This window comes from Mycobacterium sp. ELW1 (assembly GCF_008329905.1).
In the GTDB taxonomy this organism is placed as follows: domain Bacteria; phylum Actinomycetota; class Actinomycetes; order Mycobacteriales; family Mycobacteriaceae; genus Mycobacterium.
Genome location: NZ_CP032155.1, coordinates 229,091 through 690,463 on the forward strand (window position 1 = coordinate 229,091; position 461,373 = coordinate 690,463).

The 461,373-nt window shown below is 67.0% G+C and carries 383 protein-coding genes, 1 tRNA gene and 15 pseudogenes (2 of these 399 only partly in view); 214 read left to right on the forward strand and 185 right to left on the reverse strand.

Annotated elements, in window-relative coordinates:
• The 4 genes in view from D3H54_RS01090 to D3H54_RS01105 are tightly spaced (each overlapping or abutting the next) and all read right to left on the reverse strand, a layout consistent with a single transcriptional unit that may run on beyond the window.
• Nucleotides 1-79 carry the 5' end (the start) of a DUF6286 domain-containing protein gene (locus tag D3H54_RS01090; protein ID WP_149377485.1) on the reverse strand. It extends 527 nt beyond the left edge of the window, so 79 of the gene's 606 nt are visible here — the first part of the coding sequence; it begins with the start codon at nt 77-79; its stop codon lies off the left edge, out of view.
• Nucleotides 72-251, reverse strand: a complete 180-nt coding sequence (locus D3H54_RS01095; RefSeq protein ID WP_149377486.1) for a hypothetical protein — start codon at nt 249-251, stop codon at nt 72-74. Before D3H54_RS01095 ends, D3H54_RS01090 begins: the two co-directional genes overlap by 8 nt.
• Nucleotides 248-571, reverse strand: a complete 324-nt coding sequence (locus tag D3H54_RS01100; protein ID WP_210419631.1) for an Asp23/Gls24 family envelope stress response protein — start codon at nt 569-571, stop codon at nt 248-250. Before D3H54_RS01100 ends, D3H54_RS01095 begins: the two co-directional genes overlap by 4 nt.
• Nucleotides 571-1,029 (reverse strand): Asp23/Gls24 family envelope stress response protein, encoded by a 459-nt coding sequence (locus D3H54_RS01105; RefSeq protein WP_149377488.1) that lies wholly within the window; start codon nt 1,027-1,029, stop codon nt 571-573. Before D3H54_RS01105 ends, D3H54_RS01100 begins: the two co-directional genes overlap by 1 nt.
• 171 nt (nt 1,030-1,200) lie before the next feature.
• Here D3H54_RS01105 and D3H54_RS01110 point away from each other — a divergent pair, with 171 nt between their 5' ends.
• From D3H54_RS01110 to D3H54_RS01120, 3 genes and pseudogenes are all read left to right on the forward strand, one after another.
• Entirely contained in the window at nt 1,201-1,779 is a 579-nt protein-coding gene (locus D3H54_RS01110; protein ID WP_149377489.1) for an RNA polymerase sigma factor, read from the forward strand.
• Entirely contained in the window at nt 1,770-2,207 is a 438-nt protein-coding gene (locus D3H54_RS01115) for a hypothetical protein (protein ID WP_149377490.1), read from the forward strand. Before D3H54_RS01110 ends, D3H54_RS01115 begins: the two co-directional genes overlap by 10 nt.
• 141 nt (nt 2,208-2,348) lie before the next feature.
• Nucleotides 2,349-2,492, forward strand: a pseudogene (locus D3H54_RS01120) (microaggregate-binding protein 1); the annotation flags it as partial.
• Between the two features lie 49 nt (nt 2,493-2,541).
• On the opposite strand, the gene D3H54_RS01125 reads toward D3H54_RS01120, so the two are convergent.
• Genes D3H54_RS01125 through D3H54_RS01135 form a run of 3 tightly spaced genes read right to left on the reverse strand, consistent with a single transcriptional unit; the run spans nt 2,542 to nt 4,287 of the window.
• A complete protein-coding gene (locus tag D3H54_RS01125) occupies nt 2,542-3,012 on the reverse strand; it encodes an acyl-CoA thioesterase (protein WP_286199069.1) in 471 nt (156 codons plus the stop codon).
• A complete protein-coding gene (locus D3H54_RS01130) occupies nt 3,009-4,157 on the reverse strand; it encodes a low temperature requirement protein A (protein ID WP_168214741.1) in 1,149 nt (382 codons plus the stop codon). Before D3H54_RS01130 ends, D3H54_RS01125 begins: the two co-directional genes overlap by 4 nt.
• Before the next feature lie 19 nt (nt 4,158-4,176).
• Nucleotides 4,177-4,287 carry a hypothetical protein gene (locus D3H54_RS01135; RefSeq protein ID WP_005142555.1) on the reverse strand — a complete coding sequence of 37 codons (111 nt, stop codon included), beginning with the start codon at nt 4,285-4,287 and terminating at the stop codon, nt 4,177-4,179.
• Between the two features lie 168 nt (nt 4,288-4,455).
• On the opposite strand from D3H54_RS01135, the gene D3H54_RS01140 reads away from it, so the two are divergent.
• Both D3H54_RS01140 and D3H54_RS01145 read left to right on the forward strand, forming a co-directional pair.
• Nucleotides 4,456-5,115 carry a TetR/AcrR family transcriptional regulator gene (locus D3H54_RS01140; protein ID WP_149377492.1) on the forward strand — a complete coding sequence of 220 codons (660 nt, stop codon included), beginning with the start codon at nt 4,456-4,458 and terminating at the stop codon, nt 5,113-5,115.
• Between the two features lie 18 nt (nt 5,116-5,133).
• On the forward strand, nt 5,134-5,577 hold the full coding sequence (locus D3H54_RS01145) for an SRPBCC family protein (RefSeq protein ID WP_149377493.1): 444 nt from the start codon (nt 5,134-5,136) through the stop codon (nt 5,575-5,577).
• Between the two features lie 13 nt (nt 5,578-5,590).
• Here D3H54_RS01145 and D3H54_RS01150 read toward each other — a convergent pair whose 3' ends face one another.
• Entirely contained in the window at nt 5,591-6,283 is a 693-nt protein-coding gene (locus tag D3H54_RS01150; RefSeq protein ID WP_149377494.1) for a GntR family transcriptional regulator, read from the reverse strand.
• Between the two features lie 171 nt (nt 6,284-6,454).
• On the opposite strand from D3H54_RS01150, the gene fadD5 reads away from it, so the two are divergent.
• The 15 genes from fadD5 to D3H54_RS01225 all read left to right on the forward strand — a co-directional run bounded on the left by fadD5 (nt 6,455) and on the right by D3H54_RS01225 (nt 22,495).
• Nucleotides 6,455-8,080, forward strand: a complete 1,626-nt coding sequence (fadD5, locus tag D3H54_RS01155; RefSeq protein ID WP_149377495.1) for a fatty-acid--CoA ligase FadD5 — start codon at nt 6,455-6,457, stop codon at nt 8,078-8,080.
• A 230-nt stretch (nt 8,081-8,310) separates the two neighbouring features.
• Nucleotides 8,311-9,111, forward strand: a complete 801-nt coding sequence (locus D3H54_RS01160; protein WP_102808529.1) for an MlaE family ABC transporter permease — start codon at nt 8,311-8,313, stop codon at nt 9,109-9,111.
• Between the two features lies 1 nt (nt 9,112).
• Nucleotides 9,113-9,982: an MlaE family ABC transporter permease gene (locus D3H54_RS01165; protein WP_149377496.1), complete on the forward strand. Its 870-nt coding sequence runs from the start codon at nt 9,113-9,115 to the stop codon at nt 9,980-9,982.
• 4 nt (nt 9,983-9,986) lie between these two features.
• A complete protein-coding gene (locus D3H54_RS01170) occupies nt 9,987-11,198 on the forward strand; it encodes an MCE family protein (protein WP_149377497.1) in 1,212 nt (403 codons plus the stop codon).
• On the forward strand, nt 11,195-12,235 hold the full coding sequence (locus D3H54_RS01175; RefSeq protein WP_149377498.1) for a virulence factor Mce family protein: 1,041 nt from the start codon (nt 11,195-11,197) through the stop codon (nt 12,233-12,235). The genes D3H54_RS01170 and D3H54_RS01175 overlap by 4 nt, the downstream gene beginning before the upstream one ends.
• Nucleotides 12,232-13,788 carry a virulence factor Mce family protein gene (locus D3H54_RS01180; protein WP_149377499.1) on the forward strand — a complete coding sequence of 519 codons (1,557 nt, stop codon included), beginning with the start codon at nt 12,232-12,234 and terminating at the stop codon, nt 13,786-13,788. Before D3H54_RS01175 ends, D3H54_RS01180 begins: the two co-directional genes overlap by 4 nt.
• Nucleotides 13,789-15,417: a virulence factor Mce family protein gene (locus D3H54_RS01185; RefSeq protein WP_149377500.1), complete on the forward strand. Its 1,629-nt coding sequence runs from the start codon at nt 13,789-13,791 to the stop codon at nt 15,415-15,417.
• Nucleotides 15,418-15,425: 8 nt separating this feature from the next.
• A complete protein-coding gene (locus D3H54_RS01190) occupies nt 15,426-16,568 on the forward strand; it encodes a virulence factor Mce family protein (protein WP_432246566.1) in 1,143 nt (380 codons plus the stop codon).
• A gap of 15 nt (nt 16,569-16,583) precedes the next feature.
• Complete coding sequence (locus D3H54_RS01195; protein ID WP_149377502.1) at nt 16,584-18,149, forward strand: virulence factor Mce family protein; 1,566 nt, start codon at nt 16,584-16,586, stop codon at nt 18,147-18,149.
• A complete protein-coding gene (locus D3H54_RS01200; protein WP_149377503.1) occupies nt 18,119-18,754 on the forward strand; it encodes an Rv1363c family protein in 636 nt (211 codons plus the stop codon). Before D3H54_RS01195 ends, D3H54_RS01200 begins: the two co-directional genes overlap by 31 nt.
• Nucleotides 18,751-19,746: an RDD family protein gene (locus D3H54_RS01205; RefSeq protein WP_286199070.1), complete on the forward strand. Its 996-nt coding sequence runs from the start codon at nt 18,751-18,753 to the stop codon at nt 19,744-19,746. Before D3H54_RS01200 ends, D3H54_RS01205 begins: the two co-directional genes overlap by 4 nt.
• Nucleotides 19,743-20,300, forward strand: a complete 558-nt coding sequence (locus D3H54_RS01210) for an Rv1363c family protein (protein WP_149377504.1) — start codon at nt 19,743-19,745, stop codon at nt 20,298-20,300. The genes D3H54_RS01205 and D3H54_RS01210 overlap by 4 nt, the downstream gene beginning before the upstream one ends.
• Nucleotides 20,267-20,935, forward strand: coding sequence for an Mce protein (locus tag D3H54_RS01215; protein WP_149377505.1), 669 nt, complete (start codon nt 20,267-20,269; stop codon nt 20,933-20,935). Before D3H54_RS01210 ends, D3H54_RS01215 begins: the two co-directional genes overlap by 34 nt.
• A 20-nt stretch (nt 20,936-20,955) precedes the next feature.
• Nucleotides 20,956-21,660, forward strand: coding sequence for a YoaK family protein (locus tag D3H54_RS01220; RefSeq protein ID WP_149377506.1), 705 nt, complete (start codon nt 20,956-20,958; stop codon nt 21,658-21,660).
• 10 nt (nt 21,661-21,670) lie between these two features.
• Nucleotides 21,671-22,495, forward strand: a complete 825-nt coding sequence (locus D3H54_RS01225; protein WP_149377507.1) for an SDR family oxidoreductase — start codon at nt 21,671-21,673, stop codon at nt 22,493-22,495.
• Here D3H54_RS01225 and D3H54_RS01230 read toward each other — a convergent pair whose 3' ends face one another.
• A complete protein-coding gene (locus D3H54_RS01230) occupies nt 22,496-23,575 on the reverse strand; it encodes a phosphodiester glycosidase family protein (RefSeq protein WP_149377508.1) in 1,080 nt (359 codons plus the stop codon).
• Between the two features lie 243 nt (nt 23,576-23,818).
• On the opposite strand from D3H54_RS01230, the gene D3H54_RS01235 reads away from it, so the two are divergent.
• Nucleotides 23,819-24,097, forward strand: coding sequence for a GlsB/YeaQ/YmgE family stress response membrane protein (locus D3H54_RS01235; protein ID WP_149377509.1), 279 nt, complete (start codon nt 23,819-23,821; stop codon nt 24,095-24,097).
• A 4-nt stretch (nt 24,098-24,101) separates the two neighbouring features.
• Here D3H54_RS01235 and D3H54_RS01240 read toward each other — a convergent pair whose 3' ends face one another.
• Nucleotides 24,102-25,370: a PQQ-dependent sugar dehydrogenase gene (locus D3H54_RS01240; protein WP_149377510.1), complete on the reverse strand. Its 1,269-nt coding sequence runs from the start codon at nt 25,368-25,370 to the stop codon at nt 24,102-24,104.
• On the reverse strand, nt 25,351-26,106 hold the full coding sequence (locus tag D3H54_RS01245; protein ID WP_149377511.1) for a pirin family protein: 756 nt from the start codon (nt 26,104-26,106) through the stop codon (nt 25,351-25,353). The genes D3H54_RS01240 and D3H54_RS01245 overlap by 20 nt, the downstream gene beginning before the upstream one ends.
• A 92-nt stretch (nt 26,107-26,198) precedes the next feature.
• Here D3H54_RS01245 and D3H54_RS01250 point away from each other — a divergent pair, with 92 nt between their 5' ends.
• Complete coding sequence (locus D3H54_RS01250; RefSeq protein WP_149377512.1) at nt 26,199-26,645, forward strand: MarR family winged helix-turn-helix transcriptional regulator; 447 nt, start codon at nt 26,199-26,201, stop codon at nt 26,643-26,645.
• Nucleotides 26,646-26,699: 54 nt separating this feature from the next.
• Here D3H54_RS01250 and D3H54_RS01255 read toward each other — a convergent pair whose 3' ends face one another.
• Complete coding sequence (locus tag D3H54_RS01255) at nt 26,700-27,098, reverse strand: heme-binding protein (protein ID WP_149377513.1); 399 nt, start codon at nt 27,096-27,098, stop codon at nt 26,700-26,702.
• A 493-nt stretch (nt 27,099-27,591) separates the two neighbouring features.
• Between D3H54_RS01255 and D3H54_RS01260 the strand changes: the two genes are divergently transcribed.
• On the forward strand, nt 27,592-28,554 hold the full coding sequence (locus tag D3H54_RS01260; protein ID WP_149377514.1) for a ferritin-like domain-containing protein: 963 nt from the start codon (nt 27,592-27,594) through the stop codon (nt 28,552-28,554).
• 38 nt (nt 28,555-28,592) lie between these two features.
• On the forward strand, nt 28,593-29,546 hold the full coding sequence (locus tag D3H54_RS01265) for an L-lactate dehydrogenase (RefSeq protein ID WP_149377515.1): 954 nt from the start codon (nt 28,593-28,595) through the stop codon (nt 29,544-29,546).
• Here D3H54_RS01265 and D3H54_RS01270 read toward each other — a convergent pair.
• On the reverse strand, nt 29,543-30,550 hold the full coding sequence (locus D3H54_RS01270) for a sigma-70 family RNA polymerase sigma factor (protein WP_210419632.1): 1,008 nt from the start codon (nt 30,548-30,550) through the stop codon (nt 29,543-29,545). The genes D3H54_RS01265 and D3H54_RS01270 overlap by 4 nt on opposite strands.
• Before the next feature lie 72 nt (nt 30,551-30,622).
• Between D3H54_RS01270 and D3H54_RS01275 the strand changes: the two genes are divergently transcribed.
• From D3H54_RS01275 to D3H54_RS01295, 5 genes are read left to right on the forward strand one after another with little or no spacing between them, the layout of a single operon-like run.
• The gene (locus D3H54_RS01275; protein WP_149377516.1) at nt 30,623-31,462 is read left to right on the forward strand and encodes an alpha/beta hydrolase; all 840 of its coding nucleotides are present in this window, start codon (nt 30,623-30,625) and stop codon (nt 31,460-31,462) included.
• On the forward strand, nt 31,459-32,496 hold the full coding sequence (locus D3H54_RS01280; protein ID WP_149377517.1) for an alpha/beta hydrolase family protein: 1,038 nt from the start codon (nt 31,459-31,461) through the stop codon (nt 32,494-32,496). Before D3H54_RS01275 ends, D3H54_RS01280 begins: the two co-directional genes overlap by 4 nt.
• Before the next feature lie 50 nt (nt 32,497-32,546).
• A complete protein-coding gene (locus D3H54_RS01285) occupies nt 32,547-33,296 on the forward strand; it encodes a DUF2786 domain-containing protein (RefSeq protein ID WP_149377518.1) in 750 nt (249 codons plus the stop codon).
• Entirely contained in the window at nt 33,293-33,790 is a 498-nt protein-coding gene (locus D3H54_RS01290; protein ID WP_149377519.1) for a TIGR04338 family metallohydrolase, read from the forward strand. Before D3H54_RS01285 ends, D3H54_RS01290 begins: the two co-directional genes overlap by 4 nt.
• A gap of 26 nt (nt 33,791-33,816) precedes the next feature.
• Nucleotides 33,817-34,431 carry a pyridoxamine 5'-phosphate oxidase family protein gene (locus tag D3H54_RS01295; RefSeq protein ID WP_149377520.1) on the forward strand — a complete coding sequence of 205 codons (615 nt, stop codon included), beginning with the start codon at nt 33,817-33,819 and terminating at the stop codon, nt 34,429-34,431.
• Here D3H54_RS01295 and D3H54_RS01300 read toward each other — a convergent pair.
• Nucleotides 34,428-36,650, reverse strand: a complete 2,223-nt coding sequence (locus D3H54_RS01300; RefSeq protein WP_149377521.1) for a molybdopterin-dependent oxidoreductase — start codon at nt 36,648-36,650, stop codon at nt 34,428-34,430. The two genes, D3H54_RS01295 and D3H54_RS01300, sit on opposite strands and share 4 nt — an antisense overlap.
• A 65-nt stretch (nt 36,651-36,715) precedes the next feature.
• Nucleotides 36,716-37,456, reverse strand: a complete 741-nt coding sequence (locus D3H54_RS01305; RefSeq protein WP_149377522.1) for an IclR family transcriptional regulator — start codon at nt 37,454-37,456, stop codon at nt 36,716-36,718.
• A 110-nt stretch (nt 37,457-37,566) separates the two neighbouring features.
• Between D3H54_RS01305 and D3H54_RS01310 the strand changes: the two genes are divergently transcribed.
• From D3H54_RS01310 to D3H54_RS01320, 3 genes are all read left to right on the forward strand, one after another.
• Complete coding sequence (locus tag D3H54_RS01310) at nt 37,567-38,907, forward strand: FAD-binding oxidoreductase (RefSeq protein ID WP_149377523.1); 1,341 nt, start codon at nt 37,567-37,569, stop codon at nt 38,905-38,907.
• On the forward strand, nt 38,904-39,689 hold the full coding sequence (locus tag D3H54_RS01315) for a DAPG hydrolase family protein (protein ID WP_286199345.1): 786 nt from the start codon (nt 38,904-38,906) through the stop codon (nt 39,687-39,689). Before D3H54_RS01310 ends, D3H54_RS01315 begins: the two co-directional genes overlap by 4 nt.
• A gap of 113 nt (nt 39,690-39,802) precedes the next feature.
• The gene (locus tag D3H54_RS01320; RefSeq protein ID WP_168214742.1) at nt 39,803-41,251 is read left to right on the forward strand and encodes a PE-PPE domain-containing protein; all 1,449 of its coding nucleotides are present in this window, start codon (nt 39,803-39,805) and stop codon (nt 41,249-41,251) included.
• A gap of 127 nt (nt 41,252-41,378) precedes the next feature.
• On the opposite strand, the gene ilvD is transcribed toward D3H54_RS01320, so the two are convergent.
• A complete protein-coding gene (gene ilvD, locus D3H54_RS01325; RefSeq protein WP_149377526.1) occupies nt 41,379-43,076 on the reverse strand; it encodes a dihydroxy-acid dehydratase in 1,698 nt (565 codons plus the stop codon).
• Between the two features lie 79 nt (nt 43,077-43,155).
• Between ilvD and D3H54_RS01330 the strand changes: the two genes are divergently transcribed.
• The 5 genes from D3H54_RS01330 (at nt 43,156) to D3H54_RS01350 (ending at nt 48,063) form a co-directional block, all read left to right on the forward strand.
• Complete coding sequence (locus D3H54_RS01330; RefSeq protein ID WP_149377527.1) at nt 43,156-43,749, forward strand: DUF305 domain-containing protein; 594 nt, start codon at nt 43,156-43,158, stop codon at nt 43,747-43,749.
• A complete protein-coding gene (ricR, locus tag D3H54_RS01335) occupies nt 43,750-44,040 on the forward strand; it encodes a copper-sensing transcriptional repressor RicR (RefSeq protein ID WP_149377528.1) in 291 nt (96 codons plus the stop codon).
• 80 nt (nt 44,041-44,120) lie between these two features.
• Nucleotides 44,121-45,332 (forward strand): MFS transporter, encoded by a 1,212-nt coding sequence (locus D3H54_RS01340; RefSeq protein ID WP_149383275.1) that lies wholly within the window; start codon nt 44,121-44,123, stop codon nt 45,330-45,332.
• Nucleotides 45,333-45,477: 145 nt separating this feature from the next.
• Entirely contained in the window at nt 45,478-46,548 is a 1,071-nt protein-coding gene (locus D3H54_RS01345; RefSeq protein ID WP_149377529.1) for a L,D-transpeptidase, read from the forward strand.
• A 57-nt stretch (nt 46,549-46,605) separates the two neighbouring features.
• Nucleotides 46,606-48,063: an alpha/beta hydrolase gene (locus D3H54_RS01350; RefSeq protein ID WP_149377530.1), complete on the forward strand. Its 1,458-nt coding sequence runs from the start codon at nt 46,606-46,608 to the stop codon at nt 48,061-48,063.
• Here the strand turns inward: D3H54_RS01350 and D3H54_RS01355 are convergent.
• On the reverse strand, nt 48,029-49,243 hold the full coding sequence (locus tag D3H54_RS01355; RefSeq protein WP_149377531.1) for an MFS transporter: 1,215 nt from the start codon (nt 49,241-49,243) through the stop codon (nt 48,029-48,031). The genes D3H54_RS01350 and D3H54_RS01355 overlap by 35 nt on opposite strands.
• Before the next feature lie 105 nt (nt 49,244-49,348).
• Here D3H54_RS01355 and D3H54_RS01360 point away from each other — a divergent pair, with 105 nt between their 5' ends.
• Nucleotides 49,349-49,693 carry an ArsR/SmtB family transcription factor gene (locus D3H54_RS01360; RefSeq protein WP_432246462.1) on the forward strand — a complete coding sequence of 115 codons (345 nt, stop codon included), beginning with the start codon at nt 49,349-49,351 and terminating at the stop codon, nt 49,691-49,693.
• Here D3H54_RS01360 and D3H54_RS01365 read toward each other — a convergent pair.
• Entirely contained in the window at nt 49,690-51,675 is a 1,986-nt protein-coding gene (locus D3H54_RS01365; protein ID WP_149377532.1) for a M13 family metallopeptidase, read from the reverse strand. The genes D3H54_RS01360 and D3H54_RS01365 overlap by 4 nt on opposite strands.
• Nucleotides 51,676-51,745: 70 nt before the next feature.
• On the opposite strand from D3H54_RS01365, the gene D3H54_RS01370 reads away from it, so the two are divergent.
• Both D3H54_RS01370 and D3H54_RS01375 read left to right on the forward strand, forming a co-directional pair.
• Entirely contained in the window at nt 51,746-52,333 is a 588-nt protein-coding gene (locus D3H54_RS01370; protein ID WP_149377533.1) for a hypothetical protein, read from the forward strand.
• Nucleotides 52,330-53,019, forward strand: a complete 690-nt coding sequence (locus D3H54_RS01375; RefSeq protein ID WP_149377534.1) for a hypothetical protein — start codon at nt 52,330-52,332, stop codon at nt 53,017-53,019. Before D3H54_RS01370 ends, D3H54_RS01375 begins: the two co-directional genes overlap by 4 nt.
• On the opposite strand, the gene D3H54_RS01380 is transcribed toward D3H54_RS01375, so the two are convergent.
• From D3H54_RS01380 to D3H54_RS01390, 3 genes and pseudogenes are all read right to left on the reverse strand, one after another.
• Nucleotides 53,006-53,425 (reverse strand): CoA-binding protein, encoded by a 420-nt coding sequence (locus D3H54_RS01380; protein ID WP_149377535.1) that lies wholly within the window; start codon nt 53,423-53,425, stop codon nt 53,006-53,008. The two genes, D3H54_RS01375 and D3H54_RS01380, sit on opposite strands and share 14 nt — an antisense overlap.
• 4 nt (nt 53,426-53,429) lie before the next feature.
• On the reverse strand, nt 53,430-53,924 hold the full coding sequence (locus D3H54_RS01385) for an XRE family transcriptional regulator (protein WP_149377536.1): 495 nt from the start codon (nt 53,922-53,924) through the stop codon (nt 53,430-53,432).
• Nucleotides 53,921-56,858: pseudogene (locus tag D3H54_RS01390) on the reverse strand (MMPL family transporter). The gene D3H54_RS01385 and the pseudogene D3H54_RS01390 overlap by 4 nt, the downstream one beginning before the upstream one ends.
• Nucleotides 56,859-57,134: 276 nt before the next feature.
• Here D3H54_RS01390 and D3H54_RS01395 point away from each other — a divergent pair.
• From D3H54_RS01395 to D3H54_RS01410, 4 genes are all read left to right on the forward strand, one after another.
• Nucleotides 57,135-57,683, forward strand: coding sequence for a hemophore (locus D3H54_RS01395; RefSeq protein WP_149377537.1), 549 nt, complete (start codon nt 57,135-57,137; stop codon nt 57,681-57,683).
• 166 nt (nt 57,684-57,849) lie between these two features.
• Nucleotides 57,850-58,221 carry a heme-binding protein gene (locus D3H54_RS01400; RefSeq protein WP_149377538.1) on the forward strand — a complete coding sequence of 124 codons (372 nt, stop codon included), beginning with the start codon at nt 57,850-57,852 and terminating at the stop codon, nt 58,219-58,221.
• A gap of 57 nt (nt 58,222-58,278) precedes the next feature.
• The gene (locus tag D3H54_RS01405) at nt 58,279-58,947 is read left to right on the forward strand and encodes a response regulator transcription factor (RefSeq protein ID WP_168215018.1); all 669 of its coding nucleotides are present in this window, start codon (nt 58,279-58,281) and stop codon (nt 58,945-58,947) included.
• A 7-nt stretch (nt 58,948-58,954) separates the two neighbouring features.
• A complete protein-coding gene (locus D3H54_RS01410) occupies nt 58,955-60,283 on the forward strand; it encodes a HAMP domain-containing sensor histidine kinase (RefSeq protein WP_149377540.1) in 1,329 nt (442 codons plus the stop codon).
• Here the strand turns inward: D3H54_RS01410 and D3H54_RS01415 are convergent.
• The 3 genes from D3H54_RS01415 to D3H54_RS31060 form a co-directional block, all read right to left on the reverse strand.
• Complete coding sequence (locus D3H54_RS01415) at nt 60,280-60,657, reverse strand: DUF3054 domain-containing protein (RefSeq protein ID WP_149377541.1); 378 nt, start codon at nt 60,655-60,657, stop codon at nt 60,280-60,282. The two genes, D3H54_RS01410 and D3H54_RS01415, sit on opposite strands and share 4 nt — an antisense overlap.
• 25 nt (nt 60,658-60,682) lie before the next feature.
• Complete coding sequence (locus D3H54_RS01420) at nt 60,683-61,858, reverse strand: lysylphosphatidylglycerol synthase transmembrane domain-containing protein (protein ID WP_149377542.1); 1,176 nt, start codon at nt 61,856-61,858, stop codon at nt 60,683-60,685.
• Nucleotides 61,859-61,926: 68 nt separating this feature from the next.
• Nucleotides 61,927-65,061 (reverse strand): hypothetical protein, encoded by a 3,135-nt coding sequence (locus D3H54_RS31060; protein WP_168214730.1) that lies wholly within the window; start codon nt 65,059-65,061, stop codon nt 61,927-61,929.
• A 429-nt stretch (nt 65,062-65,490) separates the two neighbouring features.
• On the opposite strand from D3H54_RS31060, the gene D3H54_RS01430 reads away from it, so the two are divergent.
• On the forward strand, nt 65,491-66,645 hold the full coding sequence (locus tag D3H54_RS01430; protein WP_149377543.1) for an AI-2E family transporter: 1,155 nt from the start codon (nt 65,491-65,493) through the stop codon (nt 66,643-66,645).
• 63 nt (nt 66,646-66,708) lie between these two features.
• Here D3H54_RS01430 and D3H54_RS01435 read toward each other — a convergent pair whose 3' ends face one another.
• The 4 genes from D3H54_RS01435 to trmB form a co-directional block, all read right to left on the reverse strand.
• Nucleotides 66,709-70,221, reverse strand: coding sequence for an Ig-like domain-containing protein (locus D3H54_RS01435; protein WP_149377544.1), 3,513 nt, complete (start codon nt 70,219-70,221; stop codon nt 66,709-66,711).
• A gap of 481 nt (nt 70,222-70,702) precedes the next feature.
• Complete coding sequence (gene mmpL3 / locus D3H54_RS01440; RefSeq protein WP_149377545.1) at nt 70,703-73,711, reverse strand: trehalose monomycolate exporter MmpL3; 3,009 nt, start codon at nt 73,709-73,711, stop codon at nt 70,703-70,705.
• Nucleotides 73,712-73,760: 49 nt separating this feature from the next.
• Nucleotides 73,761-74,450 (reverse strand): NYN domain-containing protein, encoded by a 690-nt coding sequence (locus D3H54_RS01445; protein WP_149383278.1) that lies wholly within the window; start codon nt 74,448-74,450, stop codon nt 73,761-73,763.
• Nucleotides 74,451-74,457: 7 nt separating this feature from the next.
• Complete coding sequence (gene trmB / locus D3H54_RS01450; protein WP_149377546.1) at nt 74,458-75,240, reverse strand: tRNA (guanosine(46)-N7)-methyltransferase TrmB; 783 nt, start codon at nt 75,238-75,240, stop codon at nt 74,458-74,460.
• Between the two features lie 93 nt (nt 75,241-75,333).
• Between trmB and D3H54_RS01455 the strand changes: the two genes are divergently transcribed.
• The 6 genes from D3H54_RS01455 to D3H54_RS01480 all read left to right on the forward strand — a co-directional run bounded on the left by D3H54_RS01455 (nt 75,334) and on the right by D3H54_RS01480 (nt 83,131).
• The gene (locus D3H54_RS01455) at nt 75,334-76,233 is read left to right on the forward strand and encodes a hypothetical protein (RefSeq protein ID WP_286199072.1); all 900 of its coding nucleotides are present in this window, start codon (nt 75,334-75,336) and stop codon (nt 76,231-76,233) included.
• A 55-nt stretch (nt 76,234-76,288) separates the two neighbouring features.
• Nucleotides 76,289-77,671 (forward strand): hypothetical protein, encoded by a 1,383-nt coding sequence (locus tag D3H54_RS01460; RefSeq protein WP_286199348.1) that lies wholly within the window; start codon nt 76,289-76,291, stop codon nt 77,669-77,671.
• 152 nt (nt 77,672-77,823) lie between these two features.
• Nucleotides 77,824-79,650: a phosphoenolpyruvate carboxykinase (GTP) gene (locus D3H54_RS01465; protein ID WP_149377548.1), complete on the forward strand. Its 1,827-nt coding sequence runs from the start codon at nt 77,824-77,826 to the stop codon at nt 79,648-79,650.
• A gap of 51 nt (nt 79,651-79,701) precedes the next feature.
• Nucleotides 79,702-80,607 carry a DUF4436 domain-containing protein gene (locus D3H54_RS01470; protein ID WP_286199073.1) on the forward strand — a complete coding sequence of 302 codons (906 nt, stop codon included), beginning with the start codon at nt 79,702-79,704 and terminating at the stop codon, nt 80,605-80,607.
• A gap of 52 nt (nt 80,608-80,659) precedes the next feature.
• The gene (gene fadD4, locus D3H54_RS01475; protein WP_149377549.1) at nt 80,660-82,192 is read left to right on the forward strand and encodes a fatty-acid--CoA ligase FadD4; all 1,533 of its coding nucleotides are present in this window, start codon (nt 80,660-80,662) and stop codon (nt 82,190-82,192) included.
• A complete protein-coding gene (locus D3H54_RS01480; protein ID WP_149377550.1) occupies nt 82,193-83,131 on the forward strand; it encodes an enoyl-CoA hydratase/isomerase family protein in 939 nt (312 codons plus the stop codon).
• Here D3H54_RS01480 and D3H54_RS01485 read toward each other — a convergent pair.
• Complete coding sequence (locus tag D3H54_RS01485) at nt 83,128-83,886, reverse strand: GntR family transcriptional regulator (protein WP_149377551.1); 759 nt, start codon at nt 83,884-83,886, stop codon at nt 83,128-83,130. The two genes, D3H54_RS01480 and D3H54_RS01485, sit on opposite strands and share 4 nt — an antisense overlap.
• A gap of 6 nt (nt 83,887-83,892) precedes the next feature.
• Nucleotides 83,893-85,050, reverse strand: coding sequence for an acyl-CoA dehydrogenase family protein (locus D3H54_RS01490; protein ID WP_149377552.1), 1,158 nt, complete (start codon nt 85,048-85,050; stop codon nt 83,893-83,895).
• A 169-nt stretch (nt 85,051-85,219) separates the two neighbouring features.
• Between D3H54_RS01490 and D3H54_RS01495 the strand changes: the two genes are divergently transcribed.
• The 3 genes from D3H54_RS01495 (at nt 85,220) to D3H54_RS01505 (ending at nt 88,603) form a co-directional block, all read left to right on the forward strand.
• On the forward strand, nt 85,220-86,140 hold the full coding sequence (locus D3H54_RS01495; protein ID WP_286199349.1) for a hotdog family protein: 921 nt from the start codon (nt 85,220-85,222) through the stop codon (nt 86,138-86,140).
• A 79-nt stretch (nt 86,141-86,219) separates the two neighbouring features.
• Entirely contained in the window at nt 86,220-87,311 is a 1,092-nt protein-coding gene (locus D3H54_RS01500) for a CoA transferase (RefSeq protein ID WP_353620045.1), read from the forward strand.
• The gene (locus D3H54_RS01505; protein ID WP_149377555.1) at nt 87,305-88,603 is read left to right on the forward strand and encodes an amidohydrolase family protein; all 1,299 of its coding nucleotides are present in this window, start codon (nt 87,305-87,307) and stop codon (nt 88,601-88,603) included. The genes D3H54_RS01500 and D3H54_RS01505 overlap by 7 nt, the downstream gene beginning before the upstream one ends.
• Here the strand turns inward: D3H54_RS01505 and D3H54_RS01510 are convergent.
• The 4 genes from D3H54_RS01510 to D3H54_RS01525 form a co-directional block, all read right to left on the reverse strand.
• Nucleotides 88,600-89,883 (reverse strand): HNH endonuclease signature motif containing protein, encoded by a 1,284-nt coding sequence (locus D3H54_RS01510; protein WP_149377556.1) that lies wholly within the window; start codon nt 89,881-89,883, stop codon nt 88,600-88,602. The two genes, D3H54_RS01505 and D3H54_RS01510, sit on opposite strands and share 4 nt — an antisense overlap.
• A 98-nt stretch (nt 89,884-89,981) precedes the next feature.
• Entirely contained in the window at nt 89,982-91,145 is a 1,164-nt protein-coding gene (locus D3H54_RS01515) for an acyl-CoA dehydrogenase family protein (protein ID WP_149377557.1), read from the reverse strand.
• Nucleotides 91,145-92,245, reverse strand: coding sequence for an acyl-CoA dehydrogenase family protein (locus D3H54_RS01520; protein WP_149377558.1), 1,101 nt, complete (start codon nt 92,243-92,245; stop codon nt 91,145-91,147). Before D3H54_RS01520 ends, D3H54_RS01515 begins: the two co-directional genes overlap by 1 nt.
• Nucleotides 92,246-92,249: 4 nt before the next feature.
• Nucleotides 92,250-93,137 carry an alpha/beta hydrolase gene (locus D3H54_RS01525; protein ID WP_149377559.1) on the reverse strand — a complete coding sequence of 296 codons (888 nt, stop codon included), beginning with the start codon at nt 93,135-93,137 and terminating at the stop codon, nt 92,250-92,252.
• 128 nt (nt 93,138-93,265) lie between these two features.
• Here D3H54_RS01525 and D3H54_RS01530 point away from each other — a divergent pair, with 128 nt between their 5' ends.
• Together D3H54_RS01530 and D3H54_RS01535 are read left to right on the forward strand one after the other, a co-directional pair.
• Complete coding sequence (locus tag D3H54_RS01530) at nt 93,266-95,209, forward strand: flavin-containing monooxygenase (protein WP_149377560.1); 1,944 nt, start codon at nt 93,266-93,268, stop codon at nt 95,207-95,209.
• Between the two features lie 7 nt (nt 95,210-95,216).
• The gene (locus D3H54_RS01535) at nt 95,217-96,242 is read left to right on the forward strand and encodes an alcohol dehydrogenase catalytic domain-containing protein (protein WP_149377561.1); all 1,026 of its coding nucleotides are present in this window, start codon (nt 95,217-95,219) and stop codon (nt 96,240-96,242) included.
• Between the two features lie 9 nt (nt 96,243-96,251).
• Here D3H54_RS01535 and D3H54_RS01540 read toward each other — a convergent pair whose 3' ends face one another.
• Nucleotides 96,252-97,889, reverse strand: a complete 1,638-nt coding sequence (locus D3H54_RS01540) for an amidohydrolase (RefSeq protein ID WP_149377562.1) — start codon at nt 97,887-97,889, stop codon at nt 96,252-96,254.
• A gap of 98 nt (nt 97,890-97,987) precedes the next feature.
• Here D3H54_RS01540 and D3H54_RS01545 point away from each other — a divergent pair, with 98 nt between their 5' ends.
• The 4 genes and pseudogenes from D3H54_RS01545 (at nt 97,988) to D3H54_RS01560 (ending at nt 101,950) form a co-directional block, all read left to right on the forward strand.
• Nucleotides 97,988-98,266 carry a hypothetical protein gene (locus D3H54_RS01545; protein ID WP_210419633.1) on the forward strand — a complete coding sequence of 93 codons (279 nt, stop codon included), beginning with the start codon at nt 97,988-97,990 and terminating at the stop codon, nt 98,264-98,266.
• A 126-nt stretch (nt 98,267-98,392) separates the two neighbouring features.
• A pseudogene (locus D3H54_RS01550) lies at nt 98,393-99,148 on the forward strand (glycoside hydrolase family 6 protein); the annotation flags it as partial.
• A 129-nt stretch (nt 99,149-99,277) separates the two neighbouring features.
• Nucleotides 99,278-100,474, forward strand: a complete 1,197-nt coding sequence (locus D3H54_RS01555) for an alpha/beta hydrolase (protein WP_149377563.1) — start codon at nt 99,278-99,280, stop codon at nt 100,472-100,474.
• Nucleotides 100,475-100,531: 57 nt separating this feature from the next.
• The gene (locus tag D3H54_RS01560) at nt 100,532-101,950 is read left to right on the forward strand and encodes a WS/DGAT/MGAT family O-acyltransferase (RefSeq protein ID WP_149377564.1); all 1,419 of its coding nucleotides are present in this window, start codon (nt 100,532-100,534) and stop codon (nt 101,948-101,950) included.
• Here the strand turns inward: D3H54_RS01560 and D3H54_RS01565 are convergent.
• The 4 genes from D3H54_RS01565 to D3H54_RS01580 are packed head-to-tail and all read right to left on the reverse strand — an operon-like array spanning nt 101,947 to nt 106,501.
• On the reverse strand, nt 101,947-102,888 hold the full coding sequence (locus D3H54_RS01565) for a DUF4436 family protein (protein WP_286199074.1): 942 nt from the start codon (nt 102,886-102,888) through the stop codon (nt 101,947-101,949). The two genes, D3H54_RS01560 and D3H54_RS01565, sit on opposite strands and share 4 nt — an antisense overlap.
• Nucleotides 102,881-104,167: an alpha/beta hydrolase gene (locus D3H54_RS01570; RefSeq protein WP_149377565.1), complete on the reverse strand. Its 1,287-nt coding sequence runs from the start codon at nt 104,165-104,167 to the stop codon at nt 102,881-102,883. Before D3H54_RS01570 ends, D3H54_RS01565 begins: the two co-directional genes overlap by 8 nt.
• Complete coding sequence (gene fadD12 / locus D3H54_RS01575) at nt 104,136-105,761, reverse strand: acyl-CoA ligase FadD12 (RefSeq protein ID WP_149377566.1); 1,626 nt, start codon at nt 105,759-105,761, stop codon at nt 104,136-104,138. Before fadD12 ends, D3H54_RS01570 begins: the two co-directional genes overlap by 32 nt.
• Nucleotides 105,761-106,501 (reverse strand): 1-acyl-sn-glycerol-3-phosphate acyltransferase, encoded by a 741-nt coding sequence (locus D3H54_RS01580; RefSeq protein ID WP_432246568.1) that lies wholly within the window; start codon nt 106,499-106,501, stop codon nt 105,761-105,763. Before D3H54_RS01580 ends, fadD12 begins: the two co-directional genes overlap by 1 nt.
• Before the next feature lie 154 nt (nt 106,502-106,655).
• Here D3H54_RS01580 and D3H54_RS01585 point away from each other — a divergent pair, with 154 nt between their 5' ends.
• On the forward strand, nt 106,656-107,438 hold the full coding sequence (locus tag D3H54_RS01585; protein ID WP_083117445.1) for a crotonase/enoyl-CoA hydratase family protein: 783 nt from the start codon (nt 106,656-106,658) through the stop codon (nt 107,436-107,438).
• Between the two features lies 1 nt (nt 107,439).
• Here the strand turns inward: D3H54_RS01585 and D3H54_RS01590 are convergent, their stop codons facing one another.
• From D3H54_RS01590 to D3H54_RS01600, 3 genes are read right to left on the reverse strand one after another with little or no spacing between them, the layout of a single operon-like run.
• Nucleotides 107,440-108,489: an acyl-CoA dehydrogenase family protein gene (locus D3H54_RS01590; RefSeq protein ID WP_149377567.1), complete on the reverse strand. Its 1,050-nt coding sequence runs from the start codon at nt 108,487-108,489 to the stop codon at nt 107,440-107,442.
• Nucleotides 108,486-109,685 (reverse strand): acyl-CoA dehydrogenase family protein, encoded by a 1,200-nt coding sequence (locus tag D3H54_RS01595; RefSeq protein WP_149377568.1) that lies wholly within the window; start codon nt 109,683-109,685, stop codon nt 108,486-108,488. Before D3H54_RS01595 ends, D3H54_RS01590 begins: the two co-directional genes overlap by 4 nt.
• A gap of 5 nt (nt 109,686-109,690) precedes the next feature.
• Complete coding sequence (locus tag D3H54_RS01600) at nt 109,691-110,533, reverse strand: PaaI family thioesterase (RefSeq protein ID WP_432246464.1); 843 nt, start codon at nt 110,531-110,533, stop codon at nt 109,691-109,693.
• Between the two features lie 274 nt (nt 110,534-110,807).
• On the opposite strand from D3H54_RS01600, the gene D3H54_RS31065 reads away from it, so the two are divergent.
• Entirely contained in the window at nt 110,808-113,318 is a 2,511-nt protein-coding gene (locus D3H54_RS31065) for a hypothetical protein (protein WP_168214743.1), read from the forward strand.
• 51 nt (nt 113,319-113,369) lie between these two features.
• Here the strand turns inward: D3H54_RS31065 and D3H54_RS01610 are convergent, their stop codons facing one another.
• Nucleotides 113,370-113,999 carry a TetR/AcrR family transcriptional regulator gene (locus D3H54_RS01610; RefSeq protein WP_210419634.1) on the reverse strand — a complete coding sequence of 210 codons (630 nt, stop codon included), beginning with the start codon at nt 113,997-113,999 and terminating at the stop codon, nt 113,370-113,372.
• The gene (locus tag D3H54_RS31070) at nt 114,000-114,137 is read right to left on the reverse strand and encodes a hypothetical protein (protein WP_168214744.1); all 138 of its coding nucleotides are present in this window, start codon (nt 114,135-114,137) and stop codon (nt 114,000-114,002) included.
• A gap of 265 nt (nt 114,138-114,402) precedes the next feature.
• On the opposite strand from D3H54_RS31070, the gene D3H54_RS01615 reads away from it, so the two are divergent.
• The gene (locus D3H54_RS01615) at nt 114,403-116,232 is read left to right on the forward strand and encodes an acyl-CoA dehydrogenase (protein ID WP_149377569.1); all 1,830 of its coding nucleotides are present in this window, start codon (nt 114,403-114,405) and stop codon (nt 116,230-116,232) included.
• Between the two features lie 19 nt (nt 116,233-116,251).
• Entirely contained in the window at nt 116,252-116,710 is a 459-nt protein-coding gene (locus tag D3H54_RS01620) for a MaoC family dehydratase (RefSeq protein ID WP_149377570.1), read from the forward strand.
• Between the two features lie 58 nt (nt 116,711-116,768).
• Here D3H54_RS01620 and D3H54_RS01625 read toward each other — a convergent pair whose 3' ends face one another.
• A complete protein-coding gene (locus D3H54_RS01625; RefSeq protein WP_149377571.1) occupies nt 116,769-118,241 on the reverse strand; it encodes an aldehyde dehydrogenase in 1,473 nt (490 codons plus the stop codon).
• A gap of 41 nt (nt 118,242-118,282) precedes the next feature.
• Entirely contained in the window at nt 118,283-119,059 is a 777-nt protein-coding gene (locus D3H54_RS01630; RefSeq protein ID WP_149377572.1) for a class I SAM-dependent methyltransferase, read from the reverse strand.
• A gap of 102 nt (nt 119,060-119,161) precedes the next feature.
• Between D3H54_RS01630 and D3H54_RS01635 the strand changes: the two genes are divergently transcribed.
• Nucleotides 119,162-120,319, forward strand: a complete 1,158-nt coding sequence (locus tag D3H54_RS01635; RefSeq protein WP_149377573.1) for a glycosyltransferase family 4 protein — start codon at nt 119,162-119,164, stop codon at nt 120,317-120,319.
• Between the two features lie 34 nt (nt 120,320-120,353).
• Here the strand turns inward: D3H54_RS01635 and D3H54_RS01640 are convergent, their stop codons facing one another.
• The 7 genes from D3H54_RS01640 to pgfA all read right to left on the reverse strand — a co-directional run bounded on the left by D3H54_RS01640 (nt 120,354) and on the right by pgfA (nt 128,681).
• Nucleotides 120,354-120,908 carry a TetR family transcriptional regulator gene (locus tag D3H54_RS01640; RefSeq protein WP_149377574.1) on the reverse strand — a complete coding sequence of 185 codons (555 nt, stop codon included), beginning with the start codon at nt 120,906-120,908 and terminating at the stop codon, nt 120,354-120,356.
• The gene (locus D3H54_RS01645; protein ID WP_149377575.1) at nt 120,892-121,338 is read right to left on the reverse strand and encodes an SRPBCC family protein; all 447 of its coding nucleotides are present in this window, start codon (nt 121,336-121,338) and stop codon (nt 120,892-120,894) included. The genes D3H54_RS01640 and D3H54_RS01645 overlap by 17 nt, the downstream gene beginning before the upstream one ends.
• A 33-nt stretch (nt 121,339-121,371) precedes the next feature.
• Complete coding sequence (locus tag D3H54_RS01650) at nt 121,372-123,066, reverse strand: diol dehydratase reactivase ATPase-like domain-containing protein (protein WP_149383284.1); 1,695 nt, start codon at nt 123,064-123,066, stop codon at nt 121,372-121,374.
• A gap of 2 nt (nt 123,067-123,068) precedes the next feature.
• Nucleotides 123,069-123,404 carry a diol dehydratase small subunit gene (locus D3H54_RS01655; RefSeq protein ID WP_149377576.1) on the reverse strand — a complete coding sequence of 112 codons (336 nt, stop codon included), beginning with the start codon at nt 123,402-123,404 and terminating at the stop codon, nt 123,069-123,071.
• Nucleotides 123,401-125,620, reverse strand: coding sequence for a propanediol/glycerol family dehydratase large subunit (locus D3H54_RS01660; RefSeq protein ID WP_149383285.1), 2,220 nt, complete (start codon nt 125,618-125,620; stop codon nt 123,401-123,403). Before D3H54_RS01660 ends, D3H54_RS01655 begins: the two co-directional genes overlap by 4 nt.
• Before the next feature lie 119 nt (nt 125,621-125,739).
• The gene (locus D3H54_RS01665) at nt 125,740-127,485 is read right to left on the reverse strand and encodes an MmpA family trehalose lipid delivery protein (protein ID WP_286199076.1); all 1,746 of its coding nucleotides are present in this window, start codon (nt 127,483-127,485) and stop codon (nt 125,740-125,742) included.
• Nucleotides 127,482-128,681, reverse strand: coding sequence for a cell envelope lipid trafficking protein PgfA (gene pgfA, locus D3H54_RS01670; protein ID WP_149377577.1), 1,200 nt, complete (start codon nt 128,679-128,681; stop codon nt 127,482-127,484). The genes D3H54_RS01665 and pgfA overlap by 4 nt, the downstream gene beginning before the upstream one ends.
• A 171-nt stretch (nt 128,682-128,852) precedes the next feature.
• On the opposite strand from pgfA, the gene D3H54_RS01675 reads away from it, so the two are divergent.
• The gene (locus tag D3H54_RS01675) at nt 128,853-130,034 is read left to right on the forward strand and encodes an acyltransferase family protein (protein WP_149377578.1); all 1,182 of its coding nucleotides are present in this window, start codon (nt 128,853-128,855) and stop codon (nt 130,032-130,034) included.
• 8 nt (nt 130,035-130,042) lie between these two features.
• Here D3H54_RS01675 and D3H54_RS01680 read toward each other — a convergent pair whose 3' ends face one another.
• The 3 genes from D3H54_RS01680 to D3H54_RS01690 are packed head-to-tail and all read right to left on the reverse strand — an operon-like array spanning nt 130,043 to nt 133,169.
• A complete protein-coding gene (locus tag D3H54_RS01680) occupies nt 130,043-130,411 on the reverse strand; it encodes an STAS domain-containing protein (protein ID WP_149377579.1) in 369 nt (122 codons plus the stop codon).
• Complete coding sequence (locus D3H54_RS01685; RefSeq protein ID WP_149377580.1) at nt 130,408-131,514, reverse strand: cobalamin B12-binding domain-containing protein; 1,107 nt, start codon at nt 131,512-131,514, stop codon at nt 130,408-130,410. Before D3H54_RS01685 ends, D3H54_RS01680 begins: the two co-directional genes overlap by 4 nt.
• The gene (locus tag D3H54_RS01690; protein WP_149377581.1) at nt 131,511-133,169 is read right to left on the reverse strand and encodes a PP2C family protein-serine/threonine phosphatase; all 1,659 of its coding nucleotides are present in this window, start codon (nt 133,167-133,169) and stop codon (nt 131,511-131,513) included. Before D3H54_RS01690 ends, D3H54_RS01685 begins: the two co-directional genes overlap by 4 nt.
• A gap of 323 nt (nt 133,170-133,492) precedes the next feature.
• Between D3H54_RS01690 and D3H54_RS01695 the strand changes: the two genes are divergently transcribed.
• The 3 genes from D3H54_RS01695 to D3H54_RS01705 are packed head-to-tail and all read left to right on the forward strand — an operon-like array spanning nt 133,493 to nt 136,992.
• Entirely contained in the window at nt 133,493-134,815 is a 1,323-nt protein-coding gene (locus D3H54_RS01695; protein ID WP_286199077.1) for a glycosyltransferase, read from the forward strand.
• Nucleotides 134,816-134,819: 4 nt separating this feature from the next.
• Nucleotides 134,820-136,031 carry a glucosamine kinase gene (locus tag D3H54_RS01700; RefSeq protein WP_149377582.1) on the forward strand — a complete coding sequence of 404 codons (1,212 nt, stop codon included), beginning with the start codon at nt 134,820-134,822 and terminating at the stop codon, nt 136,029-136,031.
• Entirely contained in the window at nt 136,021-136,992 is a 972-nt protein-coding gene (locus D3H54_RS01705) for an SIS domain-containing protein (RefSeq protein WP_149377583.1), read from the forward strand. Before D3H54_RS01700 ends, D3H54_RS01705 begins: the two co-directional genes overlap by 11 nt.
• A 1-nt stretch (nt 136,993) precedes the next feature.
• Here the strand turns inward: D3H54_RS01705 and D3H54_RS01710 are convergent, their stop codons facing one another.
• Genes D3H54_RS01710 through D3H54_RS01725 form a run of 4 tightly spaced genes read right to left on the reverse strand, consistent with a single transcriptional unit; the run spans nt 136,994 to nt 143,956 of the window.
• On the reverse strand, nt 136,994-138,460 hold the full coding sequence (locus tag D3H54_RS01710; RefSeq protein WP_149377584.1) for an AMP-binding protein: 1,467 nt from the start codon (nt 138,458-138,460) through the stop codon (nt 136,994-136,996).
• Complete coding sequence (locus tag D3H54_RS01715; protein WP_149377585.1) at nt 138,453-139,442, reverse strand: phosphotriesterase family protein; 990 nt, start codon at nt 139,440-139,442, stop codon at nt 138,453-138,455. The genes D3H54_RS01710 and D3H54_RS01715 overlap by 8 nt, the downstream gene beginning before the upstream one ends.
• 10 nt (nt 139,443-139,452) lie before the next feature.
• Nucleotides 139,453-143,736, reverse strand: coding sequence for an alpha-(1->3)-arabinofuranosyltransferase (locus tag D3H54_RS01720; RefSeq protein ID WP_149377586.1), 4,284 nt, complete (start codon nt 143,734-143,736; stop codon nt 139,453-139,455).
• A gap of 46 nt (nt 143,737-143,782) precedes the next feature.
• Nucleotides 143,783-143,956 (reverse strand): DUF2613 domain-containing protein, encoded by a 174-nt coding sequence (locus D3H54_RS01725; RefSeq protein WP_071948071.1) that lies wholly within the window; start codon nt 143,954-143,956, stop codon nt 143,783-143,785.
• Between the two features lie 141 nt (nt 143,957-144,097).
• Between D3H54_RS01725 and D3H54_RS01730 the strand changes: the two genes are divergently transcribed.
• Together D3H54_RS01730 and D3H54_RS01735 are read left to right on the forward strand one after the other, a co-directional pair.
• Complete coding sequence (locus D3H54_RS01730; protein WP_149377587.1) at nt 144,098-145,309, forward strand: glycoside hydrolase family 3 N-terminal domain-containing protein; 1,212 nt, start codon at nt 144,098-144,100, stop codon at nt 145,307-145,309.
• A gap of 33 nt (nt 145,310-145,342) precedes the next feature.
• Nucleotides 145,343-145,963 (forward strand): TetR/AcrR family transcriptional regulator, encoded by a 621-nt coding sequence (locus D3H54_RS01735; protein WP_149377588.1) that lies wholly within the window; start codon nt 145,343-145,345, stop codon nt 145,961-145,963.
• Between the two features lie 58 nt (nt 145,964-146,021).
• Here D3H54_RS01735 and D3H54_RS01740 read toward each other — a convergent pair whose 3' ends face one another.
• Together D3H54_RS01740 and D3H54_RS01745 are read right to left on the reverse strand one after the other, a co-directional pair.
• Nucleotides 146,022-146,837 (reverse strand): MaoC/PaaZ C-terminal domain-containing protein, encoded by an 816-nt coding sequence (locus D3H54_RS01740; protein ID WP_149383288.1) that lies wholly within the window; start codon nt 146,835-146,837, stop codon nt 146,022-146,024.
• 40 nt (nt 146,838-146,877) lie between these two features.
• Nucleotides 146,878-148,242, reverse strand: coding sequence for a 3-oxoacyl-ACP reductase (locus D3H54_RS01745; protein ID WP_286199078.1), 1,365 nt, complete (start codon nt 148,240-148,242; stop codon nt 146,878-146,880).
• Nucleotides 148,243-148,314: 72 nt separating this feature from the next.
• Here D3H54_RS01745 and D3H54_RS01750 point away from each other — a divergent pair, with 72 nt between their 5' ends.
• Nucleotides 148,315-149,667, forward strand: a complete 1,353-nt coding sequence (locus D3H54_RS01750; RefSeq protein ID WP_286199079.1) for an acetyl-CoA C-acetyltransferase — start codon at nt 148,315-148,317, stop codon at nt 149,665-149,667.
• Between the two features lie 239 nt (nt 149,668-149,906).
• Here the strand turns inward: D3H54_RS01750 and D3H54_RS01755 are convergent, their stop codons facing one another.
• From D3H54_RS01755 to D3H54_RS01765, 3 genes are all read right to left on the reverse strand, one after another.
• Complete coding sequence (locus tag D3H54_RS01755) at nt 149,907-151,133, reverse strand: alpha/beta hydrolase family protein (protein WP_149383289.1); 1,227 nt, start codon at nt 151,131-151,133, stop codon at nt 149,907-149,909.
• Nucleotides 151,134-151,323: 190 nt separating this feature from the next.
• On the reverse strand, nt 151,324-153,159 hold the full coding sequence (locus D3H54_RS01760; RefSeq protein ID WP_149377591.1) for an acyl-CoA dehydrogenase: 1,836 nt from the start codon (nt 153,157-153,159) through the stop codon (nt 151,324-151,326).
• A gap of 304 nt (nt 153,160-153,463) precedes the next feature.
• Entirely contained in the window at nt 153,464-164,491 is an 11,028-nt protein-coding gene (locus D3H54_RS01765; RefSeq protein WP_149377592.1) for a type I polyketide synthase, read from the reverse strand.
• 356 nt (nt 164,492-164,847) lie between these two features.
• Here D3H54_RS01765 and D3H54_RS01770 point away from each other — a divergent pair, with 356 nt between their 5' ends.
• The 3 genes from D3H54_RS01770 to pe all read left to right on the forward strand — a co-directional run bounded on the left by D3H54_RS01770 (nt 164,848) and on the right by pe (nt 170,427).
• Nucleotides 164,848-166,257, forward strand: a complete 1,410-nt coding sequence (locus D3H54_RS01770; RefSeq protein ID WP_149377593.1) for a condensation domain-containing protein — start codon at nt 164,848-164,850, stop codon at nt 166,255-166,257.
• Nucleotides 166,258-166,336: 79 nt separating this feature from the next.
• Nucleotides 166,337-169,282 (forward strand): MMPL/RND family transporter, encoded by a 2,946-nt coding sequence (locus D3H54_RS01775; protein WP_149377594.1) that lies wholly within the window; start codon nt 166,337-166,339, stop codon nt 169,280-169,282.
• 29 nt (nt 169,283-169,311) lie between these two features.
• Nucleotides 169,312-170,427, forward strand: coding sequence for an acyltransferase PE (gene pe / locus D3H54_RS01780; protein ID WP_149377595.1), 1,116 nt, complete (start codon nt 169,312-169,314; stop codon nt 170,425-170,427).
• A gap of 19 nt (nt 170,428-170,446) precedes the next feature.
• On the opposite strand, the gene D3H54_RS01785 is transcribed toward pe, so the two are convergent.
• The gene (locus D3H54_RS01785) at nt 170,447-171,085 is read right to left on the reverse strand and encodes a GAP family protein (protein ID WP_149377596.1); all 639 of its coding nucleotides are present in this window, start codon (nt 171,083-171,085) and stop codon (nt 170,447-170,449) included.
• A gap of 11 nt (nt 171,086-171,096) precedes the next feature.
• Nucleotides 171,097-172,809 carry an AMP-binding protein gene (locus tag D3H54_RS01790; protein WP_149377597.1) on the reverse strand — a complete coding sequence of 571 codons (1,713 nt, stop codon included), beginning with the start codon at nt 172,807-172,809 and terminating at the stop codon, nt 171,097-171,099.
• A 116-nt stretch (nt 172,810-172,925) separates the two neighbouring features.
• On the opposite strand from D3H54_RS01790, the gene D3H54_RS01795 reads away from it, so the two are divergent.
• Nucleotides 172,926-173,408: a flavin reductase family protein gene (locus D3H54_RS01795; RefSeq protein ID WP_102807778.1), complete on the forward strand. Its 483-nt coding sequence runs from the start codon at nt 172,926-172,928 to the stop codon at nt 173,406-173,408.
• A gap of 23 nt (nt 173,409-173,431) precedes the next feature.
• Here D3H54_RS01795 and D3H54_RS01800 read toward each other — a convergent pair whose 3' ends face one another.
• The 5 genes from D3H54_RS01800 to D3H54_RS01820 all read right to left on the reverse strand — a co-directional run bounded on the left by D3H54_RS01800 (nt 173,432) and on the right by D3H54_RS01820 (nt 177,581).
• Nucleotides 173,432-173,587 carry a hypothetical protein gene (locus D3H54_RS01800; protein ID WP_149377598.1) on the reverse strand — a complete coding sequence of 52 codons (156 nt, stop codon included), beginning with the start codon at nt 173,585-173,587 and terminating at the stop codon, nt 173,432-173,434.
• Nucleotides 173,588-173,668: 81 nt separating this feature from the next.
• Complete coding sequence (locus D3H54_RS01805) at nt 173,669-174,424, reverse strand: succinate dehydrogenase/fumarate reductase iron-sulfur subunit (protein WP_149377599.1); 756 nt, start codon at nt 174,422-174,424, stop codon at nt 173,669-173,671.
• Between the two features lie 2 nt (nt 174,425-174,426).
• A complete protein-coding gene (locus D3H54_RS01810; protein WP_149377600.1) occupies nt 174,427-176,343 on the reverse strand; it encodes a fumarate reductase/succinate dehydrogenase flavoprotein subunit in 1,917 nt (638 codons plus the stop codon).
• A gap of 36 nt (nt 176,344-176,379) precedes the next feature.
• The gene (sdhC, locus tag D3H54_RS01815) at nt 176,380-177,216 is read right to left on the reverse strand and encodes a succinate dehydrogenase subunit SdhC (RefSeq protein WP_149377601.1); all 837 of its coding nucleotides are present in this window, start codon (nt 177,214-177,216) and stop codon (nt 176,380-176,382) included.
• Nucleotides 177,217-177,284: 68 nt separating this feature from the next.
• A complete protein-coding gene (locus tag D3H54_RS01820) occupies nt 177,285-177,581 on the reverse strand; it encodes an Rv0250c family protein (protein ID WP_149377602.1) in 297 nt (98 codons plus the stop codon).
• 153 nt (nt 177,582-177,734) lie between these two features.
• On the opposite strand from D3H54_RS01820, the gene D3H54_RS01825 reads away from it, so the two are divergent.
• Nucleotides 177,735-178,496: an isocitrate lyase/PEP mutase family protein gene (locus tag D3H54_RS01825; protein WP_432246465.1), complete on the forward strand. Its 762-nt coding sequence runs from the start codon at nt 177,735-177,737 to the stop codon at nt 178,494-178,496.
• 76 nt (nt 178,497-178,572) lie between these two features.
• Here D3H54_RS01825 and D3H54_RS01830 read toward each other — a convergent pair whose 3' ends face one another.
• The 12 genes from D3H54_RS01830 to D3H54_RS01885 form a co-directional block, all read right to left on the reverse strand.
• Complete coding sequence (locus tag D3H54_RS01830) at nt 178,573-181,476, reverse strand: MMPL/RND family transporter (protein ID WP_149377603.1); 2,904 nt, start codon at nt 181,474-181,476, stop codon at nt 178,573-178,575.
• Entirely contained in the window at nt 181,473-181,913 is a 441-nt protein-coding gene (locus D3H54_RS01835) for an MmpS family transport accessory protein (protein ID WP_149377604.1), read from the reverse strand. Before D3H54_RS01835 ends, D3H54_RS01830 begins: the two co-directional genes overlap by 4 nt.
• 14 nt (nt 181,914-181,927) lie before the next feature.
• Nucleotides 181,928-182,443, reverse strand: coding sequence for a MarR family transcriptional regulator (locus D3H54_RS01840; RefSeq protein ID WP_286199080.1), 516 nt, complete (start codon nt 182,441-182,443; stop codon nt 181,928-181,930).
• A 172-nt stretch (nt 182,444-182,615) separates the two neighbouring features.
• Nucleotides 182,616-183,167, reverse strand: a complete 552-nt coding sequence (locus D3H54_RS01845) for a GNAT family N-acetyltransferase (protein WP_149377605.1) — start codon at nt 183,165-183,167, stop codon at nt 182,616-182,618.
• Nucleotides 183,168-183,177: 10 nt separating this feature from the next.
• The gene (locus D3H54_RS01850; RefSeq protein ID WP_149377606.1) at nt 183,178-184,071 is read right to left on the reverse strand and encodes a 5-oxoprolinase/urea amidolyase family protein; all 894 of its coding nucleotides are present in this window, start codon (nt 184,069-184,071) and stop codon (nt 183,178-183,180) included.
• Entirely contained in the window at nt 184,068-184,709 is a 642-nt protein-coding gene (locus tag D3H54_RS01855) for a 5-oxoprolinase subunit B family protein (RefSeq protein WP_149377607.1), read from the reverse strand. The genes D3H54_RS01850 and D3H54_RS01855 overlap by 4 nt, the downstream gene beginning before the upstream one ends.
• 24 nt (nt 184,710-184,733) lie before the next feature.
• Entirely contained in the window at nt 184,734-185,450 is a 717-nt protein-coding gene (locus D3H54_RS01860; RefSeq protein WP_149377608.1) for a queuosine precursor transporter, read from the reverse strand.
• Between the two features lie 23 nt (nt 185,451-185,473).
• On the reverse strand, nt 185,474-186,445 hold the full coding sequence (locus D3H54_RS01865; protein ID WP_149377609.1) for an ABC transporter substrate-binding protein: 972 nt from the start codon (nt 186,443-186,445) through the stop codon (nt 185,474-185,476).
• Nucleotides 186,446-186,454: 9 nt separating this feature from the next.
• Nucleotides 186,455-187,054: a LysE/ArgO family amino acid transporter gene (locus tag D3H54_RS01870; RefSeq protein ID WP_149377610.1), complete on the reverse strand. Its 600-nt coding sequence runs from the start codon at nt 187,052-187,054 to the stop codon at nt 186,455-186,457.
• 82 nt (nt 187,055-187,136) lie between these two features.
• Complete coding sequence (locus D3H54_RS01875; RefSeq protein ID WP_083117401.1) at nt 187,137-187,316, reverse strand: hypothetical protein; 180 nt, start codon at nt 187,314-187,316, stop codon at nt 187,137-187,139.
• 138 nt (nt 187,317-187,454) lie between these two features.
• The gene (locus D3H54_RS01880) at nt 187,455-188,258 is read right to left on the reverse strand and encodes a siderophore-interacting protein (protein WP_149377611.1); all 804 of its coding nucleotides are present in this window, start codon (nt 188,256-188,258) and stop codon (nt 187,455-187,457) included.
• Nucleotides 188,258-188,866, reverse strand: a complete 609-nt coding sequence (locus tag D3H54_RS01885) for a TetR/AcrR family transcriptional regulator (protein WP_168214745.1) — start codon at nt 188,864-188,866, stop codon at nt 188,258-188,260. The genes D3H54_RS01880 and D3H54_RS01885 overlap by 1 nt, the downstream gene beginning before the upstream one ends.
• Before the next feature lie 86 nt (nt 188,867-188,952).
• On the opposite strand from D3H54_RS01885, the gene D3H54_RS01890 reads away from it, so the two are divergent.
• The 7 genes and pseudogenes from D3H54_RS01890 (at nt 188,953) to D3H54_RS01910 (ending at nt 194,277) form a co-directional block, all read left to right on the forward strand.
• Nucleotides 188,953-190,203 carry a cytochrome P450 gene (locus D3H54_RS01890; protein WP_149377613.1) on the forward strand — a complete coding sequence of 417 codons (1,251 nt, stop codon included), beginning with the start codon at nt 188,953-188,955 and terminating at the stop codon, nt 190,201-190,203.
• A 70-nt stretch (nt 190,204-190,273) separates the two neighbouring features.
• A complete protein-coding gene (locus D3H54_RS01895; RefSeq protein ID WP_149377614.1) occupies nt 190,274-190,546 on the forward strand; it encodes a hypothetical protein in 273 nt (90 codons plus the stop codon).
• Entirely contained in the window at nt 190,543-191,442 is a 900-nt protein-coding gene (locus tag D3H54_RS01900; protein WP_286199350.1) for a LysR family transcriptional regulator ArgP, read from the forward strand. Before D3H54_RS01895 ends, D3H54_RS01900 begins: the two co-directional genes overlap by 4 nt.
• 62 nt (nt 191,443-191,504) lie before the next feature.
• Nucleotides 191,505-191,645, forward strand: a complete 141-nt coding sequence (locus D3H54_RS31075) for a hypothetical protein (protein WP_168214746.1) — start codon at nt 191,505-191,507, stop codon at nt 191,643-191,645.
• A 188-nt stretch (nt 191,646-191,833) separates the two neighbouring features.
• Nucleotides 191,834-192,583 (forward strand): annotated as a pseudogene (locus tag D3H54_RS01905) (L,D-transpeptidase); the annotation flags it as partial.
• A gap of 68 nt (nt 192,584-192,651) precedes the next feature.
• Nucleotides 192,652-192,783 (forward strand): hypothetical protein, encoded by a 132-nt coding sequence (locus tag D3H54_RS31590; protein WP_286199081.1) that lies wholly within the window; start codon nt 192,652-192,654, stop codon nt 192,781-192,783.
• A gap of 27 nt (nt 192,784-192,810) precedes the next feature.
• Nucleotides 192,811-194,277: a peptide MFS transporter gene (locus D3H54_RS01910; protein ID WP_149377617.1), complete on the forward strand. Its 1,467-nt coding sequence runs from the start codon at nt 192,811-192,813 to the stop codon at nt 194,275-194,277.
• Here D3H54_RS01910 and D3H54_RS31595 read toward each other — a convergent pair.
• The 5 genes and pseudogenes from D3H54_RS31595 to D3H54_RS01930 all read right to left on the reverse strand — a co-directional run bounded on the left by D3H54_RS31595 (nt 194,274) and on the right by D3H54_RS01930 (nt 200,628).
• A complete protein-coding gene (locus D3H54_RS31595; protein WP_286199351.1) occupies nt 194,274-195,914 on the reverse strand; it encodes an AMP-binding protein in 1,641 nt (546 codons plus the stop codon). The genes D3H54_RS01910 and D3H54_RS31595 overlap by 4 nt on opposite strands.
• Nucleotides 195,909-197,474 (reverse strand): annotated as a pseudogene (locus tag D3H54_RS31600) (long-chain-fatty-acid--CoA ligase); the annotation flags it as partial. The gene D3H54_RS31595 and the pseudogene D3H54_RS31600, both read right to left, overlap by 6 nt.
• Nucleotides 197,408-198,463 (reverse strand): acyl-CoA dehydrogenase family protein, encoded by a 1,056-nt coding sequence (locus D3H54_RS01920; protein ID WP_149377619.1) that lies wholly within the window; start codon nt 198,461-198,463, stop codon nt 197,408-197,410. The pseudogene D3H54_RS31600 and the gene D3H54_RS01920, both read right to left, overlap by 67 nt.
• Before the next feature lies 1 nt (nt 198,464).
• A complete protein-coding gene (locus D3H54_RS01925) occupies nt 198,465-199,712 on the reverse strand; it encodes an acyl-CoA dehydrogenase family protein (RefSeq protein WP_149377620.1) in 1,248 nt (415 codons plus the stop codon).
• A 19-nt stretch (nt 199,713-199,731) separates the two neighbouring features.
• A complete protein-coding gene (locus tag D3H54_RS01930) occupies nt 199,732-200,628 on the reverse strand; it encodes an enoyl-CoA hydratase (RefSeq protein ID WP_149377621.1) in 897 nt (298 codons plus the stop codon).
• Between the two features lie 246 nt (nt 200,629-200,874).
• Here D3H54_RS01930 and D3H54_RS01935 point away from each other — a divergent pair.
• From D3H54_RS01935 to D3H54_RS01955, 5 genes and pseudogenes are all read left to right on the forward strand, one after another.
• Nucleotides 200,875-201,983, forward strand: a pseudogene (locus D3H54_RS01935) (LLM class flavin-dependent oxidoreductase).
• A 17-nt stretch (nt 201,984-202,000) separates the two neighbouring features.
• Entirely contained in the window at nt 202,001-204,538 is a 2,538-nt protein-coding gene (locus D3H54_RS01940) for a 2Fe-2S iron-sulfur cluster-binding protein (protein ID WP_149377622.1), read from the forward strand.
• 13 nt (nt 204,539-204,551) lie between these two features.
• The gene (locus tag D3H54_RS01945; protein WP_149377623.1) at nt 204,552-205,607 is read left to right on the forward strand and encodes an alpha/beta fold hydrolase; all 1,056 of its coding nucleotides are present in this window, start codon (nt 204,552-204,554) and stop codon (nt 205,605-205,607) included.
• 13 nt (nt 205,608-205,620) lie between these two features.
• On the forward strand, nt 205,621-206,721 hold the full coding sequence (locus D3H54_RS01950) for a 3,4-dihydroxy-2-butanone-4-phosphate synthase (protein ID WP_149377624.1): 1,101 nt from the start codon (nt 205,621-205,623) through the stop codon (nt 206,719-206,721).
• Between the two features lie 38 nt (nt 206,722-206,759).
• Nucleotides 206,760-207,530, forward strand: a complete 771-nt coding sequence (locus tag D3H54_RS01955) for an SDR family oxidoreductase (RefSeq protein WP_149377625.1) — start codon at nt 206,760-206,762, stop codon at nt 207,528-207,530.
• A gap of 20 nt (nt 207,531-207,550) precedes the next feature.
• On the opposite strand, the gene D3H54_RS01960 is transcribed toward D3H54_RS01955, so the two are convergent.
• Nucleotides 207,551-208,753, reverse strand: coding sequence for a TetR/AcrR family transcriptional regulator (locus D3H54_RS01960; RefSeq protein ID WP_149377626.1), 1,203 nt, complete (start codon nt 208,751-208,753; stop codon nt 207,551-207,553).
• A 194-nt stretch (nt 208,754-208,947) separates the two neighbouring features.
• Between D3H54_RS01960 and D3H54_RS01965 the strand changes: the two genes are divergently transcribed.
• Nucleotides 208,948-209,910: a response regulator transcription factor gene (locus D3H54_RS01965; RefSeq protein WP_149377627.1), complete on the forward strand. Its 963-nt coding sequence runs from the start codon at nt 208,948-208,950 to the stop codon at nt 209,908-209,910.
• Between the two features lie 4 nt (nt 209,911-209,914).
• Here the strand turns inward: D3H54_RS01965 and D3H54_RS01970 are convergent, their stop codons facing one another.
• Nucleotides 209,915-210,778 (reverse strand): alpha/beta fold hydrolase, encoded by an 864-nt coding sequence (locus D3H54_RS01970; protein WP_149377628.1) that lies wholly within the window; start codon nt 210,776-210,778, stop codon nt 209,915-209,917.
• Nucleotides 210,779-210,975: 197 nt separating this feature from the next.
• On the opposite strand from D3H54_RS01970, the gene D3H54_RS01975 reads away from it, so the two are divergent.
• Nucleotides 210,976-211,308 carry a hypothetical protein gene (locus D3H54_RS01975; RefSeq protein ID WP_149377629.1) on the forward strand — a complete coding sequence of 111 codons (333 nt, stop codon included), beginning with the start codon at nt 210,976-210,978 and terminating at the stop codon, nt 211,306-211,308.
• Between the two features lie 33 nt (nt 211,309-211,341).
• On the opposite strand, the gene D3H54_RS01980 is transcribed toward D3H54_RS01975, so the two are convergent.
• Nucleotides 211,342-212,100 carry a DeoR/GlpR family DNA-binding transcription regulator gene (locus D3H54_RS01980; protein WP_149377630.1) on the reverse strand — a complete coding sequence of 253 codons (759 nt, stop codon included), beginning with the start codon at nt 212,098-212,100 and terminating at the stop codon, nt 211,342-211,344.
• 10 nt (nt 212,101-212,110) lie between these two features.
• Nucleotides 212,111-214,138 carry a PTS mannitol transporter subunit IICBA gene (locus D3H54_RS01985; protein ID WP_149377631.1) on the reverse strand — a complete coding sequence of 676 codons (2,028 nt, stop codon included), beginning with the start codon at nt 214,136-214,138 and terminating at the stop codon, nt 212,111-212,113.
• A 110-nt stretch (nt 214,139-214,248) separates the two neighbouring features.
• On the opposite strand from D3H54_RS01985, the gene D3H54_RS01990 reads away from it, so the two are divergent.
• The 3 genes from D3H54_RS01990 (at nt 214,249) to D3H54_RS02000 (ending at nt 216,650) form a co-directional block, all read left to right on the forward strand.
• Nucleotides 214,249-215,307 (forward strand): zinc-dependent dehydrogenase, encoded by a 1,059-nt coding sequence (locus tag D3H54_RS01990; RefSeq protein WP_149377632.1) that lies wholly within the window; start codon nt 214,249-214,251, stop codon nt 215,305-215,307.
• Between the two features lie 63 nt (nt 215,308-215,370).
• Nucleotides 215,371-215,928: a CsbD family protein gene (locus D3H54_RS01995; RefSeq protein WP_149377633.1), complete on the forward strand. Its 558-nt coding sequence runs from the start codon at nt 215,371-215,373 to the stop codon at nt 215,926-215,928.
• A gap of 35 nt (nt 215,929-215,963) precedes the next feature.
• Nucleotides 215,964-216,650: an IF2 family translation initiation factor gene (locus D3H54_RS02000; protein WP_149377634.1), complete on the forward strand. Its 687-nt coding sequence runs from the start codon at nt 215,964-215,966 to the stop codon at nt 216,648-216,650.
• 27 nt (nt 216,651-216,677) lie between these two features.
• Here the strand turns inward: D3H54_RS02000 and D3H54_RS02005 are convergent.
• From D3H54_RS02005 to D3H54_RS02015, 3 genes and pseudogenes are all read right to left on the reverse strand, one after another.
• A pseudogene (locus tag D3H54_RS02005) lies at nt 216,678-218,184 on the reverse strand (aldehyde dehydrogenase family protein).
• A 1-nt stretch (nt 218,185) separates the two neighbouring features.
• Complete coding sequence (locus tag D3H54_RS02010; RefSeq protein ID WP_149377635.1) at nt 218,186-219,379, reverse strand: acyl-CoA dehydrogenase family protein; 1,194 nt, start codon at nt 219,377-219,379, stop codon at nt 218,186-218,188.
• 3 nt (nt 219,380-219,382) lie between these two features.
• Nucleotides 219,383-220,726, reverse strand: a complete 1,344-nt coding sequence (locus D3H54_RS02015) for an NAD-dependent succinate-semialdehyde dehydrogenase (RefSeq protein WP_149377636.1) — start codon at nt 220,724-220,726, stop codon at nt 219,383-219,385.
• A gap of 108 nt (nt 220,727-220,834) precedes the next feature.
• Here D3H54_RS02015 and D3H54_RS02020 point away from each other — a divergent pair, with 108 nt between their 5' ends.
• Nucleotides 220,835-221,440 carry a helix-turn-helix domain-containing protein gene (locus D3H54_RS02020; RefSeq protein ID WP_286199082.1) on the forward strand — a complete coding sequence of 202 codons (606 nt, stop codon included), beginning with the start codon at nt 220,835-220,837 and terminating at the stop codon, nt 221,438-221,440.
• Between the two features lie 46 nt (nt 221,441-221,486).
• Entirely contained in the window at nt 221,487-221,735 is a 249-nt protein-coding gene (locus D3H54_RS02025) for a hypothetical protein (protein ID WP_149377637.1), read from the forward strand.
• Between the two features lie 6 nt (nt 221,736-221,741).
• Here the strand turns inward: D3H54_RS02025 and D3H54_RS02030 are convergent, their stop codons facing one another.
• On the reverse strand, nt 221,742-223,475 hold the full coding sequence (locus tag D3H54_RS02030; RefSeq protein ID WP_149383293.1) for a sulfatase-like hydrolase/transferase: 1,734 nt from the start codon (nt 223,473-223,475) through the stop codon (nt 221,742-221,744).
• A gap of 40 nt (nt 223,476-223,515) precedes the next feature.
• A complete protein-coding gene (locus D3H54_RS02035; protein WP_149383294.1) occupies nt 223,516-223,986 on the reverse strand; it encodes an SRPBCC family protein in 471 nt (156 codons plus the stop codon).
• Nucleotides 223,987-224,052: 66 nt separating this feature from the next.
• Between D3H54_RS02035 and D3H54_RS02040 the strand changes: the two genes are divergently transcribed.
• The 3 genes from D3H54_RS02040 to D3H54_RS02050 all read left to right on the forward strand — a co-directional run bounded on the left by D3H54_RS02040 (nt 224,053) and on the right by D3H54_RS02050 (nt 227,524).
• Nucleotides 224,053-224,652, forward strand: a complete 600-nt coding sequence (locus D3H54_RS02040) for a GNAT family N-acetyltransferase (RefSeq protein WP_149377638.1) — start codon at nt 224,053-224,055, stop codon at nt 224,650-224,652.
• Nucleotides 224,653-224,745: 93 nt separating this feature from the next.
• Nucleotides 224,746-226,119, forward strand: coding sequence for a hypothetical protein (locus D3H54_RS02045; RefSeq protein WP_149377639.1), 1,374 nt, complete (start codon nt 224,746-224,748; stop codon nt 226,117-226,119).
• Nucleotides 226,120-226,180: 61 nt separating this feature from the next.
• Nucleotides 226,181-227,524: a salicylate synthase gene (locus D3H54_RS02050; protein WP_149377640.1), complete on the forward strand. Its 1,344-nt coding sequence runs from the start codon at nt 226,181-226,183 to the stop codon at nt 227,522-227,524.
• A gap of 6 nt (nt 227,525-227,530) precedes the next feature.
• On the opposite strand, the gene D3H54_RS02055 is transcribed toward D3H54_RS02050, so the two are convergent.
• Nucleotides 227,531-229,126 carry a (2,3-dihydroxybenzoyl)adenylate synthase gene (locus D3H54_RS02055; protein WP_149377641.1) on the reverse strand — a complete coding sequence of 532 codons (1,596 nt, stop codon included), beginning with the start codon at nt 229,124-229,126 and terminating at the stop codon, nt 227,531-227,533.
• Between the two features lie 111 nt (nt 229,127-229,237).
• Here D3H54_RS02055 and D3H54_RS02060 point away from each other — a divergent pair, with 111 nt between their 5' ends.
• The 17 genes and pseudogenes from D3H54_RS02060 to D3H54_RS02140 all read left to right on the forward strand — a co-directional run bounded on the left by D3H54_RS02060 (nt 229,238) and on the right by D3H54_RS02140 (nt 259,936).
• Nucleotides 229,238-232,651, forward strand: coding sequence for a non-ribosomal peptide synthetase (locus D3H54_RS02060; RefSeq protein WP_149383295.1), 3,414 nt, complete (start codon nt 229,238-229,240; stop codon nt 232,649-232,651).
• Nucleotides 232,644-239,084 carry a non-ribosomal peptide synthetase gene (locus D3H54_RS02065; RefSeq protein WP_149377642.1) on the forward strand — a complete coding sequence of 2,147 codons (6,441 nt, stop codon included), beginning with the start codon at nt 232,644-232,646 and terminating at the stop codon, nt 239,082-239,084. The genes D3H54_RS02060 and D3H54_RS02065 overlap by 8 nt, the downstream gene beginning before the upstream one ends.
• Nucleotides 239,081-243,351, forward strand: a pseudogene (locus D3H54_RS02070) (amino acid adenylation domain-containing protein). Before D3H54_RS02065 ends, D3H54_RS02070 begins: the two are co-directional and overlap by 4 nt.
• On the forward strand, nt 243,348-244,637 hold the full coding sequence (mbtG, locus tag D3H54_RS02075; RefSeq protein WP_149377643.1) for an NADPH-dependent L-lysine N(6)-monooxygenase MbtG: 1,290 nt from the start codon (nt 243,348-243,350) through the stop codon (nt 244,635-244,637). The pseudogene D3H54_RS02070 and the gene mbtG overlap by 4 nt, the downstream one beginning before the upstream one ends.
• Nucleotides 244,618-244,830, forward strand: a complete 213-nt coding sequence (locus D3H54_RS02080) for an MbtH family protein (protein WP_149377644.1) — start codon at nt 244,618-244,620, stop codon at nt 244,828-244,830. The genes mbtG and D3H54_RS02080 overlap by 20 nt, the downstream gene beginning before the upstream one ends.
• Nucleotides 244,831-244,918: 88 nt before the next feature.
• Entirely contained in the window at nt 244,919-246,754 is a 1,836-nt protein-coding gene (gene eccA, locus D3H54_RS02085; protein WP_149377645.1) for a type VII secretion AAA-ATPase EccA, read from the forward strand.
• The gene (gene eccB / locus D3H54_RS02090; protein WP_149377646.1) at nt 246,751-248,277 is read left to right on the forward strand and encodes a type VII secretion protein EccB; all 1,527 of its coding nucleotides are present in this window, start codon (nt 246,751-246,753) and stop codon (nt 248,275-248,277) included. The genes eccA and eccB overlap by 4 nt, the downstream gene beginning before the upstream one ends.
• A pseudogene (gene eccCa, locus D3H54_RS02095) lies at nt 248,274-252,268 on the forward strand (type VII secretion protein EccCa). The gene eccB and the pseudogene eccCa overlap by 4 nt, the downstream one beginning before the upstream one ends.
• Nucleotides 252,265-252,576 (forward strand): PE family protein, encoded by a 312-nt coding sequence (locus D3H54_RS02100; protein WP_149377647.1) that lies wholly within the window; start codon nt 252,265-252,267, stop codon nt 252,574-252,576. The pseudogene eccCa and the gene D3H54_RS02100 overlap by 4 nt, the downstream one beginning before the upstream one ends.
• Nucleotides 252,576-254,114, forward strand: a complete 1,539-nt coding sequence (locus D3H54_RS02105) for a PPE family protein (protein WP_149377648.1) — start codon at nt 252,576-252,578, stop codon at nt 254,112-254,114. Before D3H54_RS02100 ends, D3H54_RS02105 begins: the two co-directional genes overlap by 1 nt.
• Nucleotides 254,115-254,127: 13 nt before the next feature.
• Nucleotides 254,128-254,421 carry a type VII secretion protein EsxS gene (locus D3H54_RS02110; RefSeq protein ID WP_102805035.1) on the forward strand — a complete coding sequence of 98 codons (294 nt, stop codon included), beginning with the start codon at nt 254,128-254,130 and terminating at the stop codon, nt 254,419-254,421.
• Nucleotides 254,421-254,708, forward strand: coding sequence for a WXG100 family type VII secretion target (locus tag D3H54_RS02115; protein ID WP_036342845.1), 288 nt, complete (start codon nt 254,421-254,423; stop codon nt 254,706-254,708). Before D3H54_RS02110 ends, D3H54_RS02115 begins: the two co-directional genes overlap by 1 nt.
• A gap of 3 nt (nt 254,709-254,711) precedes the next feature.
• Nucleotides 254,712-255,551 (forward strand): ESX secretion-associated protein EspG, encoded by an 840-nt coding sequence (locus tag D3H54_RS02120; protein WP_149377649.1) that lies wholly within the window; start codon nt 254,712-254,714, stop codon nt 255,549-255,551.
• 17 nt (nt 255,552-255,568) lie between these two features.
• The gene (gene eccD / locus D3H54_RS02125) at nt 255,569-256,960 is read left to right on the forward strand and encodes a type VII secretion integral membrane protein EccD (protein ID WP_149377650.1); all 1,392 of its coding nucleotides are present in this window, start codon (nt 255,569-255,571) and stop codon (nt 256,958-256,960) included.
• A complete protein-coding gene (mycP, locus tag D3H54_RS02130; protein ID WP_149383296.1) occupies nt 256,957-258,324 on the forward strand; it encodes a type VII secretion-associated serine protease mycosin in 1,368 nt (455 codons plus the stop codon). The genes eccD and mycP overlap by 4 nt, the downstream gene beginning before the upstream one ends.
• Nucleotides 258,321-259,199, forward strand: a complete 879-nt coding sequence (gene eccE, locus D3H54_RS02135) for a type VII secretion protein EccE (RefSeq protein WP_149377651.1) — start codon at nt 258,321-258,323, stop codon at nt 259,197-259,199. Before mycP ends, eccE begins: the two co-directional genes overlap by 4 nt.
• A gap of 14 nt (nt 259,200-259,213) precedes the next feature.
• Nucleotides 259,214-259,936 carry a siderophore-interacting protein gene (locus D3H54_RS02140; protein WP_149377652.1) on the forward strand — a complete coding sequence of 241 codons (723 nt, stop codon included), beginning with the start codon at nt 259,214-259,216 and terminating at the stop codon, nt 259,934-259,936.
• Here D3H54_RS02140 and D3H54_RS02145 read toward each other — a convergent pair.
• Complete coding sequence (locus tag D3H54_RS02145) at nt 259,902-260,927, reverse strand: CopD family protein (RefSeq protein ID WP_149377653.1); 1,026 nt, start codon at nt 260,925-260,927, stop codon at nt 259,902-259,904. The genes D3H54_RS02140 and D3H54_RS02145 overlap by 35 nt on opposite strands.
• 95 nt (nt 260,928-261,022) lie before the next feature.
• On the reverse strand, nt 261,023-262,231 hold the full coding sequence (locus D3H54_RS02150) for a DNA polymerase domain-containing protein (protein WP_149377654.1): 1,209 nt from the start codon (nt 262,229-262,231) through the stop codon (nt 261,023-261,025).
• 66 nt (nt 262,232-262,297) lie between these two features.
• Between D3H54_RS02150 and fadD2 the strand changes: the two genes are divergently transcribed.
• Together fadD2 and D3H54_RS02160 are read left to right on the forward strand one after the other, a co-directional pair.
• A complete protein-coding gene (gene fadD2 / locus D3H54_RS02155; RefSeq protein WP_149377655.1) occupies nt 262,298-263,977 on the forward strand; it encodes a long-chain-fatty-acid--CoA ligase FadD2 in 1,680 nt (559 codons plus the stop codon).
• A 128-nt stretch (nt 263,978-264,105) separates the two neighbouring features.
• Nucleotides 264,106-265,929: a DUF1214 domain-containing protein gene (locus D3H54_RS02160; RefSeq protein ID WP_149377656.1), complete on the forward strand. Its 1,824-nt coding sequence runs from the start codon at nt 264,106-264,108 to the stop codon at nt 265,927-265,929.
• A gap of 9 nt (nt 265,930-265,938) precedes the next feature.
• Here the strand turns inward: D3H54_RS02160 and D3H54_RS02165 are convergent, their stop codons facing one another.
• The 4 genes from D3H54_RS02165 to D3H54_RS02180 all read right to left on the reverse strand — a co-directional run bounded on the left by D3H54_RS02165 (nt 265,939) and on the right by D3H54_RS02180 (nt 271,587).
• Nucleotides 265,939-268,137, reverse strand: a complete 2,199-nt coding sequence (locus tag D3H54_RS02165) for an acyl-CoA dehydrogenase family protein (protein ID WP_149377657.1) — start codon at nt 268,135-268,137, stop codon at nt 265,939-265,941.
• A gap of 63 nt (nt 268,138-268,200) precedes the next feature.
• Nucleotides 268,201-269,526 carry an MFS transporter gene (locus tag D3H54_RS02170; RefSeq protein WP_149377658.1) on the reverse strand — a complete coding sequence of 442 codons (1,326 nt, stop codon included), beginning with the start codon at nt 269,524-269,526 and terminating at the stop codon, nt 268,201-268,203.
• Nucleotides 269,504-270,490 (reverse strand): 2-hydroxyacid dehydrogenase, encoded by a 987-nt coding sequence (locus D3H54_RS02175; protein ID WP_286199085.1) that lies wholly within the window; start codon nt 270,488-270,490, stop codon nt 269,504-269,506. Before D3H54_RS02175 ends, D3H54_RS02170 begins: the two co-directional genes overlap by 23 nt.
• Nucleotides 270,466-271,587, reverse strand: coding sequence for an alpha/beta hydrolase (locus tag D3H54_RS02180; protein ID WP_149377659.1), 1,122 nt, complete (start codon nt 271,585-271,587; stop codon nt 270,466-270,468). Before D3H54_RS02180 ends, D3H54_RS02175 begins: the two co-directional genes overlap by 25 nt.
• A gap of 122 nt (nt 271,588-271,709) precedes the next feature.
• Between D3H54_RS02180 and D3H54_RS02185 the strand changes: the two genes are divergently transcribed.
• Complete coding sequence (locus D3H54_RS02185; protein WP_149377660.1) at nt 271,710-272,288, forward strand: VOC family protein; 579 nt, start codon at nt 271,710-271,712, stop codon at nt 272,286-272,288.
• Here D3H54_RS02185 and D3H54_RS02190 read toward each other — a convergent pair.
• Nucleotides 272,285-272,905 carry a TetR/AcrR family transcriptional regulator gene (locus D3H54_RS02190; protein ID WP_036342864.1) on the reverse strand — a complete coding sequence of 207 codons (621 nt, stop codon included), beginning with the start codon at nt 272,903-272,905 and terminating at the stop codon, nt 272,285-272,287. The genes D3H54_RS02185 and D3H54_RS02190 overlap by 4 nt on opposite strands.
• 84 nt (nt 272,906-272,989) lie before the next feature.
• On the opposite strand from D3H54_RS02190, the gene D3H54_RS02195 reads away from it, so the two are divergent.
• From D3H54_RS02195 to D3H54_RS02205, 3 genes are all read left to right on the forward strand, one after another.
• On the forward strand, nt 272,990-273,889 hold the full coding sequence (locus tag D3H54_RS02195; protein ID WP_168214749.1) for an oxygenase MpaB family protein: 900 nt from the start codon (nt 272,990-272,992) through the stop codon (nt 273,887-273,889).
• A 90-nt stretch (nt 273,890-273,979) separates the two neighbouring features.
• Nucleotides 273,980-274,300 (forward strand): EthD family reductase, encoded by a 321-nt coding sequence (locus D3H54_RS02200; protein ID WP_149377661.1) that lies wholly within the window; start codon nt 273,980-273,982, stop codon nt 274,298-274,300.
• A gap of 47 nt (nt 274,301-274,347) precedes the next feature.
• Entirely contained in the window at nt 274,348-275,247 is a 900-nt protein-coding gene (locus D3H54_RS02205) for a class I SAM-dependent methyltransferase (RefSeq protein ID WP_149377662.1), read from the forward strand.
• Between the two features lie 3 nt (nt 275,248-275,250).
• Here D3H54_RS02205 and D3H54_RS02210 read toward each other — a convergent pair whose 3' ends face one another.
• Together D3H54_RS02210 and D3H54_RS02215 are read right to left on the reverse strand one after the other, a co-directional pair.
• Nucleotides 275,251-276,444, reverse strand: coding sequence for an alpha/beta hydrolase (locus tag D3H54_RS02210; protein WP_149377663.1), 1,194 nt, complete (start codon nt 276,442-276,444; stop codon nt 275,251-275,253).
• A 55-nt stretch (nt 276,445-276,499) separates the two neighbouring features.
• Nucleotides 276,500-278,332: an ArnT family glycosyltransferase gene (locus D3H54_RS02215; protein WP_286199086.1), complete on the reverse strand. Its 1,833-nt coding sequence runs from the start codon at nt 278,330-278,332 to the stop codon at nt 276,500-276,502.
• A 99-nt stretch (nt 278,333-278,431) separates the two neighbouring features.
• Here D3H54_RS02215 and D3H54_RS02220 point away from each other — a divergent pair, with 99 nt between their 5' ends.
• Nucleotides 278,432-279,223 carry a trans-aconitate 2-methyltransferase gene (locus D3H54_RS02220; RefSeq protein WP_149377664.1) on the forward strand — a complete coding sequence of 264 codons (792 nt, stop codon included), beginning with the start codon at nt 278,432-278,434 and terminating at the stop codon, nt 279,221-279,223.
• Here the strand turns inward: D3H54_RS02220 and stf0 are convergent.
• Together stf0 and D3H54_RS02230 are read right to left on the reverse strand one after the other, a co-directional pair.
• Nucleotides 279,184-279,987, reverse strand: a complete 804-nt coding sequence (gene stf0, locus D3H54_RS02225) for a trehalose 2-sulfotransferase (RefSeq protein WP_149377665.1) — start codon at nt 279,985-279,987, stop codon at nt 279,184-279,186. The two genes, D3H54_RS02220 and stf0, sit on opposite strands and share 40 nt — an antisense overlap.
• Nucleotides 279,988-280,055: 68 nt before the next feature.
• Nucleotides 280,056-281,429, reverse strand: coding sequence for a sulfatase family protein (locus D3H54_RS02230; RefSeq protein WP_149377666.1), 1,374 nt, complete (start codon nt 281,427-281,429; stop codon nt 280,056-280,058).
• A gap of 199 nt (nt 281,430-281,628) precedes the next feature.
• Here D3H54_RS02230 and D3H54_RS02235 point away from each other — a divergent pair, with 199 nt between their 5' ends.
• Nucleotides 281,629-282,297, forward strand: a complete 669-nt coding sequence (locus tag D3H54_RS02235) for a phosphatase PAP2 family protein (protein ID WP_149377667.1) — start codon at nt 281,629-281,631, stop codon at nt 282,295-282,297.
• Here the strand turns inward: D3H54_RS02235 and D3H54_RS02240 are convergent.
• The 4 genes from D3H54_RS02240 to D3H54_RS02255 form a co-directional block, all read right to left on the reverse strand.
• Nucleotides 282,251-283,741 carry a bifunctional phosphatase PAP2/diacylglycerol kinase family protein gene (locus tag D3H54_RS02240; RefSeq protein WP_149377668.1) on the reverse strand — a complete coding sequence of 497 codons (1,491 nt, stop codon included), beginning with the start codon at nt 283,739-283,741 and terminating at the stop codon, nt 282,251-282,253. The genes D3H54_RS02235 and D3H54_RS02240 overlap by 47 nt on opposite strands.
• Nucleotides 283,742-283,759: 18 nt before the next feature.
• On the reverse strand, nt 283,760-284,725 hold the full coding sequence (locus D3H54_RS02245) for a hypothetical protein (RefSeq protein WP_149377669.1): 966 nt from the start codon (nt 284,723-284,725) through the stop codon (nt 283,760-283,762).
• Nucleotides 284,722-285,813, reverse strand: coding sequence for a DUF5631 domain-containing protein (locus tag D3H54_RS02250; RefSeq protein WP_149377670.1), 1,092 nt, complete (start codon nt 285,811-285,813; stop codon nt 284,722-284,724). Before D3H54_RS02250 ends, D3H54_RS02245 begins: the two co-directional genes overlap by 4 nt.
• 1,148 nt (nt 285,814-286,961) lie before the next feature.
• Complete coding sequence (locus D3H54_RS02255; protein WP_149377671.1) at nt 286,962-287,453, reverse strand: hypothetical protein; 492 nt, start codon at nt 287,451-287,453, stop codon at nt 286,962-286,964.
• Nucleotides 287,454-287,703: 250 nt separating this feature from the next.
• Here D3H54_RS02255 and D3H54_RS02260 point away from each other — a divergent pair, with 250 nt between their 5' ends.
• On the forward strand, nt 287,704-288,366 hold the full coding sequence (locus D3H54_RS02260; protein ID WP_149377672.1) for a L,D-transpeptidase family protein: 663 nt from the start codon (nt 287,704-287,706) through the stop codon (nt 288,364-288,366).
• A gap of 72 nt (nt 288,367-288,438) precedes the next feature.
• On the opposite strand, the gene D3H54_RS02265 is transcribed toward D3H54_RS02260, so the two are convergent.
• A complete protein-coding gene (locus D3H54_RS02265; RefSeq protein ID WP_102805056.1) occupies nt 288,439-288,921 on the reverse strand; it encodes a nuclear transport factor 2 family protein in 483 nt (160 codons plus the stop codon).
• Between the two features lie 53 nt (nt 288,922-288,974).
• Here D3H54_RS02265 and D3H54_RS02270 point away from each other — a divergent pair, with 53 nt between their 5' ends.
• From D3H54_RS02270 to D3H54_RS02280, 3 genes are all read left to right on the forward strand, one after another.
• Complete coding sequence (locus D3H54_RS02270; protein ID WP_149377673.1) at nt 288,975-289,802, forward strand: hypothetical protein; 828 nt, start codon at nt 288,975-288,977, stop codon at nt 289,800-289,802.
• Nucleotides 289,799-290,410 carry an NAD(P)H:quinone oxidoreductase gene (wrbA, locus tag D3H54_RS02275; protein ID WP_149377674.1) on the forward strand — a complete coding sequence of 204 codons (612 nt, stop codon included), beginning with the start codon at nt 289,799-289,801 and terminating at the stop codon, nt 290,408-290,410. The genes D3H54_RS02270 and wrbA overlap by 4 nt, the downstream gene beginning before the upstream one ends.
• A 555-nt stretch (nt 290,411-290,965) precedes the next feature.
• Nucleotides 290,966-292,300 carry an Ig-like domain-containing protein gene (locus D3H54_RS02280; protein WP_149377675.1) on the forward strand — a complete coding sequence of 445 codons (1,335 nt, stop codon included), beginning with the start codon at nt 290,966-290,968 and terminating at the stop codon, nt 292,298-292,300.
• Between the two features lie 13 nt (nt 292,301-292,313).
• Here the strand turns inward: D3H54_RS02280 and D3H54_RS31080 are convergent, their stop codons facing one another.
• Complete coding sequence (locus D3H54_RS31080) at nt 292,314-292,460, reverse strand: hypothetical protein (protein ID WP_168214750.1); 147 nt, start codon at nt 292,458-292,460, stop codon at nt 292,314-292,316.
• Nucleotides 292,461-292,704: 244 nt separating this feature from the next.
• Nucleotides 292,705-293,298 carry a TetR/AcrR family transcriptional regulator gene (locus tag D3H54_RS02285; protein WP_149377676.1) on the reverse strand — a complete coding sequence of 198 codons (594 nt, stop codon included), beginning with the start codon at nt 293,296-293,298 and terminating at the stop codon, nt 292,705-292,707.
• A gap of 40 nt (nt 293,299-293,338) precedes the next feature.
• Between D3H54_RS02285 and D3H54_RS02290 the strand changes: the two genes are divergently transcribed.
• Both D3H54_RS02290 and D3H54_RS02295 read left to right on the forward strand, forming a co-directional pair.
• Complete coding sequence (locus D3H54_RS02290; RefSeq protein ID WP_149377677.1) at nt 293,339-294,574, forward strand: hypothetical protein; 1,236 nt, start codon at nt 293,339-293,341, stop codon at nt 294,572-294,574.
• 3 nt (nt 294,575-294,577) lie between these two features.
• A complete protein-coding gene (locus D3H54_RS02295) occupies nt 294,578-295,621 on the forward strand; it encodes an NAD(P)H-dependent amine dehydrogenase family protein (protein ID WP_149377678.1) in 1,044 nt (347 codons plus the stop codon).
• Here the strand turns inward: D3H54_RS02295 and D3H54_RS02300 are convergent.
• The gene (locus D3H54_RS02300; protein WP_149377679.1) at nt 295,502-296,419 is read right to left on the reverse strand and encodes a hypothetical protein; all 918 of its coding nucleotides are present in this window, start codon (nt 296,417-296,419) and stop codon (nt 295,502-295,504) included. The two genes, D3H54_RS02295 and D3H54_RS02300, sit on opposite strands and share 120 nt — an antisense overlap.
• Nucleotides 296,420-296,494: 75 nt before the next feature.
• Here D3H54_RS02300 and D3H54_RS02305 point away from each other — a divergent pair, with 75 nt between their 5' ends.
• The gene (locus D3H54_RS02305; RefSeq protein WP_149377680.1) at nt 296,495-296,902 is read left to right on the forward strand and encodes an Rv0313 family protein; all 408 of its coding nucleotides are present in this window, start codon (nt 296,495-296,497) and stop codon (nt 296,900-296,902) included.
• Here the strand turns inward: D3H54_RS02305 and D3H54_RS02310 are convergent, their stop codons facing one another.
• From D3H54_RS02310 to D3H54_RS02350, 9 genes are all read right to left on the reverse strand, one after another.
• Entirely contained in the window at nt 296,903-297,916 is a 1,014-nt protein-coding gene (locus D3H54_RS02310) for an alcohol dehydrogenase catalytic domain-containing protein (protein WP_149377681.1), read from the reverse strand. It lies immediately after the preceding gene.
• 121 nt (nt 297,917-298,037) lie between these two features.
• Entirely contained in the window at nt 298,038-299,774 is a 1,737-nt protein-coding gene (poxB, locus tag D3H54_RS02315; RefSeq protein ID WP_149377682.1) for a ubiquinone-dependent pyruvate dehydrogenase, read from the reverse strand.
• Between the two features lie 9 nt (nt 299,775-299,783).
• Nucleotides 299,784-300,041, reverse strand: a complete 258-nt coding sequence (locus tag D3H54_RS02320) for a hypothetical protein (protein WP_149377683.1) — start codon at nt 300,039-300,041, stop codon at nt 299,784-299,786.
• 77 nt (nt 300,042-300,118) lie between these two features.
• Nucleotides 300,119-301,102: an ABC transporter ATP-binding protein gene (locus D3H54_RS02325; RefSeq protein WP_149377684.1), complete on the reverse strand. Its 984-nt coding sequence runs from the start codon at nt 301,100-301,102 to the stop codon at nt 300,119-300,121.
• On the reverse strand, nt 301,099-302,088 hold the full coding sequence (locus D3H54_RS02330) for an ABC transporter ATP-binding protein (RefSeq protein WP_149377685.1): 990 nt from the start codon (nt 302,086-302,088) through the stop codon (nt 301,099-301,101). Before D3H54_RS02330 ends, D3H54_RS02325 begins: the two co-directional genes overlap by 4 nt.
• Nucleotides 302,085-303,047 carry an ABC transporter permease gene (locus tag D3H54_RS02335; RefSeq protein WP_149377686.1) on the reverse strand — a complete coding sequence of 321 codons (963 nt, stop codon included), beginning with the start codon at nt 303,045-303,047 and terminating at the stop codon, nt 302,085-302,087. The genes D3H54_RS02330 and D3H54_RS02335 overlap by 4 nt, the downstream gene beginning before the upstream one ends.
• A gap of 3 nt (nt 303,048-303,050) precedes the next feature.
• Nucleotides 303,051-304,034 carry an ABC transporter permease gene (locus D3H54_RS02340; RefSeq protein WP_149377687.1) on the reverse strand — a complete coding sequence of 328 codons (984 nt, stop codon included), beginning with the start codon at nt 304,032-304,034 and terminating at the stop codon, nt 303,051-303,053.
• Complete coding sequence (locus D3H54_RS02345) at nt 304,034-305,665, reverse strand: ABC transporter substrate-binding protein (RefSeq protein WP_149377688.1); 1,632 nt, start codon at nt 305,663-305,665, stop codon at nt 304,034-304,036. The genes D3H54_RS02340 and D3H54_RS02345 overlap by 1 nt, the downstream gene beginning before the upstream one ends.
• A 279-nt stretch (nt 305,666-305,944) precedes the next feature.
• Nucleotides 305,945-307,396, reverse strand: a complete 1,452-nt coding sequence (locus D3H54_RS02350; protein WP_149377689.1) for a hypothetical protein — start codon at nt 307,394-307,396, stop codon at nt 305,945-305,947.
• A gap of 444 nt (nt 307,397-307,840) precedes the next feature.
• On the opposite strand from D3H54_RS02350, the gene D3H54_RS02355 reads away from it, so the two are divergent.
• Nucleotides 307,841-308,665 (forward strand): glycoside hydrolase family 16 protein, encoded by an 825-nt coding sequence (locus tag D3H54_RS02355; protein ID WP_286199353.1) that lies wholly within the window; start codon nt 307,841-307,843, stop codon nt 308,663-308,665.
• A gap of 7 nt (nt 308,666-308,672) precedes the next feature.
• Here the strand turns inward: D3H54_RS02355 and D3H54_RS02360 are convergent, their stop codons facing one another.
• The 3 genes from D3H54_RS02360 to D3H54_RS02370 all read right to left on the reverse strand — a co-directional run bounded on the left by D3H54_RS02360 (nt 308,673) and on the right by D3H54_RS02370 (nt 311,441).
• Nucleotides 308,673-309,044: a hypothetical protein gene (locus tag D3H54_RS02360; protein ID WP_149377690.1), complete on the reverse strand. Its 372-nt coding sequence runs from the start codon at nt 309,042-309,044 to the stop codon at nt 308,673-308,675.
• Between the two features lie 308 nt (nt 309,045-309,352).
• Nucleotides 309,353-310,453, reverse strand: coding sequence for a ferritin-like domain-containing protein (locus D3H54_RS02365; protein WP_149377691.1), 1,101 nt, complete (start codon nt 310,451-310,453; stop codon nt 309,353-309,355).
• Nucleotides 310,454-310,577: 124 nt separating this feature from the next.
• Nucleotides 310,578-311,441: a DUF4344 domain-containing metallopeptidase gene (locus D3H54_RS02370; RefSeq protein WP_149377692.1), complete on the reverse strand. Its 864-nt coding sequence runs from the start codon at nt 311,439-311,441 to the stop codon at nt 310,578-310,580.
• A gap of 146 nt (nt 311,442-311,587) precedes the next feature.
• Between D3H54_RS02370 and D3H54_RS02375 the strand changes: the two genes are divergently transcribed.
• Nucleotides 311,588-312,454: an SMP-30/gluconolactonase/LRE family protein gene (locus D3H54_RS02375; RefSeq protein WP_168214751.1), complete on the forward strand. Its 867-nt coding sequence runs from the start codon at nt 311,588-311,590 to the stop codon at nt 312,452-312,454.
• A gap of 7 nt (nt 312,455-312,461) precedes the next feature.
• On the opposite strand, the gene D3H54_RS02380 is transcribed toward D3H54_RS02375, so the two are convergent.
• Nucleotides 312,462-312,836 carry a DUF2834 domain-containing protein gene (locus tag D3H54_RS02380; protein WP_149377694.1) on the reverse strand — a complete coding sequence of 125 codons (375 nt, stop codon included), beginning with the start codon at nt 312,834-312,836 and terminating at the stop codon, nt 312,462-312,464.
• Between the two features lie 125 nt (nt 312,837-312,961).
• On the opposite strand from D3H54_RS02380, the gene D3H54_RS02385 reads away from it, so the two are divergent.
• Nucleotides 312,962-313,648 (forward strand): Abi-alpha family protein, encoded by a 687-nt coding sequence (locus tag D3H54_RS02385; RefSeq protein ID WP_149377695.1) that lies wholly within the window; start codon nt 312,962-312,964, stop codon nt 313,646-313,648.
• Nucleotides 313,645-314,919: a DUF445 domain-containing protein gene (locus D3H54_RS02390; RefSeq protein WP_210419635.1), complete on the forward strand. Its 1,275-nt coding sequence runs from the start codon at nt 313,645-313,647 to the stop codon at nt 314,917-314,919. The genes D3H54_RS02385 and D3H54_RS02390 overlap by 4 nt, the downstream gene beginning before the upstream one ends.
• Before the next feature lie 6 nt (nt 314,920-314,925).
• Here the strand turns inward: D3H54_RS02390 and D3H54_RS02395 are convergent, their stop codons facing one another.
• Complete coding sequence (locus D3H54_RS02395) at nt 314,926-315,291, reverse strand: DUF1330 domain-containing protein (protein WP_149377696.1); 366 nt, start codon at nt 315,289-315,291, stop codon at nt 314,926-314,928.
• An 89-nt stretch (nt 315,292-315,380) separates the two neighbouring features.
• Between D3H54_RS02395 and D3H54_RS02400 the strand changes: the two genes are divergently transcribed.
• Both D3H54_RS02400 and D3H54_RS02405 read left to right on the forward strand, forming a co-directional pair.
• Nucleotides 315,381-315,992 (forward strand): TetR/AcrR family transcriptional regulator, encoded by a 612-nt coding sequence (locus D3H54_RS02400; RefSeq protein ID WP_149377697.1) that lies wholly within the window; start codon nt 315,381-315,383, stop codon nt 315,990-315,992.
• Between the two features lie 87 nt (nt 315,993-316,079).
• Nucleotides 316,080-316,754 (forward strand): DUF998 domain-containing protein, encoded by a 675-nt coding sequence (locus D3H54_RS02405; protein ID WP_168214752.1) that lies wholly within the window; start codon nt 316,080-316,082, stop codon nt 316,752-316,754.
• Nucleotides 316,755-316,766: 12 nt separating this feature from the next.
• Here D3H54_RS02405 and D3H54_RS02410 read toward each other — a convergent pair.
• Nucleotides 316,767-316,840: transfer RNA gene (locus D3H54_RS02410), tRNA-Gly, on the reverse strand.
• Nucleotides 316,841-316,898: 58 nt separating this feature from the next.
• On the opposite strand from D3H54_RS02410, the gene dcd reads away from it, so the two are divergent.
• From dcd to D3H54_RS02435, 5 genes are all read left to right on the forward strand, one after another.
• Complete coding sequence (gene dcd / locus D3H54_RS02415; protein ID WP_149377699.1) at nt 316,899-317,480, forward strand: dCTP deaminase; 582 nt, start codon at nt 316,899-316,901, stop codon at nt 317,478-317,480.
• 156 nt (nt 317,481-317,636) lie between these two features.
• Entirely contained in the window at nt 317,637-319,391 is a 1,755-nt protein-coding gene (locus tag D3H54_RS02420) for a DUF7159 family protein (protein WP_149377700.1), read from the forward strand.
• A gap of 79 nt (nt 319,392-319,470) precedes the next feature.
• Nucleotides 319,471-320,799 carry a UDP-glucose dehydrogenase family protein gene (locus D3H54_RS02425; RefSeq protein WP_149377701.1) on the forward strand — a complete coding sequence of 443 codons (1,329 nt, stop codon included), beginning with the start codon at nt 319,471-319,473 and terminating at the stop codon, nt 320,797-320,799.
• 10 nt (nt 320,800-320,809) lie between these two features.
• The gene (locus tag D3H54_RS02430; protein WP_149377702.1) at nt 320,810-321,574 is read left to right on the forward strand and encodes a maleylpyruvate isomerase family mycothiol-dependent enzyme; all 765 of its coding nucleotides are present in this window, start codon (nt 320,810-320,812) and stop codon (nt 321,572-321,574) included.
• Nucleotides 321,575-321,592: 18 nt separating this feature from the next.
• The gene (locus D3H54_RS02435; protein WP_149377703.1) at nt 321,593-321,967 is read left to right on the forward strand and encodes a nuclear transport factor 2 family protein; all 375 of its coding nucleotides are present in this window, start codon (nt 321,593-321,595) and stop codon (nt 321,965-321,967) included.
• On the opposite strand, the pseudogene D3H54_RS32110 reads toward D3H54_RS02435, so the two are convergent.
• Nucleotides 321,883-322,140, reverse strand: a pseudogene (locus D3H54_RS32110) (hypothetical protein); the annotation flags it as partial. The gene D3H54_RS02435 and the pseudogene D3H54_RS32110 sit on opposite strands and share 85 nt — an antisense overlap.
• Between D3H54_RS32110 and rfbA the strand changes: the two are divergent.
• A pseudogene (rfbA, locus tag D3H54_RS02440) lies at nt 322,021-322,838 on the forward strand (glucose-1-phosphate thymidylyltransferase RfbA). The pseudogenes D3H54_RS32110 and rfbA overlap by 120 nt on opposite strands.
• Here the strand turns inward: rfbA and D3H54_RS02445 are convergent.
• The gene (locus D3H54_RS02445; RefSeq protein WP_149377704.1) at nt 322,789-324,045 is read right to left on the reverse strand and encodes a YibE/F family protein; all 1,257 of its coding nucleotides are present in this window, start codon (nt 324,043-324,045) and stop codon (nt 322,789-322,791) included. The pseudogene rfbA and the gene D3H54_RS02445 overlap by 50 nt on opposite strands.
• Nucleotides 324,046-324,161: 116 nt before the next feature.
• Between D3H54_RS02445 and D3H54_RS02450 the strand changes: the two genes are divergently transcribed.
• Nucleotides 324,162-325,568 (forward strand): FAD-dependent oxidoreductase, encoded by a 1,407-nt coding sequence (locus tag D3H54_RS02450; RefSeq protein ID WP_286199087.1) that lies wholly within the window; start codon nt 324,162-324,164, stop codon nt 325,566-325,568.
• On the opposite strand, the gene D3H54_RS02455 is transcribed toward D3H54_RS02450, so the two are convergent.
• Entirely contained in the window at nt 325,536-326,801 is a 1,266-nt protein-coding gene (locus tag D3H54_RS02455; protein ID WP_149377705.1) for a pyridoxal phosphate-dependent aminotransferase, read from the reverse strand. The genes D3H54_RS02450 and D3H54_RS02455 overlap by 33 nt on opposite strands.
• A 140-nt stretch (nt 326,802-326,941) precedes the next feature.
• On the opposite strand from D3H54_RS02455, the gene D3H54_RS02460 reads away from it, so the two are divergent.
• Together D3H54_RS02460 and D3H54_RS02465 are read left to right on the forward strand one after the other, a co-directional pair.
• On the forward strand, nt 326,942-327,424 hold the full coding sequence (locus D3H54_RS02460; protein WP_286199088.1) for a hypothetical protein: 483 nt from the start codon (nt 326,942-326,944) through the stop codon (nt 327,422-327,424).
• 55 nt (nt 327,425-327,479) lie between these two features.
• A complete protein-coding gene (locus D3H54_RS02465; RefSeq protein WP_149377706.1) occupies nt 327,480-328,823 on the forward strand; it encodes an HNH endonuclease signature motif containing protein in 1,344 nt (447 codons plus the stop codon).
• Here D3H54_RS02465 and D3H54_RS02470 read toward each other — a convergent pair.
• From D3H54_RS02470 to D3H54_RS02480, 3 genes are all read right to left on the reverse strand, one after another.
• On the reverse strand, nt 328,820-331,831 hold the full coding sequence (locus tag D3H54_RS02470; protein WP_168215024.1) for a (Fe-S)-binding protein: 3,012 nt from the start codon (nt 331,829-331,831) through the stop codon (nt 328,820-328,822). The two genes, D3H54_RS02465 and D3H54_RS02470, sit on opposite strands and share 4 nt — an antisense overlap.
• 229 nt (nt 331,832-332,060) lie before the next feature.
• Complete coding sequence (gene iniR, locus D3H54_RS02475; RefSeq protein ID WP_210419636.1) at nt 332,061-334,547, reverse strand: isoniazid response ATPase/transcriptional regulator IniR; 2,487 nt, start codon at nt 334,545-334,547, stop codon at nt 332,061-332,063.
• Between the two features lie 5 nt (nt 334,548-334,552).
• Nucleotides 334,553-336,427: an Hsp70 family protein gene (locus D3H54_RS02480; protein ID WP_149377708.1), complete on the reverse strand. Its 1,875-nt coding sequence runs from the start codon at nt 336,425-336,427 to the stop codon at nt 334,553-334,555.
• A gap of 204 nt (nt 336,428-336,631) precedes the next feature.
• Here D3H54_RS02480 and D3H54_RS31440 point away from each other — a divergent pair, with 204 nt between their 5' ends.
• The 3 genes from D3H54_RS31440 (at nt 336,632) to D3H54_RS02495 (ending at nt 340,339) form a co-directional block, all read left to right on the forward strand.
• Nucleotides 336,632-337,186: an Rv0340 family IniB-related protein gene (locus D3H54_RS31440; protein WP_210419637.1), complete on the forward strand. Its 555-nt coding sequence runs from the start codon at nt 336,632-336,634 to the stop codon at nt 337,184-337,186.
• 217 nt (nt 337,187-337,403) lie between these two features.
• Nucleotides 337,404-338,393, forward strand: coding sequence for an IniB N-terminal domain-containing protein (locus D3H54_RS02490; protein ID WP_149377709.1), 990 nt, complete (start codon nt 337,404-337,406; stop codon nt 338,391-338,393).
• A gap of 86 nt (nt 338,394-338,479) precedes the next feature.
• Nucleotides 338,480-340,339 carry a dynamin family protein gene (locus D3H54_RS02495; protein ID WP_168214753.1) on the forward strand — a complete coding sequence of 620 codons (1,860 nt, stop codon included), beginning with the start codon at nt 338,480-338,482 and terminating at the stop codon, nt 340,337-340,339.
• Here the strand turns inward: D3H54_RS02495 and D3H54_RS02500 are convergent.
• Nucleotides 340,311-340,745, reverse strand: coding sequence for a hypothetical protein (locus tag D3H54_RS02500; protein WP_149377710.1), 435 nt, complete (start codon nt 340,743-340,745; stop codon nt 340,311-340,313). The two genes, D3H54_RS02495 and D3H54_RS02500, sit on opposite strands and share 29 nt — an antisense overlap.
• 57 nt (nt 340,746-340,802) lie before the next feature.
• Between D3H54_RS02500 and D3H54_RS02505 the strand changes: the two genes are divergently transcribed.
• Nucleotides 340,803-342,287 (forward strand): dynamin family protein, encoded by a 1,485-nt coding sequence (locus tag D3H54_RS02505; protein WP_149377711.1) that lies wholly within the window; start codon nt 340,803-340,805, stop codon nt 342,285-342,287.
• Here D3H54_RS02505 and D3H54_RS02510 read toward each other — a convergent pair.
• Genes D3H54_RS02510 through D3H54_RS02525 form a run of 4 tightly spaced genes read right to left on the reverse strand, consistent with a single transcriptional unit; the run spans nt 342,284 to nt 345,038 of the window.
• Nucleotides 342,284-342,865 carry a hypothetical protein gene (locus D3H54_RS02510; RefSeq protein ID WP_149377712.1) on the reverse strand — a complete coding sequence of 194 codons (582 nt, stop codon included), beginning with the start codon at nt 342,863-342,865 and terminating at the stop codon, nt 342,284-342,286. The genes D3H54_RS02505 and D3H54_RS02510 overlap by 4 nt on opposite strands.
• Nucleotides 342,866-342,883: 18 nt before the next feature.
• On the reverse strand, nt 342,884-343,489 hold the full coding sequence (locus D3H54_RS02515) for a hypothetical protein (RefSeq protein WP_149377713.1): 606 nt from the start codon (nt 343,487-343,489) through the stop codon (nt 342,884-342,886).
• Between the two features lie 48 nt (nt 343,490-343,537).
• Nucleotides 343,538-344,470: an LLM class F420-dependent oxidoreductase gene (locus tag D3H54_RS02520; RefSeq protein ID WP_149377714.1), complete on the reverse strand. Its 933-nt coding sequence runs from the start codon at nt 344,468-344,470 to the stop codon at nt 343,538-343,540.
• Nucleotides 344,471-344,480: 10 nt separating this feature from the next.
• Nucleotides 344,481-345,038, reverse strand: a complete 558-nt coding sequence (locus tag D3H54_RS02525; RefSeq protein ID WP_149377715.1) for a hypothetical protein — start codon at nt 345,036-345,038, stop codon at nt 344,481-344,483.
• Nucleotides 345,039-345,186: 148 nt separating this feature from the next.
• Between D3H54_RS02525 and D3H54_RS02530 the strand changes: the two genes are divergently transcribed.
• Nucleotides 345,187-346,920, forward strand: a complete 1,734-nt coding sequence (locus D3H54_RS02530) for an acyl-CoA dehydrogenase family protein (protein WP_149377716.1) — start codon at nt 345,187-345,189, stop codon at nt 346,918-346,920.
• A gap of 14 nt (nt 346,921-346,934) precedes the next feature.
• Here D3H54_RS02530 and D3H54_RS02535 read toward each other — a convergent pair whose 3' ends face one another.
• On the reverse strand, nt 346,935-347,789 hold the full coding sequence (locus tag D3H54_RS02535; RefSeq protein ID WP_149377717.1) for an SDR family oxidoreductase: 855 nt from the start codon (nt 347,787-347,789) through the stop codon (nt 346,935-346,937).
• A gap of 32 nt (nt 347,790-347,821) precedes the next feature.
• Nucleotides 347,822-349,474 (reverse strand): alkaline phosphatase family protein, encoded by a 1,653-nt coding sequence (locus D3H54_RS02540; RefSeq protein WP_168214754.1) that lies wholly within the window; start codon nt 349,472-349,474, stop codon nt 347,822-347,824.
• 109 nt (nt 349,475-349,583) lie between these two features.
• Between D3H54_RS02540 and D3H54_RS02545 the strand changes: the two genes are divergently transcribed.
• From D3H54_RS02545 to D3H54_RS02555, 3 genes are read left to right on the forward strand one after another with little or no spacing between them, the layout of a single operon-like run.
• Nucleotides 349,584-350,627 carry a TIGR03617 family F420-dependent LLM class oxidoreductase gene (locus D3H54_RS02545; RefSeq protein ID WP_149377719.1) on the forward strand — a complete coding sequence of 348 codons (1,044 nt, stop codon included), beginning with the start codon at nt 349,584-349,586 and terminating at the stop codon, nt 350,625-350,627.
• A gap of 29 nt (nt 350,628-350,656) precedes the next feature.
• Nucleotides 350,657-351,409 carry a GAP family protein gene (locus D3H54_RS02550; RefSeq protein WP_168214755.1) on the forward strand — a complete coding sequence of 251 codons (753 nt, stop codon included), beginning with the start codon at nt 350,657-350,659 and terminating at the stop codon, nt 351,407-351,409.
• Nucleotides 351,410-351,413: 4 nt separating this feature from the next.
• Nucleotides 351,414-352,634 (forward strand): MFS transporter, encoded by a 1,221-nt coding sequence (locus D3H54_RS02555; RefSeq protein ID WP_168214756.1) that lies wholly within the window; start codon nt 351,414-351,416, stop codon nt 352,632-352,634.
• On the opposite strand, the gene D3H54_RS31605 is transcribed toward D3H54_RS02555, so the two are convergent.
• On the reverse strand, nt 352,631-353,884 hold the full coding sequence (locus D3H54_RS31605) for a CocE/NonD family hydrolase (RefSeq protein WP_286199089.1): 1,254 nt from the start codon (nt 353,882-353,884) through the stop codon (nt 352,631-352,633). The genes D3H54_RS02555 and D3H54_RS31605 overlap by 4 nt on opposite strands.
• Nucleotides 353,885-354,938: 1,054 nt before the next feature.
• On the opposite strand from D3H54_RS31605, the gene D3H54_RS02565 reads away from it, so the two are divergent.
• Both D3H54_RS02565 and D3H54_RS02570 read left to right on the forward strand, forming a co-directional pair.
• Nucleotides 354,939-355,757: an alpha/beta fold hydrolase gene (locus tag D3H54_RS02565; RefSeq protein ID WP_149377722.1), complete on the forward strand. Its 819-nt coding sequence runs from the start codon at nt 354,939-354,941 to the stop codon at nt 355,755-355,757.
• Nucleotides 355,758-355,846: 89 nt separating this feature from the next.
• Nucleotides 355,847-356,182: a WXG100 family type VII secretion target gene (locus D3H54_RS02570; RefSeq protein WP_149377723.1), complete on the forward strand. Its 336-nt coding sequence runs from the start codon at nt 355,847-355,849 to the stop codon at nt 356,180-356,182.
• A gap of 19 nt (nt 356,183-356,201) precedes the next feature.
• Here D3H54_RS02570 and D3H54_RS02575 read toward each other — a convergent pair whose 3' ends face one another.
• Nucleotides 356,202-356,486 carry a hypothetical protein gene (locus tag D3H54_RS02575; protein WP_286199090.1) on the reverse strand — a complete coding sequence of 95 codons (285 nt, stop codon included), beginning with the start codon at nt 356,484-356,486 and terminating at the stop codon, nt 356,202-356,204.
• Nucleotides 356,487-356,871: 385 nt separating this feature from the next.
• Nucleotides 356,872-358,347 (reverse strand): hypothetical protein, encoded by a 1,476-nt coding sequence (locus D3H54_RS02580; protein WP_149377724.1) that lies wholly within the window; start codon nt 358,345-358,347, stop codon nt 356,872-356,874.
• Between the two features lie 277 nt (nt 358,348-358,624).
• Here D3H54_RS02580 and dnaK point away from each other — a divergent pair, with 277 nt between their 5' ends.
• From dnaK to D3H54_RS02600, 4 genes are read left to right on the forward strand one after another with little or no spacing between them, the layout of a single operon-like run.
• Nucleotides 358,625-360,475, forward strand: a complete 1,851-nt coding sequence (gene dnaK, locus D3H54_RS02585; RefSeq protein ID WP_149377725.1) for a molecular chaperone DnaK — start codon at nt 358,625-358,627, stop codon at nt 360,473-360,475.
• A complete protein-coding gene (gene grpE / locus D3H54_RS02590; protein WP_149377726.1) occupies nt 360,472-361,104 on the forward strand; it encodes a nucleotide exchange factor GrpE in 633 nt (210 codons plus the stop codon). Before dnaK ends, grpE begins: the two co-directional genes overlap by 4 nt.
• A 34-nt stretch (nt 361,105-361,138) precedes the next feature.
• The gene (gene dnaJ, locus D3H54_RS02595; protein ID WP_149377727.1) at nt 361,139-362,326 is read left to right on the forward strand and encodes a molecular chaperone DnaJ; all 1,188 of its coding nucleotides are present in this window, start codon (nt 361,139-361,141) and stop codon (nt 362,324-362,326) included.
• A complete protein-coding gene (locus D3H54_RS02600; RefSeq protein ID WP_149377728.1) occupies nt 362,323-362,694 on the forward strand; it encodes a heat shock protein transcriptional repressor HspR in 372 nt (123 codons plus the stop codon). The genes dnaJ and D3H54_RS02600 overlap by 4 nt, the downstream gene beginning before the upstream one ends.
• Nucleotides 362,695-362,703: 9 nt before the next feature.
• Here D3H54_RS02600 and D3H54_RS02605 read toward each other — a convergent pair whose 3' ends face one another.
• The 9 genes and pseudogenes from D3H54_RS02605 to D3H54_RS02645 all read right to left on the reverse strand — a co-directional run bounded on the left by D3H54_RS02605 (nt 362,704) and on the right by D3H54_RS02645 (nt 371,075).
• Nucleotides 362,704-363,606, reverse strand: a complete 903-nt coding sequence (locus D3H54_RS02605; protein WP_149377729.1) for an aldose 1-epimerase — start codon at nt 363,604-363,606, stop codon at nt 362,704-362,706.
• Between the two features lie 9 nt (nt 363,607-363,615).
• Complete coding sequence (locus tag D3H54_RS02610) at nt 363,616-363,858, reverse strand: acyl carrier protein (RefSeq protein WP_149377730.1); 243 nt, start codon at nt 363,856-363,858, stop codon at nt 363,616-363,618.
• A gap of 12 nt (nt 363,859-363,870) precedes the next feature.
• On the reverse strand, nt 363,871-365,091 hold the full coding sequence (locus D3H54_RS02615) for a dihydrolipoamide acetyltransferase family protein (RefSeq protein WP_149377731.1): 1,221 nt from the start codon (nt 365,089-365,091) through the stop codon (nt 363,871-363,873).
• Nucleotides 365,088-366,104, reverse strand: a complete 1,017-nt coding sequence (locus D3H54_RS02620; protein ID WP_149377732.1) for an alpha-ketoacid dehydrogenase subunit beta — start codon at nt 366,102-366,104, stop codon at nt 365,088-365,090. Before D3H54_RS02620 ends, D3H54_RS02615 begins: the two co-directional genes overlap by 4 nt.
• Nucleotides 366,101-367,075, reverse strand: coding sequence for a pyruvate dehydrogenase (acetyl-transferring) E1 component subunit alpha (gene pdhA / locus D3H54_RS02625; protein WP_149377733.1), 975 nt, complete (start codon nt 367,073-367,075; stop codon nt 366,101-366,103). The genes D3H54_RS02620 and pdhA overlap by 4 nt, the downstream gene beginning before the upstream one ends.
• A pseudogene (acsA, locus tag D3H54_RS02630) lies at nt 367,072-368,846 on the reverse strand (acetate--CoA ligase). The gene pdhA and the pseudogene acsA overlap by 4 nt, the downstream one beginning before the upstream one ends.
• Nucleotides 368,847-368,854: 8 nt before the next feature.
• The gene (locus tag D3H54_RS02635) at nt 368,855-369,100 is read right to left on the reverse strand and encodes a hypothetical protein (RefSeq protein WP_149377734.1); all 246 of its coding nucleotides are present in this window, start codon (nt 369,098-369,100) and stop codon (nt 368,855-368,857) included.
• 107 nt (nt 369,101-369,207) lie between these two features.
• A complete protein-coding gene (locus D3H54_RS02640; protein WP_149377735.1) occupies nt 369,208-370,383 on the reverse strand; it encodes an FAD-binding oxidoreductase in 1,176 nt (391 codons plus the stop codon).
• A gap of 23 nt (nt 370,384-370,406) precedes the next feature.
• Nucleotides 370,407-371,075: a GAP family protein gene (locus D3H54_RS02645; RefSeq protein WP_149377736.1), complete on the reverse strand. Its 669-nt coding sequence runs from the start codon at nt 371,073-371,075 to the stop codon at nt 370,407-370,409.
• 62 nt (nt 371,076-371,137) lie between these two features.
• On the opposite strand from D3H54_RS02645, the gene D3H54_RS02650 reads away from it, so the two are divergent.
• Entirely contained in the window at nt 371,138-371,551 is a 414-nt protein-coding gene (locus D3H54_RS02650; RefSeq protein WP_149377737.1) for a hypothetical protein, read from the forward strand.
• A gap of 3 nt (nt 371,552-371,554) precedes the next feature.
• The gene (locus D3H54_RS02655) at nt 371,555-372,499 is read left to right on the forward strand and encodes a putative antibiotic biosynthesis monooxygenase (protein ID WP_149377738.1); all 945 of its coding nucleotides are present in this window, start codon (nt 371,555-371,557) and stop codon (nt 372,497-372,499) included.
• Here the strand turns inward: D3H54_RS02655 and D3H54_RS02660 are convergent.
• Complete coding sequence (locus tag D3H54_RS02660; protein ID WP_149377739.1) at nt 372,496-372,798, reverse strand: hypothetical protein; 303 nt, start codon at nt 372,796-372,798, stop codon at nt 372,496-372,498. The two genes, D3H54_RS02655 and D3H54_RS02660, sit on opposite strands and share 4 nt — an antisense overlap.
• 152 nt (nt 372,799-372,950) lie before the next feature.
• On the opposite strand from D3H54_RS02660, the gene clpB reads away from it, so the two are divergent.
• Nucleotides 372,951-375,497 carry an ATP-dependent chaperone ClpB gene (gene clpB, locus D3H54_RS02665; protein ID WP_149377740.1) on the forward strand — a complete coding sequence of 849 codons (2,547 nt, stop codon included), beginning with the start codon at nt 372,951-372,953 and terminating at the stop codon, nt 375,495-375,497.
• Nucleotides 375,498-375,543: 46 nt separating this feature from the next.
• Here the strand turns inward: clpB and D3H54_RS02670 are convergent, their stop codons facing one another.
• Nucleotides 375,544-376,098 (reverse strand): TetR/AcrR family transcriptional regulator, encoded by a 555-nt coding sequence (locus tag D3H54_RS02670; RefSeq protein ID WP_149377741.1) that lies wholly within the window; start codon nt 376,096-376,098, stop codon nt 375,544-375,546.
• 83 nt (nt 376,099-376,181) lie between these two features.
• Between D3H54_RS02670 and D3H54_RS02675 the strand changes: the two genes are divergently transcribed.
• The 6 genes from D3H54_RS02675 to D3H54_RS02700 are packed head-to-tail and all read left to right on the forward strand — an operon-like array spanning nt 376,182 to nt 381,785.
• On the forward strand, nt 376,182-377,399 hold the full coding sequence (locus tag D3H54_RS02675; protein ID WP_149377742.1) for an FAD-dependent monooxygenase: 1,218 nt from the start codon (nt 376,182-376,184) through the stop codon (nt 377,397-377,399).
• Nucleotides 377,399-378,817: an alpha/beta hydrolase domain-containing protein gene (locus D3H54_RS02680; protein WP_149377743.1), complete on the forward strand. Its 1,419-nt coding sequence runs from the start codon at nt 377,399-377,401 to the stop codon at nt 378,815-378,817. Before D3H54_RS02675 ends, D3H54_RS02680 begins: the two co-directional genes overlap by 1 nt.
• A gap of 59 nt (nt 378,818-378,876) precedes the next feature.
• Nucleotides 378,877-379,662 carry a trehalose monomycolate transport factor TtfA gene (gene ttfA, locus D3H54_RS02685; protein ID WP_036342971.1) on the forward strand — a complete coding sequence of 262 codons (786 nt, stop codon included), beginning with the start codon at nt 378,877-378,879 and terminating at the stop codon, nt 379,660-379,662.
• Nucleotides 379,663-379,679: 17 nt separating this feature from the next.
• Nucleotides 379,680-380,456: an SDR family NAD(P)-dependent oxidoreductase gene (locus D3H54_RS02690; RefSeq protein ID WP_149377744.1), complete on the forward strand. Its 777-nt coding sequence runs from the start codon at nt 379,680-379,682 to the stop codon at nt 380,454-380,456.
• Complete coding sequence (pyrE, locus tag D3H54_RS02695; RefSeq protein ID WP_149377745.1) at nt 380,443-381,003, forward strand: orotate phosphoribosyltransferase; 561 nt, start codon at nt 380,443-380,445, stop codon at nt 381,001-381,003. The genes D3H54_RS02690 and pyrE overlap by 14 nt, the downstream gene beginning before the upstream one ends.
• Before the next feature lie 8 nt (nt 381,004-381,011).
• A complete protein-coding gene (locus tag D3H54_RS02700; protein WP_149377746.1) occupies nt 381,012-381,785 on the forward strand; it encodes an FAD-dependent oxidoreductase in 774 nt (257 codons plus the stop codon).
• Nucleotide 381,786: 1 nt separating this feature from the next.
• Here the strand turns inward: D3H54_RS02700 and D3H54_RS02705 are convergent, their stop codons facing one another.
• Genes D3H54_RS02705 through D3H54_RS02715 form a run of 3 tightly spaced genes read right to left on the reverse strand, consistent with a single transcriptional unit; the run spans nt 381,787 to nt 386,533 of the window.
• The gene (locus D3H54_RS02705) at nt 381,787-383,637 is read right to left on the reverse strand and encodes a putative bifunctional diguanylate cyclase/phosphodiesterase (RefSeq protein ID WP_149377747.1); all 1,851 of its coding nucleotides are present in this window, start codon (nt 383,635-383,637) and stop codon (nt 381,787-381,789) included.
• Nucleotides 383,634-385,781 carry an Rv1355c family protein gene (locus D3H54_RS02710; RefSeq protein ID WP_149377748.1) on the reverse strand — a complete coding sequence of 716 codons (2,148 nt, stop codon included), beginning with the start codon at nt 385,779-385,781 and terminating at the stop codon, nt 383,634-383,636. Before D3H54_RS02710 ends, D3H54_RS02705 begins: the two co-directional genes overlap by 4 nt.
• Nucleotides 385,778-386,533, reverse strand: a complete 756-nt coding sequence (locus D3H54_RS02715; protein ID WP_149377749.1) for a hypothetical protein — start codon at nt 386,531-386,533, stop codon at nt 385,778-385,780. The genes D3H54_RS02710 and D3H54_RS02715 overlap by 4 nt, the downstream gene beginning before the upstream one ends.
• Before the next feature lie 767 nt (nt 386,534-387,300).
• On the opposite strand from D3H54_RS02715, the gene D3H54_RS02720 reads away from it, so the two are divergent.
• From D3H54_RS02720 to nhaA, 3 genes are read left to right on the forward strand one after another with little or no spacing between them, the layout of a single operon-like run.
• Nucleotides 387,301-387,945 (forward strand): TrmH family RNA methyltransferase, encoded by a 645-nt coding sequence (locus D3H54_RS02720; protein ID WP_149377750.1) that lies wholly within the window; start codon nt 387,301-387,303, stop codon nt 387,943-387,945.
• 15 nt (nt 387,946-387,960) lie between these two features.
• Nucleotides 387,961-389,067, forward strand: coding sequence for a glycoside hydrolase family 76 protein (locus tag D3H54_RS02725; RefSeq protein WP_149377751.1), 1,107 nt, complete (start codon nt 387,961-387,963; stop codon nt 389,065-389,067).
• On the forward strand, nt 389,064-390,878 hold the full coding sequence (nhaA, locus tag D3H54_RS02730) for a Na+/H+ antiporter NhaA (RefSeq protein WP_149377752.1): 1,815 nt from the start codon (nt 389,064-389,066) through the stop codon (nt 390,876-390,878). The genes D3H54_RS02725 and nhaA overlap by 4 nt, the downstream gene beginning before the upstream one ends.
• Before the next feature lie 12 nt (nt 390,879-390,890).
• On the opposite strand, the gene D3H54_RS02735 is transcribed toward nhaA, so the two are convergent.
• Nucleotides 390,891-391,790 carry an SDR family NAD(P)-dependent oxidoreductase gene (locus D3H54_RS02735; protein ID WP_149377753.1) on the reverse strand — a complete coding sequence of 300 codons (900 nt, stop codon included), beginning with the start codon at nt 391,788-391,790 and terminating at the stop codon, nt 390,891-390,893.
• 60 nt (nt 391,791-391,850) lie between these two features.
• On the opposite strand from D3H54_RS02735, the gene D3H54_RS02740 reads away from it, so the two are divergent.
• From D3H54_RS02740 to D3H54_RS02770, 7 genes are all read left to right on the forward strand, one after another.
• Nucleotides 391,851-392,294: a nuclear transport factor 2 family protein gene (locus D3H54_RS02740; RefSeq protein WP_149377754.1), complete on the forward strand. Its 444-nt coding sequence runs from the start codon at nt 391,851-391,853 to the stop codon at nt 392,292-392,294.
• Between the two features lie 4 nt (nt 392,295-392,298).
• On the forward strand, nt 392,299-393,468 hold the full coding sequence (locus D3H54_RS02745; RefSeq protein WP_149377755.1) for a sulfotransferase family protein: 1,170 nt from the start codon (nt 392,299-392,301) through the stop codon (nt 393,466-393,468).
• The gene (locus D3H54_RS02750) at nt 393,465-394,727 is read left to right on the forward strand and encodes a DUF1214 domain-containing protein (RefSeq protein ID WP_149377756.1); all 1,263 of its coding nucleotides are present in this window, start codon (nt 393,465-393,467) and stop codon (nt 394,725-394,727) included. The genes D3H54_RS02745 and D3H54_RS02750 overlap by 4 nt, the downstream gene beginning before the upstream one ends.
• Nucleotides 394,727-395,554, forward strand: coding sequence for an oxidoreductase (locus D3H54_RS02755; RefSeq protein ID WP_149377757.1), 828 nt, complete (start codon nt 394,727-394,729; stop codon nt 395,552-395,554). Before D3H54_RS02750 ends, D3H54_RS02755 begins: the two co-directional genes overlap by 1 nt.
• A 92-nt stretch (nt 395,555-395,646) precedes the next feature.
• Nucleotides 395,647-396,807 (forward strand): XdhC family protein, encoded by a 1,161-nt coding sequence (locus D3H54_RS02760; RefSeq protein ID WP_149377758.1) that lies wholly within the window; start codon nt 395,647-395,649, stop codon nt 396,805-396,807.
• A gap of 118 nt (nt 396,808-396,925) precedes the next feature.
• Nucleotides 396,926-397,630, forward strand: coding sequence for an SRPBCC family protein (locus tag D3H54_RS02765; protein WP_149377759.1), 705 nt, complete (start codon nt 396,926-396,928; stop codon nt 397,628-397,630).
• A 617-nt stretch (nt 397,631-398,247) separates the two neighbouring features.
• On the forward strand, nt 398,248-400,521 hold the full coding sequence (locus D3H54_RS02770; RefSeq protein WP_149377760.1) for an Ig-like domain-containing protein: 2,274 nt from the start codon (nt 398,248-398,250) through the stop codon (nt 400,519-400,521).
• 20 nt (nt 400,522-400,541) lie between these two features.
• Here the strand turns inward: D3H54_RS02770 and D3H54_RS02775 are convergent, their stop codons facing one another.
• Together D3H54_RS02775 and D3H54_RS02780 are read right to left on the reverse strand one after the other, a co-directional pair.
• Nucleotides 400,542-400,790: a hypothetical protein gene (locus tag D3H54_RS02775; protein ID WP_149377761.1), complete on the reverse strand. Its 249-nt coding sequence runs from the start codon at nt 400,788-400,790 to the stop codon at nt 400,542-400,544.
• Between the two features lie 139 nt (nt 400,791-400,929).
• The gene (locus tag D3H54_RS02780) at nt 400,930-401,586 is read right to left on the reverse strand and encodes a VTT domain-containing protein (RefSeq protein WP_149383307.1); all 657 of its coding nucleotides are present in this window, start codon (nt 401,584-401,586) and stop codon (nt 400,930-400,932) included.
• A gap of 124 nt (nt 401,587-401,710) precedes the next feature.
• Between D3H54_RS02780 and fbaA the strand changes: the two genes are divergently transcribed.
• Nucleotides 401,711-402,748 (forward strand): class II fructose-bisphosphate aldolase, encoded by a 1,038-nt coding sequence (gene fbaA, locus D3H54_RS02785; RefSeq protein WP_083118008.1) that lies wholly within the window; start codon nt 401,711-401,713, stop codon nt 402,746-402,748.
• A gap of 86 nt (nt 402,749-402,834) precedes the next feature.
• Here fbaA and D3H54_RS02790 read toward each other — a convergent pair whose 3' ends face one another.
• Nucleotides 402,835-403,566, reverse strand: a complete 732-nt coding sequence (locus D3H54_RS02790; RefSeq protein WP_149377762.1) for an Rv0361 family membrane protein — start codon at nt 403,564-403,566, stop codon at nt 402,835-402,837.
• 92 nt (nt 403,567-403,658) lie between these two features.
• Here D3H54_RS02790 and D3H54_RS02795 point away from each other — a divergent pair, with 92 nt between their 5' ends.
• Nucleotides 403,659-404,075 carry a DUF3151 domain-containing protein gene (locus D3H54_RS02795; RefSeq protein ID WP_149377763.1) on the forward strand — a complete coding sequence of 139 codons (417 nt, stop codon included), beginning with the start codon at nt 403,659-403,661 and terminating at the stop codon, nt 404,073-404,075.
• Here D3H54_RS02795 and D3H54_RS02800 read toward each other — a convergent pair.
• Both D3H54_RS02800 and D3H54_RS02805 read right to left on the reverse strand, forming a co-directional pair.
• Nucleotides 404,072-405,844: an FUSC family protein gene (locus tag D3H54_RS02800; RefSeq protein WP_149377764.1), complete on the reverse strand. Its 1,773-nt coding sequence runs from the start codon at nt 405,842-405,844 to the stop codon at nt 404,072-404,074. The two genes, D3H54_RS02795 and D3H54_RS02800, sit on opposite strands and share 4 nt — an antisense overlap.
• Nucleotides 405,845-405,849: 5 nt before the next feature.
• Complete coding sequence (locus D3H54_RS02805; RefSeq protein WP_149377765.1) at nt 405,850-406,746, reverse strand: cation diffusion facilitator family transporter; 897 nt, start codon at nt 406,744-406,746, stop codon at nt 405,850-405,852.
• A 202-nt stretch (nt 406,747-406,948) separates the two neighbouring features.
• Here D3H54_RS02805 and D3H54_RS32305 point away from each other — a divergent pair, with 202 nt between their 5' ends.
• The 13 genes from D3H54_RS32305 to D3H54_RS02870 all read left to right on the forward strand — a co-directional run bounded on the left by D3H54_RS32305 (nt 406,949) and on the right by D3H54_RS02870 (nt 421,418).
• On the forward strand, nt 406,949-407,929 hold the full coding sequence (locus tag D3H54_RS32305; protein ID WP_168214757.1) for a PE-PPE domain-containing protein: 981 nt from the start codon (nt 406,949-406,951) through the stop codon (nt 407,927-407,929).
• 89 nt (nt 407,930-408,018) lie between these two features.
• Nucleotides 408,019-410,478: an Ig-like domain-containing protein gene (locus D3H54_RS02815; protein ID WP_149377767.1), complete on the forward strand. Its 2,460-nt coding sequence runs from the start codon at nt 408,019-408,021 to the stop codon at nt 410,476-410,478.
• 110 nt (nt 410,479-410,588) lie between these two features.
• On the forward strand, nt 410,589-411,224 hold the full coding sequence (locus tag D3H54_RS02820; protein WP_149377768.1) for a TetR/AcrR family transcriptional regulator: 636 nt from the start codon (nt 410,589-410,591) through the stop codon (nt 411,222-411,224).
• Between the two features lie 117 nt (nt 411,225-411,341).
• Nucleotides 411,342-411,956 carry a TetR/AcrR family transcriptional regulator gene (locus tag D3H54_RS02825; protein WP_149377769.1) on the forward strand — a complete coding sequence of 205 codons (615 nt, stop codon included), beginning with the start codon at nt 411,342-411,344 and terminating at the stop codon, nt 411,954-411,956.
• Nucleotides 411,957-412,058: 102 nt separating this feature from the next.
• Nucleotides 412,059-413,249 (forward strand): lipid-transfer protein, encoded by a 1,191-nt coding sequence (locus tag D3H54_RS02830; protein ID WP_149377770.1) that lies wholly within the window; start codon nt 412,059-412,061, stop codon nt 413,247-413,249.
• A 25-nt stretch (nt 413,250-413,274) separates the two neighbouring features.
• Nucleotides 413,275-413,715 carry a type II toxin-antitoxin system Rv0910 family toxin gene (locus tag D3H54_RS02835; protein WP_149377771.1) on the forward strand — a complete coding sequence of 147 codons (441 nt, stop codon included), beginning with the start codon at nt 413,275-413,277 and terminating at the stop codon, nt 413,713-413,715.
• Nucleotide 413,716: 1 nt separating this feature from the next.
• Nucleotides 413,717-414,589, forward strand: a complete 873-nt coding sequence (locus tag D3H54_RS02840; RefSeq protein ID WP_149377772.1) for a MaoC/PaaZ C-terminal domain-containing protein — start codon at nt 413,717-413,719, stop codon at nt 414,587-414,589.
• Between the two features lie 22 nt (nt 414,590-414,611).
• Nucleotides 414,612-415,484, forward strand: coding sequence for an SDR family oxidoreductase (locus tag D3H54_RS02845; protein ID WP_168214758.1), 873 nt, complete (start codon nt 414,612-414,614; stop codon nt 415,482-415,484).
• 2 nt (nt 415,485-415,486) lie between these two features.
• Nucleotides 415,487-416,743, forward strand: a complete 1,257-nt coding sequence (locus D3H54_RS02850) for an acyl-CoA dehydrogenase family protein (RefSeq protein WP_149377773.1) — start codon at nt 415,487-415,489, stop codon at nt 416,741-416,743.
• On the forward strand, nt 416,740-417,564 hold the full coding sequence (locus tag D3H54_RS02855) for an alpha/beta fold hydrolase (RefSeq protein ID WP_149377774.1): 825 nt from the start codon (nt 416,740-416,742) through the stop codon (nt 417,562-417,564). Before D3H54_RS02850 ends, D3H54_RS02855 begins: the two co-directional genes overlap by 4 nt.
• A gap of 53 nt (nt 417,565-417,617) precedes the next feature.
• Complete coding sequence (locus D3H54_RS02860; protein WP_210419705.1) at nt 417,618-419,168, forward strand: acyl-CoA synthetase; 1,551 nt, start codon at nt 417,618-417,620, stop codon at nt 419,166-419,168.
• Nucleotides 419,165-420,568 (forward strand): aldehyde dehydrogenase family protein, encoded by a 1,404-nt coding sequence (locus D3H54_RS02865; protein WP_149377775.1) that lies wholly within the window; start codon nt 419,165-419,167, stop codon nt 420,566-420,568. Before D3H54_RS02860 ends, D3H54_RS02865 begins: the two co-directional genes overlap by 4 nt.
• A 16-nt stretch (nt 420,569-420,584) precedes the next feature.
• Nucleotides 420,585-421,418, forward strand: coding sequence for an SDR family oxidoreductase (locus tag D3H54_RS02870; protein ID WP_149377776.1), 834 nt, complete (start codon nt 420,585-420,587; stop codon nt 421,416-421,418).
• A gap of 139 nt (nt 421,419-421,557) precedes the next feature.
• Here D3H54_RS02870 and D3H54_RS02875 read toward each other — a convergent pair whose 3' ends face one another.
• Nucleotides 421,558-422,337, reverse strand: a complete 780-nt coding sequence (locus tag D3H54_RS02875) for a site-2 protease family protein (protein ID WP_149377777.1) — start codon at nt 422,335-422,337, stop codon at nt 421,558-421,560.
• Between the two features lie 38 nt (nt 422,338-422,375).
• A complete protein-coding gene (locus tag D3H54_RS02880) occupies nt 422,376-422,984 on the reverse strand; it encodes a peptidase M50 (RefSeq protein WP_149377778.1) in 609 nt (202 codons plus the stop codon).
• A 69-nt stretch (nt 422,985-423,053) separates the two neighbouring features.
• On the opposite strand from D3H54_RS02880, the gene D3H54_RS02885 reads away from it, so the two are divergent.
• Genes D3H54_RS02885 through D3H54_RS02895 form a run of 3 tightly spaced genes read left to right on the forward strand, consistent with a single transcriptional unit; the run spans nt 423,054 to nt 425,707 of the window.
• Nucleotides 423,054-424,349, forward strand: a complete 1,296-nt coding sequence (locus tag D3H54_RS02885; protein ID WP_149377779.1) for an adenylosuccinate synthase — start codon at nt 423,054-423,056, stop codon at nt 424,347-424,349.
• Nucleotides 424,346-424,984: a PaaI family thioesterase gene (locus D3H54_RS02890; protein ID WP_149377780.1), complete on the forward strand. Its 639-nt coding sequence runs from the start codon at nt 424,346-424,348 to the stop codon at nt 424,982-424,984. The genes D3H54_RS02885 and D3H54_RS02890 overlap by 4 nt, the downstream gene beginning before the upstream one ends.
• A gap of 18 nt (nt 424,985-425,002) precedes the next feature.
• Nucleotides 425,003-425,707, forward strand: coding sequence for a hypothetical protein (locus tag D3H54_RS02895; RefSeq protein ID WP_286199091.1), 705 nt, complete (start codon nt 425,003-425,005; stop codon nt 425,705-425,707).
• On the opposite strand, the gene D3H54_RS02900 is transcribed toward D3H54_RS02895, so the two are convergent.
• Nucleotides 425,674-426,879, reverse strand: coding sequence for a cytochrome P450 (locus tag D3H54_RS02900; protein ID WP_149377781.1), 1,206 nt, complete (start codon nt 426,877-426,879; stop codon nt 425,674-425,676). The genes D3H54_RS02895 and D3H54_RS02900 overlap by 34 nt on opposite strands.
• Nucleotides 426,880-426,888: 9 nt before the next feature.
• Nucleotides 426,889-428,988 carry an MMPL family transporter gene (locus tag D3H54_RS02905; protein ID WP_149377782.1) on the reverse strand — a complete coding sequence of 700 codons (2,100 nt, stop codon included), beginning with the start codon at nt 428,986-428,988 and terminating at the stop codon, nt 426,889-426,891.
• 59 nt (nt 428,989-429,047) lie between these two features.
• Between D3H54_RS02905 and D3H54_RS02910 the strand changes: the two genes are divergently transcribed.
• The 8 genes from D3H54_RS02910 to D3H54_RS02945 all read left to right on the forward strand — a co-directional run bounded on the left by D3H54_RS02910 (nt 429,048) and on the right by D3H54_RS02945 (nt 436,221).
• Nucleotides 429,048-429,521 carry a MarR family winged helix-turn-helix transcriptional regulator gene (locus D3H54_RS02910; RefSeq protein ID WP_149377783.1) on the forward strand — a complete coding sequence of 158 codons (474 nt, stop codon included), beginning with the start codon at nt 429,048-429,050 and terminating at the stop codon, nt 429,519-429,521.
• Between the two features lie 109 nt (nt 429,522-429,630).
• Nucleotides 429,631-431,328: an alkaline phosphatase family protein gene (locus tag D3H54_RS02915; protein WP_149377784.1), complete on the forward strand. Its 1,698-nt coding sequence runs from the start codon at nt 429,631-429,633 to the stop codon at nt 431,326-431,328.
• Between the two features lie 29 nt (nt 431,329-431,357).
• Nucleotides 431,358-432,470 carry an AAA family ATPase gene (locus tag D3H54_RS02920; protein WP_149377785.1) on the forward strand — a complete coding sequence of 371 codons (1,113 nt, stop codon included), beginning with the start codon at nt 431,358-431,360 and terminating at the stop codon, nt 432,468-432,470.
• Between the two features lie 21 nt (nt 432,471-432,491).
• Nucleotides 432,492-433,670, forward strand: coding sequence for a formate-dependent phosphoribosylglycinamide formyltransferase (gene purT / locus D3H54_RS02925; protein ID WP_149377786.1), 1,179 nt, complete (start codon nt 432,492-432,494; stop codon nt 433,668-433,670).
• On the forward strand, nt 433,667-434,107 hold the full coding sequence (locus D3H54_RS02930) for an Rv0361 family membrane protein (protein WP_149377787.1): 441 nt from the start codon (nt 433,667-433,669) through the stop codon (nt 434,105-434,107). The genes purT and D3H54_RS02930 overlap by 4 nt, the downstream gene beginning before the upstream one ends.
• 34 nt (nt 434,108-434,141) lie before the next feature.
• Nucleotides 434,142-434,555 (forward strand): rhodanese-like domain-containing protein, encoded by a 414-nt coding sequence (locus D3H54_RS02935; RefSeq protein ID WP_149377788.1) that lies wholly within the window; start codon nt 434,142-434,144, stop codon nt 434,553-434,555.
• Complete coding sequence (locus D3H54_RS02940) at nt 434,552-435,772, forward strand: O-succinylhomoserine sulfhydrylase (protein ID WP_149377789.1); 1,221 nt, start codon at nt 434,552-434,554, stop codon at nt 435,770-435,772. Before D3H54_RS02935 ends, D3H54_RS02940 begins: the two co-directional genes overlap by 4 nt.
• Before the next feature lie 2 nt (nt 435,773-435,774).
• Nucleotides 435,775-436,221, forward strand: coding sequence for a hypothetical protein (locus D3H54_RS02945; protein ID WP_149377790.1), 447 nt, complete (start codon nt 435,775-435,777; stop codon nt 436,219-436,221).
• 7 nt (nt 436,222-436,228) lie between these two features.
• Here the strand turns inward: D3H54_RS02945 and D3H54_RS02950 are convergent, their stop codons facing one another.
• A complete protein-coding gene (locus tag D3H54_RS02950) occupies nt 436,229-437,092 on the reverse strand; it encodes an SDR family oxidoreductase (RefSeq protein WP_149377791.1) in 864 nt (287 codons plus the stop codon).
• A 53-nt stretch (nt 437,093-437,145) separates the two neighbouring features.
• Between D3H54_RS02950 and D3H54_RS02955 the strand changes: the two are divergent.
• From D3H54_RS02955 to D3H54_RS02970, 4 genes and pseudogenes are all read left to right on the forward strand, one after another.
• Nucleotides 437,146-437,633: pseudogene (locus D3H54_RS02955) on the forward strand (GNAT family N-acetyltransferase).
• Between the two features lie 80 nt (nt 437,634-437,713).
• Nucleotides 437,714-438,805, forward strand: coding sequence for an LLM class flavin-dependent oxidoreductase (locus D3H54_RS02960; RefSeq protein WP_149377792.1), 1,092 nt, complete (start codon nt 437,714-437,716; stop codon nt 438,803-438,805).
• Nucleotides 438,802-439,914: an LLM class flavin-dependent oxidoreductase gene (locus tag D3H54_RS02965; RefSeq protein ID WP_149377793.1), complete on the forward strand. Its 1,113-nt coding sequence runs from the start codon at nt 438,802-438,804 to the stop codon at nt 439,912-439,914. Before D3H54_RS02960 ends, D3H54_RS02965 begins: the two co-directional genes overlap by 4 nt.
• Nucleotides 439,911-441,239 carry an NtaA/DmoA family FMN-dependent monooxygenase gene (locus D3H54_RS02970; RefSeq protein ID WP_149377794.1) on the forward strand — a complete coding sequence of 443 codons (1,329 nt, stop codon included), beginning with the start codon at nt 439,911-439,913 and terminating at the stop codon, nt 441,237-441,239. Before D3H54_RS02965 ends, D3H54_RS02970 begins: the two co-directional genes overlap by 4 nt.
• On the opposite strand, the gene D3H54_RS02975 is transcribed toward D3H54_RS02970, so the two are convergent.
• Nucleotides 441,221-441,955 carry an MBL fold metallo-hydrolase gene (locus D3H54_RS02975; RefSeq protein ID WP_149377795.1) on the reverse strand — a complete coding sequence of 245 codons (735 nt, stop codon included), beginning with the start codon at nt 441,953-441,955 and terminating at the stop codon, nt 441,221-441,223. The genes D3H54_RS02970 and D3H54_RS02975 overlap by 19 nt on opposite strands.
• A 76-nt stretch (nt 441,956-442,031) precedes the next feature.
• Between D3H54_RS02975 and fgd the strand changes: the two genes are divergently transcribed.
• Entirely contained in the window at nt 442,032-443,042 is a 1,011-nt protein-coding gene (gene fgd / locus D3H54_RS02980) for a glucose-6-phosphate dehydrogenase (coenzyme-F420) (protein ID WP_149377796.1), read from the forward strand.
• Here the strand turns inward: fgd and D3H54_RS02985 are convergent.
• From D3H54_RS02985 to D3H54_RS03005, 5 genes are all read right to left on the reverse strand, one after another.
• On the reverse strand, nt 443,039-444,124 hold the full coding sequence (locus tag D3H54_RS02985; protein ID WP_149377797.1) for an NAD-dependent epimerase/dehydratase family protein: 1,086 nt from the start codon (nt 444,122-444,124) through the stop codon (nt 443,039-443,041). The genes fgd and D3H54_RS02985 overlap by 4 nt on opposite strands.
• Nucleotides 444,121-445,209, reverse strand: a complete 1,089-nt coding sequence (locus tag D3H54_RS02990) for a Gfo/Idh/MocA family protein (RefSeq protein ID WP_149377798.1) — start codon at nt 445,207-445,209, stop codon at nt 444,121-444,123. The genes D3H54_RS02985 and D3H54_RS02990 overlap by 4 nt, the downstream gene beginning before the upstream one ends.
• A gap of 82 nt (nt 445,210-445,291) precedes the next feature.
• Entirely contained in the window at nt 445,292-446,833 is a 1,542-nt protein-coding gene (locus tag D3H54_RS02995) for a lipopolysaccharide biosynthesis protein (protein ID WP_149377799.1), read from the reverse strand.
• Between the two features lie 106 nt (nt 446,834-446,939).
• Nucleotides 446,940-447,908, reverse strand: a complete 969-nt coding sequence (locus tag D3H54_RS03000) for a glycoside hydrolase family 6 protein (protein ID WP_168214759.1) — start codon at nt 447,906-447,908, stop codon at nt 446,940-446,942.
• Nucleotides 447,909-448,102: 194 nt separating this feature from the next.
• The gene (locus tag D3H54_RS03005) at nt 448,103-449,347 is read right to left on the reverse strand and encodes an O-antigen ligase family protein (RefSeq protein ID WP_168214760.1); all 1,245 of its coding nucleotides are present in this window, start codon (nt 449,345-449,347) and stop codon (nt 448,103-448,105) included.
• A 257-nt stretch (nt 449,348-449,604) separates the two neighbouring features.
• Between D3H54_RS03005 and D3H54_RS03010 the strand changes: the two genes are divergently transcribed.
• On the forward strand, nt 449,605-450,693 hold the full coding sequence (locus tag D3H54_RS03010; protein WP_149377802.1) for a glycosyltransferase family protein: 1,089 nt from the start codon (nt 449,605-449,607) through the stop codon (nt 450,691-450,693).
• 115 nt (nt 450,694-450,808) lie between these two features.
• Nucleotides 450,809-451,735, forward strand: a complete 927-nt coding sequence (locus tag D3H54_RS03015) for a DUF6492 family protein (RefSeq protein ID WP_149377803.1) — start codon at nt 450,809-450,811, stop codon at nt 451,733-451,735.
• A gap of 25 nt (nt 451,736-451,760) precedes the next feature.
• On the opposite strand, the gene D3H54_RS03020 is transcribed toward D3H54_RS03015, so the two are convergent.
• The 3 genes from D3H54_RS03020 to D3H54_RS03030 are packed head-to-tail and all read right to left on the reverse strand — an operon-like array spanning nt 451,761 to nt 454,791.
• Nucleotides 451,761-452,588: a glycosyltransferase family 2 protein gene (locus D3H54_RS03020; protein ID WP_163789442.1), complete on the reverse strand. Its 828-nt coding sequence runs from the start codon at nt 452,586-452,588 to the stop codon at nt 451,761-451,763.
• A gap of 38 nt (nt 452,589-452,626) precedes the next feature.
• A complete protein-coding gene (locus D3H54_RS03025; RefSeq protein ID WP_149377805.1) occupies nt 452,627-453,391 on the reverse strand; it encodes a WecB/TagA/CpsF family glycosyltransferase in 765 nt (254 codons plus the stop codon).
• Nucleotides 453,392-453,426: 35 nt separating this feature from the next.
• Nucleotides 453,427-454,791, reverse strand: a complete 1,365-nt coding sequence (locus D3H54_RS03030) for a tyrosine-protein kinase domain-containing protein (RefSeq protein ID WP_286199092.1) — start codon at nt 454,789-454,791, stop codon at nt 453,427-453,429.
• 443 nt (nt 454,792-455,234) lie between these two features.
• Here D3H54_RS03030 and D3H54_RS03035 point away from each other — a divergent pair, with 443 nt between their 5' ends.
• Nucleotides 455,235-457,211 carry a hypothetical protein gene (locus tag D3H54_RS03035; protein WP_286199093.1) on the forward strand — a complete coding sequence of 659 codons (1,977 nt, stop codon included), beginning with the start codon at nt 455,235-455,237 and terminating at the stop codon, nt 457,209-457,211.
• A gap of 24 nt (nt 457,212-457,235) precedes the next feature.
• Here D3H54_RS03035 and D3H54_RS32125 read toward each other — a convergent pair.
• Nucleotides 457,236-458,920, reverse strand: a pseudogene (locus D3H54_RS32125) (GMC oxidoreductase).
• 12 nt (nt 458,921-458,932) lie between these two features.
• Nucleotides 458,933-459,874 (reverse strand): annotated as a pseudogene (locus D3H54_RS03045) (aldo/keto reductase); the annotation flags it as partial.
• A gap of 789 nt (nt 459,875-460,663) precedes the next feature.
• Between D3H54_RS03045 and D3H54_RS03050 the strand changes: the two are divergent.
• A protein-coding gene (locus D3H54_RS03050; RefSeq protein WP_149377807.1) for an NAD-dependent epimerase/dehydratase family protein crosses the window boundary here: on the forward strand, nt 460,664-461,373 show its 5' portion. It continues 256 nt past the right edge of the window; only the first 710 of its 966 coding nucleotides appear in the window; the start codon lies at nt 460,664-460,666; its stop codon lies off the right edge, out of view.

A 461,373-nucleotide genomic window follows, 5' to 3' on the forward strand; every position in this document is an offset into this window, starting at 1 on the left:
CCGCGGGTCGGCACCGGGACTCGCCGAGCGGGCGATCCTCTGGAGCCTGCTCCAGGGAAACGGTGCTGTGCTCAGCCACGGCCCCGGCTCCTGAGCCAGGTGGTGGCGTCGAACTCGCCGTCCCGGTGCCCGCCGATGACATAGCCGATCAGTCCCAGCAGCAGCGCCAGCAGAAAGCCGGTGAAGCCGCCGGCGGCAGCGGCGACCCCGAGAAGAATTCCGGCGAGCATGCCGGCGGTAGCGGTGGTCATGAATCCTCCTGAGGTGTCGGGTCGGTTGCGGTGTTGGTGGGTGCTGGGGCGATCTCTTCGACGGTCACATCCACCGGCAGGTCGGGCATTGCGGCACCGACCGCCGAGCGGACTGCGGCAGCGGTCTGGCGCACGGGTGCACCGGTCGCGACCGCGATGTGGACCTCCACCCGGTCGTCGCGGATGCGCACCCCGGTGACGCGCCGGCCGGGCAGGTAGGTGCCCACCTCGCCGAACATGCCGGGGTGCAGGGCCGCGACGCCGGGCACGGCGCGAGCGATGCTCGCGACCGTGTCCGCGGCGGTCGGATCGTCGTGCACTATTCGACCCGGGTCAGCTGGCCGGCGGTGTCGTCGCTGTCGTCGTCGACGAAAATGTCGTGGACGGTGATGTTGACCTCGACGACCTCCAGGCCGGTCATGCGCTCCAAGGCGGCGATGACGTTGCGGCGGATTCCGGTGGCCAGGTCGGCGATCGACACGCCGTACTCGGCGACGATGTCGAGGTCGACGGCGGCCTGCTTCTCACCGACCTCGACCGAGACGCCCTGCGCGTAGTTCGTCGACGCGCCGGGGATGCGCTCCCGCAGTGCGCCCACCGCACGACTGGCGTTGCCGCCGAGATCGTGAACGCCGTTGACCTCACGTGCGGCCAGCCCGGCGATCTTGGAGACGACGGTGTCGGCGATCGTGGTGCGTCCGTGGCTCGTGGCCAGGGGGCCGTTGGCCGCGGCGGCTGGGGCAGTGCCGGCCGGGGTCGGGGTTGCAGTGGTGCTCATTGGGTGATCCTCTCTGTCCTCGTTTCCGTACACCCAGTGAGACGGCGCGGCCGCCGCGAACCGAACGCCGAATCTCTGTGGTGTGCACCACACATCCGAAATGCTCCCGGTACCGAATACCTGGAGTCCGGCCACCGCCGCGACGTTCGATGCAGGTGCGGAAGGCTGCTAGTGCTCAGCGACGATGCGACCGGGATCTCCCCGCCGGCGGGTGACCGTGACCGGGAGTTGGCGGCCGCCGCCGCAGCCGGGTCCATCGAGGCCTTCGAGGAATTGGTGCGCAGGCACGGTCCCGCGCTGTACCGGTATGCGCGGCGGATGACCCGGGATGCCGACGCGGTCAACGACATCGTCCAAGAGACCTTCGTCGCCGCCTGGCGGCAGATCGGGAACTTTCGCGGTGACAGCGCCGTCCTGACCTGGCTGTTCGCCATCTGTGCGCGCAAGGTCACCGACTCGCATCGGGTCAAACGGGCGATTCCCATCGACGACCGTCTCATCGAGCCGGTCAGTCAGGACGCCGGCGCGAGCCCGTTCACGTTCGCCTCCAACAGCGCCTTCCTCGACGCGATGGAAGAGGCGCTGGCCGAATTGCCGCCGCGGCAGCGGGCGGTCTGGATGCTGAGGGAGATCGAAATGTTGACGTTCCCGGAAGTTGGCAACATCCTGAACTTGAGCCCGGACGCGGCCCGGGGGCATCATCACCGGGCGCGGGTAACCCTTCAGCAGAGGCTTCAGCAATGGCGATAGGAGATCTCGAGATTTTCGACAACGCCGGACGGCTGTTGCGAGCAGTCCCGGAGCCGCAGTGGCAGGCCATCGAGCCGGCGGTGCTGGCCGCGGTGCGCGCCACCCCTCGGGGTGGCTGGCCGCTGACGGTGGAGGACCCTGAGCCGGGCACCGCGCCGGGGCGCATCCAGGTCAGCGATCTCGTACTGACCGCGGCGCTGAGCCGGGCGCTGGCCGGTCAGCCGGACTATTTTGTCGACCGGATTGAAGCCACCTCCGATGACGAAGTGCTGCAAGGTATTCAGATCCAGCTCAGCGGTCTCTACGGAGCCGACCTGGTGTCGGTCACCGAGCGCGTGCGCGAGCGCGCCGCAGGTGTTCTCGCCGACGTGATCGGACCGGGTACCGCTGTCCCCGTCAGCGTGACGGTGGTCGACGTCCACCGTTGACGGCGCCGGCCACTATGTGATCGACGACACGGCGATGCGGCGTTCGGTTGCGCGCGGTGCCACCGTCCAACTCCTGTCGGCGCAACAACGCGCCGGTCCCCGAGGCCGCAATTGCGTTGCGGCGCAAAGGAGGAGGATGTCATGTCAGATGCAAAGGACACCGCCAAGGACGCTGCCGGCGGCATCATCGAGGACCTCAAGGGTAAGGCCAAAGAGGTCGTGGGCTCGGTGACCGGACGCGACGATCTGGTGCGCGAGGGTAAGGCCCAGCAGGACAAGGCCGAGCAGTAGCCGGACGGGCGGCGCGGGGTACGCCCGCGCCGCCCATCGAGGCTTATGCCCGCGGCGTACCGAGCCGTACGGTTTCCAGCGCCGCCAGCGCGTCGTCGGGAATCGGGACCGGTCCGTCGTCGCCGAGCAGCACCAGCACGGTGTCACACACCCCGACGCAACGGCCGTCGACGAACAATCCGGTCGACGCGACGAACGACGTGCGCCCGATCCGTCCAACCCCGGCGCCGGTCTCGATGGTGCCCGGCCAGTGCGCCTCGGCGAGGAAGTGCACCGCGTTCTGTGAGGTGACCAGGCGCAGCCGCCGGGTGGTCACGTCGTAGATATCGGGAAACAGGCTGCGGTTCATGGTCGCCCGGGCGTTCTCGTGCATCGCCTCGAGCGCCAGGTTGTTGAGGTGGGCGTTGGAATCCATGTCGCCGTAGCGCGCCTCGACGGTGCCGGTCACGGGGTAGGAGTCCAGCCGCAGCCGCATCTCGTGCGGACGGGCCGCGGTCGTTGTCCAGTCGCTCACAAGTGCGCAAGCTTATCGGCCGCGTGCCGCCAGCTGACCAGCGCCGCCGCCGCGACCATGATCAGGGCCGCACCGACCGTCGGCTCGGGCAGCAGCGCCGCGGCCACCATCGCGATGGTCAGCGCCACCACGCAAGCGCTTTGGACGACGTCACGCCGGCCGGCGTCGAGCACCAGCCACGTCGTCAACAGGAACACCGCCAGCGGGACGGTCAGCGTCAGACCCGCCACCGCATGCGGCAGGTGGCCCTCGCCGAGATGCTCGGCGACGATGACCTCCACCCCGGCTGAGAACGCCGCGGCCGACGCGAAGATGAAGTAGTGCAGATAGCCCCAGTAGAACGAGCGGCGTCTCGTCGCGGTCTGGTGGTGCTGCGGACGGTCGAAATAGATCCACCACATCGAGGCCACGATCGCCAGTGAGCAGACTGCGACCAAGATCAGGCCGAGCCGCGCATCGTCGTTGGACAACCCGCCGATGATCGAATTTGCGGCCGCCAGAATCGATTCGCCGAGCACGATCAAGGTGAACAGCCCGTACCGTTCGGCGATGTGGTGGTGGTGGTAGGCCGTCGCCTTGTACCGCTCGGCGATCAGCGCCACCGACAGGTCAGCCAGCGCCAGCGCTGGGAACAACCAAACCGGGCCGTCGAGGAACCACCAGGACACCCACAGCACCTGCACGACGACGATGCCGATCGCGTACCGCACGCAGGTGCCGCGATACTCGCGATCGGTGATCGCGGCCCGGATCCACTGTGCGGCCGTGGCCACCCGCATGATCACGTACCCGGCGACGATCGCCCCGAAGTCGTTGGACAGCATCGCGCTCTGGGCGCCCGCGGCGATCACCAGGGCGCCGGCCATCTGCACGAACACGGTCAGCCGGTAGAGCCAGTCGTCGGTGTCGTAGGCACTGGCGAACCAGGTGAAGTTCATCCAGGCGTTGAAGATCGCGAAGAACACCATCGCGTAGGACGCCAAGCCTGAGGCGAAGTGCTGTTCTTCCCAAAGATGGTGCAGTGCACCGGAAGACTGGGATACGGCGACGACGAAAACGAGGTCGAAGAGTAGCTCTAGAGAGCTGGCCGCGCGGTGCGGTTCATCGGGGTCGCGGGCGAGCATCGCCCGCAGGCCGGCCGGCAAAAGTGCGGGTCAGCGCTGATTAAACCGGCGGGTAGGCGGGCGGCGGGTAGACACCGCGCAGCGCCCAGGGCAACCAGCTGAAGAAGTACTCGACCTCGTCGCTCGCGTCATAGTCCGGATTCGGATCCATCCCTCGCACCTCCTGAGCGTCACCGCAATAGAACCGGAGTCTAGTCCGCGGGCCGCAACCGCGACACCGGTCATTAAACTATCCAACCAGTTGATAGAGAGCCGGCGTTGTCGGCGAACAAAATGACGCCGTGCCGGCCGGCGCCGGCACAGGACAAGCGAGGACACCATGGCATCCGAGAACGGGATGACCCGGCGCGAAGAGCTGCTGGCCGTCGCCACCAAGCTCTTCGCCGCGCGCGGCTATCACGGAACCAGGATGGATGACGTCGCCGATGTGGTCGGCCTGAACAAGGCGACGGTCTACCACTATTACGCCAGCAAGTCGCTGATCCTGTTCGACATCTACCGCACTGCTGCCGAGAACACCCTGGAGGCCGTACACGACGATCCGTCCTGGACCGCCCGTGAAGCGCTCTACCAGTACACCGTGCGGCTGCTGACGAACATCGCCGAGAACCCCGAGGGCGCGGCGGTGTACTTCCAGGAGGCGCCCTACATCACCGAGTGGTTCACCGAAGAGCAGGTCGCCGAGGTCCGGGAAAAGGAGACCCAGGTCTACGAGCACGTGCACGGTCTGATCGACCGCGGGATCGCCAGCGGCGAGTTCTTCGAGTGCGATACGCACGTGGTGGCCCTGGGCTACATCGGCATGACGCTGGGCGCCTACCGGTGGCTGCGACCGGACGGCCGGCGCACCGCCAAGGAGATCGCCGCCGAGTTCAGTACCGCATTGCTGCGCGGCCTGATTCGGGACGAAACGGTGCGCGTGGAATCCCCGCTGGGCATGCCCGACGTGGCGGGCGCGGCCAAGAAGGCGCCCGCCTGAGGCCGATATGATCGGCCGATGCCGCTCGTCAGCAAGACCGTTGAAGTCAACGCCGATGCCGACACGATCCTTCGGATAGTCGCCGACTTCGAGACCTATCCGGACTGGAACCCCGAGGCCAAGGCCGTCTATGTGCTGGCCCGATACGACGACGGCCGGCCCAGCCAGCTGCGTCTGGACATGGAGATCCAGGGCCAGTCGGGCACCTTCATCCAGGCGGTCTACTACCCCGGCGAGGGCCAGATCCAGACCGTGCTGCAGCAGGGTGAGGTGTTCACCAAGCAGGATCAGCTGTTCTCGGTGGTCGCGATGGGTCCCTCCAGCCTGCTGACCGTCGACCTGGAGGTCGAGGTGTCCCTGCCGGTCCCGGACATGATGGTCAAGAAGCTGATCAACGACGTGCTCGAGCACCTGGCCGACAATCTCAAGACCCGCGCCGAGCAGTTGTCCGCCAGCTCGTAGCCGCGTCGATCGGCTACCGCCACATCCCGTTGCGCTCGAGCTGTTCCAACAGCCGGTGCACGCCGTCGTTGAACTCCGCCGCGGAGAGCTCGGCGAGGGTGGCCTTGTCGCGCCGGCGCAGCGCCTCGATCAGCCTGCGATGGGTGTCCACCGCGTTCGCACCCCAGGACGGGTCGGTGACATAGATCTGCGGCGGCATGTACCGCGCCGCATGAAGCAGGAACCAGGCCAGTTTGATCCGGCCCGCTCCGCGGTTGAGCAGCCGGTGAAAGGCGAACTCGGCAGCACCCACGGTGGCCGGATCGCCCTCGGCCACCGCTGCCTCCAACGCCTCGTTCGCGCGTTCGAGCTCGTCGATCTGCTCGGCGGTCAGCCGGTCGGCCGCACTGCTCACCAATTCCTTGGCAATGGTGGCCTGCAACCAGTAGATGTCGGCGATGTCCTGGCGGCTCAGCGGCTGCACCACATAGCCGCGCCGGGGCTCGAGTGCGACCATGCCCTCGCCGCGCAGCGTCAGCAGCGCCTCCCGCACCGGGGTGATGCTGACCCCGAGCCGGGCGGCCGTCTCGTCGAGCCGGATGAACGTCCCGGGCCGCAGGACGCCGGTCATGATCGCTTCGCGAAGGTGGGCGGCGACCTCGTCGGACAGCTGTGAGCGACGGCTTCCCCGGCGGTTGCCGACCCGTGTGGAAGCCGGTGCGTTCACGTGACCTCCGGGGACTTGTGTGGCGAGCGGTCAAGCAATAGTGTGACCCAAGCAACAACAGATTTGATCAAATATAACGATTCCTGCGTTCTCCAGCCACCGGGTTCACGCATCCTTTACGACATAGGGAACTGTCGTCATTCGGAACTGTTGAGAGGGCAACGAAGACCAGTGACCAGCCAGCTGACCACGACGACCGAGCAGCCGTATCTGGCGCGCCGGCAGAACTGGACCAACCAGTTGGCGCGTCATGCTCTCATGCAGCCCGAGGCCACCGCATTGCGGTTCATGGGCCGCACGACCACCTGGGCCGAGTTCGACCACCGGGTGACCAAGCTCGCCGACGCGTTGAGCCGCCGCGGGGTCTGCTTCGGCGACCGGGTGATGATCCTGATGCTGAACCGCCCGGAGTTCGTCGAGGCGACTTTGGCCGCCAACCAGCTCGGGGCGATCGCCGTACCGGTCAACTTCCGGCTCACACCGCCGGAGCTGGCGTTCCTGGTCCAGGACTGTGAAGCGGCGGTGCTGGTCACCGAAACGGTGCTCGCCGACGTCGCCAAGGCCGTGCGCGACCTCGCGCCCGGGCTGTCCGCGGTGATCGTCGCCGGCGGCGCAACCGAGGACGGGGTGCTCGGTTACGAGGATCTGATCGTCGAAGAGGGCGAGCAGCACCAGCCGGTGGACATCCCCAACGACAGCCCCGCGCTGATCATGTACACCTCGGGCACCACCGGGCGGCCCAAGGGCGCGGTGCTGACCCACACCAATCTGGCCGGTCAGGCGATGACCGGGATGTACACCACCGGCCCCGACATCAACAATGACGTCGGATTCATCGGGGTTCCGCTGTTCCACATCGCCGGCATCGGCAACACCCTCGGCGGCCTGATGCTGGGCACTCCGACGGTCATCCACCCGCTGGGCGGATTCGACCCGGGCCAGCTGCTCGACGTACTCGAGGCCGAGCGGGTCACCGGCATCTTCCTGGTGCCCGCCCAGTGGCAGGCGGTCTGCGCGGCGCAGAAGGCCAAGCCGCGCGACATCCGGTTGCGTGCGCTGTCCTGGGGTGCGGCGCCGGCGTCGGACACCCTGCTGCGCGAGATGTCAGAGACGTTCCCGGACAGCAAGATCCTGGCCGCGTTCGGCCAGACCGAGATGTCGCCGGTGACGTGCATGCTGCTCGGCGACGACGCGATCCGTAAACGCGGGTCGGTGGGCAAGGTGATCCCGACCGTGGCCGCGCGCATCGTCGACGAAGACATGAACGACGTCCCGGTCGGGGAGGTCGGCGAAATCGTCTATCGCGCCCCAACTCTCATGGCCGGTTACTGGAACAACCCGCAGGCCACCGCGGAGGCGTTCGCGGGCGGCTGGTTCCATTCCGGCGACCTGGTCCGCGCGGATGCCGACGGCTACATCTGGGTGGTCGACCGCAAGAAGGACATGATCATCTCCGGCGGAGAGAACATCTACTGCGCCGAGGTCGAGAACGTGCTGGCCGCCCACCCGGCGATCGTGGAGGTGGCGGTCATCGGCCGGGCGCACCCCAAATGGGGTGAGGTACCGGTGGCCGTCGCAGCGATCAACGCCGCCGCGCTGCGGCTGGAAGAACTTGACGAATTTCTGACCGAACGTCTGGCACGGTACAAACATCCCAAGGGACTTGAAATCGTCGACGCGTTGCCCCGCAACCCTGCGGGCAAGGTGCTGAAGACGGAATTACGGATTCGGTTCAGCGCCAGTGCCCCGGCCGATGGGAGCGTTGAATCCGGTTCGGATGCACCGGATCCCACCTAGCGGAACGACGTATTACGGATGCGACAAAAATCGAGTAGTGGGGATGGAGGGTCAATAGTGCAGATGCGGCGCACGGCCCGTGAGGCATCGGGTACATTCCTGTGGTCCGCCTTACTACTGAGTAGTAGGGAGACGACACTCACTCACTGCGGGTCGGGGCAAGGAGGGTACGTGCCAGTCGGACTGCCGCCACGCGACGACCGACGTGGTCCCGTCATGTGGGTGAACCGGTGACCGCCGCGACCACTGGCGTCGGCGGCTACCTCCAGGACAAAGCCCGTCCGGCCCTCACCGCCATCGGCGGCTTCTTCCGCATGTGCGTCCTCACCGCCAAAGCGACCACCAAGTGGCCGTTCGAGTGGCGTGAGTTCATCCTTCAGGGCTGGTTCCAGTTCCGGGTGACCTTCCTGCCGACCATCGCCGTCGCGGTCCCCAACACCATCCTCATCATCTTCACGATCAACATCCTGCTGGTGGAGTTCGGCGCGGCCGACGTCTCCGGTGCCGGTGCGGCACTGGCCGCGGTGACCCAGCTCGGCCCGATCGTGACCGTGCTGGTCGTCGCCGGCGCCGGGTCGACGGCCATCTGCGCCGACCTCGGCGCGCGCACCATTCGCGAAGAGATCGACGCCCTCGAGGTCCTCGGCATCGACCCGATCCACCGCCTCGTGCTGCCCCGCGTGGTGGCCGCCACGTTCGTCGCGGTGCTCCTCAACGGCGCGGTCATCACCGTCGGCCTGGTCGGCGGCTTCATCTTCGGCGTCTACATGCAGAACATCTCCGCCGGCGCCTACGTCTCCACGCTCACCCTGATCACCGGATTGCCGGAGGTCATCATCTCGATCGTCAAGGCGCTCACCTTCGGGCTGATCGCCGGGCTGGTCGGCTGCTACCGCGGCCTGACGGTGTCCGGCGGCGCCAAGGGCCTGGGCACGGCGGTGAACGAAACGCTGGTGCTCTCCGTTGTCGCTTTGTTCGCTGTCAACGTCGTCTTGACGACTATCGGCGTGAAGTTCGGAACGGGGCACTGACATGAGTACTGCAGCAGTCATCCGGTCCCGGTACCCCCGCGCATACTCCAGCGCCACCAAGTGGGCGTCGGCCCCCGGCCGGTTCATCGACCGGGTCGGCGACGTTGCCTGGTTCACCGTCACCGCGGTCGGCCAGATCCCGCACGCGCTGCGCTACTACCGCCGCGCCACCCTGCGGCTGATCGCCGAGATCGGCATGGGCACCGGCGCGATGGCCGTCATCGGCGGCACCATCGCGATCGTCGGTTTCGTCACCCTGTCCGGTGGCTCCCTGATCGCGATCCAGGGCTATGCCTCACTGGGCAACATCGGTGTGGAGGCCTTCACCGGCTTCGTCGCCGCGCTGGTCAACGTCCGCGTCGTCGCACCGCTGGTGTCCGGGCACGCACTGGCCGCGACGGTCGGCGCGGGCGCCACCGCCGAGCTGGGCGCCATGCGCATCGCCGAGGAGATCGACGCCCTCGAGGTGATGGGCATCAAGTCCATCAGTTACCTGGTGTCGACGCGGATCCTTGCCGGCATGGTCGTGATCATTCCGCTGTATGCGATGGCGTTGCTGCTGTCGTTCCTGGCGGCGCAGCTGACCACGACGGTGTTCTACGGTCAGTCGACGGGTACCTATGACCACTACTTCCGTACGTTCCTGCGCCCCGATGACGTGTTCTGGTCGTTCGTCGTGGCGATCATCATCGCGATGTTCGTGATGATCAACCACTGCTACTTCGGCTACAACGCCAGCGGCGGTCCGGTCGGTGTGGGCGAGGCGGTCGGAATCTCGATGCGCGCATCGCTGGTTGCCGTCGCGACCGTGGTCCTCCTTGCCTCGTTGGCGCTCTACGGCACCAACCCGAACTTCAACCTCACGGTGTAGCGGTATGACGTCGCCGCTCAACGCATCCCGGCGCCCGCCCATCAAGTTGGCGGGTGTGATCTTTCTGGTGCTGGCAATCGTGCTTGCAACGTTGGTCTACCTCCAATTCCGCGGCGACCTCACGCGCAAGACCACGCTGACGATGGTGTCCGATCGCGCCGGCCTGGTGATGGACCCGGGGTCGAAGGTCACCTACAACGGGGTCGAGATCGGCCGGGTCACCAAAGTCGCCGCGGTGAACCGCGACGGCAAGACGGCGGCCGAGCTGACGCTCGAGGTTGTCCCGCACTACATCTCGCTGATCCCGGCCAACGTCGACGCGCAGATCAAGGCCAGCACCGTCTTCGGCAACAAGTACGTGTCCTTCCGCAGCCCGCCCGATCCGTCCAAGCAGCGGATCTCCAGCGGCGACGTGATCGACGTGTCCCACGTGACGACGGAGTTCAACACGCTGTTCGAGACGCTCATCTCGATCTCGGAGAAGGTCGATCCGGTCAAGCTGAACCTGACGCTCAGCGCGGCCGCCGAGGCGCTCAACGGGCTGGGCACCAAGTTCGGCCAGTCGATCGTCAACGGCAACGCGGTGCTCGACGACGTCAATCCGCAGATGCCGCAGATCCGCAGCAACATCCGCCAGCTGTCGAACCTGGCCGACGTCTACATCAAGGCCAGCCCCGAGTTCTGGGACTCCCTCGACCACGCGGTCACCACCGCCAGCACGCTCAATGCCCAGCAAAAGGATCTCGACGCCGCGCTGTTGGCCTCCACCGGATTCGGCAACACCGGCGCCGACATCTTCGAACGCGGCGGCCCGTACTTCGTGCGCGGCCAGGCCGACCTGATCCCGACCGCCCAGCTGCTCGACACCTACAGCCCGCAGCTGTACTGCCAGATCAAGGGTGAGGCCGAGGCCTTGCCGCAGGCGCTGGATGCGTTCGGTGGCAACGGCTATTCGCTGGACACCGTCACCGAATTCCTCGGTGCCCCCAACCCCTACGTCTATCCGGACAACCTGCCCAGGATCAACGGGCACGGCGGCCCCGGCGGTGCGCCGGGTTGCTGGCAGAAGATCGATCGGAACTTCTGGCCGGCGCCGCACATGGTGGTTGACGACGGAGCCTCCCTCGCGCCGTACAACCACTTCGAGCTCGGCCAGCCCATTCTCACCGAGTACGTGTGGGGTCGCCAAGTCGGGGAGAACACGATCAACCCATGAGAATCACTGGCACAGCAGTCAAACTCGCGGCATTCTCGTTCGTGCTGCTGCTCTTCACGGCGATCATCGTCATCGTGTTCGGGCAGTTCCGCTTCGACCGAACGACCTCGTACACAGCCGAATTCAGCAATGCGAGCGGTCTGCGGGACGGTCAGTTCGTCCGCGCCGGCGGCGTCGAGGTCGGCAAGGTGTCCGACATCAAGCTCATCGGCAACGGCGACCGGGTGCAGGTGACGCTCAACGTCGACCGCACGCTGCCGCTGTATCAGTCGACCACCGCCCAGATCCGCTACCAGGATCTGATCGGCAACCGCTACGTCAATCTCGACCGCGGCACCGGTGAGGGCGCCGACCGAATCCTGCCCGCGGGCGGCTTCATCCCGATGTCGCGCACGCAGCCCGCGCTGGATCTCGACGCACTGATCGGCGGATTCAAGCCCTTGTTCAAGGCGCTGGATCCGCAGAAGGTCAACACCATCGCCTCCTCGCTGATCACCGTCTTCCAGGGGCAGGGCGGCACCATCAACGACATCCTGGATCAGACCGCTCAGCTGACCTCTGCGCTGGCCGATCGCGATCAGGCCATCGGTGAGGTAATCACCAACCTGAACACCGTGCTGGACACCACGGTCAAGCACGAGAAGGACTTCGACCAGACGGTCAACAACTTCGAGGTGCTCATCACCGGGCTGAAGAACCGCGCCGACCCGCTGGCCCAGTCCACCGCCGACATCAGCAATGCGACAGGGACGTTGGGAGATCTCCTGGCCGACGACCGCCCCCAGCTGCAGAACACCATCGCCAAGCTGGAGACCATTCAGCAGCCGCTGGCCGACGGTCAGGATCGGCTCGACGACCTGCTGACCAAGCTGCCCGCAGCCGTGAAGATGATCGGTCGCGCCGGCGGTATCTACGGCGACTTCTTCAACTTCTATCTGTGCGACATCAACCTGAAGCTCAACGGCCTGCAGCCGGGCGGACCGGTCCGCACCGTGAAGATCACTCAGCAGCCCACGGGTAGGTGCACGCCGCAATGAGGACGCTAGAGGGTTCCAACCGCATCAGGAATGGCCTGGCAGGCATTCTGATCGTCATCCTGGTCATCGGGGTGGGGCAGAGCTTTTCCGGCATTCCCCAGCTGTTCGCCCAGCCGGCCTACTACGGCCAGTTCACCGACAGTGCCGGCCTGAATCCGGGTGACAAAGTCCGCATCGCCGGGATGGACGTCGGCACGGTGAAGTCGCTCAAGATCGACGGCGACAAGGTGCTGATCGGATTCAACTTGGGCGCCAGGCAGATTGGCACCGAGAGCCGGCTGGCCATCCGCACCGAGACGATCCTGGGCAAGCGTGTCCTGGAGATCGAGCCGCGCGGTGGCAAGCCGCTGCAGGCCAGCGGGGTGCTGCCGGTGGGCCAGACCACCACGCCGTACCAGATCTACGACGCGGTCTTCGACGTGACGAAAGCCGCTGCGGGCTGGGACATCGACACCGTCAAGCGATCACTGAATGTGTTGTCGGAGACCATCGATCAGACCTACCCGCACCTGAGTGCGGCGCTGGACGGGGTGGCCCGGTTCTCCGACACCATCGGCAAGCGCGACGAACAGTTCAAGCATTTGCTGGCCAACGCCAACAAGGTCGCCGCGGTGTTGGGTAACCGCAGCGAGCAGATCAACCGCCTGGCGGTGAACGCCCAGACACTGCTGGCGGCGGTTAACGAACGTCGCGCCGAGGTCGACGCACTGCTGTCCAACGTCTCGCTGATCTCCCAGCAGTTCACCGGCTTCGTCAACGACAACCCGAACCTGAATCATGTTCTGGAGCAGCTGAAGACGATCAGCGATGTGCTGGTCAAGCACAAGACGGATCTGTCCGACGTGCTGATCACCGCATCGAAGTTCATGGGCGCCCTGGCCGAGGCCATCGGCTCCGGCCCGTACTTCAAGGTTCTCGTCGTCAACCTGGTGCCGTACCAGATCCTGCAGCCGTGGGTGGACGCCGCGTTCAAGAAGCGCGGCATCGATCCCGAGGAGTTCTGGCGCAACGCGGGTCTGCCGGCCTTCCGCTTCCCGGATCCCAACGGCCAGCGCCAGCCCAACGGGGCGCCGCCGCCGGCACCGATCCCGCTGGAAGGCACGCCGGACCATCCCGGTCCCGCGGTCGGCCCCGGCTCGCCGTGCTCGTACACCCCGCCCCCGGACGGGATCCCGACCAACAACAACCCGCTGCCGTGTGCCGGTTTGACCAACCTGCCGTTCGGGCCGGTGGCAGAAGGTGCCTACCCGCCGCCGGACGTGCCGATCTCGGCGCCCAACCCCGACGCGGGCTACCGCCCGGGTGTCCCCAGTGCTGCCTTCCCGGGCGAACTTTCGCCGGCGATCCAGGGTGTGCCCGCCCCGCCGCTGGCGCCCGGTCCGCCGGGGGCCCGCACGGTGCCGGTCGCCCCGACACCGGGTCCGGCCACCGACATCCCCGGATACGCCCCGCCGCCCAACGCCCTGATCGGGCCGATCCCGCCGCCGGGACCGGGACCGCAGGTGCCGCCGGTCGGTGACTTGGCGCCCGTCGACCAGGGAGGGGGAGCGTAAATGTCGACAGTCTTCAACATTCGTAATCTGGGCCTGCCCAAGATGTCTCGGACATCGGTCATCGTCGGCACCCTCGTGGTGGTCATCGCGCTGGTCGTGGCGGTGGTCGGTTACAAGCTGTACGAGAAGCTGACCACCAACACCGTGGTGGCGTACTTCCCCGAGGCGTTGGCGCTCTATCCCGGCGACCGGGTGCAGATCATGGGCGTGCGGGTCGGCGGCATCGACAAGATCGAGCCGGCCGGCGACAAGATGAAGGTCACCTTCCACTACGACAACAAGTACAAGGTGCCCGCCAACGCGACCGCGACGATCCTCAACCCGAGCCTGGTCGCCTCTCGCGTGATCCAGCTGGCGCCCGCCTACACCGGCGGCCCGGTGATGGCCGACAACGCCGTCATCCCGATCGATCGCACCCAGGTGCCGGTGGAATGGGACGACCTGCGCAACCAGATCTCCGACCTCGTCACCAAACTCGGCCCGACACCCGAACAGCCCAAGGGCCCGTTCGGTGATGTCCTGGAGTCCTTCGCCAACGGGCTCGAGGGCAAGGGCCAGCAGATCAACACCACGTTGAAAGCACTGTCCGACGCGGTGAGTGCGCTCAACGAGGGCCGCGGTGACTTCTTCGCCGTCCTCAAGAGCCTGGCGTTGTTCGTCAACGCGCTGCACAAGAGCGATCAGCAGCTGGTGGCGCTCAACACCGACCTGGCCACGTTCACGAACTCGTTCTCCAACTCCGATCAGGAAGTGGCCAAGGCGGTCAAGGACATCGACACCTTGCTGACCACCGCCCGCAAGTTCGTCAACGACAACGGTTCGGTGCTGACCAAGGACATCAACAACCTCTCCGAGGTCACCACTCAGGTGCTCCAGCCGGAGTCGCGCAACGGCCTGGAGACGGTGTTGCACGTCTACCCGAACCTGGCCGCCAACCTGCAGAACATCTACCACCCGACACACGGTGCGCTGGTGGCCATTCCGACGATCGCGAGCTTCGCCAACCCGATGCAGTTCATCTGCAGCGCGATCCAGTCCGGCAGCCGTCTCGGCTACCAGGATTCGGCGGAGATGTGCGCGCAGTACCTGGCGCCGATCATGGATGCGATCAAGTTCAACTTCCCGCCGTTCGGTGTGAACCAGTTCTCGACGGCGGAGACGCTGCCGAAGTACGTGGCCTACTCCGAGGAACGGCTGCGGCCGCCGCCCGGATACAAGGACACGACGGTGCCGGGCATCTGGTCGCGCGACACGTTGTTCTCGCACGGCAACCATGAGCAGGGCTGGATCGTGGCACCGGGCATGCAGGGTGTCGACGTCCAGGCGTTCACCGCCAACATGCTGACCCCGGATTCGCTGGCCGCGTTGATGGGTGGACCCGACCCGGTGAACTACCCGCCGGGTGGTCCACGTGGTGGCGCGCCGTCGAACTCCTATGACCAGAACAACCCGCTGCCGCCGCCGTGGTACCCGGGAGCGATCCCGCCGCCACCGCCGGGTCCGGACGTGGTCCCCGGACCGTTGCCGGTCTCGCAGCAGATCAACGGCGGGGCTCCGGCCCCGGCCGGGCCGGCACCGGCAGCACCTGCGGGGCCTGCGCTGCCCGCTGAGATGGGAGGTGGACAGTGAGCACGATTCTGAGCACCACCCGTCGGTACGGCTGGCGTGGGTTCGTACTGGTACTGACGGCGATGATCCTGACGTCGTGCGGCTGGCGCGGTATCGCGAACGTGCCGATGCCGGGTGGCCCCGGCACCGGGAGCGACAACATGACGGTCTACGTCCAGATGCCGGATACGTTGGCGCTCAACGTCAACAGCCGCGTCCGGGTCGCCGACGTGTTCGTCGGTTCGGTGCGTGCCATCGAGCTCAAGAACTGGATCCCGACGCTGACGCTGAAGCTGCAGCCCGGAGTCAAGCTGCCCGCCAACGCAATTGCGCGCATCGGTCAGACCAGCTTGCTGGGTACCCAGCACGTCGAGCTGGATCCGCCGCCGAACCCGTCGTCCGAGCCGTTGCGTAACGGCGCGACGATCCCGCTGAAGAACTCGCAGTCGTTCCCGACCACCGAACGCACCCTGGCCAGCATCGCCACCGTGCTGCGGGGCGGCGGTATCTCGAACCTGGACGTCATCCAGACCGAGGTCACCAACATCCTGGACGGCAACAGCGAACAGATCCGCGACTTCCTGACCAAGCTGGACACCTTCACCGACCAGCTCAACCAGCAGCGGGACGATCTGACCCGGGCGATCGACAAGACCAACGAACTGGTGTCGATCGTGGCCGCGCGCAACAACACCCTGGACCGGGTGTTGACCGAATTCCCGCCGCTGATCAAGTATTTCGCCGACGCCAGGGACCGGTTCACCGGTGCCGTAGAGGCGCTGGGCCGGTTCAGCAAGGTCACCGCCGACACCTTCTCGGAGGCGCGGGCCAACTTCGACACCAACCTGGCGCTCCTGCAGCGGCCGTTGAAGCAGCTCGGCCGGGCGGCGCCCTACCTGATCGACTCGCTGAAGCTGGTCATCACGGCGCCGTACCCGATCGACAACATCCCGAAGGTGATCCGGGGTGACTACATCAACACGTCGGCCACCTTCGACCTGACGCTGAGCTCGATCGACAACGCGTTCCTCACCGGTACCGGTGTGTCCGGAATGCTGCGTGCGCTCGAGCAGGCATGGGGTCGCGACCCGCAGACGATGATCCCGGATGTTCGGTTCACGCCTCACCCGAACATGACCGACGGGGGACCGTATGTCGAGCGCGGCGAGTGAAGGGGTGACGGCTAGATGTTGACCCGTTTCATCAAGACGCAGCTCGTCATGTTCGGCGTGCTGACCGTGATCGCCCTGCTGGTGTTGGGCTGGTACTTCCTGCGCCTGCCCACACTGGCGGGCATCGGGCAGTACGAGTTGAAGGCCAACCTGCCGTCCTCGGGCGGCCTGTACTCGACCGCCAACGTCACCTACCGGGGCATCACGATCGGCCGCGTCACCGACGTGGAACCGACCGAGACCGGTGTCCGGGCGACGATGAGCATCAGCGACAAGTACAAGATCCCGGCCGACGCCACCGCCAACGTGCACTCGGTGTCGGCGGTCGGCGAGCAGTACCTCGACCTGGTGTCGGAAGGAAATCCCGGTCAGTACTTCTCGCCCGGCCAGACGATCACCAAGTCGACGGTGCCGGAGGAGATCGGCCCGGCGCTGGACGCCGCCAACAAGGGCCTCGCGGCGCTACCGGCCGACAAGATCCCGTTGCTGCTGAACGAAACCGCCCAGGCGGTAGGTGGTTTGGGCCCGGCGCTGCAACGTCTGGTCGACGGCACGCAGGCGCTCGTCACTGACTTCAAGACGAACATCCAGGATGTCAACGACATCATCCAGAACTCGGCGCCCGTCGTCGACAGCCAGGTCAACTCCTCGGATGCGATCCAGCGGTGGGCGGCGAACCTCGACACCATCACCACCCAGACCGCCGAGCAGGATCAGGCGCTGCGCAACGGGTTGAGCCAGGCCGCACCGACCGCCGACGCGGTCAACGCGGTGTTCAGCGATGTGCAGGAGGCGCTGCCGCAGACGCTGGCCAACCTGGAGATCGTGCTGGACATGCTCAAGCGCTATCACAAGGGCGTCGAGCAGTCGCTGGTCCTTCTTCCCCAGGGCGCATCGGTCGCCCAGTCGGTGTCGGCGCCGTACCCGCGCCAGGCCGCGCTGGACTTCGGCCTGACGATCAACCAGCCGCCGCCGTGCTTGACCGGCTTCCTGCCGGCAAGCCAGTGGCGTGCTCCGGCGGACCTGCGGCCGATGCCGGTGGAGAACAACCTCTACTGCAAGATCCCGAAGGACACCCCGGCCAACGTGGTCCGCGGCGCACGTAACTTCCCGTGCGTCGACGTGCCCGGTAAGCGCGCCGCGACGCCGATGGAGTGCCGCAGCCCCGAGCCCTACACCCCGTTGGGCAACAACCCCTGGTACGGCGACCCGAACCAGGTGCTGAACTGCCCCGCGCCCGGTGCTCGATGCGATCAGCCGGTGAACCCCGGTACCGTGATACCGGCACCGTCGATCAACAACGGGATGAACCCGTTGCCGGCCGATCTGCTGCCGGGCCCGACACCACCGACGAGTGACCCACTCACTCCACCCGGGACCGGCACCGTTCAGTGCAACGGTCAACAACCGAACCCCTGCACGTATACCCCGGCAGCCGGTAGCCCGGCACCAGGTAATACGGCCGTCTACACCCCGCAGAGGGGGGAGTTGACCGGTCCCGATGGCGTGAAATACGACGTCAAGAACTCGAGCAGTACAGGAGACGACGGATGGAAGGAGATGCTGGCTCCGGCCGGCTGACCCCACCCCCGGCCGACGATGCCGACCACAGTGCGGCTGAGGAGACGGCGAATCCGACCCCACCGGTCGACGAGACCGAACCGAGCGACAGCGTCGCGCCGCGCGGGTCGCGGCTGAGCGGACGCCGCCTGGCCGTGGTGTGTGCCGGACTGGTGATCGCCGGCCTGCTCGTCGCCACCGGCGGATTCTTCGCACTGCGGTCGCACGACAAGAGCGCCGCCGCGGCGCGGGCCGAGACCACCGCGCTGGCCGCGGCCAAGGACTGCGTCACCGCCACCCAGGCGCCGGATGCCAGTGCGATGGCCGCCAGCCAGCAGAAGATCATCGAATGCTCGACCGGGGACTTCGCGGCGCAGGCCACCCTGTACAGCGGGTTGCTGGTGGACGCTTACCAGGCCGCCAAGGTCCAGGTTCAGGTCTCCAACATGCGTGCGGCCGTGGAACGGCACAACGACGACGGGTCGATGGACGTGCTGGTCGCGGTGCGGGTGAAGGTGTCCAACTCCGCGGCCCAGGACCAGGAGCAGGGGTATCGGCTGCGGGTCAAGATGGCGCCTGAGGGAGGCACGTACAAGATCGCCAACCTCGACCAGGTGAGCAAGTGACGGTGACGGTCCCCGAAGCGGACACCGGCGCCGAGGCCGACGTCGACGCACCCGAGGTCGCCCACGAGGCTTCCGCCGGGGTGCCGGCCGACTGGTCGGCGCGGGCCGGTGCGTTCGTAGTCGACGTCTTCTTCGGTGCCGGCGTGGTGATCACGTGTCTGCTGGTGGCGTGGACCGCACCACTGCGCGGATGGCTGTGGTGGGTCGCGGTCGCACTGGCCGGGGTGGTGTTCTTGGCGGTCGCGGTGAACCGCCTGCTGCTGCCGGCGATCACCGGCTGGACGTTGGGCCGCTCGCTGGCCGGCATCGTCGTGGTCGGCAGGGACGGCACGCCGGTCGGTCCGTGGCGGTTGCTGGCCCGCGACCTTGCCCATCTGCTCGACACCGCCGCGGTGTTCCTCGGCTGGCTGTGGCCGCTGTGGGATTCGCGCGGCCGAACCTTCGCCGACCTGCTCACCCGCACCGAAGTGCGCCGCGTCGAGGGCGAGCGCCCCAACCGGCGTCGCCTGGCCGGTGTGGTGTTGGCGGTTCTCGCGGTGGTCGCCGCCTGCGCCACCGCGCTGGCCTACTTCGGTGTGTACCGACCGGAACTCGCGGTCGAGCAGGCTCGCCAGCAGTTGGCGGTGGACGGTCCGCGGATCGTCGCGCAGATGCTGAGCTACGACGTGGCGTCGATCGACAACGACTTCGCCCGGGCCCGGGGCCTGGCCACCGACGCGTACCGGCCGCAGCTGGTCGCGCAGCAGGACGCCGTGCGCAAGGCCGGACCCGTCGACAACGACTACTGGGTGACCAACGGCGCCGTGCTGACCAACACCCGCGACACGGCCGTCATGCTGCTGCTCATGCAGGGCCAGCGCGGCGAGGCACCCAAGCAACGCCTGATCACCGCCACTGTGCGGGTGAACTTCGAGAGGTCGGCGGCCGGCCAGTGGCAGGTCGCCAATCTGTCGGTGCTGGCCAAACCGAACCCGGCAGGGGAGCCGAAGTGAGCCCGCGCCGCAAGCTCGACGCCGACCACCGGGACCTGTTCCGGTTGCCCGACCCCCAACCGCGCCGCTGGGTCCTGCCTCTGGTCGCCGGCCTGGCGGCGGTGCTGATCATCGCCGCGATCACCGGCAGCACACTGCTGCTGGTGAAGCGCGAAACCCAGCGACACGACGCGGTCCGAGATGTGGCTGTGCTCAGCTTCGTTCGCGGCTTCGTCACGCACTACACGTCCATCGACCCGTTCCACGCCAACGACTACGCCGACAAGGTGCTGGCTCAGGGCACCGGACAGTTCGCAAAGCTGTACCAGGACAAGATGAATGAGGTCGTCGTCCAGGTGGCGCGGGCCGAGCCGACGACGGGAACCGTCCAGGACCTCGGTATCGAGCGCTGGAACCGTGACGGCAGTGCCGACGTGGTGGTGGCCGCGACGACCAAAACCCGTATGCCCGACGGCAAGACCATTGAAAGCGGCAGCCGCTGGGTGGTCACCGCGACCCAAGAAGGAGGTGAAGGAGGTCCGTGGAAGATCAGCAACCTGCTTCAGGTGATCTGACCGACGCCGCACCCGAGGCCACACCGGAGGCCACGCCCGAAGACGAGGCGACCGACGCCGACGCCGAAACCGAAACTGGGGACTCGGCTGCCGCGGAGACGACGAAGAAGCCAACCTGGTTGAGCCGCAACAAGACTGCGCTCGGTGTGGGGATCTCGGCAGCCGTGTTCGTCGCCGGGGGTGCCTTCGCCGGTGCCGCCGTCCAGCCGTACCTGGCGGACCAGGCCGCCGTCGACACCAAGCTCGCGATCGCCCGCACCGCCGCCGATGCGATCACGACGCTGTGGACTTACACCCCGGACGACATGGACAAGCTGCCGGACCGATCGGCGAAGTACCTGTCCGGCGATTTCGAGGATCAGTACCGCAAGTACGTCGACGCGATCGTGCCGACCAACAAGCAGGCCAAGGTCACCAACAGCACCGAGGTGGTCGGCGCGGCCGTCGAATCGCTGAACGGCTCGGAAGCCACCGCGATCGTCTACACCAACACCACGTCGAAGAGCCCGCTGACCAAAGACATTCCCGCGACGAAGTATCTGTCGTACCGCGTGCAGCTGACCCGCGACGGCTCGCACTGGCTGGTCACCAAGATGACGACGGTGACCTCACTGGACCTCACGCCCAAGCTGTAACTCGTTGCGATACTGGCCTCATGGCCGTCGCCTCGCCCGTCTCGCAACGATCCACCGTCGTCGCGCTGCTGCTGCTGACGTTCGCGACCGGATTGGTCGACGCGATCAGCGTGCTGGTTCTCGGGCACGTGTTCGTGGCGAACATGACCGGCAACGTGATCTTTCTGGGCTTCTGGTTCGTGCCGCATTCCGGGGTGGACATGACCGCCGCGGTCGTCGCGTTCGTCAGCTTCCTGACCGGCACGGTGCTCGGCGGACGCTTTGCGCGCCACCTCGATCACGAGGTGGCGGTGCGGACGTGGTTGACCGCGGCACTGGGCGCCGAGGTGGTTCTGCTGGCGGTATTGGCCGCGCTTGCCGGTAGCGGTGTCGTCAACTACCACGACGACGGCAAGCTGATCCTGATCGCCGGGCTGGCGTTGGCGTTCGGTGGGCAGAACGCCGCGGCCCGACAGTTCGGTATCCAGGAACTGTCCACCACGGTGCTGACGACGACGCTGGTGGGGATCGGCTTCGACAGCCGGCTCGCCGGCGGCACCGGGCAGCGGGAAAAGTTGCGCTACAGCGTGGTTGTGACGATGTGCGCAGGTGCGACCATCGGCGCGACGATGTCGCGTTTCATGGTCGCGCCGGTGATCGCATTGGCGGCGGTCGTGGTGGCAGCCGGCCTGGCCGTGTTCCGGTACGGTCCGCAACCCGTGACGGCATCGGACGGGGATCACTAGAGTCGCGGCTATGCCCACTGTCCTGGTCACCGGCGCCGCCCGGGGAATCGGCAAGTCAATCGTGAGTCACCTGGCCGCTGCCGGCTGGGACGTCATCGGCGGAGTGCGCAGCGCCGCCGATGCCGACGCCCTGTCCGCGCTGCCGCGGGTCCGCGCGGTCACCCTCGACGTCACCGATGAGGCGCAGGTCGCCGCGCTTCCCGGCGCACTGCCCGCCCGGCTCGACGCGGTGGTCAACAACGCCGGCATCGCGGTCAGCGGGCCGCTGGAAGGCTTGACCCCTGCCGAGATCCGTCGGCAACTGGAGGTCAACGTCGTCGGCCAGCTTGCCGTCACGCAGGCGGTGCTTCCGCTGCTGCGGCAGTCGCACGGCCGGATCGTGTTCATTTCCAGTGTGAACGGCCAACTTTCGGCACCGATGATGGGCGCCTACAGCGCGTCGAAGTTCGCCCTCGAGGCGGCCGCCGACGCCTTGCGAATCGAGTTGCGGCCGTGGGGCATCGCGGTCAGTGTGGTCCAGCCGGCCCAGACTGACACCGACCTGTGGCGCGATGCGGATCGCAGTGTCGTCGAGATGGAGGCCGCGCTGTCGCCGCAGCATCGCGCGTTGTATTCCAAACATGTTGCGGGGATGCGTAAGTCGATCCCGGCGTCGCAGCGCCTGGCGGTGGATCCGGAGAAGGTGGCCAAGGTGGTGCTCGAGGCGCTCACCGCATCCAAGCCCCATGCGCGGTACCCGGTGGGTCTGCCCGCCGCGCTGCAGATGACCCTGATGACCAAGTTGCCGACCCGCGCCCGCGACGCGGTGCTGCGCCGGGTGCTCGGCCAACCCTGATCAGTTGAAGGCAAGCCACGCCGGCAGGGCGCGCTCACGCGAATCGCACAGCACAGCCATCGTGTCGCACGAGCCCTTCGGCACACCGGCACCGGCCCACATGCCGCCGGTGTCACGGCGAAGCACGATCGCCGACGAGCCGCCGCCGTCGAGCAGGATCGCGGTGTCGCTGCCCAAACCGCGGAACAGATCCTGAATCTGGTCCGGGGTGTAGCTGCCGCCCTGGAACACGTACATCTCGTCCTTGTCGCGGGCGTAGGCCAGCGCGGTGCGGGCCGCGCTGGGTCCGCCGTCGTTCATCTGCCCGGTGTCACCCGGCGCCAGCAGTCCCAGCCCGCTGACCGCGACGAAGCGGGTGCCCTTGTCCAACAAGCCTTGGATCACCGGGGTGGCGGCGTCATAGTCGTCGGGTGATTTGGGCGTCACGACAAACGGCGCCCCGGCGACGGGAAGGATCATCGTGGTCAGTGCCGTCCACACTTCGTCGCCGCCGGACAGCGCCTGCTTGCCCGCGTAGGCGATGGTTCCGGTCACCGCGGTATTGGCACGGCCCTGTCCCTGGGTGTTGTCGACGTAGGCGCCCAGCGGGGAGCTGCACCCCGTCGACTTCCACGAACCGGCCTGCTGCCCACGGACATCGAAGAAGTTGGCATTGATCGCGATGGTGGGCTGGCCGAGTGCCTGCCAAGCCTGCAGCGGGGTGTAGGTCTCCGAGGCCTGCACCAGGCCCTCGCGGGTGCGGGTGCCGGCGGTCCGCTCACAGCGCGCCTGATAGCCGGAGTGGCTGTCGACGAGCAGCCGTGGCGTCAACCGACTCGAGGCAGCCTTGATGATCATCAGGTGGCCTCCGTTGGTCAGCTCGTACCAATTGCCGCCGGCGTTGAGCATCGGCGCGGGGAAGCCGCTGCCGAAGTTGTAGACCAGATAGCTGCCACGCGTGGTGGCGATCGCCTGGGCCAGCTGCGCGCGCGCGTCGGCCGACGCCACGGGAGTGCCGGTGGTGGTGGCCAGGGTCAGAGCGCTCACCGCGGCCATGCTGCCCGCGACCAGGCGGCGCAGCGTCGCGGCGATGGTTGGCACAGTTGCCCTTTCATGACGGTCGGTGCACTACGGCATGTACACCATCATTCTCAGCAACCACACAGTCAACTTAGGTAACAGTCGCGCGGCGGTTCGGCACCGGCGTCGTCACGACCAGCGGCTATAGCTTTCCGCGGCTTTCCGCAGCGGCAATTACGCGGGCGACGGTTAGCTGCGCCGGGAGTGGGGAATCACTGCTTCGCGCGGCGCTCGCCTGGGCCCGCCGGAAACTGAGGAGCAGCAATGATCGGAACGATTATCGGAGCCATCGTCGTCGGCCTGATCGTCGGCGCGCTGGCGCGACTGGTTATGCCCGGTAAGCAGAGCATCGGCATCATCATGACGATCCTGCTCGGTGCGGTGGGTTCCTTCCTGGGCTCGTGGATCACCTACCAGGTCGGATACGCGAACTCCAACGGCGGATTCGCGATCATCCCCTTCCTGGTCGGCATCGTTGTTGCCGCAGTGCTGATCGCGATCTACGTCGCGGTCACCGGGCGCAGCAGCCGGGTTCACCACTAAGAGGTCAGCGGCCCGGCGGTGTGAGGCGGTACACCGCACCGGCGTAATCGTCGGTGATGTACACCGCGCCGTCCGGGCCCGCGACGGCGGCCACGGGACGCCCCCAGCGCGACCCGTCCTGGTCCTGGAATCCTCCGACCAGGGTCTGCTGCGGCCCCAAAGTCCCGTCACGCCAAGCGAAGAACGAAACCTCCGGCGCTCTGGGAGGGGTACGGTTCCACGAGCCGTGCACCCCGACCAGGGCGCCGGAGTCGTATGGTGCGGGCAGCGTGCCGGTGGTGAAACTCAATCCCAGCGGCGCGGAATGCGCACCCAGGGTCTGCTCCACCGGCGGCAGCGCCGTGCAGTCGAGCTTGCTTCCGTCGGCGTTGATCTGGACGTCCCGCACGAAGGCCGGCCCACGGTCGATGTCGGGATTGCAGTAGGGCCAACCGAGTTCGCGTCCCGGCGTCAACCGTGCCACCGACTCCGGTGGGTGGTCGTTGACGTAGTCGGTGACTGTGGCGTACTCCGGTCCCGGCCGCGGATCGGGAACCTGATCGCGATTGTTGACCGCGGTCCACAGCGCTCCATCGGGTGCGGTGGCGAGGCCGGTCCCGTTGCGCACGCCCGTGGCGAAGGGCGTCGCCGGACCGCCCTCGGGCGGGACCCGCATGATCGTGGCCCGCGGCGGTTCGGCCGTCCGGTCGTCGGCGGTGATGTTGCCGGTCGAGCCGATCGAGAAGTACACCGCCCCGTCGCGGCCGACGGCCACGCTCTTGAGGGCATGGGCATATGCCCCACCGAGATCCGGACTGCGAGCATCGGGCAACCCGCCGGCGACGACGCGGCGGCCGTCGGCCCGGGCGCCGCGATAGTCGAAGGCGTTGACCTGATCGCTTTCGGCCACATACAGCGTGCCGCGATCGAAGGCGAGGCCGTGCGGCTGGTCCAGCCCGTCGAGCAAGACCGTGCTCTGTGGTTGAGGCTCGCCGGGCGCCAGTCGCAGTACCTGGCCCGCGGCCGGCACCGACACCAGCAGCGCCCCGTCCGGTGCCCACGCCGCCAGCCTGGCCCGTGGCACCCGGGCCCACACCGACAGGGTCCAGCCCGGTGGGACCAAGGCTTGCCGCGGGGTGTCGAACGGCGCGGTGTCGAGTCCGGCAGGCACTCCGACGGCGACCGATGCCAACCCGGTGGGAGCCGAGGCCGGGGGAGCCGGCGGCGCGGGATGCCCGCACGCCGCCGTCAGCACCGCGGCCGCGCAGGCGGCTCTAGCCCGCCAGTCCGGCATGCATCTCCCACACGAGGATCTCCGATGGCGCGGTGGCGGTGATCCGCTGACCGCCGGCGGCGGTGAATCGCACCGCGTCGCCTTCGTGTAGCTCGCCCGCCCCTTCGAGCGTCACCTCACCGCGCGGAACGAACAGGTGCAGGTAAGGCGCCTCGGGCAGCTCGACGGCCTCACCGGGCTGCAGCCGCGCGCCGTGCAGCGCCGCGTACCGGTTGCGGATGGCGATCGCGGTCTGGTCCTTGTGCTCGGGCATTCCGGAGGCGATCGTCACCAGCCCGCCGCGCAACAACTCGTCATCGATTTCCAGTTGCTGATAGCCAGGATCGATCCCCGATTCGTCCGGCACCACCCACATCTGCACGAAATGCACTGGTTCACTGTGGGTTTCGTCGCCGGTGAGCGTCCAGGAGTCGTTCTTCTCCGAGTGCAGGATGCCGCGGCCCGCCGACATCCGTTGCGCCAGGCCCGGGTAGATCACGCCGGAGTGCCCGGTGGAGTCCTGGTGGACGAGGGAACCCTGCAGTACCCAGGTGACGATCTCCATGTCGCGGTGCGGGTGGGTGTCGAATCCTGCGCCGGGCTTGACGATGTCGTCGTTGTTCACCAGCAGAAGGCCGTGGTGGGTGTTGTCGGAGTCGTAGTGGTGCCCGAACGAGAACGAGTGCTTCGAGTCGAGCCAGTTGATCTTCGTCGCAGCGCGATCGGCGGCACGTCTGATGTCGACGGTTGCGGCCATGTCATCACCCCTTGGGTCGTTGCCAGCCTAGGTGGCGGGCTGTTCAGCGACAACATAGATGATGTGTCATGTATTCCGGTAGGGTGAGCGGTATGGCTCAGCGCTGGTTGACCGGCGACCAACAGCGGATCTGGCGCAACTACCTGGCGTTGAACGGCCGTCTGCAAGCCGCGATGAACCGCCAGCTGCAGGCGCGGTGCGGACTGTCGCTCGCCGATTACGAGGTCCTGGTGGCACTTTCCGAGCGAGGACCGGCCCGGGTACTCGAACTGGCCGACGCGCTGGGCTGGGAGCAGAGCCGGCTTTCACATCACCTCGCCCGGATGCGGAGCCGTGGACTGATCGAGCGGCACGGCACCGAGCAGGACCGCCGCGGCGCCAGTGTCGAGATCACCGCGGACGGAACCGACGCGCTGCACGCGGCGGCACCCGACCACGTCGCGCTGGTTCGTTCGGTGCTCTTCGATCCGATGACGCCGACGCAACTGCGAGCCTTCGGCGCGGTGATCACCGCGGCGCTGGACCGGCTGGCCGAATAGGGCAATCCGCCGCCACAGCGTGAACCGTGGCGGCGGATGTCGTGTCAGATCGGCTCAGCCGGCCATGAACATGGTGTAGGCCGACTGCAGATTCGGCGGCAACACGGTGACGTTGCACGCGCGCTGGGTGTCGCCGATCGGGGCCAGGATGCCCCGCAGGTCGTAGTACTCCCCGGGGTTGGCGGTGAAGTACCCGCGCACATTGGCTTCGGCCTGTGGGCGTGGCTGGTTGTAGGCCGCTGTCAGAACCTGATTGGCGCCGGGATGTCCGGCCAGGTACTGGTGCGCCGAACCGGTCACCGAGCTGACGGTGTTGGCGACTCCGGCACTGCTGCAGTCCGGTGCTGCCGAGGCCATCGGCGCAGCCATCGTGGCCACCGCCATGCCCCCCATGAGCAAACCGGTGCCCACGGCCGCGACCCTCTTGCTTGACGCGATCCCGCTGAACTTCATGATCACTTCTCTCTCCGACGCGCGGTCGGTGATTGGTTCCCCGTCCTGAAACCCAAAGTACCCATGAGGTTCTGCGGCAAACCCGCGCGCACCAAGAGGCGATAGCCGAATTGCGAAGTGTTACAGCCCAACCCGGTGACATGCCTCTCAATAACAGGCGCTTGGTCTCGCGGGGACTGGGCAAGAACTGAGAAGTCTTAATGGCCGCGCCGGTCTCTTAATTGATCGTGATCACCGGTGTTATCGAACTGTGATGTGGGCAAACTCTCGGCCACCGGCAGATGAATTCCCAAGGGAATTGACGGTTTTGGAAGTTCTCGGTGGCTGGTGGTGCCGGTGTGGCCGGCGTGTCTGGTGAATGTGAGATGGCTTGCAGAAACCCGTCAGCCCGCTCCGAACGCGCATACCCACCGCAGAGATCGGGTAGAGGCCATTACGAGGTGCAAACCCCGCGCCGGCACGAAATCCGTCAACGCACCAGGGGAGAAACACAATGACTCAACCCGACACCACCACTTTGCTCGCCCAGTTGCGAGCCATTCTCGATCTGACCAATACGGAAGTTCAGATTGCCGAGACCAGGGTGGCTCAGGCTCGCACCGACGCGGTGCGCACCGAGCTCACCCAGAATGCGGCCAACGGCCGCGAACGTGCGGAGGCCATCGAGAACGCGATCCGCGACCTCGGCGGATTCCCGGACGTCATCGGCCCGTTCTTCGGACGCGCCGCCGCGGCGGTCAAGGCGCTGACCGAGCAGGCGCAGCCGTTCGAGGAAGCGCTGTTGGGCGACCTCGCGCTCGAGGGCCAGCTGCTCGACCGCGCTCGCTATATCAAGGCGCTGGCCGTGGCCGCACGCCAGCCCGAGATCGAAAGCCTGGCAAACCGCCTGATCACGGCCCACTCCGCCACCGTCGACTGGCTGACCACCGTGTTGGCGGAGGACGCGCTCGGCGGCCCGGCGGCCCTGCGACGCACGCCGCTGCAGATCCTGACCGGCCTGACCGTTCGGGTGGCCAACTGGCCGGTGATCTCCTCGGTGCGCGGTATCGACCGTGCGCTCGAAGCGCTGCGCAACACCCGGCCCGCCGTGGACCAGCTGGTCAACCGCGGCGCCCACGCCGGCGAGGTGGCCGTCAAGGCTGCGGCGGGTGCCCGGGATGCGGCGCTGGAGACCGCCGAGAAGGTGGCTCGCCGAGAAGGCGCCGACGGCGCTGCCGACGCGATCCATTCGCTGCGCAGCACCACCGGCATCCTGTCGCCGGAGGAACTGCCGATCGCCGGTTACGACGAGCTGAACCTCACCGAGGCCGTCGCCGCGGTGAAGGAACTCGAGGAGCCGGCCGACATCCGGGCGATCATCGCCTACGAAGAGGCCAACAAGAACCGTCAGCGCCTGGTCTCGGCTGCCCAGACCCGGGTGGCCGCCATCGCTGCCGAAATCGTCGGTATCGACTGATCGCCCCGGGGCCGCGCGCCGTGCCCGATGATGGTGTGGTGTTCGAACACCGGAACCACAAAGTCGCCATCATCGGAGCCGGAAGCGTCGGCACCGCGATCGCCTACGCCTGCCTGATCCGCGGATCGGCAGGCGTTTTGGCGCTCTACGACACCGACGCCAAGAAAGTGCGGGCCGAGGTACTCGACCTCAACCACGGCAGCCAGTTCGTGCCGCACTGCACCGTGACCGGATCCGACCAGATCGAGGTCACCGCCGGGTCCACGGTCGTGGTGGTCACCGCCGGAGCCAAACAACATCCCGGACAGAGCAGGCTGGCCTTGGCCGCCACGAATGTGGCTATGGCGCAAGAACTTACGCCGCAGCTACTGGAACTGTCCCCGCATGCGGTGATCGTGTTCGTCACGAACCCCGTCGACGTCGTCACCTACGCCGCCGCACGGGCCGTCGATGCGCCGACCGGACGCATCTTCGGATCGGGAACGCTGTTGGACAGCAGCCGGTTTCGGTACCTGATCGCTCAGCGCGCGAATCTCGCGGTCGGCAACGTGCACGGGTTCATCGTGGGCGAACACGGTGACTCCGAGATTTCGCTGTGGTCGAGCGTCTCGATCGGCGGTGTGCCCGCCGCGCAGTTCCGCGCCGACGGCGCGGCGGTCTTCGACGAGGCGACTCAGACGGCCATCTCGTCAGCCGTGGTCAACGCCGCGTACGAGATCATCGAAGGTAAGGGCGCGACCAATCTGGCGATCGGCCTGTCCACCGCGCGCATCATCGAAGCGGTACTCGGAGACCAGCACCGGGTGCTGCCGATATCCACGGTCCAGCACGGCGCCTACGAGATCACCGATGTGGCCCTCTCATTGCCGACCGTCGTGTCGGCTGCCGGTGCCGGTGAGGTGTTGCAGGTTCCGCTCGCGGTTCCCGAACTCCTCGGGCTGCAGGCGTCGGCGACCACATTGCGCCAAGCCCAGCATTCCCTGGGCCTCTAAAGCACTTCCGGCAGGCCGAATTTCGCGAACAAGCTGGTGTCCAGGAACGCCACCACGTGCGAGACGCCGTCGGCGCGCACGTCCAGGACGTGCAGCTGGAAAGGCACGTGCCGGCCGCCGGTCTCCGGGAGCCGCATGTACATCGCCGCGGCGGGCTGACCGTTGGCGGTCAGCGGCAACAGCCGCATGTCGCCGGCCTTCTCCGCCGGGCAGTTCTGGTGGATGAGCGCCCCGATGACCGGTCCGCCCTGATACCAGCCGTCGAACGGCGGCATCTCCCAAATCGCTTCGGCGGTGAACATTTTCACCAGCCGATCGATGTCGTAGTCCTCGAAAGCCGAGATGTAGCTGGCCAACTTTTCACGCGCCTCATCGGACTCCGGCGGTGAGAGTTCGTCGTCCTGGCTGGGACCGACGGCGTCGAGCTGGGCGCGGGCCCGCTGCAGCAGGCTGTTGACGGCAGCCACCGAGGTGTCGATCGCGTCGGCGACCTCGGCGGCGCGCCACTGCAGCACGTCCCGCAGCACCAGAACGGCGCGCTGACGCGGAGACAGGTGTTGCAGCGCCGCCACGAACGCCAGCCGGACCGATTCCCGGGACCCGACGATCACCGACGGGTCCGCGGGGTCCTCATACAGCGAATCGGGCAGTGGCTCCAGCCAGGGCACCTCGGCACGCTCGACGAGATCGTCGCTCGGATTCGAACTCGGCGCGCCCAACCCGGTCGGCAACGGCCGACGCTGCCTGCCCTCCAGCGCCGTCAACGAGGTGTTGGTGGCGATGCGGTGCAACCAGGTGCGGACCGAGGACTTGCCTTCGAAGCGGTCATAGGACTTCCACGCGCGCAGGAAGGTCTCCTGCACCAGATCCTCCGCGTCGTGCAGCGAGCCGGTCATCCGGTAGCAGTGAGCCAGCAGTTCACGCCGGTACGGCTCGGCCTGAGCCAGGAAATCGCCGCGGCCGGGGTCCAGCCCGTCGTCGAGATTATGGGCGAGCACGCTCACCGTGCCGAGCTTACGCACGAGCACCGACAGCCGGAACCGACGTGCGCGCAAGCACCCCGTTAGGCTCCCCTGATGGTCACAACACGCACCGAGCGGACGTTCGACGGGGTCGGCGGCGTCCGCATCGTCTACGACGTGTGGACACCGGACACCGAACCGCGCGGCGTGGTCGTCCTCTCGCACGGCCTCGGTGAACACGCCGGCCGCTACCACCACGTCGCCGAGCGTTTCGGCCAGGCCGGACTGATCACCTACGCCCTCGATCACCGCGGCCACGGCCGCTCCGGCGGCAAGCGGGTGATGGTGCGCAGCATCGACGAATACACCGGCGACTTCGACACCCTGGTCAAGATCGCCACCGCCGAGCACCCGGACCTCCCGCGCATCGTGCTGGGGCACAGCATGGGTGGCGGCATCGTCTTCACCTACGGGGTGGAACACCCGGGGGACTACAACCTGATGGTGCTGTCCGGCCCCGCCGTCGCCGCCAACGTCGGCGTACCGCCCGTCAAAGCCTTCTTCGGCAAGGCCGTCGGGTCGCTGCTGCCGAACCTGCCGGTCGAGGAACTCGACGCCAGCGCCGTCTCCCGCGACCCCGCGGTGGTGGCCGCCTACAACGCCGACCCGCTGGTGTGGCACGGCAAGGTGCCCGCCGGCATCGCCAAAGCGCTGCTGAAGGTCGGGGAGACCATGCCGCAGCGCGCGCGCCGGCTCACCGCGCCGCTGCTCGTCGTCCACGGCGGCGCCGACCGGCTGGTTCCCGCCGCAGGCAGCGAGCGGCTGGTCGAGTGCGTGGGCTCGGCCGACGTGAACCGCAAGGTCTATCCGGAGCTCTATCACGAGGTGTTCAACGAGCCCGAGCGCGACCTGGTGCTCGACGACGTGTGCGCCTGGATCGAAGCCAGGCTGTGAGTCTGAGCCGTCGCCTCGCCCTGGCGGCAGCGGGCGTATTGCTGGTCGCCGGATGCTCGTCGAACAGCCAGCCGGCCAACACCTGGGTCGAAGACGAGGTGACCTTCGACGCCGGCGGGCTGACCGTGCACGGCACCTACCGCCACCAGCACGGTGACAAGCAAGCGCCCGCGGCGCTGCTGATCTCGGAGAGTGGGCGCACCGACCGCAACGGCGACAACAACGTCGCCGGGCCGATCGGCAACATGCGGCAACTCGCCGAATACCTGTCCGACCACGGGGTGGCCTCGCTGCGCTACGACAAGGTCGGCACCGGAAAGACCGGCCTGGGACCGTACGCCGACCACCCTGCCGACGTCGGCAGCGCGGTCTACACCACCGGGGCGAAGGCCGCGGTCCGGTTCCTGGCGAGTGAGGCCGCCACCGACAAGAACCACATCTCGGTGTACGGCCTCGGCGAAGGAACCGTGCACGCGATGACGCTGGCCGACGACACCTCCGCCGGCGCCCCCAAGATCCACTCCGTGGGTCTGCTGCAGCCGCTGGCGGGCCGCTACCTCGACCTGATCACCAACCGGGTCAGGGCCGATGTCGCGGCCGCGGTCAAGGCCGGCCAGAAGAACCAGCAGCAGGCCGACCAGACGATCGCCGCCTGGACAGCCGCCGTCGAGCAGGCGCGTAAGACGACCACCGTGCCCGCCCAACTGCCCGACGGTCTGAGCGCCATCCTGAATCCCGGCAACGTCAAAGCGGTCGTCGAGGCCGACGCGATCGACCCGCTGAAGCTGGCCGCGGCGATCCCCGCCGCCACCCCGGTCCTACTCACCTGCTCGGACTCCGACGGCCAGGCCAACTGCGCGGACGTCACCCCGCTCGCCGACGCACTGGAGCACACGTCGTTGTCACTGGTCGCGCTCAAGGGTGTCAACCATGTGCTGCGCGACGACCCTAGCGACAACGTCGGCAACTACTCGAAGCCGGGTCCGCTGTCACCGCAGCTGACGGCGGCGCTGAACGCGTTCATCAACAGTTGACCCATCTGCCGGCGCACCGATGTCTGGTGGCTCGGCTAGATTTTCACAGCGTGACCGACGACAAGATGCTGGCACGCATCGCCGCGCTCCTGCGCCAGGCCGAGGGCACCGACAACGCCCACGAGGCAGAGGCATTCATGGCCGCCGCCCAGCGGCTGGCCACTGCGACGTCGATCGATCTGGCCGTCGCGCGGTCGCATTCCGCCACCCGCAGTGCCGCGCAGGCGCCGACCCAGCGCACCATCACCATCGGCGAGCCGGGTGCCCGGGGTCTGCGCACCTACGTGCAGCTGTTCGCCGGCATCGCCGCAGCCAACGATGTGCAGTGTGACGTCGCCTCCAACTCGGCCTTCGTCTACGCCTATGGGTTCGCCGAGGACATCGACGCCAGCCACGCCCTGTACGCGAGCCTCGTGGTGCAGATGGTGCGGACCTGCGACGCCTACCTGGCCACCGGCGCGCACAAGCCGACGCCCACGATCACCGCACGGCTCAATTTCCAGCTCGCCTTCGGCGCCCGCGTCGCCCAGCGTCTGGGCCAGGCGCGTGAGGAGGCCCGCCACGAGGCCACCCACGATCGCACGACCGCCCCGGGAACCGCTGTGGCACTGCGCAACAAGGAGCTCGAACTGCGGGAGCACTACCGCAAGACGTCGAAGGCGCGCGGCACCTGGCAGGCCAGCCGCGCCTCGGCGGGGTACTCGTCGGCGGCCCGGCGGGCCGGTGACCGCGCGGGCAAGCAGGCCCGGCTGGGGTCCAGCCCCGAACTCCCGGGGGCGCGGACCCGGCTGCCACGGTGACGGCGCGCGACAGCCAGCGCTCCCGCGTCTACGCGGCCGAGGAGTTCGTCCGGACACTCTTCGACCGTGCCGCCCAACACAGTTCACGCACCATCGACTTCTTCGGCACCCAGCTCACCCTGCCGCCGGAAGCGCGGTTCGCGTCGATGCCGTCGGTGCAGCGTTACGTCGACGAGGTGCTCGCGCTGCCCGCCGTGACCACCCGCTGGCCCGCCCCGGGACCGCTCAGTGTGCGACCGCGCCGGGCCGCGACCGCCGCCCACTACGAAAGCATCGACGGCACAGGCGTTATCGCCGTCCCCGATCGGTCGTCCGCCGACTGGGCCATGCGCGAGCTGGTGTTACTGCACGAGATTGCCCACCACCTGAACCCGCAGGGTCCCGCCCACGGCCCGGAGTTCGTCGCCACGTTCTGTGAACTGGCCGCCGCGGTGATGGGTCCGGAGGTGGGCCACGTGCTGCGCGTCGTCTACGCCAAGGAAGGCGTCCGATAACCGGCCGCGTGGAGGATACTGAGGCGATGCATCGTGAACTGACGACCGTTGCCGAGCTCCGGGAGATCGTGGGCGAACCCGACCACTACGTGGCGAACAAGGTCAAGGACCGGCTGTCCCCGGTGCAGCGCGACTGGTTGGCACATTCGCCCCTGGCCTTCGTGGCCACCACCGATGCACAAGGCCGCGTTGACATTTCGCCGAAGGGTGATCCGGCAGGATTCGTCCACGTGATCGACGACAGCACCATCGCGATCCCGGATCGGCCGGGCAACAAGCGCGTCGACGGGTATCTCAACGTGCTGCAGCGCCCCGGAGTCGGAACCCTGTTCGTGATCCCGGGCCGCGGCGACACGCTGCGGATCAACGGCCGGGGCCGCATCCTGGCCGACGCCGACTACTTCGACGCCATGGCGGTCAACGGTAAACGGCCGCTGCTGGCGTTGGAGGTCGACATCGATGAGGTGTTCTTCCACTGCTCCAAGGCATTCCTGCGCTCGGATACCTGGAAGCCGGAGACCTGGAATCCGACCGCATTGCCCAGCGTCGCCCAGATGGCCAAGGCGTTGCGGCACGACTGGTCCGATGCCGAACTCGAAGAACGCTACTGCGAGGACAACATTCGTAAGCTCCTCTACTAGCCGGCCGGAGCCACCTCCACCGGCAACGCGTTCAATACCGCGGTGCCCGACAACGGATCCAGCAGCGTGCCGTCGTTGAGGTTGTTGACGTTCACGCCCGGGTGCTGCGCCGCCACCCGCATCCGGGTGCCCGGCTCGGTGTGTCCCCATCCGTGCGGCAGTGACACCACGCCGGGGCGGATCGCATCGGTGATCTCCACCGGCACTTCGAGTTTCCCGCCCGGGCCGGTGACGGTAGCCATCTCCTCGAGGCCGAGTAGGGCGGCGTCGTCGGGATGGATCTGCAGCGTGCAGCGATTGGTGCCGCCGGACAGGGCGGGCAGGTTGTGCATCCAGCTGTTGTTGGACCGCAGGTGCCGGCGGCCGATCAGCAGGAAACCCGGCTCCGACGTCAGCGCCGCGTGCAGCCGCGGGACGTCGGCGAGGATCGGTTCGGCATCCAATTCGATTGTGCCCGAGGGCGTCCGGAGAATTTCGGGGATCCGCGGGGTCAGTGCGCCGAGGTCCACCCCGTGCGGGGTGTCCTTCAGCCGCTGCAGGGTCAGGCCGTCCGGCGAGGCGCCGAACCCATCCCCGAACGGGCCCAGCCGCAGCATCATGTCCAGCCGACGTTCGTACCCGCGGCCGGTGGGCAGCATTGCGGTCAGCTCTTCGACGGATCGGCCTGCCACCGGGGAGTGCTCGTCGGCGACCTCCTTGCCCAGCGTGGTCGCGATCACCTGCTCGTCCACCAGCGTGGGGTCGGCGTCGGGGCCCATCCCCAGCACGATCAGCGCCAGCCGCGCCAGGATCTCGCACTCGTCGGGCCGGCCTTCGGGCAGCGGCAGCACCGGCGGTGAGTACCGGGCGTTGTTGCGCACTGCCGCCCCGCTGAGCGCAAGGTCGTAATGTGCTGCGCGAGAAGGCGGTGGCGGCGGAAGGATCACGTCGGCGTGCCGGGTGGTCTCGTTGAGATAGGGGTCCACCGACACCATGAAGCCGACGCCATCGAGGGCGTCGGACAGCCGGGCGCCGTCGGGTGCCGACAGCACCGGGTTACCCGCGATCGTGATCATCGCCTTGACCTGGCCGTCGCCGGGGGTTTCGATCTCCTCGGCAAGAGCGACCGTGGGCAGCTCGGACAGTGCCTCCGGGTGGCCGGACACCCGGCTGCGCCAGCGGCCGGTGGTGAATCCCCGCCCGGGGCGCGGCGGGCGCGGCGCCCCGGCGATCGGTGAGCTGGCGAACATCACTCCGCCCGGGCGGTCCAGGTTGCCGGTCAGGATGTTGACCACGTCGACCAGCCAGCTGGTCAGCGTGCCGAACCCGACCGTCGAGGTGCCGATGCGGCCGTAGACCGCCGCAGTCGGGGCTGCGGCGAGTTCGCGTGCCAGCGTTCGGATTTCGTCGGCATCGACTCCGCAGTGCTCGGCCACCGCCTCCGGCGGGAAGTCCTGCGCCGCGGCCCGCACCCGCTCCAGCCCGGAAACGTGCTCGGCCAGCCTGCCCAGGTCGACGAGGTCCTCGTCGAAGAGCACATGCGCGACCGCGAACAGCAATGCGGCGTCGGTGCCAGGGCGGGGCGCGAGGTGCCGGTCGGCCAGCTCCGCGGTGCGGGTCCGGTTCGGATCGATCACCACCAGCGTGCCGCCGCGGCGGCGCAATGCCTTGAGCTTGCCCGGGAAGTCGGCGGCGGTGGCCAGGGAACCGTTGGACACCAACGGGTTTGCGCCCATGACGACGAGATAGTCGGTGCGGTCGAGGTCGGGCAGGGTGAAGGCGAGCGGGTTGCCGAACAGGTATCCGCAGGACACGTGTTTGGGCATCTGGTCCAGCGTGCTGGCCGAATACACCTGCCGGGTGCCCAGCGACTTGATGACGACCGGCCCGTACAGCGACCCGGCGATGGTGTGCGCGTTCGGGTTTCCCAGGTACACCGCGACCGAGGAGCCACCGGTGTCGGCGATGACGCGTTGCAGTCCTTCGGCCGCCGCGGCGAAGGCTTCCGCCCAGGAGGTCTCGACCAGTTCACCGTCGCGGCGCACCAGGGGCTTCTGCAGCCGGTCGGGGTCGTTGTCCAACTCGGGGAAGCTGGCGCCCTTGGGGCAGATGAAGCCGTGACTGAAGACGTCGTCACGATCACCCCGGGCGGCACTGACCCGGTCGTTGTCGTCGATGGTGAGGACCATCCCGCAGGTGGCCTCGCACAGCGGGCAGATTCGCAAAGCGGTGCGGCTCATGTGGTCACTGTGCTCTGCGACCGACCCCGGTGGCAAGCCCAACCAACCGGATGGTCAGATTTGAGTCAGCCCGTCCACGCCGGTGACTGCAGTGCCTCGTGCAGGGCGGCGACGATGCGGTCGGAGTGGGCGTTGAACCGCCCGGTGGGGGCGGGTACCGAGATCGCGACGATGTTGCCTCCGGCCGCACGGCCGGCGATCCCCGCGGCCGAGATGCCGTCGGTGTGCTCGTCGCGGTCGAACGCCACCCGGTCACCGCGGATGGTCCGGATCTCGGCGCGCACCCGATCGGCCTCGCCCGGCGGGAGGGCGGCGAGCACCTGCTCGACGTCGGGATCGTCGAACAGTGCCAGCGCCGCCTTCCCGTTGGCGGTGTCATACAGCGTGAAGCGCCCGCCGATCGCCGAGACTGCGCGCAGCCGGTGCGGCGACTCGATCTGGTCGACGAACAGCATCTGGCCACCGCGGTACACCGACAGGTCCACCGTTTCGCCGGTGGCCTCGGCCACCCGTTCCAGGGTGGACCGGAATGCGGACGTGATGTGGGCGGCGTCGGCGTTGGCCAGGCCGAGCAGCCGGTCCCCGAGGACGATGCGGCCGTCGTCGTCCACCGCGGCGAACCCCACCTCGACCAGACCGACCAGGAGGCGCCGCGTGGTCGACTTGGCCAGGCCCAGCCGGCTGTGCAGGTCAACCAGGCGAAGCCGGCCCGGGGCGGTGGCGATCTCGTCGAGAGCGGCTGCGGCCCGGCGCAACACCTGAATGCCGTCGTCACGGGTCGGTGAAGGGCGTTCGCCGTCGACCATAGAAATTTTCGCGTCAGTCAACTGACATCCCTTCCCTGGACGAATCCGCAGCGGTATTGTGCCGCATTACGGATCATAGCGATTCGCTATGTGAACCATAGGAGGCTTTGGTGGGGTCACTTCCTGAGGGTCGGCATTTCTTCCACGGTGACGACGGATACGAGAGCGCACGCCGGGCGACGGTGTGGAACCAGCGGGTGCCCGACCGCTATCCGGACGTCATCGTCCAGGCGGTCGACGCCGACGACGTCGTCGCGGCCCTGCGCTATGCGAAGGCCAACAACAAGCAGGTCAGCATCAAGTCCGGTGGCCACAGCTGGGCGGCCAGCCACCTGCGCGACGGCGCGGTGCTGCTGGACATGAGCCGCCTCGACCAGACCAGCATCGACGTCGACGCGATGACGGCGGTCGCGGGGCCGGGCAAGGGTGGCAGTGTGCTGGCCGCCGAACTCGATGCGGTCGGACTGTTCTTTCCCGCCGGGCACTGCAAGGGCGTCTGCATCGGCGGCTATCTGCTGCAGGGCGGTTACGGCTGGAACAGCAGGGTGGTCGGGCCGGCCTGCGAAAGCGTGATCGGGCTGGACGTGGTGACCGCCGACGGCGAGAAGATCTTCATCGACGCCGACCACCACCCCGACCTGTACTGGGCCGCCCGCGGCGCCGGGCCGGGGTTCTTCGCTGTCGTCACCGCGTTCCACCTCAAGCTCTATCCGAAGCCGGCGGTGCTGGGCAGCAGCTTCTACGCCTACCCGATCGAACTCGCCGACGAGATCTTCACCTGGGCCCGCGGCATCTCCGCCGACGTCGACCGTCGCGTCGAGCTGCAGATCGTCGCCACCAGGAGCGTGCCGAACGCGGGCATCGACCGGCCGGCGATCGTGATGGCCTCACCGGCGTTCGCCGACACCGAGGCCGAAGCCAAGGAGGCCTTCAGCCTGCTCGACCAGTGCCCCGTCGTCGACAAGGCGCTGGCCGCGTTCCCGTATGCGCCAGTGCCCCTTGCGGATTGGTACACCGCGGTGATGAGCAACTATCTGGAGGACCATCGCTATACCGCCGACAACATGTGGACCAACGCCTCGGCCGCCGAGTTGATGCCGGGCATCCACCGCATCCTGGACACCCTGCCGCCGCACCCGGCGCACTTCCTGTGGCTGAACTGGGGCCCGTCGCCGCAACGCCAGGACATGGCCTACAGCCTGGAAAGCGAGATCTACCTGGCGCTGTACGCCGGCTGGATGGACCCGAAAGACGACGAAAAATACAGTGACTGGCCACGATCCCACATGGCGGCGATGGCACCGCTGGCGACCGGCATCCAGCTGGCCGACGAGAATCTGGGCCGCCGCCCCGCCAAGTTCGTCACCGACGAGAACATGGCCCGGCTCGATCGGGTGCGAGCCCAGTACGACCCCGACGGCCGGTTCCACAGCTGGATGGGACGACTCTGATGGCGGAGACCTACCTGGGTTACCGCGCCGGCGACGGCGACACCGCGTGGGGCAAGTACTTCGACCCCCAGATGGCCGAGCTGCCCCGCCACGCCGTCGTCGCACTCGAGCACGGCCCGCAGGCCGATCAGACGATGCTCGGGTTCGATTCTGCCGCAACCCTTCTCGACGAGGGAAATCAACAGACCGAGAACGGCTACGGCGCGCTGCGCAGCGGCGGATTCCACGTCGCGATCCGCACCGACATGCCCGGCGTCACGCCGGCGATGTGGGACTGGTGGTTCGGCTGGCACGGCAGCGAGTCCAGCCGCTACAAGCTATGGCACCCGCGCGCGCATGCCTCCGCGCACTGGGGTGACAGCGGGCCCGACGGCACCTACGTCGGACGGACCTCGATCATCGAGGAATACCTGGGCTCGGCCTACGCCAAAGCGGCTATCGCATTCCTCGAACCGTCGGCGCTGGGGCTCGACGCGTCCCGGCTGGGCACCGACGTCGCAGTGTGCGCGAGGCTGGGCTCCAGCGAGTTGCCGGTCGACATCGGCTGGTTCATCCACCACGTCCGCGCGGTGCCCGGTGGCGCGGAAATGCGATCGCGGTTCTGGATGGGTGGTCCCTACATCGGGGTGCGTCGCGGCAACCGGCTGGCCGATTCGGTGATCCGCCCGATCGCCGCACACCAGCTGCCCGAGCCGCGGGATCTGCTGGTGCACTGCGCGCAGGAGATGAACCACCTCGCGGGCTTCCTGCCGAGAATTTACGCGGAGTTCGCTGGTACCTGACACTCGTTGCGCTCGGGAACAGAGATTGCCAAATCACCACCGCCGCCGACCTCAGGGGTTATGTTCGCAGAACAGTCTCATCGGGGCGGCGACGGGGGTTTCAGATGGTAGCTGTGGCGTTTTCAAACAAGATGCGGCAGGGATTGAGAGCCGGGACGAGGAAGACTGCGCTGTTCGGGGCGGCGGCAGCCACTGCCGTGGCCATGACGATGGGCAGCGTCGCCGAACCGGTGGCGCCCGCGGCAAATGCGCTGACTCTCGACACGACCACGACCGGCCCGCTGCTGTGGCTCATCAACGAGTTGGGGGTGGACAGCTACACCTTCGACAACATCCCGGTGGTCGGGTCGATCACGCTGGCCTTCGACTGGCACAAAGCGGATTCGGTAGGGCTGAACAACGTCCTGAATGCGGAGCCGTTCGGCGGGTTCGTCCTCGGCACCGCGACCCGGCCGAACATTCTGTCCAGCAGTCCCACCGGTCCGCTGCTGATCGCCTCGGGCACAGGCGTTCCCGCTGCGCTGCAGACCTATCGGGCGCTGCTGTCCAGCGCCAACGGCAACACCCTGCCCGGCTACGATCCGCTGGTCGCCGCAGGCAAGGTCAGTTCGATCACCGGCCAGCCGTGCTCCTCGGGCATCACCTGCGTCCAGGGCACCAATGTCACCAACCTGCCGATCGCCTTGGTGCGCAACCCCGAGACACCCAACGGCGGTCTCTATTCGCGGTTCGCACCGATCTTCAAGTTGTTCGGGATGAACCCGGTCAGCCCCAACGCCACCTCCGGATCGAGCCTCGGCATCAGGTTCAACGGCGCGTTCGTCAACGTCGCCCTCGGCTACGACATGCTGTCCGACTTCCCGGAGACGCTGAACCCGTTCTCGCTGGCCAACTCCGTCATGGCCAGCGTGCTGCCCACCTACCTGCTCGGCGGCGCGGAATTGCAAGGCGCCAGCATCAACACGATCGAGGGCAACCTCATCGCATTGCTGACCCTCGGCACGCCCAGCACCACATACAGCACACTCGTTCCCACCGATCTGCCCCTGCTGGAGCCGCTGCGGCTCCCGTCGCGCATTCTCAATGCGGTGTTCAAGGCGGCGAAGATTCCGATCACGCTGGGCACGCCGCTGGCCGACGCGCTGCAGCCCGCCCTGTCGATTCTGGTGAACATCGGCTACACCGATGTGCAGACGCCCAGCGAGGGTGGCACCTACAACCGCACGTATAACCAGTCCTCGCAATACATTCCGTTCCTGTCACGGGCGACGCTGACGCCGCAGGAGTGGGCCGCGGTTCCCGGCGATGTGGCCAAGGCGCTGTTCACCGGATTCCGTGATGTGTTGAGCGGCAAGTCCACGACGACCACACCTGTACCCGCACCTTCGCCGGAGCCCAGCGTGACGGCAGCCGCGGTGACCCCGACATCAGCGGCTGCGCCGTCGGTGACCGCCAAGTCGGGCAAGCCGTCCAAACAGTCGAGTTCGGCGTCGAGCAAGAAGAGTTCAGCGCCGAAGGCGTCGGCCAAGAAGGGCGTGGGCGGGTCCAAGCGGGCCAGCTAGTCGTGGGTGCTCCCACGTCGGTGGGGTCACCATGTGTTTGTTCGCCAACGCGATATCACTGGCGCTATCGCGTTGGCGAACGCACACACACCCGCACCGGCGGGCAGGCGGGCCCGCGGGGAAGTCCCTACCCGCAGACAGCCCCGCTCGCCGCGGAGCCGACCAGCTTGCGGTACTTGGCCAGCACGCCGGTGGTGTACTTCGGTGCGGGCGGGGTGAATCCCGCCTTGCGCGACTCGAATTCGGCGTCATCGACCAGCACGTCCAGCGTGCCCTTGGCGACGTCGAGGCGGATCCGGTCACCGTCGCGCACGAATGCGATGGGCCCACCGTCAACCGCCTCCGGCGCGATGTGCCCGACGCAGAGCCCGGTGGTGCCGCCGGAGAACCGGCCGTCGGTCATCAACAGCACGTCCTTGCCCAGCCCGGCACCCTTGATCGCGCCGGTGATCGCCAGCATCTCGCGCATGCCGGGGCCGCCCTTGGGTCCCTCGTAGCGGATGACGACGACGTCGTTGGCCACGATCGTGCCGTCCTCCAGCGCATCCATCGCCGCCCGCTCGCCGTCGAAAACCCGTGCGGTGCCCTCGAACACGTCGGAGTCGAAGCCGGCCGACTTGACCACCGCGCCCTCCGGCGCCAGCGAGCCGTGCAGGATCGTGATGCCGCCGGTCGGGTGGATCGGATTGCTCAGCGCGCGAAGCACTTTGCCGTCCGGATCCGGCGGAGCGATGTGGGCGAGGTTCGCGGCCATGGTCTCACCGGTGACCGTCATGACGTCACCGTGCAGCAGTCCGGCGTCCAACAGTGCTTTCATGACCACCGGCACGCCGCCGATGCGGTCGACGTCGAACATCACGTGCTTTCCGAACGGCTTGACGTCGGCCAGATGCGGCACCTTGGCGCCGATGCGGGTGAAGTCCGCGAGATCCAGCTTCACGTTGGCTTCGTGGGCGATCGCCATCAGGTGCAGCACCGCGTTGGTGGACCCGCCGAACGCCATCACGACCGCGATGGCGTTCTCGAAGGCTTCCTTGGTCAGGATGTCGCGGGCGGTGATCCCGCGGCGAAGAAGTTCCACGACCGCCTCGCCACTGCGCCGGGCATACCCGTCGCGGCGCCGGTCGGTCGCCGGCGGTGCCGCGCTGCCCGGCAGCGACATCCCCAGCGCCTCCGCCGCGGACGCCATCGTGTTGGCGGTGAACATGCCGCCGCAGGCACCTTCGCCCGGACAGATCGCCCGTTCGATGGTGTCGACGTCCTCACGCGACATCAGACCGCGTGCGCACGCGCCGACAGCCTCGAAGGCGTCGATGATCGTCACGTCCATCTCGGTGCCGTCGGACAGCTTGGCCCGGCCGGGCAGGATCGAACCCGCGTAGAGGAACACCGCGGCCAGATCCAGTCGCGCGGCGGCCATCAGCATGCCCGGCAGCGACTTGTCACAGCCGGCCAGCAGCACCGAGCCGTCCAGACGCTCGGCCATCATGACCGTCTCCACGCTGTCGGCGATCACCTCGCGGGACACCAGCGAGAAGTGCATGCCCTCATGGCCCATCGAGATGCCGTCGGACACCGAAATCGTGCCGAACTCCATCGGATAGCCGCCGGCGGCGTGCACGCCTTCCTTGGCGGCCTGCGCGAGCCGCTGGAGCGACAGGTTGCACGGGGTGATCTCGTTCCACGACGACGCCACACCGATCTGCGGCTTGGCGAAGTCCTCGTCGCCCATACCTACCGCGCGGAGCATCCCGCGGGCGGCGGCCTTCTCCAGGCCGTCGGTGACGTCGCGACTGCGGGGCTTGAGATCGGGGGTTTGGCTCACCGGACAAGTATGCCGTGGTCGGGGGTGCCCACCAAATTTCTTTTTATACCCCCGAGGGGTATTCGGGTACCGTGAAAACATGACATCCACGCCCAGCCGCATCGTGGCGGTCGCCGCGGTACTGGCCACCGCCGTCGTCGTCTCGTCCTGCAGCAAAACCGAGGACCACACCGAGCACGCCACCACGACGACAACCGCGGTCGACGCGATGGCAGTCCACAACGCCGACGACGTCATGTTCGCCCAGATGATGATCCCGCACCACCAGCAGGCGATCGATCTTTCTGCGATGGCTTCCGTACACACCACCAACCAAGCTGTCCGCACCCTGGCGGGCAAGATCTCCGGCGACCAGCAGTCGGAGATCAGCGCCATGAAGGCGCTGCTGCTGCAGTGGGACGTCGACCCCGCGACGGCAGACCACAGCGGGCACGGCGCCGCCATGCAGGGCATGGTCGACGACGCGACGATGACCAAGCTCAAATCGCTCAACGGGCCGCAGTTCGACACACTGTGGTTGCAGGCGATGATCGGCCACCACCAGGGCGCCATCGAGATGGCGAAGGCCGAGATCGCCAACGGTCAGAGCGCCGACCTGACCACGATGGCCAAGTCCATCGTCACCGCTCAACAGGCCGAGATCGATCAGATGAAGCAGATGCTGGGAGGTTAAATGACTGGCGCACATGGCTATTCGTCGCAGAAGGACAATTACACCAAGCGGTTGCGACGCATCGAGGGTCAGGTCCGCGGCATCGCGAAGATGATCGACGAGGACAAGTACTGCATCGACGTGCTGACCCAGATCAGCGCCGTCAACAGTGCGCTGCAGTCGGTCGCGCTCGGCCTGCTCGACGAGCACCTCGGGCACTGCGTCAGCCATGCGGTCGCCGAAGGCGGTGACGAGGCCGAGAAGAAGCTGGCCGAGGCCTCCGCCGCGATCGCGCGCCTGGTCCGCTCCTGACACGGCACCGCCGGCCGACATAGGCCGGTCAGATAAGCCGAAGTCGGCGCGTGAGCCGATACCGTGAACCCGTGCCCACAGTGCCGCGCACGTGGACACCGCGAGTCGCCACAGCGCTGGCCGTGCTGGCCGCCGCGGCGTTCATCTACGTCACCGCCGAGATCATGCCGGTCGGTGCCCTGTCCGCCATCGCGCGCGACCTGAACGTCAGCGAAGCGATGGTGGGCACCCTGCTGGCCAGCTACGCTTTGGTGGCCGCGCTGGCCACGATGCCGCTGGTGCGCTGGACGGCGACGTGGCCGCGACGGCGCACGCTGCTGTGGACGCTGGCCTGCCTGTCGCTCTCGCAACTGATCTCCGCGCTGGCGCCGACCTTCACGGTGCTGGCCGTCGGCCGGGTGCTGTGCGCGCTGACCCACGGGCTGATGTGGTCGGTGATCGCGCCGATCGGTGCGCGCCTGGTGCCGCCGAGCCACGCCGGTCGCGCCACCATGGCGGTCTACGTCGGCACCGGCCTGGCCCTCGTGGTCGGCAGCCCGCTGACGGCGGCGATGAGCGAGCTGTGGGGCTGGCGGCCCGCCGTCGGTGTCATCGCCGCGGCGTCGGTGCTGGTGCTCGTCGCGGCACGGCTGGCGCTTCCGGTGATGGCGTTGACCGACGCGGCAGCCGGTGAGCGTCCGCGGCGAGTCGTCCACCACCGCAACCGCCCGCTGCTGATGCTGAGCGTGCTGACGCTGGTGGGTGTCACCGCCCACTTCATCTCCTACACGTTCATCGTGGTGATCATCCGGGACGTGGTCGGCGTGCACGGGGCGCACCAGGCCTGGCTGCTCGCGGCGTACGGGGTGGCCGGGCTGACCGGTATGGCGTTGCTGGCCCGGCCGGGGGACCGGCGGCCCAAGGCGGCGGTGATGGGTTGTCTGGCCGCATCGTCGCTGGCGTTCGCCGCACTGGCGGCGCTGGGTCACCTCGGCTGGCACACCGCCGCCGTCGCAGCGGCCGGGGCGGTGGCGATCGTGCTGTGGGGTGCCACCGCGAACGCGATGCCGCCGATGTTGCAGACCGCCGCGATGCGGCATTCGCCGCAGGATCCCGACGGCGCCTCCGGGCTCTACGTGGCGTGCTTCCAGGTCGGCATCATGGCCGGCTCGCTGACCGGCGGGCTGCTCTACCAACGGGCCGGCGTCGCCACCATGCTCACCGCGTCATGCGTGCTGATGCTGGGCGCATTGGCCTGCGTGATGGTCAGCCGGGGCCTGTTCGCGGACCGCCCGGCTACCAGCGAAAAGTAACGCTTCTCACCCCTCGCCCGACGATCTGCACAGTTCAGGGCAGTGACGGAGTTCGCGGCCGGGTTCGCTGGCGAATGAACTCGGGAAGTGCACCCAGCGTGTTATGTCAGACTGGGTCAACGTCGGTTTCGAGGGAGTTTTGGTTATGACGCTGCGGGTGAAGGGGGCCATCGCCACCACGCTGTGCGTGGTCGGAGTGGCCGCCGGAATCAGTCTCGGCAGCGGTTCGGCGCTCGCCGATCCAGATCAGGCGCCCGCCGATCCGGGCATCGCCGACGTGCCTCCCGTCCAGGTGCCCGCACCCGATCCGTTCGCGCCGCCACCGGTCGACCCCGCGGCGTTCCCGCCGCCGGCACCGGTGGGCGACCCGGCCGTCCCGCCGCCCGACCCGTTTGCTCCGCCGGCGCCACCGCCGGTCGACCCGGTGGCCGCTCAGCAGGCCGCCGCGGCAGCCGCTGGTCCGGTCAAAGGCCAGAACCCGACGCCCTACACCGGGGATCCGGTGTTCGCGCCGCCGAGCTTCAATCCCGTGAACGGCGCCATGGTCGGTGTGGCCAAGCCGATCATCATCAACTTCGCTCGTCCGATCGCCAACCGGCCGATGGCCGAGCAGGCCATCCACATCTCCTCGGTGCCACCGGTTCCAGGCGCCTTCTACTGGACCACCGACACCCAGGTTCGCTGGCGGCCGTACAACTTCTGGCCGCAGGGCACAGTCGTCAACATCGACGCCAGCGGCGCCAAATCCAGCTTCCGCGTCGGCGATTCGCTGGTGGCCACCGTCGACGACAAGACCCATCAGATGACGATCACGCGAAACGGCAAGGTGGAGAAGACCATGCCGGTCTCGATGGGCAAGCCGGACGGTAAGCACGAGACCAAGAACGGCACGTACTACGTGCTGGAGAAGTTCCCGGACATCGTCATGGACTCGTCCACCTATGGGGTGCCGGTGAATTCGGCCGAAGGCTACAAGCTGAAAGTCCAGTGGGCGGTGCGCATCGACAACAGCGGCGCCTTCGTCCACAGCGCACCGTGGTCGGTGGCCGACCAGGGTAAGCGCAACGTCAGCCACGGGTGCATCAACCTGGCCCCGGACAACGCCAAGTGGTTCTACGACAACTTCGGCAGCGGCGACCCGATCGTGATCAAGAACTCGGTGGGCCTGTACAACAACCCCGACGGTGCCGACGACTGGCAGTGGCAGCTGTCCTAGCCAGTCGTCCACTGGCCTAACCGGTCTCAAAGGTTAGGCACAGAAACGAACTCCACAATGGGGTTCGTGCCGCCTACCCCGACACCGCCGCCGACGCCGACGGCACCGCTGCCTCAGCTGCCCGCGCCTGACCTGCACCAGTACGCGCACGGTGTTTCGCTGCTGGGCGGCTGGCTGCCGCTGACCATCGAAATCGTCGCCGCGATCGCGCTGATCGTCGCGATCGGGTGGCGGCGGACCCGGCGCTGGTGGCTGCTGTGGCTGCCGGTCTGCGTGGTCGTCGGCCTGCTCGGTGCGCTCGCCGCTCGCACGTACGTCAACTCCGAGGGGCTGGCCTCAGATCCGGCTCCGTTCTATTTGTGGGTCTGGATAGGGGTTTTCGCGGCCGGGATCGCGGTGGCGGTACTGGGCTGGCGGGGAAATTCCTGGTGGCGACGAGGTGTCGCGGTCCTGGCGATTCCGTTGACCTTGGTGGCGGCGCTGCTGGCGCTGAACAAGTGGGTCGGGTACTACCCGAGCGTGCAGACCGCCTGGGGCGCCCTGACGGCCGGGCCGCTGCCCAACCAGATCGACGCCGCCGAACTGCCCGGCCTGCGCAACGCGGTGCAGACCGCAGGCAAGCTCGTCGAGGTCGACATCCCGGCAGATGCAAGCGGATTCAAGCACCGCGGTGAGTACGTCTATCTGCCGCCGGCCTGGTTCGCCGGTGCCACCCCACCCCGGTTGCCGGTCATCATGATGGTCGCCGGCGAGTTCAACACCCCGGCTGATTGGATCCGCACCGGCAACGCGATGCCGATCATCGACGGCTACGCGAAAGCCCATGGCGGACAGGCTCCGATCTTCGCGTTCGTCGACTCCGGCGGCAGCTTCAACAACGACACCGAATGCGTCAACGGTCCCCGCGGCAACGCCGCCGATCATCTGACCAAGGACGTCCGGCCTTATCTGGCAGAGCATTTCGGCGCATCGGATCAGGCGGCCAACTGGGCGGTGGTCGGCTGGTCGATGGGCGGCACCTGCGCGATCGACCTGACGGTCATGCATCCGGATCTGTTCAGCACCTTCGAGGACATCGCCGGTGACCACGGCCCGACCTCAGGGACCAAGGACCAGACGATCAGCAGGCTGTACGGCGGCGACGCGGCCAAGTGGGATGAGTTCGACCCGCGGACCGTGATGATGCGGCACGGGCCATATCAGGATGTCGCCGGCTGGTTCGAGGACACCGTGACACCGACCAACACCGCGTCGCCGTACGGCGGTGGCGGTGGGCACCGGCCGCAGTCCGACGCGCCGACCGGCTTCGGCGGGCACGACGAATTCAAGGACTCCGACGAGGCCGGCGCGGCCGACGATCTGTGTGCGACGGCGAAGACGGTCGGCATCTCCTGCTCGGTGCACCGCATCATCAGTTTCCACACCTGGCAGTTCGCCGAGCGGGCCTTCTCCGATGCGCTGCCGTGGCTGGCGGCTCAGATCAAGACGCCTGGCGCGACGGACTCGCCGGCCTGAGGCCCACTGCCGCAGCGCCCAGGCAGGCCACCGCCACGATCAGCGCGAACCACGGGAACACCTGGGCCAGCGGCCATTTGGTGGCCGCCCAGCCCGCCGCGATCGTCGGCAGTGCCATCGCGGTGTAGGCCAGCAGGTAGAACGCCGACATCGTCTCACCGCGGCGGTCCGAGGGCACCACGTCGGACAGGTGACGCAGCGAGCCGCCGAAGCCGAGTCCGAACGTCGCGCCGAGCAGCGCGGCGGCGGCGAACACCAAAGGCCAGCGGTGGGTGAGCAGCACCGGGATCGTCAGCAGCAGTGCGGCGGCCATGCCGATGTCGCCGATCACCGCCGAGCGCCGGGCCGGAACTCTGGTGGCCACCAGCTGTGCCATGGCCGCGGAGAACGCGGTGACCCCGACCACGCCGCCGCCGAACACCAGGTTGTGCATGTGGGTCTGCTGCGCGGCCAGCGACGGATACAGCGACAGCAGCACCCCGAGCACCGACCAGGACGCCATCGCGCCGAGGGCGGCGAACCAGAAATCCTCGCGGATCGCCTGCGGCACTGCCGGTTTGCTGATCCGGATTCGGCCGCCGGTACGGCCTTCATGGGTTTCCCGCAGGGCCACCACGCCGATGCCGACGATCGCGCACACCACCGCGACCACCGCATACGGGGTACGCAGCGGATGCGCGACGTACTGCGCCAGCAGCGACGAGCCGACGATCGCCACCGTCATGCCGATGTTGAAACTCACGCCGCTGAGCTGGCCGCTGCGCACCCCGTGGTGCGGCCGCAGGTCCAGCAGCGCGGCCGCGGCGGCGACGACGATCGAGCCGACGGCGGCGCCGTGAATGGTGCGGGCCAGCAGCAGCATTTCGATGCTGTCGGCGATCAGGAAGATGCCGAGACCGGCGATCAGTGCGATCAGCGCGCCGAGGAGCACCGGCTTGCGGCCGACCACGTCGGAGATGCGGCCGGACACCAGTACCGCCGCCAGCGCGGCGAAGGCGTACACCGCGAACACGATGGTGGTGGCCAGTGGCGAGAGATGCCAGTTCGATTCGTAGATGCCGTACAGCGGGGCGGGAAGGCCAGAGACGCCGAGCGCGACGCCGCTGAGCACCAGAAGCAAGGGGTACGCCCAGCGCTGGCCGGTGGCGTCAGCGGGTGACGTCTCCTGCACACAGGCCATGACAACTCCGGAGTGGTTTGATGGTCATCGAACCCGTTCGAGCGTACGCTAGGTTTGATGCTGATCAAACTTCGCAGGCCGTGACGACGGACACAGGAGACAACCGTGGTTGAGGTGCAGGCATTCCCTGCCGACAGCTATCCCGTCCATCAGGTCGGGCCGCTGCACCAGGTGCTCGCGGCGCTACAGGATCCGGCCCGGCTGGAGATGATCCGGCGGCTGCGCAACGCCGGCGCACCCTTGCAGTGCAGCGCACTGTACGACGGCATCAACAAGTCCACCGCCACCCACCACTTCAAGATCCTGCGCGAAGCCGGACTGCTCGAGCGATTGGTCCTCGGCGGCCTCACCCACCAGCGGCTGCGCGCCGACGAAGTCGACGCGGCACTACCCGGGCTGCTGGCATCGGTGGTCGACGGCGCCAACCGCGAGGTCGCGGCCCGCGGCTAGCTCCAGATGCGGACGCGCCGGTCGGGTTCGAGGTACAGCTCGTCATCCTCGCTGACGTCGAACGCCTCGTAGAAGGCGTCCATGTTGCGGATCACGCCATTGCAGCGGAACTCCGGCGGCGAGTGCGGATCGGTCGCAAGGCGCCGAATCGCCTCGGCCTCACGGGATTTCGTACGCCAGACCTGCGCCCAGCCGAAGAAGACCCGCTGCCGACCGGTCAGCCCGTCGATCACCGGGGCTTCCTTGCCGTCCAGCGACAGCTCGTAGGCCAGCAGCGCGATCGACAGCCCGCCCAAATCGCCGATGTTCTCGCCGACGGTGAACGCGCCGTTGACGTGCTGGGACGGCTGGAGCCCGCGCGGCACGAACGTCTCGTACTGTTCGATGAGTTGCTTGGTGCGCGTACCGAACTCGGCGCGGTCCTCGTCGGTCCACCAGTCGACAAGGTTGCCGTCGCCGTCGTATTTGGCGCCCTGATCGTCGAATCCGTGGCCGATCTCATGGCCGATCACGGCCCCGATCCCGCCGTAGTTCGCCGCGTCATCGGCCTCGGCGTCGAAGAACGGCGGCTGCAGAATCGCCGCGGGGAACACGATCTCGTTCATGCCCGGGTTGTAGTAGGCGTTGACCGTCTGCGGGGTCATGAACCACTCGTCGCGGTCGACGGGGCCGCCGAGCTTGGCGAGTTCCCGGTCGTGCGCCACCTCCGCACCGCGAATCGCATTGCCGTACAGATCGTTTCGATCGATCACCAGCGTCGAGTAGTCACGCCACTTCTTCGGGTAGCCGATCTTGGCGGTGAACTTGTCCAGCTTGGCGAGCGCGCGCTGACGGGTCTCCGGCGTCATCCACTCCAGGTCGTTGATGCTGACCCGGTAGGCCTCGCGCAGGTTGTCGACGAGTACGTCCATGCGGGCCTTGGCATCCGGAGGAAAATGCCGCTCGACATAGAGCCGCCCGACCGCGTCACCCATCAGGCTCTCCACCAGCGACACCGCCCGCTTCCAGCGTTCGCGGATCTGCTCGGTGCCCGACAGGGTGCGGCCGTAGAAGTCGAAGTTCGCCTCGACCACCGCGTCGGTCAGGTAGGCGGCCCGGGCGTTGATCAGCCGCCAGCGTGCCCAGTCCTGCCAGTCGGCGAAGTCCTGACCTGACCACAGCTCGGCGAAGGCGGTGAGGTAATCAGGTTGACGCACAACCAGTTCGGCCACCACGTCCGGGGTGGTGCCCTGCGCGCCGATCCAGCCGGCCCAGTCGAAGCCGGGCGCCTCGGCCGGCAGATCGGCGAAGTTGCGCAGGTTGTAGGTCAGATCCGCATCGCGGCGCTTGACGACATCCCAGTGCGCGGCCGCCAGTTTGGTCTCCAGTGCGACGATCCGCGCGGCCCGCTCGATGTGATCGTCGGCGGTGCCGCCCAGGACGAGGGCGAACATCGCGGCGATATGCGCCGGGTAGGCGGCCAGGATCGAGGCGTGCTGCTCGTCGCGGTAGTACGACTCGTCCGGCAGGCCCAGACCGGACTGCGTGACGTGCAGCAGGTACCGCGTCGAGTTCTTGGAATCGGTGTCGATGTAGAGCCCCACGCCACCGCCCACGCCGGTGCGCTGCAGCGAGCCGATCACCGTGGCCAGCGCAGCCGGGTCGGGCGCCGCGTCGATGTGAGCCAGCTCGTCGAGGAGCGGTTGTACCCCGCGGCTTTCGACGGCCTCGGCGTCCAGGAAGCTGGCGTAGAGGTCCCCGATGCGTTGTTCATCGGTATTTGGGGCAGCCCCCGACTCCGATGCCTCGATGATCAGTTCCCGGACCTGCTCCTCGGCCCGGTCGTACAACGTCCGGAACGCACCGTCGGTGGCCCGGTCACCGGGGATCGTGTACTCGGCCAGCCACCGTCCGTTGACGTGGCCGAACAGATCGTCTTGGGGGCGAACCTGGGCTTCGACGTGGGACAGGTCGATACCCGAGCGCAGCGTTTCTACCGTCACCCAACCATCCTTACCAGAGGTCCGACCTCGGCGTCCGGCCCGCAGGCGACCGCCCGGTAGCCTCGCCTGCATGCCTGAGGCCGAACCGACCGACGACGGCGCCGACGATCGGACCTTCACCGGCTACGGCGTCGCCTCCGCCGTTCTCGGTGTGGTGGCCGTCGCCGCCGTCGTACTGGGCGCCCTGATCTGGTCGGGCCACCACGACGCCGCCGACGAGCGGGCATATCAGTCCAAGGTGATGTCGGCCGCCGCGAACTGGACGAGTGTTCTGATCAACATGAACGTCGACAACGTCGACGCCAGCCTCGCGAAACTGCACGACGGCACCGCCGGCCAGCTCAACTCCGATTTCGAAGCCGCCATCAAGCCCTACCGCGAGGTGGTCCGCACCCTGCAGGCCCGCACCACCGGACAGATCGAGTCGGTGTCCTTCGAAGCGGTGCACCACAACCTGAACGTGCAGCCGGGTCAGGCCCCGCAGGCGCCCGCCCTTCCGCCGGAACTGGCCAACCGCACCGACTCCGTGCTGGTGATCGCCACCTCGGTCAGCGAGAACTCGGGCAACAAGCCGACGACCGTGCGCTGGAATCTGCGGCTGGGCGTGTCCGACGTGGACGGCAAGCTGATGATCTCGCGGCTGGAGTCGCTGCGATGAGGAACCTGGCCCGGGTGCTCGCGTTCGACATCGTGGCGCCGCTGGCCGCCATTGCGGCCCTGCTGGCCATCGGCGTGGTGCTCGGCTGGCCGCTCTGGTGGGTGGCGGTCTGCTCGATGCTGTGCCTGCTCATCGTCGAGGGCGTGATCGTCAACGTCGTGCTGTTCCGCCGGGATTCGGTGACCGTCGGCACCGACGACGACGGCCCCGGCCTACGCCTGGCCGTCGTCGCGCTGGCCACCACGGCGCTGGTCGCCACCGTCGTCGTCGGCTATACGCAGTGGACGCTCCCGGACCGGGATTTCACCCGCGACTCCGCCGAGGTGGTGCGCATCGCGACCGCCGCGTCCGAGGCCACGGCCACCTTCACCCCGGCCGACCCGATGTCCTCGATCGACCGGGCCGCGACGTTCATGGCACCCGACCGGGCGGATGCGTTCAAGAACGAATTCGGCAAGTCCACTTCGGATCTGGCGAAGAAGAACATCTCCGCCACGGCGCAGACCATCTCGGCCGGGCTGGAGGCGCTGGGTCCCACGGCGGCCAGTGTGGCGGTGGTGATGCGGGGCACCCAGAGCCAGCCGGGTCAGCAGCCCAGTACCGCGGTGCTGGCGCTGCGGGTCAGCCTGGCCAAGCAGGACGGCCGGTGGCTGGTTCTCGACATCTCGCCGATCAACGCCCGATGAGCCGGGCGTAGTCCACCTTCAGACACCGGTCCATCACGACGCGCAACCCGGCGGCGCGCGCCTGCTCAGCCACCTCGTCGTGCCACAGACCCTGTTGTAGCCACAGGCATTTCGGATGCGGGCTCAGTGCGAGCGTGTCGGCCAGCACGCCCGGAAGGTCGTCGTAGCGGCGGAACACGTCGACCATGTCCGGTACGACGGGCAGCTCGGCCAGCGACGGATAGACCCGCGCACCGTCGATGTCGCTGATGTTCGGGTTGACCGGGTACAGCTCGAAATCGCTGAACCGCGCCAGATACCGGTACACGTCGTAGCTCGGCCGGGCCGGATTGTCGGAGGCCCCCACCACCGCCACTGTGCGGGTGTCACGCAGAATCTGTTCCAGCTCAGCCGAATCCGGAGTCACCGGCTCAGTCCCCGCCGGACGCGCGCTGGGCGCGCATCTTGGCGAACCGATCCGACAGCCTGCGCATCCGGATCATCAGCGACGCCGGCGGACTGACCGTGGCGTCGAGGTAGGAGACCAGATCCGATTGGGCCACCCCGATGCGGGAGGCGAACTCCTGCTCGGCCAAGCCGGACCGGTCGAGCAGCAGCCGCACGTGCCGGGCGGCCTCGGCGCGCTCGTTGGCCTCCAGGTGGCTACGGGCGCGCAGCAGCACCTCGGCCAGAGCCTTCGAGATGCCGTATGGCTGCGAATGCTCGAGCACTTCCTCGACCTGGCGGGCGGTTCGGCCGTAGGGATCGCGTTTGATGGCCATCACGATGCGCTGCCAGACGGTGATGTCGCCGCTCTCGAGCGCCTCGCGGATGGAGGCGGTAGGCCAGAACTCGACGGGACGGGAGTCGATGAATGACTGCGCGGCCGGTGCGGGTACGGCATCGCGTTGCGCTGCCACCGTCACCTCGCCTCCTCCAGGATCGCCACCGCCACCGCAAGGCAACGCTGCCTGATCCGCTCCCATTCGGCGGCTCCCTCCGGCCCTGCCCACCGCTCGTCGTCGCCGACATCGGACGGGTCGGGGTCGGCCAGCCGGCGGACCAGCTGAGTCGCCACCCATTGTCGCTTAGGTTGTCCAGAACAGTAATACCGGTCCATCCCTGCGAGTACCACTGCAACGGTCTCGGTATCCATCCCACCGACGAGGTCGGCGAACTCGGCGAAATCCGACCGGCTGTTGCGGCACATGATCAGAAACGCCTGCATCCGCAGCGTCTCCGCACACGTCGGGATCTGCAGCCGGTCACCCGTCGGCAGCTGGACGTGGGTGGTCTCCACCGGGCTGAGCCGCTCCACGCCGCCGTGCCGCTCGTCGGCCCCGGTCTCCAGCGCGTCGAGGGCGATCGCGAGCCGGCCCCGCCACATCGTGACCGGATGGACCGGTCGCGGCGTCGACGTCCTGGCGCTGCGGTAACCGCGGATCAGCTTGACGGTCGACGTGCCACCCGGGCCGATGCGCACGGGTCGCGCACGGGCGTCGTCGCTGCCCTTGACCTTGCCGGCCAGCTCGCTGCACCCGGTGAACGCCAGCGGATCGGCGACGCTGACCGCGTCCGGGGCCAGGGTCTTGAGCTTGGCCGCGCCCTTGACCACCATCTTCAGATCGGCGGTCGGCGGCACCAGCGACGAGATGTCATCGGGGATGACAACCAGGTCGCCGAGGTCGACCTTGGGCAACGGCTTCTCGAAGTCGACCGACGGCAGGATCCGGGCCAGCCAGCCCGGCAGCCACCAGTTCCACTGGTCGAACATCGCCATCAGCGCGGGCACCAGGATCAGCCGGACGATCGTGGCGTCGACGGCGATCGCGACCGCGCACGCCACACCCAGCTCGGCGACCAACGGCATACCGGCGAACGCGAACCCGATGAACACCGCGATCATGATCAGCGCGGCGCTGGTGATCGTGCGGGCGCTGGTGGACACGCCGTAGGCGACGGCGTCACGGGTGTCACCGGCCTGCAGGTAGCGCTCCCGGATCCGGGTGAGCAGGAAGATCTCGTAGTCCATCGACAGGCCGAACGTCATCGCCAGCACCAGCGGCGGGATCGTCGAGTCGATCGACGTGATCCGGTGGAAGCCCAGCCCTTCCAGCCAGCCCCACTGGAAGACCATCACCAGGCTGCCGTAGGCCGCGGCGACGGACAGCACCGTCATCAGCACGCCCTTGAACGCCAGGAACACCGACCGCACCGAGATCAGCAGCATCACGAACGCGATCGCCGCCACGAACACGAACACCAGCGGCTGGGTGTGCCCGACCCGGTCGTCGAAGTCCTTGATCAGTGCGGTGGGGCCACCGACGTCGATCTGCGCGCCCTTCGCCGCCGGCAGTGCGGAGAGGTGGCTGCGCATCCAGTCGATCGAGTTGCGGGCGGCGAGGTCCTCGGGATCCACCGACAGGATCGCCGAGATCAGCGCGCTGCCGTTGTTGTCGGCGAACACCGGCGTCGACACCGAGACCACGTCCGGCGCCTTCGAGATCTCGGTGTTGATCGCGTCCAGCGCGGCGGCGTTCTTCGGGTCGGAGGCCGCGCCGCCCGGGAAGGTGACCAGCACCCGGACCGGGCCAAGCGCGCCGGGCCCGAGCGCCTGCGCGGCCGCGGCCACCCCGCCGCGGACCTCATGGGTGGCCGGGAACTGTCGCTGCATGCTGTTGCCGAGCACCATCGAGAACGCGGGTGCGGCCATCAGCAGCAGAACCGCCGTCGCACCCAGCGCCGACAGCCACGGCCGTCGCATCACCTCGCCGACCCAGCGGGTCCAGAACCGCGACTGGGTCGCCTCGGCGCGGCGGGACCACTGCAGCAGCGGCGAGCGCCGGGCCACCGGTCTGCCGAACGTGGCCAGCACCGCGGGGGGTCAGCGTCGTCGAGGTCAGCACCGCGACCGCCACCGCCAGGATCGCGCCGGTCGCCATCGACCGCAGCACCGGTGTGTTGATCAGATAGATGCCGGTCAGCGAGGCGATCACGGTCAGACCGGACAACAACACCGCCAGACCCGAGGTCGCCATCGCCGCGTCGGCGGCCTGCTGCGGGTCTCGGCCGGCGCGCAGTTCCTCGCGGTACCGCATCAGGATGAACAGTGAATAGTCGACGGCCAGCGCGATACCGAACATCGACACCGTCGACGTCACGAACACCGACATGCTCATGACGGTCGAGAGCAGATAGACCACGCCCATGGTCACCACGACGGTGCACACCGCGAGCAGCAGCGGGACGGCCGCGGCCGCCAGCGAGCCGAACACCGCGAGCAGAACAATCAGAACGATCGGCAGGTTCCATCGCTCGGCCTCGGCGATGTCGTGTTTGGTGCTGGTCTGGGCGGCGGCGCCGAGCGCGCCCTGACCGATCACGTAGAGCTTGACCCGACCGTTGGCGATCTGGCCGGGCTGATCGCCGGTGACACCGATCTTCTGGCGCAGCTGCCGCGCGACGTCGACCGCGCCGGTGTTGTTGAAGTCCAGCCGCAGCGACACCACGTAGGGCCGGTCCGGGGCGGGCGCCGGCTGGCCCTGGTTGGGCACCACCACGACGCTGGGAACCTGCTTGGCCGCGTCCTCCAACTGCGCGACGGCGGAGTTCATGTCGGCGTAGCTGGCGTCGGCACGAGGCGCGGCCACCAAGGCGAGTGGGGAGGCGCCCTGATCGGGGAAGTGATCCTCGAGTTGATACTGCACATGCAGCGACTGGGAGCCGGCAACGTCGAAGCCACCACCGGTCAGGTGATTGGACTGGGTGAGGGCCAGGTATACCGACGGCACCAAAGCCAGCAACCAGCACGTGAACACCAGCCAGCGGAATCTGCGCAGGTTGCTGCTGAGGCGCATCATGAACTGCTGGATGGCTGTCTCCCCGCATTCTCCCCGGATTGCGTGGTTGCGAGCGTACCGCAGATGCCTGTGCGCCGACCTGTCGTGATCGGCGGTCTTAGCTGGATTGAGACCTCGTGATCAGGCGCTCGTTACCCGCGCACGAGTGGCGGCCCGCCCGTTGCCGATGGCAGGATGTGCACCGACCACGTCAGGGTCGGGGACCGTGCCGACGCCGTAGCGATGCTGCGCCGCGGCGTGACGTCATACAGACGTCAGCGAAGTCGAGGAGTCCCCATGTCTGCGTCCACCATCTCCGCGACCGCGGGACTGCGCCGCGGGGTGTGCGCCGTGCTGGCCGCCACCGCGGCCGGCGGTGCCGCCCTGCTGGCGCTGTCGACCTCGGTGTCGATGTCGGAGGCGACCGCTGCCCCCGACCCGTGCGCGGCCAGCCAGATCGCCAAGACGGTCGGCACGGTGGCCACCAACACCGGGACCTATCTGGACGCGCACCCGCAGACCAATCAGGCGCTGACGACGATCTCCCAGCAGCAGGCCGGTCCGCAGACCGTGGTGGCGCTGAAGAGTTATTTCGACGCCAACCCTGCGGCCGCCAAGGACTTGCAGGCCATCCAGCAGCCGCTGACGAGTATGTCCGCCCAGTGCAAGTTGCCGGTGAGCCTGCCGCAGCTGCTCGGCCTGCTGCAGTCGGCTCAGACCGGCGGACTGCCCGCACCGGCGCCGGGCGCGTCGACGGGCACCACACCGGCACAACAACTCTCCGGCAGCCAGGCTCCGCTGGGCAACGGCCCGCTGCCCGGCCCGGCCACGATCGGTACGCGCTGAATCGGCGCGCTCGGTGCTCCCCCGGAAGTGGCGCTGAGCAGCCACATCGGAACATTCTCACGATTGGTTAAGCTCAAGGCGCGAAAGTCTGCAGCAATTCTGCTTAGCTTTCTTCTGTCAGTACCGGTTACTGGCAGTGCTTCTCCCAACGCTAAGGAGTCCGAGCATGTTGCTTAATGCCCGTCTGGCCCGTCGCGCGGTCGTCGGAGCGATCGGCACGGGCGCCGTCGCCGGCGCGATGCTGATTGGCGCAGCCCCGTCGGCGCTGGCCGATCCGCCGCCGAACTGCACCGCCGCCGACCTTGCCGGTGTGGCTGCGGGTGTGTCCGCGGCGACGTCGGCCTACCTGTTCACGCACCCGGACGTCAACGCGTTCTTCACGGGTCTGGAGGGTGCGCCGCGTGACACCATCCGGTCCGAGGTGAAGCAGTACCTGGACTACAACCCTTCGGTGAAGGCCGACCTGCAGGGCATCCGCCAGCCGCTGGTCGATCTGAAGAATCGCTGCGGCACCAGCCCCGACGTTCCTGTCTCCTAGTCCGCAGTGCGGGTAGGACAGCAGCCCGCGCAGGAAGGCGCTGGCCGCACCGTCCTGATGGTCGACGACGACCCGGATGTCCGGACTTCGGTTGCCCGCGGTTTGCGGCATTCCGGGTTCGACGTCCGGGTCGCGGCTACCGGCAAGGAAGCGTTGCGGCTGTTGGCGAACGAGAATCACGACGCGTTGGTGCTCGACGTCCAGATGCCGGAGCTCGACGGTGTCGCGGTGGTCACCGCGCTGCGTGCGCTGGGCAACGACATTCCGATCTGCGTGCTGTCGGCCCGCGACACCGTCAACGACCGGATCGCCGGCCTGGAGGCGGGGGCCGACGACTATCTGACCAAGCCGTTCGACCTGGGCGAGCTGGTGGCCAGATTGCATGCACTGCTGCGACGGGCCTCGCATTCACACGAGGGTTCCGATGCCGTCACGATCGGAGGGCTGACCATCGACACCGCCCGGCGGCTGGTGTTCGTCAACGGTGACCGGGTCGAGCTGACCAAACGCGAATTCGACCTGTTGGCGGTGCTCGCCGAGAACTCCGGTGTGGTGCTGTCCCGGCAGCGGCTCCTGGAGTTGGTGTGGGGCTACGACTTCGACGTCGACACCAACGTCGCCGACGTGTTCATCAGTTATCTGCGCCGCAAGCTCGAACGCGAGGGTGTGCCCCGGGTGATCCACACGGTGCGCGGCATCGGGTACGTCCTCCGGTCGGAGCCGTGATCCGGTCGTGAGTTCGTTGGGCCAGAGCCTGTCCCTGCGCAGCCGGGTCGCCTTGGCCGCCGCGGTGGCCGCCGCGATCGTGGTCGCGCTTCTGGCCGCGCTGACCTCGGTGGTGCTGGCGAACAACGATGAGGCACAACTGGACAAGCGCCTGGACTCGATCGTCGACGCCAGCATGTATCCCGAACAGCTGCGTGATCCCAGCCGGGTGGTGACGACCGGACGGTCACGGTCCACCGGGCAGGTCATGTTCCAGCGCGGGTTCCAGTTGCCGCCGCTGCCGCCGGGGACCGCGACGGTGACCGTCAACAACGTCGACTACCGGGTGCGGACGGTGAACGTCGACCAGTCCGGCGGGATCCTGGTCTCGATCGGTATCCGCGCCGACAGCATCCTGTTGAGCCGCGCCAGAATTCCGCTCTACGTGTTGATCGTCTGTCTTGCGGTGATGGTCGCGCTGGCGCTGGGCTGGATCCTGGCCGGGCCCGCGATCCGGCCGCTGCTGAAACTCACCGAGCAGACCAGGCGGCTCGGAACCGGCCACGATCGGCTCGACCCGGTGCACGGCTCCCGGGAGGCCGAGGACCTGTCCGAGGCGATGATCGCGATGCTCAACAGGCTCGCGGATGCCCAGGCGGCGACTACGAATTCGCTTCAGGCAGCCCAGGATTTCGCGGCCAACGCCGCCCACGAACTGCGCACCCCGCTGACCGCGATGCGCGCCGATCTGGACACGCTGCGTATCCACGACCTGCCGCCCGAGGAGCGTGAGGAGGTGGTCGCCGATCTGGCACGCGCGCAGCGGCGTGTGGAGGCGATCATCACCGCGCTGGGGCAGCTGGCGTCGGGGCAGCTGGCCCGCGCCGAGGACCGCGAGCCGATCGACGTCGCCGAGATGCTCGATCGGGTTGCGCGGGAGAACATCCGGTCCGGGGTGGGGGAGATCATCGTGGAGGCCGACGAGGCCGGCACGGTGTGGGGCTGGCCGGCCGGTTTGCGGTTGGCCGTGGACAACCTGGTGCGTAACGCGATCACACACGGGGAAGCCACCCGCATCGTGCTGCGTGCCCGCCGCCAGGGCCCGCTGCTGGCCATCACCGTCGATGACAACGGCCGTGGCCTGCCTGCCGAGGAGCATCGAAAAGTGTTGGGCCGCTTCGCTCGTGGCAGCACCGCCACCGCGGGAGGGTCGGGACTGGGTTTGGCGCTGGTGGCTCAGCAGGCGGCCCTGCATGGTGGCGACATCGAACTTTCCGATGGCCCGCTCGGCGGATTGCGTGCCGTGTTGACGGTCTCGACCGCCCCGGAGCCCGTCGCTCCGGCGGGGCAGGCTTAACCGCGGCGTTTGCGGACGACGGCGGCCACGCCGCGCCAGCCCAACAGCAGCACCGCCGTCACCACCGACGCGACGATGATGAAGCTCACCGCGACGCCCTGAGAACTGGCCTTGCGCAACAACATTCCCACCACGATGGTGGAGAGCCAGACGATCACGCCGGTCGGCGCGATCGCGGTCGGTGCCCGCCAGGCCCGGGAGATCAGCCAACCGGCCAGGGTGCCGGACAGAAACGGCCATGCGGTCTCGGCGATTCCGGCAAGCGTCAGCCCTTCGGCGTGGCTGCGGCGACCGATCGCGCAGAACACCACGACGCTGACGATGTCGCCGGCCAGCGCCAGTGCGGCCGGGCGGGTGTCGCTACGAACTGCCATGCTCGGATTCAAGCACACCGCCCGGTCAGGGCTTGTCGTCGTCGGGGTCCGGGCACGGCGGCGGCACCGGGCCCTGGAGCGCGGTGTCGGCCGGGTCGTCGACGGGCGCGCCGCCGCTTTCGGCTTCGGCCGCGGCGATCTCGTCGGCGACGGCGTCCGGGTCCAGGGGACCTTCGGTGCGGAACAGGAAGAAGAACACCACCCAGCCGATCGTCGAGATGAAGATCCAGCTGACCAGCCGATAGATCAGCATCGCCGAGATCGCACCGGGCAGGGCCATCCCGCTGGACACCAGGCCGGGCACCAGCACGGCCTCCACGACCAGCAGGCCGCCCGGCATCAACGGGATCGAGCCGACGGCGCGGGCGGCGGCGTAGGCGACGGTCAAACCGGCCAGCGACGGCCTCCCGCCGGTGGCGTAGGCGGCGAACGCCAGGCACGCGACATCGCACACCCAGTTGAAGAACGACCAGCCGAATGCCACTCCGAGGGTGCGGCGACTCAAGCTGACCGACTCCAGTTGGTTCAGCGTTTCGCGCCACCTGCGCAGACCGGTGTCGGTGGGCTTGCCGCGCACCGAGTTGACCCAGCCGAGGACCTTGACGCCGATGCCGTCGATGAGTTCGGGACGGGTCGCTACCGCCTGCGCGAGCAACAGCAGGGCGATGAACCCGCCGAGGGTGAACAGCAGCGAGAACGGATTGTTCTTGGCGCCCAACAGAAATGCGCCGCCGAGACCCAGCAGCGCCAGACCCACCACCTGCAGCGCACCCGACATCACCAGCTGCCACGACGCGACCACCGGGGAGGCGCCCCACAGCCGCTGCTGGCGATAAACGAACGTCGCCGAGAGCACCGGACCGCCGGGCATCGTGGTGCTCAGCGCGTTACCCGCATAGAACGCCGCCTCAGAGCGCCACTGGCGGACAACCACCCCGGCCGACCGCAGCAGCGTCCGCTGGATCTGGGCGAAGCTGTGCATCGACAGCATGGCCGCGGCGACCGCCGCCAGCACCCACCAGCCGTTCGCCGAGAACAGGCTCCGCCAGGCTTTGGCCAGCTGATCCCACACCAGCGTCGCCTCGACGACCAGCACGATCAGCGCGACGCCGAGCACCGCCCAGCGGACCCACCAGTACTTCCCGCGCGCCGGGGGGCCGTGATCCTCGCGGGCGGCGTTCACCGACGCGTCGTAGGACACGCAGATCAGCGTAACGGTGCAGACATCCCGCGACGGTGTCCGCCGCGGGATGTCGGAGCACCAGCGCCCTAGACGGTGGTCGGTGCGTTCGGCGTGATGATCGTCAAGTCATAGCCGGCGGCCTGCCACCCGCTCATGAACACTCCGATCGGCAGCGCTTTGGCCTGCCCCACGCTCTGATTCGCGTTCGTCATCGAGCTGTCGTTGACGTACACCAGCCCGTTCTTCAGGTCCACCTGCGTCACCACCGCTGCGTGGTCGGCGACGAAATAGCTGTCCTTCGGAGTGGGCTTGAAGTCTGTGACGGCCGTCCAGACGATCGACACGGGGTAGGCGACCATGGTCGCCTTGCCTTCGGCCAGGGCGGCCTGCAGGTCGCGCAGTGCTTCTTCGCCGCCCTCCTGAGTCTTGTCGTACTCCCGATAAGTCGCGGTGACGTCGAAGTGCTCGTTGATCAGTGCTACGGCGTCCTCGGTCGCCACGCCCTCCTCGATGTTGGCGTCGAGGTACATCTTGGCGCCCGGCGTCTTCACGCTGTCGGTGGTCTTCGCCCAGTCGACCCAGGTCTGCTCAGTCGTCGACGTCGGCAACGTCTTCGTCGCCTGCAGGGCGGCGGATGCCGCGGCCTGCAACTGGCAGTTGGAGTAGCTCTGGTTCACCCAGTAGTCCGCGGCGGCCGCGGCGTTGCCGTACTGGCCGGTGCCGTCGACGGTCACCCAGATCTCTTCGTCGAAGGTATCGGGTTTGGCCGCACCGACCATGATCGCCAAGGAATGCAGCATTCCCTGGATCATGCCCGCGAATCCCGGCAGCTTGGCCGCCGTCCCGTTGTTGACGGTGATGGTGAAGTGATCGACGATTCCCGGCTGGATCAACGCATCGTTGGCCGTGTAGACGAACGAACCCGGCGTGCTGCCCGCCACGACGGTGCCGTACTTGGGGCCTTCCTTGATGGAGTAGCTGACCTCGTAGCCGTTGTTGCCCTCGCCGTTGACCTTGACCGTGATCTGCTTGTCCGGGCCGGCTTGGCCGCCGACATCGGGGTCGACGCTCGGTGCGCGGTTGAAGAAGATGTAGGCGATCTGCTTGCCGATTTCTTCGAAGAACGCCTGCGGACCCGCCGGCTGTGCCGACGCCGATCGCGCGGCGAGCGCCGTCGCCGTCGTCGAGGTTCCGTCGGCGCCACGGGTTCCTGCGGCGCCTTCCTCGCCGACCGAGCCACCGCGTGTGGTGCCGCCGATGCCGCCCTGCCCGGCGTCACCGCCCAAGCCGCCTTCGTTGCCGTTCCCGCCGTCGCCGCCGTTCCCGCCGTCGCCGCCGGCCGCGCCGGGGCCTGCGTCGAGGTCGCTGTCGCCCCCGGCCGCGCCGTCGCCGGCGTTGCCTCCCGCACCACCACGGCCCGGGCCGTCCACGGCGGTCGCCACACCGCCGTCGCCGCCGGTGCCGCCGTTGCCGCCTGAGCCGCCCTTGCCGCCGCCGAATGCGCCTCCGCCGCCGGCGCCACCGGCACCGCCGTCACCGCCGGCTGCGCCAGCGCCACCGATCGCTCCGGGGCCGCCGCTGCCGCCGTTTCCGCCGTCACCGCCGCTCAAGCCATTGAGTGACCGGCCGTAGCCGCCGGGCCCGCCTTTTCCGCCTGCGCCACCGGCGCCGCTGCTGCCGGCGCTTCCGTTGGAGGCGATGAGGAACAGGACGCGGCCCGTGCCCGCGGCGCCGCCGGCAGCTCCGCCAGCTCCGCCTGCGCCGCCGTTCCCGCCGTTTCCGCCGTTCAGCCCGGGATCAATGGTCTCGTTGTCTGGCGAGAAGCCCGTTCCGCCCTGGCCGCCGTCACCGCCTTGGCCGCCGCTGCCGCCGTGGCCACCGGTGCCGATGATCGAGCTGCCGTTCCCGCCGCGACCGCCCGAGCCGCCCTTGCCTCCGGGTGCCCCATTGCCGCCGTCGATCGAGTACGACGGGTTCTTGCCGGGATCGGCGCCGTTGGTGCCGACGATGCCGCCCTGGCCCACGCCGCCGTTTCCGCCGTCGCCGCCCGCACCGAAGAACGAGAGCGCTCCTACGTTGCCGCCGATGCCGCCGTCGCCGCCACCGACCCCGCCCGCTCCGCCGTCGCCGCCGCTGCCCGCCCAGAGGCCGCCGCGTCCGCCGTTACCGCCATTGCCGCCGCGGTCGGTCGCGTTGAGCCCCTTGGCGGGACTGTCGCCGCCGGCACCGCCGTCACCGCCAAAAGCGAAGAGGGAGAACAGGCCGCCGTTGCCGCCGTTGCCGCCGCGGCCACCGATGCTGGCCGCGCCGCCGGCGCCACCCTCGCCACCGCTGGCGCCGCCGCTGGCCCCGCCGCCTTCGCCGCCGTCACCGGCGGTTCCCCAGAACGAGACCAGGCCAGTATCGCCGCCGTTTCCGCCAGTACCGCCGGTCTGGCCGTTCTTGATGGCGTTGCCGCCCGCACCGCCCGCGCCGCCGTTGCCTACCCACAAGCCGGCGGTGCCGCCGCGGCCACCGGTTCCGCCCTGGAAGTTGCCGGTCGAGGTTCCACCGGCGCCGCCCGCGCCGCCGTTACCCGACAGCCCGGCCGAGCCGCCCTGTCCGCCTGCCGATCCCGCCGCGGTGGTGGCTCCCGCACCGCCGGCGCCGCCGTTGCCGGTGATCATGCCGCCGCGTCCGCCGTTGCCGCCCGCGCCGCCGTTGATCGTCGCCAGACCCGCTCCGCCGGCGCCGCCGTTGCCGAACCAGCCTGCGCTGCCGCCGTTGCCGCCGTTGAAACCGTCGCCGCCATTGCCGAAGACGCCGCTATTGCCGCCCTTGCAGGACTTGGTCGACGGGCAGGTGCTCTCGGTCCAGGAGTAGCCGTTGCCGGCCAGAATGCCGGCGTTCGGGTGCGCAGCGGTCCCGTCGCCGACGAAGAAGTTGACGAGGTTCTGGGCTGCGGCTTCCGGCGTGGGCAGCGCAGCGGCCCGAGGAAGCGCGGCCGTGGGCGTGGCGAGCCGCGTGGTCGATTTTGCTGTCTGGTTTGCTTTTGTGTCGGAGTCCGACGCTGAACCGCTCGGCGACGCCGTGCTCTTCGAGGCCTTCGGCCGGAGATTGGACTTCGGAGCCGCCGAGTGTCCGGTGGATTTCGACGGCCCATTCGCCGAGGAGCTATTGGAGGCCGAGGGTCCGTTGGGGCCCGCCGATCCGGTGGCGTCGGCGGCGGCCACCGCGGGCATCGATGCGATTGCAGCACCGACACCGAGCGCCACAGCCGACGCGCCGATCCAGGCCAACGCATGCGAATTGGCAAGCGCAGCAAGGCCAAACTCAACTCGGTTCAGCTGCATCTTGTTGGTGCGGCAGCTGCGGCGACCGTGCTCCACGGTGCGGCCTGAGTCGGCATGAGCTGATTTTGAGTCGACAGAATTCACGAACCCACCCCCCGTTTGGGTACGAATCGATAAGAATGCCGGCCGCGTGACATGGATGTCCGCGACGTGGCAAAAGGGATCATAGGGTCAATGCGCGCCACCGTCTATAACGACACTTATTTTTCTTTCCGGTGCAAGGTTTTACCGCCTATGTTTTTTGCTGCTGTACAAGAACTCGCGTCGGAACGCAGGTTTCGTCGAGCGGGCGGAATCTCTCGCACTACGCTTGGCCGCATGCCGGCCACCCGCGTTTCGGACGACGACTCGGTCGATCCCTTCCTTCGTAAAACCGCAGCGTGGTCTTGGCGCCTGCTGGTCGTCGGGGCGGCCATCGTGGCCCTGCTGTGGGTCGTCAGCCGACTCGAGGTCATCGTGGTCCCGGTGGCCCTGGCCACCATGCTGGCCGCGTTGTTGCTGCCGGCCGTGGACTGGCTCGACCGTCGTGGGGCTCCCCGGGGCGGGGCGGTGGCCCTGATCCTCCTCGGCGGCTTCGCCATATTCGGCGGGATCCTGACTTTCGTTGTCAGCCAATTTGTTTCGGGCCTGCCCGGCCTGGTGGAGCAGGTCACTTACAGTATCGACGGCCTGCGTCGGTGGCTCGTCGACGGCCCGGCGCACCTGAGTCGTGAACAGATCGACAACGCAGGCAATACAGCCATCAAGGCGCTGCGCGACAACCAGGAGCAGCTGACCACCGGTGCCCTGTCGACGGCGGCCACCCTCACCGAACTCGTCACCGGCGCACTGCTGGTGCTGTTCACCTTGATCTTCCTGCTGCACGGCGGCCGCAACATCTACAGCTTCGTCACCAAGATCGTTCCGTCGTCCGCCCGCGAGCGGGTGCGGGACGCAGGCCGGGCCGGCTTCGGCTCGCTGATCGGCTACGTGCGGGCCACCGCGCTCGTCGCATTGGTGGACGCTGTCGGTATCGGCACCGGTCTGGCGATCATGGGCATCCCGCTGGCACTGCCCCTGGCCTCACTTGTCTTCCTCGGCGCGTTCATTCCCCTGGTGGGTGCCGTCGTCACCGGATTCCTCGCAGTGGTGGTGGCGCTGCTGGCCAAGGGCGTGGTCTACGGGCTGATCACGCTGGGGCTGATCATCGCGGTGCAGCAGCTGGAGGCGCACATCCTGCAGCCGCTGGTGATGGGTCGCGCGGTGTCGATCCACCCGCTGGCGATCGTGCTCGCCATCTCGGCCGGTGCCGTGCTGGCCGGCATCGTCGGCGCGCTGCTGTCGGTGCCGTTGGTGGCGTTCCTCAACAGCGCCATCCGGGTTCTCGTCGCGGACAACCCTGCCGAGGAAGCGGCCGAACTCGAGGAGAACGACGACGGGATCATCCTCAATGCCGAACCCGACGTCGTCCCGCCGAAGCGCGAGAAGGACTGAACCGTCGAGTCAGAACCCAGAGCGACATCTGGTCTGACTTTTCCGCGCTGAGTTCTGGATGGATTACAACCGGCTGGCGGGGCTTGGCGCGTCGACACCGATCGCCCACACGCCTGAAGTCGTAGTCACGTACGTGGTATCCCCGAGAGTGAAGATCGGATCCATATAGAACGGTGCCAGCCCGGGGAACGGCTCTGCGAACACCGGGCCGTCGGGAGTCAACGTCACAAGGTAGGTCGTGACGTCGTCTGCGTCGTCGACGTCGTCGGGATACGACGCAAACTCGAGATACAGGGTGTCGCCGGCGACGATCGGACCGGGCGAGTAACCCCTTACCGGCTCGGCGAATTGCACCGCGCCATGGGGTGTCAGCGCGACGATGTAGGTCTTGGTGGTGTCGGTCCCCGTGACGAACTCGTCCGGAAACACCGTGGACATCAGGTATGTGGTGTTGCCGACGACGATCGCTGGTTCACCGTATTGCACGGGATAGTCCACCGACGACGGACCTTCGGGTGCCAACGCAGTGACGTAAACGTGATTCGTGGAGTGGCTGCCCTCGCCCGTTGTCTCCCATCCGTCCGTCTTCACATAGATGAGATCACCCGCGACAATGAGCGGTTCATACGCCAATGTGCCGGAGACGGTATAGGCAGGCTGCAAGACGCCCTGGGGATCCAATGCGGTGAAATGGGTTTGGGCCGAATCGTATTGGCCTGTCTGAGTCACCAAATAGGTGGTGTCGCCGACCACGACGGGGGCACTGATCGGGTGTCCTGGCAGCGATCCTGGCACTGCGGTGAGCCCGCCCGGTCCCACCTTGACAAGCGAAGTCTGTTGGCCACCAGCAGCATCGGAGGTCTCGACGATCAAATATGTGGTGTCACCGACGACGACCGTGTCGAAATCGCTGTGGGAATTCACCCGTCCCGATGTCGGGGCGCCGATCGCCCTGACGCCGCCGGCCGTAACCGATAGCAATTGGAGCTGGTAGCCGGAGGTCGGATCGTCGGTCTCCAACACGAGGTACGTCGTGTCGCCGATGGTGATCGGCGCGACGCCCGGGTATCCGTGAAGTGGGTCCTCCCACAGGGTCAGGCCCTCGGGTTCGACCGCTGTCAGGAGGGTCCTGGTGTAGGCGTAGGTCCCGTCGGAGAGCCAGTAGTACCTCACCGTCGTGATAAGACAAGTGGTTTCTCCGGCCACCACGACGGTCGGGTTTCCGCTCACAGTGCCGAGGGTCGCGAGGCCCAGTGGCGCCACACCGTCCGGCAGTAAAGCGGTCAGGTGGGTCTCGTATCCGACCGAGGAGTTCCAGGTTTCCGTCACCAGGTAGGTGGTGTCACTGACAACGATTGGGCGCATCGCCCACCGGTATCCCGGGATCGGGTCATCGATCACCGTGACCCCGCCCGGCGTCGGTGCCAGCGTCGTCACCACGGACTGCCACGTCGCGGCCACACCGGAGTCGCCGATGTGCGAGATGAAGTACGTGGTGTCGCCGACCACGATCGGATCCCCGCTCAGCACACCGGGAATCGATCCCACGGATGTAGCACCGTCGGGCGTCAATGCCACGACATGGGTGGCGGTGCCCGACTGTGTGGGCACGAGCAGATACCTAGTGTCGCCCACGAGGGTCGGACCGCCCCAGGACCAGCCGGGGATCGTCGTCGTCGGTGACACGCCCTCGGTCCTCACTTCTGTGACGTGAGTGTTGTAGCCGGAATCGTAATCACCCGTCTGCGTCACGAGGTAGGTGATGTCGCCTGCGACAACCGAATAACCGCTGGAGTCTTCGTAGAACTGTCCGGGTATCGACGTTGTCGAGGTCACCCCGTCGGGTCCCAGCCGGGTCAGGTGGGTCTGGTAGCCGGATTGTTGGCTGCCGTTAACAGTCACCAGGTAGGTGGTGTCACCGACGACGAGCGTGTGGTTGGAGAAACGCCCGGGTACGGACGTTGTCGAGGTCGCGCCGTCGGCTCCCAGCGTGGTCAGCTGGGTTCGGTAACCGGATTCGTACGTGCCGGTATCGGTCACGAGGTAGGTGGTTTCGCCGATGACGATCGTGCGGCCGTAAAACGCGCCGGGCATCTCCGTCGTTGAGGTCACGCCGTCGGCTCGCAGCCTGGTCAGGTGGGTCTGGTAGCCGGATTCGTACGTGCCGGTCTGGGTCAACAGGTAGGTCGTGCCGGCAACCGTCAGCGGTTGTCTGAAGTCGCCAGGAATCGGCTCACCCAGAGGAGTCAGGCCGTCTGACCCCAATATCGAGAGGTAAGTCTGGAAGCTGGATTCGTCGCCACCTGTCTGCGACACCACAAAGGTGGTGTCACCGACGGCGAACGCCTCGCGCACCAGACCGGATACTGGACTGGCGCCGGACGGGATGCTCGAGGTGCCGTCGGCGTGGATGACTGCGGCCAGGTAGGAGACGCTCTGATCGTCGGGGCCGTCGATGAGGTTCCCGCGATAACCAAAGATGTAGGCGTTACCGGTGCGGGAATCGACGAATGACAGCACCGGCATCGTGCCGGGCGGCAACGAAAGCGCGGCACGGTCGGCCCCGGCAATGTGTTCGGTCACCACGATCGGTGCCGTAGTGGCCATGCCGTCGGTGGCGGTGGCCGAGAACGAAAGCTTCACTGCCGCAGGAGAAGTCGGCCCAAGAGTACCGGCGAGGACGCGGGTGCGCGGATTCGGGGTGAAGGTCCACTCGCCGGTTTGTTCATTGAGCTCGAAGCTGCCCAGGGTCGCATCCGGTGCGTTGACCACGTGATAGGTGAAGGGCTTGTCGTGGGTGACGTTGAAGTGCCCGCTGATCGTTCCGGTGGCGGGGTCGGTCGCGTCGATCGTGTATGGATGTTGCTGGTCGACCACCGGCGGGGGAGCGACGTACTTGACCGCGATGGTCACGTTACCAATTGCGTTGGCGCCCTTGGTGTCTGTGACGGTGTAGCTGAACGAGTCGGCGCCGGAGTAGCCGGCCGCTGGGGTGTAGACGAAGGAGCCGTCGGTGTTGAGGGTGAGGCTGCCATGGCTGGGTGCAGTGCTCACGACGGCCGTCATCGAATCGCCGCCGGGGTGGCTGTCGTTGGTCAACACATTGCCTGTGAGCTGCGTGTCCTGGTCGACGCTATAGCTGTCGTCGACCGGGCGAGGAGCGCGATTGACCGGCACCGTAGACCGGTGGATCGTCGCCGCCACAGGCGCCCCGACCACCGGAATCATCCCGACCAGATCGAGGGTCATGTCGCCGATTTCGTCGCGCATGTCCACGGCATCGCCGCGGAGCGCCGCTTTCGTGAAGTCGACGAAATCCGACACGAGGCTTATCCCGTTGACAACTGTGCCGACGCCCGGAACCCAGCCGACCGACATGTTGATGTCGGCGACGGCCTTTTCGCGAGCGATTTCGGCAGGCGAGTTGGCGACAGCGGCAGCGACCGCCGACGCCGTCGCGGTGTCGCGGCGAGTGGTGGTCGCCAGCGCCGCCGCCAGCACCTCGGCGCTCGGGGCGTCCGGGGTTTGACCGCCCGACGGTTTGGACGCGACAGCGACGGGCCGCTTGGACTTCACGGACCCGAGTGCGTTGAGCGCACGCGACGGTTGCGCACGAGCGCTGACCCCGGTCTTCGGGGAGCCTGTCCGCGATGGCTTGGTGGTTGCCTTCGGTCCAGGTGATGCTGCCGAGGAGGCTCGATCAGCCGAGGATCCGCCCGCTGTAGCACCCGAATCACTGTCGGCGTGCGCCATCCCGGTTGCGCCGGCGAGCGCCGCACCGATTCCCACGGTGACCGCTCCGGCGCCCAGCCACTGAAAGGGGATCAAGCGACGGGTGTTCTGACGTGAGGCGCGTGCGCGCTTGTGTGACTGCTGCCCCGACACGGACTCCCCCGAGTTGTCTGTGAAATGACTGGAAGTTACTTGTGAAAAAGTTCCAGCACTATATATAACAGGCAACTACGCGCGACGGGGGCGCACACAGCAAATAGATTTCGGCCGATCCGGAGCTACGAGTGACAGTCGAGCCGAATCGTCACTCGGAGCTCTGGATGGACTACAAACGGCCTTCGCGGCGCAGCAGATCCGCTGCGCTCACCCCGCCGGCCCCGCCACCGCGGCGCGGGCGGTCGTCGCCCTCTTTCTTGCCGCGTGAGTTCAGCTTCTCGGTCGCCACCTCGGAGTCGCCCTGATCGGGTCGGCTGACCGGGATGGCGCGAGTCTCCTCGGCGCTGATCGCGGGGGAGACGTCGTCGCCGCCGGTCCGATCGTGTTGAGCGGGGATCGCCGTCGTCGCGTCCTCCGGAGCCGACATCGCCTGAGTCGGTTGCGCCGACGGCGGCGACGGGGGAGTCGGAGTCGGAGTCGAGCCCGGCTGCATCGACCCCCGGTCGCTTCGCTCCTGCCCGCCGGATCCCCGCAGCTCACCCAGCCATGACTCGATCTCCCGATCCGGCGCCGGCGGCGTGGGCGGGCGGTTGGTCTTGGCGGCCGAGGCAGCGGTGTTCACCGCGTTCTTCACGGCGTTCTTGGCCACCGAGAACCGGGTCGTCGGTGCTTCGGTGCCGGCTTCGACCGGATCGGGCATCCGCGCGGTTCCGGCGGCTGACGGGGCTTCCTGCGGCGGCGGCGGGTTGCGGTATTCGGCGCGGCCGACGACACGCGGCATCGCGCGGCCCTCGACGGGATGGGTCGGGTCGTGCGCCGGGCGTCGGGCCTCGGCTGCCGACACCGGCGCACCGGCACCCACCAGGGCGGAATCCGTTTCCCGCACGACGGGTCGCTTGCGCTCGTCGGTCAGGTGGGTCTCACCGAGGCCGATCTTGACCTGCAGGCGCTTCATCCAGCGTGGCGCCCACCAGCAGTCGTCGCCGAGCAGCTTCATGATCGCCGGGACCAGGAACATCCGGATGACGGTGGCGTCCAACAGCAAAGCGATCAGCAGACCGAAGGCCAGATACTTCATCACGACCAGGTCGGAGAACGCGAACGCGGCGACCACCACGGCGAGCACCAGCGCGGCACCGGTGATGAGTCGGCCGGTGGTGGCTGTGCCGATCCGGATGGCCTCCGCGGTGGACAGGCCGCGCTCACGGGCCTCCACCATCCGGGAGACCAGGAACACCTCGTAGTCCGTGGACAGACCCCAGATCACCGCGATGATCAGACCGATCATCGGGGCGAACAAGGGCTGTGGCGTGTAATTCAACAGCCCGGAACCGTGTCCGCCCTCGACGAACATCCAGGTCAGGATGCCCATGGTGGAGCCCAGCGTCAATGCGCTCATCAATGCGGCCTTGATGGGAAGCACCACCGAGCCGAACGCCAGGAACATCAAGACGGTGGTGGTGAGCACCAGGATCAGCACCATCAGCGGCAGCTTGTCGAACAGCGTCAAAATGCTGTCCTGAGCCAGCGCCTGGGTACCACCGACCAGGACCGTAGTACCGCGAGGTGGAGTCAGCGCGCGCAACTGCTCGATCTTCTGGGGTGCGGTACTGCTGTCTATCAGGCCGTTCTGGAGCACCCGTACGGACGGATCTTTTGATCCGCCATTCTGGGCCGAGCGCTCTTCCCACATCTTCGACGGATCGTCGCTGCCGGCGAAGCCGGACACCGTCTGCGCTTCGGCACGTAGATCGTCGAGCTGCTGATCGGTGACCGGTGAGCCGTTGTTGGTTTTGATGACCAGGGTCAGCGGTTCGGTGCGGAAACTGGAGAACTCTTTGTCGAACTGCTCCTGGGCGCTGCGCACCGGGTTGTCCGGCGGTAGGTACTTCTCGCTGAGCCCGCCCAACGCCAGCTGCCCCATCGGGATGATGAGCAACGTCATGATGATCACGATGGGAGCGGCAAAAGCGATGGGTCGCTTCATCACCACATTGACCAAGCGGCCCCAGAATCCCTTTTCGACCTCTTCGCGGGTCTTCGTCTTCTGAGTTTTTTCGATGAACCAGTCGATGATCCTGCGGGAGAACGACCAGTTGGCCAGGAACGGCACCCGGAGCAGAGTCCGCACCCCCAGGGCGTCGACATTGGCGCCCAGAATTCCCAGGACCGCGGGCAGCACTGTGATCGACAGGAAGGCCGCGAGCAGCACCGACGCGATAATCGCGTAGGTGATCGACCGCAGGAAGCCAAGTGGAATCAGTAGAAGCGGTAGCGAGGACGCCACGATGATGACCGAGGAGAACGCAACGGTACGGCCCGATGTCATCACCGACCGCCGTACCGCCGCTTCGACGTCGTAACCTTCGGCAAGTTCCTCCCGGAACCTGCTGACCACGAACAATCCGTAGTCGATCGCGATACCGAAGCCCATCATCGTCACGACGGGCTGAGCGAAGAAATGCACCGGTCCGAACTCGGCGGTCAACCGGAGGATACCGAGCGCCCCGCCGATGGTGAGGCCACCGATGATGGCGGGCAACGCGGCCGCGACGGCGCCGCCGAAGACGAAGAACAGGACCACGGCCACCAGCGGGACGATCGCGAGCTCAGCACGTTGCTGGTCGGTGCCGATAGTCCCGGTGAGCTCGCTGGCCAGCGGATTGAGGCCGGCGAGTTGGATAGTGCCGCCGTTGACCTTTTTGAGCGCCGGCTCGATGGTCTGGTAATTCTTCAGGATGGTGTCGTCGTCGTCGCCCTTGAGCGGGATGCTGATGAAGGTGTGACGTAGATCCGCCGTCTTCATCTGATTGACGGTCGGGTCGGTGGTGTCGGGAGCTTTCAGCCAGCCGACCCAACCCACGATCTGATCGGGATGGTCCTTGACCACCTGGTCGAGCTCTTCGGTGACGGTCTTCTGCCAGTTCTTGTCAGTCACCTTCTCGTCGCCCGGTGGCGTCAGGATGGCGACCACGTGGCTGGTGCGGTCACGGCCGTACACCTCGTCGGCGAGCGTCGAGGCCCGCACCGACTCGCTGCCGTTGTCGTAGAAACCACTCTGGGTGACATGCTTGCCCAACGAGGCCCCGTATACGGCGCCACCGAGGCATAGCCCGACCATGACCGCGATCACGATGTATCGATATCGATACACAGTTCGACCCCACCAGGCGAACACCTAAGCTCCTAACCAAATCTTTTGCGACCTGCGCATCGGTTTCTCCTACTCAGACGCGCGATGTCAGTAATGAGGACAGCGGCCGGAACGGTTGTAGCCATGCCCCCTGCTCTGGGAGCGAATCTAGGCCGATTCGCGGCAGCGGCTCTCGGAAAACACCAGGAATGTCCTCCAGGTCGACAAACTCCAAGGTATCCGACGCTAACGCCCAGCTGGCATGTTCGCGAAATCCGAGCACGTAGGCGGGGGTGCCGGCCTTGGCGATTTCCTCGAGCGGCGCGCGAAACGCCTGCCCGTCGGCCGAGGCGACCAGTACCGCGGCCAGACCCTCGGTGCGACGCAACTCGATGTGGGCCAGCATGTCGGAGTCGACGTCGCTGTCCTCGTCGATCTTGGGCTTGGCGAACACCGCGAAACCCACGTTGCGCAGCGCTTCCACCCAAGGCCGAACGACGTCCGCGCTGCCGGGTGCGATGTTGGTGAACACTGTCGCCTCCGGTTCCACCGGGACTTCCGGGTGGCCGGCCGACAGTTCGGCCGTGCGGGCCAACAGCCAGCGGCCCAGCGCGTCGAACCGCGGCCGGTGTGCGGCCGTCGGTCGGCCGCCGAGGATCGAACCCAGGCCCATGTCCAGGTTGGGTGCATCCCAGACCAGAAGTACCCGCTGAATCGGCGGACTCACCGGCTGTTCTCCGCTGTCCGGCAGTGCGGGTGCCGTCGCGTCGTCGATCACACTCATCGTTGCCTCACCCACGGTCTCGCTCAACCACAGAGGGTCGTTTCAACCACAGAAGTTCGGCCACCGCGCTGCCCGCCTCAGCGGCCTTCGTCTCGTATTTGGTCCGCGGACGTTTCACCGAGATCGGCAGCTCGTCGCCGGGCTGTATGCGACGCAGCAGGGGCTCGGCGTCACCCGCCTCGGCGATCTGCTCGGCGTAGCCCGCGTGGTCGGTGGCGGCGTGGAGCACACCACCGGGTCGCAGTCGGTCGGCGATCAGCGAGATCGTGTTCGGCTGCAGCAGCCGGCGCTTGTGGTGGCGTGACTTCGGCCACGGGTCCGGGAAGAACACCCGAACCCCGGTCAGCGAGCCAGGGCCGAACATGTTCTCCAGGACGTCGACGGCGTCGCCGCGGACCAGCCGGATGTTGGGCACCCCCTCGCGGCCGACCGCGCTGAGCAGCTGAGCCAGCCCGCGCTTGTAGACCTCGACAGCGACCACGTCGATGTCCGGCTCGGCCATCGCCATCGCCAGCGTCGACGTCCCGGTTCCGCAGCCGATTTCCAGGACGACGGGCGCCTGCCTGCCGAACCACGCCGTGGTGTCCAGTAGCCCCGCAGGCTTCTCGCCTTCTCTTGCCTGGGTGCCCATCTCCGGCCACAGCCGGTCCCACGCATCCTGCTGCGCCTCGGTCAGCGTGGAACGCCGCGAACGGAAGCTGGTGATCCGGGGATAGGGATGCGCCGGCCAGACATCGGGCGTGGCTGAGCCACCGTGGCGCTGCGCATGCATTTGTCCATGGTCGCTCATGAACAGAGGTGTACCCGCTCCGTGGTGCATATTGATACCCAACAGTTGCCTTCTCCTGGTAGTGGCTCGCGCCACACGCCCGCTGATGCCAGCATGTCCGTTGTGGTGGGGCTGCCGGTGCGGGTCGGGGTGGTCGGCCGGCCCGGGTGCGGCCTGCGCACGGTGACCCGCGTGCTGCGTGGTGCCGGTGTGACGGTGGTGGCGCCGGCGGGCGTTGTCGACCTGGACGTTCACGTCTTCGCCGAGACGATGAAGCCCGAGGACCGGCGTGCGCTGACCACATCGCCGCGGCCCGTCGTCGCGGTCCTCAACAAGGCCGATCTGACCGGATTCGGCGGGAGCGGGCCGGTCGCCGCGGCCGCCGAGCGCTGCCGGCTGCTCGGCGACCGTATGGGTGTGCCGGTCTATCCGTTGGCCGGATTGGCGGCGGTCGCCGCGGTGGACGACCGGATCCTGGACGACGAGATGCTCGGCGCGCTGCGGACGCTCACCCTCGACCCGGCCGACCTGGGCTCCACTGACCGGTTCGCGGCCGGCGAGCACCGGCTGCCCGGCGCGATCCGGCAGCGCCTGCTCGTCGACCTCGATCTGTTCGGTATTGCGCACGCGGTGCTGGCGCTGCGCCACGGCGCGGATCGAGCCGGAGTGATCGCGGCGCTGCGTCGGGCGAGTGCGCTCGACGGGTTGCTCGCGGGGCTCGAGGCGGCCGTGGCACCGGTGCGCTACCGGCGGTTGACCGAGGAGTTCGCCGAGTCGGCCGCCGACGAGGCTGTCGCCGCCAGGATGGCCGCGGCGATCGAGGTGGTGCAGGCCGCCGGGATGACCGTCGATGCCGGCGTCAGCGCTGACGCCCACCTGCGGCGTGCGTTGTCTGGCAGCGGTATTCGCGCGGACCGGTGTCGCGGCTGCACGGCCGGTGCGGCGCTGACATCGCCCGCGGCTCGCTGCGGCTGTGGGAACGCGCGGGCGGTGTCCCGGAACCGGTGGAGCTGACGCCGTGACCGACCCGGTGGATTCGCTGGTGTCGCAGCTCGATCCGAGCCTGCCGATGCCCTCGATCGTCCGGCGCGACGTGGTGCTGGTGGCCGGTCCGTGGCTGTCCGGGACCAGCAGTGTGGTCACCGCTCTGCGGGAGCGGTTGCCTGACCACGCGGTGGTCGAAACCGACGAGCTGGCCGCCGGCCAGGCGCCCGCAGCGGTGGTGTTCGTGGTCTCGGCCACCGCGTCGCTGACCGAATCGGATTGTGCGCTGCTGGATTTCGTCACCGCCGACACCGACGCCGTTCTCGGGGTGGTGGCCAAGATCGACGTTTATCGCACCTGGCGCGACGTGCTCGCCGCCGACCGTGCGTTGGTGGAGCAGCGGGCACCCCGCTACCGCGACATGCCCTGGGTCGGCGCGGCTGCCGCGCCCGATCTGGGCGAGCCCGTCGTCGACGAACTCGTCACCGCGCTCCGGGAGATCCTCGCCGACGACACCCGAGATCGGCGAAATCACTTGCGGGCCATGGAGAATCGACTGCTGACGGTGCACCGACGGCTGGAGCTCGACGTCGCAGGCGCCGGCCGGGAAGCGCGCCTGGCGGCGCTGCGCGTCCAGCGCACCTCAGCGGTGCACCGGTACCGGGTGGACAAGTCGCAGCGGTCCATCGCGCTGCGCGCCCGGATTCAGCAAGCCCGGCTTGAGCTGACCTACTTCGCCCGCAACCGATGCGCGTCGGTGCGGACGGAGTTGCAGGAAGACGTGGCGGGTCTGAGCCGACGCAGCCTGCCCCGGTTCCCCGATGAGGTGCGGCGCCGGGCGGAGGAGGTGGCCGACGACGTCGCCGCCGGCGTCACCCGGCAACTGGCCGACGTCGGCGAGGAACTGGGTCTGGCGGTCGAGCCGGTGGAGTCGCGTCCCGAGGTCGAGGTGGGCGCCGCGCCACCGCGAGCCCGCGGTGCGGAGACCCGGTTGATGCTGCTGCTGGGCGGCGGCTTCGGTGCGGGGGTGGCGCTGACCCTGAGCCGGCTGTTCGCCGAGCTGGCGCCGCAGTGGACGGTGGGTGGCGGGATCGCCGGCGCCGTGATCGGGGTCGCCCTGACCCTGTGGGTGGTCGGAGTCCGCGGCCTCCTGCATGACCGGGCGATCCTGGATCGGTGGGTGGCGGAGGTCCTCGGCCGGCAGCGCACCGCGCTGGAGGAGTGGGTGGCCACCCACATGCTGGGGGCGGAGGCGTCGTTGGGGTGTGTCGCCGCCGAACGTGACGCCGCCGACCGCGCCCGCACCGAGGACACCGTCGCCCGCATCGACCGGGAGATCCGCGAACATGCGACCGCGAGTGCCCGAGCGGTCGTGCTGCGGGACCGGCAGGCGCCGGCGATCGAGCGGGCGCTGGCAGCGGTCCGCGACGAACTAGACGCGCTCCATACAGCCAAACAGGCGAATTAGCGGCTTCTGAATCGTTCCTGTGAGTGATCGGACATAATCCCGATTAACCGCGGGTATCTCACCCGCGTTAACCTACTTTTCAGGGAGGACCGTGTCTCGGCGCGGAATCCGGCCTGCGTCCTGGCCATAAAAATAAGCAGGAGAATAGAGCGATGACTTCAGCGACCATCCCCGGTCTGGATAACGCACCGACCAAGCATCAGGGCCTGCTCGCTTGGGTCCAGGAAGTCGCCGAACTCACGCAGCCCGACCGGGTGGTCTTCGCCGACGGCTCCGAAGAGGAATACCAGCGGTTGTGCGACGAGCTGGTCGCCGCCGGAACCTTCACCAAGCTGAGCGACTCCGAGGAGCCGAGCTCCTATCTCGCCCGTTCAGCCCCCTCGGACGTGGCACGCGTCGAGTCGCGCACGTTCATCTGCTCGGAGCGGGAGATCGACGCCGGCCCCACGAACAACTGGATGGACCCGGCCGAGATGCGCGGCCTGATGACCGAGCTGTACCGCGGTTCGATGCGCGGCCGCACGATGTACGTGGTGCCGTTCTGCATGGGCCCCCTCGGCGCCGACGACCCCAAGCTGGGCGTCGAAATCACCGACTCCGAATATGTGGTCGTCTCCATGCGGACGATGACGCGGATGGGCAAGGCCGCGCTGGAGAAGATCGGCGACGACGGTTTCTTCGTCAAGGCGCTGCACTCACTCGGTGCGCCGCTCGCGCCGGGCGAAGAAGACGTGCCGTGGCCGTGCAACGACACCAAATACATCACCCACTTCCCGGAGACCCGCGAGATCTGGAGCTTCGGTTCGGGTTACGGCGGCAACGCGCTGCTGGGCAAGAAGTGCTACTCGCTGCGCATCGCCTCGGCCATGGCGCATGACGAGGGCTGGCTCGCCGAGCACATGCTGATCCTCAAGCTGATCTCCCCGGAGAACAAGTCGTACTTCGTGGCCGCCGCGTTCCCGTCGGCGTGTGGCAAGACCAACCTCGCGATGCTGCAGCCGACCATCCCCGGCTGGCGCGCCGAGACCGTCGGCGACGACATCGCCTGGATGCGTTTCGGCAAGGACGGCCGGCTGTACGCCACCAACCCGGAGTTCGGCTTCTTCGGCGTCGCGCCGGGCACCAACTGGAGCTCCAACCCGAACGCGATGAAGACCGTCGCGGCAGGCAACACCGTCTTCACCAACGTCGCGCTGACCGACGACGGCGGTGTGTGGTGGGAGGGCCTCGAAGGCGATCCGCAGCACCTGATCGACTGGAAGGGCAACGATTGGGAAGCGGGGTCGTCCGAGAAGGCGGCTCATCCGAACTCGCGCTACTGCACCCCGATGTCGCAGTGCCCGACCCTGGCCCCCGAGTGGGACGACCCGCAGGGCGTGCCGATCTCGGCGATCCTGTTCGGCGGCCGTCGCAAGACCACGGTGCCGCTGGTGACCCAGGCCCGCGATTGGCAGCACGGCGTCTTCATCGGGGCCACGCTGGGCTCCGAGCAGACCGCCGCCGCCGAGGGCAAGGTCGGCACCGTCCGTCGTGACCCGATGGCCATGCTGCCGTTCCTCGGCTACAACGTCGGCGACTACTTCGCCCACTGGATCAACCTCGGCAAGAACGCCGACGAGTCGAAGATGCCGAAGATCTTCTTCGTCAACTGGTTCCGCCGCGGCGACGACGGCCGCTTCCTGTGGCCGGGCTTCGGCGAGAACAGCCGCGTGATGAAGTGGATCATCGAGCGGGTCGAGGGCAAGGCCAACGGTTCCACCACGCCGATCGGCATCGTGCCGAGCGCCGGCGACCTGGACCTCGAGGGCTTGGACGCCGATCCGGCCGACGTGAACGAGGCGCTGGCGGTCAACGTCCAGGAATGGCGCGACGAGCTCCCGCAGATCGAGGAGTGGTTCGAGTTCGTCGGCGAGAAGCTGCCGACCGGGGTGAAGGACGAGTTCGAGGCGCTCAAGCAGCGCCTCGCCGAAGCCGACTGACCTGGGCCGTTACGGCCTTCTCGGCCGCTGACCCCAGCTAATATCCGTTCGGTGGGGGTCCCGTCGGCCGATGCGCCGGCGCCGGTGCAGAATGCGCCAGCGCCCGCCCAGTCGTGGTGGCGCCGGATTGCCACGGTCGGCGTCATCCTCGCCATCTACGTCGGGTCGGTGGCCGGCTACTTCTGGATCGACAGCTCGGCGCATTCACTCAAGCCCACCAGCATGGACACCGCCAACGAGACCGTTGTCCTGCTGGAACTGACAGCCATTCATCCACTCGACAATCGCGTGGATGTCGAGGTTCTGGTGATCCCGCAGAAGGGCTTCCTGGATCCCGAGTTCGGCAATCTCACCACCGACATGGTGGTGCAGCTGTGTCCGTGTATCGAGTTCGGCGAACTGACCTTCCCCACGGGGCAGGTTCCCAAAGTCGTCAAGACCTCGCTGCTGGCCACCGGTGACGCCGACAGGTGGCCGTTCGATAAGTACACCACCGAGACCATCGGCGCCGACGTGTATGTCGGCTCGGGCGACTCGAGGCGCTTTGTGCCTGCCCGGGTGGAGGTGAGTGGATCGCTGTACGGCTGGGACGTTCGCAGCGATCGGACGGGGCCCGTCACCCATTCCGGCGGCGCCAACGACAACGCGACCGTCACCTTCTCCCGATCCCGCGGACCGCTGGCCCTGATCTTCGGGATCTGCCTGGTCTTGCTGACGCTGCCGGCGCTGGCGCTGTACGCCGCGATCGAAATGCTGCTGGGCAAGAAGAAATTCCAGCCGCCGTTCTCGACCTGGTTCGCCGCGATGCTCTTCGCGGTCGTCCCGATCCGCAACGTGCTCCCCGGTGATCCGCCGCCGGGGTCCTGGATCGACGAGGCGCTTGTCTTCTGGGTGCTGGTGGCGTTGGTCGCGGCGCTGGTGATCTACCTGGCGGCCTGGGCTCGGCACAGCGACTGACTGGCGGCACCTAGTTGACGCCTGTCAATTCGTGCTGTCGTACAGTGCTCCCATGCAGATCCGCGAGCATGCGCAGGCCACTCCCGACAAGCCGGCCGTCATCCTGTATCCGTCCGGAAAAACCGTCACGTTCGGCGAGATGGAAGCCCGGGCCAACCAGCTGGCACACCTGTTCCGGCAGGCCGGGTTGCGCGAGGGCGACTCCGTCGCGATCCTCATCGAGAACAACGAGCACTTCCACACCGTGCTGTGGGCGGCGCGGCGTTCCGGGCTCTATTACGTGCCGATCAATACGCACCTGACGGCGGCCGAAGCCGCGTACATCATCGACAACAGTGAGGCCAAGGCCGTCGTCGGCTCGGCCGGGCTGAAGGACACCCTCGCCGGGCTCGCCGCGGAGCTGCCGACGATGCCGCCGCTGCTGATCATCACCGACGGTGAACTCGAGGGCTGGCGCAGCTACCCGGAATGCGTTGCGGATCAGCCGGTTACGCCGATCGACGACGAGATCGAAGGCGACCTGCTGCAGTACTCGTCGGGAACGACGGGGCGGCCCAAGGGAATCAAGCGCGAGCTTCCGCACCTGCCACCCAGCGAGGTGCCCGGCATGATGTCCGCACTCATCGGTTTCTGGATGACCCCCGATGCGGTGTACATCAGCCCCGCCCCGCTGTACCACACCGCCCCGTCGGTGTGGTCGATGCAGACACTCGCGGCGGGCATCACCACCGTGGTGCTGGAGAAGTTCGACGCGCAGGGCTGCCTGGACGCGATTGCCCGTCACAAGGTCACCCACGGCCAGTTCGTCCCGGTGATGTTCACCAGGATGCTCAAACTGCCTGAGGATGTTCGCAATTCGTACGACATCTCGAGTCTGCAGCGGGTGATGCACGCGGCCGCGCCGTGCCCGGTCGAGATCAAGAAGCAGATGATCGACTGGTGGGGTCCGATCGTCGACGAGTACTACGCCTCGTCCGAGGCGATCGGCTCGACGTTGATCTTCGCCGAGGACTGGCTCACCCACCCGGGCTCGGTCGGCAAGCCGATGATGGGCGCCCTGCACATCCTCGACGAGGACGGCAACGAGCTGCCGCCCGGTCAGGCGGGGGAGATCTACTTCGAGGGCGGCATGGACTTCGAGTACCTCAATGACGCCGAGAAGACCGCCAAATCGCGCGACAGCCACGGCTGGAAGACGGTCGGGGACATCGGTTATCTGGACGAGGAGGGCTACCTCTACCTCACCGACCGCCGGCACCACATGATCATCTCGGGCGGGGTCAACATCTACCCGCAGGAAGCCGAGAACATGCTCGTCACGCACCCGTTGGTGATGGACGCCGCGGTGTTCGGCGTGCCCGACGAGGAGATGGGCCAAAGCGTCAAGGGTGTGGTCCAGCTGGTCGACGCCTCGAACGCGACGGAGGAATTCGCCGCCGAGCTGCTGGCGTGGTTGCGTGAGCGGCTCTCGCACTACAAGTGTCCGCGATCGATCTCGTTCGAGTCCGAGCTGCCGCGCACCGACACCGGCAAGCTGTACAAGCAGGAACTGATCGTCAAGTACTCGCCCGCGCCGACCGGCTAGATGTATCTCGTCGACCTGTCCGACCCGCCTCCGATCGGGGTCACCGGTGCGCCGGGCGTCGTCGTCGCGGTCGGCGAACCGTCGACGCCCGAGGGCGAATTCTGGCTTGACACAGCCACATTCGCCCTGGCCGAGCGGGAACTGGACGACCGTCGATTCGTCGCGGTGGAGTCGGTGAGCGACACCGTGGCCCTGCTGCGTGACCGGTGCCGGCGCTGGCCGCACGCCAGTGCTGTCTGCGACGACGTGCTGCGGTCGGTCGACGTGACCGGCCCGGCGCTCCCCGGCATCATCACCGAGTCGCTGGCGTACTCGACGCTGCAGTCCGGACCGGAGTTCGCCCGATGGCTGGACTCGCGCGGCCCGGCGTCGCTGCCCGATATCGCCGACCCGGTGCTCGCCGAGCGTGACGGCGGCACGCTGCGGATCCGATTCAACCGCCCGCAGCGACACAATGCGTTCAGCACCGATGCCCGGGCCCTGCTGCTGGAGGCGCTGACCGTCGCACTGCTCGACGACACCGTCACCGAGCTGGTGCTCAGTGGCAACGGTGCATCCTTCTGCAGCGGTGGTGATCTCGGCGAGTTCGGCACCTTCGCCGACCCGGCGTCGGCGCATCTGGCGCGCACCCGGCACAGCCCCGCGTTGGCGCTCGACGAATTGAGCCGGCGCCTCGACCGGGCCTGCCGGGCCGACATCCACGGCCGTGTTCTCGGCAGTGGACTGGAGATGGCGTCGTTCTGCGGTTGGGTGAGCTGCCGCCCTGACGCGGTGCTCGGGTTGCCGGAACTGACGCTGGGCCTGATCCCCGGCGCCGGCGGCACGGTCAGCATCACCCGGCGCATCGGGCGTTGGCGCACAGCCTATTTGGTGCTGTCCGGCCGGACCATCGACCCGGCCACCGCGCTGGCGTGGGGCCTGGTCGACGAGGTCGCCTAGCTCGAGCGGCGCAGCGTGACCCGGTAGGTGTACTGCTCGGGCAGGAAGTGGCTGACCGACAGCTCCACCGGGGTGCCGGTGGTATCGGAATACAGCCGGTCCACCCTCAGCATCGGGTGGCCGGGCTCGCAGCCCACGGCGGCTGCGACCAGGTCGTCGGCGGGGGCGACCGTGATCGACTGGGCCGCTTCGGCAATCGGCTGATCCAGGTGCGGTTCGAGGACACCTATCACGGTGTTGGTGCCGACGGCGCCGTCGGCCAGCTCCGGCGAGCCGATCACCAGCCGGGCCACCGACTCCGGCAAGTGCACCGTGGTCACCACGAACGGGACACCGTCGATTTCCCCGGGTCGCTCCGCTCCTGCCCGCCGGTCGTGCAGGCGGCGGAACACCACGGTGTACACCACGTCGTGCTCCAGCCGCAGCCGGCTGGCCGCCGCCACGTCGACTCGGCGTGAAAGCCCCTGCAGCACTTCCATGCTGGTGTCCTCGGACAGGCTCATCAGGTCTTCGATGGAGCCCAGCTGCCGCAAGTAGGTCTGCTCGCGGGCATACGTTCCCCGTCCCGGCACCCGATACACCACCCCCTCGGCCACCAGATCCTGGAACGCGCGGCGGACCGTCTGCCGGGACAGCCCGTGTTCGGCGACCAGCTCCGACTCGGTCGGCAGACGCACGCCGTCAGGGTAGGCCCCGGCCGCGATCTCGTCGCGAAGCCGTTGCTGCAGAACCTGATACGCGGGCTCGGGTTTCATGGCCGGTCAGATGCCGCCTCTCGCGACCAGTTGACCGGCGATCACATTGCGCTGGATCTCATTGGTGCCCTCACCGACGATCATCAGCGGCGCGTCCCGAAAGTACCGTTCGACGTCGTATTCGGTGGAGTAGCCGTAGCCGCCGTGGATGCGAACCGCGTTCAACGCGATCTCCATCGCGACCTCGGAGGCGAACAACTTCGCCATCCCGGCCTCCATGTCGCACCGCTCGCCGCTGTCGTAGCGTTCGGCGGCGTAGCGGGTGAGCTGGCGGGCGGCGGTCAGCTTGGTGGCCATATCGGCCAGATAGTTGCCTATCGCCTGGTGTTTCCAGATCGGCTGGCCGAAGCTCTCGCGATCCTGGGCGTAGGCCAGCGCATCCTCCAATGCCGCCGTCGCCACACCGAGGGCACGCGACGCGACCTGAATACGACCCGTCTCAAGGCCTTTCATCATCTGGCTGAAGCCGCGCCCGGGCGCGCCACCGAGAATCGACGAGGCCGGCACCCGGCAGTCGTCGAAGGCCAGCTCGCAGGACTCCACGCCCTTGTAGCCGAGCTTGGGCAGGTCTCGTGAGATCGTGAGCCCGGCCGTGGGTGACTCGACGAGCACCACCGAGATGCCCTTGTGGCGCGGCGTGGCCTGCGGATCGGTCTTGCACAACAGTGCGATCAGACCCGACCGGCGGGCATTGGAGATCCACGTCTTGGCTCCGTTGATCACCAGGTCGTCGCCGTCGGCGCGGGCGATGCACGCCATGTTCTGCAGATCCGAACCGCCGCCCGGCTCGGTCAGCGCCATCGTCGCGCGCACCTCGCCGGTGGCCATCCGCGGTAGATAGGTCTGCTTCTGCTCCTCGGTGCCGAAGATCTCCAGCAGCTTGGCCACCACGGTGTGCCCGCCCATCGCGCCGGCCAGGCTCATCCAGCCGCGGGCGAGTTCCTGGGTGACCTCGACGTAGCAGGGCATCGACACCGGGTTGCCGCCGTACTGCTCGCTGATCGCCAGGCCATAGATCCCCAGCTGCTTCATCTGCTCGATCCACACCTCGGGGTAGGTGTTGGCGTGCTCGACCTCGCGGACCGAAGGTTTGACGTCGCGGTCGACGAACGCCCGCACCGTCTCCACCAGCATGGTCTCTTCGTCGTTGAGTGCAGTGCTCACGTAGTCGGCTCCAAGAAGTCAGGAAATGTACGGCCATATTGACACACGCCGCGCAGAAGCACCAGGATGAACGACTGTGACTTTGTACGGCCATATTGGCGGAGGCGAGTCGGGCGGACCGTATTTCGATGATCTGGTGGTAGGCCAGGTCTTCGACTGGGCGCCGTCGATGACGTTGACCTCTGGTGCCGCCGCCAGCCATCAGGCCATCGTCGGAGATCGGCTGCGGTTGTCCCTGGACGCCGGGCTGGCATACGCCGTGGTGGGTAGCACCACCGAGCTGGCTCATCCGGCGCTGGTGTGTGACGTCGCGATCGGCCAGAGCACGCTGGCCACCCAGCGGGTCAAGGCCAATCTGTTCTACCGGGGGCTGACGTTCTACCGCTATCCGGTCATCGGCGACACGATTTTCACGCGAACCGAGGTGGTCGGGCTGCGGCAGAACAGCGCCAAGCCCGGGCGGGCGCCGACGGGCCTGGCGGCGCTGCGAATGACCACGATCGATCAGGTCGGCCGGCTGGTCCTCGATTTCTATCGTTGCGCGATGCTCCCGATGAGCCCGGGAGCGCCGGACACCGGGCACGCCGACGACCTGTCGCTGATCGGCGCCGAGCTGCCCGCGCCGCCGCAGCCGACAGCCGACTGGAACGCGGTGGCCTTCCGCGAGCGGGTCCCGGGCCCGCACTTCTACCCCGACATGGCCGGTTCGGTTCTGCGCAGCACCGGCGACGTGGTGAGCTCCGCGCCCGAGCTGGCCCGGCTGACCCTGAACGTCGCTGCCACCCATCATGATTCGCGGGTCGGTGGCCAGCGCCTGGTGTACGGCGGGCACACGATCGGGCTGGCGCTGGCCCAGGCCGGTCAGCTGCTGCCGAATCTCGCGACCGTGCTGGGGTGGGCGTCGTGCGACCACACCGGTCCGGTGCACGAGGGCGACACGCTGTACAGCGAGCTGCACATCGAGGCGGCCGACCCGCTGCCCGGCGACCGCGGCGGGGTCCTCACCCTGCGCTCGCTGGTCTATGCCGTCGCCGACGAGGGTGACGACCGGCAGGTGCTGGACTGGCGATTCACCGCCCTGCATTTCTAGTCCAGCGCCGAGATCGACGTTTTGCGGCTCTGCACTCGTACTTCCCCGGCCAATCGTCGGTTTGGGCGACAATGGTGGCGTGCTGACCCGCACTGACGCCGTCACGGCCGAGCTCGCCGACCTGCTCGGCGTCCAGGTGGACGCCGCCACCGTCGTGACTGGGCGGGCCGCGCTGCTCGGCCTGCGGCGGCAGGGGCGCATCTCGGCGGGAGGTGCAACCCGGCTGATGCCCACGCGCGATGGCTGGTGGGCCCTGACGCTGTCGCGCGCTGACGATATCGAGGCGGTCCCCGCGCTGGTCGAGGCTGACGCCGTGGGTGAAGACCCGTGGCCGGTGGTCGAGGAGTGGGGCGCCGCGCGCAGTGGCGTAGACGCCGTCGAGCGGGCTGCCCTACTGGGGCTACCTGCAGCACGACTCGGCGAGACGGCGCCTGAGGCGCCGGTCGTGCGGATCTCGGGGAGGCGAGCCGAATCTCGCGTGGCCACCGGATTACTCGTCGCCGACCTGTCGTCGATGTGGGCGGGTCCGCTGTGCGGTCAACTCCTCGCGGCGACGGGCGCGACGGTGGTCAAGGTGGAGAGCCCGGCCCGCCCCGACGGAACCCGATCCGGCGACCACCGATTTTTCGACTGGATTAATCATGGAAAGCTCTCGTACTCCGTGGATTTCGGCAGTAGCCGGCTGCGGGCATTGCTGGCGGTCGCTGACGTTGTGATCGAAGGCTCGCGGCCGGGTGTGCTGCAACGGCGGGGTCTGAGTCCCGAGATGCTGCCCGGCCCGGACGGCCGAGTCTGGCTGCGCATCACCGGCTACGGCCAGACCTCGCAGCGCGTCGCCTTCGGCGACGATGCGGCAGTCGCGGGCGGACTTGTCGACACCAGCACAAGCGGACCGGTGTTCTGCGGGGACGCCATCGCCGATCCTCTGACCGGTCTGGAAGCTGCACTGGCCGTTGCCCGTTCGCTGCAGCGCGGTGGCGGCGAGACGATCGACGTGGCGATGGCCGCCGTCGCGGCCACGTATGCGGGGCTGCCCACCGGGTCGTCGGTGTCGGCCAACCAAGCGGCGCGGCCGCAGGCTCCGCCGCTCAGTGCGTCGGCATCGGCGCTGGGCGCTGATAACGCCGTGGTGGAAAAACTTGTCGCCCAACGAAATACGGTCCCATGCTGATCCAGCGAGCCCACCTGGTAGACGGGCGAATGGTCGACATCAGGCTGGGCGCCGCGATCGACGAGGTCGCCGACTCGTTGACCCCACGCCGTGGCGAGGACGTGTACGACGCCGTGGGCGGCACGGTCATCCCGGGCCTGCACGATCACCATGTGCACCTGCGGGCCGCGGCGGCGGCGCTGGACTCCGTGCAGGTCGGCCCCGCCCTGGTCCACAGCCGCGCGGAATTCGCCGCCGTGCTCGCGAACGCGCCGGTCGGCGAGGACGGCTGGATCAGGGCCGTCGGCTACCACGAATCCGCCGCGGGCCCGCTGGACCGCCGGTTGCTCGACGAGCTCACTCCTGCTGTGCCGGTGCGCATTCAACATCGCAGCGGCGTGTTGTGGTACCTCAACTCCGCGGGCCTGTCGGCAGTGGGGCTGCCCGACCACCCCGACGGCAGGCTACGCAGCTACGACAACTGGTCAGATGCGGTCGCGCGCCGCGACACCTCGCTGGCCACGGTCAGCAGGCGGCTCCTCGGCTACGGCGTCACCGGCGTCACCGATGCCACCCCGAACCTCGGGGCCGACGACATCATCACCCTGACCGAGGAACACCGGCACGGCGGTTTGCATCAGCATGTGCACTGGCTGGCGCCGGGAAAGCGCATCCTGCATGACGATTCGCTCGATCTCGACGAACTTGCCGGGTGGATCGTCGCCACGCACCGCCAGAACAGAGCTGTCGCCCTGCACTGTGTGACCGCAGGCCAGCTGGTGGTCACACTGGCCGCGCTGCGGGCGGCGGGCAGCCACCCCGACGACCGGATCGAGCATGCCGCGGTGGTTCCCGACGATGCACTCGCCGACCTCGCCGACACCGGTGTGCTGGTGGTGACCCAGCCGAACTTCGTCGCCGAACGTGGAGACCAGTACCTGATCGATGTCGAAGCCGCTGACCAGCCCGCGCTGTGGCGACTGGCATCACTGCAACACGCGGGTGTGCGGGTGGCATTGTCGACCGACCTGCCCTTCGGCGACGCCGACCCGTGGGCGTCCATGCGCGCCGCGGTACACCGCACCACGAAATCCGGTGTCGTGCTGAACCCGGCCGAATGTGTTTCAGCCACAACGGCACTGACATTGTTCACCGGGCGTGCCGAGCGCCCTGACGTGCCCAGGACCGTCGAGCCGGGCCAGCCCGGTGACCTGTGTGTGCTGAGCGCAGCGCCCGCCGAGGTGCTCGACGCCCTCGACGCCGACCTGGTGACCGCCACCGTCATCGGCGGCCACCTGCACCCGCGGACCTAGTCTTTCTCGTCATCTTTGGGCAGAAGACGTTCAGGTTGGTGGTAGTTGTTGATGCCGCCGCGCATGGGCACGTCGGGTGGTGGGTCCCAATGGGTTTGGCCGTTGGGTAGCTGGCGGGTGGTCCAGCCGTCGTTCTCGACGAGCAGGTTGTCGCATTTGCAGGCCAGGGTGAGGTGGTCGATGTCGGTGGTGCCGCCGTGTTTCCAGTCTTTGGTCGCGTGGTGGACTTGGCTGTTGTAGCCGTTGACCGTACAACCGGGTGCGGTGCAGCCACGGTATTTGCTCAGCAGCATGATGCGCTGATCCGCCGAGGCCAGTCGCTTGGACCGGCCCAGCCAGAGGGACTGCCCGGTGATGCCGTCGAACACCGCCAAGTAGTTGTACGTGGGCGTGGCCATCCGAAGCAGGTCTGAGATCGGCAGCAAGGTCCCGCCCGCGGTCAACCCGTATCCGGCTGCGGCCGCCAGGTCTTGCATTGTCGTCGTGACGATCATCGTGACCGGAAGTCCGTTGTGCTTGCCCAATTTCGGATCACCCAGCTGACGACGGATCAGTACGGCCAGTGCGTCGTGCTGGCGTTGTGCGTGGCTGCGGCTGTCCTCGGGCTCTGGAGCGGCGAACTTCGCCAGCCACGCGTCGAGCATCCCCCGTAGTGCCGGGTCGGCGATCAGTTTTCCGACGCTCATGCCGTCGGCTCGTTGGCCACCGCACCACTGGAAGCCACGTTTGCGGGCACGGTCCTCGTCGGAGAACTTGCCGTCGGGGTTGAGATGGGTGGCCAGCCGATCAGCGATCTTCTCCAACTGATCAGGCCGCATCACCTGCGCATGCTCAGCCAGGGTGCGTTCAGCCTTCTCGACCTCGACCGGACCGACGTGATCGGGTAGGTCTCGGAAGAACCGTTGGATGATGCGCACATGCTCACCGTCGAGCAGACCTGCGTTCCACGCCTTACCTGTGGCCGGCAGCAACGCAGGCAGCTCCGCACCGGTCAGTGTCTGACGCGGCGTCAGCTGTTCGGCATCACGAACGCGACGCTTGGCGGCACCACGACTGATCCGCAACACATCAGCCACCACGATCGAAATCGGCGGGCACCCCTCGTACCGCTCCAGCCGCGTGAGTTGTGAGTGCGAGATCGCAACCTGCCGTCGCATCGCGGTCTCGAGACGCTCCAGAACCGCGAATCGCCGGGGCGCGCGCACGTCTTCGATATCAGCGGCGCCCAGGAGCTCGATCGCGGCGTCGAGCGCATCCAACGCACACGCAATCGAACTCATGTTCGAAACGCTACTCCCGGATACCGACAGAAACGCGGCGATGCGATCAGGCTGTGGATGAGTTCGAAAGTGTGGATAACCCGGAACCCGCGATCAACCTAGCTCGAGGTCGGCAACTCCCGGAACGCGGTATTGCGGTACGGCTCCGGCTCTTTCGGCAAACCCAGCACCCGCTCGCCGACGATGTTGCGCTGAATCTGGTCGGTGCCGCCGCCGATCGACGTGAAGTACGCATTGAGCGTGCGGAACGTGACCGCGTCGCCGACCGGATTGTCCGGGCCGGTCAACATCGACTCCGGACCAGCGATCTCGGTCTGCACCTTCGCCGTCTCGTGCAGGATCCGCGACATCGCGATCTTGCCCAGCGCCAGCAGGGTGGCGGCCTCGGCCCGATCAGAGGTTGCCTTGGCCCGCTGGGTGTTCCACCGGTTCACCGCCGCATACCCTTCGACGCGCGCGATCTCCTGACGGATGAACGAGTCGTCGAGCTTGCCGGCCCGGCGCGCCATCGCCACCAGACTGTCGGCATCGGCCTGCGGCTTGCGCGCCCCGCGCGACGTGCGGGCCAGGTCGCCCATCAGCCGTCGCTCGTAGGCCAACGCCACCTGCAGCACCGACCAGCCGCCGCCGGGCTGGCCGACCAGGTTGGCGTCCGGCACCCGCGCTCCGGAGATGAAGACCTCGTTGAACTCCGACTCGCCGGTGATCTGATGGATCGGGCGGACCTCGACGCCGGGCTGACGCATCGGGAACATGAAGAAGCTGATCCCGTTGTGCTTGGGCACATCCCAGTCGGTGCGTGCCACCAGCAGACCGTAGTCGGCGGTCTTGGCGAACGATGTCCACACCTTCTGGCCGTTGATCACCCAGTCGTCGCCGTCTCGTTCGGCGCGCGTGCGCAGCCCCGCCAGATCCGACCCGGCGCCCGGCTCGGAGTACAGCAGGCACCATTTGGTCTCGCCGCGGATCGACGGCGGGATCAGCCGCTGCTTCTGCTCGTCGGTGCCGAGGTCGTGCAGGGTGCAGGCGAACAGATTCGCTCGGTCGTGCCCGGTGCCTGGTGCGCCCGCCGCGGCGAATTCAGCTGCCACGATGCGGGATTGCGGGTCACTCAGGCCACGGCCCCACCACTGCGGCTCCCAGCTGGGCACCGCCCAGCCGGCGTCGAACACCATCTGTGCCCAGCTGCCGCGGTCCAACGCGGGGTCCCAGTTGTCGGCCAGCCAGCCCCGGACCTCGTTGCGTACGTCGTCGTCGGTCATCACTGGGCCTCCCGCAGTCGCACGTAACGTTCCCGGTGCCACGCCGGGTCGCCGAACAGTTCGGCATCGGTCCGGGCCCGCCGCAGGTAGAGGTGGGCGGGATGCTCCCAGGTGAACCCGATACCGCCGTGCACCTGAATGCCGTTCGCCGCGACCGTGACGAACGCCTCTGAGCAATAGGCCTGTGCGGCAGCCAGATCCACGAATCGTGACTCGTCGGAGGCGTCGAATGCCGCCGCGACGTGCCGGGCCGCCGACAACGCCGATTCGGCCTCCAGCAGCATGTCGGCGCACATGTGCTTGATCGCCTGGAAGCTGCCGATGGCGCGTCCGAACTGAAACCGGGTCTTGGCGTAGTCGGTGGCCATCCGCATGGCGCACATCGCGCCGCCGGCCTGCTCGCCGAGCATCGCCACCGATGCGAGGTCCAGGGCGTGACCGAGCGCTTCCGCACCGGAGCCCGTCGCACCCACCAGCCGGGCGGGCGTGTCGTTCAACACGACCCGGGCCTGCTTGCGGGTCTGGTCGACGGTCGACAGCACGCTGATCGCCAGACCCGGCGCACCGGCTTCGACCGCGTACACCCCGTCCCCGGCAAGGACGTAGATGCGTCCGGCGCTCGCCGCGTCCAGCACGTAGGTCTTGCTGCCCGACAACCGCCAGCCTGAACCGTCGGCGCGCGCCGTCGTGGTCGAGGCCAGGGGAGGCCGTGCCGACCCCTCTTCGGCGAACGCCACCGCTGCGATCAGCTCACCCGCGACGATCCGCGGCAGCACATCTGCTTGCTCATCCGAATCACCCAGTGCCGCAAGTAAATGCGTGGTCAAGACCGCGGTGGACAGGTACGGCGCGCAGAGCAGCGCCCGTCCCATGGCCTCCATCACCAGACCCACCTCGACGGCACCGGCCCCGGACCCGCCGAACTCTTCGGGTATCGCCAGGCCCAGCAGACCCATGGCGGCGAGCTCGGCCCATACTGCGGGGTCGTACCCGGTGTCGGTGGCCATCAGCCGGCGCACCTCGGCCTCCGGGGACCGCTTGGCCATCAGGTCGGTCACCGCTTCGGCCAGGTCCCGCTGTTCGGTGGTCAACGCGGACATCGGCTCAGCTCCCGAAAGTTGCGCGCAGGCTTTCGCACTGGCTGTTGAAGAACGCCTTGGACACGTCGGCTTTGGCGACGATCCCGTCGAACCCGTGGAACGCGCCGGGTACCACGTGGACTTCGCACGGGACACCCGCTGCCTGCAGCCGCGCCGCATAGTCGAGGTCTTCGTCGTGAAAGAGATCCAGCGTGCCGACGCCGAGCCACGCCGGCGGCAATCCCGCGAGATCGGTGCGACGCCCGGGCGCCGCGATCTCGGGATCGGCGCCACCCAGGTAGGCCTGCCAGCCGAACCGGTTACTGGTGGCATTCCAGAGGCGCTGGCCCGGATCGTTGAGGTGCTGGCCCACGCTGCGGTCGTCGATCATCGGGTAGACCAGCAGCTGGAAGACCGGCTTCACGCCATCGCGGTCGCGGGCCAGCAGTGCCAGTGCGGCGGCAAGTCCGCCACCGGCGCTGGCCCCGCCGATCGCGATCCGGTCCGCGTCGACGGCGGGCAAGCCGGCCAGCCACTGCAGGGCGGTGTAGCAGTCCTCCAGCGGGGCGGGGTACGGATGTTCGGGGGCCAGGCGGTAGTCGACGGAGGCGACCGTGATACCCAACGCGGCGACGAACCGGCGGCACAGGGCATCGTCTTGCGCCGCGGTCCCCAGGACGTAACCGCCGCCGTGGATCCACAGCAGCGCCGGGGTGGTCGTGGTCCCACCGGCAGGCCGATAGAGGCGGACACCGACGCCCGACTCCAACGTCAGGACCTCGACGTCGTCGTTCTTCGGTCGTTGCAGGCCCGTCAGCCGCCGCAGGACCGGCAGGGTCCGGGCGGAGATCAGCGCGCGTGGGGTGAACCGCGCGGCTTTGCGCAGCTCGGGATGGATGTCGGTGTTGGCCACGCCGCCCAGTATGGCAAGACCGCATCTAGGACTGGACCTTGATCCTCGACGGCGCCGACAGTATCGTGGTGGCGGCAATTACGGAACTACGCGTAGCGTAATTGCCGCTGGGTGAGAGGACACCGTCGATGACGACCAATCCGTATGCGGGCCAACCGTTCACGTCAACCGATGAGGAGATCGCGGCGGCGTTGGAGCAGGTCAGCATCCCCACGCTGTTGTTGTCGCTGGTGCACATCACCGGCGATCCGCGCTTCATCCGGGAGTTCACCCAAGCCGGCGTCTTCCTCAACGAGGTTCAGGGCTTCATGTCGGAGGAGGACAAGGCCAAGGCGCGGGCGCTGGCGCTGCCGATCATCGCCGACTATCGCGACCGGGGCTGCCCAGGTCCGGTGCCGCTGAGCCCGGAACTGATCGGGGAGATGCTGGACTGGACGGCCTGCGAGCACGTCGACGACGAGTACCGTCCGATGGTCCTCGAGGAGATGGACCTCGAAGACGTCGACCCACGCCGCCCCGTCGCGCTCGATCCGGCCGCGACCGCCGACTTCCCGGTTGTGGTGATCGGGTGTGGGGAATCGGGCTTGCTCGCCGGTATCCGGCTCAAGCAGGCCAACATCCCGTTCACGATCGTGGAGAAGAACGCCGGTCCGGGCGGAACCTGGTGGGAGAACAGCTATCCCGGTGCCCGGGTGGACGTGGCCAATCACTTCTACTGCTACAGCTTCGAGCCGAGCAACGACTGGTCGCACTTCTTCGCCGAACAACCCGAGCTGCGGGCCTACTTCCAGACCGTGCTCGCCCGGCACCAGCTCGACGCCAATGTCCGCTGGCAGACCGAAGTGGTTTCGGCCGAGTGGAGTGACGACGACGGCATCTGGCGAGTGATCGTGCGGGACAAGGACGGAACCGAATCCACGATTGACGCCCGTGCCGTCATCACCGCAGTCGGCCAACTCAACCGGCCCGCCCTGCCCGACATCGAGGGCGCCGACACGTTCGAAGGGCCTGCCTTCCACTCCGCGGCGTGGGACCACTCCGTGGACCTCACCGGCAAGCGAGTCGCTCTCATCGGCGCGGGGGCCAGCGGCTTCCAGATCGCTCCGGCGATCGCCGACCAGGTGGCACATCTGACGGTGTTCCAGCGCACCGCGCAGTGGATGTTCCCCAACCCGATGTACCACGACAGCGTCCCCGATGGTGTGCGCTGGGCGATGAATCACCTTCCCTACTACAACCGTTGGTACCGTTTCCTGCTCTTGTGGCCGGGCGCTGACAAAGGGCTGGAGGCGGCCCGCTCGGACCCGGACTACGTCCACCCCGACGACCCGAACTACGCGGTCAGCGAGATCAACGCGATGGCCCGCCTGATGTTCACCGATTGGATCGCCACCCAGGTCGGTGACGACCAGGAACTGCTGGCCAAGGTGCTGCCCGATTATCCGGCGACCGGCAAACGCACGTTGCAGGACAACGGAACCTGGCTCACGACTCTGCGCCGCGACGACGTCGAGTTGGTGCGCACCCCGATCGAGCGGATCACGCCGCACGGTGTGGTGACCGCCGACGGGGTGACCCACGATGTCGACGTCATCGTCTACGCCACCGGTTTCCGTGCCACCGAGGTGCTCTACCCGATGCGGATCACCGGCCGCGACGGAGTGGATTTGCGCGCTTCGTGGGGTGAGCGGCCAGCCGCCTATCTGGGCATCACCGTGCCCGGGTTCCCGAACTTCTTCATGTTGTACGGCCCGGGCAACCACCTGGCGCACGGCGGCAGCCTGATCTTCAACTCCGAGCTGCAAATGCGCTACATCAACAGCTGCCTGGCCGACATCATCGAAAACGACTGGAAGACAATCGAACCGACGGCCGAGGCCACCGAAGCATGGCACCGCAAGCACCAGGACGAGATCAACCTGATGGTGTGGGCGCACCCGTCGATCGAACATTCGTACTTCAAGAACCCGGACGGGGAGATCCACACCGTGAGCCCGTGGCGGTTGCCGGTCTACTGGAATGCGGTACGCACCCCGGACTGGTCGAACTTCGTTGTGACAAAGGGAGAGTGAGGACACCATGCGCGCGGTGCTCATCGACACGCCGGGATCGGTCCGGGTCGACGACTGGCCCGACCCGGTGCTGCCCGGCTCGACCGGCGCGATCGTCAAGGTGACGGCGGCCGCCATCTGCGGCTCGGACCTGCACTTCTACGAGGGCGATTACCCGCTCTTCCAGCCTCTTTCGCTGGGCCACGAGGCCATCGGCACGGTCGTCGAGGTCGGCTCGGACGTTCGCACGGTGAAGGTCGGCGACCGGGTCATCGTGTCGTCGGTGGCCGGCTGCGGCGCCTGTACCGGATGCGCGACCAAGGATCCGATCCTGTGCGCGTCGGGTCCGCAGGTGTTCGGCTCCGGGGTGCTCGGCGGCGCGCAGGCCGAACTGATGGCCGTGCCGGCCGCGGACTTCCAGCTGCTCAAGATGCCGGAGAACATCGACACCGAGCAGGCCCTGCTGCTCACCGACAACCTGTCCACCGGCTGGATCGCCGCCAAACGTGCCGACATCCCGCTGGGCGGCACGGCGGTGGTCATCGGCCTGGGTGCGGTCGGACTGTGCGCGGTACGCAGCGCGCTGTTCCAGGGTGCGGCACGGGTTTACGCCGTCGACCCGGTCGCGCAGCGGCGGGATCGGGCTGCCCGCCTCGGTGCGATCGCAATCGAACCGGCAGCCGCACCGACCGTCATGGAGGCGACCGACGGTCTCGGGGCGCACTCGGTGATCGACGCCGTCGGCAACGACACGACGCTCGACGACTCGCTGGCCACGGTGCGGGCCGGCGGCACGGTGTCGGTGGTCGGGGTGCACAACCTCAACCCGTACCCGTTCCCGGCGATCACCGCCCTGCTGCGCAGCCTCACCTTCCGGATGACCACCGCGCCGGTGCAGCAGACCTGGCCGGAGCTCATCCCGCTGCTGCAGAGCGGGCGCCTCGACGTCGACGGCATCTTCACCACCACCCTGCCGCTGGAGCAAGCCGCCGACGGCTACGCGGCCGTCGCGGCGCGGTCGGGGGAGGTCGTCAAAGTCCTGCTCACGCCGTGACCCGCTGACCTAGGCGCGGTAGACGGTCGACCCTTCCTTGATCGTCTCGACGACCGTGATGTCCTTGATCGTCATGGGGTCAACCGTCAGCGGATTATCATCCAGCACAACGAGATCGGCGAGTTTGCCGACCTCCAGCGAGCCCTTGGTATCCGCCTCGCGGTACTGGCGTGCGGCATTGATCGTGATGGCCTTCAGCGCCTCTAATGCGGTGACGCGCTGGTCGGCGCCGATAACGTCGCCGCTGCGCGAGATCCGGTTCACCGCGCTCCACACCACGAACATCTGATCCAGCGGGGTCACCACGAAATCCGTGTGGTTGGTGGGGTGCAACCCCAGGTCGATCGCCGCGCGCATCGGGGACAGGAAATCTGCCTGGGTCTTGCCGCGCAACCGCACGTGCGCGTCCCCGAAGTAGAAGGTGTGTGGGGTGAAGAACGACGGGGTGATCTGGTATTCGACGTACCGCTGCAGCTGATCTCGACGAACGAACTGCGAGTGCACCATGACCGTGAGGCGGTCCTTGCCGAGATCGTCGGCGGCCGCGAATTCATGGGCGGCAAGCGCGACGTCGATGGCCGCATCTCCGTTGGCGTGAATGTCGAGCGGCAGGCCGAGGTCGTAGACCTTCTTGAACCAGCCGTTGACGGTGTCCTGGGAGAAGCCGAGCTCTCCGCACCAGTTGTGCTGCCCGTCGGGGCCATCGGTCAGGTAGGGCGTCGTGAAATATGCTGTGCGGCCTTGCGGTGAGCCGTCCAGGGTGACTTTCACCCCGCCGAGCTTGACCCGGTTGTGGTAGCTGCCGAACGTCTCCGGAGGGTGACGTTGCAGCACCTCGTCGAGTTCCAGGATGAACGGATAGGCAACGACGTCGATCAGGGTCGCTCCGCCTTCGGCGGCCCGGTAGATCAATTCCACGTCGGAGGCGTGGGTGGCGCCTTCATGCGCCGTCGTGATGCCCGCCGCGGCGTAGAGCATCTGCCCCGCCTTGCTCCAGGCGATCTCCTGCGACGGTGTCGGCTTGGGCATGGCGGCGAAGATCGGTAAGAACGCCGTCTCCATCACCAGTCCGTCCGGCTCGGTGGAGCCCTCCTTACGGACGATCACCCCGCCCGCCGGGGTGACGGTGTCCGCGGTGATACCGAACATCCGCATTGCCGCCGAGTTGAGCACCGCGCCGTGCATCGAAACATGCCCGACCAGTACCGGATTGGCGGGGAAGTCGATGTCGAGGTCGTCCTTGTGCAGCGTCCGCCCGCCGGGCATCAGGGTGTCGTCGTAGCCGTAGGCCACGATCATCTCGCCCGGCGCCAGACGCTGCGAGTCCCGAAATGACCTGAGGGAAGTCAGGATTGCCTCGACATCCGCGCCCGGTCCGGCCGGCGGCGCAAAGACGTTCACCTGATTGGCGACGGTCAGAGAGTTGATGTAGTGGCTGTGCGGGTCGAGAAAACCCGGCAGCAACGTCGCCCCGTCGAGGTCGACCACTCGGGTGCCCGGCCCCTGCTGTGCCGCCACCACGTCGTCCCGGTCGCCCACCGCGGTGATCCGGCCTGCCCGAACCGCCAACGCTGTCGCCGACGGGTTGCGGTCGTCGATGGTGACGATATTGCCGCCCGCGTAAATAACATCTGCGGCCTCGGTCATCCCGGCCTCCTTCAGGGTCACCTGAGTGTAGGGAAGAAGTGCCGTTCGGTGCGGCGGACAGTTGGCGTTTGCCGCCGGTGCGCACTAGCTTTTCTTCGGTGATGTCCTTCGCTGCCGGTGCCCTCGCACGGTGGATCGCCCCGTTTCTGACCCTCGCCGTCGTCGCCGGGCTGGTACTCAGCACCGCGCCGGTGCACACCGGGCCGATTCGCCTGGCCGACGATGCGGCACCGGTCGGGGGCTCGCCCTTCTACGTCGACCCGAACTCGGCGGCCATGCGGGCCTCGAAGGCCAACCCGGACAGCCCCGAACTGGCCTACATCGCCAACACCCCCAGGCCTACTTCATCGACAACCTGGTCCCGGCCGCCGCGGTGAGCACGGGGGGGGCGGGGCGCGCTGCGGCTGCGCGCGCGCGCGCGGCGCGCGCGCGGGGGGGGGGGGCGGGGGGGGGGGTTCGCGCGCGGTGACGCGCGCGGGGCGCGCGCGCGCGCGCGGGGGCGCCCCCAGGCCTACTTCATCGACAACCTGGTCCCGGCCGCCGCGGTGAGCACCTATCTCAATGGGGCCTGGGCGGCGGGCGCCATGCCGATGCTGGCCATCTACTCGCTGCCGAACCGCGACTGCGGAAGTTTCGCGGCGGGCGGGTTCGGCTCGGGTGACGCCTACCGCGGGTGGATCGACCGCGTCGCCTCCCAGATCGGCGGCGGCCCGGTGACGATCATCCTGGAACCGGACGCCCTGGACATGGCTGACTGCCTGTCGGGCAGCGCGCGTCAGGAACGCTTCGACCTGATCCGCTACGGCGTGGACACGCTGACCCGCAATCCCGCCGCCGCCGTGTACGTCGACGCCGGTCACTCGCGGTGGCTGCCCGCCGACGAGATCGCCAACCGGCTCAACCAGGTGGGTATCGAAAAAGCCCGCGGCTTCAGCCTGAACGTCTCCAACTTCTTCACCACCGATGAGGAAATCGGTTACGGCGAAGCGATTTCCGGCATGACCGGCGGAAAGCCGTATGTCATCGACACCTCTCGCAACGGCAACGGACCGGCCGACGGCGAACTGTATTGGTGCAATCCGAGCGGTCGGGCGCTGGGCGTCCAGCCCACCACCAATACCGGGAACGGCCACATCGACGCGTTCCTGTGGGTGAAGCGTCCGGGTGACTCCGACGGGTCCTGCGGACGGGGCGATCCGGGCCCGGGCCACTTCGTGAACTCGTTCGCGATCGAGCTGGCCCGCAACGCCGGACACTGACGCCCGGGCAAACCCCTGCGCACCGCGGGATTCGCTGGGCACGACTGAATCTCGATTCGGCCAGCAAAGCAGTGAACATTCCCAAGAATTTGTCGTTTCAGAAAGTGTCAGCGGGGTACGCTTCGCGCCATGACGGTTAGACCGTGGACGACGGCCCGCTGGCTGATGCAGGCGGGTCCGGCCGACTATCTGATGGCGATGAGCATGGCGTCGGCCCAGCTGCCGGTAGTCGGCAAGCATCTCGAACCGCTGGGTGCGCTGAGCGCGATGAGTGTCTGGGGCGCCAAGCAGATGCCCGAGCTCCTCGGCGCGGCCGCCAAGTCGTGGCTGGCGCCCGACGCCGGCCGGGTGCGGCGGGTCCAGCGGGAGAGCACCCGGCAGGTCTCCGAAGCCGGCTTGCGCGGTGTGGTCCTGCCCGAGGACCTGCAGATCGACTGGCCGAAGCCCGACACCAAGCCGCCGGTTGCCAGAGCGCTGGAGCACCGTAAGCATCTCTACCGTTCGTCGGTGCGCTACGGCGATCACCCGACCCAGGTTCTCGATGTCTGGCGCCGCAAGGACCTGCCCGCCGAGCCCGCGCCGGTGCTCGTGTTCGTCCCGGGTGGCGCGTGGGTGCACGGCAGCCGCATCCTGCAGGGCTACGCGCTGATGTCGCACCTGGCCGCGCAGGGCTGGGTGTGCCTGTCCGTGGAGTACCGCGTCGCACCGCACCACCCGTGGCCGCAACACATCCACGACGTCAAGGCCGCGATCGCCTGGGCCCGCGCCAATGTCGACCGGTTCGGGGGTGACCGTGACTTCGTTGCCGTCGCCGGGTGTTCGGCCGGCGGCCACCTGGCCGCGCTGGCCGGGCTCACCATCGACGACCCCGAGTTCCAGGAGCACCTGCCGGAGGGTTCCGACACCGCCGTCGATGCCGTGGTGGGCATCTATGGCCGGTACGACTGGGAAGACCGCTCGACGCCGGAACGCACCCGGTTCGTCGACTTCCTCGAGCGCGTGGTGGTCAACAAGAAGCAGAGCAAGCACGGCGACGTGTTCCGCAAGGCCTCACCGATCGCGCGGATCCATCCCAAGGCGCCGCCGTTCCTGGTGGTGCACGGCTCCGGCGACAGTGTGATTCCCGTCGCGCAGGCCCAGAGCTTCGTCGAGCGGTTGCGTGGGGTGTCCCATTCGCCGGTCGGATATGTCGAATTGCCCGGTGCCGGACACGGTTTCGACATGACCGACGGTGCCCGCACCGGGTCGGTGTCTACCGCAATCGGCCTGTTCCTCAATCGGATTCACCGCGACCGCGCGGCGATGTCCACCAAAGAGGTCATCTGAGACCTACTCGGCTGTATCGTCCCGATCGGGACGGGGCAGGGGCGGAGAGGCACACGGATGAAGAGATTGCGTGGCTGGGATGCCGTGCTGTTGTACAGCGAGGCGCCCAATGTGCACATGCACACCCTCAAGGTGGCGATCATCGAACTGCAGGACATCGGCGACCGCACCTTCGGTGTCGAAGAGTTCCGTCAGGTGATCCGGGGCAGGCTCTACAAGCTCGACCCGTTCCGCTATCAACTGGTGAACATCCCCTTCAAGTTTCACCACCCGATGTGGCGGGAGAACTGCGACGTCGACCTCAACTACCACATTCGCCCGTGGCGGGTGAAGGAGCCGGGTGGGCGTCGCGAACTGGATGAGGCGATCGGCGAGATCGCCAGCACCCCGCTGGACCGGGACCGCCCACTGTGGGAGATGTACTTCGTCGAAGGTCTCGCCAACGGGCGTATCGCCGTTGTCGGCAAGATCCACCACGCGCTGGCCGATGGTGTTGCCTCCGGGAACCTGATGGCGCGCGGGATGGATCTGCAGAGCGGTCCCGACCCGGACCAGGATTTCTCGACCGATCCCTCACCCCGGCGCGGTGAGCTGGTGCGCTCGGCGTTCGCCGACCATTTCCGGCAGATCGCCAAGCTGCCCGGTGTCATCAAGTACACCGCCGACGGTATGGCCCGGGTGCGCCGCAGCAGCCGCAAGCTGTCGCCCGAGCTGACCATGCCCTTCACCCCGCCGCCGTCCTTCCTCAACCACATGCTCACCCCCGAACGACGGTTCGCCACAGCAACTTTGGCGCTCGCCGAAGTCAAAGAGACGAGCAAGCTCCTCGGCGTCACGATCAATGACATGGTGCTGGCCACCGCGGCAGGCGCTCTGCGCACGCTGCTGCTGCGCTACGACGGGGTGGCCGATCACCCGCTGCTGGCGTCGGTGCCGGTGAGCTTCAACTTCGACCCCGATCGGGTGTCGGGCAATTACTTCACCGGCATGATGGTGGCCGTTCCGGTCGATGTCGCCGATCCGCTGGAGCGGGTGCGGCAGACTCACGACGCCGCGGTGCTGGCCAAGGAGAGCCATCAGCTCATCGGGCCGGAACTGATCAGCCGGTGGTCCACCTACCTGCCGCCGGCGCCGGCCCAAGCGCTGTTCAAATGGTTGTCCACCAAGGACGGCCAGAACAAGGTGCTGAATCTGCCGATCTCCAATGTGCCCGGCCCGCGTGAACACGGCCGGGTCGGCGGCGCGCTGGTCACCGAGATCTACTCGGTCGGCCCGCTGACCACCGGCAGCGGGATGAACATCACCGTGTGGAGCTATGTCGACCAGCTCAACATCTCGGTGCTCACCGACAGCATCACCGTCGGCGACCCGCACGAGGTCACCGAGGCGATGCTGGCGGCCTTCTCCGAGATACGGGTGGCGGCAGGACTTTCCGGCGAGCTGGCGGTCGTGGAGACCGCCATGGCACAGGCCTAGCGCCGCTCCATAATCACCGTCGAGGTGTCCTCGGACGGAGTCTCGTCCAGCACCTCGGTGGGGGTGCTCTCGGCGATCTCTATCTTTCGCTGGTGCCGGAAGCCGATGATGATGCTGGAGATCAGCGAAATCGAGATCACGGCCTCGGCGATGAAGAACGACCCGAAGTCGATGATCGAACCGATCGGCGGACTGCCGGGCACCGCATTGCGCAGCGGGATCAACGCGAAGAGAATGGCCGCCATCATCGAGCAGGCCGGGAAGACCAGACCGCGCCGCCAATTCAGGATGTAGAAGGCGGCCACCACCGCACCGATCGCCAGGCCGAGCATCAGCACCATGATGAACACCGCGAAGATGATCGTGGGCATGCTGCGGTGCAGGCCGAGATTCACCAGCACGCCGCCGCTCTGGGCGGTGCCCGCGGAGGTTCTGAGCCCGAAGAACGGGTCGGTGTTGATCACGGTGAGAGCAACCGGAACATTGTTTCCGTCAGCGCCGTAGACGTGGACTTCCAGCCGTCCGGAGTACCGGTCGAACGGATAGTCGGTGACCGCGCCGTCCACACCGACCTTCTGATCGATGTCCGGCGCGGGATTACCGGCCTTGATGTCCGCCTTCCAGTTACCGATCGCGGCCGTCGTCAGCGTCACGTCCTGGGCGAAGTTGCCGTCCGGGTCGGCAAGCGTTCCGCTGGGTGCCACATCGACGATGGTCACCGAAAGTTGTTGTGTCGCTGAGTCCACCTTCGTTATCCAGGCGGTGACGTTGACCCGGTCCGGATTGCTCGCGTCGCCGAAGTAACTTTCCTGGTCGGTGTTGTTCCGGCTGGTGAGATACCCCGCGACACTTGCCGCGATCACCGCCACCAGCAGCGCCGAGGCGATGATCACTCGACGCAGGCCGACATCGCGGACGCGTCGGATGTGCTTACGCATGCTCCCCCTTGTTCATCCACTTCGCGTATACCCAGGACAGGAACTGTCCGACCGCTTCGGCGGACTGATGCGCCCGCGGCGAGGAGAAGATGTCGAAGGCGTGTTGCGCGCCCGGCAATTCGGCATAGAGCACCGGCGCTTGCGACACCTTGCGGAATTCGCCGACGAAATCCCGCGCCTCATCGACCGGGATCACCGAATCGTGCTCGCCGTGCAAGACGAAGAACGGTGGTGCATCAGCGCGCAACCGCCGGATCGGTGATGCGGCGGTGTAGATCTCGCGGAACCTGGTGAACTGCCGTTTGACGACGAGGCGCTCGAGGTAGCCGATGAACTCGCGGCGGCCGTTGCCGTGCGTGGTGTACCAGTCGTAGCGGCCGTACACCGGGACCGCGGCCACCACCGAGGTGTCGGCGTCGGTGAACCCAGGCTGGTACTCCGGGTCGTTGGGAGTCAGGGCCGCCAATGCCGCCAAATGTCCGCCGGCCGAACCACCGGTGATGGCAACGAAATTGGGGTCGCCGCCGTAGTCGGCGATGTTCTCCTTGATCCAGGCCAGCACACGCTTGACGTCGACGATGTGGTCCGGCCAGGTGTGTGCCGGGCTGACCCGGTAGTTCATCGCCACACAGATCCAGCCGCGGTCGGCGAGGTGGCTCATCAGCGGGTAGGCCTGCGGGCGGCGCCAGCCGATCGCCCACGCGCCACCGGGAACCTCGAGCAGCACCGGCGCCTTACCCTCGCGGGGCAGGTCGCGGCTGCGCCACACGTCGGCCAGATTGGCGCGGCCGTGTGGCCCGTAGCTGATCGTGCTCGTCTTGTCGACGAAACGTCGCCGCGACCAGGTGGTCCGCCATGCGGTGGGCCGCCCCGACGCGGACGGTGTGCCCGGCAAGGTTTCCAGAACGTCGGTGAAGTCCGCGCCGAGTCCCTCGACCAGCGCGTCACGCAACACCGGTCGTGGTGTGGTCACGTTGCGGCGCTGGATCGCCAGCAAGAACAGCCACGACGCGGAAGTCAGCGCAAGGGCGGCGACACCGCGCCGGCCGCGGAAGTCGCCGCGCAGCCCGCGTCGCGCCGCATCGAGGACGGAGCCGCCCAGGTAGAGCATCGGCACTTCCGAGGTGGGCCAGCCGAACGAGAAGACTGCCAGCGTCTTGTAGCCTTGGCGTCCCAGGGGGCGAAATCCGTTGGCGGCATTGGCCACTTCGACGATCGCGCGCCCCAGGGGGCGCGGGCGCCGCAGCTCAGCCGTCAGCCGTGTGAGCGATGAGTTCATTACGCAGGATTTTGCCAGTGCTTCCGCGTGGCAGTTCGCTCAGGATGGTGATCTCCCGCGGAACCTTATAGTTGGCCAAGTTCTCCCGGACATGCGCTTTCAGGTCGTCAGGGGTCGCGGTCGCGCCGTCGGTGAGCACCACGAACGCCACCAGTCGCTGGCCGAACTGTTCGTCGTCGACACCGAGCACGGTGGCTTCGGCCACCTCCTCGTGCGCGGCCAGCGTCTTCTCCACCTCGATCGGGTACACGTTCTCACCGCCGGAGACGATCATCTCGTCGTCGCGGCCCACCACGAACAGCCGGCCCGCGTCGTCGAGGCGGCCGATGTCGCCCGACGACATGAAGCCGTCGTGAAAGTCCTTGGTGTTGCCCGAGGTGTAGCCGTCGAACTGGGTGGAGTTCTTCACGAAGATCCGCCCGACCTCGCCGGTGGGAACGGTGTTGAACTCGTCGTCGTAGATCCGGATCTCGGTACCCACGGCCGGCTTTCCCGCCGTATCGGGTGCGGCCCGCAGATCGGTCGGGGTCGCGGTGGCGATCATGCCCGCTTCGGTGGCGTTGTAATTGTTGTAGATGACGTCGCCGAACTCGTCCATGAACTTGGTGACGACGTCGGGCCGCATCCGTGATCCCGAGCAGGCCGCGAACCGCAGAGTGCGTCCGCTGTACTTCGCGCGAACGTCATCGGGGAGGTCCATGATGCGGTCGAACATCACCGGGACCACACACAATCCGGTGGCCTTGTATTGGTCGACGAGGGCCAGCGTCGCCTCCGGGTCGAACTTGCGCCGGGTCACCACGGTGCATGCCATCGCCGAGGCGAACACCAGCTGCGAGAAGCCCCAGGCGTGGAACATCGGGGCGACCACCACCGTGGTCTCGCCCAGCCGCCACGGCGTTCGGCTCAGGATCGCGATGAGATTGCTCGCCCCGCCGCCGGAGTGCTTGGCGCCCTTGGGAGTTCCGGTGGTACCGGACGTGAGCAGGATGAGCTTGCTCTTGCGCTCGGTCTTGGTGGCGTGCTGGCCGGCGTGCGCTTCGATCAGCTTTTCGACGGTGGGCGCCTGTGTCGGCTTATCGGTCCAGGCCAGGATGCGGACGGCGTGCGGGCGGTCGGCCACCGCACGGTCCACCGATTCGGTGAACTCCTCGTCGTAGATCACGACGTCGGCGTGTTCGCGGTTGACCACCTCGGCCAGCGCCGGGCCGGCGAACGAGGTGTTGAGCAGCAGCACGTCGGCGCCGATGCGGGTGGCCGCGATCAGCGACTCGACGAACCCGCGGTGGTTGCGGGCCATGATGCCGACTACCTCGGGTGCTCCGCCGGGCAGCTGCTGCAGCGCGGCGGCCAGGGCATGCGCCCGCTGGTCGAGTTCGCGCCACGTCAGGGTGCCCAGTTCGTCGATCAGACCGGGGCTGTCGGGGCGGCGGGCTGCGGCCGTCGCGAACCCGGTGGCGATCGACAACCCCTCGGCGCGCGCGGCGTTCACCATCGCGACCGTCCGGTCCGGACGCATCGGCGTCAGGAAGCCGGCCTTGGCCAGCGTGACGACGGCGTCGCCGACGGACGTCAGCCGGGACAGCAGGTCCATCAGCCGATCACCGGAAGGCGACGTTCGGAGGCCAGTTCGTCCAGCGCCCGTTGCATGACTCCCCGCACATAGGCGTCGACGGCGTGGATGTCGGGGTCCTCGCCGAACTGCTCGGTGATGTGGATCGGCTCGAGCACCCGGACGACGATCTTGGTGGGCAGCGGCACGTTCAGCGGAACGACGGCGCTCAACCCGAACGGGAAACCGAACGAGATGGGCAGGATCTTCGCCCGCAACAGCTTGTCCAGCCGCAGCGCCTTGGCAACGCCGGTGCCGCGGGTGAGGAAGATCTGGCTCTCCTGGCCGCCGATCGCGACCGAGGGCACGATGGGCACCCCGGCGTTGATCGCGGCCTTCACGTAGCCGGTGCGGCCGTCGAAGTCGATCTTGTTCTGGGCCAGCGTCGGCCGATAGACGTCGTAGTCGCCGCCAGGGAACACCACCACCACGCCACCGGAGCGCAGAGCCTCGTCGGCGTTCTCGTGATTGGCCCGGATGAAGCCGTTGCGCTTGAAGAAGCCGGCGGTGGGACCGGTCAAGACCAGGTCGTGGCTCAGCGTGTAGACCGGCCGGTCATAGCCGAAATGCTCGTAGAAGCCGAGTGCGAAGACCGGCACGTCCATCGCGAACAGGCCGCCGGAATGGTTGGACACCACCAGCGCTCCGCCGGCCGGGAAGGTGTCCAAGCCGCGGACCTCGCTGCGGTGGTAGAGCTTGAGGAACGGACGCAGCACCCCCATCGTCTTTTCGACCAGGCCCGGATCCCACTTCGCCGTCTCCGTGGGTGTCACGTCGTCGGTGCTCACACATCCTCCTAGGAATTGGAACGTGTTCTAGTTTTGATGGTACCGGGCTGTCCGCGCTCGCCGTACCTCGATAGTTACCATTGCGGACGTGACTGAAAACGCCGTTACCGAAGAGCCCGCCGTCCTCACCGAGCGCCGCGGCCGAATTCTGATCATCACCATCAACCGGCCGAAGGCCAAGAACGCCGTGAACGCCGCGGTCAGCAATGGTCTGGCCGCCGCGATGGACGAGCTCGACGACGACGCCGGCCTGTCCGTCGGCATCGTCACCGGGGCCGGCGGTTCGTTCTGCGCGGGCATGGACCTCAAGGCGTTCGCCCGCGGGGAGAACGTGGTGGCCGAGGGCCGTGGCCTGGGCTTCACCGAGCGTCCGCCGCTCAAGCCGCTGATCGCCGCGGTCGAGGGGTACGCGCTGGCCGGCGGGACGGAGCTGGCGCTGGCCACCGACCTGATCGTGGCGGCCAACGACTCGGCGTTCGGCATCCCGGAGGTCAAGCGTGGCCTGGTGGCCGGCGGCGGCGGCCTGCTCCGGTTGCCGCAGCGCATTCCGTATCAGATCGCAATGGAGTTGGCGCTGACCGGTGAGAACCTGTCCGCGGTGCGCGCCCACGAGCTGGGCCTGGTCAACGCGCTGGCCGAGCCGGGGCACGCGCTCGATGCGGCGATCGAGCTGGCCGAGCGCATCACCGTCAACGGCCCGCTGGCCGTGGCCGCCACCAAGCGGATCATCACCGAGTCGCGCGGCTGGTCGCCCGAGGAACAGTGGAAGAAGCAGGCGAAGATCATGATGCCGGTCTTCGGGTCGAAGGACGCCCAGGAGGGCGCGATCGCGTTCGCCGAGAAGCGGGCCCCGAACTGGACGGGCAGCTGAGTCAGACCGCGCCGACCACGAAGTCCCACGGGTCGCTGCCGGAGGTAAGCGCCATTCGGCCCAGTTTCCTTGCGTACCAGGCAGTGTCACCGAATTCGTCGATCCAGCTGCGGGCCCGCATCGTGGCCAGCCACAACCGGTGCTCGAGCGTGACGCCGATCGCACCGTGCAGCTGATGGGCGGCGGTGATCACGCTCGGCACCACGCGGCCCAGTACCACCTTGGCGACGGTGACGGCGTAATCGGCTTGGGCGCTGTCGAATCCGTGCACGGTGACGGCGGCGACAGCCAACTCGGTGGCTGCGCGCGCCCGTTCCATCTCGCCGGCCATCGAGGCCAGCGTGTGTTGAACCGCCTGAAACGCGCTCAACGGACGGCCGAACTGCACCCGGTCCCGGGTATGTGCCACCGAGTACTCGACCGCGGCGTCCAGCGCACCGAGTGCCTGGATGCATCGCAGCCAGGCACCGCGCCGCATCAGCTCCTCGGCGGCGCCGTCGATGGTGACGAACCCGTCGGCGGGCACGGCGATGGTGTCGCGGGGTTCACCGCCCAGGGTGTGCCCGGTCTTGGTGATCGTCGGCTCGGTGACGGCGACCGCGAGTGCGGCGCCGTCGCGTAAGGCCACCACCACCGCATCGGCGGAGCCCGCATACGGAACACCGCTGACGGTCGTCGTCCCGGTCTGGCCGATCGCGATCGTCAGCGGCCCGTCGTCGGGGACCTCGAGCCCGGCCTTCACAGCCAACCAGGCGGCCAGCAGATCGGTTTCAGCCAGCGGGACGGTGACCGCATGGCGGGCCAACGCCCGCAGAACCACCGCCGATTCCGTTGGGCCACCGCCCGATTCGGGATCACTGGTCAGGCGGGTCAGCCCGGCGTCCTGCAGATGCCCCCACGCGGCGGTGTCGAAGTCGTCCGGCAGGCCGCGGCGGCCGATCCGCTCGTCGAAGGAGCGAGCGCCGATATCCTCCGCCAGCTGCCGCAGTTCAGCCAATTCATCTGTGCCGCTGGCGGTTACGAAAACCCCACCGGCCAATGCCCGCGTCATCTCAGCCCCATTCCGCGGGCCACCACACCGCGCAGCACCTCGTTGGTTCCGCCGCGCAGGGTGAACAGCGGCGAGTGCAGCCGCGCCACATTCAGCAGTGCGGCCACCCGGTCGCGATCCGGTGAGTCGGTCGTGGCGTAGCTGAACAGGTCGGCCGCCAACTCCACCGACTCCTGCTCGAAGCGGGTACCCAGGTCCTTGACCAGGGCGGCCTCGTTGACCGGTGACTGCCCGGCGGCCAGCGCCCTGGCAACCGACACCGACAGCTGCCGCAACGAGATGACCCGGGCCAGCAGGTCGCCGACGGCCGCGGCGGCGTGGTCGTCGAGGTCGGCCTGACCGGCCAGCAGGCGCACCAGTGCCGTCAGTAGCGCAGCGGTGCTCAGGATGCGTTCTGGGCCACTGCGTTCGAACGACAGCTCGGCGGTGACCTGGTGCCAGCCGTTGCCGACCTCGCCGAGCAGGTTGTCGTCGCTGATGAACACCTCGTCGAAGGTCACCTCGTTGAAATGATGTTCACCCGACATGATCACGATGGGACTGATCGTGATGCCGGGTTCCGGCGGGCAGGAGCGCAGCGACCCGGGAATCGATCTGTCCGTCGGCACGATGAATTGGCTGAAGCCGGCGTGCCGACGGTCGGGGTCGACCGGACTGGTGCGGGCCAGCACCACGATCTGATGGGCCAGGTGCGCTCCGCTGGTCCACACCTTGGTGCCCGACAGCAGCCAGCCGCCGTCGGTCTTGGTCGCCTTGGCGGCCGAGGCGGCCAGGTCGGAGCCGGCCTGCGGCTCGCTCATGCCGATCGCGGAGAAGTATTGTCCAGCAGCGATTTTGGGCAGCAACCGTTGTCGTTGCTCTTCGGAGCCGTAGGCCAGCAGCCCGGGTGCGACCTGCCGGTCGGCGATCCAGTGTGCAGCCACCGGCGCGCCGACGGCGAGCAGCTCTTCGGTCACCACGTAGCGATGCAGGTGGCTCAGTCCCTGCCCGCCGTACTCGCGCGGAATGGTCAGGCCGAGGAACCCTGCCGCGCCGAGGCGGGCGCTGAATGCCTCGTCCCAGCTCGACAGCCACGCGTCGACGGTTGGCTGCCAACCGAATTCGTCGCGGTCGGCGGCCAGGAACGCCCGGATCGAGGCCCGCAAGGCGGCCAGCTCGGGTTCGTTGGCGCACAGTGTCGCGAAGTCGTCGGTCATGGTGCTCACCGATATCCGGTGATACGCGCCAGGATGGCCACCTTGCCGTCGTCACCGACAGCCTGGGCGTCGCCGACCGCGGAATTCCGTCCGACCCGCAATGCGGTTCCCTCGTAACGGGATTGGTCGCCGGCGAAGAACGGGCGCAGGAAGTTCACCCGCAGCGATGCGGTGCGCAGCGGTTCGGTCTGCCCGTGGTTGATCGCCGCCGAGGCCGCGAGTTCCAGTCCGGCGCTGCTGACACCGCCGTGCACGATCCCGATCAGGTTGTTGATGATCGGATCCGGCCGCTGGTCCAGCCGGTAGGTGCCGTCCTCGTCCGGTCGTGGGTCGGCGGACATCAACTGCGCCAGCGTCGTCTCCCGCGTGCGCGCCAGGGTGTCCGGTCCCCGCTGGATGGGTGCGTCGGGACCGCCGCTGATGGCAACCGTGCGCACGGTGCCGCCGCCGATCGTGCTGCCGCGGTGGCTCAGCGTGCAGATGGACAGCAACGTCGCGCCGTGCGGTCCGAGCGGGCGACTGCTCGCGACGACGGGTTCGTCCGGCGCGGCCTGAAGGCTGTCGATCCCGTCGGGGCTGAGTTCGACGGAGAGCTCGCTCGACACCGTCCACTGGCCGGCGCCGCGGCGATAGAAGTTGGCCCGGCCGCCGACATCGTCGACCAGGATGGCCAGCGGACCGATCGTCGGCATCTGAGTGAACGGGTTGGTCAACCGGCCCACCGGCATCGAGGCCACGACCGTGAACTCGGTGAAGTTCTCGTCGAGCGTCTCGATGCCGAACCGGGTGATGACACTTTCCGGCGTCTCCGGGTCCTGCATGCCGGTCGTTCGGTCGGGCGTCGTCACCCTCGTATTGGAGCATCACTGGCCGTCGCGCTGCGCAGGCAGGTCCGCGCACCGGCGATGCGATCGCGAAATCGTGGTGACCGGCAGCGGAACTCGGGGTGAGCTCCGGGCGAAACATTTCGCTGCCGCGCATTGTGCCGAGGTGGCGGCGGTGCCGAGAAACGCCCATCTGCGGGCAAAACTCCGAAATACCCCTTGCACTGCTGAGGGTTCGGTAACTTCCCTGTAACGGGCGGGGGCACGGGGTTCTCGCATGAAACGGGCGAGGAATCACATGACCGTGCGCAATTTGTCGCAGAGCACCGACCACACCGAGACCTCATCGGCCGGATACGCCCGCTGGGTGGGCCGGGTGGGTGTGCTGGCGGTCGCTCTCGGAGTTGGCGCGGCATCGGCAGCCCTGCCGGTGGCCGCAGCGGATACCGGCGGTGCGGGCGGCTCCACCGGTTCGGGCTCGGGCCGTTCGTCGTCGGGTTCGTCGCACGCAAGCGACGACTCGTCGGCCAAGGCTTCCTCGAAGGCAGGCACAGCGCGCAGCGCCCCCCGGCACCGTGTTGCCAAGCCGTCGACCTCGGCGGGCGGTTCTGATTCGACGCCGGCCGTCAAGGACGATGCCCCGGCCGCGGCCGCTACACCCGCGGGCGCGACCGATTCCCCCAGCGCCCCTGCCAAGTCGACGTCGCCCGCCGCCAAGGCGGCCGGTGTGTCGTCGCCCGGAGCCGCCGCGATGGCCGCGCTGGCCGGCAACCCGATCACTGACTTTATCCGGATCTACGTCGGCAACGGCACCGCCGACCACCCCAACGCCGGCATCCTCTTCGGAAACGGCTACAGCTACACCTCGACCTCGTGCACCGGCACCACTGCGTGCAACGGCGGCAACGCCGGTCTGTTCGGTACCGGCGGCAATGGCTTCAACGGCGGCAACGGCGGCGCGGCCGGCTGGTTCGGCACCGGCGGTAACGGTGGAGCGGGCGTGGCCACCGTCAACGGCGGCAAGGGCGGTAAGGGCGGTGCCGGCGGTCTGATCACCGGCAGCGGCGGCGACGGCGGTGCGGGTCTGGCCGGGAGCGGAGCCGACGGTGGTGACGGTGGCAGCGTCGGCGCCCTGTCGGTCAGTGGCAGCGGCGGTTTCGGTGGTGCGGGCGGATCCGGAGTGACCGGAACGACCGGCGGCACCGGCGCCACGGGCGGCAAGGGTGAGGCCGGCGGCAAGGGTGGCGCAGGCGGCAAGGGCAGCATGATCTTCGGCTCGGGTGGCGGCGGCGGTGCCGGCGGCAGGGGCGGCACCGGTGGCACCGGTGGCACCGGTGTGGACGGCGTCGACGGCGTCAGCGCAGCCGGCAATGGCGGATCCGGTGGCGAAGGCGGTGTCGGCGGCGCCGGTGGCGCAGGAGGTACGGGCGGGTTCCTGTTCATCTTCGGTTCCAACGGTGCGACCGGCAGCGGTGGCGTCGGTGGCACGGGCGGCACCGGCGGTGTCGGTGGTGCAGGCAAGGGCGTGCTGGCCGACGGTTCGACGCAAGCCGGCGGCAACGGCGGCACCGGCGGCAAGGGTGGAACGGGAACTGCCGGTGCGGCGTTCGGCACGGGCGGTGTCGGCGGTGCCGGCGGTGCCGGCGCGAGTGACGGTGTCGGAGCCACCGGCGGTAAGGGCGGCTCGGGCGGCAAGGGTGCTGCAGGCACCGCGGCTGCGGCCGGCCTCGGCGGTGGCGGTGGCGGCGGTGGCGGCGGCGCCCACGTCGAAGGCCTCAACGGTGGCGCGGCTGCCGGTACTGCCATCGGTGGCGCCGGCGGTGCCGGCGGTGACGCGACGACCGTGGCCGGTGTCGCGGGCGGCAAGGGCGGTGGCGCCAGCATCGTTGCGGACGGCGCCTTGAGCTCGGCCACCGGTACCGCAACCGGCGGTGCCGGCGGCAAGAGCGGCACCGGCGCTGCCCAGGGTGGCGCCGGCGGCGCCGCGGGAATCCAGGCCGGCCCGAACGGCACCGCGGCCGGAAGCGCGAAGGGCGGCAGCGGCGGTGACGCCACCGGCGCGGGCAGCGTCGGCGGCAACGGCGGCTCGGCTCAGCTGCAGGCGGGCATCATCGGGACCAACTCCGGCGTTGCGAGCGGCAGCGCTACCGGTGGAAACGGCGGTGCGGCCAGCGCCGGCGGCACCGGCGGTACGGGCGGCAACTCCTCGGTCACGGCCGCAGGTCTCATCGGCTCGGCTATCGGCATCACGTCCACCGGTGGCAACGGCGGTGCGTCCAGCGTCAATGGCAAGGCCGGCGGCGACGGCGGTTTCTCGGAGGTCATCGGTCTGAACGGCACCATCACCGGCGGCTCGGCGATCGCCGGCAACGGTGGTGCCACCAAGGGCGCTCTCGGTGGCGACGGTGGGTTCGCCACGCTCACGGCGAGCGATGCGGCCGCCGCAGGCACCGCGATCGTCAACGGCACGTCGACCGGCGGTAACGGCGGTGACGGCGGGGCCAACGGCACCGGCACGAACGCTGCGGCCGGTGGCGCCGGCGGCACCGGTGGCAACAGCACCTTCCAGCTGTCCGGTGGCCAGACGTCGACCAACGGTGTCAATGCGGGCGGTAACGGTGGCGCCGGCGGCAAGGGCACCAACAGCGGCACCGGCGGCACCGGTATCGGTGGTGTCGGCGGCAATGGCGGTAACGGCGGCAACGCCTCCGGCGTCCTGGGCGTGGGCACCGCCGGTACCAACGGTGGCGACGCGCAGGCCAATGGAACCCCGGGCACTCCCGGAACCAACGGGACCAATCACCCCTGATCGATTGGAAACCAACGGGCACAGCCATTTCGGCTGTGCCCGTTGGCCATTTCAGGGGTTCAGTGTCGGCACGCCGAACTTCGTCACGAATTCCTTTGCCTTGATCAGGAATTCCATCTGGGCGGCGACGTCATGAAGGGGCTGCAGGCTGCGCACCGAGCGGCACAGCACGACCGCACCCTCCATCGCGGACAGCGTGGTGTCGGCCAGTGCGCTGGCGTCGGCGGCGTCGAAGCCTTCCCGTAGGTAGGCCTGCTTGGATGCCTCGCGCCAGCGGCTGAAGATCTGGCCGGCGACCGCGGTGAGCTGTTGTTCGTCCTCGCCGGATCCGATGGCGGCGGCCAGCACCGGACATCCGGCGGTGTAATCGCTGGTGATCAGGGCGTCTTCCCAGAGTTGCACGTAGCGGCGCAGCAGCACCCCGGCGTTCTCACACGCAGCCGCGTCGATGCTCTCAGTGATGACATAGCCGGCGTACTCCAGTGCCTCGCGCAGGATCTGGCTTCGCCCCTCGGGGAAATGGTGATAGACCGAACCGCGCGGCGCACCGCTGCGGGCCAGCACCTCGTCGATCGTCACGCCGGCTGCGCCACGTTCGCGCAACACCTCGGCGGCACTCACCAGCATCTTGGTGCGGGTGGAGCCGCGGCTTTTCCGATCGGTCGGCGGTGTCCGGGTCATTCAGGCGGCGGGGGTGTGACGGATATGGCTACCCCGCCACGCCAGCGCCCGAGCTCCGCGACCGAACAGCTGACGGCGCTTGTCGGGTACGTGGCGCGTGAACCGGTGGCCGGCGATGTTCAGCTCGATCAGCCACATTTCTCTCTCCTTGCGGGGGCAGGTCTGGAGACCAGCTCCATAACTATGCTTACGACCATAAGATAAGAACGCGGTGAGTGCAACACGGAGGTTGACGGCCACGTTAACAGCAGGCAAACGCCCACATCGGACCTGACCGCCAAGGGTGCCGACGTGCACTTATATGGTCCGGACCATATTTCTGGACAGTGCCTGAACACCCTGATCAGTGCAGGTGAACCGAGCTAGGCTCGGGCTCAGCCGCCGATGAGGAGGACGCACGCCGATGAGCCACTACAAGAGCAATGTCCGCGACCTCGAGTTCAACCTCTTCGAGTTCCTCGACTTGGAGAAGGCCCTCGACGCCTACCCCGACCTCGACGGGGACTCGGTCCGGGAGATGCTGTCCGAGGCATCCCGCCTGGCCGAGGGGCCGGTCGCCGAATCGTTCGCCGAGACAGATCGGCACCCGCCGACCTTCGATCCCGCGACGCATGTGGTGACGCTGCCGGAGCCCTTCTGCACGTCGATGCGGGCCTGGCAGCAGGGCGAGTGGTTCCGTATCGGGCTGTCCGAAGAGGTGGGCGGCGTCCCGGCGCCGGCGATGGTCACCTGGGCGATCGACGAACTCGTACTCGGGGCCAATCCGGCGGTGTTCATGTACATGGCCGGGCCGATCATGGCCAACATCGTGTTCCACATCGGCAACGAGCAGCAGAAGCATTGGGCGCAACTGGCCGCGGAACGCAACTGGTGCGCCACGATGGTGCTCACCGAGCCGGATGCCGGCTCCGACGTCGGCGCCGGTCGCACGAAGGCGGTGGACAACGGCGACGGCACCTGGCACATCGAAGGCGTCAAACGCTTCATCACCAACGGCGACACCGGCGATTACTTCGAGAACATCCTGCACCTGGTGCTGGCCCGCCCCGAGGGCGCCGGACCCGGCACCAAGGGGCTGAGCCTGTTCCTGGTCCCGAAGTTCCTTCTCGATCCCGAGACCGGTGCACCCGGCGACCGCAATGGCGTCTACGTCACCAACCTCGAACACAAGATGGGCCTGAAAGCCTCGGCCACAACCGAACTCAGCCTGGGCCTGCACGGCACCCCGGCGATCGGCTACCTGATGGGCGATGTCCACAACGGCATCGCCCAGATGTTCAAGGTCATCGAGTACGCGCGAATGTTCGTGGGCACCAAGGCGATTGCCACGCTGTCCACCGGTTACCTCAACGCGCTGGAGTATGCCAAGACCAGGGTTCAGGGCGCCGACATGACCCAGATGACCGACAAGACGGCACCTCGGGTGACGATCATCCACCACCCTGATGTGCGGCGTGCCCTGATGACGCAGAAGGCGTACTCCGAAGGTCTGCGCGCGCTCTACCTCTACACCGCTGCGCATCAGGATCCTGCAGTGGCACAGATCGTTTCGGGTGCCGATGCCTCGATGGCCGAGCGGGTCAACGACCTGCTGTTGCCGATCGTCAAGGGTGTCGGATCCGAACGCGCCTACCAGTGCCTGACCGAGTCGCTGCAGACCTTCGGCGGATCCGGCTTCCTGCAGGACTACCCGATCGAGCAGTACATCCGCGACGCCAAGATCGACTCGCTGTATGAGGGCACCACCGCGATCCAGGCCCAGGACTTCTTCTTCCGCAAGATCGCCCGCGACCAGGGTGGCGCACTGGGCCACGTCGTCACCCAGATCGAGAAGTTCATCGACAGCCCCGACCCACGGCCCGAATTGGCCGACGCCCGTGCATCGCTGGCCGACGCGCTGGATAACGTGCGCGCCATCGCGACCGTGATGACCGGCTATCTGCTCGGGGCGCAGGAGGACGCCCGCGAGCTCTACCGGGTGGGACTGGAATCGGTCGGCTTCCTCCTCGCCGTCGGCGACCTGCTGATCGGCTGGTTCCTGTTGCGCCAGGCCGAGATCGCGCTGCACGCACTCGACGGTGACCCGGACCCGCGCGAGCAGGATTTCTACCGCGGCAAGGTGGCGGTGGCGAAGTTCTTCGCCGGCAACGTGCTGCCGCGGCTGGCCGCCGAGCGCAAGGTCGCGGAGTCGATCGACGTATCGATCATGGACCTGCCCGAAGACGCGTTCTGACTCTGGCTATGGTGTGCCCATGAAGGTGATCACGTCCATCGACGACGCCGCCTCGGCGGTCGGCCAGGAACTCGGTGTCAGCGAGTGGCTGCAGATCGATCAGAAGCGCATCAACGACTTTGCCGACGCCACCGGGGACCATCAGTGGATCCACGTCGACGTGGAGAAGGCCAAGTCCGAAAGTCCCTACGGCGCGCCGATTGCGCACGGATTTCTGACGTTGTCGCTGATCCCGGCGCTGTCCAAGGACAACTTCCGCATCGAGAACGCCAAGATGGCGATCAACTACGGACTCAACAAGGTTCGGTTCGTGGCGGCCGTCCCGGTGGACAGCAGCATCCGGGTGCGGTCCGAACTCGTCGGCGCCGACAAGGTCGACGACAACACCGTCAACCTGACCGTCAAGCACACCATCGAGATCGACGGTGTCGACAAGCCCGCCGCCGTCGCCGAGATGATCGTCCGCGCGCTTTTCTGAGCAGACACGAAAAAGCCCCGACACGCTCGCGCGTGCGGGGCTTCTTCGTGTGCGGAGACTATTCGGGGGTGTACCCGAACGGCAGCAGCACGCTCTTGGCCTGGGTGTACGCCTCGATACCCTCGGGCCCGTTCTCGCGGCCGATGCCGGAGTTCTTGTAGCCACCGAACGGCGAACCCGGATCGAACGCGTACATGTTGACCGCGTAAGTGCCGGTGCGGATCTGGGCCGCGATCTTCATCGCCTTGTCGTTGTCGGTGGTGTAGACCGAACCGGCCAGACCGTAGACGGAGTCGTTCGCGATGCGGACGGCGTCCTCTTCGGTCTCGTAGGGGATCACCGCCAGGACGGGTCCGAAGATCTCCTCCTGCGCGATGGTCATCGAGTTGTCGACGTCGGCGAACACCGTCGGCTGCACGAACCAGCCGCTGTCGAGCCCCTCGGGACGCTCTCCACCGGTGACCAGCCGGGCGCCTTCTTCGACGCCCTTCTTGATGTAGCCCTCGACCCGCTCGCGCTGCTTCTCGCTGATCAGCGGGCCGATCATCGCGCCGGGGTTGTCGGGCAATCCGATCGGCATGGCCGCGACGGCGGCGGACAACTTCTCCACAACCTCGTCGTAGCGCGACCGCGGCGCCAGGATGCGGGTCTGGCCGACACAGGCCTGCCCGCAGTTCATCAGTCCGGAGAAGACCAGCATCGGCAACGTCGAGTCCAGGTCGGCGTCCTCGAGGATGATCGCGGCCGACTTGCCGCCCAGCTCCAAGGTGCACGGCTTGAGCTTCTCGGCGGCGATCTTGGCGATCTCCTTGCCGACCCCACTGGACCCGGTGAAGGTGAACTTGTCGATCTCGGGGTTGGCGGTCAGGGCGCGGCCGGTCTCGGGGCCACCCGGCACCACCGAGAGCACACCCTCCGGAAGACCGGCTTCGGCGAAGACGTCGGCCATCGCGAACAGCGACAGCGGGGTCTCCGCGGCCGGCTTCACGACGATGGTGCAGCCGGCCAGCAGCGCGGGGCCGAGCTTGTTGGCGGCCAGGAAGAACGGGACGTTCCACGCGGTGACGGCGGCAACCACGCCGATCGGCTCGCGCAGCACCATCGTGGTGCCGTAGACACCGTCGCGGAAGTCGCGCCAGGTGAACTTGTCGGCGGCACCGGCGAAGTACTGGAACGACGACATCGCGGCGCCGTACTGCATCATGTCGACGATCGTCGGCGGCTGGCCGGTCTCGGCGGCCAGCAGGAACTTGAACTCCTCGGCGCGCTCTTCGAGGATCTTGACGGCGCGGGCCAAGATCTCGCCGCGCTCGGTGGGCGACATCTGCGGCCACGGGCCCTCGTCGAAGGCCTTACGGGCGGCGGCGCAGGCGGCGTCGACGTCGGCCTTGCTGGCCAGCGGCACCTTGCCCACCAACTCGCCGGTGGCAGGGGAATGCACTTCAATGACCTCAGAGGTGGACGGTTCGGTCCACTTGACGCCAATGAACAGCTTGTCCCATTCGGTCTTGAAAGCCGTGCTCTGTGTCATGACCGTCACATTACCTACTGAAGACAGAAACTAGAACCTGTTCATTTCGGGCGAATCGGCGGCTGTAGCACCAGCACCAGGTTGCTCACCAGGAACTCCCGTACGCCGGCCACGCCGGTCAGCCCCCACGCCCATCGTGGGTGGTAACGCGGGAATGCCGCCACCAGCGCTCCGGTGCCCGTCGCCCAGCGCAGGCCGGCGGCAGCGGACACGGCGAACAGCGACGACCCGTAGTTGTTCTTCGGCGGGTGGCCATGCTTGCGGGTGTAGCGGGCGGCCGCCCGGGCCCCGCCGAGGTAGTGCGTGAGGCCCATCTCGTGGCCGCCGAACGGCCCCAGCCAGACGGTGTAGGACAGGATCGCCAGGCCGCCGGGCCGGGTCACCCGCAGCATCTCCGCCCCGAGCTGCCACGGGCGCGGCACGTGCTCGGCCACATTGGACGACAGGCACACGTCGACACTGCCGTCGGCGAACGGCAGCGCCATCCCGGAGGCCCGGACGAAGGAGCCCGGACCGGCCTGCCGGACCTGCTCGGCGGCGTGCATCTCGCTCGGATCCGGTTCGACGCCGACGTAGTGCCAGCCGGATCGGGTGAACGCGGTGGCGAAATAGCCCGGTCCGCCGCCGACGTCGACGAGCGTGTGCCCGGCCACCGGACCATTCACGGCCTGCCACAGGTCGGTGACCATGTCCGCGGTGTCGTCGGCCAGCGCTCCGTAGAAGCGGGCGGGGTCGGACTGTTCGTAGCGGAATTCACTCAGCAGCCGCGTCGATCGGCCCAGCGTCGCACGCCGGGCGAACAGGTCGGTGACGGCCATCGGGCCACCCTAGTGCCAGCGTCGAGATTCACGTTTGGCAGGAAAAGTTCGAGTGGAAAGCTGCCAAAAGTGAAATTCGATGAGCGGACTAGGCTGGCGTCGATGTCCACACCCGTTCGCTCCGTCCTGCTGTTGTGCTGGCGGGACACCGGCCACCCGCAGGGTGGTGGCAGCGAAACCTACGTCCAGCGCATCGGCACGCTGCTGGCTGAGTCCGGCATGGACGTCACCCTGCGCACCGCCCGGTACCGCGGCGCTCCCCGTCGCGAGCTCGTCGACGGTGTCCGGATCAGCCGCGGCGGCGGGCCCTACAGCGTGTACATCTGGGCGGGGCTGGCCATGGTCGCCGCCCGGCTCGGCCTCGGGCCGCTGGGTCGGGTGCGGCCCGACGTCGTGATCGACACCCAGAACGGGGTGCCGTTCCTGGCCCGGCTCGCGTTCGGCCGGCGGGTCGCGGTCCTGGTGCACCACTGCCACCGCGAACAGTGGCCGGTGGCCGGCCGTTTCTTCGGCAGGCTGGGCTGGCTGGTCGAATCGTGGCTGTCGCCGCGCATGCACCGGCACAACCAGTACGTCACCGTCTCCCTGCCGTCGGCGCGCGACCTGTCCGACCTCGGCGTCGATCCCGGCCGGATCGCCGTCGTGCGCAACGGTCTCGACGACGCTCCGCCGGAAACGCTGACCGCGCAACGGTCTTCGACGCCCCGGGTCGTGGTGTTGTCACGGCTGGTGCCGCACAAGCAGATCGAGGACGCGCTGGATGCGGTAGCGGCGTTGCGGCCCCGCGTGGACGGTTTGCATCTGGATGTCGTCGGCGGCGGCTGGTGGCACGACCGCCTGGTTGAGCGGGCCGAGCATCTCGGCATCTCCGACGCCGTCACCTTCCATGGCCATGTGGATGACCACACCAAACACGCTGTCGTGCAACGGTCCTGGGTGCACGTGCTGCCGTCGCGCAAGGAGGGTTGGGGCCTTGCCGTCATCGAGGCCGCCCAGCACGGCGTGCCGACCATCGGCTACCGGTCGTCGGGTGGTCTCACCGACTCGGTGATCGACGGGGTCACCGGTGTGCTGGCCGACGATCACCACGACCTCGTCGACCGCCTGGAACGCCTGCTGGCAGACCACGTTCTGCGAGACGAGCTCGGCGCCAAGGCCAAAGCCCGCAGCCGGGACTTCTCCTGGCAGCAGAGCGCCGACGCCATGCGCACGGTCCTGGAGGCGGTGCACTCCGGCAGCCGGGTCAGCGGCGTCATCTAGCACGACGGCGGAAGAACTCACAGCGGAAAGCCGGTTAGCGCGAAGTATTCTCGCGCGCACCGATCAGTGCGACGAAGTGCTGTGCCGCCGCATCGACTCCGGCGTCGTCGTTCGTGCCGGCCAGATCCAGCAGCAGGCCCCGCATCACCGCCAGGCCGAGCCGTGCCAGCGCGGGATCGGCTGCGCTGGTGCCGGCCGACGTCACGTGCGCCAGCCACCGGTCGACGGCGCCGGGCAGCATGGTCGTGAACGGCGCCTCGCCCTGCGCCCCGCGCGCATAGCACTCGAAGAACAACCGCTCGAGCGCGCGCAGTTCGGGCCGCCGCAGGTGTTCCCACATCGCGGCGAACCCCGCGCCGTCAGCCATCAGCTCACTGAGCAACGCCATCTGCCGCCGCTCCACCTCGTCGACGACGGCCAGCATGAGTTCGTCGCGAGAGCCGAAGTGATGCAACAGCATTCGGTGACTGGTCCCCACCGCATCGGCCAGCTCCCGCAACGACCGCCCGCCGACACCGTTCGCGGCGCATTCGTCGACCACTGCGTCCAGCAGCTCCCGGCGCCGCCGGAGGTCAGGCGTTCGAGCCACGAAGTTTCCACAAGCCTTCGCTGCGCGCCTTCAGTCCCTGCGCCTCCATCGCCAGATAGCGGCGCGTCATCTGTCGCACCAGCACCCCGACCACAGACCCGACGATTCCGCGTTGGGCGAGTTCCTGGCGCACCAGCGTCCCGCCGTCAGCGGTCGGGCTGACGTCATGACGGGCCGACGTCAGCCCACCGGGGGAGCGCTGAACCCAGGTCCACGACACACCGGGTTCGACCTCGGTCACCGTCCAGACCAGCCGGGGCATCCGCGGTTGCGTGATCTCGAAGCGCCGTCCGACCGCGAGTTGCGCGCCATCCAGGCCGCGCAGTCGGGTGACCGATGCGGTCCAGTCCGGCCAGTGCTCGACGTCGCTGAACACGTCCCACACCAGATCCGCCGGTGCCTCGATGCCGACACTGCTCGAAGTCAACATGTACCAGATGGTACATGTTTGAGACGCTGCAGCTCAACCGCCTTCGGCGTGAAGGTGGACCAGCCCGGAAGCGACGGCATAGCGCGGCCCGTGTGCGCCGTCGACGTTCGCCCGGCCGACGGCCACCGGAACCGAGCGCAGCGATTCGCCGACCGTCCGCAACAGTTCGTCGTCCAACGCTCCGCCGCCTGCCAGCACCAGTGCGACGGGCGGCTGGTCGAAAGCCTTCAGGCAACGGGCGATGTTGGCAGCCACGGTCTGCTGCTTGACCGCCAACCGCAGGCTTCGCCACTCCTCGGCTGCCAGCCGGTTGGAGAACGGGACCAGCCCGGCGTTGCCGCGGGTGCACAGCCGGCCGATCGCCTCGGCCGGGGCAGGCGCGTCCAGAAACACCCGGCGGCCGTCCTCCTCGTGAGCGATGTGCGGCCCCTCCACCCGGATCGCCGGTGACCGCTTGATCTGCTCGGCCAGTGCCCTCGGCACTCCGAGGGTCGCCGCGACCGCGGTGGTGATGGCCTCGCCGGCACCGGCGGCCACCACTTCCCGATCCGCGCCGATCAGGTCGATGGTCCCGCCGCCGATATCGCAGACGATCGAACCCGGCGGCAGATGGGGGGTGGTGTGCGCACCGCGCGCGGCGGCCCGGGGTTCTGACGCGATGGTCCGTGCCGGCCGCCCGCACAGCTCCGCCAGGGTGGCGGCTGCGTCGGCCACCTCGTCAGCGGCCAGCAGCGCGACCACCGTACCGCTGGTCTCCGCGACACCGCGGCGCAGCCACGCGCCGTCATCGATGGCCTTCAGGCTGGTGAAGTAGGCGTCGTCGACCGCGATTCCGGATGCGGCCGAGGGCAGTGCGGCCAGGCGCACCGCCACCACGGTGCCGGGCGGCCGGACCCGCAGCAGGCTTTCGGCCTCGGCCGGCGAATAGCGCCGCACGACGCCGTCGACGCGACATTCCGCGTAGTCGTCGTCGGCGGACGGCGGCTCGGGTTCTCCGTGCCGCAGAGTCACCGCGATGGCCGGTGAATCGGCCAATTCGCGGGTGAACTCCGCGATCTGGTGAATGTGCTCGTGGGCCACCCCCAACGCCGCCGACAGCGCGAGCGGGTCGGCCAGCGCGCGATACGACCGCCCCTGCGCCACCACCTCGACCGCCACCGGCGCGCCCGGTCGCAAACCGGTGAGTTCGACCTCGTCGACAACCGGGATGCCGGCGGGTATCCGGTTGGCGATCAACACGGCTTCGTCGCGCTCGACGATCACCCCTGCGATGTGCCATCCGCGCTCGACGGCTCCGCTGATCTGCCGCGCCGCGACCTCGAAATCGACTGTCGCGCTCACCGATACGATCGCCGGACCGGCCACCGCGGGACCGGTGACATCGGCCAGCGGTACGTGCACACCCACCGCTGATCCCGCCCCCGCCGGCGTGCTGGCGCTGGGCCGGCGCAGGCTTCGTACCGGGCAGTGCGGTGGTGTCGGTGGCGGCAGCGGTGCGGTGGCGGTGTCCACCGGACGCAGTACCGACAGCACCACCTCGTCGACCGTGCACTCAGCCTGCACCTCGAGTTTGTGCAGGAGTGCCGCCGCGCCGGCAAGGGATTCCCGAGATCCCTTGCGCCCCCGGGTCGGTGCCTGTCCGTGGCATACGGGTTCCACGGAGCCAGGGGACGTCCGGGCGATGATGATCTCGGTGGTGTGGTTTCCGACGTCGACTCCGGCCACCACGCTCAACGCAGCAGACCCCTGCGCTGGTAGACCGTTGCGGCGTGACGCACCAGCTCCGCGCACCGGCTCGCTCCGCGTGCCTCCAGAGCAGCCACGAGTGCGTCCAGTTCCGGCGCCGTCGACCGGTGCGGGCGCAGCGCCTCGTAGAGCTTCATCACCTCGTCGTCGCCCATCGTTGCCAATTCGGCTGCGCGAAGGAAGTTCTCGGCCAGTTGCGGATTGCCGCCCGCCGCGGCGACGTCAGCTTGATGAGCCAGTGCCGCAGGCTCCATCCGCAGATCCGCCAGTGTGAGCTTGCCGTCGACGGCGGCCGCCACGGTGAAACGATCCTCGGTCATCCTCGCCTCGCTTCGACCGTCACGGGTGATTCGCCCGGTTCACACGCGTCGCGCTCCAGGGCGACGAGCGCCACCGCCCTGGCGTGATAGCGGGCCGATATCGATTCGTCGGTGCCACCGGTGAAGATCGGTACCGGCGCCATGCCCTTGGCGTGGCGGGCGGCGTTCTTGCCCAGCTGACGGTACATGTCTGCGTTCAACAGCGGGGCCACGCTGAACAGCTCGAGATTCGCCAGCGGTGCCAGGTCTCGTCGATGGATCAGAGCAGTACCCTTGCCCTGCAAGCCAATTCCGATCCCGGATCCGGACAGCTTGGCGGCGGTCAATCCGATCAGCCCGACGTCGATGGTCGATCGCACCCGGACCAGCCGGGCCACGCAGCCTTCCTCTTCCAGCCCGGCTTCGATCTGCCGCAGGACCTCGCCGACGGTCAGCCCGCACAGCGTCAGCCACACGCTGCGCCCCAATGCCGGCGACAATCCGATGCACACCTCGCGCGGATCGCTGCCCTGCCTGGCGGTCTCGACCGGGGTGAACGTGATGTGGCCGTGGTGGTCGGCTTGATCGGCGGTCAGCTCTGCCGTCGTCCGGGCTTGCCGGATGTCGTCGATCTCCGCTCGCCGCTGCTCGGACAACGTGTAACCCGTTCCCGGGCCGGCATAGTCGTTGGGATCGGTGAGTTTGGACAGCACGTTGAAGTCCTGGTCGAAGATGGCCGATGTCTGGAGCTGGTCGCCGCGCAATCGTTCGGCGGTCAGCCGCATGATCGACTCGGCCTCCGGCTCGAAGCCCGTGCGGTGCAACGCGGCCACGACGTCGAAGACAGTCAGCTGGCGAGCCTCGATCGCGGCGGCCGCCTCGGCGACCATCTTGGGATGCCCGGCGGGTAGGTCGCGAGATCCGTTGGCCACCACCACGTCGTCGACGCGGGCGTCGTCGTAGTCGGCAAGACCGAGATCCCGGTACACCGCTTGCACCGCCGTGGCCGCGCGCCGGCGCACTCGCGCCAGATGCTCGGCCGATACCGTCCGCAGCCCGCCGTCGGCACCCCAGTCTCGCTGCAACACCAGGAAATCGTCCATGTCGTCGGAGTTGAAGTTCGACAGCGCAAAGGCATTGTCGTAGCGGGGAATCGAGCCGAATCCGGAGAAGATGAAGTCCGCCCCGGCGAGGAGGACGGGCAGGGTGTGGGCGCTACGACGGATGTCCGACTCGGAGATCAGATTGTCGTTGCCTGCGCAGGACTCGAGGTCACGCAGCATCACCATCAGGTTCTCGGCCAGCAGCTCTTTCATGCCCTCGGGGACCGACGCCACCACACCGACACCGTCGATCCCGCCGTTCTGCACGCCCTGCGACCCGAGCGCGCGGGCCAGCGACACACACCGCGACTCCAGGTAGAGGATCGAACACTTCTCGGCTGCACCCATCAGAACTTCGGCACCGCCGCCGCTGGTGACCCGCATCTTCAGCCCGCGGGAGGCGTAGGCCGAGGTGAGAATGGCCTTCGAGAACGGGGTGTCGTCACCGTCGACGAACACCTGCTCCGTCCCGTAGATCGAGATGGTCTCGGCGTAACTGGTCAGCCCGCGCAGACCCAGCCGCAGCTCCAAGGCTTCTTCGATCGAACACTGGGCCAGCGCCCCGGGAACGCCCACCTGGCTGCCGATCAGCAACGCGACGGCATTCGACGGGGCATCACCGAGCACCGGCACCGTCGTCTCGACTTCCCGGAAGCCGTAGGCCACCGCGCTGGCCGCATCGGCGGCGATCAGCAGCGGATCGTCGAGCTGGTTGGTGACGTGTGCCTGATTACTCGGGGTACGCCTGGCGCGCATCTTGGCCATCGCCATCTGCATCTCGACGGGCGTCATCAACGCGACCACTCGGGCCAGCTTCGCCGGAGTGGTCCCGCCGATGAGGCGCACCACCTCGGAGCGGGGCACATTGACGTCGACGGCCATCCTGGCCAGTGCGACGTCGTCGAGTGCCATCGCCTCGCCGGCCGTGTCGAGGTCGATACCGTGCCGGGCGATGAACTCGTCGATGACGTCGAAGTCGCTCGCGGATTTTCCGTCCAGCTCGACCACGACACCGTCGCGCACCACCAGAGACGGTGCCGGGTCGTACGGGCTGTGCATCGCGGCCAGGCCAAGAGTCGGGTCGGCCACGCTGAACCCGTCCAGGTTGACCGCTTTCGCATCGAGGATCCGCATCCGACCCTGGTCGAGATCTTCAGGGCGGGAGGGAACCTCGTCGTCAAGTGCAGCCATACTCTCCGTCATCCTCGTTCCCGCGCAGCGAATCGCTTTGTCCTCGAATACGATACGGGCGATCAGGGCGCCGCGTCGGGGGTCGCCGAACTTGACCCACGTCGCCGGCACGCCGCGCTGACCAGAGCCACCGCCCCGGCGGCGCCCAGCGTCAGCAGCCACACCAGGTGGGCCGCGAACACCGCGCCCCGCGCTCCGGCTGGCGCACCGACGCTTGTGCCCCCGGCGCGGTACAGCGCGAGCTCGCCGTCGCGGTAAACCATCGGCAGCTGCGCCAAGGTCCGCTGCGCGTTGCCGGTCGTGCCTGCGCTGCCCGATTCGACCACCACCCAGCCCACCCCGGCGCCGGCGAGCGCTTCGGGGGAACCGCCGGCCAGCAGCATCCGCTGGACAGCGCGGGCATGACCGCCCTCACCGGGGACACTGCGGCCGGAGATGGTCAGGTCGCCGGTGGCCAGCACCTCGGCGCGGATCCAGCGCGGCAACGGATCGAGCACCGGAGCTGAACCGGCCCATGCGAATTGGCGCATGCTGTCGGCGGGCAGCACGGCGACGTCGGCCGGGTCGGCGTCGATCAGGCCGGCCACCGCCGCCCAGCCCGGCGGATAACGCACCGGCGTGACCTTGCCCCAGGCGCCGAAAGCCAGATCGGGCAGCACGGCGATGAGCGCCACGACGGCCGCCATCGCTGTGACGCCGGGCCGGAGCCGGCCCTGCAGCGTCACCACCGCCGCCGCGGCGGCGACCGCATAGCCGGGCATCGCCAGCGCCACCCACTTCTGACCGTCGCGCAGGATCCCGGTGGCGGGCACGGCCTGCACCACGTCACGCAGCACCGCCAATCCCGGTCCGGTGGCCGCCGCCGCGGGCAGCAGCACACCGAGCGCGGCTAGCACCAGCAGCGGCAGCACGGACCGGCGGCGCAGCACCGTCGGTAATCCGATGGCCACCACGGCCAGCAAGACCAGGGTCGCCGGCAGCGCCAAAAGCATTGTGCGGGAGGAGGGAACGGCTTCGGCGTTCCAGATTCCGCCGAGACCCGCGAGGCTGCCGAGGGTACCCAGGCCCGGCTCCGCCCGAGCCGCGAACGCCGTCACACCCGGAGACGGCGACGAGCCGAGCCCATCACCCAATGCCGACGCCATCAGCCACGGCGACGCCGCGAGCACCGCGGTCGTCAGCACCCCGGCCGCACACCAGGTCCGCGACGCCCCCGTCCCGGGAACCGCGACACACGCCAGCGCCACCACAGCGGCCAGCAACAGCCCGGTCGGCGTCAGCCCGGCCAGCGCGATCCAGAACACCACCGCCGCCCACCGGGCCACGGTCGCCTCCGCCCGCACCCGAATCACCGCGGCGGCCACCCACGGCAGGCAGCCGTAGCCGACCAGCAAGCTCCAGTGCCCTTGGAGCAGCCGCTCCGCGACGTAGGGGTTCCACACCGCGAGCGTCGCCGCCACCAGCTGCCCGGGCATTCCGGCATCCGGGACCAGCTCGGCGGCCAACCGTCCGGCTCCCCAGCCGGCCACGAAAATCCCGGCGATCACCAGCGCTTTCACCAGTACGCCGCCGTCGAGCACAGGCGTCAGTGCGGCGATCAGGAAGTCCTGCGGGAGCGCGCGGGGAGCCGACTCGGACAGGCCGAGCGCCGCGTCGGTGAAATACGACCGCGGTGTGGACACCGCATCGCGCAACAACAGATACCCGGGCGCCAGCAGCGGCGCGGTGACCGCGAGGGCCAACAGGAGTGCGTACCCCGGCACCACCCACCGGACGGCCCGGCGCGCCTGGGTCACGGGAGTGCTCACCGCTGCGGTGGCGGAGGCTCCAGGTCCGGTCTGGCCGCGGGCAGCTTCTCGGTGGCCGCCTCGGCGGCCGGCATCGGTCCGGTTTCGTCCTTGCCGAAGAAGCCGTGGTCGGCGGTGTCCAGGCCGGGATCGATCAGCGCCGACTCGGCGCGCAGGCTGAACGTGCCCAGCAGCGCCCCGCCGACGAGTGCCACGAGGCCGGCGGCGGTGAAACTGATCGGCAGCACCCGCGACCACAGCCCCACCCGGTCGCGCTCGTCGCGGGCGGAGGCCACCCGGGACTCGATGGTCTGCTCGGTGGAGGTGACCTTGTAGTCGGCCAGTTCCATCTCCGGGCGCAGCGCGTCGCGGGCGTAGTAGTGGTTGGCGTGCTCGGTGGACTTGACGATGACGCCGGTCACCGGGTCGACCCAGAAGGTGCGCTGCGCGGCGTAGTAGCGGGTCATGGTGACCGGCTCCTCCGGCGGCCCGGGCAGGCCCCACAGCTCGGCCCGCGCGGTCACCTCACCGTCCTCGTTCTTGTCGTAGAGCGAGGCGTACTTGATCGGGTCGACCAGCTTGCCGTCGGCGTCGTAGCCGACGTTCTGGGTGAACCGGTAGGTGGTCAGCCCGTTGACGTCTTCCTGACCGTCGTAGTTGGCGTCGAACGCCTTCTGCGCGATCGGATCGAAGTACGGGTAGGTCTTCTTCTCGGTGTCGAACGGGAACCGGTAGGCCAGGCCGTCGTGGGGCAGCGCGATGTTCGTCGGCGGCTTGTTGTCCTCGATGCTCCGCGGCTTCTGCACCGACCCGCCGGGATGGGTGTCGTCGGACACCGCCATCGCGGTGCTGCGGTTGACCGTCACGGTGTCGACCATGGCCAGCAGCAGCCCGTTGTCCTGTTGCTTGTCGCTGCGCCGCACACTGGTGCCGGCCTGCAGCGTCACCACATCGGCGTTGGCCGGCGACTCGACGGTCAACTGCTGCTGGGAGACCAGCGGCACGTTCTTGTCGACGACGAACTTCTCACCCAACAGGGACGCCGGATCCAGCGCACTCCCCGTGCCGTCGCTGACCAGAGTCTCGTCGATGTTCAGCGGGATCTTCTTGATCTTGCTGGAGGTGTAGGTCGTCAACAGCAACGCGGCGATCAGGAGGGCGGCTCCGAGCCCGATGATGCCGAATGCCGCGATACGCACCATGCCTGCGCGATTCACGCTGCCGTGGCCTCCTCACTGCCGATCGTGCCGCACCCCGCCTGACGGCGAAGCAAACCGTGTTCGACCCTAACAGCCCAGCCCAAGGCACCGGTTCATTAGGAGGTCGCCACCGCAGGCCAGGTGTACCCACTTTCGCGGGCCACCCGTGTCCGGCGCACACTGGCATCCATGACTTCGGACGCGGAGGGGGTCGGGGGCACCCGCGGCTTCCTGCCCGCCGTGGAGGGCATGCGCGCGTGCGCCGCCATGGGGGTGGTGCTCACCCACGTCGCGTTTCAGACCGGCACCACCGGCGCCGTGGTCGGACGGCTGCTGCACCGCTTCGACCTGGCCGTCGCGGTGTTCTTCGCGCTCTCCGGCTTCCTGCTGTGGCGTGGGCACGCCGCCGCGGCCCGCGGACTGCGCCGGCGCCCGCCGACCGGGCATTACCTGCGTTCGCGGCTGGTGCGCATCATGCCCGGATATGTGGTGGCGGTCGTCGTCATCCTGACGCTGCTTCCGGAGGCCAACCACGCCAGTTGGACGGTGTGGTGGGCCAACCTGACGCTGACCCAGGTCTACGTCCCGCTCACGCTGACCGCGGGGCTGACGCAGATGTGGAGCCTGTCGGTCGAGGTGAGCTTCTATCTGGCCTTGCCGATCCTGGCGTTTGCGGCCCGCCGGCTGCCGGTGCGGGCGCGGGTCCCGGTGATCGCGGCGGTCGCACTGGCCAGCCTCGGCTGGGGTCTGCTGCCGATCCACACCGTGCAGGGGGTCAACTTCCTGAACTGGCCGCCGGCCTACGCCTCCTGGTTCGCGGCGGGCATGCTGCTGGCGGAGTGGACGGTCAGCCCGCTGGGCTGGGCGCACAAACTGGCCCGCAACCGCTGGGCCATCACCGGTATCGCCCTGGCGGCGTATCTGATCTCGGCCTCGCCACTGGCAGGCCCGAAGGACCTGGTTCCCGCCACGCTGGGGCAGTTCGTGATCCGCACCTCGATGGGGGCCATCGTCGCCGGCGCGCTGCTGGCGCCGCTGGTGCTCGACCGGCCCGACACCCCGCACCCGATTCTGGGCAGCCGGTTCATGGTCACCCTGGGCCGGTGGTCCTACGGGCTGTTCGTGTGGCATCTGGCAGCCCTGGTGATGGTGTTCCCGATGGTCGGCCGGTTCATGTTCAACGGCAACCTGATCGTGACGCTGGTGTTGACTCTGGTGCTGGGCTTCGCGATGGCGGCGGTCAGCTACGCCCTGATCGAATCTCCGTGCCGGAATGCGTTGCGGCGCTGGGAATATCGGAGCAAGAAGGCTCCGGTTCCACCACTGGACAGTTCGGTCAGCGATGCACCCGAGCCGGTGATCGCGCACTGACTCGGGCCTCAGCCCACCGTCTCGTCCTGAGTGCCCTCCGCGGATGCCGCCGGCGAGTCGGCGGTGGCAACCGAGGTGAAATGGTCGAACAACCCGGTCACCTGCAGGATGCGGTTGAGTTGCTCGGGCCGATTGTCGAGATGCAGACGCACTCCACGCTCGGTGGTCAGACGGTCGACGAGGATCAACACGGACAGACCCGCGGAGTCGCAGAAGTCGAGGTCGCTCAGGTCCAGGTGCAGCTGCCGCAGCCGGTCGTGGCCGGCGAGCACCTCAGAGGCGTTGTCCAGCAACTCCGACGCGAAGACGAAGTCCAGGGTGCCGCTGATGTGAAGCCTTGCCGCCGTGGGGGTGTCAAAGGTCAATGTCAATTTCATGGCATCTGAGTGGGGTCGGTGGCCTTGTCGGCCAAGGTGATTCGGGCGGTGCGCAGAATGCGTTGCGCGCGGGGGAAATCCGGAAGTTGAGCGATCAGTATGTCGAGCGCGGGCGGGAGCGCGGCGGCCGGCACCCCGCGTGCGCAGAGGATATCGGAGGTCCAGCTGATGAACCGTCCGAACAGGTCGTCGTCATCGGTGTAGAGCGCCGCGGCGAGGAAGTCGATGATGTATCCGATGTCCTCGGTGGTGTGCTGACGCTGAGCATCGCTGTAGGAGCGCATATCCGGCAGTCGCCGCTCCAGCTCACCGACGCATGCGTGCACCAGTTGCGGAGCCATGTCGGTGATCATGGTGTATTCCTGATCCACCAGATGCGGGAGATCGGTCAGCAGGTGCGTACCACCCGCAACGGGCACGCGGGTTAGCCCGCGCACCAACGTTTCTGCCGCGGCACGGGCGTCGGCCGCCCACGCGTCGGCACCCAACTGACGGCCGTAACGCCCGTCGGGTCCGAATGCGGCACCGCCGACGAGGACCGGGACACCCGCGGCCTGGCAGGCCGTTATCGCCGCGTGGGCCACCGGCAACCGGCTGGGGATCGAGCAGGACAGCGCGACCGCGTCGGGGCCGGTGCGGTGAAGGTGAGCAACCAGATGCGGTGTCGGGACCTGCGCGCCGAGGAAGTCGACCTGCCAGCCCCGGATTCGGAGCACCTCGGCGAGGAGCCGGGCAGGCAGGGCGTGCCACTCACCGTCGACGCAGGCGACAGTGACCCGACCGGTTGTCGCCGGGCTTCGCGACGACGGGTGATGGGCCAGCGCCCCGATGACGCGATCGTTGATCGCCGTCGCGCAATGTTCCTCGGTGACCGAAATCCGGTTGGCCGCCCACTCGGTGCCGACGCGGTACTGGACCGGCGCGATCACGTCGAGCAGGACTTCTTCGGGCGCCATTCCCGCATCCAGTGCGGCGAATACCACGGCCACCGCGGCGTATTCGTCGCCGGCGAGCGCTGCCCCCCAGAGCCGCTCCTGCGTCTCTGCCCGGTCGGCGACGGCGGGGGCGGGTGCCGGCTTGACGTCGGTATCGGCCTCGGTCATGCGGTGTACCTGCCTGCGGTGTGGCCGTCGACTGCGGACAGGTGGTTGCGCCGCGGGGCGGTGATGGCGACGGCCGCGATGTCGTCATGAGGGCGACGGTCCACCCACTGCGAGGTGAGCATCATGATCCGCTCGACGACGGCTTCGGCGGGCAGGCCGGCGCACTGCTTGAACGCCGACGCCAACCGTTCTTCCCCGAACAGGTCGGTGCCCAGTGGACCGCCACGTGCTTCGGTGATCCCGTCGGTGTACAGCAGGCACGTTTCGCCCGGCGCCAGCCAGGTGTCGAAGGTCCGAGCCCGGAAGGTCGGCAATGCGCCGATCAGCATGCCGCGGGTGTCGGCCGTTTCGATCGTCCCGTCGGCGCGTGCGATGAGCGGCGGGGGATGCCCCGCGCACGTCAGCCGGAGCCGCAGCTGGCCATCGCGGTGAGTGATCGAGGCCAGCACGACTGTGGCGAACCGGCTGTTGTCCGGTGAGAGCAGAGCGTTGTTGAGGAGCTTGAGCACGTCCTCGTGGTGCTCCGCCAGCGGGGCCAGCGCCTGCAGTGTGTTCCGGATCTTGCCGGTCAACACCGCGGCCTCCAGCCCTTTCCCGCAGACGTCGCCGAGTACCACCAGTGTTTCTTCATCCGCTGTCGCCGCGGGGTGGACGTCATAGAAATCGCCGCCGACGAGCTGGTGATCCTCGGAGGCCCGGTACCGCCCGGCCAGTTCGAAGCCGTGCATACGGTGCAACTGCGGCGGTAGCAGCTCGCGCAGCAAGGTGGTGGTGATCGCCGACTGTTCGGCATACAGCCGCGCCGACGACAGCGCGGTGCCGGCGCGGGCCGCGAAAAGCCGGGCCAGCACCTCTTCGCCGTCACTGAACGCGCAATGCGTGGTTCGCCTCAGCAGAACCAGCGCCCCCGCCGGGATGCCGTGTCCGGGCAGCGGCGTGATCACCACCGAACCGACGTGACCGACGAAATCGTCGGGAATCATCCACTGCGGCACCGTCGCCGGGTCGATCCAGCGGGAGGGAACGGGCGGGAATCCGCGCAGCGCCTCGCTGAGCCCGGCCACGTCGGCGGGGTCCGCCGCGATGTCACGTCGCTGGACCGCTCCGTCCGCTCCAGCGCAGAACACCGGTAGGACCCGGCCGGTGTGCGGCCCGACCACGACAGCGGCATCGGCGAGGTGGCGGGCTGCCATCCGCGCCGTGGCTTCCATGCAGCGGTCGACGTTCAAGGACACCGTCAGCACTGCCGACGCCTCATCGAGGAACGCCGCGTGCTTGCGTTCGCGTTGCAACGCGTCCTCGGCCAACTGCAGCGAACGGTGCGTATCGGTCAAGAACCACCAGGCGACGTCGCCGCCGGGAAGCAGAGTCGGGTGCGCTGAGAGGTCCCGGCCGTCTGATGCGCCCGGGGCGGGTCCCGTGACCGGTTCCTGCGCCGATGCCAACGGGCTCTGTTCACGGCATGCGGCCGCGAGCCAGGTCGGGGCGTTGCCGTCCACCGGAGTGCCCGGTGCGAGAGCCGGGAACAGGGCGCCGGCCGTGGGACTCATCGCACTGACGGTCCCCGAGTGGTCGATCACCAGTACGGGATGCGGCACGGCATCCCATGGACCGGCGATGGACGTGCCGGCGCTGGGCGGTGTGGTGTTGTCCATCCGGCCTCCGGACGAGATTCGGGGTTTGCTCCCGAAGATGAACAGAGTTCGCCGCAGGTTTTTCAACGGCGCGGGTCGGGGGCCGTCTCTGACGGTAGCTGGCGACGGCCGCGGATGGGCACATCGGGGCGAGGATGTAAGAAAATTTCAGACCTGATCCGGCTGGTCCGGCGGCGGCGGCCGGACTCTTCGGACAGTGCAGTGCCGGTGGCGTCCGTAGTATTCGCCGACAGGGCGGGATGCTCGCCTGCCGGGTGCCCAGCGGGGGTCAGCCCGGTAAGCGAAGATCTGTGCCGAAGAGACTGGCTGCCGAAGGGATCGTCGTGACCGAGCCGTTGACCATCATGTTCTGGCCCGAATCGGCCTACGGCCCGACGAATCAGTGCATCGGCCTTGCCGCGATTCTGCAGGCCCGCGGCCACCGGATCGTGTTTGCCGCCGAGAGTTCCTGGGCGGGCAAACTCGCGGCACTGGGCTTCACCGAAGAGCTCGTCGATCTGGCCGAACCTGCTGAGGGAGCCGCCGACGAGGATCCCGGCAAATTCTGGACGGACTTCATCGCCGAGACCGCCCCGGAGTTTCGCAAGCCGACTCATCTGCAGCTCGAAACCTTCATCCAGCCGACCTATCAGGCGTTGATCGACGGCGCCAAGTATTGCGAGCCGCGGCTGCGGGAGATCGTGACCCAGCATCAGCCCGACGTGATCGTCGAAGACAACGTGGTGCTGTTCCCGGCGTTGGTGAGCGCAGGCGCACCGTTCGTGCGGATCGTGTCGTGCAGCCCGCTCGAAGTGCCCGGACCGAATGTGCCGCCGCCGTTCTCCGGGCTGCCCAGTGCCGACCCCGCGCAGTGGGACGCCTACCGGGCCGAGTTCGACCGCACCCATCGTGCGATGTGGTCCGACTTCAACGCGTGGGTTCAGCGCCACGGCGCCGACCCGCTACCGGATCTGGAGTTCATGCCGCGCGACAACGCCGCCAATCTCTACGTCTATCCGGCTGAGGCCGACTACGTCGACGCGCGTCCGCTCGACGACAGCTGGACGCGGATGGACTCCAGCGTCCGGGAGACCGACGCGGAGTACGAGCTGCCCGCGTCGCTCGCCGACCGTCCGGCCTCCAGCGCGCTGATCTACCTGTCGCTGGGATCGCTTGGCGGCGCCGACGTGGAACTCATGCAGCGCCTGGTCGATGTGCTGGCCAAGACCGAGCACCGGTACATCGTGAGCAAGGGTCCGCAGGCCGATCGGATCACGTTGGCCGACAACATGGTCGGTGAGCAGATGCTGCCGCAGACCAAGGTCATCCCGCAGGTCGATCTGGTCATCTCGCACGGCGGTAACAACACGGTGACCGAGACCCTGCACTTCGGCAAGCCGCTGATCGTGCTGCCGCTGTTCTGGGACCAGTACGAAAATGCCCAGCGCATCGATGAACTCGGCTTCGGTGCCCGACTCGACACGTATGCCTTCCGCGACGAGGAGCTCATCGCGGCCGTGGACACGATCCTCGCCGATACCGAGCTCCGCGACCGGCTGGCCGGCATCGGCGAGTCGATCCGGGCCCGAGACGGTCTGCGAGTCGGCGCCGACGTGATCGAGCAGGTGGGTCTGCAGAATCGGAACCGCGACAGCACGTCAGGCTGACGACGTGAGCGGTGAACTCGACTCACTGGATCTGGTTGATGGTAAGCGACTTTCGATCGTCGCGACCGCAGACGGGTTGACCGCCGAACCGCAGACCCGCGACTCCAATGGATCCTGGTTGCGCGCCCGGCCCGGCGATGGTGTCGCCGAGGCGCTGCTGGCGCTGTTGGCGGCTGCGCCGGAGGTGTCCGAGATCGGATCGTTCACCGTGCACGCCTGGTCGGCGCGGGTCGCGGCGGGCGAGCGGGCGATCACCGTGGATCAGACCAACGAATCGGTGATCGTGGGTGATGCGGCGGTGGTGAAGTGGGCCGCGCATCTCCAGGCCGGACCGCATCCGGCGCCACGCCGGATCGAGATATTGCGCGCCAATGGTTTTCGACACATGCCGTGCCCGTGGGGGCTGCTCACCTGGCGATCGGGGGACGGCACGGAGACGCTGGTGGCCGGGGCCGACGAGTATTTGCCCGGCGCCGTCGACGGGTGGACGTGGGCGGTGGACCTGATCGCGGCGGCGGCAGCCGGGCCCGACGCCCCGGTGGATGACCTGGTGTCGGCGGCCGCTGACGTCGGTACTGTGATCGCCGAACTGCACGCCGCATTGGCGGTCACCGCGACCATCGCTTCGTCCGCCGACGCCGAGCGGTGGCGGGCGGCGGCAGCAGTGACCCTGGATGAGGCTCGGGCGCACAGTGATCCGGCTGTCCGCGATCTTCTCGACAGCCGGGTGGTCAGCGACATATTCGACAGCCTCGGCGCGATGGCCGGGACTCCGGTGATCGAGGGCCATGGTGATCTGCACGTCGGCCAGGTGCTGCGACATCCCGGCGGGTACGCGGTCATCGATTTCGACGGGAACCCGGTACTGCCGCCCGCCGAGCGGGTTCTGCCGATCCCGGCTGTCCTCGACGTCGCCGGGTTGGCACAGTCGCTGACCCACGCGGCGATCGTCGCCCGCCGTCACCACCGCGTCGACGAGCTGGCGTTGGCCAGGGTCGACCTGCTGGCTCGCGATCAGTTCACCCGCAGCTACGCCACACACTTGGCCGCACTGGGGCACGGCGAGTTGTACGATCCGGCCGGTCTGCGAGCATTCCGCTTGCAGCAGGTGCTGCGGGAAGTCGTCTACGCGGCAAGGCATTTGCCGCGCTGGATGTACGTTCCGGAGGCGGCACTGCCCATGTTGCTCGACGAAGGAATCACCGGTGGACCCTGACGGCTTTGCCGCGGACCTGGCCCGCAAGCCCGAGACGCTGTCTCGGCTCGCCGAGCGGCTCGCCGCCGACAATCCTTGGGCGCCGGTGCTTCCGGCCACCGTCGAGCGGGTGGTGTTCGTCGGGATGGGGTCCTCCGCCTACGCCGCGGGCGTCGTGGCCGCGCGGATGCGCGCGCGAGGGTTGCTCGCGGTATCGGAGTTGGCGTCCACCCGTCTGCTGCCGGGCTGGGGACCGGGCACCCTGGTGGTGGCGACCTCGGCGACGGGGGGTTCGGCGGAAACACTGGATGCGCTGCGCCGGCTGCCCGCCGGGGTGACGACGGTGGCGCTAACCAACACCGCAGGATCGACAATCACCGAATCCTGCTCCGCCGTCGTTGAGTTGGCGGCCGAGCCCGAGCGCGGCGGGGTGGCCTGCCGGAGCTATCAGCACACGCTGGCGCTGCTGATGGCGCTCGAGTCGCACCTGGCCGGGCAGGACACCGCGGGTCTGGTCGCCGCCATCGCACAGACAGCGCAGGCGAGCGCACACCTGCTCGACACCGAGGCGGCCTGGCGTCCCGAGGTGGCCGACGCGCTGCTCGGGCCGACGGGCACTCACCTGGTCGCGCCGGCGCACCGGTTCTGCTCGGCGCAGCAGGGTGCGCTGATGCTGCGCGAGGGGCCGCGCCGTCCTGCCGTCGGATGCGAGACCGGCGACTGGAGCCACGTCGACGTCTACCTCACCAAGACCACCGACTACCGGATGCTGGTGTTCGCCGGCTCGGAGTGGGAGGAGCAGATGGCGGAGTGGACGACGTTGCGCGGCACCACCGTTGTCGCGGTGGGCGGCACCGTGCCGGGGGCCCGGCTGGAGGTCCGGTACCCCGGCGAGGAGGACGACGATGTGCGACTGCTGACCGAGGTTCTGGTGCCGGAACTGGTCGCGGCCCGCGCCTGGCAGGAGACGGCGAAGGGCTAAGCTAGGCCTGCAGCCGGGCGATCACCTGATCCCGTACTGCGGATCGGCGGGCTTTGCCTGCGTCGTCCCGCAGCGGGGTGTCCACGAACTCCACCGCGCGGGGCACCTTGTAGTCAGCCAGCCGCTGCGCCACGAACTTCTTGACATCGTCTTCGGTCAGCACCTCACCGTCGGTGTGCACCAACGCATATGGCACCTGACCGAGGTCCTCGTGCGGCACCCCGACGGCCAGGCAGGACAGCACTGCGGGGTGCTCGGACAGGGCGCTCTCGATTTCGGCGGGATACACATTGCGGCCGCCGACGGTGAACATGTCGACCCGGCGGTCGGCCAGGTACAGATAGCCCTCGGCGTCAAACCAGCCGAGATCCCCGAGCGAGTCCCAGCCGTCGCGGGACTTGGCGGTGCTGCCGATGTAGCGGTAGGTGGGGCGCGAACCCGGGTTGGGGCGCATGTAGATCTCCCCGAGCACCCCCGGCGGGCATTCGGCGCCGTCATCGTCGAGCACCTTCATCTCACCGGCCACCACCCGCCCGACCGATCCCCGGTGGGTCAGCCATTCCGAGCCGCTGATGAACGTCAGTGCCTGAAGTTCGGTGCCGCCGTAGAGTTCCCACACGGCATCCGGGCCGAGCAGGTCGATCCACGCCTGCTTGACGTTCGGCGGGCACACCGCGGCGACATGCCACAGCCGGCGCAGCGACGACAGGTCGTAGGCGTCCGGGTTGGCATGGTAGACCGGCAGCAGTCGCTGCATGATCGTCGGCACGGTGGTCAGGTAGTTCACCTTGTAGTCGGTGAGGACCCGCAGAAAGCGCTCCGGGTCGAACCTGGGTAGCAGCACCAGGTGCTGCCCGGTCGCCAATGCGATGGTGGCCGAGGTGAATCCGGTGTTGTGGCTCAGCGGCACGGGCACCAGCTGGGTGTCGGTCGGTTCGTTGCCCATCCCCATCGCCACCAGGTCGGCCGGATACCGGCTGTCCCCGCCGGCCTCGATCAGTTTCGGCCGTCCGGTGCTGCCACCGGAGGCGATCGACTTCCACGCCGGTGAAACTGCTTCGGGCAGTGGACTATCCGAAAGATCCGGACTGCCGGTGAAGTCGGCGGCCACCGACGGCACCACCCCGCGCGGGTCGGCGCGGCCGACCAGCAGGGCGCGCGGCTTCAAGTCCAGCAGGCCTTCGAATTCGGCGTCCGGCATCCGTGGCGACAGCGGTTGCGGTATGGCGCCGAGCTTCCACACCGCCACCGTGGCCTGCACCCACTCGATGGAGTTGGCCACCGCGATCGTCACGTAATCGCCTTGGCTGACCCCGAGTTCGGCATAGGCGCGGGCCAGCCGGTTCGACGCCGACTCCAGCTGAGCGCGGGTGATGGTGCGGCCCTCGCACGACACGGCGGGGCGATCGGGCGCCTCGGCGGCCAGCTGGCTCAGCCGGGCCCCGAGCGCCGGGATCTCGTCACTCATAGGCACCGTGCTCGGCGAAGATGTTGCGGGGGTTGTCCACCAGCATGGTGGTGATCTGCTCGTCGGTCACTCCGCGCTGGCGCAGCGCGGGAAGGACATCGTTGTGGATGTGCCGGAAATGCCAGTTGGGCATGGCCACCGGGACGACTTCCTCCGGCAGCCAGTCGATGTAGCAGGACGCGTCGTGGGACAGCACCATCTTGTCGGCGTGCCCGCGTTCGCACATCCGCACCACGGTGTCGACCCGGTCGTCGAAGCTGAGGAAGCCGTCCAGGCCGAAGCGGTCCATGCCGATATAGGAGCCGGCGGCGATCAGCTCCTCCAGGTAGCCCAGGTCGGTGGTGTCGCCGCTGTGCCCGATGATCACCCGGCGCAGGTCGACCCCCTCCTCGGCGAAGATCCGTTGCTGCTCGAGACCGCGCCGGCTCAGCGCGTGGGTGTGGGTGGTGATCGGCACCCCGGTCTGTTTGTGGGCCTGGGCCACCGCGCGCAGCACTCGTTCGACGCCCGGGGTGACGCCAGGTTCGTCGGTGGCGCACTTGAGGATTCCCGCTTTGACGCCGGTGTCGGCGATGCCCTCGGTGATGTCCCGGACGAACAGATCGGTCATGATCTCCGGGCCGTCCAGCAGGGTTCCCGGGCCGGTGAAGTGGAAGTACATCGGGACGTCGTTGTAGGTGTAGATCCCGGTGGCCACCACGATCTGGAGGTCGGTCTGCGCGGCCACCCGCTGGATGCGCGGAATGTAGCGGCCCAGCCCGATGACCGTCGGGTCGACGATGGTGTCCACCCCGAGTGCCTTCAGCTCGTTGAGCTTGGCGACCGCGTCGGCCTCGCGGGCCTCGCCGTCACCCCAGCCCTCGGGATAGTTGGCCATGATCTCCTGCGACAGGATGAAAACGTGTTCGTGCATGAACACCACACCCAGGTCGCTGGTCGCGACCGGGCCTCGCACGGTCTCGACCTGTGACGGCTCTGTCATGGGTGACACCCTAACGGGAAATGCTTGTGTCCTCGGTGGTTTCGCTGTCAGTTCGCTTTCGCCGGGCAGCGAAGCGAACCGGGGACAGTGTCGATGCGGCCAGCGCGCCGACCGCGATCAGGGCGAGCAGCTGGACCCAGGGGGAGTGGCCGATGTAGCCGTCGACCGAGCGCCACGGATAGCGCGACAGCAGCGCGCCCGCTGCGATCAGCCCGCAGGCACTGGCCGCCAGCGTCAGCCGGTCGCGGAGCCGGGGCCGCCGGCGCAGCAGGTATCTGAGCAGCATCGCGGTCCCGAACACCACCAGGCCGCCGACGCCCGCGATCAGTCCTCCCGCGGCCAGCACCCCGGCACCGGCCAGCAGGGGAACAGCCCAGGGCCGGGCCGGCTCGTACGCTGCAGGCGGCCGGCGCGGTGGCACCAGCGTCAGCAACAGCAACAACGGCAGCAGGGACAGGCCGACGGCGAGGCCGATCCGGTAGATCCGGTTCGACGGGAAGCTGACCGTGACGGTGCCCTGTTCACCGGCGGGCACCACCCAGCCTTGTTGCCAGCCGTTGACGATGACCGGCGTGAGTGTGACCCCGTCGGGCAGTCGGGCCACCCAGCCGGGATTAACGCTCTCCGGGACCACCAGCACGCGTGCGGTGGGGGCCCGGCTGACGTTGAATTCCCGACGGTCGGCACCCCAGCCGGTGATGTCGGCGGGAGTCGTTGGTGCGGTGGTGATTTGGCCCGCCAGCGGGCCGGACAGCTGGGCTCCGTCCACGACGAAGGCCGAGCCGGGGCTGATCAGCAGCTCCTGTTGGCCGGCGGGCAGAGCGATCGGCGCCGGGTCGCACGCGCGGGCCGGGACCGGTTCACCGTCCAGCAGAGCACCGACGGTGGTGGTCACCGAGGTCTGCACGAACCGGCCGGACACCGCGACGATCGGTCCCTGGCCGCAGGGTATCTCGATGGTGCGTTTGCGGTTGGTGGCCGCGTCGGCTGCGGCGACGGGCTTACCGTCGGGGCCCAGCACACCTACCTCGGCCAGGCCGGGAGGCTTGAGCTGATCGAAACCCAGTGCGGTGCGGTCGATCACGTCATTCCAGTTCAGCAAGCTGATCCGGATGGTGTCGGTCAGTCGCGGACGCAGCGTCACCGTTTGCGCACCGGCATCCGGCGCGGCGTCCATCCGGCGGACCTGCGGGCCGTCACCGAGGTCGACGGCCACCATCGTGGGATGGGTGGGCAGCGCCGATGAGCTCGGGGTCAACACCAGCCCGGTGACCTCGGTCGGCTTCGGCAGAGTGACCGTCAGGGTGGGGGCGCTGCGATGCTGCACTACGTTCTGCGGTGCCGTCCACGAGGTGCGCGGGTCGCCATCGGTTGCGGCATAGGCGGATCCGTCGACGTCGATCAGATCGGCGTCGGCGCGCGAGCGGACGGTGCCCGGCTGGGCGATGAGGTCGGCCAGGTGCGGCCCCTGGCGGGCACGTACCCAGATCGTCGGGGTGACGTCGATCGGTTTGGGCACGGTCAGCGTGCGGCTCAAGGTGACCGGCTCCTCGGGGGCCTGCGACATCGACGCCGCGCAGTGCACCCCGTCAGGGGAATCCGCGCAGCCCTGGCGCCCGAGTAGTTCGGAGCCCAGATCCCAGGCGGCGATCGCGGACCCGCCGGGCGGGCCGGGCACGACGACGCTGTGCCTGATGTCAACGGGATGGGCGAATCCGGAGGCGTCGAACTGGGTCACCGACAGATCGGTGATGCCGAACTGCACGCCCGACGAGCCGTCGTCGGTGCCGATCGCGGTGATCCGGACCCACGGCGACTCGCCGTACGGCAACGCCACCGTGAGCGGTTTGCCCGGCTCGTCGAAGCGCACTGTGGTGGTTCCGTTCTCGGTGGACACCTGCAGTCGGCGAACCTGGGCCCCGACGGCGGTGGCGCTCGGGGTGACCGTCAGCGTCGCATTGGTGACCGGATGGTCGAAGTCGACCTGCAGCCACTGTCCGACCGCGGCCTGCAACGAGTTCGACACCCAGGCGGTGGCCGAGTCCCCGTCGATGGCGGCGGCGGGTCCGCTGGCCGGCGCGACGTTGGGCAGCGCGGTGGCGTCCGACGACGAACTCGACGCCGACAGCCGCCCTCCGGTCCAGGCGCCGTGGACGGGCCGGGCCCCGGGAACCGGGTAGTCGGGCACCCGGTTGAAGGTGTTGCGCTGGTCGCCCTCGGCCCGGGCCGCCGACGAGTGGTCGTCGACCCGGCCGTAATCGGTTTCCCGGTCGACGGGGGTGTCGGTCACGGTCACCACCGGCACCGGAAGCCCGGCGCGCTGGGCATCCGAGGTCAGCAGCATCGGGCCGAGCGGGGGCAGTCCGAGCAGCCTGCGGCGTTCGTCGATGCGCAGCAGCACTTCGGGGCCGCCGTCTATCCGTGCCATCCGGCTGGCATCGGTCAAGTACGGTGACGCCGGATTACCCTGGGCGCCAACGTGATAGATCTCCACCGCGGGATAGCGTGGCCGCAGCCCGCTGTCGCTGATGAAACCTTCCAGGGTGCCCGGTCCGACGGGCTCACCGAACTGCGCCACCTTCTGCAGACCCGGCGACCCGTCGATGGCGCGGTGCACCAGCAGCGGGCGGGCCGAGCGCGACTTGTCGGGGTCCAGGTCGTTGCGGACCACCACGTAGGAGATGCCCTGCCGGGCCAGGGTGTCGGCGAGCCCCGCAGACGGCCGCCCCGCGGCGAACAGCCGCTGCACCGAATCCAGCGCACGAATCGTCTGCGGCGGGGTCAGCGGGATGGAATCGCGTACCCCCCAAGGGCTTTCGCCGAGAACCTGCAGCGGTTCATCGTGGCTGTTACCCCATACCTGGGTGGCGAACGGCGCACCGGGAACCACCAGAACCCGGCCCGGCGTGGGCTGACCGGTGTTGTTCTTGGTCAGCCAGTCCGCCGCCCGGTGCCAGTAATCCGGGATCGCGCTGAATGCACCGGGGGGAGTGAGCCGGCCGGTCCATGCCATCGACGTGGCGACCATCAGCGCGGCCATCACGACGATGCCGACCGCCACCCGCTTGTCGTTCTCTGGATGCGCGAACGCCCGTACCCATACCGGCCGGGGCGCGCTGCCGGGCAGGGGGATTCGGCCGAGCAGGTGTGCCAGCCCCAGGACCAGCGGGAGACGGATCACCGGCTCCAGCTTGTGGACGTTGCGCAGCGGGGCGCCCGCCGCGTCGAGGAAGGCTTGCACGTGCTGGGCCACCGGCGAGCCGAGTCCACCGGAGTAGCCCAGGCCCAGCAGCACCACCCCGGTGAGCAGCATGATGATCAGCCGGCCGCGGGCCGGCATCGAACGTAAGGCCAGCCCCGCCATCCCGCCCGCCGCGACGAGCGTGGTGGCCAGCACCATGGCCGGTTGGGTCACCAGCTCGGCCGCCGCGGTGGCGTTCGGCGAGACAAACGGCGTCCAGCTGTCGGTGCCGCGCAGCATCTCGGTCAGCGACGCCCACTGCGTGGTGACCCCGGAGGACTCGATGAAGTCCAGGAACGGCGGACTGATCCGGCCCAGCAGCAGCAGCGCGACCACCCACCAGGTCACTGCGAGCGCCGAGGCCAGCGCCCACCACGCGCTGAACCTCAGCCACACCCGGTTGGGCCGGTGACACAGCCACCAGATGATCGCAGGCAGGCAGCCGGTGAGCGTTGCGACCGCGTTGACCGCGCCCATCAACGCCAGTGCGAGGCCGGCCCGCCCGGCCAGCACCCGCAACGATCTGCTTCTCCCCGACGCCGGTCCGGTGGCTCCGTCACTGCCGCGCAGCGCAAGGATCACCGGCAGCAGCACCCACGGCGCCAGCATCATCGGCAGCGTCTCCGACGAGATCGACCCGAGCGTCGTCAGCACCCGCGGGGACAGCGCGAACGCCAGAGCGCCGATGATGCGCGACGAGCGGGTCCCGATGCCCAGAGCCTCGGCCACCCGCAACAGGCCCCAGAATCCGGCGGTCAGCAGCAACGCCCACCAGAGCCGCTGAGTGACCCAGCCGGGCAACCCGAGGGTGTCGCCGAGCAGGAAGAACGCCCCGTGCGGGAAGAGGTAGCCGTACGCCTGGTTCTGTGCCTGCCCGAACGGCAGGTCGCTGTTCCACAGATTGGCCGCGCGGCTGAGGAAACGCAGCGGATTGGCGGTCAGATCGAGCTTGGTGTCCGGCGAGATCAGTCCCGGCGACTGGGCGAAACACAACACCAGCGCGACAAGGAAGACACAGGAGAGCCAACGCCGCGATAGCGGCGGGGTCGTAATGGGCGCCTCCGTGACCGCGGGGGAGGCGGCGGCGAGCGTGCTCAGGCTAGCCGCGGTTGCCGTACTCGACGCGGTTCAGCACCGACGACGCCGGGTCGCCGGGCGACAGCGGCGGTTTGGTGTCCTGCTGGATCATCAGCGTCACGCCGAAGATCGCGGCGGCTCCGAGCAGCAGACCGACCACGATGCTGGCGGCGGCAGGAACCACGAACCGGGTCATGGTCGCTTCTCCTCGCGGGTGCTGGGACGGTGCAGATCATCGGGTGAAGACCCGCAATGTCACGGGTGAATACCCGCTGGCAAACCTAGCACGCGGCCAACCTTGGTTGGCCCTCGGCGAGGGCCGTGACAGCATGTGCGGATGCCTAACCGCCTGTTCTCGATTCGCGGAGTCGCGGCCCTGTCGGCACTACCCCTGCTGCTCGTCGGCTGCTCAGGGACCGCTTCGCGCCCCGCGGCGTCGTCGTCGGCCCCGGCCAGCAAGCCGTCGTCGGCCAGCTCGGTGCCGTTGGCCGGACCGGTCCCGGCACCGGCCGCCCCGGCGCCGCCGGCGTGCGGCGACGGCCCCGGGTTGCTGAGTGCCATGTCGACGCGCGACAAGCTCGCCCAGGTGCTGATGGTCGGGGTCAAGGGCGCCGCCGATGCGCGCAACGTGGTGGACACCTATCACGTCGGCGGCATCTTCATCGGCAGCTGGACCGACCTGTCGATGCTGACCGACGGCTCGCTGCCCGACTACGCCAACGCCGGCCCGCTCCCGCTGGCCGTCAGCGTCGACGAGGAGGGCGGCCGGGTGGAGCGGCTGACGTCGCTGATCGGCGATGCCCCGTCGGCCCGGGTGCTGGCGCAGACCCAGACCGCGGAGCAGGTTTATCAGCTGGCGCTGGACCGCGGACAGAAGATGCGCGGGCTCGGCATCACCATCGACTTCGCGCCCGTCGTCGACGTCACCGACGCCCCGGACGACACCGTGATCGGCGACCGGTCGTTCTCCGGCGACCCGGCGAAGGTCACCGAGTACGCCGGTGCGTTCGCCCGCGGTCTGCGTGACGCCGGCCTGCTCCCGGTGCTCAAGCACTTTCCCGGCCACGGCCACGGCTCGGGCGACTCGCACACCGCCGGCGCGGTCACCACCCCGCCGCTGGACGCACTGATGACCAACGACCTGGTGCCCTACCGCACGCTGACCACCGAAGCGCCCGTCGCCGTGATGGTCGGCCACCTCGAGGTGCCGGGGCTGACCGGCACGACGCCGGCCAGCCTGAGCGCCGCGGCGGTGGGTCTGCTGCGCAGCGGCGGCTACGGCGGCCCGGGCTTCGACGGGCCGGTTTTCAGCGACGACCTGTCCAGCATGGCGGCCATCGCCGACCGGTACGGGGTCGCCGAGGCGGTGCTGCGCAGCCTGCAGGCCGGCACCGACGTCGCGCTGTGGGTGACCACCGACGAGGTGCCCGCGGTGCTCGACCGGCTCGAGAAGGCGGTCAATGCGGGAGAGCTGTCGCTGCCCGCGATCGAGACTTCGATATTGCGAATGGCGCGTTTGAAAGGGCAAAGTCCCCGCTGCGGCGGTTAGCCTGAGAGATTCGGCGGGCAGGAAGGCAAGGCGATGGCGGGTGGCACGAAGCGGTTGCCCCGTGCCGTGCGGGAGCAGCAGATGCTCGACGCCGCTGTGCAGATGTTCTCGGTCAACGGTTATCACGAGACGTCGATGGACGTCATCGCCGGGGAGGCGCAGATCTCCAAGCCGATGCTGTATCTGTACTACGGCTCGAAGGAAGAACTCTTCGGGGCCTGCCTGAGCCGGGAACTGAGCCGCTTCACCGAAGCGGTCGGTGCGGACATCGACCTCAAGCAGAGCCCGCACGAGCTGTTGCGCAGCGTCATCTCGTCGGTGCTGCGCTACATCGACGCCAACCGCGCCTCGTGGATAGTGCTCTATACCCAGGCCACCAGCTCGCAGGCATTCGCCCACACCGTGCGCGAGGGCCGCGAAAAGATCATCGAGATGGTCTCGCGGTTATTGGAGGCCGGCACCCGGCATCCCGAGCCCGACACCGACTTCCACATGATGGCCGTGGCTCTGGTGGGCGCAGGCGAGGCCGTCGCGACCCGGGTCAGCACGGGCGACGCGGATGTGGATGAGGCCGCCGACATGCTGATCAATCTGTTCTGGCGCGGTCTCAAGGGCGCCCCCGCGGACAAGGAAGCCTCGACCGCGACCCCCTGATCTTTTGCGATTTGGGCGCGCGAATCGCCGCTGGGCGAACGACAGCGCGCCGAAATCGCTAGAGCCCGCGCACCGTTCCGGTGAGATGCGGGTAGCCCTTGCTCAGGTTGCGCATCGAGATGTCCCAGCCGTCGGTCACCCGGTCGACGTAGAGACCGGCGGTGGCCGGCAGGATGACCGGCTTGCCGAACTTCACCGAGTAGCGGACCGCATCGGGAATCTGCGCCTCGATGTTGGCCAAAACCGCTGCCGCACTGAACATCCCGTGGGCGATCACAGTGGGGAAGCCGAACAGCTTGGCGCCGATCGACGTGGTGTGGATCGGATTGTGATCCCCGCCGATCGAGGCGTAGCGCCGGATCTGGCCGGGGCTGATCCGCAGGATCGCATTGGGCGGCGGCAGCTTCGGCCGCTTGGGCGGCTCGGGCTTGGGCCCACCGGACAGGCTGGTGCGCTGCTGGTGGAGGAACGTCGTGACCTGATGCCAGGCGTGCTCGTTGCCCACATGGATGTCGGCGATGACGTCGACCAGCAGCCCCTTGCGATGCTCCCGCAGGTTCTCGGCGTGCACCGCGAGCTTCACGGTGTCGGTGACCGCGATCGGGCGGTACCGGGTGATCTCGTTCTCCACGTGGACTGCGCCCATGGCGGCGAACGGGAAGTCGAAGCCGGTGATGAGTGACATCACGGTGGGGAACGTCAGCACGAACGGATAGGTCAGCGGCACGGTGTCGCCGAACCGTAGGCCGGTGACCGCCGCGTAGGCGGCGACGTTGGACGGATCGATGGCCAATTCATCGACCGTCAGGGTGCGGTTGGGCAGGTGGTCGCCGCGCGGGATGAATGGCAGCGAGCCCGCCGCGGCGCGCAGCATGTTGCGCAGTCCGCTCGGCTGTTCGGTCACGGTTGTCACCTCAAGCTCCCAGCATCGCCTGGCCGCAGACTCGGATCGTATTGCCGGTCACGGCATTCGACGCGGGACTGGCGAAGTAGGCGATGGTCTCGGCGACGTCGACCGGCTTGCCGCCCTGATACAGGGAGTTCAGCCGGCGGCCGACCTCGCGGGTGGCCAACGGGATCGCGGCGGTCATTGCGGTCTCGATGAAACCGGGTGCGACGGCGTTGATCGTGATGCCCTTCTCCGCCAGCGACGGTGCGAGCGCCTCGGTGAGGCCGATCATGCCGGCCTTGGTGGCCGCGTAATTGGTCTGGCCGCGGTTGCCCGCGATCCCGGCCATCGAGGACAACCCGATGATCCGTCCGCCCTCACCGATGCTGCCGTTCTCGATCAAGCCTTCGGTAAGGCGTTGGGGTGCAAGCAGATTCACCGCGACTACGGCATCCCAGCGGGCATCGTCCATGTTGGCCAGCAGCTTGTCGCGGGTGATGCCTGCGTTGTTGACCAGGATGTCGGCACGGCCCCCGTTGTGCTCGGAGTAGTGCTCGCGCAAATGCTCGGTGATCTTGTCCACCGCATCCTCGGCGGTGACATCCAGCGGCAGGGCGGTGCCGCCCACCTTCACAGCGGTCTCGCTCAACGCATCACGCGCACTCTCGACGTCGATCGCGACGACCTTGGCGCCGTCCCGGGCGAACACCTCGGCGATCGTGGCGCCGATGCCGCGGGCCGCGCCGGTGACGATCGCAACCTTGCCGTCCAGCGGCTTGTCCCAATCGGCGGGCGGGGTGGAATCCGCCGCCCCTACATAGAAGACCTGCCCGTCGACGTAGGCCGACTTGCCCGACAGCAGGAACCGCAGCGTCGACTCCAGTCCGGTCGCGGCGGGCTTCGCCGCCGGTGACAGGTAGACGAGCGAGACGGTGGCCCCGTGGCGCACCTCCTTGCCCAGGGACCGGGTGAATCCTTCGAGGGCGCGCTGGGCGATGCGCTCGTTGGCGCTGCCCGCCTCGTCGGGCGTGGTGCCGATCACGACGATGCGACCCGACGGGCCGAGGTTGCGCAGCAGCGGGGTGAAGAACTCGTAGAGACCACGCAGCCCGACCGGCTCGGTGATGCCGGTGGCATCGAAGACCAGTCCGCCGAACGAGTCGGCCCAGCGGCCGCCCAGGTTGTCGGCGACCACGTCGTAGTCCTCGGCCAGCGCCGCGCGCAGCGGCTCGACCACGCGGCCGTCACCACCGATCAGCAGCGAGCCGGCCAGCGGGGGCTCACCGGCTTTGTAGCGGCGCAGCGTTTCCGGCTGCGGAATGCCGAGCTGCTTGGCCAGCAGGGAGCCCGGCGCTGAGTTGACGATCTGCGAGAAGAGGTCGGAAGCCACGAACATGCCTTTCGAGTTGCGATGCGGGTGGACCGGGAACGAACTTACTCCAGAGTAAGGACCGTGCGTAGTATGGGTGGGTATACCCCCTCTCAAACCGAACCCAAAGGGGAGATTGACGTGGCCTCTACCACTAGAAACAGCCGTCGGGTCGCCGTGATCGGCGGCAACCGCATTCCGTTCGCGCGCTCCGACGGCGCCTACGCCCAGGCATCCAATCAGGACATGTTCACCGCTGCCCTCGGCGGCCTGGTGGACCGTTTCGGCCTGGCCGGCGAGCAGCTCGGCGCAGTGATCGGCGGCGCGGTGCTCAAGCACAGCCGCGACTTCAACCTGATGCGTGAGAGCGTGCTCGGCAGCCAACTGTCGCCGTACACCCCGGCGATCGATCTGCAGCAGGCCTGCGGCACCGGTCTGCAGGCTGCCATCGCCGCCGCCGACGGCATCGCCGCCGGGCGCTACGAGGCCGCGGCCGCGGGCGGGGTGGACACCACCTCCGACGCCCCGATCGGCCTCGGCGACGAACTCCGTCGCACCCTGCTCAATCTGCGCCGCTCCAAGTCGAACGTGGACCGGCTGAAGCTGGTCGGCAAGCTGCCCGCCTCCCTCGGCATCGAGATCCCGACCAACGGCGAGCCGCGCACCGGGCTGTCGATGGGCGACCACGCCGCGATCACCGCCAAGCAGATGGGGATCAAGCGCGTCGATCAGGACGAGCTGGCCGCCGCCAGCCACCGCAACATGGCCGCCGCCTATGACGCCGGCTTCTTCGACGACCTCGTCAGCCCCTTCCTCGGGCTGTACCGGGACAACAACCTGCGGGCCGACTCCACCGCCGAGAAGCTGGCCAAGCTCAAGCCGGTGTTCGGCGTGCGCAACGGCGACGCGACGATGACGGCGGGCAACTCGACGCCGCTCACCGACGGCGCGTCGGTGGTACTGCTCGCCAGCGATGAGTGGGCGACGTCACATTCGCTGACTCCGCTGGCCTACTTCGTCGACTCCGAGACCGCCGCGGTCGACTACGTCAACGGCGCCGACGGCCTGCTGATGGCACCTACGTACGCGGTGCCCCGCCTGCTGGCCCGCAATGGCCTGACCTTGCAGGACTTCGACTTCTACGAGATCCACGAGGCGTTCGCGTCGGTGGTGCTGGCCCACCTGCAGGCGTGGGAATCCGAGGAGTACTGCAAGGAGCGGCTCGGCTTGGATAGCGCACTGGGCAGCATCGACCGCTCCAAGCTCAACGTCAACGGCTCCTCGCTCGCGGCCGGCCATCCGTTCGCCGCGACCGGCGGCCGGATCGTGGCTCAGCTGGCGAAACAGCTGGCGGAAAAGCACAAGGAGACGGGTCAGCCGGTCCGCGGCTTGATCTCCATTTGCGCCGCCGGCGGCCAGGGCGTGACGGCGATTCTCGAGGCGTAGAAAAAAATCGAAAAAAGTTTCCGTGGGTTTGTAACGAACCCGTGCGGGCTACAGATGTATTGGATAGCTCCGTGTTGCCGTCTGACCCCCCGACCCGACGGCAACACGGGGCATCCTCTTTGTTTGTGTGCTTTCTAGTGCACAAACAGAGGACCGCCGCTGGACAAGAGGGGATTCCAGCGGCGGTCTCTACGAGGCCCAAAGATTGGTCCTTCGTACCTGCTGGAGACTTCTCTCCGCTAGCCCCGGTCTACGAGCCCCGACTGCACAAGTGCGGCGTCCACGAACTGCTGGACCGGACGGGCTTGGAAAAACCCGGTATGCCCGCCCCGATACCAGCCGATGTCCGGCCGCCCCCAGTGCTCCCACAATCCCAGCACCTGCTCGCGCGGGTGCACTATCCGGTCGGCGACGCCGGCGTAGATGAACCGGCCCTCCGGCGCGACCTTCGGCTGCAACGACAGCGGCGAGATCATGTCCCCGATCGGCGCCGCCAGCTCCAGGGTCCGGTGCCGCGGATCGTCGAGGCTCAGTCCGGCGTGCCGGCCCAGGATCGACACCAGGTTGGCCGGCGGCACCCCGAGGATGGCACACGTCAGATCCTCGTCGAGGCTCGCGACCAGGGCGGCGATGTAGCCGCCCAGCGAGATGCCGTTCACCCCGATCCGCGCGTCGGGTTGCTGTGACCTGATCCAGGCCAGAACCCGGCGAACGTCCCACACCGCCTGGGCGGTGGCGTGAACGTCGTCCATCACGTCCTCACCGGGGAACACCGCGCCCTTGGGCAGACCTTTGGCACGCGGGCCGTGCATCGGTAGCACCGGCAGGATGACGTTGAGGCCGAATGCCTCGTGCAGATGCCATGCCCGGAACAACGTGAGGTCCAGGTTCACCCGGCCCATCTCGGTGCCGTGGATGCACACCAGCCACGGGCGGGGCTCGCTGTGGCGCAGCATCAGCGCGTACTCGCGGCGGTTGCCGGTGTAGCTGAGCCAACGCTGGCGTCCCGGTTCCCGGGAGTACGGGGTGTAGCCGCTGTCGAACGACATCCGCTCGTGCTTGCGGTTGCCCTTGCCGAACGTCCGGATCGACACGTTGGTCGGCGTCGGCGGCGCGGCGAAGAACCCTTCCGGCCTGGCCAGCCAGCCCTGCTTGCCGTAGAAGTCGATGGCTTTGACGACTTCGGTGTTGATCTTGTCGTAGACCGCGGCGTCGCTGAGCGGACGACGCATGCGCAGGCCGACCAGGACGATCTCGTCCCGCAGGGCGTGGGTGGCCAGGGAGAGGGTCGGTCGCGCGACGGGCAACTCGCCGCTGCCGCCGTCGAGGTATGCGCCCCAGGACCGTGCGTAGTAGCCAGCGGTTTTGGTGAACGGCGCGACAATATTCGCCAGCGGAGCTCCACCACTCGGCTTTTTGCCGGTGGGCGCGGTATGCGCGGGGATTGCATCGTTGCTGTCGAGCATTGCCATTCCTAGAATGTAGCGGATGCCCAGCACCCTGCCAGGGCCCAAAGTCCCGATATAAGCCAATTGCGGCCGTCAGCTGGCAACAAGGGTCCAAAGTCCCCGGTCACAGGGCCCCGAAACGCCAACGGCCCCGAAACGCCAACGGCTCCGAGACCCGAAGGTCCCGGAGCCGTTGTGCTTGGATAACTCAGAAGGCAGCTTCGTCGAGCTCCATGATCTCGTTGTCCAGCGTCTCGACCACCTGGCGAGTGCTGGTCAGCAGCGGCAGCATGTTCTTCGCGAAGAACGACGCGACCGCGATCTTGCCCTCGTAGAACGAGCGGTCGGCACCGCTGGCACCGGCGTCGAGTGCGGCGATGGCCACTGCGGCCTGACGCTGCAGCAACCAGCCGATGACCAGATCGCCGACGCTCATCAGGAAGCGGACCGAGGCCAGCCCCACCTTGTAGATGCTGGCGGAGTCCTCCTGCGCGGCCATCAGGTAGCCGGTCATGGAGGCGGCCATCGCCTGGACGTCCTCAAGCGCCTTGGCCAGCAGCTCGCGCTCCGACTTCAGCCGGCCATTGCCCGACTCGTTGGAGATGAACGACTCGATCTGGCCTGCCACGTGCGCCAGCGCAACACCCTTGTCGCGCACGATCTTCCGGAAGAAGAAGTCCTGCGCCTGGATGGCGGTGGTGCCCTCGTACAGCGAGTCGATCTTGGCGTCGCGGATGTACTGCTCGACCGGGTAGTCCTGCAGGAAGCCGGAGCCACCGAAGGTCTGCAGGCTCTCGGTCAGCTTGGCGTAGGCCTGCTCGGAACCGACACCCTTGACGATCGGCAGCAGCAGATCGTTGACCTTGACCGACAGTTCGGCGTCGACGCCGTGCAGAGCCGCGGCGACCTCAGCGTCCTGGTAGGTCGCGGTGAACATGTACAGCGAGCGCAGTCCCTCGGCGTAGGCCTTCTGGGTCATCAGGCTGCGGCGGACGTCTGGGTGATGGGTGATGGTGACCCGCGGCGCGGTCTTGTCGGTCATCTGGGTCAGGTCGGCACCCTGCACGCGCTCCTTGGCGTACTCCAGGGCGTTCAGGTAGCCGGTCGACAGCGTGGCAATAGCCTTGGTGCCCACCAGCATTCGCGCCATCTCGATGACATCGAACATCTGGGCGATGCCGTCGTGAACCTCGCCGACGAGCCAGCCCTTGGCCGGCACCCCGTGCTGGCCGAAGGTCAGCTCACAGGTGGTGGAGACCTTCAGGCCCATCTTGTGCTCGACGTTGGTGACGAAAGCGCCGTTGCGCTCGCCGAGCTCGCCGGTCTCGGGGTCGAAGTGGAACTTCGGCACGAAGAACAGCGACAGGCCCTTGGTGCCCGGGCCCGCGCCCTCGGGGCGGGCGAGCACCAGGTGGAAGATGTTCTCGAACATGTCGTCGGAGTCGGCCGAGGTGATGAACCGCTTCACCCCGTCGATGTGCCACGAACCGTCGTCCTGCTTGACGGCCTTGGTGCGTCCGGCGCCGACGTCGGAGCCGGCATCCGGCTCGGTGAGCACCATGGTCGAGCCCCAGCCGCGCTCGGCGGCGAGGACGGCCCACTTCTTCTGCTCATCAGTGGCCAGCTTGTAGAAGATGCTGGAAAAGCCTGCGCCACCGGCGTACATCCAGACCGCCGGGTTGGCGCCGAGCACGTGCTCGGCCAGCGCCCAGACCAAGGCGCGGGGGACCGGCGTGCCGCCGAGCTCCTCCTCGATGCCGACCTTGTCCCAGCCCGCCTCGGTCACGGCGTGAACGGACTTCTTGAACGCCTCCGGCAACTTCACGGAGTGGGTCTCGGGATCGAAAACCGGCGGGTTGCGGTCACCTTCGACGAACGATGCGGCGACCGGGCCTTCGGCCAGCCTGCTCATTTCCTGCAGCATGTCGCGCGCCGTGTCGGCGTCTACATCGCTGTAGCTGCCCTGGCCGAGCGCCTTCTCGAGACCGAAGACCTCGAACAGGTTGAATACCTGGTCGCGCACGTTTGACTTGTAATGGCTCATGACGGCTCCTCCTCAGCGAGAATGTCATCTGAATTTGGGCTTTGTGGTTGAGTACTTCGGTCTAAGTTACCCACCAGTAACACTGGCTTACTATACCCACGGGTAATGGGAAATCAACCGCGAGTGAGCAAGTTCAGCCGACTAACCAACCCACCGGTCGGTTTGGGGCATTACCGCGGCGCAAAATTCAGTATCGGCTGGCTCTTTCAGGGCCCTGAGCAGTGCGAATGCGCCGAGGCGTGACGGGCGGGCGCAACGCCGCAGCGGTGCGATCTTCGTCACACCGCCGCGGCATGGCCGCGTTTCATTCCTCCGACGAGGGTTCGGGAGCAGACTCCGCCGCGTCCGCAGAACCGTCCGGTGCCGGCTCGGCCGCCGGCTCGTCGGAATCGGGCAGCTGCGAGACCAGATGCTCGGCGAGCTCCCCGATGGTCGGATGGTCGAACACCGCTGTCGGGCTGATGTCGAACTTCCCGCCGAACTGACCGAACAACCGGTTACGCAGTTCGACCGCCATCAGCGAGTCCGTGCCCAGATCGAGGAATCGGCTGGATGCGGCGGGCGGTTGGGCGAGCCGCAGGAAGCCCTGCACCTCTTTCTGCAGGAACTCGGTGATGAAGCCGGCTCGCGCCGCCACCGGAAGCTCCTGCAGCTGCCGCAACAACTCGCTGTCACCGACCACTGTGCCGTCACCGCTGGGCAGCACCTGGTCCAGCAGGGGCGGACGGATGCCGGCGAGCATCTTGGCCGTCCGCTGCCAGTTCGCCTTGAGCACGGTGGCCTGCGCGGCGCCCTGCCGGATGGCCTCGCCGAGGGCGGCCAGTGCCGCCGACGGCTCGAGCGGCATCATGCCCTGGGCGCTGAGGTTGGCGACCGCGGCCGCCGAACTGGCCATGCCGCCCTGGGCCCACGGGCCGAAGTTCACGGCGGTGGCAGGTAGTCCCTGCGCCCGTCGTTGCGCGACGAGCCCGTCGAGCAGTGCGTTGGCGGTCGCGTAGTTGCCCTGTGCGGGCGAGCCCAGCACCGCCGACGCCGACGAGTACAGGATGAAGAACTCGAGATCGTCGTCCTTCGTCAACCGGTGCAGATGGTGCGCGCCATACGCCTTGGGCTCCAATGCCTTCCGGAACCGATCGAGGTCCTGCTGCGGCAGCAGGGCGTCGTCGAGCACACCGGCCAGGTGTGCCACGCCGGCCAGCGGCGGCAGCTCGGCCCGGATCCTGTCCAGCAGCTGGGCCACCTCGGACTCCTCGGCGACATCGGCCGAGAAGACGTGGATCCGGCAGTGGAACCGCTCGGTGATGGCGTCGATGGCCGCCTTGGCCTCCGCATCCGGGGTGCGTCGGCTGGTCAGCACGATGTCGCCGGCGCCGAGCTGAGCCAGGTACGACGCCGTGTGCAGGCCGAGCGCGCCCAGACCGCCGGTGACCAGATAACTCCGATCCCCGCGCGGCTGAAGCGGTTTGGGCATCTGCACCACGATCTTGCCGATGTGGCGCGCCTGCTGCATCCGCCGGAACGCGGTCCTGGCCTCGGTAAGCGGGTAGACCTCGGCGGGCACCGGGGTCCACTCGCCCTTGGCCAGGCCGTCGGCGACCTCGACCATCAGTCGCTGGATGTGGTCGGGATCGGTCATCATCGTGACGTCCAGCGCGACGATCTCGTAGTCGATATCGGGACGCAGTTCGGCCATCTGTTCGTGCGTCCAGATGTCGCGCTTGGCGATCTCGGCGAACCGGCCGCCCTTGGCCGTGGCCCGCACCGTCGCCTCGACGAAGCCCTCGCTGGTCAGCGAGTTGAGCACCACATCGACACCCTCACCGTTGGTATCGGCAAGGATCTGGTCCGCGAATTCCGTTGTGCGCGAGTCGTAGACGTACTCGACACCCATGTCCCGCAGGGTGGCGCGCTTGTATTTGCTCGCGGTGGCGAACACGGTCGCGCCGTGCGCGCGGGCCATCTGCACCGCGGCCAGGCCTACACCGCCACTGGCGGCGTGGATGAGCACCTTGTCGCCGGGCTTGAGCTTCGCCCAGTCGAACGCGAGCCGGACCGTCAGCGCCGCAGCGGGAATCGTCGCGGCATCCACCGCGCTGATCCCGTCCGGCACCGTGGTCAACAGTGGCGCAGGCACATTCAACCGGCTGGCGAAGGCGCCCTGCATGGACCCGAAGACTCGCTGGCCGACCTCGAATCCGGTGACCGCGGAGCCGACGTCGGTGACCACACCACACAGGTCGCCACCGATCGGGCCCGGATCGCCGGGGTAGAGGCCCAGCACGTTGAGCACGTCCCGGAAGTTGAGGCCGGCGGCCTCGATCCGGACCTGAACCTCGTTGTCCTTCGGCGGGGTCACGTCGACCTCGGTCAGGCGGAGGTTGTCGATAGCGCCGCGTTCGGTCGGCGCCAGGGCGTAGTCGTCGCTGCGCGGCATCGGCAGCTGACCGTTACGCGCCCAGTGCAGCAGCCGCGAGACCAGGAAACGTCCCTGTCGCACTGCCATTTCCGGCTCGACGACCGGGGCGCCGAGCGCGCCGGGCAGCCAGCTCAGCGACTCATCGCCGCCGTCGGAGTCCACCAGGCGAACACGCAGGCTCGGCTGCTCGGCGATCAGGGTGCGGCCGAATCCCCACAGGGCGGACTGGACCGGATCGACAAGCTCGCCGGGCTCGGTGGCCACCGCGCGATCGGTGACGATCCACAGCCCGTCGGCCAGCGTGCCCTTCTGCTCGGCCAGTGCGGCCTGCGCGGCCCCGAGCAGCGTGGCGACCTGCGCCTCGAGCCGGGTCGCGAGTTCCGCGGCGGAGCCGTCCTCGCCAGCGTGTCCCGAACTGCGCCAGACGATTCCGGTGACCGGCGCACCACGTTCGGCAGCCTCGGCGAATGCCCGCTGCCACGACTGCGGATCGGTCGCCTCGTCGACCGTCACCGCCCCCGGCACCTCGGTCGCCAGCGCGTCGAAACCGGCGATCAGCCAGGTGCCGTTCGCGCTCTTGCCGGTGCCGTCTTCGGCCTCGTCTGCCGTCGGGGCCGCCGCGATCTCCTGCCAGCCGAGGCTGTACAGCAGCCGGGTGGAGTCACCACCCAGTCCGCGCATCAACGCCTCGCGCGGGGCACGCTTGACGGTGAACTCGGCGATACCACCGAGCACCCGTCCGTCCCGATCCAGGAAATCGATATCGAAGACCTGGGTTTCGTTGTTGAGGGTGTTCTCGTGCCAGCGGGCCCGGCAGTAGAACCGGCGCGGCATCGTCTCGGCGATCGTCACCTGCCCGTACCGCAACGGCAGGAACAGATCCGTCATCCCCTGCTCGGCAGCCAGCGTGGCGGGGAAGGCCGGGAAGGCCACACCGGTGCACAGGTCCAGCAGGACCGGGTGGATCGGCTCGGTGCCGAGATGCTCGCCGAGTTCCTCGCCGACCGCGATGTCCCCGATCGCCTCACCCTTGCCGACCCACAATGACTTCAGCGAGGTCGACCACGTCGGGCCCCAGGCCAATTCCATGTCGTGGAAGATGTCGAACAGTTCCTGCGGACGGGTGCGATCCATCTGCTCGATCGCCTCGTCCGGGGCCACCGTTTCCGCCGGTTCCGCATCCGGGTCGATGCCGGAGAGCAGGGTGCCGTCCGAGTTCAGCGACCATTCGGCCTCCCGAACCCCGTACGGCCGGCTGTGCACCTGGAACTTCCAGCCGTCATCGACGGGGTGCAGGCTGAGCTGGACCTCGCGAGATGCCTTGTCGGGCAGGATGATCGGTTCGTAGAAGAAAACTTCCTTCACCCGTGCCGGTGCGCCTGCGGCGGCCATGGCCATTGCCGCGTACGTCGCGCCGGGCACCACCACGGTGCCGTAGATGACGTGATGCGCCAGCCACGGTTGGGTCTTGACCGACAGCACGTTCGTGTAGACCTTGTCGCCGGAAGCCAGATCCTTCGCACTGCCCAGGATGCCCGAGAGTCGAACGCCGTCCGAACCCAAGCCTGCAATCCCGGAGGCTTTTGGCCAGTACCGGCGGCGCTGGAACGGATATGTCGGCAGCTCGAGTCGCCGGCCCGCCGTGTGGAACCTGGCCGCGAAGTCCGGTCGGTGTCCGCAGATGTACGTCGTGGCAAGCGCTTCGGTCATCTGGCGCTGGGCGTTGGCGCCCTTGCGCAGTGACACGATTGCCCGCGGCGTTGCCGAGGACTCCGGCCAGATCTGCAGTGCCGCGGCGGTCAGGATCGGTTGTGGGCCGATTTCCATCAGCACCGAGCAGCCCAGGGCAGCTACGGTGCGCACACTTTCGGTGAACTGCACCGGCTGCCGGGAATGCCGGCGCCAGTACTGCGCATTGATCGGCGTCTCGGCGGTGAGCACCGCGCCGGTCCGGTTGCAGACCAGCGGACGGGTCGGCACCGCGTAGTCGAATTGCGTTGCAAACGTCTCGAATTCGTCGAGCACCGGATCCAGCAGTTCCGAGTGGAAGGCGTGGCTGGTCTCCAGCCAGGTGCACCGGGCGCCGTCCTCGCTGCAGGCCGCGACGATCTGCTCCAGATCCTCGCCGGGACCCGACAGCACCGTGTTGCGGCCGTTGTAGGCGCCGACCGAGACGCGCGGGAAGTTCGCCGCGGCACGCTCCACATAATCGGGGTCGGCGAACACCGCGACCATCCGGCCGCCCTCGGGCAGGCTGCCGAACAACCGGCCCCGCTCGGCGATCAACCGGATGCCGTCTTCGAGACTGAAAACGCCTGCCACGCACGCGGCCGCGTACTGGCCGACGCTGTGGCCCAGCACCACGTCCGGTTCGACGCCCCACGACTGCCAAAGCCGGGCCAGGCCCATCTCGACGGCGAAGATCGCGGGCTGGGCGAATGATGTGTGCCGCAAGGTTTCCGCGTTCTCGCGGTCACCGGAGAACAGCACGTCGAGCAACGGGCGCGGCAGCATCGGATCGACGGCCTGCGCGCAGCGGCGCAGGGTGTCGGCGAAGACCGGCTCCGTTTCGAACAATTCCTTCGCCATACCCGGGTACTGGCTGCCCTGTCCCGGGAAGAACCACGCGGTGGTCGGCGGGTCGGTGCACTCGCCGCGGAGCACGCCCGGCCGCAACCGGTTGGCCACCAGATCGTCGAGCAGCATCTTGGCCTCGGACACGGAGTTCGCGACCACTGCCGCCCGGTGCTCGAAGTGTGATCGTCCCGCGCCGGCGGTGTAGCTCACGTCGGCCAGCGAGGCGTCGGGATGGGCTGTCAGCCAATCGGAGTAGCGCTGTGCCAACGCGAGCAGGCCCGGCCCGGATCGCGCCGACAGCGGCAGGACACTCAGCGGCTCGCGCACCGGCTCCGGCGCGACGACCTCGACCGGTTCGTCGGCGGGATCGTCACCGAGCGCGGGCTGCGGTGCCTCTTCGATCAACACGTGGGCGTTGGTGCCGGTGAAGCCGAACGAGCTGACCCCGGCGCGCCGCGGCCTGCCGTTGGCGACCCATGGGGTGGCCTCGTCGACCACCCGCACCGGCAACGAGTCCCAGGGGATGTGCGGTGACGGGTTATGGAAGTGCAGGTTCTGCGGCAGCATTTCGTTCTGCAGCGACAGCACGACCTTGATCAGACCGGCCACACCGGCAGCGGACTCCAGGTGCCCGATGTTGGTCTTGGCCGTTCCCATCAGCAGCGGACGGATCGGATCTCGACCGGCGCCGTAGACGGCCGCGGCGGCCTGCACCTCGATCGGGTCACCCAGCGGGGTGCCGGTGCCGTGCGCTTCCAGGTAGTCGACGTCTGCGCCGCCGAGACCGGCGCGGGTCAACGCAGCGGAGATGAGGCGTTGTTGCGCACCGCCATTGGGCACCGTCAGACCGCTGGACGCACCGTCCTGGTTGACCGCGCTGCTGCGGATGACCGCGGCGATCCGGTCGCCGTCGCGTTGCGCGTCGGACAGCCGCTTGAGCACCAGGATGCCGCACCCTTCACCGCGGACGTAGCCGTCGGCCGCCGCGTCGAAGGTCTTGCATCGGCCGTCGGGGGCCAGCATCCGGGCGCGTGACGCGGCGACGATCGACGCCGGGCTCAGCAGGACGTTGACGCCACCGGCCAGGGCCATGTCGCAGTCGCCGGAGTGCAGCGCCTGGCTGGCCTGATGGACGGCGACCAGCGACGAGCTGCACGCGGTGTCCACCGCCATCGCAGGCCCTTCCAGGCCGAGCGTGAATGCCACTCGGCCCGCGATCGCGTTGAGCGCGTTGCCGGTGATGAAGTGGGCCTCGAGGTTCTCCACCGATTCGCCGGACAGCAGATGTGAGTACTCGTTGGCACCCACGCCGACGAAGACACCGGTGCGGCTGCCGCGCAACGCGGACGGCGCGTAGCCGGCCCGCTCCAGGCCCTCCCACGCGATCTCCAGCATCAGACGCTGCTGCGGGTCGATCCACACCGCTTCGCGTGGCGAGATGCCGAAGAACTCCGGGTCGAAGCCGTCGACGCTTTCCAGGTAGCCGCCGCTGCGGGTGTAGATCTTGCCGGGGGTCTGCTGGTCGGGGTCGTAGTACTGGTCGACGTCGAAGCGGTCCTCGGGGATCTCCCGGATCGCGTCCACGGCGCCGGACAGCACATCCCAGTACGCATCGGCGTCGGCCGCACCCGGGAACCGGCAGGCCACCGCGATGATGGCGATCGGCTCGTCGGTCGCCGCGCCCGCCAGCGACGCCGGCGCGGCCGCACGCTGCGCACCGGCCTTCTCGTTGAGGTTGAGCACGTCGCCGAGCAGATAGTCGGCCACATCGGTCAGCCGCGGGAAGTCCATGGCGAGTGTCGCCGGAAGTTCCTTGCCGACAGCCTGTTCCAAACGGCGCCGAAGTTCGACAGCCATCAGAGAGTCCATGCCGAGGTCGAAGAATCCGGCCTCTTCGCGGACCTCCGACGCGTCGACCCGGGTCACCTCCGCGACGGTGTTGCGCAGGTACTCCAGAACGAGCTTCTTGCGCTGCTGCACCGGTGCTGCGGTGAGCTGTTCGACCAGCCGGGTGGTGCCCGAGGCCCCGGTGGCCGCGGGCAGCGACTCCGGCACCTCGCGGGCCACCTCGGCCAGCAGCGAACGGCGGCCGGCCTGCAGGTAGATCGGCAGGAATCGGGCCCAATCCATCCGCGCCACAACGGCTTCGGCCGGACCTTGCGAACCGGCGGCGGCCATGATGTCGGCCATTCCGGCCAGTGCATCGGTGGGTGAGAGGGTGCGGATCCCGCGCCGGTCCAGCTGGGCGCGGGCGTCCTGGTCTGCCATGCCGGCCGACCACGGACCGAAATTCACGCTGGTGCCGGACACGCCGCGCTCGCGCAGTCGCCACGTCAACCCGTCGAGGAACGCGTTGGCCGCGCTGTAGGCGCTCTGGCCGTAGCTACCCCATACCGACGAGATCGACGAGGTGGACAGGAAGAAGTCCAGTTCCAGGTCAGCGGCGGCCTCACTGAGATACCAAGCACCCCAAACTTTTCCGGAGAACACCCGATCGATCTCGGTGCTGTCGAGGGAACTCAGCGGGGTGGTGCTGTTCTCGCCCGCGGCGTGAACGATGCCGGCCAGCGGCGGCAGCTCGGCGGCCACGGTGGCGAGCAGACGGGCGACGTCGTGCGGGTCGGCGACGTCGGCCGCGATCACCCGGACCGCGCAGCCGTGCTGTTCGCGCAGGGCGTCGATGCGGCGCTGCGCGGCCTCATCGGGGGCGCGGCGGCTGGTCAGCACCAGCTGGCGGGCGCCGTGCGCGGCCAGGTATCCGGCGATCTCCAGCCCGATCGAGCCCAGTCCGCCGGTCACCAGATAGGTTGCCTCGGAGCGCAATTCCAGCGGGGTCGAGTTCGGTTGGCCGGTCCGGCGGACCAGCCTCGGAACGTGAACACCGCTGTCGCGCAACGCGATCTGATCCTCGCCGGGCGATGCGGTGACGACCTGCTTGATCAGCCGCGTCCACTCGTCGGCGCCGGTCCCGGACAGATCTGCCAGACCGCCCCACACCTGCGGGTACTCCAGCGCGGCGACGCGGCAGAATCCCCACAACCCGCTCTGCTCCGGCGCAACCGTGTCCGCGTCGGTGACGCGCTGCGCGCCGTGGGTCAGTACCCAGATCGGGGTGCGCAGTTCGGCGGCGGCCGCGGCGCGGAACAGGCGCTGGGTCCCCCCGAGTACCCGGTGTTGCATCCGCAGCAGCGACCGCATCGACGACGCGCTGTCGGAGTCCAGTGCCCCGACGTGCAGGATGCGCAACGCGGGCTCGTCCTGCACCGCCGCGGTCAGTTCGGCGACCAGGCGCTCCTCGTCGGCGTCGGACACCGGCAGACCGAGGACGCGGTGCCGGTGTCCGTGTGCGGTCAGCGCATCGACCAGCGGGCGCATGACGGCGGCGTCATCGCCGATCAGCAGCCACGCTGCGCCCTCACCGACCTCGGCCGACGAGCTGACGGCCTTCTGCCAGCGGATCTCGTAGCGGATGTCGGCGATGGATTGTGCACTGCGCTGCCGATTGTGTTGGGCGGCAAGCTTGCTCAGCACCTCAGCGGCCGTGGTGGATCCGTCCCCGCCGAGTAGCGCGGCCAGTTCCTCGATCCGGCCATCCTGGAGTAGCTGCACTGCCTCGGTGGGGGCGGCATCGTTCGCGGTCGACTGGGACTGCTTGCTCTGATACCAGTACTGGCGATGCTGGAACGGGTAGGTCGGCAGATCGAGCTTGCGGGCCGGCTCGTGCACCAGTGCCGCGAAGTCGGGAACATGTCCGGCGACGTAGGCACCGGCCAGCGCTTCGGTCAGCTGGCGGTGGTCCGCACCGTTACGGCGCAGCGATGCAACGGCTTTGGGTGCGGTCGCCGGGTCCGGCCAGGCCCGCAGCGCGGCGGCGGTGAGCACCGGCTGCGGCCCCACCTCGAGCAGCAGCGCGCAGCCGAGTTCGGCCAGCGTCGACACCCCCTTGGCGAACTGCACCGGCTGACGCGCGTGGCGGCGCCAGTATTGCCCGTCGAGCTTGGCGTTGCGGCCCAGTGCCGCCCCGGTCCGGTTGCACACCAGGATCCGCTGGGGTGCCGCGAATTCGAATCCGTTGGCGTAGGTCTCGAAGGCGTCCAGCGCGGGGTCGAGCAGTGACGAATGGAAAGCGTGGCTGGTGTCCAGCCAGTCGCAGCGGGCGCCCTCGTCCGACAGCTGGGCGATTGCGCGCTCCAGGTCGGTGGCCGGTCCCGACAGCACGGTGTTGGCGCCGTTGTAGGCGGCCACCGACAGGCTCGGAAACTCGTCGGTCAGGCTTTCCACCCGGTCCGGGTCGGCGAAGACGGCGCACATCCGCCCGCCAGCCGGCAGGTCGCCGAAGAGGCGGCCCCGCTCGGCGAGCAACCGCGCGCCGTCCTCGAGGCTGAAAACCCCTGCGACACAGGCGGCGGAGTACTGGCCGACGCTGTGGCCGAGCACCACGTCCGGCTCGAATCCCCACGACTGCCAGAGCCTGGCCAAGCCCATCTCGACCGCGAAGATCGCGGGCTGGGCGTGCCGGGTCTGCTTCAGGGTTTCGGCGCCATCCAGATCGGCCGGGTCGGTTCCAAAGACGATGTCCAGCAACGGCTTTTCGAGCACACCGGCGACGGCGTCGGCGCACCGCTTCATGGTGTCGGCGAACACCGGCTCGGTCTCGAACAGTTCGCGGGCCATGCCGGCGTACTGACTGCCCTGTCCGGGGAACAACCAGGCGGTCTTCGGCGCATCGACGCAGTCGCCGCGCACCAGTCCTGGAGCGGGCAGGTCGTCGGCGAGCGCGCCGAGCAGCTCGCGCGCCGACTCGACGGAGTTGACCACGAGGGCGGCGCGGTGTTCGAAGTGGGCCCGGCCCGCTCCGGCGGTCAGGCAGATGTCGGCGAGAGTGGCGTCGGGGTGCTCGCCGAGCCAGCTGCGGTAGTCCTGTGCGGCCTGCACCAGGGCGGCCGGGGTGCGCGCCGACAGCGGAAGCACGGCGAACCGGCGGTCGTCCGGCGCTGCACCGGCAGCAACCGGGTTGGTGACCGGCGCCTCTTCGAGGATGACGTGCGCATTGGTGCCGGAGAACCCGAACGAGCTGACACCGGCGATGCGGGGCCGCTCCGAACGCTCCCAGGGGCGCGCCTTGTCGACGACCTGGACCGGGATCCGGTCCCACGGGATGTGCGGGGACGGGTTCGTGAAGTTGAGGTGCGGGGGCAGCTCGGAGTGCTCGAGCGCCAGGACGACCTTGAGGACGCCGGCCACGCCCGCGGCGGCCTCCAGGTGGCCGATGTTGGTCTTCGCCGACCCGATCAGCAGCGGCTGGTCCGCGGCGCGGCCCTTGCCGAGCGCTGCGGCGGCGGCCTGGACCTCGATGGGGTCACCCAGCGACGTCCCGGTCCCGTGCGCTTCCAGGTAGTTGATGTCGGTGGGTGTCAGGCCGGCGCGATCGAGCGCCTCGGCGATCACGCGCTGCTGGGCGACACCGTTGGGGACTGTCAGCCCGCCCGAGGCGCCGTCCTGGTTGACCGCGCTGCCGCGGATCACGGCGCGAATATGGTCGCCGTCGCGGAGCGCATCGTCCAGGCGCTTGATGGCGACGACACCGCACCCCTCGCCGCGTACGTAACCGTCGGCCGAGGCGTCGAACGTCTTGCACTTGCCGTCGGGGGCCAGCATCCGGGAGTGCGAGAACGTGATCATGGTGGCCGGGCTGAGCATGACGTTCACCCCGCCGGCCAGCGCCAGATCGCATTCATCCAGCAGCAGTGCCTGGCACGCCTGGTGAATGGCCACCAGCGAGGAGCTGCACGCCGTGTCGACGGTGACCGCCGGGCCCTGCAGCCCCAGCCGGTAGCTGATCCGGCCAGCGGCGGCCGCGCTGGACGTGCCGATCGCCAGATAGGCCTCGATCTCGGGGTAGGTCAGCGCATCGGATGCCATGCCCAGGAAGTCATGGGTGGCCAATCCGACGAACACGCCTGTTCTGCTGTTCGCCAAAGTCGTTGGCGCAGTGCCGGAATGCTCGACCGCCCGCCACGCCGTCTCGAGCAGCAGGCGGTGCTGCGGATCCATCAGGTTGGCTTCGCGCGCTGACACCCCGAAGAACGGTGCGTCGAACCCGGTGACGTCGTCGACGAACCCTGCTCGCCGGGTGACCATCTTGCCGGCCGCGTCCGGGTCGGAGTCGAAGAATTCCTCGATGTCCCACCGGTCGGCGGGGACCTCCGAAATCGCGTCCCGGCCGCTGTGCAGGACGTCCCAGTACTGGTCCGCATCCGCTGCGCCGGGAAGACGTGCCGCGTAACCGATGATTGCGAAACGGGGCGTCTGCTGCGTCGGACGTTCGGTGGGTGCCATCAGGTTGTGTTCTCCGCATCGGGCCGGTGAAGTGTCGCAGTGCTGTCGTGGGAGACCACGTCAGGGCCAGGAACAACTTCCGAACGGCCACGGCTCGGTCATCTCCCGACAGCGACGGCCGGCTCATCTCCCGACGGTCAGTATTGCACGGGCGTTGCTGAACGAACGGCTTTCACCATGGAGTCGACGGGTGCGTGGCCAGGCGTTACCGGCTTATTCAGGGCCTTTGGTCACTACTTCTGACCAGGGGCTTTACGGGTCGACGGCAAACCGCCACAGGGACAGGCGCTATCTTGGTCTGGCCACCAGGTTGCCGGTCTCCACGCCGTAGCCGCTGAAGATCCGGGAGGGGAATTTTGCACATCGGGAAGATAACCATCGGCACAATCGATGATTGGTCGCCGAGCCCCGGTGTGGTGATTTCCTGGCACCCGACAAAATCCGCAATGGACAAAGCGCGACAAGCGCCCGTCAGTTCGGTGCCCGTCAGCTATATGCAGGGGCAACACATTCGTGGCGTCTACGAACAGGACAAGGCCGGACTCGACTATTCGCGGCAGATCATCGCAACGTGCGAAGTTCCTGGTCAGTGCGATATTGACGCCATGAATCACGCGTTGAACGCGTATCTTCGCCGGCACGACACGTATCGGAGTTGGTTCGAATACTCCGGGTCCGGCGATATTATCCGGCGCACTATCGCCGATGCCGCCGATATTGAATTCGAGCCGATCAACAACGGTGTCATGGCCGCCGAGGATGCGCGCAAACACATCGTCGATATTCCCACCCCCATGGAATGGGGTTGTTTTTCCTTCGGCGTCGTGCAAAGTGACGATCACTTCGATTTTTATGCCAGCATCGACCACGTTCACGGGGACGCGGCGCTGATCGGGATCACCATGCTCGAGGCGCACGGGATGTACACGTCACTGACCATGACCGGTCAGCCCATGGCGCTGCCCGAGGCCGGCAGCTTCGACGATTTCTGCATCCAGGAGCGCGACGCCACCGCGGATTTGACCGTCGATTCGCCTGAGGTCCGAGCCTGGATCGAGTTTGCCGAGAACAACAACGGCACGCTTCCCGAGTTCCCGCTGCCGCTGGGGAACGCCCTGGAGCCGACGGTCGCTGACATGGTCGGCGAGATGATCCTGGACGCCGATCAGACCGCGCGGTTCGACGCGGCGTGTACGGCGGCCGGTGTTCGCTTCGTCGGCGGCCTGTACGCCTGCACCGCCATGGTGGAACATGAATTGACGGGTGCGACAACCTATTACGGGCTCACGCCCCGGGACACCCGCAGGACCTCGGACAATTTCACCACTCAGGGCTGGTTCACCGGCTTGGTGCCGATCACCGTGCCGATCGCCGCGACGACGTTCGGTGAAGCCGCCTGGGCGGCGCAGACGTCGTTCGATTCCGGTTTGAGCCTGGCGCGGGTGCCGTATTACCGGGTGCTGGAGCTGGCTCCGTGGTTGGAGAAGCCGCACCCGAACTTCCCGGTCTCGAACTTTCTGCATGGCGGCGCCGCACCGCTCAACGCTGTGCTCGCGGCCGCTGACATGGGCTATTCGAACAACATCGGGATCTACTCCGACGGCCGCTTCAGCTATCAGCTGACGATCTATATATTCCGGTACGAGGCCGGCACCGCGATGGCGGTGATGTTTCCGGACAATCCAACCGCCCAGAAATCGGTCGCTCGCTACATCGCCGCGATGAAGTCGGTGTGTGGACGGATCGCCGACAGCGGGCATTGGTGACGTTTCTTGTTGGATTTGGTGAAGGTCGATGCAGTGAAGGGGCACGGGGCCGCAGGGCCTCGCGCGGTGTGAGGAAATTGTGCGACGGCTGACCGATTTTGTGGTGCGGTGGCCCTGGGCTGTGATCGGTGTCTGGGTTGCCTTGGCGGTTGCGTTGCCGCTGACGTTTCCGAGTCTGACCGAGATGGCCCAGAAACATCCGTTGTCGATGTTGCCGGGCGATGCCCCGTCCAGCGTGGCGGCGCGACAGATGACCGAAGCGTTCTCCGAACCGGGCGGCGACGACCTGCTCCTGGTGGTGCTGACCGATGAGAGGGGTTTGACCCCCGCTCACGAAGCCACCTACCGCAAGCTGGTCACCGCGCTGCGCGACGATCAGCACGACGTCGTGATGCTGCAGGATTTCGTCGGAACACCAGCTCTGCGTTCGTTTTTGACGAGTAAGGACAACAAGTCCTGGGTGGTGCCGGTCGGGCTCGCGGGCGCATTGGGGACCCCGCAGTCCTATGAGGCCTACAACCGGGTGGCCAACATCGTCAAACAGAGCACCGCGGGCAGCCCGCTCGAGGTGCACCTGACCGGACCCGCGGCCACCGTCGCCGACCTCACCGTGGCCGGCGAACGGGACCGCCTGCCGATCGAGATCGCGATCGGTGTGCTGGTGCTGCTGGTGCTGTTGATCGTGTACCGCAATCCGATCACCATGCTGCTGCCCTTGATCGGCATCGGAATCTCGCTGGTGATCGCGCAATCCGTGGTCGCAGGGTTGTCGCACACCACCGGTCTGGGGGTGTCCAACCAGGCGATCATCCTGTTGAGCGCGATCATCGCCGGTGCGGGAACGGATTACGCCGTCTTCCTGATCAGCCGCTACCACGACTACATGCGCCGCGGTGAGGACTCCGACGCGGCGGTGCGGCAGGCCTTGAACTCGGTGGGCAAGGTGATCACCGCATCCGCGGCCACCATCGGAATCACGTTCCTGGGCATCAGCTTTGCCAAGATGGGCGTGTTCTCGACGGTCGGCGTGTCATCGGCGGTCGGCGTCGGGGTGTCCTTCCTCGCCGCGATCACGTTGCTGCCGGCCATCATTGCGCTCGCCGGCCCGCGCGGCTGGATCTCGCCGCGCCGCGAGCTGACCGCACTGTGGTGGCGACGGTCCGGCGTTCGCATCGTGCGCAGGCCGCGGGCCCATCTCGTGGCCAGCCTGCTGATCCTGATTCTGCTGGCCAGCTGTGTGGGGTTGGCGCACTACAACTACGACGATCGCAAGGCGGTCTCACCGGGGGCCTCGAGCTCGGTGGGCTACACGGCTCTGGAGCGTCATTTCGACCTCAACCAGTCCATTCCGTCCTACGTGTTGGTCCGCTCTCCGCGCGATCTGCGCAACCCGCAGGCGCTCGCCGACCTCGAACGGATGGCCGAGCGCATCAGCCAAGTGCCGAACATCGCGATGGTCAGCGGTATCACCCGGCCCCTGGGTGAGGTGCCGCAGGAGTTCCGTGCCACCTATCAGGCGGGCCTGGTCGGCGACCGGCTGGGCACCGGTTCGGCGATGATCGCCGACAACATGGGCAGCCTTGACCGGCTGGCCGGCGGCGCCAACACGCTGGCGAACAATCTCGGCGACGTGCGGGGCCAGGTCGGTCAGATCACCACCAGCGTGCAGAGCGTGGTCGACGCGTTCGGCTCCATCAAGGGCCAATACGGTGGCGACAAGCTGGTCAAGAACGTCGAGGTGGCGACCAAGCTCGTCAACGCGGTCAACCGGCTCGGCAATTCGATGGGCGTGAGCTTCACGGCGGCCAGGGACATGTTCGCCTGGGTGGGCCCGGTTCTGGTCGCGCTGCACGGCAATGCGGTCTGCGACCTGGATCCGTCCTGCGCCGAGACCCGCGGGCATTTCCAGGCATTGGTCGACGCGCGCAACGACGGCACCCTCGACGAGATCAATTCGCTGGCAACGCAATTGCAGTCGATGCAAGACAAGCAGTCGCTCAACGCAACGCTCAACCAGCTCAATGACGCGTTCGCCCGGCTGACGAAGCTGATGAAGCAGATGGGGCTCGACTCGCCCGGCGGCGCGCAGGCGGGCACGACCAAGCTCCGGCAGGGGGCCGATCGCGCCGCCAGCGGAAGCCGGGACGTGGCCAACGGTGTGGACCTGGTCGTCGACCAGATCAAGCTCATGCGCACCGGGCTCGATCAGGCGGCCGCGTTCCTGCTGTCGATGAAGCAGAACGCCGCGTCGCCGGCGATGGCGGGGTTCAACATTCCGCCCGAGGTTCTCGAACTGCCCGATTTCAAGATGGCGTCGAAGATGTTCATCTCGCCGGACGGGCACTCGGTGCGGTACCTGGTGCTGACCAAGCTCGATCCGTTCAGCGCCGCGGCGATGGATCAGGTCAACGCCATCAGTGACGCCGCCCGCAGCGCACAGCCGAACACGTATCTGGCAGATGCCACGATCTCGATGGGCGGGTATCCCGCCGCGCTGCGCGATACCCGCGATTACTACCAGAAAGATATCCGTTTCATCATCGCCATCACGATGATCGTGGTGCTGCTGACGTTGATGCTGTTGCTACGGGCGATCATTGCGCCGCTGTATCTGGTTGGCTCCGTCGTACTTTCGTACTTCGCGGCACTCGGTATCGGCGTCCTGGTCTTCCAATATCTGTTTCATCAACAGTTGCACTGGACGGTGCCGCCGCTGGCCTTCGTCGTGTTGGTCGCCGTGGGCGCCGACTACAACCTGTTGTTCGCGTCGCGGCTGCGGGACGAGTCCGCGGACAGCACTCGTTACGGCGTGATCCGGACGTTGTCGTCGACCGGTGGCGTGATCACCGCGGCCGGATTGATCTTCGCGGCGTCGATGTGGGGTCTGTTGTTCTCCAGCATCGGTACCGTGGTTCAGGGCGGGTTCGTCATCGGCGCCGGAATCCTGCTGGACACGTTCCTGGTCCGGACCGTCACCGTACCCGCCATGGCTACGCTGGTCGGAAAAGCGAACTGGTGGCCGTGACGATCGAGCTCGCAGGGGAGCGTCAACGCATGAAGAAGCTACTCGCGGCGGCGACCACGCTGATCACGGTGTGCGCCACGGGCGGAATCGCGGCCGCCGACCAACCGACCCCCGACCAGCCGAACGGCGACGGTCCGCCGATCGGCACGCCCGGCCGGGGATATGCCCTCGGCGGCGCGCACGTGTTGGGCATCCCTTACGACGAGTACATCCGCCGTACCGGTGCCGAGTGGTTCCCGGGCTTGGACCGGCAGATCGTCGACTACCCCGCGGGACAGGTTCAGGGCCACACCCTCGAGCGCTTGTTCCCCGGTATCGGAAAGCTCGACGACAACTTCCCGGGTCTGGGTATCGACGGCCCGAGCATCGGCGAATCGGTCGACGAGGGTGAGGGCAACGTCATCCGGGCGATTCAGGCGGGCGGGCCGGGTACCGCGATCGGTCTGTCGGAGGGCGCGATGGTGCTCAACGCCGTGCAGAACAGGTTGGCCACCGATCCGAATGCGCCGCCACCGGACCAGTTGTCGTTCGCCACCTACGGCGATCCGATCGCCCCGCACGCCTTCGGGTCCGGCTTCCTGGCCCAGAACTTCCCGGTCGGCAGTGTCGTCCCGGCACTGGATTACCGGATGCCCCCGCAGGTGGACAGCCAGTACGACTCGTACCGGTTCGTCTCCGCCTACGACAGCATCGCCGACTGGCCGGACCGGCAGGACAACTGGATGGCACTGGCTAATGCGGTCGTGGGCCTGGCGACCGGTCACACCGCTGTCGCGTTCACCAATCCGAGCATGGTCCCGCCGCAGAACATCAGGACCACCGTCAACTCCAGGGGCGCGAAGACGACGACGTACCTGATTCCGGAACAGCACCTGCCGTTGGTGTTGCCGTTCAAGTACCTCGGCGTGGACGAAGACACCCTGAACAAGCTGGACGCGGTGATGAAACCCTCAGTGGATGCCGGATATTCGCGCAATGACGATCCGCTGACCGCGCCGATCGAGGTCGATCCCGTGAACGGCTACGACCCGGCCGCCGTGACGGCTCCGGCCACGCAGGCCGCGTTCGGTGGCGGCACCGATCCGCTGTCTCAGTTGACGGCGGGGCTGCAGTATGTGCTGAACCACGGTCCCAGCGCGCACTGACCCAGACGGCTGTCAGATCTCAGACGCCGAGAAGACCCGCCGCGAGTAGCACCACGCCGACCACGGCCAGCAGCACCGCCACCTCGCGGCGGCGCCGCGCCCGGACCCAGCCATGCAGTCGGGTCATGGCCGCATGTGTGCGTTGCGGGGCCGCCAGATAGGCCAGCAGCGGAATCTCGACGAGCGCGAACGCGATGACGTTGAACGTGAGCAACGCCCCGAACCGCACCGCGGGATCCGCGGTGCCCGCGCCGATTACGGCCAGCGCGGCCAGATAGTCCACCGAGGGCAGCGCGATCCCCAGGCCGGCGACACCGGCAACCCACAGCGACGGGCCGTCGAGTAGACGGCTCAACCACGCCGGCACGGTCCGGTCGCGGCGGCCCTTGGTGACCGCCAGTATCGCCGCTGCCGCCAGGGCGAGCGCACCGATCACGATCTGCACCCGCGGGAGGGTGAAGTGCGCCGAGGCCGGGATGTGCGATTCCAGCGCGAACAGCACCACCGCGCCGACCGACAATCCCATCAGGAATCCGCCGCACAGGAACGCGGCCAACTGCAGATGCGGACGAGGCCGATTCAGCATCACCACCGACATGCCGATGCGAAACGGTTCCAGACTGACGGCCACGGCCATCACCAGCAGGGTGAACCACATCGGATGATCAGCTACGCATCCAACCGCACGAACTGTCCTTGCCGATACGGGTCGATGCACGCGGCCCGGCGGATCTTGCCGCTGGTGGTGGTCGGTATGGAACCGGGCTCCACGAGGACGATGTCAGCTACCTGCAGACCGTGGGCGCGCGAAATAGCCGCGACCACATCGCTTTTCACTGCCTCGAGGTCGGTGTCGTCGCGCTTCTTGAGTTCGACGACGGTGACCAGCTTCTCGGTCTCCTCATCGGACACCGCGATCGCCGCGACCCTGCCGCCGGTGATCTTCTGCACCGTCGCCTCGATGTCGTCGGAGTAGTGGTTGCGGCCGCGCACGATCAGCATGTCCTTGATACGCCCGACGATGAACAGGTCACCTTCGGAGACGAAGCCCTGATCACCCGTGCGCAGCCAACCGGTCGTGGGGACGTCCGCCGCCGGACCCGCCAGCGTCGCGCCGAACGCGGAACCGGTCTGCTCGGGTTTGCGCCAGTAGCCGGCCGAGACGTTCTCACCGTGCGTCCAGATCTCGCCGACGGTGCCGTCCGGGCACGTCTCGCAGGTATCGGCGTCGACGATCCGCACGAGCGGCGACACCGGCAGTTGGTATCGCAGCAGCTGGGTGCCACCGGGTTTGCGAATGGCGTTGCCCTGGGTCAGCTCCTCGGCGTCGAACTCGATCACCTCGGGCACCTCATTGGCGGTGCTGCTGGCGACGTAGACGGTGGCCTCGGCCAGGCCGTACGAGGGCGCCATCACCTCGGGGCGAAGGCCAATGGGGGCGAGGCGTTCGTTGAATCTGACCACGGTCTCCGGGTGGATGCGTTCGGCTCCGTTGATGATGCCGATGACGCCGCTGAGATCGAGGCCGTCCAATTCGGCGTCGGTGCTGCGCCGCGCGGTGAGGTCGAAGGCGAAGTTCGGTGCGCCCGACCACGCTTTCGGATTGCGGGCCAGCAATTGCAGCCACCGCGCCGGCCGGGACAGAAACGCGATCGGGCTCATCAGGTCGGCCGGGTGCCCGCTGAAGATCGGAGCACCGATCCCGAGCATCAGTCCCATGTCGTGGTAGAACGGCAGCCACGAGACCAGGCTGGTCCCCGGTGGGAATTCGCCGCCGAAGTGCGGCACGTAGTCGGCCATCAACTGGTCGAAATTGGCACACATATTGCGGTGCGAGATCATCACGCCGGCGGGCAGCCGAGTCGATCCCGACGTGTACTGCAGATAGGCGATGTCGGGGCCGTCGGGCACCTCGACACAGTCGTCCCCGGGCGGCGCGTCGAGATCGAGGGTGTCCACGGCGATCGTGGCGATCACGGCGGCGCCGTCGTCGACGTACTGCGCGGCCACCTCGAACACCGCGGAGGTGGTCAGCACGACGGTCGGCGACGTATCCGTCACCACCGCGCTGACCCGCTCGTCATGCGAACCGGGAACGGGTACCGAGAGCGGGACGGCGATGAAGCCCGCTTGCATGGCGCCCAGGAACGCCACGATGTAGGCCAGGCCCTGCGGCGCGATGATCAGCGCCCGGTCGCCCGGGACGCCCTGCTGGCTGATCTCTCGCGCGACGTTGAGGGTGCGGCGGTACAGCTGAGACCAGGTCAGACTTTCGGCGACACCGTCCCAATCCCGGTCGTAGTCGGTGAACGTGAAGGCGACGTCGTCTGGCGTCGTACTGGCGCGCTCGCGCAGCACAGACAGGATGGAGACGTTCGGCACTGCCCAAGGCTACTCAACGAATATTTGAGCTGCGCCCGCCCCTACGAGTCTCAATTCACCTCTGGCCGGGATTTATTCTGGCCGCGCCGACCGCTGCATGGGAAGATGGCGGCGTTATGAGCAACACAGAGCTGAGCCCCGCCTCGCTGCGTGAGGCGTTCGGCCATTTCCCCTCCGGTGTCATCGCGATCGCCGCGGAAGTCGACGGCGTCCGGGTCGGCCTGGCTGCCAGCACGTTCGTGCCGGTGTCGCTGGACCCGCCGCTGGTCTCGTTCTGTGTGCAGAACAATTCCGAGACCTGGCCCAAACTGAAGGACCTGCCGTCCTTGGGCATCAGCCTGCTCGGTGAATCGCACGACGCCGCGGCCCGCACCTTGGCGGCCAAGACCGGCGACCGCTTCGCCGGGCTGGAGACGCACTCGCACGAAAGCGGTGCGGTGTTCGTGCACGGCACCAGCGTGTGGATGCAGAGCTCGATCGATCAGTTGGTGCCGGCCGGCGACCACACCATCGTGGTGTTGCGAGTCCAGGACATCACTGTGCACGACGTGCCGCCGATTGTGTTTCACCGCAGCACATTTCGCAGACTGGGCATCTAGCCCAGCCTGATCTCCACCCGCCGTCAGCGCTTTTCGGCGAGCTCGTCGCGGTAGCCGGCGACGCGCTGTTCGAGTTCATCCGCATCGTCGGAGCGGCCCTGCTTGCGGGCCAGTTCGGCGCGGGCGGACAGTTCGCGGATCGCGGTCCGGATGTCATTGATGCTGTGGACAGTCCCCATCTGTTCGAGGCTACTCACGATCGGTGAAATGCCAAGGGCCGCAAGAATCCGAAGATTCCTGCGGCCCTCAGCCCAGAGTCTCTACTTGTCGCGCCGGAACAATTTGTTGCCCAGCCACACGACCGGGTCGTACTTCTTGTCGGCCACGCGCTCCTTCATCGGGATCAGCGCGTTGTCGGTGATCTTGATGTGCTCGGGGCACACCTCGGTGCAGCACTTGGTGATATTGCAGAAGCCGAGGCCGTTCTCTTCCTGGGCCATGTCGCGACGGTCGATGGTGTCCAACGGATGCATCGACAACTCAGCCTGGCGCATCAGGTAGCGCGGGCCGGCGAACGACTTCTTGTTCTCCTCGTGGTCACGGTTGACGTGGCACACGTTCTGGCACAGGAAGCACTCGATGCACTTGCGGAACTCCTGGCTGCGGTTCACGTCCTCCTGCTGCATCCGGTAGTCGCCGGGCTGCAGGTCCTTCGGGGGAGTGAACGACGGGATCTCCCGCGCCTTCTCGTAGTTGAAGGACACATCGGTGACCAGGTCACGCATCACCGGGAACGTCCGCAGCGGCGTGATCGTGACGACCTCGTCCTCACCGAACGTCGACATCCGGGTCATGCACATGAGTCGCGGCCGGCCGTTGATCTCGGCGGAACACGAACCACACTTGCCGGCCTTGCAGTTCCACCGCACGGCGAGGTCGCCGGCTTGGGTGGCCTGCAGCCGGTGCACGATGTCGAGCACCACTTCGCCGTCGTTGACCTCGACGGTGTAGTCCTGCAGGTCGCCGCCGTCCTCGTCGCCGCGCCAAACCCGCAGTTTTGCGTCGTAAGCAGCCATTCTCAGCCCTTCCGGTCAGGGTGCTCGGCCAGTTGATCTTCGGTGTAGTACTTCTCGAGCTCGGTCAGCTCGAACGTCGCCAGCAGATCGGGCCGCATCACGGGCTGCTGCTCAGGGGTCACCGTCACGTCGGGCACGACCGCGTCCGCTTCGCCCGGCGCGACTCGGCACACCAGCAGCTTGTTGCGCCAGTGCGAATCCATCTTCGGGAAGTCGTCGCGGGTGTGTCCGCCACGGCTTTCCGTGCGCGCCAGCGCCGCCTTGGCGACGCATTCGCTGACCAGCAGCATGTTGCGCATGTCGATCGCCAGGTGCCAGCCGGGGTTGAAGAGGCGGCCGCCTTCGACGACGACATTCGCATAGCGGGCTTTGAGCTCGTCGATCTTGCCCAGTGCCTCTTGGAGTTCACCCTCCTTGCGGATGATGCCCGCCAGGTCGTTCATCGACTGCTGAAGCTCGGCGTGCAGGGTGTAGGGGTTTTCGGGGTTGTCCTTCGGCTCGAACGGCGCCAGCGCCAGCTTGGCGGCCTCGTCGACCGCCGCCTCCGAGACCGTCGGACGCTCCGAGAGCGCCCGCACGTAGTCGGATGCACCGAGCCCGGCGCGCCGGCCGAACACCAGAAGGTCCGACAGCGAGTTACCGCCCAGGCGGTTGGAGCCGTGCATACCGCCGGAGCACTCGCCCGCGGCGAACAGGCCCGGCGTCACGCCGGCGCCGGTGTCGGGATCGACCTCGATGCCACCCATCACGTAGTGACAGGTCGGACCGACTTCCATCATGTCCTTGGTGATGTCGACCTCGGCCAGCTCGATGAACTGGTGGTACATCGACGGCAGCCGGCGCTTGATCTCCTCGGCAGGCATCCGGGAGGCGATGTCGAGGTAGACGCCGCCGTGCGGGGTGCCGCGGCCGGCCTTGACCTCGTCGTTGATGGCGCGGGCGACCTCGTCGCGAGGAAGGAGGTCAGGGGTGCGGCGTGCCGAGTCGTTGTCCTTCAGCCACTGATCGGCTTCTTCCTCGGATTCGGCGTACTGCCCCTTGAACACATCGGGGATGTAGTCGAACATGAAGCGCTTGCCTTCGGAGTTCTTCAGAACACCGCCGTCACCGCGGACACCCTCGGTGACCAGAATGCCCTTCACCGACAGCGGCCAGACCATGCCGGTCGGGTGGAACTGGATGAACTCCATGTTGATCAGGCCGGTACCCGCGCGCAGGGCGAGCGCGTGCCCGTCGCCGGTGTACTCCCACGAGTTCGACGACACCTTGAACGACTTACCGATGCCGCCGGTGGCGAGCACCACGGCGGGCGTCTCGAACAGGATGAACTTGCCGGTCTCGCGCCAGTAGCCGAAGGCGCCGGCGATCTTGTCGCCGTCCTTGATCAGGTCGGTGATCGAGCACTCGTGGAAGACCTTGATCCGGGCCTCGTAGTCGCCGAGTTCCTTCTTGTCCTCCTGCTGCAGCGAGACGATCTTCTGCTGCAGGGTCCGGATGATCTCCAGACCGGTGCGGTCACCGACGTGCGCCAGGCGCGGGTAGGTGTGGCCGCCGAAGTTACGCTGGCTGATCTTGCCGTCTTTGGTGCGGTCGAACAGTGCGCCGTAGGTCTCCAGCTCCCAGACCCGGTCCGGGGCTTCCTGCGCGTGCAACTCGGCCATCCGCCAGTTGTTCAGGAACTTGCCGCCGCGCATGGTGTCGCCGAAGTGGACCTGCCAGCTGTCCTTGGTGTTGACGTTGCGCATCGCGGCCGCACATCCACCCTCGGCCATCACCGTGTGTGCCTTGCCGAACAGTGACTTCGTCACCACGGCAACCTTGAGACCACGTTCCCGGGCCTCGATGACTGCTCGAAGGCCTGCGCCGCCGGCACCGATCACGACCACGTCGTAGGAATGCCGTTCGACTTCCACCGTCATTTGACCTCGCTCAAGCTATGGGTTTGAAAGTTCTTCTCAGCCAACAAATCTCAGGTCAGAGATGGTGCCGCTGGCCACCAGCATGACGTAGAAATCGGTGAACATCAGGGTGCCGAGCGTGATCCAGGCGTACAGCTTGTGCCGGGTGTTCAGCTTGCTGACCTGGGTCCAGATCCAGTACCGGACCGGATGCTTGGAGAAGTGCTTGAGCCGCCCACCCGTCACGTGCCGGCAGGAGTGGCAGGAGATCGTGTAGACCCACAGCATCACCACGTTGCCGACCAGAATGATGTTGCCCAGGCCGAATCCGAAGCCACCGGGGCCGGTCTCGGAGTGGAACGCCACGATCGCGTCGTAGGTGTTGATCAGCGAGATGATGCCGGCGATATAGAAGAAGTACCGGTGGGTGTTCTGGATGATCAGCGGAAAGCGGGTCTCTCCAGTGTATTTCGCGTGCGGCTCGGCCACGGCGCAGGCCGTCGGGGACTGCCACACCGAGCGGTAGTAGGCGCCGCGGTAGTAGTAGCAGGTCAACCGGAACAGCAGCAGGAACGGCAGCGACAGGAAGGCGTACGGCACCAACGACAGCAGCCCGGTCGTGGGCAGGATCTGCGGCCAGAAGTCGCTCGCCTCACCGCATGCCTTGCTCAGGCACGGCGAATAGAACGGCGTCAGATAGTGATACTGCGGGACGAAGAAGTGGTCCCGCTGGAACGCGCGCACCGTCGCGTAGATGACGAAAGCGGCGAATCCGAGGTCGGTCCAGATCGGCGCTTTCAGCCAGTTGTCGGTCCGCAGCGTGCGTTGCGGTATCTGGGCACGGCCGGGTGAGAAGACGCCGGTTTTCGGGCGGTTACCCGCAGGTGCGCTCATCTACTGTGATCCCCTTCGCATGAACTCATCGGAGGGTACCCAGATCACGGCACCCGGTTAAATTCGGGTCAGCGGCGGTTGTGCCCGCCCACGCCCTCGTCATCGACGTCGCGCCAGAAGGTGGAGTCGTAAGGGGTGTCGGGGATCCCGATCTTCTCTCCTGCCGACACCGCCGTTTGCTGGGTTAGGGCAAGCTCATTGGCGTCGATGTCAAGAAGTTCCACGTCATTGAGGATGCGCTCGGCATCGTTGACGATTCGGCGCATTGCCGGAGTATCGGCGTAACGGCTCTTCAACGAGCTCACGCAGCGCCGCAATCCACCGATCAGATGGTGAAGTTCGGCCAATTCTGTGGTGGTGGTCAAGGGGACCTCCCTGGGCTGAAGGTGTTATGGATCACAGTACGACACCCGATGCTAGCCACATTCGGAACTCAACGTGAGACAGGTCACGTCGGGAATGGCGTTGCGGCAGTCGTGTTGCACAGCCCAGGATCAAGCCGACAGATAGGGGACCTGGTGTCCGATAAGAGCAGTCTTGCCACGCGCGCCGACGCACTGCTGGCCTTGCATCAGCCGGGCAACCCGGTGGTGTTGCCGACGGTGTGGGATGCCTGGTCGGCGAATCTGGCGGTGGCGGCCGGATTCGCGGCGCTGACCGTCGGCAGCCATCCCATGGCCGATTCCGTCGGCAAGCCCGACGGCGAGGGTATGAGCTTCGACGACGTCGTCGCCCGCGTCACCCAGATCACCTCGGCGGTGGACGTGCCGGTCTCGGTGGACATCGAATCCGGCTACGCGCAGCCGGCCGAGCGCCTCATCGAGGGACTGCTGAGCGCCGGCGCGGTGGGCCTCAACATCGAGGACACCGTGCACAGCGAAGGCAAGCGGCTGCGGTCGTCGGCCGAGCACGCCGAATTGGTGGGCGCGCTGCGTGCCGCCGCCGACAGTGCCGGGGTGCACGTGGTGGTCAACGCCCGCACCGACCTGTTCGTGCGCAACGACGGCGACGACGCCGACCGGGTGGACCGGGCGATCGCCCGGCTGACCGAAGCCGCGTCCGCCGGAGCCGACGTGCTCTACCCGGTGGGCCGTCACGAACCGGAGACGTTGCGCCGCTTGGCAACTGAGCTGCCGCTGCCGATCAACGCGATCGCGCTGCCGGAGTCCGACGACCCGGCGTCGTTCGGGCCGCTGGGGGTGGGGCGGATCAGCTTCGGGCCGTTCTGGCAGCGGGCGCTGACCGTGCGGGCCAACGAGATCCTGGACCGCTGGCGCTAGCGGTTCCGCCGAGAGTGGGGGTTGTCGTCGAGAACTCGCGAAAATTCGACGACAACCCCCACGCTCGGTGAGGTCTCTAGGCCTGCGCCGGCATCGCCGCGGTGTCGGCGTCGTCGCTCGGTCGCTTGCGAGGCTGCGGGGGCAGGAAGTGGTAGTCCCCTCGGGGGTAGACCACCTGCGGCCACCAGAACCACCGGCCCAGCATCGTCGCGATCGACGGCATCAGCAGTGACCGCACGATGAAGGTGTCGATCAGCAGGCCGATCGCGATCGTCGAACCCATCTGGGCCAGCACCACCAGCTTGCTGAACATCATGCCGGCCATGGTGGCGGCGAACACCAGACCGGCGGACGTCACCACGCTGCCGGTACCGGCCATCGACCGGATGATGCCCGTCTTCAACCCTGCGTGGATCTCATCCTTGAACCGTGAGACCAGTAGCAGGTTGTAGTCCGACCCGACCGCCAACAGGATGATGACGGACATCAGCATGACCAGCCACTGCACCTGAATCCCGAACAGGTCCTGCCAGAGCAACACCGAGATACCGAACGACGCGGCGATCGAGCTGCCCGCCGTCCCGACGATGACCAGTGCGGCGACCACACTGCGGGTCAGGATCAGCATGATCATGAAGATCAGCGTCAGCGACGACACCACCGCGATCAGGAGGTCGTACCTCGCGCCGTCGGACATGTCCTTATAGGTCGCCGCCACGCCACCGAGATGAATCTTGGCGTTCGACAGCGACGACATCTTCAGCGCCTCTTGGGCGGCCTTGCGCTCGGAGTTGACGCGGGCGATGCCGTCCACTGTCGCGGGGTCACCCTCGTGGGTGATGAACATGCGGGTCGACTTGCCGTCCGGCGAGAAGAACATCTTCAGGCCGCGCTCGAAGTCGGGATTCTGGAAGGCTTCCGGCGGCAGGAAGAACAGATCGTCGTTCTTGGCCTGGTCGAAACTCTCACCCATCGCCAGGGCGGTGTCGTTGGACGCCTGCATCTGGTCCAGCAGGGCCTTCTGCGAGTTGTACGACGCCAGCGCGAGATCCCGGCTGACCTTCATCGACGCGATCGTCTGGGGGAGCAGCGCGGTCAGCTGTGGCGCCAGCGAGGCCAGCTGATCGGTATTGCCCTGCACTCCTTCGGTTTTGTCGGTCACCTGGTCGATCCCGTCGAGGGAATCGAACAGCGACCGGGCCGCGGCGCACAGCGGGATGTCGTAGCAGTGCGGCTCCCAGTAGAAGTAATTGCGCATCGGCCGGAACTGGTCATCGAAGTTCGCGATGTTGTCCCGCAATTGCTTGGTGGTCTCCAGCAGATCCTGGGACCGGGCCGCCGAGTCCTGAGTCAGCTGCGTCTGCTTCAGGGACAGCTGATACTGCTTTTCCAGGATGTCGATCGAGACGTTCATCGAGTCAACCGTCTTCAGCTGGTTGTCCAGCTGATCGCGCTGGAACGGCAGGTTCATGTTGCTCGTCTGGCCCTGGACGCTGGTCTGGAACGGAATCGAGCTGTGCTGGATCGGGATGCCCAGCGGCCGGGTGATGCTCTGCACCATCGCGATGCCCTCGGTGTGCATCACATTGCTGGCGATCTTGTTCAGCACCAGCATGTCCGCGGAATTGCGCATGTCATGGTCGGCTTCGACCATGAGGATGTCCGGGTTCATCCGGGCTTCGGTGAAGTGTCGATTGGCTGCGGCGAAGCCCTGATTGGCCGGGGCGTCCTTGGGCAGGTAGTGCTGGTCGTTGTAGGCCGGCTTGTATCCCGGGATCGCCACGACACCGATCAGCACCACGAACAGGCTCGCCACGAAAATCGGTGCGGGCCAACGGACCACCGCGGTGCCGACGCGCCGCCAGAACCTGCTGTGGGCGGGCCGTTTCGACTCGTACAGCCCGACCCGACTGCCCAGGTAGAGCACGGCCGGTCCGAGGGTGACCGCGATCGCCACGATCACGAGCATGCCGATCGCGACGGGCGCGCCCATGGTGGTGAAGTACGGCAGGCGCGCAAACGACAGGCAGTACGTGGCACCCGCGATCGTCAGCCCGGAACCCACGATGACGGGCGCGACGGATTTGAAAGTGGCGTAATAGGAGTCGTCGCGGTCCAATCCCAGGGCGCGGTCTTCGCGATATCGGCCGAAGATGAAGATGCCGTAGTCGGTGGCGGCCGCGATCGCCAGCATTGTGAGGATGTTGCCGGCGAAGGTGGTCAGCCCGAACGCGCCGTGCACAGCCAGGATCGACACCACACCACGGGCGGTCAACAGTCCCAGGAACGTCAGGAACAGCTGTATCAGCGTGGTCCGGATCGATCGGTAGACGATCAGCAGCATGCCCGCGATCGCGGCCAGGGTGATGAGGGTGATCATCGCGAGGCTGGCGTTACCGATGACGTGCAGGTCGTCGGTGAGCGCGGCCGGTCCGGCGACGTACGCCTGGACGCCGGGCGGTGCCGGGGTCTCCTTGATGACCTTGCGAACCTCGTCGACGCCTTCGTTGGCCAGCGTCTGGCCCTGCTCACCGGCGAGGTTGATCATCACGTAAGACGCTTTGCCATCGGCGCTTTGGGCACCGGCAGCGGTGAGCGTGTCACTCCAGAAGTCCTGGATGTGCTGGATGTGCTCGGGGTCCTGTTCCAGCTTGCGGATGATCTCGTCGTAGTACTGGTGGGCTTCCGGACCGAGGGGTTTCTGGCCCTCGATGACGACCATGATCGTGCTGTTGGAGTTGAACTCCTTGAAGTTGGCCCCCATCAACTTCATCGCCTTCATCGACGGGGCGTCTTCGGGTGCCATTGGCGCCGAGTGCATCTCGCCGACGACTTCGAGCTGGGGTGCGACCACGTTGACCAGCACGGCCATCGCGATCCAGAACAGGATGATCGGCAGTGCGAGGATGCGCAGCAGGTGCGGGACGACCGGCCGCTTGGGCTTGCTGCCGGGTTCGGGCGCGGTGACGGTGTGGGTCATGCCGACTTCACCAGGCAGTAGGTCTGGGCGTTGACGCCATCAGCCGATTGCTCCTCACGGACGGTTCCGTTCACAGTGACGCGGCATCCAATCTGATCTCCGTCGGTCCGCGCCATGAGGCTCGCGCTGACCGCAGGCAATGTTGTCGACAGGGTGATCGACCAGGGCAGCGGGACGGTGACCGTGTGCACCTTGGCCTCCGGGTCGAAATAACTGATCTGGGCGTTGGTTCCGGGCGCACCGTAGACGTCGTAAACCATGACCTTGGGGTTGAATTGGACGATCTCGATGCCCGAGCCGGCTCCGGCATTCAGGTCCTGGGACGCGAACATCTTGTGCAGTCGCGAGACGACGAGGCCCGATACGGACAACACCACGATGAGAATCAACGGTATCCAGATGCGCTTGAGCACGCGGCCGACCGGAATAGCTTTCACCCGAACACCTTCCGTCACCTGCCCGGCCGCGGCGCGGCCGGCCCTTCTTCTGCCTGCTCTGTAGCACCGTCTGTCCCGCAGTCGGCATTGGCGACGAGCCGGCCGATGAGCGGCAGTGCCACTCGCGCCGAGAGCCACAGCGCCGACTGCTCTTCGGCGGTCAGGGTCGTCATCAATGCCGCCAGACGTTCCCGGCGTAAACGCTTGCGATCATCAAGCAACGCCTGACCCTCGGTGGTGATTCCGATCAGGCAGGCCCGGCCGTCGTCGGGGTCGGGCAGTCGAGTCACCAGCCCGGCGCGTTCCAGCCGCTGGACCAATTGGGTCATCGACGGCTGGCTGACGCCTTCCTTGCTGGCAAGTGTGGTCAACCGGACGGGACCTTCGCGGTACACCCGGTTCATCGTGAACGCCGCGGAAGCGCTGAGATCGGCACGGTCGCTGAGGAATCGGATGGTCAAGTCCATCGCCTGGTCGAGGGCATCGCCCACGCAATCGCTGACATCGTGATCGGTCAGCTGTTTTCTCACCGGGTATCTATATCACGAGGGCTATATAGCGGCAATCGGAACCCGGGTGCCGCGCGGTCACAGCGATTTCCCAGGTTTGTCGACGCTGTCCAGCGGCGATGCCGGTCAGTGGGACGATGAGCCGACGGCGCGGGCATGGCGAGTTGTATGCCGTCGCCTATCTATCGAGCTCTTACCAGACGTCGCCGGGTCGCCAGTCACACGCCAGCTCCGCCGTGGCATCGACCTCGACGTCGACCGGCAGGACGAAGATCGAACCGTCGTCATCCGGTGTGCGGGTGGGCCCGCCGGGCGCCAACACCGAGGTCGGCCCCTGCCAGTGCAGCCAGCCGCGGGGGCGGTAGATCGTCTCGCCGAGCGGGGTCGAACTGAGTGCTCCGATCTGATAGGCGCCACGGATCACCTGCTCGACGGCGTCGAGCACCGCATGCGCCAGTCCCTGCCCCCGCCAATCGTCACGCACCGCGACGGCCTCGACATAGCCACAGCGCAATGCCGTCCCGCGGTAGAGCAGTCGGCGCTGAACGACGGCGGCGTGGGCGATCAGCGCGCCGCGGTGGGCGATGATCGCGTGCATCCCGCCGAGGGCGTGTTCCCAGTCCGAGTCGGTGAATTCGGCCGGGCCGCCGAACGCATCGGTGAGTAGCTGCCGGGCGCTCAGGCGGGTCTCGGCATCCAGGTCGCTGGTGTGGATCAGCCGGGCGGTGTGAACCTGCGCGTGCACACCCTCAGCTCTACCAGTCCGGGGAGCCGTCCGCTGGGATACGGGGTTTGGTCCAGCGCAGTCGTACGGATTGGCCGGCCCTGATCTGCGCCACCGTGTCGGTATCTGCGTCGGTGACCACGCCGATGACGGGGTAGCCCCCGGTCACGGGGTGATCGGGGCCCAGGATTACCGGCTGGCCGTTGGGCGGCACCTGAATTGCGCCGCGGGTGGCCCCTTCGCTGGGCAACTGGCGGCCGGGCCATCGGTACGTCAGGGGGCGCCCGCTCAGCCGCATGCCGACTCGGTCACTTCGGTCGGTGGCAATCCAGTCGGTGTGGACCAGGGCCTCGGGGTCGGTGAACCAGTCGTCGCGAGGTCCCGGCACGACGCGCAGCTCGATTCGGCCCGCCGCGATCGCGGCCACCGGCGCCTGGTCGAGTTCGGGGTACTGCTCGCTTTGGGTGCCCACCGCAAGCACGTCGCCCGCGCGCAGTGGCCGGGGTCCGATTCCGGACATCGTGTCGTAGCTGCGCGAGCCCAGCACCGGTTCGACGTCGACCCCGCCGCGCACCGCCAGGTAACTGCGCAGGCCGGCGTGCGGCGCGCCGAGAGAGATCACTTCTCCGGCGTGAACGCGATGAATGCTGTTGTTGCCGAAAGGAATTCCGTCTACCGATGGATCGGCGTCGGCGCCCGTCACAGCGATGTCGACGTCGCCGCCGTGTACCCGTGCGGCGAATCCGCCCAGGGTGATCTCCACGGTGGCCCGGTCGTCGGGGTTGGCCACCAGCCGGTTGGCCAACCGGTGTGCGCTGCGGTCCGCGGCCCCTGAGCGGGTCACCCCGACGTGCGCCAGACCGGGCCGGCCGAGATCTTCCAGCAGTGCAAGGGGGCCGGTTCGCAGGACCTCGAGCGCGATCACGACGGGCCTCGCGTGACAGCCCGGAACCGCACCCACATGCCGGGCAGGAGCAGTGCGGGTTGCGGGCGATCGGTGTCCCACAACACCGCGTCGGTGCGTCCGATCAATTGCCAGCCGCCGGGCGAGGGCCGCGGATAGATTCCGCTGAAATCGCCTGCCAGCCCTACCGATCCGGCCGGCACCGCGGTGCGGGGATCGCTGCGCCGTGGCACCGTCAGGCGGGAGTCTCCGCCGACGAGATAGGCGAAACCCGGTGCGAATCCGCCGAATCCGACTCGCCATGGCGTTGCGGTGTGGGCCTCGATCACCTCGGCGGTGGTCATGTCGGTGTGCGTGGCGACGTCGAGGAGGTCGGGGCCGTCGTAGACCACGTCGATCGTCACGTCGACCTCGCCGCTCGGACGGTGCTCGATGCGTCCGGGGTCGATGCGCAGTCGGCTGAGGCGCTGCCGAGTCGGCGCCTGGTCAGACGGGTCGGCGAGGGTGAGCAGCACGGTGCCGGCGGTCGGCACGATGTCCAGGACGCCGGGCAACCGTGCCTCGCGCAGGCTCGCGGCCAGTGCCAGCACCTCGTCGGTGGACGGGCATTCCAGCAGCAGCGCCCGGTCGCCGTAGTCGCGAATTGTGTTGGACACCACGAGGTCTGTCGCCCTTGCCGAAGATCAGACCATCAGGGTGTACGTCGGCTCGTGCCGCTTGATGTAGCCGATGACCCGATACGTCACCGGCAGCATGATCACTTCGACGGCCGTCTTGTAGACCCAGCCGAGTGCGGTGTAGGTGACGAAGTCGCCGAAGCTGGTGATGCCGATGGCGCCGGCGGCGATGCTGCAGAACACCAGGGTGTCGCCGAGCTGGCCCGCGAAGGTCGAGCCGATCAGCCGCGCCCACAGATGCTTCTCCTTGGTGCGTTCTTTGATCTTGACGACGGTCCACGCGTTGATGGTCTGCCCGACGATGAAGCCGGCCAAGCCGGCGACGATCAACTGGGTGTAGGCGTGGACGATGTTCTCGAAGTGTTCCTGGTTGGTGTAGAAGTCGGCCGACGGGAGATAGATCGTCACCCAGAACGCCAGCGCCGCCAGGATGTTCATCGCGAAGCCGAGGATGATGGCCCGGCGCGCGGCTGTGAACCCGTACACCTCGGACAGCACGTCGCCGATCACGTAGGTCAGCGGAAAGACGATGAAACCGCCGTCGGTGATGATCGACCAGTTTCCGATGACGGGCCCGAACGCGACGCCCTTGGTGGCGGTGACATTGGAGATGATCACCAGCGCCGTGAAGACCGAAACGAAGACCGGATAGTAGCGAGAACCGACCTGCGCGAATCCGGGGGTGGGAACGTCGGCGCGTGCGGTGGCCTGGCTGCTTGTCACAGGTGCTATCCAAGCACGGCAGGTCAGGCCAGTGCGCGTGAGAGCAGCGGCGGCAACTGGTCGGCCACCACGGGGTAGGACAGCGGCGAGGCGAACGCGATCGCCCCGGCGAGGTCCAGGCCGGTGAAGACGTTCCGAGTGGCCAGCTTGGCGACCCCGGGATCGGCGGACAGCGCAGCTTGGTCGGCGTCGCTCTCGGTGGACCAGATCAGCACGTCGGCGGAGTCGAGGGCGTCGGCGAGCTTGTCGCGGGGGATCGCGGCCCGGTGGTCGTCGACGGCGTACGCGGTGATGCTGTCGGCGATCTGGAAACCCATCGCGGTCAGGAAGTCGGTGCGCCAGCCGGGCAGCGTCGCGGTCACGGTGCCGCCGGTGAAACTGCCCGCCAGCAGCACCGCCTTCTTGTCTTTGAAACCGGGGTTGTTCTTGGCCACGTCGGCGAACTTGGTGTCGACGTCGGCGATCAACTGCTTCATCTGCCTGCCCTGGAACACCGCGGTTCCCACCGCGCTGGCCTGGTCCTTCCAGGGTTCGAAGAAGGCGTCGTCGTCGGACTGGGCGATGGTCGGCGCGATCGCTGAGAGCTTCTTGTACGTGTCGGCGTCGAGCCCGGCGTTGACGGCGACGATCAGGTCGGGTTTGAGCGCCGCGATCTGATCCACCTGAATCCCGTTGTCCAGGTTGAGGACAACAGGCTGGGCCGACCCGAGCTTGGCGCGGGCCCATGGCCATACGCCGAGGGGTTGGTCACCGAACCAGTTGGTCACGGCGATGGGGACCACCCCGACCGCGAGCAGGTCGTCCTGCTCGGTGAAGCCGGCGCTGACGACTCGTTTCGGCGGTGCGGCGATCGTGGTCTCGCCGAAGATGTGCTTGATGGTCACCGAGGTGGGGTTGGCGTCGTCGGATTTGTTCGACGAGCACGCCGCAGCAACCAGCACGCCCGCTGCCCCAGCGGCTCCCAGGAATCCACGCCTCGTCCACTGCGCGCTCACGGCGCGAGATTAACCCACCACCAGCGAGATGCCGAGTCCAATCATTGCGACCGCAATCAGACCGTCGAGGATCCGCCACGTCAGCGGAGTGGCGAACAGCCCGGCCAGCCGGCGCGCGCCGAACCCCAGGCTGAAGAACCAGACGACGCTGGCGGTCACCGCGCCGATGCCGAACAACCACCGGCCGTCGGCGTGCTGATTGGCCAGCGTTCCGAGCAGCACGACGGTGTCCAGGTAGACGTGTGGGTTGAGGAAGGTCATGGCCAGACACGTCAGCAGCACCGAGATCAGCCGGGTGGAGCCGTTCTGCGCTGGCGCCATGCTTGCTGATTTCAGCGCTCGGCGTGCCGCCATGGCGCCATAGCCGAAGAGGAAGGCTGCCCCGCCGATCTTGGCCACCGTGACGGTGTTCGGGTGCGCGGTGATGATGGCACCGATACCCGCGATGCCTGCGGTGATGAGCAGCAAATCGGACACCGCGCACACGCTGACCACCGCGAGGACGTGCTCACGCCGGATTCCTTGACGCAGGACGAACGCGTTCTGCGCACCGATGGCGGCGATCAGCGTGAACGACGTCAGGAATCCGACGAGCAGGGGCGAGGTCATGACTCGACCGTAGGAAGGACCTACGCAACAGTCCAACTAAAGTTGTTTCAGGTGCGTAAGTGCCGCTAATGCGGCGGCGTGGTCAGCAGATGGCGGCGGCGGCGATGAGGCCGAACGAGATGAGCACGATGCTCAGCACGAACGCTGCGTGGCCCATCGACAGTGCCACGACCACGCCGACGACACCGGCGACGAAGATCGCGACCATGAGGAAAGCCATCAGCCCGCTGTGCGGGTTGATGGCGGCGCGGGGGAGCGGCACGACTCTCGGTCCTTGAGGACGTTCCATGCCCGTCATCCAACACCTCCGTATGTGACTTAGTTCATGATCCTAGGAATACGTGATGCGGATCACAAGCACTGCCAGATAACGGTTGCCGGGTCGTCGCGGGGGGTGTCGCTAGAGGCCGATCCGCTCGAGGGCGTCGTCGAACTCCTCTGCGGCCGCCTTGTCGCTCTTACCGTCCGCGATCGCCTGCCGGTATGTGGCGAGGAAGTCGTCTCCGACGAGGGCAAACCGCGCGTCCCAGGCGGCCGAGTCCTGCCGCCAGTACCCCATGACGTCGTACTGGTCGATGGTCCAGCCGCCGGCGCGCAGATGCTTGCGGATGTCCCGCGATACGGCCGCCTCCCCGCCGAACCAGCAGTAGCCGTCCGCCGGAAGGTCAAGGCCGCGGACCAACTGCGCGAGCCGGCTCGCCGCGACGCCGTTCCCGCTGCCCACGCTGGGTATGAGCGTGACGTCGGGCCGAGCCGGCAGATAGTCGAGATCGTCGTTATCGAGTACCTCGACAACGACGGTGGTGGAGACGGCCTGCGGCGCCTCGGCCATGATGCGGGCGAGCGCGGGTAGCCCGGCGAGATCGGCAACCAGCAGCTGCCGCGTCGCACTCGGTGGCGGCCGGTACCACGCGCGGGCGTGGTCGAGTCCGACACGATCGCCCACTCTGGCGGCCTGCGCCCACACGCTGCCAGGACCGCCGGGCTGCACCAGGATGTCGAGCTCGATGAGGTCTCCGGCCTGGCGGCGCACGGAGTAGGTGCGGCCGTTGTTCGGGGTCGCCGCGTCGAAGTACACCCCGACGGCGCAATCGGCGCCCGGTGCGACGGCGAGCGATTCGGGGGTGTCCACCCGCAGCCTGACGCGACGCAGCCGCTGGTTCGGCGCGAGCGTCTCGACGACGGTCGCGGACGTGAAGCTCATCAAACCGCCCCGGCCGCTCCGAGCGTGGTGGCGGTCAGCGTGGCGACGAGGGTGTGCTCGTCGGTGTCGACGTCGCCGTGCAGCCAGGCGGCGATGAGCTCGGTGGCAGCGGTGACCATCGTCCTGGTCGCAAGCAGCCGGTCCACCGACGGCTTCGGCGGTCCCTCGAACGGCATTGCTTCGGCCGCGATGCGTTCGGTGAACGCGCTTATCTCCCGTTGTTGAAGCTGGCGTAGCCGCGGGAATCCAGGCGATTCCATGTAGAGGCGCGCATCAGCTGCGCTGGCTACCAAGGTATGCACCACCATGCGCAGGACGCCGTGAGCGCGCTCGGGCTTGGGAGCGGTGGCCAGCACCACCTCCATCGCAGCCTTGAGCCTGCTGTACAGGTCTTCGGCACAGGCGTCCAGAAGATCGTCTTTGGTGCTGAATTCGGCGTAGAAGTAGCGCTTGCTCAGTTTCGCCCGCTGGCACACCAGGTCGACGGTCAGCGGCGCGACGCCCACCTCGGCGATCAGGTCACGGGCGGCGTCCAGCAGTCGGGCACGGCGCTCTTGCGTGCGCTGCAAGGAACTGAGCCCGCCGTAGGTGCGTCCTTCGACAACCATGACGCCATCTTGACCCATCGTGTGTGCCACGCCATAATCCAGAACGAATTCGTTCCAGATTACTCGTATGGCGCAAGGAGTCACCGATGACGACACGGATCATGGATGAGGCGGCGCGCGTCCTGGCCAACCCGCAGGCCTACACCGACGAGGCGGGGCTCCACAGCGCGCTCGCGCACCTGCGTGCGCATGCCCCCGTGTCGTGGGTGGACGTCGACGGCTACCGGCCGTTCTGGGCGATCACCAAGCACGCCGACATCATGGACATCGAGCGTCAGAACGACCTGTTCACCAACGACCCCCGCCCGATCCTGGTGGTGCAGGACCTCGACGACAAACTGCGCGCCGACCGGGAAGCCGGGGCGGGCCTGAGCACGCTGATTCACATCGACGACCCGCATCACCGCGACTTGCGCAAGATCGGTGCGGACTGGTTCCGGCCAAAAGCCATGCGCGCGTTGAAGGCTCGCTGCGACGAACTGGCCAAGATGTATGTCGACCAGATGGTGGAGCGCGGACCGGAGATCGATTTCGCCCAAGAGATCGCGGTCAACTTTCCGCTGTATGTCATTTTGACGCTGCTCGGCCTCCCGGAGTCCGACTTTCCGCGGATGCTCAAGCTCACTCAGGAGCTCTTCGGCGGCGACGACACCGAGTTCCAGCGGGATCAGGACAAAGACGCGATGATCGCGGTGCTGTTGGACTTCTTCGGCTACTTCTCGGCGCTGACCGCGTCCCGCCGCGAAAATCCCACCGAGGACCTGACGTCGGCGATCGCGAACGCCACGATCAACGGAGAACCGTTGTCCGACATGGACACCGCCTCGTATTACGTGATCGTCGCCAGCGCCGGCCACGACACCACCAGCGCCGGAATCGCCGGCGGACTCCTCGAACTCATCCGCAACCCAGGCGAATTGCGGCGGCTGCAGAATGATCCGGGCCTGATGGGCACCGCAGTCGAAGAGATGATCCGCTGCATCGTGCCGGTCAAGGAATTCATGCGCACCGCCCAGGCCGACACCGAGGTCCGCGGCGTCCCCATCGCCAAGGGCGAAGCCGTCCTGCTGTCCTACGTCTCGGCCAACCGCGACGAAGAGGTGTTCGACGATCCGATGCGCTTCGACGTCGGGCGCGACCCCAACAAGCACCTGTCCTTCGGCTATGGCGTGCACTTCTGCCTGGGTGCCGCCCTGGCCCGCATGGAGATGAACAGCTTCTTCACCGAACTGGTGCCGCGGATCAAGTCGATCGAACTGGCCGGCGACCCCGAGCTGATGGCCACCACCTTCGTCGGTGGGATCAAGCACCTGCCGATCCGGTACTCACTGGCGTGATTTCCCGCGGCGACCCGCGTCAGCGGCGATAATTGCCGGTGAGTCGGTCGCACGAGGGGAAGTACTGACGATGAAGAAGCTGGCAGCGGCGCTCGTGAGCGCCATGGCACTGGCTGTTGTACCGGTGGCCGTCGCGCCCGGTGCACAAGCAGATGTGTGCGGAGACGTCGGAGGACGTCATGTGAATGTCGGCGGGTGCACCAATGTCGCCGGTGATGTCGCTGTCGCGGGCGCGGTGGCCTCTGATGACGACGCTGCGGCGCAGGCGGCTTCGGGGCAGCCGCCGTGCTACACGCCGCAAGGTGTCCCGTATTACACGCCCGGTTCGGATCCCTGCTACTGAGCGCCCCTGGTAAGGCTCGCCTGGACGCGGGCCAACTCGCGGCCTTCGCCGCGATAGTCGAACTCGGCAGTTTCGAGGCGGCGGCCGATCGGTTGCATGTGACGCCGTCGGCGATCAGTCAGCGCATCAAGGCTCTGGAGAAGCAGGTAGGCCAGGTGCTCTTGGTGCGCGGAAAGCCATGTGTGGCAACGCTGGCCGGCACGCCGCTGCTCAGGCTGGCCGCCCAGACTGCGATGTTGGAGGCCGAGGCCATCGCGGAGATGGCCGGTGGCGGTGAGGCCGCGCCACGCCCCCGGATCGCGATGGCTGTCAACGCCGACTCCATGGCGACGTGGTTCGTCCGGGTGTTGTCCGAACTGTCCGACGTGCTGCTCGACATCCGCATCGAAGACCAGGACCACTCCGCGCGGCTGCTGCGAGAGGGTGTTGTCATGGGTGCGGTCACCACCGAGCGCACCCCGGTACCCGGCTGTCGGGTCCACCCGCTGGGCGTGATGCGGTATCTGCCGGTGGCCAGTGCCGATTACGTAAAACGCTACTTTTCAGCGGGTTTCACGGAAGAAGCGGTGGCGCAGGCGCCGTCCCTTGCCTGGAATCGCGACGATGCACTGCAGAATATGCTGGTGCGCAAGGCATTCGGTCGTCCTGTTGAGCGTCCGGTCACATACGTGCCCACCGCGGAAGGCTTCGGCGCCGCGGTACACGCCGGCCTCGGGTGGGGGATGTATCCCGAGCAGTCGGCGGAACAGGCGCTCGCGGACGGGTCGTTCGTCCAGGTCAGCGATGTCCACCTCGACGTCCCGCTGTTCTGGCAGTGCTGGAAGCTCGACAGCCCGCTGATGGAGTCGCTGACCGCGACCGTGCTGGCCGCCGCCGGCGCGCTGCGGCGGGGCTGACAGAAAGATCACAGTCACTCCACAACGGTTTGCCAACGTGCTGATGCGGATAACCGGGCGGCATGAACGGGAGCCGACTTTCCCGCTCCGAGATCGTCGCGGCATCGGTGGGTGCAAGCGAGGTCCTGGCGAGCGTATTTCTGGTTGCGCCCGTCGCGACTCCGCAGATCACCACCACACCGACCTCGGCCGAGCCCGGCTAGCAGCGCAACTGGGCGGAATCGCTGTGATGCAGCATGATTGATCGGTTGGGCGAGAGATCGTGGAGACGTGAATGGCTGTAGTGGGTCGTAGAGCGCGAGTTCTGCTGTCGGTGGTGCTGGTTCTGATGGCGGTTCAGGCGGGCCCGGCCGTCGTCGCGCACGCCGACGATGTTCTGCCGCCGGTGGCATTCACCACCACCTCGAATGCGCCGCTGCACAACGGCGGCACGTACGGCATCGGCACCGTGATCGTCGCGCACTTCGACGCTCCCGTCGGAGATCGTGGTCTGGCTGAGCAGGCACTGCAGGTGGACACCTCACCACCGGTGGCCGGTGCGTGGCACTGGGTCGACGACCGCACCATGCACTGGCGGCCGCCGCAGTACTACGCGCCGGGCACCGTGGTCACCGTCACTCCCGGACCCGGGGCGCCCGTCTCGTTCACCATCGGTGCCTCGCACGTGTCGATCGCCGATGACACGACCAAGCAAGTGACGGTGTTCGACGGGGGGAAGCCGGTCCGGACCATGCCCACATCGATGGGCCGAGGGGGCACAGAGAAAGTCGGCAACACCACTCTGAGCTTCTGGACTCAGCCCGGCGTGTACACCGTTCTGGACAAGAGCAATCCCGTGGTGATGGATTCGTCCACGTACGGTTTGCCGATCAACTCACACCTCGGTTACAAGGAGACGATCCCCTACGCGGTGCGCATCAGCACCGACGGGGTGTATCTCCACGAACTGGATGCGACAGTGTGGGCGCAGGGCAACACCGACACCAGCCACGGTTGCCTGAACCTCAACCGCGACAATGCAATCTGGTTCTACAACTTCTCCGTTCCCGGTGATGTCGTCGAAGTGCGTAACACCGGAGGCAAGCCGCTCCAGCTGTGGCAGAACGGAGACTGGAGCGTGCCGTGGGATCAGTGGGCCTAGCCGGCGTGGGGCGGTTTCGGGTAGCGACTACTCGTGACACGCAACGTCCGTCCCACGAGACTGGGGGTGTGACATCCCCGGACGCGGAGCCGCGCCTCGCCGACGTCGTGGCGTTGCCGCTGGCCCGTGAGGCCGGTCATCGCGACCAGGCGGACGAGGACGACGAGCGTGAGCCGGAGACCATCATCCTGCTCTGGTGAAGGCCCCGATATGGCATGGTGAAATCCATGGCCGATGCCGTCGGAACCGAGAACGCGCCCGCGCAACGAACATTCTTCGGCCACCCCGTGGGTCTGGCCAACCTCTTCGGGGTCGAGTTATGGGAGCGCTTCTCCTACTACGGGATGCTCACGATTCTCGGGTATTACCTGTACTACTCGCTCACCGAGGGCGGTCTCGGCTTACCCAAAGCCACTGCCACCGGCGTGGTTGGCGCCTACGGCGGACTGGTGTATCTGTCCACAGTCTTGGGCGGCTGGGTGGCCGACCGGTTGCTCGGCATGGAGCGGACGGTGCTCTACGGCGGCGTCGTGGTCATGTGCGGCCACATCGCGCTGGCGGTGCTGCCCGGACTGACGGGCGTCGGCGTCGGCCTGATACTGATCGCGCTGGGGTCCGGCGCGCTCAAAGCCAACGCCTCATCGCTGCTGGGCACGCTCTATGAGGATGGCGACCCTCGTCGCGACGGCGGATTCACGCTGTTCTATCTCGGTATCAACCTGGGTTCGTTCGTAGGCCCGCTGATCACCGGCCTCCTGCAGACCAAGGTGGGTTTCCACTACGGGTTCGGTGCCGCGGCCGTCGGTATGGCGCTGGGCCTGACCCAGTACGTGGTGTTCCGGCGCAATCTCGGCAGCAACGGCCGGACTCCTCCGAATCCGCTGTCCCGCAGTCATTTCGTGCGCACCGCGAGCATTGCCGCAGTGGTTGTGGCGGTGGTCGTCGTCGCCTTCGTCTTCGGTCTGATCACCCTGGCCACCCTCTCCCAGGTGACCACCGGGATTCTGGTCGTCGCCTCGATCGCCTACTTCGCGGTGATGCTGCGCAGCCCACGTGTCGAACCACTCGAGCGCACGCGGGTGCGGGCCTTCATCCCGCTGTTCATCGCCAACGCGGTGTTCTGGTCGCTGTTCCAGCAGATCTTCACCGTGCTCGCGGTGTACTCCGACGAGCGGATGAACTGGTCGATCTTCGGTTGGCGGGCACCGTCGAACTGGATCGGCTCGATAGAACCGGTGTGGATCATCCTGCTGTCGCCGGTGTTCGCGGCGATGTGGACCAAGCTGGGCCGGCGCGCACCCACCACCCCACGCAAGTTCGCCTACGGCGTCATCGGCATGGGCGTGGCGTTCCTGATGTTCCTGCCGATGGCCGGAACGACCGGACGCAGCGTGCCCGCACTGTTCGTGGCGGCGATCATGGCCGTCTTCGCGATCTCCGAGCTGATGCTGTCCCCGATCGGCCTCTCGGTCACGACACAGTTGGCCCCCAACGCATTTCGGGCGCAGATGATGGCGCTGTACTTTTTCTCGGTCGGACTGGGTACGTCGATGTCGGGTGTGCTGTCGGGGTACTACCACCCGGACCGCGAGTTCGCCTACTTCGGCATCCTCGGTGTCGTCGCGGTCGGGGTCGGCATCATCGTGTGGGCGTTCGCACCCCGGGTGAGCCGTTTGATGGAGGGCGTCCACTAGGGCTGCGCGTCGAGCAGCCGGACCATCTCGTCCCGCATCTCGACCTTGCGCACCTTCCCGGTGACGGTCATCGGGAACTCGTCGACCACTCGCACATAGCGGGGGATCTTGTAGTGGGCCAGTTGTCCGGCCGAGAACGCCCGTACGCCGTCGGCGTCCAGGGGTGTGCTGCCCGGACGCATCTTGATCCAGGCGCAGATCTCCTCGCCGAAGCGCGGGTCGGGCACACCGATCACCTGGACGTCGTCGATATCGGGGTGGGTGTGCAGGAATTCCTCGATCTCCCTGGGATAGACGTTCTCGCCGCCGCGAATCACCATGTCCTTGATCCGGCCGACGATCGTGCAGTAGCCGTCGTCTCGCATCACGGCCAGATCGCCGGTGTGCATCCAGCCCTCGTCGTCGATCGCCTCACGGGTCTTGCCCTCGTCGTTCCAGTAGCCGAGCATGACCGAGTAACCGCGAGTGCAGAATTCACCGGTCGCACCGCGCTCGACGACCGCACCGGTCTCCGGATCGACGATCTTGATCTCGACGTGCGGATGCGCGCGCCCTACGGTGGCTGTGCGTCGTTCCAGGTCGTCGTCGTGCAGCGTCTGGCAGGACACCGGCGAGGTTTCGGTCATCCCGTAGGCGATGGACACCTGCGTCATGTTGAGCTCGTCGACACAACGCTTCATGATCTCCACCGGGCAGGGGGCGCCTGCCATGATGCCGGTACGCAGCGACGAGACGTCACGGTGCGCGAGGTCCGGATGTCCGAGCACCGCGATGAACATCGTCGGCACCCCGTACAGCGCCGTGCAGCGTTCCTGTTCCACGGCGGCGAGAGTCGCGGCCGGATCGAAGCCGGCCGACGGAATCACCATCGTGGCGCCGTGGGTGGTGCAGCCGAGGTTGCCCATGACCATGCCGAAGCAGTGGTAGAACGGCACCGGAATGCACAGCCGATCGCCGGGACCGAAGTTGATCAGATCGGTGACGAAGTATCCGTTGTTGAGGATGTTGCGATGCGAGAGCACTGCGCCCTTCGGGGAACCCGTTGTCCCGGAGGTGTATTGGATGTTGATCGGATCCGACGGCGTCAGTGTGTCCATTCGGGCGCGCAACTGATCGGTGGACACCGTCTCCCCGCGCTGCCTCAGCGACTCCCAGTCCGAGGAGTCCAGGAACACCACCTCGGTCAGATCAGGCAACTCCTGGCGTACCTCGGCGACCATGTTGCGGTAGTGGGACGATTTGAACTCGGTGACCGACAACAGCATTCGGACGCCGGCGTGCTGCAGAACATAGGACAGCTCGTGAGTTCGGTACGCGGGGTTGATGGTGACCAGGATCGCGCCGGCCTTGGCTGTGGCGTACTGCACCACGGTCCACTCCGCGCAGTTGGGCGCCCAGATACCGACCCGGTCTCCCTTGCCGATGCCCGAGGCGATCAACGCCCGGGCCACCAGGTCGATCTCCCGATTCAGTTCGGCATAGGTCCACGACCGGCCCGTCGCGACCTCGACCAGCGCGTCGACACCCGCGTGTGCCGCGGCGGTGCGCTCGAAGTTGGCGCCGATCGTCTCGTCGAGCAGCGGAGCGCCGTCAGGTCCCGCCGCGTACGACGGGAGTGCACCGTACTGTTCGCGCAGAACGCCTTTCAGCACCTTGCCGCTGGCGTTGCGGGGTAGCGCGTCGACGACCGCGATACGCCGCGGGCGCTTGTAGGGTGCCAGGTGTTCGCGGCAGTGCGCCTCGATCTCGCCATCGGTCGGCGGATCGCCGGCCTCGCGGGCCACGATCACCGCCAGCGGCGTTTCGCCCCACTTCGCATCCGGCACGCCGATCACCGCGACCTCGGCGATCTTCGGGTGGGCCGCCAGGACGTTCTCCAGCTCGGCGCTGTAGATGTTCTCTCCGCCCGAAATGATCATGTCTTTCTTCCGGTCGACCACGTAGATGTAGCCATCCTCATCCTGCCGGACCAGGTCGCCGGAATGGAACCACCCGCCGTGGAAAGCTTCCGCGGTATGACCGGGGTTGTTCCAGTACCCCTTCATCACCAGCGGACCCTGGTAGACGATCTCGCCCACCGTCCCGGCGGCGACATCGTTCATGGCGTCGTCGACGATGCGGGCCTCGACGTTGAGCATCGGCGTTCCGACCGAACCGATCTTGCGGATCGCGTCGTCGCCGTGCAGCAGGCAGGTGATGGGGCTGCACTCGGTTTGTCCGAACGCCGCGACGATCTCGGCATCGGGGAACGCCTCGGTCATGCTCTGCAGCAATGTGGTGCTCGCGGGGGCCGCGCCCCACCAGATTCGCCGGAGATACGACAGGTCCCACTGCCCGAGGCGGTCCAACGCGCAGACTGCCTGCCACTGGGATGGGGTCATCCAACACGAGGTGACCCGCTCGCTGACGATGGTGCACACCGTCGCCTCGGCGTCGAACCCGCCCGAGGGCGGAATGATGACCGTGCCCCCGGTGAAGAATGCCGGCAGCATCCCGGACACGCCTGCGGTGTGGAACAGCGGTGCCACCCCCAGCCAGCAGTCGTCGGCGGCATGACCGAGCGTGGCGATCGAACTGAAGGCATGGAGATAGAGGTTGCGGTGCGTCAGCACAGCACCTTTCGGGAATCCGGTGGTGCCCGAGGTGTACATGATGAAGGCGGGTTCTTCGTCGCCGACGACGATGTCAACGGGCTCGCCGGGGGCGAGATCGATCGCGGTCTGGAAGTCGCCACCGATGGTCAGCACCGAATGCACCGACGCCGCCCGCGCCCGCTCGACGACAGGGGCCAGCGCCTCGTCGACCACGACCGCCGCCGCACCGCTGTCGGCCAGCAGGTAGGCGATCTCGTCGGCCACCAGACGGAAGTTCAGGGGTACGACGACCGCGCCCAGTCGCACGGTGGCGAACCAGGTCTCGACGACCTCCAGACTGTTCAGCCCCAGCACGGCGACCCGGTCTCCGCGGCCGATTCCGCGTTCGGACAGTGCGTTGGCCAATCTCGTTACCCGCGCGTCGATCTCGCCGAAGGTGGCGCGGCGGCGTGGGTCCACGAATCCGACGTTGTCCGGGCGCACCCGGGCGTGCCTGGCCAGGACATCGCTGAGAGTGATTCCCGTCGACGCGGACGTCATAGGCCGACCCGGTCGGCCAGGAGGGCTCGGTGCTGGCTGCTGCTGCCGAACAGCGCTTCGCATGCCTTTGCCCGGCGCAGATAACGGTGCAGCTCGTGCTCCCAGGTGAACGCGATGCCGCCGTGTACCTGGGTGGCGGTGTTGGCGCACAGGGTGAACGTATCCGCCGCCTGGGCCTTCACCAGAGGCGCGGCGACGGCCAGTTCACCGGGGTCGTCCGCGCTCATTGCCGCGAACATCACCGCCACCCGGGTCGCGTCGATTTCGATCGCCATCTCCGCGCACATGTGCTTGACCGCTTGGAACGTGCCGATCGGGCGATCGAATTGAGTTCTGCTGCAAGCGTACTCGATGCTGCGGGCCAGGCAGGATTCGGCGCCGCCGAGCATCTCGGCGGCCAGCAGTACCCGCGCGGTGTCCAGTACCTGGTCCAGTGCGTCCGGGACTGCGTCAAGACGTTCGGCGGCGGCCTGTCGTAGTGTCACCCGCGCAACCGGCCGGGAGGTGTCGAAGGACGGCAGCTCTGTCACGTCGACTCCTGGGGCAGCGGTGTCGACCACGTACAGCCCCACGTCGTCACCGGTGCGGGCGGCGACGACGAGCAGATCGGCGCCGTGACCGTGCACTACCGGACCGCACAGGCCGTCCAGGACGATGCGGCCGTCGTCTCGGGTGGCCGAGACCGTCGCCGCCGCCGCGTCACCGGCGCCCGGCCCGGTCACCGCGAATGCTGCCACGTGCGCCCCGCTGAGCAGGCCGGGCAGCAGGCGATGACGCTGTTCGTCGTCGCCCATGCGCAGCACCGCATGGACCGCGAAAACATGTGCCGCCAAGGGAAGTGGGCTCAGTGCGCGGCCGAACTCCTCGAACACGATGGCCGATTCCACCAGTGTTGCGCCGACGCCGCCGTACTCCATAGGCACGGCCAACCCGGGCAACTCCAGTTCGGTGCACACTCTGCGCCAGCCACGTTCGTCACGGCCGTGGACATGCAGGAAGTCACGGGTCGAATCCCGCAATGCCACGTGTTCGCTGCTGTATTGGAAGTCCATGTCAGCGCGGCTCCTTCGGAAGCCCGAGCAACTGCTCACCGATCACGGTGCGCTGGATCTGTGAGCTGCCGGCGTAGATGGTGGCGGCGCGCGCGTAGAGAAACTCGTCGAGCCAGCAGGAGACCGAATTCGCCGTGCCCGGCGCCGGGATGATCAGTGCGGCACCGTTTCCCGGACCGTCCGCGCAGAGCGCGTCGGTTCCGAGGATGTCGACGGCCAGATCGGTGTACCGGCGGAAGTATTCGCTCCAGACGACCTTGTTGATGGCGGCTTCCGCGCCGGGGCGTTTACCGTTCGACAAGGTGGTCAGGCCGCGGTAGCCCTGGTAGCGCAGGATCTGCACGCGGGAGTAGCACCACGCGAGTTCGTCGCGGATCAGCGGATCGGTGTGCCGGCCCCGCTCCCTGGCGAGCTGTCGCAGCCATTCCAGACCGCGGCCGAACTCGATTGCTGCCGTGGTGATCTGGGAGCCACGCTCAAAGCCGAGGACCGTCATCGCGGTTCCCCAGCCACCGCCGATCCCGCCGAGCACATCGCCGGCCTTGGCGCGGGCGTCGGTGAAGAAGACCTCTGAGAACGACGCGTGGCCGGCCGCGTTGACGATGGGCCGCACCACCACACCCGGCTGATCGACCGGCACCAACAACATCGACAGGCCTTTGTGCTTGGGCACCTCGGCGTCCGTGCGGGCCAAGACGAAGATCCAGTTGGCCGTCGGACCCGCCGACGTCCAGATCTTCTGCCCGTTGATCAGCCAGTGTTGTTCTCCCGTCGCTTCGCTCGCCCCGTCATCGCCCCCCTCCAACACAGCCTTCGTCCGCACCGATGCGAGATCCGACCCCGCCTCCGGTTCGGAGAAGCCCTGGCACCAGCGGTCCTCGCCGGAGAGGATGCGCGGCAGGAAATGCTTCTTCTGCTCCTCGGTGCCCAGGGCAATCAGGGTGTTGCCCAGCAGATCGATGCCGAACATGTCGTTCTCGTCGCGTTCGGGTGCTCCGCCGCGAGAGAATTCCTCGGCCAGCACCGCCTGCTCGATCACGGACAGACCGCCGCCGCCGTACTCCTTGGGCCAGGAGACCGCTACCAGTCCGCGGTCGGCCAGCACCTTGCGCCACTGGTGCCGGAGCTGCTCACGCTCCTCGGGTGGTAGCGCGCCGGGGCCGACCCAGCCGGCCGGCAGGTTTTCGGCCAGGAACGTCCGGATCTCGTCACGGAAGGCTTGCGCTTCGGGGGGATAGTCGATGTCCACCTGTGCTTCGCTCTCCCGATCAGGGCCGGTTCTTGGTGGCGGGCAGGATCTCCGGAGCGAGCCGCCAGTCCTCGAGTCCGTCCTCGACGGTCCCGATGCCCAGGGGATTGCCGTTCAGTTCGGCCCAATGCGAGTGATTGAGCTGGTGTAGCGAGAAGCAGGCGTCGAGCGCGGTGGAGAAGCCCATGGCATCCACGGTCTGGTTCACCGACTCCTTGATCAGCAGCGACGCGATTGTCGGCACCTTGGCGATGCGGCGGGCGAACTCGATGGTGCGCGCCGAGAGCTCATCGGACGGGAAGACCTTGCTGACCATCCCGAGCGCGTGGGCGTCATCGGCGCTCAGCGAGTCACCGGTGAGCAGCAATTCCTTGGCTTTGCGCGGGCCGAACTCCCAGGGGTGGCCGAAATACTCCACCCCGCACATCCCAAGCCTGGTACCGACCACGTCGGCGAAGGTCGTGTCTTCTGCGGCGACGATGAGATCGCAGCACCAGGTCAGCATCAGACCCGCCGACAAGACCAGTCCGTGCACCTCGGCGATGGTGATCTTGCGCAGGTTGCGCCAGCGCTTGGTGTTCTGGAAGAAGTAGTGCCATTCCTGCCGGTGCCGGGCATCGGCACCGGTCAGCGTTCCGCCATTGCATTGGTAGGAGGGGTGTTGACCCGCGCCGGTTGAGCGTTCCCGGACATCATCGGAGGAACCGAGGTCGTGGCCCGCCGAGAAGCAGGGGCCCGCGCCGCGCAGGATCACCACGCGCACGGTGTCGTCCTCTTCGGCCAGCTCGAATGCCGTCCCGAGTTCGACGAGCATTCCCCGGTTCTGCGCGTTGCGCTGTTTCGGGCGATCGAGCGTGATCACGGCGATCCGGCCGTCGTCGATCACGTCGTACCCGATGTAGTCGAAATGCTGCACGAATGCTCCCTTCCTTCGTTGCGTATGGCCGCCGCTGATGCAGCACGCTACGCGGATACCGATCAAAATGTCCATAGCCGATACGCTCTTTTGAAAACTAGCAGCTCAGTAAACAAGCAAGAAAAATGGTTCTTGCATCCGATCAAGTATCTTGCTAGTACTGTGTTGAACATCGCAGCAGAGGGGTTGCACCTCGCAGCCATCGGATCAGGTGCGCTTGCTCGACCACTACCGAGAGGGTTCAAGATGGAGATCGGACTTTTCCTGATGCCGGCGCATCCACCGGAGCGCAGCCTGTACGACGCGACCCAGTGGGACCTTGACCTGATCACGCTGGCTGACGAACTCGGCTACGTGGAGGCGTGGGTCGGTGAGCACTTCACGGTGCCGTGGGAACCGATCTGCGCGCCAGACCTATTGCTGGCTCAGGCGCTGCTGCGCACCAAGAACATCAAGCTGGCTCCCGGCGCGCATCTACTGCCGTATCACCATCCGGTCGAGCTGGCCCACCGGGTGGCGTACTTCGACCACCTCGCGCAGGGCCGGTTCATGCTCGGTGTCGGCGCCAGTGGCATCCCGGGGGACTGGGCACTGTTCGACGTCGACGGCCAGAACGGCGAGCACCGCGAGATGACTCGTGAGGCGCTCGAGATCATGCTGAAGGTCTGGACCGAGGATAAGCCGTGGGAGTTCCGTGGGAAGTACTGGAACGCCAACGGAATAGCGCCGATGTTCGAAGGCCTGATGAAGCGGCATATCAAGCCCTTCCAGGCTCCGCACCCCCGATCGGGGTGACCGGGTTCAGCGCGGGCTCCGAGACGCTGAAGATGGCCGGCGAGCGCGGCTACCTCCCGATGAGCCTGGACCTCAACACCGAATACGTTGCCTCGCACTGGGATGCGGTGCTCGAGGGTGCCGCCCGGTCCGGACGCACGCCGGATCGGAAAGACTGGCGGCTGGTCCGTGAGGTGGTTGTCGCCGAAACCGATGAACAGGCGTTCCGCTACGCGGTCGACGGCATGATGGGCCGCAACATGCGTGAGTACGTTCTGCCGACGTTCCGGATGTTCGGGATGACCAAGTTCTACAAGCACAACCCCTCGGTGCCCGACGAGGATGTGACGCCGGAGTACCTGGCGGAGAACACCTTTGTGGTCGGGTCCGTCGAGACCGTGGTGGACAAGCTGGAGGCCACCTACGACCAGGTCGGTGGCTTCGGGCATCTGCTGATCCTCGGATTCGACTACCTCGACAATCCGGGTCCGTGGAAGGAATCCATGCGGCTGCTGGCCGAGGAGGTCATGCCGCGCCTCAATGCCCGAATCGCCAAGAAGCCCGTGTCGGCGATCGTCTGAGGAGAAGGCCGAAAGACATGCAGATGCCCGAGATCACCGTGCGGTATTCGGACGGAACGTGCAAGACGATGGCGGTGCAACAGGACCAGTCGATTCTGGAGGCAGCCGAGGAAAACGGCATCGCGATCGTCAACGAATGCCAAAGCGGGATCTGCGGGACCTGCGTGGCCACCTGTGTCGCAGGCGATTACGAGATGGGGCGCACCGAAGGGCTGTCCGAAGTCGAACGCGACGCCCGTAAGGTCTTGACCTGTCAGACGTTCGCCAAGTCCGACTGCCTGATCAGCGTGCAGTACCCCGCCGACGACAACGCCGCCCGGTTGGTCACCGGTACCGGCGTGGTCACCGCGGTGGAGCACGTGTCCCCGACGACGGCGCTACTGCGCGTCGACGTCTCGGGACTCGGACCACTGGTCTATCTGCCCGGGCAGTTCGCCCAGTTGCAGGTGCCCGGCAGCACTGTATGGCGCAACTACTCCTATGCGCATCCGGCCGACGGACGCACCGAGGTGGAGTTCATCGTCCGGCTGCTACCCCAGGGCGTGATGTCGGACTATCTGCGTGAGAAGGCCCAACCCGGTGATCGAATTGCCATGCGGTGTAGCAAGGGCGGCTTCTACCTGCGACCGACTGCGCGCACGGTGGTCCTGGTGGCCGGCGGCACCGGGCTGTCGGCGATCCTCGCGATGGCGCAGAGTCTGAATGACGACCACCGCGGGACGGTCCATCTGCTCTACGGTGTCAGCGAGGTCGACGACCTGTGCAAGCTCGACGAGCTCGAGGCACTGAAGCGGCGGTTGCCCGGGCTGGAAGTCCACACCGTCGTCTCGCGTCCGAGTGCCCAGTGGACTGGAGCGGTGGGCCGGGTCACCGATCTGCTCGACGCGCGCATGTTCGACGGCGGTAACGCCGACGTCTATCTGTGCGGTCCGGCCGGGTTGATCACCGACACCCGGAAATGGCTTGACGACAACGGTATCCACGGCACCGGCCTGTACTACGAGAAGTTCGTGGCCAGCGGTGCCGCGCGCCGGCGAACAGCACCACGACTGGATTACGCGACGGTCGATCTGGCCGATGTCCGCCGTCGCGGACGTGGCACCGCGGTGGTGGTCGGCGGGAGCATCGCGGGAATCGCCGCGGCCAAGGTGCTCAGTGAGACCTTCGACAAGGTCATCGTCCTGGAAAAGGATGCACCGCACACCCGCCGCGAGGGCAGGCCGGGCGCGGCGCAGGGCTGGCACCTGCACCATCTGCTCACCGCGGGGCGCATCGAACTGGAGCGGTTCTTCCCCGGAATCATCGACGACATGGTCCGCGAGGGCGCGTTCGACGTCGACATGGCCGCCCAGTACCGCATCCGGCTCGGCGGTAGCTGGAAGAAACCGGGCACCGGACCGATCCAGATCGTCTGTGCCGCAAGACCCTTGCTGGAGTGGTGCGTTCGACGCCGCCTCGACGACGAACCGCGGATCAGCTTCCGCTATGAATCCGAAGTGGCCGATCTGGTCTACGATCGTGCCGATGACACCGTGATCGGTGTCGCCATCGCCGGAGACGGTGACGAACTCGGCGTCATACCAGCCGAATTCGTGGTCGACGCATCAGGGAAGAACACCCGCTTCCCGGAGTTCCTGGACCGTATCGGCGTCGGGGCGCCGGAAGTCGAGCAGGACATCATCAACTGCTTCTACTCCACCATGTTCCACCACGTGCCGCCGGAGCGGCAGTGGGACGACAAAGTGATGGTCATCTGTTACGCGTACCGTCCATATGAGGACACCTACGCCGCGCAGTACTACACCGACAGCTCACGTTCCATCCTGTCCACATCGCTGGTGGCCTACAACTGCTATTCGCCACCGCGCACGGCGCAGGAGTTCCGTGAGTTCGCCAACCGGATGCCGTCAGCGGTGATCGGGGAGAACATCGACGGCCTCGAACCGGCCTCGCCGATCTACAACTTCCGCTATCCCAACATGCTGCGGCTGCACTATGAGAAGAAGCGCAACCTGCCGCGCGCACTCGTGGTCGTCGGGGACGCCTACACCAGTGCCGACCCGGTATCCGGACTCGGGATGACCCTGGCGCTCAAGGAAGTCCGGGAAATGCAGCTGCTGCTGGCCAAGTACGGGCCCACCGACCCGGATCTGCCTCGGCGCTACTTCCGCACGATCGCCAAGTTGGCCGACACCGCCTGGTTCGTGATCCGGGAACAGAACCTGCGGTTCGACTGGCTCAAGGACGCCGACAAGAAGCGACCGTTCTACTTCGGCGCATTGACCTGGTACATGGACCGCGTGATGGAGTTGGTACACGACGACCCGGAGACCTATAACGAGTTCCTGGCCGTCGTGCATCTGGTCAAACCCGCCGCCGCACTGATGACGCCGAAGGTGGCGGCACGCGTGGTCGGCAAATGGGCTCGGACCAAACTCTCCGGCCAGAAGACCCTCATCGCGCGCAACTACGAGAACAGCACCATTCCAACCGTCGACGATCTGATCCGAACCGAGGAAGTATCAATCGGTTTGGCTGCCACCCGGTCCCATTAGAGAAGAGGTCGTGATGTCGCAGACCCATCGGATGCTCAACTGCCGTGGCACCCGGATCCACGCCGTGGAGGAGGGCGAGGGGCCGTTGGTGGTGTTGGTCCACGGCTTCCCCGAGTCGTGGTACTCGTGGCGCCACCAGATTCCGGTGCTCGCCGAGGCGGGTTACCGGGTGGTGGCCATCGACCAGCGGGGCTACGGCCAGTCCTCGAAGTACCGCGTGCAGACCGCGTATCGGATCAAGGAACTGGTCGGTGACGTTCTCGGCGTGATCGACGCCTACGGCGAGAAGCAGGCCGTGGTCATCGGGCACGACTGGGGTGCCCCGGTCGCCTGGACATTCGCCTGGCTGCACCCCGAGCGGTGTCGTGGTGTGGTCGGGATCAGCGTGCCGTTCGCCGGACGAGGAGTGATCGGGTTGCCCGGCAGCCCGTTCGGTGAACACCGGCCCAACGACTACCACCTGGAACTGGCCGGCCCGGGCAAGGTCTGGTACCAGGACTACTTCTCCGAGCAGGACGGCATCATCGCCGAGGTCGAAGAGGATCTGCGCAGCTGGCTGCTCGGTCTGACCTATACGGTGTCCGGCGATGCGATGGCCGCCGCGACGCAGGCCGCCGAGGCGGCCGGGGTGGATCTCGCCGCGATGGATCCGATCGAGGTGATCCGGTCCGGCCCGCTGTGCATGCCGCACGGTGCGCGTCTCAAGGATGCTTTCGTCTATCCCGAGACCATGCCAGAGTGGTTCACCGACGCTGATCTCGACTTCTACGCAGGCGAATTCGAGCGATCCGGACTCGGCGGACCGTTGAGCTTCTATCACAACATCGACAACGACTGGCACGACCTCGCCGAGTACGAGGGCACCCCGCTGACCCCGCCCGCACTCTTCATCGGCGGTCAGTACGACGTCGGCACCACCTGGGGTGCCGAGGCGGCCGAACGTGCGCACGAGGTGATGCCCAACTACTGCGGCACCCACATGGTGGACGGCGTCGGGCATTGGATCCAGCAGGAGCAACCCAAGGAGACCAATCGGCTACTGCTCGATTTCCTTGGCGGACTGAGCTAGTGGTGTCCCGACGATGAAGACCGCGTATGGACGGGTACGGCGCGCCATCGCCGCCGTGGCCACCGGTCGTGCCGCCATCGTGGTCGACGACTCGGAGGACCAGGGCTATCTCGTGTTCGCCGCGGATGCCGCCACGGCACAACTGCTCGCGTTCACGGTCCGGCACACCTCCGGTTACGTGCGGATCGCCCTGCCCGGTGCGGACTGTGAGCGGCTCAACCTGCCGCCGGTGTGTCATCGAGACGGTGAGACAGTGGGTATCGCCGCTCAGCGGGTGACGGTGGACTTTCGCGAGACCGGCACCGGGATCTCGGCGATCGACCGGGCCCGCACCATCGCCGCACTCGCCGACGCCGAGTCCACGGTCGCCGACTTCCGCCGGCCCGGACATGTGATCCCGGTGCAGGCCGGGCAGCACGGGGTGCTCGGCCGGTCCGCCGGTGCGGCCGAGGCGGCAGTCGACCTGGCCCGTCTCGGTATGCGACGGCCTGCGGGCGTGTTGTGCGAGATTGTGTCGCAACGAAACCCGGCGGGCATGGCGGATCGCCCCGAGTTGGTGTCGTTCGCGGGCCGGCATGGCTTGCCGCTCATCTCGGTGGCGGAGCTGGCGACGTACCGGCGCCGCACCGAGCCGCAGGTCGTGCGTTCGGCGGAGACCACACTGCCGACCGATTCGGGTACCTTCACGGTGGTCGGCTACCGCGATCCCCGAGAAGGATCCGAGCACCTTGCGGTGATCGCCGGCAATGCCGGTGCGGACGCGCCGATGCCGTTGCACATCCACCTCGAATGCCTCGGGGGTGACGTGTTCGGTTCGCTGGCCTGCGCTTGCGGTACGGAACTGGCCCATGCGGTCGCCGCGATGCAGGCCCGTGGCACCGGCATGATCATCTACCTGCGGCCGCCGACCGCCCGCGCCTGCGGTCTGCTGTCCGGCGCGACGACACCGGATCTGCTGTCCGAGACCGTCGCATGGATTCTGCGCGACCTCGGCGTGTACACCGTCCGGTTGTCCGACGACGCCCCGGAGCTCGGGCTGCTCATGTTCGGCGCCATCCGGGAACATGGTCTGCACGTCGAATCGGCTGCGACGGTGTGGCCGGTGGCAGGCTGACACATGCTCGTACGCAACGGGTTCGCAGAGGAGAAGCGATGACGCATCCCGACCTGGCCGGCAAGTCCGCGATTGTGACCGGGGCGGGTGCCGGCATCGGTTTGGCCATCGCCCGGCGGCTGGCAGCCGAAGGGTGCCAGGTCCTGTGTGCGGACATCAACGCCGACACCGCGAAGTCCGCGGCGGCCGAGATCGGCGGCGGTGCCGTCGGTCACCAGGTCGACGTGAGCGACGAGTCGCAGGTGGCCGGGATGGTCGAGGCATGCGTCGCAGAGTTCGGTGGCGTCGACAAGCTTGTTGCGAATGCCGGTGTCGTGCATTTCGCCCCGCTGCTGGACACCGAAGTCGCTGACTTCGACCGGGTGATCGGAATCAACCTGCGCGGCGCCTGGCTGTGCACCAAGCACGCCGCGCCCCGAATGGTCGAGCGCGGGGGTGGTGCCATCGTCAACATGTCCTCCCTCGGGGGCCAGGTCGCCGCCGCGGGCACCGCGGCCTATGGGATGTCCAAGGCGGGGATCATTCACCTCAGCCGGATCACCGCCGCCGAACTCCGCACGGCCAACGTGCGATCTAATGCCCTGCTGCCGGCGTTCGTCGACACCCCGATGCAGCAGACCGCGATGACGATGTTCGACGAGGCGCTCGGAGAGGGCGGGGCCGACACGATGATCGGTCGTCTGCAGGGCCGGATGGCCGGACCGGACGAGATGGCGGGCATCGTCGCCTTCCTGCTCTCCGACGACGCGTCGATGATCAACGGGACGACGCAGGTCGCTGACGGCGGAACTCTCGCGGCGCTGTGGTGATCGGTCTTTTCGCCGGACTGCTAGGGTCCGTCTGCTTGGCTGGTCAAGATTGCCAGCGCGATAGCGGTCATCTCCTGCGCGACGTCGGTCCTGCGGGTGAGATGCCATGTCCGCGAGACATCTTCGATGAAGCTGACCGCGGCCGCGACCAGTAGTCGGGCCTGCGCGACGGTGGTCTGTGGGGTCAGGGTGCGAATGAGGTCGATCCACAACCCGTCGCGGTCGGCCTGGTTCCTGACGACGCTCTCGCGTACCTCGTCGGAGGCCGATGACAGTTCGGTGATCGACACCGAGACCAGGTCGGGGTCGTCCAGGCTGATCCGTACCCGCCCGGCTACGAGCTGGCCGAGCCGTTGCGCCGCAGGAGCATTCGTCCGTAGCACCCGGATGCACTCCAGGGCCGACCATTCGTCGAGCCGGCGTACCAGGGTGTCGAGGATGGCCTGCTTGGAGGAGAAGGAACGGTACAGGCCGGGTCCTGCGATTCCGACGGTCTTGCCGATGTCGGCAGTGCTCACAGCCGGATATCCACGGGCCCGGAACAACTGCGCACCTGCGGCCAGCAGCGTCTCGTAACGCGAGAACGCCGCCGACTCTCGACCTGCCGGACCCTCCATCGGTTCGAGTGCTCCGACCGGTACGGCACGCGCGGCAGCCATGCACGCCCGGTACAGCAGGACCCTCAGCTCGGTGCCGGGAAGGCTGAGGCTGTGTCGCCCAAGGCTTGTCAGGGTGCTGGACACGGCCCATGCCCGTAGCTCGGCGTGTGGGGGACTCAGCTCCGGCATCTCCAGGCGCACGCCGGCCTGCATGCCCGCCACGATGGCGTTGATCCGTTGCCGAACCTCGGCGCGGTCGTCGTCGGTGAGATACCGGGCCTCGCGTTGCCACAGCACGGTCAGCGCTCGGGTCTCGACGGCCGCCGCGATCAGGTCGGGCAACTCGTCATGGAGCGGGCGGGCGGCCGCCTCGGGTGTGCGCCCCTCGGGATTGCGGAAACTCTGGTATTCGTCCTGCGCGTTGAGAATCACCGCGGTGAGCAACGCCTGTTTGTTGTCGTAGTGGCGGTACAGGGCGCGAGCCGTCACGCCGGCGGCCTCCGCGATCTCCTCCAGTTTCACCGAATGGAACCCGCGGTCGATGAACAACCGGGCGGCCTGATCGAGGATCTGCTTCTTGCGGTCCTTCGGCCTGCGCCTGACGGCCGGGACGGTTGGCTGCATCGCTGGCGTGTCCCTTCCTGACGGCCGGATTGGAACATCCTCCCAGATCGCCTCTTCGCCGGTTGCAGAACGTAACAAAAAAGTACATTGATGCGAGAAATAGCGTTATTGCGTGGCTTATTCGGCTGTCACAGCCCGGATAAAACTGTTATCAGCTATAGACATAAATCACCATCCCGCGTACGCTCGCGGAGGTGATCGGTCGTCTCGACACCGCGGTGAAGACATCTGGCGGGACTTCGCTGAGCCGTCTGCCTGCCGTGGTGGGCGGCACCGCCCGGGCGCGAAGCGCCGTGCAGGAGCCCGGCTCCGGCGGTCTCGTCGCCGGCGTGCAGGACGCCGTCAGTCAACTGGTTCTGGCGTCATCGATGAACGAACTGCTCGGGTTGGCGGCCGAGGCGGCGGCTAGAATCGGGTTCACCCGCGTTCTGTTCTCCAGGATCGACCACGGGATCTGGGTGACGCATAATGCCTACACCGCTGGTGATGCCGATTTCGCCGAGCAGCTCGTGGCTTTCGGAACCGCGCACTCTCAGCAGTTGGCCGGTCAACTGCTGGAATCCGAGATGCTGCTGAGTGGCGCCCCAATCCTGGTGTGCGATGCGCAATCTCATCCCCGGGTGTTCCACAAGATCGTGAAGTTCACCCGGACCACCGACTACGTGGCCGCACCGGTCCACGTGTGGGGCGCTCCGGTGGCGATGATCCACGCTGATCGATACCCGGACCGCAGTGTCCAGGACATCGACCGCGACCTACTCGGCCTGTACGCCGGCGGTCTGGGTCTCGCCATCGAGCGGGCCCAACTCGCCGACCGGCTGAAAGTGATCAACCAGGCATCGACATCCCTGGGTGACCGGGCCGGCGACGACGGTCCGGTCGGCCCGTCGGCCCAGCAGCCTCCACCGCGGCTGGCCGCGGTGTCGCCGTTGCCGCGCGCCGAGCGAGCCACTGAGCGGCTGTCGCCGCGCGAGTGGGATGTGTTGCGCAGCATCGCCCTCGGCAAGACGAACGCGCAGATAGCCGCCACCCTGTTCCTGACGGAGAACACGGTGAAAGTACATGTCAAGCACATTCTGCGAAAATTGGGTGCCGCCAACAGAACTGAGGCCGCCGCGCTGTATCACCGGCTCACCCGGCGCGGCCCGTGCGACTAGGGCGTCACGCCGTCGCCATCGGCGTCCATGGTGCCGTCGAGTTGACGAAGGCTTCGAGCGAGTCCGCAACGGCGGCGGGCGCTTCCAGCTGAGGTGTGTGTCCGACGCCGGGCAGGATCAGCAGCCGACTGCCAGGAAGAGCTGCGTGCGCAGCCCGAGCGTGGGCGACGGGGATGATCGGGTCCTGCTCGCCCCACACCAGTGAGACGGGCAGGCCGTGGGTGACGTCCAACCGTGAACGAGCACTGACTGCCTGCCCGCGGTAGTCGACCACCGAGCGCAGGGTGCGCAGAAATGCTTGGCGGGTGGGGCGATCTGACAGCGAGGCATAGGCTTCCCACGTCTCGGTCGTCGCCATCTGAGGTGGCCGGACCGATTCCAGCCGGCTCAGAAGTCGATTGCCGACGGCAACAACTGATTTCGGTGCGATCAGCGGTGCGATGAGTTCGGCGGCCGGCGAGGCGAGTAGCCGCAAACTCAGGCCCACCTCGGCCCCCAGTCCGCCACTGGCGATCAGCGCGAGCCGTTCACAGTATTCGGGATGCTGGTGAACGAACTGCATGCCGATACCCCCGCCGAGGGAGTGCCCCACTATCGTCGCCCGAGGAATCTCCAACTCGTCGAGGAAATTTCGCAACCACACCGCGAAGGCGCCCAGCGAGTAGTCGGTCCGCGGCTTCGCTGACTGGCCGTGACCGAGCAGGTCCGGCGCCACCACCCGAAAATGTTCGGACAGCTGTGGGGTGACCGCGCGCCACGTGCGTGAGCTACTGCCGATCCCATGCAACATCACCAGGGCGGGGCCGCGCCCGCTGTCCCGGTAGGCGACGAGTTCGCCGTGCAGCCGCACGTACTTGAGCCCAGTCATGGAACCTCCTAAGTTACCCACTAGTAACCTACGGTACCGTAACCACGGCTTCACCGTCGAATTCGGCGCGGCCGCAGTGGGCCCTTCCTGGTTGAACGGCATCGGCCGGTGTAGTTCAGCGGTTAGGGTTTCGCCAGTAGCAGCGCGGCGTGGTCACCGGGAGATCGCCGGCTGACCTACCACCGGAAGGCACGCACATGAGCATCGAACCGCCCGACGGGCTGCCTTCGGTGGACGATTTCCGTAGCCGGGCTGGGCACGTCGACCGGGAGTTCGCCGACGCCCGGCGGTACCTCTCCGCGTTGTGCGACGACGACAACCACACACTGGGCGAACTCATGACAGAGATTCACCGCAGTGGGCGGGCCATGCAGGTGCTGGCGGCCATGGCGGTGCTCGCCCTGGACTTTGCGAACCTCTCCGCCGACCGTCTTGGCGGTGATGTGCAGCGGTGGCTGGACCAGTCTGAGATGACACCGGACCGGGCCGATGCCGAGCGACGACAGAATGAACTCGGCGGTGAAGCATAGTTTTTCGGGGCCTTTTGTGGCCTACCGGGCGAGTCAGGTTCGCACGACGGCGGGCCCCATCGCCTCATACCGGCGGGCATCGACGGCGGGTAACTCCGTGCCGGTCACGATCGAGTCGAAATCGGCCACGTCGGCGAATCGGCAGAAGCTGCTGACGCCGAATTTCGTGTGCGCGGCCACCAGAACCCGGCGACGGGCGACTTTGACTGCCATGTGCTTCACCGCGGCGACGGCCGGGTCGGGCGTGGTGAGGCCATGCTCGGGCGAAATGCCGTTCGTGCCAAGGTAAGCGACGTCAATCACCAGGCTGCCGAGCATGTCGGTAGCCCAATGGTCCACCGTCGCCAGCGTGCGGCCCCGCATCCGGCCGCCGAGCAGCAGGACCGTCACCGACTCACTGTGTGCCAGCGCCTCGGCGGCCAGCAGTGACGAGGTCACCACCGTCAGCTCCTGATCGGCCAGCCGTTCGGCGATCAGCCGGGGAGTGAAACCTTCGTCCAGGTACACCGTTTCGGCTCCGTGCAACAGCTCGGTGGCCGCCCCGGCGATCCGGTGCTTCTCGGCGAGGTCCACCTGGCTGCGGTATTCGACGGTTGATTCGAATGCCGCGGTCTCCAGCGGTATGGCGCCGCCGTGCACGCGTTTGAGGATTCGGCGACCGGCGAGCACCTTCAGGTCGCGGCGGATCGTCTCGGCCGCGACATCGAGTTCCTCGGCCAGCGCCGCCACCTCGACTCGCCCCCTGGTGCGGGCGAACTCGACTATGCGGCCTTGGCGGGTGTCCGAATCCACCTCGGTATTCTCACCCGCCGTTGCCGCCGAGTACCGCCCGGACCTCGTCGGCACTCGTGGCGTTCCGAAGCCGGGTCACCTCGTCGTTGTTGAGGAACACCCCGGCGATCCTGGTCAGCAACGCCATATGGTCCTTGCCGGCACCCGCGATACCGACGACGAACTCGGCGGGCTTGCCATTCCAATCGATCGGCTGGGCATAGCGCACGAACGAGATCCCGGTGCGCCGGATGGCGCCCTTGGCCTCGTTGGTGCCGTGCGGGATCGCCAGGCCGTTGCCCATGTAGGTGGACACCGAGCCCTCCCGCTCATGCATCGCGTGGACGTAGGACGGCTCGACCGCGCCGCAGGCCACCAGCAGCCGGCCTGCTTCGCTGATCGCTCCGTCGCGTGTGGTGGCCGTGCCGGCCAGCACGATCGACTCGAGGGCCAGCACGTCCTCGCCGGGTGCCTCGTCGGCCTGTTCGACCGGGGCGGGCGCAGTGCCGTTGCCGCCGTTGGCCTTTCCGAGCAGCTCGACGATTTCGTCGTACTGGGGCGCGTTCATGAAGTTGTCCACCGAGACGTGGACCGCCGACGGCGTCTTCTGCCGTGCGCGTGCGGTCAGATCCTGGTGGGTGACCACCAAACCGTAGGTGTCGGTGAGATTGGCGATGGACTGGTTGGTCACCTTGACGTCGGAGAAGCCGGCTCCCTGAACCTTCTTGCGCAGCACCGAGGCGCCCATCGCCGACGAGCCCATGCCGGCGTCGCAGGCGAACACGATGTTGGTGATGGGGCCCCCGTCGGCAGAGCCGACCAGTGCCGAGGACACGCTCGATTTCTTGCCCTTGAGTGCCTCCATGCCCGCAGTCGCGGCGGCCAGGTCTCCGTCGTCGTCGGAGCGGTCGGTCTTCAGCAGGAGTGCGGCCACCGCGAATGAGACTGCGGCGGCGCCCACCACCGACAGCGTGACACCGAGGTAGCTGCCGGTGGCGGTCTGGGCGTAGACGGCGATGATGGAACCCGGTGCGGCCGGTGCGCGCAGTCCGGATCCGAACAGCACGTTGATGAAGATGCCGGTCATGCCGCCGAGGATGGTGGCGGCGATCAGCTTGGGCTTCATCAGGACGTACGGGAAGTAGATCTCGTGGATGCCGCCGAAGAACTGGATGATCGCCGCGCCCGGTGCCGATGCCTTGGCGGCACCTCGTCCGAATGCCATGAACGCCAGCAGGATTCCCAGTCCGGGGCCGGGATTGGCTTCCAGTAGGAACAGCACGGACTTGCCGGTTTGCAGGGCCTGAGTGGTGCCCAGCGGCGTGAGCACCCCGTGGTTGATCGCATTGTTGAGGAACAGGACCTTGGCCGGCTCGATGAAGATCGACGTCAGGGGCAGCAGGTCGTGGGCGACCAGGAAATCCACCACCCGGCCGGCGCCGTGGCTGAAGCCTGACACGATCGGACCGATTCCGAAGAAGCCGAAGGCGGCCAGGATCAGCCCGACGATGCCGGCCGAGAAGTTGTCGATGAGCATCTCGAAGCCGGGACGGACCTTGCCGTCCCAGATGGCGTCGACCTTCTTCATCACCCAACCGCCGAGAGGTCCCATCATCATCGCGCCGAGGAACATCGGGATGTCGGTGCCCGCGATCACGCCCATGGTCGCGATCGCGCCGACCACGCCGCCGCGGATCCCGTAGACCATCCGGCCGCCGGTGGCTCCGATCAGGATCGGCAGCAGGTAGGTGATCATCGGCGCGACGATGCCGCCGTCGGCGAAGTCCCCCCAGCCGCCGATCTTGGCCACCCAACCGCCCGGGTCGCGCAGCCCCGGGAAAATCCCGGTCAGCCAGCCGGCCTTGATGAACAGGGCGGTGATCAGGCCCCAGGCGATGAAGGCGCCGATATTGGGCATGACCATGTTCGACAGCGACGTGCCCAGCTTCTGAACATGAACTCGTGCCCCGGTCCGCGGTGGTGTCTCGGTGGTGGACAACTCGGTGCCTCCGATTCTTGGGTGATGCCGATCACATCTGATGACCAGTAAAACCCACATATGGGCATGGATGCAAGCATCCGGTCATAAACGGGCAGAAATCGCTGTGGTTTTGTGCCCGGAATACCGTTAGAGTGTGGGTCAGCTCACCCGTAGGAAGGACGATCGCCATGAAAGCCCTGCGCTTCTACGCACCCGAGGATGTCCGGCTCGAGGATGTCCCGGAGCCCACCTGCGGGCCTGACGAGGTCAAGATCCGGGTACGCAACTGTTCGACGTGCGGTACCGACGTCAAGATCTTCCACAACGGCCACCAGAACCTGACCCCGCCGCGGACGATCGGCCACGAGATCGCCGGCGAGATCGTCGAGGTCGGCGCCGAGGTCAACTCGACGTACGGCAGCGAATGGCAGGTCGGCGACCGGGTGCAGGTCATCGCCGCGGTGCCGTGCGGGCATTGCCACGAATGTCGCAAGGGCTGGATGGCGGTGTGTGAGAACCAGACTTCGGTGGGCTACCAGTACGACGGCGGTTTCGCCGAGTACATGATCGTGCCCAAGCAGGTCCTCGCCGTCGACGGGCTGAACCGGATTCCCGACAACGTCGGCTTCGACGAGGCGTCCGCCGCCGAGCCATTCGCGTGCGCCATCAACGCCCAGGAGCTGCTGGGCATCGAGGAAGGTGACACCGTCGTTGTCTTCGGCGCCGGCCCGATCGGCTGTATGCACATCCGGATCGCCCGCGGCGTGCACAACTGCGGACCGGTATATCTCGTCGACGTCAACGACAGCCGCCTGGCGATGTCCGCTGACGCAGTCCACCCCGACGGGGTCATCAACGCCGCCGACGTCGATGTCGTCGCCAAGGTCATGGAGCTGACCGGCGGCCGTGGTGCCGACGTGATCATCACCGCGACGGCCGCCAACATCACTCAGGAGCAGGCGATCGCGATGGCCGCGCGCAACGGGCGCATCTCCTTCTTCGGTGGCCTACCCAAGACCAATCCGACGATCACCTGCGACTCGAACGTGGTGCATTACCGCCAGCTGCACATCCACGGCGCGAACGGCTCGGCGCCCGAGCACAACAAGCGTGCGCTCGAATACATCTCCACCGGGCAGGTCCCCGTGAAAGACCTCATCACCCGCCATATTTCGCTCGACGACGTGATGGACGCTTTCGGCATCGTCAAAAGCGGCGAGGCGATCAAGGTCACCGTCGAGCCATAGACCCAAAGGGTTTCGGCTTCACCTCTGGTGGAACACGTGTGTTTACGCACTCCACGAGAGGACATGATGGAACACAACAATGCCGAGCAGGCGCGGGCTGGCCTGGTCGGCTCGATCAAGGGCAAGGTCAAAGAGGCCTTCGGCGCTGTCACCGGCAACGATTCGTTGACCGCCGAGGGGCAACTCGACCAGGTCGAAGCGCAGCACCGCAAGGAAGCCAACGCGGCCGAAGCGGTCGCGGATGCCGAGGCGGCCGAGGCGCAGTCGCAGAAGGCCGAGGCCAGATCGGCGGGAGTCGATGCCCGCACCGAGGTGAACAGCCGGGCCGCATCGGCCGAACAGCTCATCGACGGCCAGGCGGAAGCCCAGAAGCGCGCTGCCGAAAAAGCCGCTCACCAGCAGGCGGTCACTGAGGCTGCCCGAGCCGAGCAGGATGCCCAACGCGACGCCGCCAGTGCGGACGCGCGGGCACGGCTCGAGTCGCAGCAGGCCGGCGAGAAGCTGGCGGCGGCTGCTGAAGACCATCAAGACGCCGTGCTCGATGCCGCCAGTGCGAAGGCGGAAGCCGATCGCCTCAGGCGTGCGGCCGACGACCTGACCAACAACGCCGACCTCCCCTGAGCGTCAGCGACTACCGGACTCTAGGAGCCCAGCCCATGAATGTCACCACCTTGCCCTTCGCGGTCTTGCGTCTGCAATACCGTGCAGCCCGCATCCCCCTTCAAATCGTCGAGGACCACCTGGTCGCACGGCTCGCCGCCGAGTCGCCGGCCCGACTGTTCTACGAGCGCTCCCTGGGTGCGCTCGATGTCAGGGTCGGCAGAACCCTCGGAGATCGCGGACTCACCGAGCGCGGCGCGGCCATGGCCAAGCGCAGCGATACGCTGCGCGAGGCGGCCCGGCTCGACGCTGAGGCGGAGGCCGAAGCCCGTTCCGCCGGTGAAGAATTCACCACCCGCCGTGACGAGGCGATCCGCCAGAGCGACGACGCTCAGTCCGCCAAGGCGGAGGCGGTAGAGGAGGCGCGGCTCAACGCGCAAGCGCGCAAACGGCACGCGGCGCAGAGCGCCCAAGAACGTGCCGACACCGCGAAGGACCGCGCTGACAACACTGCGGCCCAGCGGGCTGCCGCAGTGCAGAAGGCCAAGCAAGACGAACAAGCTCGAATCGACGCGGTGCAGAAGGCGACGACCAAGGCCGCTGACGCCAAGCTCAGCGACGCGCAGCAGAAGCGCAGCGAAGCCGTGGCCACGCGCAACGATGCCGACCGGGTATCCGAGCTCGCCGATGCAGAGAAGAAGAAGCGACAGGAAGCCCGGGCAGCCGGGAACGGCACCACGTAGGTCGCGCGTGGCGGCGGGAGGGCGTAGTCAGGCTTTCCCGCCGCGCAGGTACACCGTGGTGGTGTGGGTGAAGAACTCGCGGGCCGCGGTGCCCTGCTCTTTGGGGCCGAGCCCGCTCTTCTTCGCCCCGCCGAACGGCACATGGGGATCTGCCCCAGCCGACTCGGAGTTGATGTGCAGCACCCCGACGTCGACGTGCTCGACGGCGTGGAGTGCACGCGTCAGGTCTTGGGTGAAATAGCTGCCGACAGCCCGAATTCGCTCTCATTGGCCAATGCGAACGCCCCGTCGGCATCCGTGGCGCGCCGCGCGGCCAGCACCGGGCCGAACAATTCCTCGGACCAGATGTCGGCCGGTGCCGTCAACTCCACCAGCGTGGGTGCGACGAAGAAGCCTTCCGCCAGCAGGCCTTTGAAGTAGGGCTCGCCGCCGGTCAGCACCTCGACGCCTTGGTTCATGGCGGTGCCCAGGCCCCCCGCCGGTCAGCACCTCGACGCCTTGGTTCATGGCGGTGCCCAGGCCCCCGTAGATATTCCGCTGCGCAGCACCGGTGATCACCGGACCCATCTGCGTCGCGTCTTCGGTCGGGTCGCCGACGACCAGCGCGTCGACCCGGGTCGCGAGCTCGTCGAGGAACCGGTCGGCGATCCCCTCGGTGACGATCAATCGTGATGTGGCCGTGCATTTTTGGCCAGTGGAACGGAATGCTCCCAGCATCACCTGGTCCAGGGCGAGCTCGATATCCGCGTCGTCGAGGACCACGGCCGCGTTCTTTCCGCCCATCTCGGCCTGGACCGGCACACCCCGGGCTGCGGCCGAGGCAGCAATGCGACGGCCCACCGCGGTCGAGCCGGTGAAGCTGATCGCGGCGAGGTCGGGGTGTTCGACCAGCGCCTCACCGATCGCAGACTCGCCGATCACAAGATTGAGCACACCCGGCGGAAGGCCCGCCGCTGTCAGCGCCTCGGCGAGCCGGATCGCCAGCAGCGGAACGGTGGTCGCCGGCTTCCACACCACAGTGTTGCCGTAGACCAGGGCCGGAGCGATCTTCCAGGCCGGGATCGCGATGGGGAAATTGAACGGGGTGATGACGGCGACGACGCCGACCGGCTTGCGGGTCACCAGAATCTGCTCACCCCGCGCGCGGCGAGGCGAAGATCTCGCCGGCCTGGCGGTCGCCTTCGTTGCCGTAGTAGCGCAGGATCTGGGCAGCCCGGCGAACCTCGCCGATACCCTCGGCCTTGGTCTTGCCTTCCTCGGTCGCCAGCTCGAGACCCCACGCTCCGGCGTTGCGCTCGACTACAGCGGCCGCCTCCAGCAACACGGCGCCACGCTCATGGATGGGTGTGCGGGCCCAGCCCTTCAGCGCCTCACCTGCCGCGCCGACGGCACTGTCGACGTCGGCCGGTGTTGCGCAAAGTCCCTCGGCGACAACCACACTCGGCCGGGTCGGGTTGACACTGCTGACGGCATCGCCGTGGCCGGCGTGCCATTCTCCGGCGATCAGATGCCGCAGTTCGGTCGCGTCGGTCACCTCAGCGGAACGCAGCCTGGCCGGTCAGCGCACGTCCGATCGACAGCAGGTGCATCTCGGAGGTGCCTTCATAGGTGAGGACGGACTCGAGGTTGTTCGCATGCCGCAGCGGCGAATACTCCAGCGTGATCCCGCTGCCGCCCAGCAGGGTTCGGCATTCGCGCGCGATGGCCAGCGCCTCGCGGACGTTGTTGAGCTTGCCGAGGCTGATCTGCTCGGGACGGGCGCCTTCGGCGTCTTTCAGCCGGCCGAGGTGCACGGCCAGCAGCATGCCCTTGCCCAGCTCGAGGGTCATGTTGGCCAGCTTCTCCTGCGACAGCTGGAAACTCGACAGCGGCCGGTCGAAGACCTCACGCGCTTGCGCGTAGGCGATCGCGGTCTCCAGGCTGTCGCGCGCCGCTCCCAGCGCGCCGAACACGATCCCGAACCGGGCCTCGTTGAGGCACGACAGCGGCGCACCCAGGCCGGTGGCCTCCGGCAGCTGGGCCGACGCCGGCAGCCGCACGTTGTCGAGCACCAGCTCCGAGGTGACCGAGGCCCGCAGCGACAGCTTCTTGTGAATGACATTGGCCGTGAACCCGGGAGTATCCGTCGGTACCAGGAAACCCCGAACACCGTCGTCGGTCTGCGCCCACACCGTGGCCACATCGGCGAGATTGCCGTTGGTGATCCACATCTTGGTGCCGTCGAGCACCCAATCGCTTCCGTCACGCCTCGCCCGGGTGCGCATCCCGGCGGGGTTGGAACCGAAGTCCGGCTCGGTCAGGCCGAAGCACCCGATCGCCTCGCCGGTGGCCAGCCGGGGCAGCCACTCGTTCTTCTGTTCCTCGGAGCCGTACCGATAGATCGAGAACATCGACAGCGAGCCCTGGACCGACACGAAACTGCGGAACCCGCTGTCACCGGCCTCGAGCTCCATACACGCCAGGCCGTAGCTGACCGCATTGGTCCCCGCGCAGCCGTAGCCCTGCAGGTGCATGCCCAACAAGCCCATGTCGCCGAACTCTTTGCCGAGTTCTTTTGGCAGGGTGCCGGATTCGAACCAGTCCTCGACATTCGGCCGAAGCCGGGTGTCGACGAACTTGCGGACGGTGGCGGCGATGTCGCGTTCGTCGGCGTCGAGCAGACGGTCGGTCGCGAACAGCTCCAGCGGTGTGTAAGTGTCCTTCTTGGCCGGAGCCGTGGTGGTGCTCATGGGTTATCCGATCCGGATCAGTTTCTTGTTGACGAACTCGTCGATGCCGAACCGGCCCAGCTCCCGTCCGAAACCGGAGCGCTTCACTCCGCCGAACGGCAGCTCGACACCGTCGGCGCCGACCACGTTCACGAACACCATTCCGGCGTCGATCTTGTCGGCTACCCGCTTGGCCTGTTCTTCATCCGTGGTGAACACGTAGGAGCCGAGCCCGAACGGAATGTCGTTGGCCAGTTCGACGGCCTCGTCCTCGGAACTGACCTTGAAGACCATCGCCACCGGACCGAACAGTTCCTCGCGATAGGTCGCCGAGTCGGGGGAGACCCCGGTCAGCACGCCCGGCGGGAAGTAGGCGCCGTCGCGCTTGCCTTCCGAGACCAGGTTGGCGCCGTCGGCCACCGCGCGATCGATCTGCTCGGCCAGCCGCTGGGCCGCGCCCAACGACGACAGTGGCGCCAGCCCGTCGGCCGCTTCGACCACCTTCTTGGTGAATTTGTCCAGGAACTCGTCGTAGAGGTCGGCGGAGACGATGAACCGCTTGGCCGCGTTGCAGGCTTGACCGGTGTTCTCGAAGCGGCCCGCCATCGCGGCCTCGACGGTCGCGTCCAGGTCGTCGCTGGACAGCACGATGAACGGATCCGAGCCACCGAGCTCCAGCACCACCTTCTTCAGGTTGCGCCCGGCGATCTCGGCGACCGCGGCACCGGCACGCTCGGAACCGGTCAGCGACACCCCCTGCACTCGCGGGTCGGCGATGGCGTCGGCGATCTGCTCGTTGGTCGCATACACGTTGACGTAGGCACCGGCCGGGTAGCCGGCGTCGTCGAAGATCTGCTGGATGGCCTCGGCGGATTCCGGGCACTGCGGGGCGTGCTTGAGCACGATCGTGTTGCCCAGCGTCAGGTTCGGACCCGCGAACCGGGCGACCTGGTAGTACGGGTAGTTCCACGGCATGATGCCCAGCAGGACGCCCACCGGGCCGCGCTTGATCACCGCGCTGCCGTCGCCGTCGAGCAGTTCGATCGGCTCGTCGGCGAGGAACTTCTCGGCGTTGTCGGCGTAGTACTCGTAGATCGCCGCGCTGAAGTCGACTTCGCCGAGGGCCTGGTCCAGCGGTTTGCCCATCTCGCGGTTGATGATCTCGGCCAGCTTGTCGCGACGCTCGGTGTGCAGGGCGGCCACCCGGCGGATCAGGTTCGCCCGGTCGGCCACGGTCGAGGTCTTCGACCAGTCCCGGAAGGCGGCGGCGGCCGACGCCAGCGCCTGTTCGATCTGTTCGTCGGTGGCCGTCGGGTACTCCCGCACGACTTCACCGGATTTCGGGTCGACCACCGCGTACAGACTCATGCTTCGTCCTCAGGGTTTAGTGGTGTAAAACTTAACGAAGTTATATACCGCTAAACTCCCATGCCACAAGGGCAGGGTGCTGGCCGTCCGCCGAAGTGAGGTGTCCCGATGCAGGACGGCGCCGGCGTCGAGGTTCTCGCGGGGGTCGACGGCTGGATGACCAGGCTGGGCCCGAAGCTGCGCGAGCTCCGCAAAGAGCGTGCGCTGACGTTGGAAGCGGTCGCCTCCTCGGCCGGTCTGACCAAAGGCTTCCTGAGTCTCCTGGAGCGCGGTCAGACCACCATCTCGGTGCCCAACCTGCTCCGCGTGTGCGAAATCCTCAGTGTCTCAGTGGGTTCGCTGTTCGACTATCCGGATTCGCCTGTCGTGCGCGGCGGGGGTGCGCCAGTAGAGATGGGCGGCACCGGAATCCGCGAGTATCTGCTGACGCCGGAGACCGAACGCAACCTGCAGGTGATGCGCACGGTGCTACACCCCGGCGGCGGGACGGGCGGCGCTTACACATTGGAGTCCGAAACCATCTTCGTCTTCGTGCTGCGCGGGTGCCTGCGCCTGACCGTCGATGGTCAGGAATCGGTCCTCAAAACCGGCGACTGCTACACCTTCTCGGCGAAGGCAGCGCATTCCTGGGACAACCCCGGACCGGATGTCAGCGAGGTATTGTGGTCGATCACGCCACCGATCCCACGGATTTCGGACCCGAATCGGGCCTGAACGTGCTCTACTGACCAGACAGTTTGGTGCCGGGGAAGGTATTTGGGTGGTCAAGAAGTCAGCGGGAAAGCGCGTTGAGGGCGACGAGAAGATCGCCGTCGATCAGCGCGTCCGTGTCTATGCCGACACCGACGACGAGGTGCGGGGCGTCATCGTCGAGGATTTCGGCGACCTGGCCGGCCACGCGGTCGATGTCGGGGACGTGCACATCTCGGATGCGGCGCGGCGCTGGGCGGTCCTCACCGATGCCGGCACCCTGGTTTTCGTCGACAGCCACCAGATCGCCTCGGAGTAAAGACCGCTAGCCGAACAGGTGCCGGCGACGCCGCGCCGGAGGCCGTCGTGACGCGTAGGGCCAAGGATTGTTGCGCTCGGGAACCGCATCGGCGCGCACCTGCTTGAGTTGGGTTCGCAGATTCGCTTTCAGCTCGTGTAACTCGGGATCGGCCCAGCGATTGATCGCCTCGATCGGGTCGTCGGTCAGGTTGTAGAGCTCCCATTGGTCGTCGAGCGGACTGGTGCGATACGTCTCGCCCCCGACGCCGTTGGCGGCGAGATGCCGAATCCCGGGCTCGGTCCAGGTGCCCGGGTCGTCGAACGTGCGCACCAACTTCCACAGGTGACCGTCGACCTGGGTGACGAGCCCTTCGAAGTTCGCGGCGGTGTGTGCCGGAATCCGGATACGCAATGGCGCAGGAGGATTCACCGTCTGCTTGAGGCGGCGGCCCAGTCCTGAGGCCCCGGTGTCGCCTTCGAGCATGTTGTCGCGGGTCATGATGTACACCGCTCGTGTGTCGTCGGCAGGCGCCCCGTCGACGATCGGCATGACATTTCGGCCCGGCAGTGGGTGAACTTCGGTGAAGGATTCGGAAAGCGTTGCGGCCGTGGACTGCACATCGATACCGGCGGCGCCGAGCAGGGTCGGCAGCAGGTCCACGTGGGAAGTCGGTGCTGTCACCAGTCGCCGCTCGGTGGCGCCGGCACCGACCCGCGCGATCACGAACGGCACGCGGGTCGCCTCGTCGTAGAGGTTGAACCACTTCTGATGAAGTCCGCCGTGCGCCCCGAGCAGATCGCCGTGATCGGCGGTGCGTACCAGCACGGCATGCTCCGAGCCGCCGTCGGTCACCGTTCGGCGAACGCGATCGATAGGCGTGTCCACCTCGGCGTGCAACCGGTAGTAGAGGTCCCGATAGCGTTGCGCGCCAGAGTCATACACCCGCTGGATCGCCGCCGCGGGACCATACCCGGAGTAGTAGGCCTCCCGGAAAGCGATCTGCGCGGCGGGCTTGGTGCGCAGGTCTTCTGCCGCGGTGGGGGCGGGCGGAATCGGTGGTGGGTCCAGCGGCGAGGGTTCCAGCGGGCTTCGCCGCGCCCAGGTGGGGAACAACACGATGTCGTGTGGGTTGACGAAACTCGCCACCAGCAGGAACGGCCGCAGTGCCGTCGCGTCACCGGCACGTCGGCGGGCATAGCGATCCTGCAGCCAGGTCACCACCCGGTCGGCGATCAGCGGGTCACGTCGGACGCCGCTGTTGGCCAGTCCTGCGCCGTGCGGTTCGGGACCGACCCAGCCGGAGAATCCGAACGGCGCAAGCGGGTCGGCGTCGAGGTAGCGCCGTACCGCTCCGGGGTCGACGACACCGTCGTCGTCATTGGTCGCCAGCGGACCACCGGTGTCGGGATCGGTCAGGTCGGCGTGCGAGATGTGCCACTTGCCGTCGTAGTGGGTGTCATAGCCCGCCGCGCGGAACCAGTTACCCAGGGTGGGCACTTCACCGCGGCGCAACCAGCGCATCCTCGAATCGTCGAATACCTTTCCGATGCCGTCGGTCTGGGTGACGCCGTGCAGGTCGGGATACTGCCCGGTGAAGATCGTCGGCCGACTCGGCACACAGGCCAGCGAGCCGGTGTAGTGGCGCCCGAAACTGACGCCATTCTCGTCGAACCACCGTCGGCCGCTCAATACTCGCTGCCGCCAGGCCAGAACGTCATCGGCCTCGTACGGCGGAGTCGCGCGTTCCTCGTCGGTCATCACGATGATGATGTCGGGACGTTCAGACGCTTCACGCGCTTCAGACACGGTGGCCCTCCAATTCTCTTGCCAGGCAGCCGATCAGACGGTCGAGCCGGGTGACGGACGCGCGAAGGAACACTCGTTCGGCGATCCGTTGCAGCGGATTGGATCCCACGGTCACCGCACTTGTCAGGCTGACCTCGGTGAGACCCCGGGCGATCGGCCGCAGAGTCCACCGGTTGCGGAGCCGGCGCACCAATGGGGGCAGTCCCTCGACGTCGTAGGCGAGTGTGTGCGGCGGGTCGAATTCGACGATTCGCTCGACGAGCGTCGTCCGCCCGAGCTGGATGCGGCGTGACGTACCGACGGCGCCGCCGGCGGCGCCGTGATCGAGCAGGCACGAGTGGTCGACGACGTCGGCCCACGAACTGACCGCACCGAAGTCGGCCAGCACGTCCCAGATCTTCTGCGGGTCGGCGGCGATTGCTCGGCTGCGGCGAATGTCGGCCACCGGATCATTCAACCGCATCCGTGGTGGTGATGTCGGGAATGTGGAGGCCACCGTCGGGACCGCAGTTCGGCTACGCTGCGCGCGATGAACGAGGTTGTTCTTGCCCGCGCGCTCGCTGACCTGCCGGTGGAGGTGGCTCGAGTCCCGGCTCCCGTCGTACCGGCCGTCGATCCACCGTATGCGCTACGGGTGGCGACGGCCGCCGACGCCGCGATGGTCGCCGAGTGGATGAACCGCCCGCATCTGGCGCAGGCGTGGGAATACGACTGGCCCGTCGACCGCTGGCGGCGGCATCTGCAGGCGCAACTCGACGGCACGTACTCCGTACCGCTGATCGTCAGCCTCGACGGCGTCGACGACGGTTACCTCGAGTTGTACAGGGCGGCAAAGGATTCGATAGCACCGTGTTATGACGCGGATCCCTACGATCTCGGACTGCATGCCGCCATCGCCAGCACGGCTCTCCTCAACCGGGGCGTCGGGCTTGATCTGCTTCCCCAGCTGATCGCAAACCTGTTCGCGGCCGAGCCACGGTGCCGGCGGGTGATGTTCGATCCCGACCATCGCAATGCGGCCGCCCGACGGGTGTGCGAAGCCGCGGGATGCAGGTTCCTCGGCGAGTTCGACATGTCGAACCGGCGCATGGCGCTCTATGCGTTCGAGCGGCCTGCTGAGCTCAACTAAGTATGGTTAGGCGTACCTATTGAAACTTAGGTAAGTCTTAGCTAATCTCCGACGGCGATACTTACTCGTCAATATCTTGCAGAAGGAGATTTCGTGCACGCCGCTGTCAACTATTCGGGGGCTGATTTTGTTGCCAGCCCGGCAATCTCGGCGCGCCGCGCCAGCAGATTCACCATCGCCGGTGCGGCGATGATCACCGCAGGCGCGCTGGTCGCCGGTCCGGCCACCCAGTCGCTGCCCGACGAAATTCAGCGGCGAGCCATCCAGGCGGTCGAGCTGACCGGCCTGTCGGTCACCGCCTCACCGTTGACCATCTACCCGCAGATCGTCACCAACACGGTCACCAACATCGCGGCTCTGACCCAGGCGATCGCGGCCGATCCGCTGCCCGTTCTGTCTCAGGTCGCCCGCAACCAGCTCGGCTACGCCACCGAGATCGGGAACGCCATCGCCGGCATTCCGGCCGGGTGGGAGACCTACATGGCGGGTCGCGGCGGGACGTTCCTGGCGAACCTCAAGGTCGCGATCGACCAGGGCAACAACGCCGAAATCGTGAACCAGTTGAGCAGTTTCGTGCTGTACGGCGCACTGGCGACGATCACGCCGATCTACAACGCTCTGCTCACCTACACCCCCCGCGGCAGCACCGTGCCGAATCCCGGTATCCCCCAACAGATCGCGCAGAACTTTGCGAATGCCGTCGGCGCGATCTTCAGCAGCACCACGCTCGTCAACGGCATCTTCCAGCCGATCTACGGTGCGGCGCTGAGCGTGTTGGCCACCGCGGGAGACATCGTCGGTGGTCTGGTCCAGTCGGTGTCGGCCGGCGACGCCGTGGGAGCGATCAACACCGTGGTCAACACCCCGGGTCTGTTCGTGAACGCCGTCCTGAACGGCTGGAACAACCCGAAGTCCGCCGCGCCGTTCCCGGCTCTGCTGACCTTCATCCCGGTCGCACCCCCGACCGACCCGGCCAACGGTGTGACCGTGACCGGTACTTCGATCGGTCTGCTGGGCCGGCTGCTGGTCTCCATCCCGCAGGCGATCGCCAAGGCCATCACCCCCGTCACCACGACAACGGCCAGCAGCACCCCGGCGGCGACCGCGGTGTCCGCGGCTGCGGAGTCGGCGCAGACCAAGGCAGTGACGGCCGGTACCACCGAGGTGGCCACGACCACGGCTGAGGGATCCACGGCGACCTCGGCGGCCGGCTCGACCGAGAGCACGACGACCGAGGCCGCGGAAGCCGTGGCCAAGAGCGAGGTTTCGGTCCCGACCGCGGCCAGCAAGACCGCGAAGAAGACGGCCAGCGGTTCGTCGACGAAGGCGGGCGGTGACACCGGGTCGGCCGTTAAGGCCACCGACGGCAAGAAGTCCACCGCAGGCAGTGCCCGCAGCCCGCGCGGCAAGGCCTCGTCGTCGAGCTCGTCCTCGAGCTCATCGTCGAGCTCGTCGGACGCCAAGTAACACCTATGAAGAGCCGGGCCCCCGCATGGGGGCCCGGCTTTTTCAAGTGAGGACTGTCGACATGACCGACGTAACCGCAGCACCGCGAGCGCCGATCGAAGCGGCCCGCCGGGCCGAGACTCCCGACGGCATGACACCCGCCGACGTGGTCGCACAGCTGGCGGCCGCCGTTCCCGAACGGACTGGGGACGACTACCTCATCTACGAGCAACACGGCCGCTGGACATTGGCGATCGGCGCGCGTACGTCCATCGAGCTCGATCGCGACGAATGCCGCATCCGCGATGGCCAGACTGTGGTCGCCCACCAGTGGAGCGGGCGCCCGGCGCATGTGCTCGCCACCGCGCTCGAGTCCACGTTGGTGGACGGTGAGCCGGCATTCGGCTGGATCGCCTTCGAGCTCGGTGCGCATCGCCACGGTTTGTTCGACAAGCTTCCGGTGGATGCACCTCTGGCCCGTATCTTCACCCCGCGTAGCCGGGTCATCGTCTCGGACGACGGAATCCAGGTGGTCAACGCCGACAAGGAGCTCGACGCGGCGATCCGGGCACTGCAGCCCGACCGCCTCAACGCACGGGTCGGCGTGGTGGACGTGACCGCTGACCCAAGCCGATACCGCGATCGCGTCGCGACGGCGGTCGCCGAGATCCGGGATGGGCGCTACCAGAAGGTCATCCTGTCCCGCACCGTCGACGTGCCATTCTCCGTTGACTTCCCGGCGACGTACAGCCTGGGGCGCAGGCACAACACGCCTGCGCGATCATTTCTGCTGCGGCACGGTGGAATTCGCGCTCTGGGATTCAGTCCCGAATTGGTGGCAGCGGTGCGCAGCGACGGTGCGGTGGTGACCGAACCCCTGGCCGGCACGAGGGCGTTCGGACGCGGACCCAACGACGACCGCGCAGCCCGGGACGATCTGGAATCCGATGCCAAGGAGATCGTCGAGCACGCGCTGTCGGTGCGGACCTCTCAGGACGAGATCGCCGAGGTCGCCGAGCCGGGCAGCGTCGCGGTCACCGACTTCATGACGGTGCGGGAGCGGGGCAGTGTTCAGCACCTCGGCTCGACCGTCGGCGGCACCCTGCTTCCCACCCGCAACCGGATGGACGCGCTGGAGGCGCTGTTCCCGGCCGTGACGGCGTCCGGAATCCCCAAAGGTCCTGGCGTCGAGGCGATTCTGCGGCTCGACGAAATGCCACGCGGCCTGTATTCCGGTGCGGTCGCGATGTTCACCCCCGACGGTGGGATGGATGCCGCGCTGGCGTTACGCGCGGTGTACGAAGCCGATTCCCGAACCTGGCTGCGCGCCGGCGCGGGCATCATCGCCGCCTCGACGCCCGAGCGGGAGTTCGAGGAGACCTGCGAGAAGATGGCCTGCCTGGCGCCTTACCTCGTCGCGCGGTGAGCCGGCTCAGCCACTCAACTGCGCGACGATGGAGCGCTTGTCGATTTTGCCCACCGCTGTCGTCGGCAAGGCGGGCATCGGCGCGATCATGTCCGGGCGGCAGTGTACAGCGACGCCGCGGGCGTCGAGATGCTCGTTGAGCTCGGGCAGCGTAACCGGGCTGCCGCGGAAAACAATTGCCGCACAGATTTTCTCGCCCAGATAAGGATCGGGCAGGCCGATCGCGGCGGCGGCCGCGATCCGCGGATGGGTCAGCAGATGGCTCTCCAGGTCCAGGGCGGCCACGGTTTCCCCGCCACGAACAATGACATCCTTGACTCTGCCGGTCACCTCGAGATACCCATTGGCGAACCGGCGGACCTTGTCCCCGCTGCGGTAGAAGCCGTCCGGGGTGAACGAACGCTGGTTCTCTGCCTCCGCCCGGAAGTACCCGTTGATGGTGTACGGCCCGCGAACCAGAAGCTCTCCCGGCTGGCCGTCCGGCACTGGAGCGCCGGTGTCGTCGACGATGCGCAACTCGTCGTCATCGGCCAGCGGCCGGCCCTGGGTGTGGTCGACGATCTCCGGGGGGTCTCCAATCCTGGTGTAGCACAACAGGCCTTCGGCCATCCCGAATACCTGCTGCAGGCCGGGAGTGAGCGCAGACCGGATGTGGCCGGCATCGTCTGAGGCCAGCTTGGCGCCACCGACCTGAAGCAGCCGCAGCGTGGTCGGGAGTTGGTCCTCCCATTGGCAGGCTTGCGCCCACAACCGGGCCAGCGCGGGCACCAGCGCGGTGGCCGTGACACGGTGACGGGCGATGGTGGCGAATGCGGCTTCCGGGCTGGGGTCGCGGCCGAACACGACGGTGGCGCCCACGCTCATGGCGCCGAGCAGGCCCGGGCACGCGAGCGGAAAGTTGTGGCCGGCAGGCAGCGCGACAAGGTAGACGTCGTCGCTCGTCAGGCGGCACAGCGCGGCGCTGGCGGTGGCGTTGTAGACGTAATCGTCGTGCGTGCGGGGGATCAGTTTCGGGGCACCTGTCGTACCACCGGACACCAGCAGCAGAGCTGGGTCGCTGGTGGCGGGCTGCAGCCGCGGCGGCCTTCCGTTGCCCTCGCACAGCTGCGACCACGCGATGTGCGGACCCGCATCACCGTCGATGATCACGTGTCGCAACTGGCTGGGGCGCTTCACAAGCCGCTCGGCCATCGCCCGGTAGTCGAAGCTGGGATCGCTGCCCACGATGATCCCGACCGCGCCGCTGACGTCGAGGAAGTGTGCCAGCTCCGCGTCCCGGTGACCGGGCAGGCAGAGCACGGGCAGCGCGCCGGCACGCAACAGACCGAACAGCGCGACCGCGAATTGGCAGCTGTTCGGCAACTGAACCAACACGCTGTGCCCCGGCCCGATGCCCAGGGCGGACAGCCCGGCGGCGGCAGCGTCGGCTCGACGGTCGAGCTCGGCGTAGGTGAAGCGAGCCGAATCATCGACGATTGCCGGCCGGTCGGGCCACTGCGTCGCCGCCGACCGCAAGATCTCGTCGAGGGGCTGGCCGGCCCAGTATCCCGAGTCGCGATAGTGGCTCGCGCGGTTCGGGGGAAAGGGGGTGAATCCGCTCATTGCGCTCCCTGACGTAGGCATCTCCGAGCAGTCAGCATAGGGTAGCCTTCCCAAAGTTAGGTGAGGCTGTTCTGAGATAGGGAGGCGACAGTGACCGCGGCTGAAGCGGCCATGATCACCGACCGGATCGCCGAGGTGCTCGGCGTCGATCACGCCGACATCGACCCGGACGGCGACCTGATCGCGCAGGGTTTGGACTCGATTCGCATGATGACGCTGGCCGGTCGCTGGCGCCGCGCGGGATTCGACGTCGACTTCGCCCGGCTGGCGGCCGCTCCGTCGGTCCGTGCCTGGGCCGAACTGCTGACCACCGCCCACCCTGCGAATCCGCTTCCTGCGCAATCACAACCGGCTGTCGGCGAGCCGTTCCCGATGGCGCCGATGCAACACGCGATGTGGGTCGGCAGGCACGCCGATCAACAACTCGGCGGCGTGGCCGGCCACCTCTACGTGGAGTTCGACGGCGACGCGCTGGACCCGGAGCGGATCCGGCAAGCGGCCACCCTGCTGGCGGCCCGCCACCCGATGCTGCGGGTGCAGTTCCTGCCCGACGGCACCCAGCGGATCGGCGTCCCGCCGGCCACCTTCCCGGTCGACGTCATCGACCTGCGTGAGTCCGATGACGTCGAGCGGCGGCTGGCCGCGATACGGGCGGAGAAGTCGCGCCAGCAGCTCGACGGGCAGGTCTTCGAACTCACGCTGACCCTTCTGCCCGGCCGGCGCAGCCGGCTGCACGTCGACCTGGACATGCAAGCCGCGGACGCGATGAGCTACCGAGCGCTGATGGCCGATCTGGCCGCGCTGTATCGCGGTGTCACACTCCCCGACATCGGCTACACGTATCAGCAATACCGCCAACAGCTTTCGCCGCCGGACCGGTACGACGCCGACCGGCAGTGGTGGTCGGACCGCGTGCCGGAGCTACCTGACGCCCCCGCGCTGCCGGTGGTGCCCGCCGCGGAACAGACCGACCCGCACCGGCCCGGTCGCCGCTGGCATTGGCTGGACCCACACACCCGCGACGGGCTTTTCGACCGGGCCCGCCGCCACGGCGTGACTCCGGCGATGACGCTGGCAGCCTCTTTCGCCGACACGGTGGGCGGCTGGTCGGCAGACCCGCGCTTTCTGCTCAACGTCCCGCTGTTCGGGCGGGAACCGCTGCATCCCGACATCGAGAACGTGGTCGGCGACTTCACCTCGTCGCTGCTGCTCGATGTCGACCTCGCTGCCGCCGACACCCCGAGTCGGCGGGCACAGGTGCTGCAGCACACCATGCACGAAGCGGCGGCGCACGCGTCGTACCCGGGCTTGTCGGTGCTGCGGGACATCAGCCGACATCGCGGGACACAGGCGCTCGCCCCGGTCGTGTTCACCAGCGCCCTCGGTCTCGGCGAGCTGTTCCCTGCCGATGTGACAACGCAATTCGGCACTCCGGAGTGGATCATCTCCCAAGGGCCGCAGGTCCTGCTCGACGCCCAGGTGACCGAGTTCGCCGGCGGCATCCTGCTCAACTGGGATGTCCGGGAGAGTGCATTCCACCCCGGCGTCATCGACGCGATGTTCGCCCATCACATCGACGAAGTGCAGCGCCTGGCGCGCGACGACGACGCCTGGGACAGCAGGCGTGGCCCGCTGCTTCCCCCGTCGCAGCGCGCCGCGCGGGAAGCGGTGAACAGCAGCGCCGCACCCAGCGGAAAGATGTTGCACGACGGCTTCTTCGACCTCGCATCGCGTCAACCCGACGCGCCTGCGGTGTTCAGCAGCATGGGCGACCTGACGTATGAGGACCTGCGCCGACAGGCGTTGGCAGTGGCCGCCGCGCTGCGGGCCACGGGACTTCCCGACGGCGGCACCGTTGCGGTGCTGGGGCCCAAGACGGCCGAACAGATCCCGGCGCTGTTGGGTATCCACGCGGCCGGCGGAGTCTATCTGCCGATCGGCATCGACCAGCCGGCCGAGCGGGCCCAGCGGATCCTCACCAGCGGGGCGGTCGACATGGCCCTGGCCTGCGGCGCCGAACTACCGGAGGTGCCGATTCCGTGCATGACGGTCGCCGAGGCGATCACGCGCGGTGACGGCTGCGAATCACCCACTGTCACCGGGGATCCGGACCGCCTGGCCTACGTACTGTTCACCTCAGGATCGACCGGCGAGCCCAAGGGTGTCGAGGTCTCCCACGACGCCGCGATGAACACCGTCGAGTTCATCACCGGCCATTTCGGGCTCGGGCCGCAGGACCGGTGCCTGGCGCTGTCCACACTCGAGTGCGACATCTCGGTGCTGGATGTGTTCGCCACCCTGGCCACCGGTGGGGCGATCGTCGTGGTCGACGAAGAACACCGCCGCGACCCCGACCACTGGGTGCGGCTCATCCAACGCCATCGGGTCACGGTCTTGCACTTCCTGCCCGGCTGGCTGGCGATGCTGCTCGACGTCGCCGGCTCGCTGCCGACGGTACGGGTGGTACCGACCGGGGGTGACTGGGTCACCCCGGCGATGGCGCACCGGCTGCGCGACCTGGCTCCCGACGTACGGTTCGCCGGGCTGGGTGGGGCCACCGAGACCGCGATCCACAACACCATCTGCGAGGTGGCCGACGTCCCCGCACACTGGACCGCTATTCCGTTCGGAAAGCCGTTGCCGAACAACCGATGCCGCGTCGTGGGTGCCGGCGGCGCGGACTGCCCGGACTGGGTGGTGGGCGAGCTGTGGATCGGTGGGCGGGGACTTGCCCGGGGATATCGCGGCCGGCCGGACCTCACCGCGGAGCGGTTCGTCGAACACGACGGGCTGCGCTGGTATCGCACCGGTGACCTGGCCCGGTTCTGGCCGGACGGGACCTGCGAATTCGTCGGACGCGCCGATCACCGGGTGAAGCTCAGTGGCTACCGCGTCGAGCTCGGTGAGGTGGAAGCGGCGCTGCATCGTGTGCCCGGCGTGCTGGGTGCCGTGGCGGTGACCGTCCCCGGGCGCACCGAGTCTGCGGACCGCCTGGCTGCCGCCGTCCAGCTGGCGGCCGGGGCGAGCCTGGACTCTCTTCATACGCGGATCGTCAAAGACCTACCCGCTCATATGGTTCCGCGACATATCGAGGTGTTCGACCGGATCCCCTACTCCGTCGGGGGCAAGGTCGACCGCAACGCCGTCGCCCGACGGCTGGCCGAGCGGGTGGACGCCGGAAGCGGGCACCGCCCCCCGACGGGTCCGGTGCAGTCGGCGCTGGCCGCGATCGTCGCCGATGTCCTCGGCGCGGCCACGGTCGGAGCCGATGACGACTTCTTCGCCCTCGGCGGCGATTCCGTGCTGGCGACCACGGTCGTGGCACGGATTCGGCAACGACTGGACGTCACGGAGGTTAGCGTCGCCGACATCTTCGCCACCCGCACCGTCGAAGCCCTGGCCCGGCGACTCGGTGAGCTGGAGCCTGCCGACCGGCTCGACGCGATCGCCGAGCTGTACCTCGAAGTCGCCCTCATGGACACCGCCGAGGTCGCCTTGGCGCTCACCCGGAGATCTGATGACTGACACCCTCACCGACCCGTTCGACCAGCAGCGGCTGGAGTTGTTGCGTAAGAAGCTGTCTCAGCGTGGATTGCTGGCCGAACCGTCCACGCTGGCGGACCCGGCCGTGATGACCGACGGTCAGCGCCGGATGTGGTTCGTCCACTCCATCGACAGCACAGGGGCGCTGCTGAACGTCTGCGTCTCGTACCGGCTGAGCGGTGAAGTCGACGCGACCCGACTGCGTGCGGCCGTCAGCGCCGTCGCCGAGCGCCATCCGATCCTGCGTACCACCTACCAGACGGGCGCCGACGGTGAACCGCGCCTGACCGTCCACGACGAGCTCGCCCCCGGCTGGGCCGAGCACGACCTCCGCGAGCTCGGCGCGCAAGCTCGCGGACTGCGCCTGGAAGTTCTCGCGCAGCGCGCGTTCACGGCGCCCTTCGATCTGAGTACTGAGTCACCGCTGCGGATCACATTGGCCCGCACTGGTTCCGACGAGTATGTATTGCTGCTGGCGGCGCACCACATCGCCTGGGACGACGCCTCGTGGCGAGTGTTCTTCGCCGACCTCAGCACCGCTTACCACGGCAACCACCTACCGCCGGCTCCCCAGGTCGAAACACCCGCCTCCGGCAGCGACGACGCCGACGTGGAGTATTGGCGCGCGCTACTCGCCGACCCACCCGAACCGCTGGAACTGCCCGGTCCCAGGGGATCTGCGGTTCCCACCGAGTGGCGGGCCGCCCGGCACACCACCCGATTGGACTCCCGCACCGTCGATGCGGTGACCGCGCTGGCGCACGACACCGGGGCGACGCCGTACATGGTTCTGTTGGCGGCGTTCTCGGCGTTGATGCAGCGGTATACGCACGCCGACGATTTCCTGGTTGCCGCACCGGTTCTCAACCGTAGTTCCGATGACGTCATCGGCTACTACGGCAACACCGTCGCACTGCGCATGCGGCCGGATCGCTGGAGCACTTTCGGTGATCTGGTCGCCGCCGCGCGGGATGCCGCCCTGGGTGCCTTCGCCCATCAGCGGGTCAACCTCGACCGGGTGGTCCGCGAGCTGAACCCGGACCGCCGTTACGGCGTCGAACGGATGGCGCGGGTGAGCTTCGGCATGCGCCATCCGGACGGTGACGGCTTCCAACCGGGGGGCATCACCTGCCGGCGCGCCGAATTCCGCGGCCAGTTCGCTCAACTTCCGCTGGGATTCATGGTCGAGATCGCCGGCGGCGAGGCAGAAGTGGAGATCGAGTACCTCACCGAGGTCATCGATGCGGGTTTGGCCGAGCAGATGCTGCGGAGTTTCGTCATTCTCCTCGAGGACGCGCTGATCCATCCGGACCGGGTGCTGGCCGATCTGGCCGTGCTCGACGAGGCGGACACCGCGCGGTTGTTCGAGATGTCCCGGGGTGAGGATTTCGCCTGCCCGCCGATGACACTCGGTGACCTGGTCGCCGAGCAGGCTGTCCGCCAGCCGGATGCGATCGCAGTGGTCTACGAGGGCCGCCATTACACCTACCGCGAGCTCAACGCGGCTGCCAACCGGCACGCACATTGGCTCGCCGCCCAGGGCATCGGCGCCGAAGATCGGGTTGCGGTGCTGCTGGAGAAGTCGCCGGAGCTGGTCATCACCGCGCTGGGTATCGCCAAGGCGGGCGCGGTCTATCTGCCGGTAGATCCCGAGTATCCGGCCGACCGCATCGCCTACATCCTCGGCGACGCGGATCCGAAGGTGGTGATCCGCCAACCCGTCAGCGGTGTCGAGAACTTCCCCGACCACGACCCCGGTCCGTCGGATCTGGTGCGCCCGTTCGGCCCGGCCAACACCGCCTACCTGATCTACACCTCGGGGTCGACCGGCCTGCCCAAGGGGGTGCAGGTACCCCACCGTCCCGTCGCCGACTACTTCCGGTGGTTCGCCCAGGAATACCAGATCGGTCCCGACGACCGCCTCCTGCAGGTGGCCTCGCCGAGCTTCGACGTCTCGATCGGTGAGACCTTCGGGATCCTGGCGCAAGGCGCCCGGTTGGTGATCCCACGCAGCGACGGACTGCGGGACATCGGCTATCTGACCGATCTGCTGCGGCGCGAGGCCATCACGTCGATGCACTTCGTGCCGTCGCTGCTCGGGTTGTTCCTGTCGCTGCCCGGCGTCGAGCAGTGGCGCAGCCTGCGGCGGGTGCCGATCGGTGGGGAAGCGCTGCCCGGCGAATTGGCCGACAAGTTCCACGCGACCTTCGACGCGCTGCTGCACAATTTCTACGGGCCCACCGAGACGGTCATCAACGCCTCCCGGTACAAGGTCGAGGGCAGGCAGGGCACCCGGGTGGTCCCGATCGGCACGCCCAAGATCAACACCGCGATCTATCTGTTGGACGACGCGTTGCGGCCCGTCCCAGCGGACGTGATCGGCGAAATCTACATCGGTGGAACACAACTGGCGCACGGCTACCACGACAGGCCGGCGCTGACCGCAGAACGGTTCGTCGCCGACCCCTTCACTCCCGGCGGACGGCTCTACCGTTCGGGCGACCTGGCACGGCGAAACCGGGACGGCGACCTCGAGTTCGTCGGCCGCGCGGACGAACAGGTCAAGATCCGCGGCTTCCGCATCGAACTCGGCGAGGTCGCCGCGGCCGTCACCGTGGACCCGAGTGTCGGGAATGCGGTCGTGGTCGCCGCCGACCTGCCCCAGCTCGGCAAGAGCGTGGTTGCCTACGTGGCACCGGCGGCCGGCGATGTCGTGGACGTCGAGCGGATCAGGATCCGGGTCGCCGCCGCGTTGCCGGACTACATGATCCCGGCCGCCTACGTCGTCGTCGACGAGATCCCGGTCACCGCCAACGGAAAGCTGGATCGGGCAGCCCTTCCGGCCCCCGAGATCGGGCCGGTGGTCGACTACCGCGCACCGGTAACCGAGACCGAGCGCACGGTCGCCGCCCTGTTCGCCCGGTTGCTCGGCGCCGGCGAAGTGGGTTGTGACGACTCGTTCTTCGCCCTCGGCGGACACTCACTGCTGGCGACCAAACTGGTCGCCGGGATCCGCGAGGCCTGCGGCGTCGAGGTGACCGTCCGCGACATCTTCGAAGCCGGCAGCGTCGGCGAACTCGCCGCGGTGATCGATGGGCGCCCCGGCCGTCAGGCACCGTCGGCCCGGCCGCCGCTGGTCGCCACCGGCGGCGACCCCGAGCGCGCGCCGCTGTCGGCCGCCCAGCTGCGAAGCTGGTTCCAGTACCGCGTCGACGGACCCAGCCCGGTGAACAACATCCCGTTCGCCGCCCGCCTGACCGGTCCCTGCGATGCCGATGCACTGGCCGCCGCCGTCGACGACGTGATCGCCCGGCACGAGATCCTGCGGACCGTCTACCGCGAGATCGACGGGGTAACCCATCAGATTGTCGACACCGGCGACGGCGATCACGTCCGGCGGCTCGACGGGCCCGACAATGATTGGCTGACAACCCAACTCGATGCCGAACGGGCACATCGGTTCGAACTCGAAACGCAACTGCCGATCCGCGTCGCCGTGCTGCGCACGCCCGGCGAATGTGTCCTGTCGATGGTCGTGCACCACATCGCCGCCGACCACTGGTCGGCCGGGGTGCTGTTCACCGACGTTCTCACCGCCTACCGGGCACGCCGGGACGGCACCGCGCCGTCCTGGCAACCGCTGCCGATCCAGTACCGCGACTACGCCGCCTGGCAGATCCAGTTGCTCTCCGATACCGAGTTGATGGATGCGCAACGACAGTTCTGGGTGCGCGAACTCGACGGGCTCCCCGAGGACACCGGCCTGCGCCCGGATCTGCCGCGGCCGCCGATGGCCGGCGGTGCCGGAGCGGCCATCCCGCTGCACTTCGACACCGCTGTACGAGAACGGCTGACCATGCTGAGCCGCGAGCTCGGGATCACCGAGTTCATGTTGCTGCAAACAGCCGTCGCGGTGGTCCTGAGCAAAGCCGGTGGTGGTCATGACATCCCGCTGGGCACTCCGGTTGCGGGCCGCACCGACACCGAATTGGACCGGCTGGTCGGCTTCTTCGTCAACATCCTGGTGCTGCGCAACGACCTGTCGGGCAATCCCACGCTGCGCGAGATCCTGCTGCGCTCCCGTGAGATGGCGCTGGCGGCCTACGCCAACCAAGACCTTCCGTTCGACCGGGTGGTCGATGCGGTCAACCCGGTGCGGTCGTTGTCGCGTAACCCGCTCTTCCAGGTGGTCGTCCATGTGCGCGAGGAGCTTCCCGAGAATCAGCTGATCGAATCAGGACCCGGCGGCGACACCCGATTCACTGCCCTGGAGCCGACATTCGACGTGGCCCACGCCGATCTGAGCGTGAACTTCTTCGTCGGTGACGGCGGCTATCGCGGACACGTGATCTACCGCACCGAGTTGTACCACCCGTCGACGATGGAGCGCTTCGCCGGTTGGCTGGGTCACGTCATCGAAGCGTTCGCCGCCGATCCTGATGTGCGATTGCGTGATGTCGACCTGCTCGGCGATTCGGAACGGCAGCAGGTCCTCGGCCAGAGCCGAGGCATCGAATCGCCGGCTGACCGGCCTCGCACCGTCCCGGGACTGCTCGAGGCCGGCCGGGCGTCGGGGCAGGACCGGATCGCGCTGCGGTGCGGTGACGATGAGCTCGATTACGCCGCGCTGCATCACCGTTCGGATCGCTTCGCGCAGCTGCTGGTGAGCCACGGCGTCGGCCCGGGATCCCTGGTCGGCATGTCGATGCGCCGGGGGATCGACCTGGTGGTCGCGCTCGTGGGCATCATGAAAGCCGGTGCCGGGTTCTTCCCGCTCGACCCCACCTACCCTGTCGCGCGCAAGCAGCTCATGCTCGACGACGTCCAACCCGGCGTCGTGGTGGTCACCGCAGAGGCCGGTGCGTCGATGCCGGCCGCCGACGGGGTCACGGTGATCTCGATGGACGATCCTGCGGTCCGCGCCGAGCTGGCGTCCGCCGATCCCGTTCCCGCGCTGACCCCGCCGCACCCCGACGACCCGATGTACCTGATGTTCACGTCCGGCTCCACCGGGAAACCGAAGGGCGTCGTGGGCACCCACCGTGCGATGAGCACCCGGTTGACCTGGCAGCTCAAGCACTATCCGGTTCCGGGACAGGACATCCGGCTCGCGCAGGCGCCGATGACCTTCCTGGAAGGGTGCATCGAGACGCTGGCCGGACTCGCCGCCGGCGCGACACTCATCGTCGCCGACGACGCCGAGCACCGCGACGCCGAGGCGATCGCGGGGCTGATCGAGCGGCATTCCGTCGCTCAGGTCACCGGTGTCGCCAGCCTGGTGTCCGCGCTCGTCGACAGCGCACCGGATGCCGTGCGCGCATTGCGCCGGCTGGTGACCTGTGGTGAGCCGGTGAACGTTTCGCTGCTGCAGCGGCTGGTCGACTGCGTAGGTGATGGTGCGGCGCGAACCGTCGAGTTGCTCAACGCGATCGGTGCCACCGAGACGTCCGGTGCGTTGATCCGTGGCCCGCTGGATCTGCCCGTCCCCACGATCGGCACGCCGATGGAGGGGTCGCAGGTCTACTTGCTCGACGAGGCGCTGCAGCCGGTGCCGGTCGGCGTCGTCGGCGAGCTCTACTACGCCGGCGAGCAGATCGCGCGCGGGTACTGGAAGCAGCCTGCCTTGACCGCATCTCGTTTCGTCGCGAATCCCTATGCGGCCGAGCCGGGGTCGCGCTTCTACCGCAGCGGCGACCGGGCACGGTGGACCGAGGACGGCCATCTGGAATTCGTGGGCCGCACCGACCACCAGGTGAAGGTGCGCGGGTTCCGGGTGGAACTCGCCGAAGTCGAAGCCGCCCTGAAGGCCGCTGACGGTGTCGCCGTCGCCGCCGCGCGGACCTGGGACGGGCCGAGCGGCGCCTCCCTCGCGGGCTACGTCGTACCGCGGGATCCGGTGGACGATCCGGCGGCGTTCGCCGCTTCGGTGCGTGCCTCGGTGGCTGCGGCGCTGCCGGGCTACATGACACCGGCGACGATCTCGGTGCTCGACGTGATGCCGGCGACCGAATCCGGAAAGCTGAACCGCCCGGCGCTGCCACGCCCCGAGGTTCACACCACCGGTGCGAGCGAGCCGGCCAGAACCGACACCGAACGGGCCGTCGGCGCAGCGATGGAGCAGCTGCTCGATGTGGCCGGGATCGGCAGGGACGACGACTTTTTCGCACTCGGCGGGGACAGCATTCTGTCGGTACAGCTCGCGGCGCGGATTCGTGCGGCAGGGTTGACGGTCGAGCCCCGGACGATCTTCTCCCATCCCACCGTGGCGTCGCTGGCCGCCGCGATCGACGACGGACAGCTGGACCCGGCGCACGGCCGCGCCGACACCCGGCACCAGGCGATGAGCGTGTCGGGACTGTCGGCGGGTGACCTGGCGGCTTTGAAGGCCTCGTGGTCGAAGGCTCGCCCGTCGTGACCGCCGATGTCGACATCGAGGATGTCCTGGCCCTCTCGCCGTTGCAACGTGGCCTCTACTCGCATGCCACGCTGACCGGACCCGACGGCGAAGATCCCTACGTCATCGCGATGACGGCCGACGTGACGGGTCCGCTCGACGCCAACCTGTTACGTGACTGCGCGGCAGCGATGTTGGTGCGCCACCCCAACCTGCGGGCCAGCTTCTGGCACCAGGATCTACCGCAACCGGTCCAGATCGTGCCCGCCTCGGTCGAACTGCCGTGGCAGCACCTGTCGGCCGCGGGTGAGGGACAGGCCGCCGATATCGAACGGCGCGAACGCAGCAGGCCGTTCGCGTTGCACGACGGCCCGCTGATCCGGTTCCTGCTCATCGAGCTGCCCAACCGGCAGTGGCGGCTGGTGGTCACCGCGCATCACATCGTGCTCGACGGCTGGTCGTCGCCGGTGTTCATCGGTGAGATGCTCACGCTGTACCGCGTCGGTGGCAACCTCGACGCGCTGCCGACTCCGCGGCTGTACCGCGACTACATCGGCTGGCTCGCCGACCGTGATCTGCAGGCCGGGGAAGACCTCTGGCGCCGGCATCTGGCCGATGTGCCCGGGCCGACGTTGTTGTCACCGGCGTTGGGCGGTGACGGGTCGGGTCTGCCGAAGCGCACCGAGCTGTCGCTGCCCGCCGCCGACACCGAACGACTTGCCGCCGCGGCCCGGTCGCGCGGCATCACCCTGAACACGGTGATGCAGATGGCCTGGGCGCTGATCGTGTCTCGGCTGACCGACCGTGATGACGTCGTCTTCGGGGTGACCGTCTCCGGCCGGCCGCCCGAGCTCGCCGGCGTGGAAACCATGGTCGGCCTGTTCATCAACACCCTTCCGCTGCGGGTGCGCCTTGACCCGAACAAGACTGTGGGACAGCACTGTTCCGCGCTGCAGCGGGACGCGGCCGAACTACGTGACCACAGCTACCTGAGCCACTCGCAGCTTCGGACACTGGCCGGCGTCGGCGAGATGTTCGACACCCTGCTGGTCTACGAGAGCTTTCCGCCCGGCGGCGTGGTCGGCGGTCAGCAGTTCGCCGCCGGCGACGTCACCTTCCGGCCCGCAGCGATGGAAAGCCTGACCCATTTCCCGGTGACGGTCGCCGCCTACCGCAACACCGCCGAGCTGACACTGCTGGTCGAGGTCACCGACAATGCGTTGGGGATGATGTCGCCGGACAAGCTCGGCCGTCGCGTGCTGCAAACGATGCGCCGCCTCATCGAGGAGTGGGACCGGCCGCTGGGTGGGATGGGGATCCTGCTCGAGGGTGAGGCGCCACCGATCGAGGTGCCCGCAGGTGGCGCCGAGGTCGGGGTGGCCGAGCGGTTCGCTGAAGCCGCTGTGGTGCATCGTGATTCCATCGCACTTCGGTGGAATGGCGGCCAACTGAGCTATCACGAGCTCGACGAGCAGTCGGACAGGATCGCGGGGTTCCTGGCCGATCGCGGCGTGCGCGCGGAGACGCCTGTTGCGATCCAGCTCCCGCGAGGCGCTGACTATGTGGTGGCGATGCTCGCGGTACTCAAGGCCGGCGGCATGTATGTGCCGCTCGACCCGGCGATGCCGGCGGGTCGGGTGGAGTCCATTCTCGCCCAGACCGGAGCTGCCATCGTCATCGACGACACCACGGTGGCTGCCGCCCGAACCGCACCGCGGCTGCGCAGGCCAACCCATTCGGGCCAAGCCGCCTACGTGGTGTTCACCTCCGGCACCACCGGAGAACCCAAGGGTGTCATCGGAACTCATGCGGCACTGCTCGCCTACATCGACGATCACGCCGAGCGGATGCTGACGCCGGCAGCCGAACGCCTCGGCAGGCCGCTGCGCATCGGCCACGCCTGGTCGTTCGCGTTCGACGCCGCCTGGCAACCGCTGGCGGGACTGCTGTTCGGCCACGCCGTGCACCTCATCTCCGAGAGTGACCGCAGGGATGCCGAGGTGCTCGTCGACATCATCGAACGGGACGGGATCGACATGCTCGACGTCACCCCCTCGCTGTTCACCAGTCTGCGTCAGGCCGGGCTGCTGGATTCGGGCCGACTCTCGGTGCTCGCGCTCGGCGGTGAAGCGGTCGGAGCGGGGGACTGGACCGATATCCGGAAAGCCTGTACCGGAACGCTATTGGCGGCGCACAACTGTTACGGCCCGACCGAGACGACCGTCGAGGCCGTCGTTGCCGCGATAGCGGACCACGACGCACCGGTGATCGGCTACCCGACGCGGTCGACGCGCGCCGTTGTCCTCGACTCCTGGCTGCAGCCCGTTCCCGACGGCGTGGTGGGCGAACTGTATCTGGCCGGCGAGCAGGTGACGAGGGGTTACCTCGGTCGCGCGGCCGAGACCGCGACACGATTCGTCGCCGCTCCAGGTGGCGCCCGGATGTACCGCACCGGCGATCTGGTGCGTCGCGATCACGACGGCGCACTGGTTTTCGTCGGCCGGGCCGATGCCCAGATCCAAGTCCGCGGACATCGCGTCGAGCTGGGCGAGATCGAGGCGGTGCTGGAAGAGATGCCCGGGGTGCGGCACGTACACGTCGCGGTGCAGGGACAGACCGCCGGTCCCCGGCTGGTCGCGTATGTCGCCGGTGACGTGACGGTGGCGCAGCTGCGGCCGCTGCTGCGGAACAGGTTGCCGCGCTACATGCTTCCGCACCGGCTGATCGTCGTCGAGACGATTCCGCTGACCGCCAACGGCAAGGTCGACGAGGCGGCGCTGGCAGCCACGGTGTCACCCGACGAGGCTCCGGAGCCGCCGAGCACCCCGACCGAGATCGCCCTTGGCCATGCCGTCGCGGAGCTGCTGGGCCTTCCCGCCGTCGACCTCGACGCCGACCTGCTGGAGCTGGGGCTGGACAGCATCGCCGCGCTGTCCTTGGTCCAGCTCGCGCGCAGCAGTGGGCTGTCGCTGCGGGCTCGGCTGGTCCTGGAGTGCGGGACGCTGCGCGAACTCGCGGCCGCAGTGGATCGCGACACCGACGACGAACTCGCTGCCGGCCCGGAGCCGCAGGGCCCGATCCCCGCGCTGCCTGCCGTGCACTGGCTCTATGAGCACGGCGATCCGCGACGCCTGTCGCAGGTGGAGGCGATCCGATTGCCCGTCGACGCGACCGCCGCGCGGCTGCGTCTGTTGCTGAACGGGATCGCCGCGGGACACGAGATGTTCCGCAGCCGCCTCGACCGCGCCACGATGACGTTCGTTCCGACCGGTCGAGACCACATCCCCTGGCCGAGGTCGTGGTCGCCGGCGAACTCGGTGACGCCGTCGCCGAACACGCGGCCGCCGCGATCGAACGGCTCGATCCCGAGCGTGGGCACCTGACCGAAGCGCTGTGGCTGCACGGCCCCGGCGAGCCGGGCGTTCTCGTGCTGGTCGTTCACGTACTGGCGATGGATCCCGCGTCATGGCGGGTCGTGCTCGGCGAGTTGATGGCCAACTGGTCGGCGGCCGGTGCTGCCGAGTTCGGCCCCGTCAGCGGTGAACAGGTCAGCTATCGCCGGTGGGCGCACCGCCTTGCCGACCGTGCGGCCGCACTCGACACCGCCGGCTTCTGGCTCGCGCAGATCGACGGCGAAGATCCGGCGTTGGGGGACCGGCGGGTGCGCCCCGGGGAGGATCGGTTCGCCGACCTCGCGATCACCGTGACGGTCACCGAGGCCGACGTCACCGGTGCGTTGGTGCGCGCAGAGACACCGATCCAAGACCTGCTGGCCGATGCGTGTGCCCGCTTGATCATTCGCTGGCGCGAGCAGCGCGGCGACGTCAGCGCGGTTCCCCTGCTGGCGTTGGAAACCCATGGCCGCACCGGTGCGGACGATACCGTCGGCCTGCTCAGTGCCATCTATCCGTTGCGAATCACGCCGGGTCATCCGATGCCCGAGATACCAGGTCAGTCAACCGATTACGCTGTGCTGCGCTACCTGAGGCAGGACACCGCCGAGCTGCTGCGAGGTTTCCCTGGTCCGCAGGTTCTCCTGAATTACCTCGGCAGGCTCGACCTCGACGCCGGAGCACTGCTGGACCGCGGTCTACTCGCCCAGCTGTCGATCATGACCGAACCGAACGTCGCGGTGCGACACGAACTGACCCTGGTCGCTGCCGTCGCCGGCGGAAAGCTGGTCACCCAGTGGCGAACTCTGCCCGACATTTTCAGTGCGACGGATATCGCTGCGCTGCAGCAGATCTGGTCCGATGTTCTGCAGGAGTTGGCGGGGGTGACATCGTGATACGACGGTTGGCTGTTCTCGGCGCCGGAGCCAAGGCGGTGGCGGTGGCCGCGAAGGCGGCGATGCTGCGGGAGATGGGCGTCGCCACGCCGGAGATCGTTGCTGTCGAGCGCACGGCGGTCGCGGCGAACTGGCGCGCGGGCGGCGGCTGGACCGACGGCCAGCACCGGCTGGGCACAAGCCCGGAGAAGGACGTCGGTTTCCCGTACCGGTCGATGATCCTGCCGGGCCGCAACGGCGAACTCGACCAGCGGATGATGCGGCTGAGCTGGCAGTCCTTCCTGGTGGGCACCGGACGCTTCGCGGAGTGGGTGGACCGCGGCAAGCCCGCGCCGACCCATGAGACCTGGGCGAACTACCTGCGCTGGGTGGCCGACGCCGTCGCGCTGAATGTTGTGGACGGCGAGGTCATCCGGATGTCCCTCGACGGCCAGTCGTGGGTGCTTCACACCGGCGGCGGCACGGTCGAGGCAGACGCGGTGATGATCACCGGCCCCGGACAGCCGGGTCGCTCGGTGCTACCCGCCCATCCGCAGGTCCTCTCGATCGCCCAGTTCTGGGAGTTGTCGGCGTCGAAAGAACGGATCGATGCCGAGCGGGTCGCGGTGGTCGGCGGTGGTGAGACCGCGGCGTCGATGCTCAACGAGCTGTTCGGGCACCGGGTGTCCACGATCACGGTGATCTCGCCGCAGGCGACGTTGTTCACCCGGGGTGAGAGCTTCTTCGAGAACCGGATGTTCAGCGACCCGACGGATTGGGTCGGACTGACCCCGGCCGAGCGGCGAGACGTGATGGCCCGAACCGATCGCGGGGTTTTCTCTGCGCGCGTTCAGGATTCGCTGCTCGCCGACGATCGGATCCGGCATCTGCGCGGCCGGGTGGCGCACGGTGTCGCCGCGGACGGCCGGATCCGCATCACACTGCACACCAACCGGCACGGTGAGCGACTGGAGACGGTGCACGGATTCGACCTCGTCATCGACGGCTCGGGCGCCGACTCGCTGTGGTTTCTGCCGCTGTTGGCCCAGGACGCCCTGGACCTGCTCGAGGTCAGGCTGAACGGGCCGCTGACCAGCGACCGATTGCAGCAGGCGATCGGCGACGACCTCGCGTTGAGCGGGGTGGCGCCGAAGTTGTTCCTGCCCAACCTTTCCGGGCTCAATCAGGGTCCCGGATTTCCCAACCTGAGCTGCCTGGGGCTGCTCTCCGATCGCATACTCGGAGCCCGCCCCGGCGCGCAGCTGACCCAAACGAACGGGAGGAACGTTGAGTACCAATCCATTTGACGACGAGGGCGGCCGCTTCTATGTCCTGGTCAACGACGAGGAGCAGCACAGCCTGTGGCCGGCCTTCGCCGAGATCCCCAGCGGCTGGCAGGTCGCGTTCGGCGTGGCCGGCCGCGCGGACTGCGCGGAGTTCGTCGAGCAGAACTGGTCGGATATCCGGCCGAAGAGCCTGCGCGCAGCGACTCGACAGTGAAGTTATGCAATGCTAACTTCTCCATACATTGGTTAGGCAAACCTAAGGAGGCGGGGCCGGGTTCGACCGTCACCCCGAGACGATGCGGATGAACAACGGTGTAGTGACGCAGGCGCGTGCGGCGCGCGTGGACGCGGATGTGGTGAGCCGATTCGCCACCTGCTGCAAAGCGCTCGGCCTGCCGGTGTACGACCGGCGCCGCCCCGCCGACATGCCGGCCGCGCACCGGGCGTTCACCGAACTCACCCGGGTCGCGCACGATCAGTGCGACGCGTGGACCGGGCTGGCGGCCGCCGGCGGGGCGGACTCGCTCGAGGTGCTGGCCGCCGTCGTCCGCACCGCCGACACCAGTGGCGTGCTGCAGCGGCGCATCGAGCTGCCTGCCGGTGCGTTGGGGTTCGACTACGACACCGGGCTTTACCTGCGATTCCGCGCCACCACCACCGACGACTTCCGCCTCGCGCATGCCGCCGCGTTGGCGACCGACGGTGCGTTCCATGCCGCCGACGAGATCGTCGGCGAGATCCGCTCCCGCCGGCCGCAGTGGCATGAGGCACGCTGGGTCGACGTGGCGCTGCGGTCCCGCGCTCACCGCTGGTCGGATGTCGTGAAGCTGCTGACCCCGGTGGTCAACGACACCGGCCTCGACCCCTTCTTCGCGCATGCCGCGAAGGTGGCGCTCGGGGTCGCACTCGCCCGGCTCGGCATGTTCGCCCCGGCGTTGTCCTATCTCGAGGAGCCAGCCGGCCCGGTGGCCGTGGCCGCGGTGGATGGCGCACTGGTCAAGGCGTTGGCACTGCGTGCCTACGGTGACGAGGACACCGCCGCCGACGTATTGCAGGATCTCTACGCCGCCAACCCGGACAACGAGCAGGTCGAACATGCACTGTCCGACCCGACGTTCGGCGTTGTCACCACCACCGCGGCGCGGATCGACGCCCGCACCGACCCGTGGGATGTCGAAACCGAGCCCACCGCAGACGATTTCATCGATCCGGAAGCCCGCGAGCGGAAGGCCGCACTCCTCGAAGAGGCCGAACGTGAGCTGGGCGAGTTCATCGGCCTCGACGAGGTGAAGAACCAGGTGTCGCGGTTGAAGAGCTCGGTGGCGATGGCGTTGCGGCGCGAGGAGCGCGGATTGGCCGTGGCTCAACGCACCCATCACCTGGTGTTCGCCGGCCCGCCCGGCACCGGCAAGACGACGATTGCGCGCGTCGTCGCCAAGATCTATTGCGGTCTCGGACTGCTCAAGCGGGAGAATGTCCGCGAGGTGCACCGCGCGGACATGATCGGTCAGCACATCGGCGAGACCGAAGCGAAGACCAACGCCCTCATCGACAGTGCCCTCGATGGCGTGCTCTTTCTCGATGAGGCCTACGCCTTGGTCGCGACCGGCGCGAAGAACGACTTCGGTCTGGTTGCCATCGACACCCTGCTGGCGCGGATGGAGAACGACCGCGATCGCCTCGTGGTCATCATCGCGGGATATCGCGCCGACCTCGACCGGTTCCTGGACACCAACGAAGGTCTGCGGTCCCGGTTCACCCGCAGCATCGTCTTCCCGTCGTACTCGGCAGCCGAACTCGTCGAGATCGCCGTCGCGATGGCGGCCAACCGGGACAGCGTGTTCGAGCCCGCCGCCCTGCATCATCTCGAGGAACTGTTCGGCCGGCTGGCCGATTCGTCGACCCCCGACTCGACCGGCGTGGCGCGGCGCAGCCTCGACATCGCCGGCAACGGGCGCTTCGTCCGCAATGTGGTCGAACGGTCCGAGGAGGAAAGAGAATTCAGGTTGGATCACACGGACCTGGCCGGGGCTGACTTCACCGACGAGCAGTTGATGACGATCACCGCGTCCGACGTGCGCGCCTCGGTCGTGCCGCTGCTGGGTGGGCTCGGTCTGACGGTGCCTGACCCATCATGAGCGACGAAAGACGGTCCTTCTCGTCGCGTACGCCGGCCAACGACAACGCCGACCAGGTCACGTACCGGCGCGGATTCATCACTCGACACCAGGTGACGGGCTGGCGATTCGTCATGCGCCGCATCGCATCCGGCCTTGCACTCCACGACACCCGGATGTTGGTCGACCCGTTGCGCAGTCAGTCGCGCGCGGTGTTGATGGGCGTGCTGCTGGTTGTGACCGCTGTGCTCGGCTGCTTCGTGTTCTCGGTGCTGCGCCCTGGCGGCGTGCCGGGCAGCGACCCGGTGCTGGCCGACCGCTCCACCGCCGCGCTCTACGTGCGCCTGGGTGACCGGCTGCATCCGGTGCTCAACCTCACGTCCGCGCGGCTCGCCGTGGGGCGGGCGGTGGATCCCACCACGGTCAGCAGTGAGCAGCTGGACAAGTTCGCCCGAGGCAGCCTGATCGGCATCCCGGGAGCTCCGGAACGCATGGTGCAGAACACCTCTCGCGATGCACACTGGGCGGTGTGCGACGGCGCCGCCGGATCGGACCAGCCCGGGGTCACCGTGATCGCCGGACAGTTGGAACGCGGTGGAGCCCGCGCAGGCGAGCTCGGCGACGGTCGTGGCGTGCTGGTCGCCGACGCCGAGGGGACCTGGCTGCTCTGGGACGGCCGGCGCAGCGCCATCGACCTCGCCGACCGCGCTGTCACCGATGCGCTCGGACTACCCGCCGCGAACCCCACTCCGCGGTCCATCGCGCCGGGCCTGTTCAACGCGATCCCCGAGGCACCGGCACTGCGGATCCCCCAGATCCCCGAGGCAGGTTCACCCGCCGGCTATCCGCTGCCCGCGACCACCCCGATCGGCGCGGTGGTGATCGCCTACCGCAACGACGGCACCCCGGTGAACTATGCGGTGCTGTCCGACGGACTTCAGCCGATCAGCCCGGTCCTGGCCGCCGCGCTGCGGAACGCCAACTCCTACGGGCTGGCGCAGCCGCCGCAACTCGGCGCTGACGACATCGCCCGCTTGCCTGTCTCGTCGATGCTCGACGTGGCGGCATTCCCGTCCGCCCCGATCAAGCTGGTCGACGCTGCGGCGGCGCCGGTGACCTGCGCACAGTGGACCAAGATCGACGGCGCCGCAACGAGTTCGATGACATTGCTGTCCGGCTCGGTACTGCCGGTCGCCACTGGGACGCACTCGGTCGACCTGGTCGGCGGCACCAATCCGGGCACGGCGACCAGAGTCGCACTGCCGCCCGGGCGCGGGTACTTCGTCCGTACCGTCGGCCAGCAGCCGGAATCGCCTCCGGCAGGGTCGCTGTTCTGGGTTTCCGATACCGGAGTCAGATACGGGATCGGCGGCGACCCCAGGACAGGTGAAAAGACCATCGCCGTATTGGGTTTGTCTGAACCGCCGATGCCGATCCCGTGGTCGGTACTGACACTGTTCGCCCCCGGTCCGGCCTTATCCCAGGCCGACGCTCTCGTCGCGTACGACGCCGTCCGGCCCGTAGTCCAACAGGAGAACCGATGACCCGCCTGATCTTCGAGGCCGGCCGGCGGTTGCCGGCCCCCAGGCCAACAAGGGGGCGATCGTCATCGAGCCGCCACCCGAGCTGCCGCGGGTTGTGCCCGCGTCGCTGCTGCGCCGCGCGCTGCCGTTCCTGATCGTGATCCTGATTGTCGGCATGATCGTCGCGATGGTGGCCACCGGGATGAAACTCATCTCGCCGCAGACGCTGTTCTTCCCGTTCGTCTTGCTGCTGGCGGCTACCGCGCTGTACCGCGGCACCGACAACAAGATGCGTACCGAGGAGGTGGACGCCGAACGCGCCGACTACCTGCGCTACCTGTCGGTCATCCGGGACAACGTGCGCGCCGAGGCCGCCGCGCAACGCGATGCGCTGTTGTGGTCGCACCCCGACCCCTCGGCGTTGACCGTCATCCCGGGATCCCGCCGGCAGTGGGAGCGCGATCCGCACGACAGCGACTTCCTGGTCCTGCGTGTCGGGCTGCACGACGTACCGCTGGCGACCACGCTGCGCGTCAAGGACACTGCCGACGAGGTCGACCTGGAGCCGGTGTCACACAGCGCATTACGTGCCCTGCTGGACACGCAGCGCACTGTTCACGACGCTCCGCGCGGAATCGACTTGACGACGGTGTCGCGGATCACCGTCCACGGCGACGCCGACGAGGTCAGGGCTGTGTTGCGTGCCTGGTTGGCTCACGCGGTCACGTGGCATGACGCGGCGTCCCTGGGTATCGCGCTGGCCAGCCCCGACTTGGAGTCTCCGGCCTGGAACTGGCTGAAATGGCTGCCGCACAGCGATATTCCGGGTCAGCTCGACGGCTGCGGTCCGGCTCGATACCTTGCGGCGAACACCGACGACCTGATCGCGGCGATCGGGCCTGCGCTCGCCGACCGCCCACTGTTCGGCGTCGACGCCGACGATCCGCTGCGCCACCTGCTGGTGGTTGTCGACGATCCGGGCCACGCGCCGGAGGACTCGGTGCTCGCCACCGGCCTGGCCGGGGTCACGGTGATCTACACCGCCGCATCCCAATCCGCCCCGCGGCCGGGGCAGTACGCCGACCCGGAGCGGCCGATCTTGCGGGTTGTGGGCGGGACGATCGAGCGTTGGGAGAGCGACGGCTGGCGGACCTACGTCGCCCACGCCGACCGGTTGACACAGGAGGACGCCGTGCATCTGGCGCGCGGCCTGGCACGATGGGACTCCAACCCCACCCACACCGGACTTCGCTCACCGGCCACCAGGGGCGCGAGCTTCACCACACTGATGGGCATTCCGGACGCGTCGGCACTCGACATCGCGGACGTATGGGCGCCCCGCCTTCGTGACGAGGAGCTACGGGTACCGATCGGTGTCACCGCAACCGGTGTGCCGCTGTACTTCGACCTCAAAGACGAGGCTGAAGGCGGGATGGGTCCGCACGGTCTGATGATCGGCATGACGGGTTCCGGCAAGTCGCAGATGCTGATGTCGATCCTGTTGTCGTTGTTGACGACTCACTCGGCCGACCGGCTCATCGTGATCTACGTCGACTTCAAAGGTGAGGCCGGCGCCGACATCTTCCGCAACTTTCCGCAGGTGGTCGCCGTCATCTCCAATATGGCGGAGAAGAAGTCGCTGGCCGACCGGTTCGCCGACACGCTGCGCGGTGAGGTCGCCCGCCGGGAGGGTCTGCTGCGTGATGCCGGCCGTCGCGTGCAGGGCAGCGCGTTCGGCTCGGTCGCCGAGTACGAGGCCGCGCGGCCGGCCGCCGAGGCGGTGGGCATCGAACTGCCGCCACTGCCAACGCTGTTCGTCGTCGCCGACGAGTTCACCTTGATGCTGGCCGAGCACCCGGAGTACGCGGAGCTGTTCGACTACGTCGCTCGCAAGGGGCGTTCGTTCCGGATCCACATCCTGTTCGCCTCGCAGACTCTCGACATCGGTCGCATCCGCGATATCGACAAGAACACCTCGTATCGAATCGGTCTCAAGGTGGCCAGCCCCGCGGTCTCGCGGCAAGTCATCGGTGTCGAGGACGCGTATCACATCGAATCAGGCAGGGAACACAAGGGAGTCGGCTTTCTGGTGCCCTCGCCGGGAGCCGCGCCGATCAAATTCCGCAGCACCTATGTCGACGGCATCTACGACCCGCCGCGCCCGGTCACGTCGTACGCGGTGCCGTCCGCACCTGATCCGGTGCCGTTCACGGCCGGGCCGGCCGCGCTCGACGAGGACATCGTGGTGCTCTCCGAGCACGAGATGGAGCCGGCCCCCGTGCCCCGCAAGCTGATCACCACCATCGGTGAGCAACTGGCTCAGTACGGCCCGAAAGCGCCGGCACTGTGGCTACCCCCGCTGGACGAGCACATCGCGCTGCACGACGTGCTCGCGGGTGCGGCCGTACCGGAGCGGCAGTGGCGCTGGCCGCTGGGAGAGATCGACCTGCCGTTCGAGATGCGTCGCGAGCCGCTGGTTTTCGATGCCACCTCGTCGGCGGGCAACGTGGTGATCCACGGCGGTGCCAAGTCCGGGAAGTCGACGGCGCTGCAGACCTTCGTGCTGTCGGCGGCGCAGCTGCACTCGCCGCGCGACGTCACGTTTTACGTCCTGGATTACGGTGGCGGACGTCTGCGCGGCCTGGAAGACCTGGCCCACGTGGGTAGCGTGGCCTCGCCGCTGGAACCGGAGCGGATCCGGCGCACGTTCGGCGAGCTGGAGCAGCTGCTGCGGTCGCGGCAGCGCAATGCCGGACACCAGGGCGGCTACTCCGACTCCTACGGTGAAGTGTTCCTGCTGATCGACAATCTGTACGCCTTCGGCCGCGACAACACCGACCAGTTCAACACGCGCAACCCGCTGTTGGCTGACGTGACCGAACTGGCGAATACCGGTTTGGCACACGGTATCCACGTCGTCATCACCACGCCGAACTGGCTCGAGGTGCCGCTGGCGATGCGCGACGGGCTCGGGTTGCGCCTGGAACTGCGGCTGCCGGACCCCCGTGACAGCAATGTCCGGGTCACCGACAGCCTGCGCAGGCCCGCCGAGTCGGTGCCGCACAACCAGCCCGGCCGGGGATTGACGATGGCCGGGGAGCACTTCCTGTTCGCCGAGCCTGATCTTGCTCGCATACCGGCGATCAACGCCGCGTACCCGGGGCTGCACGCCCCGGCGGTGCGGCTGCTGCCTGCCGATCTGGAGCCGCAGGTCGTGGCCCCCCTGCATCGGGGCGGTGAGCGAGTGGTGCTGGGACAACGCGAGTTCGATCTCGGCGCGGTGGTGCACGATTTCGCCGAGCACCCGCTGCTGATGGTGCTCGGCGACAGCAAGTCGGGCAAAACCACCCTGCTGCGCCACCTCATCCGCACCGTCCGCGACAATTCCGGCGCCGAGGACGTCGCGTTCACCGTGTTCGACCGTCGCCTGCACCTCGTCGACGAACCGCTCTTCCCGGACAACGAGTACAGCGCGAACATCGACCGGGTGACGCCGGCCGTGATGGGACTGTCGGCACTGATCGAACAGCGCCGGCCACCGGCGGGCCTGACCGCCGGTGAACTGTCGGCCTGGGACTACCGCACCCGCACGGCTTCGGCGCACACCCACTTCCTGATCATCGACGACGTCGACCAGATCCCGGACGGCCCGGCGATGAGTGGCCCGTACGCCGGGCACCGACCATGGACACCACTGATCGGACTGCTCTCCGCTGCAGGTGATCTCGGCCTCCGAGTGATCGTCACCGGCCGAGCGAGCGGGTCGGCGCACGCGCTGATGACCAATCCGCTGCTGCGCCGCATGAGCGATCTGCAGGCAACAGTGCTGATGTTGTCGGGCAATCCGGCCGATGGCGCCAAGATCCGCGGACATCGGTTCACCAGGCTTCCCGCCGGGCGGGCGATGCTGCTCGGTGACAGCGACGGCGTCGATCATGTCCAACTGGTCAACCCGTTTGCCCTCGCGCACAGCGCATCTCACGCGCGCTACCCAGAGGAGGATCCGTCATGACCCTGCGTGTTGTCCCAGAGGGGCTGGCCGCGGCCAGCGCCCAGGTAACGGCTCTCACGGCACGATTGACCGCCGCGAACGCGGCTGCCGCCCCGTTGATCACGGCGGTGCTGCCGCCGGGCTCGGATCCCGTCTCGCTGCAGACCGCTGCCGGCTTCAGCGCCCAGGGACTCGAGCACACCTCGACGGCCACCCAGGGTGCGATCGAACTCGGCCGATCCGGCGCCGCGGTGGGCGAGTCCGGAGCCGGCTACGCTGCCACCGATGCCGCCTCGGCGAGCTCCTACGTGATCGCACGGGGAGGCTGATGACCGCGCCAATCTGGTTCGCGTCGCCGCCGGAGGTGCATTCGGCGCTGTTGAGTGCCGGCCCCGGTGCCGGTCAGATGCTCGCCGCGGCCGCGGCGTGGACGGCGCTGAGCGTCGAATACGCCGATGCCGCAGCTGAACTCACCCAGATTCTCGCTGCCGTTCAGGCCGGATCATGGCAGGGGCCGAGCGCAGAACAGTATGTTGTGAGCCACGCGCCCTACCTGGCGTGGCTCGAGCAGGCCAGCGCGCACAGCGCCGGTGCCGCCGCCCAGCAGGAGACGGCCGCCGCCGCCTATACCGCGGCGCTGGCCGCGATGCCGACGCTGCCCGAACTGGCCGCCAACCACACGGTCCACGGGGTGCTGATGGCCACGAACTTCCTCGGAATCAACACAATTCCGATCGCCCTGAACGAGGCGGACTATGTCCGGATGTGGATCCAGGCGGCCACCACGATGAGTGTCTACCAAACCGTCGCCGGCACCGCGCTGGCCGCAGCCCCTCGGAGCGTGCCCGCTCCGACGATCGTGCTGCCGGGTGCAGAAGCCGCATCGTCGACGATGGCGCTGGCGACCGCAGCGCAGCCGCAGGCCGGCGAATCCGGTTCGGCACTGACCAATTCCAACAGCATCCTGGATCTGCTGGAGGCTTACATCAAGTCACTCCCGGACGGCGATCTGATCTGGGACTTTCTCACCCATCCGGTTCAGAGCCTTCAGCAGATCATCGTCGATTTCCTGACCAACCCGGTCCAGGCCTGGCAGACATGGGGTCCGCTGCTGTCCGCATTGCTGTACCAGGCGATCTTCCAGCCGGTCGGGTGGACCACGTGGGGGCTGGTCTTGAGCTCACCGCTGTGGGCCCCGATGCTCCTCGTCGCCGGCCTGCCCCTGCTGGGATTGTTGACGCTGGTACCGAATCCGGCCGCCCCTGATGTCGCACCCGAGCCGGCCCCGGCGCCGCTCCAAGCGCGGCAACCCAACGTCTGGCCGGTGTCGTCGGCGGCGCCGACCGCGCCCGCCACCGCGCCCGCGGCACCGTCCGCCGCCGGTTCGCCGGCCGCCGCCCCGGCACCGGCGACGCCGGCACCGGCAGCGCAGGCGATGTTCTACGCGGTCGGCGGGGCCGACCCCGACGACGGCCCCGGCCCGTCACTGACCGAGGGCAGCGGCGCCAAGGCCCCGGTGTCCGAGGCGGCACCCGCCGCGGCTGCGCTGTCCTCGGTGCAAGCCAAGGAACGCGCGCAGCGACGACGTGCCCAGCGACTCAAGGACCGCGGGCACCGGGACGAGTACATGGACCTCAACAGCGACACCGGCGTATCCGCCGAACCGCCTGCGCCGCCCACCACGTCGTCCTCCGACCGCGGTGCGGGAACGCTCGGATTCACCGGCACCGCGACCAAAGCTCGCGATGTCACCGCCGCGGGTCTTACCGAGTTCACCGGTGACACACACCACGAAAGCCCTGTCACGCCGATGCTTCCGGCCACGTGGGACAGCGATCCATTCGAGAGAGATCACCACCGAGAATGATGGGAGAAATACCGTGAGCATGCTGGATGCGCACATACCGCAACTCGTGGCCGCCGAGGCCGCCTTCGGGGCCAAGACGGCGCTGATGCGCAGCACCATCGCACAGGCCGAACAAGCCGCGATGTCTTCGCAGGCGTTCCACATGGGCGAATCCTCGGCCGCGTTCCAAGCCGCGCATGCGCGGTTCGTCGAGGTGGCCGCAAAGGTCAACTCCCTGCTCGACATCGCGCAGGTGAACCTCGGCGAGGCCGGCGCGACCTACGTAGCCCAAGATGCCGCAGCGGCAACGACATACGGAGGATTCTGATGTCCCAGATCATGTACAACTACCCGGCCATGCTGGGGCATGCCGGTGACATGGCCGGCTACGCAGGCACGCTGCAGGCCGTCGGAGCCGATATCGCCACTGAACAGTCCGCACTGCAGGGGGCCTGGCAAGGCGAGAGCGGGATGACCTACCAGGCATGGCAGGCACAGTGGAACCTCGCCATGGAGGAACTGGTGCGCGCGTACCGGGCGATGGCAGGCACCCACGAAACCAACACCTTGTCGATGCATGCGCGTGATCAGGCCGAAGGTGCCAAGTGGGGCTGAGGCGTGGCCGCACCTAACGCGGTCGAGCTGACCGCTGACGCGGCGTGGTGTGTGGCGGAAAGCATTGGTGCAGGCTCGTTTCCGTGGGTGCTGGCGATCACGCCTGCGGTGGCCGACCAGCGTGAGGCGCCAGCGATCCTGGCCCGGCTACGCACCGAGCTGACTCGCGCACGGGTGATGTCCGAGGACGGCACGGTGGAACCCGCGGTGGCCCGCTGGACGCGTACGGTCTGCGCGCCGGACCGGTGGCTCGAGCTTCGCTACGTTCGGGGCGCCGGCACCGAGATGCTGCGCGGCCTGGTGGCCCGTCGCGGAGAGCGCACCGTGGTGGCGCTGCGCAGTGGGGAGCTCGTCACTCTCACCGAGCTCGACATCAGTGATCCGTCAGCGCTTGCCGTAGTCGTTACGGCCGGGTTGGCCGGTCGCTCACCGGCGCGGTTCGGGGAGTTCACCCTGCCAACCCGGGCTGGGCTCCGCGCCGACGAAAAGTTGCGGGCCGGAGCCGATCTCGATCGGGTTCTCGAACACCTGGGCATACCGGGCTCCGCGGTTCCGGTCGTGCGATCGGTGTTCACCGGGCCGCGCAGTTACGTCGAGATCCGCGCGGGTTCCGCCCACGACGGTGTGCACAGCCTCAGCGACGTCGGCGTGGGCATCGTCGACAGTGAGGCCGGCCGCGTGCTGGTGAACCCGGAACGCGCAGCCGACGGGGAGTGGCTGTCGACCTTCTCGCCGGGCACCCCGTTCGCGATCGCGCTGGCCCTCGACCGGCTCACCGACACGCTGGCGGATGGGCGCTGGTTCCCGTCCGTCGCGCTGACGCGCGACTTCACAATGAATTGACAAGAGAGAGAACAACAATGACCGAAACCCCGGTGCTGCCGATCGTGCGGGTCGCCGTTCTGGCGTATGGCCGGATCACCGACGTGGCGCTGCCCGCGGAGTTGCCGCTACGCGAGATCCTGCCCGCCGTGAAGCGGTTGGTGCCGCCGGACTCCGAGGACGAGACCGCGAGCCCCACCCCGATGACCCTCGCCCCGATCGGCGGGCCGCCGTTCAGCGTCGACGCGAGCCTGGACACCGTCGGCGTGGTGGACGGTGATCTGCTTGCACTGCAGCCTGTTCCGGCCGGACCGGCCGCGACCGGCGTGGTGGAGGACGTCGCCGACGCCGCCGTCATCTTCTCGGCCGCCCGTACCCGGCCGTGGGGACCGCACCGCCTGCAGGTGGGCGCGCGACTGGCCGCCGCGGTGTTCATCGTGGCACTGTCCGCGGTTGCGATCACCCACCGCGCCGTGACCGCCTCGGTGATCGGTCTGTACGCGGTCGCCGCGCTGGCGGTACTCACCGCGGTCACCGGACTGGTGTTGCGGACCAGGTCCGCCCGGCTCGCCACCCAGGTGTCGGCGGCGGCCTTGCTGCCCATCGCGTCGGCCTTCTGGCTCGCCGTGCCGGGACTGTGGGGATCCCCGCACGTGATGCTCGCCGCGGCCGGGGTGGCCGCGTGGTCGTTGATCGTGTTGACCCAGACCGAGGACGGCGTCGGGTTGTTCACCGCCACAGCCGTTGTCGGCGTCGGTGCGTTGCTGGTGGCCGGTGCCGCTGCGCTGTGGCAACTCCCCGCCCGGACCGTGGGGTGTGCCCTGATCCTGGTTGCCCTGCTGCTCACCGTGTCGGCCCCCGCGCTTGCGGCGATGTGGGCCCGGTTCCCGCTGCCGGTGATCCCGGCCCCCGGTGATCCGACGCCGTCGAGCCCCGCGGCACGGCTGCTGGCCGATCTGCCGCGCCGGGTCCGGGTCGGCGAGGCGCACCAGACCGGTGTTATCGCGGGCAGCGTGGTGCTGTCCAGCGCCGGGTCGCTGATCGTGGCCGGGCGCACCGAAGGTCCCGGGATCTGGGGCTGGTATCTGGTGGCGGCTGCCGCAGCCGCGGCTGTGCTGCGCGCCAGGGTGTGGGACACCGCGGCGTGCAAGGGCTGGCTGCTCGCTCAGCCGTTCCTGGTGACCGCGGGACTGCTGGTCGCCTTCGCCGCCGAGCACCGCTTCGTCCCCGCGCTGTGGGCGCTCGTGGTGCTCGGAGCGCTCACCGCGGTGTGGGTGATCGTGGCCGTCAATCCGGATACAGCCTCCGCGGACCGCTATTCGCTACCGGTGCGGCGACTGGTGGGTTTCCTCGCCGCCGGCGTGGACGCATCGCTGATCCCGGTGATGGCCTATCTCGTAGGCCTCTTCACATGGGTTCTCGATCGATGATGCGCGCCGCCGCGGTTGCCGCGGTGGTACTGCTGGTCGCGGCCCCGGCGGCCGGCGCCGTGAACCCACCCGTCGCCGACCCCGGGGCGCAACCGCCGGCCGGGACCGCTGGACCGACCGCCGGGATGTCCCAGCGGTCCGAATGCGTGACGACCGGGCTGCGTCCCGGCAGCGATCCAGCCGGTGTGAGCCCCAATCAGAAGATGCTCGATCTCGCAGGAGCGCAGAAGTATTCGCGCGGCGAGGGTCAGACCGTCGCCGTCATCGACACCGGTGTCCGGCCGGGCCCGCGGCTACCGAATGTGGTCGGTGGCGGTGACTACCTCTCCTCGGGCGACGGGCTGACGGATTGTGACGGCCACGGAACGCTGGTGGCCGGGATCATCGGAGGACAACCCGGACCCGACGGATTCAGCGGAGTCGCACCGGGCGCGCGGTTGCTGTCCATACGGCAGGCCTCGCCGCGGTTCTCGCCCAGCGCCGGGGGAAGGGACCCGGCCTCGGTCCAGGCGAACGTGGAGATCGAAACCCTGGCCCGCGCGGTCGTTCATGCCGCCGACCTCGGCGCCACCGTCATCAACATCTCCACCACCACCTGCCTGACGCCCGACAAGCTCGGCGATCAACAGACTTTGGGCGCCGCGCTGCGCTACGCCGCGATCGACAAAGACGCCGTCATCGTCGCCGCCGCGGGCAACGCCGGGGCCTCCATGGATGGCACGCCGGGCACCCAGTGCGCGTCGAATCCGCCGGGCGACTCGGCCAACACCGGGGACCCGCGCAACTGGGCGGGCGTCAGTTCCGTATCGGTCCCGTCGTGGTGGCAGCCCTACGTCCTGTCGGTTGCGGCGCTCACCGCGGACGGACAGCCGACCGACTTCACCATGGCCGGCCCGTGGGTGGGCGTCGCCGCACCGGGGGAGAACGTCGTCTCGCTGAGCAACGATGCCGGGGGCGGGCTGGCCAACGGCATGCCCGACGGGCGCGGCGGGATGTCGCCGCTGAACGGAACAAGTTTCGCCGCTGCCTACGTCGCCGGGGCCGCCGCCCTGGTCCGTAGCCGCAACCCGGGGATGCGCTCTGACGAGGTGGTCCGGCGGTTGACGGCCACCGCGCACAACGCGGCGCAGGCACCGTCCAATCTGGTCGGTGCCGGAGCGCTGGATCCGGTCGGCGCCCTCACCTGGACCGTCAGCCCGGCCAGTGACATGGCACCGGCCACCAAACGCGTTGCGGCGCCGACACCGCCATCGCCGGTCGATCACACCCCGCGCACGGTGGCCTTCATCGGAACGGCCGTGCTCGCGGCTGCCGTCATCATGGTCGCGGTCGTCACCCGCAGACGCAAGGAAGAACGAGAATGACTGAAATCAAGGGACCGGGCGCCGGTCGGCTCACTGTTGTCGGGTTGGCGATCGTCACCGCGGTGCTGGCATACCCCTGGCGGTCGACCACCGATCGGTGGGCGCTGGGTACCGCGGTTGCCGTGATGCTGGTGTCGCTGATCTGGTGGCGCGGTCACTTCATGACGACAATCCTGTGGCGTCGCCTGCGAGTTCTGCTGAACCGCAGTCCGATTGAGGGCGCGTCGGCCGACCTCCGCGGGGCGGGCACTGACGCGGTCACGACTGCTCTGTTGCGGGTGGACAGCCGAGAGGGTGAACTACCCCTCGGCGTACTCACCGGCTACCTCGACCGCTATGGGTTGGTGTGCGACGCCGTTCGGGTCACCACCCGCACGGGTCCCGACGCGGCCACGACGTGGATCGGTCTGACATTCAGTGGCGCACGCAATCTGGCGGCGCTGCAAGGCCGATCGGCGGCGATACCGCTGCATCAGACCGCCGAGAACGCGGCTCGGCGGCTGGCCGGCCATCTATATGAAAGCGGTTGGACCGCAACGCTCGTCGATGCGGATGATGTGCCCGCCCTCGCCGCGACGGATGCCCGCGAGCGGTGGCGATCGGTCACCGACGCGCGCGGCTACCTCACGACCTACACGGTCGCCGATCCCCGGACGGCGCTGGGCGGGGTGAGTGCTGCCGGGGCGCAAGAGGTCTGGACGGTGGTGGAGATCGCCGGGCCCTCGCGGCGCACCGATCTCAAGGCCGGCGTTGCGATTCGAACCGACGGTCCGCCTTCCACATCATCTCCTTTGCCGGGGCTGGTGGCTATCTCCGGACGACAGGCCCGCGCTCTGGCTGCACTGCACCCGTTGTCCGGCGTGCGACTCGTCTGAGGAAAGGAGCGCCAATGGCGAACGAGACGGCGTCCCGCGGCTGGCAGGGCACCATTCTGAAATTGTTCGGCGCCGCCGATTACGAACTGACGGTGACAGGGCGGGAACAGCTGAGCGATCACTACCTGCGACTGAACTTCGATGCGGGCGGACTTCTGACCGCGCGGGACGTGCATCCGACGATGTGGATCCGGATGTGGTTCCCGGACGGCGCGAAACTGCACCAGCGGGGATACACCCTGGCCAACCCCGACGTGGCCGCCGACCGTTTCGACGTCGAGTTCGCGTTGCACGACGGGATCGCCTCGCGGTGGGCGTGTGCGGCTCAGCCTGGCGACACGATCGGCGCCACAGTGCTCGGCAGCAGCTTCACGTTGCCCGAGCCGGCGCCGGCCGGCTACGTGATCGTCGGTGACACAGCGTCGTTGCCTGCGATCAACTCGCTGCTGGAATCCATCGGCGATGCTCCCGCGCGGGTGTTCCTCGCGGCCGGCCACGACGACGACAAAGAGTTGCCGGTGGTTCGCGACGCCGGGGTCGACTGGATCGACCGCACCGAATCGGGCGAGGGGCTGGTCGACGCCGTGAGCGAGGCCGCGTACGACGCGGGCGATCACTTCGGCTGGGTCGCGTGCGACAACCGGACAACCCGGGCCGTCGCCAAGGTCCTCCGCGAGCAATACCGGATCCCGCGCACCTCGATCAAGGCACAGGCGTACTGGGCGCAAGGGGCTTGACCGAGCGGCGGCTGCCCGCCCACATGGCGGCCGCGACCGCTGCGATCAGAACCGCCCCGACGCCGAAGGTGCCCAGGTCGAACGACACCGCCGCAGGGCTGCCCGCTTGAGCGCGCGCCGAGCCGCGCAGGAACGGAACCACGGTCAGAACACAGATCGCCACCAGGGCTTCGGCGAAGACCACCGCGGGAAAGTGTTGGGCGGCAAGGTGAAACAGACCGCGAGTATCGCCGTCGGATTGCAGCGCACGGATGCGCGGCAATAGCACCCGTACGTTGTAGGCACCGGCGCACAACAGCACCACCACCAGAACGAGCTTGACCGCGAGCGCACGCCCGTAGGCGGTGGTGAGCAATTGGCCCGGCGTTCCGACGTGGGTCCACGCCAGCCAGGAGCCGCTGACCACCAGCGCGCCGACGGCGATCATCGCCACCAAACTGAACCGTTCCCAGATCTGTGCCCAGTCCGCCGCCACGCCCTCGTCGCCGCGGGTCATGTTGCGCCGTACTGCAATTCCGGTCGCGCCCAAGACCACCAGTCCGCCCACCCAGGTGGTCGCACCGAGAACATGCACCGCCGTCAGCACATTCGACACCACGCGGCTCAGATTGGCGAACGTCACCGGGATTTCGGGGATCACCGCCGCGACCGCCGCGACAACCGCGACACCGAGCGGCAGCGTCCGCGACTGACTCCATCGCATCGCCACCAAACCGCAGGCGGCCAGCATCAGCGCAAACAGCGGGGCGAGCGTCATCACGCTGAGGTGCGCGGCGGCACGGAATTGCAGCACGACGCCGAGCAGCACGACAATCGCGGCCGGAACGGCCAGGCTGCGAACCTGCCGTGCGATGAGACCACCCCGCGACTCGGGTATGGCCAAAGCGCCTACGGTCAGCCCCATTCCGAGCGGGATCGACAAGCTCAGGTAGTAGACCACCTGGGTGACAACGTCGAGGGCGGCCGGAGCCGGTGGGGTGGGGCCAGGCACGTGAGACGTCCTATCGTCAGAGCTGCTATCGACGTACACGATAGAGTTCGCGGCTTTGTTCACCCTGTGCGCGCACTGTGCGTGGCATCTGGCGCTCAGGGCCGGCCTTGGCGACCCGAATATCCTTCCCAGGGACTGTAATCCGCGATCAGCTCCTCCTGCTCAGGTCGCTGAGCCTCGGGAACGTGTTCGAGGTTGATCCGGATGCGGTACCAGATGGAGCTCGGCCCCCGCATTCCGTCCACCAGGATGTCGGTGGGCTGCAGCAGCGTGGCGGCCTCGGAGTGGCGGGCCCGCCAGACATCCAACGCCGCCATCGCCTCGTCGCGGGTCTTGGTGCGGGCCACCTCGATCAGCGGCTTGTTGCCTTTCGGCGGCTTCTCGGCCGGGCCGAGTTCCTCGGCCAGCACCAGCAGCGGGTCCAGTGAACCGACGGCGTCGTCCATCGACTCCCAGGGATCACCGCGTTCGGCGAAGCGGGCGGGCACGGTCAGGATCGTGAAGTCCTCGGCGCGGCAGCCGGGCACCTCGTCCCACGTCAACGGCGTCGACACCCGCGCGTCCGGGGTGGCCCGCACCGAATAGGCCGAGGCGACGGTCCGGTCCTTGGCGTTCTGATTGAAATCGACGAAGACTCGTTGGCCGCGGTCTTCTTTCCACCACTGGCTGGTTGCCAGGTCGGGCGCTCGGCGCTGCACCTCGCGGGCGACGGTCTCCGCTGCCAGCCGCACCTGCTTGAACGGCCAGTGCGGTGCGATCCGGGCGTAGATGTGGAATCCGCGCGATCCCGACGTCTTGGGCCAGGCCGTCAGCCCGTGGTCCTCGAGCACCTCGCGCGCCACCTGGGCCACATCCAGGATCTGCGGCCAGTCGACCCCCGGCATCGGATCGAGGTCGATACGCAGCTCGTCGGGATGGTCGAGGTCGCCCGAGCGGACCGGGTGCGGATTGAGATCGACGCAGCCGAGGTTGATCGCCCACGCCAGCCCGGCGGGTTCGCGGAGCACCGCCTCCTTCGCCGACGTGCCCCGGGCGTAGCGCAGCTCGGCCACCTCGATCCAGTCCGGGCGCTTCTCCGGGGCACGCTTCTGGAAGATCGCTTCCTCGGTGATTCCTTTGACGAACCGCTTGAGGATCATCGGCCGGTCGGCGACACCGCGCAGCGCACCGTCGGCCACGGCGAGGTAGTAGCTGACGAGGTCGGCCTTGGTGACCGCAGCCCGTTCACCGACCGCGGGGAAGACCACTTTGTCGGGATGACTGATGGTGACCTGGCGGCCGGCAATCGTCATGGAGTCGGCCATGACGCCATGGTAATTAGGCTGCTCGTTCCGTCTTGACTGCGACGTGCGTCACCTAGGGTTGGAGGCATGTCCAGTCTTTTCGATCTCCCCGCGCAGGCACTGGCCAAGGCTCAGCGATTGGCCGACCGTGGCTCGGCTGAGCTGCACTACCTGGCCAAGATGATCGAGTCGGGCGCGTTCCGCCTCGAGCCGCCCCAGAATCTCATCGGGATGGTGGCCGACATCCGCCGTTGGGGTGAGATCGGGATGGTTCCGGCGCTCAACGCCCGCCGCACACCCAACAAGGCGGCGATCGTCGACGACGAAGGGTCGATGACCTTCAAAGAACTCGACGACGCCGCCAACGCCGTCGCCAACGCGTTGCTGGCCAAAGGCGTCAGAGGTGGCGACGGGGTGGCCATCCTGGCCCGGAACCACCGCTGGTTCGTGATCGCGAACTACGGCGCCGCGCGCGTCGGCGCCAGGACGATCATGCTCAACACGGAATTCTCCGGGCCGCAGATCAGAGACGTGTCCGAGCGTGAGGGCGCCAAGCTGATCATCTACGACGATGAATACTCCGAGGCCGTCAAGCTCGCCGAGCCGCCGCTGGGCAAGCTGCGGGCGCTGGGGACGAACCCTGATGCCGACGGTCCGTCGGGCAGCACCGACGAAACCCTGGCCGACGTCATCAAGCGCAGCAGCAGCGCACCCGCGCCGAAGGCCACCAAGCGGTCGTCGATCATCATCCTCACCAGCGGCACCACCGGCACTCCGAAGGGAGCCACCAGGAACACCCCGCCGACGCTGGCGCCGATCGGCGGGATTCTGTCCGCCGTGCCGTTCCGTGCAGGCGAGGTCACGTCGCTGCCGTCGCCGATGTTCCATGCCCTGGGGTACCTGCACGCCACCATTGCGCTGACCCTGGGCTCGACGCTGGTGCTGCACCGAAAGTTCAAGCCGGCCAACGTGTTGGAGGATGTGCCGAAGCACAAGGTGACCGCGATCGTGGTGGTCCCGGTGATGCTCGCGCGGATGCTCGATGCGCTCGAGAAGATGGAGACCAAGCCGGACCTGTCATCGCTGCGGATCGTGTTCGTCTCCGGCTCTCAGCTCGGCGCGGAACTGGCCACCCGGGCGCTGAAGGACATCGGTCCGGTGATCTACAACATGTACGGTTCAACGGAAGTCGCGTTCGCGACCATCGCCGGGCCCAAGGATTTGCAGATGAACCCGGCCACGGTCGGACCCGTCGTCACGGGCGTCACCGTCAAGATCCTCGACGACAACGGCAACGAGCTACCGCAGGGCGAGGTCGGGCGGATCTTCGTCGGCAACAGCTTCCCGTTCGAGGGCTACACCGGTGGCGGTCACAAGCAGATCATCGACGGTTTGATGTCGTCGGGTGACGTCGGCTATTTCGACCACAACGGCCTGCTGTTCGTCATCGGCCGCGACGACGAGATGATCGTCTCCGGCGGTGAGAACGTCTTCCCGGCCGAGGTCGAAGACCTCATCAGCGGCCACCCCGACATCGTCGAGGCGACCGCGCTCGGCGTCGACGACCCCGATTGGGGTGCTCGGCTTCGCGCATTCGTCGTGCTGCGCGAAGAAGCCGAGCTCACCGAGGACGCCATCAAGAACTATGTGCGCGAACACCTTGCGCGCTACAAGGTTCCGCGCGAGGTGGTGTTCCTCGCCGAGCTGCCGCGCAACCCCACCGGCAAGATCCTCAAGCGGGAGCTGCGCGACATCGAGGTGCAGTAGCGGGTAGATCCGAGACAAAACCCGCTACGTGTTTCATTTGTAAGGCATAGTCCCCACGCTGTTGCAGGTTGCCTGTGATCTGTGCTACACCAAAGATCCTGAGTGATACACCGCACAGCGGAGGCGACATGCACCACGCGGCCCGGCCCGTCCGAGGTGTCGACGGCGGCTCGCCGCCGCGAACGAGCCACGCCAAGTACGTCGGCCGGGTAGGTGCACTTGCCGTGTTCCTCGGTGTCGGCGCGGCGATCGCCATGCCGGCCGCGCATGCCGACACCGGAGGATCGGCGCCCTCGTCGGGCTCGTCGTCGCACTCGACGAGCGCCAAGAAGTCCGGTAGCTCCTCGGGTCAGCGCGCTCAGGGCATGTCGGCTCGCGTCGCCGTCTCGTCAGCGTCATCCACGGTGACCGCGGTGCACCGCACCGTCGGTTCGGTGGACCGCGGCAGCCCGACCGGCACTCCAGCCGCGTCGCCCGCGGACTTGGCCGCGGTGGCCTATCTGCGCCGCAGGCCCGCGTTGTCGCAGCAGAACGCCGCTGCCACCAGTGCGGTCACCGTGACCAACGAGGTCAGCCCGCTGGGCACCCAACAACAGATCTCCCGCGAACAGCTCGCTATGGAGGCGGTCAACACGCTTCCGGTGAAGCTGATGAAAATCATTCTGCGCCAGGGATTTCTGGCTGCAGCTGAGAAACAGTTCGCCCTCGTCGGCGGCCCCGACGCGGCAAACCTCGCCGCGCTGGACAACGCGGTCAACGAGTATGCGCTCGCCTCGGCATTCTCCGAGCAGATCCTCAACCCGATGACCCCCGCAGTCGTCACCCAGGTTGCGCCCCCGCACAACTGGTACGGCGTGAACGTCGGTGGCTCGCGCCTGCTCTACGACAACCCCGACACCATCTACCGGTTCATCGCGGTCAACAAGACGTCGGAGTACGTGATCACCGGGCGCTTCTACGACGACATCCCTGCCGACACTACTTTCAGCGTTTTGGAAGGGAGCTCGGGTAAGACGTCGAAGATCCTGAGCCTCAAGGACATCGACGTCAGTGCCGACGGCTCGTTCGTGATCACCGTCAGCGGTGATCCTGCCGCGCCAGGGGAGAAGAACCATCTGCAGTTGACCTCGAGCTCCACCCTCGTTGCGGTACGGAACACGCTGGGGGACTGGAACGCCGAAGAACCGATGGACCTGGCGGTACACAAGGTGAGCGGGCCACCGAACAGCCTCTTCGCCCAGCTGGGCGGCTTCTTGTTCTTCGGCAGGGTGGTCAACGATAATCCGCTGCTGGCCAAGTTGGTGTCCCTGGTGCCGCCGTTGCCGATCGCGGACGCGCCGATCGTGCGCGGCACGCTGACCGCATTGCTGATGGTGATCCGTGGCGCCAACCAGGAAGCCAGGTACATGGCGTTGGCCACCACCGACGCGCAGACCGGGATGCTGCGGCAACCCAATACGATGACGCAACCGGCCAGCAACGCCGAGTTCCTGGCCAATCAGCTGCAGAGCAACGGCTACTTTCAACTCTCCGACGACGAGGCTCTCGTCCTGACGATCGATCCCGGTAACGCCAAATTCGTCAGCGTTCCGGTCTACAACGACTGGACGATCACTGGCGATTACTGGAACCAGCCGACCAGCCTCAACTCCGAACAAGCCGTCCGGAACGACGACGGTACCTACACGGTAGTGATCTCACCTACCGATCCTCTTGTCGCGAACTGGATTTCGACCGGTGGGCTCAACCAGGGCATCATTTCGATGCGGTTCCAGAACCTGGACACCGCCGACCCGGCCCAACCCAGTGTCCAAGCCGAGGTCGTCAAGCTCGACGCGCTCACCCACGACACGAACGGCACGGCCCTGATCACATCGGCGGAGCGGGCCGAACAGCTCGCCCTGCGCAAGGCCGGCTTCGACAAGCGCTGGGCGCCCTACCCGCAGTCCTGACGTCCAGGATTACGGGTCGCGGGGCAGGCCCAGCAGGCGCTCGGCGATGATGTTGAGTTGCACCTCGGAGGTGCCACCGTAGATCGTCGTCGATCGGCTGCCCAGCAGATACTCCGCCCACTTGCCTTGCAGCTCACCGCGATCGCCGATGGCGCCGTCGATGCCGAACGACGACACCGCGAACTCGGCGTACCCCTGCCCGGTGCGCATCGACAGCAGCTTCGAGATCGCGGCCGACGGCATCGCGTCGCCACCGGCGAGGGTCAGCAGCGTCGAGCGCAGGTTCAGCAGCTTGGCCGCGTGCCCCTCGGCGATCAGTTCGCCGGCTCGGTGATGGCCGATCTGGTCGAAGTGACCGTCGCTGACGAACTGCACAAACCCGTCGAGGTTGGCCAGGAATCCGGGCTCACTGCTTCCGATCGAAACCCGTTCGGCGGTCAGGGTGTTGCGGCTGACCTCCCACCCGCGGTCCACCTCGCCGAGGACCAGCTCGTCGGGGACGAACACGTCGTCGATGAACACCGTGTTGAACATGGCGTGACCGGTGAGCTCACGCAGCGGCTTGACCTCGACGCCCTCGGCCTTCATGTCCAAAAGGAAATAGGTGATGCCATTGTGTTTCGGCGCGCTCGGGTTGGTCCGCGCCAGCAGTGCACCCCACTGGGCGTACTGGGCGCCGGTGGTCCAGATCTTCTGCCCGGTGATCCGCCAGCCGCCGTCGACCTTGGTGGCTTTGGTGGTCAGGCTGGCCAGATCGGAGCCGGCGCCCGGCTCGGAAAACAGTTGGCACCAGATCATCTCGCCACGGAACGTCGGCGGCAGGAAGCGCTGTTTCTGTTCCTCGGTGCCGAACGCCACGATGGACGGGATCAGCCAGGCCGCGATGCCCATCTGCGGTCGCTTCACCTGCCCGGCGGTGAACTCCTGGGCGATGATGATCTGCTCGATCGGCTTGGCGGCCCGGCCCCACGGCTTCGGGAGGTGCGGCTGCACCCAGCCGGCCTCGGCGATCGCGGTCTTGCGCTCCTCTCGCGGAATCGCTTTCAGGGCGGCCACTTCCGCGCGGATCTCATCGCGGAGCTTCTCGGTCTCGGGGTCGAGGTCGATGTTGATGGCCCGCATGCCGGTGCTGGTCGCGGTGTCGAAGACCTTCTGCTGGTATTCGCTCGCGCGGCCGAACGCGGCGACCAGACCCAGCGTGCGGCGGTAGTAGACGTTGGTGTCGTGCTCCCAGGTGAAGCCGATGCCACCGTGCACCTGGATGCAGTCCTGGGTGCAGTGCTGTGCGGCGGAAGGCGCCAGGCTGGCTGCCACCGCGGTGGCGAACTCGTATGCCGTTTGCTCGTTGTCCCAGGACTTTTCGGCAGCCTCGTCCAATGCGCGCGCGGCATCCCAGACCGCGGCGGTGGCTCGCTCGGTGGTGGCGATCATCTCGGCGCACTTGTGCTTGATGGCCTGGAACTGGCCGATCGGGCGGCCGAACTGCTCGCGGATCTTCGCGTACGCCGCGGCGGTGTCGGTGGCCCAGCGGGCGATGCCGACCGCCTCGGCCGACAGCAGAGTGGTCAGGATCGCGCGGCCGGCCGCCTGCGAAAGGTTGGACAGCACGCGGTCGGCACCGACTTCGGCGGCGTTGGCCCGGACATGCGCCACCGGACGCAACAGGTCCACCGAGGTGACCGGCTCGATCTCGAGTTGGTCGGCATCGAGGATCACCCATTCCACGCCGCTCTCGATCGCGACCGGCAGCACCAGAACGGCGGCCTGCGCGGCAGCGGGCACCGAGCGGGCCTCACCGCGAATGACCAGCGAGTCGTCTTGGCGGGTGGCGGTCAGGCCCGACTCCAGCGCGCAGGTGGCGATGAGGTCGCCGGAGGCCAGCTTGCTCAGCAGCTCGGTCTCGGGATCGTGGGCGGAGATCAGCGCACTGGCTATTGCCGAGGTGACGAACGGCCCGGGCACGGCGCCGTAGCCGAACTCGGCGATCACGATCGCGAGCTCCAGCAGGCCGAAGCCCTGACCGTCGACCGACTCCGCCAGGTGCAGGCCGTGCAAGCCCTGCTCAGCGGCCGCATTCCAGTACGGCGGCGGGTTGGGGATCGGCGTCTCCAGTGCCTCATGCAGGACCTCGGACGGCGCAACCCGTGCGACGAGGGACTTCACCGAGTCGGCGAGGTCGTTGTGCTCCTGGGTGATGGCGATGGGCATGTTGGGTGCCTTCCCTATTAACCGGTGGGTTGGGAGTCAGGGTACCCGGCGCCCACTGTCCACTCAGCTACGGCGGGCGCCCCGCTCCGGGGTGGCACGCAGCACCACCACCACGACCGCGGAAATCAGCATGACGATGCCCACCGCCCACATGCCGGCTTTGTCGCTGCCGGTGAACTGGTTCAGCGCACCGGTCGCGTACGGTGCCGCGAATCCGCCGAGGTTGCCGATCGAGTTGATCAACCCGATCCCGCCCGCGGCGGCGGCACCGGTGAGGAACTGCGCCGGCAGCGCCCAGAAGCTGGGGATCGCACTGAACACTCCCATCGCGGTGATGCACACCGGGACCATCACCAGCAGCGGGGAGTCCAGATACAGCGCGATCGGAATAGCCAAGCCGCCCAAACCCATTGGGATCGCGACGTGCCAGACGTGTTCGTTCTGGCGGTCGGCGTGGCGTGACCAGAGGTACATCGCGATCGCGGCAAGGGTGTAGGGCACCGCGGTGATCAGGCCGACCTGCACGATCGACAGGTGCACATCGAAGGTCTTCTTGAAGTCGGAGATGATCGAGGGCAGGAAGAACGCCAGTGCGTACAAGCCGTAGGCGACGCCGAAGTACACCAGGGCCAGCAACCAGATCCGCGGGCTGGTCAGCGCCCGGCGCAGTGGGAAGTCGAAGCTGCCTGCGACATCGCGTTCCTCGTCGGCCAGCACGTCGGTCAGCCATTGCCGTTCGTCGGGTTGCAGCCAGTGCGCCTCGGCGGGCCGGTCGGTCAGATAGAACCAGCAGATCACGCCGAGGATGATCGCGGGCAACCCGACGCCGATCATCATGAATTGCCAGCCGGCCAGCCCGAACGTGCCTTCACCGGCCTGGATCATCCACGCCGCCAACGGAGTTCCGACGGCCGCGGCGATCGGGCTGGCCATCATGAACATGGCCACAATCCGCGCCCGGTAGGCGGCCGGGAACCAGCGGGTCAGATAGAAGATCACCCCGGGGAACAGCCCCGCCTCGGCGACGCCGAGCAGGAATCGCAACGCCAGCAGGGTGGGCGCGTTGGGCGCGAATCCGATTGCGACGGCGACGATTCCCCACGACACCGCGATGCGTGCCAGCCAACGGCGGGCGCCGAAGCGCTCAAGCGCCAGATTGGACGGCACCTCGACCAGGACGTATCCGATGAAGAAGATGCCCGACGCCAGGCCGAACATGCTCGCCGTGAGCTGCAGGTGTTCGCTGATGTCGGCCTTGGCGATGCCGAGGTTGGTGCGGTCAAGGTAGTTGACGAAGTACAGCGCCATGAGGAAGGGCAGCGCGCGAATGGCCACCTTGCGCAGGGTGCGCGCTTCCAGCGACTGCTCACCGGTCGATACGACGGACATCCGGCCTCCCGTTGACGACGTTGACCAGGTCGCGGCCGTCGTACAGACGGCGGCAGTTGTCGACGGCCTGGATCAGGTAGCGCCGCATGGTGTCGACGGTGCACCAGGTGACGTGGGGTGTCACCACGACGTTGTCGAGCTGGAGTAGCGGGCTGGCCGGGTCGACTGGTTCTTCGGTGAACACATCGAGTCCGGCGGCGGCCAGCCGGCCATCGCGCAGGGCATCGATCAACGCGGGCTCATCGATGACACCGCCGCGAGAGGTGTTGACCAGAACCGCATGTGGCTTCATCGCGTCCAGCGCAGCCCGGTTGATCAGCTTGTCGGTCGCGGCGGTCAGCGGCAGGTGCAGGCTGATCACGTCGCTGTCGGCGAGCAGCTCGGTCAGCGGACGCCAGGTGGCGGTGCCGTCGTCGGCGGTGCTGGTGTGCAGGACGGTGCCGCCCATCGCGAGCACGATCCGCTCGACACGTTTGGCGATGTTGCCGTAGCCGACCAGGCCGACGGTGCAGCTGCCGATGTCGCGCACCGTCTCGACCAGGCTGGGATCCGTCGGCCAGCCCAGGCCTTGCCGGGTGAGACTGTCCAGCGCGGGAAGCCGGCGCAGTGCGGCCAGCATCAGCAGCGCCGCGCCCTCGGCGACCGAGGGTGCGTTGGCGCCCGGCATGTTCGCCACCGCGATCCCCAGCTCGTCGGCTGTCTCGACGTCGATGGTGTTCACCCCGGCGCCGAGCTTGTGCACCAGTCGCAGCAGCGGTGCGCGGCGCAGATCCTCGCCGGACAGCGGACGCAGCACGTGCCAGATCACCTCGGCATCGGGCAGCTCGCGGTGCAGCGTCTCGTCGTCGTCTTCGTGGCACCAGCGAATGTCGAGCCAATCTGCCTCTGGTGCAACAATATCCAGCACCTTCTCGCCAGGGAGAAAGTGCGCCAGAACTCTTAGCGCCACCGCTTGGCGATCCACTTCGCGATCGTGTCCGCCTGCTCGCCCCGCGCGCCCGGCGTGGTGAAGTAGTGGTCGGTGTCGATGGCGCACAGAGTCTTGTCGGTGCTGGCCAACGCGTCGAAGATGCGCTGAGCGTCCGATGGGAACACCCCGGTGTCCTGCTCGGCGTTGATCACCAATGCCGGGACACTGACCCGGCCCAGATGCGGTTCGGCGCGGGTCTGGGCGGTCTTGAGGCTCCACATGCCCAGCCAGCTGCGCAGCGTGCAGGCTGCGGCAATGCCGTGTGCGGAGCGGTTGGCCTTGACCGGAACACCGGCGTAGCAGAGGTTGGGTTGCCGTTTGGTGGGTTCGATGGCCGGGTCCACCATGCGGGGATCGGCCCAGGTGCGCATCACGGTGAACGGCCGATCGGAGAAGCCGGCGGCTTGCACCCGCTTGAGCTCGGTCTCCGCCCAGTCGGTGATGGCGTGGTTACGGGCGATCTGAGCCGACCGGTAGCGGGCCAGAAACTCGGCGGAGAACGGTGGCCCGTTGCGCTCGTCGAACAGGTCGAGGTCGGGATCGGTGGCCACCGCATCGTTTTCGTCGGTGACGGCGCCGTCCATCCAGGCGGTCAGGACGTCGGGACGCCCCGGGTGGGCGGCACTGGCGATGTAGCCGTCGGCGGGCGGCAGATCGGTCAGCCCCGCAGCGGGCCTCATACCGTCCAAGGGGGTGACGTTGGGGTCTACGGCCTGGGACTGATAGGCCGCCATCAATGAGCCGCCTCCCGAATTGCCGAGGAGCACAATCGTTTCCACGCCCTGGATTTCCCGCAGCCAGCGCACTCCGACGCCGATGTCGACCAGGGCATGGTCGAGCATGAAGCTGCTCTCGAATCCGCGGAAGCGGGTGTTCCAGCCGAGGAACCCGACTCCGCGGGTGGCCAGGTAATCGGCGAGGTAGTGCTCGGAGAAGTCGATCTGGTAGTGGGTGGCGATGACGGCGACCTTCGGCTTGCGGCCCACGCCGCGGTGATACAGGCCCTGGCAGGGGTGGCCGCCCGCACCGGCCCGACGCGCGGTGGGCGAGGACACCCCGATGAATTCGCGCACGACTCCGGGTGTGGGCATGTCGGTGGCCTCCTGCGGGTGTTGATCGCTGAGGAGACGATATTCGTCAGCGTCGATGTGCATGCCTGAATGCGGTGTTAGGTTCGGTTGGGAGAGTCGACCAGCATCTGTGGGGGCACACCGTGATCAAGCCGCACAACACCAACCCAGAATTCGAGCTCGGGGGTATCAACCACATCGCGCTGGTGTGCTCGGACATGGAGCGCACGGTCGATTTCTACTCGAACGTGCTGGGTATGCCGCTGGTCAAGTCGCTGAACCTGCCCGACGGACTGGGGCAGCACTTCTTTTTCGACGCCGGCAACGGCGATTGCGTGGCGTTCTTCTGGTTCACCGAAGCGCCGGACGGCACAGCGGGCAGCACCACCCCGGCGGCGCTGCCCGGCCTGGGGTCGATCGTCAGTGCCGTGGGCTCGATGAATCATCTGGCTTTCCATGTGCCGGAGGAGAAGTTCGACGAGTACCGCCAGCGACTCAAGGACAAGGGTGTGCGGGTCGGGCCGGTGCTCAACCACGACGACAGTCCCCAGGGAGCCACTCGCGAGCTCCACCCCGGGGTGTACGTACGGTCCTTCTACTTCAGCGATCCGGACGGAATCGTGCTCGAATTCGCCTGCTGGACGCGAGAATTCACCGATCACGAAGCCGCAACTGCGCCCAAGACGGCAGCCGACCGCAAGCAGCCGATCGCCGCAGGCTAGTCGCGGAACAGCCGCGGATCGCCGAGTTCGTCGATGATCGCGGTGAGCTGATCGGCGAGTTCGGCGGGTGTCAATGTGATCGCGCCGCCCAGCCAGGCGCTGATGGTCTGGCCGACGCCGCCGACGACGAAGTGCGCGAATGCCTTGATCCGGTCGTTGGCGGGGCGGTGTAACAACGCCTCGACATGCTGGCCCGACAGCATGGCGAACAGCGCGCCGGACTCCTGCCGTTTGCGGACCACCGTCGTGTTGGACAGCTGCGAGCTGAACATCAGCCGACCCACCCGTGGATCGAGTTCGATCGTCCGCACGATATTGGCCATGGCCGCCCGGTTCTGCGCATCGACCGGCGCTGTTGCCACCGCGGCCTGCGTGGTGGCGGCCAGCTCGGCGACCACCCAGTCGAAGACCGCCGCGACGAACTCGTCCTTGTCGGCGAAGCTCTCGTAGAAGTAGCGGGTGGCGACGCCGGCCTCCCGGCAGATGCCTCGAACCGTGAGCTCAGCGGGGTCGACGTTGCTGCCCAGCAGCTCCAGCCCGGCCTCGAGTAGGCGGGCCCGTCTCCGGGCCAGCCGGTCGGCGGCATCCACGCCGCCATAGGGCCGTGCCTGCGTCATTAGCCCATCTTGACATTGCTGAGGCCAGCGCGGCAATATTGGGAAACATTCGTTGTCAGATTCTCATTCGATAGGTGGCCCAGCGTGGCGATCCGTGAACCCGTCATCAGCCACGTCGATCGGGCGGTGAGCGCGCCGCCGATGCCGTCGGCTCGGCGCCGCACCTGGGGGCCGGGATTCGACGACGGACTGATGGGTGTCGCGCTGCTGGCCGGTCCGGCGAACGTGATCATGGAGCTGGCCCTGCCGGGCGTCGGCTACGGCGTGATGGAGAGCCGGGTCGAAAGCGGACGAGCCGACCGGCACCCGATCAAACGAGCCAGGACGACCTTCACCTACCTGGCGGTGGCCACCCGCGGCACCGACGAGCAGAAGAAGGCGTATCGACGTGCGGTCAACAAGTCGCACGCGCAGGTGTATTCGACGCCGGACAGCCCGGTGGAGTACAACGCGTTCGACAAAAACCTGCAGCTCTGGGTAGCCGCGTGCCTCTACAAGGGCGGGGTCGACGTGGCCCGGGTGTTCATCGGCGAGATGGACGACGAGACCGCAGACCGGCACTACCGGGAGAGCGCGGCACTGGCCACCACTTTGCAGGTGCCCGCCGAGATGTGGCCCGCCGACCGGGCCGCGTTCGACAAGTACTGGCAGGAGTCACTGGACAAGCTGCACATCGACGACACGATCCGCGAATATCTGTACCCGTTCGCGGTGTCCCGGATCCGGGGCGTGCGATTGCCGAAGCGCGTGCAGGAACCGCTCGAACAGTTCAACCTGCTGATCACCACGGGGTTCCTGCCGCAGCGCTTCCGCGACGAGATGCACCTCGACTGGAATCCGGACAAACAGCGCAAGTTCGACCGGTTGATGGCGCGCATCCGGTTCGTCAACAACCTCACTCCACGGATCATCCGCGAGTTCCCGTTCAATCTGCTTCTGCGCGATGTGGATTGGCGGATTCGCACCGGCCGACCGCTGGTCTGACGACGTTCGGAACCGGTTCGGGTATCGCTTCGGGGCCTGACCGGCAATACTGGCGGGCGTCGCAGCGTCAGTAACGTCAAAGGAGATCAGGTGCCGGAAACCAAGATCACGGTCATCTACGACAACCCCACCGATCCGGATGCCTTCGAGGCCGCATACGAGGCCGAACAACTCGACGCCGCCCGCAAGATTCCGGGCCACATCCGGTTCGAGACCTCGAAGGTGTGGCCCAAGGAGGACGGGTCGCCGACTCCGGCCTACCGCATGATCGACCTGTACTACCCCGACTACGACGCGGCCAGCGCGGCGGTGGCCACTGCGGAGGCCGGTGCGTTCTTCGAGGCGATGGCGCGGCTGTCGACCGGAGGTGTTCGAGTCCTCTTCTCGGACATCCAGATTCCCTCGCACTGATCCCTGCCACTCCCGCATTGCCAGATTCCGCGAGTACCCTCGCGGCAGTGCGAAGTGACAACGACACCTGGGACATCACCACCAGCGTCGGCTCGACGGCGTTGTTCGTCGCCGCCGCCCGGGCACTGGAGGCGCAGAAACCCGACCCGCTGGCGGTCGACCCGTTCGCCGAGGTGTTCTGTCGCGCCGTCGGTGGTCCATGGGCTGCGGTCCTGGACGGCGAGGCGCCCGACCATCCGCTGAAGACCCCGGAGTTCGGTCAACATTTCGTCACCTTCCAGGCGGCGCGGACCCGGTATTTCGATGCGTATTTCCGTGCGGCGGCCCAGGCGGGCGTGCGTCAGGTCGTCCTGCTCGCCGCGGGCCTGGATTCTCGCGCCTACCGGTTGGACTGGCCGGCAGGCACCACCGTCTACGAACTTGATCAGCCGCAGGTGCTGGAGTTCAAGCGCGAGACCCTGGCCGCGCACGGCGCCACCGCGAAAGCCGAGCGCAGGGAGATTGCGATCGATTTGCGGGACGACTGGGCGCAAGCCCTGCGCGACAGCGGTTTCCGGCCCGACGAGCCGTCGGCATGGATCGCCGAAGGCCTGCTGATCTATCTGCCCGCCAGCGCCCAGGAGCAGCTGTTCACCGGGATCGACGCGCTGGCTGCTCCGGGCAGCCATGCGGCGGTCGAGGAGGGCCGACCGATGGATCGCGATGCTTTCCGCGAGAAGGTCGACGAAGCGAAGGCAAGCGACGACGAGCGGGGCCAGTGGTGGCAGCTGGTGTACAACGAGCAGCATGCGCCGGCCGCGCAGTGGTTCGCCGAGCGCGGGTGGACGGCGCAGGACACCACGTTGATCGACTATCTGAAGACCGTGGGCCGCTCGGTCGAGTCGGCGGACGCCGAGGCGGCCAACATGCTGTCCAGCATCACGCTGGTGAGCGCGATCAAAAGCTAGGCGCTAATTCCACATCACCGGCCGGAGGAACCGGTTGATGCGGCGCAGATACTCGGGCTGGCTGACGTGCAGGATGTGGTTGCCCGGGAACCAGTGCAGCGCACAGCGATCCCAGTGCTCCCAGAGCGCCTCGGCCTGCTCAGGCGGCGCCAGCCGATCACCGAGGCCGGTGATGATCAGTCGCCGATCCCGCGGCACCAACGGCTCGTAGTTCAACGCGCAGTGGTACGCCGAGGCGGCCGCGGACTCGTCACGTCCGATGGTGCCGAACTTGCGGCCCATTTCGATCAGTTTGTTGGCCGGCCACCACTCGTCGAACGTCGACTCCGGAGTGACCACCGGAACGTTGGGAATCACCGCCTCCAGCCGGTCATCGGCCGAGGCGACCAGCGCTGAGGTATAGCCGCCCAACGACATTCCGGTGAGCGCAATGCGTTCGACTCCCGTGTCGCGCAACCAGTTCACGACGGATCGGAAGTCGTGGACCGCTTGGCCCATGGTCTCGGCGAATCCGGCCATGCCTTGGGAGAAGAAGCCGTATCCGCTGAAGGGCGAGCCTTTTTCGGCGCGACGGCCGTGGAACGGCAGCGTGTACAGCAGCACGTCGTATCCGGTCCTGTAGAACCACGGCAGCGAGAAGAACAGCCCGTTGAACAGATAGGGCGAACCCATGAAACCGTGGATCACACACAACGTCGGCCGCGGACCGTCGTCGTGGCGCCAATGCTGGGCCCACACAACGTTGTTGCGCTCCAGTCGCTTCCACTGCTTACGCATATCCGGATTGATCGGTACGAAGCTGCTCTCGAATCGCAGATTCTCCACGTTGCCGTGTGCGATGTACTGCGCGACAGGGTTCGCCGGGCGGGTCGTCACGGCGGGCACGTCGGTGGGCGCGGGAAAGGATGCCACCGGGTCGCGGCGCGCGGCGAGCTCGGCGTAGAACTCGAGATTGCTGCGCTCGCGGTGCAGGTCCGACCGGCGCACGATGCTCTTGGCTACGGTCGGCAGCATGGACGCCCCGACCAGCGACGCGATCGCCGTGCGCAGACCGATGTCGGCCACCGCGGAGGCGTCGACGGTGAGCCGCTGAAGTGCGGTCAGATCGGAGCGGTCGGGCAATCCCTCGTATCCGGCGTCGGCACCCGGCACATCGGGCACCGGCACAGGAATGGGCAAGTCGACGTTCGACGTCATTGTCGCGGCCTTTCGAGGTCGGCATCTGTCATCGGATGCTAACTGGGCGCGCGGTTCACAACAGGTGATACACCGTCGCGCCGCCGACCTTCACCGGTCGGTAATGCTGCTGTACCCAGTCGGCGATCTGCCCACCGACCCGGTCGTGGCTGCGCATCCGGCCGCTTTCGACGTAGTAACTGATCTTCTGGGCGTGCACGTCGTCGATGAATTGCGCCAGGGTGGGCACCGGGTCGTTGCTCCAGCCGCCGATCGCCATCACCGCGGTGCCGGACGCGATTTCCAGGGAGGCCGCCGCCTGTGAACCGGAGGTCGCCGCCGACCACAGAGTGGGGGTGGCGGCCAGCATCTCGGCCAGCTGCGGGTCGACTCTGTCCGAACTGGCGCCCATCATCATCTTCGTGCCGAAACGGTTGCCGACGGTCGGCCACACGTCGGCGGTGTGGGCGGCATTCGGTATCGAGCCGTTGTGCGGGGTGGCAGCGGTGGCCACCGAGAACATCGCGGTGCCGGTGAGGCCCGCCACGAGCGAGACCGCCAGCGCGACGGGGGTGAGCCGCGGCCATCGGGTCAGCGCCGCGGCCAGCAGAACTACGGCCGCAACGCCCGTCCACCCGATGACCGAGCGGGCCCAGGTCGGGCCCAATTGTGCGCGGTGCAGCAGAATGACGGCCCACCAGGCGGCGGCCACCACCATCACGATCGCCGCGGATCTGCTCCACACCGCCGCCAGACCGATCAGCGCGCCGGCCGCCGGCGCCAAGGCGATGGTGTAGTACGGGTGCACCATGCCGGTCATGTAACTGAACACGACAGTGCACACCGCCAGCCACCCGGTCCACATGGTGAAGCTGGCGGCCTCGACGCGGCTTAGCTTGCGGCGCAACGCAAGATACGCGCCTGCCACGATGGCGACGACGGCGGCGGGCAGCAGCCAGGACGCCTCGTAACCCATCTCCGCGGAGAGAAGTCGCAGTACCCCGGCGTGGGTGGTCCACCCGCTGGGGTGTCCGTGGGACACCGCGTTGCCGCCTCCGACGATCCGGTCGACGCCGTTGTATCCCAGTGCGAGATTGAGCACCGTGTTGTTGGTCGAACTGCCGATGTAGGGGCGCGCCGCGGCCGGCCACAGCTGGACCACCGCGACCCACCAGCCGCCCGAAATCATCAGCGCACCAGTGGCACCCAGGAGATGCAGCAGTCGTCGCCACCAAGTCGTCGGTGCGAACAGTAGATAGGCGAGACCGAAGGCGGGCAGCACCATCAGCCCGGCCAGCATCTTGGTGAGGAACGCCAGCCCCAGCACGACGCCGACGAGCATCAGCCATCGCCACGACGCGCCGGGGATGGCGCGAATCAGAAAGTAGGCACCCGCGACCATCAACAGGACCATGAGTGCGTCGGGGTTGTTGTAGCGAAACATCAACGTGGCAGCCGGGGTGAGTGCCAGGACGGCGCCGGCGATCAGGCCCGCCACCGCACCGCGCCCGGGGTCGGCCACGACGCGACGCACCGCGGCGTAGAGGAGTGCGACAGCCCCGACCCCCATCAGTGCTTGCGGCACCAGGACCGCCCAGCTGTTCATCCCGAACAGCCGCACCGACAACCCCGTCACCCACAACGCGGCGGGCGGCTTGTCGACGGTGATGAAGTTGTTGGGATCCAGCGAGCCGAAGAACCACGCGCCCCAGTTCTTGGCGCCGGACTGGGCGGCCGCCGCGTAGAAGGCGTTGCCGTAACCGTTGATCGGAAGATTCCAGAGATACAGCGCCGCAGTGGCGACCAGAAGTGCGGTCACAGCGAAGGCCGGCCACCGGGGCGCGGCGCGCACCGGGACCTCAGCGATGGCCGCACCGAGTAGTTCGGTGTGGTCGGCGGTGGCGGTCACCGCACCACCGTGCCTGAAAGTGCTGGCCGGCGCTGGTTGGCGGAGCTGGGAAGTCGCTGTGTATTTCATGATTCACGCGCATGTGGTGAAGTGGGCGGCATGTGGAACCCGCAGACTTACCTGGCGTTCGCCGACCAGCGCGGCAGGCCGTTCTTCGACTTGTTGGGCAGGGTCGGAGCCGAGTCACCGCGGCGGGTGACTGATCTGGGCTGCGGCCCGGGTAATCTCACCGAACAGCTCGCTGAGCGCTGGCCGGATGCGGTGTTGGAGGCCGTGGACAGCTCGCCCGAGATGGTCGCCGCCGCGCGGGAGCGCGGAATCGACGCCGAGCTCGCTGACATCACCGCGTGGACACCGCACCCGGACACCGACGTTGTATTCAGTAATGCGGCGCTGCAATGGATTCCGGGGCATCCCGAGCTGATGGCGCGCTGGGCAGGCCAGCTGGATCCCGGTGCCTGGATCGCCGTCCAGGTGCCGGGCAACTTCGACGCGCCGTCCCATGTGGCGGTGCGCCGGCTCGCCGACCAGGAGCACTGGTCAAAAATCCTGGGCGACTTCGCCTTCCGAACCCCAAAGGTCGTGGAGACGCCTATCAGGTATGCCGAGCTGCTCACCGAGGCGGGCTGCCACGTCGACGCCTGGGAGACCATCTATATCCATGAGCTCGACGGTGAGAACGCCGTGCTCAACTGGATCACCGGCACCGCGCTCACCCCGGTGCGTGATCGGCTGGACGACGACCAATGGCACCAGTTCCGAAGTGAACTGATCCCGATGCTCGACGAGGCCTACCCTGCTCGGCCCGACGGGCGCACGTACTTCCCGTTCCGGCGGATCTTCGTCGTCGCTCAGGTGGGCAGTCCGTCGCGTTCGGCGTCGGCGCGGTAGCGGTCCACCCATTCGTCAGACCGCTGGTCGGCCTGGCGTTCCAGGACGGGTGCGGGCGCCAGTCGAGGGTCAAGGCCGAGTGCCTCGAGCACCTGCGCGACAACGTCAGTCAGGTTGCGCCACAACACCGGATAGGGCACGTCGATCGGGTGGACATCTTCTTCGGCGAACCAGTTGCGCCAGCCCTCTTCCTGCGCCCGCAGCATTTGCACCACGTGGGCGATCGCCCCGGCGTGGTATTCGGCTCGCGCATCCCGCACCGGGTCCGGCCGGCCGCGCCAGACCCGGGTCTGAACCGCTCGCCAGAACGAAACCGCCTGCGAGACAACGTCGGGACGGTACACGTGGATCAGCACGGGATCGCTGCCGACCACATCGCGGATGGCGGACAGGAGCCCTGATCCCGACCGCTCGGGAAGATCTTTGGCTCGACTGAGCAGAAGTGCGGTCTGATTCCACATCAGTTTGCCGCCCCAGATGCCGTTCGGGGTGCGGCCGACCGTGCGGATGTAGTCGCGCCAGATCTCCGCGGGAGCCAGGTCTGGCTTGCCTTCGATCAGTGGATCGAGCAGTCGCAGAATCGATTCGTCCTCGGCCTCGGAAAACCACTCCCTGGGCTGAGGCGACATGCTGGTGTTCGGCAGGTACTGGAAGAACTCCTGCGGCTCACCAGCGACGCCAGTCGCTCGCAATGACTCCACCAACAGCGTGCTGCCGCTGCGTTGAGAGGCGAGTACGAGATAGGCGGTCGGATGATCGGGCATGCCCTGAGCCTAACGGCACTCAGATACCGACGCCCAGGTCAGGTGGCTTTAATTCGCTGTGACGAAAACTATTGCGGGAAGCCGATTTCGTCGTCCAAACCTCGTTCCGAGGCGACCGCCGAACGGCTCGTCAGGGTGAGTCCGTTGATCTCGAAATAGGTCTCGGTGTAGCGGGCCGCGATCCGTGTTCCGGCGAACTCGGAAGGAATGGCGTCGCCTGTTTTCTGACGCCACTCGTTGAGCAGGACCGCGAGCTCCTCAGCGATGGCTTCGGCCTCCTCGGTCGGCTCGAGGAGAAGATTGTTCAATTCGGCCGGATCGGCTTCAAGGTCGTAGAGTTCGCGCGCCGGGCGCGGTGCGTTGATGAACGGCTCCACCGCCTGGCCGGACGGGCTTTCCTCGATGTCCAGCGGCAGGTCGAGCAGTGGTCGTTGCGCGTAGTTCTCGATGTAGCTGTACTTCTTGCTGCGGATGGCCCGGATGGGGTCGTATGAGTCGTGATAAGTCTTCTCGGTGTAAACATGCTCACGCACTGGATTACCCTGCCCGGCAATCAAATTGGCTGCGTGAGAGAGCCCTTCGACGTCATCGCCAGGGGTGATTCCGACCAGCTCCAACAAAGTCGGTAGCAGATCGACCCCGCTGAACAGTTCGTCATACACCAAGGATTTGCTCTGAAGCCGGCGCGGCGGCCGGATGATCGTCGCGATGCCGGTGCCGGCGTCGTAGAGGGTGGACTTCGCGCGCGGAAACGCCGGGCCGTGGTCGGTGAGGAACACCACCCAGGTGTTGGCGGCGAGCCCGGTGTCGTCGAGGGTGTCCAGCAATCGGCCTACTGCGGCATCGGCGACGGCAATCGAGCCGTAGAAGTCGGCGAGGTCGCCGCGGACCTCGGGGGTGTCAGGGAGGAAGTCGGGGACCTCGACGTCGGCCGTCTCGGCGGGCTCGTAGCGATCATGCGGATAAGGCCGGTGGGTCTCGAAGAACCCCGCGGTGAGCAGAAACGGGCTGATTCCCGCGAGTGGTGCGCTGTCGGTGAGCCACGCTTGGGCCCGTTCGACGACGTACTCACAGTACGAATTGGAGACGTCGAACTCGTCGTAACCCAGCCGCGCCGGGAACGACGTTTCGTGCTGCATACCGAATAGTGCTGAATACCAACCATGCTCGTGAAGGATGTGCGGCAAGGTGCGCACGCCGGTGCGGTACTCGAAGCCGTGATGCGCCAGGCCGACCAGTCCGTTGCTGTGGGGATAGCGGCCGGTGAACAATGATCCGCGCGCAGGCGAGCACAGCGGGGCGGTGGCGTGTGCGCGGGTGAACAGAACACCTTCGTCGGCGAGCTGGTCCAGGCGCGGGCTCGATACCCCCGGATATCCGTAGGCGCCCAGGCAGCGGCCCAGATCGTGCCAATGGACGATCAACAGGTTGTCCCGGCTCACGTACGCCTCCGTTCGGCTCCTGGGGTCTAGCTTGCCCCGCCCGGTGACGGTGCCTGCATCCGGTGCCCGGCGCAAGTGTTATCGACAGCCGGAGTTTGGTCGGGTCATTGCGCGCGGAAGATTACCGATTCCGAACAATCCTGATAGCAGGACGGTCACTCCGACGAACGTGCCAGGGTGCCGTGGTACTCAAGAACAGATGGCATCGAAGAAAACCTGGCTGACCGCCTCGATCGTCGTCGCCGTGGCTGTCTACGCGACGATGTGGGTCGGGTATGCGCTCAACTGGGGTTGGCTGGATTCGATCGACACCGACCTCCTCCAGGCTTTCCACAACATCGGCGCTTCACGCCCCGGTTGGGTGTCCTTCTGGGTGGTGTTCTGCGTCGTATTCGGCCCGAACGGCTTCCGGGTGGTCGCGTTGATACTGCTGATCATCGCTTTGGTGCGCCGCAAGGTGCCCACCGCGGTGTTCCTGGTGATCAGCATCGGGCTCATGGGCCTGGTCACCGAGGGCGCGAAGTTCCTCGCCGGCCGTCCCCGCCCGGCAACGGCGCTTGCCCACGGGTCGTCGACGTCGTTCCCGTCCGGTCACGCACTGGGGGTCATGGTGGGCGTGCTGGCCCTGCTCACCGTGCTCTGGCCGCATCTCAGTCCCCAGCTCAGGCGGGTGCTGGCCGTTGTGGGTGGCCTGCTGATCGTGCTGGTCGGAGTGGGGCGGGTGATCCTCAACGTTCACCACCCGTCCGACGTGCTGGCGGGATGGGCGCTGGGCTACCTCTACTACCTGCTGTGCGTGCGACTGGTGCCGCCGCTGCCGCTCACACCAGCGGCCGAAACACCGGCAGCACTCGGTACTTCGCGCTGAAGCTGGCTTTGTCGTAGGTGTCGCCGACCTCGCCGTCGCGGGCCAGCGGCGTCGGGCCGTCGACGGCCTCGAACGTGAACTCCGGCGCCTGAATCTCGTGGTAGAGCGGACTGCGTTCGAGGCGGCCGAGCGCGACCGCGGTGAGAATGCGCAGGCGGCTGAATCGCTTCCCGGTTTCCAGGATCCGAACGTCGAGAAGTCCGTCGTCCATGCGGGTGCGACGGGCCGGGGCGAAACCCGATGGCAGATAGACGGAATTGCCGAGGAAGAACAGCGACGTCTGAATCGTCTTGTTGTCGAACCGGATTCGAACAGGCGTCCCGCGGCGCAGCGTATGCAGCATCGCGTACATCCCGGCCAGTGGCTTGCCGACCTTGTGCTCGAGCTTCTCGCGGGTCTGGACGAACAACGGGTATGCACCGATGCTGGCGGTGTTGATCACCATCTGGTCTTCGTTGAGGCACACCAGGTCGACGCACGAGACGTTGCCACCTCGGATGGCCGACACAGTGCGGTCGACGGTCTCGCAGCCGATGTCCTTGGCGAAGTGGTTGAACGTTCCGGCGGGGAACACCGCCAGCGGCAGCCCGGTGGCGATCGCCACCGACGCCGCGGCGGACACGGTCCCGTCGCCGCCGCCCACTCCGAGCACCTCGGCGCGCTGGGCGGCCTCCTTCAGGACGGTCTCCGGATTGTCGTCCTCGCCGAGTTCAACGATCTCGGCCTTCGGCAGCTTTTCGCGGACCTCGTCGATGACCCGAGTTCCGGTACCGCTGCCCGAAGCGGGGTTGATGACGAGCACGACGCCTTCGCCCTCCGGACGCTCCGGGGTGTCGATGATGAGCGGCTCGTTGGACGGCAACTTCGCCGGCACGATCGGCGGAACCAGCCGGCCACCCAGCACAGCGATCGCCGCGCCGATCCCGAATCCGGCGAACACGTCGCCGGGGTAGTGCGCGCCGGTGGCCACCCGGGACAGGCCCACCAAGCCCGCCAGGAGCGCCAGGCCCAGGCCCAGCGGCGGGTTCTCCAGTCCGACGCCGACCGCGAAGGCGGCGGCACTGGCCGAGTGGCCGGAGGGAAGCGAATTCGACGTCGGGACTCGGCGCGACCGTCGGACCAGCGGAACCAGGGTGCGGTTCGGACGATCGCGTTTCCACACCCGCTTGGCGCCCTGATTGGTCACCAGGCTGGTGATGGCCAGCGTGATCACCCCGCGGCCGGCGCCCCGGCGCGCCGAGGGCGAACCCGTCGCAGCCAGGACAGCGGCGATCGCGAACCACAGCTTGGAGTGGTCGGCGGCGCGGGTGAGCACCGGCATGGCCTTGTCGAGAAGCAGGCTCGGCGATTCGGCGACGGCCTCGAACACCTCGCGATCCAGCGTGCCAAGCCCTCCGGTGATCTGACGGATGCCTTGACCTTCGAGCAAGCTTCGCGATGTCATCGCTCCACGGTATCGGGGTCAGGACTTCGGCTCGCCGGATCCCTCGTCTGCCGGCTTGCTGTCGGGCAGGATGATGCGCCTGGTCGCGACCGGCTTGCCGTCGACCTTCTTGGTGACGTGAGGGTCGGCGGGCGGCGGGGTGGTGATGCGGCCTTGAACTGGGGCGCCGTTTTTCACGGTCGGCACGGACACTCGCTTGGTGTCGGCCTTGGCGTCCTTCTCCGATCCGCCCGCGCCGTGCATCGCGCCGGGCGGGATCATCGGCATGCCGCCCATGCCGCCTGCGGGGGCCGACGTCGGCGCAGCCATTCGCGGTGCCGGCACTTGGGTGTTTGCTGCTGACGGCGAGGTTCCTGCGGCGGGCACCGGGGGCGGCCCGAGCATAGCGGTCGGCGAGGTACCGCCGATTCCGCCGCCGCCACCGCCGGATCCGCCACCGCCAGAACCCATTTCGCCGGGTGTCTCACCGAATTCGCCCAACGGGTCGGTCAGGCTGGCTTTGTCGAGTTCTGCCGAGGCGCCGCCGGCTTGCTGCATCATGCCCATGCCGGCCTGCATCATTTGTTGGGCGCCTTGGGCGACCTGCTGGGGGATCTGGGCCAGCGGCTGCAAGGCTCCGCCCATCGCGCCGGCCAGGGCGCCGGCGAGCTGAGAGGCCATCTGCGGAAGTTGTTGGGCCATCTGATCGGCCTGGCCCTGCCCGGCGACGCCTTTCATCTCGGCGTTGGCCTGCTCGTCCTGGGCGGGGAATTTCGCGGCGGCCTCGGCGGTCTTGGAATCGCGCTTGGCGTGTTCCTCGATGCTTTCGGTGTTGTCCTTGGGGTCACCGAGATTGGCGGCCAGGCCGAGGACGCGCAGCAGCTGTTCGATCGGGGTCGCGCCGGCGACGAGCGGATCGGAGGTGATGGGTGGTGGGGGCATGTTCCCAGCGTTGGCCGATTCATAGCCGCCCTGAGTCACGTTGAGCTGTCCGCCGCCACTCATCGGTGCACCTCTCCCTTCAGTGCCAGGTTCAGGGCCTGAAACCACGCGAAGTGGTAGTTGGCAGCGGTCTTTTCGCCCTTGATCAGCGCGTCGATGGTCGCCAGGAGCTGCCAGTTGCCGACGTTAGCGGTGTCGACGTGATCGGGGTAGTCACCTAGGACCTTGCCTGCGACGGTCGCGAGGTGTTCGCGAAGCAGTTCGACTTCGGAGTCCAGGTAGCCGGTGCCCGTCGATGCGGCTTTGGCCAGGGTGTGGGCGAGGCGGGGTAGGCCGTCGCGCCACTTGGTGGCTTGGGCGAGCTCCCAGCCGAGGTCTTCGACGTCTGCGGTGTCGCGGGCGCGGATGGACATCTGCGTGGGTTGTGCGTCTTCTTCGGGCGGGAGGTACTGGCCCGGGGCATAGGCGGCGGTCAGGGTGGTCTCGCCGAGGAGGGCGTCGAGTGTCTTGGCGCGGTTGCCTGGCTTGAGAAGCTTGATGCCGGTGGGGATTTCGACTTGGGGTGGGATCCAGCCGCTGGCAAGGTCGGTGGCCAGGACGGTGGTGACGTCGTCGCGGTCGCCGATGGCCCAGCGCAACTTGGGTTCTTGACGGGCGACGGCGTCGAGCAGTCTGTTGAGGCGTTGTTGGGCTTGGGTCACGACGGCGCTCGCGCCGGCCATGGCGCCGGTAGTGGTTGCGGCGACGGCATTTTCGGTGAGTCCGGCTGGTGCGGACGCTGCGGTCGATGCGGCTGTCGGAGCTTGGCGGACGACGGCAGGCTGGTTGAGCTGGGTGCCGGCGGACGGGTGGACCGGTGCCGACCCGGGGGATGCGGCGGTCGGCATGGCCGGCTGTGCGGCGGGTGCGGTGGCCGCGGGGGGTCTCAGGTCCGCACCGTAGGCAGGCAGCGGACCTTGAGGAGCGGCGGGGGCGGCCGTCGAGGGCATGACGGGCGCTTGGGCGGCAGGGGCGGCGACGTAGGCCTGGGTGGTATCTGCTGGGGGAGCGACGGGTGCCTGGCCGGCGTCGTATGTCGGTGCGGCGTGGGCTGTTTCGAAGAGCGGCGCTCCTGCGGTCGGCGCTGTGGGCGCCATTGGCGGTGCAGCCATGCTCTCGGGGTGGAGGGGGGTTTGCGGCTGCATGGCGTGGGCAGCGGTGTTCGAGAGACCTTCAGCGCCCGACGAAACCGGGCCGCCGGCTTGTGCGCCGCTGTTGAAATTCTGGGCGAAGCCTTCGGGGGAGAGCGCGTTTGTGGGGGCGGAGGTTGAGGGGAGAGAGGGCTGCGATGCACCTGCCGAAATGTTGGGTGCACCAATCGAGCCGCCCTGGCCCATGCTCACCCCGCTGCCGGGTAACGAGGTCTGACCTCCAGAGGCCAGCGGGTTAGAAGTGATGTTCTGGGGCGCTGGAGGTATTGCCGGGGTCGAAGTAGCTCCTCCTGCGCTCAGATTGCGGGGCTCACCTACCGCGGCTGGGACGCCGGCCGGCGCTCCCACGGTCTCACCGCTTTGCGTCAGCCCCTGACCAACGTTGGAGTGTCCAGTGCCCGCGATCTTCGGTGCAGGTGGTGCGTCGTCAGCACCCGAAGTCAAGAAATTTTGGCCGGGTGTGCTGGCCCCGCCTGCGGCAGGTGCTCGCTTTAGGTCTTCCAACGTTTTGGTCACTTGTTCGCGTACGCCGTCCGGGCTAGGGGACCCAAACGCGCGATCTAGGTCAGCGCCATTCGACTTTGCGAAGGACTGGGCTGAAACTCCGCCAAGCTCGCTGTCCAAGACGGGCTGGATAGCTCCGTAGAGGGAACCGGCGTGTTTGGCTGCTTCGGTATTCGCGAGAGTTTGACCCTTCATGACCGCTTCGACGATTCGATCGATCTTGACTGGCAGCGGATCCTTTGAGTTCTGGATTCCCCTTATTTCATCGTTTCCTTGAGCGGCTATTGTAGACAAGTTAGAGCGAAGTTCTGTAACTGATCTCTCTGCTGACTCGTACGACGTCTCTTTAGTTCCATTTTTCGTAGCTAACTCCCGAGCCTGCTGCTCGCCAGATTGAAAGGCTAACCGAGCATCTTCCGCAGTTACCCCTTCCTGCTCGCCGAGAACACCCGTTCGGACAGTTCCGAGTTGATCCGCGTAGGAGTGCAACAACGTTTGTATATTCCTGCGGTTTCCGGTCGCCGCGTGCAACAAAGCTAACGAACTCGCGTCCGGCCATTGGTGGCCGACTAGAAGCGGCGACCAGTCACCCGGAGGGTAGTCGGTCACTTGCAGTCACCCTGAAGCCGGGTTTGAAGGTCCATCGAAGTTTGATAATACGAATCAAGCCGGGCTTTATCGCTGTTACCGATTTGTTCGAGGACGGTTTCATTATAAGCGTTGGCGAGTTCTCGAATCGAGGAAGTTAACTCGTCAGGCGAGGCAGGATTTTCATTTACTTTCTGCAGTAGATACTCGGCCGCCATGTGCACCGCTAGTCGAGTATTAACAGCGACTGCGAATGGATCGCCGGTTTGATTCGGCACTTTTCGGTTGTTGACGTCGAGCGTGTCGTACACGCGATTGAAAGCGTCGCACACAGCCTTCTTCGCATCCAAGACTTCTTGCTCGCTGTATGTCTTGGCCGCCGGAGTCTCAGGCTTCGGCGCCGGCCGAAACCACGCGCCAATTGCGACCGCAACAGCTATTACCGCGATGACGATCGCGATGATCGTCGGCAACCGCGACGGGCCTCCCGACGGGGAGGTCCCTGCCACGGAGCTGGTCCTGCAGGCCCGGGTCCGTACGGCACTTGCGACATGTCGAAATGGTATCCCTTGCGTTTGCCGGTCCGCTATTCACCAAAAGGTGCAATACCCGCTCCGACCAGCCGGTACACGCAGTTCAAGTGCCCCCGGAACGGATGCAAATACCCCAGCACTGACAAGACATCGTTAGCTGGCCCAGACGCAACCGTCACCGAACCTTGACTTGACCCGCCAGGAACCTCACAGGGACCATGAACCGATGCGCCGAGCCGTCGTTTCGATCTGTGCTGCCTTCACCGCGGCGCTGCTCGCGCTGTCCTCGGCGCCGCCCAGCCACGCCGAAACCCCGTGGTTTCAGTCCAACGTCGGCGGCGCTACCCAGGTCCTGTCCGTCGTCAGCACCGGCGGAGCCACCGCCAAGATGGACGTCTGGCAGCGCGGCGCCAACGGCTGGCAGCCCGTCCTCGTCGGAGTCCCCACCCACGTCGGCGCCAACGGCATGGTTCCTCAATCGCACGACGGCGAAATGAAGACGCCGATGGGCATCTTCACCCTCGACTTCGCCTTCGGCACCCAGCCCAACCCGGGCGGTGGCCTGCAATACGTCCAGGTCACGAAAGACCACTGGTGGGACGGCGACATGAAGAGCCCGACCTACAACACCATGCAGGTCTGCAAGAAAGCCGACTGCCCGTTCGACACCAACCCGGCCAGCGGCACCGAGAACCTCTATATCCCGCAGTACGCCCATGCGATCGTGATGGGCGTCAACAAGGCTCGCGTTCCCGGCAACGGCGGCGCATTCTTCGTCCACACCACCGACGGCGGCCCCACCGCCGGATGCGTCTCCCTCGACGACGACACGCTCGTCAAGATCATGCGCTGGCTTCAGCCCGGCGCGCTGATCGCCGTCGCCAAATAGCGCTGATCGAGCGTGCGGGTTGTCGGTGACATCGGCGACGATCGTCACCGACAACCCCCACGCTCGACGCAACTAGGGGTTCGGGTTGATCGCGGCGCCCGGCGTCGCTTTGAAGTTCAGCGCTTCGGTCGACATCGTGAACTCGTAGGTCCGGTCGTATCCGGTCTTGCTGATCTTCCAGCCATCGGGCGTCTTGCGGTAGCGGTCGCGGTAGAACGCCGCTCCCTCCAGCACGAAATTGAACTCCGGCACGATCACCCGGTCCTGCAGGTACCAGATGGCCTCGGCTTCGTCGCCGTCCACGCTGATTTCCGGATGGGTGACGCGGTGCTCGGTCAGCACACCGGCCGGCATCGACTTGCGCATGAACTCCACCAGATCCTTGCGGTTGGTGAAGCTGTGCTCCTCACCCAATGACGAGCCGTAGTCACCGACGATATCCTCAGTCAGGGTGTCGGCGAAATCGTCCCAATGCTTGGTGTCCAGCGCCCGCAGATAGCGGTACTTGACCTGTTTGATCGCTTCGATTGCTTCCGCATCAGCCATGCCGGTCATTGCAGCACACCGAATCTGTCGCCGGGGGCGGTTGTCCCGGTGACAATGTGCCCATGGCTGATTCGGACAAGCCCGACGCCGCCGTCCCGCGAACCAACTGCATCGACGGCTTCCTTCGGTCACCGTTCTCTGGCATCGCGCCCTGGATTGTCATGGCCATCATGTCCGGCCCGGGCCGCTTCGGGCAGGCCGCGGCCGCTGCGCTGGCACTCACCCTCATCGTCATGTGGGCGGGCAGCCGTCGCGGCATCAAGGTGCATTCCCTCGAAGTGTTCGGCGCCGTGGTCTTCGCCGGGTTCGTTGTCTTGGGCATCTTCGGCTCGCCAGCGCTCGTCAACTGGCTCGAGCTGTGGGCCGGCGAAATCACCAACGGACTACTCGCCGCCTACGCCTTGGCCACCCTGGCGATCCGCAAGCCGTTCACCATTGCCTACGCCCGCGACACCGTCGACCCCCAACACTGGGACAGCCCACTGTTCATCCGGGTCAACTACACACTGAGCGCGGTGTGGGCCGGCGCCTTCGTCATCAACACGGCGGTCGGCACCTTCGGTGACGCGGTGCTGCACGACGGTGACAACTTCTGGACCGGTTGGATCGTCCAACTCGCCATCACACTGATCGCCGTCGCGATCACCGAGTTCTACCCCGACTACGCACGAGCGAAGTCCTTGGCCGCCAGTGGCGAATCTGCCGAAGCACCGCCGTCATTCGGGAAGCTTCTGGACTGGCTGCCTGGTTTCGTGATCGGCATCGGAATCGCGGGCTGGGTCAGCGGTGCACTTGCCGCAGCAGTGGGTATCGCACTGATCGTGGTCGGCATCCTCGCAGGGGTGCTCGTGCGAAAACTGTTCCCGGAAGAGAAAGAGGAAACGACATGACGAAGCTCGCGGTCATCTACTACTCGGCCACCGGCCACGGCACAGCTATGGCCAAGACGGTTGTCGCAGCCGCCGAAGAGGCGGGCGCAGAAGTGCGCCTTCGGCACATCGCCGAGACCCGCGATCCGGAGTCATTCGCTCAGAACCCGGCGTGGACCGACAACTACGAAGCCACCAAAGACCTGCCGGCCGCCACCGGCGACGACATCGTCTGGGCCGACGCGGTCATCTTCGGTACGCCCACCCGATTCGGTTCTCCCGCATCGCAATTCCGCACCTTCATCGACTCGCTGGGCGGTCTGTGGGCGCAAGGCAAACTCGCCGACAAGGTCTACTCTGCGTTCACGTCTTCCCAGACCGCCCATGGTGGCCAGGAAACCACGTTGCTTGCCCTCTACATCACGCTCATGCATTTCGGCGGCATCCTCGTACCGCCCGGATACACCGATCCGCTGAAATTCGCCGACGGCAACCCCTACGGCGTCAGCCATATCACCGGCCCGGACAATCAGAATCCGATCGCCGAGGAAACCACCGCGGCGTTGCAGCACTTGGCACGACGGGTGGTCACCATCGCCGGACGGCTCGGACCCGCCGATCCCGCATAAGCTTCGCTGAAGCCCGGCCGCCCGTGAGGGCCGGGCTCACGATGTAGCTCAGAGAACTTCTGCCGGTGGTCTTTTCTCAATGACGCACCATCGCAAACCCGCTTGGGGTACCCTCGTCTCGTTTGCTAGCAACCATTGATACTCGGGGGTATCTGGATGTCTGTAGCGTCGCGCCGTACCGGCATCGGAGTTGCGGCCGTTGTTTTCGGGCTCTCCCTGGCCAGTCCGCAAGTCACCGGTATCGCGGTCGCCGACGGTGCGGACGCCGGAGCTTCCACAGCGTCGGCCGGTCCCGCCGCCCGGCACGGATCAAAAACCGCGCCGGTAGCGCGGTCGAGCGGCACCGGCAAGGCCGGCCACGGCGCCGCGCGACGAGCCCCCAAGGCAGCGAGCGACGGATCCGGCCGGACGCCACCACGGATCGGTCAGACTCGTTCCGGCACAAGCAACTCGGTGACCGTAACCGTTCGCCCACGAGGTGCCGCGACATCGGTCAGTCACACCGAACCACCAGCGGCATCGACCCGTGTAGCGTCCGTCGAGCCAACGGCATCCGTGACAACGACGCTCACGCCGAGGGCACAACAGATCGCCACGACCCAGGCGCCGTCGCTCACCAACGTCCCGCCCGCGCTGCGCGGGTTGAGGGCACTGCTGGGCAGAGTGCTGGCTCCCATCCGCACATTCTTCGAAGGTCTAGCGCTCCTCACGCGCCGGACGCTGTTCAACCAAGTCCCCACTGTCAATCCGATTCAGACGACCGGCCAGACCGAGGGAGCCATCACCGGCGACCTACACGGAAGCGATGCTGACGGAGACGCGATTCGCTACACCGTCGTGCAGGCTCCGATGCATGGCAGCGTGGTAGTCAACCGTGACGGGACCTACAACTACACCCCGGGATCCGATTTCACCGGCCTGGACTCTTTCATCGTCGCCGCGTCCGACACCGGTACTCATCTCAATATTCTGGATCTCAACCGGCCGGCCGGCGCCTATCGCAACGTCGTCATCACTCAAGGCGACGCAAGCCGAGCGACATTCACGTTCAGCTTCGTCAACGGGTCTCAGTACTGGACCCCGCAAGCCAAGGCCGCACTGGAGTGGTCGGCCACCCAAGTGTCTGCCTACGTAGTCGCCGGCGCTGCCATCAACATCGATCTCACCGTCAAGGCGACCCTGGCGCGCCCGAAGGTCGTCGGCATCGGACCGGGCGGTCAACCGATCTACGAAAAGGATTGCTCCACCGGCTATTGCTCCGACACCCTGGCATCGGCCGGAAGCCCGATGGTCAGCGGGGAGGGCCCCGGCTTCCGCAACCTGGTGGCCCAGCAGAAGCTCATCACCGGCGCCGACCCCAATGGCAAGATCGCCGACGGCAATGTGACGGTCAACTTCGGTAACGACTGGGCGTTCGGTGACAAAGTCGGCGAGGACGAGATGGACTTCGAGTCCACGATGATGCACGAGCTACTGCACGCGCTGGGATTCTTCGACTCTGTCACCGACCCCAACCCGGAGGGTCGTGACGTCTGGACCACCTACGACCGATTCATCACCGATGCGAACGGAACGCCTGTAATCGACGGCAGCAGTTACGCATTCGGTGCTGGCTTCACCCCGAACCTGACCGGCGGCAATGGCGGGCTGTTCTTCGGTGGACCCAACGCCCGAGCGGCCTACGGCGGTGTCGTACCGCTCTACGACGGCTCACCGTCGCACCTCGATGACAAGGTGTTCGACAACACCGACCCGACGGCCAAAAATGCTTTGCAGCTGATGAATTCGGCAACCGATGACGGTAAGGGGGTCAGGATCCTCAGCGCCTACGAGATCGGCGTGCTCAAGGATCTGGGCTTTACGATCGCCGTTCCGGTGTCACAACTTTGAGGATGGGGAAGCCTCAGCCAAGCTCGTTTTCGTAGCGCTGGGCAATGGCAACGAGTTCTTCGCGAACCGTTGACGGCGGCATCGCACTGATTCGTGCGTACAGACGGCGACGCGTCACTGCCCGCTTCATGTCTTTGCGGAACTGCGCAATCGACGACATTTTCTCAACTCCTTGATGTCCCCCGGTTCAGCAGGGGATTTGTTTTTTGCTGTAGACGTCCATCAATCAGGGATCGCCTGTCTGAAGGAACACCTCGATGCTCCTTGTTAATTTCAGGTAAATCAACTTTGGCCCTGTGAGATTCGCGACAGGCACACGCGAGTGCGCCATGTTTGTGGCCTAGGTCATGTGACGGCGCACACGATGAACGACGAAGGGTGACGGCGTTCGCTGTAGCGCGGGCTCAGTCCTGCAAGTACCGAGTGACCATGTCCACCAACAGCTGACGCTCGCGCTGCCACTCCAGGTGTGAGTTCACGATCATCTCGACCAGCACCATGCCGCGCAGTGACGACCAGATCACTTCGGCCACGCCGGGATCGTCGGAGATCAGCCGGCCCAGTTGATTGATCGCGGTATTGATCTCCAACAGGTGGCGTTTGGCGCTGTCGCCGTGGGTGCCGCGGGTGGCCCGCAGAATCTCGAATGCCGCCAATGACGTCGGGCTGCTGTAGCAGCGGAATGCGGTGTCGACGACGACCTCGATGCGCTCCCGCAGTCCCAGATCGGCGACATCGGCCTCGCCGAGACTTTTGAGCAAGCCGGCCACACCCTCGTCGACGACAGCCATCAGCAACCCGTTGCGGTCGCCGAAGTGGTACTGGATGACTCCCCAGGTGACCCCGGCGCGCTCGGCGACGTGTTTGGCGGTTGCGGCGTGGAAACCCTCTTCGACCACGCAGCGCACGGTCTCGTCGATGATCAAGGCCCGGGTGTCGTCGCCCCGCTTGCGCGGCGACTGGGTCTGCCGCGTCGGGGGAGTGCCCAGCGCTTTCACATCGTTGACTTTATAACATTGAGCCGACTATGTTTCGCGTATGAGCCAGCCCCTCAGCCGCTATGCCCAGTTGTCCCGGGCCGAACTTGCCACCCTGGTCCCCGAACTGCTGTTGGTCGGCCAGATGATCGACCGCTCCGGCATGGCCTGGTGTATCCAGTCGTTCGGCCGGCCCGAGATGCTGCAGATCGCCATCGAGGAATGGGCCGGCGCCAGCCCCATCTACACCAAGCGCATGCAGAAGGCCCTGAAGTACGAGGGCGTCGACATCTTCACGATCTTCAAGGGCCTGCAACTCGACATCGGTGCTCCGCCGCAGTTCATGGACTTCCGCTACACCGTCCACGACCGCTGGCACGGTGAATTCCACCTCGACCACTGCGGTGCGCTGCTCGACGTCGAACCGATGGGCCCCGACTACGTCAAGGGCATGTGCCATGACATCGAGGACCCCACCTTCGACGCCACCGCCGTCGCTACCAATGCCAAGGCGCAGGTGCGTCCGATCCACCGGCCGCCGCGCACGCCCGCCGACCGCACACCGCACTGCGCGTGGACCGTCATCATCGACGAGTCCTATCCCGAGGTGACCGGCATCCCCGCGCTGGACATCGTGGCCAAGACGAAGGCTGCCAATTGGGAACTCGGCCCCATCGATCCGAATGACGAAGGCCAAGCCGACTATTCGGGTGCTTTGGTTTCCGACGTCGACTTCGGGGCGTTCTCGCACTCCGCACTGGTGCGCATCGCCGACGAAGTCGTGCTGCAGATGCACCTGCTGAACCTGTCCTTCGGCATCGCGGTGCGCGCCCGCGCCGGTGACAACACTGAGCTGGCCACCGACATCTGCACCAAGCAGCTCGTCGGCATCGCCGGTGTGGCTGCCGAGCGCATCATGCGAGCTCTCAAGCTGCCCAAGGACTTTGATGGGTTGGCCAAGGTGATCGAACTGCATCCGCTGTTCAACCCGGCCGGTTATGTCGTCGCCGAGATCGAGGGTGGCCGGCTGCACGTGCACCCCTCACCGTCGCATGACGACGGGTCGTGGGTGTCGCTGTGCTCGCCGGCATCCCCGGGGCCGCTGCAGGCCATCGCCACCGCGGTCGACCCGTACCTCGCGGTGCGCATCGCCGGTACCGATGACGACTGGACCGCCGAGTTCGAGAAGACCGAGACCGCCGCCAAGGATTCACCCGAGGTGGAGGTCACCAAATTCAGCAGGGGCGTCACGTTCGAGTTCGAAGAGCGCCTCTCTCTGCCGCTGACTGTGGTGTAGCCGGTGACCTACCGCGTGGTGCAATGGGGCACCGGGGCGGTGGGGGTCGAAGCCATCCGCGGCATCCTGGACCATCCTGAGCTGGAATTGGTTGGCGTCAAGGTCTATTCGGAGGCCAAGGCCGGCACCGACGCCGGCGTCTTGGCCGGACGGGACCCGATCGGCGTCACCGCCACGATCGACGTCGACACCACTGCCGCAGATGCTGTTCTGTACGCGCCGCGACACCCATCGGTGGACGACGCGGTCGCGATACTGGCCTCCGGCGCCAATCTGATCACCACCGCCTTTGCGTTCCACCCTGCGCGGATGGCACCCGCCGATCGCGATCGGCTGCAGCGGGCCTGCGTAGAAGGCGGAAGTTCGCTGCACGGCACCGGATTGAACCCCGGCAACCTCGGTGTGGTGGTTCCCTTGGCGCTGACCGGCATGTCGCGGACCGTCGAGCACGTCACAGTGCAGGAACGGGCCGACTGGTCGGTGTACGACAGCACCGAGATCACGTTCGATCAGATGAAATTCGGCAGCCCGCTCGACGAGGTGGACGCGCACACCGACGGGCTGCACTTCACCAGTCAGCTTTTCCAGGAGCAAGTGTGGCTTCTGGGTGATGCGCTCAATCTGGGTGTGGATGAGGTCACCACCGAACTGGAAGTGATTCCCGCCAGCGCCGACCGTGACGTGTGCGGGCGAACCCTGCGCGCCGGCACCGTCGCCGGCCAGCACTGGCAGTGGACGGGCCGGTGCAAGGGAGTTCCGGTCGTCGAGGTCGAAACGCTCTGGACCGTCGGCGAACCGCAGCCGAAGCATTGGCCGGCGCCCCGCCACGGCTGGACCGTCACCATCGAAGGAACCCCCTCGATGCAGGCGCATCTGATGACGCTGGCCAGTTTTCGTCGCGACGTTCCACTAGAGGAACATGTGCGATCAGCCAGCGTGGCCACCGCGATGCAGGCGGTGAACGCTGTCGGTGCGGTGTGCGACGCCGCTGCTGGATTCGTCACGATGGCGGATCTGCCGCTGAGTCTTTACCGAGGCGCTCGCTGAAACCGGCTGTCCCGCAGCAGCTCTGATGTTGGTGAACGCGGTGTTCACCGCGGTAGAGACCTGACCGCGCGCCGTGGTGAGCACCGAGCGCGCCTGGGTGACCCCGGCGGCAAGGGCGGTGCGCACACTGCCGGTGTTCGCCAACGTTGTGGCCGCGGCGTTGGCGGTCTGAACGACGCCCAGCAGCAGCGTCTCGCCGGCCTGGAACTCCACCGCCGAGGCCACGTTGATCGCCTCGACGGTGACCACCTGGAGAAGACCGTGTGCGCCCTTCGGAACCGTTGGCTGCCCGGGCCGCTGATTCAACGCCGCGAGAATTGCGTCGCGCGCGGCACCGGGCGTGGTGCGGCCGGACACCACGTCCATCGCCTGGACGACGGCGACCTCGAGCGTGCCCTGCGCTTTGGGCAGAACAAGATTCAGGTCATTGCCGATGATCTTCTCGGCCGCGGCATCGGCCGGCACGGTGACCCCAGCGGCTGCCGACCCAAGTGCGCCAACGACATTGCCGGTCTGCAGCAAGGTCGTCAGGAACGTGCCCGGCGCTTCGGCGATTCCTATCGGGACAGTGACCGCGCCCTGCACGATGAACGGACAGATCAGACTGCAGAACGTCAGCTGATTGCGCAGGAACGCCAGCGGTATTGCCCCTACCGGAGCAGCGGTCAATTCGATTTCCGGGGCGGCGATAGTGGCGATGCGGGCTTCGACGGGCGGCGCCAGCGGAGTAAGCGACAGCGCGACCATCGCGGTGGCTGCGGTGCTGCTGAGTAAACGGGTTCGCACGGAAGCAGACATGCTGGGGACACGGTTTCGCCGTGCGCGAAGTTCATCTCCTCGACGCGCCCGCGAACTGCGCGCACACTGGCAGTCATGGATAACAACGGACCGTTCGGGTTCGATCCCGACGACATCGATCGCGTGGTGCGGCAGGCCAGCGAAGGCCTTCGCGACGCCTTCGGGCAATTCCTCAGCAGCTCAGGGCAGGGCGCCGCGTTCGGAGGGCTGTTCGACGAGGTCACCCGCCGCTCACGGCCCCGACCAGAACCAGAGACCGCGGGCGAAGCCGGCGACGGAGTGTGGACGGTCTACACCACCGATGCCGACGGTAAAGCCCACGTCGAGCAGGTGTACCGAAGCGAGCTCGACGCACTGCGCGCCAACAAGCACAACACCGACCCCACCCGAAACGTCCGGTTCCTGCCCTACGGCATCGACGCCAGCGTGCTCGACGCATCCCAGCACGCTGAGGACACCAAGGCCGAGGACCAGCCCGAGTAGCTACATCGTCAGGACCATGCGGTAACGCGCACGGCCCTCGTCCATCGCTGCGTAAGCCTCTGCGACCTCGGCCAGCGGCCGCTCCTCGATACGGGCCCGCACCCCGGACTGCAGCGCGAAGTGCAGGGTGTCCTCGACGTCGGCCGAGGTACCCGACGGATGTCCGACCACGCTGAAGTTGCCGAAGATCAGATCGCCCGGAGTGATCGGCAGCGGATCGAACGTGGCGCCGACGATCACCAGCTCGCCTTGTGGCGCCAGCCCGGGGACCGTGGCAGCCATGGCGGCCGAGTTGGCCGCGGTGGCCAGCACCACCTGAACACCGCCCAGTGCCTGCAACGCCGCGCCGACGTCACTCGCCGTGGAGTCGACGTAGTGGTGGGCGCCGAGCTCTTTGGCGTCGTCCGCCTTGCCCGCCCCGCGCGCGATCGCGATGGTCTCGAACCCCATGGCGCGGGCCCACTGCACACCAAGGTGTCCGAGGCCGCCGATACCCAGGATGGCGACCCGATCGCCGGCCACCGCGCGCGTGGTGCGCAGCGCGTTGTAGGTCGTGACCCCTGCGCATCCCATCGGGGCGGCTTCGGCGAACGACAGTCCGTCGGGGATGCGCGCCAGCGCGGTGCGGGGCACGATGACGGATTCGGCGTAGCCGCCCGGATAGTTCCAGCTCGGCACTTCAAGATTCACGCACTGCATGAACTGGCCCTTGCGACAGGGCAGACAGGTGTTGCAGTTGCCGCCGAACCAACCCACGGCGACCCGGTCACCGACCGCGAAACCCTCGACGCCCGAACCCAGTTCGGCGATCGTGCCGGCGATCTCGTGGCCGGGGGTGATGGGCCAGGTGAGGTTCGGGAACGACCCGGTGACGAACGCGTGGTCGGTGCCGCACACCCCGCAGGCGTTGACGGCGATGCGCACATGGTCTGGTGGGGGTGAGGTGGTTTCCACCTCTGTCAGCTCCAGCGGCGCATTGGCTGATTTCACGTGGACGGCGCGATGCGTGGCCATGGCACTCCCTCAAGTCGGCGGCACTGCTGAGTCTACTAAACTTGACTCAGCGTAGCGGTGGTCATCCCGATTCTGCCTCGCCGGGTCCTGTTTGAGAACGGGCGTGGGCCGACCGGACTACCTAGTCGAGGATGCGCCGGGCGACGTTGGTGCTCACCAGATCGAGCAGCTCGTCTCCCCGGCCCGCCAGGATGGTGCGGATCGCATAGAGCGTGAAACCCTTGGCCTGCTCCGCGGAAATGGCTGGCGGAATGGACAATTCCTGCCGGGACACCACCACATCGACCAGGGCCGGCCCGTCATGGGCCAGCGCGTCGGCGATCGCCCGTTCCAGATCGGCGGGCTGTTCGACTCGTCGTCCAAATAGCCCGATCGCCTGGGCGACGGCGCCGAAATCAGGGTTCGTCAGCTCGGTGCCGAAGTTGACCACCCCGGCAGCCTTCATCTCGAGCTCGACGAAGTTCAGCGACGAGTTGTTGAAGACGATCACCTTCACCGGCAGGTTGTTCTGCACCAGGGTGAGCAGCTCACCGAACCCCATGGCCAGCCCGCCGTCACCGGCCAGGGCGATCACCTGACGTCCCGGGAACGCGGTCTGCGCGCCGATCGCGTGCGGTAGCGCGCACGCCATCGTGCCGTGGGTGAAGGATCCGGTGAGCCGTCGCCTGCCGTTCATGGTCAGGTATCGCGCGGCCCAGATGGTGGGTGAGCCGACGTCGAAGGTGAACACGGTGTCGTCGTGGGCGAGTTGATTGACCACGCCCGCAACGTATTCCGGACGAATAGGAGTCTTGTCGCGGTCGTTGACGGCCAGCGAGTCCAATGACTTCCGGGTGCGCTGGTAGTGGTTGATCGACCGGTCCAGGTGCGCCCGGTCGGCCTTGCGGGACAGCAGCGGCAGCAGCGCGTCGATGGTGTCTTTCACCGAACCGACCAAGCCGAGATCCACGGGCGTACGCCGACCGAGGTGGCTGCCGCGGATGTCGACCTGAATGACCTGAGCGTTGTCGGGATAGAACTGCGAGTACGGGAAGTCGGTGCCCAGCATCAGCAACACGTCGGCTTCCTTGATGGCTTTGTAGCCGGATGCGTACCCGAGCAGCCCGGTCATCCCGACGTCGAACGGGTTGTCGTATTCGATGTGCTCCTTGCCGCGGAAGGCATGCACGATAGGCGAATTCAGAGTTTCGGCGAGTTGGATCAGCTCGGTATGGGCGCCCGCGGTTCCGGCACCACCGAGGATGGTGACGCGCGAACCGGCGTTGAGGATGTCCGCCGCGCGGCGCAGTGACTCGTCGTCGGGGCGCAGCACCGAGCGGGTCGGTCGCACCGGTTTGGTGTTCCACTCACGGTCGGGAAGCTTGGCCAGGAACACCTCGCCCGGAATCACCAGGACCGCGACACCGTTTTCCTCGATCGCGGTGCGCATCGCGATCTCGACGAGCCGTGGGGCCATCTCCGGAGTGCTGACCAACTCGCAGTAGACGCTGCACTCGCGGAACAACTCCTGCGGACGCGTTTCCTGGAAGTAGCCCGTGCCGACCTCGCTGAGCGGGATGTGCGCCGCGATCGCCAGCACCGGCACCCGAGTGCGCTGGGCGTCGTAGAGCCCGTTGATGAGATGGGTGTTGCCCGGGCCGCAGCTACCGGCACATACCGCCAGCTGGCCGGTCAACGCTGCGTCGGCAGTCGCGGCGAACGCGGCCGTCTCCTCGTGGCGTACGTGCTCCCACGTCATGCCCTCGGAACGGCGGATCGCATCGGTGAATCCGTTGAGACTGTCGCCCGGTAGACCGTAGACGCGGTTGATACCACTGGATTTCAGCGCTGCGATGAGGTGATGGGCGACGGTCGGCACAGCGAAAGTCTAGACCTCGGCAGCGGCGGTGACCGGGCCGCCAGCGGGCGAGAAGGTCTCTTCCTCGGTCCGGCGGCGGTCGATGGCGAAGCAGGCCAGGCTGGCCAGGAAAGCAACGACGGTAATCGCCGCAGCCAGCGCCGACGGACCCGGGCCACCCGGACCCAGCGTGCTCAGGAACAGCGCAAATGCCACGATTGCCGACAGATTCAGCATCAGGCCCAACGTGCGGAGAACTTCGCCCGTGCCGCCGTCCTGGTCGTTCATGATCGCCCCTAGTGTCGAGTTGTGCTGGCTTAATATCCCCACCTGGCGGCCGGTCGAAACTTGTGCGCGCCGATCGATCAGAACCGGGGATGATGGCACGCCGCGAAGTGTGCGGGCTCCAACTCGGCGTGAAGTGGCTCTTCGGCACGGCAGATGTCGGTGGCGGAGGCACAGCGGGTGTGAAACCGGCACGCCGGTGGCGGGTCGATGGGACTCGGGACGTCGCCTTCGAGGGTGATGCGTTCTCGGGCGGCGTTCCTGCGAGGGTCGGGGATCGGCACCGCCGACAGCAGCGCGTTGCTGTAGGGGTGCAGGGGATGTTCGTAAAGGGCATCGGCGTTCGAGTGCTCGACGATCTTGCCCAGATACATCACCGCCACCCGATCCGAGACGTGGCGGACCACACCGAGGTCGTGGGCGACGAACAGGTAGGACAGGCCGAACTCGTCCTGCAACTCCTCGAGCAGATTGACGATTTGAGCCTGGACCGAGACGTCGAGCGCCGAGACCGGCTCGTCGGCGATGATCAACTTGGGTCGCAAGGCCAACGCGCGGGCGATGCCGATGCGCTGGCGCTGACCGCCGGAGAACTCGTGCGGATACCGGTTGAAGTGTTCGGCCTGCAGCCCCACCCGGTCGAGCAGTTCATGCACTTGTCGCTTCAACTGGGCGCCACTGGCCAGACCGTGCAAGGCGAGGGGATCGCCGATGATCTGCCCCACCCGCTTGCGCGGGTTCAACGAGGCGAACGGATCCTGGAAGACCATCTGCATCTCGCGACGCAGCGGCCGCAGATCGCGACGTGACCGACCGACCAGCTCCTGGCCCTCGAAGCGGACCGATCCCGACGTCGGCGTCACCAGCTGAAGAATGGCTCGGCACAGAGTTGACTTGCCGCAGCCGGATTCGCCGACCAGACCGAGTGTTTCACCCTCGTGCAGAGTGAAACTGACCCCGTCGACGGCCCGTACCCGGGCCACCTCCCGGTCGACGACGACGCCGGACTTGATCGGGAAATGCTTGACGAGATCGGTGACCTCGAGCAGAGGATCGCCCTTCATCGATTCGCCGCTTTCTCGGCTGGGGTCAACCAACACCGATCCAGGTGCACTGACTCCGTGACACGCGCCTCCAGAGTCGGTGGCTGCGTGCACTTGTCGAAGGCGAACTTGCACCGTGGAGCGAACCGGCATCCGGTCGGTGGATTCAGCAGCGACGGCGGTGACCCACCGATTTGGGTGAGTCGGTGTGGTCGGTCCTCATCCAGGCGGGCGATCGACCCCAGCAGTCCCCAGGTGTAGGGATGCTGCGGGTTGTAGAAGAGCTCCTCCAGTGGCGCGTCTTCGACGATCTGCCCGGCATACATGACCACCACACGGTCGGCCATCTCGGCAACGACGCCGAGATCGTGGGTGATGAGGACGACCGACAGGTTGCGGTCACGGTTCAACGATTCGAGCAGGCGCAGGATTTGGGCCTGGATGGTGACGTCGAGAGCAGTGGTGGGCTCGTCGGCGACCAACACTTCGGGTTCCAACGCCAGCGCCATGGCGATCATCACCCGCTGGCGCATGCCGCCGGAGAATTCGTGCGGGTAGTCGCGCACTCTGCGTTCCGGATTCGGGATGCCCACGGAACGCAGTAGGTCGACGGCACTGGACAGGGCTTCGGACTTGGAGACGTCGCGGTGAGCGCGAATCATCTCGGCGATCTGATCCCCTACTCGGTACACCGGATTCAGGGACGTCATCGGATCCTGAAAGATCATCGCGATGTGTTCGCCACGGACGGAACGTAATTCGCTGTCGGACAACTCGGTGAGTTCGCGGCCGTCGAACGTCACCGAGCCGCTGATCCTCGCGTTGGGTGCCCGGGTGAGTCCGATCAGGGTCTGCGCGGTCACACTCTTGCCGCTGCCCGACTCGCCGACGACGGCGACGACCTCGCCGGGATGAACCTCGAATGACACCCCGTCGACCGCATGCAGCACTCCGTCCTCGGTGGTGAAGCTGACCCGCAGGTCGGTGACGGCGAGGATGGGGTTCATGCGGGGGCCGCCTCTCCCAGGCGGATTCGCGGATCGAGCACCGCGTAGAGGATGTCCACAATGGTGTTGAACAGCACGATGAAGAAGGCACCGAACATCGTGACCGCCATCAGCGGCGGCAGATCCAGCTTGCCGATCGCCTGGCCGGCGTAGAGGCCGACACCGTTGAGGTTGAAGACAGTTTCGGTCAGGATGGCGCCGCCGCCGACCACGGCGCCGAAGTCGAGGCCGAACAGCGTGACGATCGGGATCATCGAATTGCGCAGCACATGGCGAATACGCACCTGCCGCTCACTTATTCCCTTTGCGCGGGCAGTCCGCACGTAGTCCTCGTTCATGACGTCGAGCATGTTTGAGCGCAACACGCGGCTGTAGAAACCTACATAGAGAACCGCCAGGGTGATCCACGGCAGTATCAGGTGGTACAACCAATTCAGCGGGTCCTCGGTCAGGGGAACATAGCTACCGGTCGGGAACAGCGGGATCTTGAAGCTGAAGTAGAACAGCAGTATTGCTGCCAGCCAGAAGACCGGCATCGAGATACCGACCAAGGACAGAATCGTCAGTGCGCGATCGGTGAAGCCACCGGCATGTACCGCGCTGAGGTAGCCGAACCAGACCGCAAGTGCCATCCACAAGACTGCAGCGCCGATGGTGAGCGACAACGTCACCGGCAATCCGTTCCAAATCTGCTGCGCCACATTCTGATTACTGGCGTAGGAGGTGAGCTCCCCGGTGAAGATCTGTTTCATCATCGTCAGGTATTGCACCGGTAGGGGCTGATCAAGGCCGAGATCGGCACTGACACGGGCGATGAGGGCGGGGTTGGCGTTCTTGCCGGCGATGCGGGCGGCCGGATCGGAGTTGGGGATGACGTTGAAGATCAAGAACACGATCACCGAGATGGCAAACAGCACGGCGATCATGCCGATCAGCCGTCGCGCGATGAACCGGACCATGGCCTAATGCTCCAGCCTGATTTTGGCCCGCGGGTCCAGCGCGTCGCGTAAGCCGTCGCCGAACACATTCAGCGACAGCACGGTCAGCACGATCATCAATCCGGGAACGATCGTCAGATGCGGTGCGGTGTAGATGGTTTGATAGCCGTCGGCGATCATCGTGCCCCACGACGCGTTCGGCGGCCGTACGCCGGCGCCCAGAAACGACAGCGCCGACTCCAGCAGCATGTTGTTGGCGATGTTGAGCGTGAAGAACACGATGATCGTGGACACGATGTTCGGCAGGAGTTCGGAAACCATGATGCGCACCGGGCCTTTCCCCTGGGCGACAGCGGCTTCCACGAATTCTTTCTCTCGCAAGGCGAGGATCTCGCCGCGAATCGGCCTGGCCATGTACGGGACGTAGACGCACCCGATGATCAGGATGGGAATCCACAACGAGTCTCCGGCGATTTGCAGCCCACCGATACTGAGTCCGCCGAGGGCAAGGGTGGTACCCAGAGCGATACCGAGCAGCAGCACCGGAAAGGCCCACACGACGTCGAGAATTCGCGACAGGATCGAGTCGATCCAGCCCCGGTAGTAGCCGGCCAGCATGCCGACGATCACGGCCAGCAGCGTGGTGATCACAGCGGCCGCGACGCCCACATAGATCGATGTCCGGCCGCCGTACATCAGGCGGACCATCACGTCCCGGCCATTCTGGTCGGCCCCAAGGAGGTAGCGGCCGCGAAGTCCCGGCCCCAACGGAGTTCCGTCAGTCGCGACGATGTTGGTCTGTTGCCCGTCGATCAGGATCTTGTCGGTTATGTGGTTCTGGTTCGGCCCGGTGTGGGCGACATGGTCGGCCCACAGTGGTGCTGCAAGACAGAACACCACGATGAGCAAGAACAGCACGCCGAATGCCAGCGAGACTTTGTTGCGCCGCAGCCGAATCCAAGCCAAGTGCCAAGGACTGCGCCCTCGGACAGCGGTCGGAGCCACCATTACTTGAGCGCGAACGACGTGTAGTCCTGATTGAACAGAAGATGGTGATAGGACTTGTCGAAGTCCATGCGCTCGGAAACGAAGGTGGTGTACTCCTCATTGCCGTACGGGGCCCACACCGCCTGCTCCATGTAGGCCTTGTCCAGCGCCGCGTACTGCTTCTTCACGTCGCCGGTGAGCTGCTGAGTCAGCAGCTCGTTCTGCTTGGCGTCGAGCTCCGGCAGGTTGGCCTGCGAGAAATTGTTGCTGTTCGTCGGAAGGATATTCGCGCCGTTGAGCAGAGGACGGAAGAAGTCGTCCGGATGGGGGAAGTCCTGGAACCAGTCGGCGAAGCCCGTGTCCAGATCTGGTGTCGAGGTGTTGCCGATCGTGGTGAAGTACACGTCGCCGGCGATCACCTTGAGTTGGGCATTGAACCCCAACTGGGTCAGCAGGTCGTGATAGTACTCGCCGATCCGCTTGCGATCCGGCTCGTCATCGGTCCAGACGGTGATGTCTTTGTCTGTTGGATTCGCCTCGGCCAGAAGCTGTTTGGCCTTGTCCAGATTCGGGCCGGGATACAGCTTGTATTCCTCGTACCCGGGCATGCCGGGCGGAAGGATCTGCTGGGTCGGGTGGAGCCGGCCGCCGAACACCCGGTTGAGCGCCTCGGGATCGATAGCGTAGTTGATGGCCTGACGGACCTTGAGATCGTTGAACGGAGCCTTCTGGGTGTTCATCCAGAAGTAGTACGTGTTGATCGAATTCTCGAGGCGGAATCGGCTGCTGTACTTCGCCTTGACCTCGGGTAGGCGGTCGGCGTCGGGCGGGTCGGTCATGAAGTCGATCTGATTCTGTTCGACGCCGGTGACCTGTGACGAGTTGTTCTTGTTCTGGGTGACGGTGATCTTGTCGACCTGTGCGTCGGCGACCTCGCTGGCACCGGCGTCCTTGACGGTCTTAAACTGCGGATTGCGTTCCATCGTCAGGGTATTCGGCGCATCGACCTTGGTGATCACGAACGGGCCGCTGGCGGGCGGCGGGTTGTTGGTGACGTCCTTGTCCAGCGTCGTGGTCGGGGGTACCGGCGCGGCGAACATCAAGGCCAGGACGCTGTTGAACGTCCCGTTGGGCTTGTCCAGTTGGATGGTGATGTCACCGCTGTTGTCGTCGGCGGTGATACCGCTGATGGTGTCCGCTTTACCGTCCGCGAAATCCTTTGCGCCGACGATACCTTCGTAGAACACCGAGCCACCGGAGTCCGCTTTGAACAGGCGCTTGACGGCGTAGGTGAAGTCAGAAGCCTTGATGGGGGTGCCGTCGGAGTACTTCATGTTCGGTCGCAGGGTCAGTTTGTAGGTCTTGCCGTCCGGCGAGATCTGCGGCATGTCCTTGGCCAAGCCGGGGACGATATCAGTTCCCGCATCGCCCTTTTGGTGCTTGTACGTCAAGAGTGGGGTGTAGACGTTCCACAATACTTCCCATCCCTCCAGCGTGTACGACAGCTGCGGGTCCACATAATCCGGGAACGAGGTCATGGAGACGTTGATGTCTCCGCCTTGACTGCCGCCGCCCTTACCGCCGCAGGCCGCGACGCCGAATGCAGCCACTGCCGCCACACTTCCGATGACGATGACGTTGCGTAGCTTCATATCGCTCCCTTGATCAACAGCAACCGGACAGAGTCGAGTGATAGGAGACTCTGCCGCAACTCTTAGATCTTGGGGGCAGAACGGCGCGACCGCATCCGGAGAAAAGCGCGGTCACGAGGGTAGGAAACGCTCGCGTTACCGGTTCGGTCGTTGCTGAAGGGACGCCATGGCGTACCTGGTTTCTTGCACCACGCCGAGCAAGCCGTAGTGGGAGCGGGTGTCTGGGTTAGTTGTCAAGCCGCGCTAGCGATTTGCGGATCCCCGGACAGCCCGCTCCGATCACACGGTTTGTAATCCCGAGTGGCCGGGCACGTGCAGGTAGCCATTCGGGTCGGCCTCGTCCCACACTGCGGCGTAGATCTGCACCTTGAGCGCCTGCGCCGCCACTTCGACATTGAGCAGGTCGGCCAACTGGTCGTAGCCGTAGTACAGGATCGACAGCGCCGTAGTCGCCAGCAGCACATCGTTGATCGCGCTCTGCGCGGTGTCCCGGTGGCCGAGGGCGGCCTGGTACAGGGCGGGCAGCAGCTTGGCGATCGGCACTGCGGCGCTCAGGCCGGGCACCATCTGCGAGATACGCCAGCTGGCTTCGTAGAGCTCACGCACGACGGGCCGCGCCTCAACGGGAAATGCTGCGACCAAACCCTTTTCGGTGTTGTACACCGCGGTCGGCATCCCGTAGGGCTTCGGGTCAGTGGCCGGGAACGGGTTGACCACATCCGGCAGCTGGATGTCGGGCAGGGTGATGTCGCTGGCCGACGGAGTCACCGCAGCGGCGAGCGTGGCCGTCGCCTCCGGGGTCACCTGGTCCGGCGGCGGGGTCGTGGTCGACAGCGGCAAGCCGGACTCACCGCGGATGTGCAGCAACGCAAACGGATCGAACAGGTTCCACAGCGAGCCAATGAACCAGGACTGCAACTGCAGGGCAGGCGCTTCCAGGTTGAGGACGTCGGCGATCTCGTTGTAGCCGTAGTACAACACCGCGATCGGGTGGATCGTGACGATCAGGTTGTTGATGACGCGCTGGGCGGCAGCCTTATCGCCGGCGAGAGCGTCGGGCAGCTCGGTGATGATGTTGGTGACCGGAACGATGATGTTGACCCACGGGATCATTTGGGTCAGGCGGTAACCGAGCTCGAATCCTTCGCGGGCGACTGCCTTTACCGGGTTGGGGAACACGGCCATGAAGGACTGCTCGAGAGTCCAGATCGGGCCGGGCATGTCCTGCGGTGCCGGCTCGGGCGGCATCCAGCGGAACGGGTTCCAGAACGCCGTCGCGGGGGTAGCGGCCGCGGTCGGCGTTGCGGCAGCGGTCGGCGTGACAGCTGCATCCGCCGTGGTCGTTTCAGTGGTCACGGTGGCCGCGGCCGGTCGGGGCGCGGCATGTCCGGTGCCCTTGAACAGGCCCTCGAGCTTCGCGACCTGGGCGGCCTCGAACGCGGCGGCCGTGGTCTTCGCGCTGGTCGCCGTCGGGGTGACTGCGGAGTCGGAAGCGGCTGCGCTGCTGACCTTGTCGGCGGGCTTCGACACCGCCTTGGTGCGCTTGGTGGTGCCCGTCGCGGACTTCTTCGGCCCGGCGTTGGGCTTGGCCGAATCTGACGCGCTCGATGATGAGTCCGATTTGCCGGTATCAGCGCTTGCTACGCCTTGGCTTGCTGCGGCAACAGCCGCGCCCACCCCGACCGCAACCGCGAGTCCGCCAACGTACCCGACGTATTTGTTTGACCCCATTTGCTGACCCTTCGTTAGCTCTAGGGCATCGTAGAGGAGCGGGCAGGTCAGGGCCACCCCAAACGGTAAACGGCGCGGTTCCGAATGCTTGCCCTCGCTCAACGCCAGGGTTACCCAGCCGCGTCACAGAAAGGCCCCGCGAGCGGGCCGTCGGAGCAGAATCCGAGGTCATCGCATGTTTGCGCGGCCGACCCGGTGTGGCGGCGGTCTTGTCGAAATCAACTGTCAAAAATTAGCGGCGCCGTAAGGGTGTCGTCGGCGTGGCGACACGCGCTTGCGCCCGGGGTGGACATCGACACCCAAGAGGGTGTCGATGGTTGTTGGCCGTGTCGTTTATGCAGGTCAATCGCCCGTTCACCGTGAGTTCGGCGAGACGGAGTAGAACAGACGGCCCCGGTTACGAGGCCGGCGAGGATTCCAATCTATGGTTTAGCCGTGCCAGAAATTGATCGTCGTAGCCTGATGCTCATGGCGGGGTTCGGCGCGGTCGCCGCCGCGCTGCCGATGCCCGTGGCAGGGGCCACGCCCACCCGCCCGCAAGCACCGGCGCCGAACGCCACGGCTCCCGCGTATCTCTTCCACGACGAGTTCGACGGACCGGCCGGCTCAGCCCCGGATCCCTCCAAGTGGCGCATCGCGAAGGCCCGCGAAACCATCAAGAACCCGGTGTTCTGGGATCGGCCCGAGAACATGGGCCAGTACCGTGACGATCGACAGCACGTCTTCGTGGACGGCAATTCCAACCTGGTGATCCGTGCGACCCGCGACAACAACAAGTACGTCAGCGGCAAGGTGATGGGTAACTGGTGGGGCGGAATCGGCACCACCTGGGAAGCCCGCATCAAGTTCAACTGCTTGACCGCGGGCTGCTGGCCGGCCTGGTGGCTGATGAACGATCACCCCGAAGTCGGTGGCGAGGTGGACCTCGCCGAGTGGTACGGCAACGGCGAATGGCCCTCGGGGACAACCGTTCACGCGCGCCTGGACGGAACATCCTTCGCCACCCAGCCGACGCCGATCGACGGAAACTGGCATACCTGGCGAGTCACATGGAACGACTCCGGAATGTATTTCTGGAAGGACTACGTCGACGGCGCCGAACCGTACTTCACGGTTCCGGCCAACTCCATCGACGACTGGCCGTTCAACTTCCCCGACTATCGGATGTTCCCGGTGCTGAACCTTGCGGTCAGCGGCTCGGGCGGTGGCGATCCGCGGCCCGGCACCTATCCCGCGGACATGCTCGTGGACTACGTGCGGGTGTGGTGACACCCGCCTAGAACTTGCCGGCGAACACCACGGCGAATCCGTCGAGGATGGCCTGCTTGTCGGCAAGGTAGGTCTCGTTGTAGGGCTGACTGGACATCGTCGATACGCTCGCCACGTACATCCGGCTGCCGAACTCGCCCGCGACGGCGCGCAACGTGATGAGACCGGGCCGATGGTTGCGGCGGTTATACGACACTGTGACGCTGGGGTGCCCGCATAGGATTCCGGGCGACTTCGACACGAATTCTGCTTCAAATAACCGGAGTTCGTAGTCAAGAGCTTCTTCCGCGGTGCGGGCCTTGCCGGTGAAGTCATCCAGAGCGACGAGGGCTACCGGCGAGAATTGTGCGATGGTGTCGCGATGTTCCTTGTCGATCATCGCGAGTCGGATGGGAGCTCCCGGGTCGCCGAATCGTGCAGGCGTCCAACTCGGCGGCCTCGGGACGGCCATCGATGGCTCATCCAACCGGGTCCTCAGCGTCAGCAGTGGGTAGCCGCTGTACGCGCATCCGGATGCCATCGGTGCCGACACGGAGGCGTTGGGGGCGTGTGCCTTTGACTCCTGCCCGGCGACAAACCTCTCGCATCCAGTGCTAGCGGCAACGATCACCACCGACGTACCCAGCACCAGCGCCCGTGAAGCGGGCTTGCGAAGCGCGGGCATTGCTGCCCCCTTCGATAGGTGGGCTAGCTCATGCCGGCCGCGATCACCTCGTCGACCTCGGTCGCACGGGCCGCCATTTCGGCGTGCGCCTTGTCCAGCGACTCGGCCTGATCCTCGTCGGCTTTCATCAAGGCCTCGATGTTGAGGTCAGCCATATCGTGAACGCCCATGTCCCGGAAGGCTTTTTGCACCTTGTCACCCCACAACCCGATGTCCTTGACAATCGGCACGATGCGGCTGAACAGGTGCGAGCGGAACTGGATCATCAGCGGCGAATGATCAACCCACTCGGCGCACTCCTTGACGTTGAGACCCAGCCGCTCCATGACCTCCTCGCCGCGGAACCGGTCACGCATCAGGTAGCAGGCATCCACGACGAACTCCTCACGATCGTCGCGCTCGGCCGTGGTCAACTCGGAGTAGTAGTCCTTCAACGAGATTCGGCCGAAGGCAACGTGGCGGGCCTCGTCCTGCATGACATACGCGAGCAACTGCTTGGCCAGCGAGCCCTCCGGCGCCAGGTCGCGCTGCACCCCGAACGCTGCGAGTGCCAGACCTTCGATGAGGACCTGCATCCCCAGGTACGGCATATCCCAGCGTGAGTCACTGAGGGTGTCTGCCAGCAGAGCGGAAAGGTTGGAGTTGATCGGGTAGACCAGACCGATCTTCTCCTGCAGGAATCGTGAGAACGCTTCGACGTGCCGGGCCTCGTCCATGGTTTGAGTGGCGGCGTAGAACTTGGCGTCCAGATCCGGGACGACCTCGACGATCTTGGCCGCACACACCATCGCCCCCTGCTCCCCGTGCAGGAACTGCGAGAAGTTCCAGGCCTGGTTGTGCTGGCGCATCTCGGCGCGGCGCTTCTCGTCCGCTGACTCCCACGCCGGGCTGCCGAACAGCGGATGGAACTCGTCGGGCATCCCGACCGGGTTCATCGGGTCGACGTCCAGGCTCCAGTCGATGCGCGACTGCGCATCCCACTGCTTGTCCTTGCCCTTCTGATACAGCGACAGAAGTCGGGACCGTCCCTCGTCGTATTCCCAGGTGAAGCGGGCGTCGCCGGCGCTGGGGACCTCCCATGAGTAGGGGTCGGGAACCTGGGTGTACTTGTCTTTAGTGGTCACGAGCTGTCGCCTTTCGCCCCGGTCTTATGACTTGAATCACACAGTGCGCCCGGTTCGGCGGCCTCGTCAAGCGACATCGCCTGATCAGCGAAATTGAAGTAGGCGACTACTTAATGCGCGGCCGCTACTTCCAGTGCTCGTCGAGCAATGTCGACCAGGCGTGGCTGAGCTGTTTCCACTCGTCCGCGCAGCCCTGCGCACGTTCTTCGGGGAGACCGCCGTCGGTGATCATGTCGGTATTGGCGTCGGGGTTGGACCCGTAGATCCAGCACTGCAGGTTGTAGACGCGCTGCTGGTCCAATGAGTGGACGTCGGCCATGTCCGCCGCGCCGAGTTCAGTGCGTGCGGCCGCGGATGCTTGGAATGCGCGCGCGAAGTTCGTGATCGCCTTCAACGACTCCGCATCGGCTTTCCCGTTGTCGCCGGGAGTCAGCAAGATGTAGGCGGCCAGCTGGTCGGCCGCGTCCTCTTCCTTGCCGGTGATCGGCAGGTCGTAAAGGGTGATCGCCATGTGGCCGGTCTCGTGATAGAACGTCGCATCCTCCGAACCGATGGCCGAGGCTACGGGGTCTTTGTCGCCGGCCTTGGTGAAGATCTTCTCGCCGAGGTCGGCGTCCTCGTAGCAGATGGTGATGGTCTTCTGACTCGGGCTCCAGAAGGCGTTGGCCTGGTCGCACTGCGAGCCATGCAAGGGGATGTCCTGCGGTAGCTTCAGCGATTGGTTGATGTCATCGGCAAGGTCCTCCAGAACCTTGTTGTCCTGCAACAGTTTTTTGCCGTTCTGCGCTTCCGGACTGGTGGCGTCGTCGTAGGTGACGACCATCTTGCCGCCGGCGTCCGACGACGCAGTGTCCTCGGGGCCCTTGGCTTTCGCGGTCTCCGATGTCACGGGGCCACCCGAGGATTCGGCCTTCTCCTCGGTGCCGCTGCCACCGCATCCGGCCAGCAACAACCCCACTGCCAACACCGGCAGAATCCGAGCGCTCATGTTCCCGACCTCCATGGAAGAGACCTACCAATTGACACGGTCGCAGATTTGCGCCGGTAGTGGGGGTGATAGATCAACTCTCGCCAAGAAACATTGCCGAGGAACTGGGACCATGAGCGGGCATCAACCGCCAGCAGGGAGACCAAGTGCCACCGACGCCAGACGTCCTGTCAGACCATCGCGACGACCTCGGTGAAGGACCATGGTGGGACGCCGAGGACGGCACTTTCTACTGGGTGGACAGCACCGGATGTTCGGTCCACTGGGTGCGCCTGGACGGCAGTGACGTCACCACGATCTCCACGCCCGGCGAAGTGGGCTTCGTCGTGAAGACCCGGTCCGGGCTCCTACTGGCCGGCTGCCGTGACGGCCTCTACTGCTACGACGATGGCGGATGGGAGTCGAAGTGGACCGGTAGTTGGGACACTTCGAGTGTGCGGTCCAACGACGGAAAAACCGACCGCAACGGGCTTCTCTGGTTCGGCACGATGCACGACGCCGAGACCGAGCCCGTCGCGCATCTCTATCGCCTTCGGGACGGACGTCCGCAGGCACAGCTCGACGGCGTCACCGTGTCGAACGGCCTCGGCTGGTCGCCGGACGGCACGCTGATGTACTACGCGGATTCGCCTACCCAGACGATTCAGGTCTTCGACTACGACGCGACAGCCGGTGAGATCCACAACGGGCGAATCTTCGCGACGGACGTCAAACCTTCTGATCCGGACGGCCTCACCGTCGATGCGGATGGGTGCGTCTGGTCGGCGAAATGGGATGGGGGCAGGGTCGTCCGGTACACGCCGGACGGCCGGATCGATCGTGAAGTGGAGGTGCCGGCGTCGCGCCCGACCAGCTGCATGTTCGTGGGCAGCGACCTGCGCACGCTGGCCATCACATCGGCTCTGCCTGACGTGCCCGAGACCGAACCACTCGCCGGCGCGGTGTTTCTCGTCGACGTCGGCGCTCAAGGCTTGCCCGAGGCACGGCTCGACGATCAGCAGCTCACTGATTGAGTCGAGTTTAGTTGGCTGCCAGACTGTTTCGCTCAGCCAATTTGAACTGCCTGGCGATCAGAAACAGCGGGAACGAGACGCTGATGGCGATCACGAAGCCGGCCACGACGAAGGCCCACACATAGCGGACCCCGAGTCGACGGCCCTCGGCGATCATCAGCACGGTTGCCGCCAGCGCGACGATCAACAGATCGTTGGTCAGCGACGAGGTCGCATAGTTGACGTACCCGGCCGCGAAGAAGCCCGTCAGGCCGCCGTTGCCGTCGCTGAGCATGTAGGCAAGGGTGCTCCCGAACGCGAATACGACCGCGGCGATTGCGAGAACGAGGTAGATGCCGCAGAGCAGCTTGTCGGTTCGCGAGAGGCGCGAAAACGTGGTCATCGACGGATTATGCGCTGCGGGATCGAGGCCGCGACGCCGATCTTGGGTCGATTGCGGAGATTGCAATACGGATTAATCGATGCCTCCGCCACCTCCGGAGACGTGCGGCGGGCTATTTTCTGCGGATGGCTTTCTCATATGACCCCCGAGGACTGATCGGGCGCGCTGTGGACGCCGCCCGGGTGGGTCTCGATGTCTACAGCTGGGCCGAGGAACAGGTCGTCGGTGCGATTCGGCACGGACTCGATTCGCTGGACCCCGCTGAGGCTCTCGAGGATGCCGCACCCGAGGCAGTGTCGGAGGCATCAGTGCCCGACCCCGACTCGCTGTCCGGGAAGATGAGCCGGCTGCTGGACCGCGCTCTCGACCAGAACACCAAGGGGAGTCAGGTCGAGCTCTACCACCACCTGCTCGATCAGCTCGTCGCCGACGAGGCGCGCATCCTGGGTGCGCTGTCGGACGGGTCGTCGTCGCCGATGGTGAACATCTACACCTGGCTCAGTCCCCGTGTCCCGGGACGGGCGGCGCTGGAGAATGCCTCGTTGATCGGCCGGACCGCGAACGTGGCCCTGCCGCAGATGGTTCCGCAATACGTCAGCCACCTCCTCTCACTCGGCCTCGTCGAAGCCGGGCCCGAAGACCCCGCGCTGGCCACCGAGTACGAGGTGTTGATGGCCGAGACGTCGGTGCTCGCGGCCATCAAAAGCGCGTCGCGGGGTCCGCTGGCCGCCAAGGTCGAAAAGTCGACTCTGACGTTGTCGCCGCTCGGCACGTCGCTGTGGGCGGCCGCCACAGGGGAACTCGGTCGGTGAGCGCCGCTCCACCGGAAGTGCTGCTCGCCCTCTCGAGTTGGACCGAGATCAAGGCCGACTTCAGCGCCTATTGGATGGTGTACCTGTCGATGCCGTTCGTCGCGGCCTTCGTCGGGTGGAGCACGAAAATCGTCGCGCTCGAAATGCTCTACCGCCCGATCGAGTTCAGGGGTTGGGGTCCGTTCGGATGGCAGGGCATCGTGCCGCGGCGGGCGGGCAAGGTCGGCTCGAAGACCATCGATCTGCTGACGTCCAATCTGCTGAAACCCGAAGAGCTGCTGGACCGCATCGACGCCAACGAGGCGGTCGACGCGCTGCGCGGGCCGCTCGCCCAAGCGATCGACGACATCTCCCGCGACCTTGCCGACGAGATTCGCCCGGGCCTGTGGGATGCGCTGCCGGAATCCGCCAGACGCGGGATCCAGGAGCGTATGCGCAAGCAGGCGCCCCACATCGTCGAGAACATGCTGACCGAGATGAAGGCCGATCTTCCGCGCTACCTCGATCTGCACTTCATGGCGGTGACCGCGCTGGTGCGCAACAAAGAGAAGCTCGTCAAGCTGATGCGCAGCGTCACCACCGACGCCATGGCGTTCGTGCGGCGCAGCGGTATCTACTTCGGTCTGGTGATCGGTCTGGTCCAGATGGTGGCGTGGGCGCTGTTCAAGAACCCATGGATCATGCCGGCCTTCGGTTTCGCGGTCGGTTTCATCAGCGACTACATCGCGTTGAACATGCTCTTCCGGCCGATGCACCCGCGAAAATTCCTGGGCTTCATCCCCTTTCAAGGGCTGTTGCATGCCGAGCGCGACAAGATCACCCGCGACTACGCCAAGATCCTGGCCGACGATCTTTTCTCACCCGAGCTCATGTTCGACGCCATCATCAAAGGCCCCGGCTCGGACAAGCTATTCGCGTTGGCGGCCAAGGAAATCGACGCCGCCATCGATGCCCAGACCGGCGTCGCGCGACCGATGGTCACACTGGCGGTCGGCACCAAGCGATACCGGGCGCTGAAGGACCGCGTCGTCACCCTGGTGTTGGAGCGGCTCCCCGATACCTTGCTGGAGGCGCAGGAGTACGCGGCGAACGCACTGAACCTCGAGCAGGTCGTCATCGACAAGATGAGTCAACTGACCGAGGAAGAGTACGAGTCAATCCTGCGTCCGGTGTTCAAGGACGACGAGCCGCTCATGATCGCGGTCGGCGCGGTGCTCGGTGGCGTGGTCGGTGAGCTTCAGGTGCAGATCATCGAATTCTTCACACACTGAGTGCGGCTACAGCGCCGGAGTGGTGGGCTGCAGGACCGCGGTGGCGACGGCCTCCGCCCGCAGATGCTCGAAGGCTTGGTAGTCCGGATCGTTGACCATGCTCACGAAGTGGCGCCGAGTGGGGTAGCGGAACAACGCCACCAGGTCCCAGTCGCCGCCTGCGTCGGCAACCAGAGATGGATGCCCGGCACCGCCGTAGACCACTGTCACCCCGTAGCGCTCTTGGACGCCGGAGGTGCTGAAGTGCTCGATGTACTCCCTGTACTTGTCCGCGCCGCCGGGTGCGAACCGCACGAGGTTGAGCATCACGACCGGCGCAGTCGGGTCGGCGCCGACAAACTTCTCGAGTGCGGACGCGTCGAGAACAGACATGGCTTTCTCCCTTGGTAAGTTACTTGCTGAACAACACGCAAGTTACTGGACGGGACCGACAAGTTCGGCTCCAGGCAGGATGACCAGGCATGGAGGAGTTGCGAACGGCTCGCCGAACACAGGCCGAACGTCGCGAAGAAGCCCGACACCGCGTGCTGCAAGCCGCCACCGCGTTGGTTGCCAGACACGGATCGCGTGCGGTGTCGTTGGCTGCCGTCGGCGAGGCCGCCGGGTACAGCCGCGGCATCGTCCACCATCACTTCGGCAGCAAGGCGCGGTTACTCGAGGAGGTCATCAAGTACACCCAGACGTTCGACGTCCCGGCTGACTCGGCGACTGGGCTCAGCCGGCTGACGGATTTCGTCGGGGCCTACCTGGGCGGCCTGCACGACCGCTCGCCGCGCTCAGAGGCGTTCCTGAAACTGTGGACCGAGTCTGCGGGTGCCGAACCGTCGCTGGCCGAGCTTTTCGCCGAGCGCGACGCACAGTTCCGAGAAGTCCTCGCGCAGTACATCGTCGACGGGATCGATGACGGCTCCATCGGATCAGGCGTGGACCCTCAGACTGCCGCCGTCGCGATCATCGGGCTGCTGCGCGGCAGCGCTCTGATGGCGTTCTCGACGGCGCGTGACGTCGCGGCGGGGGATTTGGCCGCAGTTGCGGTGGCGGGTGTCGAACGCAGCTTGGCGGCAGGTTCATGACGCCGGTCTGCGGTTCGCGTGGAGTCGTGTCCGCAAACCCATCTCAAACCGCCGGTGCCCTCGCGAAAATCACCTAGCCTTGCCCAGGTGCGACCGCCGCGAAGCTCACACGTCGCGGCCGCAGCTTTTTTCATCGGCGCCGTGCTCTACGGCAGCTGGATAATCACGGTCTTCGTTGACTCCGGTCCTGCGCAGGCAAGCGACTACGTGAGCGAACTCATCGCGACTGACCAGCCGCTGAGCGGGCTGTTGCGTGCGGCTGACTTCGCGACGGCCGCCGTAATCGGGGTGGGCGTCATCCTGAGCGTGGTCGGCGGGCGCGTTCGCGGCGGTATGGCCGCCGTTGCGTGGGCGACGTTGGCCGTATTTGCCGTGGCCACCGCACTCGACAGTGCGTGGGCGATGTCGTGCGCGCCGCATGCCGATCCCGCATGTGCTGCACGGGAAGCGGCCGGCACAGTGCCGCTTTCGCATCAGCTGCACACCGTGAGCAGCGTGATAGCTGTTGCCGCGGCGCTGATTTCACTGATCGCATTCTTGCGTGTCGATGCAATGGAGCAGATCAGCCGGCGGGTGCACCGATTCGGGCTGTGGGTGTTGGGCGGACTTGCCGCAACGACAGTGGCGACCGTCGTCAGCGTCTTCCTCGACAGCGCCGACCGAGGCGGTGCGCTGGGCGTAGCTCAGCGGCTGCAGCTGCTGTGCATGAGTGGCTGGCTGGTCTATGTGGCGCTGCGAGAGGCCACGCGCCCGTCAGGCTGAAGCAGTGGACTGTGGAGCCGATGACGGGAATCGAACCCGCGTATTCAGCTTGGGAAGCTGATGTTCTGCCATTGAACTACATCGGCATGGTGCTGACGAAGGATAGCAACCGCACCGCTGACCGTGCGCCAGTACGCTCGTCGCGTGCTGCTCTCCGATCGCGATATCCGCGCCGCCATCGCCGAGGGTCGACTGGGCATCGACCCGTTCGACGACGCCCTGGTGCAACCGTCGAGCGTCGACGTCCGGCTGGACAGCCTGTTCCGGGTGTTCAACAACACCCGCTACACCCACATCGACCCCGCCAAGCAGCAGGACGAGCTGACCAGTCTGGTCGAACCCGCTAAAGGCGAGCCGTTCGTCCTGCATCCCGGCGAGTTCGTGCTCGGCTCGACGCTGGAGTGCTGCACCCTGCCCGACGACCTCGCCGGACGGCTCGAAGGCAAGTCGTCGCTGGGCCGCCTCGGCCTGCTGACTCACTCCACCGCGGGCTTCATCGACCCAGGCTTCTCCGGGCACATCACCCTGGAACTCTCGAACGTCGCGAACCTGCCCATCACGCTCTGGCCGGGGATGAAAATCGGCCAGCTGTGCCTGCTGCGCCTGACCAGCCCCGCCCAAAATCCGTACGGCAGCGCCAGCGTCGGCTCCAAATACCAGGGGCAACGCGGGCCCACTCCGTCTCGGTCATATCAGAACTTTCTTCAGTCCGAGGCGGGCGCGTAACCTCGAAGCTCCAGGGTCAGGCACCGCCCACCAGCTAATCCGTTTGGCTGTAACAGCGCCGCTAGCAGCGGCGATGAACTTTACGGTTGAGCGGCTCTAGCACGGTGGAGCGCAGTAACGGGTCGGGGAGATCCAGCAAACAACCTTGGAGGGGTAGTGGACATCGCACTCGGTGTGTCCATGACGCCAACGACGGTGCGCATGGTGCTGGTCGAAGGCGAGAAAGCCGACGGCGTGACCGTCGACCACGACGCCTTCGACATCCAGACCGGCGAAGGTGCAGCAACCACGGCCGATCAAGTGGTCGCGGCGATTCTCGGTACCCGGGAAAGCGCCGCCGAAGGCGGACACCGTCTGGTGTCGACCGGCGTCACGTGGACCGACCATGCCGCCGCGGCCGGACTGCGCGATGCCCTCGCGGCCCGCAAGATCGACGACGTCGTCCTGGTGTCCGAACTGCACGCTGCCGGTGCGCTGGCGCAAGCCGTCGGCCAGACCGTCGGCTACGACCGCACGGCCCTGATGTTCCTGGAGCGCGACACCGCCACCGTCTCGGTGGTGGACACCGCGACCGGCGACATCGTCAAGGTGCAGACCGAACACCTGCACGCCCAGGATGCGGTCGCCGAACTGCAGCGGATGATCGCCGGCCTGGAGGCCATCGCCGAACCGCCGCAGGGTGTGTTCGTGCTCGGCTCCGGAGTCGACGTCGCGGCGGTCAAATCCCAGCTCGCGCTGGGCACAGTGCTGCCGGTGCACGCTCCCGACGAAGCCGAACTCGCGCTGGCCCGCGGCGCTGCACTGGCGTCCGCGACGGCACCGCGCTACGACGCGTCCACAGTCGGCCTGGCCTACGCCCAGGACCCCGATGGCACCACCGCGGGCAAGGTCTACCCGGCGGCCGGTGTGTACGCGGCCGGCGCGAACACCGAGATGTCGGAAGCCGGCACCCAGATGGCCGCCGCCGGCTACATGGCCCCGCTCGGCTACAGCGAAGTGCTCGACGAGATGGACGGCGACCTCGGCTACGACTCGATGCCGTACGACTCGGCTCCCGAGGAGCTCGACTTCGCTCCCGACGACTCCGGACGCAAGCCGTTCCTGCTGGTCGGAAGCGCGCTGACGTCGATCTTCGTGGTCGGTGTGGTGGCGCTCGTGATCTCACTGGCGGTCAGCATCCGACCGACCGTCGACCAGCGGCCCAGCCCGGCCGAGGCCGTGATCGTCCCCAGCAGCCAGCCGGCCGGACCCGCCGTCGAGCAGGCCGCGCCGCCGGCCCCGCCCTCGGCTCCCTCGGTGCCCGACACCATCCAGGAGCCGATCCCGGTGGTGCAACAGGCCCCCCGAACCGTCTTCGTGACCCCGGCCCCGCAAGCCCCGGCACCGGCCCCAGCAGCCCCGGCACCCGCTCCCGAAGCCCCCGCACCCGCTCCGGAGGCATCGGCTCCCGCGCCGGCTCCGATCGCCCCGGTGATCCCGGCTCCGATCCTGCCGCCGCCGATCATCGTGTTGCCGCAACCGATTCTGCCGCCGTTCCTGCGGCCGCCGCGGCAGCGGGACTACCCGACGTACCCCTCATCCCCGAACTACCCGTCGTACCCCTCGTCGCCGCCTCAGACGCCGACCTACCCGTCGTCGCCTCCCACGCAGCAGCCGTCGACCCCGCCGACCCAGCAGCCGCCGTCGCAGCAGCCGCAGGCACCGGTCACGGAAGCGCCGAGTAACCCCCCTCCGGCCGCTGGTGGCTCGGGCGGTTACGGATCGGGTGGCTCGGGTGGCTACGGCGGCGGTTCAGGCTCAGGCTCGAGTTCGGGGTCCGACGGTGGTTCACGCTCGGGTGATTCCGGTGGATCGCGCAGTGGTCGGGGATCGCAAAGCCCGCTGTGGCCGTTCCCGAGTTTCGGTCACTGACACCCGAGTTCACCAGGCGTTAGCCTCGCGCTCAGTGTCGCGATGCGGTCCCATCATCGGGGCTGCGTACAGAGGCAGTATGCGTTGCACTGTCTTTGGCACCGGGTATCTGGGCGCGACTCACGCCGCTGGAATGGCCGCGCTCGGCCACGACGTCGTCGGGATCGACATCGACCCCGGCAAGATCGCGAAACTGTCCTCGGGGGAGATCCCGTTCTATGAGCCCGGGCTGGCAAAGATGTTGCAGGACAACCTCTCTGCCGGTCGCCTGCAGTTCTCCACCGACTACGACGTGGCAGCCGACTTTGCCGACGTGCACTTCCTGGGCGTCGGAACTCCGCAGAAGAAGGGCGAATACGGCGCGGATCTGCGCCACGTCAACGCCGTGATCGACGAATTGGTGCCGCGCCTGACCCGTCCGTCCGTAATCGTCGGCAAGTCAACGGTTCCAGTCGGGACCGCGGCCGCGCTGAGCCGGCGCGCCCAGTCCTTGGCGGCCGACGGCGTGGACGTCGAAATCGCCTGGAATCCGGAGTTTCTCCGCGAGGGCTTCGCAGTGCAGGACACCCTGCATCCGGACCGCATCGTCGTTGGCGTACAACCCGATTCGCGACGCGCAGAGGCGGTGCTGCGGGAGATGTACGCGTCACTGCTCGCCGAGGATGTGCCGTTCCTGCTGACCGATCTGCAGACCGCGGAGTTGGTCAAGGTCTCCGCCAATGCCTTTCTGGCCACCAAGATCTCGTTCATCAACGCGATCTCCGAGGTGTGCGAGGCGGCCGGCGCCGACGTCCGCGTCCTGGCCGACGCGCTCGGGCACGACCCGCGGATCGGGCGGCGATTCCTCAACGCGGGACTGGGTTTCGGCGGCGGCTGCCTGCCGAAGGACATCCGTGCCTTCATGGCCCGCGCCGGCGAGCTCGGCGCCAACCACGCGTTGACCTTCCTGCGTGAGGTGGACAGCATCAACATGCGCAGGCGCACCCGCATGGTCGAGCTGGCTACCACCGCATGCGGGGGGTCGCTGTTGGGTGCCAACGTGGCCGTGCTCGGGGCCGCGTTCAAGCCCGAATCCGACGATGTCCGGGATTCTCCGGCGCTCAACGTCGCCGGCCTGTTGCAGCTCAACGGCGCCACCGTCAACGTGTACGACCCCAAGGCGATGGAGAACTCTCAGCGCCTGTTCCCGACGTTGAACTATTCGACGTCCGCCCGGGAGGCCTGCGACCGCGCCGACGCGGTCCTGCTGCTCACCGAATGGCAGGAGTTCGTCGACATCGATCCCGACGAGCTGGCCCAGACGGTGCGGGCCAGAGTTGTTGTCGACGGCCGCAATTGCCTGGACACAACCCGCTGGACCTCGGCGGGATGGAAGGTTTACGCCTTGGGCCGCCCGGCGTTGACGTAGGTTTTCCCTCGTGGACTTCGCAACTGCCCTGATTGCCGAAAACGCCGCGCTCGCCGACCTTCTGCGTGACGCCGACCTGTCGATCCCGGTGCCGACCTGCCCGGAGTGGACGTTGGAGCAGTTGATGCGACACGTCGGGCGCGGCGACCGTTGGTGCGCCCAGATCGTCGCCGAGCAGTCGATGGACTTCATCGACCCGCGCACCGTCGAAGGTGGCAAGCCTCCGGCCGGCCGGGACAACGAGATCGCCTGGCTGCAGGCCGGTCCGCAGCAACTCATCGACGCCGTTGCCGCCACCGGCGCGCAGACCCCGGTGTGGACATTCCTGGGCCCGCGGCCGGCCGCGTGGTGGATCCGGCGGCGCCTGCACGAGGTCGTGGTGCATCGCGCCGACGCCGCCATCGCGTTGGGCGTCGACTACACGGTGGATCCCGCCCTGGCCGCCGATGCCATCACCGAGTGGCTGGAACGCGTGGAGATCCAGGCCGACGAGGAGGGGCCCGCCGGCGGCGACCGGCCGGTGGCCGACGAACACTCGATACACCTGCACGCCACCGACCCCGGACTCGGGGAGGCCGGCGAGTGGACCATCCTCGGACGTCCCGACGGCATCGCCGTCGAACAGGGCCACGGCAAGGCCACGGTGGCGCTGCGCGGCCCGGCGCGCGACCTGCTGCTGGCCGTCGTGCGCCGTCGCACCGTCGCCGAGGAAGGCCTGGAGGTCTTCGGCGACGCGGGTGTCTGGGACACCTGGCTGGCACGTACGCCGTTCTAGACCGGTAGTTTGAGCCAAATGAGCACTTCAGAGATCGCCACCGTGCTGGCCTGGCACGACGCGTTGAGCACCTCGGACCTGGACACGCTGATCTCGCTGTCCAGCGACGACATCGAGATCGGTGACGCCGACGGCGCCGCGCAGGGCCATGCCGCGCTGAGGGACTGGGCGCAGCGCGTGGCGGCGACAGTCGAGGTGGGTCAGATCTACTACCGCGACGGCGTCGTCGTCGTGCAGGAGCGGCTGACCTCGAACACCGACCCATCCGACGTGCGCACCACAGCCGCGGCGTTCCGGGTGGTGCACGACCACGTCACCTCGGTGTTCCGCCACGACGACCTGGCAGCGGCCCTGGCGGCCACCGACATGTCCGACGAAGACCTGCAGGTCTGACCGACTTGCGCGGGATCATCCTGGCCGGTGGGTCGGGGACGCGGCTGTACCCGATCACCCAAGGTGTGAGTAAGCAGCTGCTGCCCGTCTACGACAAGCCGATGATCTACTACCCGCTGTCCACGTTGTTGATGGCGGGCATCCGCGACATCCTGGTGATCACCACCGGCCACGATGCCCCGGCGTTCCACCGCCTGCTCGGTGACGGCTCCCAACTCGGCATCACCATCAGCTACGCCGTGCAGGACCGGCCCGACGGGCTCGCCCAGGCATTCCTGATCGGCGCCGAGCACATCGGCACCGGACCCGTCGCACTTGTGCTGGGCGACAACATCTTCTACGGACCCGGCGTCGGCACCAGCCTCAATAGATTCCGAAACCTGCAGGGCGCGGCCATCTTCGCCTACCGGGTGGCCAACCCGACCGCCTACGGCGTCGTCGAGTTCGCTGCTGACGGCACCGCCCTGTCGTTGGAGGAGAAGCCGGCCACACCCAAGTCGAGCTACGCCGTGCCCGGGCTGTACTTCTACGACAATGACGTCATCGAGATCGCCCGCGGGCTGCGGCCCTCGCCGCGCGGCGAGCTGGAGATCACCGAGGTCAACCAGACGTATCTGGACCAGGGCCGGTTGACGGTTGAGGTGCTGCCCGCGGCAGCGCATGGCTGGACACCGGAACATTCGATTCACTTTTGGACGCAAGCGATTTCGTGCGCACCATCGAATACCGCCAAGGGCTCAAGGTGTCCTGCCCCGAAGAGGTGGCCTGGCGGATGGGTTTCATCGACGACGAGCAGCTGGCCAAACGCGCGGCGGCGCTGGTCAAGTCGGGCTATGGCGGCTATCTGATGAAACTGCTGGACCAGGGGTAGCCAGCACCGCGGCGATCGCAGTGGTCAGTGGCACCGACAACGCCAGTGCGATACCGCCGACCGCCGAGCGTGCGATCTCGATCGCCACGCTCTCACTGGTCAGCACATCCGACAGCGAGCGGTTGGCCACACTGAACAACAGCAGCAGCGGCAGTGAGCTGCCGGCGTAGGCCAGCACCAGCGTGTACACCGTGCTGGCGATGTGGTCGCTGCCGATCCGCATGGCACTCACGAAGATCTGCTTGCGGGAACCGTGGCCTGCGTGGGCGAGCTCGAACACCGCCGAGGCCTGCGTGATCGTCACGTCGTTGAGCACGCCCAGCGAGCCGATGATGAACCCGGCCAGCAGCAGGCCCTGAATGGACACGTGCCCCATGTAGGCGGCAACCTCGTTGTTCTGATCCTCCGAAAGCCCGGTCAGGTGCGCGAGTTCGATTGCCGCCCAGGATAAGCCGCCGGCCAACAGCATCGCGGTCAACGTGCCGAGCAGAGCGGCGCTGGTGCGCAGGCTGATGCCGTGAGCCAAGTAGATGACGGCGTAGAGGATCGCCGCTGAGGCCACCAGAGCCAGCGGCACCGCGGGGGCGCCGTCCCGCAAGGCCGGAAGCAGGAACATCACCAGAACCACGAAGGCCACGACGATCCCGACCAGTGCGCGCAGTCCGCGCCAGCGGGCGACCGCCACGATCACGATTGCGAACACCGCCGCCAGGGCGATCAGCGGCCAGGTGCGCTCGTAGTCGTAGAACCCGTAGCTGGTCGCCCCCTGCTGGTCGACTTGCCGGAAGATCCGAATCGAATCGCCTGCCAACAGGTTTGGCTGACCCGGGCCGGGCGAGAACTCCAACATCGTCGACGCACCCCGGTTGGGCCCACTGTCGATCGCCACCACCGTCTGCACACAGCTGCCGCTGCCCGCGATGCCCGGTGTCGGCGCTGCGGTGAGCACCTGACCCGCCGACGGGCTGCCGCAGTCGGCCAGGCTGGAGGAGACCACGTGGCCGCCCTCGGTGGTGACCGCGCCGCCCGCGCTGTTCTGGAATGGCAGCGGAATGTCCGCCTTCGACCCGCTCGGCCACAGCAGCGCCGCACCGATCACCACCGCAAGTCCGATCACGGCCAGCGCGATCACGACGACGCGGGCCGCCAGCGGACTCAGCGGCGCCGGGCCGGTGTGCGAATGCGAATGCGAATGCGAATGCGCCACCCGGACAGGGTAGAGGCGTTGATTGGGGAAGAGCTGGTGGACCTCACCGCGGCATCGACGGCGAAGTCGAGTAGGCCACTACGCTAAGCGGCCTCCGCGACGCGCCCCATGCTCAGGTGACCAGGGGCGAGGAGGAGCGGATGGCCGTCGTCGGGGACCATGCCATTGTTCTGGGTGCCAGCATGAGCGGCTTGCTGGCCGCGAAGGTACTGAGCGATTTCTATCGAACCGTCACGGTGATCGACCGCGACGAACTGCCCGACGAACCGGTCAACCGGCGCGGCATCCCGCAGGGCAGGCACGTCCATGCCCTGCTCGGGCGCGGCGGCCAGATCGTCGACGAGCTGTTTCCTGGGTTCCTCACCGAGCTCGTCGACGCCGGGGGAGTGTCCCTCGACGACGGGGACTTCTCGAAGATCTACGTGTCCTTCGGTGGTCACACGATGGTCAGGTCCGGTGTCTCGCAGCAGACCGGGTCCGCGATATACCTGTCCAGCAGGCCGTTCCTGGAGTATCACGTTCGGCGCCGGCTGCGGGCCGTGCCCAATGTGACGATTCTGGAGGGCCGCGACGTCGTCGACCTGATATCGACGCCCGACCGGACCCGCATCACCGGGGTGCAGACGGCCGACCACGACGGGGGTACCGAGCGGCGGCTGACGGCAGACCTGGTCGTCGACGCCATGGGCCGCGGGTCGCGGACGCCGACGCTCCTGGAAGGGCTGGGATACCACCGTCCGTCGGAAGACCGCATCGTCGTGCGCACCACCTACGTCAGTCAGCTGTTGCGCATTCCGCCCGGACTCGTCGAGCAGGTGGTGGTGATCGGTGCCGCCCCGGACCGCCCCAGCGGATTGTTCCTGTCGAGCTATGAGAACGACCAGTGGATGTTCACCGTCTGGGGCATGCTCGGCAACGAGCCGCCATGCCACCGCGCCGGAATGTTGGACTTCGCCTACGGCTATGCACCACAACATGTTTGGACTGCAGTGAGCGCGGCAGAGCCGATCGGTGAGGTGATCCGGCACCGCATGCCCTGGAGCCAGTGGCGGCGCTACGACCGGCTGCAGCGCTTCCCGGCCGGTCTGGTGGTGTGCGGTGACGCGATCTGCAGCTTCAACCCCGTCTACGGGCAGGGGATGACGGTGGGGGCGCTGGACGCGATGGCCCTGCGGGACTGCCTGCACTCGGGCGCCGACGATCTGCCGCTGCGGTACTTTCGGAAAGCCGCGAAATCCATTGCGGTTGCTTGGCAAATGGCGGCCGGAGCCGACTTGGCCTTCCCGCAGGTCGAGGGCCGTCGAACCCTTGCGACCCGGGCGGCGAACCGCGCCACCGACTGGGTGCTGCAGGTGTGTTCGTACGACGCCGTGGTCGCCGAGAAGTTCTTCAGGATCAACAACTTCCTCGACCCGCCGACTCGACTTCTCCACCCCGCGTTCATCTTTGCGCTGGTGAAGGCCAAACTGCGCCGACGGCGCCGGGGCGAGCTACTGCCGGTAGCCGGCCAGAAAGTTGCCTAGCCGTTCGATGGCTCTACTCAGGTCGCGTGCCCACGGCAGTGTCACGATTCGCAGGTGATCGGGTGCCGGCCAGTTGAAGCCGGTGCCCTGAGTGACCAGGATCTTCTCCTGCAGAAGAAGATCCAGCACCAACTGCTCGTCGTCGTGGATGTCGTGGACCTCGGGGTCGAGCCGCGGGAACGCGTACAGCGCGCCGGTGGGCTTGACGCACGACACCCCGGGGATCTCGTTGAGCTTGTTCCAGGCCACGTCGCGCTGCTCGAGCAGGCGTCCGCCCGGCAGAACCAGGTCGTCGATGCTTTGATGGCCACCCAGAGCCACCTGAATGGCATGCTGCGCAGGCACATTCGGGCACAGACGCATGTTGGCCAGAAGGCTGATGCCTTCGATGAAGCTGCTGGCGTGTTCCTTGGGTCCGGTGATGATCAGCCAGCCGGACCGGTAGCCGGCCACCCGGTAGGCCTTGGACAACCCGTTGAACGTCAGCGTCAGCAGATCCGGCGCCAGCGTGGCCAGGCTGATGTGCTTCGCGTCGTCGTACAGGATCTTGTCGTAGATCTCGTCGGCGAGCAGCAGCAATTGATGCTTGCGCGCCAATTCGACCATCTGCTCGAGAACTTCGCGGCTGTATACCGCGCCGGTGGGGTTGTTCGGGTTGATCACCACGAGCGCCTTGGTGCGGTCGGTGATCTTGGACTCCAGGTCCGCGACGTCGGGCATCCAGCCGTTGGTCTCGTCGCACAGGTAGTGCACGGGGGTACCGCCGGCCAATGCGGTCGACGCCGTCCACAGCGGGTAGTCGGGCGCGGGAATGAGCACCTGGTCGCCGTTGTCGAGCAGCGCCTGCAGCGTCATCGTGATGAGCTCGGATACGCCGTTGCCGAGGTAGACGTCGTCGATGTCGAAGCGGGGGAAGCCCTCGACGAGCTCGTAGCGGGTGAACACCGCGCGGCGGGCGCTAGGGATGCCTTTGGAATCGGAGTAGCCCTGGGCGTCGGGCAGCGCGGCGATCATGTCGCGCATGATCACGTCGGGTGCCTCGAAGCCGAACGGCGCGGGGTTGCCGATGTTGAGCTTGAGGATGCGATGACCCTCGTTCTCCAGCCGGTTGGCGTGCTCATGGATCGGCCCGCGGATCTCGTACAGAACGTCCTGCAGCTTGGTGGACTGCGTGAACGTACGTTGCCGAGGGTGCTGGCTGGTGCCGTGCCACGGTAACTGGTGCGTACTCACCGGCTAAGTGTCCCATTGCTATGCAACTTGGTTTCCCGTGTGCCGTTTTGTGCCTTTGCTGTGACGTGAGAAGTCACGGTTCGAATTCAATTGTGGGACGCCTCGGACACAACTGTGATTTCGCTGAACAGCAGCAGTGATTGCTGGGTGAATCGGCTGTTAACTTGGGGCTTCACTACCGACGGCACAAAGGGATGAACGTGAAGATCGCACGCACTTTGATGACCGCTGCTTCCGCAGCGGCGGTTACCGCGCTGGGATTTGCTGTTTCTGCGTCTGCCGATCCGGCACTGATAAATGGCACGTACGCTGTCCGCGGCGGCGATGACGGCGCTGTGGTGACGGCGTCGTCGAGTTGCCCTGCAGCCGTCAACGGCTGTACCGCCAACCTCAGCAGCACCGTGGGCTGGACCAGCGTCGCCACCTTCACCGATGGTCGGTGGAACTTCACGGTGACCAAGCCCGACGGCGTGGTGTGCGACGACGGCAGCTACGCGCCCGTCCGCATCGCCTACTCGGTCAATGCCGCGACGATGAGCGGCACCATCACCGCCGACTCCAACGGTGACTGCCCGGGCGGTCAGATCACCCAGGCACCGTTCCAGCTGATCAAGGTCGGCTGAGCGCTGCCGTTCACGCCGGCACTTTCTGTCGGAGGGTCGGAGTAGCCTTTCGAACATGCGTTCGATAGACGCGGTATTGCGGGCGCTCGACGATTGCGTCGAGGCACTGGCCACCGTCGATCTCGATGCGTTGTCTGCGCCCGAGCGCTTTGTGGTCCTGGAGCGTTTGGAGAAAGCGCGGCGCCGCCAAGTGGCGGCCTCGCATGCGCTGGTAGCGCGCTTGGAACAGTTCGAGGGTTGTCCTCCGGTCCCGATCACGCTGGCCGATGTGCTGCGGGTCAGTCCGCGCGAGGCGAAGCGGCGGATCCGGGATGCCGAGCAACTGGTGCAGCGGCGGGCGTTGACCGGTGAGCCGCTGCCACCCCTGCTCCCTGAGACGGCGACCGCCTGGGGCGCGGGTGAGCTGGACGGTGAACACCTACGGGTGATCCAGAAGTTCTTCCGCGACCTGCCCGACCACGTGCCGTCGACCGAGGTGGAGAAGGCCGAACGCATCTTGGCGCAGAAGGCCACGGTCTTGCGGCCCGATCAATTGGAGAACGTCGCGCACCGGCTGGCGCTTCATCTCAATCCGGACGGCACGTTCTCCGACGAGGACCGCGCGCGTAAGCGCGGATTCGTATGGTGTGGCGCGCAGGGCGTCGACGGCATGAGCGTAGGCAGGCTCGTCGCGGATCCGGAGTTGCGCTCGGAGCTTGACGCCTGGCTGGCCAAGTTCGCCGCGCCCGGGATGTGCAACCCAGCCGATGAGACGCCAACGGTCACTCCCAGTGATGAAGTGATCCAGCGGGATTCGCGCAGTCATGCCCAGCGTCAACACGATGCGCTAAAGGCTTTGGTACGCGGGCAGTTGGGTGATCCGAAGTTCGGCAAGCACAACGGCTTGCCGGTCACGGTGATCGTCAGCGCCACGCTGCAGGACATTCACGCCCAGACCGGGCAGGCGGTCACAGCCGGCGGCACGATGTTGCCGATCCCGGACGTGATCCGGATGGCCGCCCATGCGTATCACTACCTCGCCCTGTTCGACGGGACCGATGGGCGGGCGTTGTGGCTGGGGCGCACCAAGCGCATCGCCTCTGCGGACCAGCGAATCATGTTGCACAGCAAGGACCGCGGCTGCACCAGACCCGGCTGCAACGCGCCGGGCTATCACAGTGGAGTGCACCACGCCGCACGAGACTGGTCTCGGGGCGGCAATACCGACATCGACGACCTCACGTTGGCCTGCCCACCGGATAATCAACTCGTCGAGACCGGCGGGTGGAGCACCCGCAAACTGCCCGACGGCAGCACCCAGTGGATACCGCCGCCGGACCTGCCGATGCTGCGCGAGGGCGTCAACGACTTCCATCACCCCGAGCGGTTACTCGGGAATGACGATGGCGACGCGGCCTAGCGCTTGCCCGGCGGCCGCGCACCCCTGGCGATGCCGAGGCCCTTCACCGGAGGCTGTTCGGCCTGAGGCGCTTCGGCTTTCGGCTCCTCCGCCTTGGCGGCTTCGGCTTTGGCTTCAGCCGGTGCGGCCGGCTCAGGCGCCGACGGCTCAGCTGCGGCTTCGGCCGGAGCAGGCGCTGCTGCCGGAGCGGACTTCTTGGCGCCGGGTCGCTTGGCACCCGCGGCGATGCCGAGGCCCTTGACTTCCGGCTCGGGCTTGGCCGGTGCCTCGGCCGCGGGGGCTTCAGCCGGTGCCTCAGCAGCGGGAGCAGCAGCCGGTGCCTCAGCAGCGGGAGCAGCAGCCGGTGCCGCGGCAGCCGGAGCGGCGGCCGCCGACTTCTTGGCGCCGGGTCGCTTGGCGCCCGAAGCGATGCCGAGCCCCTTGACGGGCGCTTCTGCGGCAGGCGCGGCGGCAGCCGGTGCCTCAGCGGCGGGAGCCGCAGTCGATGCCGCGGCAGCCGGAGCGGCGGCCGCCGACTTCTTGGCGCCGGGTCGCTTGGCGCCGCCGGCGATGCCGAGGCCCTTGACGGGCTGGGCGGCCGGAGCGTCGGCAGCGGGAGCCTCGGCGGCAGGAGCCGCATCGGCGGCCTTCTTGGCGCCGGGGCGCTTGGCGCCGCCCGCAAGACCCAGCCCCTTGACCGGCGCGGCTTCTTTGACCGGCGCGGCTTCCTTGGCCGGTGCCGACGGCGCGGCCGCGGCAGCCTCGGCGGCGGGAGCCGGCTCGGGCTCGGCCTTCGGCGCGGGAGGCGCCTGCGCCGGTGCCGCAGCGGCGGCAGCCTCAGCCTCGCGTGCGGCCGTGCCCTTCTCCGGCAGCGTGATACCGCTCAAGTCCAGCGAGCCCAGCAGCAGCTGGGCGACGTCGAGCACCTCGACCTCGTCGGCCTTGTCGCGGTCGCCGACACCGTCGGTGATCATCACCCGGCAGAACGGGCAGCCGGTGGCGATCTTGGCCGGATCCAGCGTCAGCGCCTCGTCGACGCGTTCGTGGTTCACGCGCTTACCGATGTGCTCTTCCATCCACATCCGCGCGCCACCGGCGCCGCAGCACAGGCCGCGATCGGCGTGCCGCGGCATTTCCTTCAGCGTCACGCCCGAGGCGTCGATCAGCTCACGCGGTGCGTCGTAGACCTTGTTGTGCCGGCCCAGGTAGCACGGGTCGTGATAGGTGACGTTGGCTCCACCATCGACAGCCTTGACCGGGACGAGCTTCTTGTCGCGCACCAGGCGGTTCAGCAACTGGGTGTGGTGCACCACGGTGTAGCTGCCGCCGACCTGCGGGTACTCGCGGCCCAGCGTGTTGAAGCAGTGCGGGCAGGTCACGACGATCTTGCGGTCGACCCGCTCGACGCCTTCGAACAGATCGTTCAGTGTCTCGACGTTCTGCGAGGCCAGCTGCTGGAACAGGAACTCGTTACCGGAGCGGCGAGCCGAGTCGCCGTTGCAGGTCTCGCCGTCGCCGAGCACCAGGAACTTCACGCCGGCAGCGGCCAGCAGTTCGGCAACCGCCTTGGTGGTCTTCTTGGCGCGGTCCTCGTATGCGCCGGCGCAGCCCACCCAGAACAGGTACTCGAAGCCGGCGAACGACTCGACGTCCTTGCCGTAGACCGGGATGTCGAACTCGACCTCGTCGATCCAGGTGAGGCGTTCCTTCGCGTTCTGGCCCCACGGGTTGCCCTTGGATTCCAGGTTCTTGTAGAGCACACCCAGCTCGCTGGGGAATTCCGACTCCATCATCACCTGGTAGCGGCGCATGTCGACGATGTGGTCGATGTGCTCGATGTCCACCGGGCACTGCTCGACGCAGGCGCCGCAGGTGGTGCACGACCACAGCACGTCGGGATCGATCACGCCGAGCTGCTCGGCGGTACCCACCAGCGGACGGGTCGCCTGCGCCGGGCCGGAGCCCATCACGCGTTCGAAGCCCGACTCCGGAACGTGGTCGTGCGCGTCGTGCTTGGTCTCGACGAAACCGCCCTCGGCGGAGGCGAACTGTTCGGCCTCGTTCTCACCGTTGGGGATCGGCTTGCCGCCGATGATGTACGGCGCCTTCGCGAACAGATGATCGCGAAGGTTCATGATCACGAGCTTGGGCGACAACGGCTTTCCGGTGTTCCATGCCGGGCACTGCGACTGGCAGCGACCGCACTCGGTACACGTGGTGAAGTCGAGGTAGCCCTTCCAGGTGAAGTCCTCGATCTTGCCGCGACCGAGCACCGCATCCTCGGCGGGATCCTCGAAGTTGATCGGCTCGCCCTTGTACTCGACGGGCAGCAGCGGGCCCAGCCCGTTGGGCAGGCGCTTGAACGTGACGTTGATCGGGGCCAGGCCGATGTGCAGGTGCTTGGAGTGCAGCACGATCAGCAGGAACGCCAGCATGACGCCGATGTGGCCCATCAGCGCGATGGTCTCGATCCACTCGTTGGCGGTGTGGCCCAGCGGTGCGAGCGGCTTGGCGAGGGCGTGGGAGAAGAAGGCACCCCAGCCGTAGGGGAACGCATCGCCGAGCGCGTTGACCGAGGCGGCGCGGAAGATCGCGTAGGTCAGGATGACCAGGAAGATCATGAACAGGATCAGCCAGGCGCCGCCGGTGTGTGAGCCGTAGAAGCGGGAATCCCGCCCGTACTCCTTGGGCTCGGAGCGCAACCGGATGATCGCGAACACGATGATGCCGAGCAGCACGGCGACAGCGAAGAAGTCCTGGAGGAAGCCCAGCGCGTCCCATCGACCGACGATCGGGATGTGGAATTCCGGGTTGAACAGGACGCCGTAGGCCTCGAGATACACCGTGGCGAGGATGAAGAAGCCCCACATGGTGAAGAAGTGGGCGATGCCGGGGATGGACCACTTCAGCAGCTTCTTCTGGCCGAAGACTTCGGTGAACTGCGCTTTGATGCGGTCCGGGATGTTGTCCTTGCGGCCGCTCTCGTCGCTGATCGGCTGACCGGACCGGATCAGGTGGGTGAGGAACATTACGCGCCGTGCGGCAAACACCAACACGATGGCGGTGGCCAGCAGGCCGATGATCAGTCGACCCCAGTCGAGAGCGGTCACGGACAGCCTCCCTGTCGTAAGCTACTCAATGGTAACTTAGCTTAAGTTACCGACCAGTAACTTAACTTCAATCCAGCTCATAGTTGCATCTCGGCATTTGGCGCCGCTACAAAGGCTGTCCTAACTAGGGACGAACGCGGCTGGGGTCTCAGCTCTGCGGCGACAGAATCGCCCGCAGCATCGACAGCATTTCCGAGCGGGACTCCGCACCGAGACGGCGACGAATCCTGGCGACGTGGTGCTCGACGGTCTTCGCGGAGATGAACAGCTGCGCGCCGATATCGCGGTAGGGCATGCCCAGCAACAGCAGCTCGGCCACCTCGCGCTCGCGATCCGACAGCGGGGAGGACGCCTGCCGCGCACCCGTCGGTGCCGGCCCCGACGCCTCGGACACCAGCGGCTGCTGGCCGTCGTCGCCCGCGCTGTCGCCGGCCGACAGTTTCAGGTCGCGGGCGACCTGCAACATGAGTCCCGACACCTTGGGGTCGTTGGTCTGCAGCGCCGCCTGACCGGCCAGCCGGGTGGCATCAGCGGTCAGACCGAACTGTGCCAATCCGCGGGCGGCGGCGCCGACCTCGTCGCCGTCGACCTGCCCGGCGAGCACCCGCAACCAGGTCCGGCCGGCCACGGCCAGCGCCTTGGCGAACGGGCTGTGCGCCGCGGAGGCGGTCAGCGCCTGCCCGTGCGGGGCCACCGCGGCCGGATCACTGGCCAGGATCCCGGCGTGCACGCCGGCCCAGCGCAGCGGCACCGACCAGGTGGGCGGATTGCCCAGCGATTCCAGCAGCCCGAACGCCTGCTCGAGAGCGGGCGCCAGCCGGTCCTGCTGGCCGATCCGGGCCGACGCCACCCACAGCTCACCCAGCGGAAGCAACGAGAACAGGTCGACCGAATACTCGACCAGCACCTCCATCGCGGCGTACCAGTGCTTCTGCAGGGCGCCGGCATCGCCGCCGCGCCGGGCCAGCGCGGTGCGCAGTGCCGCCGTCCACAGCGCATCCCGGCGGTGCGTGCCGTCGAGGCCGGCGATGTCGGCGGCGGCCGCCGCGAATTGGCCGTCCTGCATCCTCGTCCAGCCGAGCAGCAGGCGGTGTCGATGTCCGTACAGCGGCTCGTCGGCGTCCCGGTCGGTACGCACCGCACGGGCGATCACGCTGCGCGCGCGGACCGGGTCACCGCCGTGCAGTGCGGCCAGCGTGACCAGAGCCGCCGGACTGTCCGGTAGTACCTGGGCCGCTGAATACTCCGCGGCCATCGCCGCGCCGAGTTTGGTCGCCGCCGCCGAATAGGGGCCTTGCAACGTCGCCAGCAGTCCCTCTGCCAGGGTGCGCGCAGCGCGGGAGGCCGCGGTCGGGGGGCCCGCGCTCGGCACGGCCAGCGCGCGTTCGGCAGCGGCGGCATCGCCCGTCGCGGTGAGCACGATCGCCGCGGCTGCGCTCACCGCCGCGTCCGGGTAGGGGCCGAGCCAGCTGAAGAGTTCGGACGCCTGCGCCGAGTTGCCGTTGAGCATCGCGACACTGGCGGCCACCCGGACCGCCGCGGCCCGCTCAGCCGGATCCTCCGACGCCAGGAGACTGTCCGCTTCGCTTGCGGCCGAGGAGGATTCGCCGGCCAGGGCCAGCGCATCGGCCAGCTGTGCCCGCAGTTCGACCGCGCCGGCATCGACTGCGGCGCGCAGCAGGGCCGGGTCGGCGCGCCCTGCACCGGCCTGCCTGCGTAGCACCTCGGCCAGTTGCTCGTCACGCACGCCGTGTTCGGCCAACCGCAGCGCCAGGTCCGGTGACAGCGTGGACATCGCGATCTGTGAGCGCAGCAGCGCGGTCTCGACATCGTGGTGGCGCGCGTTGCCGAGAATCTGCGCGACGGCGCGGTGCACCCCGCGCAGGAAGTGCGGACTGTGCGCAGGTTCGACCAGTCCGGTGGCACGGGCCCGATCGATCAGCAGCCTGGCCTCATCGGACGGAACCTGAAGTGTCGCAGCCAGATCAGCGGCGCCGAGATCGCGGCTGAGCGAGGCGATCAGCAGCGCGTCGAGGTCGGGTTCACTGAGCCGGCGCAGCCGGTCGTTGAGCGCGAACAGCGCAGCCTGTGTGATCGACGCCGCCGAGTACGGGCGAGCGGAGGCCAGCGCCGCGTCGACCAGGAACGGGATGCCCGCCGTCGCGACGAGAATGCTGGTCACCAACTCGGTGCGCGGTGGATGGCCGGACGGGTCGGTCATCCGTCGGGATATCTCGGCAGATGTCATCGGCCCCAGGGCGATTCGAGGCCGCTCCCGCTCGATCGCCGTCATCAGGGCCTGCAGGTCCTCGTCGTGGTCCCGCGGCTGCGCCGCCACCACGACCGTCGACGACGGATCGGCGACCAGCTCGGCGAGCCGCTGCAACTCGCCCGGGGACAGCAGGTGCGCGTCGTCGACCACCACGGCGGCATCGGCAGGGTCGCCGTCGACCGACGAGCGGGTCACGACCGGGGAACCGGTGCCGCGCAGAACTTCCCGAACCGCGACGAGCAGGGTGGTCTTGCCCGTGCCGACTCCGCCGGTCACCAGCATCTTGACCGGCCCAGACCCCAGGACACTGAGCGCCTCGTGGGCAGCCGGTGAAAGGCCCTGCGCTGGAATCGAATCGGGCACCGGCGTCAGGCCCCTGGGGGCGACGTCACGCCAGTGATGATGTCGCGGGTGGTCGGCGGCGCGACGGTGGTGGTGATCGGCTTGACGGTGGTGGTCGGCGGAGCCTGCGTTGTCGTCGGCGGCTGCGTAGTCGTGGTCGGCGGCTGTGTGGTGGTGGTCGTCGGCGGAGTTGTGGTGGTTGTGGTCGTCGTTGTGGTGGTTGTGGTCGTCGTCGTGGTCGACGGCGTGGTCGTTGTGGTGGTCGTGGTAGGCGCGGTGGTGGTGGTCGTCGGTATGACCGTGGTGGTCGCCGGGATCGTCGACTCGGTAGGAACCCCGTCGTTGCCGGTGATCGTCACCGTCTGCGGCGGAACGACACTCGTGGCCGGCGCCTCGGTGGGATCGCCGGGTTTGGTGACCCGGGTGGTCGTGGTCGACGGTGTGCTGTCCGCACTCGTGAGGGTGATCGCCAGACCGCCGACCGCCACCGCCGCGAGGGCCGCTGCGATACCGAACAGCAGCGGCGGGCGCCGGTACCACGGCACCGGCGCGGCGACCAGTTCGGTCTCGGAGTCCGTCGGCTCGAACTCCACCATCGGGCGCATCCCGGTGGCCTGCGCCTGCTGCGCGTAGTCGAAGGTGTAGTCGTCGCCGGAATACGGTACCGGCTCCGCGCCGGGCGCATCGTCCTGCGACCAGGCCAGCGCGCGAAACGTCGCCGACGGCGAGCCGTCGGTGGCCGATTCGGTCGCGGCCGCTCCCGCTGTGCCGGCCGCCCAGGCCGCCGGAGCCAGCCCGGTCGGTGCGTCGGCGGCAGCGACTGCCATCCCCGTCGGCGCGTCCGGCGCGCTGCCGCGCGCGGCGATCACGGCCGATCCGATGGCCGCGTTGAGACCCGGCAGCGGCGTGGTGATAACCGGGACGCGCAGTTCTTCGGAAAGCCGTTGCGTCAGAAGCGGTATCGCGGCACCTCCGCCGACGGTTGCGACAGCGGCCAGGTTGACCGCAGGGATCCTGTTGCGCTCCAGCACATCTCCGAGGGTGTCCAGGAAACCGGCGAGCGGCTCGGCGATCAACGCCTCCAGCTCCGGGCGGGTGACCCGGATATCGGCGCGGAAGCCGGGCAGTTCGGCAGACACTACTGTCGCGGTCTCCGACGACAGCCGTTCCTTGGCCTGGCGGCACTCGTCGCGCAGCCGGGTCAGCGCACCGACCGCGTTGGTGCTGGCCGGGTCGACGTTGGCCTGATCGCGGATCCCGGCGAGCACCTGGGTCAGCAGCGCCTGGTCGAGGTGGTCACCGGAGAGATCCGTGAAGCGGACCGTCTCGCCGATCGGCTGCAGGTTGGCACCGGCGTCGGCGAGGGTGATGTTGGCACCGCTGCCGCCGAAGTCGCACAGCGCCACCACCCCTTGCGACGGCAGACCTGGATCAGCCTGCAGCGCGGCCAGCGCGGCCGTCGCATCGGAAATCAGCGCCGGCGCAATGCCGTTGGGCGACGAGGCAGGCCGGGTGCGCAGCGCGCCACGCAGGGCGCCCACGGCACCGGCACCCCAGTACGCAGGGACGGCGACGACCACGGTGGCGACCGGTGAGCCGTCGTCGGCGGCGCGAGCCATCGCCTCGAGCGCGTCGGCTATCAAGTCCTCGCCGCGATGCGGCGAACCATCGGCGGCCACCAACGGCACCGGATCGCCCGCCCGCTCGACGAAGCCACGGAACACCTGGCCGGCCTCGGTGAGATTCGGGCTCGTCAACTCCGGGTTCTGGGAGGGAACGCCGACCTCGGGCGGCCGGTGGTCCCACAACGTCAACACCGACCGGCGGGTTATCGGCTGACGGCCTGGACGTGCCGCCGCCAGGTTGGTCGCTCCGATCGACAACCCCAGCGATTCGCTCAATTCGCACATCCCTCCGCTGCCTGGTCGGCAGCCGTCATCACCATATCCCCTAATGCCTTCCGAACCCCTAAGGCTGCACCCCCTAATGGTGCCGCGGTTCGAGTGGCTTCGACACCGATCACGGCACGCGCGTCCGCCGATAACATTCTTGGCAGCAGCTGGGATTCCACTGTGACTATCGGCGGTAGGAGAGAAGGCGTTTCCATGGCAAATTCGTTGCTGGACTTCGTGATGTCGCTCGTGCGAGATCCCGACGCCGCCGCACGCTACGCCGCGGACCCGGGCGGCGCCATCGCCGACGCCCATCTGACCGACGTGACCAGCGCCGACGTCAACAACCTGATTCCGATGGTGGCCGACTCGCTGTCGGGCCCGCTCTCCGGAGCCGGGTTCGGCCCCGCCGCAGGCACCGGCGACGGAAATGTGTGGGCGAGCGGAGCGGCGACGGCGGCATTCGACGCCTTCGACCACCTGCCCGCGGCCGCCACCGCACCCGAGGTCCACTCGGTGATCACCGATGTCGCCCAGCACGCGGATCAGGCTCCGGCGATGATCTCCGATCTCGGTGTCGACCCCGGCGCGCTGAACCTGCCGGAGGCCGCATCGCAGCTCACCGACACCGTGCTCGACCACGGCGTCACCCCCGACGCCGGCCAGGACTGGGCGGATCCGTCCGCCTGGGGTCACGGCCACCTCGACGACAACCATGGCGCCACCCTGACAACGCCGGAAGACCACGCCGGCTTCGACTTGTTCTGATCCCCCGGCAAATCCCCACGTCCGTAGTGACGTGGGGATTTGTCGTTTCTGGGGCATTCCCTAGGGACCCCCTAATCCCCTAGTGCCCTTCCCCTGGCCGGCCCTAGTAGAGGTCTGGTGACGAGGGGTTTCGGCCCCGTTTTCGCCCGACGGCGTCGTCCATAACGTGGTCTCCAGATCGCCGGAGTCACCGGCGAACACACCGAAAGGTCCGACCATGCTCTCTCTCCTCGACTGGATCCTTGACCTGTTCCGCAACGAGGACGCCGCACGGGCGTTCGTCGCCGCGCCGGAGCAAACCATGCGCGACGCCGGGTTCGCCGGTGTGTCCGCCGCCCAGGTCTCGACGCTGGCCGCCACCGCCGTTCCCGGCCTGGTGCTCGGCGGCGGGGACCCGGTCGTCGGCCTGCAGCGCGCGGTGTCCAACCAGTACGGTTTCGCGCCGGCCTACCAGCCGGTCTACGCGCCGTCGCCGACCTTCGCGCCGCAGACCGACCTGGCCAGCCACAACGACACCTCGCTGCTGAGCCCGGATCAGAATGCCGGCGGCAACGCCCAGCAGGGTGGCTTCAATCTCGGCTTCGGCGACATCACCTTCGGCAACAAGACCACGAATACCGCCACCAACGGTGGCGTGGTGGTCGACGGCAACAACAAGGGTGACATCGTCAGCGGAGACGGCGCCGTGCTGGGCAACGGCAACGACGTGAACAACGGTCACGTGGTCGCCGGAACCGGCTCCAACGTCGCGATCGGCCACAGCCACATCCACGACGACGGCACCACCGCCACCGGCGGCAGCACCGTGATCAAGGACAACAGTGGCACGGTCCTGCACGACGTCGACGCCAGCGGCGGGAACGGCGGCGGAGCGTCGGCCGGCGGCAGCCTGATCGGCCTCGGCGGCGGGCACGCCTCCGGCGGCAACGCGGGCGGCGGCGGCATCACGATCGTCGACAACCACCCGTCGACCAACAGCGGCAACACGGCCAGCTCGCCGGTCAACACCCAGACCCACACCACCACCACGCTGACCGACCACTCCGACAACTCGGTGCACCAGACCACGGTCACCGACAGCTCGACGCACGACTCGTCCAGCCACTCGCTGTTCGACGCCGGTCACGACACCACGCTGGTGAACAGCCACCTCGACAACAGCCATGACATGGCGTTGGCGTCTGGCAACCACCTGCTGGGCTTGTAGAGCAATCCGGCGACGGCGGGGACCTTCAGCAAGTCTGGAGGTCCTCGCCGCTTGCCTGCGCATACGGTGGACCACTGGGAGGACACGTGACGCAACCACAGCAAGACCCGCGCCGGGTGAAGGTGATCGTCGAGCTGATCGATCACACCAGCGCGATCGCCGACCTCAACGACCGCGGCGACCTGGTTGCCCGGCTGGCCGTCGCCAAGGAGCGCATCACCGACCCGCAGATCCGGGTGGTCATCGCGGGCCAGCTCAAGCAGGGCAAGAGCCAGCTGCTCAACTCGCTGCTCAACATGCCGGTGGCACGCGTCGGTGACGACGAGACCACCGCGCTGGTCACCGTGATCAGCTACGCCGAGCAGCCGTCGGCCCGGTTGATCGTCTCGGTCGGCGAGGGTGTGCCGCCGCAGAGCATCGACATCCCGATCGACGACATCCGCCACGACCTGCGCCGCGCGCCGCAAGCGCAGGGCCGGGAGGTGTTGCGGGTCGAGGTCGGTGCACCCAGCCCGCTGCTGCAGGGCGGCCTCGCGTTCATCGACACGCCCGGTGTCGGCGGACACGGACAGCCGCACCTGTCGTCGACTCTGGGGCTGCTCCCGGATGCCGACGCGATGCTGATGATCAGCGACACCAGCCAAGAGTTCACCGAACCCGAGATGCGCTTCATCCGCCAAGCCCACGAGATCTGCCCGGTCGGCGCTGTCGTCGCCACCAAGACCGATCTCTATCCGTACTGGCGCGAGATCGTCTCCGCCAACACCGCGCATCTGCAGCGCGCCGGACTGCAGTTGCCGCTGATCCCGGCGTCCTCCCTGCTGCGCAGCCACGCGATCCAGCTCAACGACAAGGAACTCAACGACGAATCCAACTTCCCGGCGATCGTCGCATGGCTGTCGGAGAAGGTGCTCTCCCGGGAGAACGATGCGGTTCGCGACCATGTCGTCGGCGAAATACGCTCGGCAGCAGAACATCTCAACCTGTCGGTGAACTCCGAGCTGTCGGCGCTGAGCGACCCGGATCAGGCCCGCCGGCTCACCGAGGACCTCGAGCGCCGCAAGCAGGAAGCGCAGGATGCGCTGCAGCAGACCGCGCTGTGGCAGCAGGTCCTCAACGACGGCATCGCCGACCTGACCGCCGACGTCGAACACGATCTGCGAGCACGGTTCCGGGCCATCACCCAGCACATCGAGAGTGTCATCGACGAGGGCGACCCCACCCAGCACTGGGCGGAAATCGGTGCGGAGGTGGAGGATTCGGTTGCCAACGCTGTCGGTGACAACTTCGTGTGGGCCTACCAGCGCGCCGAAGCGCTGGCCGCCGAGGTAGCGCGGACGTTCGTCGAGGCGGGCCTGGACGCCATCAAGATGCCCGAGGTCAGCGCCGCCGAGATGAATGCCGGTGTGGGCCGGCTCAAATCACTGGCCCGCCTCGAATCCAAGCCGATCGGCAAGGGCCACAAGGTGATCACCAGTATGCGTGGCTCCTACGGCGGTGTGCTGATGTTCGGCATGCTCACCTCGGTCGCCGGTCTGGGCATGTTCAACCCGCTGTCGCTGGGCGCGGGGCTGCTGCTCGGACGCAAGGCCTACAAGGAGGACATGGAGAGCCGCATGATGCGGGTCCGTAACGAGGCCAAGACCAATCTGCGTCGCTTCGTCGACGATGTGTTGTTCGTGGTGTCCAAGGAATCCCGTGACCGGCTCAAGAACGTCCAGCGTCAGCTGCGCGACCACTACCGCGAGATCGCCAACCAGACCACCCGCTCGCTCAATGAGTCCTTGCAGTCCACCGTCGCTGCCGCGCGGATGGAGGAGACCGATCGCAACAACCGGATCCGAGAACTCGAACGCCAGGCCAACATTCTCGGCCAGGTGATCGACAACGCCGAAAAGCTGTTCCCCACAGCGCTTTCTACGGCGAGGACGACCGAGTCTCGTTGAGCCGCGGCCCGGACCTGGTGCCCGGCGGGTGGGTGACGCGGGTGGGGAAGGTGCCCGGGAAGGTCGGGGCCACCCGCTCCGACGGTGGAACCTCCGAGGACGGAGTGCTCGACGTGGGCGACGACGTGCCGCTGGTCGTGCTCTCGCCGGGTAACCCGATATCGGTCGTCGACAGCCGCACGCTGGGATAGGACGTGCTCGTCGATCCTGCGGTGGTCTTCGCGATGTGCGGTGCGTCGGGGATGTACGTGCCGGGCGGCGGGACGGTCTCGGTGTCCGTCCGGCTCCACTCGCTCGACATCGTCACCACCGCATAGACCAGGATCGCGACCACCGCGAGCCCGAGCAGCCCGGCGGCCGAGGTGGCAGCCGCCGAGCGGTACCACGGCGCCTTGTGCTGGGGCATGGCGGCTGATCCTAGCCGTGATGCGGGTGGACCGCCGGACCGTAGACTCGTCGTTCGATGAGCACCAGCGATCAGGTTCGCGCCATCCTGGGTGGCACCCGTCGCGCGTACCAGGGTGAACCGGCATACCGCGAGCGGCCCGATGTCTTCAACGAGCTGGACCGCATCGCCGGGCGGCTCAACCAGCCGATCCGCATCGCGCTGGCCGGGACGCTCAAAGCCGGCAAGTCCACTCTGGTCAACGCGCTGGTGGGGGAGAACATCGCGCCCACGGATGCGACCGAGGCCACTCGCATCGTCACGTGGTTCCGGCACGGCCCGATCCCGAAGGTCACCGCCAATCATGTCGGCGGACGGCGCTCGAACGTGCCGATCGCCCGCGATGGTGGGCTGACCTTCGACTTCGGCCGCCTCGACGCCAACGACATCGTCGACCTCGACGTCGAGTGGCCTGCCGCCGAGTTGATCGACGCGACGATCATCGACACGCCCGGCACGTCATCGCTGTCGCGCGATGTCTCCGAACGCACGCTGCGACTGCTGGTGCCCGAGGACGGTGTGCCGCGAGTCGACGCGGTGGTGTTCCTGCTGCGGACGCTCAACGCGGCGGACATCGCACTGCTCAAGCAGATCGGGGAGCTGGTCGGCGGATCCTCGGGTGCGCTCGGGGTGATCGGGGTGGCTTCGCGGGCCGACGAGATCGGCGCAGGCCGCCTCGATGCGATGATGTCGGCCAAGGATGTCGCCCAACGATTTACCGGTGAACTCGACCGGACCGGCATCTGTCAGGCGGTGGTTCCGGTCTCGGGACTGTTGGCGCTGACCGCCCGGACCCTGCGGCAGAGCGAGTTCGCCGCGCTGGAGAAGCTGGCCGCTGTCGACGCCAACGAACTGAACAAGGCGATGCTTTCCGTGGACCGCTTCGTCCGCGAGGACAGCGCACTGCCGGTCGACGCGCAGACCCGTGCGCAGATCCTGGACCGCTTCGGCATGTTTGGCCTGCGGATCTCGATCGCGGTGTTGCGGGTGGGCGTGGCAACGGATTCCGTCACCCTGGCCGACGAGCTGCTCGAGCGCAGCGGGCTGGTCGCGCTGCGCGACGTGATCGACCAGCAGTTCGCGCAGCGCTCCGAACTGCTCAAGGCACACACGGCCCTGGTCTCGTTGCGCCGGTTCGTCGAGATGCACCCGATCACCGCGACGCCGTACATCATCGCCGACATCGACCCGCTGCTGGCGGACACTCACGCCTTCGAGGAACTCCGGCTGCTCAGCCAACTACGTTCTCGACCAACGACTTTGACCGAAGACGAGATGGCCTCGCTGCGTCGGGTGATCGGTGGGTCCGGTACCGACGCCGCGAGCCGGCTGGGACTGACCGCCGAAACGCCGGGCGATGGGCCGCGTGCGGCCTTCGCGGCGGCGCAACGTTGGCGTCGGCGCGCCGACCATCCACTGAACGACCCGTTCACCACCAGGGCGTGTCGCGCCGCGGTGCGCAGCGCCGAAGCGCTGGTCGCGATGTACGCCGCGGGCGGTTAGCCGCCGCCCGGCCGCGGGAAGCCCGGGATCGTCGGCAGCACCCGCTGCGTCGTGGTCACCGTCTCGGTCACCGTGCTCACCGAGGTCGACACCGACGTGCTGGTGCTTGTGCTCGTACTCGTGCTGGTCGACGGCGCTTCGGTGGTCGTCGTCGTGGTCGGCGTGTCCGTCGTGGTGGCGGGGGCCTGCGTCGCAGTCGGGGATTCGGTCACTGTCTGGGTGACACCCGGCTCCGGTGCGACCGTCGCGGATGTCGCGGCCGTGGTCGACGTTGTCGGCGACGTCGTCGTGGTCGCCGGGCTGGACCCGTCGCTACCGGTGAACTTCACGATCGCGTAGACCAGCAGGGCCAGGATCGCCGCGGTCAGCACTCCCAGGCCGACGAGCGCCGCAGGCTTGCGGTACCAGGGGGTCGGCTCGGGCGGCGGCGGGTAGTCGCCGTACCCGGTCGGAGCTCCGTAACCAGATTGCTGGTAGTCGCTATATGCCTCGCCGCCGGTACCGCCGTAGTTTGCGTACTGCGTCGGGTCACTGTCGGAGTAGTTGTTCGGGTCGTCGGGGGATCCGTCGCGCGCCACGGGTTCAGATTCTAACCGTCAGCCGCTGCCCGGTTGATTGGGGAAGGCCGGGCGGTGGGTGGGACGGACGCTGATCTGCGGCGGCCGGGTCTGCGGGGTGGTCACGTTCGGGCGGCCGCCGTCGTTCTGCTGCGGATAGCGCGGATACCAGGTGCCCTGCGGCGGTGCCGGCGGCGGGCTCTCCGGTGGTGGCGGCGGAGGCGGTGGTGGCTCGGGCGGCTGCGAACTGGTCAGCGCCGTGGTGGTCGGCGGGCTGGTGGAGGTCGACGGGGTGGTGGTGGACTGCTCTGAGTCATCGGAGTCCAGCGCCACCAGAAGGACCGCCGCGACCAGGATCGCCACCCCGGCCACACCGATCGCGGCGAGTGCCAGCGTCGCCTGCTTCTTGCGGTACCACGGCCGTTCCGGGAACCAGAACGCGTCGGGAGCGAACGGGTCGAAGCCGTCGTCGGCGGTGACCACCGGCAGCGCGGGATCAGTCGGCGGGTCGGTGTCATCAGCCGGGGGTGTGTCGGCGACAGGTGAAGACCCCGGATACGGCTGCTCCGGATAGGGCCCGAACGGGTCACCGAACGGGACGGGCGATGCCTCGTCGACATCCCCGGCGGGGTCGTGCTTCGCCACGGCTATTCATGCTAAACGGCTCGCCAGGGCCGATGCAGTGTTCGGCAATCAGGCGAGTTGCCGGACCACCTCGGTGGCGAACAGTTCGACGTGGTCGATATCGGACATATCCAGCAGCTGGAGGTACACCCGTTGCACGCCAGCCTCGATGAACGGCCCCAACCGGTCGACGATTTCGCCGGGCGTGCCGACCAGCGGCGTGTTGGTCCGCAGCTCGTCGACCTCGCGGGAAATCGCCTGCGCACGCCGGCTGATCTCGGCGTCGTCGCGACCGGCGCACACCACGAACGCCGCGGAATACACGATGTCCTCGGGTGCGCGACCGGCGTCGCTCAGCGCGGCGCGCACGCGGGCGTACTGGGGCTTGACGAAGTCCAGGGCGGGGAACGCGAGGTTGTATTCGGCGCCGTACCGGGCGACCAGGGCGGGCGTCCGTTTGGGGCCGTTGCCGCCGATGATGATCGGCGGATGGGGGTCCTGCGCCGGCTTGGGCAGCGCGGGCGAGTCTTTGACGGTGTAGTGGGTTCCGGCGTAGTCGAAGGTCTGGCCTGTCGGTGTGGTCCACAGGCCGGTGATGATGTCGAGTTGTTCGCGCAGCCGCTCGAACCGCTCACCCAGCGGCGGGAACGGGATGGCGTAGGCGAGATGCTCCGCGTCGAACCAGCCGGCGCCGATACCGAGATCGACCCGGCCCGAGCTCATCGCGTCGACCTGTGCCACCGAGATGGCGAGCGGCCCCGGGTGGCGGAAGGTGGCGGAGGTGACCAGCGTGCCGAGCCGGATCGTGTTGGTCTCCCGTGCGATGCCGGCCAGCGTCACCCAGGAGTCGGTGGGGCCGGGCAAGCCGTCGCCGCTCATCGCCAGGTAGTGGTCGGAGCGGAAAAATGCTGAGTAGCCCAGGGATTCGGCGGCCTGGGCCACCGCCAGCTGATCGGTGTAGCCGGCACCTTGCTGGGGTTCGACGAAGACGCGGAAGTCCATATCGCCCAGCTTAGAAAACCTGCGCTCCTTGTGTCCCGACGACCATCCCGTGCCCGGTGCCGTCGTTGGTGAAGCGGGTGCCGTCGCTGCGGGCATCGATGGTCCAGCCGACCGCGTGGTAGGTGGCGTAGTCGAGCGTGGTGGTGGGGATGTCGCCGAGGTTGCCGAGGATCCAGCGCAGGTTGCCGTCGGCGGTCACTTCGACACCGTTGGCAGGGGTGCCGTTGATGGCGGGGGCGTTGGTGAAATTCGATTCGCAGCCGACCGACTGTGAATTGAGCTGGCAGCGGGTCTGGCCGGACTTGGTTTCGATGTAGACGTAGCCGGTCTCGCTGGGCGGCAGGGTCTGGCCGCCCGGGTTGGGCACCGTGGGCGACGGGGTGGGCGACGACGTCGGCGCCGGCGTGGAGACGGTCGGCTTGCTGGTGGGAAAGCTCGGTTCTCCGCCCGGTCCGCAGCCCGGGCATCGGGCCGCGCCGTCTGTGGTGGAGCTGCACCCGGCGGCAACGCCGGCTGTCATCAGCCAGACCACCGCCACACCGGCCTTCATGCCGTTGGATATCCGCACGCCGAACTCCTGCCGTCGAATGTCAGGGTACGCATGCAGTGACGGAAGTGACTCCAGTGACTCGCGGGGTTGAGTTCGACGACGGCGATCTCGGAACTCGGTCCCCACGATCGGGCTAGATTCGACGTAGCGATGAAAGGGTGCGTCCATGACCGACACCGGCCGCCTGTTGTTCAACCCGAACACCTACGACCCGCAACAATTCGATGCCGAGACGCGGCGCCAGCTCACCGCGTTGATCGGGTGGTTCGAGGAGCGCGGCAAGGCGCGCCTGCTCCAAGACGACCACGACGCGGTATGGGTGTCGGACTTTCTGGACTTCGTCGCCCACGAGCGGATCTTCGCCACGTTCCTGACCCCGTCGGAATTCGGCATCGGGGACGACAACAAGCGTTGGGACACCTCCCGCAACGCCGCACTCAGCGAGATCCTCGGTTTCTACGGCCTGGCGTACTGGTACGCCGAGCAGGTCACCATCCTCGGATTGGGCCCAATCTGGCAGAGCGACAACATCAAAGCGAAGGAACGGGCCGCCGCACAGCTCGATGCCGGCGGGGTGATGGCGTTCGCGTTGTCCGAACGTGAGCACGGTGCCGACATCTACGACACCGACATGATCCTCACGCCGGCCGACGACGAAGGCCTGGCCTTCCGGGCCAGCGGCGAGAAGTACTACATCGGCAACGGCAACGTGGCGGGCATGGTGTCGGTGTTCTCCCGCCGCTCCGACGTCGAAGGTCCGGACGGCTACGTGTGGTTCGTCGCGGACAGCGCGCACCCGGCCTACGAACTGATCGGCAACGTCGTGCGCGGGCAGATGTACGTCAGCACATTCGCGCTGCACGACTATCCGGTGCGTGAGGAAGACATCTTGTGCGTTGGGCCCGAAGCATTTTCGGTGGCTCTCAATACCGTCAACGTCGGAAAGTTCAATCTGTGCACAGCATCGATCGGGATGTGTGAGCACGCGTTCTACGAGGCGATCACCCACGCCAACAATCGAATCCTGTACGGCAACCCGGTCACCGACTTCCCGCACGTGCAGGCCGGGCTGGTCGAGGCATATGCCCGCTTGGCCGCGATGAAGCTGTTCAGCGACCGCGCAATCGATTACTTCCGCAGTGCCAGTCTCGAGGACCGTCGCTATCTTCTGTTCAACCCGGCGACAAAGGCGAAGGTGACATCCGAGGGCGAGAAGGTGGTGGTCCAGCTGTGGGACATCATGGCCGCCAAGGGTTTCGAACGTGACACCTACTTCACCCAGGTCACCCGCCTCATCGGCGCACTGCCGCGGCTGGAGGGTACGGTCCACGTCAACGTCGCCCAGATCCTCAAATTCATGCCCAACTATCTGCTCAACCCGGCGGACTATCCCGAGATCGGCACCCGCGACGACGCGTGCGACGACACGTTCTTCTGGGCGCAGGGCCCGGCGCGCGGCGCCTCCAAGGTGCAGTTCGCCGACTGGGTGCCGGTGTTCGAAAGTGCCTCCGCCATACCGAACGTCGCCCGGTTCCTCGAGCAGGCGCGGGCGCTGCAGCAGTTGCTGCTCACCGCCGCCCCCGACGCCGAACAACAGAAGGACCTCGACTTCATGCTGGTCATCGGTCACCTGTTCACCCTGGTGGTGTACGGGCAGCTGATTCTGGAGCAGGCACGGCTGCGCGGAATCGACCCGGATCTGGTGGACCAGATTTTCGACGTGCAGGTGCGGGACTTCTCGGCCTACGCGGTCGCGCTCCACGGCAAGGCGAGTTCGACTCCGGCGCAACAGGAGTGGGCGCTCGGCGCGGTGCGCAAACCCGTTACCGACACTGATCGCTTCAACCGGGTATGGGGACAGGTCAAAGCGTACGACGGTGCATATGCGATGCGTCCGTAGGATCTGGCCGCGTCTCAGGTGAAGCGCGTGAACTGCTTGAACTTTCGCAAGTACGGCACCAGCCGTCGGGCCGGAACCGGGCCCGGCCAGTCATCGGAACGGAAATAGGCGTCGGACCCGCCGTCAACGAAAACGACACTGCCGCAGAGGAAATCCGCGGAATCGGACAGCATGAAGACGACCCAGTCGGCCAGATGCCCGGCGTCGCCGAAACCGCCGATCGGTACCGGGAACGAATTGATGGCCTTGGCCTCAGCCGGGGTGGACAGCTGCTTCTCCAGCAGTGGCGTCAGGATGGCGCCCGGAGCGAGGGCATTGAGGCGGATTCCGGCGCCGGCCCAGTCGCGGGTCACCGCGTTACGGCGTACCCAGCGGCTCAGCGCCACCTTGGACGCGCCGTATGCCATCGACGACGCGGCGCGACCGAAGATGCGCAGGGCCCGAGCGGCCTTGTCGCCGTCACCCGCGAGCAACGCCCGGATGGCGCGGGCTGGTATCGCCGGCATGGTGGTCGTCGAATTGCTGGAGAACGCGACGACTTTGGTGCGTTCACCGGCGGCCAGCGCGGGACGCCACGCCTGCAGCAATTCGACGACGCCGAAGTAGTTGACCTCCAGGATGCGGCGCGGTTGGTCACGGCCCGGGGTCGGTCCGACCCCGGCCGCCAGCACTGCACCGTCGAGGCGTCCACCGCAGGCGTCCAGGACGGCGTCAGCGGCCGCGCGGCGACCGGACGGCGTCGAGAGGTCGGCCACCACGTCGGCGAGTTGAACGTCGACCCCGATCACGGTGTGCCCGTTGGTCCGCAGCCGCTCAGCGACTGCCCGACCCATGCCCGATGCGGAGCCGGTGACGACGTAGGTGCTCATCGGAGTGAGTATGGCCTACCGGTGTCGCGCGGTCAGGCCACCAACACCGAGGGCGCGTTCTGTGTCGCACCGGCCGGCGGATCCTGCGGGTAACCCTTCGCGAAGATGTCCACCCCGGTCATCCAGGCCACCAGTTCGGCGAGCGCGCTGGTGGCTGCGATCGACACATTCCCGAGGACCTGAACCACCACCTGTGACACCGCGGCGAGCTGGCTGATCAGGAAGACGTTCTGGTCGACGATGCCCTGCAGCGTGGCATTCAGACTGGTGATGCCGCCGTCCAGGAAGTACGGGATGCTCGCGAAGATCGTCCGCACGCTCAGCGCGACGTTGGTTTGGATGTCCGGCCAGCCGTTGCGCGCGATCGCGTCGTTGAGCGCCTGCTGCAGATCGTTCGGGGTGACCGAGCTGGAACCCAGCGTCGTCAGCGAGACCCCGTTGGATCCCGGCGGCGGGGGAGCACCGAACAGGTCCAGGACGGTGGGCGTGACGTCGACGATCGAGTACGCCAGGTTCATCTGCCCCGCGGTGAAGCCGGCGCCGTTGGCGATCACCCACGTCGAGGTCTCGTCGGGGGACTGGAATCCGTGACCGAAGCCCAGTTGCGGCTGATGGCCGTGATCGGTGACGACGATGACGGTCCAGTTCTCGCCGGAGGTGTTGACCGCTTCCATGATCGCGCCGAGGTTCTCATCGGTGCGATGGATGGCATCAGCGTATTGCTGTGAGCCACCGCCGAATTGGTGCCCGGCCTCGTCGACCTGCACCAGGTAGGAGAACAGGAAGTTCGGGGGCTCACCACTCTGGATCGCCGCGACGGTCTGAGCGGTCACCTCGGCGTCGGTCAGCGACCAGTTGGAATCACCGGGGACCTGCGGGACCAGCACCGGCGTGTCGACGGGGTAGAGGCCCGCCCCGGCGATGTCGGTGATGACGTTCCAGTCCGCGATCGCCATGGTCTTGATATCGGAGTTGTAGGCCTCGAGCTGATTGAACACCGTCGGCCACTTCATATACGTGTCGGCGGTGAAGATGTTGTTGATGACGCCGGTCTGGTTGTCCCACGCCCCGGTCAGGATCGCGGTCCACGACGGGTTGGAGATCGTGGTGTGGCCGACGATCGACGCGATGCCGGTGGTGCTGGCGTTCATCAGGCTGACGAAGTTCACGTTCAGGTCGGGTTGGGCGAGGATCCGCCGCATGTTCGTGCCGTCGACGCCGATCACCAGCACGTGGGTGTTGGTCGGGTCGGCGAGGTTGTTGGTGACGACCACGGCCGACGCGCTGATGTTGCGGTCCCGGTAGGAGTAGGCGGTGCTCTTGGCGCCGGCGGGCGGAGCAGGCAACGGCGGTAGCGGCAGCGCCGGGAGCTTCGGAAGTGCGAGCGCCGCCGCGACTTTCAGTGGCGCGATGGCTGCGGTGGTCCGCTTCGTCGTGGGGGCAGCGACCGATGCGCTCGGTGCCGGTGTCCGCTTCGGACCGGTGACCGCGCTGCCGGCCTTCGTCGCCGGCTTGCGTGAACGGGCCGTCGACGCCGACGACGACGCCGAGGTGCCGCGCGATGCGCTGTGCGAATCGGGTGACCCGGTATCGGCGGACGCCACCGCGGTCGCCACCGCTGAGCCGGCTCCGGCGACCACGCCGGCCACCGCAACTCCCAGACACACCTGCTTGATCGTTGTCATACCTGAAGTCCCCGATCCGTCGCCTACAGTTATTGCACAGCTGTCGCACAGACTAGATCTGCGGCGCATCCCCGCATGGCGTTTCGGCGACGCCGTTACGATCTGTCCGGTGGACGTCGACGTCATGACCACCGCGCTGCCTTTGCACGAAATCGGCAGCCTCGCGCAGCGCACCCAGGCCGCCGGGTTCTCCGGCATGCTCTTCACCGAGACCGGCCGCACCCCGTACCTCAACGCCGCGGTGGCGTCGCAGGCCGCGCCTGGCCTCGAGTTCTCCACCGGTGTGGCGGTGGCGTTCCCGCGCAGCCCGTTCATCACGGCAGCGACCGCGTGGGAACTGCAGGAGGGCACCGGCGGACGCTTCCGGCTGGGACTGGGCACCCAGGTGCGCACCCACGTCGTGCGGCGGTACGGCACACAGTTCGAACGTCCGGGTCCGCGACTGCGCGACTATGTGCTGGCCGTCAAGGCCTGCTTCGCCGCCTTCCGCACCGGCACCCTCGACCATCACGGCGAGTTCTACGACCTGGACTTCATCACCCCGCAGTGGAGCGCCGGACCCATCGACGAGCCGGACCCCAAGGTCGACATCGCGGCGGTGAACCCCTGGATGCTTCGGATGGCCGGCGAGGTGGCCGACGGTGTGCACGTCCATCCGATCGGAGAACCCGGTTACATCGCCCGCCATGTGGTGCCCAAAGTCGCTGAGGGCGCGGTGAAATCGGGGCGCTCGGCGTCCGATATCGCGCTGATCGTGCCGGTGATGACCATCGTCGGTGACACCGACGAGGAACGCGCGGCCGAGCGGGAGCGGGTGCGGTTCTCCATGAGCTTCTACGGCAGCACCCCCAACTATGCGTTCATCTGGGACGAGGCCGGTTTCGAGGGCACCACCGCCCGCATCCGCGAGAAGCAGAAGGCCGGCGATATCAACGGGATGGCGGCGCAGATCACCGACGACCACATCGCCACGTTCGCCACCGAGTCCACCTGGGACGGGCTGGCCGGCGCGCTGACCGAGAGATACGGCGACACCGCGACCCGCATCGTGCTCTACAACGCGCTCGGCGACGGCGAGCGATTCGAGCGTTACGGCGAGGTGGCACGACAACTCTCGCAAAGCACCGCGCGCCCAGGGCCTGCGGCGCGGTAACCTGCCGCCATGCCAGCGCGGATGAGCCCGTGAGCACACACCTCGCCGTGATCGCGACGCTCGCGGTCGCGTTGTTGTTCAGTCCGGAGACGCTGGTCCTCGGGCTGGTGGTTGCCAGCGACAAGGTGGTGCCGCGGCAGGCCACCCTCGCATTCTCCGCGGGCGCGATCACCGGTATCGCCTTCTCCACCGGCATCGGGGTCGGCATCGCCGCCCTGACCGGCGCTCCGAACACCGCGTCCGCCGAGCATGCCTCGTGGCCAGGCTTCATCGTGCGGATCCTGATCGCCGCGGCACTGCTGGCGATCGGCATCCGCCGCGCGATCGGCGCGGTGCGGCACAAACCGATCACCGATGTGTCCAAGCCGCAGCATCAGCCGGGCCGGTTGCGTGCCCGGCTCACCGAACGCTTTCCCGGACTGAATCCGAAGGCTGATCTGCCTGCCCGCCAACGCATCACCCGTGCGGCGATGGCCGGCTTCACCGTCTGCGGACTGCATCCCAAGGTGTTCCCGATCGCGATCGCCGCCGGTCATCAGATCCTGGAGATCGGCAATCGCCCGGAACGCGCACTCGGGGCCGTCGTCTTCGCGGTGATCGCACTCATCCCCGCGCTGGCGCCGACCGTCGTCGAGCTGGTAAGGCCGGGGGCCGCCGACCGGATCAAGGAAAGCTACGAACGGATCATGAAGGTGCACGGTCGGTGGATCGTCGCCGTGCTGCTGCTCGCCGCGGCCGCATTCGTCGGCTACAACGCATTCGATCACCTGCCGAAGCACTGACGGCGTGAATCCCGTTACGGCGGAGGACAACCCGATCCGCTTGGGCGGCCTGCTCAGCGGTGTGCTGCTGACCCAGGTTGCCAATAGTGCGGTCCATCTGGCGCAGCCACTGTTGGTTGCCGACCTGTCCGGGTCGTTGGGCACCGCCGCGTTCTTCTCCGCGTTCGGCACCGCCCTGCACATGGTGGGCACCTACCTCGGCGGCTGGCCGACCGAGCGGTTCGGCGCCCGCCGCGTGCTGGCGGTGTCGACGCTATTGCGCGGCGTCGTGCTGGCCGGCGTCCCGGCGGCGATGGCCCTCGGTCTGTTGAGCCTGACGTGGGCCGTCGTCTGCTACAGCGCGGAGGCGCTGATTCGCGGGTACGTCGACACGTCGGTGCACACCATTCCCCTCGAGCTGGCCGGGCACCAGCCTCGGCTCCTGGACAAGATCAACTCGCGCTACGAACTGGCCTTCGAACTGGGGGCGGTCGTCGGCCCGCTCATGCTCAGCGGGTTGATGATCTGGTCAGCGGAAATCGTGTCGCACATCGTGATTCCAGTGGGTTTCGCGCTGTCGGCGGCATGCTATCTGCTGATTCCCGAACGTCCGGCCATCCCGATCGACGACCGCAACCACACCCACGGTGGGGCATGGGCAGGCGTGCGGTACATCCTCCGACACCGGTCCCTGCTCATGGTGGTCGTCGGACTGATGTTGTTCCACCTCTACGAGTTACGCAAAGACCTGAGCGCGTTCTTCGCCAAAGGCCTTCTGCACCAACCGCATATGGCCGGTCACATCGGATCGGCGTTCGCCCTCGGCGGGGTGGCGGGTGCACTGCTGTACACGGTCACCCAGCGCCGCGGCTCTGGACGTGGCTGGATGCTCGCGGGTGTGGGCGGGACGTTGTTGCTCGCGGTGGGCTGGATGCCGGTGAACCTGTGGGTCATGGTGGTGGCGGTCTTCATCTTCGGCGTCACCAACGTCTGCGCCCGGTTGGTCCTGACCCGCTGGCGGCAGGAGCTGACCCCGCTGGAACATGCGGGCGGTGTCACTGCCGCAACGGAATTCGGCCGGACAGCAGCCTCGGTCGGAGTGGACAGTCTGGTCGGTGGTGCGTTCAGCTCGGGCGGGAGCGCCTACGAATCCTTCGGCATCGTGGGCGGCGTGCTCGGGGTGTTCGCCGTCGCGCAGGTCGCGGTTGCCCGGTACTTCGTCCGGCGAGGAAGCCCGAACCTCTAGGCCGCGTTGATCGTGATGGTCGTTGGGTCGACGGTCGGCAGCGACAGTTCCACATTCGACACGGTTACCGAGCCCAGCGCCCCGACCGCGCGGTAGGAGGCCGAGGACCCGAACACCTGCAGGGTGACCTTCTGGCCGGGTTTGAGTGTCTGGGCCACCATCTCGAGGTCGACGTCGGCGACGCGCTCGGTGCCGTCCAGCGTCACCTTGATCGGGGTCACCTGATTGCCCAGCACCTGACCGGTGGAGTTGTCGACGAGCTGGGCGTAGAGGTGATCCCCTGAGCCGGTCCCCGAATAGGTGAAGCTCAGATGCGGTGCGCCGACGACGTAGGTGGTCGAGGTGACGGCCGGCGTTGTGTAGTTCAGCGCGTCGATGGCACGTGACGATCCGATCGGCACCACCCCGAACAACCCACCTGCTCCCAGGAACGGCACCAGCGGCAGCGTCCGGGTCTTGGTGCTGGACAACAGCACCGGGTCGCTGGGCGTCAGATCGTAGGAGGCCGACGAAAGGTGTTGGCCCCGTTGGTCAACCCATTCGAACTGCGGGCCGGTTTGCACCGTCGCGTCTTGCTTGACGTAGTGATCGAGCCACTCGAGGGTGCGCTGTTGGACCAGCACGCCGCCGGTGTTGAACAGGTCGTTGGTGCACAGGCCGTGGCCGCCGCAGAACCAGATCACCTTGGTGTCGACGTTGTTGCCGATCAGCGCCAATGCGTTGGCGTTGGCCTCCTGCAAGGTGAACAGGGTGTCGACGGTGCCCTCGATCAACAGTGTGGGGGCGGTGATCTGGCTGAGAAGATCGGTCGGGAGCCCGGGGCCGCGTTCCTCCAGCAGCGCCACGTCTGCCGGCGTCAAATGTCCGGTCAGGTCGCCATAGATGGTGGCGGGAATGATCTTCGGATTGGTGCGGGCCAGCGTGAGGACCAGCACGGTCGACAGCAGCGTTCCCCAGCCGCTCTTGAACGACTCAGCCTTGTAGAGCGAGCTGGTCAGGCTGTTCCAGGCGATGGTCGGCACGATCGCGTCGACCCGGTGATCGGTTGCCGCCGTGACCAATTGGATGCCACCGCCGTAGGACGCACCGACCATGCCCATCCGGGGATCGAGGTCGGACGGTTGGCCGTCGAGCTTGACCTCCGGTTGGGTGGCGACCCAGCTGATGATCGCCGACACGTCGCGGGCCTCGTAGTCCGGCGAGTCGATCTGCAGCTGGCCACCCGAACTGTATTCACCGCGGGGTCCCACGTCACGACGTTGTACCCGGCCTTGCGCAGGGCGAGGATGCTCGGCATTCCCAGGGCATTGGTGAGAACGCCGTCGATGACGCTGCCGTCGATGCTGGTCTGGCCGGGCATGCCAAGCCCGGGCCCGTAGAAGATCGTCGGCGCCTGGGTGCCTTCCTGCAATCCGGACGCCGGCATGAAGTGGACGTAGATCTGGGTGCCGTCGAACGAGACCACCTTGACGTCGCGAGGTTGTGCGGCGTTGGGCGACGCGCCCGGATGCACCGGATAGCCGAACAGCGGATGCAGCACATCGCCGAAGACCGGGATCTGGTGGATGAACGCCACGATCGGGGTGAACACGACCGGACCCAGGACCGGGATGTGTTGCAGGAACGCCAGCGGCGCGGTCTGCGGGATGGCCACCACCCCGGTGGGGATGGCGGGCACAGCTGCGGTGGGCACCGCAGTGGTCGCCGCGGCCACGGTGCGTTGGGTCTGGGCGGTGGCCTGCGCCTCGCGACGAGATGCGGCGGCCAGCACCAACGTCACCGGGGAATCGATCGGTGCCGTCGGATCGTCGGTGACGGTGCGGGTCGCGGTCGCGGTGGCGGTCGCCCGCGGCGTGATCACCGACCGAACGGTCGCCCGCGAAGTGGTCTTGGTTGCGGCCGTGCCGGAATCGGCGCTGACCGTCCTCGCGCTCTTCGCCACCCCGCTGTGTTGCGCCCCCGCCCGCGGTCCAGCGGTGCTGGCCGACGACGAATCCGCGGAACCGGCCGGCGCGGCAGTGGCCTGTCCGGCCCCGGTGGCGATCGCGACGCCGATCCCCAGCGCTACCGCAAGCCCACCGATACGACCGACAAACGCCCCTGCACCCATTCGTCTATAAGTAGCTTGGCGTGACGGATGTGTCTTGCGGTTCGCCCAACCTGTGACAAGTCTGACGATCTCGTCAAAAAATTCGGCATCCGTCGATGCCGAGAGGGTGGGGCGAGCGCTGGCCGTTGGGGCCGCGATGACGCAAGTGACGTGAGTTGGGAAAGCTGAATCATGGATTGCGAAGGGAGCCAGCAATGCCCACCATCACCACGTCCGACGGCGTCGAAATCTTCTACAAGGACTGGGGTTCCGGTCAGCCGATCGTCTTCAGTCACGGCTGGCCGCTGACGGCCGATGACTGGGACGCGCAGATGACGTTCTTCCTGCAGAACGGCTATCGGGTGATCGCGCACGACCGGCGTGGGCACGGGCGCTCTGATCAGGTCGGGATCGGTAACGACATGGAGCACTGGGTTGCCGACCTTGCCGCGTTGACCGGGCACCTCGATCTTCGCGGTGCCGTCCACATTGGGCATTCCACCGGCGGCGGCGAGGTCGCCCGCTACGTCGCGCGTTACCAGGACCGCGTCGCGAAGGCGGTGTTGGTTGCCTCGTTGACGCCAAACATGTTGCGCAGCAATGAAAATCCCGGAGGCCAGCCGCGGGAGTGGTTCGACGCGGTGCAGGCGGGAGTCCTGACCAACCGGTCGCAGTTCTACCGGGAGGTACCCGAGGGCCCGTTCTACGGATTCAACCGTCCTGGTGTCGAGCCGTCCGAGGCGGTTATCGCGAACTGGTGGCGCCAGGGCATGGCCGGCAGTGCCCAGGCCCATTACGAGACGGTGTTCTCCTGGCTCGAGGACTACTCCGAGGATCTGAAGAAGATCACGGTCCCCGTCCTGGTGATGCACGGCGACGACGACCAGATCGTCCCGTATGCCAGCTCGGTGCCCCGGGCGGTGGACCTGCTGTCCAACGGTTCGCTGAAGACCTATCCCGGCTATCCGCACGGGATGCTCACCACGCATGCGGACGTCCTTAACCCGGACCTGCTGGCGTTTGTGAGCTCCTGAGCCGCCGCTGGTGGCGTTCCGCCCAGAGGTGACTTTCGCAGGTGGCGCGGGCGCCATAGAGTTTCATGATCCATTCGGAAGGGAGCGCCGTGGCCGACAAGCTGAAGGTTGATGTCTACGGCCTGCTCCGCGGTGGATCCGCTATCGGTGAGCAGGCAACTGCCCTGTCGGCGTCCCACCTGCAGTCGATGGTGGGACTCAGTGACGCCGAATCCGGATGGGTGGGCTCATCGGCCGACGCGCTGGTACGCATGGCTGGCTTGTGGCAGCGGGTATCCGATCAGCACTACACCGCACTCACCCGGCAGGCCGCACACGTTGCGGCGGCAGCCCGGACGTTCCAGGCCGTGGACGAGCGCAGCGCTGCTGAACTCGAGCAGGTCGGTGACCACGCAGGCGGCGTCAGCGAGCTCGATGTGCGCTGAGTCTCGAGGGTCGCGCGATTCAGCTCAATAGGAGAATTGGTACGAATACGGCTTCGAACGCCAGTACTCCCAAACAGGCATAGAACGCGCCGCGAGCGACGTGCCAGTGACTCTTGAAGGGCAGCACCGCAGCCACACCAGCAACCACGGCGGGAAACAGCGGAGCGAGCGGCCAAAGGAATCCAAACGTCAGGATCACCGATGCGAAGCCGGTGAAAAGGCCGACGAGCAGCGCGACGGGGTGCTGATCCTCGAGGGCTGTCGGACCCGTTGTCGTGTGCGGCGGTCTATCGATGGTCGTCACCCTCTCCACGAAATCGCATGCGTCAAGAGACCGGGCAGCCAAACCACAAGCACCGGCGTAACACCGGTGAGTGGGGCCAGGATCAAACCAATTGCGAAGGCGCCATTGGAAGTACCGCCGCGGCGGTACACAAGTGCTCCGGCGATCACCATAACCACCGCGGCGACGCATACTGAGATGACTGCCGGTGCAGATGCCTTCGAAGCCAGAATGGCACCCGCTGCAAGACCCCAGAACACCCCACCGATGAGCGCGCCAACCAAAGTCGCTCTCCGCCAATCGACCACGCGGACCGCCATGTCAGTGCCTCCAAAGCTCAGCGGTCGATGAATGCAGTAGCGTCCACCCTCGATCCACTGTTGTCATTGTCCTTATTCCTTAGTCTCTAGCGCGGGACAACGAACTCGTCACCCTGAAATGGCGTGTACGTCCGCAGCACTGGCACCTCACCTGCCGTCGTCGGTACGAACGGGGTGAAGTTGCCAGGGGGCACAATCGCGAGTGGCGGCGTAATCGGCACGGCTTGCGGTCCGCGCACGGGCCCAAGTTGTGGCGGTTCGATCTGCGGTACGACGCTATTGAAACTGCTGATGATCATGGGGTCGCCAACGTCCTTGTGTGGAAGTAGACCGATCATCGGCCCGGAAGCGTCGTCGGTGAAGCTTGGCCAGGATTGCAGCAGCGGCGTGGTGGTTCCGTTGCGGTCGCCGTAAATCTCCAATGCAGGGAACGAAGTGACGGTGCCACCCACCCGAGGCCCATCAGCGCCCGGGCTGATCCCCAGCGTGCCATTGACGCTGAACGGGATGGCTTTCGCTGGCACCTCGCCTCCTGGCGAGAAGGGATCGGCGGCGTTGTAACGCACCAAGACTGCACCATTCGATTGTTGGGTTGCCGAAACATCCGGCGTGCCCGCCCTGACTTGTCCGGTATCGGCATTGACCGACGGATTCTGACGAGCGACGATGATCCCGTTCTCGAAGTCGGTGTAGATGGCGACCCGCGACTCTTCGGGGCCGATGAAGGACGAGAATCCACGGTTGTCGCCAACGTTGTTGTCGTACGGCAACATGTGACCGTTGTCGAACGGTGGAAGTTCGATTGCCGGCGCCCACACGTCCTTGCTCGGAATGAACAGGTTGGTACGGACGACACCCTGGCCCGGTACGGGCTTGATGCGGGCTACGACGATATTCGCTTCCACACCTTGATTTTTCGGGTTGTAGCTGTGCGGATCCAGAGCGGCAGCTGTCGTCCAGTCAGCGGTGCTCACCGGGTCTCGTCCGAATGTCCGACGGAACGCCTCGATTTGGTTGCGCTTTGGGTCTGAATCCGGAGCTATCGGTGCCTCGGCGCTATCACCGTCGGCGATCTCGGACACCGCTTGGTCAACGGAGGTGGCGAGGTGTCGATCCGTCGAATCAGCTCGCCGCAGGAGATCGACGATCGCATCGTGGACGATTTGCAGGTGCCGCTCGTTTTCGGCCTCTTGCTTCGGGTCGGCCGAGTGAAGGCACTCGAGCGAGCTGCTCGCAACGTCGATCGTGATTCCCCATCTGTCGGCCATGCGTTGGATGCGAATCCACTCCGCCTTGATGGACTCCACCTCGGCCGCTGCGGACGAGACGTCACGCCCCGCTTGGTCGCATTCGTCGGCGTGCTGAAGAAGGCTGTTGCCGATTACTCGCGCCCGGGCAGTGGCCGCCTCCTGCGAGGCGCCTTGCCATTCCAATTTCGCGATAATGGCGCCTTGGTTGTGCGCGACATCGCGAAAGTGAGTCGCACGTGCAGCCGCTGTGGCGGCGACCGCGCGCATGGACCCGGGATCCCACCGGTCCAGATCCGCGAGCGAAATCCCCACAGCCAGCAAACCTACTAGTCCCTGGGTGCGGCCGGTATTCACTAGGTCCCGGCTCGAGATCGACGCTGGGGCGGGAACGTGCGAGAGGCGGCCACGCTGGCGTCGATTTCGGCGTCGAGCGCGCCGTCTGGGAACAAATCCGGAAACCCTGCCGTTGACCAGTTCGACAACTTGAGTGATATCGACTCAACTCTGGCTTGACAGCCGACCACCGGCGGGGGCAGTCTTGAGCCTGGTTCGCTCAGACCCAAAGACGTAACTATCAGGAGGATTCAACATGGCTCGTGCGGTCGGCATCGACCTCGGGACCACCAACTCCGTCGTGGCGGTACTGGAGGGTGGCGACCCGGTCGTCGTCGCCAACTCCGAAGGGTCCCGCACCACGCCGTCGGTGGTCGCCTTTGCGCGCAACGGCGAAGTGCTGGTAGGCCAGCCCGCCAAGAACCAGGCAGTGACCAACGTCGACCGGACCATCCGTTCGGTGAAGCGACACATGGGCACCGACTGGTCCGTCGAGATCGACGGCAAGGACTACACCGCGCAGGAGATCAGCGCCCGCGTGCTGATGAAGCTGAAGCGGGACGCCGAAAGTTACCTCGGCGAGGACATCACCGACGCGGTGATCACTGTGCCCGCGTACTTCAATGACGCCCAGCGCCAGGCCACCAAGGAAGCCGGCCAGATCGCCGGCCTCAACGTGCTGCGCATCGTCAACGAACCGACGGCTGCGGCTCTGGCCTACGGCCTGGACAAGGGCAGCAAGGAACAGACCATTCTGGTCTTCGACCTCGGCGGCGGCACGTTCGACGTGTCCCTGCTGGAGATCGGCGACGGCGTCGTCGAGGTCCGCGCGACCTCCGGTGACAACCACCTCGGTGGCGACGACTGGGACGACCGGATCGTCGAATGGCTCGTCGACAAGTTCAAGGGCACCAGTGGCATCGACCTGACCAAGGACAAGATGGCCATGCAGCGGCTTCGTGAAGCCGCCGAGAAGGCCAAGATCGAGCTGAGCTCCAGTGGCAGCACCTCGATCAACCTGCCCTACATCACCGTCGACGCCGACAAGAACCCGCTGTTCCTCGACGAGCAGCTGACCCGTTCGGAGTTCCAGAAGATCACTCAAGATCTGCTGGACCGCACCCGCCAGCCGTTCCAGCAGGTCATCAAGGACGCCGGCATCTCGGTGTCCGACATCGACCACGTGGTGCTCGTCGGTGGTTCCACCCGCATGCCCGCGGTGACCGATCTGGTCAAGGAACTGACCGGTGGACGGGAGCCCAACAAGGGCGTCAACCCCGACGAGGTTGTGGCCGTTGGTGCCGCGCTGCAGGCGGGTGTCCTCAAGGGTGAGGTGAAAGACGTTCTGCTGCTTGACGTCACACCGCTGAGTCTCGGTATCGAGACCAAGGGCGGCGTGATGACCAAGCTGATCGAGCGCAATACCACCATCCCGACCAAGCGGTCGGAGACCTTCACCACGGCCGACGACAATCAGCCGTCGGTGCAGATCCAGGTCTATCAGGGTGAGCGCGAGATCGCGGCGCACAACAAGCTGCTCGGCTCCTTCGAGCTGACCGGCCTGCCGCCGGCTCCGCGCGGTGTGCCTCAGGTCGAGGTGACCTTCGACATCGATGCCAACGGCATCGTGCACGTCACCGCCAAGGACAAGGGCACCGGCAAGGAGAACACGATCAAGATCCAGGAAGGCTCCGGCCTGTCCAAGGAGGAGATCGACCGGATGATCAAGGACGCCGAATCGCACGCTGAGGAAGACCGCAAGCGCCGCGAGGAGGCCGACGTCCGCAACCAAGCCGAGTCGCTGGTCTACCAGACGGAGAAGTTCGTCACCGAACAGCGCGAAACCGAAGGTGGCTCAAAGGTCCCCGAGGACACGCTGTCCAAGGTCGACGCCGCGATCTCCGAGGCGAAGACGGCGCTGGCCGGTAGCGACATCGGTGCGATCAAGTCCGCCATGGAGAAGCTGGGCCAGGAAAGCCAGGCTCTGGGCCAGGCCATCTACGAGGCCACTCAGGCCGACCAGAGCGCCGGACCGTCGGGCGGATCGTCGGCTGACGATGTCGTGGACGCCGAGGTCGTGGATGACGATGATCAGGAGCGCAAGTGAGCGAAGGTCGCGAGGAAGAACCGGTAACTGTCACCGACAAGCGCCGAATCGACCCCCAGACCGGAGAAGTTCGCGAAGCCTCCGGCCCGGCCCCCAGTGGGCCGGCGCCGGAGGCGGCGGGCGCCGGCGGGGAGCAGGCCGACAAGGTCGCTGAACTCACCGCCGATCTACAGCGTGTGCAGGCCGACTTCGCCAACTACCGCAAGCGCGCGCTGCGCGATCAGCAGGTAGCCGGCGAGCGGGCAAAGGCCGCGGTGGTGAGCCAGTTGCTCACCGTGCTCGACGACCTCGATCGTGCCCGCAGCCACGGCGATCTGGAGACCGGCCCATTGAAGTCGGTCGCCGACAAGCTGACGGCCGCGCTGGCCGGGCTGGGCCTGACCGCATTCGGCGCCGAGGGCGACGAGTTCGATCCCTCGCTGCACGAAGCCGTGCAGCACGAGGGTGAAGGCTCCAAGCCGGTGCTCGGCAACGTGATGCGGCAGGGCTACCGGCTCGGCGATCAGGTGCTTCGGCACGCACTCGTCGGGGTGGTCGACACCGTCGACGACGGGTCAGCGGCACCTCAGAAGGGCGACACGCCCGTCAACGGCGACCAGAGCGGCGCGCAGAACGCAGAATCGAATTAACAGCATGAGCAACGGTGAGAGGAGGTGACGCGGCATGGTTCAACGCGAATGGGTTGAGAAGGATTTCTACAAGGTGCTCGGCGTCTCCTCTGACGCCAGCGAGGACGAGATCAAGCGGGTGGCCCGCAAGCTGCTCGCCGAGAATCACCCCGACCGCAACCCGGACAACAAGGCGGCCGACGAGCGCTACAAAGAGGTTGGTGAGGCCAGGGACGTCCTGACCGACCCGGCCAAGCGCAAGGAGTACGACGAGACCCGGCGGATGTTCGCCGGCGGCGGTTTCCGCCGCGGTAACGGCGGCGGCGGCGGTGGGTTCGGCGGCTTCAGCGGCTACGGCGCCGACGGCGGCGAGTTCAATTTGAACGACCTGTTCGACACGGCCAGCCAGACCGGCGGCACGAACATCGGCGACCTGTTCGGTGGCCTGTTCGGGCGCGGCGCTGCTCCTCGCCCGAGCCGGCCGCGGCGCGGTAAGGACCTGGAGACCGAGACCGATCTCGATTTCCTGGAGGCGACCAAGGGTGTCGCCATGCCGCTGCGGCTGACCAGCCCGGCGCCGTGCACGAATTGCCACGGCAGCGGCGCACGTCCGGGCACCAGCCCGAAGGTGTGTCCGTCGTGCAATGGCTCCGGCGTGATCAACCGCAACCAGGGCGCGTTCGGGTTCTCCGAGCCGTGCACCGACTGCCGGGGCAGCGGCTCGATCATCGAGCATCCCTGCGACGAGTGCCATGGCACCGGGGTCACCACCCGGACCCGCACCATCAACGTCCGGATCCCACCGGGCGTCGAGGACGGTCAGCGCATCCGGCTGGCCGGTCAGGGTGAGGCCGGGTTACGCGGTGCACCGTCGGGCGATCTGTATGTCACCGTGCATGTTCGGCCGGACAAGGTGTTCGGCCGTGACGGCGACGATCTGACCGTGACCGTTCCGGTGAGCTTCACCGAACTGGCGTTGGGGACAACGCTTTCCGTGCCCACCTTGGAGGGCAAGGTCGGTGTGCGGGTGCCGAAGGGCACCGCTGATGGCCGGATCCTGCGGGTGCGCGGGCGCGGAGTGCCCAAACGCGACGGCGGTCACGGCGACCTGCTGGTCACCGTGAAGGTTGCGGTGCCGCCCAGTCTCGAAGGCCAGGCGCTCGAGGCGCTGGAGGCCTACGCGGCCGCCGAAAAGGCCAGCGGCTTCGATCCCAGGGCGGGATGGGCAGGGTATCGGGCATGAGCGCCTCAGAGGAGTCGCGCACATTCCTGATCTCGGTGGCCGCCGAGCTGGCCGGTATGCATGCGCAGACGCTGCGCACCTACGACCGGCTCGGTCTGGTCAGTCCCCGGCGCAGTTCCGGTGGCGGACGGCGGTATTCGGAGCGTGATGTCGAGCTGCTGCGCGAGGTGCAGCGGCTGTCGCAGGACGAAGGTGTCAACCTCGCCGGGATCAAGCGGATCATCGAGTTGACCAATCAGGTCGAGGCCCTGCAGTCCCGCGTCGAGGAAATGATGGGCGAGCTGGAGTCGTTGCGCGCCAACCAGCGTCGTGATCTGGCGGTGGTCCCGAAAAGCACCGCGCTGGTGGTCTGGAAGCCACGCCGCTAGTCGGCGAAGTCAGCTCACCCGGATCGTGAACACCGAAACCGCCGGCCGCCCCGGCGTCGCGGTGTCATAGCTCCCCGTGCTGAGCGCATTGGTGGGCGCGGCCATCGGCTCCAATCCCACGACGTCGTCATTGCCCGGCGCGAAAATCTGTGCGGCCGGGAATCCCTGGGCGAAGACCACGTCGATCCGGCGCTCACCGCCGGCGAGTGTGAACACCCCACCCGTCGGGACCCCGTCGAAGCCGTCGTCAAATGTCTTGTCGCCCAGCTTCTCCGAGTAGGCGGGCCACTCAACCCGTTCGCCGGTCGGGAGACCGCGGTCGTCGACGAGCAGATGCTCCAGCGGCGGCGTCTCCAGCGTCCATTCCGATCGGGGAACCCCGGGAACAGTCAGGTAGGGGTGGAAGCCGTAACACAGCGGCACCGCCGCCGACGTGGTGGCCGTGACGGTGGTCTGCACCGTCAGCGCCCGGTCGGCCAGCGTGATGTCGAGGGTGACCACATGCGGGAACGGGAAGCTGGCCAGCAGCGCCGGCCGGCTTCCGTAGTCCAGATCGGCGATCAGCCGGTTCCCCGACTGCTCGGTGATGTGCCAGCCGGGATATGCGGCGAGCACGCCGTGAATCGGCAGACCGTGCGGGTCGGTGCGCACGCCGCCGACGCCGGGGGCCAATGTCACCGCGCCACCGTCGAGCCCATAGCTGTTGGCGCTCAACCGATTAGCCCACGGATACAGGATCGGGATGCCGAGCGTCTTACCGTCGCTCAGATACGCCTGCAGCCCGCGGCGCTGCCCGAGTAGTTCCACGCCGTCGTCGGACAGCGACGTGCAGATCATGCCCGCCGACGGGACATACGTCGCCGTCAGTGGTGAGGATGGATCATGCAGAACGACGGACGGCAGCTCGGCCACCGTCGAAGTCTAGCGGTGGGCGCCGATGTAGCTCGTCAAGTCGTCGATCGTGCGCAGTGAGGCGTACTCCGACTCCGGAATCTCGACCTCGAAGCGCTTGTGCAGCCGGACCAGAAAGTTCAACCAGTCCATCGAATCCAGGTCGACCTGATCACGCAGGAGTTCGGTGTCGGACAGGTCGCCCTCCTCGATCTCCGGTGCGATCGCGAGCAGTTCCTGCACAACCTGGTCACGGATCTCGGTGTCGCTCACGTCGGGTACCTCCTACAGCTCTTGGGGCTGCTGCAGCAACCGGTTGATCTCGGCAAGGAACAGGGCGCCGCGATGACCGTCACTGGCGCGATGGTCGGCGGCCAAGCTGGCCTGCACCGTTGTGGCCACCCGGATTCCACCGTCGACCACGACGACGCGCTGCGCCGGCCGGCCGAATCCCACAATGGCTACCTGAGGGGGATAGATGACACCGAACACCGAGTCGACACCCTTGTCACCGAGATTGGTGACGGTGATCGTCGGATCGGACATCTCTGAACTGCGCAGCGAGCCCGCCCGGGCCCGGGCCACCAGATCGGTCAGGTCGGCCATCAACTCGTCGAGCTTCTTCTCGGCCACATCGTGGATCGCCGGCGCCACCAGTCCACCGCCGCGCAGCGAAATCGCCACTCCCACATGCACTGCCGGGTGCGCTTCGTAGCCCTCGTCGCGCCAGAACCCGCTGAACTCGGTGAACCGCTGCGCGGCCATGGCCACCGCCTTGAGCTGTAGCACCGCAGGCAGCAACCGCTCGGTGATGGGCCGGTTCACGTTCTGATCGGTCAGCCAGCCCTGCGCGGTGTCCAGGATGATCTCATCGGCCAGGTAGTAGTGCGGGATCTCCCGTTTGGAGCGACTCATCGCGGCGGCGATCGAGGCGCGCATCGCCGCACCCCGCTCCTTGGCTTTGTCTGCCGCGGACTTCGGCTCCGAACTCGCTGCTGCCGGCGGCGGGGCAGGCTTGGGCTCGGCGTGGTGCTGTTCGGCAGCCGCATGCTCGACATCGATGAGTGTGATCGCGCCCTGGGGGCCGGTTCCCGTGACAACGCCGAGGTCGACGCCCAGCGAAGCCGCCGTACGCCGGGCCACCGGCGACACCCACAGCCGGTGGCCGACGGGCGCCGCCATGGCGGGCCGGGGTACGACCGGGGCCTCGGGGTGCGGTGCCGCAACCGGTGCCGCGGCCGGGGCCGCCAGGTGCGGTCGCGGCGTCTCACCCGATTCGGTCAGGGTGGCCAGCGGTGTGCCCACAGCCACCGTCTGCCCGACCGGGACGAGCAACTCGGCGACAACACCCTCATGCCAGCATTCGATTTCCACTGCGGCTTTGGTGGTTTCGACGACAGCGACGATCTGCCCGCGGGTGATCGTGTCGCCGGGTTTGACCAGCCACTCGTCGAGCGTGCCCTCGTCCATGTCCGCGCCGAGGGCGGGCATCGTGAACTCGATCATCGGCTGGTGCCTATCCCCGTGTCGCTTCGCTCCTGCCCGCCGGGGTCCCCGAACAGGCCCCGCACCGCGGCCACGATCTTGTCCGGCTGGGGCAGTGCCGCCTCTTCGAGATGCTTGGCGTAGGGGATCGGCACCTCGACGCTGCACACCCGGGCGATCGGAGCGTCCAGGTCGTAGAACGCACCCTCGACTATCCGCGCGCTGATCTCGCCGGCCAGGCTGCCGGTGCGCCACATCTCGTCGACGATGACCGCACGATGCGTCTTACGCACCGACTCCAGGATCGTGGCGTCATCCAGGGGCCGGAGCACGCGCAGATCGATCACCTCGCAGTCGATGCCGGCCAGGGCCAGTTGGTCGGCGGCGTCGAGCGCTTTGGGAACACAGCCGCCGTAGGCGATCAGCGTGACGTCAGTTCCGCTGCGGCGCAGCGCGGCTCGGCTGATGTCGGTCGGCCCCAAGGCGTCGATGTCGACGGCGGTGTTGTAGAGCTGGACATGTTCGAACACGACCACCGGGTCGGGATCGTCCAGTGCGGCGAGCAGCATCCCGTACGCGTCGGCCACCGTCGCCGGGGCCACCACCTTGATTCCCGGGATGTGGGCGTACCAGCCCTCCAGGCTGTGCGAGTGCTGGGCGGCGAGTTGCCTGCCGGCGCCGGTCGCCATGCGGACGACCAGCGGAACCGAGAACTGACCGCCCGACATGTGGCGCAATGCCGCAGCGGTATTCACAATCTGGTCGAGCGCCAGCAGACTGAAGTTCACCGTCATCACTTCGACGATCGGACGCAGACCGTTGATCGCGGCCCCGATGCCGATACCGACGAATCCCAGCTCCGACAGCGGGGTGTCACGGATCCGCTCGGGGCCGAACTCCTCGAGGAGCCCCTTCGACGCCGCGTAGGTGCCGCCGTAGCGCCCCACGTCCTCGCCCAGCAGAACCACTCGCGGGTCGTTGCGCATCGCTTCGCGAATCGCGTCGTGCACGGCATTGCGGTAGGTGGTCTTCACGACAGTGCCTCCGCCGGGGTCATCAGATCCCGGGTCAGGTCTTCGACGCTCTCCAGCGTTCCGGCCTCGGCGTAGGCCACCGCATCGTCGACCTCGGTGGCCGCGCGCTCTTCCATCGCCGTGACGTCGCTGTCGCTCAGAGTGCCGTCGGCCAGACACTTCTCGGTGAACAGCCGGATCGGGTCGCGTTCGCGCCAGTGCTCCACTTCGGTTTTCTCCCGGTACAACTCCGGGTCGAACATCGAGTGCGGGCGGAACCGGTAGGTGCGGAACTCCAGGAAGAACGGACCGCCCGCGGTGCGGATGTGATCGACGGCGGCAACGGTGGCGGCATGGCAGGCCAGCACATCCATGCCGTCCACCGATGCGGTGGGAACCCGGTAGGCCGCGGCGTTGGCGGTGACGTCAGTCTGGGAGAGCTCGCGGTCGATCGCTGTGCCCATGGCGTAGCGATTGTTCTCGCAGAGGTAGAGCACCGGCAACTGCCACAGCTCGGCCATGTTCAGCGACTCGTGGAAGGCACCCTCGGCGATCGCACCCTCGCCGAAATAGCATGCGGTGACGCGATTCTGCTTGAGTTGCGCGTCGGCGAAGGCGAGGCCGGTGGCCAGCGGCAGGCCGCCCGCCACGATCGCGTTGCCGCCGTAGAACCGGCGCGAGGCGTCGAACAGGTGCATCGACCCGCCGCGCCCGCGCGAACAGCCCTCCTGCTTGCCGAACATCTCGGCCATGATCGAGGTCAGCGGGATCCCGCGGAGCAGGGCGTGGGCGTGGTCCCGGTAGGTGGCCACGACGGCATCGTCGGGTCCCAGCGCACGCAGCGAGCCGGCAGCCACCGCTTCCTCGCCGACGTACAGGTGAAGGAAGCCGCGAATCTTTGCCGCACTGTACATCTCGGCGCATTTCTCCTCCATGCGCCGCACCCGGATCATGTCCGAGAGCAGCCCGCGCGCCAAGTCCTGATCGGTCATGCGGTCACCTCGCTGTCGTGGCGGACTGCGGCGGTCTCCACCGTCGAGGTGTCACCCTCCGGCAGTCCCAGCTCGCGGGCCTTGAGAAGCCGGCGCATGATCTTGCCGGAACGGGTGTGGGGCAACGCATCCACGAAGTCGATCTCCTTGGGCGCCACCGCGGCCCCCAACCGCTTTCGGGCATGGCCCATCAGGTCGCGGCGCAACTCGTCGCTCTCGGTGTAACCGGTCTTGAGCGTGACGAACGCCTTGACCAGCTCGCCGTAGGTGGGGTCCGGCTTGCCGATCACCGCCGCCTCGGCCACTGCGGGATGGTCGGTCAGCACATTCTCGACCTCGAACGGTCCGATCAGGTGACCCGACGATTTGATGACGTCGTCGGCCCGCCCGACGAACCAGAGATAACCGTCGGCGTCCCGCTTGACCAGATCGCCCGACAGGTACAGGTCGCCGGCAAAACTGTTGCGGTAGCGCTCGTCTTGATTGAGGTAGGCGCGGAACATCGACGGCCAGCCGACGCGCAATGCCAGCTCGCCCTCGACGTCCGGTTCGTCGATCACAGTGACCCCGCCGGAGTCGTCGCGGTGCACCACGCAGGCGTCGACCCCGGGCAGCGGGCGGCCCATCGAGCCGGGCTTGATGTCGAAGGCCGGGGTGTTGGCCACCATGATGCCGCCGGTCTCGGTCTGCCACCAGTTGTCGTGGATCGGCAAGCCCAGCACCCGCTTGCCCCACCACACCGCTTCGGCGTTGAGCGGCTCACCCACACTGGCGATGAACCTCAGGTGCGGGAAGTGGTACTGCGCAGGCAGTTCCGGGCCGGCTTTGATGAGCATCCGGATCGCGGTCGGGGCGGTGTACCACACCGTCACCTGCTCGTCCTGCAGGATCCGGTACCACCGCTGTGCATCGAATTCGGCCTCGTCGATGATCGAGGTTACGCCATGCAGCAGCGGGGCGATGATCCCATATGAGGTTCCGGTCACCCAACCGGGATCTGCTGTGCACCAATAGATGTCGCCTGCGTGGAGGTCCAGGGCGTAGCGGCCGGTGATGTAGTGCATGGCGACCGCGCCGTGAACGTGTTGGGCGCCCTTGGGTGTCCCGGTGGTGCCGCTGGTGAAATGCAGCAGCGACGGATCATCGGCGGTGGTGTGCTCGATCGGAGCGTGGTCGTCGGCGGCTTCCATCAGCCGATGAAAGTTCTCGGTTCCCTCGATGTCGTCACCGACCACCAGGACATGTTTGACCGACGTCAGCTCGCCGCGGATCTTGGCGATCTTGCGCTTGTAGATCGCCGCCGTCGTGACCAGCACGTCCGCCGATCCGATGGTGACGCGGGTGGCGATCGGTTCGGGGCCGAACGCGGAGAACAGCGGTGAGACCACACTGCCGTTGCGCAGCGCGCCGAGCATGGTGGCGTAGAGCTCGGGGACGCGGCCCATGATGACGAAGACCCGGTCACCCTTGCCGATACCCAAGCCGCGCAACACGTTGGTGAACCGACGAGACAACCTGCCCAGCTCGGCGTAACTGATGTCGTGGGTGGTCAGCTCGGGGTGTCGGCGATGAAGCGCAACGCGGTCCGATCGGCATCCGGCCCCTGCGCGTGCCGATCGACGGCGGCGTATCCGATGTTGCAGCCGCCCTCGCCCATCCCGGCACACAGGTCGGGCACGTCCGACCAGCGGAACGACGCGCGGGTCTGCGCGTAGTCGATGAGGTTGGGGGCGACCTTCAGGTCGTCGTCGCCTTTGTGGATGACGTCCATGGTTTCCCTCACGCCTGCGGCGGGGCCAGCACGCCCTTGCGGCGAGCCTGCCCCAGATTGGCCATCACCCGGTCGCGCAGTATCGCGTAGGCGGCACCGCTGTTGAGGATGTCGTGGCGGTCCTGATGGCGGAGGTAGGCGTCGAGCCGCCGTTCCAGCGACCAGTCCCAGTAGATGCGTCCGGTGTATGGCGAGCAGAGGAATTCCCAAGCGACGGCGTCGAGTTCAGTCTCGTCGGCCAAACCAGAAGTCATCTCCACCCCTCACTACCACCCCCACAAACGATGGTGGTCGAGGCTGCTACGAGCTGGAAGGGACGAAAGTCCCCGAACTCGGGGCTAACGGACTGCGGCCGGCCGGGTCACGGCAGCGGGTCGTGCTGGATGCGCTCCGGCGGTGCGCCCTTGGCGAGCAAAGCGTCGCGGGTGGCGCGCACCATCGCGGGACCGCCACAGATCAGGATCTGCCGATCGCCCCAGCCGCCGTATTTGGTCACCACCTCGGGCAGTCGTCCGGTCTGGCGCACATGCAGGCCCCGCGGCGGCTGGACATCGGGATAGTCGGCAGCCCACGGAGGATCGCTGGAGTACTCCGACACCGGCGATACCGACAGCCATGGGTTGGAGGCGGCGATCTCCCACAAGGTCCGCAGGTCGTACAGCTCGCAGGGGTAGCGGGCGCCGAAGAACAGATGCACCCGCGGGTTCTCGCCGAATCGGCACAGGTCCATGATCAGCGCGCGCAGCGGCGCCAATCCGGTGCTACCCGCCATCATCAGCACGTCGCCGCCGTCGCGGTCCACCTCCATCGCGCCGTGCGGGCTGGACAGCCGCCAGCGATCGCCCGGCCGGGTCTCGGCCACGATCGAATTGCTGACCATGCCGCCGAGCACCGAGCGCACGTGGAACTCGATGAAGCCGTCCGGGTCCGGCGGCATGGCGGGCGACAGGAACCGCCAGCGGCGCGGACACTGCGGAACGTGGACGTTGACGTACTGCCCAGGGTGGTAGGGCATCGGCCGGTCCAGGTGCAGGCGGACGACCGCGAGGTCGCGTGACACCCGGTGGTGCTCGAGGACGGTGCCGTCCCACCACGCCGGCCCATCCTCGGCGTCGGCCGCCCCGCCCATGATTCCGGTGATCAGGTTGACGGCCTGGATGGCGGCGTCGTCGACGGCGGGTGTCCAGCGATCACTGAGGTGGCTGCGCATCTCGGAGTACCACGCCTGCCGCATGCTGTCGTAATGTCGCTGTGTGACACCGTATTTGCGGTGATCACGGCCGAGTTGGGCGAGGAAAGCCACCGGGGCCTGCGCGCGCTGCGCCACGAACTCACCGAACACCCAGTGCATCGCCTGACCGAACGCCGCCCGCTGCGGTGCCAGCTCCGGGGGGAACAGGTCCCGCACTTCGGTGTCCAGCGCGAACCACCGGGTGTAGAACCGGTTCAGCAGCTCCTGGGACGCAGACCGGGGAGCCGCGGAGTCTTCGAACGCAGCCTGCAGCACCGCGAGCGCATCACGATCCTCCAGACCCACGGCCGCGAGTGTAGGCCCGCGGGCTACAGGCCGTGAATGCCCTTGTACAACACCATGACGCCGATGACGACGAGGATCACGGCGACCAGCGTCGCGTGCTGGGCCTCCATCCAGTCCTTGAGCTTGGTCAGCGGCTGGTCCAACCGCTCACCGGCGACCAGGTAGGCCAGTACCGGCAACGCCACCGAGGACGCCGCGACGGCGGTGAACACGGCGTCGGCCGTCCAGGCGCCGGTGGTCCCCAGCCCCGCCGAGCCGATCGCCAAACCTGCTGCGGCACACATGAACAGGACCTTCGGGTTGACCACCACCAGCACCACCGCGGTCACGAAAGCGCGCGGCGGGCCGATGCTGGTCATCGAGGTCAGCCACTTGGGGGTGTGCTCCGAGCGCTTGCGGGTGAACCATCGGTAGAGCCCGAACGCGACGAGCGCCGCGCCGATCACGATGCGGATGTACGGCGCCCACGTCGGCTGTTTGTTGAGTCCACCGAGAGCGTTCGACACCAGCACGAACGCCGCGGTCAGGCCGCCGATGCCGAGCACCCAGCCCAACAGGAACGCCATGCTGGTCGGCCGGGGCGCGGGCGTGTGCAGCATCAGGATGCCCGGGATGATCGTCAGCGGGGACAGCGTGATGACGAGCGCCAGGGGGATCAGTTCGGTCAGTTCCGAACCGAGGCCGGTCGTCACAGATGCCTCCTGGGGCGTAGACGGGCAACGCTCGGTCACGGCTGACCGTACTATCTCTGCCCGTGGGCATGGATGCCGACGAAGAAAAGGGTGATGGGGGCCACGACGGCCAGCAGCACACCCTGGTCTACGTCTCCGGGGTGGCAGCGTTGGTGCTGCTCGCGATACTGGTGTACGCGGTACTGGACACCTCGGAGAGCTCGCAGCGACCCGACGGGCCGGTGACCTATGCGCCGGCGATCAGCACCACGACGTCCTCGAGCAAGAAGACGTCGACCACGTCGCGCACCACGTCGACGCGGGTTTCCACCACTGATCTGAACCCGGGCTCCGCATCGTCGACCTCGACGTCGCCGTCGGACACCTCGAGCGAAGTGGTCATCCCGTCGGAGACCGAGTACTCCACTCCGACGACGACGGTCACGATGACCAACCCCTACGCCACCACGTCGCCGCCGAACGCCGGGCGAACCTGACCCATGGGCACGGCGACCGTCGTCACGATCTTTCACCCCTCGAATCACCCCGCGGACTTCACGGTGTGGGCCGGCGAAATGTCCGTCACCGCCACCGAGGCGACCGACTTCCGGATCTCCGTGCTGACCGATCCGCATCTGGATTGGGGGATCGCAGTCACGTTTGCCAGCGCGCGGGCGCTGCATGATTGGTTGGACAGCACCCAGCGCCAATGCGCGCTGGACAGCGGCCGACAACGTGGAATCTTGTGTGCCACAGCGGATATGGTGATCGGCGAAGATGGTGGGGTGCCGGCCGGCGTCGGGTTCTTCCGGCACACCGTCGCCCCGGGCCGGGCGGATGAATTCACCGCGGCCGAGGCGCGCCTGGCCGCGGTGAGTGTGCAGTTCAGTGGATTCGAAGGATGTTGCACCTTTGCACCCGCCGCCGGCGGTGAGGCTTTCGCGGTGCTGCGGTTTCGCACCGAACGACAACTCGAAACATGGCTGGAGTCTCCGGAGCGGTCGGAGGCGCTCGGACCGTTGCGCGAGAGCCTGACCCGCGAATTCTCGCTGGTGTCCTCGAGGACGACGTTCGGCAGCACCGTGCGTACCGAGAACGGCCACACCGCGGTCACGCCGAGGTGGAAGACGGCGATGCTGATCCTGTTGGTGCTGTACCCGACGGTGATGCTGCTGTCGCGGTTTCTGGGGCCGATCCTCGACAACGTCGGTGCCCCGCCCTGGTTGGCGATGTGGCTGAGCCAGGTGGTCAGCGTCGTTGCCCTGCAGTGGGCGCTGATGCCGCTGGCCGGGCAGTGGTTCCGGCGCTGGCTCGACCCGATCGACGGGGCAGGGACCCGTATCAGTGTCGTGGGTGCCGGTGTGCTCGTCGTCGGCTACCTGGCGACGCTCGCCATGTTCTCCGCGGTCCAATGGCTGCAGTACTGGGACTTTTCGCGTACTTAGATGCGCCTGAGCGTCCAGGCCGGGACCCAGTGCGTGACTGCCTTGCGTTTGGGTCCGTAGGCGATGTCGTAGGTGACCAGGCCCCACCAATCGCCCTGCTCGCACAGTGCCCAGCAGGACAGCGTGCCCTTGACCACCTTGTGCATCTGCAATCCGTGCGGGTGATACCGGCCGGTGCGGTGCGGTTCGCGGGGGAAGAGCACCGTGAGATCGACGAGCACCGGTTCGGGCGGGGACACCGGCCGGAAGGGCGGCCGCAGCGGCTGACCGTTGTAACCGATCGACGTCAGCTCACCCACTGATCGATCATATGTTCGATCGGGGTCATGAAAACAGATGCCGGAAGGCCCTACCGGAAATTGGACGGAATCTTTTAAACTTGAGCGGAACAGACTCAACCTTGACGGCGTTGTAAAGCTCGACAAGCTTTTCTAGACGAAACGGAGGTGTCGTGGATTCTTTCAACCCGACAACCAAGACTCAGGCGGCGCTGACCGCCGCGTTGCAGGCTGCCTCGGCCGCCGGCAACCCGGAGATCAGGCCCGCTCATCTGCTGTTGGCGCTGCTCACGCAGACCGACGGCATCGCTTCGCCGTTGCTCGAGGCTGTCGGTGTCGATCCAGCCACGATCCGCGCCGAAGCACAGCGGCTGGTCGACCGGCTGCCGACGAGCAGCGGGGCGACCTCGCAACCCCAGCTCTCGCGTGAGTCGCTCGCGGCTATCACCGCCGCTCAGCAGCTGGCCACCGAGATGGACGACGAATACGTCTCCACCGAGCATTTGATGGTGGGCCTGGCCACCGGCGATTCCGAGGTGGCCAAGCTGCTCACCGGTCACGGTGCGTCCCCGGAGGCGCTGCGCGACGCGTTCGTCAAGGTTCGCGGCAGCGCACGCGTCACCAGCCCGGATCCGGAGGCCAGCTATCAGGCACTGGAGAAGTACTCCACCGACCTGACCGCACGCGCCCGGGAAGGCAAGCTCGACCCGGTCATCGGCCGGGACACCGAGATTCGCCGCGTCATCCAGGTGCTGAGCCGGCGCACCAAGAACAACCCCGTGCTGATCGGTGAGCCCGGCGTCGGCAAGACCGCGATCGTCGAGGGCCTGGCCCAGCGGGTCGTGGCCGGGGACGTCCCGGAGAGCCTGCGCGACAAGACCGTCATCTCCCTGGACCTGGGGTCGATGGTGGCCGGCGCCAAGTATCGCGGTGAATTCGAGGAGCGGCTCAAGGCCGTGCTCGACGACATCAAGAACTCGGCCGGGCAGATCATCACGTTCATCGACGAACTGCACACCATCGTCGGTGCCGGTGCCACCGGCGAAGGCGCGATGGACGCCGGCAACATGATCAAGCCGATGCTGGCCCGTGGCGAGCTGCGGCTGGTCGGTGCGACGACCCTCGACGAGTACCGCAAGTACATCGAGAAGGACGCCGCCCTGGAGCGCCGCTTCCAGCAGGTGCTGGTCGGCGAACCGTCGGTCGACGACACCGTCGGGATCCTGCGCGGGCTCAAGGACCGCTACGAGGTCCACCACGGCGTGCGTATCACCGACTCGGCGCTGGTGGCCGCGGCCACGCTGTCCGACCGCTACATCACCTCGCGCTTCCTGCCTGACAAGGCCATCGACCTGGTCGACGAGGCCGCGTCGCGGTTGCGCATGGAGATCGACTCGCGACCCGTCGAGGTCGACGAGGTCGAGCGGATCGTCCGCCGCCTCGAGATCGAGGAGATGGCGCTGGCGAAGGAGTCGGACGACGCCTCCAAGGATCGCCTGGACAAGCTGCGCGCCGAATTGGCCGACAAGAAGGAGCAATTGGCCGAGCTGACCACCCGGTGGCAGAACGAGAAGAACGCGATCGACATCGTGCGTGATTTCACCGAGCAGCTCGACAAGCTGCGCGGTGAGGCCGACCGGGCCGAGCGCGACGGCGATCTGGCGAGGGCTGCCGAGCTTCGGTACGGCCGCATCCCCGAGGTCGAGAAGAAGCTCGATGCGGCGCTGCCGGTGGCCGAAGCGCGCGAGAACGTGATGCTCAAGGAGGAGGTCGGACCCGACGACATCGCCGACGTGGTGTCGGCGTGGACAGGTATCCCGGCGGGCCGGATGCTCGAAGGCGAGACCGCCAAGCTGCTGCGGATGGAGTCCGAGCTGGGTAAGCGTGTCGTCGGACAGGTCAAGGCCGTGCAGGCCGTCTCGGATGCGGTGCGCCGCACTAGGGCCGGCGTGGCGGACCCGAACCGGCCGACGGGCTCGTTCATGTTCCTCGGGCCGACCGGTGTCGGTAAGACCGAACTCGCAAAGGCGTTGGCGGAGTTCCTGTTCGACGATGAGCGGGCCATGATCCGCATCGACATGAGCGAGTACGGCGAGAAGCACTCCGTCGCGCGACTTGTCGGTGCGCCTCCCGGGTACATCGGCTACGACCAGGGCGGTCAGCTGACCGAAGCGGTGCGCAGGCGGCCGTACTCGGTGGTGCTGTTCGACGAGGTCGAGAAGGCGCATCCGGATGTCTTCGACGTCCTGCTCGCCGTGCTCGACGAGGGCCGGCTGACCGATGGTCAGGGCCGCACCGTCGATTTCCGCAACACCATCCTGGTGCTCACCAGTAACCTCGGCGCCGGTGGCACCGAGGAGCAGGTGATGGCGGCGGTGCGCTCGGCGTTCAAGCCCGAGTTCATCAACCGGCTCGACGATGTGATCGTCTTCGACGCCCTGCAGCCCGACGAGTTGGTGTCGATCGTGGACATCCAGCTGGCTCAGCTGCAGAAGCGACTGGCGCAGCGGCGTCTCACTCTCGAGGTGTCGTTGCCCGCCAAGCAGTGGCTGGCCGAACGCGGATTCGACCCGCTCTACGGCGCCCGGCCGCTGCGCCGGCTGATCCAGCAGGCGATCGGTGACCAGCTGGCCAAGCTGCTGCTGGCCGGTGAGGTGCACGACGGCGATGTCGTGCCGGTCAACGTCAGCCCGGACGGCGAATCGCTGATTCTCGGCTGACAGTGACGTGACGAGCCCCCGCACTTCGGTGCGGGGGCTCGTTGTGTCAGGCGTCGGGCATGCCCAGCGCGGCGAGTGCACCGGTGACCGTCGCATCCCGAAGCCGCCGCTGTGAGCTGTCCGGAAATTGAAGGCAGCAATCCTGTAGGCCACCGAACGCGATGACGCCGCGGGCTGACTGCTCCAGCGTGGGCCGAGAACCGAACACCAAACGGCACAGCCGCTCTCGCCATGCCAGAAGCGTGTCGATCAATCCGAGGTCGGCCAGCGTGGTCAGCTCGGTGACCACCAGAATCAGGTCGGCTCGGTGGCGGTAGTGGAAGTCGAAGTAGCCCTCGAGCAGTTCGCGAGGTGTGGCCCGGGCGGCCGGCGCGCGATTCTCCTGCTCGGTGACAAAGCGCTCGCCCTCGTCGATCAGCGGCTGCAGAATGCTGCGGACCAAGTCTTCGCGGGACTTGAAGTGGTAGTAGAGCGCGGGCTTGGTGATGCCGAGCCGATCGGCGATGTCTTGCAGGCTGGTGCGCTGCACACCCTTCTGGCCGAACAGCTCGCGGGCGACATCCTGGATCCGTTCACGGGTTCCTGACGCCGGCCTGCTCACGTAACCACCCTAACTGACCGATCGTTAAGTGAGCTCGCGACGGATATGCTTACCGACCGTTAAGTAAGTGAATGGAGGCCACCATGCGCGTACTCGTCTCAGGAGCCAGCATCGCCGGACCCGTGCTGGCCTACTGGCTCACCCGGCGCGGCTTCGACGTCACCGTCGTCGAACGCGCTGCGGCACTGCGCAAGACCGGCGGTCACGCCGTCGACCTGTTCCGGCCGGCGATGGAGATCTCCGAGCGGATGGGGGTGATCGAGCAGGTGCGAGCCCGCGCGACCGGCACCACCCGGATGATCCTGCAGCGCACCGGAGGACGCCCACCGGTCGACGTTGATTACCTGAAACTGGTCGGCGTCATCTCGGACCGGCACGTCGAGATCATGCGCGACGACCTGAGCCAGATCTACTACGACGCCGGCCGCGGCGATGTCGAGTACCTGTTCGGCGACCAGATCACCGCGATCGCCGACGACGGCACCGTCGACTTCGCCCACGCCGGGCAGCGTCGCTACGACATCGTCGTCGGGGCGGACGGTCTGCACTCCGGTGTGCGACAACTCGTCTTCGGTCCCGACGCCGCGCACAGCCGGTTCCTCGGCGGCTACCTCGCCGTGCTCTCGGTACCGAAAGACTTTGCGCGCGATGGTGAAATGACGAGCTTCATCGACACCCGCCGATGGGCGATGATCTATACCGCCGACCACCTCGACGATGCCCGTGCGGTGTTCCTGTTCCGGCCCGAACAGCCGCTGGACTATCACCATCGTGACGATGCGCGGCAACGCGTACTGCTGCGCACCGCGTTCGCCGACCTGAACCCGACCGTCGATCGCTGGCTCGCCGAACTCGACGGCCCCGGCTCGTTCTACTTCGACTCCATCACCCAACTGGAGTTGACCAGCTGGTCGCGGGGCCGGGTCACGCTGGTGGGCGACGCTGGGTACTGCCCGGGACCTGCCGTCGGCGGCAGCACCAGCCTCGCGGTGCTGGGCGCCTACGTGCTGGCCGGTGAACTCGAGCGGGCCGGGGGCGACCATGTCGCGGCGTTCGCCGCGTACGAGGCGGTGATGGCCGATCCGGTGCGCCACAGCCGAGCGTTTGCCCGCACGGTGGCCAAGACCCTGGTGCCGCGTTCGGAATTCGGGGTGTGGGCCCTGGTCACCGCGGGCCGCGTTCTGGATGCGCTGCCGGCCGGGCTGACCAGGGCCGTCGCCAAGCTCAACGACAGCGGCGTGCGGTTGTACGACGCCATGGGTTACCCCGACTACCCGGTGCCCGCCTCTGCTATTGATTGATGGTGCCGACCACTGATCCCGTCATCGTCGCGGTCCCCGGGCAACCCAATCTGCTGCTCGGCGCCTACGACCTGGCGACGCTGGGATACCGCGCCGACGAGTTCTTCGTCTCGGGCACCGCGGCGTCCTACGCGCCCGACCACTCCCCGGGTCGCTCCGCTCTCCCCCTAGCCTTCGGCGGGGCGGTACCCCCAGCCCACCGGACGGAATCAGCGGACTACACCACCCGCATCGTGGTCCTGCGGCCGGTGGACGACGCTGCCTGGAACGGGACCGCCATCGCCGAATGGCTCAACGTCAGCGGCGGAATCGATGCCCCCGCCGTCTGGTTCATGGCGCACCGGGAGATCGCCCGCAGCGGGTACGCCTATGTCGTGGTCTCCGCCCAACGGGTCGGGATCGAGGGCGGGCTCAGCCTGGTCGGCGATGCGTCCCTGAAAACACTGGATCCGCAACGCTATTGCGACCTGAGCCACCCGGGCGACGCGTACGCCTACGACATCTTCACCCAGGTGGGCCGGGCCGTTCGTGCCGGCGCGGTCGACGGCCTGACCCCGGACGTCGTGCTGGCCGCCGGGGAATCGCAATCGGCCACCTTCCTGACCACCTACGTCAACGAGGTCGATCCGGACGCGGCGGTGCTCGACGGCTTCCTGATCCACTCCCGGTTCGGCTCGGCGGCGCCGCTGGACGGGACCTCCCTGCTCGACGAATCCGGCTCGTTCCACTCCGTACCGGTGCCGTTCCGCGCCGACCTGCGGGTGCCGGTGCTGACGGTGATCACCGAGACGGATCTGCTCGGCGCCCGGCTGCTGGGCTACCGCCATGCCCGCGTACCGGACGCCGAGCATCTGCGGGTCTGGGAGATCCCGGGCTCGGCGCACGCCGACAACTACACGATCCGGGTCGGCTTCATCGACAACGGCACCGTCCCGCTCGAGCAGATCGTGGCGGCCTACGCGCCCACCAACGACCTGATGGGCCAGCAGCTGCCGCACTACATCAACTTCGCCCCGCAACACCACTACGTGCTGCAGGCCGCGGTCGCGCAACTGCATGACTGGGTGCGCACCGGAAGGCCGGCGCCGAGCGCGCCGCGGATCGACCTGACCGACACCGAGCCCGCTGAACTCGTTCTCGATGCGCATGGTGTGGCCACCGGAGGCGTGCGAACGCCCTGGGTCGACGTGCCCACGGCTCGGACATCGGGGGCCGGCAGCGACGACAACGTGCTGCTCGCCATCTTCGGCTCGGGACAGCCGTTCGACGCCGCGACGCTGGCCGAGCTGTATCCGGGCGGCGGCGCCGAATACCTGGAGCGGTTCACCGCCGCGCTGGACGATGCCATCGCGGCCGGCGTCCTGCTGGCGGCCGACCGCGCGGAAATCCTCGAACTCGCCGAGGCGACCGGGCCGTAATAGGTCTGTGACCTGCTGGAGTTCTCGCTTCCGGGCAGTGAGCAGATACGCTAGGCCTAATGGTTCCGTTCTGGTTCACGCTGTCCGCGCTCTGCTTCGTGGGTGCGGCGGTGCTGTTGTACGTCGACATTGGTCGTCGACGTGGTTTGGGCCGCCGCCGTAAGTCCTGGGCGCGGTCGCACGGGTTCGACTTCGAACCCGAGTCCGCCGAGATCATCGACCGCTGGAAGCGCGGGGTGATGTCCACCGTCGGCGATGTCACGGCCCGCAACGTGGTGCTCGGGCAGATCCGCGGCGAGGCGGTCTACATCTTCGACCTCGAAGACGTCGCCACTGTGATCGCGCTGCACCGCAAGGTCGGCACGAACGTGGTGATGGATCTGCGCCTCAAGGGCATCGCCGAGCCGCGGGAGAGCGACGTCTGGCTGCTGGGCGCCATCGGCCCGCGGATGGTCTATTCGACCAACCTCGACGCCGCCCGCCGCGCCTGTGACCGCCGGATGGTGACGTTCGCCCACACCGCGCCGGACTGCGCCGAGATCATGTGGAACGAGCAGAATTGGACGCTGGTCTCCATGCCGATCTCGTCCACCCGGGCCCAGTGGGATGAAGGCCTGCGCACCGTGCGGCAGTTCAACGACCTGCTGCGGGTGCTGCCCCCGACCGTGCAGCCGGCTCTGACTCAATCCGCCGGGCGGCGCAACGCCTCCCCGGGTCGCCCGCTGGCCCCCGCCGGCCGCCGGGAACTGCCGCCGGGACACGTCGATGCTCCGCCGCCGCTGCGCCCGCAGCAGCCGCGCAGTGTCGGCCAGACCGGCACTCAGGCTCCCAACTACCAGCGCTGACCCGGTAGGGTCGCGGCGTGCCCCGTCCTGTTGCCCTGATCACCGGCCCCACCGCGGGACTCGGTGCGGGCTACGCCCGCCGCTACGCGCGGGACGGCTACGACCTCGTTCTGGTCGCCCGCTCCGTGGATCGACTCGAGGACCTCGCCGCCGAGCTGAGAGCCGCCCACGGTGTCGACGTGGAGGTGCTGCCCGCCGACCTCACCGAGGCTGCCGACCGCGCGCGAGTCGCCGACCGGCTGGCCGCCGGGGTACAGGTGCTCGTGAACAACGCCGGGTTCGGCACGTCGGGTGAATTCTGGACCGCCGACCCCGCCCAGCTGCAGGCCCAGCTCGACGTCAACGTCACCGCCGTCATGCACTTCACCCGCGCGGCCCTGCCGTCGATGATCGAAGCCGGCTCGGGCACCGTCATCAACATCGCCAGTGTCGCCGGTCTGCTGTCAGGTCGCGGGTCCACCTATTCGGCGTCGAAGGCCTGGGTGGTGTCGTTCACCGAAGGGCTCGCCAACGGTATCGCCGGTACCGGCGTCGGCATTCACGCCGTCTGCCCCGGATTCGTCCACACCGAATTCCATGAGCGGGCCGGCATCGACATGAAGTCGATCCCGAACATCTTGTGGCTCAACGTCGATGACGTTGTCGCCGAAAGCCTGGCCGACGTGGCCAAGGGCAAGGTCATCAGCATTCCCGGCCTGCAGTACAAGGTACTGACCTCGGTCGGCCGGCTGGTTCCGCGGGGCCTGGTCCGCGCGGTCAACAACACGATGGGAAGAGGCCGTGGGCGCACCTGAACTCAACGCCACCGAACGCGCCGAACTCGCCGAGCTGGTCCGCCGGCTTTCTGTGGTGTTCGGCCGGGTGACCCTGTCGTCGGGCAAGGAAGCCGACTACTACGTCGACTTACGCCGCGCCACTTTGCATCACCGGGCCGCCCCGCTGATCGGTCGGCTGATGCGCGAACTGACCGCGGACTGGGATTACACCGCCGTCGGCGGGCTGACCATGGGTGCTGACCCGGTGGCCAGCGCGGTCATGCACGCGCCGGGCCGCCCGATCGACGCGTTCGTGGTGCGTAAAGCGGTGAAAAGCCATGGGATGCAACGTCTGATCGAAGGCGCGGAGGTATCGGGCAAGCGAGTCCTGGTTGTCGAGGACACCAGCACCACCGGCGGCTCCGCGCTGACCGCCGTGCAGAGCGTGCGCGAGGCGGGCGGGATCGTCGTGGGGGTCGCGACGGTGGTGGACCGGGCAACCGGGGCCGCGGAGGCGATCGAGGCCGAAGGGGTGCCCTACCGAAGCCTGCTGGGTCTGGCCGACCTGGGTCTGCCGACCACCTGATACCTCCGGTGAAAAACGACGAGGAGCTCATCGAGGCTTCGGAATGGCAGTGGGACGACGTCGTCGACGTGATCTGCGCCGGCGCCGGTCCCGGCGCGCTGGCCCACGCGATCTGCTGCGCCGACCACGATTTGGACGTCGAAATCGCTGACGCTGAGATCGGCTGGCAGGCATTGGATCCCGATACGGCTGCCTACCTGGAATCGATGACCGAAGACCTCGGGCTGGCAGGTACGCCGGCCCGGGACCTCGAGCTCACCGCGGTTCGGGTCCAGCCGGTGCCAGCCAAGACGGATCGTCGCGCCACGATCGAGCCGTTCTTCGGCTCCCGGTTGCGCGATTGGTCGGTGCGCTGCCTCGCCTCGCCGTTCGGTGTGATCTACAGCCACGTTCCCGACATCATGACTCCGATGCGAGCCGAATCCGCCGAGACCGTCCGGGTTGCGGTGCTGGGCGACTACCGGCCCGACGCGGACCGTCCCGGCCGGGCGCTGGCCGAGTGGCTGCGTGAGCAGGCTGATGACCGCGACATCTACGGTGCGAGCGGTACGGTGTTGCAGCGGTTGATCTTCGAGTACGGACGCATCGCCGGCGCGGAGTTGTCCACGCCGCAAGGATCGCGACTGGTACGCGCGACCGCAGGCGTGGCGTTGTCGATCGGGCCGTGGCCGGCCGAGACCGACTGGCCCGTCCAAACGGGTCTGGCCGACGGAGCTCAGGTCGCGGTGGTGAGCCGCACTGCCAGCCGATTCGGCCGCGTCGAACTGCTGTACAGCTTCTGAATCAGTTCCGGACCGGCACGGAAAAGTCGAGTGGGATAACCCTTTTGGCGAACAGTTCGGCCATGGCGGCGCTGGGGATGGGCCGGGACAACAGGAAGCCCTGAGCGCGGTGGCAGCCGTGTTGGAGCAGCGTCATCGCCGCCGTCGGCGACTCCACGCCCTCGGCCACCAGTTCGAGGTTGAACGCCTCGGCCAGCGCGATGATCGCTCGCACGATCGCCAGGTCCTCGGGGTTGGTCCCGAGTTCGAGGACGAAGCCCTTGTCGATCTTGAGGGTGTCCACCGGAAGCGACTTCAGATGGGTGAGCACGCTGTAGCCGGTGCCGAAGTCGTCGATGGCGATGCGGACCCCGACCTCTTTGAGCCCGGCCAGGGTGATTCGAGTGGTTTCGATGTCCTGCACCACAACACTTTCGGTGATCTCCAGACACACCGACTTACCGTCGAGGCCGAACTCGGCGATCGTGTCGCGGACCGATGCGACGAATCCGTCCGCGACCAGCTGGACGGGCGAGACATTGATCCGGATGACCGCGTCCTTGGCGATGCCGCTGGCCTGCCACCGACTGAACTCCTCGCACGCGGTACGCATCACCCAACGGCCCAATTCGCCTGCCAGATTGATGGATTCGGCGACATGGATGAACGAGTCCGGCAGCAGCAGGCCGCGGGTCGGGTGCTGCCAGCGCACCAGCGCCTCGGTCGCCAGGATCTCCCCGGTGCGCATGTCGACCTCGGGCAGGTAGTGCAGGATCAGCGACCCGGTATCGATCACGTCCTGTAGGTGCAGTTCGATGTCGTTGCGGAATTCGCTTCTCAGCGACATCTCGTCGGTGAAGACCGCGATCTTGTTGCCGCCGGCATTCTTGGCGTTGAGCACCGCCTGGTCGGCGCGCCGTAACAGGTCCGATGTGGTGTCCCGGCCCGGAACACCCACTGCGACACCGGCACTGACGGTGCGGGTGAGCGTCTCGCCGCCGATGGTAACCCGGTCGCGCAACGAATCCTGCAGCCGGTGGGCCAGTGCCTCGGCGGCTTCGGCGTCCACCGAACCGGCCGGCACGATCACGAACTCGTCACCACCGAGGCGGGCGATCACGTCGCCGTCGCCGGTCTCTTCGCGCAACCGTTCGGCGAACGCCTGGATGAACCAGTCGCCGGCGTGGTGACCGAGATAGTCGTTGATCGCCTTGAGCCGGTCGAGATCGAGGAACAGCACCGAGACCGGACCCGGCTCCTCAGATCGCAACCGCTCATCGAGATGGGCCAGCAATGCCCGCCGGTTGTAGAGCCCGGTCAGGTCGTCGTGCTCAGCGAGGTAACGCAGCTGGTCTTCGGCGACCACACGCGCCTGCACCTGGGCGAACAGGGAGGCGATCGCCTTGAGCGCGTTGGTTTCCTCGGGTGTCCAATCCTTGATGCCAATCTTGATGAAACCCAGGCACCCGGTGGTGATTTCACCCGACAGCAACGGCACTGACGCCAGCGAGGGAAGGGTCACACCGCTGGCCTCCTGGACCCGGCGCTGATAGTCCTCGGCGTCATCGGGGGCGGGCTCGGGCGAGAAGAAGACCGGTTCCTTGGCATTCTCCGCGGCCGCGAAAATCGGGTCGGCGCCATCGAAGTAGACGACCCCGAGAGGATCGGGATCCGGCACGTCGGGGCGCGGCGGCCACTCCGCGACGAGCACGGTGGCACGAATCGCGTGGTCGTTGTACCGCAGAAAGCTGAAGTCGACACCGAACGAGGCCACCAGGTCCGCGAGGACATCCTGGCTCACCTGAGCCGAGGTCGCGGATGTGGCCGCCATCAACTTGGCGGCCACATTCGTGACGAGGGTGTCGAGGCTCATTCCCCGAGTGTCCCCCCAACGGGGGCGCGACGGCTACTGCGCAGCGACGGCCGCGGCGCATGGCTGAACCGGAGCACCAGTGCCTGAGCCTCATTCGGCGCGGTCGATGTCAATGCGCGGAACCGGTGTTGGAGGTCTCGCAGCTGCATGACATATTCGGCGGCCAATTCCTCCAGGTCCCGGTCGTCATGGGCGTACAGGAATACCGGCGACACCGGCTGGACGCCCAAGCCGAGCCGCTGGGCGGCGACCCACACCGATTCGACTGCGGCGCCGCCGCGGGCATAGTCGGTCAGCGTGCTCCCGGCGAACGTCACGACCCCGAGCGCCGAGCTGGACAGCACTCGGTCGGTCACGTCTTGTCCGAGTGCCTCACCTGCATCCCATTGCGCCAAGCGGGCCATCACGTCCCCGCGGCGCAATACATCCAGAGTGGCTAGGTCAGATGGGGCCAGCCCCAGGGTGCGGATGTCGAGTCCGTCGGAGGCGTCGTCGCCGGGCCAGCGCACTTCCGCGATCATCTCGGCGTGCAGACGCGGCTGTAGGTAGCGGATCCGGTCGGTGGCCGCCAGAATGGCGGCCACCTGTTCAATGTCGGGACGCTCGGTCAGCAGCCGAAGCGTGCCGCCCTCGGACTCAGCTGCCGCCTGCAGATCGGCGACGATCGCCGGCGTCAGGTGCGTGGGTGTGCCGCGGTGGCGGTTCGTCTCCCGCTCCAGCATCGGTTGGTAGAGCGCGGCCAGGGTGTCGTCGCGGCCCGCCGCCAGTCGAACGATGGCATGCAGCGGTGCGGTCGCGTCGTTGTCCTCCGAGATGTCGACCGGCCCCAGCATGCCGAGCGCCGCGGCGGCGACGCGGGCGTTGAATGTGGCCGCCCCGACCGCGACGGCGCTGCCCCGGTACGAGACGTCCATCGTCGAGGTGTACTCGGGGTCCAGCTCGACGGTCACCGAGTCATTGTGCGACATGATGTTCCACGGCTGCATGTTTCCCCCGGACGGGGCGCAGCGTGCCGCCGCCGCGACAGCATCGGCGGGCGTGTTGTCGGCTTGTTCTACCGGGCAGGCGGTGACGGCAGGAGCCGGTTCGGGCCGCCGCGCGGGTTCTTCCACGTTGTCCAGTGAGTGGGACACGTCGATGCGCACCCGGCCCGACGGCAGTCGTTCGCCGAGGCCGATCCTGCGCACCGCCTCGGCCACCGTCGCCGCACCGACGGCGATGTCACCGGCGACTTGGGGCCACGTGGACAGAGTGCGGCCGACTTCGACCAGTGAGGCCGCACCACGCGCGGAGAGCCGGCCCGCGTCGATGATGCTCAGTACGTGCGGCACTTTGTCGGTACTGCTCAGGCCGGCGAGCTCGGCAACACCGATGGCGCCAAGCAGGCCGTGCAGGATCGGCCGGTCCGGTTCGAGGTCGAAGCGTTCGACGTCGATCAGGCCGCGATCGCTGCTGGCCATCAGGACCGGGATGCGGCGGGCACGAGCCGCCTCTCGGACCGCCGCCTTGATGTCGAGGGAATCGCACTCCTCGACGGCGATGTCCAGTCCGTCGAGGAAACTGCCCATGGTGTCCATGGTCAGCCCGTCGGTCAGCACGCGCACGCGGAGGTAAGGGTCGAGTTCGGCGATCCGTCGCGCCGCCACGATCGCCTTGTTCACGCCGATGTCGAACACGGTCGCGGGGACCCGGTTGAGGTTGGACAGTTCCAGAGTGTCGAAGTCGGCCAGCCGCAGCTCGCCACACAATCCCTGGGCCGCAAGGGTGTGAGCGATCGCGTGGCCGACCGACAAGCCCACCACGCCGATGGTCAAGGCAGTCAGCCGCTGTTGTTCAGCCAGCGTGATCATGTTGCGGTTGCGGTCGAGCCGCAGGCGGCGAAACGCTTGCGGGCCCGGCACAGCCACCACCGAGTGCCGCCACGGGTAGTGCGCCCAGCGCATCGGCTCGGCGAGTAGTTCAGGTTCCACCGCTGGTCGAAGCGACCGGAGTGCGGCGGTGAATTCCGAAGAGCCATCGATGAATTCGGTGCGCGCATCGGCGCGCAACCTAGCCAGTATGGTTTCGTCGTGGGGATCGTTGTCGAGCAGAATCCGCGCGTTGTACGCGTCTGCGCCGGTGCCGGCGGAGACGTCGAAACTCACATGCCGCTCCCGTACTGCATGCCGAAGCCGCTGAACTCGTCAGAAATCGTGGCCAGCATGCGCATCTCCTTGACGATCTTGGCCAACTGCCCCGGCTCGGCGTGATTGGCGAACGTGCGCCTATCCCACCACATCATCTTGGTGCGGTAGCGATCGCTGGGGTAAGCCGCTGCGGGGATCTTGGTGGCCACCACGCCACCGGAGGTGCTCCACCGGTCCAAGACGTGCGCGGCCGCGGTCGCCAGGATGAACTGCGCCCCCAGCAGAGTCATCGTCGGGAAGGCGGTACGCGCGAACGTCCGGGTGAGCTCACCGCTGCGGGCCGGGTCGTCACTGACCCAGGCCGACTTCATCTCGACCACGCCGAACGGCAGGCGGTCGGTGATCATCTTGCGGACGGTGTCCTGCCCGGGCTGGCCGTCCCACTCCACGATCGCGTGCGATTCGTCGGCACGAAGGTACGGGCCCTTGGCCCGTAGCCCGCCGAGCATTTTTCCGTTGTCGTCGAGAGCGGTGTAGAACAGCGTGGTGTCGCGGCCGTCCCGGAACGAGTCGATGTCGAGCGCCGCCTCCACGCCGTGCTTCGCATAACTATTCAGCGCACCCTGCAGGTAGTCTTCCCACAGCCCGGGTTCGCTGTCCGGTTGAGCGAGCACGATCGTGCACCCGGTATCGGCGTCGCGCCAGCTAATGGTTTCGGGCAGTGTGTAGAGCTTTTGTTCCGGAAAGGCCAGCACGGAGGCGTTCATCATTTCCCATCTTTTGAGGGGCCTGCGGTAGGGGGTCCCGCAGCGGGTAACGAGGTGGAACATGGGTTATTTATTCGAACTTGCAAATATCAGTATCTCGCCGAAAGGTGCCAAGACTCCAGCCGTTAGCCGGAAAACCGCTGGTTACCGGGGGTAGCCGACGAATTCCGCAGTGCGCCCCGGCCGATGCGACGGCTTGCGTGAACACCTGTGCGCACAGAATTCCTGGTCAAGGGCGGCGCACCTGCCGAGGGGGCTGGAGACCCTAGACTGCGTATCGACCGGGACCGATCTGTTATTACCGGTGCCGTGGCGGGCGCATGGTATGTGCCGGGCGTGATCCAGGGGGCAGAAAGGGCGTTGGGTGACCTGTATCGCACCGGTGTTGCGGCCCCTCGGGACCCGTGCGCGGCGACCGAGAATCACTGCCCCCGCCGCGGCAATTCCGGCTGCCATCAGCCTCATCTGCGCAACCGCGTGCGCAGAGTCCGCCAGCAAATCGAGCTATAGCGCCGTTCAGCCAAAGATCGGTGACTTGTTGGCGCAGCTGGGCTGGAACGTCAGAGTTGCTGGATTTCGCCGGAACGGCGAATTCGTGTTCGTCGACATCGACGCCGCCCCTGGCGATCCGACTGCGACGCACCCACAGCCTGCCGACCGTCGAGTCGGTCTCTACGGCACGCCGGCACAGTGCTGAACCCGACATGCGGCCTATGGTGCCTCCGTGCTGATCCTGCCGGAGGTGTCGCTCGATGCGCTGTGGGTCACCCGTGACTGACACCGGTCCCACCGAGTGGAGCACCGGCGCCCCCGGTGTCGGACCCTGGGTGGGCGAGCTGCCCGACGATCCCCGCTACGACGCAGACCTGTTGCGCCAGGGCGACACTCGCAATGTCGTCGACGCCTACCGGTACTGGACGCGGGACGCGATCATCGCCGACATCGATCGGCGCAGACACGCCTTGCACATCGCGATCGAGAATTTCGGCAACGACGCCAACATCGGCGCGGTGGTCCGCACCGCCAACGCATTCGCTGTCGACACCGTGCACATCGTCGGCCGGCGTCGGTGGAATCGCCGCGGCGCCATGGTCACCGACCGCTACCAGCGGCTGGCCCATCATGAGAGCACCGAGGACCTGCTGGCTTTCGCCGCCGGTGCCGGACTGACCGTGGTCGCCGTCGACAACGTCCCGGGCGCGGTACCGCTGGAAACCACCGTGCTGCCCCGGGATTGCGTGCTCGTCTTCGGGCAGGAGGGGCCAGGAATCTCCGACGCTGCCCAGACGGGCGCGGCGGTCACCGTGTCGATCGCACAATTCGGGTCGACGCGCAGCGTCAACGCCGCCGTGGCGGCCGGCATCGCGATGCACGCGTGGATCAGGCAATGGGCCGACCTTTCGCAGGCCTGGTAGGGCAGGATTGACGGCATGGACCAGCTGTGGGCGAACCGCGCTGCCAGTGCCGAAACAGCCGTCGCGAAGCGACACCTGCGCCGGCTCTGGGGGCTGCCGGGAACGCAACTCGGCGTCGTCGCCTGGCCGTCCACCCGCCGGGATCGGTTGTTCGGCACATGGCATTACTGGTGGCAGGCGCATCTGCTCGACTGTCTGGTCGATGCACAGGTGCGTGACCCGCAGCCGCACCGGCTCGGCGAGATCACGCGGCAGATCCGCGGGCACCGGCTGCGCAACAACGGACGCTGGACCAACAGCTATTACGACGACATGGCCTGGCTGGCTTTGGCGCTCGAACGCGCCGATCGCGTGGTCGGGGTGGGACGGCCGCGTGCACTGAAGACAGCCCAAAGAGTCCTGTGCGACCAGTTCATCGCGTCCTGGGTGCCCGAGGACGGTGGCGGAATCCCTTGGCGCAAACAGGATCAATTCTTCAACGCTCCCGCCAACGGGCCGGCCGGGATCTTCCTGGCCCGCTATGACGATCGGCTGCGCCGCGCCCAGCAGATGGCCGACTGGATCGATGAGACCTTGATCGACCCCGAGACCCACCTGGTGTTCGACGGCATCAAAGCCGGCTCGCTGGTGCGTGCCCAGTACACCTACTGCCAGGGCGTGGTGCTGGGACTGGAAGCCGAGCTGGCCGCACGCACCCACGACGACCGGCACGCCGGCCGGGTGCAACGGCTGGTCGCGGCGATCGGTGAGCACATGGCGCCGGACGGAATCCTGACCGGGGCCGGCGGTGGCGACGGTGGGCTGTTCGCCGGGATCACCGCCCGCTACCTCGCGCTCACCGCGACAGTCCTGCCCGGCGACGCCACGGCGGACACCCGCGACGCTGCCCGCGCGATCGTGCTGGCGTCGGCGCAGGCGGCGTGGGACAACCGCCAAAGCGTCGACGGTATGCCGTTGTTCGGGCCCTCCTGGGGCAGCATCGCCGAGGTCCCCACCGCGGGCGGTGGACAGGCAGAGTTCGTCGAGGGTGCGGTGAACTCGTCGCAGACACCCGAGCGCGATCTGTCGGTGCAGCTGTCGGGTTGGATGTTGATGGAGGCGGCGCATACGGTGACAGCGTGAGAGGTAGCCGGTTGGGTCGCGACCCGACAGCGAAACGCTTTGGCGAGAACGCCGCCGCGGCCCTGCTGCTGACATTCACCCTCGCGGCCATCCTGTGGGCGAATTCGCCCTGGGCGCACACTTATTCCGAGTTCTGGGAAACGCACGTCGGTCTCAGCTTCGGGAACCTGCACGGCGAGCTGACGGTCAAAGAGCTCGTCAACGACGCACTGATGGCGTTCTTCTTCTTCATCGTCGGTCTGGAGGTCAAGGCCCAGTTCACCATCGGTGAACTGACGGAGCGCTCCCGCGCCCTGGTACCGGTGGTCGCCGCGATCGCCGGCCTGACGATGCCTGCGCTGATCTTCCTGCTGTTCAACCCCTCTGGTGAGGACGCCAGCGCGTGGGGCGTCGTCATCTCCACCGACACCGCGTTCCTGGTCGGTGCGTTGGCTATCATCGCGCCCAAGTATCCGGCGCGGCTGCGGACGTTCTTGCTCACGTTGGCCGTCGTCGACGACGTGGGCGCACTGGCCGCCATCGCGTTGTTCTACTCCGAACAGATCCGGGTCGTCCCGCTGGTGGTCGCCGTGGCTCTCGTCGGTGCGCTGATCGGCGTGCGTTACCTACCGGCTGCCCTTCGCGGGGTGTCGTATTCGATTCTGGCCGTTGCCCTATGGCTGGCGCTGTTCGCCGGCGGGGTGCACCCCACCCTCGCCGGTGTGGTGGTCGCCTTGGTGATCCCGGTGTTCACGCCCGAGCGTCAACGGGTGGAGGCGGCCGTCGACGTGATCCGGGCGTTCCGCCAGTCACCGAACTCGGAGTACGCCCGCGCCGCCACCCGCAGCCTTCGCGACTCGATCTCGATCAACGAGCGGCTGGTGACCGGGTTCGGACCGTACGTCTCGTTCGGCGTGCTGCCGTTGTTCGCGTTGGCCAATGCCGGTGTGCGGCTGGACGCCGACACCGTGCTGGCGGCTGTCCGCTCACCACTGACCTGGGGTGTGGTGGCCGGCCTGGTACTCGGCAAGCTGATCGGCATCACCGGGGCGACCTGGATCGTGCAGCGCATCGGGCTGGGCCGGCTGTCCCCGGGCCTGACGTTGCGGCGTGTCGCCGGGGGTGCGGCACTGTCCGGTATCGGCTTCACCATCTCGCTGTTCATCGTCGACCTGGCGATCACCAACCCGCGTTCGGCCGATCTGGCCCGCGTCGGCGTCCTGGCGGCGTCGGTCATCGCATTCACGTTGGGGTGGGCGGTCTTCCGGCTCACCGACAAGCTCAGCCCACCGGTCCCGGTCGGCCACAAGCTGGTCCGCGACGTCGACCCGGAACGCGACCACATCCGCGGGCGGGTCGATGCGCCGCTGACCCTGGTGGAATACGGCGACTTCGAGTGCCCGTTCTGCAGCCGCGCCACCGGATCGATCGATGAAGTCCGCGAGTACTTCGGCGACCGACTGCGTTACGTGTGGCGGCATCTGCCGCTGGAGCGGGTGCATCCGCGCGCCCTGGATGCGGCCCGGGCCAGCGAGGCCGCCGCACTGCAGGGCAAGTTCTTCGACCTGGCTGTGCAGATGTTCGAGTTTCAGGACCACCTGGAATGGCAGCACATCTACCGCTATGCCGACCAAGCCGGTTGTGACATAGCCCAATTCGACGATGATCTGCATTCATCGCGGGTGCTGCACCGGGTCGACGACGACGCCCAGGACGCCGAGCTGATGGACCTCAACGCGACGCCGACATTCTTCGTCAACGGCGTTCGGCACCGCGGGCCGTGGGATGCGGCCAGCCTGATCCGAGCTCTGGAGGCCGGCCGGCCCAACTGAGTAGGCTGAGCGCTAGACCGGAATCGTTGTGCCGGTTTCTTTTTCGGCGAACTGCACCACTCGGGCCGCCGCGTCGTAGTCGCACGCGCCGGGGGAGCGACCGATCAGCGCGGGCTCGCCGCGCAATCTCATCCGGGCGCTGGCCCCGACGTAGCTGCCGGGCGGGATCGGCTCGCTGATGCAGTACAGCGTCGGTGCTGCGCCCTGGTCGATGTCATTGCCGAACCGGTCGGCCACCCCCTTGGCCACCGTGTGCGCCAAGGACATCAGCGGTGAATCGGACGTCTGCGTCAGGTTGGAGGCCACCCAGCCGGGATGGACCAGTTGGGTGACGACGCCGGAGTTGGCGGCGCGCAGCCGCCGGTCGAGCTCCAGGCCCCACAACATCATGACGAGCTTGGAATGGGTGTAGGCGCCCATCGACGTCCACTTGGTGTGACGCAGGTGCATGTCGTCGAGGCGGAGCGTCGCCTGGCGGTGGCCGTCGGAGGAGACGTTGATGATCTGCGAACGCACCCTGGCGAACAGCAGGTTCGTCAGCGCAAACGGGCCGAGCACGTTGGTGCCCAAGGTGGTCTCGAAACCGTCGACCGTTTCGTGGCGCTTGTCGGTCAGTGCTCCGGCGTTGTTGATCAGGATGTCGACGTCGCCGTCGAGCCGGTCGCCGAAGCCGCGGACCGATGCGAGATCGGCCAGGTTCAGCTCGATCACCTCCGTGGAGCCGTCGATCTCGGCGGCGCGCTGCTCGCCGAGGGCGGTGTTGCGCACGGCCATGATCACGTGGGCACCCGCGCGGGCCAGGGCCCGCGTCGTGCCCAACCCCACACCGTTGGTCGCGCCTGTCACGATGATTCGCTTACCGCTGAGATTGCCGAGCCGGGCCGGCGACCACTGAGTCACGCGGGCGAGCATAGCGGCAATTCTGGACAAACAAGCCCGTCTAAGCAATTGCTCTGCCATCATCCCTAAGACATGAGTGACAGTGCGCAAGCGATCACCAACCTCATCTACGTCTATGCCGAACTGATCGACGCCGGCGACCTCGACGGAGTCGCCGACCTGTTCGCGTACGGGCGCATCTGCGGCGTGGAGAACGGGCCGCCCGAGACGGTCTTCGAGGGCCGGGACCGGGTGCGCGGCATGTACGAGATGGCCACCCGCATCTACGAAGACGGCACGCCGAAGACCAAACACAACACCAGCAATGTGCAGCTGTACGTCGACGACGAGGCCGGCACCGCCCGCAGCAGGTCGTATTACTGCGTCACCCAGGCCACGCCGGAGCTGCCGTTGCAGGTCATCGTCACCGGGCACTATCACGACACCTTCCACCGGATCGACGGCCAGTGGTGGTTCGACTCGCGCACCATGTTCGTCGACCAGGTCGGCGACGTGAGCCAGCACCTGAAGTTCTGAGCCGATGGCCGGCACCTTTGCGATGGCGGGCGTCCTGGCCGATGCGCAGCGCAAGGAAGGACGCAGCGAGTGGGGGCCCGGGGACTTCGAGGAACCGTTGGGCGTCCTGCTCGACGACTACCCACGCGCGGGGCTCAACGCGATCGGCGAGCACATCCTGCGATCCGGCATCGTGCACAGCCTCCGCATGCGGCTGCGCACTCAGGCCTGGGTCGAGCGTCATCCCGAGATCCTGGATGAGCAGATCGAGGCGCCGATCGTCGTCGTCGGGATGATGCGCAGTGGGACCACGCTGCTGCAGCGCCTGCTCGCCGCCGACACGAGGCTGCACTGTGCCCGCGGCTGGGAGGTGGTGGAGGCTGCGCCGAAACTGGACCACGACTTCGCCGGTACCGACCCGCGCATCGCGATCAGCGAAGCGCGGGAGAACAAGTCCCGCGAGCTCGCACCCGAACTGTTCGCCATCCATCCGATGTATGCCAGGGAGGCAGAGGAAGAGATCGTCTTCCTGGCCGACGCGTTCCTGTCGCATGTTCCGGAGTCCGGTGCCAACCTGCCCAACTACCGATCCTGGCTCAACACCCAGGATTTCGCGCCGGCCTACCGTTATCTGCACCGCATGCTGCGATTCCTGCAGTGGCAGCAGCGCCGCCGTGGAATCACCGCCGGGCGCTGGGTGCTGAAATCGCCTGCCCATCTGGGATACCTCGACGCGTTGCGCGACGAATTCCCGGGCGTACACGTCGTACACATGCATCGCGATCCGCGTACCACCGTCGCCTCCGGTGCCAGTCTCAACGCGACCCTGCACGCCATGCACGCTGACGAGGTAGACCCGCGGCGGGTTGGTGCGCAATGGCTGGAGCGGATGGGCTGGACCAACGACCGCGCGATGGCCGTGCGGGACAGTTGGTCCGACGAGTCGGTGCGGGTCACCGACATTCAGTACGAGGATGCGGTCGCCGACCCGATCGGTCAGGTGCGTCGGGTGTACGACGCCGTCGGGCTGGAGCTGACCGACACCGCGGCCGCCGCGATGTCCGGCTGGTTGGCCAGCCGGCCGCGCGAAGTTCCGCGCCCGCCGTACGACCTGGGTGCGTACGGCCTCAGCGACGGACAGGTCGATGAACGTTTCTCGTTGTACAACAATCGTTTTCGAAAGGACAACCAATGAGTGCCGACGACCCGGTCGCGACACCCTCGCAGCACGAGCAGGAGCTGGCCGCGCTGGAGCTGACCGAACACCCGACCGTCAAAGAGGCTTACCGGACGGTCGCGGAGAACTGGCTGAGCCGCGCCAAAGCCTCCGACGCCATGCGGGAGCGGTTCGACGCCGCGTTCGCCGAAGTGATGTTCTCGGCGGCGGTGTGGTCGTCCAACCAGGACAAGCTGCGGCCCAAGGTCAGCTGCATCACCCGGCTGGCGCACCCGGTCGGTGATCGGCAGATTCCCGGATCTCGTTGGGGCATCGACAATCCGGACACCGTGTACCGGGTGATCCCGATCTCCGGTGATGAGCGCTACGAGATCCGCGGACGAGTCGGCGAACACCGAATGACCGAGAACTACTTCACGCTGTGGGACGCCAACATGGGCACCGTGGCCGTGCTCAACGGTAAGACCATGGACGTCGACAGTGACGGCAGCTACACGATCACCGTGGATTCCGAGCCTGCCAACGGGCGGCGCAACCACGTGCAGACCACTCCCGAGGCGCACGAGTTCTATATCCGCGATGTGCTCTTGGACTGGGCCAGTGACGATCCCAACCACATCACCGTCGAGCGTCTCGGTGGCGCGCCGGGCACACCGGCCCGCACCCTCGACGAGCAAGCCGAGGCGACCGCGGCGATGATGGCGTATTTCGCGAACTTCACCGGCAAGCTCAGCCACGGCATCTACAAGATGCCGGCCAACCACTTCAACCTGGCCTGGTCGGCGGACAAAGTGGGCGCGATGAAGAATCAGGTGTACGTGATGGGCCGGTTCGACCTCGGCCCGGACGAGACGTTCGTGGTCAACGTCAACGACGGTGGCGCCGAATACTTCACGGTTCCGCTGAGCAACATTTGGGGCACCACATTGAACATTGTCGACCGCACCGGCAGCCTGAACAAGGCGCAGTCGGTGCCCAACGACGACGGCAGCTACACCTACGTGATCTCGCCGGTCGATCCCGGGGTGGCCAACTGGATCGACTCGGATGGTCTGCGGGAAGGTGTGCTCACATTGCGGATGGCGGAGTTCGCCGAGGGCGGTCCGACACCCGATCTCGGCGCGACCGGTCGTGTCGTCCCGCTCGACCGGCTCGACGACGAGGAGCCCGGCCTCGCCCGCGTCACCGCCGAACAGCGGGCCGAACAGTTGGCGTCGCGGCGGCAGGCCTATCTGCGCCGGCTACCCGAAGGCACCCCCAACGAGAGGACCAACTGATGGCACGCTGGCTGGTCACCGGCTGCTCCACCGGCTTCGGACGCGAAATCGCCCGTGCCGCATTGCAAGACGGCAACCAGGTACTGGTCACCGCCCGCCGCGCGGACGCCGTGACTGATCTGGTCGACGAGTTTCCGGACCTCGCCGTGGCCGCCGCGCTCGACGTGACCGACACCGATCAGATCGCGGCCGCTGTCCGCGCCGCCGACGATGCCTTCGGCGGTGTGGACGTACTGGTCAACAACGCCGGACACGGCTACCTGTCGGCGGTCGAAGAAGGCGAAGACGCCGAGGTGCGAAAGCTGTTCGAGGTCAACTACTTCGGCTCCGTCGACATGATGAAGGCGGTACTTCCCGCCATGCGGGCCCGCGGTTCGGGGCACATCGTGAACATCTCCTCGATGACCGGTCTGGTGGCCAACCCGCCCAATGCGTACTACTCGTCGACCAAGTTCGCACTGGAGGCCGTCAGCGAGGCGCTGTCCGCGGAGGTGGCGCCCCTGGGCATCAAGGTGACGCTGATCGAGCCGGGCGCGTTCCGGACCGACTGGGCGTCGCGTTCGATGAAGGAGTCCAGCGCCCCGATCACCGAGTACGCCGACGTGGCCGCACGTAAGGATCTGATCAAGCAGTTCGCCGACCATCTGCCGGGCGACCCGCGCAAGGTCGCCGACGCTGTTCTGATGGTGACCAAGCTGGACGAGCCTCCGCTGCGGCTGCTGCTCGGCCGGGATGTCCTGAAGGCGATGCGGGACAAGATCGCTGCTCTGTCGGCGTCGATCGACCAGTGGGAAGCGGTCACCAAGGACGTCAACTTCCCCAGTTAGCGGCCCCGGATAAGTGAGGGGCAAACCCTCGCTACCCCATTGCTTTTCATGAATGTGTGCCGGTAACCGCGATTCGGCTTACGTTTGATCTTGTGCAGGACGTTCTTGCCGAGCTTGCGGCGATCTGGCGGACCGGCGGGACAGCCGGGCTGGCCACCGTCGTGCGCACGTTCTCTTCGGCGCCTCGACAGCCCGGTGCGGCGATGGTGGTGGCCCCCGACGGAGCCGTCAGCGGCTCGGTGTCGGGCGGGTGTGTGGAAGGCGCGGTCTACGAATCGGCCACCGACGTCGTCGCCACCGGGGTTCCCCGATTGGAGCGCTACGGGGTCAGTGACGACGACGCCTTTGCGGTCGGGCTGACGTGCGGCGGGACCCTCGACGTCTTCGTCGAGCCCATCTCGCGCAGCAGTTTTGTTCACCTGGACCGCGTGCTCGACGCCATCGCCGAGCACCGGCCGGTGGCGGTCGCCACCGTGATCGCCCACCCGAACCGTGAGTGGCTGGGGCGACGGTTGGTCGTCGAACCGGAAAGTGCCGACGGCACTGTAGGTTCGGCGCGCGCCGATGCCGCCGTGACCGACGACGCCCGCGGCCTGCTGGCGGCAGGTCGCAGCGAGGTGCTCAGCTACGGCCCGGACGGTCAGCGCCGGGGCGAAGGCATGGAGGTGTTCGTCGCCTGTCACGCGCCGCGCCCCCGGCTGCTGGTGTTCGGCGCCATCGACTTCGCCGCCGCGGTGGCCCAGCAGGGCGCATTCCTCGGCTATCGCGTGACGGTCTGCGACGCCCGCGGCGTGTTCGCCACACCTGCCCGATTCCACACCGCCCACGAGGTGGTCGTCGACTGGCCGCACCGCTATTTGGCCGCCCAGGCGCAGGCCGGGGCGATCGACTCCCGCACCGTGATCTGCGTGCTCACCCATGACGCCAAGTTCGACGTGCCGCTGCTCGAGGTGGCCCTGCGGCTTGACGTCGGCTACGTCGGGGCGATGGGATCGCGGCGCACCCATGACGACCGGCTGGCTCGGCTGCGCGAGGCAGGCCTGACCGATGCGGAGCTGAGCAGGCTTGCCAGCCCGATCGGACTGGACCTCGGAGCCCGCACTCCGGAGGAGACCGCGGTGTCGATCGCCGCCGAGATCATCGCTCGCCGATGGGGTGGCGGGGGGCGTCCGCTGTCGGAGACCGACGGCCGGATTCACCACGACGACGAGCGCGACAGTGCCTCGGTGACAGCGGAATTGAGCGATATCTGAGTCGCTGGCGGCGCTGCTCTATCACATCAGGGGTCGGTGCAGCGGCCCACCACAGGGGGCTGGCAGTGTGGTGCGCAACGAGTTCCGTACCGCACTCGCCACCGGATGAGGAGAGCCCATGAAGATCGACAACGAGTTCACCGTCAGCGTCCCGATCGCGCAGGCTTGGGCAGTTCTCAGCGATATGGAGCAGGTGGTCCCGCTGATGCCGGGCGCTGCGCTCACCGGCCAGGAGGGCGACGACTACCTGGGCAAGGTGAAGGTCAAGGTCGGACCGGTCACCAGTGAGTTCAGCGGCAAGGCGCATTTCGTGGAGCGCGACGAGTCACAGCATCGCGCCGTCGTCGACGGGCGCGGCAAGGAGGCCCGCGGCACCGGCAACGCGGCGGCCGTGGTCGTCCTGCAACTGCACGAGGCCGGTGACCATACCCGGGTCAGCGTCGAAACCGATCTGAAGATCGTCGGCAAGCTGGCCCAGTTCGGCAGCAGCATGCTGCAACAGGTGTCGGAGAAGTTGCTCGGGCAGTTCGTCGACGCACTGGAAGCCGAGCTGGCCGCGGGCTCGGAGGTGCCGGAAATCCCCGAGAGCGCTGTCGAAGCCGCCCTCGACACCCCGGCGACGCCCGGTGCCGCAGGGCTGGGCACCGCGGCGGCGACGGCCGCGCCGCGGGTCGCGCCCGCAGCCACGCCCGCCAAGGAACCGGAACCGATCGACCTGCTGGCGTTGGCCGGCGGCACGTCGATGACCAAGTACGTGGCGGCCGGCGTCGCCGCCCTGGTGCTGTTGATCCTGATCGCGGTCGTCAGCCGACGGCGCGACTGACCTCACCGGTGTCGCCGCGCCTCTGCCAGTGAGACGTAGGTGCCTGACTTGCTGCGGGGGCAGGCTTTTGTCGGACGTTGACTAGATACAATCATGCCGGTATGTTTTTGCGATGTCCGTCACAGCGGGATACCGACGTGACGTACGCCATACCCCAGGGCGACGGCGCCCTTCGAGATTGGACTACGTCAATGGCCAACCCCCCCGACCCCACCGCAGTAACCCAGCCCGTTCGTCGTGGGCATCCGGCCAGCGGCATCAACGTCGCGTCGGTTGGCGTGCGTGCGGCTCAGGTGGGCGGGCTCGCAGTGGCGGCCTACGTCATGACGGCCGTGACTGCCGGCCTCGGCATCGCCTCCGCTGAGGCAGGGGACGAGGCGGGTAGCAATGTCACAGCGACGAGCCAGCACGACACGCATGCGGCGAGTGCGAACAGGGTCGGGCCGCGCGCCGGTTCCCGCAACTCGGCGCGGCGGCCCGCTGCCGCTGACCGCGACACGGCCCCCTCGTCGGCGACGAACCAATCGTCAGGTGCTCCGTTGTCGAGACCGTCGTCGCCGAAACCGCCGAAGAGCACCGGAGGCTTCCGGGCCTCGTCAGCCGACAGGCAATCGCGCGTGAGCTCTACCGCCACCAGTGCCCCCGTCACCACCGCGACCAACATCGCCGCGCTCGCGTCGAGCCCCTTCGCGACGCCGGCGCAGCCCATCCGCGCGCAGCTGGATTGGTCTCCACTGACCTGGATTCGGCGGACGTTCTTCAACCGACCGCCGGTGGTTCACTACCGTGCCAGCCTCAACTCGCAGGACATGAGCAACGGCGTGATCACGGGTAACATCGGCGCAGTAGACCCGGACCGAGATCGCTTGACCTACAACGTGATTGCGGATCCTAAGTACGGGACCGTGGACATCGATCCACTCACCGGGAATTTCACCTTCACCCCGACTGCGCTCTTCGCTGAGTTCGGGGGAGCCGACGCATTCACCGTCAAGGTCAGCGACGGCCGGTTCCATCCGCTGTCGGTGCTGTTCTCGCCAGATCGCGGCACTCCGACACCCCGGCTCGCCGTGGCCGTCAAGTCCCTGCCGGATGTCTCGCCGTCGTCCCCGCTTGAACCGTTCACCGTCGAGAAGGTGATCGAGTTCGACGTCCCGGACGGCGTGGTCGTCAATGGTGCGGACCTGACTCCCGACGGTGACCATCTACTGCTGTCCGTGACTATCGCCGGCAAGACGCAGATCGCTGTCAGCAACTTGGATGGTGGTGACTACCAGTGCGTTTCGTGCGGTTTGGTCACCAATGCCGCCAAAGCTATTGCGCTCGAAGGTAATCAGAAGATCTGGTTCGCCAGCACCTCCGGACAGCAATCCGCCGATGATCCGCTTGGCGGAGCGGGCTTGATCAGCTACGCGATTCTGGAATGTGAAGGCTCGATCTCCTCGTGTGCCAACCCCACCGTCAAGAAGGTGGAGTTCCCCTCGGATCGGGGCCCGATGGCCGCGAGCACCCAGAATCGGGAGGCAAAGCCAGACCCGTTCGGCGAATACGTGACGTGGACCGAGAACACACCGATCACCGGCCCGCGGATGAGTATCGCGAGGCTGGTCGCCACCGACACCGGGTACAAGCTTGTCGATCAGCGGATCTTTGCGCCGCAATGGGACGAAAACGCCGAATATGCACAAGATTTCGCCAATGCCACGCGCTTCTATGAGGGCGGCAGTTGGCATGCCGGCGGGCGGTATCTGAAGTACCAGACCACCACCACCGGGCTCAACTACGACATCTATCTGCTGGACACGCTCACCGGTGAGCGGCGTCAGCTCACCACGGACTTGGACTACAACGAGTCCGGTGACGTCGCCCCAGACGGCCGATCGGTCTACTTCAGCTCAGCGCGCGGAGCTGACCGCATGGATGTGTTCACCGCCCTGCAGCGGCCCTCGCTGCTTGACGTCGCGGCATTTCCCCAGATGGCCCGGGTGAGTCTGTGGAACAACCGGCGTGCGATGAACGAGCCATGGGTGATGAACCTCGATGACGGTCAGCAGCTGGGAAGCTACTCAGGTCAACCCGTCATCATCGACCCCGACTGGACGATTCGTGGCTGGAGCTGGTTCCCCGATTCCACCCGCGCCCTGATCAACGAGCAGCAGCGTCCGGACACCGTGACCCCCGGCGCGCCCGACACCCCCTGGCGCTTCAGCATCATCAGCTTCCCCACCCGCGAGGCGACGACCCCGCTGGCGCCGGTGCACCAGGATCCCGACGCCATCGCCAAGTGGTCGGTGCCGGTCGAGGAGTACACCCCGATGATGGGCCGTCAGGTGCCGTCGCGAGTCCTCAAGGGTAAGGACTCCGGAACGGCAACCCTGCAATACAGCGGGACGTTCGCGTCGGGTTCGTACTCGGTGACCTATGACAATTACTCCGATGACGGCAAAACCTTCATCAACGGCACCGAGAAGGTCACCGTCGTCAACCCGATCGGTAATGCCACCTGGACTGCCGATCTGACCAGCACCGGGGAACGCAGCGGCTACCTCAAGGGTTCGATCAAAGCCGGCAAGGCCAACGCGTTCTCGGGCACGGTCTCGTCGGAGATCAACGGCGTGAACTACAGCGGCGTGCCCGTCCAGACCGATTTCCCGGTCATCAACCAGCCTCAGCTTGCGATCTCGTCATTCGACAACCGAGTCCGGGTGACCGCCACCGTCGCCGAGGACGGTTACTCCCGAGCCGTCCGTGGCGCAACGGTGACGGTCGGATCCACGACGGTGACCACCGACGAGCGCGGCTTCGCCCAGATCGTCTTCGTCCCAGGTGACACCATCACCGCCGACGCCGGCGGTTTCCAATCGGCCAGTCAGCAGGTGCCTTCCGCCTGACCGGCGCGACTGACCGCCGGTTACGGGACCGCTTTGTCCTGCGGTGCGGCGACCATGAGCGGGCCGCTCATCGACCCGTCGACGGCCGACTTGTAGTCGCCCTGCGTGCCGTCGGCGTCGATCCCCGCGCCGCCGGCACCGCTGTCGCCGTCCTGCACGGCAAACGTCGTGGTGGGGCTGCCGGCCGCCGCGACGCCGATTCCGCCGAAGAGTGCGGCGAGACCGATGCCCGCCGAAGCTAGGAGTCCACTGAGGATGATCTTGACCATTTGCTGTGACCTTTCACGCGATCAGCGCAAACTAGCTGCCGATGCTGTGAGGATCGCTGTGCGCTAGCTGGCAAACGGCTGGGTCACCTGCACGTGTGCCGGTCAGAGCGGTACCGCAGACGAATCTACGGGCAAATTTTTACGACCCGGAAACCGGATCTGTCGCATCCCTGGCGGCTTTGCGCCGCTTGTACCACTCCCAGATCATCGGGGTGATCGACGCGACCGCGATGAGGATGAAGATCGGCTCCAGCAGCTTCTGGATGATCTCGAACTGCCCGAGCCCGTAGCCGAGCAGCGTCAGGCCGACACCCCACAGCACCGCACCGATGACGTTGTAGAGCGTGAAGACCGTGTACTTCATCTTCGCCGCGCCCGCGGTGATCGGGGCCAGGGTTCGCACGATCGGGACGAAGCGAGCCAGCACGATCGCGAACGGCCCACGCTGCTCGAAGAAGAGGTGCGCCTCGTCGAGGTAGCGCTGCTTGAGGATGCGTGCGTTCGGTTTGAACATGGCGGTGCCCAGGAAGCGGCCGACGACGTAACCCACCTGGCCCCCGAGCACGGCGGCGATCGGGATGAACACCAGCAGCTGCCACAGCTGGAAATTGGCATCCACCTCGGCGCCCTGTGCGGCGGTTCCGGCGGCGAGCATGCCCGACACGAACAACAGGGTGTCGCCCGGGAGCACGGGGAACAGCACGCCGGACTCGATGAAGACGACGACCAGGATGCCGACCAGGGCCCAGGTGCCGAACTGCTCGATCAGCTTGAGCGGGTCGAGGAAATCGGGCATGAGCGCCAGGGTGGTGGTGGTCACGAGGCACAAGGGTACCGGTGACGGTTGTCAGCGACCTGTGCCAGTCGATCGGCTTCTTGTCATACTGACCTCGTCAGCCGGACAGTCGGAAGGAAGTGCCATGCCCATCGCCACGCCCGAGGTCTATGCGGAGATGCTGGGCCGCGCCAAGGAGCACTCGTTCGCGTTCCCGGCAATCAACTGCGTGGGTTCGGAGAGCATCAACGCGGCCATCAAGGGCTTCGCCGATGCCGGCAGCGACGGCATCATCCAATTCTCCACCGGCGGAGCCGAATTCGGATCTGGACTCGGTGTCAAGGACATGGTCACCGGCGCGGTGGCCCTCGCCGAGTTCGCCCACGTCGTCGCCGCGAAGTACCCGATCACGGTGGCGTTGCACACCGACCACTGCCCCAAGGACAAGCTCGACGGCCTGGTCCGTCCGCTGCTCGCGATCTCCGCGGAACGCGTGAGCAAGGGCCAGAACCCGCTGTTCCAGTCGCACATGTGGGACGGCTCGGCCGTCCCGATCGACGAGAACCTGTCGATCGCCCAGGAGCTGCTCAAGCAGGCGGCCGCCGCCAAGATCATCCTGGAGATCGAGATCGGCGTGGTCGGCGGTGAAGAGGACGGCGTCGAGGCCGAGATCAACGAGAAGCTGTACACGTCGCCGGAGGACTTCGAGAAGACCATCGAGGCGCTCGGTGCCGGTGAGCACGGCAAATACCTGCTGGCCGCGACGTTCGGCAATGTGCACGGTGTCTACAAGCCGGGCAACGTGGTGCTCAAGCCCGAGGTGCTGGCCGAGGGACAGCGGGTGGCGTCGGCCAAGCTCGGTCTGCCCGAGGGGTCCAAGCCGTTCGACTTCGTCTTCCACGGCGGATCGGGCTCGCTGAAGTCCGAGATCGAGGACTCGCTGAAGTACGGCGTGGTCAAGATGAACGTCGACACCGACACCCAGTACGCCTTCACCCGCCCGCTGGCCGCGCACATGTTCACCAACTACGACGGCGTGCTCAAGGTCGACGGCGAGGTGGGCAACAAGAAGGTCTACGACCCGCGCAGCTACCTCAAGAAGGCCGAGGCTTCGATGGCGGAGCGCGTTGTCGAGGCGTGCAACGACCTGCACAGCGCCGGCCGCTCGGTGTCGGCCGGCTAGCCGGCGGACCCGCCCACGAGATCGACGTCAGGGTTGTGGATCAGCCCGATTCGCGACCCTGGTGTCGATCTCGACGGTCGTCGGGCTCAGGACGCCTGGCAGATCTTCCACTGGTTGTCGCGGAACTGCAGGTCGAAACTGCGGGTCGATCGCGTCGACGGGTCGAACGCCATGAACGACGTGACGTTGGCCTCGGCGTGGTCGCCGTTGACGACGATTTCGTCGATGCTGGCCACCACGGGGTACTGCCGGGCAGCGGCCACCCGCGCATGGGTGTCCGACCAGGCCGCGTCGTCGTACTTGACGTAGCTGTCCCTGGTCTGGCCGCAGGTGATGCCGCGCAGGGCGGCCAGGTCGCCGTTCTGCACGGCGGTGTCGAAGTTCTGGATGGTCGTGCGGACCATGTCCTCCTGCGACGCCTTCGCCGAGTCGCGGCGGGTCAGCAGGACGGTCACCAGGATGGCGATCGCGGCCAGCGCCGCGATCACCGCGATCACCGCGAGCACCAGAGCCCAGCTGCGCCTGCGGGTCGCCGCCGGGCGCGGCGGGATGGCCTGCGGCCCGGTCCGAGGCGGCCCCGACGCCGGGAAGACTTCGGTCGGCGTGGAGAAGATCTCGGTTTCCGGATCGGGTTCGCGATGGATGATCTGCGTCGAACCCGCATCGAATCCTGGTGCGGTGAAACGACGTTCGGCCGGTGGCTCGGTGGCCCCGAACACCTCGGTGGCCGGGTCGGTCTCCTGAGGAGCCTGCTCGTCACCGGCGGGCGCGACGGGGCCGGTGACCTCGTCGTGGTCGGGCCCGGATGGGTTCGACATGGGGTGCTGCCGTCCTCCTGAAGTTCTGGTGCTTCTGACCCTAACCGTTGGGTCCGGCCATCGGCGGGCGGTGGCACCGGCACAATAGGGCAATGACATCGTTTGGTGACCTTCTGGGCCCGGAGCCCGTGCTGCTGCCCGGGGATATCGAGGCCGAAGCGGAACTGCTGGCCGGGGAGAACGCGGCCATCGTCGCCGCGGCGCACCCGACCGCGTCGGTTGCGTGGGCGACCCTGGCCGAGGAGGCGCTGGCCGATGACAAGGCGATCACCGCCTACGCCTACGCCCGGACGGGCTACCACCGTGGGCTGGACCAGTTGCGCCGCAACGGCTGGAAGGGTTTCGGTCCCGTTCCCTACCGCCACGAACCCAACCGCGGCTTCCTGCGCTGTGTGGCCGCGCTGGCCCGGGCCGCCGACGCCATCGGAGAGACCGACGAGTTCGCCCGGTGCCTGGACCTGCTCGACGACTGCGATCCGGCGGCGCGCGTCGAACTCGGCCTGGCTTAGCGGTCCTGCGCCAGCGACCGGTGCAGTTCGGTGACCTCGTCGGCCAGTAACGGCAGGGGGTCGCCGCGCTCGGGTGCCGGCGCACCGGTGCGCACCGCGGCCGCGAGCGCCGTGAGCGCCTCGACGTGCGGCTGGGCTGATCGGCCGCCGAACAGCGAGCGGCCGAACTCGACGCCGTCAGCGCGGTGCTCGATGGTCCAGCAGGCCGCGATGGTGCGGTAGGCCAGCTGCTCGGTCGCGGTCACCGCAGGCAACAAGTGCTCGGCGGCTTCTCGCTGCCGTATCGACCCGGCCATCGCGGCCTCGTCGGATTCCATCAGCGCGATCGCGGCGATCTGCAGATCCCGGCGGGCCGCCCGCGCCGCCAGCCCGACCGTGTCACCGGCGGCGACGTAGGGGAGTACCTGTGCGGCCGCGTCCAGGGTGCGCCCGATCGCGTCGGTCAACCGGGTGGACTCCTGCCAGCGGACCGCGACCAGGTAGACGGCCACCCCGATCGCGCAGCCGATCAGCGTGTCGATGCCGCGGGCCAGCAGGAGATGCCCGACGTCGACCGCGTGCGTGCCCGACGAGATGGTCAGAGCTGCGGTGGTGATGAAAACCGTTGCCAGAGCATAGTTTCGGACCACCAGAACCTCGATGACGAAGTTCAGCAGCGCCAGCAGCAGCACCAGCCCCAGGTCATGCGGGTGCAGCGACAGGATCAACCCGGCCAGCCCGATGCCCACCCAGGTGCCCAGCAGCCGCTCGGCGCCGCGGCGCAGCGTGCGGCTGCGGTCGGTGCCTTGATGCAGCACCAGCACCGCGGCCGCCATCGCCCAGTACGCGTGATCGACACCGAGGGCCATCGCCGCCGCACCGGACAGTAGTGCGCCGACCGCGACGCGCTGCATGATGTGGCGGACCGGTGATCCCGGGCTGATCGCGCGGCGCAGCACGGTGAGCACCGGCGGACTGCCCAGCGGTATCCGGCCGGCGTCGCGGGTGGCCACGTCCTCCGGTGGCGACTGCAGCGTGCCGAGCCTGCGGGCCAGCGCGGCGGTCTCGGGAGCCGGTGCGGTGCCCTGCGCAGCGGCGGTGACCGCCGTCGTGAACAACACATGCACCGCGTGGTTGGCGGCGCGCAGCCGGTGCAGGACGCTGCTCGGGCGGGCTTGCAGCGGTTGATAATTCACCAGCACGCTCCACGAGCGGTGCAGCGCGGCGGCCGCGCGGTGGCGGGCGGCGCGTTCCTGCGGCGAGTTCGCGGCCTCGATGTAGCCGGCGACCGCCTCGGCGGCGGCCGCCACCGCGGCGCGCTCGGGCTTGCGAAAGTGGAACAGCGCCCCGGCCATCTGAACCAGCCAGGCCACCGCGCCCCCGGCGAGCACCAGCAGCCCCAGGGTCCAGGGCGCCAAATGGGCGGCGGAGGCGCCGATCCCGGCGGCGCAGGCGACGACGAAGATGTACGCGCCGGGCGGTCCGACGGCCAATGCGTTGCACAGCCACACCGCCGCAACGGCGACCAGCGACACCATCAGCACCCCGAGCCACGGCACCTGCGCCGACCACCCGCCCAGGGCAACGGCCGCGGCCAGCGACACCGCCACTGTCGCCAGCTCGATACCGCGGTTGGCGTAGGGCCGGTCGCCGCCGAATCGGGACGTGAACGCACCGAGGGTGGCGATCAGGCCGGAGCCCATGGCCCCCGCGGCCCAGCCCGCGGTGACGGGAATGGCGGTGCTGATCGCCGCGCGCAGGCCGATGGGCCAGCGCGGCGGGGCGTTCAACTAGGTCACCAGTCGGTCTGGCCGGGGCAGTCGTCGGCGCATCCGGGTGGCTCCACCTGCACCGTCGCGTGCTCTAGCCCGCGGGCGGACAGCACGGCCCTGGCGTCGTCGAGCACCCGGTCGGAGTCCCCGGTGCTGGTCAGGTGCGCGGTCACCATGTCCTTGCCGGGCACCAGGGTCCACACGTGCAGATCGTGCACCTCGGTGACGCCGTCGACGGCGGCGAGCGCCGCGCGCAACTCGTCGACGTCGATGTGGGCGGGCGACGATTCGGACAGGATGCGCAGCGCGGCCCGGGCCAACCCGATCGCCCTGGGCAGCACCCAGATCGCGACGAACACCGCAACCACCACGTCGGCGTACGGCCAGTGTGTCGTCACGTTCACGATGCCGGCGATCAGCACACCGACGCTGCCGACGGTGTCGGCCACCACCTCCATGTAGGCGCCCTTGACGGCCAGGCTCTCCTGGGATTGGGAGCGCAGCAGCAGGACCACGGCCAGGTTGGCGACCAGGCCGGCGATGGCCACCACGATCATCGGGACGCCGGGGATCTCCGGCGCGTTGCCCAGCCGGTCGATCGCCTCGTAGAGGATGAACGTCGCGACACCGAGTAGCAGCACGGCGTTGGCCACGGCGGTGAACACCTCGGCCCGGTGCCAGCCGTAGGTGCGGGCTGCCGAGGCCGGTCCGTGGCGGGCCAGCAGTACGGCGGTCAACCCCATGAACATGGCGACCAGGTCGGTCAGCATGTGTCCGGCGTCGGCCAGCAGCGCGATCGAATTGATCATCAACGCGGTGGTCAGCTCGATGATGAAGAACACGGTCAGGATGCCCGCGGCGATCAGCATCCGGCTCACCCGCGTGTCACTGCCGTGGCTGTGGTCGTGTCCGGCTCCCATGCCAGGAATATATGCGCAGAGACGCATATGTCGCAACCATCATCGACTCACGTGGGTCAAGTGTTCACGGTGCTATGGTTCGTATCACATACGTGCGTGAATGTTTGTAAGGTCACTCGGCTCGGTCGCGGCGTCAGGGGGTCCGATGAAGGGGTGTCGTGCAGGGGACGCGCGCAGCGCGGTGTGCGGTGTTCTCGCCGGGGTGACGGTGGCTGCGTGCGCCATGACGCCCGGGCCCGCGCTTGCTGATCCGTCGACTGCTTTCACGGCCGGCGAGGTGCTGGTCGTCGGCGGCACCGGCAAGAGCGTGCCGTCCGAGTCGATGATGCACGCTTTGTACGAGCAGGGCATCGTCAGCGATCCGGATCCGATGGGCGTGCAGTACCCGGCGCAGTTGTGGCCGATTCGAGGGAAGCTGACGCTCGATGAGTCGGTCGCGGTCGGGGTCGCGAATCTCGACAGCGCACTGGTCGACGTGGACGGACCGGTCACCGTCGTGGGACTGAGCCAGGGGGCGGTGGTGGTCAACTATGAGAAACGCGCTCTGATGGCTCAATCCGACCCGCCGGCGGACATCTCGTTCGTCACGATCGGGGACCCCACCAACAGCGACGGGGGGCTGCTGGCGAAGCTGCCACACGTGCACATTCCGGTACTGGACGCCACCATTCCCCGGGCTCCAGTCGAAACACCCTACGACACAACAGAAATCGTGCATGAGTACGACGGCTACGCGGATTTCCCGGATAACCCGCTCAATCTGTTGGCGGACCTGAACGCGCTTGCCGGGGTGATCTATCTGCACCCCAACAAGGGGGGCGTGGATCTGAACGATCCACGCAATGTGGTCACCTCGAGCACGAATTCTCTGGGGGGGTACGACCACCCACATCCTGGTACCTACCGACGAGCTTCCCCTGACGAGGCCGCTGCGAGCCCTCGGCGTGCCCGACGCGGCCGTGGATGCGTTGGACAAGCCGTTGCGAAAGATCATCAACACCGCCTATGCCGGCGAACGACCGGGGCGGAAAGCGCCGAGATCCGGTCTCGGGTCGTCCCCGGGGCATCGCTCTTCTGTGCCGGCTCGCTCTCCGGCGAGTGCAACGGCGCACTCGAAGCCTCGCGTCTTGTCGTAAAGGGGGCGTCACGGCGGCCCGGTCGCCCCCGTTGTCAGTGGCTCTGACCTGGTGGCGCCTTGACCCATTTTCGTGATCTACGTTACAGTCAAAACAAACATGCAGGACGGTTTGTAAATAGGTGTTCGGAGGAACCATGGGTAGGTCAGTGGCCGGCAACCAGCGCGCTAATCGGGGCGGCCGATTGGAACCGTACGGCTGGCTGGGGCTGAGCGCGATCACGCTGGGCATGGGTGCCGCGCTGGCCTACGGGGGTGGCGTTGCCCACGCGGACACGACGGGTTCCGCTGCACCAGCCGGAGCATCGGCAGCTGACCACGGGCCTGGGCACGCCACCGCTGCGGGCAAGCGCACGTCGTCCGCCGCACCGGCTGGCGCGAAGGATCCGACGACGCGGTCGGGTGTTGTCGCGCCCAAATCCGTCGGCGCACCTGCGATCCTGCGACGAGCGTCGGCGGCACTCGATCGACGGGCAACAGCTTCTCGCGCCGCCCTCTCGACGGTTCCGACCGTGCCCTCGCCGGCGGGATCCCCGGCGGGTTTGGCCGACATGTTGGCCTATGCCGCTCGTGACGTCGAGAGCATCGCGCTGCCGCCGCGACAGCCCGCACCGGGGCACCCCGGTTCGATGAATCTGGCTGCCTCGGCGCCGGTGCCCGGAACGGCCTTCGACGCGGTGGTCGCCGGCCCGATCCAGCAGGCCATGCACTCACTCGTCAGGCACATCGAGGCCGCGGTGGCAACGACTGTGCGCTTCGTCAGCAGCGTGGTGCGGGCGACGGTGCAGGCCACCGTTGTGGCGGTGCGGACGATGACGACCGCAATCACCAATGTCGTCGAGATCGCCCGCCATCCCGCGCCGTACGCGGATGGTCCGACCGTCGGCATGCCCGACGCTCCCACCGGTGCGGTCACCGGCGATCTCGGTTTTCGGGCGCCGGGCGACCTGCCACTGTCCTACACCGTCACCACGGCGCCGACGCGCGGGACGGTGACCGTGAGCAACTCCGGGGAGTACACATACACCCCAACGCAAGAGGCGCGGCTGGCCGCCGACGGCGCTACGCCGCTGACCGATACGTTCGTGGTGACCGCAACCGACCGGTTCGGGTCCACCTCTCAGACGGTCACTGTTCCGGTCGCGCCGGCCCGCTACGTCGTTTCACTGCCCAGCGATCTGCAGACGCCGCGCATGCCCGACTTCACTCCTGACGGAAAGTCGTTGGTGTTCAGCGCAACTCCGCAAGGCGGCACCCGCTCGGAGATCTACCGGGTGAATGTCGACGGTTCCGGTCTGCAATGCCTTACCTGCGGCCTCTCGCCGGAGGTGACCGGCAACCTGTCCAAACCGTTCGCGATGGAGAACGGAACGGACTACCTGCTCAGCGGAGGTACGCAGTCGTCGACCGGAGGTTCGTCGGCCGATCACTTCGTCCTCCATTGCGCCGGTGCCGAGTGTGGTGCCGGATCGACCTTGTCACTGATCAACGTCCCGACGCAGTACGCCGCCGGGGTGAGCGTCGTGCAGACACGGGAGATGCGGATCTCTCCGGACAACACCCACATCGCGTACACGCAGCTTTTGGCTTCCGGCACCCAGACGGTCCTGGTGACGATGGTCGGCACCTTGCAGGAAGGCCCGAACGGCTACGACATCGTCGACTCCCGGGTCGTCTACGACGGCGGGGAGATCAAGAGTTTCACGCCCGACGGTAAGGGCGTCATCGTCACTGACTTCTACGGCCGCTACAACCAGGGCAATGCCGACAATGTTGTCGTCGATCTCACCGATGGGTCGGTCAGTCGATTGACCGCCAACCCGGACTATGACGAGAGCGCCAACCTCTCGCCGAACGGACAATGGCTGGTTGTCGGGAGTGCACGCACGCTGAACTTGTTGACGCCGATGACTCAGATCGTGCGGCCGACGTTCATCCCGGCATACGTGATATTTCCGACCTTCCTGGCGAATCAGGGCACGACGAATCAGGCCTGGGTGGTCTCTCCGACAGATGAGCTGGCCGGACTGAACGGGGTGTTCCTGGGCGATCCGACGGGCGGTTACGTGTCCCGCCCGGTCGCGAGCTGGAGTCCTGATGGCGACGCGGTCACCTTCTGGGAGGCGTCCACTACTGATCCGACGCAGAGTCGTCTAGTGGTCACCTATCTGAACGACTACGGCGGCGGCACGACGCCCGTCGACACCTCGACGCCCGACCTCTCGAGCTGGGCCGCTCCGCTGTCGTCCTATGTACCGAAGCTGCCGCCACTGGAGCCGGGCCGCGCGGGAGTCGTCGGCGGTGATGCGCAGGTCTCGACAGTCAAGAGCGGAAAGCTGACAACGACAACGGTCACCTACACCAACTTCGAGGACAGCTCTGGATACATTCTCAACGGGACCGAATCGACCGTTGCCAACGCCACGCTCACGTCGATCACCTACAACGCCGACATCACGGTGACCGACGCGGACGGTAACGAGATCGGGTGGCTGCGGGCAGACGGCGTGGTGATCACCAACCAGCAGACGATTCAGGGCTCCATCGAGTCGTCGATGAACGGCAACCATCTGGTGATGGGGACACCGGTCGTCTGACGATGCCGAACGACCGTTACGGCACGGCGTGAGCACCAACACGCGACTCGATCGCTACGATGTCCGACAAACGACGATTCTCATGAGGATCGGGATGTCGTAAGGCGGCAATGGTTGTGGTGAGCGTGGGTGAGCGCCGGACTCAAGCTGAGCGCACCGCAGCAATGCGGACTCGGCTGCTCGACGCGACGATCGAGTGTCTGGTGACCTACGGATATTCCGGCACGACCACGCCGCGAATCGCCGAGATCGCCGGTGTGACCCGCGGAGCGCAGGTGCACCATTTCCGCTCGAAAGAGGATCTTGTCGTCGCCGCTGTCGAGTACCTTGCGCAGCAGCGGATTCAGAAGGCCATGCGCCAGGACGCCGGCATCTGGAAGGGGCCCGACCCGGTTGTCGGGGTTCTGGAGTTCCTCTGGAATTCGCATCAGGGTGACATGTTTGTCGCCACCATCGAGCTATGGGTGGCCGCCAGGACCGACGACGTCTTGGCGAAGGAGGTGGCACGTGTCGAGCCGATGGTCAACAGCACCCTCATCACGGCCATCGCTCAACTGTTGCCCGATCATGCGGCACGCAAGCATGTCCGGAACGTGTTGTACACCGCGATGGATGCGCTGCGGGGAATTCTGGTCGTCGGTTTCGTGGATCGAGACCAGACCCAAGCCCGTCGGCGGTGGGACCGCGCATGCGTGTATCTGGCCGCCATGCTCTCAGAGGCGTTGGCCGCCAAAGACTCTGATTAGCCCAGTCTCGGTGAGCCCACCGCTGCCACGTTAATCCTGGCACTTACATACACTCCGGTACGCATGTAGTATCCCTGCGCACAGCAGCGATCGGAGGACGTGGTGGCCGGAGCCGGCATGCCTGACGCGCCCAGGACGCAGTTGGAGCGAACCGCGGCAATGCGATCGCGTCTTCTCGCGGCGACCGTGGAATGTCTTGTGGCATATGGCTATGCCGGCACAACCACACACCGGATCGCGGCCATCGCCGGTGTTACGCGCGGCGCCCAAGGACATCATTTCAAATCAAAAGAGCAGCTCGTGGTGACGGCAGTCGAGCATCTCGCCGAACAGCGGATCCAGGCAGTCGTCCGTGAACACGGCCGTCTGCGCGACAGCCCCGACATGGCCGGCAGCGTGTTGGAGCTGCTGTGGGAAACCCATCAGGGTGCGGTATTTGTTGCGACGATGGAACTTTGGGCTGCATCTTGGACCGACGACGTCTTGGCCGCGCATATCGCGCGGGTCGAGCCGCGCGTCAATGGCACCATCGTCGACGCGATCGCCCAGTTCCTGCCGGGCCGGGTGCCGAAGAAGGACCTGCGCAACGCAATCTTCACCGCCATGGACGCTCTGCGCGGAATTCTGGTCGCCAGCCTGGCTGACCGCAATCAGCTTCGCGCACGCCATCGTTGGGAGCGGGCCGCCCTGTACCTGCGGCCCGAGCTCTCGCGTGCGCTGCTCGGGGATTGAGCTCGACGCGCGTCGAAACCGACCCTTGCAAAGATACGTTCCGGTCGGTATGTTTCTGGAATCGCGTCGCACCGATGCCAGCGATGCCGGAGAGGAGAAGTTATGGCGAACAGAGTGTTCGTGATCGGCGTGGGGATGACGAAGTTCGAGAAGCCTGGCCGGCGGGAGGGATGGGACTACCCCGAAATGGCCCAGGAAGCCGGCAGTAAGGCGATCGGGGACGCCGGAATCGATTACGACGAGATCGATCAGGCTTTTGTCGGCTACGTCTACGGGGAATCGACGTCCGGACAGCGCGCACTCTACGAGCTGGGTATGACCGGTATTCCGGTGGTCAACGTCAACAACAACTGCTCGACCGGATCGACGGCGCTTTACCTCGCCGCGCAATCCATTCGGGGTGGGCTGGCCGAGTGCGCGCTGGCCCTGGGCTTCGAGAAGATGCAACCGGGCTCGTTGGGTTCGACGTTCAACGACCGGGCACAGCCGATGGAGAACCATTTTCTGGCGCTGGCTGAGATCTCTGAGGTCCTCTTTCCGCCCGCGCCGTGGATGTTTGGGGCTGCCGGCCGGGAACACATGAAGGAATACGGTTCCACCGCAGAGCATTTCGCCAAGATCGGCTACAAGAATCATCGGCATTCGGTCAACAACCCGTACGCGCAGTTCCAAGAGGAGTACAGCCTCGAGGACATCCTCGCGGCACCGATGATCTACGACCCGCTGACCAAGCTGCAGTGCTCTCCGACCTCGGACGGGTCAGGTGCGGCGATCTTGGCCTCGGAGGCGTTCGTCGACCGGCACGGCCTGGCCGGGCAGGCCGTAGAGATCGTCGGCCAGGCAATGACCACCGATTTCACCAACACGTTTGACGGAACCTGCAAGGCGCTGATCGGCCATCACATGAATGTCGAAGCAGCGCGGCGGGTTTACGAGCAAGCGGGTCTGGGCCCCGATGACTTCCAGGTCATCGAACTGCACGACTGTTTCAGCGCCAACGAGCTGCTGCTCTACGAAGCCCTCGGCCTGTGTGGTGAAGGTGAAGCCCACAAGCTCGTCGACTCCGGTGACACCACCTATGGCGGCCGGTGGGTGGTCAACCCGTCTGGTGGCCTGATCTCCAAAGGCCACCCCCTGGGAGCCACCGGATTGGCGCAATGCGCGGAGCTGACCTGGCAGCTGCGCGGCACCGCGGACAAACGGCAGGTGTCGGATGTGACTGCCGCCCTGCAACACAACATCGGCCTTGGCGGCGCGGCTGTCGTGACCGCCTACCAGCGCGCTGAGCGCTGACCCTCAGACGAAAGGAAACATCTTCATGGGACACATCGAAGCGACACGTGAGCTGGCTGCCAGCCCGGAAGCGCTGTGGGACATCATCTCCGACCCGAACACGTGGGGTCAGTGGTTCACCGTTCACGACAAGTGGCTCGACGAGCCGCCGGCCACCCTGACCGCGGGAGCCCGGCTCACCGCCAAGATCGTCATGCTCAACATGGCCAACAAGATCGAATGGGCGGTGAAGTCTGTCGACGCACCCACTAGCCTTGCGCTCGGTGGCACCGGAATGGCAGGCGTGAAGGCTGATTTCACGTTCACCATCGAACCGGTAGGAACCGGATCGCGCTTCACCGTTGCCGGTGACTTCGAAGGTGCACTCGTCAAGGGTGCGCTGGCCAAGGCCGTCGAGAAGGACGGTGCCAAGCAACTGGACAAGACACTGGCCAAGCTCGACGAGTTGGCCTCGGCAGCCGTCTGACATGACCGACACGCTGCAATTCGACGACTCGGGCCTGGACACTTGGACCGAGGACGACCACTTCGACGTGACTCGGGAACGCATCGCGGAATATGCTTCGGCCACCAACGATCCGATCACCGCACATCGGGTCGGTGATATCGCACCGCCGGTCTTCGCCATCGTCCCGGTCTTCGAGGCCATGATGATGCCGACAGTGGACGTGCTGCCGGTCGAACTGGTGCCGCGAGTGGTGCATGGCGAGCAGGACTTCTTCTTCCATCGGCCGATCCGGCCGGGCGACAAGCTCGTCTCACGGGGCAAGATGATCGGGTACGAGGGCCTCGACAACGGCACCCGCGCAGCCATCCTCGTCGAATGCCGCACCGAGGACGGTGAGCTCGTCAACGAGCAGTACGTCACCTGCTTCGTGCGAGGGTTCAACGCAGGCAAGAAGATCGGCATTCTGACCCCGTCACACAAGTTCGACGAAGGGTTACGGGCGAACGCACCGATCGCGAAGGTGAACCAGCACGTCGACCTCGACCAGACGTTCCGGTACTCGCCCGCCTCCGGTGACCCGATGCCGATCCATCTCGACGAGGAAGTGGCCCGCGATGCGGGCCTGCCGGGCATCATCGCGCACGGCCTGTGCACCATGGCCTTCACCTCGTGGGCCGTCCTGACCGAGGTGGCCGATTCGGACGTCACCCGCCTCAAGAGGCTGGCGGTGCGATTCTCCAAGATGGTTCTCCCCGGTGACGATTTGGAGACCCAGATCTGGAAGCAGTCCAGCGGCGACGGTGTGACGACATACGCCTTCGAGACCAGCCGGGCCGCTGCCGGCGAGATGGCGATCACCGACGGTCTCGCCGTCATCGCCGACAAGAACTGAAACAACACACAGGAGTAGACAGATGGGAATTCTGGACGGGCGGGTTGCCGTCATCACCGGCGCCGGCCGCGGGATAGGCCGCGAGCATGCGCTGCTGTTCGCCCGCGAGGGCGCCCTCGTGGTGGTCAACGACCTCGGTGGGTCGAACACCGGTGAGGGTTCCGATTCCGGGCCGGCGCACGAGGTGGTCGCGGAGATCACCGCCGCGGGTGGCCGCGCGGTCGCCAACGGCGACAACATCTCCAGCTGGGCGGGCGCCAAGAGCCTCGTGCAGCAGGCGATCGACGAGTTCGGCCGCCTCGACGTGCTGGTGAACAACGCCGGCATTCTGCGCGACGCCTTCATTGCGGGGATGGATGAGTCGCAGTGGGACGCCGTGGTCACCGTGCACCTCAAGGGCCACTTCGCGATGCTGCATCACGCGTCGGAATACTGGAAGGCTCAGTCGAAGTCCGGTGAGCAGCCGATGGCTGCGGTGATCAACACGGCATCGGGCTCCGGGCTCACCATCCCGAACGCGGGCCAGGCGAACTATGGTGCGGCCAAGGCGGGCATCGCCGCGCTGACCTTGATCGCGGCCGAGGAGCTGGAGCGCTACGGCGTGCGGGTGAATGCGATTGCTCCCATCGCCCGGACCCGGTTGACGCTGGCGACGCCCGGCATGGGGGCGTTGATGGCGGAACCGGAAGACGGTGGGCTCGATCTGTTTTCGCCGGCCAACATCTCGCCGTTGGTGGCGTACCTCGCGAGCGAGAAATGCTCGGCCACCGGCCAGGTGTACGCCGTACAAGGCGGTGCCATCTCACAGTTGCGCGGCTGGCACGACGAAGAGACCATCGAGACCGACAAGGTCTGGGAGATCGACGATATCGCCGCACGTCTGCCGGGAGCCTGATCATGATCGAATGGTCGGACACCGACATCATCATGCGCGACACCGTGCGGGAGTTCATCGCCAAGGAGATCCGGCCGCATATCGAGGAGCTCGAGGACGGAAGCCGGTCGCCGTATCCGATCGCGCGAAAGCTGTTCAGCGAGTTCGGCCTTGATGTGATGGCCGCCGAAGCGGTGAAGACGATGCTGGATCGGGAACGGGCGAAGGCGGAGTCCCGGGACACCGCCCCGTCCACCTCCAAGGGGGGAGGTTTGGGTGATCTGGGCGCGCAAGCGTCGATGGCCGCTGTCCTGGTGACCGAACTCGCCGCGGTGAGCATCGGTCTGCTGTCCACCATTGGGGTCAGCCTCGGCCTCGGCGCCTCTACGATCATGTCGCGCGGGACGCTCGCGCAGAAGGAACGTTGGCTCCCCGAACTGATGACGCTCGAGAAGATCGCAGCGTGGGCGATCACCGAACCAGATGCCGGCTCCGATGCGTTCGGGGGAATGAAAACCTATGTGCGGCGCGACGGTTCCGATTACATCCTGAACGGCCAGAAGACGTTCATCACCAACGGCCCAGACGCCGACGTCATCGTGGTATACGCGAAGCTCGATGAGGGCACGGACTCCCGCATCGACAAGCGAGACCGGCCGGTGCTCACGTTCGTGCTCGACGCCGGCATGCCGGGCCTGACCCAGGGCAGGCCGTTCAAGAAGATGGGCATGATGTCCTCGCCCACCGGGGAGCTGTTCTTCGACAACGTTCGCCTCGGCCGAGACCGGCTGCTCGGGGAGACCGAGCAGCACGGCGCGGGTGATGGACGCGACAGCGCCAGAGCGAATTTCGCCGGCGAACGGATAGGAATCGCGTTGATGTCGTTGGGCATCATCAACGAGTGCCACCGACTGTGCGTCGACTATGCGAAGACCCGCACCCTGTGGGGTAAGAACATCGGTCAGTTCCAGCTGATCCAGCTGAAGCTGGCGCAGATGGAGGTCGCCCGAATCAACGTGCAGAACATGGTGTTCCAGACGCTGGAGGCGATCGGTCACGGGCGGTTGCCATCGCTGGCCGAAGCCTCGGCGATCAAGCTGTACTCGTCGCAGGCCGCCACCGATGTGGCGATGGAGGCTGTCCAGCTCTTCGGCGGTAACGGATACATGGCTGAGTACGGCGTGGAACGACTCGCCCGGGACGCGAAGTCGCTGATGATCTACGCGGGCAGCAACGAGGTCCAGGTCACCCACATTGCCAAGGGACTGCTTTCGCCATGATCATCACCGGCACGGGTTGCTACGACGGCGTGCGTACCCGGGTCCTATCGGTGGACGGCGACGGACCGCCTGTGGTGTTGCTTCATGGTTACGCGGACTCCGCGGACACCTGGCGGGCCGTGCTCGATCAGCTCGAAGCCGTTGGCCGGCGTGCGGCGGCGGTTGACCTGCCAGGATTCGGCTGGGCCGACCGCCGTCGACCCGGTGCGCTGCTGCCCCAGTTCGACGCCTTCGTCGACGAGCTGCTGAACGAGCGCGGGCCGGTCGTGCTCGTCGGAAACTCCCTGGGCGCGGCGACCGCCGTGCGCGCGGCGGCGCGCAATCCCGATGCGGTACAGGCGGTCTTGGCGCTCAACGACCCACTCAACGCCCGGCACCTCCCCGCCCGGCTGGCTCGCAGCAAGCAACTGCCGCCGCAGGTATGGCGCACCGCGGCGAGGCTGCCGATCCCGGCGGGCGTGCTGCGATGGGCCACCGGGACGGCGGTCCGACACATGCTCTACGGCCCTGGCGTCCTCGCCGACCCGGCGGTCGTCGCCCGGTGGCGGCGCACAGTCGGGGGACCTGCCGCGCTGGCGGCACTGGGCCGCTACGCATTGCAGTACGCCTACGAGACGGCCGGGGGACATCGCGATCTGCACATCGCGTGCCCGGCAGTCGTCGCCCACGGCGCCAGAGACCGCATCATTCCCGTCCATGCCAGCCGTGCGCTGCACCAGCAGATCGCAGGCAGTGCCCTCGTCGTGCTGCCGCGTTCTGGGCACTGTCCGCAGCTCGACGACCCCCACGAGGTTGTCCGACTGATCCTGGGGCTGCTGTGAGTGTGCAGTTGGCCAACGTGCTGCGTGCCGTCGCGGTGCTGCAACGCCGGGGCATGATCAATCTCACCAACCCCGTCGAAATACTCACTGCAGCAAAGGCATTGCGTCACTACGGCTCTTTCGGGGGGCTCGTCAGCTACACCGCCGCACGCTACGCCGACTCGCCGGCGTTGACCGACGATCAGGGAACGCTGACGTTTCGCCAACTCGACCGGATGTCCAATGCGGTGGCGCGGGTCTTTCTCGACGACCATCTGGGTGCCGGCTCGACTGTCGGATTGCTCAACCGCAGCCATCGCGGTGTGTTGATCGGCCTGGCCGGCGCCGGCAAGGCCGGGGTGCGAACGGTATTGCTGAACACCGGGTTCGCTGGTCCCCAGCTCCGCGACGTGTGCGTACGGGAGGGTGTCGGCCTTGTGCTCGCCGACCAGGAATTCGCGGAGTTGTGCACCGCGCTCCCGGAAGACGTGCACGTCACGCTGAACTGGGTCGAGGACGCGCACACTCAGCCGACGCTCGACGAAAGGGCGTCAAGCCAATCCGTCGATCGGATGCCCTATCCGCCCCGACCCGGTGGACTGGTGTTGCTGACCAGTGGGACCACCGGCACCCCCAAGGGCGCCCCGCGTGACCGGATCAGCCCGTTGCAGTCCGCCCAGCTGCTCGACCGCATTCCCTGGCCTGCGAACGGGAGCTACGTCGTGGCGGCACCACTTTTCCATGCCACCGGATTGGCCACGGCATCAGTGGGTTTGGCTCTGGGAAACCGGATCGTACTGGCCAGGCGATTTGATCCGTTGGCCGTCCTCACCGCGATCGAGCGGCACCGAGCCGGTGCGGTGATCCTGGTTCCGACCATGCTCAGCAGGATCCTCGACCTCGGGCCCGACGTCGTCGGTCGATACGACACCTCGTCGTTGCGAGTGATATTCGCTGCCGGGTCCGCACTTTCCCCGCAGGTATGCCGTCGCACATTGCAGACGTTCGGCGACGTGCTGTACAACCTCTACGGCTCCACCGAGGTCGCCACCGCGGCGGTCGCGACGCCCCAAGAGCTCCGTATCGCGCCAGGTACGGTCGGCCGCCCCCCGGTCGGGTGCCGTATCGCAGCCTACGATTCCCGCGACCGTCTGATCACTCAGCCGGGGCAGAGCGGGACGCTGTACGTGTCGAGCGGCCTGAGCTTTTCGGGATACACCGACGGCGGCGGCAAGCGGGTCCTCGACGGGTTGATGTCGTCGGGGGATACCGGACACTTCGACGACCGCGGGCTGTGGTATGTCGACGGGCGGGATGACGACATGATCGTTTCCGGCGGAGAGAACGTTTATCCGGTCGAGGTGGAGAATCTGCTCGTCGAGCATCCGGCGATCATCGAGGCCGCGGTGGTGGGTGTACCGGATCAGGACTTCGGCCAACGGTTGCGTGCCTTCGTCGTCGTCAGGGTCGGTGCCGCTCTGGACGCCGACGGGGTGCGGATGTACGTGCGCAGTCGGTTGGCCCGTCACAAAGTACCGCGAGACGTCGTGTTCCTCGATGCGCTGCCCCGCAACGAAACAGGCAAGGTTCTGAAGCGAAACCTGTTGGCCGGAGTCGCCGAATGACGGAAGCGGCTGAATCGGTGGGCGTGGTCACCGCGCAGCTGCGCGCGAGTCAGCCGGATTGGGCGATGCTCCCCGTCTGCGAGCGGGTGCGATGGTTGTCGAGGTACCGGGATTGGCTGTGGGACAACCAGGCCCGGCTGGAACGCCTGCTGATGCAGGAGACCGGCAAGCCCGCCACCGAGGCCGGGATGGAGATCCCGTATGTTGTCGAGGCGATCAACTACCACAGCAGGCGGGCACGCCGACTGCTTGTCGACCATCGTCCGCGGCCCCATGGATTGCTGGCAATCACGAAGCGGCAGTTGCTTGTTCAACGGCCCTATCCGTTGGTCGGTGTGATCACGCCCTGGAACTTCCCGCTTGGTCTGTCTCTGCTGGACGCGGCGCCGGCGCTGCTGGCCGGGTGCGCGGTCGTGGTCAAGCCCTCGGAGTTGACTCCATCGGCGGTGTCGGCCGCGATAGCAGGCTGGGTGGAAATCGGTGCGCCACCTGTTCTTCAGGTGGTGCTCGGCGGCGGCGAGCACGGTGCCGCCGTGGCTGACACCGTCGATTTCGTCCAGTTCACCGGTTCCGTACGCACAGGACGGGCCATCGCCAGGGCGGCCGCGGAGCGCTTGGTTCCGTGCTCCCTGGAACTGGGCGGCAAGGACGCCATGATCGTGCTCGACGACGCCGACATCACGCGAGCCGCCAATGCCGCGGTGTGGGGTGCGATGGCCAACCGCGGCCAGATGTGTGTCTCGGTGGAACGGGTCTACGTCGAGTCGGCGATCTACGACGAGTTCGTGTCTCGGGTCGCAGCCGGCGTCGCCGGGCTGCGCAGCGGACTGGACATCGGCCGGTTCACCAGCCCGGGACAGGCCACGGTAGTTCGCAGGCATCTCGCTGATGCGCTCGCCCGCGGCGCGACCGCGCTGGTGGACGGCGGTGACAGCGCAGGGCCGACGGTGCTCACCGACGTCGACCACGACATGCTGTGCATGACCGAGGAGACCTTCGGGCCGATCCTGCCCATGGTGCGCGTCGGTGACGAGGACGAGGCCGTGCGACTGGCCAACGATTCCTGCTACGGCCTGTCTGCGGTGGTGTTCAGCGCTGACCCGCGTCGTGCCGAACGCATCGCACGGCGCCTCGACGCGGGATCGGTGAGCATCAACGACGTGTTCGCCAATCTGTTCACCCTCGCACTGCCACAAGGCGGTTGGAAGGAGTCCGGTCTGGGCGTCCGTGGAGGCAGCGACGCAGTGCTGAAATTCTGCCGGCCGCAGGCGATTGCGGCCGCGCGGGTGAGCTTCCCTCGCGAGCTCACCTGGTACCCGTACACCCCGGTGCGCCGAACGATCCTGCGCCGCGTTTCGCGGTTGATCGGTGCGCGCGGGGTGCGGCGCCGGTTCGGATAGAGAAAAGGAACGCCAGATGGCAACAATCAACCTGAGGGATCGCGTGGTGGTGGTGACCGGCGGTGCCCGGGGCATCGGGGCGGCGACAGCCGCAGCTTTCGTCCGGGCGGGGGCCAAGGTGGCCATCGGCGACGTTGACATCCAGCAGTCGGAGCGGACGGCGGCCGCGATCGGATGCTGGTGGGGCGAGGTCGACGTCACCGACCGGGCCAGCTTCGCGGGATTCCTGGATTCCCTGACCGGTGCTCTGGGCCCACTCGACGTGGTGGTCAACAACGCTGGGATCATGCCGGTGACCCCGCTGCTCGACGAGACGCCGGAGTCGATCCAGCGGCAGCTGGGCATCAATGTCGCCGGGGTCATCTACGGGACGCAGCTCGCCATGGAGCGGATGGCCCCGCGGCGCTCCGGTCACGTCGTCAACGTCGCGTCCGCCGCGGGTCGGCTGGGTTTCGGGGGCGTGTCGACCTACACCGCGACCAAGTTCGCGGTGAGCGGCTTCACCGAAGCGGTAGCGCTCGAAGCTGCCGCGACCGGCATCAGGTTCACCACGGTGTACCCCGGCATGGTCAGGACCGAGCTGTCCGCCGGGCTGCCCGACCACTGGCTGATGCGGACGTGCGCGCCCGAGGTCGTCGCGGCCGGGATCGTGGACGCGGTGCACCGTGGCCGGCGGTCGGTATACGTCCCGCGCAGGCTCGGCCCGCTGATTGCGGTCTACGGCCTCCTGCCGGCCCGCGCACGTGCTGCGGCGATGGGCTTACTCGGTGCCGACCACCGGATGCTCGACGGAGACGGCGACATCCGTCGGAATTATGATTCGCGGATCGGTCAGAGATCACCCAATTGACGCGTAAGAAATTTTTCTTCCCAAGTCCCTGCCGCGACGGCTACCCCTGGATAAATTGGCCATTGCCAACCCGGGGGATGAGCCGAGACGGGGGCAACGACGGAGGGGATCGCTGCCCCACGTCTTGGTTTTTTGGCTATCAGATCCAGGCAGACCAGAACCGGGTCAGCTGAGACCCGATAGCTGCGAGGCCGCCGGGCACTCCGGAGAGGTCGAAGAACCAGAACACCACCGAGAAGAACCACTGGTTCATGGCCGGGGCCAGCAGCAGAACCAGCAGGAACAAGAACCCGAACTGCTTGGCCGGGGCCACCGCGCGTTGCGTTTCGGGGCTCAGGTGCGGCTCGAGCGCGCCGTAGCCGTCCAGTCCCGGAATCGGCAGCAGATTCAGCAGCAAGGCGGTGATCTGCAGGAAGCCCAGGAACGCCACCGCTGACCAGAACACGCCGTGGGCCGGGTCGTAGAACATTCGGGTGGCCACCAGCAGCACGACGGCCAGCAGCAGATTGGCGGCCGGACCGGCCAGGCTGACCAGGGTGCGCTGCCGCGGCGTCATGAAGAACGTGCGGACGTAGACCGCGCCGCCCGGCAGCCCGATGCCGCCGAGGGCGATGAACAGCAGCGGAAGAGCCAGTGATAGCAGCGGGCTGGTGTACTTCAGCGGGTTGAGCGTGAGGTAGCCGCGAATCGCGACGTCGTGGTCGCCGAAGCGCCAGGCCGTGTACGCGTGGCCGAACTCGTGCAGGCACAGTGACACCACCCAGCCGGCGATGACGAAGATGAACACCCCGACGTAGGCCAGCGGCCGCACGGTTTCGGCAGCCAGCCAGGCCAGCACCCCGCCGGCAACCGTTATCGCGACGATCACCAGGAAGACGGGGCTGGGCCGCACCGACTGGCGCAGCGGTCGAACGCTCACCTCACGAAACTACCGGAGACACCGCCGCGACCTGGTCCTCACGAGACCCGCAGCCACCCCGTGGTGTGGCGGTAGAAGGCCGAGCGTTTCACCTCTCGTGGCATCAGGGACCCGTCGCGAACCACCCGGGCGCCGGTGGTGCCGAGCTGGACGGCGCGTCCGGTCAGCCAGCGCCGCGGACGCATCCGGCCGGTCAGCACCGCCGCTCGCAGGCCGGGCATCACGGCCATCGGCTCGACCCGGACCGCGGTCACCTCGCCGTCGAAGAGCACCTGGTCGTCGACGACGGCTTCGCCCCGGATCACCCGCCCGTCGCCGGGGGGTAGCCAGAACGCGGCGTCCACCAACGCTGTTCCGGTTTCATCGCGGATCAGCGGAATGCGTTGTGCCACACCGGTCAACGCGCGCCGGGCGCCGCGCCACCGCGTCACCGCGGCGACCTCCACGTCGAGGCGTTCGAGGCGCATCAGCCGGGTCAGGACCGCCGCCAGGTCGGTCGTCGAGCCCACCACGATGACCCGCGAGGCCGCGGCGACGGCGGCGTCGATTCCGGCCGGATCGTCGCCGTCATGGTGCTCGAGGGACGCCAGCGCGCGGGGCAGCCGGCGGCCCCCGAAACGCAACACGGTGATCGTGGTGTTGGTCAACGACACTCCTCGTGCTGCGCTCCGATAGGGTAGGTCACCGGCTGCACCACAATAAGCAGGAGAAATACCATGCCGGCAATCGTCCTCATCGGCGCCCAGTGGGGTGACGAGGGCAAAGGAAAAGCCACCGATCTCCTCGGTGGACGCGTGCAGTGGGTGGTGCGCTACCAAGGCGGTAACAACGCCGGCCACACCGTCGTACTGCCGACAGGCGAAAACTTCGCCTTGCACCTCATCCCCTCGGGCATCCTCACCCCCGGCGTGACCAACGTCATCGGCAACGGTGTCGTCGTCGACCCGGGAGTGCTGCTGGGCGAGCTCGCCGGGCTCGAGGATCGTGGGGTCGACACCTCCGGCCTGCTGATCTCGGCGGATGCGCATCTGCTGATGCCGTATCACGTGGCGATCGACAAGGTCACCGAGCGCTACATGGGCAGCAAGAAGATCGGCACCACCGGCCGTGGCATCGGGCCCTGCTACCAGGACAAGATCGCCCGGATGGGCATCCGAGTCGCCGACGTCCTGGACCGCGACCTGCTGGCCGCGAAGATCGAGGCCTCCCTCGAGCTCAAGAACCAGGTGCTGGTCAAGATCTACAACCGCAAGGCGCTCGACGCCGACGAGGTGCTCGAGACGCTGCTGGCCCAGGCCGACGGCTTCAGGCACCGGATCGCCGACACCCGCCTGCAGCTCAACACCGCCCTGGAGTCCGGCGAGACGGTGCTGCTGGAGGGCTCTCAGGGCACGCTGCTCGACGTCGACCACGGCACGTACCCGTACGTCACGTCGTCGAACCCCACCGCGGGCGGTGCCGCGGTCGGCTCCGGCATCGGCCCCACCCGGATCACCACCGTGCTCGGGATCCTGAAGGCGTACACCACTCGGGTCGGATCGGGGCCGTTCCCCACCGAGCTGTTCGACGAGAACGGCGCGTATCTGTCCAAGACCGGCGGCGAGGTCGGCGTCACCACGGGCCGGGCGCGTCGCTGCGGGTGGTTCGATGCGGTGATCGCCCGCTACGCCACCCGGGTCAACGGCATCACCGACTACTTCCTGACCAAGCTCGACGTGCTGTCCAGCCTGGAGACGGTGCCGATCTGCGTGGGCTACACGGTGGACGGCAAGCGCACGGACGAGATGCCGATGACCCAGAGCGACATCGCCCGCGCCGAACCGGTCTACGAAGAACTGCCCGGCTGGTGGGAGGACATCTCCGGCGCCCGCGAATTCGACGACCTGCCTGCCAAGGCGCGGGACTACGTGCTGCGCTTGGAAGAGCTTGCCGGAGCCTATGTTTCGTGCATCGGGGTCGGGCCGGGACGGGACCAGACGATCGTGCGCCGCGACGTGCTGGCCCCCCGATGACCGATCGTGACGACTACGAACTCGACCCCGACTACTACAAGCACGGCGGCTTCCCCAAATTCGAAGTCGCCCGGCCCGGTGAAGGTTTCGGCCGGTTCTTGACCGCAATGCGACGCGCGCAGGACCTGGCGGTCTCGGCCGACCCGGATCCGGACACCTGGACCGCTGCCGCCGACCTCGCCGAGCAGCTGGTCGCGCTACTCGGACCGTTCGAAGCGGCCGAAGGCGTCGGACCGGCCAATCGGGTGCCCAGCCTGCCCGGTGCGGGCAGCCTGCTGATGCCGCCGTATCGGGTCACCCAATTCGATTCTGAGGCAGTCGAATTGACTGTTCGGTTCAGCCGATTTCACGTCGGCGGGAACTACGCCGTGCACGGCGGCGTGCTGCCGTTGACGTTCGACTCGGTGTTCGGGATGGTCATTCATGCCACCGGCCGCCCGATCAGCCGAACTGCGTTCCTGCATGTCGACTACCGCAGCGTCACCCCGATCGACACCGAGCTCACGGTGCGTGGCTGGCTTCGGGAAGCCGAGGGTCGCAAGGCCTTCGTCAACGCCGAGATGAGAGATCCCGACGGCACGCTCTGCGCCGAAGCCCACGGTTTGATGGTGCGTTTACTGCCTGGACAGCCCTGAGTCTGTCACCATGGCCGTGTGGCCGGCTCCGACAGTGACACCAAGCGCTCGTCAACCCTGAAAAGCCTGACCACGCCGCGGGCCGCCGCGGCGGCCGGGGTCGCGTTCGCGTTGTTGTTCGGCGCCAACCTGATTCTGATCCGCTCGTCGCTGCCCGAGGGGGCCCAGCCCGGCTCGCAGTGGCTGGACGCCGCCGGCGGCAAGATGAAGATCGCGGCGGTGTTGATGCCGTTCGCGGGGATCAGCTTCCTGTGGTTCATCGGCGTCGTGCGCGACGGGCTCGGCAGGCTCGAGGACCGGTTCTTCGCCACCGTGTTCCTCGGCAGCGGCCTGCTGTTCCTGGCCATGATGTTCGTGACGAGCGCGATCGGAGCGGGTCTGGCCGCAGCCAACAATGCGCTGGGCCACGAACTGCTCGGCCACAGCGAGGTGGCGCTGTTCGGGCAGATGGTGGTGCTGACCCTGTCGAAGACCTATGCGCTGCGGATGGCGGCGGTGTTCATGATCTCGCTGGCCACGATCTGGCTGCGCACCCACCTGATGCCGCGCTGGCTGGTGTATGTCAGCTATCTGCTCGCGGTCGCACTGTTGATCGCCAGTGACGTCAGCATGTGGCTCACGCTGAGCTTCCCGATCTGGGTACTGGTGGTCAGCGTGCTGCTACTCGCCCGCGCGGGTGTGTTCGAGGATCACCAGGCGACCGCCAGGGACCGCAATCCGTAGATGAAGTGAAACGGCCTGAACTCGATGCCGTCGAACGGCTCGGCGCAGGTCAGCGCCGGGAAGCGGCGCAGTAGTGCCGGGAATGCGATGCGCATCTCCATCCGAGCCAGCGGAGCGCCGAGGCAGTGATGCACCCCGTGACCGAATGCCAAGTGGCTCACGATGTCTCGTCTGATGTCCAGTACGTCGGGATCATCGACGAACGACGCGTCCCGGTTGCCGGACGCCAATGACGCCAGCACCAGGCTTCCGGCCGGGATGGCAACACCGGCAACCTCGGTGTCGGCGGTGGTCAGCCGGGGGATGCTGCTGTGCACGATCGACAGCCAGCGCAGTAGCTCCTCGACGGCCGGGGCGACCGCGTCGGGGTCGTCACGGACCGCGGCCAGCTGATCGGGATGGCGCAACAACGCCAGGGTGCCCAATCCCAGCATGTTCGACGTGGTCTCGTGGCCGGCGAGCAGCAGTAGACCGGCGATCCCGATCAACTCGTTGTCGCTGAGCTCGGTGCCGTGGTCGCGTACCAGCATGCCGAGCATGTCGTCACCGGGTGTGCGCCGGGCCGCGGCCACCAGTGTGCCCATGTACTCGCGGCCCTGGCGCACCAACTCCAGACGCTCGGGAATCGGAATGGACAAATCGAGCTGACGGGCGCTGCGCCGCTGGAAATCGTCGCGGTCGGCATACGGCACGCCGAGCAGCTCGCAGATGACCAGCGACGGGATCGGCAGCGCGAACTCGGCGACCAGATCGGCTGGTGCACCGGCAGTCTCGAGTGCATCCAGCCGCGATTCGACGATCTCGACGATGCGCGGCTCGAGTGCCTTCATCCGGCGCACGGTGAACTCGCCGGTCAGCATCCGCCGCAGCCGGGTGTGCTGGGGTGGATCGAGGGCGAGCAGGTTGCCTGCGCGGGCGTTGGCCTGCTCCTCCTCGGGCAGTTGCGGTGCGCCGGGCAACACGAAGCCCGGCGGCCGTCCGTTGGCGAAGTGCTCGTGATCGGACAGCACCGCCCGGACGTCGTCGTAACGCGTGATCAGGTACACCTGCATGCCGAATGCGTTGACGGCGGTGACCACTCCGCTGCCGTCACGGATGTCGCGCAGTTCCGGTGTGGGATCGAACCCGTTGCGCCGCATGTGCAGTGGTGGCAGTGCGGCGGCAGATGTCATCCCACGACGTTACGCGCGTTCGGCCGGCTCGATCTCGTCGCGAGAGAACGCCGGCCACCAGATCGCCGGGCCGATCAGGGTGAACAGCGCCGGGATCACCACCGTACGAACCACGAAGGTGTCCAGCAGGATGCCCAGGCCGACGATGATTCCCAGCTGGGTGAGCACGATCAGGGGCAGTACGCCCAGCACGGTGAACACCGCCGCCAGCACGATTCCGGCGCTGGTGATGACCGCACCGGTCGCTGAGACCGCGCGCACGATCCCGCCGCGGGTGCCGTGCTGCGGGGTCTCCTCGCGAGCACGGGTGACCAGGAAGATCGTGTAGTCCACGCCGAGGGCGACCAGGAACAGGAACGCGAACAGCGGGGTGGTGTTGTCCAGCGCAGGGAAGCCGAGCAGGTGGACGCTCACCCAGCCGCCCAGGCCGAGCGCGGCCATGGTGGACAGCACGGTGGCGGCGACCAGAATCAGCGGCGCCAGCGCCGCCCGCAACAGGATGTACAGCACCGCGAGAACGACGATCAGGATCGCCGGGATCACCACCCAGCGGTCGTGCACCGCGGCATTCTTGGCGTCCAAGGCCTGCGCATCCGATCCGCCCACCAGCGCCTGGGGATCGATCCGGTGGACTGAATCACGAAGGGCGGCAATGGTATCGAAGGACGCGTCGGAAGCAGGCTCGGCGCTGAGCACAACATGCCATTGAGTGAGGCCGTTGGCTGAGTCGCCCGCCGGGTTGACGGAGATGACGCCCGGGGTGGTTCGAATGGCCTGCTCGAGTGCGGGGCCGGCGTCGCTGCGACCGATGACCCGCGTCGGGTCGGTCAGGCCGCTGGGGAAGTGCGCCGACAGCGTCCGGTAACCGGCCACCGAGTCGGCGCTGACCCGGAACTGATCGATCTGGTTGAGCCCCACCGGGGTTGCCAGCAAGCCGGTCGCCAGCACGATCAACACAGCCGTGGAGGCGACGGTGACCCGGCCGGCATGGTTGGACACCCAGTCGGCGACCCGATGCCAGGCGCCGGTGGCGGTGATCTGTTCGCCGCCGGGGCGAGGGACGAACGGCCAGAACAACTTCGGGCCGAACAGTGCCAGCAGCGGCGGCAGCATCAGCAGCACGAACACCGCGGCGACCACCAGCCCGGAGGCGGCCTGGACACCGAGGCTGCGGGTGCTTGGTGACGATGCGAACAACAGGGTCAGCAGGGCCAGCACCACGGTGGCATTGCTGGCCGCGATCGCAGGCCCGGCGAACCGGACCGCGGTGCGCAGGGCCGCCCGATGATCGTCTGTCGAACGCAATTCCTCGCGATAGCGCGAAATCAACAGCAGCGCATAGTTCGTTCCGGCGCCGAACACCAGGACGCTGGTGATGCCGGACGTCGAACCGTCGGCGGTCATGCCGGTGCCCTCGGCGATCGCCGAACCCAGCACCGCGGCCACCCGGTCGGCGAAGGCGATCACCAGAAGAGGCACCAGCCACAGCACCGGCGACCGGTAGGTGATGATCAGCAGCAGCGCGACCACCGCACCGGTGACGGCCAGCAGGGTGAAGTTCGCGCCGGAGAACGCGTTCGCGATGTCGGCGCCGAACGCCGGGCCACCGGTGACGTTGGTTGTCAGGTCGCCGGGCAACCCCGCCTTGGCTGCATCCCGCAGCGACTTGACTTCGTCGTTGAGCGCGAAGCCGGACAGCGTGGGGTCGATCTGGACCGGCGCGAGCGCGGCCTTGCCGTCCTCGGATGCGGTGACCGGAATCGGGGGCCCGCCGGTGCCGGTCGCGGCGACCATCCGCCCGCGGGCCGCGTCGGCGGCCGCCAGATCGGCCTGCGTCAGCGTCGCGCCGTCGGTGCGTGTGACGACGAGGATCACCGGCGCCGCCCCACCGCCGGGGAACTCCTTGAGCAACGCGGCGGCCTTCGCGGATTCCGCGCTGGGAGGAAGCGCCACCGGTGACTGATCGGCCGACGAGCCCTGCCCCAAGACGCCCATCAGACCGCCGCCGATCAGCGCGATGATCAGCGCCAACAGCCAGGAAAAGCGGGTGCTGACAAGTTCGCCGACACGGTCCCAGACGGGTCGCCGGCCCTCGAGTCCTCGATGCATGCCTCCAAGATAGCTTCATTTACTTAACATTTCATCTCCTTAACAGATACTCTGGTGGCATGGACCCATCCGGCCGGCCCGCCCTGGAAGCCGCCGTGGTCGCCGACGTCCAGGCGCTGTCCGCCGAATCCGACCAGATCGGCCGGGCTTTCGCCGGTATCCACCAGCTGTCGGCCAACGACTTCCGCGCACTGGTGCACGTGATGGTCGCCGAGAACTCCGGCACCCCACTGACCGCGGGTGAGCTGCGCACCCGGATGGGACTCTCGGGCGCGGCGATCACCTACCTGGTCGAGCGGATGATCGAGTCCGGCCACCTGCGACGCGACTCCGACCCGACCGACCGGCGCAAGGTGCTCCTGCGCTACGCCGACCACGGCATCGAGGTGGGCCGGGCGTTCTTCACGCCCCTGGCCACCCACACCCACCACGCCCTTGCCGAGGTACCCGACTCTGATCTCGAGGCGGCCCACCGGGTGTTCACCGCGGTGCTGTCGGCGATGACGGACTTTCGCGCCGATCTGAATTCATAACCGGTCCACGTGGCGGCCGCGTCATTTTTGCCGACTTTGCTGCGGGCCATGGTGAAGTAGGCAAAGCTATTGGCGTCTAACGGGTCTTGGGGAATCGGGTGATTGCGCGATGAAGCGAACCAAACAACTCTGCGTCGGCGTCGCGGCGGCAGGCATCTTCGGTCTGGGGTCAACGATCGCGACCGCGGTCGCGTACGCGGATTCGCCGGATTCCACCGCGGGCCCGTCGTCCGGCTCGTCGAAGGCAAGCGCCCACAATGCGGGACCGAAGGCCCGCCCGCGTTCGACCACCGCGGGCGCGGTGAGTCAACCCGCGAAGCCGTCCGCGGTCCGTAAACCTGCAGCGTCGGTACGTACATCGGCAAGCCCAGCGGCAGAGGCGCTTTCGGTGGCCCTGTCCACTCTGGGCATCACGCCGGTGGTCTCCGGCGGCGGCGCGTCCTCGTCGACGGTGTCGCCCGCGGTCGGCCGCAGCCGTCGCGGCCTGGTGATGACGGCAACCGCATCCGCGGCCGCGGCGAGCAACGGCGGATCGGTCAGCACGCTGGCCGCCGGCACGCCGACACACGTGCTGGTGATCGGGATCGACGGGACGAATCTCAGCGCCATCCTGTCCAACCCCGACAACGTCAACCTGCAAGCCCTGATGACCACCGGCACCACTGCGGCGTCGACCATGGTCGGGCACACCACGATCTCCAACCCGTCGTGGACGGGCATCTTGACCGGTGTGTGGAGTGAGAAGACGGGTCTGTTCAACAATGTCTTCACGCCGTGGACCTACGACAAGTGGCCGACGGTCTTCAATCAGCTCGAGGCCGCCGACCCCAACATCGAGACAACGGCGATCGCGGATTGGGAGAACATCGCCCAGATCGCCGGGGCCGGTTCGATTCCCGCCGACGTGATCAAGTTCTTCCCGAAGTACAACAACAGCTGGCTGGATACCGACGACCTGGTGGGTCAGGCGTCCGTCGACGCGATCAACGGCACCACCGCGGGCGTTTCGAGCTTCAATTTCACGTATTTCGTCGGAGTCGACAACACCGGCCACGAGTACGACGCCGGCTCGCAGCAGTACAAGGATGCGCTGAAGAACGTCGACGACAACGTCGGCGACATCATGGCCGCGGTCACCGACTGGAACACCGCGCACCCTGATGAGAAGTGGACCGTGCTGGTGACCACCGACCACGGTCAGGTGCCGTGGCCGACGATCCGGCTCGGCTCGGACATGCGGGCGCACGGCTTCCAAACACCCTGGGAAACAACCACGTTCGTGATCGCCAACGGCACCGCCTTCACCGCGGGCGCGATCAACAACACCTATTCGAACATCGACATCACCCCCACGGTGGATGCACTGTTCGGGCTGACACCGCCGTCCTATTCGGCCGGTTCGCCTCTGATGGACCTCGCCGGAAGTGATTACAAGCCGGTGGTCCCCGGCTTCGACGGGATCAACCAGGCGCTGACCGACGCGATCGCGATGTACGGGTATCCCGACGTCGCGACCAACATTGCCCTGGACCTGCGGACGGTCGTGGGATTCGTTCCCTATTTCGTGTACTCGGTCTTCAACGGCCTCACCGCGGACATGACCGGACCGTTCAAGCTGCCGATCCAGTTCGTCGGAGCGGTGCTCTATCAGCTGGTCAATATCCCGGTGCAGATCATCGCCCGGTTGACCGGGGTGACCGGCAACCAGATCATCCCGCCGGACCTGTGGCCGTACACGCCGGTGCCCGGCGTTCAGCCGTTGCCGCCGGCCACCGCGGTGCCCACTCCGGAGGCCATCGCCGTCTGAGTGTCGGCCCCGCCTGGTTAGCTGGGGGCGTGCTCGACACCGTCGCCGTGGAGAACTACCGGTCGCTGCGCCGGCTGATCCTGCCGCTGCGCGGGCTCAATGTGGTCACCGGTGCCAACGGCTCCGGCAAGTCCAGCCTCTACCGGGCGCTGCGGCTGCTGGCCGACTCGGCCCGCAACGGCGCGGTCAGCGCTCTGGCCCGGGAGGGCGGGCTGAGCTCGACGATGTGGGCCGGGCCGGGCAAGACGGGTCCGGTGAGCCTGAAGCTCGGCTTCGCCGGTGAGGACTTCGGCTACGCCGTGGACTTCGGCCTGCCGCAGGAGACCGAGACGGCTTTCAACCTGGACCCCGAGATCAAGTCGGAAGCCGTGTGGGCGGGTGCGGTGCTGCGGCCCTCGGCATTGCTGGCGCAGCGATCGGTGCGGACCGTTCTGCTGCGCGATGCCGATGACGGCTGGCGCACCGCGGCCACCCTGCGGCCGTTCGACAGCATGCTCAGCGAGGTCGCCGACCCGCAGGCGGCGCCCGAACTGCTGGCATTGCGTGAGCGGGTCCGGTCCTGGCGGTTCTACGACCACGTCCGCACCGACACTGACGCGCCCGCCCGTCAGCCTCAGATCGGCACCCGGACAATGGTTTTGAGCCACGACGGGGCGGACCTTGCCGCGGCGCTGCAGACCATCGCCGAGATCGGTGACGCCGACGCACTGGCCGAGGCCGTGGACAACGCCTTCCCCGGCAGCAGGGTGCAGATCCGCACCGAAGGGCGCTTCGAGGTGACGCTGCGCCAGCCCGGCATGCTGCGTGCCCTCACCGCGGCCGAGCTGTCCGACGGCACACTGCGCTACCTGCTGTGGGCCGCCGCCCTGCTCACACCGCGACCGGCCGAGCTGACCGTGCTCAACGAACCGGAGTCCAGCCTGCACCCCGATCTGTTGCCCGCACTGGCCGCGCTGATCGCGCGGTCCTCGGAACGCTCGCAGATCGTGGTCGTCACCCACTCCGCTGCGTTGGTCGAGGCGCTGCGCAGGCGAGAGCACGACATCAACGCGATCGAACTCACCAAAGAAGCGGGCCAGACCGCGATCGTCGGCCAGGGCCTCCTGGACGAGCCATCCTGGCACTGGCCTGCACGGGGATGAACCCACCTATCCTTGGGCATCATGCGTGTGATGCTGGTCGGGTCGGGTGAGCTGAGTCGGGAGTTGGTGCTGGCGTTCCAGCGACTCGGAGCCGAGGTGGTCGCCGTCGACCGCTACGCCGACGCACCGGCGCACGACGTCGCCGACGAGGCGCTGGTCGTGAAGATCACCGACCCCGATGAGCTGACTGCCGCCATCGCCCGCGTCGAACCGGAGTACGTCGTCGTCGACACCAATGCCGTGGCCATCGACGCGCTCCGGGCGGCCGCCGACAGTGGCGCGACCCAGGTGGTGCCCGGTGTGTACGCCACCCAGCTGAGCCTGGACCGCGAGGGCATGCGCCGGCTGGCCGCCGACGAGCTGGGTCTGCCGACCGCGCCGTTCTGGTTCGCCGGCTCGGTCGCGGAGCTGACCGCCGTCGCCGACCATGCCGGCTTCCCTCTGGTGGTCAAGCCGGTGATCGGGGTCCCGGGGCAGGGCCAGTCGGTGCTGCTGCGCCCCGACGACGTCGAGCCCGCCTGGCAGCGTGCCGTCGCGGCCGGTGGCCGGGTGCCACACAACCGGGTGCTGGCCGAGACCGTCGTCGAGATCGACTACGCCGTCACCTTGCTGACCGTGCGGACCGACGGGCCGGCCGGCCCGGCGCTGCACTTCTGCGAGCCGATCGGACATCGGCAGGTCGACGGTGGTGTCCTGGAGTGCTGGCAGCCCCAGCAGATGACGCTGGCGGCGCTCGGGGCTGCGAAGTCGGTGGCCGCACGGATCGTGCGGGCGCTCGGCGGCCGCGGCGTCTTCGGGGTCGAGCTGCTGGTACGCGGCGACGAAGTGTATTTCTCCGACGTCAGCGTCCGTCCCTACGACAGCGGGCTGGTCACGCTGCGCACCCAGCGGTTGTCGGAGTTCGAGCTGCATGCCCGCGCCGTTCTGGGGCTGCCGGTGGACACCATCATGATCTCGCCGGGCGCCGCGGAGGTCACCTACGGCGGTGCCGAGGAGAGCGCCGGCCGCGCCGACATCAACCCGGCGGTGCTGGCCGAGGCCATGGCCGTGCCGGAGAGCGATGTGCGCCTGCTGGGCCGGCACGAAGGCGCCGCCCGGTTGCGGCTGGGGGTCGCGCTGGCGACCGCATCCGATGTCACCGCCGCCCGCGATAGGGTTCGCCAGGTGTCGACCGCCTTGCACCGGCTGTGGCAGCCGTGACCGAACGTGAGGACGACGGCGCCAGTCCGCTGCCCATTCTGATCGCCCTGGGTATTGCGGTGTTGGTGCTCGCCGCGGTGGGGATCGCATGGCTGGTCGACGACACCAAGCCGATGAGTGAGGACGTGCTCGTCGGCCGCGCCGCGGTCGGACAGAACGACGCGCTGCAGCGCGACAACTACCCGGATTTTCGCAAGTACACCTGCGCCGCGCAGCGGGGTGTCGAGGCGGATGTTCTTGGCAGCCAACAGAAGTCGAAGGCCGCACGCGGTGCTCGATACGTCGACGATGTCACCGACGTGAAGATCGACGGCGACAAGGCCACCGCCACCGTCGTCTACCACTTCGAGAAGGCGGCGGACGCCAAGCTCAAGACCCCGATGACCTTCGTCCGGGAGAACGGGGAGTGGACCGTCTGCTCGCCCGGTCCGGTCTGAGAGTCATCCAGAATCGTGTGGAAGGATCGGCCGGGTGAGTTACGCAGGAGATATCACCCCTGAGGAGAGCTGGAAGCTGCTCAGTGAGAACCCCGACGCGGTGCTGGTGGACTGCCGCACCGACGCCGAATGGCGATGGGTCGGTGTGCCCGATCTGTCCAGCCTGGGCCGCAATGTGGTGTTCGTGGAGTGGAACCGCAGCAACGGTCAGCACAATGAGCAATTCGTCGCCGAGCTGAACGCCGCCGGCGTGACGGCCGGCGATCGCCCGGTGGTGTTCATCTGTCGCTCTGGGAATCGCTCGATCCCCGCAGCGGAGACGGCGACCGCAGCGGGAATCGCGCCCTCCTACAACATGCTTGACGGGTTCGAGGGCCAGCTCGATTCCGACGGTCATCGCGGAAGTAACGGCTGGCGCGCCCTGGGTCTGCCCTGGAAGCAGTCATGACCGACTCGACTGATCCGGTGCCGTCGGTCCGTATCCCCGCACCGCTGCCCGACGGCGTGAGCCAGGCGACCATCGGGGTTCGGGGCGGGCTGTTGCGTTCGGAGTTCGAGGAGACCGCCGAAGGGCTGTATCTCACCTCGGGCTACGTGTACTCCTCGGCCGCCGAGGCCGAGAAGGCGTTCACCGGCGAGATCGACCGGTACGTCTACTCCCGCTACGGCAACCCGACGATCTCGATGTTCGAGGAACGCCTGCGGCTGATCGAAGGTGCACCTGCCGCTTTCGCCACCGCATCGGGGATGGCCGCGGTGTTCACCTCGCTGGGCGCGCTACTGGGTGCCGGCGACCGGTTGGTGGCGGCGCGCAGCCTGTTCGGCTCCTGTTTCGTGGTGTGTAACGAGATTCTGCCGCGCTGGGGTGTGGAGACCGTCTTCGTCGACGGCGACGACCTCTCGCAGTGGGAAGAGGCGCTGTCGGTGCCGACGCAGGCCGTGTTCTTCGAGACCCCGTCCAATCCGATGCAGTCGCTGGTCGACATCGCCGCGGTCTCCGAGATGGCACACGCTGCCGGGGCAAAAGTTGTGCTGGACAACGTTTTTGCCACCCCGCTGCTGCAGCAGGGCATCCCGCTCGGTGTGGACGTGGTGGTGTATTCGGGCACCAAGCACATCGACGGTCAGGGCCGGGTGCTCGGCGGTGCGATCCTCGGCGACAAGGAGTACATCGACGGTCCGGTGCAGAAACTGATGCGCCACACCGGCCCCGCGCTGTCCGCGTTCAACGCCTGGGTGCTGTTGAAGGGCCTGGAGACGATGGCGGTGCGGGTGGACTATTCGAATCGCTCCGCGCAGCGCGTCGCCGAGTTCCTGGAAGCCCAGCCGGGCGTCAACTGGGTGAAATACCCGTTCCTGGAATCGCATCCGCAGTTCGACCTGGCGAAGCGGCAGATGCGCGGCGGCGGCACGGTGGTGACATTCGAACTGGATGGCGGCAAGGCTCGGGCTTTCGAGGTGCTCGACAAGCTTCAGGTCATCGACATCTCGAACAACCTCGGCGACGCCAAGACGCTGATCACGCATCCGGCGACCACCACGCACCGCGCGATGGGGCCGGAGGGCCGCGCCTCGATCGGGCTCGGCGACGGGGTGGTCCGGATCTCGGTGGGGCTGGAAGGCACCGAGGACCTGATCGCCGACCTGGATCGCGCGCTGGGCTAGCGGTGTCCCGGAAATCCGACGCCAAGAAGGCCCGCCGCAAGAAGCGGCAGGCGAGTCGTGACGAGCGCTGGTTGCCGGGCGACGTCAAGGGCGCCCTCGACGACGTCGACGTCGAATTGGCCCAAGCGGTCGAGACATTCGACGAGTGGCTGACAGCGCGGGGCTGGACATTCGACGCCGAGTTCTCCACCGACACACTGATCAGCTGGTTCTTCGAGCCGTCGGCTGCCGCGGTGGTCGACGAGGGGTACGAGCCGGTCACCCGGATCTGGATCACGGCGTCCGGTGAGGACGACGACTTCCCGGAGCGGGTCAAGGCGGTGCTGGTCGGCACCGGCGAAGACGCCGGTGCTCTCTACGCCGTCGAGCCGGAGGTGCTTCTCGCTCAGATCGATCCGATCGAGGCCTACCGGCCCGGTGATGCCGTGCCGGTCCTCGGCGAGGCCTAGGCGCCCGCTAATCCTGCTGCGCGTCCTCCACGACGCCGGTGGCGCTCTGAGCTCGCTTCTCGTAGGCGGCGCGGGCCGTGGTGTCGAAGTCGAGGAACACCCGGTCGGTGCCCATCTTCTTGGACAGCCAACGGCGGCCGCGGGGCGGCAGGAACATCACTGCCGTGGCCAGGAAGCGTGAGTAACCCGGAACGGAGATCGACGTCGTGGGATTGTCCAATGCCTTGACCACCGCCGCGGCGATGTCCTCGGGCTGCACCGGTTTGGTGGCCGCGGTGGTGTGAGTGCCCGAGATCAGTTCGGTGTTGGTGAATGTCGGCATGACACAACTGATCTGGACGCCCTGGGGCGCGTACTCGTCCGCAAGCCCGGTGGACAGCCCGACCACGGCGAATTTGGTTCCCGCGTAGAGCGCCTGGCCGGGCACCGCGAGCATGCCGGCCATCGAGGCGATGTTGACGATGTGGCCGCTGCGGCGCCGGACCATTTCCGGCAGCACCAGGCGGCAGCCGGTCACCACACCGTAGAAGTTGACCTCCACGGCGGTGCGCACCGCCTGATCGGAGTGGTCGAGGAACGGCCCGACCGGCATGACCCCGGCATTGTTGATCAGCACGTCGATGTGTCCGCCGCCGTCGGCGCGGGCCTTGTCCAGGAACGTCGCGAACGACTCGGGATCACTGACGTCGAGGGGGTAGCCCGAGACCGGCCCCAGCTTGCTGAGCTGGGCGACGGCCGACTCCTCGAGCGTCACATCGCGGTCGCCGATGACCACGCGCGCGCCGCGCTGCAGAAGGGCCCGTGCGGTCGCGAAACCGATACCCCGGGCGGCGCCGGTGATCGCGATGGTCTTGCCCCGGATGTTGTCCATGACCCGAAACTTTACAGGTGTCAACTTTTGGGGGAAAGGGGCAGAATGATCAGATGCACCGCCTGCGCTTCGTCCCTGTCGACGAGGACGACGCGCTCGCCGCGCCGCTGCTCGCGGAACTCGCCGTCGAGTACGCCACCCGCTATGAGGCTCCCGAAGCGGGGGTGGCGCGCGGTGGCTGCGCGACCATCCGGCCGACCAGTTCCACCCACCCGACGGCGGCATGCTCATCGGGCTGCTCGGCGATCAGCCGGTGACGGGCGGAGCGTTCTGTCGCTTCGACGACGACACCGCCGAACTCAAACGGATCTGGACCGACAGCCGGCATCGGCGTCAAGGCCACGCCGCCGCGCTACTCGCAGCCCTGGAAACCGAGATCGCCCGGCGCGGGTATCACCGCATCTACCTCACGACCGGCAACCGGCAGCCCGAGGCCGAAGCGTTGTACGACAGCTCCGGCTACAGCCGTCTCGATCAACCGTTGCCCAGTGATGCCGAGCAATATCCGGTCGCCTTCGTCAAGGTGCTGACGAGCGGGTAGCCGGGCACCTTTGAAATCAGGCTGATTGCAACCCCCGGTTCCGGAATGCGTTCTGCCACCGTGCGTTAGACAGTTGTGTGATGGCGCAAAACCTTCTGCATCTCGGTATCGCGCTCGACGGCTACGGATGGCACCCGCGGGCATGGCAGCAGACCCTGGCCGCCGACCCGGCGATCAGCCCGGTGACGTCCGGCCGGTACTGGGCCGAGCTCGCGCGCACGGCCGAACGCGGGCTGCTGGACTTTCTGACCATCGACGACAGCTTCATCGCTGCGCCCGGGCGCCGGGAGGGGACTGTCCCGCACCGGCTCGCGGGGCGGGCTGACGCCGTTCTGGTCGCGGCCAGGATCGCGCCGGTCACCCACCACATCGGGCTCATTCCGGTGGCCACCGTCACCCACACCGAACCGTTCCATGTTTCCAAGGCGATAGCGACGCTGGATTTCGTCTCTCGAGGCCGGGCCGGCTGGCAAGTCCGAGTCAGCCCGTCCGAAGACGAGGCGGCGGCGTTCGGCCGGCGAAGCGTGCCCGACGGCAACGAATTATTCGACGAGGCAACCGACTTCGTCGATGTGGTGCGACGTTTGTGGGACAGCTGGGAGGACGACGCCGTCATCCGCGATGTCAGCACCGGCCGCTACGTCGACCGCGACAAGCTGCACTACATCGACTTCGTCGGCAAGTACTTCTCGGTCAAAGGCCCGTCGATCACGCCACGCCCGCCGCAGGGCCAAACCGTGGTGGGCGCGCTCGCCCACGCGAAGCGGGTCTACGAATTCGCCGACGCGTCAGCCGATCTGGTTTTCATCACCCCGACTGATGAGGAGTCGGTTCGGGAGATTGTGAACCAGGTGAGCATCGCCAAGCCGATCGCCGATCTCGTGGTGAGCTTCGGCGGCGGGGACGACTTCGGTTCTGATGCACTGATATTCACCGGTAGTCCGGCTCAGCTGGTGGAGCTGCTGGTGGGGTGGCACGACCTCGGCGTGCCCGGGTTCCGCCTGCGCCCGGCGGTCAATGCCACCGACCTGCCGATCATCGTCGACGAGGTGGTCCCACTGTTGCAGCGGACCGGACGGTTCCGCACCGGCTACCGGGACGACGAGACCCTGCGGGAACGGTTCGGCCTGCCGGCCGCCGTCAACCGCTACGCGACAGCGGGCGTGTCATGACCGTCCCGCTGTCGATCCTCGATCTGTCGCCCATCAGCTGCGGAAGTGATGCCGCCACCGCGCTGCACAACACGGTCGATCTTGCTCGGCACGCAGAACAGTGGGGCTACCGCCGGTATTGGGTGGCCGAGCACCACTTCGTCGCGGTCGCGAGTTCGGCGCCGGCCGTGCTCATCGGTCAGATCGCCGCGGCCACCGAACGGATCCGGGTCGGTGCCGCCGCTGTGCAACTCGGGTACACCACCGCGCTGGCGGTCGTCGAGAGCTTCGGCATGCTCGAACAGTTCTACCCCGGGCGCATCGACCTGGGGCTCGGGCGCTCGGGCCAACGCCGACGAGAGGTCGAGTGTGGCGAGCAGCCGCCGCAGGACGCCCTGCCGTGGCGCGAAGTGGACGGTGTCGTCGTGCCGACCGCGTTCGACACCCGGACATTGCTCGCCAGCCCGCAGATGCGGGCGCTGTCAACCGTTCTCACCCAACCAGAAGCTGTGCCGCCCGACTTCGCCGACCAGGTAGGCGAGGTCCTCGCGCTGCTCGACGGTAGCCACACCGTGCAGGATTTCCCGGTTCACGCGGTGCCGGGGGAGCGTTCGGGCCTGATCCCGTGGATCTTCGGCAGCAGCAGGGGTCAGAGTGCCGAGGTGGCCGGTGCGCGGGGTCTGCCATTCGTGGCGAGTTATCACATCACTCCCAGCTCGGCACTGGACGCGGTGGAAGCCTATCGGGCCGCCTTCAGCCCGTCACCGCAGCTGTCGCAACCACACGTGGTGGTCTCGGCCGATGTCCTCGTCGCCGACGATTCCGCCACCGCGCACCATCTGGCGAAGCCGTTCGGGCGGTGGGTGTATTCCATCCGGGCACAAGGTGGGGCGGTGCCGTATCCAGACCCCGACACCGTCGAGCCGCTGACCGGCGAGGAGCGCGCCGTGGTCGAGGACCGGCTCGCCACCCAATTCGTCGGCGACGCCGAGGAGGTGGCCGACAAGCTGGCCGCTCTGCAGCGGGTCACCGACGCCGACGAGTTGGTGGTGACCACCGCGACTCATCGGCATGCCGACCGGCTGCGCTCGTACGAACTATTGGCCAAACGGTGGGGTGTCACGGCATGACTCGAGAAGGTAAGCAGCGCAAGCAAGTACACCTGTCTGCGCACTTCCCCGGGGTGAACAACACCACGGTGTGGTCCGATCCGGAGTCGGGTAGTCAGGTGGACTTCGACTCCTTTGTCCACCTCGCCCGCAAGGCCGAAGAGGGGTTGTTCGACTTCTTCTTCCTGGCCGAGGGGTTGCGACTGCGTGAGCACCGCGGGCGGATCCACGACCTGGATGTGGTGGGCCGCCCCGATACCTTCACGGTGCTGGCGGCGCTCGCGGCCGTCACCGAGCACATCGGTTTAGCGGGCACGATCAACACCACGTTCAACGAACCGTTCGAAGTGTCACGGCAGTTCGCCAGCCTCGACCATCTCTCGGACGGGCGCGCCGCATGGAACATGGTGACGTCCTCGGATGCGTTCACCGGCGAAAACTTCAGACGCGGTGGATTTCTCGACCACGCCGACCGTTACCGTCGCGCCGAGGAATTCGTCACGGTCGCCCGAGAGTTCTGGGACAGCTGGGATACCGACTCCGAGCGTATCCGGACGGTGTCGCACCGCGGGCCGCAGTTCGACGTCCGCGGGGTGGCTACCCTGTCCGGCGGGCGGCAGGGACACCCGGTGTTACTGCAGGCCGGTGACTCCGACGAGGGCCGGGACTTCGGCGCCAAGCACGCCGACGCGTTGTTCACCGGGCACGGCGCACTCGACGACGGGCAGCGCTACTACACCGACGTCAAATCCCGCGCGGTCGCACACGGCCGAAACCCGGATCACCTCAAGGTGTTTCCGGCCGCGACGTTCGTGCTGGGCGACAGCGCCGCCGACGCGGAAGAGAAGGCGCGCCATATCCGGCGCCAACAGGTCAGCCCGCAGACCGCGATCGCGATGCTCGAACAGGTCTGGCAGCGCGACCTGTCCGGTTACGACCCGGACGGGCCGCTGCCCGACGTCGAACCCGCCGATGACCCGACGGTCACGCAGGGCCGGGTCCGGCACGGTGACCCCAAGGCGCTGGCCGCCTCCTGGCGGCAGCGGGCCGAGGCCGACAACCTGTCCATCCGCGAACTGGTCATCGCGGTCACCAGCCGGCAGCAGTTCGTCGGGACCGCCGACCATGTCGCGGCCGAGATCGACCGGCATGTGCAGGCCGACGCCTGCGACGGGTTCATCCTGGTGCCGCACCTGACGCCGCACGGGCTGGACGCCTTCATCGACACCGTCGTGCCGCTGCTGCAGGAGCGCGGCGTATACCGCACCGAGTACGAGGGCAGCACCCTGCGGGAGAACCTCGGACTCAAGCCGCCCGAGCGCTCCAGTCAGGCCGGCGTCGCCTGACGCGCCGCGTCCCGAACCGGTCCGGTCCACAGATCGCCGTGCCCGGGAATCAGCACATCGACGTCCAGCATCGCCAGCGCTGACAGGCTGCGCACACAGCCCGGCTCGTCATGGTTGAACACCCGGTGCAGTAACTGCGGACCCTTGACCGGCGACAACGGATGCCCGGTCACCAGGGCGTCGCCACTGATCAGGACGTTGTCGACGACGTAGGAGCAGTGGCCGCCGGTGTGGCCCGGTGTCGGCACCGCCAACGGCCGGCCGGGCAGCGTCTCGGCTATCGCCGGGGTGAGGACATCCGCGGTCGGAATGCCGTCGTGGATCAGCGCGCCCTTGCGCACGATGTCCAGCGACCACTTCACCCAGCGGGGTTGCCAGGCATGCCGCACCAGATCGACCGGGGATGCCTGCTGCAGATACTCGCGTTTGGCGTGGCCGACCTCGTCGGCATGGCAGTAGACCGGGGTGCCGTGCGTGTTGGCGATCCAGATCGCCGTGCCGAGGTGGTCGACGTGGGCGTGGGTCAGCAGGATTGCCGTCACATCGGTCGGGCCGAACCCGAGTTTCCGCAGCGAGCCCAGGACGTCATCGCGGCTGCCGGGGAATCCGGCGTCGATCAACATCACACCCGCGTCGTCGGCGACCACCGTCCAATTGACCAGCGGCGTCTGCGCCATGTGCACGCGGTCGGTGATAGCGGTCAGGGCCACGGCCATGCCGCGAGTGTAGGCCCGCACCCTCGACTAGGACTCGGCCGCTCGCTGTGCACCAAAGGGGAGTAGAAACGAGGGCGTGGCTGAACTGAAACTGGGATACAAGGCGTCGGCGGAGCAGTTCGCGCCGCGCGAGTTGGTCGAGCTGGCGGTGCTGGCCGAGGCGCACGGGATGGACAGCGCGACGGTCAGCGACCACTTCCAGCCGTGGCGTCACGAGGGCGGGCATGCACCGTTCTCACTGGCGTGGATGACGGCGGTGGGGGAGCGCACCAAGCGGCTGGTCCTCGGCACGTCGGTGCTGACCCCGACCTTCCGATACAACCCCGCCGTGATTGCACAGGCGTTCGCCACGATGGGCTGTCTGTACCCGGATCGGATCTTCCTCGGGGTCGGCACCGGTGAATCGCTCAACGAGATCGCCACCGGCTACGAGGGCGAGTGGCCGGAGTTCAAGGAGCGGTACGCGCGGCTGCGCGAGTCGGTGCGGCTGATGCGGGAGCTGTGGCTGGGCGACCGGGTCGATTTCGAGGGTGAGTACTACAAGACCAAGGGTGCTTCGATCTACGACGTGCCCGAAGGTGGCATCCCGATCTACATCGCCGCGGGTGGTCCGCAGGTGGCCAAGTACGCCGGCCGTGCGGGTGACGGGTTCATCTGCACCTCCGGCAAGGGCGAGGAGCTCTACAAGGACAAGCTGATCCCGGCGATGAAAGAGGGTGCCGAGGCGGCGGGCAAGAACCCCGACGACATCGACCGGATGATCGAGATCAAGATCTCCTATGACACCGATCCCGAACTGGCGCTGGAGAATACCCGGTTCTGGGCGCCGCTGTCGCTGACGGCCGAGCAGAAGACCAACATCCACGATCCACTCGAGATGGAGAAGGCCGCCGACGAGCTGCCCATCGAGCAGGTCGCCAAGCGGTGGATCGTGGCTTCCGATCCCGACGAAGCGGTCGAGAAGGTCGGCGACTACGTAAGATACGGTCTCAACCACCTGGTGTTCCACGCCCCGGGCCACGATCAGCGCCGATTCCTCGACTTGTTCCAGCGGGATCTGGAGCCGCGGTTGCGCAAGTTGGGCTAAGTGCGGTCCGAATTCTCGAAACCGGCGAAGCGCAGCCACTTTCCGGCTGCGGTCATCAGTTCATCAAACGGCTTGAGCTGCAGCTCGGGATACTGCTCGGCGAACTTGGTCGACGGTAGTTTCCTTGCGGTGCCTTGAAGCCACCAAAGCTGTTTGGTGACAGTAGGTTCGGGCTCGATGGGCTGAGGTTCGGTAATCGGTGGCGAGATGCGATCCTGCAACTGCTGCTTCAGCCGGCCTTTGGTGCCGGCGCTGAGTCGACGTTTGATAGCGCGGGCCGGCGCAATGTTGAGGATCTGCTGGATTTTCTGGAAGTTGCTCTCGTCGTACTTTGCATCGCCAAGCAGACGTATCGTCGATGGATCAACGCCCACCTCGTGTGCAATGGCGCGATAGTAATCGGCCCAGGTGAGCGTCTCGTTGTCGGCGATGTTGAAGACATCGGAGCGGGGCGCAGCGGACTTCGCCAGTTGAACCAGGTGCTCGATGAGGTTGTCCACGTGGATCAGATTGCACATCCCGCGCCCGCCGTTCAGCAGGTAGGCAGTGCCGTCAATCAACGCCTTGGCCGGCTCCACGAGCCATCCCGACCCTGGTCCCCAGATCAGTCCCGGTCGCAGGATTACTGTCTGCACCGGCCCGGCGGACTGGGAGCGCAACCACGCTTCGGCAGCGGATTTCGCCTGGGCGTACTCCATCCAGTGCTTTCCATCTGGTACCGAATCGTCGTTCAGACCGTGAGTCTCTGCCCGTCCGAATACCTCAGCGGAACTCATGTGCACGAACAGGGGAACGTCCGCCTTCTGGCATGCGGCGTGAATGGACTGAGCGTCGCCGACCGTGCGCTTGTCGTCTCCCATGGTCAGGTTCACCACCGTTCCGCACCCCTTCAGTAGCGGAACCAGAGATGCCGGATCGGAAGCATCACCATGCACGGTGCGAATGCCGAACCGCGCCAACCGACCCTGACTGCGCGGGGATCGGACGATGGGCACGAGGGGTATGTCGCCGCGAAGTTCGGCACGTTCTATGAGACGGGCGCCGACGAAGCCCCCGGCCCCGATGATGGCGATGGGTTTCATTGCGGCTGACCGGCCTTCCAGTGCTTGGCCCGCGCGGCCACCTGTTCGTCTTCCGGCAGCCAGGGGCACTCCAGCGGCTCGGCTCGCTCGTAGGCCTGGTCAATGGCGGCTTGCACACTCGCGGCCTGGACGCCGGTCACGGGAAATACTTCGCCGTAGCGAATGCATCTGAGCATGGCGATCAACTCGGCCTCGAAGCACGGGCCGTAACCGGCGGGCCGGTTCCGCTTGCCGCCCGTTGGCGCAAGGTCCGCGGGCCACGATGTCTCGGCCGGTACCAGCGACCATCCCCGCGGGGTCTTGCGGCGATAGGTGCGAATGTCGGCATTGTCCAGAATCACCTCACCTGAGGAACCCCGGATCCGCAGACCATTATTCAGCGGGTACTCCCAGCTGACCTGCATGACGCCGCGGCCTCGCGGAAACACCAGCGACAGAAGCGAATTAGTCTCGACTCCCCCTTCGAAACTGTCGTCGAATGAGCGAGTTACCACCGGATCGCCAAAAATCCAGGCCAACTGATCCAGCATGTGCACGCCGATGTCCAGCAGCACGCCGCCGCCGGAACGTTCGCGTCGGAATGCGGCGTCGGTGGCCGCCTTCCAGCCATAGGTGCCCCCCTCGCGGTAGGTGAACTCGAGGTCATCCCCGAGGTCGCCGTTTGCGACGAGTCGTGCGACGTCGGCGAAATTCGAGTAGAACCGCCGGGGATACGCCACCCCCAGCGTCCTGTTGGCTTTCGCTGCTGCCGCGTTCATGCGATCTGCATCGGCCACCGTTGTCGTCATGGGCTTCTCGCACAGCACATGGCAACCGTGTTCGAATGCCGCACACGCATGCTCGGCATGCAGAGCGGGCGGTGAGGCGATGATGGCGAGATCGTATGAGCCGTCCCGAAACGCCGCCGCGCAGTCAGGGTAGGCGCGCGCCCGCTTGAACTTCGACGCGATCTGGCGCCCTCGTGATTCGTTGGGGTCGACGACGCCCAAGACCTCGACGGCCTTCGCCTTTTCCAGTCGCTGCAAAGGGAATTGGTAGAGCTCCTCAACCACGGCTCCTGCACCGATCAGGAGGATACGGATCATCGACAGCCTCTCTGCGCGGAGCCCCGCCCCTACCGGTTCATTCTCGAGCCAAGCCTAGTACCCCGGGGACGGGCAGATAGGTCTAATCCTGTTCTGCGCGCCCCGCGGTAGGCGGCACCAGCAGCCGCAGGACCCGGGAAATCAGCGGTTCGAGCCGCGCAGGGGTATGCGACATGAGTCGACTCGGCAGCGTGGGGTCGACCATCGGCAGTATCGCAAATACTCGAAGACCGATGAGGTAGGTGATGATCGCGGCGGGTAAGGCGACCACCAACGACCATGCGCCGCCTATGTTTAAGACCACCACATACGCCACCGCGCCCTGTGTCACCGCCGCAAGCGTTATCGCTCCCAGCGCGCGATACGGTGGGTGGAATCCGGTTTGTATTGCCGTGCAAATGATTTCGATGGCAATGACCAGTACTTGGACGATCCCTCGTGACCAGGCTGCTCCCATCAACCCGTATCGGGGTATCACCAGGAAGCTCAGCAGGATCAGAGCGGCCAGGCCAACGGCGTTGGACACCACGAGAATCTTGGTCTTACTCAGGCTCAGCATGAGGTTGTTGTTGGTACCGCCGACACTGCAGATCCCAACGACGATCAGCAGTATCGATGCAACCGAGGCGGCTTCGGCGAATTCATCACCGAAGATCAGCGGGACCAATACCGGCGTGATCGCCGCAAGGCCGAGGCAGAGCGGAAACATCACCAACGCCATCAGCGCGGTCATCGTCCGGTACAGGCGCATCATGTGGTCGTGGGCGCCTTGACCGCTCTGCTCGCTGAAACGTGGGAGCAGGGCCGACAGGAAGAGCTGCGGCAGTTGCGACGCCATCTCGGCCACAGTCAGTGCGGCCGCGAACAGGCCAACGGCGGCGAGCGTGGCGTAGTGCTCGAGGAAGACGATCTGCGTTCGGCCGAACAACAGCTGGCCGGTCAGCGCGATCATCCAGCTCACCAGCGTGAACCTGAAGACTTCTTGTCTGAGGTCCGGACGGACGCGGGGCTTGTTGCGTAGCAGCGGCAAGGCCCGGCGGGCGGGGAGGATAGTGGCGGCGATATTGCCGGCGAGAGCACCTGGGACCCCGAACAGCCAGGCGCCGAGCACCGTTGTTGTCACCCTCAGCAGAGCCGAGACGGAGGAGATGCGAGCGAGCTTGTCGAATTGCTGCTCGCCTCTGAGATTGTAGAGATACAGGTCAGACAGTCTCCAGCAGATGAACCACGTCAAAGCGACTGCGATGACGACGATCTGGGAGGTATCGGAAAGCCCGGTGAGTGCACCTCTGCCTGGCCCGTCAAGGTAGAAGAACAAGACCACCGCAGCCACGATCGCGACAGCCACGGACAGCCGCAGGATCGCTCCGACCAGGGCGGCTACCTCATCGTCTCTGCCCATGGCACGGAGGCTGGGGATGAATCGCTGCTGTACGACATCGCTGCCCACGGTCGCGACCGCCACGGTGAGCGTGATGCACCAGATGATGTAGGCAACGACGCCAAGGTCGTCAGGCCCGAGCAGTCGGGCGGCAATCGCGCTGCCGACGAAGCCGGAGAGAGTGACGGCGGCACCGGAGATGGCGCCGAGAAGTGTGTTGCGGGCAAAATTCGGCGGCGCCAACCTTTATTCCTTAGAACATGACTGGCCGAGCCCGATGCGGTGCACAGGAGTCATGGTGTCATCTCCACGGAGCGAAGAAGGAAAGATCGGCATGTGGTCTCCGGTCTCACCGAGCGTTTCGGCGCCTCTTGACGACGACCCAGCCGATCAAGGCCGCCAATACCGCCAGTGCGGCAACGGCCGCGACCGAGTATCCGATCCATCCCGGAGCACCTCGATCGCGTGCCGCCGCCCCATCCAGCCCGAGTAGGCCCAGCGCGGCCGCTGGCCAGAACCCAACGTCCGGGCCACCCCGACAGGCCGATCCGTCGGTCTCTCCGGGATTCTTCACCCACAGCAGCCCATCGAGTGTGCCGCCGTGGAACAGCTGAGGTGGCTGTCCCAATCGCGCTCCCGGCGGGTTGCAGGTGGTGTCTTGGGTGCCTGCGCCATTTCGGCTGATGTCGATCACGTAGTGCGCGTCGTCGATGCCGAGCTTGCTGAGTTCGATACGCACGCTCTCGGCATACCGGACTTCGCCTTCTGTCGTGTTGAAGTTCGACACGTTGAGGCTGAAGCCGGCAACTTTGTCGACGTCGACCTTTTTCAATCGGTCCGCGGCCTCGGCTGCGCTCAGCCAGTTCTCATGTCCTGCATCGATATAGACCCGCGCCCCCGTCGCCGAAAGCGTGTCGACTGCATATCGCAGCGTGCCCAGGCGATCGCCCTGCTCGCACTGTCCCAGCTGCGGAAGTGCGTCGGGTTCGAGGATGACGATCGCGTTGACATGACCCATCAACGCGGCGGCGGCGCCGTCGACCCAGTCCCGGTACTCCTGCTCATCGCGTGCACCGGTGTAGACCTGATCACCGGGCGTGGGGCCGCCGCAATCGAGATGAGGGATCCGGTAGAGCACGATCGTCGGGATTGCATTCGCCAACGTCGCGCCCCAGAGGTAGTCGCGAATGTCATGCTGGACAGTCGTAGTCGTGGACCAATCGGAGAACCACTTGGCTTGCGGCGTTTCGGCGATCGGATTGAATCGGGAGTCCTCCCGCGCCGCCGCGATCGCCTGCAGTTGTGGATCGCGATACAACGTCGCGTTGACCGGCTTACTGCCCTCTATCGTTCCCGAAGAGGGACCATCTGACCGTTGCCCCGAATAGGCGACTGCAGCGAAAGCCAGCAGGATCACGAAGACTGAAGCCGCTGCAGTAGCGAAAACGGTGCGCTTTTCTCCTCGCTTGACGCGCCGCCACCATGACGAAATCGGACCGGCTCGCCGGTCGCTCACCGGCTAGGGCTTTCTTGGTGTACTTCTTCACGTCGCGCCAAGAACAAGATCGCAAGTGGAACGATTGTGACGGTCCAGTTCGTCGACCAATCGACATAACCCAGCGGCACCTCCAGCCATCCACTGACGGCAATCGCGGCGACAATCATTGCGCCGATTACCAAGTAGCGGCTTTTCGGTGCCGTGATGACATACATCTGCACGAGCAGCGACCCGAGAGCGAGGACGGCGAGCACAGCCCCGCCGGTGGCGACGAACTGTACGAACTGATTGTGGCCTGAGTAGGCCCCCGAGATCAGAGTGGTTGTTTCGCTCTTCGTGATTCGCGAATACCAATCCCTGCCGCCACCAAACAGAAGCGCCCGCTCGACCCAACGCGTCAGCGACCCGTTCCAGATGACTCCACGGCCGGTGTAGGCATCGGGATCCCATCCGCTGGACGACAGCCATCCCGTCAACGGCACCACGCACATGACCACAAGTAACGCGCCGGTTGCGAGACGGGCCACCGTTGACGCCACACGGCGCCAGCCGAACTCGGCAATAACCCAGATAACGGCACCCAACAGCAGGGAAACCGCCGCTGCGAACATGGAATTACGAGCCGACGACCACGCGATGGCGAATGCCACGATCGCCAACCCCGGGAACCGCAGCCACCAACGCGGCAGCAGGACCACCGCTGCGATCCCGACGGAGAGATAGACACCCAGGCTGTTCTCCTGGGTGAACATTCCCTGCAGCAATCCCAGGGAGGGGAACACCGCCTTGTCGGGGCGGACGCTCAACACCCCTTCCGCAAGATGCGCTCGGCCGGCATCCGGCAGCAAGACACCGAACGCGATCGCGATGGCCGCCGTCAGCACCACGAGCACTCCCAGCGCGATGAGCACACGAGGGCGGGGGCGCAACGCTGCCAGCGCCAAAATCAGCACCACGTAGAGCACACCCTCGGGGGTTGGCCAGCTGCCGGAATATAGGTTGCGAATGATGATGTACAGCCAGGGCGCCAGCAGGACAGCGAGCCGCCACAGGCCCGGCCGGGTGACGTCGTTGATGCGGAAGATGATGATGCCGACGCACAGAAGGACCGCAAGCAGGTAGAACAGTTTGGAGACGGCGTTGGCGGCGGGCGGCCAAATCGGATCTGCACCGATCGGGACGAACACCTTTTCTGCAGTGATCGATAGGGCGATGAGCGAGCCGATTGCCCGGACCCACAGAATGACGATGAGCAACACCGCTGCTGCATCACACGTGATGAACAGCCGGCCTCTCCGGTGCATCGGTCCCTCCGCTCGCACTGCCCGGACCGTGCCATCGCGATGGTGCACGCACGGGAAGTGTGGATGTTACCGGCTGGTGAGCATCACTATCGGCAACGCGCTCCCTGCTTCACCGGGCTTTCCTTGGCCGCCGCGACGCTTCCAAGCTACCGTCACGTGGCGGGCGTTCTGGTGGTTGCTGTCCGAAGTGCGCAGCGCGAGAGGGGAAGCCGATGAGTGCACCACGACTGAAGGTCCTGATGTCGACGGGACCGCTCAAGCACCATGACAACCCATACCTGCAGCAGCTGGTCACCGATCTGAGTGATCAGGTAGACGTGCAGCCACTATCGTGGCGCACCGCCCTCTTCTTTCGTCCTGACGTCTTCCACGTGCACTGGCCTGAGCAGCTGTATCGCGCCAACGGGCGAGCGAAGACGATGGTCAAGCGGGTCTTGGTGGCGATACTGCTTCTGCGGTTGCGTGCGCGCCGAGTGCCTGTCGTTTTGACCGTGCACGACCTCGCGCCCCACGACCAAGACCGAGGCTTCGAGCGGTTGCTGTCGCGCGCACTGGAGCGAATGTTCGCCCTCCGTATCTACCTCAACGAGTCGGAGCTCAATGACCCAGCGCGCGGGGTGGTCATTCTGCACGGGGACTACCGTGGCTGGCTGCAAAAACAAGGTGTCGACCTGACGCCACGGGAGCCCCACCGAGACGTCATCCTGTTCGGATTGCTGCGGCGATACAAAGGGATCGAAACCCTCATCACCGCCGCACGCGATGCGGATGCAACGCTGACGATTGCCGGGCGGGCGATCGACGAATCCTACGAACGTGAGCTGCGCGCGCTCGTGGCAGACGTCCCTTCCGCGGTGCTCGACATCAGGCACCTCGAAGATGACGAACTCACCGCCGAGATTTTCAATCACCGAATCGTGTGCCTTCCGTACACGCATATGCACAACTCGGGAGCGCTGGTCTACGCGCTCAGTATTGGGCGCCCGGTTCTTGCCCGGCGCAGTCCTTTCAACGAGGTCATTGCGCGCGAGGTGGGCGAGGAATGGGTGATGCTGTACGACGGCCCGTTGACCGCGCAAGATTTGAAGGACGCACTCAGTCGGACTCCACCTGCGGGACTGCCAGACCTCTCCCGGTGGGATTGGTCGACGGGAATTGCTTTGCATATGGCTTGTTACCGCGGTCTCGCCACAATGGCGCATGATCGACGGACCCCCGCGAGGGTTGTCCAGGCGCTTCTCGAGGCCGAGCCCGGATTCGCCGCGCACTCGGCCTTTAATGCCCCGGTTGAGATTTCGTAGTCACAATTTCGCGAATGTCGCTAATACATCGGGCAGGGGCAAATGCGGTGCGCGGTACACTATGGACGTTCCCGCCACGCCGGTTGGGACCCCGGATCGGTCAGAAGCGGAGCCAATGAGCGGAAACTCGGTCCAGCTCATTACGTGCTCCTACAGTGGCGACCTTGAGGTGTGTCGGCTGCTGTGCGCGAGCGTCGATCGATTCGCGCCAGAGGATGTGACCCATAGGCTTTACGTCCCCAGGCGGGATCTTCCACTATTTGCCAATCTCGCGACGTCGCGGCGGATTCTCGGCGCGCAGGAGGACCTGCTGCCGAAGTGGTTGTGGAAGGTACCGCTGCCCGGGCCGAAATGGCGTGCGAGACTTCGACTTCCCCGGCGCAACGTGTATTTGACCCCGTTCACCTTGCCCGTTCGTGGCTGGATTGCGCAACAGATGATGAAAATCGCTGCCACCCTCCGCAGCGATGCCGACATCGTCGTCCATGTCGACAGTGATAGCGCATTTATCCGTCCTTTCACCGCCTCGTCGTTCATGATCGACGACAAGACCCGCTTTCATAAGAGTGAAGAGTCGCTGCGACTCGAAGCGCACATACCCTGGTACGCGGCAGCGGCGCGGTTACTCGGCCTTCCGGAAGCCGATTACTACACCACTGAATACATCGATCAGATCGTGGTATGGCGGCGCACGGTAGTGGAGGCTATGACGGCGCGAATAGAAGAAACGACGGGAGAGAACTGGGCGAAGTCTCTCGCCAGGACACCCCACCTCGCCGAATACGTGCTCTATGGGGTCTTCGTCGATCAAGTCCTCGGATTGGAAGCCGCGGGATTGTCGAATCAATCCCGCTCGCTGTGCCATTCGCGGTGGACGGGGGACTTCACTGGGCCGGCCGACGAGGCGGCCTTTGTCGATAGTCTGTTGCCCGACCCGATAGCCTGCGCCATTCAGTCGACGAATTCGATAGACGTCGAGGGGCGCAGACGTATTCTCGAGCGCGTCACCGAGCGCGCCGCGGAACAGGACTCACAGCGCTAGCAAATATCGGCGTGCGAGGCCTGGTTCAGACCTTGTAGGCCTCGCGCCAGAACCCCAACGGGTTGCGGATTGCTCGGCCGAGCTTCTCGCGCTGCATCCGGGCGTGCGCCTTCTTCAATTCCGGTGCGAACGGGCCTGGGCCCGCAGTGAGGTAGCCCCACAGCAGCGCGAGCGCGCCGATCACGTATGGACGTCGCGCAATGTAGCGGGCGCAATGCACGAGGAAATAAGTGAAGTCGTAGCCGATCCAGCGACTCGTCCGGCCATTGCGATACCGCCCCTGGATCTCTCCTGCGCTTGCGCCGATCGCGCGCGTCAGCTCGAAATGAGCGCCGGTGTCCACGCGGGTTTCCAAACCCGTGTGGTAGCTGACCGCGATCTCGTCGATCGCATCGAAGCCATGTGCCGTGGCCAGCGACTCGGTCGCCCGGTACGCGTCGATCGTGTACAGCTTGACCGCACCGGGCACGTGGAACTTCTGCTCGGCCATCCCTCGCGTCGCGATGACGCCGCCTGCGATGCCGACTCGACCGCTCGCAAGCGGCACGATCCGTTCGAGGTAATCCGGGGCCAGTCGCGCGTCGGCGTCCAGCTTCATCACGTGCGAATAGGGTTTCTGGGGCAGCGCCCTTTCGACGCCGAAGCGCCATGACCTGAACTCCGACCCGGAGAGCAGTCCGCCGTCGTTCTTCTTCGACAGGATGGTGGCGAACTTATCGGTATCGAGTTGCGCAAGACGGTCGGCGGTGCCATCGGTGCTGCCGTCGTCGACCACTACCCAATCGAAGTCGCGGAATCGCTGCGCCTTGAGGCACTCGAGGAGGCCCGCCACGTTGTCGACCTCGTTGTACATCGGCGTGACGATGAGCAGAGTCATATGTCTTCCCCCCATTATTCCGAGTTGGCATGAGACTGCCGGACAACCCGCAGAAACGGAACCACGTCGCCGACATAACGCTTCAGGAGTCGGCCGGGATCGGTCAGAATGCGGTGCAACCATTCAATCCCGAGGCGCTGCATCCATTTCGGCGCGCGGCGGGCCGTCTCGCCGGCGATGAAGTCGATGGAAGCGCCGACGCCCATCAGCACCGCGGTCACCCCCTGCGCGCTGAGCAGGCTGACGGCGACCCGCTCCTGTAACGGAGAACCGACGCCGATCAGCACGAGATCTGCGCCGAATGCGGCCACCCGCGCGGCGAGCTCACGCATATTGTCGGCTGAGCCAAGCCACCCCATAGGAGCTTGCTCCGACTCGACGAGCCAACCATTTTCGCGGAAGATCGCCGCCGCCGCTTCGAGCGACGCCGGCGTCGAGCCACCGACGAGGAAAACGCGATGGCCCCCGCCGTGGGTATGCGCCAAGGTGTTTGTGATCCCACTTCCGGTGGAGCGGCCCGAAATCCCAGCACCCAGGCTTTTCGCGAGCCGCACTACCGGCCAGCCGTCGGCCAGAATAAGCTTGGCACGTTCGTAGATCGATCCGAACTCAGCTGAGGACTGAAGTCGAGCAACGTGATTCATGTTCGGTGTCACAACCAGGTGGGGCGCCCCCGCGGTTAGCGGAGCACTACGCGTCAAGATCGCGTTGATAACCTCTGGCTCGCTTATTTCTGAAATGTTGAAGCGTGCATAGCGTGTGACTATCGGTCGCGGCATCCGCCGCTCATTCCGCCGACGTCATCTGCCGGTCATCATCGATCGGATGTCGCCTCATCGTTTCGGTCCTTCTCTTCAGCGGGCGCCGACTGCTCATCCTTGCGAACTCGCGACAACACAACACCCAGAATTTTAGCTCCGGCGTGCCGCAGGGAGTTGGTGGCAAGCAGGAACTCCTTACGTCGCGTATTGACCGCTTCGGCGACCACGACGACGTCCTTGATGTTCTGAGTGAAGAGCGAACCCTCGCTCAAATTCGTGATCGGCGGGGCGTCGACGATGATCACATCGAAGTAGCCGGCAAGGTCTCTCATCACCTCGCCGAACTTCTCGCTGGCGAGCATCTCGCCGGCATCGATGGCGCTGCCGCCGCAAGGAATGATGGTGAAGCCGCGCCATGTCGATTCGAAGAACGACTCGTCCAGTTCATTACGGCCGGAGACCAGATCGGTGATCCCCGGCGATTGCTTGATGCCGACCTGAGAAGCCAGACGGCGTCCCCGCACGTCCGCGTCGATGAAGACCACATGGTTGCCTGCCTCGGCGAGCGCACCGGCGATGTTGGCCGCCACCATCGTCTTGTCCACGCCCATCCGTGGGGAGGTGAATACCAGACGTGTCGGTGTCTCATCGACTGCGTGGAGAACGTCGATGGCGATCCGCCGAAAGATCGCCTCGCGGTCGGGTGCCTGCGTCGAGACCTGCGAATCCTTGGCCTTGGTGCGACGTCCCGCCGGTATCCCGCCAAGGTACGTAGCGCCCAAAGCGGTGACGTCACGGCGCCTTCGCACCCGGGTATCGAAGTTGTCCACGAGAACCGCAGCGAATATCGCTGCGATGAACGCCAACCCAGCCGCGACGATGAGGTTCAACGTGATGTTCGGGGTCGTGTGGAAAGAGGGTATTTGGGCGGGCTGAAGCACGGAGACTTGGATCGGCGACGCAGCGACCGAAGCCGCGCCCTCGAGGCCGGCCACGGCGAACGGCATTGCGTTAGCAATGCGGTTGGCTGTGGCGGCGGCCTCCTCACCCGTCGGCGCCGACACCGCCACGTCGATCACTTGTGTGCCGGTGGGGATCGTGACTTCTGTCCGTTTGACCAGCTCTGGCACTGTGACACCCAGACTGAGCGAGTCTATGACCGGTTGCAGAACCTGGTTGGTGGTCACTACCTGTGCGTAGGTCTTCATGCGATCCGCGAGGTACAACTGGGCAACCTGGCGGGTTTGCATCTCCGTATCCACGGATAGGTTGGGCGTGAATACTATTCGGGCGTTTGCGGTGAAGGTCTCCGGAACGAGGAACCCCACTCCGGCCACCGCAGCGCCGACCAGGACGAACACGGACATGAGTACCGGCCAGCGCCGCACTAACACACGGCAGTAGCTACGAAGGTCCACATTCCACCAGACTTGTCGGCGCCAAAGGACTAGCAAGCCCGGTCAGACGTGCCTGCTCCTTGCTGACAATAGCGCGGGGAATCACGATGGGTTGCCCTGACTTACCTATCAAGGTAATTATTTCGCGGCCGCTCTAGGTAGTCCTTACAGCCGCGGCGGGTCAATCGACCCGGCAATAAACGGCTGGAGTGTTCGCGGCATCTGTGCCGACTGTTGAACAGTTCAATTCAACGGGCGTTTCGCGCGCACCTTGACATGTGGCAAACGGGATATGATCCTAACCCTGCTGAGGCCTGTCCCTCTCAGCGGTTGGGATTACCTCAATTTCGGACTCGAAAGTAGAACAGCGTGCACTCGATCGGTTCAGTCTGGTTCCCGGTTCCGCCGCAGCCACGGGGGCAAGGCACCTTCGTGCACATCGATACCTCTTTCAAGGCTCTCCGATGAACCGCTTCACAGCGAAGCGCGCGGTGACCTGGGCGATTTTGCTGGTTCTGTCGGCAACGCTATTCGGGTCATCCGATGGCGTGGCCTATGCGGCGCCCGGCGACACAGCCGATCCGCCAGCTGCGGTCGAAGCCAATGTGTTGTCTTGGCCGGCCCTTGGTTTGCAATCGACGGTAGAGCTGTACGGGCGCGCCCGCACGCCCGTGACCGTTCCGCTGCCCGCAGGGATGACTGCTTCGCGGCTGAGGGGCATGATTGGCATGCCGGAGAATGTCACTGCCGGTTACCTCGAGATCGATGATGGCGACGGCAAATTTCTAGCGTCAGTCGATTTGTCCGCTGCGGCGACGGCCCAAGCCGCAACACCTTTCGATGTCGACATTTCGGCCGCACGTGTGCAAGGTTCGTCGATCGACCTGTCGTTCGTGATTCGCGTACGCGACACTGTCGACCGTGCTTGTGCCCCTCTCCAGCGATTGACGATCAGTGATCTGACAACCGAATTCACTGGGACAAATCCTCCAGTGACCACGATCGCGAGCTTTTTCCCCTCAGTGCTCGGACGGGTAACAATCTATGCGGCATCCGATGCCAATTCCGCCGAGCAGCAGGCGGTGTTGACGCTGGTGTCGACCTTGGCGCGAATCTACGCGCCCCGGCCGCTGCCGATTACGGTCGTCAGCCAGCCGCGTGGCGCGCAACCGCCGCCGGCCCTTGGCATGGATCGTGCGGTTGTCGTAGAGACCGGCGAACCTGGCTTGAGCGTCGAAAATCCCGGGGCGCCAGACGCTTATCTTCGGATTTCCGGTGACGGCGACCAACTCTCGGCACAGGTTTCGTTGCTTACCACTGAGCTGCAACCACTGGCGCAGGTGGCCGCGGCTCGCGTCACCCAAGCCGGGTCCGACACGGTTCAGCGCGGAGACACGCTCACGTTCGGCGAGATGAAAGTGAGCGGGCAAGCCACTTTTTTCGAGACGAGCACTTTCGAGGTCGGTTCTGACCGTGCATCGTTGGGCCCCAGATTCGACGGGGTTCAGGTTCATTTGCTCGCCGACTACACGCCTGTCCACCAAGGTGACGCATCAACGGTGATGATCCGCTCCAACAACGTCATCGTCTATCGGGGCACGCTCGACGGCACCGGACGTCTGGATACGACGTTCAACCTCGACAGCCGAATTCTCGACCAGCGGTACATCAATCTCCAATTCACGCTGACTGATACTCCGGCGCAGGACTGTTCACCATTGGTTGCGCCCATGACCTTTCAGATCGATCCACGATCTACGTTCACCATGCACAGAGGTGGCGCTCCACTTGGCGGCTTCACCGCGTTTCCGTCCGAGTTCAGCCCGAAGTTCGTGGTGGCGCTCGACGGAAGTAGCCCTAATCAGCTCAGTTATGCCGCCGACATAGTTGCGGTGGTGTCGCGCATTACGAAAACCCCTCTCACGCCACAGGTTGTCAGCCTTCAGTCCGCGGTAGACGGCAACTCGGGGGCACTGATAGTGGCCAATTCCGGGGCCATCAAACAAACTGCACTGAACCCGCCGATTGGCGGCGAGGGTCCGATGGTGAAGTTCGGGCTGCCGACCGAGTTGAACATCAACATGGAGGGTGGCCTTGGATCTATTCAGGCCTTCGCCGATCCGCAACGCAACCGATCTGTCATCCTCGTCACGACGACTGGCGACTGGAAGCTGGTGGACCCCCTGTTCAGCTACATCGCGGCTTCGGACCGTAACTGGTTGGGGCTGACCGGGGACGTGCTCGCAGCAGGCGAGGCAGGCACGCCGACCAATGTGGCGATCCGAACGACCAGCGACAGCCTCGCGCCGACTCAGACCAGCGGCAGTTCGGGTGGGTGGCTTAAATACGGCCTTATAGGTGGCGGCGTGCTCGCGGTCATTGCGGTCTTGGCCGTGATCGTGGCTTTACGTCGGCCCAAACCCGTTGACGTCGATGAATAGTCTGCCGACGAAATCGGCGATCAGCTAGCTTCCCCCAGCGGCCCGGGCATCGGCAAGGTGATCGGCCAGTCGGACTCCCAGCGCGATCCCGACGAGCGTCGGGTTGGCCTGACTCGAAGTGGGAAGCACCGAAGTGCTCGCCACGTACAGTCCGCGTACCCCGTGGACCTGCAGGTCGGAATCCACCACGCCGTCCTCGGCAGATTCGGACATACGCGTTGTCCCGGCCTGGTGGTAGCCGGCGAACCCGCGCATGAACTCCCGTACCGAACCTTCGGGATCGTCGGTGAGCCACTCCACGTTTCCGGCACCGGTGGCACGCAAGTGGGCGTCGATGAGTTCGATTGCCTTGCGGGCGCTTTCGTAGTCGGCGTCCGAAAAGTGCATATGCGTCCGGACTTTACGCATGCCGAGTGCGTCGCGCTCCTCGGTGAGTTCGACCCGACTCTCCCAGTGCGGTAGATGCTCACCGTGGTAGTGGAGCAAATACCGGTTGTCGGCGCTTTTGATGAAAAAGCCCGGCGCCTTGCGCCCCTTGCGGAGGAGGCGGGCGTAGGAAAATGTGATCGCGAACCGGATGGACGGGATCAGATCGCGCACGATGTTGCGGACGTGGGCCATGATTTGCGGTGGACCCTCGGTCTTGGTGTGGGCCTCACGAATCGCCTCGGCGAGCAGGAAACGACCCACCGGGGAGATCAGAGTCAGGTAGACCCCGACAGGATCCCGCTTCCGTGTCCCGGGTCGCTGATCGGCGGATTGACCAACCAGGTTGCGGCATTGGGGATTTCGAGCTCGCGCTGCAGTTGCGGACTGAAGGTGAACCGTCGCCGGACGTACACGCCGTCGCGGTCACGCTCGTGCTCGTAGATGACGTCGTCGGTGTTGAATTTCACGCGGGCGAATCGGCCCTCGGTATGGGCCATATACCAGCGCCCCAGATGCCCACCCGCGTTGCCCAGCCCCGCCGGATGATGGCGGTCTGATGCGAGCAGCAGCCGGGTTGCCTCCACGCCGCCCGTCGCGATGACGTAATCGTTTGCGACCACCTTTCCTTCCTTACCGTCAAGGGTTTTGACGACGAGGTGATCCACGGCGTCGCCGCGCTCGGTGGTCACGACCTCTGTGCAGGTCAGGCCGGTCCACAGCGACAACAACGGGCTGTCGTGCATGGCGTCGCGGTACTCGCGGCCGAAGCGCGTCGGTAGTGCCCAGCGTTCGAGGTCACTGGTGCGCACGTCACCGTCGGGCAGTCCGGCGACCAGATCGCGTTGCGCCAGTTCGGGAATGTCTCGCACGTTGAAGGCCGCCCGGCCGCACTGCGCCCAATCACAGGCGCGTTGCATATAAGGCTCGACATCGGAGTGCCGGATGGGCCACGGCGCCTGTGCCGTCAGCGGTCGGTCCTCGAAGTCGATCGGGTCGAACGCGACACAACGCCCACCCCATAACGCCGACGCGCCGCCCACCGCGCGGCGGACGGTCAGATCGCTGCGGGCATGGAAGACGTCGTCTTGTCGCGAGTCGAACGACGCCAACTGCTGTGCGGTGTCATCGGCGCGCTCCAGACCGCTTTCGATGAGCGCCACCTCGACACCGGACTTCGCGAGTTCCAATGCGGTGGAGATACCGATCGGACCGGCGCCGACGACAACGACGTCCGTCCTGATCGTCGTACCCGCGACGAAATCCTCGGTCTTGCGCACCATCCGGCCACTGAGCCGGAACTCCGCGGCGAGTTCCAGGAACCGGGACAACGTCTCGGCATCGTAAGGCGACGCGACGGCGTCGGCCGCTTGGGCGATGCGCTTGGGGTCGGTGGTGCTGTAGAGGATCGCGCGGGATTCCGTTGCCGTGGTGGCTGATCCAAGAAGCAGCTTCGCCAAAACGCCGGGAGCCAGCGGGTCGAGCTGCAGAGCATCACGCCACTGGCTCGCCATTCGGGTATCGGCCTGCAACGCGGAAGAGATCATCTCGAGTGGCCGATTCAGGACACCGAACGTGATATCAGACGCACGCGGCGACGGATGGAGCACGTCGCTGCGAAGCTGGTCCACCGCCTCGGGACCGAACCGTCCAACGAAATCCACCTCGAGGTCCTCGTCCTGAGACACCCCCCAGGCGCGGATCTTGCCCTGCTGGCGAGCGCGCTCGAAGAACTCGCGGAGCTCGTCGGTGGCCACGGTGTCCATGTGCCGCGGGCCGTGCACGAACAGGATGTCGACGTAATCCACCCCCAGCGCGGTGAGGCTTTCGTCGAGACTGCGTGCCGCGATGGCGGCGTCGTACGCCCGGGGGATCGGGGCCGGGGCCTGGCGGCTCTTGACGGCCGCCCGCAACGCGGGTGCTTTACGAAGCAGCGCCCGCGCGGGAGCCTGAAACCGGGCCAGCCGGCTGGCGAGGCCACCGACGGGGGTGCCGAATTTAGTGCCGATGGTGACACGGTCTCTGTCGATGGTGCGCAAGAACGCACCTAGCTCAGCCTCTGCCATCCCGAGTCCGTACATACGCGCGGTGTCGAAATGGGTCATCCCGCTGTCGACTGCGCTGCCCAGGACAGCCATTCGCTCCTTGCGGGAGGGTGACTGCATCAAGCCACCGCATCCGAATCCGACCGCGCTCACGCTTAACTGCGGTCCCTGGAGTTCAACCCGCCCTAACACCCAGCCCCCGTATGCCCGAGCGAAACGCCTGGTCGCCACCGCGGATACATCTCCGTAGGCTATGAGGAGAGCCGGGTCAGGCGCAATCTTTCTGTCCAGTGTGCCGACATCTGGTTTGCCACGAACGGTCCGCGAGTCGACATTGGTCACCATCGCGGCACGGCTTCGAACTGGTCAATTCTGGCAAGTGCTCGGCACGGTGTTGGTCCTGGTCTGCGCGGCTAAAGACTTTGCGGACGGTAGCTCTCGAGCAAGAGTTGGCCGCTGGTCCGCAACCCTAAACCTTGTGAAAAATGTTGGTGCCTAGACACTTTGAGTTTGGGTCTGCCATGAATGTGACGAAACCAATTGTCGCTGCGGCCTGCGCTGAACGGGGACATCACGCACTCTTTCCGGGCGTCATCCGTCTGCCGACCGGCGACGGACGGCCTGCTCTGCGAGGGCTATTCATATCGGCGCTTTCGAATCTCGCGGTGACCGCGCAGTGCTATGCTCCGTTCGCATTGGGGCCATTCCGGGGGGTGAGCGTTGGGCGATCACTTGGGGTCTCTCCCTGTGCAACGACTCGACGAGCAATGCTCTATGGGTGAGTGGTCCTCCCCGCGTGAAAAGTAAAGCCAGCGAGTGTTTTCGATGCCTGGTCGGGGCGGGCTCGGTTGGGTTGGGCGGCAATTCTCAACGCCGAAGTCGTATATTGAAAGCTGGCTTATCAGGCGATGCGAAAGCGATTAAGTCCATGCCGGTAACTAAGGGGCGATTCATGATCACACCGTTCGGATCGGCGCTTCGATGACGACTGCCGGGGCCGTGATGGTCACGGGCAGTGCGGGTTTCATCGGCAGTGCGCTGGTCTCGCACCTGCGCGAGATCGGCCGACCCGTGGTGGGAATCGACCGTGACGCCAAGCCGGCCGCTCACTCGCTGCGTCTGGATCTGAAGACCATCACCGCGGCTGACCTGCCCCGGCCGTGCCCGCCGACGATCGTGCACCTGGCCGCGCTGTCCAAGGAACCCGGATTTCCGTGGCGGGACTACTTCGCCAACAATGCCGAGGCGACACGTCGCCTGTGCCACGCCGCCGGTGAAGCGGGTGTGGACAACATCGTCTTCACCAGTTCGATGATGGCCTTTGCTTCTGGTCCGTGGCGCCGTAGCGAAAGCGACTTCGGCGACGCCGACACCGCGTACGGCGCCAGCAAGCTGCAGGCAGAGGAGATCCTGCGGACGTGGCAGGCCGAGAAACCGGGACGGCGCCTGCGCATCGTGCGTCCGGGTGTGGTGTTCGGCCCCGGCGACACCGGCAACATGCGGCGGTTGATCCGCGGCCTCAGCAAGGGCCGCTTCGCCTACATCGGCCGCGACGACACCGTGAAAAGCTGTATCTACCTCAAAGACATGGTTCGGCTGTTGACCCTGCTCACCGAAGACGACGGGCCGCACGTGACCTACCACGCTGTCTATCCGCAGCCGACCACGATCCACGACCACGTCGACGCCAT

Excerpts from the sequence above, each read along its gene's own strand:
- D3H54_RS01565 (WP_286199074.1), bottom strand. The coding sequence starts at position 102,888 with ATGCGTAAGCACATCCGACGCGTCCGCGATGTCGGCCTGCGTCGAGTG.
- D3H54_RS01685 (WP_149377580.1), bottom strand. The coding sequence starts at position 131,514 with ATGACCGAGGCCGATACCGACGTCAAGCCGGCACCCGCCCCCGCCGTC.
- D3H54_RS01225 (WP_149377507.1), top strand. The coding sequence starts at position 21,671 with ATGCCCACTGTCCTGGTCACCGGCGCCGCCCGGGGAATCGGCAAGTCA.
- D3H54_RS01740 (WP_149383288.1), bottom strand. The coding sequence starts at position 146,837 with ATGCTGCGCGCCGCGGCGGGCTCGCTGCCATTCATCCCGCGCGGCGAC.
- D3H54_RS02360 (WP_149377690.1), bottom strand. The coding sequence starts at position 309,044 with ATGATCGACAAGGAACATCGCGACACCATCGCACAATTCTCGCCGGTA.
- D3H54_RS02535 (WP_149377717.1), bottom strand. The coding sequence starts at position 347,789 with ATGAGCACCTACGTCGTCACCGGCTCCGCATCGGGCATGGGTCGGGCA.
- D3H54_RS31065 (WP_168214743.1), top strand. The coding sequence starts at position 110,808 with ATGACCGTGCGCAATTTGTCGCAGAGCACCGACCACACCGAGACCTCA.
- D3H54_RS02885 (WP_149377779.1), top strand. The coding sequence starts at position 423,054 with ATGCCGGCAATCGTCCTCATCGGCGCCCAGTGGGGTGACGAGGGCAAA.
- D3H54_RS01510 (WP_149377556.1), bottom strand. The coding sequence starts at position 89,883 with ATGAGTTCGATTGCGTGTGCGTTGGATGCGCTCGACGCCGCGATCGAG.
- D3H54_RS01395 (WP_149377537.1), top strand. The coding sequence starts at position 57,135 with ATGTCTGCGTCCACCATCTCCGCGACCGCGGGACTGCGCCGCGGGGTG.
- D3H54_RS01690 (WP_149377581.1), bottom strand. The coding sequence starts at position 133,169 with ATGGACAACACCACACCGCCCAGCGCCGGCACGTCCATCGCCGGTCCA.
- D3H54_RS01220 (WP_149377506.1), top strand. The coding sequence starts at position 20,956 with ATGGCCGTCGCCTCGCCCGTCTCGCAACGATCCACCGTCGTCGCGCTG.
- D3H54_RS31070 (WP_168214744.1), bottom strand. The coding sequence starts at position 114,137 with ATGTGGCTGATCGAGCTGAACATCGCCGGCCACCGGTTCACGCGCCAC.
- D3H54_RS02890 (WP_149377780.1), top strand. The coding sequence starts at position 424,346 with ATGACCGATCGTGACGACTACGAACTCGACCCCGACTACTACAAGCAC.
- D3H54_RS01200 (WP_149377503.1), top strand. The coding sequence starts at position 18,119 with ATGGAAGGAGATGCTGGCTCCGGCCGGCTGACCCCACCCCCGGCCGAC.
- D3H54_RS01195 (WP_149377502.1), top strand. The coding sequence starts at position 16,584 with ATGTTGACCCGTTTCATCAAGACGCAGCTCGTCATGTTCGGCGTGCTG.
- D3H54_RS01405 (WP_168215018.1), top strand. The coding sequence starts at position 58,279 with ATGGTCGACGACGACCCGGATGTCCGGACTTCGGTTGCCCGCGGTTTG.
- D3H54_RS01145 (WP_149377493.1), top strand. The coding sequence starts at position 5,134 with ATGCCGCTCGTCAGCAAGACCGTTGAAGTCAACGCCGATGCCGACACG.
- D3H54_RS31440 (WP_210419637.1), top strand. The coding sequence starts at position 336,632 with ATGGCAAATTCGTTGCTGGACTTCGTGATGTCGCTCGTGCGAGATCCC.
- D3H54_RS02395 (WP_149377696.1), bottom strand. The coding sequence starts at position 315,291 with ATGTCTGTTCTCGACGCGTCCGCACTCGAGAAGTTTGTCGGCGCCGAC.
- D3H54_RS02855 (WP_149377774.1), top strand. The coding sequence starts at position 416,740 with ATGATCATCACCGGCACGGGTTGCTACGACGGCGTGCGTACCCGGGTC.
- D3H54_RS02910 (WP_149377783.1), top strand. The coding sequence starts at position 429,048 with ATGGACCCATCCGGCCGGCCCGCCCTGGAAGCCGCCGTGGTCGCCGAC.
- D3H54_RS02505 (WP_149377711.1), top strand. The coding sequence starts at position 340,803 with ATGAGCACCAGCGATCAGGTTCGCGCCATCCTGGGTGGCACCCGTCGC.
- D3H54_RS02300 (WP_149377679.1), bottom strand. The coding sequence starts at position 296,419 with ATGTCTGCTTCCGTGCGAACCCGTTTACTCAGCAGCACCGCAGCCACC.
- D3H54_RS02035 (WP_149383294.1), bottom strand. The coding sequence starts at position 223,986 with ATGCGGTTGAATGATCCGGTGGCCGACATTCGCCGCAGCCGAGCAATC.
- D3H54_RS01255 (WP_149377513.1), bottom strand. The coding sequence starts at position 27,098 with ATGAAGTTCAGCGGGATCGCGTCAAGCAAGAGGGTCGCGGCCGTGGGC.
- D3H54_RS02795 (WP_149377763.1), top strand. The coding sequence starts at position 403,659 with ATGACATCGTTTGGTGACCTTCTGGGCCCGGAGCCCGTGCTGCTGCCC.
- D3H54_RS01560 (WP_149377564.1), top strand. The coding sequence starts at position 100,532 with ATGAAGAGATTGCGTGGCTGGGATGCCGTGCTGTTGTACAGCGAGGCG.
- D3H54_RS01235 (WP_149377509.1), top strand. The coding sequence starts at position 23,819 with ATGATCGGAACGATTATCGGAGCCATCGTCGTCGGCCTGATCGTCGGC.
- D3H54_RS01755 (WP_149383289.1), bottom strand. The coding sequence starts at position 151,133 with ATGCTCGACAGCAACGATGCAATCCCCGCGCATACCGCGCCCACCGGC.
- D3H54_RS01245 (WP_149377511.1), bottom strand. The coding sequence starts at position 26,106 with ATGGCCGCAACCGTCGACATCAGACGTGCCGCCGATCGCGCTGCGACG.
- D3H54_RS02140 (WP_149377652.1), top strand. The coding sequence starts at position 259,214 with ATGGCGAACGAGACGGCGTCCCGCGGCTGGCAGGGCACCATTCTGAAA.
- D3H54_RS01830 (WP_149377603.1), bottom strand. The coding sequence starts at position 181,476 with ATGACCCACACCGTCACCGCGCCCGAACCCGGCAGCAAGCCCAAGCGG.
- D3H54_RS02305 (WP_149377680.1), top strand. The coding sequence starts at position 296,495 with ATGGATAACAACGGACCGTTCGGGTTCGATCCCGACGACATCGATCGC.
- D3H54_RS01765 (WP_149377592.1), bottom strand. The coding sequence starts at position 164,491 with ATGGCACCCACCGAACGTCCGACGCAGCAGACGCCCCGTTTCGCAATC.
- D3H54_RS01920 (WP_149377619.1), bottom strand. The coding sequence starts at position 198,463 with ATGGACTTCCAATACAGCAGCGAACACGTGGCATTGCGGGATTCGACC.
- D3H54_RS02820 (WP_149377768.1), top strand. The coding sequence starts at position 410,589 with ATGGTTGTGGTGAGCGTGGGTGAGCGCCGGACTCAAGCTGAGCGCACC.
- D3H54_RS02850 (WP_149377773.1), top strand. The coding sequence starts at position 415,487 with ATGATCGAATGGTCGGACACCGACATCATCATGCGCGACACCGTGCGG.
- D3H54_RS01095 (WP_149377486.1), bottom strand. The coding sequence starts at position 251 with ATGACCACCGCTACCGCCGGCATGCTCGCCGGAATTCTTCTCGGGGTC.
- D3H54_RS02500 (WP_149377710.1), bottom strand. The coding sequence starts at position 340,745 with ATGCCCCAGCACAAGGCGCCGTGGTACCGCTCGGCGGCTGCCACCTCG.
- D3H54_RS02940 (WP_149377789.1), top strand. The coding sequence starts at position 434,552 with ATGACCGACTCGACTGATCCGGTGCCGTCGGTCCGTATCCCCGCACCG.
- D3H54_RS02960 (WP_149377792.1), top strand. The coding sequence starts at position 437,714 with ATGGCGCAAAACCTTCTGCATCTCGGTATCGCGCTCGACGGCTACGGA.
- D3H54_RS02435 (WP_149377703.1), top strand. The coding sequence starts at position 321,593 with ATGAGCACTTCAGAGATCGCCACCGTGCTGGCCTGGCACGACGCGTTG.
- D3H54_RS01330 (WP_149377527.1), top strand. The coding sequence starts at position 43,156 with ATGACATCCACGCCCAGCCGCATCGTGGCGGTCGCCGCGGTACTGGCC.
- D3H54_RS02345 (WP_149377688.1), bottom strand. The coding sequence starts at position 305,665 with ATGAAGCTACGCAACGTCATCGTCATCGGAAGTGTGGCGGCAGTGGCT.
- wrbA (WP_149377674.1), top strand. The coding sequence starts at position 289,799 with ATGACGAAGCTCGCGGTCATCTACTACTCGGCCACCGGCCACGGCACA.
- D3H54_RS02165 (WP_149377657.1), bottom strand. The coding sequence starts at position 268,137 with ATGCCCATCGCCATCACCCAGGAGCACAACGACCTCGCCGACTCGGTG.
- D3H54_RS01530 (WP_149377560.1), top strand. The coding sequence starts at position 93,266 with ATGACGACCAATCCGTATGCGGGCCAACCGTTCACGTCAACCGATGAG.
- D3H54_RS01115 (WP_149377490.1), top strand. The coding sequence starts at position 1,770 with ATGGCGATAGGAGATCTCGAGATTTTCGACAACGCCGGACGGCTGTTG.
- D3H54_RS01590 (WP_149377567.1), bottom strand. The coding sequence starts at position 108,489 with ATGACGCGGGCATTGGCCGGTGGGGTTTTCGTAACCGCCAGCGGCACA.
- D3H54_RS01300 (WP_149377521.1), bottom strand. The coding sequence starts at position 36,650 with ATGAGCCGCACCGCTTTGCGAATCTGCCCGCTGTGCGAGGCCACCTGC.
- D3H54_RS31060 (WP_168214730.1), bottom strand. The coding sequence starts at position 65,061 with ATGCCCGCGGTGGCCGCCGCCGACGCCACCGGATCGGCGGGCCCCAAC.
- D3H54_RS02350 (WP_149377689.1), bottom strand. The coding sequence starts at position 307,396 with ATGGGGTCAAACAAATACGTCGGGTACGTTGGCGGACTCGCGGTTGCG.
- D3H54_RS02815 (WP_149377767.1), top strand. The coding sequence starts at position 408,019 with ATGGGTAGGTCAGTGGCCGGCAACCAGCGCGCTAATCGGGGCGGCCGA.
- D3H54_RS01175 (WP_149377498.1), top strand. The coding sequence starts at position 11,195 with ATGAGAATCACTGGCACAGCAGTCAAACTCGCGGCATTCTCGTTCGTG.
- D3H54_RS01620 (WP_149377570.1), top strand. The coding sequence starts at position 116,252 with ATGAAGGTGATCACGTCCATCGACGACGCCGCCTCGGCGGTCGGCCAG.
- D3H54_RS01655 (WP_149377576.1), bottom strand. The coding sequence starts at position 123,404 with ATGACCGAGGATCGTTTCACCGTGGCGGCCGCCGTCGACGGCAAGCTC.
- D3H54_RS01595 (WP_149377568.1), bottom strand. The coding sequence starts at position 109,685 with ATGACCGACGACTTCGCGACACTGTGCGCCAACGAACCCGAGCTGGCC.
- D3H54_RS02765 (WP_149377759.1), top strand. The coding sequence starts at position 396,926 with ATGAAGATCGACAACGAGTTCACCGTCAGCGTCCCGATCGCGCAGGCT.
- D3H54_RS01580 (WP_432246568.1), bottom strand. The coding sequence starts at position 106,501 with ATGGGGGTGCTGCGTCCGTTCCTCAAGCTCTACCACCGCAGCGAGGTC.
- D3H54_RS03015 (WP_149377803.1), top strand. The coding sequence starts at position 450,809 with ATGAGCGGAAACTCGGTCCAGCTCATTACGTGCTCCTACAGTGGCGAC.
- D3H54_RS01460 (WP_286199348.1), top strand. The coding sequence starts at position 76,289 with ATGCCCTCGATCGTCCGGCGCGACGTGGTGCTGGTGGCCGGTCCGTGG.
- dnaK (WP_149377725.1), top strand. The coding sequence starts at position 358,625 with ATGGCTCGTGCGGTCGGCATCGACCTCGGGACCACCAACTCCGTCGTG.
- D3H54_RS02245 (WP_149377669.1), bottom strand. The coding sequence starts at position 284,725 with ATGAGTGGCGGCGGACAGCTCAACGTGACTCAGGGCGGCTATGAATCG.
- D3H54_RS02725 (WP_149377751.1), top strand. The coding sequence starts at position 387,961 with ATGGACCAGCTGTGGGCGAACCGCGCTGCCAGTGCCGAAACAGCCGTC.
- D3H54_RS02250 (WP_149377670.1), bottom strand. The coding sequence starts at position 285,813 with ATGGCTGCACCGCCAATGGCGCCCACAGCGCCGACCGCAGGAGCGCCG.
- D3H54_RS01630 (WP_149377572.1), bottom strand. The coding sequence starts at position 119,059 with ATGGCCGTCACCGACCTGTTCGCCCGGCGTGCGACGCTGGGCCGATCG.
- D3H54_RS01715 (WP_149377585.1), bottom strand. The coding sequence starts at position 139,442 with ATGACAGAGCCGTCACAGGTCGAGACCGTGCGAGGCCCGGTCGCGACC.
- D3H54_RS01785 (WP_149377596.1), bottom strand. The coding sequence starts at position 171,085 with ATGTGGTTCACCCTGCTGGTGATGGCCGTGGCCGTCAGTCTGGAACCG.
- D3H54_RS01260 (WP_149377514.1), top strand. The coding sequence starts at position 27,592 with ATGACTCAACCCGACACCACCACTTTGCTCGCCCAGTTGCGAGCCATT.
- D3H54_RS01250 (WP_149377512.1), top strand. The coding sequence starts at position 26,199 with ATGGCTCAGCGCTGGTTGACCGGCGACCAACAGCGGATCTGGCGCAAC.
- D3H54_RS02600 (WP_149377728.1), top strand. The coding sequence starts at position 362,323 with ATGAGCGCCTCAGAGGAGTCGCGCACATTCCTGATCTCGGTGGCCGCC.
- D3H54_RS02705 (WP_149377747.1), bottom strand. The coding sequence starts at position 383,637 with ATGAGCCTCGACACCCTCGTCACGAATGTGGCCGCCAAGTTGATGGCG.
- D3H54_RS02715 (WP_149377749.1), bottom strand. The coding sequence starts at position 386,533 with ATGATGAACGCCTCCGTGCTGGCCTTTCCGGAACAAAAGCTCTACACA.
- D3H54_RS01495 (WP_286199349.1), top strand. The coding sequence starts at position 85,220 with ATGACGTTGACCTCTGGTGCCGCCGCCAGCCATCAGGCCATCGTCGGA.
- fadD2 (WP_149377655.1), top strand. The coding sequence starts at position 262,298 with ATGTCCAGTCTTTTCGATCTCCCCGCGCAGGCACTGGCCAAGGCTCAG.
- D3H54_RS01445 (WP_149383278.1), bottom strand. The coding sequence starts at position 74,450 with ATGAGTGTGATCGACGACGCGACGGCACCCGCACTGCCGGACAGCGGA.
- sdhC (WP_149377601.1), bottom strand. The coding sequence starts at position 177,216 with ATGAGCGCACCTGCGGGTAACCGCCCGAAAACCGGCGTCTTCTCACCC.
- D3H54_RS02905 (WP_149377782.1), bottom strand. The coding sequence starts at position 428,988 with ATGCATCGAGGACTCGAGGGCCGGCGACCCGTCTGGGACCGTGTCGGC.
- D3H54_RS01105 (WP_149377488.1), bottom strand. The coding sequence starts at position 1,029 with ATGAGCACCACTGCAACCCCGACCCCGGCCGGCACTGCCCCAGCCGCC.
- D3H54_RS01800 (WP_149377598.1), bottom strand. The coding sequence starts at position 173,587 with ATGGGGACTGTCCACAGCATCAATGACATCCGGACCGCGATCCGCGAA.
- D3H54_RS02615 (WP_149377731.1), bottom strand. The coding sequence starts at position 365,091 with ATGATCGAGTTCACGATGCCCGCCCTCGGCGCGGACATGGACGAGGGC.
- mycP (WP_149383296.1), top strand. The coding sequence starts at position 256,957 with ATGATGCGCGCCGCCGCGGTTGCCGCGGTGGTACTGCTGGTCGCGGCC.
- D3H54_RS01570 (WP_149377565.1), bottom strand. The coding sequence starts at position 104,167 with ATGAACTCATCGCTCACACGGCTGACGGCTGAGCTGCGGCGCCCGCGC.
- D3H54_RS01615 (WP_149377569.1), top strand. The coding sequence starts at position 114,403 with ATGAGCCACTACAAGAGCAATGTCCGCGACCTCGAGTTCAACCTCTTC.
- D3H54_RS02745 (WP_149377755.1), top strand. The coding sequence starts at position 392,299 with ATGGCCGGCACCTTTGCGATGGCGGGCGTCCTGGCCGATGCGCAGCGC.
- D3H54_RS01795 (WP_102807778.1), top strand. The coding sequence starts at position 172,926 with ATGAGCAACACAGAGCTGAGCCCCGCCTCGCTGCGTGAGGCGTTCGGC.
- D3H54_RS02805 (WP_149377765.1), bottom strand. The coding sequence starts at position 406,746 with ATGGGAGCCGGACACGACCACAGCCACGGCAGTGACACGCGGGTGAGC.
- dnaJ (WP_149377727.1), top strand. The coding sequence starts at position 361,139 with ATGGTTCAACGCGAATGGGTTGAGAAGGATTTCTACAAGGTGCTCGGC.
- D3H54_RS01990 (WP_149377632.1), top strand. The coding sequence starts at position 214,249 with ATGAAAGCCCTGCGCTTCTACGCACCCGAGGATGTCCGGCTCGAGGAT.
- fbaA (WP_083118008.1), top strand. The coding sequence starts at position 401,711 with ATGCCCATCGCCACGCCCGAGGTCTATGCGGAGATGCTGGGCCGCGCC.
- D3H54_RS02240 (WP_149377668.1), bottom strand. The coding sequence starts at position 283,741 with ATGACATCGCGAAGCTTGCTCGAAGGTCAAGGCATCCGTCAGATCACC.
- D3H54_RS03010 (WP_149377802.1), top strand. The coding sequence starts at position 449,605 with ATGAGTGCACCACGACTGAAGGTCCTGATGTCGACGGGACCGCTCAAG.
- pe (WP_149377595.1), top strand. The coding sequence starts at position 169,312 with ATGAAGAAGCTACTCGCGGCGGCGACCACGCTGATCACGGTGTGCGCC.
- D3H54_RS01240 (WP_149377510.1), bottom strand. The coding sequence starts at position 25,370 with ATGCCGGACTGGCGGGCTAGAGCCGCCTGCGCGGCCGCGGTGCTGACG.
- D3H54_RS02775 (WP_149377761.1), bottom strand. The coding sequence starts at position 400,790 with ATGGTCAAGATCATCCTCAGTGGACTCCTAGCTTCGGCGGGCATCGGT.
- D3H54_RS01455 (WP_286199072.1), top strand. The coding sequence starts at position 75,334 with ATGTCCGTTGTGGTGGGGCTGCCGGTGCGGGTCGGGGTGGTCGGCCGG.
- D3H54_RS02015 (WP_149377636.1), bottom strand. The coding sequence starts at position 220,726 with ATGAGTCTGTACGCGGTGGTCGACCCGAAATCCGGTGAAGTCGTGCGG.
- D3H54_RS01505 (WP_149377555.1), top strand. The coding sequence starts at position 87,305 with ATGCTGATCCAGCGAGCCCACCTGGTAGACGGGCGAATGGTCGACATC.
- D3H54_RS02265 (WP_102805056.1), bottom strand. The coding sequence starts at position 288,921 with ATGACCGGCATGGCTGATGCGGAAGCAATCGAAGCGATCAAACAGGTC.
- D3H54_RS02030 (WP_149383293.1), bottom strand. The coding sequence starts at position 223,475 with ATGACCGACGAGGAACGCGCGACTCCGCCGTACGAGGCCGATGACGTT.
- D3H54_RS31075 (WP_168214746.1), top strand. The coding sequence starts at position 191,505 with ATGAACGGGAGCCGACTTTCCCGCTCCGAGATCGTCGCGGCATCGGTG.
- D3H54_RS02050 (WP_149377640.1), top strand. The coding sequence starts at position 226,181 with ATGACCGACGTAACCGCAGCACCGCGAGCGCCGATCGAAGCGGCCCGC.
- D3H54_RS02845 (WP_168214758.1), top strand. The coding sequence starts at position 414,612 with ATGGGAATTCTGGACGGGCGGGTTGCCGTCATCACCGGCGCCGGCCGC.
- D3H54_RS02825 (WP_149377769.1), top strand. The coding sequence starts at position 411,342 with ATGCCTGACGCGCCCAGGACGCAGTTGGAGCGAACCGCGGCAATGCGA.
- D3H54_RS02060 (WP_149383295.1), top strand. The coding sequence starts at position 229,238 with ATGATCACCGACCGGATCGCCGAGGTGCTCGGCGTCGATCACGCCGAC.
- D3H54_RS02325 (WP_149377684.1), bottom strand. The coding sequence starts at position 301,102 with ATGAAGGGCGATCCTCTGCTCGAGGTCACCGATCTCGTCAAGCATTTC.
- D3H54_RS02310 (WP_149377681.1), bottom strand. The coding sequence starts at position 297,916 with ATGGCCACGCATCGCGCCGTCCACGTGAAATCAGCCAATGCGCCGCTG.
- D3H54_RS01660 (WP_149383285.1), bottom strand. The coding sequence starts at position 125,620 with ATGCGGATCCTCGATGCGAAAGCGGTCAACCTGGACGGGTTCAGCGTG.
- D3H54_RS02290 (WP_149377677.1), top strand. The coding sequence starts at position 293,339 with ATGAGCCAGCCCCTCAGCCGCTATGCCCAGTTGTCCCGGGCCGAACTT.
- D3H54_RS02040 (WP_149377638.1), top strand. The coding sequence starts at position 224,053 with ATGAACGAGGTTGTTCTTGCCCGCGCGCTCGCTGACCTGCCGGTGGAG.
- D3H54_RS01275 (WP_149377516.1), top strand. The coding sequence starts at position 30,623 with ATGGTCACAACACGCACCGAGCGGACGTTCGACGGGGTCGGCGGCGTC.
- D3H54_RS01515 (WP_149377557.1), bottom strand. The coding sequence starts at position 91,145 with ATGACCGACGACGACGTACGCAACGAGGTCCGGGGCTGGCTGGCCGAC.
- D3H54_RS01985 (WP_149377631.1), bottom strand. The coding sequence starts at position 214,138 with ATGTGGGTTTTACTGGTCATCAGATGTGATCGGCATCACCCAAGAATC.
- D3H54_RS01730 (WP_149377587.1), top strand. The coding sequence starts at position 144,098 with ATGCCTAACCGCCTGTTCTCGATTCGCGGAGTCGCGGCCCTGTCGGCA.
- D3H54_RS01305 (WP_149377522.1), bottom strand. The coding sequence starts at position 37,456 with ATGGTCGACGGCGAACGCCCTTCACCGACCCGTGACGACGGCATTCAG.
- D3H54_RS02160 (WP_149377656.1), top strand. The coding sequence starts at position 264,106 with ATGCACCACGCGGCCCGGCCCGTCCGAGGTGTCGACGGCGGCTCGCCG.
- D3H54_RS02675 (WP_149377742.1), top strand. The coding sequence starts at position 376,182 with ATGCGCGTACTCGTCTCAGGAGCCAGCATCGCCGGACCCGTGCTGGCC.
- D3H54_RS02750 (WP_149377756.1), top strand. The coding sequence starts at position 393,465 with ATGAGTGCCGACGACCCGGTCGCGACACCCTCGCAGCACGAGCAGGAG.
- D3H54_RS02425 (WP_149377701.1), top strand. The coding sequence starts at position 319,471 with ATGCGTTGCACTGTCTTTGGCACCGGGTATCTGGGCGCGACTCACGCC.
- D3H54_RS01375 (WP_149377534.1), top strand. The coding sequence starts at position 52,330 with ATGAGGAACCTGGCCCGGGTGCTCGCGTTCGACATCGTGGCGCCGCTG.
- D3H54_RS01185 (WP_149377500.1), top strand. The coding sequence starts at position 13,789 with ATGTCGACAGTCTTCAACATTCGTAATCTGGGCCTGCCCAAGATGTCT.
- D3H54_RS01735 (WP_149377588.1), top strand. The coding sequence starts at position 145,343 with ATGGCGGGTGGCACGAAGCGGTTGCCCCGTGCCGTGCGGGAGCAGCAG.
- D3H54_RS01940 (WP_149377622.1), top strand. The coding sequence starts at position 202,001 with ATGCAGATGCCCGAGATCACCGTGCGGTATTCGGACGGAACGTGCAAG.
- pdhA (WP_149377733.1), bottom strand. The coding sequence starts at position 367,075 with ATGACCGATCAGGACTTGGCGCGCGGGCTGCTCTCGGACATGATCCGG.
- D3H54_RS02020 (WP_286199082.1), top strand. The coding sequence starts at position 220,835 with ATGCAGGACGGCGCCGGCGTCGAGGTTCTCGCGGGGGTCGACGGCTGG.
- D3H54_RS02990 (WP_149377798.1), bottom strand. The coding sequence starts at position 445,209 with ATGATCCGTATCCTCCTGATCGGTGCAGGAGCCGTGGTTGAGGAGCTC.
- D3H54_RS01345 (WP_149377529.1), top strand. The coding sequence starts at position 45,478 with ATGACGCTGCGGGTGAAGGGGGCCATCGCCACCACGCTGTGCGTGGTC.
- D3H54_RS02385 (WP_149377695.1), top strand. The coding sequence starts at position 312,962 with ATGGCTTTCTCATATGACCCCCGAGGACTGATCGGGCGCGCTGTGGAC.
- D3H54_RS02270 (WP_149377673.1), top strand. The coding sequence starts at position 288,975 with ATGGCTGATTCGGACAAGCCCGACGCCGCCGTCCCGCGAACCAACTGC.
- D3H54_RS02860 (WP_210419705.1), top strand. The coding sequence starts at position 417,618 with ATGATCAATCTCACCAACCCCGTCGAAATACTCACTGCAGCAAAGGCA.
- D3H54_RS01135 (WP_005142555.1), bottom strand. The coding sequence starts at position 4,287 with ATGGATCCGAATCCGGACTATGACGCGAGCGACGAGGTCGAGTACTTC.
- D3H54_RS02150 (WP_149377654.1), bottom strand. The coding sequence starts at position 262,231 with ATGGCCGACTCCATGACGATTGCCGGCCGCCAGGTCACCATCAGTCAT.
- D3H54_RS01995 (WP_149377633.1), top strand. The coding sequence starts at position 215,371 with ATGATGGAACACAACAATGCCGAGCAGGCGCGGGCTGGCCTGGTCGGC.
- D3H54_RS01540 (WP_149377562.1), bottom strand. The coding sequence starts at position 97,889 with ATGACCGAGGCCGCAGATGTTATTTACGCGGGCGGCAATATCGTCACC.
- D3H54_RS02470 (WP_168215024.1), bottom strand. The coding sequence starts at position 331,831 with ATGTTCCTCACCCACCTGATCCGGTCCGGTCAGCCGATCAGCGACGAG.
- D3H54_RS01810 (WP_149377600.1), bottom strand. The coding sequence starts at position 176,343 with ATGACGGTGGAAGTCGAACGGCATTCCTACGACGTGGTCGTGATCGGT.
- fadD4 (WP_149377549.1), top strand. The coding sequence starts at position 80,660 with ATGCAGATCCGCGAGCATGCGCAGGCCACTCCCGACAAGCCGGCCGTC.
- D3H54_RS02330 (WP_149377685.1), bottom strand. The coding sequence starts at position 302,088 with ATGAACCCCATCCTCGCCGTCACCGACCTGCGGGTCAGCTTCACCACC.
- D3H54_RS01465 (WP_149377548.1), top strand. The coding sequence starts at position 77,824 with ATGACTTCAGCGACCATCCCCGGTCTGGATAACGCACCGACCAAGCAT.
- D3H54_RS02975 (WP_149377795.1), bottom strand. The coding sequence starts at position 441,955 with ATGGCCGTGGCCCTGACCGCTATCACCGACCGCGTGCACATGGCGCAG.
- stf0 (WP_149377665.1), bottom strand. The coding sequence starts at position 279,987 with ATGCCCGATCATCCGACCGCCTATCTCGTACTCGCCTCTCAACGCAGC.
- D3H54_RS02565 (WP_149377722.1), top strand. The coding sequence starts at position 354,939 with ATGCCCACCATCACCACGTCCGACGGCGTCGAAATCTTCTACAAGGAC.
- D3H54_RS03035 (WP_286199093.1), top strand. The coding sequence starts at position 455,235 with ATGAACCGCTTCACAGCGAAGCGCGCGGTGACCTGGGCGATTTTGCTG.
- D3H54_RS02540 (WP_168214754.1), bottom strand. The coding sequence starts at position 349,474 with ATGACAACGATCAAGCAGGTGTGTCTGGGAGTTGCGGTGGCCGGCGTG.
- D3H54_RS02400 (WP_149377697.1), top strand. The coding sequence starts at position 315,381 with ATGGAGGAGTTGCGAACGGCTCGCCGAACACAGGCCGAACGTCGCGAA.
- D3H54_RS01350 (WP_149377530.1), top strand. The coding sequence starts at position 46,606 with ATGGGGTTCGTGCCGCCTACCCCGACACCGCCGCCGACGCCGACGGCA.
- D3H54_RS02340 (WP_149377687.1), bottom strand. The coding sequence starts at position 304,034 with ATGGTGGCTCCGACCGCTGTCCGAGGGCGCAGTCCTTGGCACTTGGCT.
- D3H54_RS01430 (WP_149377543.1), top strand. The coding sequence starts at position 65,491 with ATGCCGGCCACCCGCGTTTCGGACGACGACTCGGTCGATCCCTTCCTT.
- D3H54_RS31080 (WP_168214750.1), bottom strand. The coding sequence starts at position 292,460 with ATGTCGTCGATTGCGCAGTTCCGCAAAGACATGAAGCGGGCAGTGACG.
- D3H54_RS02530 (WP_149377716.1), top strand. The coding sequence starts at position 345,187 with ATGACCGACACCGGCCGCCTGTTGTTCAACCCGAACACCTACGACCCG.
- D3H54_RS02735 (WP_149377753.1), bottom strand. The coding sequence starts at position 391,790 with ATGCTCGCCCGCGTGACTCAGTGGTCGCCGGCCCGGCTCGGCAATCTC.
- D3H54_RS02680 (WP_149377743.1), top strand. The coding sequence starts at position 377,399 with ATGGTGCCGACCACTGATCCCGTCATCGTCGCGGTCCCCGGGCAACCC.
- eccA (WP_149377645.1), top strand. The coding sequence starts at position 244,919 with ATGAACAACGGTGTAGTGACGCAGGCGCGTGCGGCGCGCGTGGACGCG.
- D3H54_RS02840 (WP_149377772.1), top strand. The coding sequence starts at position 413,717 with ATGACCGACACGCTGCAATTCGACGACTCGGGCCTGGACACTTGGACC.
- D3H54_RS02870 (WP_149377776.1), top strand. The coding sequence starts at position 420,585 with ATGGCAACAATCAACCTGAGGGATCGCGTGGTGGTGGTGACCGGCGGT.
- D3H54_RS03020 (WP_163789442.1), bottom strand. The coding sequence starts at position 452,588 with ATGTACAACGAGGTCGACAACGTGGCGGGCCTCCTCGAGTGCCTCAAG.
- D3H54_RS01675 (WP_149377578.1), top strand. The coding sequence starts at position 128,853 with ATGACTTCGGACGCGGAGGGGGTCGGGGGCACCCGCGGCTTCCTGCCC.
- D3H54_RS01975 (WP_149377629.1), top strand. The coding sequence starts at position 210,976 with ATGAGCATCGAACCGCCCGACGGGCTGCCTTCGGTGGACGATTTCCGT.
- D3H54_RS01760 (WP_149377591.1), bottom strand. The coding sequence starts at position 153,159 with ATGAGCCATTACAAGTCAAACGTGCGCGACCAGGTATTCAACCTGTTC.
- eccE (WP_149377651.1), top strand. The coding sequence starts at position 258,321 with ATGACTGAAATCAAGGGACCGGGCGCCGGTCGGCTCACTGTTGTCGGG.
- D3H54_RS02180 (WP_149377659.1), bottom strand. The coding sequence starts at position 271,587 with ATGCCCACACCCGGAGTCGTGCGCGAATTCATCGGGGTGTCCTCGCCC.
- D3H54_RS01400 (WP_149377538.1), top strand. The coding sequence starts at position 57,850 with ATGTTGCTTAATGCCCGTCTGGCCCGTCGCGCGGTCGTCGGAGCGATC.
- D3H54_RS01950 (WP_149377624.1), top strand. The coding sequence starts at position 205,621 with ATGAAGACCGCGTATGGACGGGTACGGCGCGCCATCGCCGCCGTGGCC.
- D3H54_RS02220 (WP_149377664.1), top strand. The coding sequence starts at position 278,432 with ATGTGGAACCCGCAGACTTACCTGGCGTTCGCCGACCAGCGCGGCAGG.
- D3H54_RS02320 (WP_149377683.1), bottom strand. The coding sequence starts at position 300,041 with ATGAACGACCAGGACGGCGGCACGGGCGAAGTTCTCCGCACGTTGGGC.
- D3H54_RS02835 (WP_149377771.1), top strand. The coding sequence starts at position 413,275 with ATGGGACACATCGAAGCGACACGTGAGCTGGCTGCCAGCCCGGAAGCG.
- D3H54_RS02635 (WP_149377734.1), bottom strand. The coding sequence starts at position 369,100 with ATGACTTCTGGTTTGGCCGACGAGACTGAACTCGACGCCGTCGCTTGG.
- D3H54_RS01485 (WP_149377551.1), bottom strand. The coding sequence starts at position 83,886 with ATGAAACCCGAGCCCGCGTATCAGGTTCTGCAGCAACGGCTTCGCGAC.
- purT (WP_149377786.1), top strand. The coding sequence starts at position 432,492 with ATGCGTGTGATGCTGGTCGGGTCGGGTGAGCTGAGTCGGGAGTTGGTG.
- D3H54_RS01140 (WP_149377492.1), top strand. The coding sequence starts at position 4,456 with ATGGCATCCGAGAACGGGATGACCCGGCGCGAAGAGCTGCTGGCCGTC.
- D3H54_RS02950 (WP_149377791.1), bottom strand. The coding sequence starts at position 437,092 with ATGGACAACATCCGGGGCAAGACCATCGCGATCACCGGCGCCGCCCGG.
- D3H54_RS01955 (WP_149377625.1), top strand. The coding sequence starts at position 206,760 with ATGACGCATCCCGACCTGGCCGGCAAGTCCGCGATTGTGACCGGGGCG.
- D3H54_RS02190 (WP_036342864.1), bottom strand. The coding sequence starts at position 272,905 with ATGACGCAGGCACGGCCCTATGGCGGCGTGGATGCCGCCGACCGGCTG.
- D3H54_RS01625 (WP_149377571.1), bottom strand. The coding sequence starts at position 118,241 with ATGACACAGAGCACGGCTTTCAAGACCGAATGGGACAAGCTGTTCATT.
- D3H54_RS02985 (WP_149377797.1), bottom strand. The coding sequence starts at position 444,124 with ATGAAACCCATCGCCATCATCGGGGCCGGGGGCTTCGTCGGCGCCCGT.
- D3H54_RS02740 (WP_149377754.1), top strand. The coding sequence starts at position 391,851 with ATGAGTGACAGTGCGCAAGCGATCACCAACCTCATCTACGTCTATGCC.
- D3H54_RS01370 (WP_149377533.1), top strand. The coding sequence starts at position 51,746 with ATGCCTGAGGCCGAACCGACCGACGACGGCGCCGACGATCGGACCTTC.
- D3H54_RS01355 (WP_149377531.1), bottom strand. The coding sequence starts at position 49,243 with ATGGCCTGTGTGCAGGAGACGTCACCCGCTGACGCCACCGGCCAGCGC.
- D3H54_RS01165 (WP_149377496.1), top strand. The coding sequence starts at position 9,113 with ATGAGTACTGCAGCAGTCATCCGGTCCCGGTACCCCCGCGCATACTCC.
- D3H54_RS01610 (WP_210419634.1), bottom strand. The coding sequence starts at position 113,999 with ATGACCCGGACACCGCCGACCGATCGGAAAAGCCGCGGCTCCACCCGC.
- D3H54_RS01750 (WP_286199079.1), top strand. The coding sequence starts at position 148,315 with ATGGGTGGGTATACCCCCTCTCAAACCGAACCCAAAGGGGAGATTGAC.
- D3H54_RS02000 (WP_149377634.1), top strand. The coding sequence starts at position 215,964 with ATGAATGTCACCACCTTGCCCTTCGCGGTCTTGCGTCTGCAATACCGT.
- D3H54_RS01895 (WP_149377614.1), top strand. The coding sequence starts at position 190,274 with ATGAAGAAGCTGGCAGCGGCGCTCGTGAGCGCCATGGCACTGGCTGTT.
- D3H54_RS01970 (WP_149377628.1), bottom strand. The coding sequence starts at position 210,778 with ATGACTGGGCTCAAGTACGTGCGGCTGCACGGCGAACTCGTCGCCTAC.
- D3H54_RS01415 (WP_149377541.1), bottom strand. The coding sequence starts at position 60,657 with ATGGCAGTTCGTAGCGACACCCGCCCGGCCGCACTGGCGCTGGCCGGC.
- D3H54_RS01680 (WP_149377579.1), bottom strand. The coding sequence starts at position 130,411 with ATGAAATTGACATTGACCTTTGACACCCCCACGGCGGCAAGGCTTCAC.
- D3H54_RS02055 (WP_149377641.1), bottom strand. The coding sequence starts at position 229,126 with ATGAGCGGATTCACCCCCTTTCCCCCGAACCGCGCGAGCCACTATCGC.
- D3H54_RS02965 (WP_149377793.1), top strand. The coding sequence starts at position 438,802 with ATGACCGTCCCGCTGTCGATCCTCGATCTGTCGCCCATCAGCTGCGGA.
- D3H54_RS01180 (WP_149377499.1), top strand. The coding sequence starts at position 12,232 with ATGAGGACGCTAGAGGGTTCCAACCGCATCAGGAATGGCCTGGCAGGC.
- D3H54_RS01555 (WP_149377563.1), top strand. The coding sequence starts at position 99,278 with ATGACGGTTAGACCGTGGACGACGGCCCGCTGGCTGATGCAGGCGGGT.
- D3H54_RS02380 (WP_149377694.1), bottom strand. The coding sequence starts at position 312,836 with ATGACCACGTTTTCGCGCCTCTCGCGAACCGACAAGCTGCTCTGCGGC.
- D3H54_RS02755 (WP_149377757.1), top strand. The coding sequence starts at position 394,727 with ATGGCACGCTGGCTGGTCACCGGCTGCTCCACCGGCTTCGGACGCGAA.
- D3H54_RS01805 (WP_149377599.1), bottom strand. The coding sequence starts at position 174,424 with ATGGCTGCTTACGACGCAAAACTGCGGGTTTGGCGCGGCGACGAGGAC.
- D3H54_RS01885 (WP_168214745.1), bottom strand. The coding sequence starts at position 188,866 with ATGGTTGTCGAAGGACGCACCTACGGCGGGCTCAGTTCCTTGCAGCGC.
- D3H54_RS01635 (WP_149377573.1), top strand. The coding sequence starts at position 119,162 with ATGTCCACACCCGTTCGCTCCGTCCTGCTGTTGTGCTGGCGGGACACC.
- trmB (WP_149377546.1), bottom strand. The coding sequence starts at position 75,240 with ATGAGCGACCATGGACAAATGCATGCGCAGCGCCACGGTGGCTCAGCC.
- fadD12 (WP_149377566.1), bottom strand. The coding sequence starts at position 105,761 with ATGGACCTGCTGTCCCGGCTGACGTCCGTCGGCGACGCCGTCGTCACG.
- D3H54_RS01945 (WP_149377623.1), top strand. The coding sequence starts at position 204,552 with ATGTCGCAGACCCATCGGATGCTCAACTGCCGTGGCACCCGGATCCAC.
- D3H54_RS02370 (WP_149377692.1), bottom strand. The coding sequence starts at position 311,441 with ATGAGCGCTCGGATTCTGCCGGTGTTGGCAGTGGGGTTGTTGCTGGCC.
- D3H54_RS02260 (WP_149377672.1), top strand. The coding sequence starts at position 287,704 with ATGCGCCGAGCCGTCGTTTCGATCTGTGCTGCCTTCACCGCGGCGCTG.
- D3H54_RS02235 (WP_149377667.1), top strand. The coding sequence starts at position 281,629 with ATGGCATCGAAGAAAACCTGGCTGACCGCCTCGATCGTCGTCGCCGTG.
- D3H54_RS02115 (WP_036342845.1), top strand. The coding sequence starts at position 254,421 with ATGTCCCAGATCATGTACAACTACCCGGCCATGCTGGGGCATGCCGGT.
- D3H54_RS01910 (WP_149377617.1), top strand. The coding sequence starts at position 192,811 with ATGGCCGATGCCGTCGGAACCGAGAACGCGCCCGCGCAACGAACATTC.
- D3H54_RS01645 (WP_149377575.1), bottom strand. The coding sequence starts at position 121,338 with ATGTTGACTTCGAGCAGTGTCGGCATCGAGGCACCGGCGGATCTGGTG.
- ricR (WP_149377528.1), top strand. The coding sequence starts at position 43,750 with ATGACTGGCGCACATGGCTATTCGTCGCAGAAGGACAATTACACCAAG.
- D3H54_RS01880 (WP_149377611.1), bottom strand. The coding sequence starts at position 188,258 with ATGAGCTTCACGTCCGCGACCGTCGTCGAGACGCTCGCGCCGAACCAG.
- D3H54_RS02465 (WP_149377706.1), top strand. The coding sequence starts at position 327,480 with ATGCGTTCGATAGACGCGGTATTGCGGGCGCTCGACGATTGCGTCGAG.
- D3H54_RS01295 (WP_149377520.1), top strand. The coding sequence starts at position 33,817 with ATGCATCGTGAACTGACGACCGTTGCCGAGCTCCGGGAGATCGTGGGC.
- D3H54_RS01870 (WP_149377610.1), bottom strand. The coding sequence starts at position 187,054 with ATGACCTCGCCCCTGCTCGTCGGATTCCTGACGTCGTTCACGCTGATC.
- eccD (WP_149377650.1), top strand. The coding sequence starts at position 255,569 with ATGACCGAAACCCCGGTGCTGCCGATCGTGCGGGTCGCCGTTCTGGCG.
- D3H54_RS01480 (WP_149377550.1), top strand. The coding sequence starts at position 82,193 with ATGTATCTCGTCGACCTGTCCGACCCGCCTCCGATCGGGGTCACCGGT.
- ttfA (WP_036342971.1), top strand. The coding sequence starts at position 378,877 with ATGGTTCCGTTCTGGTTCACGCTGTCCGCGCTCTGCTTCGTGGGTGCG.
- D3H54_RS02780 (WP_149383307.1), bottom strand. The coding sequence starts at position 401,586 with ATGCCCGATTTCCTCGACCCGCTCAAGCTGATCGAGCAGTTCGGCACC.
- D3H54_RS02065 (WP_149377642.1), top strand. The coding sequence starts at position 232,644 with ATGACTGACACCCTCACCGACCCGTTCGACCAGCAGCGGCTGGAGTTG.
- D3H54_RS03025 (WP_149377805.1), bottom strand. The coding sequence starts at position 453,391 with ATGCCGCGACCGATAGTCACACGCTATGCACGCTTCAACATTTCAGAA.
- D3H54_RS01960 (WP_149377626.1), bottom strand. The coding sequence starts at position 208,753 with ATGCAGCCAACCGTCCCGGCCGTCAGGCGCAGGCCGAAGGACCGCAAG.
- D3H54_RS01725 (WP_071948071.1), bottom strand. The coding sequence starts at position 143,956 with ATGACCCGGTTCGTGGTTCCTGCCGCCGCCAGCATCGTGGTCGGTCTG.
- D3H54_RS02655 (WP_149377738.1), top strand. The coding sequence starts at position 371,555 with ATGGGCACGGCGACCGTCGTCACGATCTTTCACCCCTCGAATCACCCC.
- D3H54_RS02210 (WP_149377663.1), bottom strand. The coding sequence starts at position 276,444 with ATGACGTCGAACGTCGACTTGCCCATTCCTGTGCCGGTGCCCGATGTG.
- D3H54_RS02520 (WP_149377714.1), bottom strand. The coding sequence starts at position 344,470 with ATGGACTTCCGCGTCTTCGTCGAACCCCAGCAAGGTGCCGGCTACACC.
- D3H54_RS01520 (WP_149377558.1), bottom strand. The coding sequence starts at position 92,245 with ATGTCCGCGTTGACCACCGAACAGCGGGACCTGGCCGAAGCGGTGACC.
- D3H54_RS02490 (WP_149377709.1), top strand. The coding sequence starts at position 337,404 with ATGCTCTCTCTCCTCGACTGGATCCTTGACCTGTTCCGCAACGAGGAC.
- D3H54_RS02915 (WP_149377784.1), top strand. The coding sequence starts at position 429,631 with ATGAAGCGAACCAAACAACTCTGCGTCGGCGTCGCGGCGGCAGGCATC.
- D3H54_RS02900 (WP_149377781.1), bottom strand. The coding sequence starts at position 426,879 with ATGACATCTGCCGCCGCACTGCCACCACTGCACATGCGGCGCAACGGG.
- D3H54_RS02865 (WP_149377775.1), top strand. The coding sequence starts at position 419,165 with ATGACGGAAGCGGCTGAATCGGTGGGCGTGGTCACCGCGCAGCTGCGC.
- D3H54_RS02790 (WP_149377762.1), bottom strand. The coding sequence starts at position 403,566 with ATGTCGAACCCATCCGGGCCCGACCACGACGAGGTCACCGGCCCCGTC.
- D3H54_RS01535 (WP_149377561.1), top strand. The coding sequence starts at position 95,217 with ATGCGCGCGGTGCTCATCGACACGCCGGGATCGGTCCGGGTCGACGAC.
- D3H54_RS02970 (WP_149377794.1), top strand. The coding sequence starts at position 439,911 with ATGACTCGAGAAGGTAAGCAGCGCAAGCAAGTACACCTGTCTGCGCAC.
- eccB (WP_149377646.1), top strand. The coding sequence starts at position 246,751 with ATGAGCGACGAAAGACGGTCCTTCTCGTCGCGTACGCCGGCCAACGAC.
- D3H54_RS02100 (WP_149377647.1), top strand. The coding sequence starts at position 252,265 with ATGACCCTGCGTGTTGTCCCAGAGGGGCTGGCCGCGGCCAGCGCCCAG.
- D3H54_RS02170 (WP_149377658.1), bottom strand. The coding sequence starts at position 269,526 with ATGTCCGTCGTATCGACCGGTGAGCAGTCGCTGGAAGCGCGCACCCTG.
- D3H54_RS02105 (WP_149377648.1), top strand. The coding sequence starts at position 252,576 with ATGACCGCGCCAATCTGGTTCGCGTCGCCGCCGGAGGTGCATTCGGCG.
- D3H54_RS02010 (WP_149377635.1), bottom strand. The coding sequence starts at position 219,379 with ATGAGCACCACCACGGCTCCGGCCAAGAAGGACACTTACACACCGCTG.
- D3H54_RS01170 (WP_149377497.1), top strand. The coding sequence starts at position 9,987 with ATGACGTCGCCGCTCAACGCATCCCGGCGCCCGCCCATCAAGTTGGCG.
- D3H54_RS01710 (WP_149377584.1), bottom strand. The coding sequence starts at position 138,460 with ATGAGTGACGAGATCCCGGCGCTCGGGGCCCGGCTGAGCCAGCTGGCC.
- D3H54_RS01890 (WP_149377613.1), top strand. The coding sequence starts at position 188,953 with ATGACGACACGGATCATGGATGAGGCGGCGCGCGTCCTGGCCAACCCG.
- D3H54_RS02830 (WP_149377770.1), top strand. The coding sequence starts at position 412,059 with ATGGCGAACAGAGTGTTCGTGATCGGCGTGGGGATGACGAAGTTCGAG.
- D3H54_RS02335 (WP_149377686.1), bottom strand. The coding sequence starts at position 303,047 with ATGGTCCGGTTCATCGCGCGACGGCTGATCGGCATGATCGCCGTGCTG.